General features: G+C 65.0%; 398 protein-coding genes, 6 tRNA genes, 7 rRNA genes, 2 other RNA genes, 2 pseudogenes and 1 riboswitch (1 of these 416 cut by a window edge). Of the genes and pseudogenes, 245 read left to right on the plus strand and 170 right to left on the minus strand.

Translation table 11 applies throughout. The annotated features are described in order from the left end of the window. Positions 1-232: 232 nt before the first annotated feature. The 15 genes from AB3147_RS02005 to AB3147_RS02075 all read left to right on the plus strand — a co-directional run bounded on the left by AB3147_RS02005 (position 233) and on the right by AB3147_RS02075 (position 16,511). Positions 233-646 carry an ATP synthase subunit I gene (locus AB3147_RS02005; protein WP_367353509.1) on the plus strand — a complete coding sequence of 138 codons (414 nt, stop codon included), beginning with the start codon at positions 233-235 and terminating at the stop codon, positions 644-646. 82 nt (positions 647-728) lie between these two features. Then, entirely contained in the window at positions 729-1,610 is an 882-nt protein-coding gene (atpB, locus tag AB3147_RS02010) for a F0F1 ATP synthase subunit A (protein ID WP_056564907.1), read from the plus strand. Between the two features lie 118 nt (positions 1,611-1,728). Next, positions 1,729-1,971 carry a F0F1 ATP synthase subunit C gene (gene atpE, locus AB3147_RS02015; RefSeq protein WP_003815363.1) on the plus strand — a complete coding sequence of 81 codons (243 nt, stop codon included), beginning with the start codon at positions 1,729-1,731 and terminating at the stop codon, positions 1,969-1,971. Between the two features lie 144 nt (positions 1,972-2,115). Further along, entirely contained in the window at positions 2,116-2,586 is a 471-nt protein-coding gene (locus tag AB3147_RS02020) for a F0F1 ATP synthase subunit B (protein WP_008167494.1), read from the plus strand. A gap of 12 nt (positions 2,587-2,598) precedes the next feature. Continuing rightward, positions 2,599-3,138: a F0F1 ATP synthase subunit delta gene (locus AB3147_RS02025; protein WP_175139473.1), complete on the plus strand. Its 540-nt coding sequence runs from the start codon at positions 2,599-2,601 to the stop codon at positions 3,136-3,138. Positions 3,139-3,166: 28 nt separating this feature from the next. Beyond that, positions 3,167-4,708 (plus strand): F0F1 ATP synthase subunit alpha, encoded by a 1,542-nt coding sequence (atpA, locus tag AB3147_RS02030; protein ID WP_367351337.1) that lies wholly within the window; start codon positions 3,167-3,169, stop codon positions 4,706-4,708. 98 nt (positions 4,709-4,806) lie between these two features. Continuing rightward, positions 4,807-5,712 (plus strand): F0F1 ATP synthase subunit gamma, encoded by a 906-nt coding sequence (gene atpG, locus AB3147_RS02035; RefSeq protein ID WP_105237122.1) that lies wholly within the window; start codon positions 4,807-4,809, stop codon positions 5,710-5,712. A 43-nt stretch (positions 5,713-5,755) separates the two neighbouring features. Beyond that, complete coding sequence (gene atpD / locus AB3147_RS02040) at positions 5,756-7,156, plus strand: F0F1 ATP synthase subunit beta (protein WP_175125099.1); 1,401 nt, start codon at positions 5,756-5,758, stop codon at positions 7,154-7,156. A gap of 9 nt (positions 7,157-7,165) precedes the next feature. Next, entirely contained in the window at positions 7,166-7,591 is a 426-nt protein-coding gene (locus tag AB3147_RS02045) for a F0F1 ATP synthase subunit epsilon (RefSeq protein ID WP_056327609.1), read from the plus strand. A gap of 249 nt (positions 7,592-7,840) precedes the next feature. Then, entirely contained in the window at positions 7,841-8,674 is an 834-nt protein-coding gene (locus AB3147_RS02050; protein ID WP_367351338.1) for a helix-turn-helix domain-containing protein, read from the plus strand. A 125-nt stretch (positions 8,675-8,799) separates the two neighbouring features. After that, positions 8,800-9,873 (plus strand): uroporphyrinogen decarboxylase, encoded by a 1,074-nt coding sequence (gene hemE, locus AB3147_RS02055; protein ID WP_367351339.1) that lies wholly within the window; start codon positions 8,800-8,802, stop codon positions 9,871-9,873. A 351-nt stretch (positions 9,874-10,224) separates the two neighbouring features. Continuing rightward, positions 10,225-12,315: a primosomal protein N' gene (locus AB3147_RS02060; protein ID WP_367351340.1), complete on the plus strand. Its 2,091-nt coding sequence runs from the start codon at positions 10,225-10,227 to the stop codon at positions 12,313-12,315. Positions 12,316-12,665: 350 nt separating this feature from the next. Next, entirely contained in the window at positions 12,666-14,729 is a 2,064-nt protein-coding gene (locus AB3147_RS02065; protein ID WP_239216517.1) for a UvrD-helicase domain-containing protein, read from the plus strand. A gap of 184 nt (positions 14,730-14,913) precedes the next feature. Then, on the plus strand, positions 14,914-15,768 hold the full coding sequence (locus AB3147_RS02070; protein ID WP_367351341.1) for a class II glutamine amidotransferase: 855 nt from the start codon (positions 14,914-14,916) through the stop codon (positions 15,766-15,768). A 125-nt stretch (positions 15,769-15,893) separates the two neighbouring features. Then, positions 15,894-16,511 (plus strand): hypothetical protein, encoded by a 618-nt coding sequence (locus AB3147_RS02075; RefSeq protein WP_175139467.1) that lies wholly within the window; start codon positions 15,894-15,896, stop codon positions 16,509-16,511. A 75-nt stretch (positions 16,512-16,586) separates the two neighbouring features. On the opposite strand, the gene dapD is transcribed toward AB3147_RS02075, so the two are convergent. The 11 genes from dapD to AB3147_RS02130 form a co-directional block, all read right to left on the minus strand. Next, entirely contained in the window at positions 16,587-17,564 is a 978-nt protein-coding gene (gene dapD, locus AB3147_RS02080) for a 2,3,4,5-tetrahydropyridine-2,6-dicarboxylate N-succinyltransferase (RefSeq protein ID WP_175186071.1), read from the minus strand. Positions 17,565-18,805: 1,241 nt separating this feature from the next. Further along, positions 18,806-19,936, minus strand: coding sequence for a M20 family metallopeptidase (locus tag AB3147_RS02085; protein ID WP_175186070.1), 1,131 nt, complete (start codon positions 19,934-19,936; stop codon positions 18,806-18,808). Between the two features lie 33 nt (positions 19,937-19,969). Next, positions 19,970-20,875 carry an alpha/beta hydrolase gene (locus tag AB3147_RS02090; protein WP_175186069.1) on the minus strand — a complete coding sequence of 302 codons (906 nt, stop codon included), beginning with the start codon at positions 20,873-20,875 and terminating at the stop codon, positions 19,970-19,972. Continuing rightward, entirely contained in the window at positions 20,875-21,885 is a 1,011-nt protein-coding gene (locus AB3147_RS02095) for an ABC transporter ATP-binding protein (protein ID WP_175139462.1), read from the minus strand. The genes AB3147_RS02090 and AB3147_RS02095 overlap by 1 nt, the downstream gene beginning before the upstream one ends. Positions 21,886-21,888: 3 nt before the next feature. After that, entirely contained in the window at positions 21,889-22,866 is a 978-nt protein-coding gene (locus AB3147_RS02100; RefSeq protein ID WP_175125110.1) for an ABC transporter ATP-binding protein, read from the minus strand. Further along, positions 22,863-23,783 carry an ABC transporter permease gene (locus AB3147_RS02105; RefSeq protein WP_105237134.1) on the minus strand — a complete coding sequence of 307 codons (921 nt, stop codon included), beginning with the start codon at positions 23,781-23,783 and terminating at the stop codon, positions 22,863-22,865. Before AB3147_RS02105 ends, AB3147_RS02100 begins: the two co-directional genes overlap by 4 nt. Before the next feature lie 6 nt (positions 23,784-23,789). Continuing rightward, the gene (locus AB3147_RS02110) at positions 23,790-24,767 is read right to left on the minus strand and encodes an ABC transporter permease (RefSeq protein ID WP_175139461.1); all 978 of its coding nucleotides are present in this window, start codon (positions 24,765-24,767) and stop codon (positions 23,790-23,792) included. A gap of 58 nt (positions 24,768-24,825) precedes the next feature. Next, positions 24,826-25,809, minus strand: coding sequence for a M14 family metallopeptidase (locus AB3147_RS02115; RefSeq protein ID WP_286888746.1), 984 nt, complete (start codon positions 25,807-25,809; stop codon positions 24,826-24,828). Between the two features lie 133 nt (positions 25,810-25,942). After that, positions 25,943-27,556 (minus strand): ABC transporter substrate-binding protein, encoded by a 1,614-nt coding sequence (locus AB3147_RS02120; RefSeq protein WP_175139459.1) that lies wholly within the window; start codon positions 27,554-27,556, stop codon positions 25,943-25,945. Positions 27,557-27,932: 376 nt separating this feature from the next. After that, the gene (locus tag AB3147_RS02125) at positions 27,933-28,166 is read right to left on the minus strand and encodes a hypothetical protein (protein WP_008161006.1); all 234 of its coding nucleotides are present in this window, start codon (positions 28,164-28,166) and stop codon (positions 27,933-27,935) included. Positions 28,167-28,288: 122 nt separating this feature from the next. Continuing rightward, positions 28,289-29,137 carry an NAD(P)H-hydrate dehydratase gene (locus AB3147_RS02130; RefSeq protein ID WP_367351342.1) on the minus strand — a complete coding sequence of 283 codons (849 nt, stop codon included), beginning with the start codon at positions 29,135-29,137 and terminating at the stop codon, positions 28,289-28,291. Between the two features lie 119 nt (positions 29,138-29,256). Here AB3147_RS02130 and AB3147_RS02135 point away from each other — a divergent pair, with 119 nt between their 5' ends. Further along, positions 29,257-30,090, plus strand: coding sequence for an enoyl-CoA hydratase/isomerase family protein (locus tag AB3147_RS02135; RefSeq protein ID WP_175125116.1), 834 nt, complete (start codon positions 29,257-29,259; stop codon positions 30,088-30,090). Positions 30,091-30,094: 4 nt separating this feature from the next. Here the strand turns inward: AB3147_RS02135 and AB3147_RS02140 are convergent, their stop codons facing one another. Both AB3147_RS02140 and AB3147_RS02145 read right to left on the minus strand, forming a co-directional pair. Next, positions 30,095-30,832 carry an enoyl-CoA hydratase-related protein gene (locus AB3147_RS02140; protein ID WP_105237138.1) on the minus strand — a complete coding sequence of 246 codons (738 nt, stop codon included), beginning with the start codon at positions 30,830-30,832 and terminating at the stop codon, positions 30,095-30,097. Further along, positions 30,829-31,800 carry an NAD(P)H-dependent flavin oxidoreductase gene (locus AB3147_RS02145; protein WP_218342255.1) on the minus strand — a complete coding sequence of 324 codons (972 nt, stop codon included), beginning with the start codon at positions 31,798-31,800 and terminating at the stop codon, positions 30,829-30,831. Before AB3147_RS02145 ends, AB3147_RS02140 begins: the two co-directional genes overlap by 4 nt. A 154-nt stretch (positions 31,801-31,954) precedes the next feature. On the opposite strand from AB3147_RS02145, the gene AB3147_RS02150 reads away from it, so the two are divergent. From AB3147_RS02150 to AB3147_RS02165, 4 genes are all read left to right on the plus strand, one after another. Beyond that, positions 31,955-32,578, plus strand: coding sequence for a TetR/AcrR family transcriptional regulator (locus AB3147_RS02150; protein WP_367351343.1), 624 nt, complete (start codon positions 31,955-31,957; stop codon positions 32,576-32,578). A 53-nt stretch (positions 32,579-32,631) separates the two neighbouring features. Beyond that, a complete protein-coding gene (locus AB3147_RS02155) occupies positions 32,632-33,780 on the plus strand; it encodes an acyl-CoA dehydrogenase family protein (protein ID WP_175139455.1) in 1,149 nt (382 codons plus the stop codon). A 177-nt stretch (positions 33,781-33,957) separates the two neighbouring features. Then, the gene (locus AB3147_RS02160) at positions 33,958-35,187 is read left to right on the plus strand and encodes a CaiB/BaiF CoA transferase family protein (RefSeq protein ID WP_105237142.1); all 1,230 of its coding nucleotides are present in this window, start codon (positions 33,958-33,960) and stop codon (positions 35,185-35,187) included. An 89-nt stretch (positions 35,188-35,276) separates the two neighbouring features. After that, on the plus strand, positions 35,277-36,803 hold the full coding sequence (locus AB3147_RS02165; protein WP_367351344.1) for a 3-hydroxyacyl-CoA dehydrogenase: 1,527 nt from the start codon (positions 35,277-35,279) through the stop codon (positions 36,801-36,803). Between the two features lie 112 nt (positions 36,804-36,915). On the opposite strand, the gene AB3147_RS02170 is transcribed toward AB3147_RS02165, so the two are convergent. Beyond that, entirely contained in the window at positions 36,916-37,845 is a 930-nt protein-coding gene (locus AB3147_RS02170) for a c-type cytochrome (protein WP_367351345.1), read from the minus strand. A 231-nt stretch (positions 37,846-38,076) separates the two neighbouring features. Here AB3147_RS02170 and AB3147_RS02175 point away from each other — a divergent pair. Both AB3147_RS02175 and AB3147_RS02180 read left to right on the plus strand, forming a co-directional pair. Continuing rightward, positions 38,077-38,151, plus strand: a tRNA-Arg gene (locus tag AB3147_RS02175). Between the two features lie 213 nt (positions 38,152-38,364). Then, on the plus strand, positions 38,365-39,276 hold the full coding sequence (locus tag AB3147_RS02180; RefSeq protein ID WP_367351346.1) for a LysR family transcriptional regulator: 912 nt from the start codon (positions 38,365-38,367) through the stop codon (positions 39,274-39,276). A 30-nt stretch (positions 39,277-39,306) separates the two neighbouring features. Here the strand turns inward: AB3147_RS02180 and AB3147_RS02185 are convergent, their stop codons facing one another. Next, complete coding sequence (locus AB3147_RS02185) at positions 39,307-39,774, minus strand: Rid family hydrolase (protein WP_175139451.1); 468 nt, start codon at positions 39,772-39,774, stop codon at positions 39,307-39,309. Positions 39,775-40,090: 316 nt separating this feature from the next. Here AB3147_RS02185 and AB3147_RS02190 point away from each other — a divergent pair, with 316 nt between their 5' ends. The 4 genes from AB3147_RS02190 (at position 40,091) to AB3147_RS02205 (ending at position 50,911) form a co-directional block, all read left to right on the plus strand. Beyond that, on the plus strand, positions 40,091-43,297 hold the full coding sequence (locus AB3147_RS02190; protein WP_367351347.1) for an autotransporter outer membrane beta-barrel domain-containing protein: 3,207 nt from the start codon (positions 40,091-40,093) through the stop codon (positions 43,295-43,297). A gap of 389 nt (positions 43,298-43,686) precedes the next feature. Next, positions 43,687-44,133, plus strand: coding sequence for a hypothetical protein (locus tag AB3147_RS02195; RefSeq protein ID WP_367351348.1), 447 nt, complete (start codon positions 43,687-43,689; stop codon positions 44,131-44,133). A gap of 508 nt (positions 44,134-44,641) precedes the next feature. Then, complete coding sequence (locus tag AB3147_RS02200) at positions 44,642-47,035, plus strand: autotransporter outer membrane beta-barrel domain-containing protein (RefSeq protein ID WP_367351349.1); 2,394 nt, start codon at positions 44,642-44,644, stop codon at positions 47,033-47,035. Positions 47,036-47,536: 501 nt separating this feature from the next. Then, entirely contained in the window at positions 47,537-50,911 is a 3,375-nt protein-coding gene (locus AB3147_RS02205) for an autotransporter outer membrane beta-barrel domain-containing protein (RefSeq protein ID WP_367351350.1), read from the plus strand. A 124-nt stretch (positions 50,912-51,035) separates the two neighbouring features. Here AB3147_RS02205 and AB3147_RS02210 read toward each other — a convergent pair whose 3' ends face one another. Then, positions 51,036-51,281, minus strand: a complete 246-nt coding sequence (locus tag AB3147_RS02210; protein ID WP_056327580.1) for a hypothetical protein — start codon at positions 51,279-51,281, stop codon at positions 51,036-51,038. 217 nt (positions 51,282-51,498) lie between these two features. Between AB3147_RS02210 and AB3147_RS02215 the strand changes: the two genes are divergently transcribed. The 6 genes from AB3147_RS02215 to AB3147_RS02240 all read left to right on the plus strand — a co-directional run bounded on the left by AB3147_RS02215 (position 51,499) and on the right by AB3147_RS02240 (position 57,525). Beyond that, entirely contained in the window at positions 51,499-52,623 is a 1,125-nt protein-coding gene (locus AB3147_RS02215) for a cupin domain-containing protein (protein WP_105237147.1), read from the plus strand. A gap of 67 nt (positions 52,624-52,690) precedes the next feature. Beyond that, entirely contained in the window at positions 52,691-53,602 is a 912-nt protein-coding gene (locus AB3147_RS02220; RefSeq protein WP_175125130.1) for a fumarylacetoacetate hydrolase family protein, read from the plus strand. 11 nt (positions 53,603-53,613) lie between these two features. Beyond that, a complete protein-coding gene (locus AB3147_RS02225; RefSeq protein ID WP_175125131.1) occupies positions 53,614-54,369 on the plus strand; it encodes a GntR family transcriptional regulator in 756 nt (251 codons plus the stop codon). A gap of 27 nt (positions 54,370-54,396) precedes the next feature. Next, positions 54,397-55,311, plus strand: coding sequence for a LysR family transcriptional regulator (locus AB3147_RS02230; protein WP_286900861.1), 915 nt, complete (start codon positions 54,397-54,399; stop codon positions 55,309-55,311). Between the two features lie 218 nt (positions 55,312-55,529). Next, complete coding sequence (locus AB3147_RS02235) at positions 55,530-56,522, plus strand: Bug family tripartite tricarboxylate transporter substrate binding protein (RefSeq protein WP_175125133.1); 993 nt, start codon at positions 55,530-55,532, stop codon at positions 56,520-56,522. 55 nt (positions 56,523-56,577) lie between these two features. Then, positions 56,578-57,525, plus strand: a complete 948-nt coding sequence (locus AB3147_RS02240) for a M14 family metallopeptidase (RefSeq protein ID WP_367351351.1) — start codon at positions 56,578-56,580, stop codon at positions 57,523-57,525. Between the two features lie 9 nt (positions 57,526-57,534). Here the strand turns inward: AB3147_RS02240 and AB3147_RS02245 are convergent, their stop codons facing one another. From AB3147_RS02245 to AB3147_RS02255, 3 genes are all read right to left on the minus strand, one after another. Continuing rightward, entirely contained in the window at positions 57,535-58,056 is a 522-nt protein-coding gene (locus AB3147_RS02245) for a lipocalin family protein (RefSeq protein ID WP_175125135.1), read from the minus strand. Positions 58,057-58,140: 84 nt separating this feature from the next. Further along, positions 58,141-59,712 (minus strand): glutamate--cysteine ligase, encoded by a 1,572-nt coding sequence (gshA, locus tag AB3147_RS02250; RefSeq protein ID WP_175139442.1) that lies wholly within the window; start codon positions 59,710-59,712, stop codon positions 58,141-58,143. Positions 59,713-59,744: 32 nt separating this feature from the next. Further along, a complete protein-coding gene (locus AB3147_RS02255) occupies positions 59,745-60,746 on the minus strand; it encodes an alpha/beta hydrolase (protein WP_286900858.1) in 1,002 nt (333 codons plus the stop codon). A gap of 44 nt (positions 60,747-60,790) precedes the next feature. Here AB3147_RS02255 and AB3147_RS02260 point away from each other — a divergent pair, with 44 nt between their 5' ends. Continuing rightward, positions 60,791-61,330, plus strand: a complete 540-nt coding sequence (locus tag AB3147_RS02260; RefSeq protein WP_367351352.1) for a hypothetical protein — start codon at positions 60,791-60,793, stop codon at positions 61,328-61,330. On the opposite strand, the gene AB3147_RS02265 is transcribed toward AB3147_RS02260, so the two are convergent. Continuing rightward, positions 61,320-61,628 (minus strand): LuxR C-terminal-related transcriptional regulator, encoded by a 309-nt coding sequence (locus AB3147_RS02265; protein ID WP_438860960.1) that lies wholly within the window; start codon positions 61,626-61,628, stop codon positions 61,320-61,322. The genes AB3147_RS02260 and AB3147_RS02265 overlap by 11 nt on opposite strands. Before the next feature lie 120 nt (positions 61,629-61,748). On the opposite strand from AB3147_RS02265, the gene AB3147_RS02270 reads away from it, so the two are divergent. Further along, positions 61,749-62,645, plus strand: coding sequence for an AEC family transporter (locus AB3147_RS02270; protein WP_367351353.1), 897 nt, complete (start codon positions 61,749-61,751; stop codon positions 62,643-62,645). A gap of 97 nt (positions 62,646-62,742) precedes the next feature. Here AB3147_RS02270 and AB3147_RS02275 read toward each other — a convergent pair whose 3' ends face one another. The 5 genes from AB3147_RS02275 to AB3147_RS02295 all read right to left on the minus strand — a co-directional run bounded on the left by AB3147_RS02275 (position 62,743) and on the right by AB3147_RS02295 (position 67,416). After that, the gene (locus AB3147_RS02275; protein ID WP_239216414.1) at positions 62,743-63,750 is read right to left on the minus strand and encodes an Ldh family oxidoreductase; all 1,008 of its coding nucleotides are present in this window, start codon (positions 63,748-63,750) and stop codon (positions 62,743-62,745) included. Between the two features lie 34 nt (positions 63,751-63,784). Continuing rightward, positions 63,785-64,720, minus strand: a complete 936-nt coding sequence (locus AB3147_RS02280) for a hydroxyacid dehydrogenase (RefSeq protein ID WP_367351354.1) — start codon at positions 64,718-64,720, stop codon at positions 63,785-63,787. 37 nt (positions 64,721-64,757) lie between these two features. Further along, positions 64,758-65,771 carry a Bug family tripartite tricarboxylate transporter substrate binding protein gene (locus AB3147_RS02285; protein WP_367351355.1) on the minus strand — a complete coding sequence of 338 codons (1,014 nt, stop codon included), beginning with the start codon at positions 65,769-65,771 and terminating at the stop codon, positions 64,758-64,760. Between the two features lie 159 nt (positions 65,772-65,930). Further along, positions 65,931-67,106 carry a UxaA family hydrolase gene (locus tag AB3147_RS02290; RefSeq protein WP_367351356.1) on the minus strand — a complete coding sequence of 392 codons (1,176 nt, stop codon included), beginning with the start codon at positions 67,104-67,106 and terminating at the stop codon, positions 65,931-65,933. A gap of 28 nt (positions 67,107-67,134) precedes the next feature. Further along, the gene (locus AB3147_RS02295) at positions 67,135-67,416 is read right to left on the minus strand and encodes a UxaA family hydrolase (RefSeq protein WP_076518627.1); all 282 of its coding nucleotides are present in this window, start codon (positions 67,414-67,416) and stop codon (positions 67,135-67,137) included. Between the two features lie 182 nt (positions 67,417-67,598). Between AB3147_RS02295 and AB3147_RS02300 the strand changes: the two genes are divergently transcribed. From AB3147_RS02300 to AB3147_RS02315, 4 genes are all read left to right on the plus strand, one after another. Continuing rightward, the gene (locus tag AB3147_RS02300; RefSeq protein ID WP_367351357.1) at positions 67,599-68,354 is read left to right on the plus strand and encodes a GntR family transcriptional regulator; all 756 of its coding nucleotides are present in this window, start codon (positions 67,599-67,601) and stop codon (positions 68,352-68,354) included. A gap of 26 nt (positions 68,355-68,380) precedes the next feature. Then, positions 68,381-68,462: riboswitch (SAM riboswitch) on the plus strand. After that, the gene (gene metX / locus AB3147_RS02305) at positions 68,452-69,711 is read left to right on the plus strand and encodes a homoserine O-succinyltransferase MetX (protein ID WP_175139434.1); all 1,260 of its coding nucleotides are present in this window, start codon (positions 68,452-68,454) and stop codon (positions 69,709-69,711) included. It overlaps the preceding riboswitch by 11 nt. After that, positions 69,708-70,322, plus strand: a complete 615-nt coding sequence (gene metW, locus AB3147_RS02310) for a methionine biosynthesis protein MetW (RefSeq protein WP_175125146.1) — start codon at positions 69,708-69,710, stop codon at positions 70,320-70,322. Before metX ends, metW begins: the two co-directional genes overlap by 4 nt. Positions 70,323-70,410: 88 nt before the next feature. Further along, positions 70,411-71,691, plus strand: a complete 1,281-nt coding sequence (locus tag AB3147_RS02315) for a muropeptide transporter (RefSeq protein WP_438860961.1) — start codon at positions 70,411-70,413, stop codon at positions 71,689-71,691. 58 nt (positions 71,692-71,749) lie between these two features. Here AB3147_RS02315 and AB3147_RS02320 read toward each other — a convergent pair whose 3' ends face one another. Continuing rightward, a complete protein-coding gene (locus AB3147_RS02320) occupies positions 71,750-72,613 on the minus strand; it encodes a universal stress protein (RefSeq protein WP_105237166.1) in 864 nt (287 codons plus the stop codon). Positions 72,614-72,836: 223 nt separating this feature from the next. Here AB3147_RS02320 and AB3147_RS02325 point away from each other — a divergent pair, with 223 nt between their 5' ends. Both AB3147_RS02325 and AB3147_RS02330 read left to right on the plus strand, forming a co-directional pair. Further along, positions 72,837-73,475, plus strand: coding sequence for a trimeric intracellular cation channel family protein (locus AB3147_RS02325; RefSeq protein ID WP_056564767.1), 639 nt, complete (start codon positions 72,837-72,839; stop codon positions 73,473-73,475). 159 nt (positions 73,476-73,634) lie between these two features. After that, entirely contained in the window at positions 73,635-74,306 is a 672-nt protein-coding gene (locus tag AB3147_RS02330) for a GntR family transcriptional regulator (RefSeq protein ID WP_367351358.1), read from the plus strand. 14 nt (positions 74,307-74,320) lie between these two features. Here AB3147_RS02330 and AB3147_RS02335 read toward each other — a convergent pair whose 3' ends face one another. From AB3147_RS02335 to AB3147_RS02350, 4 genes are read right to left on the minus strand one after another with little or no spacing between them, the layout of a single operon-like run. Further along, on the minus strand, positions 74,321-75,088 hold the full coding sequence (locus tag AB3147_RS02335) for a LamB/YcsF family protein (RefSeq protein ID WP_367351359.1): 768 nt from the start codon (positions 75,086-75,088) through the stop codon (positions 74,321-74,323). A 13-nt stretch (positions 75,089-75,101) separates the two neighbouring features. Next, positions 75,102-76,094, minus strand: coding sequence for a 5-oxoprolinase subunit C family protein (locus AB3147_RS02340; RefSeq protein WP_367351360.1), 993 nt, complete (start codon positions 76,092-76,094; stop codon positions 75,102-75,104). After that, positions 76,091-76,825, minus strand: a complete 735-nt coding sequence (pxpB, locus tag AB3147_RS02345; RefSeq protein WP_438860962.1) for a 5-oxoprolinase subunit PxpB — start codon at positions 76,823-76,825, stop codon at positions 76,091-76,093. Before pxpB ends, AB3147_RS02340 begins: the two co-directional genes overlap by 4 nt. 24 nt (positions 76,826-76,849) lie before the next feature. Then, positions 76,850-77,281, minus strand: coding sequence for a VOC family protein (locus AB3147_RS02350; protein ID WP_105237171.1), 432 nt, complete (start codon positions 77,279-77,281; stop codon positions 76,850-76,852). A gap of 151 nt (positions 77,282-77,432) precedes the next feature. Between AB3147_RS02350 and AB3147_RS02355 the strand changes: the two genes are divergently transcribed. Further along, the gene (locus AB3147_RS02355; protein WP_367353511.1) at positions 77,433-78,308 is read left to right on the plus strand and encodes a LysR family transcriptional regulator; all 876 of its coding nucleotides are present in this window, start codon (positions 77,433-77,435) and stop codon (positions 78,306-78,308) included. A gap of 57 nt (positions 78,309-78,365) precedes the next feature. Here the strand turns inward: AB3147_RS02355 and serA are convergent, their stop codons facing one another. The 9 genes from serA to phoB all read right to left on the minus strand — a co-directional run bounded on the left by serA (position 78,366) and on the right by phoB (position 87,555). Next, positions 78,366-79,565, minus strand: coding sequence for a phosphoglycerate dehydrogenase (gene serA, locus AB3147_RS02360; RefSeq protein ID WP_286900830.1), 1,200 nt, complete (start codon positions 79,563-79,565; stop codon positions 78,366-78,368). Between the two features lie 107 nt (positions 79,566-79,672). After that, entirely contained in the window at positions 79,673-80,131 is a 459-nt protein-coding gene (locus AB3147_RS02365; RefSeq protein WP_367351361.1) for a DUF411 domain-containing protein, read from the minus strand. A 41-nt stretch (positions 80,132-80,172) separates the two neighbouring features. After that, the gene (locus AB3147_RS02370) at positions 80,173-81,117 is read right to left on the minus strand and encodes a copper resistance protein B (protein WP_367351362.1); all 945 of its coding nucleotides are present in this window, start codon (positions 81,115-81,117) and stop codon (positions 80,173-80,175) included. Between the two features lie 3 nt (positions 81,118-81,120). Then, entirely contained in the window at positions 81,121-82,842 is a 1,722-nt protein-coding gene (locus AB3147_RS02375; RefSeq protein WP_239216419.1) for a copper resistance system multicopper oxidase, read from the minus strand. A 1-nt stretch (position 82,843) separates the two neighbouring features. Further along, on the minus strand, positions 82,844-83,329 hold the full coding sequence (locus AB3147_RS02380; RefSeq protein WP_341767687.1) for a cupredoxin domain-containing protein: 486 nt from the start codon (positions 83,327-83,329) through the stop codon (positions 82,844-82,846). A 73-nt stretch (positions 83,330-83,402) separates the two neighbouring features. Continuing rightward, on the minus strand, positions 83,403-84,791 hold the full coding sequence (locus AB3147_RS02385) for a heavy metal sensor histidine kinase (protein ID WP_438861016.1): 1,389 nt from the start codon (positions 84,789-84,791) through the stop codon (positions 83,403-83,405). Next, a complete protein-coding gene (locus AB3147_RS02390) occupies positions 84,791-85,483 on the minus strand; it encodes a heavy metal response regulator transcription factor (RefSeq protein ID WP_367351364.1) in 693 nt (230 codons plus the stop codon). Before AB3147_RS02390 ends, AB3147_RS02385 begins: the two co-directional genes overlap by 1 nt. 53 nt (positions 85,484-85,536) lie before the next feature. Continuing rightward, complete coding sequence (gene phoR, locus AB3147_RS02395) at positions 85,537-86,844, minus strand: phosphate regulon sensor histidine kinase PhoR (protein ID WP_175139426.1); 1,308 nt, start codon at positions 86,842-86,844, stop codon at positions 85,537-85,539. Between the two features lie 12 nt (positions 86,845-86,856). Then, positions 86,857-87,555 (minus strand): phosphate regulon transcriptional regulator PhoB, encoded by a 699-nt coding sequence (phoB, locus tag AB3147_RS02400; protein WP_006227196.1) that lies wholly within the window; start codon positions 87,553-87,555, stop codon positions 86,857-86,859. Between the two features lie 162 nt (positions 87,556-87,717). On the opposite strand from phoB, the gene ubiE reads away from it, so the two are divergent. From ubiE to rfaE2, 6 genes are all read left to right on the plus strand, one after another. Then, complete coding sequence (gene ubiE, locus AB3147_RS02405) at positions 87,718-88,494, plus strand: bifunctional demethylmenaquinone methyltransferase/2-methoxy-6-polyprenyl-1,4-benzoquinol methylase UbiE (RefSeq protein WP_056564732.1); 777 nt, start codon at positions 87,718-87,720, stop codon at positions 88,492-88,494. Positions 88,495-88,671: 177 nt separating this feature from the next. Next, on the plus strand, positions 88,672-89,682 hold the full coding sequence (locus AB3147_RS02410; protein WP_175125160.1) for a Tim44 domain-containing protein: 1,011 nt from the start codon (positions 88,672-88,674) through the stop codon (positions 89,680-89,682). A 181-nt stretch (positions 89,683-89,863) separates the two neighbouring features. After that, positions 89,864-90,502 (plus strand): ubiquinone biosynthesis accessory factor UbiJ, encoded by a 639-nt coding sequence (locus tag AB3147_RS02415; protein WP_175125161.1) that lies wholly within the window; start codon positions 89,864-89,866, stop codon positions 90,500-90,502. Positions 90,503-90,505: 3 nt separating this feature from the next. Then, positions 90,506-92,059: a ubiquinone biosynthesis regulatory protein kinase UbiB gene (gene ubiB, locus AB3147_RS02420; RefSeq protein WP_175125162.1), complete on the plus strand. Its 1,554-nt coding sequence runs from the start codon at positions 90,506-90,508 to the stop codon at positions 92,057-92,059. A gap of 181 nt (positions 92,060-92,240) precedes the next feature. Further along, positions 92,241-93,119, plus strand: coding sequence for a ferritin family protein (locus tag AB3147_RS02425; RefSeq protein ID WP_367351365.1), 879 nt, complete (start codon positions 92,241-92,243; stop codon positions 93,117-93,119). Between the two features lie 19 nt (positions 93,120-93,138). Next, positions 93,139-93,627, plus strand: coding sequence for a D-glycero-beta-D-manno-heptose 1-phosphate adenylyltransferase (gene rfaE2, locus AB3147_RS02430; protein ID WP_175125164.1), 489 nt, complete (start codon positions 93,139-93,141; stop codon positions 93,625-93,627). A gap of 449 nt (positions 93,628-94,076) precedes the next feature. Here the strand turns inward: rfaE2 and AB3147_RS02435 are convergent, their stop codons facing one another. The 6 genes from AB3147_RS02435 to AB3147_RS02460 all read right to left on the minus strand — a co-directional run bounded on the left by AB3147_RS02435 (position 94,077) and on the right by AB3147_RS02460 (position 101,244). Further along, positions 94,077-95,408 (minus strand): TolC family outer membrane protein, encoded by a 1,332-nt coding sequence (locus AB3147_RS02435; RefSeq protein ID WP_175186039.1) that lies wholly within the window; start codon positions 95,406-95,408, stop codon positions 94,077-94,079. 80 nt (positions 95,409-95,488) lie between these two features. Next, positions 95,489-96,169, minus strand: coding sequence for a protein-L-isoaspartate O-methyltransferase family protein (locus tag AB3147_RS02440; protein ID WP_056327622.1), 681 nt, complete (start codon positions 96,167-96,169; stop codon positions 95,489-95,491). Positions 96,170-96,327: 158 nt separating this feature from the next. Next, complete coding sequence (thiD, locus tag AB3147_RS02445; protein WP_175125166.1) at positions 96,328-97,170, minus strand: bifunctional hydroxymethylpyrimidine kinase/phosphomethylpyrimidine kinase; 843 nt, start codon at positions 97,168-97,170, stop codon at positions 96,328-96,330. Then, positions 97,167-97,970 carry a thiazole synthase gene (locus AB3147_RS02450; RefSeq protein ID WP_175125167.1) on the minus strand — a complete coding sequence of 268 codons (804 nt, stop codon included), beginning with the start codon at positions 97,968-97,970 and terminating at the stop codon, positions 97,167-97,169. Before AB3147_RS02450 ends, thiD begins: the two co-directional genes overlap by 4 nt. Before the next feature lie 139 nt (positions 97,971-98,109). Further along, positions 98,110-99,024, minus strand: a complete 915-nt coding sequence (locus AB3147_RS02455) for a cobalamin-binding protein (RefSeq protein WP_367353512.1) — start codon at positions 99,022-99,024, stop codon at positions 98,110-98,112. Between the two features lie 174 nt (positions 99,025-99,198). Beyond that, positions 99,199-101,244 carry a TonB-dependent receptor gene (locus AB3147_RS02460; RefSeq protein WP_367351366.1) on the minus strand — a complete coding sequence of 682 codons (2,046 nt, stop codon included), beginning with the start codon at positions 101,242-101,244 and terminating at the stop codon, positions 99,199-99,201. 447 nt (positions 101,245-101,691) lie between these two features. Between AB3147_RS02460 and metH the strand changes: the two genes are divergently transcribed. Then, entirely contained in the window at positions 101,692-105,465 is a 3,774-nt protein-coding gene (metH, locus tag AB3147_RS02465) for a methionine synthase (protein ID WP_175125169.1), read from the plus strand. Between the two features lie 33 nt (positions 105,466-105,498). Here metH and iaaH read toward each other — a convergent pair whose 3' ends face one another. Next, on the minus strand, positions 105,499-106,953 hold the full coding sequence (gene iaaH, locus AB3147_RS02470) for an indoleacetamide hydrolase (RefSeq protein WP_367351367.1): 1,455 nt from the start codon (positions 106,951-106,953) through the stop codon (positions 105,499-105,501). Positions 106,954-107,134: 181 nt separating this feature from the next. On the opposite strand from iaaH, the gene AB3147_RS02475 reads away from it, so the two are divergent. The 4 genes from AB3147_RS02475 to AB3147_RS02490 are packed head-to-tail and all read left to right on the plus strand — an operon-like array spanning position 107,135 to position 111,695. Beyond that, positions 107,135-107,857, plus strand: coding sequence for a FadR/GntR family transcriptional regulator (locus tag AB3147_RS02475; protein WP_175125171.1), 723 nt, complete (start codon positions 107,135-107,137; stop codon positions 107,855-107,857). Continuing rightward, on the plus strand, positions 107,857-108,894 hold the full coding sequence (locus AB3147_RS02480; protein ID WP_367351368.1) for an L-idonate 5-dehydrogenase: 1,038 nt from the start codon (positions 107,857-107,859) through the stop codon (positions 108,892-108,894). The genes AB3147_RS02475 and AB3147_RS02480 overlap by 1 nt, the downstream gene beginning before the upstream one ends. A 51-nt stretch (positions 108,895-108,945) precedes the next feature. Beyond that, positions 108,946-110,157: a D-mannonate dehydratase ManD gene (gene manD, locus AB3147_RS02485; RefSeq protein WP_367351369.1), complete on the plus strand. Its 1,212-nt coding sequence runs from the start codon at positions 108,946-108,948 to the stop codon at positions 110,155-110,157. Beyond that, complete coding sequence (locus AB3147_RS02490; protein ID WP_367351370.1) at positions 110,145-111,695, plus strand: mannitol dehydrogenase family protein; 1,551 nt, start codon at positions 110,145-110,147, stop codon at positions 111,693-111,695. The genes manD and AB3147_RS02490 overlap by 13 nt, the downstream gene beginning before the upstream one ends. A 1-nt stretch (position 111,696) precedes the next feature. On the opposite strand, the gene AB3147_RS02495 is transcribed toward AB3147_RS02490, so the two are convergent. Continuing rightward, positions 111,697-112,467: a class I SAM-dependent methyltransferase gene (locus tag AB3147_RS02495; RefSeq protein ID WP_343738745.1), complete on the minus strand. Its 771-nt coding sequence runs from the start codon at positions 112,465-112,467 to the stop codon at positions 111,697-111,699. Positions 112,468-112,633: 166 nt separating this feature from the next. Between AB3147_RS02495 and AB3147_RS02500 the strand changes: the two genes are divergently transcribed. Further along, entirely contained in the window at positions 112,634-113,458 is an 825-nt protein-coding gene (locus AB3147_RS02500) for a helix-turn-helix transcriptional regulator (RefSeq protein WP_218342229.1), read from the plus strand. Positions 113,459-113,535: 77 nt separating this feature from the next. Here AB3147_RS02500 and mutY read toward each other — a convergent pair whose 3' ends face one another. Beyond that, on the minus strand, positions 113,536-114,618 hold the full coding sequence (mutY, locus tag AB3147_RS02505; RefSeq protein ID WP_239216100.1) for an A/G-specific adenine glycosylase: 1,083 nt from the start codon (positions 114,616-114,618) through the stop codon (positions 113,536-113,538). Positions 114,619-114,845: 227 nt separating this feature from the next. On the opposite strand from mutY, the gene AB3147_RS02510 reads away from it, so the two are divergent. Beyond that, a complete protein-coding gene (locus AB3147_RS02510) occupies positions 114,846-118,460 on the plus strand; it encodes an indolepyruvate ferredoxin oxidoreductase family protein (protein ID WP_367351371.1) in 3,615 nt (1,204 codons plus the stop codon). A gap of 541 nt (positions 118,461-119,001) precedes the next feature. Here AB3147_RS02510 and AB3147_RS02515 read toward each other — a convergent pair. After that, positions 119,002-119,682 carry a hypothetical protein gene (locus AB3147_RS02515; protein WP_367351372.1) on the minus strand — a complete coding sequence of 227 codons (681 nt, stop codon included), beginning with the start codon at positions 119,680-119,682 and terminating at the stop codon, positions 119,002-119,004. 371 nt (positions 119,683-120,053) lie between these two features. On the opposite strand from AB3147_RS02515, the gene AB3147_RS02520 reads away from it, so the two are divergent. Further along, positions 120,054-121,304: an IS256 family transposase gene (locus AB3147_RS02520; RefSeq protein ID WP_142051401.1), complete on the plus strand. Its 1,251-nt coding sequence runs from the start codon at positions 120,054-120,056 to the stop codon at positions 121,302-121,304. A gap of 81 nt (positions 121,305-121,385) precedes the next feature. Then, positions 121,386-121,712 (plus strand): hypothetical protein, encoded by a 327-nt coding sequence (locus AB3147_RS02525; protein WP_367351373.1) that lies wholly within the window; start codon positions 121,386-121,388, stop codon positions 121,710-121,712. 44 nt (positions 121,713-121,756) lie between these two features. On the opposite strand, the gene AB3147_RS02530 is transcribed toward AB3147_RS02525, so the two are convergent. After that, positions 121,757-122,011, minus strand: coding sequence for a hypothetical protein (locus AB3147_RS02530; protein ID WP_367351374.1), 255 nt, complete (start codon positions 122,009-122,011; stop codon positions 121,757-121,759). Positions 122,012-122,052: 41 nt separating this feature from the next. On the opposite strand from AB3147_RS02530, the gene AB3147_RS02535 reads away from it, so the two are divergent. The 3 genes from AB3147_RS02535 to AB3147_RS02550 all read left to right on the plus strand — a co-directional run bounded on the left by AB3147_RS02535 (position 122,053) and on the right by AB3147_RS02550 (position 126,689). Continuing rightward, complete coding sequence (locus AB3147_RS02535) at positions 122,053-125,325, plus strand: T6SS effector BTH_I2691 family protein (RefSeq protein ID WP_367351375.1); 3,273 nt, start codon at positions 122,053-122,055, stop codon at positions 125,323-125,325. Next, entirely contained in the window at positions 125,325-126,122 is a 798-nt protein-coding gene (locus AB3147_RS02540; protein WP_254594339.1) for a DUF6708 domain-containing protein, read from the plus strand. The genes AB3147_RS02535 and AB3147_RS02540 overlap by 1 nt, the downstream gene beginning before the upstream one ends. Before the next feature lie 420 nt (positions 126,123-126,542). Then, positions 126,543-126,689 (plus strand): hypothetical protein, encoded by a 147-nt coding sequence (locus AB3147_RS02550; RefSeq protein WP_367353609.1) that lies wholly within the window; start codon positions 126,543-126,545, stop codon positions 126,687-126,689. Here AB3147_RS02550 and glpK read toward each other — a convergent pair. Together glpK and AB3147_RS02560 are read right to left on the minus strand one after the other, a co-directional pair. Continuing rightward, positions 126,682-128,208 (minus strand): glycerol kinase GlpK, encoded by a 1,527-nt coding sequence (gene glpK / locus AB3147_RS02555; protein WP_367351377.1) that lies wholly within the window; start codon positions 128,206-128,208, stop codon positions 126,682-126,684. The two genes, AB3147_RS02550 and glpK, sit on opposite strands and share 8 nt — an antisense overlap. Next, positions 128,195-129,649, minus strand: coding sequence for a DHA2 family efflux MFS transporter permease subunit (locus tag AB3147_RS02560; protein ID WP_175139036.1), 1,455 nt, complete (start codon positions 129,647-129,649; stop codon positions 128,195-128,197). Before AB3147_RS02560 ends, glpK begins: the two co-directional genes overlap by 14 nt. Before the next feature lie 99 nt (positions 129,650-129,748). Here AB3147_RS02560 and AB3147_RS02565 point away from each other — a divergent pair, with 99 nt between their 5' ends. From AB3147_RS02565 to AB3147_RS02580, 4 genes are all read left to right on the plus strand, one after another. After that, a complete protein-coding gene (locus AB3147_RS02565) occupies positions 129,749-129,937 on the plus strand; it encodes a DUF3460 family protein (RefSeq protein WP_056564661.1) in 189 nt (62 codons plus the stop codon). A 17-nt stretch (positions 129,938-129,954) separates the two neighbouring features. Further along, positions 129,955-130,845: a segregation and condensation protein A gene (locus AB3147_RS02570; RefSeq protein WP_063956906.1), complete on the plus strand. Its 891-nt coding sequence runs from the start codon at positions 129,955-129,957 to the stop codon at positions 130,843-130,845. Between the two features lie 35 nt (positions 130,846-130,880). Beyond that, positions 130,881-131,735, plus strand: coding sequence for a pantoate--beta-alanine ligase (gene panC / locus AB3147_RS02575; RefSeq protein WP_175125960.1), 855 nt, complete (start codon positions 130,881-130,883; stop codon positions 131,733-131,735). A 183-nt stretch (positions 131,736-131,918) separates the two neighbouring features. After that, positions 131,919-132,284, plus strand: a complete 366-nt coding sequence (locus tag AB3147_RS02580) for a response regulator transcription factor (RefSeq protein ID WP_191579446.1) — start codon at positions 131,919-131,921, stop codon at positions 132,282-132,284. A 246-nt stretch (positions 132,285-132,530) separates the two neighbouring features. Here AB3147_RS02580 and AB3147_RS02585 read toward each other — a convergent pair whose 3' ends face one another. After that, the gene (locus AB3147_RS02585) at positions 132,531-133,319 is read right to left on the minus strand and encodes a copper resistance protein NlpE N-terminal domain-containing protein (RefSeq protein ID WP_175139033.1); all 789 of its coding nucleotides are present in this window, start codon (positions 133,317-133,319) and stop codon (positions 132,531-132,533) included. Positions 133,320-133,521: 202 nt separating this feature from the next. Between AB3147_RS02585 and AB3147_RS02590 the strand changes: the two genes are divergently transcribed. The 7 genes and pseudogenes from AB3147_RS02590 (at position 133,522) to AB3147_RS02620 (ending at position 145,097) form a co-directional block, all read left to right on the plus strand. Then, positions 133,522-134,370, plus strand: coding sequence for a prepilin peptidase (locus AB3147_RS02590; RefSeq protein WP_367353513.1), 849 nt, complete (start codon positions 133,522-133,524; stop codon positions 134,368-134,370). Between the two features lie 129 nt (positions 134,371-134,499). After that, a pseudogene (gene coaE, locus AB3147_RS02595) lies at positions 134,500-135,193 on the plus strand (dephospho-CoA kinase). Next, positions 135,190-135,942, plus strand: coding sequence for a cell division protein ZapD (gene zapD, locus AB3147_RS02600; RefSeq protein WP_175125956.1), 753 nt, complete (start codon positions 135,190-135,192; stop codon positions 135,940-135,942). The pseudogene coaE and the gene zapD overlap by 4 nt, the downstream one beginning before the upstream one ends. Positions 135,943-136,075: 133 nt before the next feature. Continuing rightward, entirely contained in the window at positions 136,076-137,341 is a 1,266-nt protein-coding gene (locus AB3147_RS02605) for an MdtA/MuxA family multidrug efflux RND transporter periplasmic adaptor subunit (RefSeq protein ID WP_367351378.1), read from the plus strand. A 12-nt stretch (positions 137,342-137,353) separates the two neighbouring features. Further along, positions 137,354-140,452, plus strand: coding sequence for an MdtB/MuxB family multidrug efflux RND transporter permease subunit (locus AB3147_RS02610; RefSeq protein WP_367351379.1), 3,099 nt, complete (start codon positions 137,354-137,356; stop codon positions 140,450-140,452). After that, positions 140,449-143,562 carry a multidrug efflux RND transporter permease subunit gene (locus AB3147_RS02615; RefSeq protein ID WP_218342218.1) on the plus strand — a complete coding sequence of 1,038 codons (3,114 nt, stop codon included), beginning with the start codon at positions 140,449-140,451 and terminating at the stop codon, positions 143,560-143,562. The genes AB3147_RS02610 and AB3147_RS02615 overlap by 4 nt, the downstream gene beginning before the upstream one ends. After that, positions 143,559-145,097, plus strand: coding sequence for an efflux transporter outer membrane subunit (locus AB3147_RS02620; protein WP_367351380.1), 1,539 nt, complete (start codon positions 143,559-143,561; stop codon positions 145,095-145,097). The genes AB3147_RS02615 and AB3147_RS02620 overlap by 4 nt, the downstream gene beginning before the upstream one ends. Before the next feature lie 39 nt (positions 145,098-145,136). On the opposite strand, the gene AB3147_RS02625 is transcribed toward AB3147_RS02620, so the two are convergent. The 7 genes from AB3147_RS02625 to AB3147_RS02655 form a co-directional block, all read right to left on the minus strand. Further along, a complete protein-coding gene (locus AB3147_RS02625) occupies positions 145,137-146,555 on the minus strand; it encodes an amidase (RefSeq protein ID WP_367351381.1) in 1,419 nt (472 codons plus the stop codon). Positions 146,556-146,751: 196 nt separating this feature from the next. Further along, on the minus strand, positions 146,752-147,714 hold the full coding sequence (locus AB3147_RS02630) for a Nudix family hydrolase (RefSeq protein ID WP_175125951.1): 963 nt from the start codon (positions 147,712-147,714) through the stop codon (positions 146,752-146,754). Then, entirely contained in the window at positions 147,707-148,573 is an 867-nt protein-coding gene (locus AB3147_RS02635) for an ATP-binding protein (RefSeq protein WP_175186021.1), read from the minus strand. Before AB3147_RS02635 ends, AB3147_RS02630 begins: the two co-directional genes overlap by 8 nt. 6 nt (positions 148,574-148,579) lie before the next feature. Continuing rightward, a complete protein-coding gene (argJ, locus tag AB3147_RS02640) occupies positions 148,580-149,806 on the minus strand; it encodes a bifunctional glutamate N-acetyltransferase/amino-acid acetyltransferase ArgJ (protein ID WP_279975147.1) in 1,227 nt (408 codons plus the stop codon). A gap of 142 nt (positions 149,807-149,948) precedes the next feature. Continuing rightward, entirely contained in the window at positions 149,949-150,989 is a 1,041-nt protein-coding gene (locus AB3147_RS02645) for a hypothetical protein (protein WP_175186019.1), read from the minus strand. Between the two features lie 60 nt (positions 150,990-151,049). Then, a complete protein-coding gene (locus AB3147_RS02650) occupies positions 151,050-151,544 on the minus strand; it encodes a MarR family winged helix-turn-helix transcriptional regulator (protein WP_056564603.1) in 495 nt (164 codons plus the stop codon). Between the two features lie 11 nt (positions 151,545-151,555). Beyond that, positions 151,556-152,449 (minus strand): alpha/beta hydrolase, encoded by an 894-nt coding sequence (locus tag AB3147_RS02655; RefSeq protein ID WP_175125946.1) that lies wholly within the window; start codon positions 152,447-152,449, stop codon positions 151,556-151,558. Between the two features lie 238 nt (positions 152,450-152,687). Between AB3147_RS02655 and AB3147_RS02660 the strand changes: the two genes are divergently transcribed. From AB3147_RS02660 to AB3147_RS02740, 17 genes are all read left to right on the plus strand, one after another. Further along, complete coding sequence (locus AB3147_RS02660; protein WP_175125945.1) at positions 152,688-153,851, plus strand: ABC transporter substrate-binding protein; 1,164 nt, start codon at positions 152,688-152,690, stop codon at positions 153,849-153,851. 185 nt (positions 153,852-154,036) lie between these two features. Next, a complete protein-coding gene (locus tag AB3147_RS02665; RefSeq protein WP_367351382.1) occupies positions 154,037-154,957 on the plus strand; it encodes a branched-chain amino acid ABC transporter permease in 921 nt (306 codons plus the stop codon). Between the two features lie 2 nt (positions 154,958-154,959). Next, the gene (locus tag AB3147_RS02670) at positions 154,960-155,922 is read left to right on the plus strand and encodes a branched-chain amino acid ABC transporter permease (protein WP_175125944.1); all 963 of its coding nucleotides are present in this window, start codon (positions 154,960-154,962) and stop codon (positions 155,920-155,922) included. 98 nt (positions 155,923-156,020) lie between these two features. Further along, the gene (locus tag AB3147_RS02675) at positions 156,021-156,776 is read left to right on the plus strand and encodes an ABC transporter ATP-binding protein (protein ID WP_175125943.1); all 756 of its coding nucleotides are present in this window, start codon (positions 156,021-156,023) and stop codon (positions 156,774-156,776) included. After that, positions 156,776-157,480 carry an ABC transporter ATP-binding protein gene (locus AB3147_RS02680; protein ID WP_175125965.1) on the plus strand — a complete coding sequence of 235 codons (705 nt, stop codon included), beginning with the start codon at positions 156,776-156,778 and terminating at the stop codon, positions 157,478-157,480. The genes AB3147_RS02675 and AB3147_RS02680 overlap by 1 nt, the downstream gene beginning before the upstream one ends. A gap of 319 nt (positions 157,481-157,799) precedes the next feature. After that, positions 157,800-159,785, plus strand: coding sequence for a biofilm regulation protein phosphatase SiaA (gene siaA / locus AB3147_RS02685; RefSeq protein ID WP_217481068.1), 1,986 nt, complete (start codon positions 157,800-157,802; stop codon positions 159,783-159,785). Positions 159,786-159,808: 23 nt separating this feature from the next. Then, on the plus strand, positions 159,809-160,348 hold the full coding sequence (gene siaB, locus AB3147_RS02690; protein ID WP_056564586.1) for a biofilm regulation protein kinase SiaB: 540 nt from the start codon (positions 159,809-159,811) through the stop codon (positions 160,346-160,348). Between the two features lie 37 nt (positions 160,349-160,385). Continuing rightward, positions 160,386-160,763, plus strand: a complete 378-nt coding sequence (gene siaC / locus AB3147_RS02695) for a biofilm regulation phosphoprotein SiaC (protein WP_175139020.1) — start codon at positions 160,386-160,388, stop codon at positions 160,761-160,763. Continuing rightward, positions 160,760-161,557, plus strand: coding sequence for a biofilm regulation diguanylate cyclase SiaD (gene siaD / locus AB3147_RS02700; RefSeq protein ID WP_175125940.1), 798 nt, complete (start codon positions 160,760-160,762; stop codon positions 161,555-161,557). The genes siaC and siaD overlap by 4 nt, the downstream gene beginning before the upstream one ends. 39 nt (positions 161,558-161,596) lie before the next feature. Further along, positions 161,597-164,173 (plus strand): sensor domain-containing protein, encoded by a 2,577-nt coding sequence (locus AB3147_RS02705; protein WP_239216081.1) that lies wholly within the window; start codon positions 161,597-161,599, stop codon positions 164,171-164,173. Positions 164,174-165,258: 1,085 nt separating this feature from the next. After that, on the plus strand, positions 165,259-167,610 hold the full coding sequence (locus AB3147_RS02710) for a bifunctional salicylyl-CoA 5-hydroxylase/oxidoreductase (protein ID WP_367351383.1): 2,352 nt from the start codon (positions 165,259-165,261) through the stop codon (positions 167,608-167,610). Beyond that, complete coding sequence (locus AB3147_RS02715; protein WP_367351384.1) at positions 167,607-168,398, plus strand: SDR family NAD(P)-dependent oxidoreductase; 792 nt, start codon at positions 167,607-167,609, stop codon at positions 168,396-168,398. The genes AB3147_RS02710 and AB3147_RS02715 overlap by 4 nt, the downstream gene beginning before the upstream one ends. A gap of 42 nt (positions 168,399-168,440) precedes the next feature. Next, positions 168,441-169,298, plus strand: coding sequence for an enoyl-CoA hydratase family protein (locus tag AB3147_RS02720; protein WP_175125936.1), 858 nt, complete (start codon positions 168,441-168,443; stop codon positions 169,296-169,298). Positions 169,299-169,300: 2 nt separating this feature from the next. Then, positions 169,301-170,470 carry an acyl-CoA dehydrogenase family protein gene (locus AB3147_RS02725; RefSeq protein WP_191578247.1) on the plus strand — a complete coding sequence of 390 codons (1,170 nt, stop codon included), beginning with the start codon at positions 169,301-169,303 and terminating at the stop codon, positions 170,468-170,470. Positions 170,471-170,532: 62 nt separating this feature from the next. Beyond that, positions 170,533-172,173 (plus strand): AMP-binding protein, encoded by a 1,641-nt coding sequence (locus AB3147_RS02730; RefSeq protein ID WP_367351385.1) that lies wholly within the window; start codon positions 170,533-170,535, stop codon positions 172,171-172,173. A gap of 25 nt (positions 172,174-172,198) precedes the next feature. Then, on the plus strand, positions 172,199-172,639 hold the full coding sequence (locus tag AB3147_RS02735) for an acyl-CoA thioesterase (RefSeq protein ID WP_367351386.1): 441 nt from the start codon (positions 172,199-172,201) through the stop codon (positions 172,637-172,639). A 49-nt stretch (positions 172,640-172,688) separates the two neighbouring features. Then, positions 172,689-173,096, plus strand: coding sequence for a RidA family protein (locus tag AB3147_RS02740; RefSeq protein ID WP_367351387.1), 408 nt, complete (start codon positions 172,689-172,691; stop codon positions 173,094-173,096). A 648-nt stretch (positions 173,097-173,744) separates the two neighbouring features. Here the strand turns inward: AB3147_RS02740 and AB3147_RS02745 are convergent. Next, entirely contained in the window at positions 173,745-174,731 is a 987-nt protein-coding gene (locus AB3147_RS02745; protein WP_367351388.1) for an AraC family transcriptional regulator, read from the minus strand. A gap of 289 nt (positions 174,732-175,020) precedes the next feature. Here AB3147_RS02745 and AB3147_RS02750 point away from each other — a divergent pair, with 289 nt between their 5' ends. The 6 genes from AB3147_RS02750 to AB3147_RS02775 are packed head-to-tail and all read left to right on the plus strand — an operon-like array spanning position 175,021 to position 180,810. Further along, entirely contained in the window at positions 175,021-176,211 is a 1,191-nt protein-coding gene (locus AB3147_RS02750) for an ABC transporter substrate-binding protein (RefSeq protein WP_367351389.1), read from the plus strand. A gap of 32 nt (positions 176,212-176,243) precedes the next feature. Next, positions 176,244-177,488 (plus strand): dienelactone hydrolase family protein, encoded by a 1,245-nt coding sequence (locus AB3147_RS02755; protein WP_367351390.1) that lies wholly within the window; start codon positions 176,244-176,246, stop codon positions 177,486-177,488. Positions 177,489-177,497: 9 nt separating this feature from the next. Next, on the plus strand, positions 177,498-178,847 hold the full coding sequence (locus AB3147_RS02760) for an aromatic ring-hydroxylating dioxygenase subunit alpha (protein ID WP_175139629.1): 1,350 nt from the start codon (positions 177,498-177,500) through the stop codon (positions 178,845-178,847). Then, positions 178,838-179,371: an aromatic-ring-hydroxylating dioxygenase subunit beta gene (locus tag AB3147_RS02765; RefSeq protein ID WP_105237233.1), complete on the plus strand. Its 534-nt coding sequence runs from the start codon at positions 178,838-178,840 to the stop codon at positions 179,369-179,371. Before AB3147_RS02760 ends, AB3147_RS02765 begins: the two co-directional genes overlap by 10 nt. Continuing rightward, on the plus strand, positions 179,371-179,979 hold the full coding sequence (locus tag AB3147_RS02770; protein ID WP_367351391.1) for a cysteine hydrolase family protein: 609 nt from the start codon (positions 179,371-179,373) through the stop codon (positions 179,977-179,979). Before AB3147_RS02765 ends, AB3147_RS02770 begins: the two co-directional genes overlap by 1 nt. A gap of 12 nt (positions 179,980-179,991) precedes the next feature. Next, positions 179,992-180,810: an SDR family oxidoreductase gene (locus tag AB3147_RS02775; RefSeq protein WP_367351392.1), complete on the plus strand. Its 819-nt coding sequence runs from the start codon at positions 179,992-179,994 to the stop codon at positions 180,808-180,810. Positions 180,811-180,940: 130 nt separating this feature from the next. Here AB3147_RS02775 and AB3147_RS02780 read toward each other — a convergent pair whose 3' ends face one another. Continuing rightward, complete coding sequence (locus tag AB3147_RS02780; RefSeq protein WP_438860963.1) at positions 180,941-182,731, minus strand: DUF342 domain-containing protein; 1,791 nt, start codon at positions 182,729-182,731, stop codon at positions 180,941-180,943. A 271-nt stretch (positions 182,732-183,002) separates the two neighbouring features. On the opposite strand from AB3147_RS02780, the gene AB3147_RS02785 reads away from it, so the two are divergent. Continuing rightward, complete coding sequence (locus AB3147_RS02785; RefSeq protein ID WP_367351394.1) at positions 183,003-183,746, plus strand: lytic transglycosylase domain-containing protein; 744 nt, start codon at positions 183,003-183,005, stop codon at positions 183,744-183,746. A 35-nt stretch (positions 183,747-183,781) separates the two neighbouring features. On the opposite strand, the gene hemL is transcribed toward AB3147_RS02785, so the two are convergent. From hemL to AB3147_RS02800, 3 genes are read right to left on the minus strand one after another with little or no spacing between them, the layout of a single operon-like run. After that, entirely contained in the window at positions 183,782-185,059 is a 1,278-nt protein-coding gene (gene hemL, locus AB3147_RS02790; protein ID WP_191578232.1) for a glutamate-1-semialdehyde 2,1-aminomutase, read from the minus strand. Positions 185,060-185,064: 5 nt separating this feature from the next. Then, positions 185,065-185,730: a thiamine phosphate synthase gene (gene thiE / locus AB3147_RS02795; RefSeq protein WP_367351395.1), complete on the minus strand. Its 666-nt coding sequence runs from the start codon at positions 185,728-185,730 to the stop codon at positions 185,065-185,067. Further along, the gene (locus AB3147_RS02800) at positions 185,727-186,551 is read right to left on the minus strand and encodes a hydroxymethylpyrimidine/phosphomethylpyrimidine kinase (RefSeq protein WP_349677776.1); all 825 of its coding nucleotides are present in this window, start codon (positions 186,549-186,551) and stop codon (positions 185,727-185,729) included. The genes thiE and AB3147_RS02800 overlap by 4 nt, the downstream gene beginning before the upstream one ends. Positions 186,552-186,690: 139 nt before the next feature. Between AB3147_RS02800 and AB3147_RS02805 the strand changes: the two genes are divergently transcribed. The 6 genes from AB3147_RS02805 (at position 186,691) to AB3147_RS02830 (ending at position 190,948) form a co-directional block, all read left to right on the plus strand. Then, positions 186,691-186,855, plus strand: coding sequence for a rubredoxin (locus AB3147_RS02805; protein WP_003814980.1), 165 nt, complete (start codon positions 186,691-186,693; stop codon positions 186,853-186,855). A 146-nt stretch (positions 186,856-187,001) separates the two neighbouring features. Beyond that, the gene (locus tag AB3147_RS02810) at positions 187,002-187,589 is read left to right on the plus strand and encodes a YqgE/AlgH family protein (RefSeq protein WP_175125921.1); all 588 of its coding nucleotides are present in this window, start codon (positions 187,002-187,004) and stop codon (positions 187,587-187,589) included. Continuing rightward, a complete protein-coding gene (ruvX, locus tag AB3147_RS02815) occupies positions 187,582-187,983 on the plus strand; it encodes a Holliday junction resolvase RuvX (RefSeq protein ID WP_175125920.1) in 402 nt (133 codons plus the stop codon). The genes AB3147_RS02810 and ruvX overlap by 8 nt, the downstream gene beginning before the upstream one ends. A gap of 21 nt (positions 187,984-188,004) precedes the next feature. Beyond that, the gene (locus AB3147_RS02820; protein WP_218342202.1) at positions 188,005-188,925 is read left to right on the plus strand and encodes an aspartate carbamoyltransferase; all 921 of its coding nucleotides are present in this window, start codon (positions 188,005-188,007) and stop codon (positions 188,923-188,925) included. Continuing rightward, entirely contained in the window at positions 188,922-190,211 is a 1,290-nt protein-coding gene (locus AB3147_RS02825) for a dihydroorotase (RefSeq protein WP_367351396.1), read from the plus strand. Before AB3147_RS02820 ends, AB3147_RS02825 begins: the two co-directional genes overlap by 4 nt. Then, positions 190,208-190,948, plus strand: a complete 741-nt coding sequence (locus AB3147_RS02830; protein ID WP_367351397.1) for a lysophospholipid acyltransferase family protein — start codon at positions 190,208-190,210, stop codon at positions 190,946-190,948. The genes AB3147_RS02825 and AB3147_RS02830 overlap by 4 nt, the downstream gene beginning before the upstream one ends. A 1,261-nt stretch (positions 190,949-192,209) precedes the next feature. On the opposite strand, the gene AB3147_RS02835 is transcribed toward AB3147_RS02830, so the two are convergent. The 13 genes from AB3147_RS02835 to mpl all read right to left on the minus strand — a co-directional run bounded on the left by AB3147_RS02835 (position 192,210) and on the right by mpl (position 209,732). Further along, positions 192,210-193,043, minus strand: a complete 834-nt coding sequence (locus tag AB3147_RS02835; RefSeq protein ID WP_175126250.1) for a symmetrical bis(5'-nucleosyl)-tetraphosphatase — start codon at positions 193,041-193,043, stop codon at positions 192,210-192,212. Continuing rightward, positions 193,040-194,218 (minus strand): LPS export ABC transporter permease LptG, encoded by a 1,179-nt coding sequence (lptG, locus tag AB3147_RS02840; protein WP_175126249.1) that lies wholly within the window; start codon positions 194,216-194,218, stop codon positions 193,040-193,042. The genes AB3147_RS02835 and lptG overlap by 4 nt, the downstream gene beginning before the upstream one ends. A gap of 93 nt (positions 194,219-194,311) precedes the next feature. After that, positions 194,312-195,046, minus strand: coding sequence for a monofunctional biosynthetic peptidoglycan transglycosylase (mtgA, locus tag AB3147_RS02845; protein WP_218342198.1), 735 nt, complete (start codon positions 195,044-195,046; stop codon positions 194,312-194,314). A 5-nt stretch (positions 195,047-195,051) separates the two neighbouring features. Continuing rightward, positions 195,052-195,915, minus strand: coding sequence for a shikimate dehydrogenase (gene aroE / locus AB3147_RS02850; protein WP_367351398.1), 864 nt, complete (start codon positions 195,913-195,915; stop codon positions 195,052-195,054). Further along, on the minus strand, positions 195,912-196,811 hold the full coding sequence (locus AB3147_RS02855; RefSeq protein WP_367353514.1) for a TonB family protein: 900 nt from the start codon (positions 196,809-196,811) through the stop codon (positions 195,912-195,914). The genes aroE and AB3147_RS02855 overlap by 4 nt, the downstream gene beginning before the upstream one ends. Positions 196,812-196,892: 81 nt before the next feature. Continuing rightward, positions 196,893-197,981: an ABC transporter ATP-binding protein gene (locus AB3147_RS02860; protein ID WP_175126246.1), complete on the minus strand. Its 1,089-nt coding sequence runs from the start codon at positions 197,979-197,981 to the stop codon at positions 196,893-196,895. Further along, a complete protein-coding gene (locus AB3147_RS02865) occupies positions 197,974-199,752 on the minus strand; it encodes an ABC transporter permease (RefSeq protein WP_175126245.1) in 1,779 nt (592 codons plus the stop codon). Before AB3147_RS02865 ends, AB3147_RS02860 begins: the two co-directional genes overlap by 8 nt. Before the next feature lie 136 nt (positions 199,753-199,888). Then, positions 199,889-200,986 carry an ABC transporter substrate-binding protein gene (locus AB3147_RS02870; RefSeq protein ID WP_367351399.1) on the minus strand — a complete coding sequence of 366 codons (1,098 nt, stop codon included), beginning with the start codon at positions 200,984-200,986 and terminating at the stop codon, positions 199,889-199,891. Between the two features lie 200 nt (positions 200,987-201,186). Next, entirely contained in the window at positions 201,187-203,757 is a 2,571-nt protein-coding gene (locus AB3147_RS02875) for a sensor histidine kinase (RefSeq protein WP_367351400.1), read from the minus strand. Beyond that, positions 203,744-204,415 carry a response regulator transcription factor gene (locus tag AB3147_RS02880; protein WP_218342193.1) on the minus strand — a complete coding sequence of 224 codons (672 nt, stop codon included), beginning with the start codon at positions 204,413-204,415 and terminating at the stop codon, positions 203,744-203,746. The genes AB3147_RS02875 and AB3147_RS02880 overlap by 14 nt, the downstream gene beginning before the upstream one ends. Before the next feature lie 1,237 nt (positions 204,416-205,652). Further along, positions 205,653-207,554: a ribonuclease catalytic domain-containing protein gene (locus AB3147_RS02885; protein WP_218342191.1), complete on the minus strand. Its 1,902-nt coding sequence runs from the start codon at positions 207,552-207,554 to the stop codon at positions 205,653-205,655. 75 nt (positions 207,555-207,629) lie between these two features. Continuing rightward, entirely contained in the window at positions 207,630-208,229 is a 600-nt protein-coding gene (locus AB3147_RS02890) for a YqiA/YcfP family alpha/beta fold hydrolase (protein ID WP_367351401.1), read from the minus strand. A gap of 132 nt (positions 208,230-208,361) precedes the next feature. Beyond that, complete coding sequence (gene mpl, locus AB3147_RS02895) at positions 208,362-209,732, minus strand: UDP-N-acetylmuramate:L-alanyl-gamma-D-glutamyl-meso-diaminopimelate ligase (RefSeq protein ID WP_367351402.1); 1,371 nt, start codon at positions 209,730-209,732, stop codon at positions 208,362-208,364. Positions 209,733-209,829: 97 nt separating this feature from the next. Here mpl and AB3147_RS02900 point away from each other — a divergent pair, with 97 nt between their 5' ends. The 13 genes from AB3147_RS02900 to AB3147_RS02960 all read left to right on the plus strand — a co-directional run bounded on the left by AB3147_RS02900 (position 209,830) and on the right by AB3147_RS02960 (position 221,523). Beyond that, positions 209,830-210,363 (plus strand): TlpA family protein disulfide reductase, encoded by a 534-nt coding sequence (locus AB3147_RS02900; protein WP_175139134.1) that lies wholly within the window; start codon positions 209,830-209,832, stop codon positions 210,361-210,363. 89 nt (positions 210,364-210,452) lie between these two features. Continuing rightward, positions 210,453-210,887, plus strand: a complete 435-nt coding sequence (aroQ, locus tag AB3147_RS02905) for a type II 3-dehydroquinate dehydratase (protein WP_056327805.1) — start codon at positions 210,453-210,455, stop codon at positions 210,885-210,887. Between the two features lie 88 nt (positions 210,888-210,975). Further along, positions 210,976-211,434: an acetyl-CoA carboxylase biotin carboxyl carrier protein gene (accB, locus tag AB3147_RS02910; protein WP_175139133.1), complete on the plus strand. Its 459-nt coding sequence runs from the start codon at positions 210,976-210,978 to the stop codon at positions 211,432-211,434. A 9-nt stretch (positions 211,435-211,443) separates the two neighbouring features. After that, positions 211,444-212,790 (plus strand): acetyl-CoA carboxylase biotin carboxylase subunit, encoded by a 1,347-nt coding sequence (gene accC / locus AB3147_RS02915; protein WP_175139132.1) that lies wholly within the window; start codon positions 211,444-211,446, stop codon positions 212,788-212,790. 110 nt (positions 212,791-212,900) lie between these two features. Beyond that, on the plus strand, positions 212,901-213,830 hold the full coding sequence (gene prmA, locus AB3147_RS02920; protein ID WP_175126240.1) for a 50S ribosomal protein L11 methyltransferase: 930 nt from the start codon (positions 212,901-212,903) through the stop codon (positions 213,828-213,830). A gap of 24 nt (positions 213,831-213,854) precedes the next feature. Continuing rightward, positions 213,855-215,357, plus strand: a complete 1,503-nt coding sequence (locus tag AB3147_RS02925) for a DUF3426 domain-containing protein (protein ID WP_367351403.1) — start codon at positions 213,855-213,857, stop codon at positions 215,355-215,357. 12 nt (positions 215,358-215,369) lie between these two features. Further along, a complete protein-coding gene (locus AB3147_RS02930; RefSeq protein WP_175126238.1) occupies positions 215,370-216,311 on the plus strand; it encodes a carbohydrate kinase family protein in 942 nt (313 codons plus the stop codon). 205 nt (positions 216,312-216,516) lie between these two features. Continuing rightward, positions 216,517-217,020, plus strand: coding sequence for an outer membrane lipoprotein (locus AB3147_RS02935; protein ID WP_175126237.1), 504 nt, complete (start codon positions 216,517-216,519; stop codon positions 217,018-217,020). Between the two features lie 328 nt (positions 217,021-217,348). Further along, positions 217,349-217,588 (plus strand): acyl carrier protein, encoded by a 240-nt coding sequence (locus AB3147_RS02940; RefSeq protein WP_008159625.1) that lies wholly within the window; start codon positions 217,349-217,351, stop codon positions 217,586-217,588. Next, entirely contained in the window at positions 217,566-218,753 is a 1,188-nt protein-coding gene (locus AB3147_RS02945) for a D-alanyl-lipoteichoic acid biosynthesis protein DltD (protein ID WP_175126236.1), read from the plus strand. Before AB3147_RS02940 ends, AB3147_RS02945 begins: the two co-directional genes overlap by 23 nt. Further along, complete coding sequence (locus tag AB3147_RS02950) at positions 218,750-218,923, plus strand: hypothetical protein (protein ID WP_175126235.1); 174 nt, start codon at positions 218,750-218,752, stop codon at positions 218,921-218,923. Before AB3147_RS02945 ends, AB3147_RS02950 begins: the two co-directional genes overlap by 4 nt. 7 nt (positions 218,924-218,930) lie before the next feature. Continuing rightward, positions 218,931-220,058: an MBOAT family O-acyltransferase gene (locus AB3147_RS02955; protein ID WP_175126234.1), complete on the plus strand. Its 1,128-nt coding sequence runs from the start codon at positions 218,931-218,933 to the stop codon at positions 220,056-220,058. 16 nt (positions 220,059-220,074) lie between these two features. Beyond that, positions 220,075-221,523: a D-alanine--poly(phosphoribitol) ligase gene (locus AB3147_RS02960; RefSeq protein WP_175126233.1), complete on the plus strand. Its 1,449-nt coding sequence runs from the start codon at positions 220,075-220,077 to the stop codon at positions 221,521-221,523. Positions 221,524-221,596: 73 nt separating this feature from the next. Here the strand turns inward: AB3147_RS02960 and AB3147_RS02965 are convergent, their stop codons facing one another. The 5 genes from AB3147_RS02965 to AB3147_RS02985 all read right to left on the minus strand — a co-directional run bounded on the left by AB3147_RS02965 (position 221,597) and on the right by AB3147_RS02985 (position 231,376). Next, positions 221,597-222,157 (minus strand): YggT family protein, encoded by a 561-nt coding sequence (locus tag AB3147_RS02965; protein ID WP_056566878.1) that lies wholly within the window; start codon positions 222,155-222,157, stop codon positions 221,597-221,599. A 190-nt stretch (positions 222,158-222,347) separates the two neighbouring features. Then, positions 222,348-223,064: a histone H1-like DNA-binding protein gene (locus tag AB3147_RS02970; RefSeq protein WP_367351404.1), complete on the minus strand. Its 717-nt coding sequence runs from the start codon at positions 223,062-223,064 to the stop codon at positions 222,348-222,350. 350 nt (positions 223,065-223,414) lie between these two features. Then, positions 223,415-224,614: a ribonucleotide-diphosphate reductase subunit beta gene (locus AB3147_RS02975; RefSeq protein ID WP_056564436.1), complete on the minus strand. Its 1,200-nt coding sequence runs from the start codon at positions 224,612-224,614 to the stop codon at positions 223,415-223,417. 20 nt (positions 224,615-224,634) lie between these two features. Beyond that, on the minus strand, positions 224,635-227,565 hold the full coding sequence (locus AB3147_RS02980; RefSeq protein ID WP_367351405.1) for a ribonucleoside-diphosphate reductase subunit alpha: 2,931 nt from the start codon (positions 227,563-227,565) through the stop codon (positions 224,635-224,637). 304 nt (positions 227,566-227,869) lie between these two features. After that, a complete protein-coding gene (locus AB3147_RS02985; RefSeq protein ID WP_367351406.1) occupies positions 227,870-231,376 on the minus strand; it encodes an indolepyruvate ferredoxin oxidoreductase family protein in 3,507 nt (1,168 codons plus the stop codon). Positions 231,377-231,506: 130 nt separating this feature from the next. Between AB3147_RS02985 and AB3147_RS02990 the strand changes: the two genes are divergently transcribed. The 3 genes from AB3147_RS02990 (at position 231,507) to AB3147_RS03000 (ending at position 233,993) form a co-directional block, all read left to right on the plus strand. After that, the gene (locus AB3147_RS02990; protein WP_175126229.1) at positions 231,507-231,956 is read left to right on the plus strand and encodes an Lrp/AsnC family transcriptional regulator; all 450 of its coding nucleotides are present in this window, start codon (positions 231,507-231,509) and stop codon (positions 231,954-231,956) included. Between the two features lie 232 nt (positions 231,957-232,188). Next, entirely contained in the window at positions 232,189-232,695 is a 507-nt protein-coding gene (locus AB3147_RS02995) for a hypothetical protein (protein ID WP_367351407.1), read from the plus strand. A gap of 98 nt (positions 232,696-232,793) precedes the next feature. Next, positions 232,794-233,993 carry an MFS transporter gene (locus AB3147_RS03000; protein WP_218342178.1) on the plus strand — a complete coding sequence of 400 codons (1,200 nt, stop codon included), beginning with the start codon at positions 232,794-232,796 and terminating at the stop codon, positions 233,991-233,993. 182 nt (positions 233,994-234,175) lie between these two features. Here the strand turns inward: AB3147_RS03000 and gltX are convergent, their stop codons facing one another. Then, positions 234,176-235,582, minus strand: a complete 1,407-nt coding sequence (gene gltX / locus AB3147_RS03005) for a glutamate--tRNA ligase (protein ID WP_367351408.1) — start codon at positions 235,580-235,582, stop codon at positions 234,176-234,178. Between the two features lie 134 nt (positions 235,583-235,716). Here gltX and AB3147_RS03010 point away from each other — a divergent pair, with 134 nt between their 5' ends. Further along, on the plus strand, positions 235,717-238,158 hold the full coding sequence (locus AB3147_RS03010; protein ID WP_367351409.1) for a bifunctional acetate--CoA ligase family protein/GNAT family N-acetyltransferase: 2,442 nt from the start codon (positions 235,717-235,719) through the stop codon (positions 238,156-238,158). Positions 238,159-238,233: 75 nt separating this feature from the next. Here the strand turns inward: AB3147_RS03010 and AB3147_RS03015 are convergent, their stop codons facing one another. The 6 genes from AB3147_RS03015 to yjgA form a co-directional block, all read right to left on the minus strand. Further along, positions 238,234-238,926 carry an isochorismatase family cysteine hydrolase gene (locus AB3147_RS03015; protein ID WP_286900487.1) on the minus strand — a complete coding sequence of 231 codons (693 nt, stop codon included), beginning with the start codon at positions 238,924-238,926 and terminating at the stop codon, positions 238,234-238,236. 9 nt (positions 238,927-238,935) lie between these two features. Then, a complete protein-coding gene (locus AB3147_RS03020) occupies positions 238,936-239,772 on the minus strand; it encodes an ABC transporter permease (protein WP_175139121.1) in 837 nt (278 codons plus the stop codon). A 3-nt stretch (positions 239,773-239,775) separates the two neighbouring features. Then, on the minus strand, positions 239,776-240,591 hold the full coding sequence (locus AB3147_RS03025; protein ID WP_056564409.1) for an ABC transporter ATP-binding protein: 816 nt from the start codon (positions 240,589-240,591) through the stop codon (positions 239,776-239,778). Beyond that, positions 240,591-241,595, minus strand: coding sequence for an ABC transporter substrate-binding protein (locus tag AB3147_RS03030; RefSeq protein ID WP_175125491.1), 1,005 nt, complete (start codon positions 241,593-241,595; stop codon positions 240,591-240,593). Before AB3147_RS03030 ends, AB3147_RS03025 begins: the two co-directional genes overlap by 1 nt. Before the next feature lie 382 nt (positions 241,596-241,977). Further along, positions 241,978-242,652 (minus strand): alpha/beta hydrolase, encoded by a 675-nt coding sequence (locus AB3147_RS03035; RefSeq protein WP_175125489.1) that lies wholly within the window; start codon positions 242,650-242,652, stop codon positions 241,978-241,980. 19 nt (positions 242,653-242,671) lie between these two features. Continuing rightward, positions 242,672-243,223, minus strand: coding sequence for a ribosome biogenesis factor YjgA (yjgA, locus tag AB3147_RS03040; protein ID WP_175125487.1), 552 nt, complete (start codon positions 243,221-243,223; stop codon positions 242,672-242,674). A 58-nt stretch (positions 243,224-243,281) separates the two neighbouring features. Here yjgA and pmbA point away from each other — a divergent pair, with 58 nt between their 5' ends. From pmbA to erpA, 12 genes are all read left to right on the plus strand, one after another. Then, positions 243,282-244,646 (plus strand): metalloprotease PmbA, encoded by a 1,365-nt coding sequence (gene pmbA / locus AB3147_RS03045; RefSeq protein WP_367351410.1) that lies wholly within the window; start codon positions 243,282-243,284, stop codon positions 244,644-244,646. 196 nt (positions 244,647-244,842) lie between these two features. Then, positions 244,843-245,937: a TRAP transporter substrate-binding protein gene (locus AB3147_RS03050; protein WP_367351411.1), complete on the plus strand. Its 1,095-nt coding sequence runs from the start codon at positions 244,843-244,845 to the stop codon at positions 245,935-245,937. A 254-nt stretch (positions 245,938-246,191) separates the two neighbouring features. Then, the gene (locus AB3147_RS03055) at positions 246,192-247,346 is read left to right on the plus strand and encodes an ABC transporter substrate-binding protein (protein WP_175139118.1); all 1,155 of its coding nucleotides are present in this window, start codon (positions 246,192-246,194) and stop codon (positions 247,344-247,346) included. 168 nt (positions 247,347-247,514) lie between these two features. After that, on the plus strand, positions 247,515-248,396 hold the full coding sequence (locus tag AB3147_RS03060) for a branched-chain amino acid ABC transporter permease (RefSeq protein WP_056564389.1): 882 nt from the start codon (positions 247,515-247,517) through the stop codon (positions 248,394-248,396). 3 nt (positions 248,397-248,399) lie between these two features. After that, a complete protein-coding gene (locus AB3147_RS03065) occupies positions 248,400-249,275 on the plus strand; it encodes a branched-chain amino acid ABC transporter permease (protein ID WP_105237282.1) in 876 nt (291 codons plus the stop codon). Beyond that, the gene (locus AB3147_RS03070; RefSeq protein WP_367351412.1) at positions 249,268-250,056 is read left to right on the plus strand and encodes an ABC transporter ATP-binding protein; all 789 of its coding nucleotides are present in this window, start codon (positions 249,268-249,270) and stop codon (positions 250,054-250,056) included. The genes AB3147_RS03065 and AB3147_RS03070 overlap by 8 nt, the downstream gene beginning before the upstream one ends. Then, the gene (locus tag AB3147_RS03075; protein WP_175139116.1) at positions 250,053-250,763 is read left to right on the plus strand and encodes an ABC transporter ATP-binding protein; all 711 of its coding nucleotides are present in this window, start codon (positions 250,053-250,055) and stop codon (positions 250,761-250,763) included. Before AB3147_RS03070 ends, AB3147_RS03075 begins: the two co-directional genes overlap by 4 nt. Positions 250,764-251,067: 304 nt before the next feature. Further along, on the plus strand, positions 251,068-251,496 hold the full coding sequence (gene rplM / locus AB3147_RS03080) for a 50S ribosomal protein L13 (RefSeq protein WP_056564379.1): 429 nt from the start codon (positions 251,068-251,070) through the stop codon (positions 251,494-251,496). Positions 251,497-251,505: 9 nt separating this feature from the next. Beyond that, the gene (gene rpsI / locus AB3147_RS03085; protein ID WP_008163098.1) at positions 251,506-251,898 is read left to right on the plus strand and encodes a 30S ribosomal protein S9; all 393 of its coding nucleotides are present in this window, start codon (positions 251,506-251,508) and stop codon (positions 251,896-251,898) included. A gap of 193 nt (positions 251,899-252,091) precedes the next feature. Next, positions 252,092-253,156: an N-acetyl-gamma-glutamyl-phosphate reductase gene (argC, locus tag AB3147_RS03090; protein WP_175125472.1), complete on the plus strand. Its 1,065-nt coding sequence runs from the start codon at positions 252,092-252,094 to the stop codon at positions 253,154-253,156. 42 nt (positions 253,157-253,198) lie between these two features. Beyond that, complete coding sequence (locus AB3147_RS03095) at positions 253,199-253,948, plus strand: DUF6776 family protein (protein WP_175139115.1); 750 nt, start codon at positions 253,199-253,201, stop codon at positions 253,946-253,948. An 86-nt stretch (positions 253,949-254,034) separates the two neighbouring features. Further along, entirely contained in the window at positions 254,035-254,406 is a 372-nt protein-coding gene (gene erpA / locus AB3147_RS03100) for an iron-sulfur cluster insertion protein ErpA (RefSeq protein ID WP_063951957.1), read from the plus strand. Positions 254,407-254,565: 159 nt separating this feature from the next. Here erpA and AB3147_RS03105 read toward each other — a convergent pair whose 3' ends face one another. Together AB3147_RS03105 and AB3147_RS03110 are read right to left on the minus strand one after the other, a co-directional pair. Then, complete coding sequence (locus AB3147_RS03105; RefSeq protein WP_367351413.1) at positions 254,566-255,699, minus strand: anhydro-N-acetylmuramic acid kinase; 1,134 nt, start codon at positions 255,697-255,699, stop codon at positions 254,566-254,568. A gap of 87 nt (positions 255,700-255,786) precedes the next feature. Further along, positions 255,787-257,196 (minus strand): M23 family metallopeptidase, encoded by a 1,410-nt coding sequence (locus AB3147_RS03110; RefSeq protein WP_175139114.1) that lies wholly within the window; start codon positions 257,194-257,196, stop codon positions 255,787-255,789. A gap of 256 nt (positions 257,197-257,452) precedes the next feature. On the opposite strand from AB3147_RS03110, the gene tyrS reads away from it, so the two are divergent. From tyrS to nrdR, 4 genes are all read left to right on the plus strand, one after another. Beyond that, the gene (gene tyrS, locus AB3147_RS03115; RefSeq protein WP_175125464.1) at positions 257,453-258,682 is read left to right on the plus strand and encodes a tyrosine--tRNA ligase; all 1,230 of its coding nucleotides are present in this window, start codon (positions 257,453-257,455) and stop codon (positions 258,680-258,682) included. A gap of 71 nt (positions 258,683-258,753) precedes the next feature. Next, complete coding sequence (locus AB3147_RS03120; protein ID WP_175139112.1) at positions 258,754-259,407, plus strand: YbhB/YbcL family Raf kinase inhibitor-like protein; 654 nt, start codon at positions 258,754-258,756, stop codon at positions 259,405-259,407. Positions 259,408-259,688: 281 nt separating this feature from the next. Further along, positions 259,689-260,939, plus strand: a complete 1,251-nt coding sequence (gene glyA / locus AB3147_RS03125) for a serine hydroxymethyltransferase (protein WP_175139111.1) — start codon at positions 259,689-259,691, stop codon at positions 260,937-260,939. Positions 260,940-261,161: 222 nt separating this feature from the next. Then, entirely contained in the window at positions 261,162-261,641 is a 480-nt protein-coding gene (nrdR, locus tag AB3147_RS03130) for a transcriptional regulator NrdR (protein WP_056564353.1), read from the plus strand. 49 nt (positions 261,642-261,690) lie between these two features. Here the strand turns inward: nrdR and AB3147_RS03135 are convergent, their stop codons facing one another. Together AB3147_RS03135 and AB3147_RS03140 are read right to left on the minus strand one after the other, a co-directional pair. Further along, entirely contained in the window at positions 261,691-262,683 is a 993-nt protein-coding gene (locus AB3147_RS03135; protein WP_175139110.1) for a GlxA family transcriptional regulator, read from the minus strand. Between the two features lie 19 nt (positions 262,684-262,702). Then, positions 262,703-263,266: a cysteine hydrolase family protein gene (locus AB3147_RS03140; protein ID WP_175139109.1), complete on the minus strand. Its 564-nt coding sequence runs from the start codon at positions 263,264-263,266 to the stop codon at positions 262,703-262,705. Positions 263,267-263,479: 213 nt separating this feature from the next. Between AB3147_RS03140 and ribD the strand changes: the two genes are divergently transcribed. The 9 genes from ribD (at position 263,480) to AB3147_RS03185 (ending at position 274,739) form a co-directional block, all read left to right on the plus strand. Continuing rightward, positions 263,480-264,595, plus strand: coding sequence for a bifunctional diaminohydroxyphosphoribosylaminopyrimidine deaminase/5-amino-6-(5-phosphoribosylamino)uracil reductase RibD (gene ribD / locus AB3147_RS03145; RefSeq protein WP_370633002.1), 1,116 nt, complete (start codon positions 263,480-263,482; stop codon positions 264,593-264,595). Positions 264,596-265,338: 743 nt separating this feature from the next. Continuing rightward, positions 265,339-267,255, plus strand: a complete 1,917-nt coding sequence (locus AB3147_RS03150) for a PrkA family serine protein kinase (RefSeq protein ID WP_370633001.1) — start codon at positions 265,339-265,341, stop codon at positions 267,253-267,255. A 12-nt stretch (positions 267,256-267,267) separates the two neighbouring features. Then, entirely contained in the window at positions 267,268-268,527 is a 1,260-nt protein-coding gene (locus AB3147_RS03155; protein ID WP_175125456.1) for a YeaH/YhbH family protein, read from the plus strand. After that, positions 268,524-270,077 carry a SpoVR family protein gene (locus tag AB3147_RS03160; RefSeq protein WP_218342160.1) on the plus strand — a complete coding sequence of 518 codons (1,554 nt, stop codon included), beginning with the start codon at positions 268,524-268,526 and terminating at the stop codon, positions 270,075-270,077. Before AB3147_RS03155 ends, AB3147_RS03160 begins: the two co-directional genes overlap by 4 nt. A gap of 145 nt (positions 270,078-270,222) precedes the next feature. Continuing rightward, a tRNA-Ser gene (locus AB3147_RS03165) sits at positions 270,223-270,313 on the plus strand. A 115-nt stretch (positions 270,314-270,428) separates the two neighbouring features. Continuing rightward, the gene (locus AB3147_RS03170; RefSeq protein WP_367351414.1) at positions 270,429-271,361 is read left to right on the plus strand and encodes a LysR substrate-binding domain-containing protein; all 933 of its coding nucleotides are present in this window, start codon (positions 270,429-270,431) and stop codon (positions 271,359-271,361) included. Positions 271,362-271,557: 196 nt separating this feature from the next. Then, positions 271,558-272,496: a hydroxymethylglutaryl-CoA lyase gene (locus tag AB3147_RS03175; RefSeq protein ID WP_367351415.1), complete on the plus strand. Its 939-nt coding sequence runs from the start codon at positions 271,558-271,560 to the stop codon at positions 272,494-272,496. 29 nt (positions 272,497-272,525) lie between these two features. After that, on the plus strand, positions 272,526-273,704 hold the full coding sequence (locus AB3147_RS03180; RefSeq protein WP_175139103.1) for a CaiB/BaiF CoA transferase family protein: 1,179 nt from the start codon (positions 272,526-272,528) through the stop codon (positions 273,702-273,704). Positions 273,705-273,773: 69 nt separating this feature from the next. Then, positions 273,774-274,739 (plus strand): Bug family tripartite tricarboxylate transporter substrate binding protein, encoded by a 966-nt coding sequence (locus AB3147_RS03185; protein ID WP_175139102.1) that lies wholly within the window; start codon positions 273,774-273,776, stop codon positions 274,737-274,739. A 52-nt stretch (positions 274,740-274,791) separates the two neighbouring features. Here the strand turns inward: AB3147_RS03185 and AB3147_RS03190 are convergent, their stop codons facing one another. Then, the gene (locus AB3147_RS03190) at positions 274,792-275,019 is read right to left on the minus strand and encodes a hypothetical protein (RefSeq protein ID WP_175125437.1); all 228 of its coding nucleotides are present in this window, start codon (positions 275,017-275,019) and stop codon (positions 274,792-274,794) included. Positions 275,020-275,241: 222 nt separating this feature from the next. On the opposite strand from AB3147_RS03190, the gene AB3147_RS03195 reads away from it, so the two are divergent. The 3 genes from AB3147_RS03195 (at position 275,242) to AB3147_RS03205 (ending at position 278,144) form a co-directional block, all read left to right on the plus strand. Then, positions 275,242-276,171, plus strand: coding sequence for an NUDIX hydrolase (locus tag AB3147_RS03195; RefSeq protein WP_175125435.1), 930 nt, complete (start codon positions 275,242-275,244; stop codon positions 276,169-276,171). A gap of 82 nt (positions 276,172-276,253) precedes the next feature. Further along, positions 276,254-277,138, plus strand: coding sequence for a carboxylating nicotinate-nucleotide diphosphorylase (nadC, locus tag AB3147_RS03200; protein WP_175125433.1), 885 nt, complete (start codon positions 276,254-276,256; stop codon positions 277,136-277,138). Between the two features lie 19 nt (positions 277,139-277,157). Beyond that, positions 277,158-278,144, plus strand: a complete 987-nt coding sequence (locus tag AB3147_RS03205; protein ID WP_367351416.1) for a tripartite tricarboxylate transporter substrate binding protein — start codon at positions 277,158-277,160, stop codon at positions 278,142-278,144. Positions 278,145-278,230: 86 nt separating this feature from the next. Here AB3147_RS03205 and AB3147_RS03210 read toward each other — a convergent pair whose 3' ends face one another. Beyond that, entirely contained in the window at positions 278,231-278,908 is a 678-nt protein-coding gene (locus AB3147_RS03210) for a tellurite resistance TerB family protein (RefSeq protein ID WP_175139099.1), read from the minus strand. A gap of 207 nt (positions 278,909-279,115) precedes the next feature. Here AB3147_RS03210 and AB3147_RS03215 point away from each other — a divergent pair, with 207 nt between their 5' ends. Beyond that, the gene (locus tag AB3147_RS03215; protein WP_056327870.1) at positions 279,116-279,514 is read left to right on the plus strand and encodes an OsmC family protein; all 399 of its coding nucleotides are present in this window, start codon (positions 279,116-279,118) and stop codon (positions 279,512-279,514) included. 81 nt (positions 279,515-279,595) lie between these two features. On the opposite strand, the gene fabI is transcribed toward AB3147_RS03215, so the two are convergent. The 3 genes from fabI to gloB all read right to left on the minus strand — a co-directional run bounded on the left by fabI (position 279,596) and on the right by gloB (position 282,769). Further along, positions 279,596-280,381 (minus strand): enoyl-ACP reductase FabI, encoded by a 786-nt coding sequence (gene fabI / locus AB3147_RS03220; RefSeq protein ID WP_175125419.1) that lies wholly within the window; start codon positions 280,379-280,381, stop codon positions 279,596-279,598. A gap of 140 nt (positions 280,382-280,521) precedes the next feature. Then, the gene (locus AB3147_RS03225; protein ID WP_175139097.1) at positions 280,522-281,940 is read right to left on the minus strand and encodes a transglycosylase SLT domain-containing protein; all 1,419 of its coding nucleotides are present in this window, start codon (positions 281,938-281,940) and stop codon (positions 280,522-280,524) included. A gap of 7 nt (positions 281,941-281,947) precedes the next feature. Beyond that, entirely contained in the window at positions 281,948-282,769 is an 822-nt protein-coding gene (gene gloB, locus AB3147_RS03230) for a hydroxyacylglutathione hydrolase (RefSeq protein ID WP_175125415.1), read from the minus strand. Between the two features lie 19 nt (positions 282,770-282,788). Between gloB and AB3147_RS03235 the strand changes: the two genes are divergently transcribed. From AB3147_RS03235 to AB3147_RS03265, 7 genes are all read left to right on the plus strand, one after another. Next, complete coding sequence (locus tag AB3147_RS03235; RefSeq protein WP_175139096.1) at positions 282,789-283,568, plus strand: class I SAM-dependent methyltransferase; 780 nt, start codon at positions 282,789-282,791, stop codon at positions 283,566-283,568. A 50-nt stretch (positions 283,569-283,618) separates the two neighbouring features. Beyond that, positions 283,619-284,080 (plus strand): ribonuclease HI, encoded by a 462-nt coding sequence (gene rnhA / locus AB3147_RS03240; protein WP_175139095.1) that lies wholly within the window; start codon positions 283,619-283,621, stop codon positions 284,078-284,080. A 198-nt stretch (positions 284,081-284,278) separates the two neighbouring features. Further along, positions 284,279-285,361, plus strand: coding sequence for an efflux RND transporter periplasmic adaptor subunit (locus tag AB3147_RS03245; protein WP_367351417.1), 1,083 nt, complete (start codon positions 284,279-284,281; stop codon positions 285,359-285,361). A 30-nt stretch (positions 285,362-285,391) separates the two neighbouring features. Beyond that, positions 285,392-288,490 (plus strand): efflux RND transporter permease subunit, encoded by a 3,099-nt coding sequence (locus tag AB3147_RS03250; protein WP_218342152.1) that lies wholly within the window; start codon positions 285,392-285,394, stop codon positions 288,488-288,490. Between the two features lie 44 nt (positions 288,491-288,534). Beyond that, positions 288,535-289,260 carry a DNA polymerase III subunit epsilon gene (gene dnaQ, locus AB3147_RS03255; RefSeq protein WP_175125405.1) on the plus strand — a complete coding sequence of 242 codons (726 nt, stop codon included), beginning with the start codon at positions 288,535-288,537 and terminating at the stop codon, positions 289,258-289,260. A gap of 61 nt (positions 289,261-289,321) precedes the next feature. After that, a tRNA-Val gene (locus AB3147_RS03260) sits at positions 289,322-289,396 on the plus strand. A 294-nt stretch (positions 289,397-289,690) separates the two neighbouring features. Then, positions 289,691-289,858: a hypothetical protein gene (locus AB3147_RS03265; protein ID WP_175125403.1), complete on the plus strand. Its 168-nt coding sequence runs from the start codon at positions 289,691-289,693 to the stop codon at positions 289,856-289,858. A gap of 36 nt (positions 289,859-289,894) precedes the next feature. On the opposite strand, the gene AB3147_RS03270 is transcribed toward AB3147_RS03265, so the two are convergent. From AB3147_RS03270 to AB3147_RS03290, 5 genes are all read right to left on the minus strand, one after another. Beyond that, complete coding sequence (locus AB3147_RS03270) at positions 289,895-290,362, minus strand: YaiI/YqxD family protein (protein ID WP_367351418.1); 468 nt, start codon at positions 290,360-290,362, stop codon at positions 289,895-289,897. Between the two features lie 5 nt (positions 290,363-290,367). Further along, entirely contained in the window at positions 290,368-290,634 is a 267-nt protein-coding gene (locus tag AB3147_RS03275) for a hypothetical protein (protein WP_286939685.1), read from the minus strand. A 42-nt stretch (positions 290,635-290,676) separates the two neighbouring features. Then, entirely contained in the window at positions 290,677-292,173 is a 1,497-nt protein-coding gene (locus AB3147_RS03280; RefSeq protein ID WP_367351419.1) for a TAXI family TRAP transporter solute-binding subunit, read from the minus strand. Between the two features lie 2 nt (positions 292,174-292,175). Then, positions 292,176-293,384 (minus strand): sodium/glutamate symporter, encoded by a 1,209-nt coding sequence (gene gltS / locus AB3147_RS03285; protein WP_175186380.1) that lies wholly within the window; start codon positions 293,382-293,384, stop codon positions 292,176-292,178. 156 nt (positions 293,385-293,540) lie between these two features. Next, positions 293,541-294,068 carry a GNAT family N-acetyltransferase gene (locus AB3147_RS03290; protein WP_218343230.1) on the minus strand — a complete coding sequence of 176 codons (528 nt, stop codon included), beginning with the start codon at positions 294,066-294,068 and terminating at the stop codon, positions 293,541-293,543. A gap of 150 nt (positions 294,069-294,218) precedes the next feature. On the opposite strand from AB3147_RS03290, the gene AB3147_RS03295 reads away from it, so the two are divergent. Together AB3147_RS03295 and AB3147_RS03300 are read left to right on the plus strand one after the other, a co-directional pair. Then, on the plus strand, positions 294,219-295,265 hold the full coding sequence (locus AB3147_RS03295; RefSeq protein ID WP_175139075.1) for a glycosyltransferase family 2 protein: 1,047 nt from the start codon (positions 294,219-294,221) through the stop codon (positions 295,263-295,265). Between the two features lie 2 nt (positions 295,266-295,267). Continuing rightward, positions 295,268-296,851, plus strand: coding sequence for an ArnT family glycosyltransferase (locus tag AB3147_RS03300; protein WP_367353515.1), 1,584 nt, complete (start codon positions 295,268-295,270; stop codon positions 296,849-296,851). Here the strand turns inward: AB3147_RS03300 and AB3147_RS03305 are convergent. Further along, positions 296,811-297,206 carry a GtrA family protein gene (locus tag AB3147_RS03305; protein WP_367351420.1) on the minus strand — a complete coding sequence of 132 codons (396 nt, stop codon included), beginning with the start codon at positions 297,204-297,206 and terminating at the stop codon, positions 296,811-296,813. The genes AB3147_RS03300 and AB3147_RS03305 overlap by 41 nt on opposite strands. A 36-nt stretch (positions 297,207-297,242) precedes the next feature. Between AB3147_RS03305 and AB3147_RS03310 the strand changes: the two genes are divergently transcribed. Beyond that, positions 297,243-298,109: a ChbG/HpnK family deacetylase gene (locus tag AB3147_RS03310; RefSeq protein WP_218342141.1), complete on the plus strand. Its 867-nt coding sequence runs from the start codon at positions 297,243-297,245 to the stop codon at positions 298,107-298,109. On the opposite strand, the gene AB3147_RS03315 is transcribed toward AB3147_RS03310, so the two are convergent. Next, positions 298,096-298,959 (minus strand): LysR family transcriptional regulator, encoded by an 864-nt coding sequence (locus AB3147_RS03315; RefSeq protein WP_218342139.1) that lies wholly within the window; start codon positions 298,957-298,959, stop codon positions 298,096-298,098. The genes AB3147_RS03310 and AB3147_RS03315 overlap by 14 nt on opposite strands. 110 nt (positions 298,960-299,069) lie before the next feature. On the opposite strand from AB3147_RS03315, the gene AB3147_RS03320 reads away from it, so the two are divergent. Beyond that, entirely contained in the window at positions 299,070-299,531 is a 462-nt protein-coding gene (locus tag AB3147_RS03320) for a multidrug/biocide efflux PACE transporter (RefSeq protein WP_191578168.1), read from the plus strand. Positions 299,532-299,538: 7 nt separating this feature from the next. On the opposite strand, the gene AB3147_RS03325 is transcribed toward AB3147_RS03320, so the two are convergent. Beyond that, positions 299,539-300,426, minus strand: a complete 888-nt coding sequence (locus AB3147_RS03325; RefSeq protein ID WP_218342138.1) for an alpha/beta hydrolase — start codon at positions 300,424-300,426, stop codon at positions 299,539-299,541. A 105-nt stretch (positions 300,427-300,531) separates the two neighbouring features. Continuing rightward, positions 300,532-301,419 carry a LysR family transcriptional regulator gene (locus AB3147_RS03330; RefSeq protein ID WP_175125380.1) on the minus strand — a complete coding sequence of 296 codons (888 nt, stop codon included), beginning with the start codon at positions 301,417-301,419 and terminating at the stop codon, positions 300,532-300,534. A 97-nt stretch (positions 301,420-301,516) separates the two neighbouring features. On the opposite strand from AB3147_RS03330, the gene AB3147_RS03335 reads away from it, so the two are divergent. Further along, positions 301,517-301,921, plus strand: a complete 405-nt coding sequence (locus AB3147_RS03335) for a CidA/LrgA family protein (RefSeq protein WP_218342136.1) — start codon at positions 301,517-301,519, stop codon at positions 301,919-301,921. Beyond that, on the plus strand, positions 301,911-302,603 hold the full coding sequence (locus AB3147_RS03340; RefSeq protein WP_367351421.1) for an LrgB family protein: 693 nt from the start codon (positions 301,911-301,913) through the stop codon (positions 302,601-302,603). Before AB3147_RS03335 ends, AB3147_RS03340 begins: the two co-directional genes overlap by 11 nt. 8 nt (positions 302,604-302,611) lie before the next feature. Here AB3147_RS03340 and AB3147_RS03345 read toward each other — a convergent pair whose 3' ends face one another. After that, positions 302,612-303,256 carry a LysE family translocator gene (locus AB3147_RS03345; RefSeq protein WP_175139069.1) on the minus strand — a complete coding sequence of 215 codons (645 nt, stop codon included), beginning with the start codon at positions 303,254-303,256 and terminating at the stop codon, positions 302,612-302,614. After that, entirely contained in the window at positions 303,253-304,176 is a 924-nt protein-coding gene (locus AB3147_RS03350) for a DMT family transporter (protein ID WP_218342132.1), read from the minus strand. The genes AB3147_RS03345 and AB3147_RS03350 overlap by 4 nt, the downstream gene beginning before the upstream one ends. Positions 304,177-304,315: 139 nt before the next feature. On the opposite strand from AB3147_RS03350, the gene AB3147_RS03355 reads away from it, so the two are divergent. From AB3147_RS03355 to fusA, 4 genes are all read left to right on the plus strand, one after another. Further along, positions 304,316-305,776: an aminotransferase-like domain-containing protein gene (locus AB3147_RS03355; protein ID WP_255595037.1), complete on the plus strand. Its 1,461-nt coding sequence runs from the start codon at positions 304,316-304,318 to the stop codon at positions 305,774-305,776. A 36-nt stretch (positions 305,777-305,812) separates the two neighbouring features. Further along, complete coding sequence (locus tag AB3147_RS03360) at positions 305,813-306,157, plus strand: TIGR01244 family sulfur transferase (RefSeq protein ID WP_367351422.1); 345 nt, start codon at positions 305,813-305,815, stop codon at positions 306,155-306,157. A 98-nt stretch (positions 306,158-306,255) separates the two neighbouring features. Continuing rightward, a complete protein-coding gene (locus tag AB3147_RS03365; protein ID WP_175125369.1) occupies positions 306,256-306,720 on the plus strand; it encodes a universal stress protein in 465 nt (154 codons plus the stop codon). Positions 306,721-306,937: 217 nt separating this feature from the next. Next, on the plus strand, positions 306,938-309,049 hold the full coding sequence (fusA, locus tag AB3147_RS03370) for an elongation factor G (protein WP_175139067.1): 2,112 nt from the start codon (positions 306,938-306,940) through the stop codon (positions 309,047-309,049). 48 nt (positions 309,050-309,097) lie between these two features. Here the strand turns inward: fusA and AB3147_RS03375 are convergent, their stop codons facing one another. Continuing rightward, a complete protein-coding gene (locus AB3147_RS03375) occupies positions 309,098-310,045 on the minus strand; it encodes a DMT family transporter (protein WP_367351423.1) in 948 nt (315 codons plus the stop codon). A gap of 244 nt (positions 310,046-310,289) precedes the next feature. Between AB3147_RS03375 and AB3147_RS03380 the strand changes: the two genes are divergently transcribed. After that, a complete protein-coding gene (locus AB3147_RS03380; protein ID WP_367351424.1) occupies positions 310,290-310,760 on the plus strand; it encodes an Lrp/AsnC family transcriptional regulator in 471 nt (156 codons plus the stop codon). A gap of 12 nt (positions 310,761-310,772) precedes the next feature. Here the strand turns inward: AB3147_RS03380 and AB3147_RS03385 are convergent, their stop codons facing one another. Beyond that, positions 310,773-311,582 carry an alpha/beta fold hydrolase gene (locus AB3147_RS03385; protein ID WP_175125363.1) on the minus strand — a complete coding sequence of 270 codons (810 nt, stop codon included), beginning with the start codon at positions 311,580-311,582 and terminating at the stop codon, positions 310,773-310,775. A gap of 141 nt (positions 311,583-311,723) precedes the next feature. Here AB3147_RS03385 and AB3147_RS03390 point away from each other — a divergent pair, with 141 nt between their 5' ends. Next, the gene (locus tag AB3147_RS03390; RefSeq protein WP_175125361.1) at positions 311,724-312,221 is read left to right on the plus strand and encodes a YbaK/EbsC family protein; all 498 of its coding nucleotides are present in this window, start codon (positions 311,724-311,726) and stop codon (positions 312,219-312,221) included. Between the two features lie 109 nt (positions 312,222-312,330). Here AB3147_RS03390 and AB3147_RS03395 read toward each other — a convergent pair whose 3' ends face one another. The 10 genes from AB3147_RS03395 to AB3147_RS03440 all read right to left on the minus strand — a co-directional run bounded on the left by AB3147_RS03395 (position 312,331) and on the right by AB3147_RS03440 (position 321,392). Then, the gene (locus AB3147_RS03395; protein WP_175139065.1) at positions 312,331-313,143 is read right to left on the minus strand and encodes an ABC transporter ATP-binding protein; all 813 of its coding nucleotides are present in this window, start codon (positions 313,141-313,143) and stop codon (positions 312,331-312,333) included. Continuing rightward, entirely contained in the window at positions 313,140-314,183 is a 1,044-nt protein-coding gene (locus AB3147_RS03400) for a FecCD family ABC transporter permease (RefSeq protein WP_175139064.1), read from the minus strand. Before AB3147_RS03400 ends, AB3147_RS03395 begins: the two co-directional genes overlap by 4 nt. Beyond that, a complete protein-coding gene (gene ybgF, locus AB3147_RS03405; RefSeq protein WP_056564227.1) occupies positions 314,183-314,872 on the minus strand; it encodes a tol-pal system protein YbgF in 690 nt (229 codons plus the stop codon). The genes AB3147_RS03400 and ybgF overlap by 1 nt, the downstream gene beginning before the upstream one ends. 85 nt (positions 314,873-314,957) lie before the next feature. After that, positions 314,958-315,458 carry a peptidoglycan-associated lipoprotein Pal gene (gene pal / locus AB3147_RS03410; RefSeq protein WP_056564223.1) on the minus strand — a complete coding sequence of 167 codons (501 nt, stop codon included), beginning with the start codon at positions 315,456-315,458 and terminating at the stop codon, positions 314,958-314,960. A gap of 31 nt (positions 315,459-315,489) precedes the next feature. Further along, entirely contained in the window at positions 315,490-316,815 is a 1,326-nt protein-coding gene (gene tolB, locus AB3147_RS03415; protein ID WP_175186389.1) for a Tol-Pal system beta propeller repeat protein TolB, read from the minus strand. A 16-nt stretch (positions 316,816-316,831) separates the two neighbouring features. Then, positions 316,832-318,001, minus strand: a complete 1,170-nt coding sequence (gene tolA, locus AB3147_RS03420) for a cell envelope integrity protein TolA (RefSeq protein WP_279976059.1) — start codon at positions 317,999-318,001, stop codon at positions 316,832-316,834. A gap of 39 nt (positions 318,002-318,040) precedes the next feature. Further along, complete coding sequence (gene tolR / locus AB3147_RS03425) at positions 318,041-318,499, minus strand: protein TolR (protein WP_105237338.1); 459 nt, start codon at positions 318,497-318,499, stop codon at positions 318,041-318,043. Then, positions 318,499-319,179 (minus strand): protein TolQ, encoded by a 681-nt coding sequence (tolQ, locus tag AB3147_RS03430; protein WP_056564211.1) that lies wholly within the window; start codon positions 319,177-319,179, stop codon positions 318,499-318,501. The genes tolR and tolQ overlap by 1 nt, the downstream gene beginning before the upstream one ends. Positions 319,180-319,181: 2 nt before the next feature. Further along, the gene (gene ybgC, locus AB3147_RS03435; protein ID WP_056564208.1) at positions 319,182-319,604 is read right to left on the minus strand and encodes a tol-pal system-associated acyl-CoA thioesterase; all 423 of its coding nucleotides are present in this window, start codon (positions 319,602-319,604) and stop codon (positions 319,182-319,184) included. Positions 319,605-319,661: 57 nt separating this feature from the next. Continuing rightward, positions 319,662-321,392 (minus strand): proline--tRNA ligase, encoded by a 1,731-nt coding sequence (locus AB3147_RS03440; protein WP_175125352.1) that lies wholly within the window; start codon positions 321,390-321,392, stop codon positions 319,662-319,664. Positions 321,393-321,457: 65 nt separating this feature from the next. On the opposite strand from AB3147_RS03440, the gene AB3147_RS03445 reads away from it, so the two are divergent. From AB3147_RS03445 to AB3147_RS03470, 6 genes are all read left to right on the plus strand, one after another. Further along, positions 321,458-322,030, plus strand: a complete 573-nt coding sequence (locus AB3147_RS03445) for an RNA pyrophosphohydrolase (RefSeq protein WP_056327909.1) — start codon at positions 321,458-321,460, stop codon at positions 322,028-322,030. Further along, the gene (locus AB3147_RS03450; protein WP_056327910.1) at positions 322,011-322,697 is read left to right on the plus strand and encodes a response regulator; all 687 of its coding nucleotides are present in this window, start codon (positions 322,011-322,013) and stop codon (positions 322,695-322,697) included. Before AB3147_RS03445 ends, AB3147_RS03450 begins: the two co-directional genes overlap by 20 nt. Continuing rightward, entirely contained in the window at positions 322,698-324,230 is a 1,533-nt protein-coding gene (locus AB3147_RS03455; RefSeq protein WP_175125350.1) for a sensor histidine kinase, read from the plus strand. A gap of 329 nt (positions 324,231-324,559) precedes the next feature. After that, positions 324,560-324,988, plus strand: coding sequence for a tripartite tricarboxylate transporter TctB family protein (locus AB3147_RS03460; RefSeq protein WP_175186404.1), 429 nt, complete (start codon positions 324,560-324,562; stop codon positions 324,986-324,988). A 6-nt stretch (positions 324,989-324,994) separates the two neighbouring features. Beyond that, a complete protein-coding gene (locus AB3147_RS03465) occupies positions 324,995-326,518 on the plus strand; it encodes a tripartite tricarboxylate transporter permease (RefSeq protein ID WP_175139058.1) in 1,524 nt (507 codons plus the stop codon). Positions 326,519-326,625: 107 nt separating this feature from the next. After that, positions 326,626-327,555, plus strand: a complete 930-nt coding sequence (locus AB3147_RS03470; RefSeq protein WP_175139057.1) for a 2-hydroxyacid dehydrogenase — start codon at positions 326,626-326,628, stop codon at positions 327,553-327,555. Here AB3147_RS03470 and AB3147_RS03475 read toward each other — a convergent pair. Beyond that, positions 327,549-328,484: a LysR family transcriptional regulator gene (locus tag AB3147_RS03475; protein ID WP_175125345.1), complete on the minus strand. Its 936-nt coding sequence runs from the start codon at positions 328,482-328,484 to the stop codon at positions 327,549-327,551. The two genes, AB3147_RS03470 and AB3147_RS03475, sit on opposite strands and share 7 nt — an antisense overlap. Before the next feature lie 196 nt (positions 328,485-328,680). Here AB3147_RS03475 and AB3147_RS03480 point away from each other — a divergent pair, with 196 nt between their 5' ends. Further along, positions 328,681-329,310, plus strand: coding sequence for an FMN-dependent NADH-azoreductase (locus AB3147_RS03480; protein WP_175186393.1), 630 nt, complete (start codon positions 328,681-328,683; stop codon positions 329,308-329,310). 75 nt (positions 329,311-329,385) lie between these two features. Here AB3147_RS03480 and AB3147_RS03485 read toward each other — a convergent pair whose 3' ends face one another. The 4 genes from AB3147_RS03485 to AB3147_RS03500 form a co-directional block, all read right to left on the minus strand. Beyond that, positions 329,386-330,291, minus strand: a complete 906-nt coding sequence (locus AB3147_RS03485) for an NAD(P)-dependent oxidoreductase (RefSeq protein ID WP_175125340.1) — start codon at positions 330,289-330,291, stop codon at positions 329,386-329,388. A 57-nt stretch (positions 330,292-330,348) separates the two neighbouring features. Further along, entirely contained in the window at positions 330,349-331,953 is a 1,605-nt protein-coding gene (locus tag AB3147_RS03490) for a gamma-glutamyltransferase family protein (RefSeq protein WP_218342119.1), read from the minus strand. Positions 331,954-332,136: 183 nt separating this feature from the next. After that, entirely contained in the window at positions 332,137-333,642 is a 1,506-nt protein-coding gene (locus AB3147_RS03495; protein WP_218342117.1) for a tripartite tricarboxylate transporter permease, read from the minus strand. Positions 333,643-333,655: 13 nt separating this feature from the next. Then, the gene (locus tag AB3147_RS03500; RefSeq protein WP_063956077.1) at positions 333,656-334,120 is read right to left on the minus strand and encodes a tripartite tricarboxylate transporter TctB family protein; all 465 of its coding nucleotides are present in this window, start codon (positions 334,118-334,120) and stop codon (positions 333,656-333,658) included. 480 nt (positions 334,121-334,600) lie between these two features. Between AB3147_RS03500 and AB3147_RS03505 the strand changes: the two genes are divergently transcribed. The 4 genes from AB3147_RS03505 to AB3147_RS03520 all read left to right on the plus strand — a co-directional run bounded on the left by AB3147_RS03505 (position 334,601) and on the right by AB3147_RS03520 (position 336,424). After that, a complete protein-coding gene (locus AB3147_RS03505; protein WP_175186396.1) occupies positions 334,601-335,047 on the plus strand; it encodes a hypothetical protein in 447 nt (148 codons plus the stop codon). After that, complete coding sequence (locus AB3147_RS03510) at positions 335,048-335,359, plus strand: cell division protein ZapA (protein ID WP_076518838.1); 312 nt, start codon at positions 335,048-335,050, stop codon at positions 335,357-335,359. A gap of 31 nt (positions 335,360-335,390) precedes the next feature. Beyond that, positions 335,391-335,576: non-coding RNA, 6S RNA (gene ssrS / locus AB3147_RS03515), on the plus strand. 83 nt (positions 335,577-335,659) lie between these two features. Beyond that, on the plus strand, positions 335,660-336,424 hold the full coding sequence (locus AB3147_RS03520) for an SIMPL domain-containing protein (protein WP_175125330.1): 765 nt from the start codon (positions 335,660-335,662) through the stop codon (positions 336,422-336,424). On the opposite strand, the gene lgt is transcribed toward AB3147_RS03520, so the two are convergent. Then, entirely contained in the window at positions 336,399-337,187 is a 789-nt protein-coding gene (gene lgt / locus AB3147_RS03525) for a prolipoprotein diacylglyceryl transferase (RefSeq protein WP_056327922.1), read from the minus strand. The two genes, AB3147_RS03520 and lgt, sit on opposite strands and share 26 nt — an antisense overlap. 130 nt (positions 337,188-337,317) lie before the next feature. Here lgt and ilvD point away from each other — a divergent pair, with 130 nt between their 5' ends. From ilvD to msrA, 3 genes are all read left to right on the plus strand, one after another. Beyond that, positions 337,318-339,003 carry a dihydroxy-acid dehydratase gene (gene ilvD / locus AB3147_RS03530; protein ID WP_367351425.1) on the plus strand — a complete coding sequence of 562 codons (1,686 nt, stop codon included), beginning with the start codon at positions 337,318-337,320 and terminating at the stop codon, positions 339,001-339,003. Then, positions 338,987-339,322, plus strand: a complete 336-nt coding sequence (locus tag AB3147_RS03535; protein ID WP_175125326.1) for a c-type cytochrome — start codon at positions 338,987-338,989, stop codon at positions 339,320-339,322. The genes ilvD and AB3147_RS03535 overlap by 17 nt, the downstream gene beginning before the upstream one ends. A 75-nt stretch (positions 339,323-339,397) precedes the next feature. Then, a complete protein-coding gene (msrA, locus tag AB3147_RS03540; RefSeq protein ID WP_367351426.1) occupies positions 339,398-339,952 on the plus strand; it encodes a peptide-methionine (S)-S-oxide reductase MsrA in 555 nt (184 codons plus the stop codon). Between the two features lie 216 nt (positions 339,953-340,168). On the opposite strand, the gene hppD is transcribed toward msrA, so the two are convergent. Next, a complete protein-coding gene (hppD, locus tag AB3147_RS03545) occupies positions 340,169-341,281 on the minus strand; it encodes a 4-hydroxyphenylpyruvate dioxygenase (protein WP_175186401.1) in 1,113 nt (370 codons plus the stop codon). Between the two features lie 156 nt (positions 341,282-341,437). Between hppD and AB3147_RS03550 the strand changes: the two genes are divergently transcribed. The 11 genes from AB3147_RS03550 (at position 341,438) to AB3147_RS03600 (ending at position 354,717) form a co-directional block, all read left to right on the plus strand. Then, entirely contained in the window at positions 341,438-341,914 is a 477-nt protein-coding gene (locus AB3147_RS03550) for an Lrp/AsnC family transcriptional regulator (protein WP_056566859.1), read from the plus strand. An 890-nt stretch (positions 341,915-342,804) separates the two neighbouring features. Then, positions 342,805-344,335 (plus strand): 16S ribosomal RNA (locus tag AB3147_RS03555). A 341-nt stretch (positions 344,336-344,676) separates the two neighbouring features. Continuing rightward, positions 344,677-347,561: ribosomal RNA gene (locus AB3147_RS03560) — 23S ribosomal RNA — on the plus strand. Positions 347,562-347,765: 204 nt separating this feature from the next. Next, positions 347,766-347,878, plus strand: a 5S ribosomal RNA gene (gene rrf, locus AB3147_RS03565). 634 nt (positions 347,879-348,512) lie between these two features. Next, positions 348,513-350,043: ribosomal RNA gene (locus AB3147_RS03570) — 16S ribosomal RNA — on the plus strand. Positions 350,044-350,175: 132 nt separating this feature from the next. Further along, a tRNA-Ile gene (locus tag AB3147_RS03575) sits at positions 350,176-350,252 on the plus strand. A 24-nt stretch (positions 350,253-350,276) separates the two neighbouring features. After that, positions 350,277-350,352, plus strand: a tRNA-Ala gene (locus AB3147_RS03580). A gap of 297 nt (positions 350,353-350,649) precedes the next feature. Beyond that, positions 350,650-353,534 (plus strand): 23S ribosomal RNA (locus AB3147_RS03585). A 202-nt stretch (positions 353,535-353,736) separates the two neighbouring features. Continuing rightward, positions 353,737-353,849: ribosomal RNA gene (gene rrf / locus AB3147_RS03590) — 5S ribosomal RNA — on the plus strand. A 228-nt stretch (positions 353,850-354,077) separates the two neighbouring features. Next, positions 354,078-354,190 (plus strand): 5S ribosomal RNA (rrf, locus tag AB3147_RS03595). Together the 16S, 23S and 5S rRNA genes with 2 tRNA genes alongside form the textbook arrangement of a ribosomal RNA operon. Before the next feature lie 161 nt (positions 354,191-354,351). Then, positions 354,352-354,717 carry a DUF4870 family protein gene (locus AB3147_RS03600; RefSeq protein WP_056569333.1) on the plus strand — a complete coding sequence of 122 codons (366 nt, stop codon included), beginning with the start codon at positions 354,352-354,354 and terminating at the stop codon, positions 354,715-354,717. A 470-nt stretch (positions 354,718-355,187) separates the two neighbouring features. On the opposite strand, the gene AB3147_RS03605 is transcribed toward AB3147_RS03600, so the two are convergent. Then, entirely contained in the window at positions 355,188-355,466 is a 279-nt protein-coding gene (locus AB3147_RS03605) for an SWIB/MDM2 domain-containing protein (protein ID WP_006217453.1), read from the minus strand. Between the two features lie 147 nt (positions 355,467-355,613). Between AB3147_RS03605 and AB3147_RS03610 the strand changes: the two genes are divergently transcribed. Together AB3147_RS03610 and pyrC are read left to right on the plus strand one after the other, a co-directional pair. Next, a complete protein-coding gene (locus AB3147_RS03610) occupies positions 355,614-356,807 on the plus strand; it encodes a M20 aminoacylase family protein (protein WP_056569330.1) in 1,194 nt (397 codons plus the stop codon). Beyond that, complete coding sequence (gene pyrC / locus AB3147_RS03615) at positions 356,803-357,882, plus strand: dihydroorotase (RefSeq protein WP_175139424.1); 1,080 nt, start codon at positions 356,803-356,805, stop codon at positions 357,880-357,882. Before AB3147_RS03610 ends, pyrC begins: the two co-directional genes overlap by 5 nt. Positions 357,883-357,985: 103 nt before the next feature. Here the strand turns inward: pyrC and AB3147_RS03620 are convergent, their stop codons facing one another. Further along, on the minus strand, positions 357,986-359,812 hold the full coding sequence (locus tag AB3147_RS03620; RefSeq protein ID WP_367351427.1) for an ATP-binding cassette domain-containing protein: 1,827 nt from the start codon (positions 359,810-359,812) through the stop codon (positions 357,986-357,988). A gap of 119 nt (positions 359,813-359,931) precedes the next feature. Between AB3147_RS03620 and rnpB the strand changes: the two genes are divergently transcribed. The 16 genes from rnpB to lpxC all read left to right on the plus strand — a co-directional run bounded on the left by rnpB (position 359,932) and on the right by lpxC (position 379,062). Further along, an RNA gene (rnpB, locus tag AB3147_RS03625) (RNase P RNA component class A) lies at positions 359,932-360,337 on the plus strand. A 356-nt stretch (positions 360,338-360,693) separates the two neighbouring features. Then, positions 360,694-361,122, plus strand: coding sequence for a division/cell wall cluster transcriptional repressor MraZ (mraZ, locus tag AB3147_RS03630; protein ID WP_056322651.1), 429 nt, complete (start codon positions 360,694-360,696; stop codon positions 361,120-361,122). Positions 361,123-361,129: 7 nt separating this feature from the next. After that, complete coding sequence (gene rsmH, locus AB3147_RS03635; protein ID WP_367351428.1) at positions 361,130-362,227, plus strand: 16S rRNA (cytosine(1402)-N(4))-methyltransferase RsmH; 1,098 nt, start codon at positions 361,130-361,132, stop codon at positions 362,225-362,227. Continuing rightward, positions 362,227-362,520: a cell division protein FtsL gene (ftsL, locus tag AB3147_RS03640; RefSeq protein ID WP_056569320.1), complete on the plus strand. Its 294-nt coding sequence runs from the start codon at positions 362,227-362,229 to the stop codon at positions 362,518-362,520. The genes rsmH and ftsL overlap by 1 nt, the downstream gene beginning before the upstream one ends. Beyond that, on the plus strand, positions 362,517-364,247 hold the full coding sequence (locus AB3147_RS03645) for a peptidoglycan D,D-transpeptidase FtsI family protein (protein WP_175125648.1): 1,731 nt from the start codon (positions 362,517-362,519) through the stop codon (positions 364,245-364,247). The genes ftsL and AB3147_RS03645 overlap by 4 nt, the downstream gene beginning before the upstream one ends. Then, positions 364,244-367,099, plus strand: a complete 2,856-nt coding sequence (murF, locus tag AB3147_RS03650; RefSeq protein ID WP_367351429.1) for a bifunctional UDP-N-acetylmuramoyl-L-alanyl-D-glutamate--2,6-diaminopimelate ligase MurE/UDP-N-acetylmuramoyl-tripeptide--D-alanyl-D-alanine ligase MurF — start codon at positions 364,244-364,246, stop codon at positions 367,097-367,099. Before AB3147_RS03645 ends, murF begins: the two co-directional genes overlap by 4 nt. Further along, positions 367,089-368,258: a phospho-N-acetylmuramoyl-pentapeptide-transferase gene (gene mraY, locus AB3147_RS03655; RefSeq protein WP_105237357.1), complete on the plus strand. Its 1,170-nt coding sequence runs from the start codon at positions 367,089-367,091 to the stop codon at positions 368,256-368,258. Before murF ends, mraY begins: the two co-directional genes overlap by 11 nt. After that, positions 368,255-369,787 carry a UDP-N-acetylmuramoyl-L-alanine--D-glutamate ligase gene (gene murD, locus AB3147_RS03660; protein ID WP_367351430.1) on the plus strand — a complete coding sequence of 511 codons (1,533 nt, stop codon included), beginning with the start codon at positions 368,255-368,257 and terminating at the stop codon, positions 369,785-369,787. Before mraY ends, murD begins: the two co-directional genes overlap by 4 nt. 55 nt (positions 369,788-369,842) lie before the next feature. Continuing rightward, positions 369,843-371,036, plus strand: a complete 1,194-nt coding sequence (ftsW, locus tag AB3147_RS03665) for a putative lipid II flippase FtsW (protein ID WP_175139416.1) — start codon at positions 369,843-369,845, stop codon at positions 371,034-371,036. Beyond that, complete coding sequence (gene murG, locus AB3147_RS03670; RefSeq protein WP_367351431.1) at positions 371,033-372,109, plus strand: undecaprenyldiphospho-muramoylpentapeptide beta-N-acetylglucosaminyltransferase; 1,077 nt, start codon at positions 371,033-371,035, stop codon at positions 372,107-372,109. Before ftsW ends, murG begins: the two co-directional genes overlap by 4 nt. After that, positions 372,106-373,512, plus strand: coding sequence for a UDP-N-acetylmuramate--L-alanine ligase (gene murC, locus AB3147_RS03675; protein ID WP_175125638.1), 1,407 nt, complete (start codon positions 372,106-372,108; stop codon positions 373,510-373,512). The genes murG and murC overlap by 4 nt, the downstream gene beginning before the upstream one ends. Beyond that, positions 373,509-374,459 (plus strand): D-alanine--D-alanine ligase, encoded by a 951-nt coding sequence (locus AB3147_RS03680; protein WP_175139415.1) that lies wholly within the window; start codon positions 373,509-373,511, stop codon positions 374,457-374,459. The genes murC and AB3147_RS03680 overlap by 4 nt, the downstream gene beginning before the upstream one ends. Before the next feature lie 12 nt (positions 374,460-374,471). Continuing rightward, positions 374,472-375,296 carry a cell division protein FtsQ/DivIB gene (locus AB3147_RS03685; RefSeq protein WP_175125634.1) on the plus strand — a complete coding sequence of 275 codons (825 nt, stop codon included), beginning with the start codon at positions 374,472-374,474 and terminating at the stop codon, positions 375,294-375,296. 4 nt (positions 375,297-375,300) lie between these two features. Beyond that, positions 375,301-376,527, plus strand: a complete 1,227-nt coding sequence (gene ftsA, locus AB3147_RS03690; protein WP_006217473.1) for a cell division protein FtsA — start codon at positions 375,301-375,303, stop codon at positions 376,525-376,527. A 187-nt stretch (positions 376,528-376,714) separates the two neighbouring features. Beyond that, a complete protein-coding gene (ftsZ, locus tag AB3147_RS03695) occupies positions 376,715-377,899 on the plus strand; it encodes a cell division protein FtsZ (protein WP_056320774.1) in 1,185 nt (394 codons plus the stop codon). Between the two features lie 239 nt (positions 377,900-378,138). Continuing rightward, positions 378,139-379,062, plus strand: coding sequence for a UDP-3-O-acyl-N-acetylglucosamine deacetylase (lpxC, locus tag AB3147_RS03700; RefSeq protein WP_056320776.1), 924 nt, complete (start codon positions 378,139-378,141; stop codon positions 379,060-379,062). Positions 379,063-379,278: 216 nt separating this feature from the next. Here the strand turns inward: lpxC and AB3147_RS03705 are convergent, their stop codons facing one another. Next, positions 379,279-379,686, minus strand: a complete 408-nt coding sequence (locus AB3147_RS03705) for a DciA family protein (protein WP_175125683.1) — start codon at positions 379,684-379,686, stop codon at positions 379,279-379,281. Between the two features lie 129 nt (positions 379,687-379,815). Here AB3147_RS03705 and AB3147_RS03710 point away from each other — a divergent pair, with 129 nt between their 5' ends. From AB3147_RS03710 to AB3147_RS03750, 9 genes are all read left to right on the plus strand, one after another. After that, positions 379,816-380,790, plus strand: coding sequence for a M23 family metallopeptidase (locus AB3147_RS03710; protein WP_175125681.1), 975 nt, complete (start codon positions 379,816-379,818; stop codon positions 380,788-380,790). 190 nt (positions 380,791-380,980) lie between these two features. Continuing rightward, the gene (gene secA / locus AB3147_RS03715; protein ID WP_175125631.1) at positions 380,981-383,716 is read left to right on the plus strand and encodes a preprotein translocase subunit SecA; all 2,736 of its coding nucleotides are present in this window, start codon (positions 380,981-380,983) and stop codon (positions 383,714-383,716) included. A gap of 18 nt (positions 383,717-383,734) precedes the next feature. After that, entirely contained in the window at positions 383,735-384,454 is a 720-nt protein-coding gene (locus AB3147_RS03720) for a VOC family protein (RefSeq protein ID WP_239215231.1), read from the plus strand. A gap of 199 nt (positions 384,455-384,653) precedes the next feature. Continuing rightward, positions 384,654-385,415 carry a GntR family transcriptional regulator gene (locus tag AB3147_RS03725; protein WP_218345027.1) on the plus strand — a complete coding sequence of 254 codons (762 nt, stop codon included), beginning with the start codon at positions 384,654-384,656 and terminating at the stop codon, positions 385,413-385,415. After that, entirely contained in the window at positions 385,415-386,401 is a 987-nt protein-coding gene (locus tag AB3147_RS03730; RefSeq protein WP_175139411.1) for a tripartite tricarboxylate transporter substrate binding protein, read from the plus strand. The genes AB3147_RS03725 and AB3147_RS03730 overlap by 1 nt, the downstream gene beginning before the upstream one ends. A gap of 64 nt (positions 386,402-386,465) precedes the next feature. After that, positions 386,466-388,160, plus strand: coding sequence for a thiamine pyrophosphate-binding protein (locus AB3147_RS03735; protein ID WP_175125624.1), 1,695 nt, complete (start codon positions 386,466-386,468; stop codon positions 388,158-388,160). A 177-nt stretch (positions 388,161-388,337) separates the two neighbouring features. Next, a complete protein-coding gene (locus AB3147_RS03740; RefSeq protein ID WP_175139410.1) occupies positions 388,338-389,117 on the plus strand; it encodes an SDR family oxidoreductase in 780 nt (259 codons plus the stop codon). Positions 389,118-389,134: 17 nt separating this feature from the next. Continuing rightward, positions 389,135-389,593: an Lrp/AsnC family transcriptional regulator gene (locus AB3147_RS03745; protein WP_056569264.1), complete on the plus strand. Its 459-nt coding sequence runs from the start codon at positions 389,135-389,137 to the stop codon at positions 389,591-389,593. A 161-nt stretch (positions 389,594-389,754) separates the two neighbouring features. Then, a complete protein-coding gene (locus tag AB3147_RS03750; protein ID WP_367351432.1) occupies positions 389,755-390,366 on the plus strand; it encodes a gamma-glutamylcyclotransferase in 612 nt (203 codons plus the stop codon). A 6-nt stretch (positions 390,367-390,372) separates the two neighbouring features. Here AB3147_RS03750 and pagP read toward each other — a convergent pair whose 3' ends face one another. From pagP to AB3147_RS03770, 4 genes are all read right to left on the minus strand, one after another. Beyond that, positions 390,373-390,927: a lipid IV(A) palmitoyltransferase PagP gene (gene pagP / locus AB3147_RS03755; protein ID WP_175139409.1), complete on the minus strand. Its 555-nt coding sequence runs from the start codon at positions 390,925-390,927 to the stop codon at positions 390,373-390,375. 133 nt (positions 390,928-391,060) lie between these two features. Beyond that, complete coding sequence (gene mgtE / locus AB3147_RS03760) at positions 391,061-392,533, minus strand: magnesium transporter (protein WP_175125612.1); 1,473 nt, start codon at positions 392,531-392,533, stop codon at positions 391,061-391,063. A gap of 10 nt (positions 392,534-392,543) precedes the next feature. Beyond that, positions 392,544-392,954, minus strand: a complete 411-nt coding sequence (locus AB3147_RS03765; protein WP_056569253.1) for an acyl-CoA thioesterase — start codon at positions 392,952-392,954, stop codon at positions 392,544-392,546. A 96-nt stretch (positions 392,955-393,050) separates the two neighbouring features. Next, on the minus strand, positions 393,051-394,145 hold the full coding sequence (locus tag AB3147_RS03770) for a YeiH family protein (RefSeq protein ID WP_286939801.1): 1,095 nt from the start codon (positions 394,143-394,145) through the stop codon (positions 393,051-393,053). Between the two features lie 112 nt (positions 394,146-394,257). Here AB3147_RS03770 and AB3147_RS03775 point away from each other — a divergent pair, with 112 nt between their 5' ends. Continuing rightward, on the plus strand, positions 394,258-395,151 hold the full coding sequence (locus tag AB3147_RS03775) for a LysR family transcriptional regulator (RefSeq protein ID WP_175139408.1): 894 nt from the start codon (positions 394,258-394,260) through the stop codon (positions 395,149-395,151). A 17-nt stretch (positions 395,152-395,168) separates the two neighbouring features. Here the strand turns inward: AB3147_RS03775 and AB3147_RS03780 are convergent, their stop codons facing one another. After that, on the minus strand, positions 395,169-396,365 hold the full coding sequence (locus AB3147_RS03780; protein WP_175125608.1) for a M20 aminoacylase family protein: 1,197 nt from the start codon (positions 396,363-396,365) through the stop codon (positions 395,169-395,171). Positions 396,366-396,442: 77 nt separating this feature from the next. On the opposite strand from AB3147_RS03780, the gene AB3147_RS03785 reads away from it, so the two are divergent. Then, positions 396,443-398,146, plus strand: a complete 1,704-nt coding sequence (locus AB3147_RS03785; protein ID WP_367351433.1) for an AMP-binding protein — start codon at positions 396,443-396,445, stop codon at positions 398,144-398,146. A 66-nt stretch (positions 398,147-398,212) separates the two neighbouring features. Here the strand turns inward: AB3147_RS03785 and AB3147_RS03790 are convergent, their stop codons facing one another. Then, on the minus strand, positions 398,213-399,088 hold the full coding sequence (locus AB3147_RS03790) for an inositol monophosphatase family protein (RefSeq protein WP_367351434.1): 876 nt from the start codon (positions 399,086-399,088) through the stop codon (positions 398,213-398,215). A 138-nt stretch (positions 399,089-399,226) separates the two neighbouring features. Between AB3147_RS03790 and mnmD the strand changes: the two genes are divergently transcribed. The 6 genes from mnmD to AB3147_RS03820 all read left to right on the plus strand — a co-directional run bounded on the left by mnmD (position 399,227) and on the right by AB3147_RS03820 (position 406,601). Then, positions 399,227-401,098: a tRNA (5-methylaminomethyl-2-thiouridine)(34)-methyltransferase MnmD gene (mnmD, locus tag AB3147_RS03795; protein ID WP_367351435.1), complete on the plus strand. Its 1,872-nt coding sequence runs from the start codon at positions 399,227-399,229 to the stop codon at positions 401,096-401,098. A 268-nt stretch (positions 401,099-401,366) separates the two neighbouring features. Further along, positions 401,367-403,592, plus strand: a complete 2,226-nt coding sequence (locus AB3147_RS03800; protein ID WP_175125599.1) for a glycoside hydrolase family 31 protein — start codon at positions 401,367-401,369, stop codon at positions 403,590-403,592. Positions 403,593-403,815: 223 nt separating this feature from the next. After that, complete coding sequence (locus AB3147_RS03805; RefSeq protein WP_175125598.1) at positions 403,816-404,904, plus strand: methionine ABC transporter ATP-binding protein; 1,089 nt, start codon at positions 403,816-403,818, stop codon at positions 404,902-404,904. Then, positions 404,861-405,514: a methionine ABC transporter permease gene (locus AB3147_RS03810; protein WP_105237380.1), complete on the plus strand. Its 654-nt coding sequence runs from the start codon at positions 404,861-404,863 to the stop codon at positions 405,512-405,514. Before AB3147_RS03805 ends, AB3147_RS03810 begins: the two co-directional genes overlap by 44 nt. A 45-nt stretch (positions 405,515-405,559) precedes the next feature. Further along, positions 405,560-406,357, plus strand: coding sequence for a MetQ/NlpA family ABC transporter substrate-binding protein (locus AB3147_RS03815; protein WP_175125593.1), 798 nt, complete (start codon positions 405,560-405,562; stop codon positions 406,355-406,357). 168 nt (positions 406,358-406,525) lie between these two features. Next, a tRNA-Lys gene (locus tag AB3147_RS03820) sits at positions 406,526-406,601 on the plus strand. Between the two features lie 24 nt (positions 406,602-406,625). Here AB3147_RS03820 and AB3147_RS03825 read toward each other — a convergent pair. The 5 genes from AB3147_RS03825 to AB3147_RS03845 form a co-directional block, all read right to left on the minus strand. Continuing rightward, on the minus strand, positions 406,626-407,570 hold the full coding sequence (locus tag AB3147_RS03825) for a tyrosine-type recombinase/integrase (protein ID WP_227741349.1): 945 nt from the start codon (positions 407,568-407,570) through the stop codon (positions 406,626-406,628). Next, entirely contained in the window at positions 407,567-407,926 is a 360-nt protein-coding gene (locus tag AB3147_RS03830; RefSeq protein ID WP_227741350.1) for a hypothetical protein, read from the minus strand. The genes AB3147_RS03825 and AB3147_RS03830 overlap by 4 nt, the downstream gene beginning before the upstream one ends. A 114-nt stretch (positions 407,927-408,040) precedes the next feature. After that, a complete protein-coding gene (locus AB3147_RS03835; protein WP_152383403.1) occupies positions 408,041-409,318 on the minus strand; it encodes a DUF1173 family protein in 1,278 nt (425 codons plus the stop codon). Beyond that, the gene (locus AB3147_RS03840) at positions 409,315-409,461 is read right to left on the minus strand and encodes a hypothetical protein (protein ID WP_175157260.1); all 147 of its coding nucleotides are present in this window, start codon (positions 409,459-409,461) and stop codon (positions 409,315-409,317) included. Before AB3147_RS03840 ends, AB3147_RS03835 begins: the two co-directional genes overlap by 4 nt. An 898-nt stretch (positions 409,462-410,359) precedes the next feature. Further along, on the minus strand, positions 410,360-410,785 hold the full coding sequence (locus tag AB3147_RS03845; RefSeq protein ID WP_152383404.1) for a hypothetical protein: 426 nt from the start codon (positions 410,783-410,785) through the stop codon (positions 410,360-410,362). Between the two features lie 71 nt (positions 410,786-410,856). Here AB3147_RS03845 and AB3147_RS03850 point away from each other — a divergent pair, with 71 nt between their 5' ends. The 4 genes and pseudogenes from AB3147_RS03850 to AB3147_RS03865 form a co-directional block, all read left to right on the plus strand. Further along, the gene (locus AB3147_RS03850) at positions 410,857-411,099 is read left to right on the plus strand and encodes a hypothetical protein (RefSeq protein WP_152383405.1); all 243 of its coding nucleotides are present in this window, start codon (positions 410,857-410,859) and stop codon (positions 411,097-411,099) included. A 96-nt stretch (positions 411,100-411,195) separates the two neighbouring features. Then, a complete protein-coding gene (locus tag AB3147_RS03855) occupies positions 411,196-411,945 on the plus strand; it encodes a ParA family protein (protein WP_152383406.1) in 750 nt (249 codons plus the stop codon). Beyond that, the gene (locus AB3147_RS03860) at positions 411,942-413,177 is read left to right on the plus strand and encodes a DUF7673 family protein (RefSeq protein ID WP_152383407.1); all 1,236 of its coding nucleotides are present in this window, start codon (positions 411,942-411,944) and stop codon (positions 413,175-413,177) included. Before AB3147_RS03855 ends, AB3147_RS03860 begins: the two co-directional genes overlap by 4 nt. Positions 413,178-413,710: 533 nt before the next feature. Further along, positions 413,711-413,953 (plus strand): annotated as a pseudogene (locus AB3147_RS03865) (helix-turn-helix domain-containing protein); the annotation flags it as partial. A gap of 455 nt (positions 413,954-414,408) precedes the next feature. Here the strand turns inward: AB3147_RS03865 and AB3147_RS03875 are convergent. From AB3147_RS03875 to AB3147_RS03905, 7 genes are all read right to left on the minus strand, one after another. Continuing rightward, positions 414,409-415,536, minus strand: coding sequence for an NAD(P)/FAD-dependent oxidoreductase (locus AB3147_RS03875; protein ID WP_152383408.1), 1,128 nt, complete (start codon positions 415,534-415,536; stop codon positions 414,409-414,411). Continuing rightward, positions 415,533-416,915 (minus strand): FAD-dependent oxidoreductase, encoded by a 1,383-nt coding sequence (locus AB3147_RS03880; protein WP_370881525.1) that lies wholly within the window; start codon positions 416,913-416,915, stop codon positions 415,533-415,535. Before AB3147_RS03880 ends, AB3147_RS03875 begins: the two co-directional genes overlap by 4 nt. 2 nt (positions 416,916-416,917) lie before the next feature. After that, positions 416,918-417,214 carry a (2Fe-2S)-binding protein gene (locus AB3147_RS03885; protein ID WP_082401429.1) on the minus strand — a complete coding sequence of 99 codons (297 nt, stop codon included), beginning with the start codon at positions 417,212-417,214 and terminating at the stop codon, positions 416,918-416,920. Beyond that, positions 417,211-418,914 (minus strand): thiamine pyrophosphate-dependent enzyme, encoded by a 1,704-nt coding sequence (locus tag AB3147_RS03890; protein ID WP_054481931.1) that lies wholly within the window; start codon positions 418,912-418,914, stop codon positions 417,211-417,213. Before AB3147_RS03890 ends, AB3147_RS03885 begins: the two co-directional genes overlap by 4 nt. Then, positions 418,911-420,647 carry a hydantoinase B/oxoprolinase family protein gene (locus AB3147_RS03895; protein WP_054481932.1) on the minus strand — a complete coding sequence of 579 codons (1,737 nt, stop codon included), beginning with the start codon at positions 420,645-420,647 and terminating at the stop codon, positions 418,911-418,913. Before AB3147_RS03895 ends, AB3147_RS03890 begins: the two co-directional genes overlap by 4 nt. 11 nt (positions 420,648-420,658) lie before the next feature. Continuing rightward, entirely contained in the window at positions 420,659-422,734 is a 2,076-nt protein-coding gene (locus tag AB3147_RS03900) for a hydantoinase/oxoprolinase family protein (RefSeq protein ID WP_338617918.1), read from the minus strand. 130 nt (positions 422,735-422,864) lie between these two features. Beyond that, entirely contained in the window at positions 422,865-423,809 is a 945-nt protein-coding gene (locus AB3147_RS03905; protein WP_054481934.1) for a LysR family transcriptional regulator, read from the minus strand. Positions 423,810-423,876: 67 nt separating this feature from the next. Between AB3147_RS03905 and AB3147_RS03910 the strand changes: the two genes are divergently transcribed. Then, complete coding sequence (locus AB3147_RS03910) at positions 423,877-424,911, plus strand: Bug family tripartite tricarboxylate transporter substrate binding protein (protein WP_227741353.1); 1,035 nt, start codon at positions 423,877-423,879, stop codon at positions 424,909-424,911. A gap of 187 nt (positions 424,912-425,098) precedes the next feature. Here the strand turns inward: AB3147_RS03910 and AB3147_RS03915 are convergent, their stop codons facing one another. From AB3147_RS03915 to AB3147_RS03945, 6 genes are all read right to left on the minus strand, one after another. Next, positions 425,099-426,541, minus strand: coding sequence for a hypothetical protein (locus tag AB3147_RS03915; RefSeq protein ID WP_152383410.1), 1,443 nt, complete (start codon positions 426,539-426,541; stop codon positions 425,099-425,101). Positions 426,542-427,533: 992 nt separating this feature from the next. Further along, positions 427,534-427,950, minus strand: a complete 417-nt coding sequence (locus tag AB3147_RS03925) for a DNA polymerase ligase N-terminal domain-containing protein (RefSeq protein ID WP_152383411.1) — start codon at positions 427,948-427,950, stop codon at positions 427,534-427,536. Positions 427,951-427,971: 21 nt separating this feature from the next. Next, a complete protein-coding gene (locus AB3147_RS03930) occupies positions 427,972-428,169 on the minus strand; it encodes a DUF3606 domain-containing protein (RefSeq protein ID WP_152383412.1) in 198 nt (65 codons plus the stop codon). Between the two features lie 196 nt (positions 428,170-428,365). Continuing rightward, positions 428,366-428,821: a CrpP-related protein gene (locus AB3147_RS03935; RefSeq protein ID WP_306649739.1), complete on the minus strand. Its 456-nt coding sequence runs from the start codon at positions 428,819-428,821 to the stop codon at positions 428,366-428,368. Beyond that, entirely contained in the window at positions 428,709-429,020 is a 312-nt protein-coding gene (locus AB3147_RS03940) for a hypothetical protein (protein ID WP_152383413.1), read from the minus strand. Before AB3147_RS03940 ends, AB3147_RS03935 begins: the two co-directional genes overlap by 113 nt. A gap of 297 nt (positions 429,021-429,317) precedes the next feature. Next, positions 429,318-429,980 carry an SOS response-associated peptidase gene (locus AB3147_RS03945; protein ID WP_152383415.1) on the minus strand — a complete coding sequence of 221 codons (663 nt, stop codon included), beginning with the start codon at positions 429,978-429,980 and terminating at the stop codon, positions 429,318-429,320. Between the two features lie 255 nt (positions 429,981-430,235). Between AB3147_RS03945 and radC the strand changes: the two genes are divergently transcribed. The 6 genes from radC (at position 430,236) to AB3147_RS03975 (ending at position 433,983) form a co-directional block, all read left to right on the plus strand. After that, positions 430,236-430,763 carry a RadC family protein gene (gene radC, locus AB3147_RS03950; protein WP_152383416.1) on the plus strand — a complete coding sequence of 176 codons (528 nt, stop codon included), beginning with the start codon at positions 430,236-430,238 and terminating at the stop codon, positions 430,761-430,763. 205 nt (positions 430,764-430,968) lie between these two features. Continuing rightward, positions 430,969-431,379, plus strand: a complete 411-nt coding sequence (locus AB3147_RS03955; protein ID WP_152383417.1) for an antirestriction protein — start codon at positions 430,969-430,971, stop codon at positions 431,377-431,379. A 308-nt stretch (positions 431,380-431,687) separates the two neighbouring features. Further along, entirely contained in the window at positions 431,688-432,587 is a 900-nt protein-coding gene (locus tag AB3147_RS03960) for an N-6 DNA methylase (RefSeq protein ID WP_338617926.1), read from the plus strand. A gap of 300 nt (positions 432,588-432,887) precedes the next feature. Next, positions 432,888-433,535 (plus strand): DNA methyltransferase, encoded by a 648-nt coding sequence (locus tag AB3147_RS03965; protein ID WP_152383419.1) that lies wholly within the window; start codon positions 432,888-432,890, stop codon positions 433,533-433,535. Beyond that, the gene (locus AB3147_RS03970) at positions 433,532-433,783 is read left to right on the plus strand and encodes a hypothetical protein (protein WP_152383420.1); all 252 of its coding nucleotides are present in this window, start codon (positions 433,532-433,534) and stop codon (positions 433,781-433,783) included. The genes AB3147_RS03965 and AB3147_RS03970 overlap by 4 nt, the downstream gene beginning before the upstream one ends. A gap of 11 nt (positions 433,784-433,794) precedes the next feature. Beyond that, positions 433,795-433,983: a DUF6900 domain-containing protein gene (locus AB3147_RS03975; RefSeq protein ID WP_152383421.1), complete on the plus strand. Its 189-nt coding sequence runs from the start codon at positions 433,795-433,797 to the stop codon at positions 433,981-433,983. A gap of 36 nt (positions 433,984-434,019) precedes the next feature. Here the strand turns inward: AB3147_RS03975 and AB3147_RS03980 are convergent, their stop codons facing one another. Next, entirely contained in the window at positions 434,020-434,238 is a 219-nt protein-coding gene (locus AB3147_RS03980; RefSeq protein ID WP_175157254.1) for a hypothetical protein, read from the minus strand. A 150-nt stretch (positions 434,239-434,388) separates the two neighbouring features. On the opposite strand from AB3147_RS03980, the gene AB3147_RS28280 reads away from it, so the two are divergent. From AB3147_RS28280 to AB3147_RS04015, 7 genes are all read left to right on the plus strand, one after another. Then, complete coding sequence (locus AB3147_RS28280) at positions 434,389-434,706, plus strand: ClpX C4-type zinc finger protein (RefSeq protein WP_152383423.1); 318 nt, start codon at positions 434,389-434,391, stop codon at positions 434,704-434,706. A gap of 528 nt (positions 434,707-435,234) precedes the next feature. After that, entirely contained in the window at positions 435,235-435,726 is a 492-nt protein-coding gene (locus AB3147_RS03990; protein ID WP_152383424.1) for a thioredoxin domain-containing protein, read from the plus strand. Between the two features lie 68 nt (positions 435,727-435,794). Next, positions 435,795-435,944: a hypothetical protein gene (locus tag AB3147_RS03995; protein ID WP_175157253.1), complete on the plus strand. Its 150-nt coding sequence runs from the start codon at positions 435,795-435,797 to the stop codon at positions 435,942-435,944. A 25-nt stretch (positions 435,945-435,969) separates the two neighbouring features. After that, on the plus strand, positions 435,970-437,955 hold the full coding sequence (locus AB3147_RS04000; protein WP_152383425.1) for a ParB/RepB/Spo0J family partition protein: 1,986 nt from the start codon (positions 435,970-435,972) through the stop codon (positions 437,953-437,955). Positions 437,956-438,117: 162 nt separating this feature from the next. Beyond that, complete coding sequence (locus tag AB3147_RS04005) at positions 438,118-438,483, plus strand: type II toxin-antitoxin system RelE/ParE family toxin (RefSeq protein ID WP_338617929.1); 366 nt, start codon at positions 438,118-438,120, stop codon at positions 438,481-438,483. Next, positions 438,476-438,826, plus strand: coding sequence for an XRE family transcriptional regulator (locus AB3147_RS04010; RefSeq protein ID WP_152383427.1), 351 nt, complete (start codon positions 438,476-438,478; stop codon positions 438,824-438,826). The genes AB3147_RS04005 and AB3147_RS04010 overlap by 8 nt, the downstream gene beginning before the upstream one ends. 2 nt (positions 438,827-438,828) lie before the next feature. Beyond that, positions 438,829-439,119 (plus strand): HigA family addiction module antitoxin, encoded by a 291-nt coding sequence (locus AB3147_RS04015; protein WP_152385420.1) that lies wholly within the window; start codon positions 438,829-438,831, stop codon positions 439,117-439,119. Positions 439,120-440,310: 1,191 nt separating this feature from the next. Here the strand turns inward: AB3147_RS04015 and AB3147_RS04020 are convergent. Genes AB3147_RS04020 through AB3147_RS04045 form a run of 6 tightly spaced genes read right to left on the minus strand, consistent with a single transcriptional unit; the run spans position 440,311 to position 445,949 of the window. Further along, the gene (locus tag AB3147_RS04020) at positions 440,311-441,123 is read right to left on the minus strand and encodes a phosphodiesterase (RefSeq protein ID WP_035199189.1); all 813 of its coding nucleotides are present in this window, start codon (positions 441,121-441,123) and stop codon (positions 440,311-440,313) included. Positions 441,124-441,131: 8 nt separating this feature from the next. Continuing rightward, entirely contained in the window at positions 441,132-442,391 is a 1,260-nt protein-coding gene (locus tag AB3147_RS04025) for an ABC transporter substrate-binding protein (protein ID WP_026382205.1), read from the minus strand. A 10-nt stretch (positions 442,392-442,401) separates the two neighbouring features. Next, complete coding sequence (locus tag AB3147_RS04030; protein ID WP_026382206.1) at positions 442,402-443,244, minus strand: carbohydrate ABC transporter permease; 843 nt, start codon at positions 443,242-443,244, stop codon at positions 442,402-442,404. Further along, on the minus strand, positions 443,244-444,113 hold the full coding sequence (locus AB3147_RS04035; RefSeq protein WP_026382207.1) for a carbohydrate ABC transporter permease: 870 nt from the start codon (positions 444,111-444,113) through the stop codon (positions 443,244-443,246). The genes AB3147_RS04030 and AB3147_RS04035 overlap by 1 nt, the downstream gene beginning before the upstream one ends. An 8-nt stretch (positions 444,114-444,121) precedes the next feature. Further along, positions 444,122-445,258 carry an ABC transporter ATP-binding protein gene (locus tag AB3147_RS04040; protein WP_026382208.1) on the minus strand — a complete coding sequence of 379 codons (1,137 nt, stop codon included), beginning with the start codon at positions 445,256-445,258 and terminating at the stop codon, positions 444,122-444,124. Next, positions 445,251-445,949 (minus strand): HAD family hydrolase, encoded by a 699-nt coding sequence (locus tag AB3147_RS04045; RefSeq protein WP_051428994.1) that lies wholly within the window; start codon positions 445,947-445,949, stop codon positions 445,251-445,253. The genes AB3147_RS04040 and AB3147_RS04045 overlap by 8 nt, the downstream gene beginning before the upstream one ends. A 140-nt stretch (positions 445,950-446,089) precedes the next feature. On the opposite strand from AB3147_RS04045, the gene AB3147_RS04050 reads away from it, so the two are divergent. Both AB3147_RS04050 and AB3147_RS04055 read left to right on the plus strand, forming a co-directional pair. Beyond that, positions 446,090-446,872, plus strand: a complete 783-nt coding sequence (locus AB3147_RS04050; RefSeq protein WP_026382209.1) for a DeoR/GlpR family DNA-binding transcription regulator — start codon at positions 446,090-446,092, stop codon at positions 446,870-446,872. Between the two features lie 286 nt (positions 446,873-447,158). Further along, positions 447,159-447,578, plus strand: a complete 420-nt coding sequence (locus AB3147_RS04055; protein ID WP_227741372.1) for a GNAT family N-acetyltransferase — start codon at positions 447,159-447,161, stop codon at positions 447,576-447,578. A gap of 321 nt (positions 447,579-447,899) precedes the next feature. Here AB3147_RS04055 and AB3147_RS04060 read toward each other — a convergent pair whose 3' ends face one another. The 7 genes from AB3147_RS04060 to AB3147_RS04090 form a co-directional block, all read right to left on the minus strand. Then, the gene (locus tag AB3147_RS04060) at positions 447,900-448,466 is read right to left on the minus strand and encodes a hypothetical protein (RefSeq protein WP_152383438.1); all 567 of its coding nucleotides are present in this window, start codon (positions 448,464-448,466) and stop codon (positions 447,900-447,902) included. Between the two features lie 8 nt (positions 448,467-448,474). After that, on the minus strand, positions 448,475-451,318 hold the full coding sequence (gene mobF / locus AB3147_RS04065; RefSeq protein ID WP_152383439.1) for a MobF family relaxase: 2,844 nt from the start codon (positions 451,316-451,318) through the stop codon (positions 448,475-448,477). Positions 451,319-451,372: 54 nt separating this feature from the next. Beyond that, entirely contained in the window at positions 451,373-453,001 is a 1,629-nt protein-coding gene (locus tag AB3147_RS04070; protein WP_152383440.1) for a type IV secretion system DNA-binding domain-containing protein, read from the minus strand. A 62-nt stretch (positions 453,002-453,063) separates the two neighbouring features. Then, the gene (locus AB3147_RS04075; protein ID WP_175157252.1) at positions 453,064-453,471 is read right to left on the minus strand and encodes a hypothetical protein; all 408 of its coding nucleotides are present in this window, start codon (positions 453,469-453,471) and stop codon (positions 453,064-453,066) included. 8 nt (positions 453,472-453,479) lie between these two features. Further along, positions 453,480-454,187: a StbB family protein gene (stbB, locus tag AB3147_RS04080; RefSeq protein ID WP_152383442.1), complete on the minus strand. Its 708-nt coding sequence runs from the start codon at positions 454,185-454,187 to the stop codon at positions 453,480-453,482. A gap of 9 nt (positions 454,188-454,196) precedes the next feature. Then, a complete protein-coding gene (locus AB3147_RS04085; protein WP_152383443.1) occupies positions 454,197-454,625 on the minus strand; it encodes a hypothetical protein in 429 nt (142 codons plus the stop codon). A gap of 43 nt (positions 454,626-454,668) precedes the next feature. Further along, positions 454,669-454,845 carry the 3' end of a KfrB domain-containing protein gene (locus AB3147_RS04090; protein ID WP_152383444.1) on the minus strand. Its footprint extends 741 nt past the window's final position, so the window shows 177 of its 918 coding nt (coding positions 742-918); the start codon falls outside the window, past its right edge — the gene reads right to left on this strand; the stop codon is at positions 454,669-454,671.

A 454,845-nucleotide genomic window follows, 5' to 3' on the forward strand; every position in this document is an offset into this window, starting at 1 on the left:
GTTGCCGCCTTACAAACGGCCGAAAGTTCATTTGCTAGGGTGCAAAAAACCAAGCTATACTCTGCGGGTTTGACGCTTGCGGGATAAGAAACATGCGCCTAAAAAAGCGCGTCGATTCCCTCAGGGCCAAGTTAAGCGGGGAAGTTTGATGCAGCAGAGCTCCATGCAGCAAGGGCAGGGGAAGAAACCCGGTCTGAGGCCCAGCCTGGATCAGGATTCGATCGATCCGGATGTGGTGGAAGTTCTGATACTCAGTGACGCGGATCGCGCGGCGCTGAATGCACAAGCTAGCCGTGGGCTCTTGTTGGCATTGGCGGCGCAAGGCGCCATGGGGCTCGCAGCAGCAGTAATAGCGGGGGTTGTCGGAGGGGCGGCGGCAGGTTGGTCGGCGCTGGCGGGGGCAGGAGCGTATTTCATACCCAATGCGTTGTTCGCATTGCGCCTGGCTGTCAGCGTTCGGGCCGGTAAGGCCAGTCCCTTTACCTTTCTCTCTGGCGAGTTGATCAAGTTGTTCGCAACGGCATTGCTGTTGTGGCTGCTTTCGCGTGTGACGCATGACTGGCTTGTGTGGCCTGCCGCGTTGCTCGGTCTGATACTCACATTGAAAGGCTATCTCCTGCTTCTGATGTTCCGCAGGCTGTCTTAGCGCCGAGTAAGTTGCGGCAAACGAAATCGTGGAATCGTCCGGTTCGCAAGGACCGGGCATACAGCAAATAGGATAGGTTCAAATGGCTGCTGCCAGCGACGTGTCGCCTCAATCCGCGTATATTCAGCATCACTTGGTGCATCTGAACAATACGGGTGAGAAACAGAGCGCTATTGCTCAGTTCGACATCATCAATTACGACTCGTTGTTCTGGTCCGGCCTGATGGGCCTGATCGTCATTTTCTTCCTGTGGCGCGCCGCGCGCCGCGCCACCAGCGGCGTTCCTTCCCGCTTCCAGGCCTTCGTGGAAATGATCGTCGACATGGTTGACGACCAGGCCAAGGGCATTGTCCACAACGCCAAGAGCCGTCTTTTCATCGCCCCGCTGGCCCTGACCGTGTTCCTCTGGATCATCCTGATGAACGCACTGGACCTGCTGCCCGTCGACCTGCTGCCCTCCATCTGGCGCCTGACCGGCCTGGGTGCTGAGCACGGCGATCCCCTCTATTACCACCGCATTCTGCCGACCGCCGACCTGAACGTGCCGATGGGCATGTCGCTGGGCGTGCTGCTCCTGATGTTCTACTACGGCATCAAGATCAAGCAGCCGGGCGGCTTCGTCAAAGAACTGTTCACCGCGCCGTTCCATGCGCATGGCCTGGGCGCCATCGTGCTGGCTCCGTTCAACCTGCTGCTGAACCTGATCGAATACGCCGCCAAGTCCGTGTCGCTGGGCATGCGGTTGTTCGGCAACATGTTCGCCGGCGAACTGATCTTCATGCTGATCGCCCTCCTGGGCGGCGCCTGGACCGGCTTCAACGGCGCCAGCATCGGCTTGGGCATCGGCCACATCCTGGCCGGCTCGATCTGGGCAATCTTCCACATCCTGATCGTTCTGCTCCAGGCCTTCATCTTCATGATGCTGACGCTGGTGTACCTCGGCCAGGCTCACGAAGGCCACTGATCCCCCGAATTTCCGGTGTCGGCCACCCGGCCGGCATCGGATAGCAAGATTATCTTGCATTGAGCTGTACCTCTTATTTTTCAATTTTTGACTTCAGATTTCTAACCAAGGAGTTGTCATGACCAACGTCGCTTTCGTTGCCCTCGCTTGCGGTCTTATCATCGGTCTGGGCGCTATCGGCGCTTGCATCGGCATCGCACTGATGGGCGGCAAGTATCTGGAAGCTTCGGCTCGTCAGCCTGAACTGATGAACGCTCTGCAAACGAAGATGTTCCTGCTGGCTGGCCTGATCGACGCGGCATTCCTGATCGGCGTGGGTATCGCCATGCTGTTCGCCTTCGCCAACCCGTTCGTCGGCTAAGGCACCGCCCGCCGGCAAATAGGTGGGTCATGACGCTGTCGGCGATGAGAGCAACGGCTCCATCGCCGATCAGCAAAGTATCGAGTGCTCCGCGACGCCCCTTTCCGGGTGCGGTCGGAGCCGCAAGGTGTTAAAGGAACGACCGTGAATCTGAACGCGACGATCATTTTCCAGATGCTCGTGTTCTTCGTTCTGGGCTGGTTCACGATGAAATTCGTGTGGCCTCCCCTGACGAAGGCGATGGACGAGCGCCGCCAAAAAATCGCCGACGGCCTGGCCGCCGCCGAGAAGGGCAAAGCCGACTTGGCTCAAGCCCAGGCGCGCGTCAGTCTGATCGAGGCTTCTGCCAAGTCCGAAAACCACGCACGCATCATCGAGGCCGAGAAGCAAGCCGCCTCCCTGATCGAACAGGCCCGCCGCGAAGCGGAAGCCGAACGTGCCCGCATCGTGGCGCAGGCTGCCCAGGATGCCGCGCAGGAAGTCCAGCGCGCCCGTGAAGCGTTGCGCGACGACGTCGCCGCGCTGGCCGTCAAGGGTGCTGAACAGATCCTCAAGCGCGAGGTTGACGCCCGCGCACACGCCGAGCTGCTGAACCAGCTCCGCGCGCAGCTCTAATCCGGGACCGTCATGGCTGAACTTTCCACTGTTGCCCGGCCCTACGCTGAAGCGCTCTTCAGCGCAGCGCGCGACGACAAGGCCGGTTTGCCGGCGTGGGCCGACCTGGTCAGCGTAATGGCTCAGGTCGCCTCCAACCCCGACGTGCGCGAGGCCATGGCCGACCCGCGTCTGGGTGACAAGCAGCGCGTCGAACTGTTTACCGGCCTGATCAAGGCCGATTTTCCGCAGGCCGCCCGTAATTTCATCGAGCTGCTGGTCGAAAACGACCGGCTGCTGCTGCTGCCCGAGATCGCCTCGCAATTCGTCGCGCTGCGGAATCGTCACGAAGGCACGGCGCAGGCGGAAATCACCAGCGCGTTCGAGCTCAGCGATGCCCAGGTCAAGGATCTGGTCGGCGCGCTCGAACAAAAATTCGGCCTCAAGCTCAAGCCCAGCGTTACCGTCGACCCGTCGTTGATCGGCGGCGTGCGCGTGGCCGTCGGCGACCAGGTGCTCGATACTTCCGTACAAGCCCAATTGGTCCGCATGCGCGATCAGCTCGCCGCTTAAGGCTACTAACAGGATTCCAGGAGTCAATATGCAACTCAATCCCTCCGAGATCAGCGAACTGCTCAAGAGCCGCATCGAGGGCCTGGGCGCTTCGGCTGATGTCCGTACTCAGGGCACCGTCGTGTCCGTGACCGACGGTATTACCCGCATCCACGGCTTGTCCGACGTGATGCAGGGCGAAATGCTCGAATTCCCCAACAACGTTTTCGGTCTGGCGCTCAACCTCGAGCGTGATTCCGTCGGCGCCGTTATTCTGGGCGACTACACCGGCGTTTCCGAAGGCGACCAGGTCAAGACGACCGGCCGCATTCTGGAAGTTCCGGTCGGTCCGGAACTGAAAGGCCGCGTGGTCAACACGCTGGGCGAGCCCATCGATGGCAAGGGCCCGGTCAACGCCAAAGAAACCGACATCATCGAAAAAGTGGCGCCTGGCGTTATCGCCCGCCGCTCGGTGTCGCAGCCGCTGCAAACCGGCGTCAAGGCTATCGACTCGATGGTTCCCATCGGCCGTGGCCAGCGCGAACTGATCATTGGCGACCGCCAGACCGGCAAGACCGCCGTGGCCGTCGACACGATCATCAGCCAGAAGGGCAAGGGCGTCACCTGCGTGTACGTCGCTATCGGCCAGAAGGCTTCGACGATCAACAACGTGGTCCGCAAGCTCGAAGAGCACGGCGCGATGGAATACACCATCGTCGTGGCCGCCTCGGCTTCCGACTCCGCCGCCATGCAGTACCTGGCCGCCTACGCCGGCTGCACGATGGGCGAATACTTCCGCGATCGTGGCGAAGACGCCCTGATCGTTTATGACGATCTGACCAAGCAAGCCTGGGCCTACCGCCAGGTCTCGCTGCTGCTGCGCCGTCCGCCGGGCCGCGAAGCCTACCCGGGCGACGTGTTCTACCTGCACTCGCGTCTGCTCGAGCGTGCCGCTCGCGTCAACGAAGAGTACGTCGAGAAGTTCACCGACGGCGCCGTCAAGGGCAAGACCGGTTCGCTGACCGCGCTGCCGATCATCGAAACCCAGGCAGGCGACGTGTCGGCCTTCGTTCCGACCAACGTGATCTCGATCACCGACGGCCAGATCTTCCTGGAAACCGACCTGTTCAACGCCGGTGTCCGCCCCGCAATCAACGCCGGTATCTCGGTGTCGCGCGTCGGTGGCGCTGCCCAGACCAAGGTCGTCAAGAAGCTGTCCGGCGGTATCCGTACCGACTTGGCGCAGTATCGTGAACTGGCCGCCTTCGCGCAGTTCGCCTCTGATCTGGACGACGCCACCCGTCGCCAGCTCGAGCGCGGCAAGCGCGTCGTTGAACTGCTCAAGCAGCCGCAATACCAGCCGCTGCAAGTGTGGGAACTGGCCGTCACGCTGTACACGGTCAACAACGGCTACCTGGATGACGTGGACGTGGCCCAAGTGCTGTCGTTCGAAAAGTCGCTGAAGGATCAGCTCAAGAGCAAGCACGCTGCTCTGATCCAGCGCATCGAAGACACCAAGGAACTGTCCAAGGACGACGAGGCCGAACTGGCCGCCGCCGTTCAGGAATTCAAGAAGCACGGTGCTTTTTAAGAAAGTGATGGGTTAGGCGTCCCAGGCGCCTCACCCATCCTTCCCGGATGGTTGAGGCGCGAGCGGAACCCATCGGCCAGTCTTCACAGGAAAGCGCAATGCCCGGAATTAAGGAAATCCGAACCAAGATCAAGAGCGTGCAAAACACGCGCAAGATCACCAAGGCGATGGAAATGGTCGCCGCATCCAAGATGCGCAAGGCGCAGGAGCGGATGCGTGCAGGCCGTCCGTACGCCACCAAGGTGCGCGAGATTGCTGCGCACCTGATGCAGGCCAATCCCGAGTACAGCCACCCGTACCTGGTCGAACGCGAAATCAAGGCGGTCGGCGTGGTCATGGTGACGACCGACAAGGGTTTGTGCGGCGGCTTGAACACCAACATCACGCGTGTGACGTTGGGCAAGCTGAAAGAGTTCGAGAAAGCCGGCATCGCCGTGCAGGCGACCGCTTTCGGCAACAAGGGCGTGGGTGTGCTGACCCGTATCGGCGCCAAACTGGTTTCCCAGGAAGTGCAACTGGGCGACAAGCCGCAACTCGACCGCCTGCTGGGCGCGATCAAGGTGCAGCTGGACGCCTACCTGGAAGGCCGCATCGACGCGCTGTACGTGGCCTCGACCCGCTTCGTCAACACGATGAAGCAAGAGCCCCTGTTCCTGCGTCTGCTGCCGTTGGCCAGCGGTTTGGAAGATCCGTACCAGACGGGCGCCGATAGCCTGGCCAAGACCTCGGAAGTGAAGTCGGAATACAGCTGGGATTACATCTACGAACCCGACGCCCGTAGCGTGATCGACGACCTGCTGCAGCGTTACGTTGAAGGCCTGCTGTACCAAGCCGTGGCCGAGAACATGGCTTCGGAGCAGTCGGCCCGGATGGTCGCCATGAAGGCGGCGTCGGACAACGCCAAGAAGGTCATCGGCGATCTGCAACTGGTCTACAACAAGACCCGTCAGGCCGCGATCACCAAAGAAATTTCGGAAATCGTAGGGGGCGCTGCCGCCGTTTGAGGCAGGCAGCATCCCGTCAAAAGCTATCAAGCAAGGAATCGACATGAGCAACGGAACCATCGTTCAGTGCATCGGCGCCGTGGTGGATATTCAGTTCCCCCGCGATCAAATGCCCAAGATCTATGAAGCGCTTACTCTGGCCGACGAGGGTTCCTCGTTCGCCGAAAAGGGTCTGACGCTGGAAGTGCAGCAACAGCTGGGCGACGGCGTGGTGCGTACCATTGCGCTGGGCTCCAGCGACGGTCTGCGCCGCGGCATGAAGGTCACCGGCACGGGCGCCCCGATCTCGGTGCCCGTCGGCACCGGCACGCTGGGCCGCATCATGGACGTGCTGGGTCGTCCCATCGACGAAGCCGGCCCGATCCAGCACGAAGAAAAGCGTGGTATTCACCAAGCCGCTCCCCGTTTCGACGAACTGTCGCCGTCGGTGGAACTGCTGGAAACCGGCATCAAGGTTATTGACCTGGTGTGCCCGTTCGCCAAGGGCGGCAAGGTCGGCCTGTTCGGCGGCGCCGGCGTGGGCAAGACCGTGAACATGATGGAACTCATCAACAACATCGCCAAGCAGCACAGCGGTTTGTCGGTGTTTGCCGGCGTGGGTGAGCGTACCCGTGAAGGCAACGACTTCTACCACGAAATGGAAGAGTCGAACGTTCTGGACAAGGTCGCCATGGTGTTCGGTCAGATGAACGAACCCCCCGGCAACCGTCTGCGCGTCGCGCTGACCGGCCTGACGATGGCCGAGAAGTTCCGTGACGAAGGCCGCGACATCCTGTTCTTCGTGGACAACATCTACCGCTACACCCTGGCCGGTACCGAAGTGTCCGCACTGCTGGGCCGTATGCCGTCCGCCGTGGGTTATCAGCCCACGCTGGCCGAAGAAATGGGCAAGCTGCAAGAGCGCATCACGTCGACCAAGACCGGCTCGATCACCTCGATCCAGGCAGTGTACGTCCCTGCGGACGACTTGACCGACCCGTCGCCTGCCACGACCTTCCAGCATTTGGACTCCACCGTCGTGCTGTCGCGTGACATCGCCGCCCTGGGTATCTACCCGGCCGTCGATCCGCTCGACTCCTCCAGCCGCCAGCTCGACCCGCAAGTCGTCGGCGAAGAGCACTACTCGGTTGCCCGTGGCGTGCAGCAGACGCTGCAGCGCTACAAGGAACTGCGCGACATCATCGCGATTCTGGGCATGGACGAACTGTCGCCGGAAGACAAGCAGGCCGTGGCCCGCGCGCGTAAGATCCAGCGCTTCCTGTCGCAGCCGTTCCACGTTGCTGAAGTGTTCACCGGTTCGCCCGGCAAGTACGTTCCGCTGGCCGAAACCATCCGTGGTTTCAAGATGATCGTCAACGGCGAGTGCGACTCCCTGCCGGAACAGGCGTTCTACATGGTCGGTTCGATCGACGAGGCCTTCGAGAAGGCCAAGAAACTGCAATAAGGAACCGATATGGCTACCCTGCATGTGGATGTGGTCAGCGCAGAGGAAGCGATCTTCACCGGCGAGGCGAAGTTCGTGGTTCTGCCTGGCGAGTCGGGTGAACTGGGCATTCTGCCCGGCCACACCCCGCTGATCTCGCGCATACGCCCCGGAACGGTCAAGATCGTTCGTGCCGACCAAGGCGAGGAAAACATCTTCGTCGCCGGGGGTATCCTGGAAGTTCAGCCGGGCAGCGTGACGGTCCTGGCCGACACGGCTATCCGTGCCGCCGACCTCGACGAAGCCCGCGCCCTGGAAGCGCGCCAGAAGGCCGAACTGGCCCTGGCCAACGCCAAGGACAAGGCTGACATCGCTGTCGTCGAAGCCGAGCTCGCCATGCTGGCTGCGCAAGCCATCGCGGCGCGCAAGCTGCGCCAAGGCGGCCGCTCGCACTAAGCGGCAATGCGGTTTCCGGGCATGTCCCGGCGTACAAAAAAGCGGCCCTCGGGCCGCTTTTTTTCATTCCTGCTTATTGCAGGGTGTCTGACACCTGAATGCGTCCGATATTTTGCCGAGCCCGCGCCAACCTGCGCCGCCCCACGGCGCTACGCCCTGTAGCGGCCTGCCGCAATGCGTTCACTACGAATAGTCGGCACGGGGTCTGCAACAGTAGCCTTCAGTTTTTGCGATGCAAACGAGGAAGGCATGCGAGACGTGCTGGATTGCGGGGTGCTGCTGGCGCCCGGTCATGAATCGACGATGGGCGCCTGGATCGCCGGCCATCAGGCCAAGGTGACGCGTGTGCGGCTGCATCCGGTGTCCCTGGCTCCGCCGGCGCTTGCCGAGGCGCCGCCGGACTCCCTTGCACAGCAGGCGTTGTCGCTGCGGCGCTATGACGCTTGCATTCTTCCCGTGGCGCCGTCTTCGCTCGCCTGGGCCCGCATGGCCTTGCAGCAGGCGCGCGGCGCGCTCACAACGCCCGTTCTGCTGCTCATCCACGACGTCAAGGCGCCCGCCATTCTGGACTTGCTCAGCCTGGGCGCGGCGGACTTCATCTCGCAGCCGGTGTGCGTCGAGAGCCTGCGGGTGCGGCTGGTTCGCCTGGCTCGCCGCGGCGCCGTGCGCCGTGCCGGCGTGACGGGTAGCGTCCATGAGCATCCCGTCAACTATCTGGGCGAGCATGCAGAGGCGCAGGGCGCCGAGCACGCGGCATATCCGCCCCACGCGTCACGCGCGGGATCCGCGCGTCCAAAGGTGCCGGCCGACATCGTCGAGCACGCCTTGAGCAGCTTGCGGCACCAGTACCGGCGCGGCGTGCCAGAAACATTCCGGGCGGCGAAGGCGCAGGTGGTGAACGGCTTCGAGCGCGAATACATCCGTCACGCGCTGTCGCGCCACGGCGGCAACGTCGCGCAGGCCGCACGTGCGTGCGCCAAGCACCGCCGCGCGTTCTGGGCGCTGATGCGCAAGCACGGCATCGAAGCCGCGCCTTACCGCCAGGCGGCGCTGGCCGCGGCGCGGATGCACGACATGGGTTGACGCTAACGAGGCGGCAAGCCCGCAGCCGCCGCCCATTGCGCCCGCTCAACCCCGTCCACGCGGGCGCGGCCCGCCTTGTCAGCCAAGGGAAGTAAACTCACGGCTTCCGATCATCGAGGTTAGCCGTGTCTGCTCCCCGTTTGAAGAACGATGTGTTCTTGCGCGCCCTGATGCGCGAACCCGTGCCCTACACCCCCATCTGGCTCATGCGCCAGGCGGGTCGCTATCTGCCCGAGTACCGCGAGACGCGTGCGCGTGCAGGCTCGTTCATGGGGTTGGCGCAGAATCCGGACTATGCCTCGGAAGTCACGCTGCAGCCGCTGGAGCGCTATGACCTGGACGCGGCCATCCTGTTTTCGGACATCCTGACCGTGCCCCACGCGATGGGCCTCGGGCTGGACTTCGCTGAAGGCGAAGGCCCGCGCTTTGCGCATCCCATCCGCACCGAAGAAGACGTCGCGCGCCTGGCGGTGCCCGACATGGACAAGCTGCGGTACGTGTTCGACGCGGTCAGCACGATCCGGCGTGATCTTGACGGCAAGGTGCCGCTGATCGGCTTTGCCGGCAGCCCGTGGACCATCGCCTGTTACATGGTCGAAGGCAAGGGCAGCGACGACTACCGTCTCATCAAGACCCTGCTGTATTCACGTCCCGATCTGCTTCACCGCATCCTCGAGATCAACGCCGAAGCCACGCTGCAATACCTGAACGGCCAGATCGCCGCCGGCGCGCAGGCCGTTATGCTGTTCGACAGCTGGGGCGGGGTGCTGGCCGACGGCCTGTTCCAGCAGTTCTCGCTGGCCTACACGAAGAAGGTCGTCGCCGGTTTGACCCGCGAGCACGAAGGGCGGCGCGTGCCGGTCATCGTCTTCACCAAGGGCGGCGGCCAGTGGATTGAAGACATTGCGGCCTGTGGCAGCGAAGCAGTGGGCCTGGACTGGACCGTGGATCTGGCGGCGGCGCGGCGCCGCACCGGCGACTCGGTCGCGTTCCAGGGCAACCTGGATCCGATGGCGCTTTTTGGCGGTGGCAGCGCCATTCGCGCGGAAGCGCGCCGCGTGCTGGACGCGTTTGGCCCGGTGGGCAAGGGCGGCCATGTGTTCAATCTGGGACATGGCATTTCGCGCTTCACTCCGCCAGAAGCTGTAGCTGAATTGGTCGATGAAGTCCACCAGTACAGCCGCGCCTTCCACGCGTAAGTAAGTGAACGCTTCGGCCCCAAGGGCCGAAGCAGATGGGCCGCCCGGGCGACTTGTGCACATTAAATCCGGGGTCGGGGAAAACCCTCCCCAAGCTGGCTTACAATCTGGAAACCGGCTTCAAGTGCCTGTTTTATATCGGAAAATGTCGCTTATCAACAGGGATGCAATAGTTTGTGCATTCTTGCCATATTCCATTTTCTGATGTTGCTCTCGCCTTTTCCCCAAAGTTATCCACAGGCGCCGGTGGATCAATGGCGCGGCGGCGAGCGAGAATCCTCCAACGTGGCGCCGTGCGGTCCTCATCCTTTCGGCTAGTCCTATTTCATTAGATGAATGTCCCCAGACTCCATGCCTGACGCGCAAGCCAATCCCGACACCCCAGCGGTGTGCTGGGTGCGCGTCGCGCTGGACGTGCCGTTGCCCGGCCCGTTCGATTACCGCAGCGACGCGCCGATTCCGGCCGGCCTGCGGGTGATCGTTCCGTTCGGCCGGCGCAAGATGATTGGGGTGGTCGTCGACAACCCCGCAGAGCCGTCTTTCGAGCCCAAACAGATCCGTCCGATCGAGGCGGTGCTGGACGATCTGCCACCTTTTGACGAAGCGTGGTTGCGCATGGCGCGCTTTGCGGCGGACTACTATCAACGGCCGTTGGGCGAGGTGATGCTGCCCACGTTGCCGCCGCCGCTGCGCAAGCCCACGTCCTACCAGGGCAAGCTGTCCGGAAAAGGGCCCGTGGCGCGCATGGACGCGCGCAAGCGCAAGACCCCACGCGCGCCGGCCACGCCGGATCAGCCGCCGGCGCTGAACGAGGCCCAGGAGGCGGCGGTGCAGGCCATCGGCGCGCTGGGCGGCTTCAAGCCGGTGCTGCTGCACGGCGTGACGGGCAGCGGCAAGACCGAGGTCTACCTGCGCGCCGCCGAAAAGGTCCTCACCGCAGGGAAGCAGGTGCTGCTGCTGGTCCCCGAAATCAATCTGACGCCGCAGCTCGAAGCCGCGCTGCGGGCACGCCTGGAAACGCTGGTCGGACCCGAGGGGCTGGCGGTGATGCACAGCGGGCTGTCCGACGGCGAGCGGCTGCAGGCGTGGACCCGCGCCCAGCGCGGCCAGGCCCGCATGTTGCTGGGCACGCGCATGTCGATCTTCGCACCGCTGACCGAGCTGGGCCTGATCGTGGTCGACGAAGAACACGATACGTCCTACAAGCAGCAGGACGGACTGCGCTATTCGGCGCGCGACCTTGCCGTGTGGCGCGCCCACGATCTGAACATTCCGGTCGTGCTGGGGTCCGCCACACCGTCGCTGGAAACCTGGCAGCACGCCGAGCGTGGCCGTTACCTGCGCCTGACGTTGCCCGGCCGCGCGCGGTCCAGCGAGCTGCCCAAGATCCGCCTGGTGGATACGCGCCGCCTGCAGATGAAGCAAGGGCTGTCGCCGCAGCTGCTCGAGGCCATCGGCCAGCGGCTCGAGCGCAAGGAACAGGTGCTGATCTTCCTGAACCGGCGCGGTTATTCGCCGGTACTGCATTGCCAGTCCTGCGCGTGGGTCAGCAATTGCCCGCGCTGCACGGCCTTTACCGTGCTGCATCGCACGGACTTTCGCGGCCATCGCCTGCAGTGCCACCACTGCGGCTATCAGGCTCCCGTGCCGCGCGCCTGCCCCGAATGCGGCGACCAGGACCTGGCGCCCATGGGCCGCGGCACGCAACGCGTCGAGGAACACCTGGCCGAACTCTTTCCCGAGGCGCGCATCCTGCGCATCGACGCCGACAGCACGCGCAAGAAGGGCAGCGCCGAAGCGCTGTTCGCGTCCGTCCACGCCGGCGAGGTCGACATCCTGGTCGGCACGCAGATGGTGGCCAAGGGGCACGACTTTGCGCGGTTGGGGCTGGTCGGCGTGCTGAATGCGGACTCCATGCTGTTCGCCCACGATTTCCGCGCACCCGAACGCCTGTTCGCGCAGCTCATGCAGGTGGCCGGCCGCGCGGGCCGCCATCAGGGCAACGGCGAAGTGCTGATCCAGACCGGCTATCCCGAGCAGCCCGTGTACCAGGCCTTGCTGCGCCACGACTACGCCGGGTTTGCGCGGCACGCGCTGCACGAGCGCGAAAGCACCGGCTTGCCCCCTTACGTCTACCAGGCGCTGCTGACCGCCGAGGCGCGCGAACTCAAGGTGGCGCAAGCGTTCCTTGAGCAGGCCCGCGTGCTGCCCGAGGGCGAATGGGCGGCCGATTTTCCCGGCATGGACGCGATCATGCTGTACGACCCCGTGCCGCTGCGCGTCGTGCGCGTGGCCAACATCGAGCGCGCGCAGCTGCTGGCCGAAAGCAGCAGCCGGCCGGCGCTGCAGGCGTTTCTCGCATCGTGGTCGCATCACCTGCCTTATCTGGCGAACGAGGCGCGCGTGCGCTGGCAACTGGAAGTCGATCCGCTGGAAATCTGATAAGCGATAGGGCGGCACGCTCGTGCGACGGGGCGCCGCGGCCCCGCGCTGCTGGCTGGCTGTCGCGCATCGCAGGACTCCCCGTGTACCGTTCGCCGCTGCGACGATGCGCCGGTGTTGCATGCCTGCGGCCACGTGGGGCGCCTCTGCGGCAACCCGCCGATGCGCCTTCGACCCGATTGTTCTATGATCGTCTTCCTCTATCGCGCCGGCGCGGCAGACCCGCTGCGGCGGCTGCGCCCGTCCCCTTTTTCTCGCGTTTTTCCGGCCCATTGACGGGCAGCGGCAGGCCTCTCGCGTGCCGACTGCGTTGGCATGGCCGCCGCGACGCATGACGATCTGAATCTCCAATGTCCGCAAGCGAACCGATTGGCCACGGCATGAATCCCGCGCAGCGGGAGGCGACGCTCTACCTGGACGGCCCTTGCCTCGTCCTGGCGGGCGCCGGCAGCGGCAAGACGCGCGTCATCACGCAGAAGATCGCCTACCTGCTGCGCGAATGCGGCTACATGGGCCGCAATGTCGTCGCGCTGACCTTCACCAACAAGGCCGCCCGCGAAATGGACGAGCGCGTGAAGACGCTGGTCGACCGCAAGCTGTCCAAGGGCCTGATCATCAGCACCTTCCACTCGCTGGGTGTGAAGATGCTGCGCGAAGAAGCGCGCAACGCGGGCCTGAAACCCACGTTCTCCATCCTGGACGCCGACGACGCCATGGGCATCATCCAGGAACTGCTGGCGACCACCGACAAGGCCCGCCTGCGCCACGTGCAGGGCATCATCTCGCTGTGGAAGAACGCGCTGCTGGAGCCGGACGACGCCGCGCGCGAAGCCATCACCCCGGGCGACGTCGAAGCCGCCAACGTCTATCGCAGCTACGCCGCCACGCTGGCCGCCTATCAGGCGGTGGACTTCGACGACCTCATCCGCATTCCTGCACAACTCCTGGCCAGCAACGAAGAAGTGCGCACCCGCTGGCAGAACCGCGTGCGCTACCTGCTGGTGGACGAATACCAGGACACCAACGTGTGCCAGTACCGTCTGGTGCAGTTGCTGACCGGCCCGCGCGCCATGTTCACCGCCGTGGGCGACGATGACCAGGCCATCTACGCCTGGCGCGGCGCCACCATCGAGAACCTGGCCAAGCTGACCACCGACTACCCGAACATCAAGCTCATCAAGCTGGAGCAGAACTACCGTTCGGTGCAGCGCATCCTGGCAGCCGCCAACCAGGTCATCGAAAAGAACCCCAAGCTCTTCGAAAAGAAACTGTGGTCCGAGCTGGGCGTGGGCGAACCGATCCAGGTCTCGGCCATGGACGGCGAGGAGCAGGAGGCCGAATCCATCGCCATGAAGGTGTCCGCCGCGCGCTTCGAACGCCAGGCGCAGTGGAAGGATTTCGCCATCCTTTACCGCAGCAATCATCAGTCGCGCATCCTGGAACAGGCGCTGCGCAACTTGAAGATTCCGTACACGATCTCCGGCGGGCAAAGCTTCTTCGACAAGGCGGAAGTGCGCGACATTCTGGCCTACCTGCGTGTGCTGGCCAACGACGATGACGACCCCGCCTTCATCCGCGCGGCCACCACGCCCAAGCGCGGCATCGGCCAGGCCACCTTGCAGGCGCTGGGCCAGTACGCCGCCAGCCGCGAACTGTCGCTGCTGGCCGCCGTGGCCGAGACCGGCCTCGAAAGCGTGCTGGCGCCGCGCCAGATTGACCAGCTGCGCACCTTCGCGGAATTCATCCGCCGCATGCAGTGGCGCGCCGGCCGCGGCGCGGCCTCGGGCAAGGACGCGGCGCCTGCGGAACCCGCGGGCGCCATCCTCGACGACCTGCTCGAAGCCATCCAGTACGAACGGCACCTGTTCGAACTCTTCGAAGAACGCCCGGCGCAGACGCGCTGGCAGAACGTCCTGGAGCTGACCGGCTGGCTCAAGCGCAAGGCCGAGGAAGACAACATGTCGCTCTTCGATCTGGTGCAGCACGTGGCGCTGGTCACCATGCTGGAGCGCGGCGAGGAAGAAGCGCCCGACGCCGTCAAGATGTCCACGCTGCACGCCTCCAAGGGCCTCGAATACCCGCACGTGTATCTGGCCGGTGTGGAAGAAGGCCTGCTGCCGCATCTGGGCAAGGACGACGAAGTCGGCGATCCTGCGCGCGCCGCCGAAAACCTGGCCACCCGCATTCAGGAAGAACGGCGCCTGATGTACGTGGGCATCACGCGCGCGCAGCGCAGCCTGCACCTGAGCTGGTGCAAGCGCCGCCGCCGCGCGCGCGAAGACCTGGTGCGCGAGCCGTCGCGCTTCATCGAGGAAATGGGCCTGGGCGACGTGCGCATTCAGGAGGACGACGCGACGGCCGCCATGAGCCCCAAGGAGCGCATGGCCATGCTGAAGGCGCTGCTGAACAAATAGGGGCGGGGCGGACCAGGGGCGCGACACACAGGGGCGCGATACACAGGCCTCCACACACAGGGGCGCTACAAACCCGGCGCAACACGCGACGGCATTGCAGGCGAAGACGGGGGGCGTAAGCCAAGACTTGAAGAAACGCGCGCCCCGCTCCTACACTGGCCTGTCCGGATCGAAGGAGCGCATCATGTGCCGTTGGCTGGCTTACACCGGTAGTCCCCTGCAGATGGAGAGCGTGCTGTTCAAGGCCAAGCACTCGCTCATCGAACAAAGCCTGCATTCCCGCCTGGGCGCCACCACCACGAATGGCGACGGTTTCGGGCTGGGCTGGTACAGCCGCCCCATCGAAGGCCGCCCCATCGAACCGCCGTTCCGCTATCGCAGCGTGCATCCGGCCTGGAACGACCGCAATCTGCGCGAGGCCGCCCGCGCCATCCACGCACCGCACTTCGTCGCGCACATCCGCGCCGCCACCGATACCCCCGCGCAAGAGACCAATTGCCACCCTTTTCGGCACGGGCAATGGCTGTTCGTGCACAACGGCCTCATCCGCGACTACCCGCTGCTGCGCCGTGATCTGATGCTGATGATTGCGCCCGCGTATTTCGGATCGCTGGAAGGCTCCACGGATTCCGAGGTGATGTTTCTTCTGGCCCTTACGTTCGGCCTGGACGAAGACCCTATCCCCGCAATCGCCCGCATGGTGGGCGCGGTCGAGGAAACCGGCCGGCGCCACGGCGTGGCGCATCCCATCAACATGACCGTATGCGCGCTGGACGGCGAGCGCCTGATCGCGGTGCGTTATTCCAGCGAAGGCGACTCGCGCACGCTGTTTCACAACACCTGCGTGCGCCACCTGCGCGAACTCTACCCGGACAACGCGCAGATCGCCGCCATGGACGACGATGCCTTCCTGCTGCTGTCAGAGCCGCTGTCGGACATGGCCGGTGTCTGGGAAGAGGTGCCCGAATCCACCGCGATCATCGCCGGACGCGGCGACGTGCAGCACATGCGTTTCTCGCCGATTCCGCCGGGCGAGTGATTTCCGTTCAACGTGCGGGAATTGGGGTCATCAAGCACGTAATCCGCATATGGGGGAGAATACGGCTCGCAAGACATTGCGACGTCCTGGGCCGCGATAGCACCCCAATCCATTCAGGAAGTTGCATGACAGATAGAGAAACCCCGCAGGCCATAGACGCATTCGCGGTGTTTACCCGCACGGGGAGCGCCCCGGATTGCTTTGAATTGCACGAAAACGGAGTCGTCAGCCAGGAAGGCGGCGCCCGCACCTACACCGCATTTGCGGACATCCAGGATCTCTGCCTCTACACCGGCCAGCCGGACTCGCCAGCAGGATCCGCCGACCGCCTGGCGTACCGCAGCGCCGCGCAAGGCGCCTGGACAGTCGCCACCGGCATCGACGAATTCCCCGCGTTCATGGACGCCTTCCGCTCCCACTACGTGGCGCGCCGGCTGCCGGTTCTGGAATCGCTGACCGAGCAGGGCGCGCGCGTCACGTTCCGCTATATCACCGGCGGCACCTTCCCCAACCTTGAAACGCGCGAAGTGTCCTTGTCCGCACAAGGCCTGCACATCGACGGCGTCACGTGGCCCTACGAGTCGCTGCAGCCCATCGATCTGAACGACTGGACCGACACGGTCACCCTGCAGGACGACAGCGGCAAGACGGTCTTCTCATGCCGCGTGGCGCGCATCCTGAGTTCCGACCTTTTCGTCAACCTGGTGTACAACCAGCTGGGGCAAACGGCGGAATACGCCTGACGCCAAGGCGCCGGCTCGGGTAACCGAGCGCACGCCGCATGATTGATATGGCCGCTCGCAGCGGCCATATTCCATTCAGTGGCCCGAATGCAGCGCGGGATTCAACGTGCCCCACGCCGCGGTCCGCACCAGCGCTTCCACCGCGCCGGTCTGCGAGTTGCGGCGGAACAGCAGCCCGTGCTGACCGGCCAGCGACACCGCCTTGACCACCGCGCCCTCCGGCGTCAGCACCCGTGTGCCGGCGGTGACGTAGCAACCGGCCTCGACCACGCAATCGTCGCCCAGCGAAATGCCGATGCCCGAATTGGCGCCAAGCAGGCAACGCTTGCCGATGGACACCACCTGCTTGCCGCCACCCGACATGGTCCCCATGATCGACGCGCCGCCGCCAATATCGGTGCCATCGTCCACGATCACGCCCGCACTGATGCGGCCTTCGACCATGGACGCGCCGAGCGTGCCGGCGTTGAAATTGCAGAACCCTTCATGCAGCACGGTGGTGCCCGGCGACAGATGCGCGCCCAGCCGCACTCGCGCCGTGTCCGCGATACGCACGCCACTGGCCACGACGTAATCGGTCATGCGCGGAATCTTGTCCACGCCGCGAATTTCCAGAACCTGCCCGGTGGCGCGCAGATGCCAGCGCAGCGCGTCAACCTGATCCACCGCACAAGGCCCCACCGAAGTCCACGCGACGTTGGCGAGCACGCCAAACAACCCATCCAGATTGGCGTCATGCGGCCGGATGAGCCGATGACTGAGCAGATGCAGACGCAGATAGGCGTCGTGAGCATCAGCGGGCGGCTCGTCGAGCGAGGAAATGGCGGTGCGCACGGCAACGATATCGACCTTGCGGCGCGTGTCCCGGACGAGGGCCGTGGCCACGTGCTCGCCAAGCGCGGCGCGCGCTTCCTCAGGCGTCAGATGACGAGTCCCGGTGGGAGGGGCGTTGTCGGCGAGCGAGGGACGCGGATACCAAGTGTCAAGGATGGTGCCGTCGGCGGCTAACGTGGCTAGGCCGTAAGCGATGGCGCTGGTGGGGGCGGCGGACATGAGAGATGGTGGGGGATGGCGATTTTGGTGGGCGACATTCTAGGCGAATGGGTCTGGGTGTTGGTGGTTTTGTCTGCGGATTTAGCTTTACCTAGGTGTCTGACACCCGCTAAGACGGTGATCCGAGTTGAGGGTCGTCTTCCCAGGGTGTCTGACACCGGCCCTCGAGACATCAGCCTTTCGTGACGACAGGTCTTCGTAGGTCGCCCGACGCCGTGGTCACCGGGGAGGCGAGCGCCCACGATTGCGGTCCGGAGCCTTCGCTCCGGACGTCCCCTTCGTCATCTTCGTCCGCCTTCGGCTCCCTTCAGATTCCCTCGGGCGCATCGACGGCGCTCGCCTCCCCGGTGACCACGACGCCGTGCTACGAGGGTCTTTGGTTTGTGGCGCTACAAGACCTGTGGTCAGGGAAGGGGATCTGCGGGGCCGCCTGGTTGCTGCCGCCCGGACGGCGGCAACCCGGCATTGGGCCGGTGGGGCGTCGTGGCGGTGGTCGCTTGCGCGCTGGTGACGGTTGGCTTGCTAATGGGCCGCCGTCACGGGGGGAGGGGCGGTGATGGGCGGCGCGGCGACGGTCAGCCACAACTTGCCGACCGGTTCGCGCCGCCCATCGGGCACTGGGATTCAATTGACGATTAATGGCGGCTCCGCTTGAACTTGGCGAGAGCGTCTGCCGCGGCCGGTGTCTGACACCGAATCGATTGCCGTCGCTGCCTGAACCTGCCGATAGCGTCTGCCGCTGCCGGTGTCTGACACCCTCGGGAGATGCGCTTGGTATCACTTGAATCTCACCTAGGTGTCAGACACCTAGACCAAATGCAGCCACACGCGAAGCGCCATCGCTACGCCGCAAGACACCGCGTAAGTCTCCGGAGGCCGCCCGCGCGGCCGAACGGAGACGGGCCCCGCAAGATGCTTCTGGCCCGAAAAGATCTACACAAAAATGCCAAGCACGCTGATCGTCCCAGCTGCCTAAAGACTTGAATTGCCAGAGTCCGGTGCGGTGGCGGCCCGGGGTGCGCGGGGCGTCGATAAGCCCGAGGGAATCTGAAGGGAGCCGAAGGCGGACGAAGATGACGAAGGGGGGGGCCGCCTAGGCAAGTCCGGAGCGAAGGCTCCGGACCGCAATCGTGGCCCCGCGCGCCCCGGGCCGCCACCGTGGCGGACGTCTTAAGAACTCAACCACCCGGCCGCATCAAGAACTCAACTCTTCGCGCAAAGATGCCGCAAAAAACACAACATCAAGCCAAATCCCGCAGCAGCAATTCCCAAAACTTCAACCGCTGCTCCAACGTAGACACCAGCACATACTCATTCAACGTATGCGCGCCATCTCCATCAGCTCCCAACCCATCCAGCGTCGGAATGCCCATTGCCGACGTGAAGTTGGCATCGCTGCCGCCACCCGTCATCGGCGCATCTTCAAGCAAGAAGCCCGCGCGATCCGCAAACCCCTGCACCAAGGCCAGCAACGCAGCCGCCGCCTCCGTCTTTACCATCGGCGGACGGTTCAGTTCCACGTCGATGTCCAGTTCAACGTCCGGACCCACTGCGCACAGTTCACGCATCCGGCGCAGCACGTCTTCCGCGGCGCCCATGTCAGGCACCCGGAAATCCACCACGCAGCGGCAAAGCGCCGGAACTGTGTTCGTGACCGTACCGCCCGCGATGGTCCCCACGCTCACCGTGATCCCACGGTCGTAGTCCGTCATCGCTTCCAGCGCCAGCACCTGATGCGCCATTTCGCGGATCGCGCTGCGGCCCTTCTCGTGTTGCATGCCTGCGTGGGCCGGGCGGCCCTTCACGTTCAGATTCAGCATGCCCGTGCCTTTGCGTGCCGTCACGCACTTGCCGCCGTTGGGGCGGGCCGGTTCGCACACCAGCGCGTACTTGGCATTGGCGGCGAAGCGTTCGATATGCGCGCGCGAGGCGTGGCTGCCCGTTTCTTCGTCCGGCACCACCAGGAAATCCACCGGCAGTTGCGTCGCACCCGGACGCGCCACGCCGGCCAGCGCCGTCAGCGCCAGATAGATGCCCGCCTTCATGTCATAGCTGCCCGGGCCGTAAAGACGGTCGCCGTCGATGCGCACCGGGTTTTCCAGCAGCGTGCCCACCGGATGCACCGTATCCATGTGCGCCAGGATCAGGATGCCCGGACGCGTATCGCCCGGCGCGCGGTTGGTCGCGTACAGCAGCGGGCCCGTCGTGGGCCCCAGCGACGACAGCTCCACCGTCAGGCCGGCCGCAGCCGCGTAGTCGGCGATGATGCGCGCCATCGCGGCGATGCCTTCCGGGAAGTTCGACGGCGACTCGCATTGCAGCCAGCTTTGAATGCCGGCGACGATCTGTTCAGTGCTCTGGGTGTTGGACATGGCGGTATCGGATTTCAGCAATGGAAAAGGGATTCAGGCGACCTGCTGGCCGGCCAGGCGGGCGAGCTCGGCATCGTCGGGCATCTTGCCATCGAACCACAGGCTCGCGCACACGGCAGACATCGCGCGGCCGTCGTGGCCGATGCCCGGCACCACCTGCAGCTTCCAGCCAAACGGCACGCCGCGGCGCTCGGCCTCTTTGCGGCCGAATTCGAAGTAGTTTTGCGCACGGGCAAAGCGGTGCGGGCCCTGGCGCATCGCGGCGGGCTCGGACGGCAGGTTGGGATCGTTGGTCTCGATGTCCTTGTCGCCCGCCAGGATCGTCATCGGGTAGGCCAGCAGCTTCACCAGATGGTCCTCGGTCAGCCCCACGCCGTCCATGCCCTCGGGATAGGGATAGTCGAACGTCGGCAGCGTGTACCAGCCCGGATTGCCCGCCGTCACCGCCTTGAAGGGCGCGTGCGGCTGGCTGCTCATCAGGCGGTGGACGAACTGGCCGCCCGCGCTGTGGCCGAACAGGTAAACGTTCTGCCCGTCGGTGATCTCGCCGGCGATCATGTCCTTGATGACGTTGCCCACCAGCGCATACGTCCAGCCATCGATGTGGCGCGGATTGCCGCCGGCTGAAAACACCCGGCCGTTGTTGTAGCTTTCAACGCCCGGCCAGATCTCGTTCGAGAACGTCAGCGCCACGATCAGCAGCTTGTGCTTGTCGGCGGCTTCGACCCAGAAATCGCGGTATTCGTCGCCGTTGCGCAGCACGCCGTGTTGCACGATCACCACCGGTCGGTCCGGCGTGTAGCCGTAGGGGCGATAGGTCTGCAGCTTGAACGGACGGTCGTAGTTGCGGTCCTCGTCCACGTACAGGATCGCGTTGCGGCCCGCATGGCCCATTTCGATGGCGATGCGGTCCACGTTGGACATATCGGAAGGTTTCATCAGGCGCTCGCTTCGTTCAGGTGGCAGGCCGACCAGTGGCCCGCCGAGATTTCTTTCAGGGCCGGCGCCACTTCACGGCAGCGCGGCATCGCGTGGGGACAGCGGGGGTTGAACGTGCAGCCGGACGGCGGATTCAGCGGCGACGGAATCTCGCCCTTGATCGGCGTGAACTTGCGGCCGCGGCGCGCCACGTCCGGCACTTCGGCCATCAGCGCCTGCGTGTACGGGTGATTGGCGCGGGCAAAGATTTCGGCCGACGTCGAGATCTCCACGATCTTACCCAGATACATGATCGCGACGCGGTCCGAGATGTGCTTGACCACGCCCAGGTCATGGCTGATGAACAGGTACGTGAAACCGTGCTGTTCGCGCAGGTCCATGAACAGGTTGATCACCTGCGCCTGGATGGACACGTCCAGCGCCGCCACCGGTTCATCACAGACGAGGAACTTGGGCGCCACCATCAGCGCGCGGGCGATGCCGATGCGCTGGCGTTGACCGCCCGAGATCTGGTGCGGGAAGCGGTCGCGGTATTCGGTGGCCAGACCCACTTCCGTGAGCGCCTGGTCGACGCGGGCGGGGATCTCGTTGGGAGGCGCCAGCTTGTGCACCTTCAGCGATTCGCCCAGGATCTGCCGCAGCCGCTGGCGCGGGTTCAGCGAGGCTTGCGGATCCTGGAAGATCATCTGCACGCCCAGGGTGTACGCCAGCTTGTCGGCGCCGCGCAGGCGGTTGGCGTCCAGGCCCTGGTACAGCAGCTCGCCTTCGGTCTGGCGATGCAGGCCGGCCACGACGCGTCCCAGCGTGGACTTGCCGCAACCGGACTCGCCCACCAGGCCCACGACTTCGCCGCGCTTGATGGACAGGTCCACGCCGTTCACCGCGTACACGGTGCGGCGGTCGATGGGGCGGCCGGTCAGGGCGAGAATGCGTTGGGCCAGGTCAGGCCGCTGCTCGAAGCGCTTGTGGACGTTCTTGAGCTCGATGACGGGGGTATCGGCTTGGCTCATTGCTTACTGTGCCTCGCGGGCAATCGGCACGTAACAGCGATAGCTGCGCGAACCTTCGGTGGTGACGGAGGGGGCCTGCTCGGTGCAGCGCGTGACCGCGTTGACGCAGCGCGGCCGGAACGCACAGCCCGACGGACGGCCCGCCAGGCTGGGCGCCATGCCGTTGATCTGGTGCAGGCGCGCGCCCGGCTGCGTGGCGCCGGGCATCGAGTCCAGAAGGCCCTTGGTATAGGGGTGGCGCGGCGCATCCAGCACCTGTTCGACCGGACCGCTTTCCACGATACGGCCGGCATACATCACGGCCACGCGGTCCGCCAGCTCGGCCACCACGCCCAGGTCGTGGGTAATCCAGATCAGCGCCGTGTTGTGCTCGCGGCAGATCTGCTGCATGCGGTACAGGATCTGGCCCTGGATGGTCACGTCCAGCGCGGTCGTGGGTTCGTCGCAGATGATCAGGTCGGGTTTGTTCAGCATCGCAATCGCGATCGCCACGCGCTGACGCATGCCGCCCGAGAATTCGTGCGGATAGCTCTTCAGCCGCTTTTCCGGCGACGGGATGCCGACCATGGCCAGCGCCTCGCGGCAGCGTTCCTCGGCCTGGGCGCGCGGCACGTCCTCGTGCGTCAGGATGGCTTCCATCATCTGCTCGCCGATGCGCAGCACCGGGTTCAGCGTCATCAGCGGGTCCTGGAAGATCATGGCGATGCGGTTGCCGCGCAACTGGCGCATCTGCTCTTCAGACAGCTTGCGCAGGTCCGTGCCCTTGAACTTCACTTCGCCGTCGACGACTTCGCCCGGCGGGTCGATGAGGCCAAGCAGCGAAAAGCCTGTGACCGACTTGCCCGAACCGGACTCGCCCACCAGGCCCACGATCTCGCCACGGCGCACGGTCAGGTCGACACCGTCGACCGCCAGCCACGCGCCGGCCTCGGTATGGAATGCAGTGCGCAGGCCGCGCACATCAAGAAGAATGTCGCTCATGCTCGACGAGGATCCAGGCTTTCGCGCAGGCGGTCACCCACGATGTTGATGGAGAGGATGAGAACCAGCAGCGCAATGCCCGGGAACAGGCTGATCCAGTAGTCGCCCGACAGCAGGTACTGGAAGCCGTTGGAGATCAAGAGGCCCAGCGACGGTTCGGTGATCGGCACGCCCACGCCCAGGAACGACAGCGTTGCTTCCAGCGCGATCGCGGTCGCGATCTGGATGGTGGCGAACACCATCACCGGACCCAGGCAGTTGGGCAACAGGTGAAAGAGCATGATGCGCCACGCCGGAAAGCCCAGGTTGGCTGCGGCCTCGACGTATTCCTTGCGGCGTTCCTGCAAGGCGCGGCTGCGCATGATCCGCGCGTAGTGGCCCCATTGCACCAGGACTAGCGCCAGGATCACCTTGTCGACCCCCCGGCCCAGCACCACCAGCAGCACCAACGCCACCAGAATGGTCGGAAAGCCCAGGATGAAGTCGACGATGCGCATCAGCACGGTGTCGACCCAGCCGCCGATGTAGGCGGCCACCAGGCCGATCGCGCCGCCGATGGCGGTTGCCAGCACGACGGCGGACAGGCCCACCATCAGGCTGATGCGCAGGCCATACAGGATGGCGCTGAGCATGTCGCGGCCCTGGTCGTCAGTGCCCAGCCAGGCGATGCTGCCGTCCATCAGCGCCTGGCGCGGGGCCAGGCGCCCGTCCATGAGCGACAGGTTGGCCAGATCGTACGGATTCTGCGGCGCAAAGAATGGCGCGAAGACCACCAGGATGATCAGGACGGCCAGCGCGATGACCGAGCCGCGCACCGTGGGGCGCGCATGCAGTTTTTTCAGGATGGCGGCGCGCCGGGGCGTCTCGGCCAGAGGCTGGACGGTGCGGGTGCGGCCGGGATTGGGAGAGTTAGCCATGGCGGTTCAATGAGCGGGGGCCACGAGCTGCACGCGCGGGTCGAGCGCGGCGTACAGGATGTCCACAACCAGGTTGATGATGACGAAGATCAGCGTGACCAGCATCACGTAGGCGACGACGACGGGGCGGTCGAGCTGGTACACGCTGTCGATCAGCAGCTTGCCCATGCCGGGCCACGCGAACACGGTCTCGGTGATGGTCGAGTAGGCGATCAGCGTGCCGAACTCCATGCCGATCACCGTGACCACCGGGATCAGGATGTTGCGCAGGATGTGGCGGCGCACGATGCGGCCGGGTTTGACGCCCTTGGCGCGCGCGAACTTCACGTAGTCCTGGCTGCGGGCTTCCACCACGCCGGAGGCCGTCAGGCGCAGCACCAGGGCGATGTTGGCCAGCGCCAGGTTGATGGCGGGCATGATCAGGTGCGACCAGCCGTCGGCGGTCAGGATGGACAGGCGCACGCCCAGCACGGTCACCGTGTCGCCGCGGCCGGTGGCGGGCAGCCAGCCCAGCCAGACGGCGAACAGCAGGATCAGCATCATGCCCTGCCAGAAGTTCGGCAGCGAAAAGCCCAGCACGGACGAGGCCATGATGCCGCGGCCCACGTACTCATCGCGGTACAGGCCCGCGATCAGGCCCAGCGGAATGCCGATCACACAGGTCAGCATGATCGCGACGATCACGAGCTCGAACGTGGCGGGAATGCGCTGCACGATCAGTTCGATCGCCGGGATGCCGTGCACGAACGAGGTGCCCAGATCGCCGTGCAGCGCGCGCCACAGGAAGCCTGTGTACTGCTGCCAGACGGGCAGGTCCAGGCCGAGGCGGGCGATCATCGCCTCGCGCGCGGCCTGGCTGGCTTCGGGGCTGACCAGCAGCTCGATCGGGTCGCCCACGGCATACACCGCGAAGAAGACCACGACCGACACGGCCAGCAGCACGAACAGACTCTGTATCAGTCTGCGTAGGATGAACAAGGCCACGAGATGATTTCCTTGGTGGGCTCAGGGTTGGGGAAAAGCCGGGGGTGAAAGGCTGTTGCTAGGCGATCGGCTGCGCCAGGCGCACGACGGTGACGCCGGGCCGCAGGTTGGCGGTGGACGGCATGATGAGCACGCAGTTGTCGTACGGGGTGGTGACGGGCTCGCCTTCCGACCAGCCGATGACGGTGCCCGCCTTGGGCAGCATCTCCAGGCCCTTCCAGGCCTCGGCGAAACGGAAGTCGGCGCTCTTGGCGGCGATAGCGTGCGTGACGCGCAGCGCGCGCTGCAGCGGCGCGCCGGGCGCGAACCAGGCGGCGGGGATGTCGCTGCGGTCCACCGTGCCGGCCTGCACCAGAAAGCGCGCCATCTGGTCGGCGGCCACGCCGCGCGCCTCGGGGGCGCCATGGAACCCGCATTCAATCAGCAGGGACCGCGTGCCGTTGTCGCCGGCTTCGCCGAAACGGCCGAAATCGCGCATGCGCACGCCGGCAGCGTGGCCCGCGTCGGCAATGATGGTGGCGGGATTGCCCAAAGCCAGCGCCAGATCGATGTTGCGCTGCTCCAGGCCGGTCAGCTGCAGCGGCACGTCGGAATTGCTCATCGAATGAAAGTCGAGCAGCCAGTCCGCCTGTTCCACCCACGGCCGGAGCTCGGCGGCGCGGCGGCGCTCTTGGGAGATCGGCGCGGACAGCTTGTCCTCGCTCCAGACGCGGTTCATGTCTTCGTCCACGAAGCGCGCGGGGGCGTAATTGCGGGCGTCGAAGCGGTCGAAGGCCGCCAGGTTACAGAACGCCAGCGTCAGCGTGCCGCGGCGCGGGCGCAGGCCGGCGGCAAGCAGGTCCTTCAGCGCCCAGGCGCCGCACAGTTCGTTGCCGTGGATCAGCGCGCTCAGCATCACCCGCTTGCCGGGCGCGCCGGAATCGAAATGCCAGACGCCGGGCGTGTCGGTGTTGCCCACGCGCTCGGCCGACAGGTCCGGACAGGCCAACAGGAAAGGACGGGGGGCAGGGGCGGACGAAGACGGGGGCAAAGACGTGGGCATGGCGGTTCCGATGAAGCGAGACGATTGTAGGGGATGGGGCGGGGGGCTCGGGCAAAGCGGGGCGCATTTGCGCCGCCACAAGGCAAAACGGCTGCACGAGGCAGCCGTTTCTTCTTTACTCAGCCCTGCCGGCTCACTTGGCGTCGGGCTTGACCGAGGTGGCCAGGGTGTACTGGTCGCGGCGGCCTTCGTACGAGATGCCCTTGCGGTATGCCCAGATGCTGCTTTCGAAGTGCAGCGGGATCAGCGGCACGTTGTCCAGGGCGATCTGGGTGGATTCCTGCAGCAGCTTTTCGCGCTTGGCGGGGTCAACCGTCACGATGGCCTGCTTGTAGACCTTGTCGAAGTCGGCGTTCGAGAAGCCGCCGTAGTTGCTGGTGCCCAGGCTGACGGGCGAATCCAGCGTGGCGACCCACAACTGGAACAGCGCCGAGGCTTCACCGGTTTCCGCCGGCCAGCCGCCCATCGAGAAGCTGAACTCGCGCTTGGCGCGCTTGGGGAAGTAGATGGAGGCGGTCATCGCGTCCACGTTGGTCTTGATGCCGACGCGCGACAGGTACTGGGCGACGGCTTGGGCGACCTGGCCGTCGTTGACGTAACGATCGTTGGTGGACGACAGCGTCAGTTCAAAGCCGTTCGGGTAACCGGCTTCGGCCAGCAGCTTCTTGGCGCCTTCCGGGTCGTACTTGATTTCCGGGGCCTTGGGCAGCGCGCCGAACATGCCGTCGGGCATGAACTGGAAGGCCGGGGTTGCCATGCCATCCATGATGCGGGCGGTGATGGTCTTGCGGTCGATGGCCATGTTGATGGCCTTGCGCACGCGCAGGTCCTGCAGCGGGTTCTTGCCGTCGGCGCTCTTGACGAACGGGCTGGGGTTGCGGCCCACGTCCGGCTGGAAGAACACCAGGCGGGTGGACGGCGTGGCCACGAAGCCGAACTTCGGGTTGTCCTTCAGGCGCGGCAGGTCACGCGCGGCGGGGTTTTCGATCATGTCGAAGTCGCCGGACAAAAGGCCGGTCAGGCGCGGGCCGGCGGACGGCACCGGCACGAACTTCACTTCCTTCCAGTGCGGCTTTTCGCCCCAGTAGTTCTCGTTGCGGACGAGTTCGATGCCGGTGCCCTTGACGTAGGACTTCAGCATGTAGGGGCCGGTGCCGATGGCGTCCTTGCCGTTGTTGAAGTCGACGACCGTGGGCCAGGCGCCCGTCACGCCGCAACCCTTCTTGGGGTCATACGTGAGCTTGCCGTGCTCGACGATGCCGTTCCAGATGATCGGCAGCGAGCGGGCCAGTTCGGCCGGCATCAGGGGGAAGGGTTCGCCCGTCTTGATGATGACGGTGTGCGCGTCCGGCGTCTGGACGTCGGTGATGCGCTTGGTCATGTCCATGTAGGACTGCGACACGTTGGTTTCGTTGTTCAGCGTCCGGCAGATCGTGAACAGCACGTCTTCGGACGTGAACGGCTTGCCGTTCGAGAACTTGACGTCGTCGCGCAGCTTGAATTCCCAGGTCAGGTCGTCCAGGGTCTTCCAGGAAGTCGCAAGCTGGGGAACCAGCTTCATGTCGGCGCTGCGGCCCACCAGCGAGTTGTAGACGTGCGCGGAGAACGCGTCGTTCTGCGTCATCTTGTGATAGTGGGGGTCCGCCGAGGTCGGTTCGGCCGACAGGCCGATCTTCAGCGTCTGGGCTTGGGCGGCTGCCAGGGGAATGGCGGCGGCCACAAGGGCCAGGGTGGTGCGCAACTTCATGGTGACAACTCCGGATGGGGAACGAACCGGATCGTGCAGGCGGCCACGCGCGCCAGGGGACGACTGCGTCGGCCAGGGGGCTTGCGGGGAAATGTCGCCAGGGCACGACGGCAAGGGGCCGATTATCGGTAGGGGGTTCGCGCGCTGTCAATGCGCAGCGGCAATCGGGGCGCTAGGGAAAACGCCGAGAGGGGAAGGGAGAGAGGGCGTCGCGCGGTCCCTCTTGGGACCTCTCGCGACGCGATGGCGCCGGTGAGGGGACGGGCGCCGAAACGTTGCGGCGGGCGCCTGGGGAGGGCCAGGCGGGCGCGGCAACGGCAGCGCGCCAGGCTGAGTCGCGGGAGATTGGTCGCGATTCAGCCTGGCGCGGCTGTTATTACCACTGCGATCCGGAGAAGCGCGAGCTGGCGGCGCGAGCCTTGTTCATCGATTCGTTCACTTCGTCGATGAAGGCAAAGACGGCGGCAACAGCGGCTGCTACGGATTGGCCAGCCTTCTTCAGGCTGGTCAGCGGGTGAGAATTCGGTTGGTTTTCGAGAGCGCCGCGGAGCAGGTCACGCTCCAGCGCGTCGGTCAGGCGGGCAGTGTTGTTCAGGGTCAGTTCGCTCATGGTTTGGCTCCAGTCCGTTTCGTCATGGGGTAAACCATTATAGGGATAACCCTAGGCCAATAGCAATCTCATTTTAGGGGAAAACCCTAGTATGTTGTAAAAATGTTTTGTCGGGCTTGGACTTAGCGCGCGTTGCGCAGGGCGCGGGCGGCGTCGGCCAGCTCGCCGGCCGTCAGGCCGATGGGGCCGACACCCTGGGCGACGAGTGCATCGGCGGCGGCGCCATGCAGCCAGACGGCGCCGGGCACGGCCTGGTCCAGCGGCAGCTTCTGGGCGATCAGCGCGCCCAGCATGCCGGCCAATACGTCCCCGGTTCCGGCGGTGGCAAGGCCCGGGTTGCCGGTGGTGTTGACGTGCAGGCCGCCGTCCGGGGCGCACACCACGGTGCCGGCGCCCTTGAGCACCACCCACGCCTGAAAGCGCTGCGCCAGTTGCCGGGCGGCGGCGGGGCGGTCGCGCTGGATGGTGTCGGTGCCGACGCCCAGCAAACGGGCGGCTTCCGCCGGGTGCGGGGTCAGCGCGACGGGGCCCGCGCCCCAGGTCGGCCGGATTTCGCCGCGGGCGAGCAGATTCAGGCCGTCGGCGTCCAGGACCAGCGGCGCGTGCCGCCGCAGGACGAACAGTTCCGACAGGGCGTTGGCGGCCAGCGCGCCCGTGCCGATCCCGCAGCCGGCGACCCAGGCGGTCACGCCCCAGTCTTCTTCCAGCAGCGAACGGAAGTCGCGCAGCATCAGTTCGGGTTGCAGCGGGTCGCAGGGCAGCGGCAGCGTTTCCTGCACGAAACCCACCAGCACCTTGCCGGCGCCGGTCTTCAGGGCAGCGCGGGCGGCGAGCAGGGCTGCGCCGGTCATGCCGGGACCGCCGCCCACCACGCCCACGGTGCCGAAGCTGCCTTTGTGCGAGTCGTCCGCGCGGGGTGCGAACAGGGCGGGCAACGCGGCGCGGTCAATGGGGACGGCGGGGGTGTTCATGGGGTGAGGCTCCGGAGGGAAATCGTCTTGGCGGGTCGGCCGTATCCACTATAGTGCGCAAAAACGCGGCCGCCTTGGGGCGGGGTGCGAACAACCAAAGACCAGACCCGGAGCAGACAATGACCGACATCACGCTGGAACACTATTCGGCCTACGAATCCCTGAAGCTGCGCCGCCATCCTGGCGGCGTGCTGGAACTGATCATGGGCGCCAAGGGCGGCGTGCCGGGCAAGCTTTCCACGGCCGACGACCGGATGCACCGGGAACTGGCCGACATCTGGCGCGACATCGACACCGATCCGGACACGCGGGTCGTGGTGATCCGCGGCGAGGGCAAGGGCTTCTCGGGGGGCGGCGACCTGGATCTGGTGCAGCAGATGGCGGACGACTTCGACGTGCGCACCCGCGTCTGGCGCGAGGCGCGCGACCTGGTCTACAACATCATCAATTGCAGCAAGCCCATCGTGTCGGCCATGCACGGCGCGGCGGTGGGGGCGGGGCTGGTGGCCGGCCTCCTGGCAGACATCTCGATCGCGGCGCGCGACGCCCGCATCATCGACGGCCACACCCGGCTTGGCGTCACGGCGGGCGACCACGCCGCCATCGTCTGGCCGCTGCTGTGCGGCATGGCCAAGGCCAAGTACTACCTCATGCTGTGCGAGACGGTGTCTGGCGAGGAAGCCGAACGAATCGGCCTCGTGTCGCTCTGCGTGGACGAGGCCGAGCTGATCGGCAAGGCGTTCGAAGTGGCCAACAAGCTGGCGGCCGGGTCGCAGACGGCGATCCGCTGGACCAAATATTCGCTGAACAACTGGCTGCGCATGGCCGGACCGACTTTCGACACGTCGCTGGCGCTGGAATTCATGGGTTTTGGCGGCCCGGACGTGCGCGAGGGCATCAATTCCCTGCGTGAACGCCGGGCGCCGAACTTCCGCCCCGATTCGCCCTTCTGACGCGCTATTTCTTGAAGAACTTCGCGAACGCCGCCTGCGCCTCTTCGGTCTGCAGGCGGGCGCGGAACTGCTGGGCTTCGTAGTCCAGCGTCTCCTGGATGGCCTGGCGGTCAGCCCGCTTCATCATGGCCTTGGTCAGGCGCAGCGCGGCCGGCGGCTGGCGCGCCAGGTCCGCTGCGGTGGCTTGGGCCGCAGCCAGCGCCTCGCCCTTGGGCGTGACGGACGTGGCCAGGCCGGCGTCCACCGCCTCCTGCGCCGAAAAAGCTTTGCCCTGCATCAGCCACTGCGCTGCCCGGCGGCCCACCAGGCGCGGCATCAGCAGGCTGGACGCGCCTTCCGGACACAGCCCCAGGGCGACAAACGGCATGCGCAGGGTCGCGCCTTCCCCGATGTGGACAAAATCGCAATGCTGCAGCAGCGTCACGCCGATGCCGATGGCGTAACCCTCGACCGCGGCGATGACGGGCACGTCGGCCGTGGTCAGCGCGCGCAGGAACGTCAGCCCGGCGCTGTCGCCCGCCCCGCGTTCGGCCTGGAAGTCGCGCAGGTCGTTGCCTGCCGTGAAATGTTCGCCCGCGCCCGTCAGGATGACCGCCGAGACCGCCACGTCCGCGCTGGCGAGCGAAATCTGCTCGGTCAGGGCGGCATAGGTGGCGGTGTCCAGCGCGTTGCGGCGGTCCTGGCGGTCGATTGTCAGCGTGAGGACGGCGCCGTCGCGCGCCACCTTCAGGCCGGCGCTCATGCGTGCGGTCCCGTGGCCAGGCGGGCCTTTGCCTCGGCGTATTCATGCCGCAGCGTGTCGACGATCTTGCGGGTCGGCTCGACGCTGGCGATGCCGCCCACGCCCTGGCCGGCGCCCCAGATGTCCTTCCAGGGCTTGACGCGGGTCGTGCCGAAATTGGATGCGCCGCTGTCCGGGGCGGGCAGGTTGGCCGGATCCAGGCCGGCGGCCGCGATGCTGGCCTTCAGGTAGTTGCCCGGGATGCCGGTGAAGAACGGCGTGTACAGAATGTCCGAGGCGCTGGCCTCGACGATCGCGGCCTTGTAGCCGTCGCTGGCGTTCGCTTCCTCGCTGGCGATGAAGCGCGTGCCCATATAGGCGAAGTCCGCGCCCATGGCCTGCGCGGCCAGGACGTGCGCGCCCGAGGTGATGGCGCCCGACAGGATCAGGGGGCCGTCATAGAAGCGGCGCACTTCAGAGATCAGCGCGAAGGGGCTGAGCGTGCCGGCATGGCCGCCCGCGCCCGCGCACACCAGGATCAGCCCGTCCACGCCCGCTTCCAGCGCCTTTTCCGCGTGCCGGATCGTCGTCACGTCATGGAAGACCTTGCCGCCCCAGTCATGCACGCCCTTCACGAGGTCGCCGGGGGCGCGCAGGCTGGTGATGATGAGCGGCACCCGGTGGCTGGCGCATACCGCCAGGTCCTGTTCCAGGCGGTCGTTGGACTGGTGGATGATCTGGTTGACGGCAAACGGCGCGACGGGGGCGCCGGGATTGGCCTCGCGGTAGGACGCCAGACCGGCCTGGACTTCGTCCAGCCAGTCGGTCAGAAGCGTCTGCGGGCGCGCATTCAGCGCGGGAAACGACCCCACGATGCCGCTCGTGCACTGCGCGATGACCAACTTGGGATTGGACACGATGAACATCGGGGCACTGATGACCGGCAAGGACATCTGGCCATACAAATCAGTCACGAGGGGATGGGGCATGGGGCGTCGTCTCGTTGTAGGTTTTGGAGTATATTAATTACCTACCGACCGTCCGGTAATTAATTAATCTTTATTTAACGGCATGCGCGGAATGGCTGTCAATTGCGGTTCGCCAGAACCCTCCGGCCTCGCGCGGCCCCTGCCAAAGGCGTCCATGGGCATCACCCCCCAACCCGTTCAGAAACGTGCCCGTGCGGGCCGGCCACCCACCCTGGCCGCCCCGCGCGAACGCATTCTGGAAGAAGCCGCCAAGCTGTTCGCGCGCAGCGGTTACGACGGCAGCTCCATTGCCGACCTGGCCGGCGCGATCGGCGTGTCCAAGGCGGCCATCTATCACTACTACCCCACCAAGCAGGACATCTACGACGCCATCATCCTCGAGGTGCTGGAGGGCCTGACCCACACCGTCGGCCGCGACGTGGCCGGCGCCGAGGGCGGCGTGGCCCGCCTGCGCGCTTTCATGGTGGGACATGCCCGGTACTTCGAGCAGCACCACGCCCAGTTCGTGACGATGCTGATCGGGTATTCCGGCATGGCGCTGTCCGAACGCGAAGATGCCGCCCGCCTGCGCGACAGCTACGAGAAGCAGCTGCGCGACGTGATCGCGCAGGGCGTGGCCGAAGGCGCATTCCGTGTGCTGGACGTGGCCGCCACCGGCCGCGCCGTGCTGTCGATGCTGAACTGGATGGTGCGCTGGTACAAGCCCGGCCAGGGCGACAGCGCCGAATCCATCGCCGACGGCTATTTCGATCTGCTGGTGGGCGGCATGCGCGCCTGAACCGGCCGCCACCCCCCGTTCCTGACCCATATCCGCTTATAGAGACCTCCATCATGGCCCTCGACACCGAAACCCTGAACCTCCTGATCGACGCCGTCCGCCGCTTCGTCCACGAACGCCTGATTCCCGCCGAGGACGAACTGGCCGCCAGCGGCGAAGTGCCGCCGGACATCGTCAACGAAATGCGCGACCTGGGCCTGTTCGGTCTGTCGATCTCGCCGGACTACGGCGGCCTGGGCCTGACGATGGAAGAAGAGGTCCGCGTTGTGTTCGAACTGGGCCAGACCTCGCCCGCCTTCCGCTCGCTGGCAGGCACCAACATCGGCATCGGCTCGCAGGCCATCGTCCTGGCCGGCACCGACGAGCAGCGCGCCAATTACCTGCCCAAGCTGGCCAGCGGCGAGCTCATCGGCTCCTTTGCGCTGACCGAGCCCGATGCCGGTTCCGACGCCATGTCGCTGCGCGTGTCCGCCGAGCGCGACGGCGACTTCTACGTGCTGAACGGCACCAAGCGCTACATCACCAACGCGCCCATCGCCGGCCTGTTCTCGGTCATGGCGCGTACCGCGCCCGAGCGCCGCGCCAATTCGATCTCGTGCTTTCTGGTCGAAGCGGGCACGCCGGGCCTCATCATCGGCAAGCCGGACAAGAAGATGGGCCAGGCCGGCGCGCTGACCAGCGACGTCGTGTTCGACAACTGCCGCGTGCCGGCCAGCGCGCTGCTGGGCGGCGAAGAAGGCAACGGCTTCCGGACCTCCATGCGCGTGCTGGACAAGGGACGCCTGCACATTTCCGCGCTGTGCGTGGGCATTGCCGACCGCCTGTTGCGCGACGCCGTGCAGTACGCCACCGAGCGCAAGCAGTTCGGCCAGCCCATCGCCGAGTTCCAGCTCATCCAGGCGATGATCGCCGACAGCCAGGCCGAGCTGTATGCGGCCCGCTGCATGGTGCTGGACGCCGCCCGCATGCGCGATCGCGGCGAGAACACCACCATGCAGGCCGCCTGCTGCAAGCTCTTCTCCACCGAAATGGTGGGCCGCGTCGCCGACCGCGCGGTGCAGATCCACGGCGGTGCGGGCTACATGTCCGAATACGCGGTGGAACGCTTCTACCGCGACGTGCGCCTGTTCCGCATCTTCGAAGGCACCTCGCAGATCCAGCAGCTGGTCATCGCGCGCGAGACCATCAAGGCGCATTCCTGATCTTTCCGTCGCCAGACGTCCGGCCAACGCGTTCCAGAGGCTAATATCCAGTCTGACGAATGTTGATCGGAAGGCGGCCCCCGCGGGCCGCCTTCTGGCATGACGGAATCCCAGTCCGCCCGGCGCTTCTCCGCGGGGCCGGAAGTTCTCATTTCCCTTCTAGCGAAAAGATTACCGATGTCGCAACGTCCCGCTCCCCTCACCGGCATACGCGTGCTGGATCTGACCCGTGTGCTGGCGGGTCCCTGGTGCACCCAGAACCTGGCCGACCTTGGCGCCGAGGTGATCAAGATCGAACGGCCCGGCTCGGGCGACGATACGCGCGCCTGGGGCCCCCCGTACCTGAAGGACGAAGCGGGCCACGACACCACCGAGGCCGCCTACTACCTGTCGGCCAACCGCAACAAGATGTCGGTGGCGCTGGACATCGCGTCGCCGCGCGGCGCGGAGCTGGTGCGCGAGCTGGCGCTGCAAAGCGACATCCTGGTTGAAAACTTCAAGGTGGGCGGCCTTTCCAAGTACGGCCTGGACTACGAGAGCCTGAAGGAACTGAACCCGCGCCTGATCTATTGCTCGATCACGGGCTTCGGCCAGACCGGCCCGTACGCCAGCCGTCCCGGCTATGACTTCATGATCCAGGGCATGGGCGGCCTGATGAGCATCACGGGCGAACGCGACGACCTGCCCGGCGGCGGTCCGCAAAAGGCCGGCGTGGCCGTGGCCGACCTGATGACGGGCATGTATTCCACCGTGGGCATCCTGGCCGCGCTGCACGAGCGCGCCCGCAGCGGCCTGGGCCAGCACATCGATATGGCCCTGCTGGACTGCCAGGTCGCCATGATGGCCAACCAGAACCTGAACTTCATGACCTCCGGCGTGGCCCCGCGCCGCGCCGGCAACGCGCACCAGAACCTGGTTCCCTACCAGGTGTTCGCGGCCAGCGATGGTCACCTCATCGTGGCCGTGGGCAACGACAGCCAGTTCCGCAACTACTGCGGCGCGATCGGCCTGCCCGAGCTGTCGGCCGACCCGCGCTTCGCTACCAACCCGCAACGCGTGAAGAACCGCGAGGAACTCGTGCCCCTCTTGGCCGAGCGCATGGCCACCGGCGAGCGCGACCACTGGCTTGCCGCGCTGGAGGGCGTGGGCGTGCCGGCCGGGCCCATCAACACGCTGGACCAGGTTTACGAAGACCCGCACGTCCTGGCCCGCAACATGAAGCGCGAGCTGCCGCATCCGGCTGCCGGCACCGTGCCCGTGGCCGCCAGCCCGCTGAAGTTTTCCGGCAGCCCGGTCGAGTACCGCCGCGCGCCGCCCATGCTGGGCGAGCACACCGAGCAGGTCCTGTCCGAGAAGCTGGGACTGTCGGCCGAAGAAATCCAGGCGCTGGCGCAGAGCCGGGCCTGATGCGCGCGCGAAGGCGGCCAGTCCGCCTGTCGCGCACGCCGCGCCGCGCCAAGCGCACGATCCATTCCAATACAGGCAGGAGAGAGTTGATGACGGAGATTCAAACCATCGGCGTCGTGGGCGCCGGGGCCATGGGGCGCGGCATCGCGCAGATCGCGGCGCAGGCCGGCCTGCACGTGCGTCTGTACGACACCAGTTCGGAGGCCATTGCAGCCGCGCGCGAATCCTTGCGCCAGACCTGGGAAAAGCTGGCCCAGAAGGGCAAGCTGACCGCCGCCGACGCACAAGCCGCGCTCGAGCGCGTCGAATCGGCCACCGCGCTGACTGACATGTCGAACTGCCAGCTCGTGGTCGAAGCCATCGTCGAGCGGCTGGACGTCAAGCGTGATCTTTTCGCCGCGCTGGAAGGCGTGGTGTCCGACGACTGCATTCTGGCGTCCAACACCTCGTCGCTTTCCATCACGGCGATTGCGGCCGCCTGCAAGCGTCCGCAACGCGTGGCCGGCTATCACTTCTTCAATCCCGTTGCGCTGATGAAGGTGGTTGAAGTCATCGACGGCCTGCGCAGTGCGCCGGAAGTGGGCGACGCCCTGGCCGAGCTGGCCCGCCGCATGGGCCACACGCCTGCGCGCGCCAAGGACATGCCCGGTTTCATCGTCAACCACGCGGGCCGCGGCATGAACACGGAAGGCCTGCGCGTCGCGCAGGAGGCTGTGGCCACCTTCGCCCAGGTCGACGCCGTGATGCGCGAGCAGGCGGGCTTTCGCATGGGACCGTTCGAACTGCTGGACCTGACCGCGCTCGACGTCTCGCATCCGGTGATGGAATCCATCTACCGCCAGTTCTTTGACGAGCCGCGCTTTCGCCCGTCGCCGATCACGACCGTGCGCCTGGCGGGCGGGCTGATCGGCCGCAAGGCGGGGGAGGGCTTCTACGTCTACGCCGACGGCCAGAAGCAGGTGCCGGCCGAAGCGGCTGCGCCCGCGCTGCCCGAGGGCCTGAAGGTCTGGGTCAGCCCCAAGCACGGCGAAGGCTACGCCCGCGCTTCCGCGCTGGTTGAAAAGCTGGGCGGCACGCTGGTCACGGGATCGACGCCGGATGCCGATGCGCTGATTATCGTCACGCCGTTCGGTGAAGACGTGTCCACCAGCGTCTCCGCGCAAGGCCTGAACGCGGGCCGCACGGTTGGCCTGGACACGCTGTATGCGTTCGATAACGCGAAGCGCCGCACGATCATGGTCTCGCCCGCCACCGAGGACAAGTGGCGTGATGCCGCCCATGCACTGCTGGCCGCCGACGGCGTGCCCGTCACGGTGATCGAGGATTCTCCCGGCTTCATCGCGCAACGCATCGTGGCGCACATCGTGAACATTGCCTGCGATATCGCGCAGCAGAAGATCGCCACGCCCGAAGACATCGATCTGGCCGTGACGCTGGGGCTGGGTTACCCGGTAGGCCCGCTGGCTTTGGGCGACAAGCTGGGCGCCGATCGCATTCTGGAAATCCTGAAGAGCATGCAGCGCGTGACGGGCGACACCCGTTACCGTCCCAGCCTGTGGCTGCAGCGCCGCGTGCAGTTGGGCATGTCGCTGGTGAAGGCGTCGGCGGCGGACTGATCGCTGGGTGGCGAGGTGTCTGACACCTTTGCCACGCGAAGCCGGGTCACCGGATAAAAAAAGCCCCTTGAAGATTCAAGGGGCTTTTTATCGCCTGCGATGCGGGCGGGTATTACTTGGCGGCGTTCACCATGAACTCTACGGCGGCGCGGATGTCGTCTTCCGAGGCGTTGGCTGCGCCGCCCTTGGGAGGCATTGCGCCCTTGCCCGTCATGGCGACCTTGACCATCGCGTCCATGCCGGTCTTGATGTAGGGCTCCCAGGCGGCCTTGTCGCCGAACTTGGGCGCGTTGGCCACGCCCGTGGCGTGGCACGCGAAACAGGCCGTTTTGTAGAGCTGTTCGCCCGCCGGGTTGACGGCGGCGGCCTTTTGTTCGGGGGCGGGAGCGGCGGCAGCAGGAGCGGCGGCAGCAGGAGCAGCGGCGGCGGGCGCAGCGGCGGCGGGCGCGGCAGCAGCGGGAGCCGCCGGCGCCGGTGCAGCGGCTTGCGCGGCCGGTGCGGCTTCGCCTTCCTTCTTGGCGCCGTCTTCAGCGGGGGCTGCCGGTTCCGGCAGCGAGGCGCCGGACTTGTTGGCCATGTAGACCACGGCGCGCGCGACTTCGTAGTCGGACAGGGCCGGGTTGCCGCCCTTGGCGGGCATGCCGCCCTTGCCGTGCAGCGCGACCTTCATCATCTCGTCGTAGCCAGCCTTGATGAACGGCGCCCACGCGGCGTTGTCGCCCAGCTTGGGTGCGCCCGCCACGCCAGCGGTGTGACAGGCCGTACAGACGCTGGCGAAGACCTGTTCGCCGGTCTTGAAGACCTTGGGCGCGTTGGCGTCAACGAGTTCGAATCCCGCAACGGGCGCGATCCGCCGTGCGACGGCCTCGCCGGACAAAGCGTCCGAGCCGGCGCCGGTCTTGGTGCCGGTGACCACCATGTTCACCAGAAGGATGATGATGGCGATGGGAACCACGAAAGCCAGGACGATCGTGACGATCAGTTGCTTCGGGGTCTTGATGGGGGAGGAGTGCTCTTCTATGTGTTCCTGCTCGTTGCTCATGACCTAATCCTGCTAACGGGTACCGGGGGCGCCTGGCGGCGGCAACAGAAAATCAGAACTGCACAAGTCGGCGGCAACTCATGCCCGCCTGCAAGCAAACGCTGGATTATATAACGGTGTCATGGACGATCGTCCAATGAGAAAGGACGGGTTTTCGATGAGTTTGCCGGAGGATTTGATCCAGTTCATGCAGAACGCGTAAAACTGGGTACAATACCGCCTCCTTGCGCTGCGCCCGTAGTTCAATGGATAGAATGAGAGTTTCCGAAGCTCTTGATACAGGTTCGATTCCTGTCGGGCGCGCCAACTGATTAAAGCAGTGCGTTGTTCCGGGCCCTTCATGGGCCCTTTTTTGTTTTCGCCGATACTGCGGGCGAAAGCCCGTGGACAAAATCGCGAGGGCACAATCGCGAGGGTAGGATCACCGACGATTCCCCACAATCCGCCGCGAAAGAACCTCCGCCAATCATCGTGCCGTCCAAACCCGCCAAAACTCAGACGCATTCCGATCGCCCTTCCGTGGGACAGCGCGACGCGGCGCAACAGTTGTCATGGGATGACCTGCGCATCATCAAGACACTGAGCGACTGCGGCAATCGGTCGATCGCTGCCGAAAAGCTCGGCATCAATGCCTCCACCGTCTCGCGCCGCGTGGCGCACGCCGAAGCCGCGCTGGGCGTCGCGTTGTTCGACCGGCGGCACGCGGGCTACAAGCTGACGCCTGAGGGCACGGAGCTGCGCGCACTGAGCGAGCGCGTCGAACTTGATGTCGTCAGCGTGGCCCGACGCATTTCCGGCGCCGCGCACGATCCGCAGGGCACGCTGCGCGTCGCCACCAGCGATTCGCTTCTGCTGTATTTCCTGACGCCCATCATTGCTGAATTCAGAGCGGCGCATCCCTCATTGACCGTCGAGGTGCTGGTCGGCAACGGCACACTGGATCTGGCGCGGGACGAATCCGACGTCGCGCTCAGGGCGACGCGGCGCCCGCCCGAGAGCTGGGTGGGACGCAGGCTGGCAGGCATCGCGTGGGCGCCCTACGGGGCTGCGCAGCAATTTCGCCGCAAGGCACCCGCCGCCGAACGCCTTTACGAGCTGGATTGGGTGTCGTACGCGGGCGGGCTGTCCGGCCTCAAGGCCGCGCACTACCTTGAAAGCCGTGTCGCGCCATCCCGCATTGCCTACCGGTCGGACTCGGTTGCCGCAGTAAGCGCGGGTATCTCGGCTGGCCTGGGCATGGGCTACCTGCCTTGCATGCTGGGCGACACGATGGCCGATGTGGTGCGCGTCGGTCCCGTCGTGCCCGAGCTTCAGGATGAGCTTTGGCTGCTCACCCATCCTGACATCCGCGGATCCCGGCGCGTCCAGGCTTTCATGCGCTTTTGCGCCGCGGCCGTGGCCAAGCAGAAGGCGTTGATCGAGGGCCGCTAGGCCCTTTTCCCGCCAAGCAGCAGTGCCCGGTCAGCCGGCAGCCTTGGGACGCAGGATGGCCTTGCAAGCGATCTCGATCAACTGCGCAGGCATCGCCAGACGCGACACGCCGATCAGGTTGCTGGCCACTTGCGGACGGTCGGTGCCGTACGCGGCCTTGCGCACCTTGCCCGCCGCTGCAAAGGCGGCATCCACATCCAGCACATACAACGTTTCTTCGACGACGTTATCCAGCGTGGCGCCGAATTTGCCCAGCAACACCGCCAGGTTCTCGTAGGTGGCGCGCATCTGCGCTTCCATCGTGGAGAAGTCGCGCGGCTTGCCTTGGTCGTCCAGTTCGGCCGGCGCGATCAGGTTGCCGTCCTGGTCGTGGTTGAGCTGGCCCGACACGTAGATTTCGTTGCCCACCTGCACCGCCTGCGCATACCCATAGGCGTCTTCCCACGGCACGCCCCAGTAGGCGGTTTTCTTGTCGAGCGGGTTCGCTTGCGTTGTCATGGTTTTCTCCTCGGGGATATGGGAAAGAAGGTGGGTGATCAGAAGGCTCCAGCGTAACCGTGGCACGAAGTTCCGGGAGCGCATTACTGCGCTTTCAAGATGCAAATTTGCACTTTGATTGCCGCCGGCATGAATACACCCTTGCCGCCGCAAACGATCCGGTGGGCTGGCACGTTATCGAATTCAGAGCAACCGAGACTCGTCGGATTCCCAAGCGGACGTTGATCCTGATAAGCGGGTCGCGCCATCGGAGTAAACGTACTCTGGGTGAGGCCGGGGAGCTTGAACACAATCGATCACACCGACGCAATGCGCTTTGACGATCAGCCGAGCTGAACGAACAGAAGCCGCGCGTCAATCCAACACCCAGGATGATCGATTGATGCTCGTGGATTCCCGCGCGGCGCTGCGCCGCGCAGATTCAATGCTGTTTCCCAATGCCAGAACAACCGCGATCAAGCTTTGCCTTGGTCTGTTGCTGCTGTCCGTGAACATGTCACACCAACCCGATGCCTGGGGCGCGATCGTGGGTGTTTCGGGGGCCGGCGGCCTCGGCGGCGCACCCAATGGAGGCCGCGGCGGCGATGGTGGCAACGGGGATGCCGCCCTGGACCTGACGAAGTCATACACCATGGTCGGCGACGTCGAGGGCGGGGCCGGCGGCGGCGGCGGGGGAGGCGGTGGCGGCGGGCATGGTCACTCCATGGGGGGAGCGGGCGGCGACGGCGGCAACGGCGGAGTCGGCGTCGTCATATCAGGCGACGCGGTGGTATTGCACAACGATGGCTGGTCGATCCGCGGCGGCAAGGGCGGCGGTGGCGGAGGGGGAGGCGGCTCCACCTTCCACCCCTCCGTAGAGCCGGACGGCGGTCGCGGTGGCGACGGCTCGATGGGCGTTGACGGCGCCGCCGGCGGGGGCGGCGGAGGCGGCGCACACGTCCGGGCGGCCTTCGGCGGAGACGGCGGCAACGGGGGAGAAAATGGTCTGACTGCCGGCGGGGGCCCTCCAGGCATCTCCTGGGCTGGCGGCGGGGGCGGGGGCGGAGGTGCTTCCGTCAACGGGGGGGCGCCGGGCGCAGACGTGTGGCCGATCCTGATCGAGGGAATTGGGGGGGCGGGCGGCATTGCCGGCGGGGCATCCGGCGTCAACGGAGGCGATGCCAAACCGTATGAAGGTTTCGCCGCAGGGGGTGGGGGCGGCGGCGCGCCAGGCGGCGATGGCGGTAACGGCGGGCAGTACTCGCGTTTCGATACGAACGGGGGCGGCGCGGCCGGCAGCAGCAATCACGGCGTCTATGTCACGGGGGCCGGCTCCGTCATCATCAACGCGGGCTCCATTGTGGCGGGGCCGGTCAACCAGGACACCGCCATCCAGTACGCGGCGACCGCCAGCAATTCGACCTTGATGCTCCGCGAAGGCAGCCTGATTCAGGGGCTCGTCGATGCCACCGAATCGAGCGGCACAAACACGCTGGTCCTGGATGGCGGCGCGGCGCAGGCGTTTGACGTGGGCAAGATCGGCCCCGGCGCGCAGGGTCAGTATCTGGGCTTCAACGCATTCGAGAAAGCGTCTCACGGCACGTGGGCGCTCACGGGTTCGCCCGCGCTGGCGCTTACGCCTTGGACGCTTTCCGGGGGATGGCTTGCGATCACGGACGACGCGGCGCTGGGAGACACGACGGGCGGCCTCATCTTCGAGGGCGGCGGATTGCAGTTGAACGCCAGCATCACATCGCAGCGCGATTTTCAGCTGCGCGGTGATGGCGCGGTCCACACTGCCGATGGCACCGTGTCCGTGATGCACGGAACGATCAGCGGCGCCGGCAACCTCACCAAGACCGGGTCCGGAACATGGATCATCGAGCGCAACGATATCGGATCGGGCATTACCACGCCGGCGGCGCAGCTCACGTATACAGGCGCCACGCGAGTTGATGAGGGCATGCTGGTCATTCAAGGCACGAGCCTGGGGCGGGCCGATCATGCGGCCAGTGTTGCTGGCGCCAGCAACGCGGCCTTGTACCTTTCCAACGGTGCCGTGCTCGACGGCCGGATGGACGGACCGAATCTCGTCATCGATGCGACGAGCCGATGGAACGTCCTGGCCGATACCCCTCATGCCTCGGCGGGAAACAATCTCAGCACCGTCAATGCGCTTCAGCTTGCCGGCAGCATTGCCTTCGCACCGCCCGACGGGTCCAACAACGAGGTCGGCCGAACGCTCACCGCCAACAACCTGGCGGGCGCGGGCGGGCAAGTCCAGTTGCACGTCAGCCCGGCCGGCGCTGCGGATCATCTGACGCTGACCCAGGGCGCCACGGGGTTGACCTATCTGAAGATCATCACGCCCGGCGGCTTCGGAGATCCCATGGCCGGCGACGGGCTGTTGGTGGTCAAGGCCGGCGCCAGCACCGACCATGCGTTTCGCCAATCCCCAGGACAACCCACGCTGGCCGGCGCGTTCAACTACGGGCTGGTGCACGGCGCGCGAAACGGCGCAGCCGATCTGGCCAACAACTGGTATCTGTTCAGCGATGTCCGCCCCGAGGTGTCCATCTACTCGCAGTTGGGCAATCAGGCCTTGCGGCAGTCCGAGGTGGCGGTGGGTTCGTTCAACGAACGGATGGGTGCGACCGAAACACTGGCGCGAACGGTCTATCCGTATGTCTGGGCGCGATCGTTCGGGGTCCTCGAACGCCGGGATGGCGCACCCATGGGGATCCGGCAAGCGAACGTCGCCGTGGATTCGCGGCTGGGCGGGCTACAGGTGGGAACCGACCTGTTCGTGGCCAGCAGAGGCGCCGGCCGCCGGAGCGCGGGCGTGTTCGCTACGGCAATGGCTTCACGCAACGACGTGGCGCACTATCAGGCGTTCACGCGTTCGACTGTGGCTGCCGGCCACAGCGATCAGACCATGTACGGCCTGGGCGCCTACTACACGTTGATCGACGGCAAAGGCGGATACGCCGATTTCGTCGCGCAGGTCAGCCGCTACGGTGTGAAGGCCCATTCGCGCGGCGCGCAAGGTTTGTCTTTGCAGACGTCCGGATGGGGCGCCGCGTTGTCCGCCGAAGCCGGCAAAGCCATCGACATCGACAACGCCAGCGGACTGCGCATCGAGCCGCAAGCCCAGGTGAAGATCCAGCACGTCAGACTGCGCGACAGCGAAGACCGAGTCGGGCCGGTTGCGCTGCCGGGAATGCGCGCGCTGCACTCGCGTGTGAGCCTGAAGGTTTCCAAAATCTGGGATGCGCAACCCGAGACGCGGCACCACGGCTGGCTGATGCTGAGCTATCGGCACACGCTGGGGAAATCCTCCAGTACTTACCCCACCGCCACGCAGGGCGACATCTCGTTCGACAACGATCTGGATGGGTCGCGCGTGGGCCTGACGGCGGGCTACGACCGGCGCGCGGGCAGGAACACTTTCGTCAACGTGCAGGTGCATGCCGAACAGGGCTTGGGCGGCGCGTCAGGGTTGCGGGCGGTGGGCGGCTCGGTCGGGGTGAAGTACCTGTTCTAGCAATCGCGCGAAGCATGGGGCCGTCGGATAACTGGCAGTGTCTCGAGATTTTCGCCATAGCGATCGTCTGATTTTGCCCGGCAACTGATTCTTATAAATGCTGGTGCGACATCGGAGTAAACCTACTCTGGGTGAAGCCAGGGCGCTTAAAGAGAATCTGAGACACCGACGACATAGGCTTGAACGCTTTGCAGCGTGCATCCGTCGTTCGATGTGATTAACCGGATTCTTCAAACGCGCAACCGGCCACGCCGGTGTGCCACGTTCTTACGAGACCCAAATAGCAGTTCTGCCTGGAGCGTCACTTGATCCTCCGGTGCTATTGAATTCGTGAAGCCGCGCGTGAATCCACCACCCAGGATGAACCATTGATGTATACGGATTCTTGCTTGGCGTCGCGACACGCGGATTCGATCTCGAATCGAACCAACAAGGCGCGCGGTATCGCGCTCAAGCTTTGTTTTGGCCTGTCTTTCATCTCTCTCGGCATGTCCCCGCATCCCGCGGCGCGCGCGTTGATCGTCGGCGAGGCGGGGGTGGGCGGCGCAGGCGGGGCTGCCAACGGGGGCAACGGGAGCGACGGCGGGGATGGTTTTGCGGCCCTGGATGTCACTACGTCCTATACGACCTATGACGACATTGAAGGCGCGCCCGGCGGCGGCGGTGGCGGTGGCGGTGGGGGCGGGCCGGGAAACTTTGCCGGCGGCGGGGGCGGGGCGGGCGGGAACGGTGGGCACGGCATCGTGATCTCTGGCGACGGCGTGGTCCTGCATAACGCCGGCTACTCGATCAGCGGCGGCAAAGGCGGTGGCGGCGGGGGCGGGGGGTGGCGGTAGCTACAGTGAGCGTGCGGTCAGCGACGGCGGCCGGGGTGGTAATGGGTCCGGAGGAGAAGGCGGCGGCGCTGGCGGGGGCGGAGGAGGCGGCGCGGATATCAACCCCAACGGGATCGATGGAACGGGTTTCGGCGGAAATGGCGGCAATGGGGGTGAAAATGGCATGCCGGGTGGCGGCGACGTCCCGGGGACGTCCCCCTATGCGGGTGGCGGTGGCGGTGGCGGCGGTACCTACACCAACGGCGGGTCGGCGGGCCAAGGGTTATTCCATAGCCAAAGTCCGGGAGTAGGCGGATCGGGTGGTATGGCTGGCGGTGAGGCCGGCGTAGACGGTGGCCGGGCAAATCCAGGAACGGGATTGGAAGGATTTGGTGGGGGCGGCGGAGGCGGCGGGGCAGCCGGCGGATCTGGCGGCAACGGCGGGCGTGGGACCGGCTTCCCAGGCGGGCCTCCAGGCGGCGCTGGCGGCAACAGCGGTCACGGTGTCTATGTCACCGGCGCCAACACCGTGATCATCAATTCCGGAACGATATCTCAAGGGCCGGTGAACCAGAACACCGCCATCAAGTATTCAGCCACGGCTCGCGATTCCACGCTTGTTCTGCAAGCGGGCAGCCAGATCATTGGCCTGGTCGACGCCACGGAGTCGGGCGGCAAGAATACGCTGGCTCTGGATGGCGGCGCCGCGCTGGCCTTTGACGTCAGCCAGATCGGAAGTGGCGCGCAGGCGCAATACCTGGGCTTCAATGCTTTCGAAAAAACGTCGGCAGGAACATGGACGCTGACAGGAACGCCCAGCCAGACCCTCACACCCTGGACCCTGTCGGGCGGGTGGCTCGCGATTGCCGACGACGCCAGCCTGGGCGACGCGGCCGGCGCCGTCACGTTCAACGGCGGCGGACTGCAACTGGATGCCGACATCCTGACGCAGCGCGACATGCAATTCGCGGGAGAAGGCGCGATCCGTGCGGCGGACGGCACGGTATCCGTGATGCAAGGCGCGATCACGGGATCGGGCACGCTGACCAAGACCGGCGCGGGCACGTGGATCATCGACCGCGACAATGCCTTTGCTGGCGACACGCTGATTGACGATGGCGTGCTGCAGCTCGGCACGGGTCAGACCGCAGGATCGTTGGGGGCGGGCGCTTTCGAGAACCACGCCGTCCTGGCCATCGACCGCGCCGACGCGGTCGTCATGTCCAACGCCATATCGGGTACGGGCGAACTGCGACAGGCGGGCACGGGCACGACCACGCTGACCGGACCGCTCACCTATACCGGTGTCACGAGGGTGGACAATGGCACGCTGGTCCTCGACGGCACGTCGTTGGGCCAGGCCGATCATGCGATCGCCCGGGTCATCGGTGCGGGCAGTGCGGACCTGGGCCTGGCCAACGGCGCCACGCTCGAAGGTTGGGTGGATGGGCCGAGTCTTTCCATCGACGCGTCCAGCCGGTGGCACATCTTGACCGACGCGTCCAACCCCGCGCAAGACAACAACCTCAGCACGGTCAACGAACTCCAGCTTGCCGGCAGCGTTGCCTTTGCGCCACCCGCCGAATGGACCACCGATGCGATCGGACGCACGTTGTCCGCCAACAACCTGGCAGGGGGCGGTGGTGAAGTGCAGCTGCACATGATTCCCACTGCCGCCGGCACCGTGGATTACCTGACCTTGAACGCCGGAGCGACGGGCTTGACCAATCTGACGCTCAATGCCGAGGGCGATTTTGGCGATCCGCTTCGTGGAAACGGCTTTCTGGTGGTCAAGGCGGGCGCCGGCACGGACAACGCGTTCAGGCTGACGCCGGGACAGGCCCCGCGGGGCGGTGCGTTTCGCTACGTGCTGGCGCATGGCGCGCAGGACGGCTCGCCGGAACTCGCCAACAACTGGTACTTGATCAGCGAAGTCCGCCCCGAAGTCTCCATTTACTCGCAGTTGGGCGGGCAAGCGTTGCGGCAGTCCGAACTGGCGGTCGGCACTTTCAACGAACGTATGGGCGCCACCGAAACGCTGTCTCGGAAGGTATACCCGTTTGCCTGGGCCAGAACGCTCGGGGGTTGGGAAAACCGCGACGGCGCGTCGCGCGGCATTCTGCAATCACAGGTCGCAAGCCGCACGACGCTGGGCGGGCTGCAGGTGGGAACGGACTTGTTCGTGACCAACACGGGGATTCGCCGCAACAGCATTGGGGTGTTCGGGACTGCGATGGTCTCGCGCGCGCAGGTGGATCATTATCAGGAATCCACGCGTTCAACGATCGATGCCGGCCGCAGCGATCAGACGATGTACGGCCTGGGCGCGTACTACACGATGATGGACGGTAAGGGCGGGTATGCCGACTTCGTCACGCAGATCAGCCGGTATGGCGTCCAAACGCAATCGAGCGGCGCGGCCGGCATGTCGCTACAAACATCGGGATGGGGCCTGGCGCTGTCGGCCGAAGCCGGCAAGGCGTTCGACATCGGCGACGCGTCCGAAGGGCTGCGAATCGAACCGCAAGCGCAGGTGATGGTCCAGCACATCAAGCTGCGCGACAGCGATGATGACCTTGGCCGCGTGGCGCTGCCCAAATCTCATGCGCTGCATTCGCGCGTGAGCCTGAAGCTGTCGAAAGCCTGGGGCGAGCAGGACGATGCGCAGAACCACGGCTGGCTCATGCTGAGTTACCGGCACACGCTGGGGGACTCGACCAGCTCCTACCAGACGCTGACGCAAGGCGATATCGCGTTCGACAACAAGCTGGACGGATCGCGCGTGGGCCTGGCGGCGGGCTATGACCGGCGGGCGGGCAAGAACACGTTCATCAATGTTCAGCTGAATGCCGAGCAGGGTCTGGGGGGCGAGTCGGGGCTGCTCGCCGTGGGTGGATCGGTCGGCATCAAGTATCTGTTCTAGCGAACACAGAACATCCCCCGCGTAGGCGCCCCGCCGCATAGCGGCTGCGCGGGTATTCGCTCCTTTAGGATCAGTCGTATTTCGACGGCTGGAATCGATGGCTTTGGAAGTTTGCGGGCCAACGGAGTAAACGTACTCTCGGCGAATCCTGCGCGCATACACAGAATCAATTGCGCCGACGATATGGGTATCAATAATTACTTGAGACTACCCAGCCGACGTCGCGCGATGTCATTAATCGGAATTCAGCGCGCAACCGGCAAGTCCGGTGTTCCACGTTCTTAAAACCTCAAGCAGACGATTTCGCCTGGTGCAGCCCGATGCGCCGGGAGCAATTGTTTTCGTGAAGCCGCGCGTGAATCCACTACCCAGGATGAACCAGAGATGCACACGGATTCTTGCTTGGCGTTGCGACACGCACATTCGACCCCGACTCAAATCCACAAAGCGCGCGGCATCACGCTCAGGCTTTTCTTTGGCCTGTCCTTGATCTCCCTCGGCATGTCCCCGCATCCCGCAGCGCGCGCGCTGATCATCGGCGAGGCGGGCGTCGGCGGCGTTGGCGGGGCTGCCAATGGCGGCAGAGGCGGGGACGGCGGGGATGGCATTACCGCCCTGGATATCACGACGTCCTATACGACCTATGACGACATTGAAGGGGCGCCCGGCGGCGGGGGTGGCGGCGGCGGTGGCGGTGGACGCGGCGGTATCGTGGGGGGCGCGGGAGGCTCGGGAGGTAACGGCGGGCACGGCATCGTGATCTCGGGCGACGGCGTGGTCTTGCATAACGACGGGTACGCGATCAGCGGCGGCAAGGGCGGCGGCGGCGGGGGCGGTGGCGGAGGCGCTTTTCATATGACCGTGTCCAGTAATGGCGGCCGCGGCGGTGACGGAGGCGGGGGCGCGGGCGGCGGTGGCGGCGGCGGGGGTGGCGGCGGCGCGGACCTCACCTTTGGCGGCGCGTTTGGGGCAGGCTTTGGCGGAGATGGGGGCCACGCGGGTGGCAATGGTTCGTCGGGCGGAGGCAATATCCAGAGCCCAGGGGCCAGCAAGTTTGCAGGCGGTGGCGGCGGGGGCGGTGGCACCTACACCCATGGAGGAACGCCCGGCCAGGCTTTGTTCGAGAGTCAGATTTCCGGCATGGGTGGCGGGGGCGGCATCGCCGGCGGAGAGTCGGGGGTAGACGGCGGCATCGCCAACCCTGAAGCGGCCGAAGCGCTGGAGTTGGGGTTGAGCCGGCAAGAAATCGATGCCGTCCTGGACGGCTACGGCGGTGGCGGAGGCGGCGGCGGGGCGGCTGGCGGATCGGGCGGCAACGGCGGGCCTGGCAGCTACGTCGAGGGCGGCCCCGCGGGCGGCGCCGGGGGCACGAGCGGTCACGGCGTCTACGTCACGGGCGCCAACTCCGTAATCATCAATACGGGCACGATATCGCAGGGCCCGGAGAACCAGGACACCGCCATCAAATATGCCGCGACCGCCCGCGATTCCACGCTGGTGCTCAAGGCGCAGGGCGGCTGGGACAACCCGGACAGCCAGATCATCGGCCTGGTCGATGCCACGGAATCGGGCGGCACGAATACGCTCGTTCTCGATGGTGGCTGGGACGCCCGCCTGGACTACGACAACAACGTCTTTGATGTCAGCCTGATCGGAACCGGTGCGACCGGACCGGCCCAATATCTGGGCTTCAATGCCTTCGAGAAAACGTCGGCCGGAACATGGAAGCTGATAGGCGGGACCGGCCAGGTCGGAACGCCGTGGACGCTGTCGGGCGGGTGGCTCGCGATAGACCACGACAACAATCTGGGTGATCGGTCAGGCACGCTTACCTTCAACGGCGGCGGGCTGCAGGTGGAGGCCGCGACGGTGATGGACCGTGACATGCATTTCGCCCGAGACGGCGTGATCCGGACAGGAAATCCAGAGCTGGCGACGCAAGGGCAGGCGGCGGACGTACACCTGTTCGGAAACATCACCGGATCGGGCGCGCTTATCAAGACCGGCGCGGGAACCTTGTCCATCGGTCGTGACAATGACGCCTTTTCCGGCGCGGTCGTCATCGAAGAGGGGGTGCTTCAGCTTGGCGCCGGCGGAACGCAATACGGTGGATCTCTGGGCGCAGGTGCGATCGAAAACAATGCCGTCCTGGCGATGTCTCAGCACCGAGGCGCGTTCTCCAATGCCATATCGGGTAGCGGCGAGCTGCATCAGTTGGAAGGCATGACGACGCTGACGGGCCCGCTCACGTACACCGGCATCACGCGGCTATTCGACGGCGCGCTTGAGATCCGGGGGACGTCGCTGGGCCAGGCCGATCATGCGGTCGCCCGGGTCGTGGGCGCGGTTGGCGCCGATTTGCGTCTGGCAGGCGGCGCCACGCTCGACGGCTGGGTGGATGGACCCAGTCTCGCCATCGACGCGACCAGCAAATGGAACGTGCTGACCGATGCTTCCAACCCCGCGCAAGCAAACAACCTCAGCACCGTCGGTGAACTTCGGCTTGAAGGCAGCGTCGCGTTTGCACCGCCCGCGGACTGGGCGCACGATGAGATCGGCCGAACGTTCACCGCCAACAATCTGGTGGGCAGTGGCGGCGAAGTGCAACTGCACTTGGGTCCCCCCGCCAACGGCGCAGCGGATTACCTCACCTTGAACGCGGGCGCCACGGGGCTGACCAACCTGACGATCAACACCGAAGGCGGTTTCGGCGATGCCTTCAGCGGAAACGGCTATCTGCTGGTCAAGGCCGGCGCCAGCACGGACAACGCATTCCAGCAAATGCCTGGACAAGCTTCGCGGAGCGGCGCGTTTCACTACGTGCTGACGCATGGCGCGCTGGATGGCTCACCGGAACTTGCCAACAACTGGTACTTGATCAGCGAGACCCGCCCCGAGGTCTCGCTGTACTCGCAGCTGGGCGGCCAAGCCTTGAGGCAGTCCGAAGTGGCGGTGGGGACGTTCAATGAACGCATGGGCGCCACCGAAACGCTGGCGCGGAAGGTTTACCCGTATGCGTGGGCCAGAACGCTGGGCGGATGGGAAAACCGCGATGGCGCTTCGCGCGGCATCCTGCAGTCTCAGGTGGGAAGCCGCACGACGCTCGGCGGCCTGCAGGTGGGCACGGACCTTTTCGTAACCAGCCAGGGCATCCGCCGCAACAGCCTGGGCGTGTTCGGCACCGCGATGGTATCCCGAGCCGACGTGGATCATTTCCAGGCATCCACGCGTTCGACCATCAATGCCGGCCGCAGCGATCAGACGATGTACGGTCTGGGCGCGTACTACACGATGATGGACGGCAAGGGCGGGTATGCCGACTTCGTCACGCAGATCAGCCGCTATGGCGTGAAAACCCAATCGAACGGCGCGGATGGCATGTCGATGCAGACGTCGGGTTGGGGCATGGCGTTGTCGGCCGAAGCCGGCAAGGCGTTCGACATTGGCGATGCGTCCAGTGGCCTTCGACTCGAACCTCAGGCGCAGGTGATGGTCCAGCACGTCAAGCTGCGCGACGGCGATGATGACGTTGGCCAAGTGGCGTTGCCGGCATCGCAGGCGCTGCATTCGCGCGTGAGTCTGAAGCTGTCCAAGGCGTGGGGCGAGCAGGACGGCGCGCAGAACCACGGATGGCTGACGCTGAGCTACCGGCACACGCTGGGGGAATCGTCCAGTTCCTACCAGACGCTGACGCAAGGCGACATTGCCTTTGACAACAAGCTGGACGGATCGCGCGTGGGGCTATCGGCGGGCTACGACCGTCGGGCCGGCAAGAACACGTTCGTCAATGTGCAGTTGAACGCCGAGCAGGGATTGGGCGGCGCTTCGGGCTTGCGCGCGGTGGGTGGCTCGGTGGGGATCAAGTATCTGTTCTAGCGTTCGCAGATCAGGCGTCTGCGAATGACGGATCCCACGGAGGTACTGGCTGCGTGCTGGCATTGCACGCCAAGCCATTGAATCGCCCGCCCCGCGAGCATGCGGGGCGGGCGATTTCCGTTGGCTAGTCGTCCAGTGAAGGCACGGTGCCGATCTGCATCAGGATGCGCGGCGATTCCATGTCGCCGGTTTCCTTGTCGATCATCACTTCATAGGCCGCGACGCCGGCAAATTTGGAGGCCATGGAATTCGCGATGCGGATGGCTCCGAATTCGCTGCTGGCCGGGCGGATTTCCCCGGGGGCGACGCCATTGGCGGCGGCGCGGTAGGGAACGACGATGTACTGAACGAGATGAGCAGCTTCTGACACAGGAATTCTCCCCTGGACGACAGTTTTTCGGGCGAGCGCAATGTATCACGTCGCACTGTGTTTTTGTACAGTATTTTTGCCACGGTCGCCAAGATATTTTTGCGAAGCGACTTCGCCGTTCAAGGAAAACCCCTAGCGTTTCGCCATTGCCCGCCCTCTGGCCCCGCGCTTAGTATTTTCGAAAATCCTCAGCGTTTTATAAAACCAGGGGCACGGAATGGAAGCGAACCGCTACGACGCCTACCGCGAAGACACCGCGGGCCGCGCCAATGTGGCCGACTCGCCGGAGCGGGTGGCCTATTACCAGGAGCTGGCGCGGCTGGAGACCGGCGCGCTGTGGACGGTGGCGAACAAGATCGAGCCGTGGGCGCCGCGGTCGGCGTCCGTGCCCGTGGTCTGGCGCTACCAGGACCTGCGCGGTCACGTGCTGCGGTCCGCCGAACTGGTGTCCCCCGAAGAGGCGGGCCGTCGCGTCATCTACCTGAACAATCCCGGCCGGCGCGACGTGGCGGCCGCGGTGGGCTGGCTGTATTCCGGGCTGCAGGTGATGCGGCCGGGTGAGCTGGCGTCCGCGCACGCGCACACGCATTCGGCGCTGCGGTTCATCATGGAAGGACAGGGCGCGTTCACGGTGGTGGACGGTCACAAGATGACGTTGGGGGCGAATGATTTCGTGCTGACGCCGAACGGCACGTGGCACGAGCACGGCGTGGCCGAGGACGGCACCACCTGCATCTGGCAGGACGGCTTGGACATCCCGCTGGTCAATGCGCTGGAAGCGGGCTTTTATGCCGTGCATCCCGACCTGAACCAGACCGTCACGCACCCGGTGGACGACACCAGCGGCGCGTGGGGCGGCGTGGCGCTGCGGCCGCAAGTGTCGGGATGGACGAAGCCGTATTCCCCGCTCTTCAAGTACGAATGGGAGCCCACGTACGAGGCGTTGCGCCGCTACGCGCGCACCACCGCGGGCAGTCCCTACGACGGCATCCTGCTCGAATACGTCAATCCGGCGACGGGCGGCCCCGTCATGCCGACGATTGGCGCCAGCATGCAGCTGCTGCGTCCCGGCGAGCACACAAAGGCGCACCGGCATACCGGCAGCTTCATTTACCAGGTGGCCAAGGGCAGCGGTTTTTCCGTCATCGACGGCAAGCGCTATGACTGGACCGAACGCGACATCTTCTGCGTGCCGTCCTGGGCCATCCACGAACACGCCAACCTGTCGTCCAACGACGACGCATGCCTCTTCTGTTTCAACGATCTGCCCGTCATGCGCTCGCTGGCCCTGTATCGCGAGGAAGCGGTGCAGGACAACGGCGGCCATCAGCAGCTGATCTAGTTTCTGAACGCAAACCGCCGCGCCGTGGCGGCCGGTTCCATCAACCTTTGACCTTCTGGAGTTCCCGATGCGCCTGGTGACCTTTCGCGCTCATCCCACCGCCGCCGCCCGCCTGGGCGCGCTTGTCGACGGCTACGTGATCGACCTGTTCCTGCTGGGTCAGGAAGGCGGGGTCGACTTGCCCGACGACATGTTGGAGTTCATCGATCTGGGGCCGGTGGCAGTCGCGCAGGCGACGCGTCTCTTGGACACGTTCCGTGGCAACTGGCCGGTGGGCAGCGCGGTGCCGCAGGAGAATGTGAAGCTGCTGGCGCCCATCCCGCGTCCGCGCAAGAACATCTTCGGCATCGGCTTGAACTACGTGGAGCACGTGGCCGAATCCAGCCGCACGCTGGACACGTCGGCCGACCTGCCCAAGCAGCCCGTCATCTTCTCCAAGCCGCCCACGACGGTGATCGGACCGGGCGACGCCATCGAGCACAACGCGAAGATCACGCAGCAACTGGACTGGGAAGTCGAGCTGGCGGTGATCATCGGACGCCGCGCGTCGCGCGTTGCCGAGGCCGATGCGCTGTCGTATGTGTTCGGGTACAGCGTGATGCTGGACATGAGCGCGCGCGATTGCCGCCGCGCAGGGCAATGGATCTATTCCAAGGGGCAGGACACCTATGCGCCGTTCGGCCCGTGCATCGTGACCGCCGACGAAATTCCCGATCCGCAGGTGCTGGACCTGTGGCTGACGGTCAACGGCGAAAAGAAGCAGGGCTCGAACACGCGCCACATGTTGTTCAAGGTGCCGTTCCTGATCTCCGACATCAGCGCGGGCATCACGCTGGAGCCGGGCGACATCATTGCCACCGGCACGCCGGAGGGCGTGGGCGCCGGCCGCAAGCCGCAGGAGTTCCTGTGGCCGGGCGACGTGGTCGTGGCCTGCGTGGAAGGCATCGGCACGCTGCGCCACCCGGTGGTGGCCGTCTAGGAGCGCCGCGCTTGAAACCCAGAATCAAGGCCCCGCGTGAGGATGCGGCGGCAAACGGCGGCGCCGAGATCGAAGACATCACGCTGTCCGAACAGATCTACCGGCAACTGCGCCGCGACATCATGCGCGGCGCGTTTGCGCCGGGCCAGTCGCTGCGGCTGGAATTGCTGCGCCAGCGCTATGGCGGCAGCTTTTCGCCGATCCGCGAGGCGCTGAACCGGTTGCGCAGCGAACGCATGGTGCTCACCACGACGTCGCGCGGGTTTCGCATCGCGCCGTTGTCCGTGGACGAAATGCGCGATGCCTGCGAGACCCGCATCCTGATCGATTGCGACGCGTTGCGCCGGTCGCTGGCCAACGCCGACGACGCCTGGGAGGCGCGGCTGGTCGGGGCGTTTCACGCATTGGCGCTGGCGGCGCGGCGGGCGGACGCCGCGCCGGGACTGGACCCGGACCGCGAGGACGCACTGGAAGCCCGTCACCAGGATTTTCATCAGGCGCTGATCGGCGCCTGCCGCTCGCCCTGGCTGCTGGACCTGTCCGCGCAGTTGTACGCGCAGACCGAGCGCTACCGCCGGCCGGCGCGCGCGCAAGCCATGGCGTACGGCCCTGAACGCGATGTTGACGACGAGCACCGCGCGCTGCTGGATGCGGCGGTGTCGCGCGATGCCGATCGCGCGGTGGCGCTGCTGGCGGCGCACTACCGCGAGACGGCGCAGGTCATCGCGCGCATCCTGTCCCTGCCCGAGGGACAAGCGGCGGCCTAGCAGCGCGATGCCGTAAGCTTGTCGTCCATGGCAGACCTGAAACTCCTCGAAGACCTGATTGCGCTGGCGCAGACCGGCAGCTTCGTGCGTGCGGCCGAGCTGCGGCACGTCACGCATCCCGCTTTCGGGCGGCGCATCCGTGCGCTGGAGACGTGGGCCGGCACACCGCTGGTGGAACGCCAGCGCCTGCCGGTGACGCTGACGCCCGAAGGCGAGACGCTGCTCAAGACGGCGACGCAGGTCGTCGAGCAGATGGGGCTGGTGCGCCATCGCATCCGCAGTTCGGGCGCGGGCGGCGAGGCCGTGCTGCGCATCGCCACGGGCCGCAGCCTGGCGCGCACGCTGGTGGCGGACTGGATTGCGCGGCTGCGGCACCGCGCGCCGCGCGTGCTGACGGACGGCACGCAGGTGGAGCTGTCCACCGGCAAGGCGCAGGACCTGGTGGTGCGGCTGGAACAGGGCAAGGTCGACCTGTTGTGCTGCTACGAGCATCCGGCGCTGTCCGTGCCGCTCAGCCCTTCGCGCTACCGGTATATGACGCTGGCGACGGACAAGCTGGTGCCGGTCAGCCAGATGGATACCCGGGGCCGGCCGCGTTTTCTGCTGCAGGAGGGCGGGGCGCCCGTGCCGCTCATCACGTACACCGGCGGGCTGGCAATGGAGCGCATCGTGGGGGATCGGCTTGAGGCCACGCCGTATGCGCTGACGCCGTTTGTGCGCAGCGATTCGCTGGACGCGGCGCATGGCGCGGTCGCCAAGGGTGTGGGGGTGGCTTGGCTGCCGTGGTCCATGGTGGCGGCCGACTGCCGGCGCGGCGCGCTGGCTGAGTTGGGCGGGCGCAGCGACGAGATCGCATTCGAAGTCCGCCTGTACCGCCCGCGCGCGCGGCTGACCGACCTGGCCGAAGCCGCCTGGGAAGCGACGGCGAATCGCAAGGCGTGAATTCAGGTCTGGCCTCGGGTCCGGATTCCTGCGCCTGAAGTTCAACGCCTGTTGTTCAGTACCTGGAGTTCAGCGACCATATCTCGCCGCCAGAATCCCGATCAGCACAACGATGTGCCGTTTTGGCACGGACTGCCCCTGGGCCGCGCTCGAAAATAGCTCCCGAAATCAAATGAGACGGCTCCGCCGTCCACCCACAGCACCCCAGGGAGAAAGTCATGAAGTCCATCTTGAAGCCGCTTCGTGCGGCGCTAGTCTCGTTGTGTGCCGCCTCGGCGCTTGCCGCGGCCCCTGCCGCCAGCGCGGCCGATTATCCGTCCCGCAGCATTTCGCTGATCGTCGGTTACCCCGCAGGCGGCAGCCTGGATCTGACCGCGCGCCTCTTGGGCGAGGAACTGGGCAAGCGCCTGGGCCAGACCGTTGTGGTCGAGAACGTGGGTGGCGCCGGCGGCACGATCGGCGCGCAACGTGTGGCGCGCGCCGCGCCGGACGGCTACACCATCTTTTTGGGCTCCACCAACGAAATGGTGATCGCCCGCATGATCAACACCGCCGTCAAATACGACAGCGCCAAGGATTTCACGGCGCTGGGCATCGTGGCCTCGCAGCCGATGCTGCTGGCCGCCAGCAAGAACTCGGGCGTGAAGACCGCCGCCGACTATCTGGAAAAGCTGAAGGGCGCCGCGCCCGGCACGTTCAACTACGGTTCGTCGGGCGTGGGCACCACGCTGCACCTGGCCGGCGAGATGATCAACCAGGCCACCGGCACCCGCGCCGAGCACGTCCCATACCGCGGGGTGTCGCCGCTGGTGACCGACCTGATGAGCGGTCAGCTGGATTACGGCATGCTGGTGCTGTCCTCCGGGCTGCCGCAGGTGCGCAGCGGCAACATCGTCGCGCTGGGCCTGACCGAGAACAAGCGTTCGCCCGCCGCGCCCGAGATCGCGCCGCTGGCCGCCACCAAGGGCTTTGAGTCCGTGGACATCAACCTGTGGTTTGCGTTGTACGGCCCGGCCGGCCTGCCCGAGCCGGTGGTGACCAAGCTGCGCACCGTGCTGGATGAAACGCTGAAGTCGGACCAGTTCCGCGCCAAGATGCAGGACGCCGGCGGCGAAGTGGCCAAGCCGGGCGTGGACCCGGTGGCGTTCCAGGCTGAAGAAACCAAGAAGTACGGCGCGCTGGTCAAGGCCGCCAAGATCGAAGCGCAATAAGGCTGCGCGCGACGCAGCACACCATCGAAAGACCAGGCATCAAGCGGATATCACCATGGAATTCAAGCTCCCCGTTCCCGACATCGCCGCCGAGCGCGCGGGCAATACCGACACGCCGGGCGTGTGGCACTTTGATTCGGGCGTGCCGGGACGGGCGCTCATGGTGAGCGCGCTGGTGCATGGCAACGAGTTGTGCGGCGCCTGGGCGCTGAAGGACCTGCTGGCCTCGGGTCTGCGCCCGCGCCGCGGCAGCCTGACCCTGGCCTTCTGCAACCTGGATGCGTTCGACCGCTTCGATCAGGCGAACCACGATGCGTCGCGTTTCGTGCAGGAAGACATGAACCGCGTCTGGAGCGCCGAGCGCCTGGACAATCCCACGTCGCCGGACCGCCAGCGCGGCGCGGCGCTGCGCCCGTGGGTGCGGCGTGCCGATTGGCTGCTGGATCTGCATTCGATGCACGAGCCGGGGGCGCCGCTGCTGCTGACAGGCGTGCTGCCGCGAAATATCGCGCTGGCGCGCCGCCTCAAGGCGCCGCAGCACGTCATCGTGGACGCCGGCCATAAGGACGGCGTGCGCATGCGCGACTTCGAACACTTTGGCGACCCGGCCCGCGACGACGCGTGCGCCCTGCTGATCGAATGCGGCTTTCATGGCGACCTGTCGTCGCGCGATGTGGCGCGCGACATGGTGGCGCGGATGCTGGTGGAATCGGGCGTGATCGACGCGCCGGACCTGCCCGAAGGCTGGCTGCTGCCGGATCCGGCGGCGCAACGCGTGCTGGAAGTGACGGATGCCGTGGTGGCGCCGTCGATGAATGTGCGGTTTGCCGGCCCCTGGTCGGGGCTGGAAACGTTTGAAAAGGCCGGATCGCTGATCGGTTGGGCCGACGAGCAGCCGGTGGTGACGCCCTACGACAACTGCACGCTGATCATGCCGTCGCTGCGGCAGTTGAAGCCCGGCGTGACGGTGGTCAGGCTGGCCCGCGACTACGCCGCGGGCTGAGGGGGGCGCTTACTTCTGCGGCGTGTAGCGCAGCTCGTCGAGCTGATAGCCCTGCGCCGTGGCGGCGGCCAGCGCCTTGTCCAGTTCTTCCTTGGGCAGCTTGGGTGAGCGCGACAGGATCCACAGGTACTTGCGGTCGGGCGTGCCGACGACGGACCAGCGGTATTCGGGATCCAGGCCGATCACCCAGTAATCGCCCTTGAATGGCTTGAAGAACGTGACTTCGAGCTTGGCGTTGTTGCTGCCTTCGACCACCGTGGCGGTGCCCGAGGCCGAATCGATATCCCCGTCCTTGGTGCGGCAGCGGTTGTTTACCCCGATGGTGCCGTCCGGATGCGCGGTGTATTCGGCCGTGGTGTCTCCCACGCAATTGCGCTGGAAGAACATGGGGAAGTTGGCGATTTCGTACCACATCCCCACGTAGCGCTTCAGGTCGACGGATTCCACGGTCTGCATGGGCGGCGGCGCGGCGTGGGCAATGCCCGCCACGCTGACCGCCAGGGCCAGCAGAAATTTTGCGGTGCGGCGCATGGATAAAACCTCCTGATGTGACTGGTAAGGTCCGCGCGCGTACCCCGCAGGGGCGCGGCGCGGACCAATCCCTAACGATACGCCTTATTTGCGCGGCGCCTTGAGCGCGGCGTGATAGCGGCTCACGTAGGTATCGAAGTCTTCAGTGTCCGACTGTTCCAGGCGGAGCTGTTCGGCGGCGGACGCTTCGGCGGCTTGCTGATACGCCGTGGCCACGTCGGCCGGCAGCGGCTGCGCGCGCAGCGCATCCGCATGCTTGCGGCTCAGCGCCAGCGAGTAATCGTGGAACGACAGGCCGCTGTCCTTCAGTTCGGCCAAGAGGCGCGCCGAGGGCGTGGTGTCGGGCTGGTCAAGCTTGGCGCGTTGCGCCGCCAGCGCATCCGCGTAGGCGGTGCCGCCCATGGCGCTGTCGTACAGCGCCGCGTACGGCGCGATCTGATCCAGCAGTTCGTGGCCCCATTGCGCCAGGCCGATGGTCTGGCCGTCGCGGTCCAGCGTGAGGCCCGGTTTGCGGCCTTCCTTGACGACGACCGAGAAGTTGTCGGCGCTGCGCTGACAGTAACCGTTGGCGGGGAAGAACGGGCTGTCCGAGGCCGTGCAGAACAGCAGGAAGGCGTCGACGAAACGGGCGGTGGTGGCGTCGATGCCGACCGGCGAATACGGATCGATGTCCAGGCAGCGCACTTCAACGTATTGCACGCCGCGTTCGGCCAGCGCCGTGATGGGGCGTTCGCAGCGGCCCGTGGCGCGCTTGGGGCGGATGCTGGAGTAGTACTCGTTTTCGATCTGCAGCACGTTGGTGTTGAGCTGGATCCATTCGCCGTCGCGGTGGGTGCCGATCTTTTGATAGTCGGGCCAGGGCTGCGTCACGGCGCCGTACAGGCGGCCGAGGAAGGTGTCCAGGTCGTTGTAGCAGAGCTTGAGCTGCGACTGCGCCTTGTTCTGGTAGCCCAGGTCGCTCATGCGCAGGCTGGTGGCGTAGGGCAGGTAAAGGGTGTGGTCGCCCAGCTTGTCCAGCGCATGGTCCTGACCTTGCAGGAAGCCGCTGGCCAGCGCGGGCGCCGAGCCGAACAGGTACATCAGCAGCCACGAATATCGCGTGAAGTTGCGGATCAGGCCGATGTAGCCGCGCGAGCGGCGGTCCTGGTCGGAGCCGGGCTGCGTGTCGAGCACGGACCACAGGGCTTCAGGCAGCGAAAAGTTGTAGTGCACGCCGGCGATGCACTGCATCGTCTTGCCGTAGCGTTCGGCCAGACCGCGGCGGTAGACGTGCTTGAGCATGCCCGTGTTGGACGTGCCGTACCAGGCAATGGGGATTTCAGGTTCGGGCGGCAGCGTGGCCGGCATGGACTGATTCCAGATCAGTTCATGGTCCAGCACGGTGTAGACGTGGCGGTGCGTGTCGGCAAGCTCGGCCAACAGCGCGTCCACGTTGTCGTGCGTGCCCGTGATGAGCTCGAGCAGCGACTCGGAATAATCGGTGGTGACGTGTTCGTTGGTCAGCGCCGAGCCCAGCCCGGCGGGGTGCGGCGTGCGGGCCAGGATGCCCTGTTCGTCCACGCGCAGGCCTTCTTTCTCGATGCCCCGCAGGGTCTGGGTCAGCATCGAGCGGTTGGCCTCTAGGCGGGCGAGGCGGTTGGCGGCAGTATCGGTCACGGATTGTTCTCGTTGGGGGCTGTCGCGGGATTTTACGGGGTGCTGGCCTCCTGTGCTGAGGGAACCAGTACTGGGGACAGGGACAATGCCTGGGCGGTGCGCGCCAGCCATTCGTCCAGGTCAGCATAGACGGGATCGGCAATGGGGGCGGTTTCGTTGAAGATCTCGTGCCACGCGGTGTCGTACCAGCGCAGCGTGAGCAATTCAGCAGGCGCCCGCTGGGCGAACTGGCGGCTGCCTTCGGCCGCCACGATGGAGTCGTCGCCGGCCACCATCAGCAGCGTGCGGCAGGGCAGCAGGCTGGCTTCGCGCAGCGCCTGCTGGCCGGCTTCGTCCACAAAGCGCGCCAGCCGCCCGGTCATGCGGCGCCGCACCAGGGGATCGGCGCGGTAGGCCTTTACGACGGCCCGGTCGTGGGAAATGCGGGCGGGCGCCAGGCCGTGCGGGACGCGCAGGTCGGGGGCATGCAGAGACATCCATGTCAGGGTACGGCGCACCCATTGCGGAACATTGACGGCAAAGGGCGGGGAGCTGAGCACCAGCCCGTCCAGGTCGGCCAGCCGGCGCTGGGCGATGCGCACGGCGACCAGGGCGCCCAGGCTGTGGCCCAGCAGAATGGGCGGACGGCCGCAGGCCTGTGTCCAGTCCTGCAGCCGGTCCACGGCATCGGTGACCAGGTCTTCCTGGTCACGCAGGGTGGCGGGGTGTCCGCCAGAGCGGCCGTGACCGCGGTGGTCGTGCGCGCCCACCGTCCACCCCCGGGCGGTCAGCCAGCGCGCCAGCCGGTCATACCGTCCGGCATGCTCGCTCAGGCCGTGCAGCAGATAGATGCTGGGCCGGGCTGCCGGCTGCCCGTCTGCGGCCTGCGCGTCACGGGAGTGCCTGTCATCGGATAGCCCGTCATCGGAGTGCCGGCCACCGGATAGCCGGCCTCCGTCGCCTGCTATCGGAGGCGGGACGTTTGGCGCGGCGGGCCAGCAATAATTGGCGAGCAACGTGCCATCGGGCGCGGGCGCCATGGAAATCGGCGACAATTTCTGGATTCCTCGAAATGACGGGACCCTGGAGTCCTCGGGTAATGACGATTTCATCGCTGTTTCGTTTCATGTTCAAGAAAGCGGGCGTTTTTTTGACGCTGACGTTGGCGTTGGCGGCTTGCTCGCCCAGTTACAACTGGCGCGAGATGGATGTGGCGGACGGCCACGTCCGCGCCGCGTTCCCCGCCCGGGTATCGACCGAAACCCGCGATCTGAAGCTGGACACGCACGCGTTGAAGTTCACGATGGCCAGCGCGACCGTCGGCGAAGCGGTGTTTGCCGTGGGATCGGCGCCCCTGCCGCCGGAGATCGCGGCCAGCCCCGCGGCCCGGCAGGCGCTGGGCGTGGCGCTGATGCGGTCGCTCTACACCAACATGCAGGCGCCGCCGCCCAACGACTGGCCGCCTTATGGCCAGGAAATCGAGGTGCGCGGCAAGGCGGTGGGCAAGCCCGGATGGCTGCAGGCCAAGGTGTGGGTGACGGACACGATGTTGATCGAGGCCGTGGCCGCCGGCACCGAGGAAAGCCTGCCCGCCGAGCGCGCGCGCGAATTCCTGCGGTCCGTCGTCATCAAGCCTTGAACTCGAGCAGGCCCAGCCGCAACGCCGCCACCACGGCCGCGCGCCGGCCCCGTACGCCAAGGCGGCTGCAGGCGTTGCGCAGGTGGAAATTCACGGTGCTTTCGCTGACGCCCAATATGCGGGCGGTTTCCCAGCTGGTTTTGCCCGCGGCGGACCACCGCAGGCACGCGGCCTGTCTGTCCGATAACGGCAGGCAACCTGCCTGCCGGTCTGCCAGATGCAGGCCGGCGGGTGGAATGGCGCTGCGGACGGCGCAACGCGATGAGTGGGCAGGAATGCGCATCGGTGTGGCGGACATGGCGGCGAGGACGGGATGGTCCTGTTGTGAACAATGTCCCCATGCTGCGGCGACCGCCCCGGCCGGGGCAAGCAATGATGCCGTAACGCATCAATCCTTTTATCTCTGACGGAATAGTCCATGTTGGCCATCGCGCAGTTCTACCTGTCAGCCATTGTGCTGATGCTGCCCCTGCTTTTCTGCGTGGGAATCGGGCTTTATTGGGGTAAGCGCGATCTTCCCTTCGGCGGCAACTTCATCACCACGCTGGTCACCTCCGTCACCACGCCCGCGCTGGTGTTCCATACCTTCGTCACCACCCACCTGGACAACCGCGCGCTGGCCGACGTGGCTGCGGCAACCCTGATCGCCCTGCTGCTGTGCGCGTTGATTTGCGCGGCGCTGCTCAAGGCCTGGAAGCTGCCTGTGCTGAGCCTTCTACCCACGGCGTTCCAGCCCAATGCCGGCAACCTGGGCCTGCCGATTTCGCAACTGGCGTTCGGCGACGCGGGCCTGTCGGTGGCGGTGGCATTTTTTGCGGTGAGTTCCTTCGTGATGCACACCATCGCGGTGCGCATGCTGCCGGGCGTCAACACCAAGGGAAGCTGGAAGAGCCCGATCCTGCTGGCGTCCGTGGTGGCGGTGGCGCTGCGTCTGCTGGACGTGCCGGTGCCCGCGTGGATCATCGAGACGGCGCGCATGCTGGGCGCGGTGACGGTGCCGCTGATGCTGCTGAGCCTGGGCCATGCGCTGGCGCTGATTCCGTCGAACGGCATGCGCGACGGCGCCAAGGTCGGTGCGATCCGCCTGGTGGCGGGTCTGTTGACCGGGCTGGCCGTGGCGTGGGCGATGGACCTGGAGCCGGTGCTGGCCGGTGCGCTGACGCTGCAGATGGCCATGCCGTGCGCGGTGGTCAGCTACATGTACGCGCGGCGCTATACGCCGCTGGGGGACACCGCGGCGGGCGCCGTGCTGGTGTCCACCGTCGTGTTTCTGCTGCTGGCGCCGCTGATGCTGTGGTTCTCCCACGGGCAGTAGGGGCGCCGGGCGGCGGGGTCAAGTCCCGCAGTCAAACGCGGCAGTCAAACCCTGCAGTCAAGCCCGGCAGTCAAATCGCGCAGTCAGGCCGCGTGGTTCAGCCTGCACCCGCCAGCGTGCGCAACTGCGTCATCAACGCATCGGGCAGGTCCAGTCCGTGCTTGACCGCCTCGTCGCGCAGCTTGCGGCGGCGGTCGCCCGGCAGGCGCACGCCTTCGTCTTCGAGCATGGCGTCGACCAGCGTTTCCACGCGTTCCAGGTAGACATCGTTACCCGTTAGCGCGTTGGGATCGATCGCCATGAAGGCCTGCCCCAGCCGCGCCGGGCCGCCTTCATCCACAAAGAACGACTCGTTCTCGTAGCCGAAGCGCGCGCCGGTCAGCGCGCAGGCCATGAGTTCGACAATGAGCGCCAGCATGGCGCCCTTGACGCCGCCCGCGGGCAGCATGCTGCCGGCCAGTCCCGCCTTGGGATCGGTGGTGGGCTGGCCCTCGGCATCCAGCGCCCAGCCCAGCGGAATGGGCTGGTTGTCGCGCGCGGCGATCATGAGCTTGCCGCGCGCCACCTGCGACAGCGACAGGTCGATGACCAGGCGCGCGCCGCCGCGGCGCGGGAAGATCGCCGCGATGGGGTTGGTGCCGAACAGCGGACGCTTGCCGCCCCAGGCGGGCATGGCGGCGGGCGAGTTGCTCAGCGCCAGCCCCACCATGCCGGCGTCCGCCAGGGCTTCCAGGTGGTAGGCCGCTTCGCCAAAGTGATGGCTGTTGGCAACGCCCACGAACGCAACGCCATGCTCGCGGGCGCGGGCCGTGGCCTGTTCGACCGCCATCGCGCAGGCGGGAAACGCCAGGCCCGAACCGGCATCGATCAGCGCTGCGCCGCCGCGTTCGTTCACAAGGCGCGGCACGGCCGAGCCGATGGCGCGACCGGTGCGCAGATGACCGGCGTAGAACGGCACGCGCGACAGGCCATGAGAGCTGAGCCCCTGGCTTTCCGCGAAGACCAGTGCGCGGGCGGTGCTGTCGGCCATGACCGGGTTGGCGCCGGCGGCGGCAAGACCGGCCGCGGCCAGGTGTTGAAGTTCGTCCAGATAGATGTGAGCCATATCCTTCCTGTCGTGTGAGGCGCGCCGCGCCTCGTCAGCGTGCGCGGGCGTCAAGCGCCATTGTCACACCGGCGGCCACCATGTCGGAAACGCGCGTGTTGGCCTCCTGCGTGAGCCCCGCGATGTGCGGTGTCAGGATCAGGTTCGGCGCGTCGGCCAGCGCACTGCCCGCGGGCAGCGGTTCCTGCTCGAAGACATCCAGCGCCGCGCCGCGCAGGCGTCCGGCCCGCAACGCCGCCGCCAGCGCGGCTTCGTCCACGATGCCGCCGCGCGAGGTGTTGATGAGGATGGCGCCGGCGCGCATGCGTTCGATGCGCGAGGCGTCCAGCAGATGCCGGGTCTGGGGCGTGAGCGGCAGGTGCAGCGTCACGACGTCCGCCTGGGCAAGCAGATCGTCCAGTGACAGCGATTCTGCACCTGCTTCCTGCCACGCGGGATGGTCGGGCGGCAGGGCGGCATCGCTGCCCACGATGCGCATGCCCAGCCCGCGCGCAAGCTGCGCGGCCAGGCGGCCGATGCCGCCGAATCCCACCACGCCCAGCGTGCGGCCGTGCGCTTCCAGCCCCTGCGACAGCGCATTGCGGGGCCACACGCCGGCCGCCACGTCCGCGGTGGACCCATAGGCGCCGCGCAATAGCGACAGCATCGTGCCGACGACGTATTCGGCCACGGCGCGGGCGTTGGCGCCCGTGGCGGGAATGACCTTGATGCCGCGCGTCTCGCATCCCGCCAGGTCGATGTTGTCGAGCCCGACGCCCAGCCGGCCCACCGCAACCAGCCGCGGCGCGGCGGCCAGCAGCTCCGCGTTCACCTGAGTGCGGTTGCGCACGATGAGGGCGTCGGCATCCGCGACGGCGGCGAGCAGCGCGCCGCGCTGCTCGACCAGTTCGGGCGCGTACTGCACGTCGAACCGCTGCTGCAGGGCCTGGACGGCAGGCGCGTCCATGAACTCCGATATCAAAACTCGCATCTGCCGGGCTCCTTTTTGTGGTGGCAGGTTGGCCGCGTCAGGCGACCTGGATGTTGGCGTCGCGGATGATCTTGGCCCAGCGGTCGACCTCGGACTTCAGGTACGCGCCGAACTCTTTCGGGCCGCGCGGCTGCGGCACGAAGCCCAGTTGCAACAATGACTGCTGCATGGCGGGCTGCGAGACCTGCTTGACGATGGCGTCGCCGATGCGCTGGACCAGTTCAGGTGGCGTGCCGGCCGGCGCGAGCACGCCGGTGAAGTTCTCGACAATCAGGTCCGGCAGGCCGGCTTCGGCCGTGGTGGGCAGGTCGGGCAGGTCCTTGCTGCGCTCGCGCGTGGTGATGGCCAGCGCGCGAAGCGAGCCGTTCTTCACGTGCGCCAGCGATTCCGGGTAGTTGGAGAACACCACGTCCAGATGCCCGCCGATCAGGTCCGTGAGCGACGGCGCGCCGCCCTTGTACGGCACGTGCATCAGCGGCACACCCGTCAGCTTCTGATACAGCGCCAGCGTCAGGTGCGGCGGGGTGCCGTTGCCGCTGGAACCGGCCGACAGCGGCTTGGCCTTGGCCGCGCGCGCCAGGTCGTCCATGGTCTTGATGTTGCTCTTGGCGTTGACGACCACCATGATCGGCGACGACGCCAGCCCGGCGAGCGGGGTCAGGTCGCGGGTCAGGTCATATCCGGCCTTGCCCGCGAACAGCGTGGCGTTGGCCGCGTGCGACAGCGTGATGGCCAGCCAGGTGTAGCCGTCGGGCGCGGCGTTCGACACATGCGCCGCGCCGATGTTGGCGCTGCCCCCGGGTTTGTTTTCGACCACGACGTTCCACCGTTCGGCGTCCGCCAACGCCTTGCCCACCTGGCGCGCGGCCACGTCGGTCAGGCCGCCCGGCGGAAACGGCACCACGTAGTTGATGGGACGCTCGGGCCACGCGCCTTTCTGCGCCACCGCGCGTTCCCACGGGGCCAGCGCACAGAGGCCGGCGGCGCCCAGGGCGCCCAGCAGGCGACGGCGCTGCGCATCGTGCAGGGGGTAATGCGGTTCGCTACTCATCTGTCTTCCTCCTTGGGGATAACGCCCGGGTAGGAATGCGTACGCCTTTGCTGCCGCGGACTGCGCCCGGGTCTGCAGGTTCTTGTCGTTGATGTTGCGAGGATGCCGCTAAGGCGGCCGGCGCGTTCTCCTGGTCGCGCCGGCGCCGGAAAGGCGCTATCAGGCGCTTTCGAAAATCCGCGTGAGCACGAACTCGCGGTGGCCCAGGGCCTCGGCCGCGGTCCACCGGCCGTTGGCGGTGGCCAGCATGCATTCCAGCAGCTTGTCGCCGGCCTGGTTCAGGTCGATCTCGCGCTGCAAGAGGGCGCTGGTGTCCACGTCGATGTGCTCGGACATCGTGCGCGCCGTGCGCGGATTGGCGCAGATCTTGATGACCGGCAGGATCGGGTTGCCGATGACGTTGCCCTGGCCGGTGGGGAAGAAGTGCACGGCGTAGCCCGAGGCGGCGCATAGCGTGACCATTTCCGCCGCGGCCGAGGACGAGTCCATGAACCACAGCCCGGGGCCGTCGGGGATCTCGGCCTTGTCGATGACGCCATCCACCCGGCATTGCTTGCCGATCTTTTGAATGTTGCCCATCGCCTTTTCCTCGATGGTGGTCAGGCCGCCGGCGATGTTGCCCTTGGTGGGCTGGGATTCGGACAGGTCGCTGGTCTTCCAGCGGTCGATCATGGCCTGGTAGCGGTCGAACATGAACATGAAACGCTCGCGCACGGCGTCGTTGGCGCAGCGTTCGGCGACGATGTGTTCGCCGCCGGTCAGCTCCGACGTTTCGCCGAACACCAGGGTGGAGCCCAGCGCATACAGCTTGTCGAACGCGTTGCCCACCGTGGGATTGGCGCCGCAACCGGACGTGGTGTCGGATTCGCCGCACTTTGTGGAGACCCACAGGTCGGCGATGGGGCATTCGCTGCGCGTGAGTGCGGTGGCGTAATGCACGTATTCCTTGGCGCAGCGCGACGCGCGCATGATCGTGTCGTGGTCGCCGTGCAGTTCGATGGAAAAGCCCATGACGGGCTTGCCGGTGGCGGCGATGCCGTCGACGACGCGCTTGGTCCAGCCTTCCTCGATGCCGATCACGACCACGGCGGCGACGTTGGGGTTACAGCCGGTGCCGATCAGCGTGCGAAAGTGCAGTTCAAGATCCTCGCCGAACTGCAGGCGGCCATAAGGATGAGGCAGGGCCAGGGTGCCCTTGATATTGTTGGCGACGGCTTCGGCCGCGGCGTTGGAGATGTCGTCCACGGGCAGGACGATGACGTGGTTGCGCACGCCGACGCGGCCATTGTCGCGGCGATAGCCTTGGAAGGTAGTCTGGGCAGTGATGATGGACATGGTGGGTTCCTGTGCGATGGACGGGCGCTTACCAGCGCTTGGTCTTGATGTTGTGCACGTGGGCGTGCTGGCCGGCCTTGATGGGCGCCACCACGCGGCCGATGTCGACGCCGTACTTGAAGACGGTGTCGCCCACGTCCATGTCCTTCATCGCCACCTTGTGTCCGATGGGAATGTCCTGCGACGCGCGCACATGGATGATCTTGTCCTCATCCATGATCCAGGCGTTCAGCTCCGTTCCGGCGGTCAGGCCTTCCACCACGGCGACCGCCACCGTGTCCTTCGCATCGTGCAATACGGCGTGAATCATTGTCTTCCTCTCTGAGTCAGGGGCGCCGCCCGGGTGCTGCACGCGGCGCGGATCACAACGGCCAGGAAATCTTAGGCCCGGCTTGTTTCAAAGTCAACTAAATCATATAGATGAATTACATGACTTGAGCGAATGACGGACGCGCCGCTACACTGGAGGTCCTTGATTTTTGCGATGCACCCATGAACACCAGCCTGTCACCGACTGTGCCCCTGGGCAGTCCCTTGTACGAACAGGTCAAGCAGGCCGTGCTTGCCGCGCTGGCGCAAGGCGAGTGGAAGCAGGGCGACGCGATTCCTCCGGAAAAGCATCTGGCTGAACGGTTCGGCGTATCGATCGGCACCTTGCGCAAGGCCATCGACGAACTGGCCGCCGAGAACATCCTGGTGCGCCATCAGGGACGCGGCACCTACGTCGCGGTGCACACGCGCAACCATCACTTCTTCAAGTTTTTCCGCATCGTCGGGCAGGACGGCAGCAAGTCCTATCCGACCACCGAGCTGTTGCGCTTCCGGCGCGTGAAGGCCTCGGCGGTCGCGCGCGAAAAGCTGGAACTGCCCGCGGGCGCCCATGTGTTCGAGTTCCTGAATGTGCTGTCGCTCAACGGCGACGTGGTCATGGCCGACGAGGTGTGCCTGCCCGAATCCCGCTTTCCGGGGCTGACTGAAGCGCATCTGCGCGAGCGCACCAGCACGCTGTACGCCCTGTACCAGGACCTGTTCGGCGTCAACGTCATCGCCACCGACGAGCGCTTGCGGACCTGCCTGGCCGAGCGCATGCAGGCGCGCTGCCTGGGCGTGGCCGAGGGCAGCGCGCTGCTGGAGATCCGCCGCATCGCGTTCTCCTACAACCGCCAGCCCGTGGAATGGCGCGTGTCCCGCGTGAACACCGAACGCTACGAGTATCTGGGACAGGAGCCCTGGGAAGCCGGCACGTAGCAGTGCTAGAATTCCTGCCGCACTACCCAATTTTCGGCGCCGATTTGCCTGATCCGCTTGCGGGCGCCTTCCAATAAATCCAGCTAAAGAGGTCCGTATGACCACTCCTGCCCAACATTTGGCCGGTGATTCGGCCAGCGGGTTCGTCCCCGCAACCGTCACGACTTCCGATACCGTTGATCCCGGTTCGGTCGGCCTTGTCTCCCCCACGTTCATTCGTTTCGACGAACCGCTGCCCCTGCTGAGCGGCCAATCGCTCGCGTCCTACGAACTGGCCGTCGAAACCTACGGCACGCTCAATGCGCAGCGCACGAACGCCGTGCTGATCTGCCACGCGCTCAATGCCTCGCACCACGTGGCTGGGCAAGCCGCGGACAACCCCAACGACCTGGGCTGGTGGGACAACATGGTGGGTCCCGGCAAGCCGGTGGACACCAATCTCTTCTTCGTGATCGGCGTGAACAACCTGGGCTCGTGCTTCGGCTCGACCGGGCCGGCCAGCATCAACCCCGAGACCGGCAAGCCCTGGGGCGCCGCGTTCCCGGTGCTGACGGTGGAAGACTGGGTGCGGGCGCAGGCGCGGGTGGCGGACCACTTCGGCATCGAGCGCTTTGCGGCGGTGATGGGCGGATCGCTGGGCGGCATGCAAGCGCTCAGCTGGTCGATCACCTTGCCCGAACGCGTGGCCAACTGCATCGTCATCGCCAGCACGCCGCGCCTGTCCGCGCAGAACATCGGCTTTAACGAAGTGGCCCGCCGCGCCATCATCACCGACCCGGATTTCCACGGGGGCGACTACTACGCGCAGGACACCGTGCCCCGCCGCGGCCTGTCGGTCGCGCGCATGATCGGCCACATCACGTACCTGTCCGACGACGACATGGCCGAAAAATTCGGCCGCGCCCAGCGCGCACCCGCCGAGAACGGTGCGTACCGCTACGGCTACGACGTCGAGTTCGAGGTCGAGTCGTACCTGCGTTACCAGGGCGAGAAGTTCACGCGCTATTTCGACGCCAACACCTACCTGCTGATCACGCGCGCGCTGGACTACTTTGATCCGGCTCGCACCACGGGCGGCGATCTGGCGCGCGCCCTGGCGCCTGCCAAGTCGAACTTCCTGCTGGTGTCGTTTTCGACCGACTGGCGCTTCCCGCCGGAGCGGTCGCGCGAGATCGTGCGGGCGCTGCTGAAAAACGCCAGTCCCGTCACGTACGCCGAGATCGACGCGCCGCACGGCCACGACGCCTTCCTGCTGGAAGACGCGCGCTATCACGCGGTGGTGCGCGGCTACTACGAACGCATCGCGCGCGAGCTGGGCCTGCAAGCCGCCGCCCCGATTGAAGGATGCTCCGAATGACTTCCGTGACCCCACGCTATGCTCACAGCGCGCTGCGGCCTGACCTGGCGCGCATTGCCGGGTGGATCGAGCCGGGCAGCCGCGTCCTGGACCTGGGGTGCGGCGACGGCGCGCTGCTGGCGCACCTGCGCGACCATCGCCAGGTCAAGGGAGCCGGCGTCGAACTCGACGACACCTGCGTGATCGCCTGCGTGCGTCGCGGCGTCGAGGTCATCCAGCAGAACCTGGAAGACGGCCTGGCGCTCTTTGACGACAAGCAGTTCGATACCGTCGTGCTGTCGCAGACGCTGCAGTCCATGCACCGCACCGAGCACATCCTGCGTGAAATGGCCCGCGTGGCGCGCTACGGCGTGGTGTCGTTTCCCAACTTCGGCTACTGGCCGCACGGCTGGGCCATCCTGCGCGGCCGCATGCCCGTGACCGGACAGATGCCGTACCAGTGGTACAACACGCCGAACATCCACCTGTGCACGTTGCGCGACTTCGAACAGCTCGCGGGGGAAGTGGGCCTGCGCATCCTGGAACGCGCCACCTTCAACGAAGGCAAGGAAGTGAAGGCGTTCCCCAGCTGGCGCAGCACGCTGGCCGTGTACCGCTTTGCTTCGCCCTGACAATCATCCCCCTGACATTCCGACACGCATCCTCCTGACGGCGCGGGGCAACAGGCCCTAAAATGCCGCAAGCCCGCGGCCGGCGCCCGTGACGCCGCTGGCCAAGTTTCAGGAGACCGTCATCACCGCTGTATCCAACGTCTACACCAGCCCGCGCGTTGCCCCCTTGCTGGTGCTGGGCTTTGCCAGCGGGCTGCCGCTGGCCCTGACCAGCGGCACCTTGCAGGCCTGGGCCACCGTCGAAGGCGTGCCGCTGCAGGAAATCGGTTTCCTCACCCTGGTAGGCACGGCCTACACCATCAAATTCCTCTGGGCGCCGTTCGTCGACCGGTTTGCGCCGCCCGTGCTGGGCCGGCGCCGTGGCTGGATGCTCGTGACGCAGCTGCTGCTGGCGGTGGCCATCATGGCGATGGGCACGCTTTCGCCGTCGTCCACGCTGATGGCGCTGGCCGTGCTGGCCGTGCTGGTTGCCTTTCTGTCCGCCACGCAGGACATCGCCTTCGACGCCTATTGCACGGACGTGCTGCGCAAGGACGAGCGCGGCGCGGGCGCGGCCATCCGGGTCATGGGATACCGGCTTGCCATGATCGCATCCGGCGGTCTGGCGCTGATCATGGCGGACCAGTGGATAGGGTGGGGCAACACCTACATGGTGATGGGCGGGCTGATGCTGCTTTGCGCGCTGGCTACGCTGTGGGCGCCCGAGCCCGAGCACGTCGCGCGCCCGCCGCGCACCCTGCGCGAGGCGGTGAATGAGCCGCTCCGCGAATTCTTCATGCGCCGCGGCGCGATGGAAGTGCTGCTGCTGATCGTGCTGTACAAACTGGGCGACGCGTTCGCCGGGGCCCTGTCCACCACGTTTCTGATCCGCGGCGCGGGGTTCACGCCGACAGAGGTCGGCACCGTGAACAAGGTGCTGGGGCTGGCGGCCACCATCATTGGCGCGCTGGCGGGCGGGTCGCTGATGGCGCGCTGGGGGCTGTACCGGTCGCTGATGGCGTTCGGCCTCTTGCAGGCAGTGTCGAACCTGGCGTACTGGCTGATCGCGGTCAGCCCGAAAAACCTGTGGCTGATGGCAACCGGCGTGGGCATCGAGAACCTGTGCGGCGGCCTGGGCACGGCGTCTTTCGTGGGTCTGCTGATGGCGCTGTGCCACCAGCGGTTCTCCGCCACGCAATTTGCGCTGCTGTCGGCGCTGTCGGCCGTGGGCCGCACCTATCTGGCCGGCCCGTTGACGCCGCCGCTGGTCGAATACCTGGGATGGCCCGGGTTCTTCCTGCTGACGGTGGCCATTGCCCTGCCGGGACTCGTGCTGCTGCGCAAGCTGCGCGGCACGATCGAGACCATGGAAAAGCAGGGCGAATCGTAGCCGACCGATCGCAAAAAAAAGGCGGCGCACAAGCGCCGCCTTTTTGCTGGCCGAAAACCTATTCTTCGCCGCTCAGCCGGACGATCAGCACGTCGCTGGGCAGGGATTCCAGCAGCCGCTCGGCCACGCTGCCGATGGCGGTGCGCAGGATGCCGGTGCGGCCGTGGGTGCCGGTGACGACCAAGTCGGAGCGGTGGTTGAACGAGTAGTCGGACAGCACGGTTTCGGGCTGGCCGGCTTCGAGCACGACCTTGGTCGGGCGGCCCTTGGGAAGTTCGGGCGTTTCGGCGATGAAACGCTCGGCGCACTGTTCGGCGGTTCGATACAGGTTGTCCACGACGCCGTCGTCCGGCTTGCTCACGCTCTGGAACGGCACTTCATACGCGTTGAACAAGGTGATGTCCGCATTGGGCACCAATTGCAGTGCGGCGCGCAGCGCCTGGCGCGAGCCATCCGAGAAGTCGGTGGCGACCAGTACGTCGCGGTAGGGCCGGCGGGGGCGGTTCTTGACTACCAGCACGGGCTGACGCGCCTGGCGGGCCAGCTTTTCGACCGTGGTGCCGAGCAGCAGGCGGCCCAGCGTTTCCTGGCGGGCGATGCCGGCCACGATCAGCGAGCAGCCATACGCGTCGGCGGTTTCCATGATGCTGGCGACGGGGTCGCCCTTGGTGACCACGACTTCCGCCGGCACGTTGGCGGCGGCGACGTCTTCGGCGAGTTCGCGTTCGACGAGGGCCTTGTGGTCCGGCGACAGGCGGCGCCAGACGGGGGTGGTGAGCGGCGTGGCATGGGATTCCATGACATGCAGCATGATCAGCTTGGTGTTCAGTTCCTTGGTCAACTGCAGGGCGCGGTCAAGGGCTCTGTCGCCGCGCGCACTCAGGTCGGTGGCCAGAAGGATGGGGCCAATTTGCTGGGTCATACCTAATCTCCCGGTTACGGCCAGAGGGGCGGCTCCCGCGTCCGCGCTGCCTGGCCCAGTAGCGCCCGGTCGGGCACGTCTCCATTGTCTCGCCGCGAAACGAGACCGGAGTTGATCGTTGTCAACGCAGGTTTGAGGGTACGGGATGATGCGCGCGCAGGCAATGGCGCGCCCGCCGGCAAGGCTCAATACAATGGGGCCTGCCCAAGCTACCCCCCCACCTATGTTTACCGATCTGTCGCCCGCCCTGCTGCACACGCTGTACCTGGTCGCCATCGTTGCCGAAGCCATGACGGCGGCACTGTCGGCGGGGCGGCGCGACATGGACTGGATGGGCGTCTGCATCATCGCGTGCGTGACGGCGCTGGGCGGCGGATCGCTGCGCGACGTGCTGCTGGGGCACTATCCGCTGACCTGGGTCGTGCATCCCGAGTACCTGTGGATGACGGGCGGGGCAGCGATCCTGACCGCGCTGATCGCGCCGGTCATGCGCCGCTTGCGCAGCGTGTTCCTGCTGGCTGACGCGCTGGGTCTGGTGGCGTTCACGGTCATCGGCTGCCAGGTGGCGCAGATGATGCAGTTGCCGATCACCGTCGTGCTGATCAGCGGCATGATCACCGGGTGCGCCGGCGGGGTGCTGCGCGACGTGCTGTGCAACGAGGTGCCGCTGCTGTTTCGCAAGGAACTCTACGCCAGCGTGTCTCTGGTGACCGGCGCACTGTATCTGGGCTCGATGTCGCTCGGCCTGTCGGCCAACGCGTCGGTGCCCATCGCGCTGGCCGCGGGGCTGACCATGCGCCTCATGGCCCTGCGCTTCAACTGGCAAATGCCCAAATTCGTCTACCGCGACGACTGGGACTGACCGCGCCAGGCGGTCAAATTCGTCCTTCCCGCCCTGCCCGCAGACGGCCATGCTATGCCGTGTCTATTGTGTGAAACATTATTTCTATTTCTGTTTCAATAGATTTCTAGTATCTTGTCTGGGTCTCATAGCTTGCATACGCAGTAGAAGGGGAGCCGATTGGACGTCAAAGCGCCCGCCACGATTCCGTATTTCCTACAGGAACAGATTCGTGAGTTGATAGTGAACGGCACTATCCGGCCCGGGCAGCCGTTACGGGAACAGGAACTGGAACAGCGCTTCGGCACCAGCCGCAGCCCCATCCGGGAAGCGCTGCGTCTGTTGGAACTGAGCGGGCTGGTGACGCACATCCAGCGCAAGGGGTTCCGGGTCACCCTCTATACCGAAACCCAGATCCGCCATCTGTACATGCTGCGCGCGGAGCTGGAAGCCTATTGCATCCGGCAGGTCGCCGAGATGCCCGATCTGAGCGCGCTGGTGGCCGAACTGACCACGCAGCATGAGGCGATCGTCGCCGCGATGGGCCGCCTCGATGGGCGCGGCTTTATCGCCGCCTCGCGCGATTTTTACCTGGCCGCCGCGCGCTTTACCGGCAATGCGCCGCTGACCAGCATGCTCGGCAAGGTGTACGAACAGATCGAGCCGTTGCGCCACATGCTGGCCAGCACGTCACTGGAGGCCAACAAGATTCCGATCTATACGGAAGGCGTCATCCAGGCCCTGCGCGTCCGGGATTTCGACCACGCCGCGGCGTTGACGCGCAAGTACGTGGTGCAGGTGCTGCCCGACATCGTGCGGGCGTACCGCGAGGCATCGCTCGACGACGCCTAGCTATTGCGCCCGCCTTAGCCGCGGGGCGGCGTGCGCACCTCGATGCCCGCCTGCTCCAGCGCGCTGCGGATGCCATTGGCAAAGACCAGCGCGTTGGGCTGATCGCCATGAATGCAAAGCGTGTCGGCCTGCACCGGCACATCCTTGCCGTCCACCGACCGCACCAACCCTTCCCGCACCATCCGCACGACCTGCGCGACGGCCACATCCACGTCTTCGATCATGGCGCCTGCGCGCGTGCGCGGGGTAAGGGAACCGTCGTCCTGGTAGGAGCGGTCCGCGAAGACTTCATTGGCGGCCGACAGCCCAACGGCGCGCGCCGCATCGATCAGTTTGCTGCCCGCCAGCCCGTACAGGATCAGCGAGGCGTCCACGTCCTTGACCGCCTGGCAGATGGCTTTTGCCAGCGGTTCGTCCTTGGCTGCCATGTTGTAGAGGGCGCCGTGCGCCTTCACGTGATGCAGCCGCGCGCCCTGCGAGGCCGCCACGCCGGCCAGTGCGCCGATCTGGTACACGACGATGTCATAGGCCTCGTCCGGACTGATCTGGATGACGCGGCGGCCAAATCCCGCCAGGTCCTGCAGGCTGGGGTGGGCGCCCACAGCCACCCCTCGCGCCAATGCCGCGGCCACGGTCTTGCGCATGGTGGCCGGGTCGCCGCCGTGAAAGCCACAGGCAATGTTGGCGGAGCTGACGAACTGCAGCACTGCCGCGTCGTTGCCCATGGCCCAGGCGCCATAGCTTTCGCCCATGTCGCAATTGAGGTCGATGCGGGTGGTCATAACGGGTTCCTTTCTAGGCCAGCAGCGCGCGCAGCGGTTCAAGCGCGGCGTGCAGTTGGGCAAACGCGCGCTCGCGCTCGCCGTCCAGGCGCTGCGCTTCTTCCAGCTCGATCCGCTGGAAACGCAGCGTCTGGCCGGGCGCGGACTGCGCCAGGGCGGGCAGATCCACGGTGGCGATCTGCGCAATCTTGGGATAGCCGCCGGTGGTCTGCCGGTCGGCCATGAGGATGATGGCCTCGCCGCCCGAAGGCACCTGCACGGTGCCGAAACAGGCCGCTTCGGACAGCATCTGCCGCGGCTGGTTCATGGCGAGCGGGCGGCCGAGCAGTCGGTAACCCATGCGGTCCGACTGCGGACTGATGCGGAAATCCGACTCCGCAAACGCGCGGCGGCTGCTTTGCGAGAACTCCGGCCAGTGCACGCCGGGCAGAAAGCGGATGAATTCGCGCTGCTTGTTGCCCAGCGTCGCGGGCAGATAGACGCGCACGTCCCACAGCGCCTTCTGCAAGGCGGCGGCATCGCGGTCCGGCGGCAGCGGCCGGCGCAGGGGGACGACGTCGCCCTTGGCGAGCGCGCGTCCTTCAAAGCCACCGAATCCGCTGCGCAGGTACGTGGTTTCGCTGCCCATGACGGGCGTCAGCGCGAACCCGCCGTGCACGGCCAGATAGGCGCGCACGCCGGCGGCGGGCCTCGCGCCGAAGGCCAGCACGTCGCCCGCGCGCGCGATCAGCGGACGCAGCAGGGGAATGTCCTGGCCATTCAGCGTGGCGCCCAGGTCGGCGCCCGCCAGCGCGAAACAGGCCGGCACGTCGAAACGCAGCGTAGGGCCGGTCAGCGTGATTTCCAGCGTGGCCGGGTCGCCTTCGTTGCCCGCCAAGGCATTGGCAAGCCGGTGGGCGCGCTCGTCCATGGCGCCCGCCGCCGGAATGCCCTGATGCTGGAAGCCTTCGCGCCCGCGGTCCTGGAAACTGGACAGCATGCCCGGCTTGATCACCGTCACGCTCATGGCCGGTTCCCCCGGATGCGGTCGAATTCGTCGGGCGCGATCGGCACGAAGCGCACGGTGTCGCCGGGCTGCAGCAGGGCGGCGGGTTCGCGGGCCGGGTCGAACATGACGAGCGGCGTGGCGCCGATGATGTTCCAGCCGCCCGGCAACCGGTTTGGGTAGATCACGGTCTGGCGGTTGGCGATGGCCACGGCGCCCGGCGGTACGGCGGTACGCGGCGAGGGGCGGCGGGGAATGTTCAGTTTTTCGTCGTGCACGCCCAGATAGGCATGTCCAGGGGCAAATCCCAGCATGAAAACCATGCTGCGCGGTTCGCTGTGCAACTGGATGACGGCGTCGGGCGAAATGCGCGCCGCGCGGGCGACCTCGGCCAGGTCGGGACCGTGTTCACCGCCATAGCAGACGGGGATGTCGACCTCGCGTCCGCCCGCATCGTCGGTGGGAATGCCGCCGGCCAGCAAAGCCTGGATGTGTTCGGAGAGTGAGGCGTAGGTGGGGCCTTCGCCCTGTCCGCCGGGCCGGTAATGCACGGCCACGGCGACGAAGGAGGGCACGACATCGGTGACGCCCGGCAGCCGTGCGTCGCGCAGCATGCGAGCCGCCGCCAGGCACGTGCGGCCGATGGCGGCGTCGATGTGTTCGCCGAAGGAAATGATCAGGCAGCGGTCACCCTGGGGCAGGATGCGCCAGCGGGTTTCGGCCGGAGAAAGCGGGTCTGAATTTACGTTCAACGGCACGAAACCTGTAGTGACGGGTTACTTGGCGAACAACGAATCCATGTTCTTGAACGCCTTGAATTCCAGCGCGTTGCCCGACGGATCCAGGAAGAACATGGTGGCCTGTTCGCCGACCTCGCCCTTGAAGCGGATGTAGGGTTCGATTACGAACTCGGTCTTGGCGTCGGTCAGGCGCTTGGCCATGGCTTCCCATTGTTCCATGGAAAGCACGGCGCCGAAATGGCGCACGGGCACATTGTGCGAATCGACCGCGCTGGTGGCTTTGTGGCCACACTCGCTGGGCGCCAGGTGAGCCACGATCTGGTGGCCGTAGAAATTGAAGTCGATCCATTCGGAGGAGCTGCGCCCCTCCGGACAGCCCAGCTTTTCGCCGTAGAAGGCGCGGGCTTCAGCCAGGTCCCGCACGGGGAAGGCCAGGTGGAACGGCGGCAGGTTGGTTTGAGCGGACATGCAAGGCTCCGGGTCAGGCAAAGGAAAGATGAGCGTTCGGGGTGGGCGGCCGACGCAGTCGCGTCGGCTTTAGCACCAGGACGTAGTTTAAGTATTGTTTTTTTTATAGCAAAACGATATTTTTCGAGTCTTAGCATCAAAAAAATTGATTGTGCTCAAAGAATTCAAGACCTTCATCGCCGTGGCGCGGGACGGCACCTTCACTGGGGCGGGGGCGCAACTGGGACTCACGCAGTCCGCAGTCAGCGCGCAGATCCGGCGCCTGGAAGAGTATCTGGGCGTCGCGCTCTTTGACCGCAGTCCGCGCTCGGCCCTGCTGAACGCGCAGGGCCGCGAGATGCTGCCTCAGGCCGAAGAGCTGGTCGCCATGGCCGATCGCATGGCGGCGTCTGCCGGCGGCGCCCATGTCAGCGGGCTGCTGCGCATCGGCGCGATTGCGTCCGTGCAGCAGGATCTGCTGGTCCACGCGGTGGGCGAGTTCCGCGCGGTCTATCCCGACGTGCGCGTGCGCATCGTGCCCGGTGTGTCGCTGTCGCTGCTGGGTCAGGTGGACGCTGGCGAAGTGGACCTGGCCGTGCTGATCCGCCCGCCGTTCGCCTTGCCGCCCGAACTGGGATGGCAGCCGCTGATGAGCGAGCCGGTGATGCTGGCCATACCGGAATCCATGCCGGTCGCGCCTTGGCGGGAACTGCTGGCGACCCAGCCCTTCATCCGCTACGACCGCGCTTCGTTCGGCGGGCGGGTGGTGGATGTATTCCTGAAGAAGCACCGGATCACCGTGCATGAGGCCGTGGAGCTCGACGAGATCGAGGCCATCGCGGGGATGGTCCGGCACGGGCTGGGCGTGGCGCTGCTGCCCCGGCTGCGGCGTCTGGACATGACGGGGCTGCGGCTGCTGCCCCTGGACGAACACGCGTTTCACCGCGAAATAGGCATCATCGGCCGCCTGCCGTTCGACCCGGGCAGCGTCCGCGAAAAGATCGCGCAATGCCTGCATCGGGCGGCGGGTGATTCGGCAGGGGTTTGACACCATCCCAAGCCAGCCGGTCGCTCAACAAAAAAGCCCCCGAAGGGGCTTTTGCTTTTACACCCGGTCGCAGCGGACCGTGATCGGGTGATCGCGCAAGGCGGTCATGACGATGTCGTCGACCTGGCCCTCCACGTCGGTGATCACGTAGCCGATCTGGCCGCGCGTCTGCAGGGTCTGGCTGACGATGTTCAGGCCGTGTTGCGCCATCAGGTTGTCCAGCGCGCCCAGCGCCCCGGGCGCGTTGCGGTGCACGTGCAGGATGCGCGTGCCGCCGGCCTGTTCCAGGAACGGCAGCTCGGGGAAGTTGACCGCGCCCTTGGTGGTGCCGGCCTGCAGGAAGCGCACGAGCTTTTCGGCGACTTCGCGGCCGATGTTCTCTTGGGATTCCTGCGTGCTGCCGCCGATGTGCGGGGTGAGGATGACGTTGGGCATGCCGATCAGCGGGCTGGCCAGCGGTTCGTCGGCGCTCTTGGGCTCGGTGGGGAACACGTCCAGCGCGGCGCCGGCCAGGTGGCCGGATTTCAGCGCCGCGTGCAGCGCGTCGATGTCGACAACCGCGCCGCGCGAGGCGTTGATCAGGATGGCGCCGCGGCGCATGCGGCCGATGGTCTCGGCGTTCATGATGTTTTCGGTGGACTTGCCGCCGGGGACGTGCAGCGTCACGACATCGGCCTGTTCCAGCAGATCGTTCAGCGTGCCGGCGGGGCGGGCGTTGCCCAGCGGCAGCTTGGCCTCGACGTCGTGATAGATGACGCGCATGCCCAGGCTTTCGGCCAGGGTGCTGATCTGCGAGCCGATGTTGCCGTAGCCGACGATGCCCAGCGTCTTGCCGCGCGTCTCAAACGCGCCCGCGGCGCTCTTGTCCCAATGGCCCTGATGGACCCGGGCGTTCTTTTCGGGAATCCGGCGCAGAAGCAGGATGGCCTCGCCCAGCACCAGTTCGGCGACCGAGCGCGTGTTGGAGAACGGCGCATTGAAGACCGGGATGCCGCGCTGCATGGCGGTGTCCAGGTCGACCTGGTTCGTGCCGATGCAGAAGCACCCGACGACGCGCAGGTCGGGGTTGCCGGAAAGCAGGGCAGCGTCCAGGTGCGTGCGAGAACGGATCCCCGCCACTTGCACGCCGCGCAGGGCGTCGTGCAATTGCGCCGGCGGCAGGGCCGCGGCATGCGTGACGATATCGGTGTAGCCGGCGGCCTCGAAGACGGCGCGGGCGCTCGGGTGGATGTTCTCGAACAGGACGATTTGTGCCATGACTGCCAAGGGTTGGTGAGAAACGCAATTATTTATTGTGGACCATTTTTGCTGCAGTGCAAGGAGTAGCCATTGAGGCGGTGTGGGTGAATTGTTTCAGGCGCGGCTCAGCGGTAAGCCTGGAAAATCTTGGCGCCGCCGCGCTTGTCGACCAGCACCACGTCGTGCGGCGTCTTGCGCCCGCCGTATTCCGGACCGTCCATACCCGGGGACCCCAGCGGCATGCCGGGGGCCGAAATACCCGCCGCGTCCGGCTTTTCGAGCAGCAGCCGGCGCACGTCGCTGGCCGGCACGTGGCCTTCCACCGCGTAGCCATCCACCATCGCGGTGTGGCAGGAACCGTAGTTGGCCATGCCCGCGTTGCGGCGGATGGGGCCGGTGTCGTCGACGTCGTGCGTGACGACCTCAAAGCCGTTGTCGCGCATGTGTTTGACCCAGTCTTCACAGCAGCCGCAGGTGGGCGTCTTCCAGACTTCGACTTTGACGGGCGCCTGCGCGGCGGCAATCGCGGGGATGCTGAGGGCCGCGGCAAGGACGAGGCGGCGCGTAAGACGGGAAACGTTCATGATGCTCCGGGGGATAAAGGGGATGTTCTGGCGCGGGCCGGTCAGAACCAGAACCGCACGCCCGCGATAACGGCTGCCTGCGACCGGCTCTCGCCGGCGTCCGAGGCATAGCTTGCCGTCTGGCCGAACTTCCGTTCAAAGGATACGCCAACGTAGGGGGCGAATTCGCGCGTCACCTCGTAACGCAGGCGCAGGGACAGGGATCCCTGCGACAGACCGGAACCGATGCCGCGTTGCGGGTCGTTCTTGCCGTAGGCGCTGGCTTGCAGTTCGGGCGTGAATATCAGGCGCTGGGTCAGCAGCAGATCGTACTCGGCCTTCAGCGCCAGGGCGCTGCGGCCTGACGGGCCTGCATAGGCAGTGGCCGTCAGTTCGATGTTGTAGGGCAGCAAGCCTTCGACGCCGACCGCGGCCCAGTTGCGCTTGGGGCCTGCGCCGATGTCCCGGCGCGCACCCAGTTGCAGATCCCAGAATGGCGAGATGGCGTGGCTCCAGAAGGCCTCGACCTTGCCGTCCGACCCGCCGCCGCTTTCGCGCTCGCCCTCGCTCTTGACGAGCAGGCGGTCGGTGGCGGTGCCGAACCAGAAGCGGCCATCCCATTCGAGCGCGTTCCGCCCATCGCGATTGCGCGATCCGCCGAATTTGTCGAACAGCACCTGCCACGTGGGCGCGTTGTCCATCATGTGCGGATGGATGCCGTAGCTGTCGTAGCCGCGCGGGCCTTCGCCATCACTTGCGGGCAGGCTGCCGACGGGCGGGGCGTCTGCGGCGGGCGCGTCATGGTTCGTATCTGCATGGTCCATACCCTGGTGGCTTTCCGGGCTGTCCGGTGACCGCGCCTGGCCGTGGTCCATCGAGCCGTGGTCCATCCCGGTCATGCCGGCATGATCCATTTGCGCCGCTTGAGCCGCGGCCAGGGGGGGCGCCAGCGCAAGGGCGATTGCGCAAAGGGCCGGCGCGTGTTTCTGGAAACTGATCGGCTTCATCGTTTACTCCACCACGACCGCCCTGAACATGCCGGCCTCCATGTGATACAGCAGATGGCAGTGGTAGGCCCAGTTTCCACGCGTGTCGGCGCTGACGCGATAGCTGATGCGCTGCGCCGGGTTCAGCGAGATCGTGTGCTTGCGGACCTGGAATGCGCCATCCGGGGACTCCAGGTCGCTCCACAGGCCGTGCAGGTGGATGGGATGCGTCATCATCGTGTCGTTGACCAGCACGAAGCGCACGCGCTCGCCGTGGCGCAGCACGATGGGCCGCGCGTCCGAGAACTTCACGCCGTTGAACGACCACATGTAGCGCTCCATGTTGCCCGTCAGGTGCAGCTCGATCTCGCGCGAGGGCGCGCGGTCGTCGTCGGGCTCCCGCACCGACCGCAAGTCCGCATAGGTCAGCACGCGGCGGCCGTTGTCGCGCAGTCCGGGGCCGGGATCGTCCAGGCGGGTCGACACCACGTCAGGCAGCATGGAATTGCCCACGCCGCGCTCGGCGGGGTAGGGGTGCCTGACCTCGACCATGCCGCCCTGGTCCGCGCCGGCGCCATGATCGCCGTGCCGGGCCTGCATGGCCTGCGATCCGCCCATGTCATGCGCCATGCCCATGTCCATCATGCCCAGCACCTGCACGCGATCCATCTCGGGCACGTCGCCCTCTATGCCCGGACGTGGCGCAAGCGTGGCCCGCGCGAAGCCGGAGCGGTCCATCGCCTGCGAAAAGATCGTGTAGGCGCGGTCTTCCAGAGGTTCGACGATGACGTCATAGGTTTCCGCGACGCCGATGCGGAATTCCTCGACGTCCACGGGCCGCACGTCCAGTCCGTCGGCGGCCACGACGGTCATCTTCAGGCCCGGGATTCGAACGTCGAAGTACGTCATCGCCGAGCCGTTGATGAATCGCAGCCGCACTCGCTCGCCTGGCGTGAAAAGCCCGGTCCAATTGGCGGCCGGCGTGGCGCCATTGGTGAGGTAGGTGTAGGTCGCGCCCGACACGTCCGCCAGGTCCGTCGGGTTCATGCGCATGCGTTCCCACATCAGGCGCTCGCCCAGCGCCGCATGCCAGCCGCGGTCGCGGGCATCTTGCGACAAGCCCTGCACGCTGGGCTGGATGCGGTTGTAGTAGTCGGGCATCACCTTCAGCTTGTTGAACACGTGCATCGGGTCTTCGTCTGTCCAGTCCGACAACAGCACCGTGTAGTCGCGATCGGATGCGATGGGATCGCGGCGCCGCGGCTCGATGACGATGGCGCCGTACAGGCCCGTCTGCTCCTGGAAACCCGAGTGGCTGTGATACCAGTAGGTCCCGCTCTGGCGAACATCGAACCGGTACGTGAAGGTCTGGCCGGGATCGATGCCGGCAAAGCTCAGGCCCGGCACGCCGTCCATGTTGCTGGGCAACAGGATGCCGTGCCAGTGGATCGACGTCTGCTCGCGCAGGCGGTTGGTGACATGCAGCGTGACCGTATCGCCCTCGCGCCAGCGCAGCAGAGGCGCGGGGAGGCTGCCGTTGATCGTGGTGGCCACGCGCGCGGCCCCCGTGAAGTTCACCGGCGTCTCGCCGATCTCCAGATGGAATTCATTGCCGCGCAATTCGGCCGTTGGCACGGTGGCGGGCCGGGCCAGCGCATGGCGCCAGCCGCCCAGCGCGGCCAGTGCGCCGCCCGTGGCCAGGCCCTGCACGAAGCGGCGGCGGGTCGTGAATGAGGGCGCCGTCATGTCACAGCACCGAGACGGAACCCTTCATCCCCGCCGCATAGTGGCCGGGCTCCAGGCAACCAAACGACACCGTGCCCGCCTTGTCGAAGCGCCACACGATCTGGCCGCTTTTGCCGGCTTCCAGCGACACGGCATTGGGTTCCTCGTGCCGCATGCCGGGATCTTTCATCATCATGGCGTAGTGCGCCTGCAGGTCGGCATCGGTGCCCAGTACGAGCTCATGCCGGATCTTGCCGGAGTTGTGCACGTTCAAGCGGACGGTTTCGCCGGCCTTCACGTCGATGGTGGCAGGCGAAAAGCGCATGGCGTCGTTCATGTCGATCTCGACCGTGCGCGTGACGCGGGCCGGATCGCCCGGCGTGCCGATGGGCGCTGCGGCGGCGGGCTGCGCGTGGCTGCCATGCGCGTGGTCGCCTGCGGCCAACGCCGCGCCGGACAGCATGAGCGCCAGGGCGGCGAACGAAGTGCGTAGCAGAGTGCCTTTCACGAGAATCCTTGCAGAGGGAATGAGCGTGATGGCACTTTAAGAAACCGGGGGTGACCCGATCCTGTCGCGCAGATTACGTTTTTGTAATGTTCGGCTCTGCCGCCGGATCCATCAGCGTGATGCCGACGACAGTGCCGGTGGTGTCTGACACTGCATCGGCCTCGCCGCCGTGCATGAGCGCAATGGCGCGCACGATGGCAAGACCCAGGCCGTGGCCTTCGCTGCGCGGGGCGCGCGTCGGGCCGGCGCGGAAAAAGCGGTCGAAGATGCGGGGCAGGTCTGCGGGCGGGATGGGCGGCCCGGGGTTGCGGACCGCGATGCGCGCGCCGCCGGGGATGCGCGCGCAGGCCACCACGATCCCGCCGCCGGGTGGCGTGGCCTTAATGGCATTGGAAATCAGGTTGGCCAGCGCGCGTCGCGCGAGGCCCCGGTTGGCGGCCACGGTGGCGTCGCCCTCGCAGCGCAGCTGCACGCCGTGTTCTTCCAGCGTGGCTTCGTAGTATTCGGCAACGCGCCGCGCTTCCGCGGCCAGTGACACCTGAGCCAGATCGGCCGCACGTTCGCCACGGTCGGCCCGGGCAAGGAACAGCATGTCGTTGACCAGCGTCTTCAGATCTTCCAGCTCTTCCAGATTGGATTCCAGCGCGTCGCGCATCTCGGCGGCGTCGCGCGGCGCGGACAGCATGACCTGCGTGCCATTGATGAGCGTCGCCAGCGGCGTGCGCAGTTCGTGCGCCACGTCGGCATTGAATCCCTCCATCTGCTGGTAGGCCGCCTGCAGCCGGTCCAGCGTGCGGTTGAAGGAGCGCACCAGGTCATGCAATTCGCGGTCGGTGTCTTCCAGCGGGAGACGGCGCGCCAGGTTATCGGGTTGGATGCCCGCGGCCTGTTCGGACAGCCGGCGCGCCGGCGCCATGCTGCGCCGCACCGCCCATGCCGCCAGCACGACGGTGGCGCCCACCCACAGCGCGCAGATCAGCGCGAGGGCCGTGCCGTAGGCGTAAAGAAATTGCGAACTGGTCCGGGTGCTGACCGCCACCGTCAACTGCGCGCCAGGCAGAATGCGATCGTTCATGGCGACGCGCAGGCCGCGCATGCGGCCGCCATCGGGCGCTTCCAGCAGGACCTGGCGACCGTCCGGCGACGTCAGCGTCTCGGGCGGCGTGCCGCCATAGACGGCCTTGCCGTGCGCGTCGACGATCCAGATGCCGAGCTGGCCCTGCCCCGCGCGCATCTGGTCGAAGGTGGCCGCCAGATCGTGCAGGCCGCTGGCGCTGTTCTGCATGTCGATCAGGTGGTCGATGAGTTCGAGCTTGCCGCTGACTTCGGTAATCTCCTGGCGTTCGACCTCGCGCTTGAGCGCCCAGAAGAGGGTCGCCCCGGCAAGGCTCGAGACCAGCAGCGCGATGGCGCCCAACAGCAGCGTCAGCCTCGCCTGCATGGACCGCACGCGCGGGCGGATCATCGGGGGCTGCCACCCGGGGCGACGCGCGATTCCAGCACATACCCCATGCCACGCACGGTGTGCAGCAGTTTCGAGTCGAAGGGATCGTCCAGCTTGCCGCGCAGGCGCCGCACGGCGACGTCGATCACGTTGGTGTCGCTGTCGAAGTTCATGTCCCACACCTGTTCGGCCAGGGTCGTGCGCGACAGCACCTGTCCCTGGCGGCGCAGCAGCAGGGCCAGCAGGCTGAATTCCTTGGCGGTCAGGTCCAGGCGGTGGCCGCCGCGCTGGGCACGCCGGCTGGCAAGATCCAGCTCCAGGTCTGCCAGGCGCAGCAGCGTGGGCTCCTGCGAGCGGCCGCGGCGCAGCAACGCCTGCACCCGGGCCAGCAGTTCGGAGAAAGCGAAGGGTTTGACGAGGTAGTCGTCGGCGCCGCCCTCCAGGCCGCGGACCCGGTCTTCGACCGCGTCGCGGGCGGTCAGCATCAGGATGGGCGTGTCCTTGTGCGCGCGCACCGAGGCCAGGACCTCGAAGCCATCCACGCCGGGCAGCATGACGTCGAGCACGATGAGGTCGTACGCGCCTTCCAGCGCCAGATGGCGGCCATCGACGCCGTCGCGGGCCACGTCCACGATGTGGCTTTGTTCCGACAGTCCCTTCTTCAGGTAGTCGGCCAGTTTGGGTTCGTCTTCAATGACCAGGATGCGCATGGCCAAAAATTTACCACCCGCGGGGCGCACTCAGGCGCCCGCGCGGGCGGAATTCAGGCCGTTTCGGCAATCGCGATGCGGTCGGCGGGAAAGCGCAGCGAGAAGACGCTGCCTTTGCCGGGTTCGCTGGTAATCAGCAGTTCGGCGTCGTGCCGCATGGCGATGTGCTTGGTGATCGCCAGACCCAGGCCCGTGCCGCCAACGGCGCGCGATCGGCCCCGGTCCACGCGGTAGAAGCGTTCGGTCAGGCGCGGCAGATGGCGCGCCGGGATGCCGATGCCCGTGTCCTGCACGCTGTAGCACGCGCCGCCTTCGGGCTCGCGTTCCCAACGCACGGTGATGGTGCCGCCGTCCGGCGTGTAGCGCACGGCATTGGTCAGCAGGTTGGACAGGGCCGAGGTCAGCTCATTTTCGGCGCCCAGCACGTCCAGGGTTTCGTCGATGTGCCAGACCAGCTGGTGCCGGCCGCCCGACAGCGCTTCGATCTGCTGGCGCGCCTTTTGCAGCAGCGCGCCCATGTTGACCGCACGCGGATCGCTGCCCGGCGACGATTCCAGCGTGGACAGCGTCAGCAGGTCTTCCACGATGGCCTGCATGCGGTGCGCCTGCTCGTGCATCATGTCGATGTACTGCTCGCGCTGCTCCTGCGGCAGCGCGTCGTCGGGCATGTCGCGCAGCGTTTCCAGAAAACCCGCCAGCACCGTCAATGGCGTGCGCAATTCGTGCGAGACGTTGGCCACGAAATCGCGGCGCGTGGTTTCCAGGCGCTCGATCTGCGTGACATCGCGGGTGATGAGCAGACGCTGGTTGCTGGCGTAGGCCGTCAACTGCATCATCATCAGCCGTTCCTGGCCTTGCTGGCCCAGCCGCACCAGGATGGGCTCGGGCCAGGACGGGCGATGCGCGTATTCCACGAATTCCGGCGCGCGCAGCAGGTTCAGAAGGTTGTGTCCGCGATCGGCCGGCAAGCGCAGACCCAGATGCTGGCGCGCCATGCGGTTGCACCAGTCGATCTGAAAGTCTTCGTTCAGCGTGACGGCGCCGTCGGGCAGGGCCTGGGCGGCAGCCAGCATGCCTTGCATGGTGTCGCGGGTTTCAGTCAGTTCACGTGCGCGGGCGCGGGTGTACCGATAGAGCGGAGCAAGAATGTCGTCCCAGGGGCCGACAGAGGCCGGCGGGGCGGAGTCGGGTTGATTGGCCCAGCGGGAAACCAGCGTCAGCCGCCAGCTGCGCCACAACAGCATGGCGGTCAGCGAAGCGGAAAACACGACCCAGCCCGCGGGGTCTCCAATAAGCCATTGCGCCAGTAAGGCAACCACCGCCCACAGGGCGACAAATATAAGCGTGCGCAGCCAGATCATCGTGCGCCAGTTTTACCGCGTCGGGAGCTGTGCCGTAAACCGATAGCCGCTGCCGCGGACCGTTTCCACGTGCGCGTCATGGCCGCTGGGTTCCAGGGCCTTGCGCAGGCGGCGGATGTGCACGTCGACCGTGCGTTCTTCCACGAAGACGTGGTCGCCCCACACCTGGTCCAGCAGCTGCGAGCGCGAGAACACGCGCTCCGGGTGCGTCATGAAGAAGTGGAGCAGACGGAATTCGGTGGGGCCGATCTGCAGGGACTGGCTGTTGCCCGACAGGCGATGCGTCACCGGATCGAGCTTCAGGCCGCCGACGTCGATGACGTCGTCCGTCAGCTGCGGCGCGCGGCGGCGCAGCACGGCCTTGATGCGGGCCATCAGCTCCTTGGGCGAGAAGGGCTTGGTGATGTAGTCGTCGGCGCCGGCCTCCAGGCCGTCCACCTTGTCCTGCTCGGAGCCCTTGGCGGTCAGCATGATGACCGGGACGGCGCGGGTGCGCTCGTCGTTGCGCAGCTTGCGCGCCATGGCCAGGCCGGAGGTTCCCGGGAGCATCCAATCCAGCAGGATCAGATCGGGAAGCTCGGCGCGGATCAGCGTCTGGGCCTGGTCGGCGTCGAAGGCGCGCAGCACCTTGTGGCCAGCGAAGGACAGGTTGACGGCGATCAGTTCCTGGATGGCGGGTTCGTCTTCGACGACGAGGATGGTGCTGGACATATCGAATTGGGCACACTTCTGAGCGCCGGCGCGGCGCGAACATTGCGATAGTATGGCCGCAATATTTCAAGTATGTGACCGCAGCGCGTCATTCGGCGGGTCTGGCACGCCGCAGGCGCGCGCCCGATAGGCTACCATTGACCGATATATCGGGAATTCACCATGCAAAACCCCTCCGAATCGCAACAATCCGCCGGTTCCGGCTCGACCTCCACGCACTTCGGCTTCCAGTCGGTCCCCGAAGGCGAAAAGGCCCGCAAGGTCGCCGAAGTCTTCCATTCAGTCGCCCAGCGCTACGACGTCATGAACGATTTCATGTCGGCGGGCCTGCATCGCGTCTGGAAGGCCTTCACCATCGGCCGCGCCGCCATCCGCCCCGGCATGAAGGTGCTGGACATCGCCGGCGGCACGGGCGATCTGGCGCGCGCCTTCGCCAAGCGTGCCGGCCCCACGGGCGAGGTCTGGCTGACCGACATCAACGATTCCATGCTGCGCGTGGGCCGCGATCGTCTCACTGACGCCGGCCTGCTGGTGCCCACCGCCGTCTGCGATGCCGAGCGCCTGCCGTTCCCCACCGGTTACTTCGACCGCGTCAGTGTGGCCTTCGGTCTGCGCAACATGACCCACAAGGACCGCGCCCTGGCCGAAATGACCCGCGTGCTCAAGCCGGGCGGCAAGCTGCTCGTCCTGGAGTTCTCGCGCATCGCCAAGCCGCTGTCGCCCGCGTACGACTGGTATTCGTTCAACGTCCTGCCGTGGCTGGGCAAGAAGATCGCCAAGGACGAGGCCAGCTATCGCTACCTGGCCGAATCCATCCGCATGCACCCCGACCAGGAGACGCTGGCCGACATGCTGCGCACCGCCGGCCTGGAGCGGGTGCAATATTTCAACCTGACAGCGGGCATCGCCGCGCTGCACGAAGGCGTCCGTCTGGGCTGAAGCCCGGCGACCACGGCGGATTTCGCCGTCCCGCGGGGAACTTGTGGGGCAGCGGCTTGTCCGTTATTCTTACGCCATTCAGATTACTGTAAGAAAAGTCGCGCAGATGGTCTCGCGTATTGCGAGGCCCTCCCGTTGCTCGGGGCAGCGGGGGCGCGAGTACGAGGGAGCAAATCTATGTCCAAATTCTGTCTTTCGCGCTTTGTCGCGGCAGCGCTCATCGCCGTTTCGGGCGCTGCGCTGGTGACGGCGTCGTTTGACGCCGAAGCCCGTCGCGCCGGCGGCGGCGCCAGCGTGGGCCGTCAGTCCTCCAATGTCACGACGCAGCGCCAGGCCACCACGCCGCCGGCTGCCAACAGCAACACCGCGGGCGCCACCGCCGCGCCGGCAGCCGCCGGTGCCGCAACGGCCGGCGCAGCGGGCGCCGCCGCCAAGAGCGGCGCTTCTCGTTGGTTGGGCCCCATCGCCGGTATCGCCGCCGGTCTGGGTATCGCCGCGCTACTCTCCAGCATGGGCCTGTCGGGCGCATTCCTGGAATTCCTGTCGTCCGCGCTGCTGATCGCCGCTGTCGTCTTTGCCGTCATGTTCATCATCCGCCGCCTGCGTGGCGCCGGTCCGCGCACTGCCACCCAGGGCGCATTTGGCGGCAACAACAATGCCTCGGGCCAGCAGCAACAGCAGCCGATGTGGCGTGAAGCGCTGAAGCCGGGCGCCGCCGCGCCCGCAGCCGCCGCACCGGTGGCCGCCGCTCCCATCGAGCCGCCGGCCGTCCTGCCCAAGGCGGGCGATGACAACAACTGGTTCGTGCCGGGCGATTTCGACACGCCGGCCTTCCTGAAGCAAGCCAAGGAACAGTTCGTCCGCATCCAGGCCGTCTGGGACAGCGGCAGCACCGACGGTCTGCGTGAATTCCTGACCGACGACCTGATCACCGAACTCAAGCCGCAACTGGCCGAGCGCGGCGCGGCGCCCAACAAGACCGAAGTGGTCCTGCTGAACGCCGAGATGCTGGGCATCGAAACCGTCTCGGACGGCCACCTGGCCAGCGTGCGCTTCTCCGGCATGCTGCGCGAGGCCCCGGGCGCCGAGGCTTTCCGCTTCGAAGAAGTCTGGAACCTGTTCAAGCCGGCCAATGGCGGCTGGTTGCTGGCCGGCATCCAGCAGATCCCGGTGGAACACGCCAGCTAAACCCTGGCGGTCCGGCTCGACCGGCCCTCTGCCGCGGACGCCGTCACGGCGTCCGCATGAACCGGCCCCCAAAGGGCCGGTTTTTCATGTGCCTTCCGCAAAACAGGCCCCCATCTAACCCGTTACACTCCCGATTTACCCATCAACTTCGGCAAGCCCTCCCGGGTCCTTGCAACCGCCCATGCTGCCTTTTTCGTTCCTGCCCACCCCCAAGCGCCTGGCCGTCAGCGCCCTCAACGCCCTGTTGCGGCGTGAGGACTGGGCGCGCGAACGCCTGGCGCGGCATGCCGGCAAGACGGTGCGTTTCGTCATGGGCGGCTTCACGCTGGGGCTGTCGATTGACAGCGACGGACTGGCCGACCAGGCCGATCCGGCCGTGGTGCCCGATGTCACGCTCACCGTGTCGCCAGACAAGCTGCCGTTGCCGCGTCTGGGCGCGGGGCACGACAAGCCCGACTTCGCCGAGGCTACGCATATTTCTGGCGACGCGGCGCTGGCGCAGGTGGTCGCAGATCTGTCCAAGCAATTGCGGTTCGACCCCGAAGACGCGCTTGCCCGTGTGGTGGGCGACATCGCCGCGCTGCGCATCGTGGGCGGCGCGCGCGCGGTGGCCGGCGGGGCTCGCAATGCGGGTCAGCGGCTGGCCGAGAATGTCTCTGAATACCTGTCCGAAGAAAGCGGTGTGCTGGCGGGCCGCCCGGCCCTGGAGCAATGGCGCCTGGACCTGGCCGAACTTAACGCGCGCGCGGATGCGCTGGCGCGATCGGCGGCCGCGCTGCAAACCCGCCTGGCCTCGGCCGGCGCAAAGCGGGGCGCCTGATCCATGTTCCCCTTGCTGCGCCTCTTTCGCATCATCGTCGTCTCGCTGCGCTACGGCCTGGACGAACTTGTCCTGTCCAGCCTGAATCATCCGCTGGCCACGTGCCTGCTCCGCGTCATGCGCCTGGGCACGCGTCCGCGCTCGCCGCGCGGGCAGCGGCTGCGTCTGGCGTTGGAATCGCTGGGTCCCATCTTTGTGAAGTTCGGGCAGGTGCTGTCCACCCGCCGGGACCTGATCCCCGCCGACATCGCCAACGAACTGGCGTTGCTGCAAGACCGTGTGCCCCCTTTCCCGTCCGCCCAGGCGGCTGCCTGCATCGAGGCGGCGCTGGGTGCACCGCCCGAAAAGCTGTTCGCGCAGTTCGACGTGGACCCGGTGGCGTCGGCGTCCATTGCGCAGGTCCACTTCGCGGTGCTGCACGATGGCCGCGAGGTCGCCGTAAAGGTGCTGCGTCCGGGCATGCTCAGCATCATCGAAAAGGACATGTCGCTCTTGAAGGTCGTGGCGCGCATCATCGAGCGCCTGGGCGCCGATGGCCGCCGCCTGAAGCCGCGCGAGGTAGTCGCGGAGTTCGACAAGTACCTGCACGACGAGCTGGACCTGGTGCGCGAGGCCTCCAATTGCAGCCAGCTGCGACGCAATTTCGGCCCGGAGTCCGGCCGCGGCGACATGCTGATCGTGCCCGAGGTGATCTGGGAATACACGGCTTCCACCGTGTTCACGATGCAGCGCATGTACGGCATGCCCGTGGGCCAGGTCGAGCGCATGCGCGAAGCCGGCATCGACATTCCGACGTTGGCGCGCACGGGCGTGGAGATCTTCTTTACGCAGGTGTTCACCGACGGATTCTTCCATGCGGACATGCACCCGGGCAACATCTACGTGTCGGACCGCCCCGGCACGCTGGGCAGCTATATCGCGCTGGACTTCGGCATCGTGGGCTCGCTGTCCGAGTTCGACAAGAATTACCTGGCGCAGAATTTCCTGGCCTTCTTCCATCGTGACTATCGCCGCGTGGCGCAACTGCATATCGAATCGGGCTGGGTGCCGCCGGATACGCGCGAGGAAGAACTGGAGGGCGCGGTGCGCGCCGTCTGCGAACCGTATTTTGACCGGCCGCTGTCGGAGATCTCGCTGGGGCAGGTGCTGCTGCGGCTCTTCCAGACCTCGCGCCGTTTCAACGTTGAAATCCAGCCGCAGCTGGTCCTGTTGCAGAAGACCCTGCTGAACGTCGAGGGGCTGGGCCGTCAGCTCGATCCCAACCTCGACCTCTGGAAGACCGCAAAACCCTATCTGGAACGCTGGATGCGTCAGCGTGTCGGATTCCAGGGATTGCGGAAAAGCCTGGAAAAAGAGGCCGTGCAGTGGTCGCAAATGCTGCCCGCCCTGCCCAGGCTGGTCCATGACCATCTGAGCCGACCCAATGTCTCGCCCGCGATGCTGGCCGAGATGATGCAGTTACGCCGCGCACAAGAGCAGAACAACCGGCTGGTTGCAGCGCTGGTTGGCGTGCTGGCGCTGGCAGTCGGGGTCGCGATATGGGCGTTGACCCGATAGGCGGCGCGATGATCTAGACCTTACTGTCATGTTTCATTCATGAAACGGTCATCATAGCTTCGCGGGAGACGGCGAAAAATAGCGCTGCGCAATTGGCAAGCAGCGCCCACGCCTATAAGAACGCGCGCGCCATTCATCAATTTTCATAGCCCCACTAGCGGGACGAATACAAGGGCAGAATATGCTTTATCCAGAACTCTTCAAGACCATGGAAGCCGTGCGATGGAACATGGCGCACGATATTCCGTGGGGCGATTTCGACCGCAGCAAGCTCTCGGACGAACAAGCCCACACGATCAAGATGAACGCCATCACGGAGTGGGCGGCGCTGCCGGCCACCGAGATGTTCCTGCGCGACAACCGCGGCGACAGTGATTTCTGCGCGTTCATGTCGGTCTGGTTCTTTGAAGAGCAAAAGCATTCGCTGGTGCTGATCGAGTATCTGCGCCGCTTCTGCCCGGACCTGGTGCCGACCGAGGAAGAGCTGCACAACGTGCGCTTTGAATTCGACAAGGCCCCTGAACTTGAAACGCTGATGCTGCACTTCTGCGGCGAGGTCCGCCTGAACCACTGGTACCGCCGCGCGGCCGAATGGCACACGGAGCCGGTGATCAAGGCGATCTACAAGACGGTGGCGCAGGACGAGGCGCGCCACGCGGGCGCCTATCTGCAATACATGCGCCGCGCGCTGCATGATCGCGGACAGGACACGAGCGCAGAGGCGCGTCTGGCGTTCTCGAAGATCGGGGTGCTGATGGCGTCGGCGGGCCGCACGCAGCAGGCGCTGCATCCGACCAATCTGCACGTGAACAAGGATCTGTTCCCGAACGATACGGTGCAGTCGCGCCTGCCGGAGCCAGGCTGGCTGGAGCACTGGCTGGATACGCAGATCCGTTTTGACGGGGTGTGGGAGCAGAAGGTGGCGACGCGGATTCTGCACATTCTGTCGAGGCTGATGGACCGCAGCTTCGAGACGGTGAAGGATCTGAACCGCTACCGGAAGGAAGTGTCGGCGCTGATCGTGCCGAAGGACAAAGAGATCATCCTGGGCGGCGCCTGATCCCTCCTATAATCGCCGCATGCCTGCCGCCCGCTTCGAATCCAAGGTCCTGTCCCGCGACGAACTCGTCGCTGCCGTTGCCGCTGGCCGCTATCCGCGGCCGCTGGTGTTTACGAACGGGGTGTTCGACATCCTGCATCGCGGGCATGCGACGTATCTGGATCAGGCGGCGCAGTTGGGGGCGACGTTGATTGTCGCCGTGAATACGGATGAGTCGGTGCGGCGGCTGGGTAAGGGCTCGGAGCGTCCGCTAAATCGCATGGAAGATCGGGCGGCGTTGCTGGCGGCGTTGGGTTTCGTGACCGTAGTCACGTCCTTCCATGAAGACACGCCTGAGGCGCTGATCGGAGAGATCAAGCCCGATCTGATCGTCAAGGGTGGCGATTACGATATGGAGACGTTGCCGGAGACTGCGCTGGTGAAGACCTGGGGCGGACGTGCCGTTGCGATTCCTTTTGAGTTTGAGCGGTCTACGACGGCGTTGGTGAAGAAGATTCAGGGCGGGTGAATTTGCTTTGGAATGTGTAGCGGATGAATGGAAGGCGGCCCCTTGATGGCCGTCTTTTCTTTTGCGCTCGGGGTTTTGGCGGTTTTGCCGGAAGGCTTTTTGAGTCGTGCCGCGGGTCTTCGTAGGTCGCCCGACGCCGCGGTCACCGGGGAGGCGATCGCCCACGATTGCGGTCCGGAGCCTTCGCTCCGGACTTCCCCCTCGTCATCTTCGTCCGCCTTCGGCTCCCTTCAGATTCCCTCGGGCGCATCGACGGCGCCCGCCTCCCCGGTGACCACGACGCCGTGCTGCCAGGGTCTTTGGTTTGCGCGCTGTAAGACCTGTGGACGGGGCAGGGGATCTGCGGGGCCGCCGAATTGCTGCCGCCCGGGCGGCGGCAATCGGCATCGAGGCGGTGGGGCGTCGTGGCGCTGTGCGCTCGCGCGCTGGTGGTAGTACGCGCACCGCCCTCAGCGCGGAGCGCGCAACAGCCGGTTGATCGCTTCCAGGTCCGATTCCGCCAGGATGCCGCTGGTGGCCTTCAGGCGCAGGCTGGAGAGCACTGTGCTGTAGCGGGCCAGGGCCAGGTCGCGTTGGGTGGCGTAGAGCTGTTGCTGGGCGTTAAGGACGTCCAGGTTGATGCGGACGCCGACTTCGTAGCCGGTGCGGTTGGCTTCCACCGCGGCGCGGCTGGATTTTTCGCCGGCTTCCAGGGCCTGGATGCGGGCCAGGCCACTGGTGACGCCGGTGTAGTACTGGCGGGTGGCCTGGACGGCCTGGCGGCGGGCGGTTTCGTAGTCGTAGCGCGCCTTCTGTTCCAGTTCGACCTTTTCCGTGACCTGCGAGGACACGCCGCCGCCGGAGTACAGGGGGATGGAGAGGACCACGCCGATGGTGTTGTCGATGGGCTTGCCGGGGGCGGCGTTGCGCATGACGGCGTCGCTGGCGCTGCCGCTGGTGGCGCGCAGGTTCAGGGTGGGGTAGTGGCCGCTCTTGGCGATCTGGATTTCGCGGCCGGCGATGCGGGTCAGCAATTGCGCGCGCAGGACTTCGAGGCTGGAGGTTTCGGCCTGGTTGCTCCAGTCGGCGATGCGGGCGGGCTGGGGGGCGGGCAGTTGCACGCCGTAGGGCAGTTCGGCCAGGGCGCCGGGCTGCGTGCCGATGATCTTGGCGAGTTCGTCGCGGCGCACTTCCAGGTCGTTCTGCAGGCGCAGTTCCTGGGCGACGACGAGGTCGTAGCGCGACTGGGCCTCGTAGGTGTCGGTGATGGTGGCGTTGCCGAGTTCGAAGTTGCGCTTGGCGGATTCAAGCTGGCCGGCGACGGCGGTTTTTTCGGCTTCGGTGGCGGTCAAGGTGTCCTGGGCGTACAGGACGTTGAAGTAGGCGTCGGCGACGCGCAGCAAGAGGTCTTGATAGGCCTGCTGGAGTTGCACTTCGACGTCGGCGACGATGAGCTTGGATTGCTCGAAGTTCTGCCAGCGGCCCCAGTCGAAGAGCGGCTGGGTGAGCGCCAGGTCCCACACGCCGCGGCCGCCGCTGTAGGCGTAGGACAGGCCGCGGGTGCTGCGGGTTTCCTGGTAGGCGCCGCCGGCTTCGGCGGTGATCAGGGGCAGCAGCAGGGCGCGGGCCTGGGGTTCTTTTTCGAGGCCGGCGCGGTAGTTGGCGCGCGCGGCGGCGTAGGTGGGATCATTGCCCAGCGCGGCCTGCCAGACCTGGACCAGGTTCTGGGCGGACGCGGTCAGCGGGCCGGCACTTGCGGCGCAGGTGAAAACCAGTAAAGCCGTAAGTGAGCGGACGCGCATGATCTTTCAACGATACGCCGGGCCGCCGGACGTGACGCCGGCCCCATGGGGGCCGGGCAAAAGGCGGCGAGGTCGCGGAGTTAGAACTTGAACTGCGACACCGTGACGCCGCGCAACGGCTTGATGACCGTTTCGAAGAGCTTGACGGTTTCGAAGCTGGCGGCGGTGGTGCGGGTGATGCGACAGGCGGTCATGATGGGGGCTTGGCCAACCACCACGACAAGGCGGCCGCCCACGCGCAGCTGGTACTTCAGCGCGTCCGGCACGACCGGCACGGAACCGGTGACCAGGATGGCGTCGTATTCGGTGGAGCCCCAGCCATTGCGGGCGTCGCCGGTTTCGACCTTGACGTTGGTGACGTTGTTCATCTGCAGGTTCTGCTGCGCGAAGGTCACCAGGCGGCTGTCGATTTCGACGGAGGTGACCTGTTGCGCCAGGTAGCCCAGGAGGGCGGCCTGGTAGCCCGAGCCGGTGCCGATTTCAAGCACGCAGTCGGACTTGGTGAGCAGCAGTTCCTGCGCGAGACGGGCTTCGACCTTGGGGGCGAGCATGTTCTCGCGGGTGTTGACCGCGTTGATCTCGAGCGGCAGCTCCAGGTCGGAAAACGCCAGGCCACGCAGGGCCGGCGGAACGAATTGTTCGCGGCGCACATCGAACAGCGCTTGCAGCACGTTGGCGTCCAGGACGTCCCACGGGCGGATCTGCTGTTCCACCATATTGAAGCGGGCTTGTTCTACGTCGGGCAGGGTCGAAGCGTTCATGACGGTCAGAAAAAACAGAGGAATCAACGGGCCATTGTACCGATTCGTAGCGTCCTGTGACGGCGCGCCCGTGCGGCAGATGTTTCAGACGCGGCGCTGAGCCCGGAAAAGCAGACGGCGCCCCGTGGGGCGCCGTTGAGCTCAGCCGGAAAGGGGCGTTACCACCAGCCGTGGAAATGGTGGACCGGGCCGTGGCCCGAGCCGACCGACAGGCGCTCGGCGTGGCGGATGGCTTCAGTCAGGTAGGCCTTGGCGCGTTTGGCGGATTCCGGTACGTCCCCGATTTGTGGCAGCAGCGCCGCCAGCGCGGCCGACAGCGTGCAGCCGGTGCCGTGGGTGTTGGCGGTGTCGATGCGGTGGCCGGGCAGTTCGATCATGCGGTCGCCGTCATGCAGCAGGTCGATGGTTTCGCTGCCGGGCAGGTGGCCGCCCTTGACGAGCACCCAGCGTTCGCCGGAATGCGCCAGCTTGTTGCGCAGGCGCTCGGCCACGCGCCGCATTTCCTTGACGGTCTCGACGGGGCGCTCTTCGAGCAGCACGCCGGCTTCGGGAAGATTGGGCGTGAGCAGGGTGGTCAGCGGCAGCATGGCTTCGCGCATGGCGCCGACGGCATCGTTCTCGAGCAGCAGGTCGCCGCTCTTGGCGACCATGACCGGGTCCAGCACGATGTGCGCGGGCGTCCATTTGGCGAGCTTTTCGGCCACGACCTCGATGACGGGGCGCTGGCCCAGCATGCCGATCTTGACCGCGTCGATGCGCACGTCGGTGAACAGGGTGTCGATCTGCAGGCCGACGAAGGCGGGCGGCACCGGCGAAATGCCGGTCACGCCCTGCGTGTTCTGCGCGGTGAGCGCGGCGATGATGGCGCAGCCGTAGGCGCCCAGCGCGCTCATGGCCTTGACGTCGGCCAGGATGCCGGCGCCGCCGGACGGGTCGACGCCGGCGATGGTCAGCGCGTTGGGGATCGGACGGCCGCTGGCGGCCGGCTGGCGGGAATTCATTTCGCGGGACCGCCGGTGATCAGGCCTTCGGTGGGCGAGCTGGGCGCGCCGCTGTACAGCTTCTTGGGCATGCGGCCGGCCAGGAATGCCTCGCGGCCGCTTTCCACGCCCTTCTTCATGGCGCTGGCCATCAGGATGGGGTCGCGCGCGCCGGCGATGGCGGTGTTCATCAGCACGGCGTCGCAGCCCAGTTCCATGGCGATGGCGGCGTCGGAAGCGGTGCCCACGCCGGCATCGACCACGACCGGCACGCGGGCCTGGTCGATGATGAGGCGCAGGTTCCAGGGATTCAGGATGCCCATGCCGGAGCCGATCAGCGAGGCCAGCGGCATGACGGCCACGGCGCCCATGTCTTCCAGCATGCGGCACTGGATGGGATCGTCGGTGCAATAGACCATGACCTTGAAGCCTTCATCGACCAGCGTCTTGGTGGCCTTGAGGGTTTCGGGCATGTTGGGGAACAGCGTGTGCGGGTCGCCCAGCACTTCGAGCTTCACGAGGTCGTGGCCGTCCAGCAGTTCGCGGGCCAGGCGCAGCGTGCGCACGGCGTCGTCGGCGGTGTAGCAGCCGGCCGTGTTGGGCAGCAGCGTGAATTTCGAGGTGGGGACGTAGTCCAGCAGGTTCGGCTCGCCGGCGTTCTGGCCGATGTTGGTGCGGCGGATGGCGACGGTGACGATTTCCGTGCCGCTGGCGTCCAGGGCCGCGCGGGTCTGTTCGAAGTCCTTGTACTTGCCGGTTCCGACGAGCAGGCGCGACGAATAGGCGCGGCCGGCGATGGTGAGAGTGTCTTGTGTGGTCATGGCGGTGCTTCAAAGGGCGGGCGCGCACGATGCGAGGCCCGCGGGGGACTGGCTGACTGATGCCGAATGATAAAGCAGTCCGCCGGACGGCAGGGCCGGGCACTGGCCCGCGCGTTCCACTATTTGCGGATCGCGCGCGTCAGCGCACCCGGTCCAGGTCGGCGCAGAGGGTCTCGGCCGCGTCGATCAGCCGGGGGCCGGGCCGGTACAGCGCGTCGGCATCGACGCCATAGACGTGGCCCTGTCGCGCCGCCGGCAGGCCCATCGTCTGCCAGGCGGCCAGGTTCCTGGCCGTGTCCTCCGGGCGCGAAACGCCGGCCAGCACGGCCTCGGGCCGGGCCGCCAGCACGCCTTCCAGCGTGACCTGCGGGGCGACGATGGGCGCCTGGCCGAAGACGTTGACGCCGCCGCACAGCCGCAGCGCGTCGCTGACGATGCTGCTGTCGTTCAGGGTGTAGATGGGGTCCAGGCCGGCCTGGACGAAGACCCGCACCGGGCGGCGGCCGGCATAGCGCGCCTTCAGGGCATCCAGCCGGGCGCGCATGACCTGCGCGGCGGCCTGCGCCACGGCCTCGGTGCCGAACAGCTGGCCCATGCGCTCGACGGCGCCGGGGATGGCGGCGAGCGTCAGCGGATCGCTGTAGAAGACGGGCACGCCCAGCTTGTCCATCACGCGCGTCAGCGGTTCGGCGGCGGACGGTTGCCAGGCGATAAGAAGATCGGGCCGGGCGGCGGCCACGCGCTCGACGTCCGGCTGCGTGCCGTCGCCGATGACGGGCAGCGCGCGCGCCGCGGCCGGATAATCGCTGCCGAGGACGGTGCCGACGATATATCCGCCCGCGCCGGCGGCGTAGATGAGTTCGGTGGCATGGGGCGCCAGCGTGACGGCGCGCCGGGCGGGGGCGTCCAGCATGACGGTGCGGCCGCGGTCGTCCTGGACCTGGATGGCGGGGGCGCCGTGGGACAGCCGCGGAGACAGCGCCAGGGTCAATGCCACGATCGGCACCAATGTCGGCACAAATGTCGGCACAAACGCCAGCACCAACGCCCGCATCAACCCTGACGCCGACGTCAGGGTCAGCTTCAGCGCAACGCCGGCAGTCGTCAGGACGCGTCGAAAGGTCATGCAGCGGCTCCGTCGGGTGGGCACAAATGTAGAAAAGGGCCTGCGCAGACCCTGAGCCTCAACAAAGGCTCAGACCGGCAGGCCCAGTCCGCAAGGCGGCAATCAGTAGCGTAGCGTGAGCGACGCGTAGAAGTTGCGGCCGGGGGCGGGGTACAGGCTGTAGTTGGCGACGGGACCCAGCATCTCGAACGAGGCGTTGCCGCCGCGGATGCCGTACGTGGCGTACTGGCGGTCGAAGATGTTGTTCACGCCCACCGCGCCTTCGATGTTGCGGGTGAACTTGTACGCGACCTTGGTGTTGAACAGCACGTAGGCGTCCAGTTCCTTGTCGAACTGGTTGGCCTGGTCGTTGTCCATGCGCGACTTGCCCACGTATTGCGCCGACACGTTCCACAGGAACGCATCGGTGGGGCGCCACGTCACGCCGGCGTTGGCCAGCCACTTGGGCGCCAGCGGCACGGTCTTGCCGGCCAGATCAACGCCGGCATAGGTGCCGGAGCGGAACTGCGCTTCCATCCAGGTCAGGTTGGCGTCCACGGTGACGCTGCTGGACAGCGCGGTGTGGCCTTCAAGCTCGATGCCCTGGCGGCGGGTCGGATCCAGGTTGGTGTTGGCGCCCGTGCCCGGGCCCCACAGGCCGTCGGCCAGCGGGTTGTACTGGATCTCGTTGGTCAGGTCGTAGTGGAAGTACGACAGGCGCGCGCTGCTGCTGGCCGACTGCCAGGTGACGCCGATTTCCTTGTCGGTGGACGTCTGCGGGGCCAGCGGCGACTGGACCGACAGCAGTTCGTCGGCGTTGGGCAGGCGGAAGCTGCGGCCGACCTTGCCGTACAGGCCGAAGCCGCCGGACAGGTCCTGGCGCACGCCCAACTGCCACGCGGTCAGGTGGTGGCTGCGGTCGGACGGCGTGCCCGAGCCCGAAATCACTTCCAGGTCGTCGGACGCGTACTGGCGGCGCACGCCCGCCGTGATGTAGGTGCTGTCGGTGGCGCGGATCTGGCCTTCGGCAAACAGGCCGTACTGATGCTGGCGCGACTGCCACTTCGACGGTTCGAAGTCGTAGTAGGCGTTCTGGTCGGCGGTGGTCTTGGCTTCCTGCGCATCGGCGCCGAAGACGACGCTGTGGCCGCCGTTGATCGGCAGGCGGTAGCGCACGCTGGCGATGTTCTCTTCCAGCTTCTGGTCGCGCAGCGTGTCGCCGAAACCGTCGTAAGTCAGGCCGCTGAGCTTCTTCTCGCGGGTCGACAGGTCCGAATACAGCACGCCGGCGCCGATGGCCTGCTCAAGTTGCAGACCAAACGTGGTGGTCGTGGTCTTGACGTAATCGACGTCGTTCTTCGAGCCGCGCGGATCGTCCTGGAATTCGTTCACGCCCGTGAACGGGTTGATCGTGCGCGGACCGGGCAGTTCCAGCTTCTGCGTGGTGGTGCGGCCGTACAGGCGAATCGAGCCGTCGTTGTGGCGGAAGGTGATGCCGCCGCCGCCGCCTTCGCGGCGCTCGCCGCTGTTGTCGCGGTAGCCGTCGCTGTGCAGCGACTGCATGTAGGCGTCAACGCCCACCTTCTCGTTGTTCATCGCGACCGCGGCGTCGTACTGGCGCAGGCCGTAGCTGCCGAACGTGGCGGTGGCGCGGGCGGTGACCGGTTCCTGGGCGAAGTCGGAGCGGGTGATGATGTTGATCACGCCGCCGGTGGTGCCGCCGCCGTACTGCACGGAGCCGCTGCCACGCACGATTTCGATGCGTTCGACCTGATCCAGCGGCACCACGCCCAGGCTGGGCGCCGACAGGTCGTTGGTGTTCTGCTTGACGCCGTCGATCAGGATCAGCGTGTTGCTGGCGCCGGTGATGCCGAAGCCGCGCAGGTCGACGATGGCGTTGTCGCTGGAGCTGGTGGTGTTGATCAGGTTGATGCCGGCCTGCGTGGACAGCAGGTCCTGCATGGTGCGCGCGCTGCTGGCCGCGATGTCCTCGGCGGTGATCACCGAGATCGACACCGGCAGCGTGCGGCCGTCGGTGGGCACGCGCTGGGCGGTGACGGTGATGCTGTCGAGTTCGGACGTGGCGGGAGCGGTTTGCTGGGCGGCGGCGATGGCCGGAGCGGAACAGAGCAGGGCGCCGGCATAGCGCCGGATGGAGCGGGCTTTCATCTACAAGACCTCGGTGCAGCCCGCGACCCCGCAGGCCATTCACGATGGGAAGGATGCCGGCGCGCCGGGCGAGCCGAAAGGCCGCGTGGCGGGAAACAGGCATCCTGACGAGCGAACAGGCCGGTATCGGGCTGCCATGGGCGCCAGGCGCGCATGGGGACCGTTGCGGGGGCAGCACATGCTGGACGGGCGGCGCTGCGGCGGCCTTGCGGGCGGCGCGGCACTGCGGGGGCGTCTTCCTGTTTCCCGTTTATCTTTCGCTCGCGGCGGGCAAGTGTTGCGTGCTTGCCCAACCTGATGCGCCGAAAGCACCGGTTCGGGGCCGAAACTGTATCACCGTGAGGCGCGCGAAGGCCCATTTTGTTACGATCAGGGCTTGTTTTTTCGGCGTTTTTCGCGTTTTAGCCACATCCGCGCTGCCGTGGCCAACCTAATCCGGACCTGATCGTGTCGTATCCCCGCCTGCCGTACCCTCCCGAAGCCTATACCCGCGGCGGCGACTTTGCCCGCCTGCTGGGCAAGCGCATCCTGATCCTGGACGGCGCCATGGGCACCATGATCCAGCGCTACAAGCTGGGCGAAGCCGACTTCCGCGGCGAGCGCTTTGCCGAGCACGGCAAGGACGTGAAAGGCAACAACGAACTGTTGTCGCTGGTGCGGCCAGACGTCATCTCGGAAATCCACCGCCAGTATCTGGACGCGGGCGCCGACGTCATCGAGACCAACACCTTCGGCGCCACCACGATCGCCCAGGGTGACTACGACCTGCCGGAACTGGCCTACGAGCTGAACCTGGTGTCGGCGCAGCTCGCGCGCGAAGCCTGTGACGCCTACAGCACGCCCGACAAGCCGCGCTTCGTGGCGGGCGCGCTGGGCCCGCAGCCGAAGACGGCTTCCATTTCGCCGGACGTGAACGACCCGGGCGCGCGTAACGTCACGTTCGACGAACTGCGTGTCGCCTATATCGAGCAACTGAACGGCCTGCTCGACGGCGGCATCGACATCGTCCTGATCGAAACCATCTTCGACACGCTGAACGCCAAGGCCGCCATTTTCGCGACCGAGGAAGTGTTCGAGGAACGCGGCATCCGCCTGCCGGTGATGATCTCCGGCACGGTGACCGACGCATCCGGCCGCATCCTGTCCGGTCAGACGGTCGAAGCCTTCTGGAACTCGGTGCGCCACGCGCGTCCCGTCACCATCGGCCTGAATTGCGCGCTGGGCGCGGCGCTGATGCGCCCCTACGTGGCCGAGCTGTCCAAGATCTGCGACACCTACGTCTGCGTGTATCCCAACGCCGGCCTGCCCAACCCCATGGCCGAGACCGGCTTTGACGAGACCCCGGCCGACACCTCGGCGCTGCTCGAGGAATTTGCGCGCGCGGGCCTGGTGAACATGTCGGGCGGCTGCTGCGGCACCACGCCGGACCACATCCGCGCGATTGCCGAGAAGGTCACGGCGCTGACGCCGCGCGTCGTGCCCGAGATCGCCGTCAAGACCCGCCTGTCGGGCCTGGAGCCGCTGAACATCGACGAAGACACGCTGTTCGTCAACGTGGGCGAACGCACCAACGTGACGGGCAGCAAGATGTTCGCCCGCCTGATCCGCGAAGAAAAATACGACGAGGCGCTGGCCGTGGCCCGTCAGCAGGTCGAGAACGGCGCGCAGATCATCGACATCAACATGGACGAGGCTATGCTGGATTCGGTGGCCTGCATGCATCGCTTCCTGAACCTGATCGCGTCAGAGCCCGACATCGCGCGCGTGCCGGTCATGATCGACAGCTCGAAGTGGGAAGTCATCGAGACCGGCCTGAAGTGCGTGCAGGGCAAGGCGGTGGTGAACTCGATCTCCATGAAGGAGGGGCTGGAGCCCTTCCGCCATCACGCCCGCCTGTGCCGCCGCTATGGCGCAGCGGTGGTGGTGATGGCGTTCGATGAACTGGGTCAGGCCGACACACTGGAGCGCCGCAAGGAAATCTGCGGCCGCGCCTACAAGATCCTGGTCGAGGAAGAAGGCTTCCCGCCGGAAGACATCATCTTCGACCCGAACGTCTTCGCGGTCGCCACCGGCATCGATGAGCACAACCACTACGCCGTGGACTTCATCGAAGGCACGCGCTGGATCCGCGAGAACCTGCCGCACGCGCGCATCTCGGGCGGCGTGTCCAACGTCAGCTTCTCGTTCCGCGGCAACGAGCCGATGCGCGAGGCCATCCACACCGTGTTCCTGTATTACGCGGTCAAGGAAGGCATGACGATGGGCATCGTCAACGCCGGCCAACTGGGCGTGTACGCAGACCTGGACGCCAAGCTGCGCGATCTGGTGGAAGACGTGGTGCTGGACCGGCCGGAACCCGTCGGCAAGACCGAAGCCGACGACGAGCGCACGCCCACCGAACGCCTGGTGCAGTTTGCCGACAGCGTGAAGGGCAGCGGCGCCAAGAAGGAAGAAGACCTGGCCTGGCGCAATGCCGAGGTCGAGCAGCGCCTGTCGCACGCGCTGGTCCACGGCATCACGGCCTTCATCGTGGAAGACACCGAAGAGGTGCGCCAGAAGATCGCAGCGCGCGGCGGCCGTCCCATCGAAGTGATCGAAGGCCCGCTGATGGACGGCATGAACGTCGTCGGCGACCTGTTCGGCGAAGGCAAGATGTTCCTGCCGCAGGTCGTGAAATCCGCCCGCGTCATGAAGCAGGCCGTGGCGCACCTGATTCCGTTCATCGAGGAAGAAAAGCGCCAGATCGCGGCCGCGGGCGGCGACGTGCGCGCCAAGGGCAAGATCGTCATTGCCACCGTGAAGGGCGACGTGCACGACATCGGCAAGAACATCGTGTCGGTGGTCCTGCAGTGCAACAACTTCGAAGTCGTGAACATGGGCGTGATGGTGCCCTGCGCGCAGATTCTTGAGAAAGCCAAGGAAGAGAACGCCGACATCGTCGGCCTGTCCGGCCTGATCACGCCCAGCCTGGAAGAGATGGCGTACGTGGCGTCGGAAATGCAGCGCGACGAGTACTTCCGCAGCCGCAAGGTGCCGCTCATGATCGGCGGCGCCACCACCAGCCGCGTGCACACCGCCGTCAAGATCGCGCCCAATTACGAAGGCCCGGTGATCTACGTGCCCGACGCCAGCCGGTCGGTGGGCGTGGCCACCAACCTGATGTCCGACCAGTCGGAAGCCTACCTGACGGAATTGGCCGAAGAGTACGAAGACGTGCGCCGCCGCCATGCCAACCGCAAGGCGACGCCGATCCTGCCGCTGGCCGAGGCGCGCGCCTCGCGTCCGGCGATCGACTGGGACAACTACACGCCGCCGCGCCCCAAGTTCATCGGCCGCCGCACCTTCAAAAGCTACGACCTGGCCGAGATCGCGAAGTACGTGGACTGGGGCCCGTTCTTCCAGACCTGGAGTCTCTTCGGCCCGTACCCCGCAATCCTGCAAGACAAGGTGGTGGGCGAGCAGGCGCGCAAGGTATTTGCGGACGGCCAGGCCATGATGAAGCGCATCGTCGAAGGCCGCTGGCTCACCGCCAACGGCGTCGTGGGCTTCTATCCCGCCAACACCGTCAACGACGAGGACATCGAGGTCTACAAGGACGAGACGCGCAGCGAAGTGCTGTTCACGTACCGCAACCTGCGCCAGCAGGGCGCCAAGCGCGAAGGCGTCAGCAACAAGTCGCTGTCGGACTTCATCGCGCCCAAGTCCAGCGGCAAGGTCGATTACATCGGCATGTTCGCCGTCACGGCCGGTTTGGGCATCGAAAAGAAGGAAGCGGAATTCGAGAAGGCGCTGGACGACTATTCCAGCATCATGCTCAAGTCGCTGGCGGACCGCCTGGCCGAAGCCTTCGCCGAGTGCCTGCATGCGCGTGTGCGCCAGGACCTGTGGGGTTACGCGCCCGACGAAGCCCTGTCCAACGAAGACATGATTGCCGAGAAGTACGTAGGCATCCGCCCGGCGCCGGGCTACCCGGCCTGCCCGGAACACGTCGTGAAGACCGACATGTTTCGCGTGCTGGACGGCGAGGACATCGGCATGATGCTGACGGACAGCTACGCGATGTACCCGGCGTCCAGCGTGTCGGGCTTTTACTTCAGCCACCCGCAGTCGCAGTACTTCAATGTGGGCGTCATCGGCGAAGACCAGCTCGAAGACTACGCCCGCCGCAGCGGCCGCAGCATCGAAGACCTGAAGCGCACGCTGGCGCCCAACCTGGGCTGACGCGGCTGACTGCCGCGAAAGCCCAGGCTGAGGCTAAGGTCGGACCCGGGGCGCAGCGATGCGCCCCAATATCTTTTCGATGGCCACGCCGATCGCGAGCACCTTGCGGTCCTCGCCCGGCAGGCCGTCGATCTCCAATCCCACCGGCAGGCCTTGATTCGACAGCCCGGCCGGCACGCTCAGGCCAGGGAGGCCGGCGTTGCTGCCGGGATCCACGTTGCGCGCCAGGCGGGCAAAGGTTTCGAAACTGCTGGCTTCGGGCGTGGACGCGGGCGGCGGCACCGGCACGGTCGGAAACAGCAGGCCGTCCAACGCGTGTTCCTTGAAGGCGCGGCGATAGACGTCGATGAGCTCACGCCGGCCGCCTGCGATGGCCTGTTCGTACAACGGTTGCAACGGCAGGAGCTGGCCGTCCGGCGTGGGCAGCACGCCCGGCACGATCAGGTTGTCGAAAATGCCCTTCACGTCGGGGCTGGAAATCTGCGCGACTACCTCATCAAAGCTCATCCCCACGTGATAACGCGCCAGATAGGCCGTCAGATCGGGCTTCTGCTCGAACAGGCATAGCGGCATGCCGATCGCCGCGTTGGCGGCGGGCAGGTCGGGCATGTCCAGCTCCACCAGCGTCACCCCGGCGGCGCGCAGCGTGTTCAAGGCGGCTTCTGAAACCGCCTGCACGTCGGGATCGAGGTCGGCCCAGAAGTACGCGGCCAGGCCCAGGCGAATGCCTTCGGGCGGCAGGGGCGCCAGCGGCTCGGTCTGGCCCGTGAGGATCGCATCCAGCAGCACGATATCGGCCATGCCGTTGGCGATGGGTCCGGGTGTGTCGCGCGTGTGGGAAATGGGGGTGATGCCCGCGCCGTCGTAGCGGCCCACGGTGGCGCGGAATCCGGCGGCGCCGTTCACCGAAGCGGGCAGGCGCACCGAGGCGCCGGTATCGGTGCCCAGCGCGGCGGGCGCCAGCCGCGCGCCCACCGCCGCGCCGCTGCCGGACGACGAGCCGCCAGCGATCAGGCGCGCGTCGTAGGCGTTGCGCGTGCCATCGCCATCCGGGCCGGGGAAGGCGGTGTTGAAGCCGGACACGCCGAACGCCAGTTCATGCATGTTGGTCTTGCCCAGGATGACGGCGCCGGCCTCGCGCAGCCGCTGCACGACGGGCGCGTCCTCGGCGGGGCGGAAGTTTTTCAGCGCTGGTGTGCCAGCGGTGTTCGGCAACCCCGCGACGTGGATGTTGTCCTTGATGGCGACGGGCACGCCGCCCAGCGGGCCGTGGCCGGGCGCCGCATCGTAGGCGCGCGCCTGCGACAGCGCGCCGTCGCGGTCGACCGTGATGAACGCGTTCAGGTCCTGGCGGGCGTCGATGCGGTCCAGGCAGGCTTGCGTCAGCGCAACGCTGGTGAGGCGGCCCTCGCGGATGTGTGCTGCCGCCTCGGTGACGGTCAGGTCCGCCAGATTGGCGGGCAAGGGCTGGTCGGTCGTGCTGGGCATGTCGCTTTCCTTGGCTGTCGTTCGATCCGTATCTATACAGGGGCCGCGCGGGGGCTGTCGAGGGGTGATCCGGCGGTTGTCCGGGCGTTGCCCGAACGTTGCCGGTCGGCGCGTAGTGGAAAACCACGATGGCGGAAATTGGTGGACCAAATACGATTTGGTCAGACCAATTTGAGGCGCCATGACGTTGCATTCGCTCTCCAAGCCCGAAGTCCCCGCCGGCCGTGTCGCACCAGACCGCGGTTACTTGCGGTTGGCCGCGCAGATCCATGCGCTGGTGGCGCAGGGGGAATTTGCCGCGGGCCAGCGCCTGCCGGCCGAGCGCGCGTTGGCCGAGCGCTTCGACGTCAGCCGCACGTCCGTGCGCGAGGCCATCATTGCGCTGGAGCTGCAGGGCGTGGTGGAAGTGCGCGGCGGCTCGGGCATCTATGTCTGCGAACCGGATGCGAACCGTCCGTCCGCGATGCCGGAGGCGGGCGCCGGCCCCTTCGAGCTCCTTCGCGCCCGCTGCCTGATTGAATCCGAGATCGCCGCGCTGGCGGCCACCACCCGCACCGACGCGGACCTGGACCGCATCTTCGAGGCGCTGACCGCCATGCGCGACCGGATGACGGACAAGGACGCCAACGCCGAGGCCGACCGCCGCTTTCATCTGTGCATTGCCCAGTCCACCGGCAACAGCGTGCTGCTGGCGACGGTGACGTCGATGTGGGATCAGGCCCGGGGGCCGGTCTGGGAAAAGATGGAACAACATTTCCACACGCAGGCGTTGCGCCAGGCGTCGCAGGCCGATCACCAGCGTATCTTCGGCGCGCTGGTGGCCCGCGACGCGCAGGAGGCGCGGCAGGCGATGCGCGATCACCTGGAACGGGTGATCGGCGAATTTGCACAGGGGTGGCGCTGATGCTGAACTGCATGATCCACGGGGCGCAGGACCTGCGCCTGGACACCTCGGACTCGCAGCCCTTGGGGCCGTCGCAGGTGCGCGTCGGCGTCAAGGCCGTGGGCATCTGCGGATCGGACCTGCATTACTACCGGCACGGCCGGGTGGGCGATTTCGTCATCCGTGAACCGCTGACGCCGGGCCACGAGGCGTCCGGGCAGGTGCTGGAGGTGGGCGCGGACGTCACTGCGGTCAGGCCCGGTGACCGCGTGGCGCTGGACCCGGCGCGCACGTGCGGCGTGTGCCGCTATTGCCGGCAGGGCGATTCGAATCATTGCGAGTCGGTGCATTTCTTCGGCAGCGCCAGCCGCTTTCCGCACATGCAGGGCGCGATGCGCGAAGAGGTGGTGGTCGACGCGCGGCAGTGTGTGCCCGTGCCGGATTCGCTGTCGTATGAACTGGCTGCGTTTGGCGAGCCGCTGGCCGTCGCCCTGCATGCGGTGCGCAGCGCGGGATCGTTGCTGGGCAAGACGGCCATGGTGGTCGGCGCGGGTCCGATCGGCGCGTTGATCCTGATGGCCGCGCGCCTGGCGGGCGCCAGCCGGGTCATCGTGGTGGACATCGTGGACCAGACACTGGCGGCGTGCGCCCGGGTGGGCGCCACGCAAACCATCAACGCGGCCACGGACCCGGCCGCCTTGGGCGCGCTGGCCGCGGGCAAGGGCACGGTGGACGTGTGTTTCGAGGCGTCGGGCAGCTATGCCGGCCTGGCAAGCTGCCTGCGCGCGGCGCGTCCGCGTGGCGTTGTCGTGACGGTGGGAACGCTGTCCGGCAGCAGCGCCGATTGCCCGTTCAACCAGATCATGGTCAAGAGCCTGTCGTGCATCGGCAGCTTCCGCTTTGTGAACGAATACGCGATGGCCGTGGATTGCCTGTCCCGCGGCCTGGTGGATGTGTCGCCGCTGCTGACGGCGGCGGTGCCCGTCGCGCGCGTGCATGACGCCTTTGCGCTGGCGGGTGATCGCAACCAGGCGATGAAGGTGATGGTGACGTTCTGATCCCGCGGCCGCGTTGAGCGGCCGTCCCTTTCCTGTAGCCGGAAGTCCAAGATGAAGATTACGAATGCACGCGTGATTGTCTGTTCTCCGGGCCGCAACTTCGTGACCCTGAAGATCGAAACCGACCAGGGCCTGACCGGCATTGGCGATGCGACGCTGAACGGGCGCGAACTGGCGGTGGCCGCCTACCTGACCGAGCACGTCATCCCCTGCCTGATCGGGCGCGATGCGCATCAGATCGAGGACATCTGGCAGTACCTGTACAAGGGCGCGTACTGGCGGCGCGGGCCGGTCACGATGACCGCGATCGCCGGCGTGGACACCGCGCTGTGGGACCTGAAGGCCAAGGCCGCCGGCCTGCCGCTGTACCAGCTGCTGGGCGGCAAGAGCCGTAGCGGCGTGATGGTCTACGGCCATGCCAACGGCTCGGACATCGAGCACACCGTGGACGAGGTGCTGCGCTACGCCGACATGGGCTATCGCGCCATCCGCGCGCAAAGCGGCGTGCCGGGTTTGGAAAAGGTCTATGGCGTGGGCCGCGGCACGCTGTTCTACGAGCCCGCCGATGCCGACCTGCCCAGCGAGCACGACTGGTCCACCGAAAAGTATCTGCGCCACGCGCCGCAACTGTTCGAGCGCATCCGCGAGAAGCTGGGCTTCGAGCACCATCTGCTGCACGACGTGCATCACCGCCTGACGCCCATCGAGGCCGCGCGTTTCGGCAAATCGCTGGAGCCCTACAGCCTGTTCTGGATGGAGGACGCGACGCCCGCCGAGAATCAGGAGGCCTTCCGGCTGATCCGCCAGCACACCACCACGCCGCTGGCGGTGGGCGAAATCTTCAACACGATCTGGGACTGCAAGGACCTGGTGCAGAACCAGCTCATCGACTACATCCGCACCACGGTCGTTCACGCGGGTGGCATCACGCATCTGCGGCGCATTGCCGATATGGCGTCGCTCTATCAGGTGCGCACCGGCTGCCATGGCGCCACGGATTTGTCGCCGGTCTGCATGGGGGCGGCGCTGCACTTCGACCTGTGGGTGCCCAATTTCGGCATTCAGGAATACATGCGGCATACCGACGAGACCGATGCCGTGTTTCCCCACTCCTATACGTTCGAGCAGGGCATGCTGTATCCGGGCGAGGCTCCGGGCCACGGCGTGGATATCGACGAGAAGCTGGCGGCGCGATATCCGTATCAGCGCGCGTATCTGCCCGTGAACCGGCTGCAGCACGACGGCACGCTATGGAACTGGTAGGCGAAGGCGGCCGGCTGAATGCGGGGGCGCTGGACGGCCTGCCCGCGCATGTCGCGCGGCCGGGATATGACCGGGACGCGCTCAGCATCGGCATCGTGCATCTGGGCCTGGGCGCGTTCGCGCGTGCGCATCTGGCGGCGGTCAACGATGCGGCGCTGCGCGCCGGAGCGGGGCCGGACTGGGGCATTTGCGGCGTCTCGCTGCGCCACGCCGACACGCGCGACGCGCTGGCGCCGCAGGACGGCCTGTATGCGCTGGCGTTGCGCGATGCCGACGGCAGCGGCGCGTCGCGGCAGCGTGTGGGTGTCATCGGCTGTCTGCTTGAAACGCTGGTGGCGCCCGAGGACCCGCAGCTCGTGCTGGCGCGCATCGCGGCCGCCGGCACGCGCATCGTCAGCATCACGGTCACCGAGAAGGGCTATTGCCATGATCCCGCCAGCGGCAGGCTGAATCTGGATCATCCCGACGTCGTGCATGACCTCGCGAATCCCGAGTCGCCGTGTGGCGTCATCGGTTTTGTGGTGCACGGCCTGCAACGCCGCCGCGCGATGGGCCGGCCGCCGATCACGGTGATGTCGCTGGACAACCTGCCCGCCAACGGCCACTTGCTGCGGGCGCTGGTGCTGACGTTCGCGGCGCGCGTCGATCCGGCGTTGGCGGACTGGATTGCATCGGCGTGCGCGTTTCCCTGCTCGATGGTCGACCGCATCGTGCCGCGCACGACGGACGTGGATCGGCACGAGATCGCCGCGGCATTGGGCGTGCGCGATGCGTGGTCTGTGGTGGCCGAGCCCTATCTGGAATGGGTTGTCGAAGACCGCTTCGCGGCGGGCCGGCCGGACTGGACCGCGGGCGGTGCGCGTTTCGTGATGGACGCCGCGCCGTTCGAGACGCTGAAACTGCGCATGGTCAACGGCGCGCATTCTGCGCTGGCGTATCTGTCGGTGATGGCGGGGTGGGCCACCGTGGACGAGGCGATGGCGCGGCCCGGCATGCGGCGGTTCCTGGGCGCGCTGATGGGCCAGGAGATCGAACCGACGCTGCCGCCGTTGCAGGGGCTGGATATCGAGAAGTACCGGCAAGGCCTGTTGCAGCGATTCGCCAATCCGGCGCTAAGGCACCAGACGCGGCAGATTGCGATGGACGGCTCACAGAAGTTGCCGCAGCGGCTGCTGGGGACGGTGCGCGACCGGCTGGCGGCGGATGCGCCAATGCCGGGTCTTGCGTTGGCCGTGGCCGGGTGGCTGCTTTTCCTGCGCGGACAGGATGAGGCCGGGCGTGTCTATGAGGTCCAGGACCCGTTGGCCGAAGCGCTGGCGCATCGGTATGAGCAGGCCGAACGGGCGGCGGAGCAGGCGGGCGAGGGGTCCGCGGCGATGCTGGCGTGGGCGGGCGTCATGACGGGGTTTGAGCCGGTGTTCGGTGACCTCGGCCAGGAGCCGCGGTTTGTGCGGGCGGCGGGCGCGGCTGCGCAGTTGCTGCGCAGCCTGGGCGTGGTGGGGGCGCTGGCCGCGATGGAGCCGTCGAGAGTGGACTGATTCAGCCCGGCTTTCTCACCACGATCGTCGCCGTGTCGCTCGTAAAAGACCCGTCCTCGCGCACGTCGAAATGCGCGCGCACAACGTCCGGCGCGATGCCGAACATGTGGCGCAGCGCCGCCACCAGCGTGTCGGGCGTGCGCATGCGCGTGACCCACGACTGAAACTCCAGCGGCAGGCGGCGCGGCGCCAGTTCCTGCAGCGTGAAGCCCGCTTCGGTCAGCATGCGGGTCCATTCGGCCACCGAGTAATCGCGCACGTGCGAGGTGTCGCGCAGCACTTCGATGGTCTGCAGCCAGGTGTCCAGCAGCGGTTCGCCCGGCGACACCACGTCGGCAAAGACGGCAATGCCGCCCGGCTTGAGCACGCGGAAAGCCTCGCGCAGGCCGCGGCCGGCGTCCTGCCAATGGTGCGTGGAATAGCGTGACATCACCAGGTCGAATTCGGCGTCGCCGAACGGCAGGTACTCGGCCTTGCCCTGACAGGTCACCAGATTGGCGAGCCCGCGCTTGCTGGCTTCGGCGGCGACGACGTCCAGCATCTGCTGCGACAGGTCGTAGGCGGTCACATGCGCCACTTTCGGCGCCACGTGAAAACTCACGTGCCCGCCGCCACAGCCCAGGTCCAGCACGCGCGCGTCCGGGTGCTGGCCGGCGACCGCGGCCATTTGCAGCAGGTCTTCGCCCTGGGCGTGGACGGCGCTGGTCAGGTAGGCGGCGGCGCGGGGGCTGAATTGGCGGTCGACGGCGGCGTCGTGCGAGCTGGCGGTCATGAGGGGTCCTCGTGTCGGAATGGCTGTTGGGGGCGGAATCCTGGCTGGAATGTTGCCGGGAATGCTGTCGAGATCGTTGTCGGAATTCCTTTCGGGATTGCGAAAGGATGCAGGCGCTAAGATAGGCGGGCCCGTATACACGTACAAGCCCATTACTCATCCTGGTATGAACACTTCCCCCCAGCCCGTCACCTCCAGCCACGAAGGCTCGCATCTGCGCCGTCACGCGCTGGGCGAATTTGTGCGCAGCGCGCGGTCGCGCATCACGCCGCAGATGGCGGGTCTGCCCGAGGGATCGCGCCGCCGCACGCCCGGCCTGCGGCGTGAGGAAGTGGCGCAGCTGTGTGGCATCAGCGTTACCTGGTACACGTGGATCGAGCAGGGGCGCGAGGTGTCGGTGTCGCCCTCGGTGTGGTCGCGAATCGCGGGCGTGCTGCAGTTGGCGCGGGCCGAGCGTGCGTACCTCTTCGATCTTGCCGATTGCGCCGACCCGCAGCACGCCCGCGACGACGCCGGCGGCGCGCCGGGCCCGCTGCAGGAATGCGTCAACGCGATCAACGCGCCCGCCTATGTGCTGGACCGCGCCTGGAACGTGCTGGCCTGCAACGCGCCGCTGGTCGACCTGTTCGACCACTGGCCCGAGCGCGACCCCGAGCCCAACCTGTTGCGCTACATCTTCCTGGATCCCGCGGCGCGTGAACTGGTGGTCGACTGGGACCAACGCGCCCGCCGCGTGGTGGCTGAATTTCGCGCCGACGCGGGCGCGCATCTGGACGAACCGGCGGTGCTGGCGCTGCTGGACAGCCTGAGCCGGCAAAGCGTGGTTTTCTCGCATTGGTGGACGCGGCACGCCGTGGTGGAACGCGAAGGCGGCCTGCGCGAATTCCAGCATCCGCAGCGCGGCAAGCTGGCGTACCAGCAGATCACGTTCCGGCTGGCGACGCATCCGGATTTGAAGCTGGTGATGCTGCTGAGCGGGGCGGGTGTCTGAAACCTCAATGAGGCGGCGTCGTAGTTTGACCGGTGTCTGACACCGCTCAAGCTCACACCGGTTAACCCGCCGAATCGCTACGCCGCGTTTTCCTCGCCGAACAGGCTGTCCTGCATCCCGGCATCAACCAGCCCCTGCAGCAGTTTCTTGACGGGCGCCGGCAGCGCCATCATCCCCAGCTTGTCTGCAGGCACCCAGCGTTCCGGCAACGCCGGTTCGCGCAGGGCAACCGCGCGCACCGGCACAAGCCAGGGCCGGATGTGCAGGCGGTAATGCGTGAACGTGTGGGCGAAGGCAGCCAACTCGAAGCGCTGTTCCGGCTCCAGCCCCAGCGCGCGCGACGCGGTGTCGGGATCACCCGCCGCATCAAACTCCGGCAGGCTCCACAGCCCGCCCCAGATGCCGGGTTCGGGACGCTGTTGCAGCAGGAACGCGCCCTGGTGCCGCAGCACCAACATACAGGTCTCGCGTTCGGGGATCGCCTTGCGCACCTTGGGCGTGGGCAGTTCGGCCTGTCGACCTTCGCGGCGGGCAACACAGGTCTCCGCCACCGGACATCTGTCGCAGGCGGGTTTGCCGCGCGTGCAGAGCGTGGCGCCCAGATCCATCAGCCCCTGCGTGTAGGCCGCCATGTCCAACCCGGGCGCTGCGTCCACCTGCGCATGCGCCAGCGCCCAGAGACGCTGCTCGACCTCGCGCTTGGCGGGATCCCCGGCAATGCCGAAGTGTCGTGTGAATACCCGCTTGACGTTGCCGTCCAGGATGGGCGAGCGCTCGCCGTTGGAGAACGCGGCAATGGCCGCGGCAGTCGACCGGCCGATGCCCGGCAGCGTAGCGATGGCCTCGGCGGTGGGCGGAAAGCGGCCGTTCCAGTCGCGCACGATCTCCTGCGCGCAGCGATGCAGGTTGCGGGCGCGGGCGTAGTAGCCCAGGCCGGCCCAATAGGGCATCACGTCTTCCTGCGAGGCGGCGGCCAGCGCCGCGACGTCCGGAAAGCGTTGCAGAAAGCGCTCGTAATAGGGAATGACGGTGGCCACCTGCGTCTGCTGCAGCATGATTTCGGAAAGCCAGATCCGGTAGGGATCCCGGGTGTTCTGCCAGGGGAGATCGTGGCGGCCATGCTGGCGCTGCCAGGCGACGATGCGAGGGGCGAAGTCCATGCCGGCAATTATCGCATCGCCCTATTGCCCGCCCGAGGGCCAGGGGTTACAACCGAAAGGACTAACGCCAGCCGGCCCCGTTTTTTCGGAGCGGCGGGTGCGGCAAGCGCGATTCCGCCCGCAGAGGCGCGAACGCATCAGGACTTCACTTTCACGGCCCTTGTTGGCCCGCGTGCGTTCTGGCAAGAGGCGCGACGCTGGTGGGGGCATCCGATGTTGGAGTAGACATGAATGCCCCCCTTACGCCCGCCGTCCGCGCGGCGCTTGAATCCGTCCAGCTCGACGACAAATACACCCTGCAATCCGGCCGCGCGTGGATGAGCGGCATCCATGCGCTGGTGCGGCTGCCCATGATGCAGCGCGTGCGCGACGCGCAGGCAGGGCTGAACACGGCGGGCTTCGTATCGGGCTATCGGGGTTCACCGCTGGGCGGCGTCGACCAGAACATGTGGAAGGCCGCCGCCCATCTGAAGGCGCACCACGTCGAGTTCCAACCCGGCATCAACGAAGACCTGGCGGCCACGGCGGTGTGGGGCACGCAGCAGGTGAACCTTTTTCCCGGCGCAAAGTACGACGGCGTGTTCGGCATGTGGTACGGCAAGGGTCCTGGCGTGGACCGTTGCGGCGACGTCTTCAAGCATGCGAATGCAGCCGGCACCGCGCGCCACGGCGGCGTGCTGGTGGTGGCGGGCGACGACCACCCCGCCAAGTCCTCGACGCTGCCGCACCAGAGCGATCACATCCTGAAGGCCTGCATGATTCCGGTGCTGTTCCCGTCCAGCGTGCAGGAAGTGCTGGATTTCGGCCTGCACGGCTGGGCGATGAGCCGCTACGCGGGCGTGTGGGTGGGCATGAAGTGCATCACCGACATCGTGGAGGTGTCGGCATCGGTCGATGTGGACCCTGACCGCGTGCGCATCGTGCTGCCCGAGGACTTCCAGCTGCCGCCGGACGGCCTGAACATCCGGCTGCCCGACACGCCGTTGCAGCAGGAAGCGCGGCTGCTGGACTACAAGCTGTACGCCGCGCTGGCCTATGCGCGCGCCAACGGGCTGAACCGCGAACTCTGGGAGGTGCCGCAGCGCGATGCGCGCTTCGGCATCATGACGTCCGGCAAGGCCTACCTGGACACGCGCCAGGCGCTCTCGGACCTCGGCCTGTCCGAAGACGTGTGCCGACGCATCGGCCTGCGTCTTTTCAAGGTGGGCATGGTGTGGCCGCTGGAGTCCGCCGGCACGCAGCGGTTCGCCGAAGGGCTGGACGAGATCCTGGTCGTGGAGGAGAAGCGCCAGGTGCTGGAATATCAGCTGAAAGAGGAGCTGTTCAGCTGGATCGGAAGCGGCAAGAAGATTCCGCGCGTGGTGGGCAAGTTCGACGACAAGGACGGCGGCGAGTGGTCCGTGCCGCAGGGCAATTGGCTGCTGCCGGCGCATTACGAATTCTCGCCTGCGATGGTCGCCAAGGCCATCGCGGCGCGCCTGTTGCGGTTCGCGTTGCCGGACGATGTGCGCGCGGGCATCGAGGCTCGCGTGGAGTTCATCCGTGCCCGCGAAGCGGCGCTGGCGCGACCGCGTGTGGTTGAAGAGCGCAAGCCCTGGTTCTGTTCAGGCTGTCCGCACAATACGTCGACACGCCTGCCGGAAGGTTCGCGCGGCATGGCGGGCATCGGCTGCCACTACATGGTGCGATGGATGGACCGCAGCACCGACGTCTTCACGCAGATGGGCGGCGAGGGCGTGCCGTGGCTGGGGCAGGCGCCGTTCACCGAGGAAAAGCACGTGTTCGCGAACCTGGGCGACGGCACCTACTTTCATTCGGGGCTGCTGGCGATTCGGGCAGCAGTGGCGGCCAAGGCGCCGATCACGTACAAGATCCTCTTCAACGACGCGGTGGCGATGACGGGCGGGCAGCCGGTGGACGGCCCGATCAGCGTGCCGATGATCACGCGCCAGGTGGCGGCCGAGGGCATCGAGAAGATCGTGGTGGTGACGGACGATCCCGGCAAGTATGTGGACGTGACCGACCTGGCGCGGGACGTGCCCGTGCGCCATCGCGACGAGCTGGACGCGGTGATGCGCGAGCTGCGCGAGCATCCCGGCGTGTCGGTGCTGATCTACGACCAGACCTGCGCAACCGAAAAGCGCCGCCGCCGCAAACGCAACGCCTATCCGGACCCGGCGCGCCGCGTGGTCATCAATGAACGGGTGTGCGAGGGCTGCGGGGATTGCTCGTCGAAGTCGAACTGTCTGTCGGTGGAGCCGCTGGAGACCGAGTTCGGGCGCAAGCGCAAGATCAACCAGTCGAGCTGCAACAAGGACTTCTCCTGTTTGAAGGGCTTTTGCCCGAGCCTGGTGACGGTAGAGGGCGGCAAGCTGAAGAAGCCGCCCGCGTTGGCGCAATCGGGCGACGCGCCGGACGAGGATGTGCCTGCGCCCCGGGTGCGTAGTCTGGACGTGCCTTATGGCGTGTTCATCGCGGGGGTGGGCGGCACGGGCGTGGTGACGATCGGGCAGCTGCTGGGCATGGCGGCGCACCTTGAGGGGAAGGGCTGTTCGGTGCTGGACATGGCGGGACTGGCGCAGAAGGGCGGCGCGGTGTTTTCGCACGTGGTGTTGGCGGGCTCGCCGGACCATCTGCTGAACACGCGCGTGGCGATGGGCGAGGCGGATCTGCTGCTGGCAGGCGACTTGGTGGTGGCGACGAGCGCGGAGGCGATGGCGCGCGTGAGTCCCGGGCGCACGCATGTGCTGCTGAACAGCGACACGGCGCCGACGGCGGCATTCGTGTCGAACCCGGGCTGGACATTGCCGGGGGCGAATCTGACGGCAGATCTGCAGAGCGCCTGCGGCAAGGAGAATCTTGACGCGGTGGATGCCGCAGCCATGGCGGTGGTGCTGCTGGGCGATGCGATCTATTCGAATCCGCTGATGATGGGCTACGCATTCCAGAAGGGCTGGATTCCGCTGTCGCGCGAGGCGCTGCTGCGGGCGATCGAGCTGAACGGCCAGCAGGTGCCGAACAATCTCGCAGCCTTTGCGTGGGGACGGCGCGCGGCGCATGAACCCGCGGCGGTGGCGCGGTTGATGGCCAATGGGGGTGTGCCGGCCGCGCAGCCGGAAGACATCATCGAAATCACGCGGCCGCGGGTGGCAAGTCCGGTGGTGGATCTAAGGAAGCCGGCCAGTGAGTTGGCGCAGATGGTGGCGGTGCGCAAGGCGTTCCTGACGCAGTATCAGGACGCGGACTATGCCAAGCAGTACACGGATCTGGTGGACAAGGTGACGCATGCCGAGCGGGAGGCGACGGGCACGAACCGGCTGGCGGTGGCGGTGGCGCGGTATTACTTCAAGCTGATGGCGTACAAGGACGAATACGAGGTGGCTCGGTTGTATTCGGATGGGGAGTTCTTGAAGCGGGTGGGCGAGCAGTTCGAGGGAGATTGGAAACTGCGCTTTCATCTGGCGCCGCCTTTGTTTGCACGGCGGGACAAGGATGGGCATCTGGTGAAGCGGTCTTACGGGCCGGGGATGCTGAAGGTGTTTCGGGTGCTGGCAAGGATGCGGGTTTTGCGGGGGTCTCGGTTTGATCCGTTCGGGTATACGAAGGAGCGGCGGGCTGAGCGGGAATTGATCAAGGAGTATCGGGAGACTGTGACGGCGATTCTGGGGAAGTTGAATCGCGGGAATCTGGATAAGGCGGTGGCGTTGGCGAGCGTGCCGGAGGAGATCCGCGGGTACGGGCACGTGAAGGAGGCGTCGATGGTGCGGGCCGAGGCGATGCGGGAGGAGTTGTTGAAGGGGTTTACCGCGAGGGTGGTGGCGATTGGGGTTCGGGCGGCTTGATGGTGCTTTATTGGTGTTGCCGGGCAGTGAGTGCTTGGGACGCCTCTCGGTGCCGTGTTATTGCCGGGGTTGAGTTCTTGGGACGCCTCGCGGTGCCGCGTTGTTGCCGAGGGTGGAGTTCTTGAGACGCCTCCCCGGAGCCGTGGTAATGCCGAGGGTGGAGTTCTTGAGACGCCCGGCGCGTCGTCGGCCTGGGGCGCGCGGGGCTACGATTGCGGTCCGGAGCCTTCGCTCCGGACTTCCCCGTCGTCATCGTCGTTGTCGCCTGCGGCGACTGCCTTCCGATTCCCTCGGGCGCATCTACACGCCCCGCGCGCCCCAGGCCGACGCCGCACCGGGCTTTACTGTGGAAGCTTTACGGGCGCTGGGGCGGATTGGGTTCTTGAGGTTCTTGCACGCATTCGTGTGGGATAGAAGCGGCTTGCGGGGCCCGTCACCGTTCGGCCGCGCGGGCGGCCTCCGGTGACTTACGCGGCGTCTTGCGTCGTGGCGATGACGCTTCGCGTGTGGTGGCGTGGTTTTTGAGTTTTGCCGCCATTGGCTACATCAGAATAGCTCCGGCCAAAAGCGTGAAACCGAATGAGTAGGACTGCACCGCCAGCGGCCCGGTCCAAGTGGGAGTAAGTGTCAAGTCGGCGAGCACTACAGCAGCCCCACCGAGGCCGACACCAAGGCGGAACAGCATGTCTTCTTTCTTGCCCTCTGCTATTAGCTTAGCTTGGCCCGCAGCGCGACAGACTTCATTCGTGAATTCGTCCAAATTTCGTAGAAAGTGTTCAGCGGAGCCGCCACCGTACTTGCCGATGTATGCATGCGCCTGGAGATCGAAGCCGTCTTTTACGACTTGAACGATGGCCGTGCTTGAGAGACCCGCTCGCTCCAGGACTAATACTTCAGGACTCAGAAACTCACCGAGAAAGCGTGCGAGGCTATGCCGTATGGCCGCGTTGGTTTCGCTGTGCTTTTCTGCGGCTGCCGCTACATCAGACACACGTTGGCGAAATGCTTGATCTCTGGTCAGTTCCTGAAGCCCATCGCAGCCCAGCTTGGTAGCGCGGATTGCTTCTTCTGTCGCAATGCTTCCTCGACGCGTGCGGAGTTCCTGAACGAAGTTTGTAGCTTTGATGAGCTTATCGTTGGCCAGTTGAACTTGCGCTTGCGCAAACGCGGCGTCCGATGCGAGAAGCGCAATCATCGACGCGATTAGTAGAAGGACTCGCATGCCATCTCCTTGACTAGACGGATGTTGAGCTCGCAGGCTAGGTGCGAAGAACCTTCGGCGACATCCCCAAAATTGAGGATGTGCGAGCGGCAAATTCTGATGCACCGCAGTCATCCGGCGGCTAGGTCCTATCGACCGCGAGGGGTCGAAAGCGATCATTGGAGTTGGCTCTGTACGTCCCTATGGACGGGCCTTGGCGGGGGTGCGCTTGCGCACGCCGGGTCCTATAGCTCCGGTCTTCCAACCTCGACTCGTGCCCGTCCTCCCCATTTTGAAAGTGGGGTGCGGGTTTGTTCGCCGCTATAGGAGATTGTCCAGGGAGTGTCATAAATTTTGTGTTTGGGGCCTAACATGTTGCTCAAGGAGCATGTATGGCTACCAAGAAAAAGACACCGCTGAGGGAACTGCCGGCGATTCCCGCCGAGCTGGTTGATCAATTCGTCAAAGGCCCGATGACCGCCGAGGCGGTGCAGGACCTGTCGATGGCGTTCAAGAAGGCGCTGATCGAACGGGCCCTTGGAGCGGAATTGGGCCACCATCTGGGCTACCCGGCGGGCGGCGAGCGCCCCGAGCAGGCCACCAATCAACGCAACGGCAAGAGCTCCAAGACGGTCCTGACCGATGATGGGCCGCTTCGGGTAGAGATCCCACGCGACCGCGATGGCAGCTTCGCCCCGATCCTGATCCCCAAGCACGAGCGCCGCTTTACCGGGTTCGACGACAAGATCATCGCCATGTACGCCCGCGGCATGACGGTGCGCGAAATCCAAGGGTTTCTGCTCGAGCAGTACGGCACGGAAGTCTCGCCGGAGTTCGTCAGCTCGGTGACCGACGCGGTGATGGACGAGGTCACCGCCTGGCAAACGCGGCCCCTGGAGACGATGTATCCGGTGGTGTTCTTCGACGCGCTGAGGGTCAAGATCCGCGAGGACGGCGTGGTGCGCAACAAGGCCGTTTACTTGGCGCTGGCGGTGTTGCCGGACGGCACGCGCGACATCCTGGGCCTGTGGATCGAGCAGACCGAGGGCGCCAAGTTCTGGATGAAGGTGTTCAACGAGCTCAAGACCCGCGGCACGCAGGACATCCTGATCGCTGTCACTGACGGTCTGAAGGGCATGGAGCAGGCGCTGAACGCGGTGTTCCCGGCCACAACGCTGCAGACATGCATCGTGCACTTGATCCGCTCCAGCCTGGAATACGCCAGCTGGAAGGAGCGCCGGACGGTGGCTGCGGCGCTGAGGCCGATCTACACGGCGGCGACCGTGGAGGCAGCGCTGGCCGCGCTCGTGCAGTTCGAGCAAGGCCCTTGGGGCCAACGCTACGCGCCGATCGCAGACGCATGGCGCCGGGCATGGGACCGTGTGATCCCGTTTTTTACGTTCCCACCGGCGATCCGCAAGGTGATTTACACCACCAATGCGATCGAGAGCATTAATGCCCAACTGCGCCGCGCGGTGAAAACGCGAGGTCACTTCCCAAGCGATGAAGCCGCCACCAAGCTACTGTGGCTGGTCCTACGCAACATCACCGGGGCCTGGGGCAGCGCCACGCACGACTGGAAGGCCGCTATGAACCAGTTCGCCGTGATTTATGCAGAACGCTTCACTGACCCGTATCGCTGAGATAGCATCAATAAGCCTGATAGAACCAACTATCAGGCTTCTAACGCCTCAAACACAAAAATACTGACACTCCCATTGTCCATGACGCAGCACTCCCTTACCCAAGACCCCTGGTTCGTCGACGCTAATCCCGCACTTGGCCTCGTATCCCTCTCCCAGCTCTACAACATTGAGCGCGCCTGCTATGCCATCGCGCCGATCGCTCGCCTTGTCGGCAACAGCGCCTCCGAACCCGACGCCACCGGCGCGCAGCCGCTGGACGCATGGACCGTGGCCGCATTGTTAGGCGGCGTGCTGTGTGAGCACATGGTCATCATGACTGAGGCCATGCTGGAAACGGCACGCGCCTACGCACAGGACGCGGATTGCGCTGACCCCACGCACGACGCTCCCGCGTCGATTCAATAAGCGTATAAGCGGCTCGGGCCTGCCGCGATGTGCAACAGGCTCTTCTACGAAGACGAACGGGCCAACATTGGCTCACCCGGGCCAAAGTTGGCCCGATTTTTTTTGTTTTTTTTCAAACCGTTGAAGAATCTCGAGCCACAAATGGCCCGAACTTTCGGTGAAAAAAACACTTTCGCTGCTTTTGCGCCGTTGAGATCGCCATGTTTGGCGGTGAAGCACGCGTAAGCAGTTGATAAGAAAGAACAACGGAAAAGACGCTTCCAAGTTGGCACAACGTTTGCATTGAGGCGATAGGTCATCACCACCGACTACTGCCACACTGCGCCAAGCAAAGGAACTTATGAGCGTCAGCACGACCTTGAGTTGGGCGATCCGCCATGCTGTCCCCAATCCTACGGGCACATGCAACGCCTGCGAACGCACTGGCCTGCCAATCCTTCCGTTGCGAACGGCCTACGCGCCTAAGCCCACCGCGACATCAAAGCGGCCGCTTGCCGGCGGCGGCGATCTGGCTGCCGTGCCGTTGCGGCTCGACCAGCCGCGTACCCTACGTGAAGGGTATCTCTATGTGCTGTTCGACAAGCGAGAGTGGCAGGCTTATCAGGTGACGCCCGAAGGGGCGCTGCGTCAGTTCAACCCATTTTCCATGCTGCGGGCAGCCCCAGAGCCGCTGAGCGAAAGATGTATCCACCGCGACCACGACGTCCCGGCTTCGTTCATCAACATCGACACCAAACTGTTTAAGACCGCGTGGATAGCGTTCTCCAGCGATCCGTGGTCCGACAGCGTATTGAATCGCTATCTCCACAGTTTCGCGGGCGAAAAGTCGCCAATGGCCGTCAGGTTTTACGAGCTTGACTTGCAGACTGCGCGGAACGATCCCGCGAGTGTAGGCATCGCAATGACGGAGCAGCGCCTTCAGGTCGATCAGCACGTGCTGGAATACGCTACGCCCACGATCGGCGATTTTGTCAGCGCGCACGGATTTTGCTCGCGCAATCATCGCTTGAACGCGCTTGAAGGTTTCGTCCGGACTCAGACACAGCGCGAGCAATTGCCGAATGGCGTGTTGGCGTTGGTCCTGCCGGACCCGGTCGGGTTGGTCCAGGAAATCAATCATCAGCGCCTGGGTTGGCTAAGGGAGCGGCAGGCTTATGAGGCAGACCCGCTCAACAACTACAAATTCTTCACGTCCGAAAGCCTGAAGCGCCTGCGTGAACTCTGCAAGGTGGCCGCGGACAACGCCATTGCCCACAGTCCCTATGCTTACCACAGTGGAACGGCGGGGCCGCCGGTTTTCGGCGACCCCGCTCGCGAGCGAGCCGAACAGGTCGAGCACAAGGCAGGGAAGCTGCTTGCGCGGCTCGATGAGCGATACGACGAAGTGGCGCGCGCCAGTTGGGAGAAAGCGTTCGAAGCGCACAAGGCGCGGTTGCAGACGCAAGTGGACAAGCTGGCCGAACTCTACGCAGACCAGATCCTCAACAACCCGATGTTCCGCTCGGCGGAGCAGTATGACTACGATGCGCAAAATGCGTACTCAGTATTGGGTTACATCCGCACGATGGAACTGTGCCTGAGCGGCGGCATCACCGAAGCAACGCCTAAACCAGATCCCGAGGGCAACATTCAACCCGTCACCGGGCCGTCGGCGCGCGCGTGGGAAGCCTGGGTCAAGGATGGTCAGAGCATCGTCTTCAAGACCCTGCTGGCGCTCGACAAAAGCCTGATGCAAAGTCTGGTGCCCACGTTCGGCAATCAGGGCGAACTGGATTGGAACGACTTCGGGAAGCTCTACGCCCCGGTCACCAAGATCATTACCAGTAGCGACCTGGGCGACAAACTCATATGGCCTAACGTCCAGGACGCGATCGCCAGTGTGCTGGCCGCTTACAACGGTGCGGTGAGCCGACTGGAACTGAAGGTTGATGCCGGCGTGCGCAACGTCGCCACGCGTGTGAACAGCGCATCGCTCTTGCTGTACTCGCGCACATACATGACCCAGGTCGCCGTTCAGATGAAGCTGGGTGAGTTTTACACATTGATGTGCAAGCAGATCGGGGAAGACCGAAACAGGCTTGCGACGGCCATTGAGAAAGCGACCGGAAAGGCGCACAAGCAGGTGCGGTCGGTGCTGACTGCTGGTGTCCTCAGCCTGGCCCTGAGCGATCCGAAACTCGCGGAACAGATGGTTGACGTGGTGTTGTGGGTCGAAGGAAACGCGAATGACTTGCGAAAGCGCTTTGGCGACGTCGTCAAGGATGCCACCCAGCAAACAGGGGAGGTTATCGGAGACGCCACGCGCCGGGCCGGCGGAGCGCTAAGCGAACTTAAAGTGCTCGCCGGCACGCTGGAGCCGGGGGCGCGCAAGGCCTTGGCCGGTCTTCAGCTAAACGTGGCGCGGGCCGCCGACCTCGCGCAGACCGGATTGAGGGGCGCGCGCAGTGCTGCCGCGATTGCCCGCGGCACGGTCGGAAGCGCTGAACTGCTGCTTGCTGTTGGCTCCACGTACCTGTTATCGCAGGGCTTGCGTAAATCGGTTGAAGCCGTGGATGCCACCTTTGGAGCTAAACACGTGGAAGCCGTGCTGGCGGTGTATTCGGCGTCGATCGGAGTTTTGGGGGGAAGTTTTGAGGTAATGGGACTGGCGTTGAAGGGCAGTGCCGAACAGGCGCGGAAGGTCCTGCGCGCGCCTGCGACCGGGAGCGGTGCAATCAGCCGGATCGCGAATGCTGGTAAAGCTCTGGCGCGATTTGGAGCTTTACTGAGTGCGGTATCTGGTTTCGTCGATGCAATCGCGTCATTCAAATCTGCAAGAAATGCTCGCGATTTGGGAGGCCGACCGGAGGTTGGATATTACACAGCGGCCGCGTTTTATGGAGCGAGCGCAGCTGCGTCGGGATACGCTATTTACGCAAGCTCCGCAGCCATTCTAAGCTCGACATGGGTGCTTGGACCCGTCGGTTGGGCAATTCTTTTCGGCTTGATCGCATATATAGCCGAGAGAATCGGAGAGGAAGCAGAATCTTCGCCATTGGAGAGGTGGGTCTACTGCAGCCACTTTGGTAAATCCGATCCCGGTAAATTTACCGACGCCAGTACTGCGGTTGCTGCGTTGAATGCAGCTGTTTTGGGAATCGATGCACATGTGATTTTTGATTCTGAGATCCGCTTGGTGCATTACGAAGGGTTGGCTGCAGCCATGGGAGGCATGGAGGCTGGCCCCGCAGTTATCCCGCGCTTGAAATATCGAATAGTTCTTCCGCGATACGACTCGGTCAGGGCTGCGTACTCATGGAAACTTCAAGTCAACCGCTATCGGGGGGACGAAGTGCTCGCGTCGGGCAATTACCCTCACGATGCTGCAAAAAAGGAAGAAGTGATCCTTCCATGCAATCCGTTGGATTACCGCCCGGATAGCACCATTCCGACAGTCAAGGAAAAACTGCTGACTCTCGCTGATGAGAGTAAGTCGAGTTTCCTTGTCATCGAGGGGGATATCGAACTTTCGGTAGGGCACGATATTGATGTGGCAGTCATCAGCGTCGAGTACCTTCCCAATGTTATCGATCCCGAGATGATTGCCAAAGTGGAATGTATAGAAGCAAAGTAATGATGAAAAAAAATGCACGTTTGGATAATCCAACAAAAGGGTGGCGAGCCGACCTGCCTCTGCCGAATACATTGCCTGGTGCACCACTGCCTCTGTTAGGTCGCTGCCCGAACTTCGTGGACGATATCTATCTGGAACTTAGCGGCTCCCGCAATTTGAATCGCACAGTCATATTCATTTTTGCTTTTTCGATGTTCCTAATAGCAGTATTTATCGTAAAGATATTTTTCTTCGATCTTGGCGGCGGCGCATTTTCGAGCCACCCGTTTCTGTTCATGCTGACGACGGCCTTGTCAATTGGGACACTGGTTGCCGGAATAGGAATATTCCGCTCTGGCGCGGCCCCCCCTCGCGATGAGCCGATCCGCTTTAATCGCAAGCGTCGCAAGGTCTACGTTTATCGCTTTCACAACGGCAACCTAGTAAGCGGCAAAGGTACGGGCGTATGCCCCGTGATTTTTAACTGGGAAGATCTGCGCGCCGAAGCCTGGAGCCGAATGAGCCCAAGCCCGAGCGGCGTTCCGATTTTTGCTTGGGGCGTCGATATTGCAGTGGTTGCACAAGGTTCCAATCACGTTATTGATCGCTTTCAATTGGCCGGCAGCAATGCCGATGGGGAACATATGTGGGCCATGGCGCGCGCGTTCATGAACCAGGGACCCGGGTCGTTGCCAAAGTATTCGAACCTACCGCGTGATTGGAATAATCACATCCCGGCGTGTGATCCTGGGCTGCGACTGGCACCAAAAGTGCATTGGCCGATTGATATGGACGTTGAGTCGAAGACGGCGCCGTAGAACGCGTTTGTTCAGCTTCCGAATCTTGATCGAGTGGTCTCGCGGCATTGATCGCTTCCAATTAGCTGGCAGCAACGCCTACGGCGAACACATGTGGGCAATGGCGCGCGCGTTCATGAGCCTGGGACCGGAAGCATTACCCCAATATCCAAACCCTTCCCGTGATTGGAACAAAGATGTGCCGCTCTATCACTTGACCCTGCGTTTAGCGCCCAAGGTGGGGTGGCCGGATGATATGGACGTCGAATCGCGCACGGGACCGTCACTCGCCTTTGGTTGGCGCCGAAGTCAAAGTGCCGACGATGTGCCGTTGGAGCCACGCATCTACTGTCGCAGGGGTTGCGCCAATCGGTTGAGGCCGTGGATGGGCTCTCGGCCGAGATGCGGCGAAGATTCTCCGCGCACCGGTGACGGGTGCCGGTGCGACCACAATACGGCATCGACGTGTCGCCCGAGTTCACCAAATCGCTGATCGATGGGGGCACGGGTGAAGGCCTGGCGCAGCACAAGGCCATCTATCTGGGCGCCAGACACCAACGCCAAACCAACAACCGATGCCTTACTTAGCGGCCCCTACCGACCACCCCTTAGACAACTCCACTGCCTGCCGCCACCGCTTCATCCGCGCATCTCTCACGGACTGAGGCCACGCAGGCGTGAACGTGCGTTCAGCCTGCCACTTCGATGCAAATTCATCCGGACCCGACCAGAAGCCTACAGCCAGGCCGGCGAGGCCCGCTGCGCCGAGTGCAGTCGATTCGGGAACCCGGGGGCGGACAACCGGAACGCCCAGAATGTCAGCCTGCATCTGCATCAGCAAATCGTTGCGGGCAGCGCCGCCGTCGACGCGCAATTCCGTCAAAGCGATGCCGCTGTCCGCATTCATGCACGTCAGCAGTTCAGCGCTTTGCAGGGCGATGGATTCCAGCGTGGCACGTGCGATGTGGGCGCGTGTGGTGCCGCGAGTCAGGCCAACAAGGGTGCCGCGCGCATAGGGATCCCAGTGCGGAGCGCCCAGACCAGCAAACGCCGGGACCATGAAAACGTCGTCCGTGTCCGAGACGCTGGCGGCCAGGGATTCGATTTCTTCGGAGCGCTGGATGATGCCCAACCCGTCGCGCAGCCATTGAACCGCAGCGCCGGCCACGAAGACGCCGCCTTCCAGCATGTAGGCCGGCTTCCACTTGTCGTGCCCCGCTTGAGGCAGGCCCCACCCGACCGTGGACAGCAGGTTGTTGCGCGATTCAACGGGCTTGTCGCCCACGTTCATCAGCATGAAGCAGCCGGTGCCGTAGGTGTTCTTGGCCATGCCCGGGGTAAAGCAGGCCTGACCGAAGGTCGCGGCCTGCTGGTCACCCGCCACGCCCGCGATGGGCACGGAGCCGCCCAGCCATTCCGGCAGCGCCTCGCCGACGATGGCGCTGCTGGGCGCGATCTGCGGCAGAACGCTGCGCGGGATGTTGAGCAGCGCCAGGATGTCGTCGTTCCAGTCCTGCGTGTGCAGGTCGAACAGCATCGTGCGCGAGGCATTGCTGGGGTCGGTGCTGTGTACCGCGCCGCCGGTCAGCTGCCAGATCAGCCAGGTGTCGATGGTGCCGAAGGCCAGTTCGCCGCGTTCGGCCAGGCGGCGGGCGCCGGGCACGTGGTCCAGCAGCCAGGCCAGTTTGGTGCCGGAAAAGTAGGCGTCGACGACCAGGCCCGTGCGCGCCTGCAGGAAGTCGCCGTGGCCGTCCTGGCGGAGCTGGTCGCACATCGGGGCCGTGCGGCGGTCCTGCCAGACGATGGCGCGGGCCAGCGGGCGGCCGGTCGAGCGTTCCCAGATGAGCGTGGTCTCGCGCTGGTTCGTGATGCCGAGGGCGGCGATGTCTGCCGCCGCCGCGCCCGCGTTGCGCAAGGCTTCGCGGGCGACATCGAGCTGGCTGTGCCAGATCTCGTTGGCGTCGTGCTCGACCCAGCCCGGACGCGGATAGTGCTGGCGGAATTCACGTTGGCCGACGCCGCGGACCACGCCGTCGCGGTCGAACACGATGGCCCGGGAGCTGGTCGTGCCCTGGTCCAGGGCTAGGACAAATTCATTCGTCGTCACTGTTTTTCGCGCCGTTCAGGTGTGCCCCGGCCAGCGGGTCGAGGCGTCTAAAGGAGAAAGTCGATGCCATGCACAGCAGGCCGATGACGATGAAGCCGGCAACCACGTCGCTGATGGCCAGCGTTTCGGCGCCGCGCAGCGACATGCTGATGTTCAACGTGACCGCGGCCACCCCGACGCCCAGCGTGATGCCCAGTTGCTGGGCCATGGCCGAAAAGCTGCTGGCGCGGCTCATCTTGGCGGGCGGGATGTCGGCATAGGTTAGCGTATTTACCCCCGTGAACTGCAACGACCGGAAGAAGCCGCCCACCAGCAGGATGGCAATCATCAGCCATACGGGCGTGGCCGGGTTGAAGGCGCCGCAGACGATGATGAAACCGCCCGTCAGCAACGCGTTCAGGGTCAGCACGCGGCGAAAGCCGAAGCGTTGCACGATGGGCGTGGCCACGAACTTCATCAGCAGCGCGCCGGCGGCGCTGGCGAAAGTGATGAGGCCGGCCGAGAACGGCGAAAGGCCAAAGCCCACCTGCAGCAGCATGGCCAGCAGGAACGGCGTGGCGCCGACGGCAAAGCGGCACAGGTTGCCGCCCAGCGTGGAGATGGCGAACGTGGGAATCCGCATCAGGGACAGATCGATGATGGGATGTTCGGTGCGCCGTGCGTGCACGCCGTACAGCAGTCCGCACACGATGCCCACGGCGATGAGGCCGAGCAGCATGGGCAGCGGCATCACGTCGCGGCCGATGGCCTCGAAGCCGGTGACCAGGGTGGCCAGGCAGCCGGCGCTCAGCAGAAAGCCGATCCAATCGAGCCGCGGCGTGCCGGTTTCGCGGATTTCGGTGACGTACCGCAGCACCAGGAAGATGCCCAGGAACCCGATCGGGATGTTGATCAGGAAGATCCAGTGCCACGACATGTACGTGACCATGAAACCGCCCAGCGGCGGTCCGATCACCGGTCCCAGCAGTGCCGGGATCGACAGGAAGGACATGGCCTTGAGCAGATCCTGCTTGGGGACGGTGCGCAGGAGGATGATGCGGCCCACCGGCACCATCATCGCGCCGGCCATGCCCTGGACGATCCGGGCCAATACGAGTTGGGGAAGGTCTTGCGAGATGGCGCAGGCGACGGAACTGAGGGTGAACAGGCCGATTGCGGTAATGAACACGCGCCGGGCGCCGTAGCGGTCCGCCGCCCAGCCGCTGATGGGCACGAAGACGGCGACGGCCAACAGGTACGAGGTGATGGCCACATTGAGCCGCACCGGGGTGGATCCCAGGGCCCTTGCCATGGCGGGCAGGGCGGTCGCCACGACCGTCGCGTCCAGCATCTGCATAAACAGCGCGCAGCCGACGATGAAGGGGATCATGCGCGCCGCGCGCACCGCATCCGGGGTTGACGGTGGAGCGGGATTGGCTGCGGCGGCGGATTCTGCGGACATGTCGGGCGGGCTGCGGTGGAAGCCTGACGATTGTAACGCCGGGGATATGGCCGCCGTGAAGTAAACTCGAGACATCTGCAACCTAATGAAATTGGCGTCATGGCGACCAACTACGAATCCGAGATCACCCAGTTCCTCAAGGACTTCAAGAAATCCCACCCTGGCACCGAAGAGCGCCAGCGCGAGGGACGCGCCCGCCTCTGGGACAAACCGCAGGATCAAGAGCTGCTCGAAGGCTTCCGCGCGGCACGCGTGGCGCAAAGGCCGTACGTGTATCAGGCCGACTGATACCGTTCTCGGCAAACATGGTCCAGAACCCCTCGGTGCCAGGCGATGCCCTGGCCAAGCTAGTGGAACCGTCCGTCGACAGCACGCCCGACACCATCGATAGCGTGGCGTTTGCGCGTCTGTACGGCGAGCCGCTGTTCCAGATGCCGACGGACCTGTACATCCCGCCCGATGCGCTGGAAGTCTTCCTCGAGGCGTTCGAAGGGCCGCTGGACCTGTTGCTTTACCTGATCCGCAAGCAGAACTTCAACGTTCTGGACATCCCCATGGCGGATGTCACGCGGCAATATCTGTCGTATGTGGACCAGATCCGCATCACCAATCTCGAACTGGCCGCCGAATACCTCCTGATGGCGGCCATGCTCATCGAGATCAAGTCGCGCATGCTGCTGCCGGTCAAGAAGACCGACACCGGCGAAGAGCCCGAAGATCCCCGCGCCGAACTGGTCCGCCGCCTGCTTGAGTACGAGCAGATGAAGCTGGCCGCCCAGAAGCTCGACAAGATGCCGCAACTGGGGCGCGATTTCGTCAGCAGCCAGGCCGTGGCCGACCTCAGCGTCGAGCGCGCGCTGCCCGACGTCAGCGTGGACGACCTGCGCGCGGCCTGGGCCGACATCATGAAGCGGGCCAAGCTCAACCAGCATCACCACATCACGCGCGAGCAGCTGTCCGTGCGCGATCACATGACGCACATCCTGCGCCGCCTGAACGACGTGCGTTTCATGGAATTCGGCGACCTCTTCATGGAGCGCGTCCGCGAGGGTGCACCCGCCGCGGTCGTGGTCGTGCATTTCATCGCCATGCTCGAACTGGCGCGCGAATCGCTGCTGGAAATCACGCAGGCCGAGCCCTATGCGCCCATCTACGTCCGCCTGGCGTACACCAGCGTGGCAGCCGTCGCGGCCTGATCCTGACCGGGCTCCTGCCCACCCCGGAGATTCCCTTGAAAGTCGTACACACCATCCAGGAATTGCGCGATCACCTGCGCGGACAGAACCGCGTGTCGTTCGTGCCCACCATGGGCAACCTGCATGAAGGCCACCTGTCGCTGATGAAGCTGGCGCGCCAGCACGGCGATCCCGTCGTGGCCAGCATCTTCGTGAACCGCCTGCAGTTCGGCCCGAACGAGGACTTCGACCAGTATCCGCGCACCCTGGCCGCCGATATCGAAAAGCTTGAAGCGGCACGCGACGTCTACGTGCTGTTCGCGCCGAACGAGCGCGAGATGTATCCCGAGCCGCAGAATTTCCGCATCCAGCCGCCCGATGACCTGGGCGACATCCTGGAAGGCGAGTTCCGTCCCGGGTTTTTTGCCGGTGTCAGCACCGTCGTGCTGAAGCTGTTTTCCTGCGTGCAGCCGCGCGTGGCGGTGTTCGGCAAGAAGGACTACCAACAGCTCATGGTGGTGCGCAACATGTGCCGCCAGTTCCAGTTGCCCGTCGAGGTGCTGGCGCACGAAACCGTGCGCGCGGACGACGGCCTGGCGCTGTCGTCACGCAACCGCTACCTGACCGACGGCGAGCGCGCCGAGGCGCCGGCGTTGTACGCCGAGCTTCAGGAGATCGGCCGCCGCCTGGCCCAGGGCGAGCGCGATGCTGCTGCGTTGGAGAACGACGCGGCCCAGCGGCTGACGCAGCGCGGCTGGAAGGTCGACTACGTGGCCCTGCGCCGCCAGCGCGATTTGAAGCGCCCCGAGGCCGCCGACTTGCAGGCGGGCGAACCCGTCGTCGTGCTGGCCGCGGCCAAGCTGGGCGCCACGCGACTGATCGACAATCTGGAATTGGTCTACACGGCCTGAAGCGGCGGGGCGGTGACATCCGGGCGCGCGATGCTGGGCGCTCGGTGCAAGGCGCCTGGTACAGGCGCTTGATAGGGCGATTGAGGCGAGGCGTTTTCATCAGCCCCTAGCAGAATTGCCAGCTTACGGCGGCCCGGCCGGCGGGGCAGACTGTTTGCAATCCTACATTGCAAACGAGCTTCCATGCCCTTTCCTCACCCCGAACTCGACGCTGTCCTTTCAGCCCTGACCGCCCGCGAACGCCAGATCGTTGACTACGTGGCGGCTGGGCGCGCCAACAAGGTCATCGCCATTGACCTGGGCATTTCCCTGCGCACGGTCGAGGCCCACCGCGCCCGCATCTTCGCCAAACTCGGCGCCCGCAACGCCATGCAACTTGCCTGCCGGCTGTGTGCCCACGGGCAGTCCGGCGCATCGCCCGTTCCGGGCGCGCACTGGCCGTCCCGCACTATGCCGCCTTTCGTCCGCCCTGGCGCGCCGGCCCAGGCATTGCACGAGCCGGCCAGCGAATACGGCGACTGCCCGGCAAAACCCGATGTTCCTCCCTGATGGCGATTTGGCGCAGGCGGTCTTGTGCAAACACGTAAGGCAAGCCGTGCTTCGCATCCAAAACCCTCCGCCATAGCGTGCAGCCGTGGGGGCCGCCGTATTCTGCCGCGCTTGTCGTTTCACCGGGCCCAATGGCTGCCGGCAAAAGAATTCGGGCCTGACGAACAAGGTGTTCGTCAGGCCCGGATGGGGTGCTGCGGTGTTCGCCCTGCGGCGCTCACGCACCGTGGGCGGACATCCCTTCGATCAAGGGCACTTGGGCGCTGCGGCGCTGGCCAGTTCGTCGATCGGGTCCAGATCCGGCTGGCGGGTCAGGTTGTAGTTCAGGTTGGGGGTCTGGCCGCCAATGGAGCGCACGCGCAGCACGTTGTTGGCCGCGACCACGAATTCCACGCGGACATTGCCTTGGCCGTCCATCAGGATGACGCGCGGCGGGCGTTCTTCGGTGGCGTCCCAGCAGCCTTGCTCGGAAACAGGCGGGCCCTTCTTGGGATCGTTGTCCAGGTAGGCGGTGCGGCCGCGCCAGCGGCCATTGGGTGCCAGCGTCAGCGTCACGCGCTGGGCCGTGCACTGCATGGCGGGCGAAAAACACGGCAGCGTGCCCATGTAGGTTTGCGGCTGCGGAACGAGGCTGTGGGTGATGCCGTTGGCCGCAGGGGCAGGGGCCACGGGGGCGGGCGCCGAGCCGCCGGCGCCGCCGGAGCCACCGGCACCGCTTTCTGCGCCTTCGGGCACGGACTGGCCGTCTTCGGTGGTCTGGCCGGCAGCAACCGCCTGCTGATTCTGGTTCTGTTGACGGCGCGCGTCGGGCTTGAGCTCGATCTGCACTTGCGACGGGGCGCGGATGACGGTGCGGTAGCCGGCGCCGGAACCTTGGTACTGGGCGTCGGTCACGGTGCTTTCGGCCGGCAGGTCGTAATAGCCTTCAGCTTTCTGCTTGGCGCAGCCGGTTGCGGCGATCACGGTGCCCGCTAGCAGCAGCCCCATGACGCTGAGTTTGCGGGAGCGGGAAACGATTTCTACGCGCGCGGCCATGGCAGCTTATCCGTGAATTAAGTCTGTCTCCGATTTTACGCACTTATGCGAAGATTCGATACGTTCCCCTTAGCCGTTCCCGGGCATCCCGGCACTTTATGCACAAATTACGACACGGCCGCGCGCGGCTCCTCATTCCTTGCGCCATCGCCGGTTTGTCGGATGGGCAGGCGCGTCCGGACCGCAAGGGGCGATGACGCCGATGTGGCACGTCTTTGATCTACCCTTTGGCGTCTTCATCGGCGTGGCGGCGCTGGCGGGCCTGTTCGTGGGCAACTGGCTGACGGTGCTGACCCATCGGCTGCCGCGCATGATGGAGCGCGAATGGCAGGCGCAGTGCCTGGACGCCGCCGGCGAGCCGCGGCCCGCCGGACACTATGGCCTGCTGTCGCCGGCTTCGCAATGCCCGGCCTGCGAGGCGCCCATCGAAAGAATGGCCCGGATTCCCGTGCTCGGCTGGCTGCTGCTGCGCGGCCGGTGCGCGGCGTGCCACGCGCCCATCGGCTGGCGCTATCCCGTCATTGAACTCCTGACCTGCGCGCTGTTCGCCGCCTGCGCGCTGCGCTTTGGCGCAACGCCGATCGCGTTGGCGGCCATGGGCTTGTCGGCCATGCTGGTGGCGCTGGCATGGATCGACTTCGAAACGACGTTGCTGCCCGACGTTCTGACGCAGCCGCTGGTGTGGGCGGGCCTGCTGGTGAACCTGTTTGATGCGTTCACCAGCGTGCAGACGGCGGTGGTCGGCGCGGCAGCCGGGTATCTCTTCCTGTGGGTTATCTTTCATGTGTTCCGCCTGTTGACCGGGCGCGAAGGCATGGGGCAAGGCGACTTCAAGCTGCTGGCCGCGCTGGGCGCGTGGTTTGGTGTCGAGGCCTTGCCGATGTTGCTGCTCAGTGCGTCGCTGGTGGGCGTGCTGATCGGCGGAACGCTGACGCTCACCGGCCGCGCCAGCCGCGGCCAGCCCTTGCCCTTCGGGCCGTACCTGGCGCTGGCCGGCCTGGTCATGCTGCTGCTGGGCGGCGAACAAGGCATGTGGCAGTTCATGAACTAGGGACGGCCAGTCAGGACGGCCAGTCAGGACGACCAGTCAGGACGGCCGGTCACGATGATCGGCCAGCCGAGGGCCGCCGGTATCGACGGCCATGCAACGGCACTAAGCAAGAGACAAAGGAAAGGCAGCATGTTCAACATTGGTCTGACGGGCGGCATCGGCTCGGGCAAGTCCCGCGTGGCGGACATGCTGGCGGAGTGGGGCGCGGCGTTGGTCGACACCGACGAGATCGCGCGATCGCTCACCGCCGCCGGCGGCGCTGCCATGCCCGCGATCGAACACGAATTCGGACCGCAGGCGCTGACGCCCGACGGCGCGCTGGACCGCGCGTGGATGCGCACGCAGGCGTTCGCCGATCCGCAGGTGCGGCGGCGGCTGGAGGCCGTGCTGCATCCGGCCATCGGCCGCGAAACGCAGCGGCAAGCGGCGGCCGCGCGCGGATCGTATCTGGTCTTTGTGGTGCCGCTATTGGTTGAGTCCCTGGACCGTTGGCGTGACCGCGTGGATCGTATCTGCGTGGTCGATTGCGATCCCGAAACGCAGGTCGCTCGCGTGCAGCAGCGCAGCGGGCTGACGGAGCAGGACATCAGGCGTATCATGGCGGCACAGGCTGCGCGGGCACGCCGGTTGGAGGTCGCGGACGACGTCATACTCAACGACGCAACGACAACACCGGAACAGTTGCGCGCGCGGGCGTTGACCCTGCATGACCGCTGGCTGGCGCTGGCGACCACCACGGGCCGGTAAGCCAGCGGCTGCCGGCACCCCTGAAAATTCTTGGCCCGCCGGCCAACCACTTGATAGGGCCTGTAAAAAAGCGTGATCGTTTACGAATATCCCTTCAACGAGCGCATCCGTGCTTATCTGCGGCTGGAATACCTGTTCGACAGGCTCTTCTTCTTTGCTCGCGAGGGTGACTCACGCCAGCATCAGGTTGCCGTCACCTCCCTTTTCGATCTGCTCGACGCGTGCGAACGCACCGACGTGAAAGGCGCGGTCCTGCAAGACCTCGAACGCCAGCGCTTGGCGCTGGTCGGGCTGCGCGACCATCCCGGCGTGGCGCAGGACGCGCTGGAAGGCATGCTGCGCGAAATGGAAAAGGTGGCCAGTGCCCTGGCTGCCCCTGGCAAGACCGGCCAGTCGCTGCGCGAGAACGAATGGCTGACCAGCCTGCGCGGACGTCTGTCGGTGCCCGGCAGCGCCACGCAGGTCGACATGCCTTCGTACTATGCCTGGCAGAACAAGCCCGAAGCCGCGCGCTGCGCGGACCTGCAGGCGTGGGTGTCCCCCTTCATTCCCCTTTACGATGGCCTGACCCTGGCGCTGCGCCTGTTGCGCGAGTCCGGACGCAAAACAGACATCGTGGCCGAGCAGGGCGCCTATCAGCAGATGCTGGGCGGCAAGCAGTTCCAGCTGTTGCGCGTCTGGGTGGACCCCACCCACGGCGTCTTCCCCGAGATCAGCGCCAATAAGTACATGATCTGGATACGTTTTTCCACCCAGGACGGGGAGTTCAAACCCCAGCAGGTGGCCCGTGATGTGTCATTCCAGATGACCCTCTGTAGCTCTTAGGCTGAAGTTACGCAGGGTTTCGCTGCCCGGATTCCTGTTGCGGGTAGTTTCAGCATGACGGCCATCAGGGCCGAAATCGGGACGGTCTAGTAGACAATACGGCTTTCCTTCCGAGTGTGCCGGAACCGTTTCCATGTCCGATAGCCGTCCTGTATCCCCACCCTCCCGCTGGAGCCGTCGCCGCGTGGTCGGCCTGGTTTTGCTGCTCCTCGTTGTGGCGGCGATCGCGTGGTTGGTGCTCCGGCCCTCGGCCAAGCAGGGTGGTCCCGGCGGACGTGCCGGCGGCCGGCCTCCCATGGCGGCCATGGCCAACCTGCCGGTGCCGGTGCGGATCGCCACCGCCGCCCAGCAGGACATCGACATCTTCCTGCGCTCGCTGGGCACCGTCACCGCCTACAACACCGTCACCGTCCGAAGCCGCGTCAGCGGCGAACTCGTCGACGTCGCCTTCCAGGAAGGGCAGCAGGTCAAGGCCGGCGACCTGCTCGCGCAGGTGGACCCGCGTGCGTTCCAGGTGGCCTTGGACCAGGCGCGCGGCACGCAGATGCAGAACCTGGCCCAGCTGGAAAACGCCCGCCGCGACCTGCAGCGCTACCAGGCCCTCTTCAAGCAGGATTCCATTGCCCGCCAACAGGTCGACACGCAGGCCGCGCTGGTGCGCCAGTACGAAGGCACGGTCAAGAGCGATCAGGCCAATGTCGACAACGCCAAGCTGCAACTCGATTACGCGCGCATCACCGCGCCGATCAGCGGCCGTCTGGGTCTGCGCCAGGTGGACCGCGGCAATCTCGTGTCCAGCGCGGACACCAACGGTCTGGTCGTCATCACCCAGACTCAGCCGATTTCCGTCGTCTTCACCCTGCCTGAGACGCAGTTGCCCGAAGTGCGCGCGGAAATCGCCGCCGGCAAGACGTTGACGGTCGACGCCTACGACCGCGCCGACACCCGCCGCATCGCGACCGGCACGCTCGAAACGCTGGACAACCAGATCGACGTGACCACCGGCACGCTCAAGCTCAAGGCCCGCTTCGACAACGCCGACGATGCGCTTTTCCCCAACCAGTTCGTCAACGTGCGCCTGCACGTCCTGACCCGCAAGGACGTGACCGCCATTCCGACGGCGGCGGTCCAGCAGGGGTCGGCCGGCGCGTTCGTCTTCCTGGTGCAGGACGACAACACGATCGCGGTGCGCCCGGTCAAGCTGGGCGCCATCAACAGCGGCATGGTCGCCGTGAACGAAGGCTTGAAGCCGGGTGACCGCGTCGTCACCGAAGGCACCGACCGCCTGCGCGCTGGCGCCAAGGTGGAAATCCTGGGCGGCGCCGAAGTCATTCCCGCCACCCGCGACAAGACGCTGGGCGCGGGGGCGCCGGCCGGCACCACGCCCGCGTCCAAGTAAGCCGAGAACGCCGTGAGCCCGTCGCGCCTTTTCATTCTGCGCCCCGTGGCCACCACCCTGTCGATGGTGGCCATCCTGATCGCGGGCCTCATCGCCTACCGTTTCCTGCCCGTTTCGGCGCTGCCCGAAGTCGACTATCCAACGATTCAGGTCGTGACGCTGTATCCCGGCGCCAGTCCCGACGTCATGACGTCGCTGGTCACGTCACCCCTGGAACGGCAATTCGGCCAGATGCCCGGCCTGAACCAGATGTCGTCCACCAGTTCGGGCGGCGCCTCGGTCATCACCCTGCAATTCAACCTCACGCTGCCGCTGGACGTGGCCGAACAGCAGGTGCAGGCGGCCATCAACGCCGCGTCGAACCTGCTGCCGTCAGACCTGCCGGTGCCGCCCACCTACAACAAGGTCAATCCGGCCGACGCGGCGGTGCTGACGCTGGCGATCACGTCGCCCACCATGCCGCTGCCGCAGGTGCGCGACCTGGTCGATACGCGCGTGGCGCAGCGGCTGTCGCAGATCCCGGGCGTGGGTCTGGTCAGCGTGGCGGGCGGGCAGCGCCCGGCCGTGCGGGTTCAGGTGAATCCGCAGGCGCTGGCAGCGAATGGCCTGTCGCTGGCCGACCTGCGCACCGCCATCGTCGGCGCCAACGTCAACCAGCCCAAGGGCAACCTGGACGGTCCGCAGCGCTCCACCACCATCAACGCCAATGACCAGCTCAAGTCGCCCACCGACTACAACAGCCTGATCATCGCGTACAAGAACGGTGCGCCGCTGCGGCTGGCCGACGTGGCGCGCGCGGTTGAAGGCGCCGAAGACACCCGCCAGGCCGCGTGGGCCGGGGACAAACCCGCCATCCTGCTGAACATCCAGCGCCAGCCCGGCGCCAACGTGATCGACGTGGTCGACCGTATCCAGGCGCTGATGCCGCAGTTGCGCGCCGCGCTGCCCGCCACGCTGGACGTGACGGTGGTGTCGGACCGCACGCAGACCATCCGCGACTCGGTCGCCGACGTGCAGTTTGAAATGCTGCTGGCCGTCGGGCTGGTGGTCATGGTCACGTTCATCTTCCTGCGCAGCCTGACGGCCACGCTGATTCCCAGCGTCGTCGTGCCGCTGTCGCTGGTAGGCACGTTCGGGATCATGTATTTGTCCGGGTTCTCGATCAACAACCTGACGCTGATGGCGCTGACCATCGCGACCGGCTTCGTGGTGGACGACGCCATCGTCATGATCGAGAACATCGCCCGCCACATCGAAGAAGGCGAAAAGCCGATGCAGGCCGCGCTGAAAGGCGCGTCGCAGATCGGCTTCACGCTGATCTCGCTGACCCTCTCGCTGATCGCCGTGCTGATTCCGCTGCTGTTCATGACGGAGGTCGTGGGCCGGCTGTTCCGCGAATTTGCGATCACGCTGGCGGTGGCCATCCTGATTTCGCTGGTGGTGTCGCTGACGCTGACTCCGATGATGTGCGCGCGCCTGCTGCGCGCCGAATCCGAAACGAAGCACGGGCGTTTTCATCAGGCCACGGGCGCCTTCATCGATCGCATCATCGCCGGATATGACCGCATGCTGCAGGTCGTGCTGCGCCATCAGACGCTGACGCTGATCGTTGCGGTGGCCACCTTTGCGCTGACCGTGCTGCTTTACCTGGTGGTGCCCAAAGGCTTCTTCCCGCAGCAGGACACCGGCCTCATCCAGGCCATCACGCAGGCGCCGCAGTCCATTTCGTTCACCGCCATGTCCCAGCGCCAGCAGGCGGCGGCCCGCTTGGTGCTGGAAGATCCCGACGTGCAGGCCGTGTCGTCCTTCATCGGGGTGGACGGCAGCAACGCCACGCTCAGCGCCGGCCGCATGCAGATTTCGCTCAAGCCCCAGGCCGAGCGCAATGGCGATCTGCGCACCGTCATGGCCCGCCTGCAGGAAAGCCTGAACAAGCAGGACGGCCTGACCGTCTATATGCAGCCGGTGCAGGACCTGACCATCGAAGACCGCGTCAGCCGCACGCAGTACCAGATGACGCTGTCCAACCCCGACCTGAAGGTGCTGAGCGAATGGACGCCCAAGCTGGTCGAGCGTCTGCGCGCCGTGCCGGGCCTGATGGACGTGGCCGACGACCTGCAGGACGACGGCCTGCAGACGTGGGTGGAGATCGACCGCGACGCGGCCTCGCGGCTGGGCATCACCGCCGCCGTCATCGACGAGACGCTGTACAACGCCTTCGGCCAGCGGCTGATCTCCACGATCTTCACGCAGTCCAATCAGTACCGTGTGGTGCTGGAAGTCCTGCCGCAGTTCCAGATGTCGCCCAGCGCGCTGGGGCAGATCCACGTGCCCACGTCCACGGGCGCGCAGGTGCCGCTGTCGTCGGTCGCGCACATCAGCGAAGGCCGGACGGTGCTGGCCGTGAACCGGCTCGATCAGTTCCCCATGGTGACCGTGTCGTTCAACCTGGCGCCCGGCGCCTCGTTGTCCGACGCTGTGGAAAACATCAAAGCGGCCGAAGCCGAAATCGGCATGCCGTCCAGTGTCGAAACGCGCTTCCAGGGCGCGGCGCTGGCGTTCCAGAATTCGCTGTCCAGCACGCTGTGGCTGATTCTGGCGGCCGTGGTCACGATGTACATCGTGCTGGGCGTGCTCTATGAAAGCTACATCCACCCCATCACCATCCTGTCCACGCTGCCGTCCGCGGGCGTGGGGGCGTTGCTGGCGCTGCTGATCAGCGGCACGGAACTGGACATGATCGGCATCATCGGGATCATCCTGCTGATCGGCATCGTCAAGAAGAACGCGATCATGATGATCGACTTCGCGCTGGACGCCGAACGCAAGCGGGGACTCGCGCCGCGCGAGGCCATCCACAAGGCCGCGCTGCTGCGCTTCCGGCCCATCCTGATGACCACGCTGGCCGCGCTGTTCGGCGCCTTGCCGCTGATGCTGTCCACCGGCACCGGCGCTGAACTGCGCCAGCCGCTGGGCCTGGTGATGGTCGGCGGCCTGCTGTTGTCGCAGGTGCTGACGCTGTTCACCACGCCGGTCATCTACCTGATGTTCGATCGCATGTCCCGCCGTTGGCGCGGCGCGGGTGCGCCGTCCGCCGGAGACGCGCGATGATCCTGTCGGCCCCCTTTATCGTCCGGCCGGTGGCGACCACGCTGCTGAGCCTGGCGGTCGTAATGGCCGGCATGCTTGCGTTCTTTCTGTTGCCCGTGGCGCCGCTGCCGCAGGTGGACATCCCCACTATTTCCGTGTCGGCCAGCCTGCCGGGCGCCAGTCCCGAGACCATGGCCTCCAGCGTCGCCACGCCGCTGGAACGTTCGCTGGGCAGCATTGCGGGCGTCACGGAAATGACCTCGCGCAGCTCGCAGGGCTCCACGCGCATCACGCTGCAGTTCGACCTGTCGCGCGACATCAACGGCGCGGCGCGCGACGTGCAGGCCGCGATCAACGCGGCGCGTTCGCTTTTGCCGACCGGCCTGCGCAGCAATCCCACCTATAACAAGTCCAATCCGTCGGACGCGCCGATCCTGACGCTGGCGCTGACCTCCGACACGCTCAGCCAGGGCCAGCTGTACGACCTGGCCTCCACCATCGTGGCGCAGAAGCTGTCGCAGGTGGACGGGGTGGGCGAGGTCACGGTGGGCGGCAGCTCGCTGCCGGCGGTGCGCGTGACGGTGCTGCCTGGGGCGCTGGCCAACCAGGGCGTGTCGCTGGACGAACTGCGCGCCACGCTGGCCAACGCCAATGCCAACCGCCCCAAGGGCGTGCTTGAAAACGATCGCTACCACTGGCAGATCATGGTCAGCGACCAGCTCAGCCGTGCCGAGGAGTACCGGCCGCTGATCGTCGCCTGGCGCGACGGCCGGCCGGTGCGCGTGTCCGATGTGGCCAAGGTGGAAGACTCGGTCGAAGACCTGTATCAGACCGGCTTCTTCAACGACCGCAACGCCATTCTGATGGTCGTGCGGCGGCAGGCCGACGCCAACATCATCGAAGCCGTGGACGCCGTGCGCGCGCAGTTGCCCGTGCTGCAGGCGCTGATGCCCGCCGACGTCAACATGACGGTCGCGCAGGACCGCACACCCAGCATCCGCGCGTCGCTGCACGAGGCCGAGCTGACGCTCATCATCGCCGTCGGGCTGGTGGTGCTGGTGGTGCTGCTGTTCCTGCGGCGCTGGCGCGCGGCCATCATTCCCAGCGTCGCGGTGCCGGTGTCGCTGATCGGCACGTTCTGCATCATGTACCTGTGCGGCTACACGCTGAACACGATCTCGCTGATGGCGCTGATCGTCGCCACGGGGTTCGTGGTGGACGACGCGATCGTGGTGCTTGAAAACATCATGCGCCACGTCGAGAACGGGATGTCGCCGATGCGCGCCGCCTTGCGCGGCTCGCGCGAGGTCGGTTTCACGGTGCTGTCGATGAGCCTGTCGCTGGTGGCGGTGTTCATTCCCATCCTGCTGATGGGCGGGGTGGTGGGGCGTCTGTTCCGCGAGTTTGCCGTCACCTTGTCCGCCGCCATCCTGGTGTCGCTGGTGGTGTCGTTGACGCTCACGCCCATGATGTGCGCGCGCCTGCTGCGGCCCGAACCCAAGGATCCCAAGCCGCCGGGCCGGCTGGCGCGCTGGACCGAGCGCGGCTTTCAGTCCATGCAGGACGGCTATCGCCGCTCGCTGGGCTGGGCGCTGGCGCACGGCCGCCTGATGATGCTGACGCTGGCGATCGCCGTGGGCCTGAACGTCTATCTGTACACCGTGGTGCCCAAGGGCTTTTTCCCGCAGCAGGACACGGGTCAGCTGCTGGGCTTTTTCCGTGTCGACCAGGGCACATCGTTCCAGGCCACGCTGCCCAAGCTTGAAGCGCTGCGCAAGGTGGTGCTGGACGATCCGGCCGTGCAAAGCATGACCGGATACGCGGGCGGGCGCGGCGGCAGCAACAGCAGCTTCATGCAGATCCAGCTCAAGCCGCTGGGTGAGCGCAAGGTTTCGGCCGACGTCGTCATCAATCGCCTGCGCGCCAAGCTGCAGAACATGCCCGGCGCGCGCCTGTTTCTCGTGTCGCAGCAGGACATCCGCATTGGTGGCCGCCAAAGCCAGGGTTCGTACGACTACACGCTGATGTCGGGCGATCTGCAACTGCTGCGCACCTGGATGCCCAAGGTGCAGCAGGCGATGGCCAAGATTCCGGAGATCACCGATGTGGACGCCGACGTCGAGGACCGCGGCCGCGAGATCAACCTGGTCATCGACCGCGAAGCCGCGACGCGGTTGGGCATCAGTATGGCCACCATTTCCACGGTGCTGAACAACTCGTTCAGCCAGCGCCAGGTGTCGGTCATGTACGGGCCGCTCAACCAGTATCACGTGGTGCTGGGCGTGGACCCGAAGTTCGCGCAGGACATCGAATCGCTGCGCCAGGTCGAGGTCATCACCGCGGACGGCGCCCGCGTGCCGCTGTCGGCGTTCACCAAGCTTGAAAACGCGAACGCGCCGCTCAGCGTGAGTCACCAGGGCCTGTTCGTGGCCGACACCATCTCGTTCAGCCTGGCGCCCGGCGTGTCGCTGGGGCAGGCGACCACCGCGATCGACAATGCCGTGGCGCGCCTGGGCTTGCCATCTGACCAGATCCAGGCGGGCTTTCAGGGCACCGCCGCCGCGTTGCAGCAGACGCTGGCGCAGCAACCCTGGCTGATCCTGGCCGCGCTGGTCACCATGTACATCGTGCTGGGCATTCTGTACGAAAGCTTCATCCACCCGCTCACCATCCTGTCCACGCTGCCGTCGGCGGGGCTGGGCGCGCTGCTTGCGTTGCTGCTGGTGCGATACGACTTCACGCTGATTGCGCTGATCGGGGTGTTCCTCTTGATCGGCATCGTCAAGAAGAACGCGATCATGATGGTGGATTTTGCGCTGGACGCCCAACGCCACCACGGCATGACGCCGCGAGACGCCATCTTCCAGGCGTGCCTCACGCGGTTCCGCCCGATCATGATGACGACGATGGCGGCCATCTTCGGCGCGCTGCCGCTGGTGTTGGCCACCGGCGCCGGCGTCGAGATGCGCCAGCCGCTTGGCATTACCATCGTGGGCGGCCTGGTGCTGAGCCAGATCCTCACGCTGTACACCACGCCCGTGGTCTATCTTTATCTGGACCGCTTCCGCCTGTGGGCCGCGCGCCGGCGCGCTTCGCGGGGCGGGAATTCCGCTTCCATAGAACACACATGATCCGTACCAAGCCGTATTCCTCCGCCACTCTTGCCCGCGCCGCGGCCACGCTCGCGCTTTGCGCGCTGCTGGGCGCCTGCGCGGTCGGGCCCGACTATCAGCGCCCGGCGCTGGACGTGGGTGCGGCCTACAAGGAAGGCCAGGTCGAGGTGCCCGGCTGGAAGCCGGCCCAGCCGCGCGACGACGCCGACCGCGGCGCGTGGTGGAAGGTCTATGACGACCCCACGCTGAATGGCTTGGTGGACCGGCTGAACACGTCCAACCAGACCATCGCGCAGGCCGAGGCGAATTATCGCCAGGCGCTCGGTCTGGTGCGCGGCGCGCGTTCGGGCTTCTACCCCACTGTGGGCGCGGGGGCGGGCATGACCCGAGGCGGCAACGGCGGGCAGAGCGGTTCCTCGACGGGTTCCGGCAGCAACGTGTCCAACCAGTATTCGCTGACGGGCAGCGTCAGCTGGGAACTGGACGTCTGGGGCCGGGTGCGCCGCAGCGTCGAGTCCTCTGAAGCCAGCGCCGCCGCCAGCCTGGCCGACCTGGGCGCGACCCGCCTGAGCGCGCAGGCCGCGCTGGTGCAAACCTATCTGCAACTGCGCGTGCTGGACGAACAGAAGCGCCTGCTCGACGCCACCGTGGCCGCGTACGAAAAGTCATTGCAGCTCACGCAGAACCGCTATGAGGTCGGCGTCGCGGGACAGGCCGACGTGGCCGTCGCGCGCACGCAGCTTGAAAGCACCCGCGCGCAGTCCATCGACCTGGATTGGCAGCGCGGTCAGTACGAGCACGCGATCGCGGTGCTGATGGGCCAGGCGCCTTCGCAGTTCAGCCTGCCGCCCGCGGTGTTCACGTTGCGGCTGCCGCAGATTCCGGTGGGCCTGCCCTCCGAGCTGCTCGAGCGCCGTCCCGACGTGGCCGCCGCCGAACGCCGCGCCGCAGCCGCCAACGCGCAGATCGGCGTGGCGCAGGCCGCGTGGTTCCCCAGCCTGACGCTGTCGGCCGACGGCGGTTTTCGCAATGGCGAATTCGCGGAACTGCTGACGGCGCCCGCCCGTTTCTGGTCGCTGGGGCCGGCCCTGGCGTTGACGATCTTCGACGGCGGTGCGCGCGAGGCCCAGGTCGAGCAGGCCCGCGCATCGTACGACTCGCAGGCCGCGGCTTATCGCCAGGCGGCGTTGACCGGTCTGCGCGAGGTCGAGGACTACCTGATCCAGCTGCGCGTGATGGAGCAGGAGCAGATCGTGCAGCGCCGCGCGCTGGAATCGGCGCGCGAATCGCTGCGCCTGATCCAGAACCAGTACAAGGCGGGCTTGGTCGACTACCTGAGCGTGGCCGTGGTGGACGCCACGGCGCTCAGCAGCGAGCGCAATGCGCTGAGCCTGCTGGGCAACCGGCTGGTGGCCAGCGTCAATCTGATCGTTGCGCTGGGTGGCGGTTGGGAAGGACTGCCGGTCGAGACGGCGCGTGCTGACGGCGCCGGGCCGGCCGTGACGCAGACGTCCGCCGCGCAAACACCTGCCGCGCAAACGCCGGCGCAGTAACCTCGCGCGGGGACGGCGCCCCTGCGCCAGGCGGTGGCCTTACAAGCCAACCGCCTTCAGATCCGGCCGCTGGCGGTGCCATTCGGTGACCGCCTGGAATGCGATGCCGATCTTGCCCAGCACGCCTTCCGCGTTGGGCTTGCCCAGCAACTGCACGCCTAGCGGCAAGCCATCGCTGGTGAAGCCCGCGGGCAGCGCCAACCCGGCTGCGTTCATGTAATTGCCCGGGCGGGTGAACGCCGCGAGCGGGGTGGCCGCTTCGTCCACCTCGGTCAGCGGACGCGCGCCGAACGGGGCGGCTGGCGTGAGCACGGCGTCGAATTCTTGCATCCAGTCCAGCCAGTCGCGGCGCGCCTGCGCGTGCGCCTGCAATGCCGCGATGTAGTCGGCGGCCGAGATCCCCTTGCCCGACAGCACGCGCGCGCGGACATACTGGCCGATGGGCTTGGCAGGGTCCTCGATGTAGCCGCGATGCAGCGCGTAGGCTTCGGCCGAGATGATCTGGCCGTTGCGCTGCATCATCTCGCGAAAGTCGAAGGGCAGGGGCGTCTCGGCCACATCCGCACCCAGCGCGGCCAGCACGCGGCGCGCGTCGTCCAGCGCCGACAGCGCGTCGGCGTCCACGGCGATGGGATGCTGTGCCGTCGGCATCAACGCGATGCGTACGCCGCGCAGCGGCTGCGCGCCGCCGGCCGGCTCCCGGTAGTCGAACGCGGGGATGCCGAACGTCAACGGGTCCTGGGTATCGTGGCCGGCCATCAGTGCGGTCAGCAGCATCGCGTCGCGGGCGTCGCGGGTCAGCGGGCCCAAGGTGTCCAGCGTGGTCGACAACGCCACCGCGCCGTGCAGGCTGATGAGACCGCGCGTGGTCTTCAGGCCCGTGATGCCGTTCAGGGCGGCCGGAATCCGGACCGAACCACCGGTGTCCGATCCCAGGGCGGCAGGCGTCAGGCCGGCCGCCACGGCGACGCCGGATCCGCTGGATGAGCCGCCGGGCACGCGCGCACGCTCCAGGTCCCAGGGGTTGCGCGGCGTGCCCATGACGGGATTCGTGCCCCAGCCGCCGAAGGCGAATTCCACCATATGGGTCTTGCCCAGCATCACCATCCCCGCGTCCAGCAGCCGCGTGACTGCGGTGGCGGTGACGCCGCTGCGGCGTTCGCGCCAGGCCTCGGACCCCGCCGTGGTGATGTGGCCCTGGATGTCGCACAAATCCTTGACCGCCACCGGCACGCCGTCCAGCGGGCTGAGCAGCCCGTAGCCCGCGCGCCGCCGCGCGTCGGCGGCTTCGGCCAGCCGCAGTGCACCCGCGTTGTCCACGCTTATGAAAGCGCCCAGCGTGGGATTTGCCCGGTCGATGCGGTCCAGGAAGTGGCGCGTCAATTCCACCGAGCTGTAGCGGCCCTGCGCCAGGCCATCCGCCAGATCGGCCAGGGTGGCAAATGCGATGTCAGACATGGATTCCCTCGATGCGATGCCATGCGTCTGTCTGCCAGGCGCATGCAACCCCGTCCGCGTGATGGCGGCCGGTCTCGGCATGTAGGGTGCATCGGCGCGGGGGTTTGGTCTATGCGCGCTTTCCCGCGCGAGTCAAAAACAAAACGGCCCATGCGGGGCATGGGCCGTCGGACGGCCAGGCGAAGTGCGATGCGCGTCAGAGCACGCCGCGGATCCCGGCGATGCCGTGCGCGCCGTGGCGCAAGGCTTGCGAGACGGTCTGGGTGGATTGACCGCCCAGCGCGAACACCGGTATGCCGGCATCCCGGTTGCCTTCCACAAACCCTTCCCAGCCCAGCGTCGGTGCGCCGGGATGGCTGGGCGTTTCCAGCACGGGGCCCAGCACGGCGAAGTCTGCGCCCAGTTCGCGGGCGTGGACGACCTGGGCGTTGTCATGCGCGGAGACGCCGACCAGCGCATTGCGGGGCAATTCCGGACGGGCGGTCAGGCGCAGCGCGTCTGCCGTGCGCAGGTGCACGCCGTCGGCTTCTTTCCACCATGCAACGGGATGGATGCTGTTGACCAGCACGCGCGCGCCGGCGGCGCGGCAGCGCTTGATGACCTGTTGCAGCACTTCGTGCAGCGAACTGGCGCCCACGCCGTCCGGCCATTGCGGTTCACGGAACTGCACCAGCTTCACGCCGCGCGCCAGCGCGGCGTCCAGGCGGCCGAGGAACGGCGCGATGCCCGCGCGCGAGCCAATGGCGCTGATGCCGTAGGTGGTGGGCAATTGCAGCCAGCGCAGCGGGGGCAGGGTGGCGGGCAGCAGGTCGCCCACCGAGGCCGCATTGGCCGGATCCACCCATTCGAGCCGCTGATTTTCCAGGCTTTGGGGCTCGCCTTCCCAGCCGGTGACGTGGCAGAAGGCCAGGCGCACCGTGGTGTGCGGGTACGCATGCACGTACGTGACCCACGGGCGCGACTGCGTGACGCGGATGCCGATTTCTTCTTGAAGTTCGCGGGCCAGCGCCTGCAGCACGGTCTCGCCGGGTTCGAGCTTGCCGCCCGGCAGTTCCCACCAGCCGGACCACGGCTTGCCTTCGGGCCGCTGGCCCAGCAGAAGCTTGCCGTCCGGGCGCAGGATCAGGCCGGCGGCGACGTCGACGATCTTTTCAGACATGGCGGGCCGCCCAGTCACGTGCGAACTGATAGGCCACGCGGCCCGAACGCGAGCCGCGCTCGATGGTCCATTGCAGCGCCTCGGTGCGCGAGGGTTCGATGTGCTGCTCAGGGCAGCCCAGCTCGCGCAGCCAGTGATACACGATGTCCAGGTAGTCGTCCTGCTTGAACGGGTAGAACGACAGCCACAGACCGAAGCGCTCGGACAGCGAGATCTTTTCCTCGACGGTTTCGCCGGGGTGGATTTCGCCGTCGGGCTGGTGCTTCGCCTGCAGGTTTTCGCTCATGTATTCCGGCATCAGATGGCGCCGGTTGGACGTGGCGTAGATGAGGACGTTGTCGCCCGAGGCCGACACCGATCCGTCCAGCACCGATTTGAGCGCCTTGTAGCCGGCCTCGCCTTCTTCAAAGGACAGGTCGTCGCAGAACACGATGAAGCGTTCGGGCCGCGCCGCCACCAGTTCGACGATGTCGGCCAGGTCGCCGAGGTCGGACTTGTCGACTTCGATGAGGCGCAGGCCACGGTCGCCGTAGGCCGCCAGCATGGCTTTGACCAGCGAGCTTTTGCCGGTGCCGCGGGCGCCGGTCATGAGCACGTTGTTGGCGGGCTTCTTTTCAAGGAACTGCAGCGTGTTGCGGTCGATGGTGGCCTTCTGGCGCTCGATGTGCTGCAGGTCCTGCATGTCGATGCGCGCCACGTGGCGCACGGCGTCCAGCCAGCCGCGCGCGCCGCGCTTGCGCCAGCGGAACGCGTGGGCGGTCCAGTCGATATCGGGCGGGGCGGGAGGCAGGAAGGCCTCCAGCTGCGCCAGCACGCGTTCGGCGCGCTGGATCAGCGTGGTGAACTCGGTAGCCGTCATGGTCGATCAGGAACGGTAGTCGGCGTTGATCGACACGTACTCGTGCGAGAAGTCGCAGGTGTAGACCGTGTCGCTGACCTGGCCGCGGCCCAGCGCGATGCGCACCGAGATCTCGGCCTGCTTCATCACGCGCTGGCCGTCGGCTTCCTGGTAGTCGGGGTTGCGGCCGCCGTTCTTGGCAACCAGCACGTCGTCCAGCCACAGGCGGATGTTGGACACGTCCAGGTCGTCGATGCCGGCGTAGCCGACCGCGGCCAGGATGCGGCCCAGGTTGGGGTCGGATGCGAAGAACGCGGTCTTGACCAGCGGCGAGTGCGCCACGGCATACGCGACCTTCAGGGCTTCCTCGGTGCTGCCGGCTTCTTCGACGCGGATCGTCATGAACTTGGTGGCGCCTTCGGCGTCGCGCACGATCTTGGTGGCCAGTTCCAGCGCGGCGGCGGTCAGGGCCTCGCGCACGGCGGCGTAGGCGGCGTCGGATTCGCTGTTGACGTTGACGCCCGACTTGCCGGTGGCGGCGATGATGAAGGAGTCATTGGTGGAGGTGTCGCCGTCGACCGTGATGCGGTTGAACGAGGCATCGGCGATTTCCACGGCCAGCTTGCGCAGGAGCGGCTGGGCAATGCCGGCATCGGTGGCCAGGAAGCTGAGCATGGTGGCCATGTTGGGACGGATCATGCCCGCGCCCTTGCTGATGCCGGTGAAGGTGACCGTCTTGCCATCGATCTGCACCTTGGCGGACGAAATCTTGGGCAGCGTGTCGGTGGTCATGATGCCGTGGGCGGCGCTGGACCAGTGGTCGGCGGCCAGGTCGGCGATGGCGGCGGGCAGGCCGGCGACCAGGCGGTCCAGCGGCAGGGGTTCCAGGATGACGCCGGTGGAGAACGGCAGGATCTGCGCGGCGGGCACGCCCAGCAGCTTGCCCAGGGCGTCGCACGTGTCCTTGGCTTTCTTCAGGCCTTCTTCGCCGGTGCCGGCGTTGGCGTTGCCCGTGTTGATGACCAGCGCGCTGATCGGGCCGCCGGCGGCCAGGTGGGCCTGGCAGACCTGCACTGGGGCGGCGCAGAAGCGGTTACGCGTGAAGACGCCCGCCACGCTGGTGCCTTCGGCCAGGCGGAACACCGTCAGGTCGCGCCGGTTGGCCTTGCGGATGCCGGCCTCGGTGACGCCGATTTCTACGCCGGCAACAGGAAAAATTTCGGACTCGGAGGGGATCTGCAGATTAACGGCCATGACTTCGTCTCTTGGTGTGAGCGGGACGGAACCGCCGCCAGGCACGGCGGCGCGCGGGAAAGGTTCGTATTATCCCACCGGATCCGGCGGGGGTGGCCGGTCCCCTCGGCAACCCGAGGGGAGGCGGCCCCAGGCGCCGGCCTCAGGGAGCCATGCGCATGGCGGCCACGTCCAGCACGCCGGCTTCGCGGTTGCTCAGCACGCTGCGCACCGTGCCGTCGGGCGCCTGCAGCACCGACTTGCCGGCGGGGACGTCTTCGCCGCCGGCCCGGCGCGCCGAGCGCCCGCGGGACGGCGAGAACAGCAGATCGCCAGGCTGCGCGCCCTGCAGGCGCGGGTTGGCGGCCAGTACGCGCGTGCCCGGCGGGTAGGTCATTTCGCCCAGGACGGTGTCGCGCGCCGCCAGACCCTCGAAGCCCAGCATCCGGCGCTGCGCGTCCAGTTGCAGGTCGACCTTCAGCAAGGGAATCCCGGCGACGGTCAGGGCGTCGCTGCCTTCGGTGCGCAGCAGCCAGCGGGGCGCCGTGCCGGTCTTGTCCAGCGGCGTGCCGCGGGCGGCGGGGTCGACCTTCAACCAGGCGCCCGCGGGCACCGGTTGCTGGTCCAGCGTATTGCCGATGGCAAGGTGGCAGCTGGAAAACTGCGGATGCCCGCCTTGCACCACAAATTCAATGCGATGGCCGTGCGCGCAGAGCCAGCCTTCCAGCGCCTGGTCCCGCGCGATCTCGGCGGACAGGGTTTCGGGCTGCTTGGGCGTGGCGGGGTAACGGAACAGGCGCGTCGCGGCGACGCCGTTAATGTCTGCCGGGTGGGATTCGGGAAAGACGGCCCGGTCGAACGATGCCAGTTCACCGGGCGTGGCAAGCCGAAGCGTGGTGCCGGTGGGCATCTGGACGCCGGCCAGTTGCGTGGGTTGTGACAGCACCGTCTTGCGCGCGTCGTCGGCCTGCGCTTCGCGCTGGACCGAGAACCACTGGCTGAACTGCTGATACGGGAAGATGGCGCCGATGACGGCCAGCACGGCCATCAGGACGGTGCCGGCGCGCCGGTGGCCGGACAGCCAGTCTCGCGCGCCGGGAGAGGTGGCCAGTGCAGCCAGCCAGGTGAACAGCGTGGCGAGGCAGGCGAGCGAAGCCGCCATCAGCACATAGAAATTACCGCCAGGAAGAGAAACCGGAATCATGGCGGCAATTATGCGCCAATCCGGCAGGCCGGACCGTCGCGAAAAAGTCCTGGTCCGCCCTCAGTCGCGGGCCGCCGCCGAGCGCGTGGCCACCACCTGCAGCTTCAGTTCGCCCAGCGCCTGGAACAGGGCGTTGCGGCTGGCCTCTGGCAGTTCGGCAAACATGGATTTGACCCAGTTCTCGTGGGCGCGGGCCATGCGCGCAAAGCTCTTCTTGCCTTGCGGCGTCAGCTTGATGAGCGAGCTGCGGCGGTCGGACTCGACCTTGGTCCGCACCACCAGGCCTTCTTTTTCGAGCTGGTCGGTGATCCCGGTGATATTGCCGTTGGTGACCATCATGTGGCGCGACAGCTCGCCCATCTTCATGCCCTTGGGGGCGCGCTGCAACTGCGCCATCAGGTCGAAACGCGGCAGGGTGGTGTCGAAGTCGTTGCGCAGGCGGCTGCGGATCTCGCCTTCGATGAGGTTGGCGCAGGTCAGCATGCGCAGCCACAGGCGCAGCGCGTGATGGTCGTCGGGCGCGGCGCGGGATTCCAGGTCGGGGGTATCGGTCATGGCTCGGAAGATTACCGGGAATGCGGGGGTGAAGAGGGCGCCAGACCCATCTGTTCGAAGATGGCTTGGGTCAGCGGGCTGTTCGGATCGTTGAGCGTCAGGACAATATCAAAATGATTGGTGCCTGGCATTGGTACATACCTACCGGGAAAACCGCGCGCCCGCCATGCGGCCAGATAATCATCGCTCTGGCGCTTGAATTCGTCGGTTTCGGATTCTCCGTAGCTGACCACCAGCGGGCAGCCCGCCTGCGGCAAATGCAGGGCGGGGCTGTTGCGGATGGCATCGGCTTCGCTCATGCGCATCCATTCGTTGATGTGGGTGTGCACCAGCGGGCGCAGGTCGAACAGGCCCGACAGGGGCGCGGCGCCCCTGACGACGCCGGGCGGCACGTCGTAGCTGGCATGCCAGCCGCCGGCGAGCAGGGCGCCGACCAGATGACCGCCCGCCGAGCTGCCGCAGATGTGGATGCGCGACGGGTCGCCGCCGTACTCGGCGATGTGGTGGTGAATCCAGGCCAGCGCGCGCCGGTTCTGGTCCACGATACGGTCCAGCGTGACGGCGGGGGCCAGCGAATAATTCACCGACACCACCACCGCGCCCGCCTGCGTGAACGCGGGCGCCATGTTGCTGGATTCGTTTTTGGACAAGAGTCGCCAGTAGCCGCCGTGGATGAACACGAAGACGGGCGCGCCGGACTTGCCGGCCGCGGCTGGAAATATGTCCAGCAGTTCATCCGGATGATCGCCAAAAGGCACGTCCAGCGCGCATTCCAGCGTGCTGCGCGCCGTGGCGCTGTCCTCGGCGTATTTCTTGAGTATCGGTTGGATGTCGGGTACTGTCGCGCGAGCGTTGTACTGGACGTCCAGTTCGGCGCGATCGTAGTTGCGGTAGAGGGTGACCATGGCGGCAGGTGGTAAAAACCCTAGACTTGTTTTGCCGATTACTTTAAACCTAAACTATGAACCACGCCAGTTTTCCCTGTGCTGCATAAGGGGATTGGGGCGTTGCAGAGCATACGTTCTGCAGGCACCGGCCTGACGGCGGCGACCATCGCGCCAGCGGGCCGGGCATAGAAGTCTTTCGCATCGCACTTTCAAAAAGAACACCCTCTGCGCGGGCTCGCGCACGGAGCACACCACCATGCGTTTGATCACTTCCTTCCTGGCTGCCGCCGCCCTGATTCCGGCCCTGGCACAGGCCGACACCGTCAAGGTCGGCATCGCCAACGACATCTCGGGCCCGTTCTCGGCGCTGGGCGCCGAAGCCCGCGACGGCTTCAACCTGGCCATCAAGCAACTGGGCAGCAAGCTGGGCGGCCAGCCCGCGGAATTCCTGCAAACCGACATGGGCGGCAATCCGGACCAGGCCCGCCAGCTCGTCACGCGCTACATCCAGCGCGAAAAGGTCGACTTCTTCACGGGGCCCATCGGCTCGAACGTGGCGCTGGCCGTCGGCCCCGCGCTGTTCGCCGCGAAGGTGCCCTACCTGTCCAACAACCCCGGTCCCAGCCAGTTCGCCGGCGCCCAGTGCAACAACTATTGGTTCGGCACGTCGTACCAGAACGATGCCTTCCACGAAGCGGCCGGCAAGGTCGCGGCCGACCGCGGCTTCAAGAAGATGTTCATCATGGCCCCGGACTACCCGGCCGGCAAGGATGCGCTGACCGGCTTCAAGCGCGGCTACAAGACCGCCCCGGGCGACGAGGTCTACACCAAGCTCGGCCAGATCGACTACGCCGCAGAGATCGCGCAGATCCGCGCCGCCAAGCCGGACGCCGTCTACATCTTCCTGCCGGGCGGCATGGGCATCAACTTCGTCAAGCAGTTCGTGTCCGCCGGCCTGTCGCAGAACGTCAAGCTGATCGGCCCGGGCTTCTCGGCCGACGAGGACGTGATCCAGGCCGTGGGCGACCCCATGCTGGGCATGTACAACACGGCGCAATGGGCGCATGACCTGGACGTGCCGCAGAACAAGGCCTTCGTCGAGGCCTTCCGCAAGGAATACAACGGCCGTTACCCGTCGGTGTACGCCGCCCAGGCGTATGACGTGATCATGGCCATGGACGCCGCCGTCAAGCAGGCCGGCGGCAAGGCCACCGACCGTGATGCCATCGTGAAGGCGCTGGAAAAGGCCGACTACCCCTCGGTGCGCGGCAGCTTCACCTACGGCAAGAACCACTACCCGATCCAGGCCTACTACCTGCGCGTCGTCGAGAAAGACGGCAGCGGCCGCATCACCAACAAGCTGGTGGGCAAGGTCTTCGACAAGTACCAGGACGTGTACGTAGGCGACTGCAAGCTCTGATCCCCCCGAAGCGCTGCGCGCTTCCCCCCAGGGGGCGTCGCAGCGGACCGGCGAAGCCGGATCCGCGCGACCCCGCTTGGGGGCGGCGGCTTGGGCGCGGGGATGCGTCGCTGATGCAGGTGGGATAGCTTTGGTGAATTGATCGCGGGGGCCCATCGGCGGCGCGCGGCAAGGGGGAAGTTTTCATGACGTTTACGCTGATCGTCGAGCAATTGCTGAACGGTCTGCAGTTTGGGTTGATGTTGTTTCTGATTGCGGCCGGGCTGACCCTGGTGTTCGGGATCATGGACATCATGAATCTGGCTCACGGCTCGCTCTATATGGCTGGCGCCTATGTCGCCGCCGAAACCATGCAACGCACCGGCTCGTTCACCGCCGCGGTTCTTGTGGCGGCGGTTGCCACGGGCATCGTCGGCATCGTGCTGGAGCTCTCGCTCATCCGCCGCCTGGCGCTGCGTGACCATCTGGCCCAGGTGCTGGGCACCTACGCTGTCATCCTTATCGCCAATGACCTGGTCAAGATGATCTGGGGTCCGGCGCCGGTCATGCTGAACATGCCCGCGATGCTGTCCGGTCCCGTGCGCCTGTTGCCCGACCTGATGTATCCCGCCTACCGCCTGATGATCATCGTCTTCGGCGTGGCCGCGGCCGCGGGCCTGTACTGGTTCGTGACGCGGACCCGTGCCGGCGTGCTGGTGCGGGCCGGGGCGTCGAACCGCCAGATGGCCACGCTGATGGGCGTGCGCGTGCCGCTGCTGTTCCTGGGCGTGTTCGTGCTGGGCGGCATGCTGGCCGCGGTGGCGGGTGCGCTGCTGGGGCCGATCACCTCGGTGCAGGTGGGCATGGGCGAAGAAATCCTGATCCTGGTGCTGGTGTGCATCGTCATCGGCGGCATCGGCTCGATCCGGGGCGCCTTCGTGGGCGCGCTGCTGGTCGGCATGGTCGACACCGCCGGCCGGGCGTTCCTGCCGATGCTGCTGCGCCAGGTGTTTTCGCCGGCCGTGGCCTCCAGCGTCGGTCCGACGCTCGCGGCCATCGCCATCTACGTGTTGATGGCGGCAGTGCTGGTGTTCCGGCCCTCTGGCCTCTTTCCGGCGCGGGGCTGACCATGAAAACCAAGATCTGGACCGTGGTCCTGCTGGCCGCGCTGGCGGTGTTCCCGCTGGTCGCGCCCATGCTGGGCCTGGACTTCTACATTTCCTTCGTGCGGCGCGTGCTGATCTACGCGCTGGCGGCCACCAGCCTGAACCTCATCCTGGGGTATGGCGGCATGGTGGCCTTGGGTCACGCCGCGTTCTTCGGCGCGGGCGCCTATGCGGTGGGCATCCTGTCCATGTCGGGCGTCACGTCCGCGCTGGTGTCCTGGCCGGTGGCCATGCTGCTGGCGGGCGTGCTGGCCTGCATCACGGGCGCGATCTCGCTGCGCACACGAGGCGTGTACTTCATCATGATCACGCTGGCGTTCGCGCAGATGCTGTTCTACATCTTCATCTCGCTGCGCCAGTACGGCGGTGAGGATGGCCTGAACCTGCCGGGATATTCCACGCTGCCGGGCATCGACCTTGCCCACGATGTCAGCTTCTATTACCTGGTGCTGGCGCTGTTCGCGCTGCTGATGTGGGCCTTCGGTCACGTCGTCGCCTCGCGCTTCGGCATGGCGCTGCAGGGCATCCGCGAGAACGAATCGCGCATGGAGTCCATGGGCTATCCCGTGTACCGCATCAAGCTGATGGCGTTCACGCTGAGCGGCGCGGCGGCGGGGCTGGCCGGCGCGCTGCTGGCCAACCACAACCTCTTCATTTCGCCCAGCCTGATGCATTGGACCCAGTCGGCCAACCTGCTGATCATGGTGCTGGTGGGCGGCATCGGCCTGCGCTATGGCGGCGTGGCCGGTGCGGTCGTGATGCTGACGCTGGAAGAAGTGCTGCGCCTGTGGACCGAATACTGGCACCTGCCTTTGGGCGTGCTGCTGCTCTGCGTGGTGTTTGGCGCGCCGCGCGGCCTGGTCGGCCTGTTCGGGCCGCTGTTCAGCGGGCGCGCTGCGCCGCAATCCGGCAAGGTGGGCTCATGAGCAATCCGATGAATGCCACGACTGGCGCAGCCGCGAATAGGACGCAACCCGCGGGGACGCACCGCTTGGGGACACAACCCGCGGGGACACACGCCCCGATGACGCACGCCCTGCAGGCGCGCGGTCTGGTCCGGCGCTTTGGCGCGCTGGTGGCCACCGACAACGTATCGCTGTCGCTGGCGCCGGGCGAGATCCACGCCCTGATCGGCCCCAACGGCGCGGGCAAGTCCACGCTGATCCACCTGCTGTCGGGCACGCTCTCCGCCGACGCCGGCACGCTGGAAGTCGACGGCCGCGACGTCACCGCAATGAACGCGCACCAGCGCGTGGCGGCGGGCCTGTCGCGGTCCTACCAGATCACCAACATCTTCAAGCAGTCCAGCGTGCTGGATAACTTGGTGCTGGCCGTGCAGGCCCACGCCGGCAGCAGCTTCCGCTTCTGGAAGCCGCGCGCCGCAGAATCGGCGCTGTACGAACAGGCGCGCGAGCTGGCCCGCGAATGCGCCATCGACGCCAGCCTGCTCGACCGCGCCGCGGGCACGCTGCCGCACGGCGAGCAGCGCAAGGTGGAATTCGCGCTGGCGCTTGCCGCCCGGCCCAAGGTGCTGCTGCTGGACGAACCCATGGCAGGCATGGGGCCCGACGAGACCGTCCGCCTGACCGAACTGATCGAATCCTTGCGGGGACGCGCCGCCATGCTGCTGGTTGAACACGACATGCAGGCGGTGTTCCGTCTGGCCGACCGCCTGTCCGTGCTGGTGTACGGGCGGGTGATTGCCTCGGGCACGCCGGACGAGATCCGCGCCAACCCCGAAGTGCGCCAGGCCTACCTGGGCGACGAGGAGACCGCATGATGCTGACCATCGAATCGGCCAAGAGCGGCTACGGCGCCAGCCAGGTGCTGTTTGGCGTGGACCTGGAGATTGGCGCAGGGCAGGTTGTGACGCTGCTGGGCCGCAATGGCATGGGCAAGACGACGCTGCTGCGCACGCTGTTCGGCCAGTTGCCGCTGCGCGGCGGCAAGATCCATTTCGCGGGGCAGGACATCAGCGGATGGAGTCCGGACCGCATCGCGCGGGCCGGCGTCGCCATCGTCCCGGAAGGGCGGCAGTGCTTTCCCAATCTGACGGTGCGCGAACACCTGACGGCCTTCGTGGCCGGGCGCAACCCGGAGATCGGCGAACCGTGGACGCCCGATCGCGTCTTTGAACTCTTCCCCCGGCTGGCTGAACGCGCCCGAAACATGGGCAACCAGTTGTCGGGCGGTGAGCAGCAGATGCTGGCCATCGGCCGCGCGCTGGTGACCAACCCCCGGCTGCTGATTCTGGACGAAGCCACCGAAGGGCTGGCGCCGAAAATCCGGGAAGAGATCTGGAACTGCCTGGCGCGTCTGCGTCAGGCCGGGCAGACGATCCTGGTGATCGACAAATATGTCGAAAGGTTACTCAGCCTGGCCGACCGCCATGTCATCCTGGAACGCGGCAAAGTGGTGTGGACCGGGGACTCGCAGGCCCTGGACGCCGACCGCAGCCTCTGGGAACGCTATCTGGGCGTCTGACAACGTGTCGTAATAAAGCTGCAATTCGAACCTGCCAGGCGTAACAGCCGCTGATATAAAACGCAATAAATCACGATATATATTGCTGCGGTGAAACTTAAGGTGTCTCGAACGCATCCAGACGTTTGCACCTGTATCAATAAACCCCCCTGGCATCTACACTAGCCGCGCCGGTTGCCCGCACGGGGCGCCGGCGTTCAGGCTCATGGCTCAAAAGGCGGGGCGAAGCACGGGTACGGCGCCTCGTAAGGTCAGCGCGTCCTATCTGCGTCCCCTTTTTCGCGCGTGGCATCGCATCAAGTTGTCAGGAAGACTTTGCATGGCGAAATGGGGATTGCGCAGGAAATCACTGATGGCGCTGCTGTTGGCGTGCCTGGTCGCCTTGGCGCCGGCCGCGCTGATTGGCTGGCAGGTGCTGGACGGCGTCCGCGAGCACTTTGGCCGCGCCTTTTCCGACAACTTCACGCAACTGAACCGCCAGCGCATCCTGGCGCCGGTGTCGCGCGAACTGGCGCTGTCGCAGCGCCTGGCCGACAGCGAGGTCACGCGCCGCTGGCTCCGCAATGAAAACGATCCCGCCGCGCGCGAGCTGTTCTTCCGCGAGGCCGACGGCTACCGGCGCGATCTGCTGGGCGGCGCGTATTTCATCGCCAGCGCCAGTTCCGGCAACTACTACTTCAACGACGACAAGCCGCTGTCCGAGACGCCGCGCTACACGCTCAGCCCCAGCGCGGCCGACGACGGCTGGTTCTACGCCACGATCAAGTCGCCCGCCCGCTACAACATCAACGTTAATCCGGACCTGAAGCTCAAGACCACCAAGGTCTGGATCAACGTACAGATCCGCGACGGCGAGACGGTCATGGGCCTGACGGGCGCTGGTCTGGACGTGGGCGGGTTCCTGAAGGAATTCGTGAACAGCGGCCAGCCCGGGGTCACGCCCATCATCGTGGACGAGGAAGGCGCGATCCAGGCGCACATGAACCCCGCGCTGATCGCCTACAACTCGGGCGCGGGCGGGGCGGGCGGCAAGGGCATGGTCTTCAGCCTGCTGGATCAGGGCGAAGGCCGCGCCGAGCTGCTGTCGGCCATGCATGCCGCGCAGGCGGATCCGCAGTCGGTGCAGTCGGCCTGGGTCAAGATGGACGGGGTGCGCCAGCTGGTGTCGGTGGCGTACATGCCGGAGCTGCACTGGCACGTCCTGACGGTGGTCGACCTGGGCGCGGCCCGGGTGCTGGACACCGGCTGGCTGTGGCCGGCGGCCATTGGCCTGGTGCTGCTGTTTGCCGCGATGCTGCTGTGCTTCGGCTACGCCATCGAGCGCCTGATGCTGCGCCCCTTGCGCCGCCTGCAGCAGTCCGCGCGGGCAATCGCCGACGGCAGCTACGACGTGCGCCTGCCGCCGGGCGGCCAGGACGAGATCGGCGACCTGAGCCGCGCGTTCGGCGTGATGGCCGACAAGGTCCGCAAGCACACGGCCGAGCTGGAAACCAAGGTGCGCGAACGCACCTCGGAACTGGAAGACGCCAACCGCGCCATGGCCGCGGCGCACAAGAAGATCGGCGACTCCATCGACTACGCCAGCCTGATCCAGCGCGCGATCCTGCCGGATCGCCAACTGACGCAGTCGCTGGGCGCCCACCATTTTGTGCTGTGGAAGCCGCGCGATGTGGTTGGCGGCGATTTCTACGTGTTCCGCGAGGACGGCGCCAACTGCCTGCTGGGCATCATGGACTGCGCGGGCCACGGCGTGCCCGGCGCGCTGATGACGATGCTGGCGCGTGCGGCGATCGATCTGGCGATCACCGAGGTCGGACCGGGCGATCCCGCGGGCATTCTGACGCGTACCGACAACGCAATCCGGGCCATGCTGGCCGACGCGCAGCTGCCCCGGGCCTTGGCGACCAATACCGATGCGGGGCTGGTATATATTGACCGGCAAGCCGGCAGGCTGCTGTACGCAGGCGCGAAGATCAGCCTGTACGCAAGCGACGGCGAAAACCTGCATGAAGTGCCCGGCGGCCGGCGTGCGCTGGGCGACAAGCGTATGGGGGTTTACGAGAACAACGCGTTGCAGATGGAGCCGGGCTGGACGTATTACCTGGCGACCGACGGTTTTCTGGATCAGGCGGGCGGCGAGCACGGGTTCGGCTTTGGCAATACGCGCTTTGCGGACATGCTCAAGACACACGCGCGCCGGCCGTTAACCGAACAGGCGGCCGCGTTCAGCCAGGCGCTCGCCGAGTACCAAGGTGGCCGGCCCCAGCGCGACGACATCACCTTGCTGTCTTTCCGTTTCGAATAATCGTTATCAAGGCGGTACCCTCCATGAATGCCTCCGATCTTTACGCGTTGGGCGCGCGATTCGACCAGAACCGCACGTTGCTGTGTTTCAACGGGCCGATCTCGCGCAGCCTGATCGAGGAAATCGGCAATGCGCTGAAGAACTACCTGAACGCCGAGCACGTCCGGCCCGCTGAAGCCATGGACGTGTTCTCGGTCTACATCGAGATGATCCAGAACATCCGCCAGTACGCCGCGCAGAACGGCGACGCGGACGCCTCCGCCACGGTCGTGATCGGCCGCCGCGACGAAAGCCGCTACGTGGTGTCGGCGGGCAATCTGGTCAGCGCGGAAGACGGCCACAGCCTGGTCGCCCGCATCCAGGAACTGGCCGCGCTGGACAAGCCGGCCCTGAAAGCCGAATACAAGGCCCAACTGCACAAGCCGCGTACGCAGGGCGTCGCGTCGGGCGCGGGCCTGGGCCTCATTGACATCGCGCGCCGCGCCGGCGCGCCGCTGGAAGCCAGCCTGACCCCCGCTGCACAGCCGGGCAAGGCCTTCTTCAGCCTGAGCGTAGTGGTCTGAGGACGCGCGCTCAACAGGATTATTTTCGGAGTATTTGATGAAAGACCTGAACATTCCCGGGACCCAGTCCACGCCCGCCATCACCGCCGACGCTGCCGCCGGCGTGCTGGCGATGCGCGGCGACTCCTACCCCGAGAATTCCTTCGAGCTGTTCGGCCCGGTCATTGAATGGGTCGAGACGTACCTGCAGGATCGCGACACGCCGCTGAAGCTGGAGCTGGAACTCCTGTACCTGAACACCAGCAGCATCAAGTCCGTCATGGACATCTTCGATGTGCTCGAAGCCGCGCACCGCAAGGGCCGCGAGGTCGGCGTCACCTGGTTCTACGACATGCGCAACGAGCGCGTGGGCGAACTGGCTGAAGAGTTCAAGGAAGACTGCACGTTCCCGTTCTCGGTGGTTGGCCGCCAATGAAACCGGGCGCCGCCGAACTGGATCAGCGTATCGCCGAGCTGCTGGCGGATCCGGCGCATGCCGGCCATCCGCTGCGCGACGCGCTGGAAGCGCTCTGGCGGCACACCGAGGAACAGATGGCGCGCATTCAGCGCGTCACGCAGCTTTCGGACGCCTATCAAAGCATGGCGCACGAACGTGAACTGGGCCTGTGCGACCAGTTCGACCGCCAGCTGCGCCGCCTGACCCGCATCGCGCGGATCTCGGATCACTATCAGAACATGATGCGCGACCTGAACCGCGCGCTCGAGGAAACGTCCAGCCGCGACCCCCTGACGGGCCTGTTGAACCGGCGCGCGCTGATGGAAATGATCAAGCAGGAAGTCCAGCGCGCTGCGCGCAGCGGCGACAGCTTTGTCGTCGCGATGCTGGACGTGGATCACTTCAAGGCCGTGAACGACCGTTTCGGCCACGAGACGGGCGACCGCGCGCTGGTCGAACTGGCCGGCGTGCTGGGCGAAAGCCTGCGCGAATACGATCTGTGCGGCCGCTGGGGCGGCGAGGAATTCCTCGTGCTGCTGCCCCATACGGACCCGGACGCGGCGCAGGCGGTCATGGACCGCCTGGTGAGCGACGTGCGGGGGCTGGCGATGCCGGCCGGCGACGAAGTCCTGCGGCTGACGGTCAGTATCGGCATGGCGTATCACCAGTTGGGCGAAACGTTTTCGGAGACGCTCAGCCGGGCGGATCAGGCGTTGTATCTGGCCAAGCAGGACGGACGCGATCGCGTCGCCCTTGGTTTTCCGAGGCGCTGAATGAAACCGGAACAGCTGTTATCCGGGTTGGAGCCCCTTATGCTTGATTCTCATCTTGGCGGGTCGCAGTCGAACCCCCAAGGCGCCGCGTGGCATGTGGGCAATTATCTGACGTCGATGGACCGCGCCTTGCTGCTGTTCGATTTCGACGCAGCCGGCTCCTTGTTGAACGGCAATACCAATTTCCTGGCCGCGGTGGGTTACACCCGCGAAGAGGCGCTGACCCTGCGCCACGAGCTGCTGTGCGACAGCATGGACGAAGGCAAGGGTACGCGCAGCGGCGAACAGGTTTGGGACCGGCTGCGCCGCGGCCAGCACTTTTCGGGCACCTGCCGCTACCGCAAGAAGGACGGCAGCTCGCTGTGGATCGAAGCGACCTACCTGCCGCTGCTGAACGACGCGGGCGAGGTGGGCCGCGTGACGGTGATTTCGCGCAAGTCGATCGCGGACGCGGAGCGCCAGGAAGAAATCCGCCTGCTGATGCTGGGCATCAACGAAACGGGCAACGCGGTGGCGGTGTCGGGCTCCGATGGCCGCATCGTCTACGTGAACGACGGCTTTCAGCGGATGCTCGGCTTTTCCCGTAGCGATGCGCTGGACCAGGATCTGGGCGAACTGCTCTCCGGCGGCCGCGCGGACGGCGGCACGCGCGAGGAACTGCACCGCCGCGTGGCCTGTCGCGAGGGCTACCACAAGGACGTGCTGGTCTATGACCGCGGCGGCAAGCCGCTGTGGGTGTCGGTGATGGCCAACTCGGTGTTCGACGAGCGCGGGACGCTGGTCAATATCGTGGACGTGCTGACGGACATTACGCCGACGAAGGTGCACGAGGTGCTGCAGCGCCGGGTGCTGCAGGCGATGGTGAACGAGGCCTCGGTGGTCGAGGTCATGAACATGGTGTGCCGCGAGGTGGAGCGCCTGGCGCCGGAAGTGGCGGCGTCGGTGGTTCGCGTGGACGATGCGGGCCTGTTGCGCCCGCTGGCGGCGCCGAGCCTGCCGCAGGGCTATTCGGACGCGCTGGAAGGCGTGCCGATCGGCCCGCAGGTGGGCGCCTGCGGCACGGCGGCGTTTCTGGGCCGTCCGGTGATCGTGCCGGACATTGCAACAGACCCGCTGTGGGACGATTACCGCCATCTGCCGCTGCCGGAAGAATACAAGGCGTGCTGGTCGTCGCCGATCAAGTCGAGCGATGGCCGGGTGATCGGGACGTTCGGTTTCTATTTCCGGGAACGCCGGCTGCCTGATGATTTCCATCACCGTCTGGTGGACGTGTGCGTATACCTGTGCGCGCTGGCGCTGGAACGCGAGGAAGCGCGCGCGCGCATCCGGCAATTGGCGTTCTATGACGAACTGACGGGACTGCCGAACCGCAATCTGTTGCTGGCGCAGGCGGAACAGGCGATCGCGCGGGCGGAGCCGGAGCGCAAGCGGGTGGCGGTGTTGTTCCTGGATCTGGACCGCTTCAAGCAGGTGAACGATACGCTGGGCCACCCGATCGGGGACGCGCTGCTGCGGGATGTGGCGCAGCGTCTGCGACGGTTGGCGCGGGCGACGGATATCGTGGGCCGGCTTTCCGGCGACGAGTTCGTGATGTTGATGCCGGAGTTCGAACATGGCCGCCTGACCGCGGCGGCGGAACACATCCTGGTGGCGCTGGCGCAGCCGTTCTCGGTGGGCGGCATTACGCTGAATCCGTCGGTGAGCATCGGCATCAGCGTCTTCCCGGAGAACGGCCGGGATATGGATACGCTGTTGCGCCATGCGGACATGGCGATGTACCAGGCGAAGACGGCGGGCCGCAATCGCATTTCGTTCTTCAGCGCCGAGATGAATCGTCAGGCGCAGGAGCGGTTGGCGCTGGAAGCGGCGCTGCGGGATGCGTTGGAAGCGAAGGCGTTGCGTTTGCACTATCAGCCGCAGGTTGGCTTGAAGAACGGCAGCCTGTACGGGGTGGAGGCGCTTGCACGTTGGCGCCATCCGACGCTGGGGGATATTTCGCCGGCGCGGTTTGTGCCGCTGGCGGAAGAGTGCGGTCTGATCGGAGATCTGGGCGACTGGGCGTTGCGCGAGGCCTGCTCGCAATTGGCGATCTGGCGCAATAACGGTCTGCGAGTGCCTTCGGTGTCGGTGAACCTGTCGGCGACGAATTTCCACAATCTGAACCTGCCGCGGATGATTGCGGCGACGTTGGCTGAGTTCGGTTTGGCGCCTGCGGATTTGATGCTGGAGATTACCGAGGGCGTTGTTCTCGATGCCACGGCTGGGACGTTGCGCACGATTGCTGAACTGCATCGGTTGGGCGTACGGCTGTCGATGGATGACTTCGGGACTGGATATTCCAGCCTGGGGCATTTGCGGCGCCTGATCGTTGACGAACTGAAGCTGGATCGCAGTTTCGTGCAAGGGTTGGAGAGCGATGATGCGGCTCGGGCGTTGACTAGCGCTGTGATTCGGATCGGGGAGAGCTTGAGTCTGCCGGTTGTGGCTGAGGGCGTTGAGAACGAAGAGCAGCGGCGGTTTCTGATCGAGCAAGGGTGCGCGGCGGGGCAGGGGTTTCTGTTTTCGCCGCCGTTGCCTGCGGGGGATCTTGAGGAGTGGTTGCGGGCTCGGGGGTGATTGGTTCGCTTCGTTTGCCGGGTTGAGTTCTTGAGGCGTCCGGCACGGTGGCGTCCCGGGGCGCGCGGGGCCACGATTGCGGTCCGGAGCCTTCGCTCCGGACTGCCCCGTCGTCATCTTCGTCCGCCTTCGGCTCCCTTCAGATTCCCTCGGGCTTATCGACGCCCCGCGCACCCCGGGACGCCACCGCACCGGACTCTGGCAATTCGAGTTTTCAGGCAGCGGGGGCGGTCGGCGTGCTTGGCATTTTTGCGCAGAGCACTTCGGGCCAGAAGCATCTTGCGTTGCCCGTCTCCGTTCGGCCGCGCGGGCGGCCTCCGAAGACTTAGACTAAATCGGGTGTCAGACACCATGAAGCACTCCGGCCGCCATTCATCGTCACTTGAACTCACGTGCCCGATGGGCGGCGCGAACCGGTCGGCAGGCTGTGGCGAACCGTCGCCGCGCCGCCCATCACGGCTCTCCCCACGGTGATGCTGGAGCTTTAGAACCCCACTCCCCGCAAGCGCGGAAGCGTCTACCTCCACGACGACCCACAACGCGTATGCCGATCGTGGCCGCCCGCGCGGCCGCGACTCGGCGGGCCCCGCAAGACTCGTCCCTGACCACTGCTCTAGCAGCGCCCCGATTCATGCACACCGCAGCTCCTCGGTGCGGGCGACAGGGGGCCGAGCGCCGTCGATGCGCCCGAGGGAATCTGAAGGGAGCCGAAGGCGGACGAAGATGACGACGGGGCAGTCCGGAGCGGAGGCTCCGGACCGCAATCGTGGGCGCTCGGCCCCCTGTCGCCCGTGCCGAGGGGCGGGAGAAGAACGCAGCAACCGCCAACCCAGAACCAACGGTCAAAGCGGCCTCAACGACACCCCGTACGCTCCTCTGCACCCACACCTATACCCCGCCTCTACAACCGACCTCCAATCGTCCCCATTTCCCCTCCCCCTCCAGCATTACTAAATACTTTCCCTCATTTGCACACCCACCACTTCCGATATATATTTCAAGCCTAAACTATCCAGACCTAAATATCTGCGGCTTCCGCTCCAGCACCACAGAGCGACTGTCGCGTACTTGGAGCGTATACGGCAATGAAGATAGTCTGCATCGGCGGCGGTCCCGCCGGCCTGTATTTCGGTCTGCTCATGAAACTGCAGAACCCCGCCAACGAAGTCACCGTCATCGAACGCAACCGTCCGTATGACACTTTTGGCTGGGGCGTGGTCTTCTCCGACGCCACCATGCAGAATTTGCGTGAGGCCGATCCCGTATCGGCGCAAACCATTGGCGATGCGTTCAACCATTGGGATGACATCGACATCCATTTCAAGGGACGCAGCATCCGCAGCAGCGGCCACGGCTTCATCGGCATTGGGCGCAAGAAGCTTCTGAACATCCTGCAGGCGCGTTGCGAAGACGTGGGCGTGAAGCTCGTGTTCGAGAGCTTCGTCCAGGACGACCAGGCCATCGCCCGCGAGTACGACGCCGATCTGGTCATTGCCTCGGACGGCATCAACAGCCAGATTCGCACCCGGTACGCCGATACGTTCCATCCCGACATCGACCAGCGCCGCTGCCGCTTCGTGTGGCTGGGCACCAAGAAGGTGTTCGATGCCTTTACCTTTGCCTTCGTGCAGACCGAGCACGGCTGGTTCCAGGCGCATGCTTACCGATACGAGGACGGCATGTCGACGTTTATCGTCGAGACGCCGGAGGAAACCTGGCAGGCTGCGGGCATCGAGCAGATGAGCCAGGAAGAGGGCATCGCCTATTGCGAGAAGCTGTTTGCGCCCTGGCTGGACGGCAATCCGCTGATCAGCAATGCGTCGCATCTGCGTGGTTCGGCGATCTGGATCCGTTTCCCGCGCGTCATCTGCAATACGTGGGTCCACTGGAACAAGCTGGACACCGCCCGTGGCGAGCGCCGCGTGCCGGTCGTGCTGATGGGCGATGCCGCGCACACGGCGCACTTTTCCATCGGGTCGGGCACGAAGCTGGCGCTGGAAGACGCTATCGAGCTGGCGCGTTGCCTGAGCGGCGCGGAAGGCAGCGTCGAGGCCGGACTGCATCATTACGAGGAAGTGCGCAGCGTCGAGGTGCTGAAGATTCAGAACGCCGCGCGCAACTCCACCGAATGGTTTGAGAACGTCGAGCGCTACGCCGACCTGGAGCCCGAGCAGTTCGCGTATTCGCTGCTGACCCGTTCGCAGCGCATTTCGCACGAGAACCTGCGCCTGCGCGATCCGGCCTGGCTGGAAGGCTTTGAGCGCTGGATCGCGGAACGCGCCGGCGCGGCCACGCCCGAGGGCCGGCGTCCGGCGATTCCGATGCTGACGCCTTATCAGGTGCGCGGCGTTCGGCTGAAGAATCGCATCCTGGTGTCGCCGATGGCGATGTATTCGTGCACGGATGGCGTGCCGGGAGATTTCCATCTGGTTCACCTGGGCGCGCGCGCCATGGGTGGCGCCGGGTTGGTGATGGTGGAAATGACCTGCGTGTCGCCCGATGGCCGCATCACGCCGGGGTGCCCGGGGCTGTGGAATGACGAGCAGCAGCAGGCGTTTGCCCGCATCGTGAACTTTGTGCACGGCAACAGCGATGCGCGGATCGGCATGCAGTTGGGTCATGCTGGCCGCAAGGGGTCGACGCAGCTCGGCTGGCAGAAGATCGATCATCCGCTGGCAGAGGGCAATTGGCCGCTGGTGTCGGCATCGGCCCTGCCGTACATCGAAGGCGTGTCGCAGACGCCGCGCGCCATGACGCGCGCGGATATGGACGAAGTGCGCGACAACTTCGTGGCGGCGGCGCGCCGCGCGGCGGCTGCGGGCTTCGACTGGCTGGAGCTGCACTGCGCGCACGGCTATCTGTTGTCCAGCTTTATTTCGCCGCTGACCAATCGTCGTGAGGATGAATACGGCGGCAGTCTGGAAAACCGGCTGCGCTTCCCGCTGGAGGTGTTCCATGCGGTGCGGGCGGTGTGGCCCGAGGACAAGCCGATGTCGGTGCGGATCTCGGCCAGCGATTGGGTGGAAGGCGGCATCACCGCGGACGATGCGGTCGAGATCGCGCGTCACTTCAAGGCGGCGGGCGCCGACATGATCGATTGCTCGTCCGGTCAGGTCAGCAAGGAAGAAAAGCCGGTGTACGGCCGCATGTTCCAGACGCCGTTTGCCGATCGCGTCCGCAACGAAGCCGGCATCCCCACGATTGCGGTGGGCGCCATTTTCGAGGCCGACCACGCCAACGGCATCATCGCCTCCGGCCGTGCGGACCTGTGCGCGCTGGCACGTCCCCATTTGGCTGACGCCTCCTGGACGCTGCGCGAAGCGGCGCGCGTGGGCTATGTTGATGTGTCGTGGCCTAGCCAGTATTTCGCCGGCAAGCGCCAGCTTGAGACCAACTTCGAACGCGCCGCCGCGATGGCGCAACTGGATATCAAATGAACGCACAACCGCTACCACTCGCCGGGCGTCACGCCCTGGTGACGGGCGGCGCCCGCGGCATCGGCCTGGCCGCCGCCCGGTCGCTGCTGCAGCGCGGCGCCCGCGTCACGCTGCTGGGCCGCGATGGTGGCGCGCTGGAGGCGGCGACCGACGAGTTGGCCCGGCTGGGTCAGGTGCAGGCCGTCAGCGCGGACATTGCCGACGAAGCCTCGGTGCGCGCCGCCTTCGCGCAGGCCGAAGCCGAGTTCGGCCCGGTGGTGATCCTGGTGAACAACGCGGGGCAGGCGGTCAGCCAGCGTTTTGACCGCACGGACGCCGCGCTGTGGAACCAGATGCTGGCCGTCAATCTGACGGGCACCTTCCATTGCATCCAGGCGGCGTTGCCGGGGATGCTGCAGGAAAAGTGGGGCCGTGTGATCAACGTGGCCAGCACCGCAGGGCTGATCGGCTATGGGTATGTAAGCGCCTACTGCGCTGCAAAGCACGGCGTGATCGGGCTGACCCGGTCGCTGGCGCTGGAAACGGCGCAGAAGGGCGTGACGGTCAACGCAGTCTGCCCGGGCTATACCGAGACCGACATCGTGCGCGGCGCCGTCGCCAACATTGTCGAGAAGACCGGCATGACGCCGGAAGCCGCCCGCCTGAAACTGGCGGAGCGCAACCCGCAGGGCCGCCTGGTGCAGCCCGAGGAAGTGGCCGAGACGGTCGCGTGGCTGGCGCTGCCGGCCTCCGCTTCGATCAACGGCCAGGCGATCGCCGTCGACGGCGGCGAAGTGATGACCGGCTGAGGCCGGCGTTCCATCCACCCAGCATTCATGAACGGAGACACCATGAGCACCCAGCCCGAAGAGCACACCATGAAGCATCACAAGCGTCCCATCGCCGGCTACCAGGCGAAGACGTTCCTGTGGCAGGTGTCGGACGACGGCAAGGTCGGCACCATTACGCTGAACCGTCCCGAGCGCAAGAATCCGCTAACGTTTGATTCGTACGCGGAACTGCGCGATTTCTTCCGGTCGCTGGTGTATGCCACCGACATCAAGGTGGTGGTGGTGACGGGCGCGGGCGGCAATTTCTGCTCGGGCGGCGACGTGCACGAGATCATCGGCCCGCTCACGAAGATGAGCATGCCGGAACTGCTGGATTTCACGCGCATGACGGGTGATCTGGTCAAGGCCATGCGCGCTTGCCCGCAACCCATCGTGGCGGCCGTGGACGGCGTGTGCGCGGGCGCGGGGGCGATGGTGGCGCTGGCGTCGGATATGCGCTTGGGCACGCCGGCCGCGCGGACCGCGTTCCTCTTTACCCGCGTGGGGCTGGCGGGGGCCGACATGGGCGCATGCACGCTGCTGCCGCGCATGATCGGTCAGGGCCGTGCTTCCGAGCTGCTGTACACCGGCCGCGCGATGACGGCCGACGAGGGCGCGAGCTGGGGGTTTTTCAATGCGCTGCACGAGTCCGGCAAGCTGCTGGAAGCGGCGCAGACGCTGGCGGCGCAACTGGCCGCGGGTCCGACCTTCGCACACGGCGTGACCAAGAAGCTGCTGCACCAGGAATGGAACATGGGTGTGGACGAGGCCATCGAGGCCGAAGCCGAGGCGCAGGCCATCTGCATGCAGACGCGCGATTTCCATCGCGCCTACGAGGCCTTCGTGGCCAAGCAGAAGCCCGTTTTCGAGGGGAACTGATGATGCGCGACGCAAGCTGGCTGGACTGGCCCTTTTTCGACGACGCGCATCGCAAGCTGGCGCATGACGTGGACGCCTGGTGCGAGCAGTCGCTGGGCGACGTGGATCATCACGACGCAGATGCGGCATGCAAGAAGCTGGTCAAGGCCATGGGCCAGGCCGGGTGGCTGCGTTACGCGGTGGCAGGCGGCCCGGGCGGGGCTTGGGGCGGCGCGCTGCCGGAGGTGGACTCCCGCGCGGTATGCATCCTGCGCGAGACGTTTGCCCGGCATGAAGGATTGGCGGACTTTGCGTTTGCGATGCAGGGCCTGGGCAGCGGCGCGATTTCGCTGATGGGCTCGGATGCGCTGCGCCAGCATTACCTGCCGCGCGTGGCGCGCGGCGAGGCGATTGCGGCTTTTGCGTTGTCGGAGCCTGATGCGGGGTCGGACGTTGCCGCGCTGGCCTGCGAGGCGAAGCTGGACGGCGATCACTATGTGCTGAATGGCGCCAAGACGTGGATTTCGAACGGCGGCATTGCGGACTTCTATGTGGTGTTCGCGCGCACAGGCGAAGCTCCCGGCGCGCGGGGCATCAGCGCGTTCGTGGTGGATGCGGACACGCCGGGGTTCGAGGTGGCCGAGCGCATCGACCTGATCGCGCCGCATCCGCTGGCGACCATTACGTTCGACAACTGCCGCATCCCGGTGACGCACCGGTTGGGCGACGCGGGGCAAGGTTTCAAGCTGGCCATGATGACGCTGGACATCTTCCGCGCGTCGGTGGCGGCGGCGGCGCTGGGGTTTGCGCGCCGGGCGCTGGATGAAGGATTGGCGCGCGCCAAGTCGCGCCGCATGTTTGGCCAGACGCTGGCCGACCTGCAACTGACGCAAGCCGCGTTGGGCGACATGGCAACCGCCATCGACGCCTCGGCGCTGCTGACGTACCGCGCCGCGTGGATGCGCGACGTGCAGAAGCTACGCACCACGCGTGAAGCGGCGATGGCCAAGATGACGGCGACGGAGTCGGCGCAGACGGTGATCGACCGGGCGTTGCAGATGTTCGGCGGCGCTGGCGTGGTGTCGGGGATGCCGGTGGAGAAGCTTTACAGGGAAATCAGAGCGCTGCGTATCTACGAAGGCGCCACGGAAGTGCAGAAGTTGATCATCGCCCGTGAATTGCTAAAGGCATAAAGGGCCATCGAGCGCCTGCTTTTTGCAACGTAAACCGCATCGCACAGCCAAGGGGAATTTTCATGGAAGTATCCGCCCACATCGACACCTTTGCCCGGGACAACCTGCCCCCGGGCGAACAATGGCCTGAGTTCCTGCTGGACGGCCCCGACGTGGCCTATCCAAAGCGTTTCAATTGCGCAGTGGAATTGGTGGACGCGATGGTCGGCCAAGGCCACGGCGATCGCGTGGCGCTGCGCTGGCGACAGGACGGCAAGCCGGCGACGATGACCTACGGCGAACTGGCCGCGTTGACGAACCGCATCGCGCGCGTGCTGACCGAGGACATGAAGCTGGTGCCGGGTAACCGCCTGCTGCTGCGCGGCCCGAACAATCCGATGATGGCGGCCTCGTGGCTGGCGGCGATCAAGGCGGGTCTGGTGACGGTGCCGACGATGCCGCTGCTGCGTTCGAAGGAACTGAAGCAGATCATCGAGAAGGCGCAGATCCAGGCGGTGCTGTGCGACGTGCGCCTGAAGGACGAGGCGCAGTTCTGCGCGCAGCCGGATCACGAGAACCACTGCCCGGGTCTGGCGCAGGTGATGTACTTCAACGATTCGGCGGCCGATGCGCTGGACGCGCTGGCGGCCGGCAAGCCTGACACGTTCGAGGCGTGCGATACGGCGGCGGACGATGTGTGCCTGATCGCGTTCACCAGCGGCACGACGGGCTCGCCGAAGGGCTGCATGCACTTTCATCGCGATGTGCTGGCGATGTGCGACCTTTTCCCGAAGCATGTGATCAAGCCTGGGCCGGATGACATTTTCTGCGGCACGCCGCCGCTGGCGTTCACGTTCGGGCTGGGCGGGTTGTTGTGCTTCCCGCTGCGAGTGGGCGCGAGCACGGTGCTGGCCGAGAAGCTGTCGCCGGAAAGCCTCTTGGAACTGATCCAGGAGTTCCGCGCGACGATCGTGTTCACGGCCCCGACCTTCTACCGCCAGATGGCGGCGTTGGTGGGCAAGTTCGATCTGTCGTCGCTGAAGAAGAGCGTGTCGGCGGGCGAAGCGCTGCCGGATGCGACGCGTCAGCTTTGGAAGGACGCAACGGGAATCGAGATGATCGACGGCATCGGCGGCACGGAGATGATCCACGTGTTCGTGTCGAGCCCGCCGGAGTCGGTGCGCCGCGGTGCGATTGGCCGCGTGGTGCCGGGGTACGTGGCGCAGATCGTTGACGATGAGATGAAGCCGGTGCCGAACGGGACGGTGGGCCGGTTGGCGATCAAGGGGCCGACGGGCTGCCGCTATCTGGCGGACGAGCGCCAGCGCCGGTTCGTGCAAGACGGCTGGAATCTGCCGGGCGATACGTTCGTGCAGGACGATGACGGCTATCTGTTCTACCAAGCGCGCAACGACGACATGATCGTGTCGGCGGGCTACAACATCGCGGGTCCGGAAGTCGAGGACGCGCTGCTGCGCCATGAGGCGGTGGCGGAGTGCGGGGTAGTGGGCGCGATGGACGACGAGCGCGGTCAGGTGGTGAAGGCGTTTGTGGTGCTGAAGCCGGGGTTTGCGCCAAGCGCAGAGCTGGTGACGGCGATGCAGACGTTCGTGAAGGCGAATATTGCGCCCTACAAGTATCCGCGCGCGATCGAGTTCGTGGATGCGTTGCCGCGGACGGAGACGGGAAAGTTGCAGCGGTTTGCGCTGCGCAAGATGGCATAGGCATCGCAAGCATCAAGGAAACATCATGGCAGCACTCATCACGACGGCTCCTTTCGTGAGCCAGGTAGAAGTCCGATTCCGCCATTGCGACCCGGCGGGGATCGTGTTCTATCCGCGCTATTTCGAGATGATCAATGATTTCGTCGAGGAGTGGTTCGACAAGGGAATGGGGTTGCCGTTTCATGCGCTACATGTGGAGCGGCATATCGGTACGCCGATGGCGTCGGTGACGTGCGATTTCAGCGCACCGAGCCGGTGGCACGAGAAACTGCGGCAGACGCTGTCGGTGCAGCGCATTGGTGGTGCATCGTTCAAGGCGCTGGTGCGGTTTGAAGGGCCGGACGGGCAGTTGCGGTTGTCGGCGACGCTGACGATCGTGACGGTGGATCTGCGGACGATGAAGTCGATGCCGCTGCCTGCGGATCTGCGGGAACGCATGCAGCATTTTCTGGCAACCGCGGCATAAGCGGGCGCCACCCTGTGGTTTGTTTATTTGATCAATAGGATGAGACGTTATGAAGATTCTGCAACCGCCGGATTGGATGGCGCCCCGGGGCTATTCGAATGGTGTGCTGACCGAGATGCTGGTGGGCAGCAAGGTCGTGTTTGTGGGCGGACAGGTGGGATGGAACGGGCAGCAGCAGTTCGAGTCCGATGACTTCGCGGACCAGGTGCGTCAGGCGCTGCTGAACATCGTGCAGATTCTTGCCGAGGGTGGGGCGAAGCCTGAACATATCGTGCGGATGACTTGGTATGTGACGGACAGGAAGGAGTACGTCGCTGCTTATCCGGGCATTGGTAAACACTACCGGGAGTTGATCGGTCGGCATTTTCCGGCGATGACGGCGGTGGAAGTGGCCGCTCTGGTGGAGGATCGCGCGAAGGTTGAAATTGAAGTGACTGCGGTGGTGCCTGCGCAGTAGGGGTTTATTTGGTTTGACGGTGTATCGAAGGTTCGCCGCATTTGCTTCCCGGCCGGCACCGGGGGGCGAGGGCGGCGGGCCTTCGGTGCTTGTGGGGCGGATTTTCTTGTGAGCATGCCGCTGAAGTCAGGTGTCTGACACCCGCATGAGAAAGTCGTCATTGCGCGGCGGTATTCGCCGGGTGTCTGACACCGTGCGTAGTGCGTTGGACTGTTAGCTAGAGGTCTGACGCTGGCCGATGATGCGTCGGTCGCGGTTCTTAAGACGCCCGGCGCGTCGGCGGTCTGGGGCGCGCGGGGCTACGATTGCGGTCCGGAGCCTTCGCTCCGGACTGCCCCTTCGTCATCTTCGTTGTCGCCTTCGGCGACTGCCTTCAGATTCCCTCGGGCGCATCTACACGCCCCGCGCGCCCCAGACCGCCGCCACGCCGGGCTCCGGTGTTTGCTCTTGGCGGTCGCTGGGGTGTACAGGGTTCTTTAGGTTCTTGTCCACGTGCTCGCGGGCATGAAACATTTTGCGGGGCCCGCCCCACGTCGGCCGCGCGGGCGGCCTGGTGGGGCTTACGCAGCGTCTCGCGTCCACGGGCCTGCGCTGCGCGCTTGCGGCGCGCCTAGGGCTGATTCCGGTGTCATGCACCGCAATCCGGGATCAGCTGCCCGCGCGTCGCGTCTCTTTCGGCAGTTCCCCGAACCGTTCCCGGTAATACTCCGAGAATCTCCCCAGATGCCCAAACCCCACGCTCAGCGCCACCTCCGTGACGCTCGCATCCGGCTGCGTCTTCAGCCGGCTCCTCGCCGCGTCCAGCCGAAACGCGCGTAGCGCATTCATCGGCGTCGTATTCCGGTGTTCCTGAAAAAGCCTAGTGAGGGCGGTGGCACTCGCCCCAGCGTGGCGGGCGATGGTGTTCAGCGTCAGCGGGGCGCCGAGGCGTTCTCGCATGAAGGCCTCGGCGACGCTCAGGCGGCGCGGGACGGTGTTGGGCTGGCCCGCGTGGTTTTGCCAAGTATTGGGCTGGTTGTAGAGCAGGTGCAAAACCAGCGTGTCTTCCAGGTGCTCCAGCCACGCCGCGGGCGGGCGGCGGGCGCCGTCGTCCAAGGTGGGCAGCAAGTGGATCAGGCTGCCCATCATGCTGCGCCAGGCGGCGCCGATGGGGGTGTCCAGGCGCAGGGCGGGGCTGAAGTCCAGGGGGCGGGTGGCGGCTTCGCCGAAGGCGCGTTGGCCCATGGCTTCCAGTTTGCCTCTTGGGATCTTTAGCAGCAGTTGTTCGCAGCCGGCTTCCCAGTGCAGCCGCAGGCGGCGGTTGGGGGCGATGACGGCGGCGCAGTCGGGGGCGGCGTTGACGCCTTCGTCGCCGCATTCGATGCGGGCGCGGCCGCGTAGGGGGACCTGCACCAGCATGAAGTCCTGGAGGCGGTCGGGTTCGATGTGGACTTCGGCGCCGTAGCGCAACGTACAGACGGTGAGGGAGCCGAATCGGCCGCGGTTCAGTTCGGCGTCGACGCGGCCGCCTTTCCAGGTGAGGCGGTGGTCCTTGAGGGCTTCGGACACGCGGGCGCGGGTCTCATCCTGTTGCGTGGAGCTGAAGACGCGCCGTTTCAGCAAGGGCGCCAGCTCTAGTCGGGACCAGCCGTGCATGGAAGCCTCCGGGACGGGACCGATCCCGTATCTGCGGGCAGCGTAATGGAATCGCGCGTCATTGGGAATTAAGTGAATCCCGGATAAGCCTGGCGGAATTCGGATAGAGCGGGGGTGGGCGCGGGCCTAATCTTGGCGAGAGGCGCGTGCACGGTGGGCGGGCCTGTTGGAATGGAGGCGCCGCGGCGCGTAAGCTGGGCGACTTGGATCGGCGGCATGCGTGTACCGACGGCAGACGGGTTCTGTCAGCTTTCCGCCAGCGTGGCTGGCGGCGAATACGGGGTGGCACATGAATCGAAATGGATGGAGCCGGCGCGCGCTGGCGGCATTGGTTTGCATGGGCGCTGCGGTGGGCGCGCCGGGTGTGGCGTCGGCGGCCGACAAGGTGACGGTGGGGCTGCTGACGACGCTGTCGGGGCCGGGCGCGGCGCTGGGCAACGAGATCCGGGACGGCTTCAATCTGGCGCTGCAGCATACGGGCGGCAAGCTGGGCGGGTTGGCGGCGGAAGTGGTGGTGGCCGATGACCAGCAGAAGGCGGATACCGGGCGTCAGGCGGTGGAACGTCTTCTTAAGCGTGATCGCGTGAACGTGATGACGGGCATCGTGTTTTCGAATGTGCTGCTGCCTGTGATGCCGGCGATTCTGCAGTCGGACACGATTTATCTCAGCACCAATACGGGCCCGGAGAACTATGCGGGCGCGGGCTGTAATCCGAATTTCTTTGCGGTGGCCTGGCAGAACGAGGACATTCCGGCGGCGATGGGCAAGTACGCGGCCGATCAGGGGTACAAGCGCGTGGCGTTGATCGCGCCGGATTACCCGGGCGGGCGCGAGTCGCTGAACGGCTTCAAGCGTCTGTACAAGGGCGGCGTGGCCGAGGAGATCTACACGCAGCTCGGCCAGCTGGACTATGGCGTGGAGATCACGCAGCTGCGCGCCAGCAAGCCGGATGCGGTGTTTTTCTTTTTGCCGGGCGGGATGGGCGTGAATTTCATCAAGCAGTTCAACGGCGCGGGGCTGTCCAAGGACATCGCGCTGCTGGCGCCGGGATTTTCCGGGGATGAAGACACGATCGCGGCAGTGGGCGCGCCGATCAAGGGCCTGCGCAATACGGCGCAATGGGCGGCCGAACTCGACAACCCGGCCAACCGCAAGTTCGTCGAGGATTTCAAGAAGACCTACAACCGCAGCCCGTCGCTGTATGCGTCGCAGGGGTATGACGCGGCGATGCTGCTGGACAGCGCGGTGCGCCAGACGGGCGGCAAGCTGGATGCCGAGGCGCTGCGTCCGGCGTTGCGGCGTGCGGACTTCAAGTCGGTGCGTGGCGATTTCAAGTTCAACCGCAATCAGTACCCGGTGCAGAACTATTACCTGCGCGTGGTCGAGGCGGACGCCAGCGGCAAGCTGTCGAACAAGCTGTCGGGCACGGTGCTGACGCAATACCAGGATCCCTTCGCCGCCGCGTGCCAGATGAAGTAGGCCGCCGCAGCTTTGCAATACAGGAGATACGCATGACTGAACGCATTACGACGCGCGAGGTGACGATCGCCTCGCACGATGGCAAGTCCTTCGGCGCCTATCTGGCGGTCCCGGCCTCGGGCCGCGGCCCGGGTCTGGTGTTGTGCCAGGAGATCTTTGGCGTCAACGATTTCATGCGGCGCAGCGCGCAACTGCTGGCCGAGGAAGGCTATGTGGTGCTGGTGCCGGATCTGTTCTGGCGTCAGCAGCCGGGCATCCAGCTGACGGACGGGCCGGCGGACATGCCGCGCGCGTTCGAGCTGTACAAGGGTTTTGACGTGGATCTGGGCATCAAGGACATTGCGTCGACGCTGGCGGTGCTGCGCGAACTGCCCGAACAGGAAGGCGGCGCGGGCGTGCTGGGCTATTGCCTGGGCGGCAAGCTGGCTTATCTGGCGGCGTGCCGCACGGACGCGGATGTGGCGGTGGGATATTACGGCGTGGGCATCGAGGACAGCCTTGAGGAAGCCGGCAATCTGCGTGGCCGCCTGGTGCTGCACATTGCCGAGCAGGACGGGTTCTGTCCGCCCGAGGCTCGCAAGCGCATCCTGGAAGCGCTGGGCGGCAAGCCGGGCGTGGAGCTGTACGTGTATCCCGGCGTGGACCATGCGTTTGCACGCACGGGCGGCGATCACTACGACAAGCCGTCGGCGTTGATGGCGCACCAGCGCAGCATGGCGGCGCTGCAGCGCACGATCGGGCCGGAGTTCGATTATTCGTATCTGTGGGACAAGCACTGCGAATATGAATTCGGCACGCGCGACGTGGCGGCGACGATGGCGACGATGGTGGCCGAGCCTTACGTCAACCACATCCCGACGATGACGGGCGGCGTGGGCTACAAGGAGCTGTCGCGCTTCTATCAGCATCATTTCGTGAACAGCAACCCGCCGGACACGCGGCTGGTGCCGCTGTCGCGCACGGTGGGCGCGACGCAGATCGTGGACGAGCTGCTGTTCTGCTTTACCCACACGACCGAGATCGACTGGATGCTGCCGGGCGTCGCGCCGACGGGCAAGTATGTGGAGATCCCGCTGGTGGCCATCGTGAAGTTCTGCGGCGACAAGCTTTATCACGAGCACATCTATTGGGATCAGGCGAGCGTGCTGGTGCAGGTGGGCCTGCTGGATCCGGCCGGTCTGCCCACCGCGGGCCGCGAGACGGCGGCCAAGCTGCTGGACGAAACCCTGCCTTCCAACACGCTGATGGCGCGCTGGAAGGACAGCGCGAACAAGTAGGGAGACGACATGCCATATACCGACGAACAACTGGCGGGGCTGGTGCGCGGCGACAGCGTGCACCGGGCCCTGTACACCGATCCGGCGATCTTCGACCTTGAGATGCAGCGCATCTACGGCCGCGCGTGGATCTACGTGGGCCACGAAAGCCAGGTGCCCAAGACGGGCGACTATCACACGACGCGCCTGGGCGATCAGGACGTGCTGATGGTGCGCGCGGCCGATGGGCGCGTGCACGTGCTGTACAACCGCTGTCCGCACAAAGGGGCGAAGGTGGTGGCCGACGGCGAAGGCTGTGCGGGCAAGTTTTTCCGTTGTCCGTACCACGCTTGGACGTTCAAGCTGGACGGCAGCCATCTGGGGGTGCCGCTCAAGCAAGGGCTGGAAGGCACGTCGTACGATCCCACGGATCCGTCGTTCTCGATGCGGCGGTTGCCGCGCGTCGAGAGCTACCGCGGCTTCGTGTTCGCGAGCCAATCCGCTGAAGGGCAGCCGCTTGTGGATTTTCTGGGCGGCGTGCGCTCGTCCATCGACAACCTGTGCGACCGTTCGCCGGTGGGCGAGGTGGAAGTCGCGGGCGGCATCTTCCGCGTGATGCAGCGGTCGAACTGGAAGGTGTTCTACGAGAACCTGCACGACACGATGCACGCGCGCGTGACGCATGAATCGTCGTATGCGGCGGCGCGCGACGAGGCCAAGGAAATGGGCGAGATGCCGCTCGAGCTGCACATCATGGACGGCAACGGCGAGCCCTACGAGTTCTGGGAGAAGCTGGAGCTGCGCGCCTACGACAACGGCCACGGCTACATGGAGGGCATCTTCAATCCGGGCGCCGCCGAACGCGATCCGGTGTCGCGCGCGCACTTCGAGTCGCTGACCGGCGCTTATGGCGAGCAGCGCGCTCGCGAGATCCTGGGGATGAACCGCCACAACACCGTGATCTACGGCAGCGGCTCGCCCCACACGGTGTTCCAGCAGTTCCGCGTGATCCGGCCGGTGGCGGTGGATCGCACCTTGATCGAGATCCAGACGTTTCGCTGCAAGGGCGCGCCGGAGGGCGTGTTCAAGCGCGCGATGCTGTACGCCAACGTCATCAATTCGCCGTCGTCCAACGTGATGCCGGACGACATCGAGCTCTACAACCGCTGCCAGGAAGGCAACGCGACGCGGGGCGGCGACTGGGTCAGCATGCACCGCTATCACGGCACGGACCGCGTCGAGCCCGACGGCATGGTGTCCGTGAACGGTACCAGCGAATTGCCCATGCGCAATCAGTTCCGCGCGTGGAAGGCTTACATGGAGGCGGGCGCCGGGACCAGCGCAGACGCCACGGCCAAGGGAGACGGCGCATGCTGCTAGATCTGGATTTCGACGTCGGCACCGCGAATCTTGCGCCGGCCGACGTGCCCGCCGACGCCTACCATCGCATCGCGCAGTTCCTGTACCGCGAGGCGCGGTTGCTGGACGAACGGCGCTATGACGAGTGGCAGGCGCTGTGGACCGAGGACGGCATGTACTGGATGCCGCGCAAGCATGGCCAGGAAAGTCCGTACGACTTCATCTCGATCTTCTGGGAAGACCGCATGCTGCGCGACGTGCGCATCCGGCGCCTGGAGCATCCGCGCAACTGGTCGCAGCAACCGCCAACGCGCAGCGTGCGGCTGGTGGGCGGCGTGCAGGTCGAGGGTGTGGATGCGGCCGGCAACCTGGTGGTGCACTCGGTCTTTCAGATGACCGAATGGCGCAAGCGGCAGCCGCGCCAGCTTGCAGGCCGTTATACGCACAAGCTGGCCGCCGAGGGCGATGGCTGGCGCATCCGCATGAAGCGCGTGGACCTCGTGAACTGCGACGATGCGCACGACGCGTTCGAGGTGTTTGTGTGATGAACGCGGACGTGGCGGTGCTGGCGTTGCACTATCAGAACGATGTGCTGCATCCGGATGGCAAGATCCGCGTCGGGCTGGATGCCGACAGCGGAGCGCGCCAGCGCCTGCTGGACAACGCCGCGGCATTACTAGAGGGCGCGCGGTCGCACGCGCTACCCATCGTGCACGTGCGCATTGCATTTCGTCCGGACTACGCGGACCTGCTGCCCAATTGCGAGATCTTCCGCAATGTGGCCACGATCGGCGCGGTGCCGGAAGGGCAGTGGGGCAGCGCGTTCTACGACGGCCTGCATCCGCTGGCGGGCAGCGCGCGCGAGTTCGTCGTCAAGCACACGCGCATCAGCGCGTTCTACGGCACGCCGCTTGAGGAAACCCTGCGGCTGCTGGGCGCGCGGCGGCTGGTGGTGGCGGGCGTGGCGACGCATTCGGTGGTTGAGGGCACGGTGCGCCATGCCGCGGATATCGGCTTCTCGGTGATGGTGGCCGAAGATGCCTGCGCGTCGGCCGATCCGGCGGTGCACGAGGCGTCGCTGGCCAGCATGCGGCTGATCGCGCGGACGGGCTCGGTGCACGACGCGGTACGCTGGGCCGCCGCGCCAAACTGATAAGGAATACACATGGATTTCTCAGGCTTTCCCGGCCTGGCGGGCAAGACCGCCATCGTCACCGGCAGTACGCAAGGCCTGGGCGCGGATATCGCGCGCGGCCTGGCGGCGGCGGGCGCCAACGTCGTGCTGGCCGGCCGCAACGCCGAGGCAGGCGAGGCGCTGGCCAAGGCGTTGGGCGACCGCGCGCTGTTCTGCGAAACCGATATCGGTGAGGACGCCCAGATCCAGGCCTGCATCGACGCCGCGCTGGCGCGCTTTGGCCGGCTGGATTTCCTGGTCAACAACGCCTGCCAGTATGCGGACCGCGGGCTGGCATCGTCGCGGGAGGAATGGCATCGGACGCTGGACACGAACCTCGTGTCGGCGGCGATCTTCACGCAGCTGGCGGCTGCGCATCTGCCCCGCGGCGGCGTGGTCGTGAATCTGGGCAGCACGGGCGGCAAGTTCGGCGCGGCCGGACGCGCGCTGTATCCGGCGTCCAAGGCGGCGCTGCTGCAGATCACCAAGAATTTCGCGGTGGAATTGGCGCCGGCCGGGGTGCGTGTGTTGGCCGTGTCGCCAGCGTGGACCTGGTCGCCGTCGGTGGAACAGCTGTCGGGCGGATCGCGCCAGGCAGCCGATGCGGTGGGCGCGCATTTTCATCCGCTGGGCCGCGTGGGTTCCGGCGAGGAGATCGCGGCTGCTGTGTGTTTTGCGTGCTCCGACGCGGCATCGTGGATGACGGGCGTCGACATTCCCGTGGACGGCGGCTTCTCGATCCTGGGCCCGGACCGCGGCATCTCGCCGCGCGTGTGGTTCCAGGAATTGATGCCGGACGACGGCGCCTGAGAGGGGGTCAGACACCCGACTTAGTCCTAAGCCGGTCGGAGGGGAAGCCGCAGGGGGGGCAGCCCCCCGATTGGGTGCTATGTCGGTTCCGCACGAGGGCTGCGCGGCTGCCAACGCCCTCGCGCGCCCATCAGCGAATCACGATCTCCCCTTCTTCCAGGCCAGCCTTGCCGCCCACCTGGTCTTCCAGGAACTCCTGCATCTTGTTGCCCAGCTGAATCTTGGTGCCGCTACAGAACCGCCGCGTGGCGGCGATAGTGGCGTTCTGCTGGGGCAGCAGGTCGCGGGCCAGTTGCGCTTCCTCGGTTTCCAGCCCGGCCAGGTCGCCGATGAGCTTGGTGTGCGTGTTGCGCGCGCGTTCGACCACGTCGCCCGTGGCCCGTTGCGGGTTCGCCTGCAGGAACATCAGCAGTTGTTCCAGCTTGGCCTTTTCCTCGTTCATCTTCAGGCGCTTGCGCGTGAGCGCCGAGCGTTTGATGTCGGCGTGCGGGTCCAGGCCTGCCTGCACCAGCGTCGGAATGCCCGCGGGCGAGCCGATGGTGCCGGCGCGCACTGCCAGCAGCGCGCGGGTCTCGCCGCCCGTGATGGCGCTTTGCTGCGTGTTGGGCGGGCCGACGTTCACGCTGCCGCCGGCGGCGATGCTGCACTGGCGGATTTCACGTTCGACATCGATGTCCTGGCCCGCGCTGATGACGGCGTTCTCGATGAACTTGGCCCGCAGCGTGCCGCCGCAGACGATGTGCGCGGTGCGCGGTGTTCCCGAGGCGTCGTGCACGGTTTCGGCCATGCCGATGATGCCGCCCTTGACGGTGACGCTGCCGCCGGCCTCGACCAGCGCGGCTTCGATGGTGCCGTTGACGACCACGTCACCGGTCACGCGCACTTCCATGGTGGCGGCGATGTCGCCGCGCACCTGCAGGGAGCCTTCGAAGTTGATGTTGCCGGTGGACAGGTTGACGGCGTCCACCTCCACCATGGGGTTGACCTGCACGCCGTGGGTGATGAGCGTCGGCGTGCCGGAAATGGCCGCGCGCAGCAGCAGTGGATCTTCCGGATCGATCTCGACGCCGGACAGTTCCTTGGAAAACGGGGTGTCCGGCAACTCGTCGGGCAGCACGGCCGCGCCCAGCACGTTGGTGCCGTCCACGCCGGGCAGCGGCGGAAAGCGGCGCATGAGCGGCGTGCCGGGCGACACAAGCAGCAGGCTGCCGAGGTCGCGGTAATCCACCTGGGCCAATTCGTCGATGTCCTCGGCGCGGGGCTTCAGGCGGTCCAGCAGGCTTTCAAAACGGGTGGGCGTGCCGCGCGTGGGCGGCGTGCCCTGCGCGGCCAGGATGGTCTCGGCGCGTCCCAACGCTACGGCCTCGGCCAGCGCGCCGTCCAGCACGCCGTGCACGATGCCCTGATCCGCCAGGGCCTGGCGCACCGCTTCCAGCGTGATGGGCTTGCCGCCCTTGGGCGGGTGCAGCGTCAGCGTTGCCGCCATGAGGGTGGCGTTCAGCTCGATGTCGAAGCTGCCGTCCACGACCTTGCCGACGGGGCTCTGGACGGGCTCGGCGGCCGTGCGGCACAGGTGGATGAAGGCGACGATGGCGTGATTGTCGAGCGCATCGGGGCCCCAGCCTTGTGCGGCCGCGGCAGCGACCAGCACGTCCCACGTCGGAAGGTCGGTGTTGACCGGCGGGGCGTCGGCCTCGTCGGCAACCGCAACGTCGGCATCCTCGTCGGCGGTCTGGGCATCGGCCTGGGAGGCGGACGGTGAACCAGCCGGTGCATCGGCAGGGTCGCCGCCTTCCGCTTTCGCTGTACCGGGTGCGCCGTCGGCGACGGCGGATTCGGGACGAGGTGGCGGCGTATACACCGCCGTCAGGACGTTGGTGTCGGCATCCAGTATCAACTGGAGCAAGTTTTCTGCGCCCATTTCACCCTCTCTCCGATTCCGGCACGAGCGGCCGGTTCAATCATTTGGTAATTGAACGAAATATTACGTCATATTCTTTGCCGGGACGATCTTTACCGGCGGTAACAGCCAAAATTTATCGGCCGCATGGCCTAGTCGCGTCCCCGATTTTCCCTGGGAAACGTGCGCGCCATCGCGATCTAGATCATCGGCAGGAAAGACAGGACCGGGATGGCGCAAGCAGCATAAGGGCTCGCCAACGCGTCTCAGGACGCCGCCGGAGCCCCGTCCCATGTCCCACCCACCTTCCTCCATTCTTTCGGCCACGCGCGCCATGCTGGCGCGCGCCGGCGGGATGGCGGCGCTGGCGACGGGTGCTCTGGCGCTGGCGGCCGCCGCTCCCGTGCAGGCCGCCGACACCTACCGCTACAAGGATCCGTTCGGCGTCTGGCGCACGATGAAGGTGCCAACCGGCACCGGTAAATACTACAAGCGCGCGCAAGCAAGAACCGCGCTGCGCGGCGGCGCCGAGAAATTGTGCCTGACCTGTGAGCCGGAAGCCGGTGACGGCGCCCGCCGCGTGACTCGCGCGCCCGCCGAACCGGCGTTGCGCTGGAGCACCGTCAAACCCACGACCAAGCACGACAACCTGATCGCCCGCGCTGCGTTGGATTCGGGAGTCGACCAGGCGTTGCTGACGGCCGTCATCGCCATCGAATCGGGCTTTCGCAGCGATGCCCGCTCGCCCAAGGGTGCGCTGGGCCTGATGCAATTGATGCCGGCCACGGCGGCGCCGTTGCTGTCGGTGGATGACGTGGAACGCGCGCTGGTGGATCCGGCGACCAATGTGCAGGCCGGATCGCGCCACCTGCGCCGGCTGATCGACCGGTATCCGGGCCGCCTGGATCTTGCGCTGGCCGCGTACAACGCGGGCGAGGGCGCGGTGCGCAAGTACGACGCAGTGCCGCCGTACGCGGAAACCCAGGCCTATGTGAAGAATGTGACGGCGCTGTACGAGCAGTACAAGGCGCCGTGACGCAAGCGGGCGCGAAGCCCGCTCCGGACAACCGCTTAAAGCCCTGCGAACACCTTGTCCGCGATATCCAGCGTGGCCTGGATGACGGTGTCGTCGTGCGTGGCCGACACGAAGCCCGCTTCGAAGGCGGACGGCGCGAAGTGCACGCCGTTGTCCAGCATGGCATGGAAGAAGCGGTTGAATGCCGCCGTGTCGCAGGCCGAGACCTGCGCGAACGAGGCCGGGATGCTGTCGCTGAAGTAGATGCCGAACATGCCGCCCACCGAGTCCGCCGAGAAGGGCAGGCCGGCCTTGCGCGCGCGTTCCTGCAAGCCTTGCGCCAGCTTGGCGGTCTGCGCCGACAGATTCTCGTAGAAGCCCGGCGCGCCGATCAGTCGCAGCGTGGCCAGACCCGCTGCCACGGCCACCGGATTGCCGGACAACGTGCCGGCCTGGTAGACGCCGCCCAGCGGGGCGATGTGCTTCATGACTTCGGCGCTGCCGCCGAAGGCGCCCACCGGCATGCCGCCGCCGATCACCTTGGCCAGCGTGGTGATGTCGGGCTTGACGCCCGTCAGGCCCTGCACGCCTTGCGGTCCCACGCGAAAGCCCGTCATGACTTCGTCGAAAATCAGCAGCGCACCGTGCTGCGTGCAGACCTCGCGCAGACCTTCCAGGAAGCCGGGCGCCGGCTTGATGAGGTTCATGTTGCCGGCGACCGGCTCCACGATGATGCAGGCGATGTCGGCGCCGTGCTGCGCAAAGGCTTCGCGCACGGCATCCAGGTTGTTGTATTCCAGGGTCAGCGTGTGCGAGACGAACTCAGGCGGCACGCCGGCCGAGCTGGGATTGCCGAAGGTCAGCAGCCCCGATCCGGCCTTGACCAGCAGGCTGTCCGAATGGCCGTGATAGCAGCCCTCGAACTTGACGATCTTGGCGCGGCCGGTGGCCCCACGTGCCAGACGGATCGCCGTCATGGTGGCTTCGGTGCCCGAGCTGACCAGCCGCACCTGTTCCAGCGACGGCAGGCGCGAGATCAGCACTTCGGCCAGCTCGATTTCCGCTTCAGTCGGCGCGCCGAATGACAGGCCGTTGACGGCCGCTTCCTGCACCGCGCGCACCACTTCCGGGTGCGAGTGGCCCAGAATGGCCGGGCCCCACGAACCGACGTAGTCGATGTACTGCTTGTCTTCCGCATCCCACACGTACGGGCCTTGCGCGCGCTTGATAAAGCGCGGCGTGCCGCCCACAGAGCGGAAAGCGCGAACGGGCGAGTTGACGCCGCCGGGAATGCTGCGGCAGGCGCGGTCGAAGAGCTGAGCGTTACTGGACATGGCGATCAAGGCTTACGGTTGGAGTTGGCGGAATAGGGCGCGGAGCAGGCCACGGCGGCGGCCCGGACGCTGGGCACCTCGAACAGCGCCGTGATGACGGCGATGGCGTCGGCGCCGGCCTGGGCCACGAGCGGCGCATTGGCGGGCGTGATGCCCCCGATGGCGACCACCGCGGGCCGGGGCGCGTCGCGCTCGTCGGCAAGGCGGCGGGCTTCGGTCAGGACGGACAGCGGCGCGCGCACCGTGTCGGGTTTGACGGTGGACGCGAACATGGCGCCGAACGCGATGTAGTCTGCGCCCGCGTCGAGCAATTCACGTGCCCGCGTCAGGTCGTCGTAGCTGGAGCCGCCCAGGATCAAATCGGGGCCGGCTTCGCGGCGGATGTGCGCCAGGCTTTCGTCGTCGCGCCCCACGTGCGCGCCGTCTGCGCCGACGTCCAGCGCCAGGCGCCAGTCGTCATTGATGAGAAACACCACACCTAGTTCGCGGCACAGCGGCGCCAGGGCGCGGGCCTGCGCGGCGCGCACGGCGTCAGGCACGTTCTTGCGGCGCAATTGCAGCGACCGCATGCCGCCCGCGGCCGCGTCACGCACGGCCTTGAGCAGGCGGTCGGTGTCGTCCCATTCAGGCGTCACTCCATACAGGCCGGTGGGAAAACGCAGCGATTTCATTGGGGCAGGATCCGATTGGGAATGCGCCGGCCCATGCCCGGCAGGAAGCTGGCGGCCACGGCGGCGTCGGCGTGGACCAGACCCTGGCGCACGGCCTCCGGCATTTCCAGGCCCTGCGCCAGCATGGCGGTGATTGCGGTGGCGGCCAGGCCGCCGGCATCGCCGTTGCGGTCCGGGGGCGCCTGCCAGGGCCACGTATGGGTCTGGCCGCCGGGTCCGAGCAGTACGTTGGCGAAGTGGCCGGGGCGTTGGGGGCTGCCCAGCACCAGGACCCACGCCGCGCCGGCCGCCACGAGGGCGTGCATGGGCGTAGGTGCGTCCCCGATATCGATGTCGCCGTCGGCGTGCCACTGGGCGAGGCGCAGGTGTTCAATGACCAGCAGGTCGGTCTGCGGCAGCACCAGTTCGAGGGTCGCGGCCAGCAGGTCGTCGGCTTCGTCCTCGTCGGCGGCATTGGCGGGCACCTGCGCGCGCTGGCCCAGGTGCAGCACCAGCGGGACCTGGCTGTAGTCGGCGGCAACCTGCGCCGCCACGCTTGCCGTTTCCGCGGTGTATAGTCCGCCCACCTTGATGGCCTGAACCGACATGTCTTCGAGCAGGCAACGCGCCTGGTCGTCCAGCAGATCGGGGGAAACGGGGTGGATTTCTTCGATGCCGGCGGTGTCCTGCACGGTCAGCGCGGTTACGGCCGCCAGGCCATGACAGCCCAGACGGGCGCAGGTGACGGCATCCGCGGGCAAACCGTCTGATCCCGAGGGATCGAGCGGGCCGAAGACCAAAACGAGAGGGGGAGTAACGGGGGCCACGTGACAGTGCTTGATTGAGGGCGCCCCGGCTCATTTGGCATGAATCAGGGGAACCCCTATTGGGTTTCGGTAAGATTGTCCCCATTCTAATGGAAGCCCCTCACCTTTGCCCCACCGCGGGGACGCCGGTGGGGTTTTGATGTAAGAGAGAACTATGCGTACTTGGATGTGTCTGATTTGCGGCTGGGTCTATGACGAAGAGGCCGGCCTGCCCGACGAAGGCATTGCACCCGGCACCCGCTGGGAAGACGTGCCGCCAAACTGGGTCTGTCCCGAATGCGGCGCCCGCAAAGAGGACTTCGAACTGATGGAAATCTGAAACCGTCACGCCGACAACTTCCGCCAGGGCTCGTAAGATGGGGCATACCCCATTCTTCGTAACCGCCGGACTGCCGCCAGGCATGACGTTTGCGTCTGCGCAATCACTCCCAACGGTTTTCTCAGACTACCCATGAAGGGGTTGCCATGACGGAAAAACACCACGAAAACGCCAGCACCGAGGCGGCCAACTTCGCCAACCAGTTCCTGATCGCCATGCCGGGCATGGTCGAAGGAAGCCTGGCGGGTTCCGTCATCTACGTGTGCGAGCACACTGACCGCGGCGCGCTGGGACTGGTCATCAACCGTCCCACCGATCTCACGCTGGGCACGCTGTTCGAACGCATCGACCTGACGCTCGAGATCGGACCCGTCAAGGACACGTTCGTCTTCTTTGGCGGACCGGTCCAGACGGATCGCGGCTTTGTGCTGCACGCGCCCGCCGGCGACTACAGTTCCAGCATCAAGCTGGGCGACATGGCGCTGACCACCTCGCGCGATGTGTTGCAGGCGGTGGCCGATGGCAACGGGCCGGCACGCATGCTGGTCACGCTGGGCTACGCCGGCTGGGGCGCAGGCCAGCTCGAAAGCGAAATGGGCCAGAACGCCTGGCTGAGCGTGAGCGCGGACGCGCACATCATCTTCGACGTGCCGCCCGAGGAACGCTACCCCGCCGCGCTCAAGCTGCTGGGCATCGACCCGGTCATGCTGGCGGGCGACGCTGGCCATGCCTGAAGAAACCCTGCTCGCCTTCGATTTCGGCGAAAAGAAGATCGGCATTGCCATCGGCAATACGCTGACGCGGCAGGCGCGTCCGCTCGAAATCATCTTCAGTGAAGTCCGCGACGCGCGCTTCGGCCGCATCGCGGCACTGCTGCAGGAATGGCAGCCGCACCGCGTCGTCGTCGGTCTGGCGCTGGACGCCGAAGGCGGCGAACAACCCGCCACGGCACGCTGCCGCCGCTTTGCCAACCAACTGAATGGCCGTTTCGGCATCGCCGTGGAACTGGTGGACGAACGCGGCTCCAGCATGGAGGCGCAACGCCTGCTCGGCACACATGCCGCGGACGACGCGATGGCGGCGGCGGTTATCCTGCAACGCTATCTGGACGCCTTGCCCGCGGTCTGACGGCCGCGGCCTGTCTTGCCCATGCTCAATCCGCAACTCGACCGCCGCGGCGAACTCACGCATCTGCTGACTACCGAAGGGCTGCCGCGCCGGCACGTCGAGCGCCTGCTCGAGATGGCGCGCGCGCCGTCGGCGTCCGACGATTCGCCGCCGTCCATCGCGCCGGAAATGCCGGTATTTCTGTGTCTGCCCGACACGGACACTGCAGCCTGCGACGCCTACGCCGCTGCCACGGCCAGCCTGTCGATGCTGCCGGTGCCGCTGGAAGCGCAAGCCATTGAGGCGCTTGCGGAAACGGCCGCTGCGTTGGCGCCTGGCGTGCTGATCCTGCGCCACGGCCAGAGCGGCGCGGCCCATTGCGCCGCGGCCCATGCCGCGCCCGGTTTGCACGTGCTCAATGCGGGCGACGGACGGCATGCCGATCCCGTAGCCGCATTGGCGCTGGTACAGGCCATCATCGAGATCAAACCTGACCTCACCAGCCTCGTCGTGACGCTGGTGGGCGACATCCGCCATTCCGGTGTGGCGCGTTCCGTCATCCATCTGCTGACCACACTGGGCGTGCCCGAAGTGCGGGTCGCCGCGCCGCGCACGCTGCTGCCTGACGGCCTGGCCCAACTGGGTGTGCGCGCGTGCGCAACGCTGCAGGAAAGCCTGAGCGATGCGGACGTGGTGATCGCGCTGCCGCTGAATGTCGAAGAAATCAGCGGCGCGCAGCTTCCGTCGGCGCGCGAATACGCCTGCACCCACGGCATCACGCTCGCGGCGCTGGCGTTTGCCAAGCCGGATGTGCTGCTGCTGCCCGCGGGCGGGCTGGTGCCGGGCGTGGAAGTGGATGGCGACATCGCCGCCGCCCTCGAACCCACCGAAGCGCGCGTCGCGGCGCTTGAACAACCCCTGCGCACGGCGGTGCTGCGCGTGCTGGCCGGAGCGGCGCCATGAGACTGCACATAGCCAACGGCCGGCTGATCGATCCCGCAAACGGCGTGGATGGTCAGCACGATCTCTACATTGCCGCGGGCCGCATCGTCGCGGTTGGCGCGGCGCCCGACGCCTTCCAGGCGGATCGGCGTATTGATGCAACGGGCCTGGCCGTGTTGCCGGGCCTGATCGATCTGTCGGCGCGCGTGACGCAGCCGGGCAACGCGGGATTAGCGCCCGGCGAACTGCGCGCTGCCTTGGCCGGTGGCGTGACGCGCCTGGTGCTGCCGCCCGATGCCGATAATCCGCCGGACGAACCGACCAAGCTCGAGGCGCTGCTGCGCCACACGCAGGCGGGGCAGTGCGCAGTTCACCCGCTGGGCGCGATGACCGTGGGCCTGGCCGGCGAAACACTGACCGAGATGGCGCTGCTGGCGCGGGCAGGCAGCATCGCGTTCGCACAGGGCGAGTCGCTCGTGGCGGACACGCGGGTGCTTTGGGGCGCGATGCGTTACGCAAGCGGTCTGGGCCAGACGCTATGGCTGCGTGCGCAAGACCCCTGGCTTGCACGGGGCGCCTCGGCCGCCAGCGGCGCGTACGCGGAACGCCTGGGCCTTGAAGGCATGCCGGCGCAGGCAGAGACGGTGGCGCTGCAGACGATCTTCGAATTGCAGCGCGCGACCGGCGCGCGCGTGCACCTGTCGCGCCTGTCGACAGCGGCCGGCGTGGAACTGTTGCGCGCGGCCCGCCGGGAAGGCCTGCCGGTCACGGCGGATGTGTCCATGAACAACCTGCTGCTGACGGACGTGGACATCGGCTTCTTCGACACGAATCACCGCCTGTCGCCGCCGCTGCGCGGCCAGCGTGACCGCGACGCGCTTCAGTCGGCGCTGGCGGAGGGCGTGATCGACGCGCTGTGCTCGGATCACACGCCGGTGGACGCACGAGGCAAGGCCGCCCCGTTCGCGGCCGCCACACCGGGCGCAACCGGTCTTGAACTGCTGCTGTCGCTGGCTCTGAAGTGGGCGCGCGACAGCCGCCGTTCAGTCGGCGACGCGTTGGCACGCGTGACGTCGGGCCCGGCCACCGTGCTGTCCGCCGTCGCGCCGCACGTGGGTCCATGCGGCAATCTGGGCGTGGACGCGCCGGCAGACCTGTGTCTGGCGGACCTGGACACCGAATGGATGGTGATGCCGGCAGCACTGCAAAGCCGCAGCGCCCAGACACCTTTCGCAGGTATGATGCTGCCCGGTCGAGTACGAGCCACCGTGGTCGGTGGTCAACCGGCCTGGGAGACTCCAGTTTGAAGCTGCTGCGCTTTGTCCTACGGCTGAGCCTTGTCCTGCCCCTGATCATTTTCGGCCTGCTGAGCGTGGGCCTAGCCTACCCCCTGATGCGCCCCGCAGCCCGCGCCCGGCTGAACCGCCGGTGGTCGCGCTGGCTGATGGCAGCCTGTGGCATCAAGGTCATCCTCAAGGGCGAACCACGCGTGGAAGGACCGGTGCTGCTGGTGGCCAACCACGTGTCCTGGGTCGACATCTTCGTCCTGAACTCGGCCCGCGCGACGTCTTTCGTGGCCAAGAGCGAGATCCGCGCCTGGCCGGTGATCGGCTGGCTGGTCGCCGGCGCAGGCACGCTGTTCATTGAACGCGGCCAGCGCCACGCGGTGCACGCGATGGGCGAGTCGATGCAGGCGCGCTTCAAACAGGGCGACGCGGTCGGCCTGTTTCCGGAAGGCACGACGACCGAAGGCTTCGAGCTCCTCCCTTTCCACGCCAGCCTCTTCGAACCCGCCCGCGCGGCGGCGGTTGAAATCCAACCCGTGGCGCTGCGGTTCATGCAGCACGGCAAGCGCAGCGGATATGCGGCGTTTGTGGGGGAGGAGTCTTTGGTGGGTAACCTTTGGCGGGTGCTGGGCGTGACCGGTTTATCCGTCGAAGTGGTATTTCTGCCGCCGCTGGCTGCGCGTCATCCGGATGGGAGTCTGCCGACACGGTTGGAACTGTCGCATCAGGCTCGGGATGCGATTGCTCGGGTGCTCTGATTTACGTGATTTCTGGCTGGGTGTGAACTAGCACTGTAGGTCTTTGTACGTTGCTTGCCGGTGTTGCGGGTTTGGTTCTTGACGTGTCCTGGGCGGTGACGTGCTTCGGGTTTTAAGGCGTTCGGTGCGGAGACGGATTCGGTTTTTTAGGCGTTCAGTGCTGCGGCGACTTCGGTTCTTAAGACGTCCGGCACGGTGGCGTCCCGGGGCGCGCGGGGCCACGATTGCGGTCCGGAGCCTTCGCTCCGGACTGCCCCGTCGTCATCTTCGTCCGCCTTCGGCTCCCTTCAGATTCCCTCGGGCTTATCGACGCCCCGCGCACCCCGGGACGCCACCGCACCGGACTCTGGCAATTCAAGTTTTCAGGCAGCTGGGGCGGTCGGCGTGCTTGGCATTCTTGCGCAGTTCCTTTCGGGCTCGGAGCATCTTGCGATGCCCGTCTCCGTTCGGCCGCGCGGGCGGCCTCCGGAGACTTACGCGGCATCTTGCGTTGAAATGATGACGCTTCGCGAGTAGGTAACGCTTGGGTTTTTGACACCCGCGAAGACTGGCTGCAGGCTCGAAGTGTGCTCCCTGGTTTCAGACTCCCATCCCTTGGCGAAGGCGCTAGCTTGTCCAGGTGCCCGACACCCGCGGACTTGTAAGACTGGTTCGGGTGTCAGACACCAGCAGATTCGTAGGACTGGTTCCGGTGTCTGACACCTTCGTGCGAGCACGGCTCGCTGCTAATCGTCACTTGAACTCAAGTGCCCGATGGGCGGCGCGAACAGGTCGGCAGGTTGTGGCGGATCGTCGCGGCGCCGCCCATCACCGCCCCACCCACCGTGACGGCGGCCCATTAGCAAACCAATCCCCGCCAGCGCGAAGCGCACCCCGCTACGACGTCCCACAGACCCGATGCCGGGTTGCCGCCGTCCGGGCGGCAGCAACCCGGCGGCCCCGCAGATCTCCTTCCCTGAACACAGGTCTTGTAGCGCCACAAACCAAAGACCCTCGTAGCACGGCGTCGTGGTCACCGGGGAGGCGAGCGCCGTCGATGCGCCCGAGGGAATCTGAAGGGAGCCGAAGGCGGACGAAGATGACGACGGGGAAGTCCGGAGCGAAGGCTCCGGACCGCAATCGTGGGCGATCGCCTCCCCGGTGGCCGCGGCGTCGGGCGACCTACGAAGAACCGAAGAAAGCGACCTACGAAGACCTAAAGAAGCGACCTACGAAGATCGAAAGAATCAACGCAAGAAGATCTAAAGCAGACCCCCACGGATCACTCCGCCAAAGGATCCTGAAACTGCGAACACTTAACCTGCACGAGCTTCCGATCCTGCAACCGCAACGCAGTCAACGACCCACCCCAAACACATCCCGTATCCAGGCAGATCACGTCCGGCCGCTGCAACAACCCCAGCGTCGACCAATGTCCAAACACCGTCGTGACATTACGCGTCGCCCGATTAGGCACATCGAACCAAGGCACCAGCCCCGGCGGCCAAGCCCCCGGCGTCACCTTCGTTGCAAACTCCATGTGCCCGTTCGGCGTGCACAAGCGGATCCGCGTCAGCGCGTTGATGATCACCCGCATCCGCTTGCCGCCCTTGTGGTCTTCCTTCCAGGTGGCCGGCTCGTTGCCGTACATCTTTTGAAGCGCCTTCTGCCAGTTCGGGCCGCGCAGGGCGTCCTGGACTTCGCCGGCCAGGGCCAGCGTCTTGGCCACGTCCCACTTGGCCAGCGTGCCAGCATGGACCAGCAGATGGTTCTGCTCGAAATGCGCCAGCGGCCGGAAACGCAGCCAGTTGAGCAGGTCAGTGGCGTCCGGCGCGCGCAGGATGGATTCCAGCGTGTCCGATTTGGACGGTTTGCGCACGCCCGCGGCCGCGGCCAGCAGGTGCAGGTCGTGGTTGCCCAGGACGACCGTCGCGCGATCACCGAGGTCGATGATGCGGCGCAGGGTTTCGAGCGACTGCGGGCCGCGGTTGACCAGGTCGCCAGCGAACCAGAAGCGCGACTTGGGGTCGCCGACCAGGTCGGGGTGGGACAGCAAGCGATCCAGCGGCGAGCAGCAGCCCTGCACGTCGCCGATCATCCAGATACTGCCGTTCATGCGGGACTCTTGCTCCAGGGCCAACGTTGTTGGACGAGACGGGTGATGGTGTGGCGGTATTCCATGTAGCTCATGGCGCCCAGCGCCAGCGCCATGGCGCCCAGGTTCGGGCCCAGGGCGGTCAGCCAGGGCGGCCACTTGCCCAGCATGCCGACGTTCAGCGCAAGCTGATTCAGCATGAAGAAGCCCACACCCAGCAGGATGCCCACGAAGACCTTGGCGCCGACGCCGCCGCGGCGGGTTTGCATGAGGCCGATGGGGGCGGCGATGGTGATCATTACCAGCAGGGTGAAGGGGTAGGCCAGTTTGCGCCACAGGGCGACGACCTGGCGGTCGTATTGAAGCTGGTTGTCCCGCAGGTATTCCACGTAGTCGAGCAGCGTGACGATCGACATGCGTTCTGGCGTCAGCACGCGCGCCAGCAGACGTTCGGCGCTGAGGGTGGTGTCGATGGAGCGTTCGGGCAGCTTGATGACGGTGGCCGGCGGGTTCTTGGGCGGGCGGGCGTTGGCGAGCGCCTCGGCGGCTTCGGCGTCCAGGCGGGTTTCGGAGACGTCCTTGAGCACCAGGTCGCCGCGCGTGAATGAGCCCGTGGGGGCGGTGGACAGCGCGGACAGCGTCAGGTCCTTCTTGAATTCGTAGAGGGTCACGCCGGCCACCTGGCCGTCGCCCTTCAGTTCAGCGATGTTGATGATACGGGTGCCGCCATTGGCGGTGGGTTCCTTGAACCAGTAGCCGCTCTTGAGGCGGTCGCCGCCGGCCTTGCCGCGGAACATCAGGTTGGCTTCGCCGGTCTTGACCTCGGCCCAGGGCGTCACGTATTCGGACAGCAGGCCCGCGCCGATCATCAGGGGGATCGTGACGATCCAGAGCATCCGCAGCAGTTTCATGCCGCTGACCCCGGAGACCCGCAGGATGACGAGTTCGTTGCGCTGGGCCAGGCCCGCCAGCGCCAGGATGGCCCCGATCAGGAGCCCGATGGGCAGCAGGTCATAGAGACGGGTGGGGATCGCCAGCGCCTGCATGTACAGCAGGGCCATCATGGAGAACTTGTCGCCCACGTTGTCCAGGTCGTCCACCAGTGCGAAGAACGTGAAAAGGCCGAGCAGGGCCAGAAGGACCACTGCGCAAGAGCGATAGACCTCTCGGGCCAGGTAGCGACGTGCAGTACGCATGAAGGAAAAAGGAGTGGAGCGCGTAAACGTGAAAGCTTAACAAATCCCGCAGCGGGAAGACGGCCGGCAGGACCGATTTGTCCGGTTCCCCTTTCAGGGGATGTCGACCATCTGCATCCGGCGCGTCAGCACGCCGACCCGGGAATTCAGATAGTTGGACTTGCGATGACTGTCATAGAAGCGCGGGTTGGGCAGCATGGCCGCCAGCCGGGCTGACTGGCTGTTGCCCAGGTTGGCGGCGGTGGTATTGAAATAATGCTTGGCGGCGGCCTGGGCGCCGAACACGCCCACGCCCCACTCGGCGACGTTCAGGTAGAGCTCCAGGATCCGTTCCTTGCTCATGACGTGTTCGATCATGTAAGCCAGGACCAGTTCCTGGCCCTTGCGCAGGTAGCTGCGAGAACCTGACAGGAACAGGTTCTTGGCCAGTTGCTGGGTGATGGTGGAGCCGCCGCGCATCTTGGAGCGTCCGGCCTCTTCCTGTTTCTGGTTGTATTCCCAGGCCTTGCGGATGGCGTCCCATTCGACCCCATCGTGACCCGTGAAATTGGAGTCCTCGGATGCGATCACCGCGCGCTTGAGCGACCGGTTGATCTTGTCATACGGCACCCATTCGTATTTCAGTTCGATGCCGGGGTCTTCCTTGCGCAGGCGCGATAGCTCTTCGCGCATCATCGCGCTGCTGCCCGGGTCGCGGTAGTTGTACCAGACCACTTGGGCGAACAGCCAGAATTGGTACAGCAGGATCGCGCACACCAGCGCCATCACCAAGCCGGTGGTGATCCGGAACCAATTGCGGCCGCCGCTGCGGCCCGTGCGCGTCGCCATGCCGTTCAGCTTCCGGCGGCCAGCGCCTCGCGCAGCGCTGCCAGGACGGGCGCGGCATCGGGGCGTACGCCGTGCCAGATGAAGAAGCTTTCGGCGGCCTGGCCGACCAGCATGCCCAGCCCGTCGGCCGTCAGGGCGGCGCCGTCAGTCTGGGCCTGCCGCATGAACGCGGTGGGCTGCGCGCCGTACATCATGTCGTAGGCGGCGGCGCCGTCGGCGTACAGGCCGGGCGGGAGGTCGGGCGCGGCGTTCTGCAGGCCGCTGGCGGTGGCGTTGATGACCAGGTTCCAGCCGCCGGGCACGGCGGCGGTGGCCAGTGCGCCCGCGGTCACCTGGGTTTGCGGCGACACGCCGCTCGCGGCCCACGCGGCGGCCAGTTCCTCGGCGCGGGCGGCGGTGCGGTTCACGATGTGGATGCGCGCGCAGCCGGCCTCGGCCAGGGGTTGCAGCACGCCGCGCGCCGCGCCGCCGGCGCCGACCAGCAGTACGGCGGCGCCCGGCAGGCGTACGCCCAGGCGCAACAGGTCGTTGACCAGGCCCACGCCGTCGGTGTTGCAGCCGTGCCAGACGCCATCGCGCCACGACAGCGTGTTGACCGCGCCCGCCAGCCGCGCGCGATTCGACAGATGGTCCGCCGCCAGCGCATAGGCGTCCAGCTTGAACGGCACCGTGACATTCAGGCCCAGGCCGCCGTCCGCCACGAAGGCGGCGACGGCGTCGGCAAAACCGTCCACCGGGGCAAGCAGGCGCTCGTAGCGCAGCGGCTTGCCGGTCTGCTGCGAAAACATGGCGTGGATCTGAGGCGAGCGGCTATGCGCGATGGGATTGCCGATGACGGCGTAGCGGGCTTGAGGAATCGCCTCGGTCATGGGGCCTGTGTTTCCAGAGTGTCGTTGACGAAATGCCAGGTGCGGGTGATGACCAGCACGTCCGTATCGCGGGCGATATCGGGAGGAAAGGGGGGAAAGGGCGCGGCCAGCTGGACGATGCGGCGCGCCGCCTGGTTCAGGACCGCGTGCGGCGAGGGCTGGTCGATCTCGACCTCGGCGATGCTGCCATCGGCGCGCACCGACACGGTGATGCGCAGCGATCCGTAGATGCGGCCGCGCGCTTCATCGGGGTAATGCTGGGTGCCGACCGTTTCGATGCGGGTGCGCCAGGCGTCCAGGTAGCCGGCGTAGCGGGAAGCCTCGGCAGATGGGGCGATGAACTGTTTGCGCGGCTCGGCGCTGTACTGCTGGACCCGCGCCGCCAGCGCCGCCACCTGGGCGTTCTGGATGACGCTGGCCTGGTCCTGGGCGTCCTGGCCGACGTCGGCGCCGTCGGGCCACGGGTTGACGGCCTGGCGCTCGGGGCCGGCGTTGTGCGGCGAGCGCAGCTGGGTAATGAGGCGGGCCTGTTCGGCCTCCAGCTGCACCTGGCGCTGGCGCATGGCTTCCAGGACGATGGTCTCGGCCGAGCTGCCGGTCTGGGGAAGGGGCGTGGTGGACACGCCGCGGTCGGCGTTGCCGCCGCCCGTCATCTGGTTCTGCGCGACGGTGCGCGGGGTTTCCGGCGGGGTCTCGCTGCGGGCATTGAGCAGCACGACTTCCAGGCTGGTCACGGGCGGGCGCGTCTGCGTGGGCGCGCTGAAACGCCACGCCAGCGCGCCGGCGTGCACCAACAGCGATATCGCGATGCCGATACGCAGGTAGTGCTGGGCGGGGGCGCCCAGCCACCAGAGGTAACGGCTCAGCATGGAGGGGGAATCAGCGCGTTGCACCAGCGCATTGTAAGGCGAGTCCGCACCCGCCGCGCGGTCCGTCCGAAGGCGGTATTCACCCTCGGACGGACGGCCTAGACCCCGTCAGGCGGACGCCCGGGGGAAGATCCAGACCTTGTCGGCGGGCAGCGCGAGGCGGCAGGGGCCGGGCTCGCGGCCTTCGGGACCGTAGGCGCGCAGGGCGAGGCTGCGGGCCGGATCGGCGTCCGGCGTGCGGAACAGGTACTCCCAGCGGTCGCCCAGATACATGCTGGTCAGAAGCGGCATGTCGACGTGGTTGCCGTGCGGGTCATCGGCCAGACGAACCTGCTCCACGCGGATGACGGCGGTGGCGTCCTGGCCCGCGGCGACGCCTGCGCCCGCCTTGCCCCATAGCGACCAGCCGGCGCCCTCGATCCGGGCCTGGCCGTCGCGCAGCTCGGTGACCTTGCCGTCCAGCCGGTTGTTGCTGCCCATGAATTCGGCCGTGAACAGGGTGGATGGCGATCCGTACATCTCCTGCGGCGTGCCCTGCTGCTCGATCTTGCCGTTGTTCAGCAGCAGGATGCGGTCGGAGATCGCCATGGCTTCGCTCTGGTCGTGCGTCACCATCAGCGCGGACAGGCCCAGGCGGATGATGAGTTCGCGCAGGAAGGCGCGCGCTTCCTCGCGCAGCTTGGCGTCCAGGTTGGACAGCGGCTCGTCCAGCAGGATGACGGGCGGGCTGTAGACCAGCGCCCGGCCGATGGCCACGCGCTGCTGCTGGCCGCCGGACAGCGCGTGCGGGTGGCGCTGGCCAAGCTTGCCCAGGCCCAACTGGTCCAGCACGGCCTGCACGCGTTCGCGCACCTCGGCGCCCGGCGTCTTGCGCAGCTTGAGCGGATAGGCGACGTTCTCGAATACCGTTTTATGCGGCCACAGCGCGTACGACTGGAACACCAGTCCCAGGTTGCGCTCTTCGGCCGGGATCTCGGCGCGGGCCGCGCCGTCGTAGACGACGTTCTCGCCGATGGTGATGCGCCCGCGTTTGGGGCCTTCCAGGCCGGCCACGGCGCGTAGCAGGGTGGTCTTGCCGCTGCCCGACGGGCCCAGCAGCGACACCACTTCGCCCTGGCGCAGCTGCATCGACACGCCCTTGAGCACCGGGTTGTCACCGTAGTCCAGGTGCAGGTCTTCTACAGAAAGCTCAATCATGAAGTTTGACTCCGAATCGCAGGGCGATGCCCAGGCCGATCACGACCAGAACGATATTGATGAAGGAAAGCGCGGCCACGATGTCGATGGCGCCGGACGCCCACAGCGACACCAGCATGGACCCGATGGTCTCGGTGCCGGGCGACAGCAGATAGACGCCGGTGGAGTATTCGCGCTCGAAGATCAGGAACATCAGCAGCCACGAGCCGATCAGGCCGTACTTGGCCAGCGGCACCGTGACGTGACGGGTGACCTGACCGCGGCGCGCGCCTGCGGTGCGGGCGGCTTCTTCCAGTTCGGGCCCCACTTGCAGCAGGGTCGAGGAAATCAGGCGCAGGCCGTAGGCCATCCACACGACGGTGTAGGCGAGCCACACGCTGAAGATGGTGCTGCGCAGGGCACGCAGCCATTCGACGAAGTTCTCGCGCAGCCATTCCGCGAAGGGCAGGGCCGACAGCCAGCCGTTCTCGTCCACGTCCAGCGCGTTGTCCAGCCACATCGGCACGAACAGGAACACCCACAAAAACGCCAGACCGGCCAGGAGGCCCGGCACGGCGCGCGGCACCAGCACGCTGTAGTCCATGAAGCGCGTGACGTTGTCCGGCTTGCGGTGCATGGCCAGGCCCACGAACATGTAGCACATCACCGCCAGCGCGCCGCCGAAGACGCCGATGGCGACCGAGTTGACGATGGCGCGCATCAGGTTGGGCTGCGAGAACACGGTGCGGAAGGCGTCGAGCGACAACACGTCAAAGAGCGAGACGCCCAGCCCCCAGTTGGACACGAACGCGCGCAGCAGCACGCCGGTCAGCGGCACGATGATGGTGACGAACAACCAGAACGCCACGACCGCGCCCGCGACCCAGCGCCACTTGCCCAGCGGCAGCGGACGCGCGCGCGAGGCCTTGCCCTTGACGGTGACGAAGCGGTTGGCGGTGCGCATCAGGCGGCGCTGCAGCATCACCAGCGGAATGGTCATGCAGATCAGCACCACGGCCACGGCGGCCATCAGGTGATAGGACGGGATGCCCAGCTTGTTGGTGAGCTTGTACAGGTAGGTCGCCAGCACGAGGTTGCCTTCCGGATCGCCCAGCACCAGCACCAGACCGAACACTTCCAGACCCAGGAAGAAGAGCAGCACGGTGGCGTACAGCATGGCCGGCCGCACCATGGGCAGGCTGACCGACACCATCACGCGCAGCGGCGACGCGCCGGCCACGCGGGCGGCTTCCTCCACGTCGGACCCCATGCTGCGCAGCGCCGACGAGATGTACAGGTAGGCATGCGGCACGTGGGTCAGGCCGGCGATGATGACGATGCTGGTCAGCGAATAGACGTTCCAGGGCACGAAGCCAAGAATGTTCTGCACCCAGGTCGAGAAGAAGCCGACCGGACCGGCCGCGACGACGTAGCCGAAGCCCAGCACCATGGGAGACACGAACACCGGCACCAGGATCAGCGGCTCGATCCAGCGGCGGCCGGGCAGGTCGGTGCGGATCATCAGGAACGCCAGCATGCCACCCAGCGGAATGGCGATGGCGGCCAGACCGAATGCCAGGATGAAGCCGCTACGTAGCGCCTTGTAGAAATCGGGATCCGCGAAGATGAAGCGGAAGGCGTCCAGGCTCCAGCTCTTGGACGGGGCAAAGAAGGGCGCCGAGAGAAAACTCTGGATGATGATGAACGACAGCGGCACGTAGATGGCGAGCGCCGTGATCAGCACCACCACGCCGCGTGGCAGGGACTGCCATTTTCTGCGCAATGACTGCATGGGAAATCCTGTGGTCGGAAATGACGCGGTGGCCGCGCCGCCGGGGCGATGGCCCCGGGGCAGGGTCAGGCGGACGGCGCGCCGTCCGCTGCGTTGGCGGCGGCTCCGGGCCGCGTGACCGCCCGGAGCCCGGGCATCACTTGCCCGCTGCCGCCCGCCATTGCTTGATGAATTCCAGGCGCTTGTTCTGCTCCAGGTAGTCCAGCAGCGTTTCGTTGACCGGAATCGGCTTGAGCGAGGCGCCCAGCTTCTTGGTCATGCCGTCCACGTCGTTGTCGCCTTCGATGTCATCGCGCACGGACGCCAGGTCAGCCTGATTGGCCATGATCTCCTGGCCCTTCTGCGACAGCAGGTAGTCCATCCACAGCTTGGCGGCGTTGCGGTTCTTGGCCTTCTTGCTGATGAACGCGACGCGCGACAGCACCAGCGCGTAGTCCGTGGGATAGGCCACGCCCAGCGACGGATCGTTCTTGGCGCGCGTTTCGGCGTAGGAGCCCAGGATGTTGTAGCCGATCAGGTTTTCGCCCGAGGACACGCGTTCCATCATCGTGCCGGTGGACGATTGCACGATCAGGCCGCCCTTGGCGATGTCCTTGAGGGTGTCGAAATACTTGGGATCGTTGGCCTTGTCCTGCACGGCCAGCATGAAGCCGACGGCGGACTTCTCGATGTCGTAGGTGGTGACCTTGTTCTTGAACTTGTCGGGCTGGCTGGCGATCAGCTTGGCCAGCGCGCCGTGCGTCGTGGGCACTTCATTGGCGGGAATGAGGCGCTTGTTATAGATGAAGACGGCAGGCTCGTAGGTGGTGCCGTAGGCCGAATCCTTCCAGTTGGCCCACGCCGGCAGCTTGCCTGCCTCGGGCGACTGGTACTTCAGCGCGTAATCGGTGGCCAGCTTCAGGGCCGAGTCCATCGACGAGCTCCAGACGATGTCGCCGCTGCCGCCGCCCGCCGCCTGTTCGCTGATGTAGCGGTTGTAGAGCTCGGTGCTGTTCATGTCGTTGTATTCGACCTTGACGCCCGGATACATGGCTTCGAAGCCCTTGATGATGGGGCCGGCGGCCTTGGTGTCGGTGGTCGAATAGATGACGACCTTGCCTTCCTTCTTGGCGCCGTCCAGGATCTTCTGGTAGTCGCCCGGGTAGCCCGCGGGCACTGCCTGCGCAAAGGCGCTGCCGGAGGCGATGGCGAATGCGGCGGCGCAGGCGGCCGCCAGTTTGGACTTGGCAAGCATGGGGGATGTCTCCGATTGATTTGGCTTGTTGCGGACTCTGGGGTCCGCGTGCAGCCATCTTAGGAGTGCGCGTCTGTCGTCGTCCTGTCATGGCGGCAGGCGACGTCTAGGGGAAATCCCTGGGCATGGCGGCGGGGGCGTCTTGGGCGTGTCCGTGGTCCGCCCACGTTTTTTATGTTCGTGGCCGGCCCACGTTTCTATTACGGCCGCTGCGGCGTATCGGTGACGAGCCGTATCCAGTTCTGCACGAAGCGCGAATGCCGCCGCTGATCCAGTCCCACGAGCAACGCCGGACTCAACACCACCGGCTGCACAATGCCCTGCGACCGCGCGAGCACCGCTTCGGAGGTCCAGCGCCCCGGCGTGTCTTCCATGATGGAGCCCAGCGCGGCATGGCTGGATGCGACCTGCTGGCCGGCGGGCGACAGCAGCCAGTCGACCAGCGCACGTCCCAGATCGGGATTGGGGGCGGTACGCGCGATCAGCACCGAGCGCGCCAGCACGAGCACGTAGTCCTGCGGAAACACCACGCCGATGGGCCGGCCCGCGGCTTGGCGCGACAAGGCGTACGAGCCGAGGATGTTGTAGCCGATGTCCAGTTCGTCGCGCTCGATGGCATCCAGGATCTCGGCGCTGGTGGCGGCCAGCCGCACGCCGGCCTGGCCCATGGCGTTGGCCAGCCCCCAGAAGTTGGACGAGACCAGTTCGTCCTGTTCGGCCAGCAGATAGCCCAGGCTGCTGGCGGCAATGTCGTAGGTGCCGATGCGTCCGCGCAGACGCAGGGGGTCCTGTTCCAGCAGCCGCAGCAGGTCCTGGCGCGATCGCGGCACGGCCGCCTCGGCAAAACGCTTGGGGTTGTAGACGATGACCGCGGGCTCGAACGTGAACCCGTAGACCTCGTGCCGCCAGATGGCCCAGGACGGCAGCCGCGCGGCGTAGGGCGAGGCATAGCTTTGCGCGTACCCGTCGTTGGCCAGCCGGATCTGCAGGTCGGATGCCGAACTCATCAGCACGTCCACGTCCTGCAAACGCCCTTCGATGGCGGCCTCGTAGAGCTCGCGGCTGCCCATTTCGCGGTAGACGACGCTGACGTCGGGGCGGTGGGACTGAAAGCCTTGGATCAGTGGCGCGACAACGGGCGTGTCGGTCGGGCCGGCGATGGTGAGGACGCGGGAGGAGGGCTGGGGGGCGGGGTAGCGGGTGATGATTTCTGGGATTTGCGAGGGGCGGAGGGTGTCGACAGTTTTGGCAGCGGCGGGAGCGGCAACCGGATCTGACGTGACCCGCGCCGGCTCAGCTGCGCCTGCCGCGCGGACCTCAGCGGACGGCGCAGCGAGCAGCAGGCATGTCATGCAGAACGCCGCCGCAGCTGTGGTCAGCGCGCGCCCGGCGCCGCCGCGCGCCAAGGGCAGCACGACGCGAGCCGTGAGGCCGCCGCCGGGCCGGTCGAGCAGCCACAACGAGCCGCCATGCGCGACGGCCACGGACCGCACGATGGCCAGTCCCAATCCGGACCCGGGCAGCGATTCCCCCGCACGGCCGCGCGAAAACCGCTGCTGTACGGTTTCCTTCTCATCGTCAGCCACCCCAGGCCCGCGATCCGAGACGGTCAGCGCGACACGATATCCGGCAACCGGCATGGCCTGGATCTCAACGGGTCCATCCGGCGCGTAACGCAAGGCGTTGTCCACCAGGTTGCGCAGCATTTCGCGCAATGCGACACGATCCCCTGCGATGCGCGCGCGGCGCACTTCAGGCGCAATGGCGATGCGCAGCCGCTGCGCATCCAGAGGTCCAATGCGCCGGCGCGTTTCGTTGACAGTCTCCGCCACGCCGACAAGCGCGCGGGCGCCCTTGCCCATGCGGTGGGTGATGGTGGCGTCCATGAGCAACTGGTTGATGAGCTGGCTGGCGTGGGTGGCGTTCAGATGGATGCGTTCAAGCCGCGCATGCAATCGCTGGGGATCGGTCTCGTCCAGGGCGACCTCGGCCTGCGCGCGTAGCGACGCCAGCGGTGTGCGAACTTGGTGCGCAGCGTCGGCCACCAGGGTGTTGAGGCTGTCCATGGCGCCGGACAGGCGCTGCATGAAGCCATTGAGCGCTTCGATGAGCCGCCGCACCTCGCGCGGCACGGGCTTGGACAGCGGCTCCAGATCATCGGGCGCCCGACGCCGCAATTCGCGTTCGACGACGGCAAGCGGCGCAAAGGCGCGCTGGACGCCAAACCACAAGAGGCCGAGCGCGACCAGCGATACGGCAAGCAGCGGCAACACGCTGCGCTGCAGAATTTCACCGGCCAGCGCCTCGCGCGACCCCAACGTCTCGGCGACGCGCAAGGTGACCCAGCCGGCATGCTGGCTGGCGGACACGAGGCGGCCGACAGTCGCGACGCGGATGGGTTCGTCGTGATACCGCAAGTACGTGAAGACAGGCGTGGCGGACTGCGCGAGCGGCAGGCCGGGCGCAAGGTCGCCGTACCCGGTGATGAGCCTGCCGTTGGAGGTGCGCGCCTCGTAGAACACGCGCTCGCCGCCGGACAGCATGGCAAGCGACGAGACTGGCGGCTCGACGGTGACTTCGTTGTCTTCGATCTGAACCGATCCGGCGATGGTCAACGCGGAGGCGGCGAGCAGGCGATCAAACGCCTGTTCCGCAGCACGCTGGGCGTAGCCGCGCAGGAAGAACACCAGCCCGATGAGCGCGCACGCAAGCAACACGGCGCCCAGCGTGAAGACGCGTTGCCGGATGGAGAAGCTTTCAGGGATTTTCATGGCTGCGGGCCTGATACCCGACGCCCCGCACGGTGACGATGTCCACGGACGCGCCGGCCAGTTTCTTTCTCAGCCGCGAGATCAGCAACTCAAGCGCATTGAGCGAGCCGTCGTCCAGGTCGAAGATCTGATTCATGAGGCGTTCTTTGGCGACGGTCTGACCCAGCTTTCCGACCAGAATCTCAAGCAACCGGAATTCACGCCGGCCGAGTTCGAGCGGGGCGCCGGCCAGTTCGACATGCCTGTTTGCCAGGTCCAGACTGAGATTCCCGAAATGCGCAACACTGGTGGTCTGCCCCGCAGGCCGCCGCAACAGGGCACGCAGCCGTGCTTCGAGTTCGCGCAGGTCAAAGGGTTTGACGAGGTAATCATCGGCGCCAAGATCCAGCATGTCGATCTTGTCCTCGATCTCGGCGCGCGCGGTCATGACGAGCACGGGCGCGTCGAGCCCGGCGGCACGCAATTCACGGATGAGCGTGAAGCCATCCTTGCCGGGCAAGTTGATGTCCAGCACGAGCGCGTCCCAGGTCTCGTCCAGCGCCCATCGCGAGGCCTGCACGCCGTCGTGGACCCACTGCACGCTATGACCTGCCGAACGCAGCTTGCTCTCAACGGCATCGCCAAGATCGAGATTGTCCTCGACCAGCAGAATGCGCATGATGTCTTCTCCTCCGTTTGCTTTTTTGTTGGGAGTTTAACGGGGAGATCGTTAGCGTTGCGTTGGGATTCGGGTTTGGGGTTTCTCGACTTGGGCGCGTGCTGGTTCTTGAATTTTGGCGGCTTTGGTTCTTTAGGCGTTCAGTGCTGCGGCGACTTCGGTTCTTAAGACGTCCGGCACGGTGGCGTCCCGGGGCGCGCGGGGCCACGATTGCGGTCCGGAGCCTTCGCTCCGGACTGCCCCTTCGTCATCTTCGTCCGCCTTCGGCTCCCTTCAGATTCCCTCGGGCTTATCGACGCCCCGCGCACCCCGGGACGCCACCGCACCGGACTCTGGCAATTCAAGTTTTCAGGCAGCTGGGGCGGTCGGCGTGCTTGGCATTTTTGCGCAGGTTATTGAGGGCTCGAAGTATCTTGCGGTGCCCGTCTCCGTTCGGCCGCGCGGGCGGCCTCCGGAGACTTACGCGGCGTCTTGCGTTGAAATGATGAAGCTTCGCGAGTAGGTAACGCTTGGGTTTTTGACACCCGCGAAGACTGGCTGCAGGCTCGAAGTGTGCTCCCTGGTTTCAGACTCCCATCCCTTGGCGAAGGCGCTAGCTTGTCCGGGTGGCCGACACCCGCGGACTTGTAAGACTGGTTCGGGTGTCAGACACCAGCAGATTCGTAGGACTGGTTCCGGTGTCTGACACCTTCGTGCGAGCACGGCTCGCTGCTAATCGTCACTTGAACTCAAGTGCCCGATGGGCGGCGCGAACAGGTCGGCAGGTTGTGGCGGATCGTCGCGGCGCCGCCCATCACCGCCCCACCCACCGTGAGGCGAACCATTAGCAAACCAATCCCCGCCAGCGCGAAGCGCACCCCGCTACGACGTCCCACAGACCCGATGCCGGGTTGCCGCCGCCCGGGCGGCAGCAATCCGGCGGCCCCGCAGATCTCCTTCCCTGACCACGGGTCTTGTAGCGCGCAAACCAAAGACCCTGGCAGCACGGCGTCGCGGTCACCGGGGAGGCGAGCGCCGTCGATGCGCCCGAGGGAATCTGAAGGCAGTCGCCGAAGGCGACAACGAAGATGACGACGGGGGGGGGCCGCCTAGGCAAGTCCGGAGCGAAGGCTCCGGACCGCAATCGTGGGCGATCGCCTCCCCGGTGACCGCGGCGTCGGGCGACCTACGAAGAACTGAATAAAGCGACCTACGAAGAACCGAAGAAAGCGACCGACGAAGATCGGAAGAATGCGACCTACGAAGCCGCAGCCTCCCCCTTAACTTCGCCCACAAATCGACAATCCAACTCCAGAGACAACTCATCCATCCCCAGAATATCCACCTCAACCGCAGTCCCGCGTTCAAACTCCGGCATCCCTCCCACCCGAGTCACCAACGGCGCATTCGCAAACCGCACCAGATCGTCCCGGAGCACATGCGCCACCGTCCGCGTCACGCCGTTCTGCTTCAGCCAGCGCAGGCACCAGTAGCGTTCCATTGCGCTCTGGAATTCCGCCCAGGCCGCGTATTGCGCGTCAAAGGCGCCGATGATGGCGAACAGGTCTGCGTCGCGCGGCTTGAAGGGGGCGATCAGGCGGGCCGAGACGCCGTGTTCCACCGCGGCGATCAGTTGCCATTGGTTGACCAGGTCGACGTAGCGGCGCAGCGGCGACGTGCTCCACGCGTATTGGGGAACGCCGATGGCCTCGTGCGGCAGCGCCTGCGTGCTCATGCGCACGCGGCCAGCTTGCTGCGAGCGGTAGATGCCCGGCACGCCGTGCTGGTTCAAGAGGCCGCCCCACAGGTTGTTGGCCAGGATCATGTATTCGGCCACCATGCGATCCAGCGGCGCGTTGCGCTGGCGCGGGACCAGGCGCACGGGCGTGTCGGGATCGTCGGGGTTGCCGTCCAGGTAGAAGCTGTACTCCACCCGGGAATTGTTTTCCGGCTTGCCGCGCACGTTTTCGCGTTGCGCGGACAGGGCCTGCGCCAGCTTCCAGAGCGGGCGCAGCCAGTGGCCGTAGGGGAGGTCGGCGTCCGGATCGGACAGGCTTGCCTCGGTGACCTGGCTGTCCAGCATGTTGTGGCGCAGGTTTTCGCGCACGACGATGCGTTCCAGGCGGGTTTCCGATTCGATGACTTCGCCGGTTTCGGGATTGGCGGTGACGTACAGCGATAGCGCGGGCACTTCGCGGCCGGCGTCCAGGGAGAACGCCTGGATGACGCTGTCCGGCTGCATCGGGATCTTGTCGCCGGGCATGTAGACGGTGGACAGGCGGGCGCGGGCCAGCTTGTCCAGTTCGCTGTCGCGGGTGACGGACAGGCCGGGCGCGGCGACGTGGACGCCGACGCGCACGCGGCCGTCGGGCAGCGTGGAGACGGAGAGCGCGTCGTCGATTTCCGTGGTGGTGACATCGTCCACGGAATAGATTTCGGCGTCGGCCAGCGGCAGTTCGCGGTCGATGGGCGGCAGTTCCACGTCGGGAAAGGCCAGGCCGCGCGGGAAGTTGACGGCCAGGAAGCGGCGCTTGTGCAGCGCGAGCGCGTGCGGCCAGGCGCCCAGTTCTAGCAGCAGGCGGTCAGGCGTCTTGCCCAGCTTGGCGCACGCGGCGTCCAGGGCCTTCCATTGCTGCGAATTCTTGTCTGGACGGATCAGGAGCGATTCGGCGGCCTGGGCGATGGGTTCGGGCAGGCGGCCCGCGGCCATTTCGTCGACCCATTCCTGCTGCTGTTCGGCCTGGCGCTGCTTCTTTTCCAGCGCGGCGAGCGCGGCGGCCAGGATGTCCGGCGGGGCGGGGCGGTAGCGGCCCTTGCCGCGGCGGTGGAAGTACGCCGGCGCGCCGTGCAGGCGCATCAGCAGCGCGGCCTGCTCGACGGGCGTGGGGGCGTGGCCGAAGTAGTCGGCGGCCAGGGCGGGCGAGTCAAATTCCTCTTGCGGCGCGCATTCCCACAGGAATTGCAGATCCAGCGTCTCGGCCGTGGCGGCCGCCTGGGTCATCAGGGCTGCCGGATCCGGCGAGGCGAAGTTGAACAGGGTATTGGCGCGCTTGATTTTGCTGCGCTTGCCCGACTCCGACTCCACCTGCAGGCTGGCGTCGGTCTCGGACAGGATATTGCCGGCCTTGAAGCTGCCGTCATCTTCGTAAAACACATACATGGTGGGGATCGTCCTGGGCGGCGGCCTCGCGCCGCCTTGCGCAGCTTTGTGGGTGTTGAAAGTCGATATTGATTATCAGGTGCGTACCGGCTTGCCGCCTAGGGCGAATTCAAGCACTTCCGGCATCCAATCCGCGAAATCGGACAGGCCGTGGTCGCTGCCTTGCACGATGCGCTGGCGGCAGCCGGCGTATCGGTCGCGCATCTCGCGCCAATCCAGCACTTCGTCGCCGGTCGCGGCCACCAGGAAATACCGGTCGGGCTGCGTGATGCGCGGCGCATGGATGGCGGCCAGTTCGTCCACATATTCGGGCAAAAAAACGAACGGCGCGCCGGAATGATACATGTGGTGCTCGCCGACCTGGGTGGCAAGGTCGCGCGCGGCGTGGACGGCGGGATTCAGCAACACGGCCTTGCAGCCCAGCTGCTCGGCGATCCTGGTGGCGTAGAAACCGCCCAGCGACGAGCCGATGACAGTCAGTTCGCGCGGCGAATCGGCGTCCGCCAGCCGGTCGCGCGCCATGCCCAGCGCCAGGTCGATGGCTTGGCGCGGGCTGGCGGGCAGTTGCGGGCAGGCCCACGCATCGGTCAGGCCGCGCGCGGCCATGGCGTCCGCCATCAGGCGGGCCTTGAAAGAATCGGGCGACGATCGGAAACCGTGTAGATAGAGGATCATTGCTTGCTGTTTCCGTGTGCGTTGCGGGAGGCGGCCGGCTGAGGGCTTGAATTCCGGACATGCGGGTCTGGCAGGGCCAGCCCGGCATGTCCGGCAGGGCGCGCTTTGCCGGGTTCGGCCAAGCGGGCGGAATCAGCCCCGCGCCTGCAGCGCATCCAGCAGCTTGCCATGGATGCCGCCGAAACCGCCATTGCTCATCACCAGCACCTGGTCGCCCGGCCGGGCGGCGCCAGCAACGGCGTCGACGAGCGCGCCGATGTCATCGTAGCTGGAAGCCCGCCCGCCCAGGGGCGCCAGCACTTCAGCCGGGTTCCAGCCCAGCGCATGCTTGCCCTCGCTGGCGCCAAAGCAGAACACCAGGTCAGCGTCGGCCAGCGCCTCGGGCAGCCTGGCGGCCATGGTGCCCAGCTTCATGGTGTTGGAGCGCGGCTCCAGCACGGCCAGGATTCGCGCCGATCCAACCTGACGGCGCAGACCTTCCAGCGTGGTGGCGATGGCGGTGGGATGGTGAGCGAAGTCGTCGTAGACCTTGATGCCATTGACCGTGCCGCGCAATTCCATCCGGCGCTTGACGCCGCCGAAGCGGGTGAGGGCATCGATGCCCTGTTCGGCGGGCACGCCAACGTGTTCAGCGGCAGCCAGGGCGGCCAGCGCGTTCATGCGGTTGTGTTCGCCGGTGAGCGACCAGCGGACGGTGCCGGCGTGGACGCCGGCGCGCGTGACCTCGAACGCGCCGTCAGCGTCCGGTGGCGACGCCTGCCACTGCCCATCCGGGCCGAACGTGACGGTATCCGACCAGCATCCCCGTGCAATCACGCGGTCCAGCGCGTCCGATTGCGTCGGTCGGACGATACGGCCCGAGCCGGGGATCGTGCGAACCAGATGGTGGAACTGCGTTTCGATCGCCGTCAAATCGGGGAAGATGTCGGCGTGATCGTATTCCAGGTTGTTCAGGATGGCGGTGCGCGGGCGGTAGTGAACGAATTTGGAGCGCTTGTCGAAGAACGCCGTGTCGTATTCGTCCGCTTCGATGACGAAGGGGCGGCGCGCCGGGTCGTAGCGGGCAGATACGTGCAGGTCCTGCGCCACGCCGCCGATCAGGAAGTTCGGGGCCATGCCTGCGGCTTCCAGCACCCACGCCAGCATCGAGCTTGTGGTGGTCTTGCCGTGCGTGCCGGCCACCGCCAACACGTGCGCGCCTGGCAGGATGTTGTCGCCCAGCCATTGCGGCCCGGACACATAGCGCGCCCCGGATTCCAGAATGGCTTCCATCAGCGGGTTGCCGCGGCTGACCACGTTGCCGATGACGTACAGGTCAGGCTTGAGCGCCAGTTGCTCGGCGCCAAAGCCTTCGATCAGTTCGATACCCTGTTCGGAAAGCTGGGTGCTCATCGGCGGGTACACGCCCGCGTCGCAACCCGTGACTTTATGGCCGGCGGCGCGCGCAATCAGCGCCAGTCCGCCCATGAAGGTGCCGCAGATGCCAAGAATGTGCAGGTGCATTGATAAATCTCCTGCCCCGCATTGTATATATAGCGGCCCGACAAGCCGGCGCCTCGCGCCTGCGGCGTAAAACGGCCGCAACGGTTATCATCGCGCCATGAATCGACGCCTACTTCTTTCCGCCGCCGTGGCGGTGGCCGCGACTGTCGCGGGCGGCTATACGCTGATGGGCCGCAAGCCCAAGAACGATGCCGCGCCGGCTGACGCGGGCGATCCAGTCGCGGGACTCATGCAGATGCAGCTCCCGGATCTGAACGGCGCCTCGCATTCGCTGGCCGGCTGGAAGGGCCAGCCCATCCTGGTCAATTTCTGGGCAACGTGGTGCGCGCCGTGCGTCAAAGAGATGCCCGCGCTCGACGCTTTGCAGAAAAAATACCCGCAAGTACGCTTTGTTGGCATCGGCGTTGATTCTGCCGCCAACATGCAGAAGTTTGTCGAGAAAGTACAGGTTTCATACCCTCTATGGGTGATCGGCGCCGGCGCCATCGATACGCTGCGTAAGCTGGGTAATCCTAGCGGTGGTCTGCCTTTTACTATCGTTTTCAACGCAGATGGCAGCATTAACCGGAAGATATTGGGTGAAGTTCAGCCCGACGATCTGGATCGCACCCTTTCGGGTTTGAAGGCGTAAGTCTGTTGGACAAATAGTAGGAATTGGCGTAAAAAGCTGGTTTATCGGCTGTTTTGCCAACAATTGGCAATCCACAATTTGGCACGCGCATGGCGCAAAACATACTGGTATTGCATGGCCCGAACCTGAACCTGCTTGGCACCCGGGAACCTCATATCTACGGCAGTCTTACTCTGGCCCAGATCAATGAGCGTCTCGAGCTGCTTGCGGGCGAATTGGGCGCCACGCTGACTGCGTGGCAAAGCAATCACGAAGGTGCGCTGGTTGACCGCATTCAGGCGGCACGGCAGGACGGCACGGACTTCATCATCATCAACGCAGCGGCATACACGCACACCAGTGTCGCGATTCGCGACGCGCTGGCCGGGGTCGCGATCCCATTTATTGAAGTACATTTGTCCAATCTGTATAAGCGAGAGCCGTTCAGGCATCACTCTTATCTGTCCGACTTGGCGCAGGGCCTGATCAGCGGCCTGGGCGCGGACGGCTACGAGGCCGCGCTGCGTTACGCAGTGCGGCACTGATCTCGCATCAAATCAACGCTTTTACATCTTATGCGGCGCGAACCCCGACGCTGGGACGACGCCGACACTATCTCGGGAAGCAGCTTCTATGGATCTTCGAAAACTCAAAACCCTGATCGACCTGGTGGCTGAATCGGGCATCGCCGAGCTGGAAATCACCGAAGGCGAAGGCAAGGTCAGAATCGTCAAGTTCTCGCAGACGCTGCAGCCGGTGGCCTACCACCAGCCCGAAGCCGGCGTGCCCGCCGCGCCCGTCGCCGCCGCCGCCGCGCCCGCCGCTGCGCCGGCCGCGCCCGCTGCCCCGGTCATTCAAGGCCACGTCGTGAAGGCCCCGATGGTCGGCACGTTCTACCGTTCGCCGAACCCGGGCGCCGCCCCGTTCATCGACGTGGGCGCCACCGTCAAGGAAGGCGATCCGCTGTGCATCATTGAAGCCATGAAGCTGCTCAATGAAATCGAAGCCGACAAGGCCGGCGTCATCAAAGAAATCCTGGTCGAAAACGGTGAGCCCGTCGAGTACGGTCAACCCCTGTTCGTCATTGGCTGATAGCTGAACATGTTCGAAAAAATCCTGATCGCCAATCGGGGCGAAATCGCCCTGCGCATTCAGCGCGCCTGCCGCGAGCTGGGCATCAAGACCGTCGTCGTGCACTCCGAGGCCGACCGCGAAGCCAAGTACGTGCGCCTTGCCGATGAATCCGTGTGCATCGGGCCCGCGCCGTCGCGTGAAAGCTACCTGAACATGCCGGCCATCATCTCGGCCGCCGAAGTCACGGATTCCGAGGCAATCCACCCGGGTTACGGGTTCTTGTCCGAAAATGCCGACTTCGCCGATCGCGTCGAGAAGAGCGGTTTCGTGTTCATCGGCCCTCGCCCGGACACGATCCGCCTGATGGGCGACAAGGTCAGCGCCAAGCGCGCCATGATCGAAGCCGGCGTGCCGGTGGTGCCGGGCTCGGAAGGCGCGTTGCCCGACGATCCGCAGGAAATCCTGCGCACGGCGCGCGAAGTCGGCTATCCGGTCATCATCAAGGCAGCAGGCGGCGGCGGTGGCCGCGGCATGCGCGTGGTGTACACCGAGGCCGCGCTGCTCAATGCCGTCACGATGACGCGTTCCGAAGCAGGCGCCGCCTTCAACAACCCGGAAGTCTATATGGAGAAGTTCCTCGAGAACCCGCGCCATATCGAAATCCAGGTGCTGGCCGACGGCGGCCGCAACGCGGTCTGGCTGGGCGAGCGCGATTGCTCCATGCAGCGCCGCCACCAGAAGGTCATCGAAGAAGCGCCGGCGCCCGGCATCGCCCGCCGCCTGATCGAGCGCATTGGCGACCGCTGTGCCGACGCCTGCCGCAAGATGGGCTATCGCGGCGCCGGCACGTTCGAGTTCCTGTACGAAAACGGCGAGTTCTATTTCATCGAAATGAACACCCGCATCCAGGTCGAACACCCGGTCACCGAGCTGATCACAGGCGTCGATCTGGTGCAGCAGCAGATCCTGATCGCCGCCGGCGAGAAGTTCACGCTGCGTCAGCGTGACATCACGTTCAGCGGCCATGCGATCGAATGCCGTATCAACGCCGAAGATCCGTTCCGTTTCGTGCCCAGCCCGGGCCGCATCACGAACTGGCATACGCCTGGCGGTCCTGGCGTGCGTATCGACTCGCACGCGTTCAATGGCTACTTCGTGCCGCCCAACTACGATTCGATGATCGCCAAGGTCATCACGTACGGCGACACGCGTGACCAGGCGCTGGCGCGCATGCGCATCGCGCTGTCGGAAATGGTGGTGGAAGGCATTTCCACCAACATCCCGCTGCACCGCGAAATGCTGCAGGACGCCCGCTTCATCGAAGGCGGCACCAGCATCCACTATCTGGAACACAAGTTGGCGCAGCGTCCCTGACCGACTCTGGGGCCTCACGGCCCCTTTTGCGTTTTACCTTGTTGATGTTTTAAGGTTGATCGGGCCGCGGCGGATGCCGCGGCCCGTTGACCAGATGGAAGAGAAAAATCATGCGTGAACTCGTGCTCCATTGCTCGGAGACGCAGGCCGAAGCCCTGTCGGACGCCTTGCTCGAAGCCGGCGTGCTGTCGGTCTCCGTCGAAGATGCCGACTTCGGCACCGAAGTTGAGCGGCCGTTGTTCGGCGAGCCGGGCACCGAGCCCGACGTCCAGGCATGGGACCGCAATCTCGTCGTCGCCTTGCTGCCCGACGGCGCCGATCCCGCGCAGATCATGGAAGAAGCCGCCCAAACCGGGGAGCTCGATGCATCGGTGTTCGACGGCTGGAGCCTGCGCGACGTGCCGGACGCCGACTGGGTGCGCCTGACGCAATCGCAGTTCGGCCCGATCCACATCGCCGAACGTCTCTGGATCGTGCCCAGCTGGCACCGCGACAATCCCGATGTGCCCGGCCTGGACACGGCCTTGCCCGACCAGGACGGCGCCATTCATATCGAACTGGACCCGGGCCTGGCGTTCGGCACCGGCAGCCACCCGACGACACACCTGTGCCTGGCGTGGCTCGAAGCCGAGCTTCCCGCCGGCGCGACCCTGCTGGACTACGGGTGCGGATCCGGCATCCTGGCCATCGCGGCGCGCAAGCTGGGCGCCGGCCCCACGCAGGCGGTCGATATCGACGCGCAGGCGGTGCAGAGCACGGTGTTCAACGCCGAGGTCAACAAGGTCGAGCTGCAGGCCATGCTGCCCGACGGACTGGCGGACGGCACGTTCGAAGTCGTGGTCGCCAACATTCTGTCCAACCCCCTGAAGGTGCTGGCCCCCATGCTGGCCGGACGCGTTGCCGCGGGTGGCCACCTGGTGTTGTCGGGCGTGCTGGAACGGCAGGCCGAGGAGGTCGCGGCCGCCTATGCGCCCTGGCTGGCCATGTCGGTCTGGCGTGCGCGCGACGGCTGGGTCTGCCTGCACGGCAAGAAGTCCTGAGTCCCGGCAGCAGGAGCACGCCTCATGGCTCTGACCACCCGCTGCCCGCAGTGCGGCACCTCGTTCAAGGTGGTGCCTGATCAGCTTCGGGTCCGCAATGGCCTGGTGCGTTGCGGCGCCTGCTCGACCGTTTTCGATGGCCGCGCGTGCCTGGTATCCGCGCCGGGTGCGCCTGTCGCGATCACCCCGCCGGCCGCGGCGCCGCTGCCATCGTCCGCCGCCGCCTTGGCCGCGCCCGTGCTGGCCGCGCCCGAGCCGCATCCGCCCGCCGCACCGTTTCCGGAACCGGCCTTTACGCCGGTGTCGACACCGGCCCCGGCGCCTGCACCGGCCCTCACCCCGGTGCGTCCGGCGGCGGTTCCGCCGCATGTGCCGCCGCATGTGCCGCCGCATGTGCCGCCGCATGTGCCGCCGCCCGCCATCGTGCCGCCCCGCGCAACGCCCGCCGTGCCAGTTGAGCCGCGCGTGATTCTGCCCTGGGAAGACGAGCCCGAGGCGCCGCCCGCGCCTTCGATTCCGCCCGCCGTGCTGCGCGGCCGCGACGACATCCGCAAGCGCGCCGAGCCGGAAGCGGCCATGCCGGATGACCACGCCGACGACGACGACTATCTCGACGATGACGGCGAACCATTCCTGCGCGAGCCGGAGCCGCCCCGCACCGCGCCCGCGCCGCGGCCCCCCGTGTTTCGCAACGAACCCATCGTCGCCAGCCGGTCCGGCGAGCCAACGCTGGACTGGCGCGCCGGGCAGCCGCGCAGCGACGTGCGCAGTGATCCGCGCCATGATGTTCGCCACGACCCGCGCCAAGGCCCCCGCCAAGATCCTCGCCACGACATCGCCGACGACTTTCGCGACCAGCATCGCGACGATGTCCGCGACATCGAGCGCGACGACGAATACGAGGACGAAGACGACCTCGATCACGCCGCCCACGAACCGGTGCTGGGCGACACGCGCACGCGTTATTCCAGCGCCACCGACGTGGGCCGTGCGCCGCCCGAGTTCCTGGACCAGGACCGGATCGAGCGCAGCGGCCTGGTGCGCAAGCTGTGGGCCTACGCCTGCCTCATCGGCCTGATCGTGCTTGCCCTGCAACTGCTCTACGCATACCGCACCGATATCGCCAATTCCGTGCCGGCGCTGCGACCGGTCCTGGAGGCCGCCTGCAAGCCGCTGGACTGCACGGTCGGCTACGCGCGCCGCCGCGATCTCATCAGCATTTCGTCGTCGTCGTTGCAGCCGCCCAAGGGCGCCGCCGCCATCGATGACGGCCGCACCCGCCTGGTGCTGACCGTGATGCTGCACAACCGCTACGACAAGCCGCAGCATTGGCCGGCGCTGGTGCTTGAACTGAACGACCTGTCCGACACGGTGGTCGTGCGCAAGGTGCTGATGCCCGAGAATTACCTCACGCCCGAACAGTTGAAGGGACCGTTCGGTCCCCAGGGTGCATTGAAGATTTCAGTCCCCATTGAAGTGACCGGCGTTCAGGTCAATGGCTACCAACTCGACAAGTTTTTCCCGTAAAGGATGACAAGCATGGCAACCCCTGTTCTGGTCTGCGGTTCGATGGCGTTCGACACCATTGCGGTGTTTGAAGGCCGCTTCAAGGAACACATTCTTGCCGACCGCATCCAGTCGCTGAGCGTGTCGTTCCTGGTGCCCAGCATGCGCAAGGAATTTGGCGGCTGCTCGGGCAACATCGCCTACAACATGAACCTGCTGGGCGGCGCGCCGGTGCCGGTGGCCACCATCGGTGAAGACGCCGGCGAATATATGCAGCGGCTGTCGGGCCTGGGCATCGACGTCAGCCGCGTCAAGGTCATTCCCGACACGTTCACCGCACAGTGCTTCATCACGACCGACCTGGACGACAACCAGATCACTGCCTTCCACCCGGGCGCCATGTCGTTTGCCGCGCAAAACGACCTGAGCGACGCCGACGCCGCCTGGGCGATCGTTGCGCCGGACGCGAAAGAAGGCATGTTTGCCCACGCCGAACGCCTGCACAAGCGCGGCATCCCCTTCATCTTCGACCTGGGCCAGGCAATGCCGCTGTTTGACGGCGCCGACCTCGAGCGCATGCTCAAGCTGGCGCAGGCCCTCACGGTCAACGACTACGAAGCCGGCGTGGTCGAGCAGCGCACCGGCCGCAGCGTCGCGGACATTGCGCGCACGCTGCAAGCGGTGGTCGTGACGCGTGGCGCCGAAGGCGCCACCCTGCACACCGAAGGCAAGACCATCCAGATCGAACCCGTGCGCGCCTCGCAGGTGGTGGATCCCACCGGCTGCGGCGACGCGCAGCGCGGTGGTCTGCTGTACGGCCTGACCAGCGGCTGGAGCTGGGAAGACAGCTGCCGCCTGGGCAATGTGATGGGCGCCATCAAGATCGCTTCGCGCGGCCCGCAGAACCATGTGCCGACGCGTGCCGAGATCGACGCCGTGCTGCACGCCACCTACGGCATCCATCTGCCTGCCTGATCGGCCAGGACTCCCCGGGAACCGACACCTCGCACACAGGTCGAACGTCAGCGCATATTCAATGGCAACGGGCTGTAGCCCGTTGTTTCGCGCCTGAGTTTGCAGCTTCTGGCGGAGCGTTTCAGTCTGTTGCGGGTGCGCTTGCCGGGCGTTGCGGGCGGAGTATCATCAGTCACCGTCGGTCGTGCCCGAATGAGGAGTCCAAATGAATCATATAAAGTCTTTTTCCCTGGTGACGCCGCGTACCGGCCGTTGGCTGGCTGTCGCGGCTGTGGTGACGTCGATGGCAGTGCTTGGCGGTTGCGCAAACCCCAGCGCCTCCAGCGGTGTGTACAGCTACGATCAAGCGCAGCGCGAACAGATCGTCCGTAACGGAACGGTCACCGGCGTGCGTCCGATCGTCATCCAGAACGACAAGTCCAGCGGCGTCGGCATGGTGGCCGGCGGTGCGTTGGGCGGCGTGGCCGGCAATGCGATCGGTGGCGGCACGGGCCGCACCATCGCCACGGTCGGCGGCGTCATCCTTGGCGCGCTGGCGGGCAACGCCGTCGAAAACCGCGCACAGAAGAACTCCGGCCTGGAGATCACGGTGCGCCTGGATAACGGCGAGACCCGCGTGGTCGCCCAGGAAGCCGACGTGCCCATCAGCGTGGGCCAGCGCGTCCAGGTGATCAGCGGCGCCGGTCCGACCCGCGTCACGCCGATGTAATCGGCCCAGCCCGCAATCAAAAAGCCCGCGCAAGCGGGCTTTTTTGTCGCTCGCCCGCAACGCAGCCCCCCGGGATTTACCCGCGAACGTTACCTTTCCAAGCGTTTTCTCGCCATTTCCTCCATAAGTTTCATGGCGATTCGACGGCCGAAGTGCAATGATTGCCACGGCGCGGCAGTCCGGATTTAATGTAACCACGTGCTTCCGGAAGCCCCGCTTGCTGGCTGGAATTTTTCAGTTTGGTTTCAGCTGTTTTCTGTATCCTCGTCGCCTGAATCCCGGGGCGGGGGATGGTTTGCCGAACAGGCAACGTTACGCTGCAATACCTATGCATACCGAGCAAGAACTCCACACCAAGATCGGCGAGATCGTCGAGTCGATCGTCATGAAGAAAGTCACCCCCGACACGCAACTGATTGCCACCGGCCTGGTCGATTCGCTCGCCGCCGTGGACATCACGCTGGCGGTCGAGTCCGAGTACGGCTGCAGTATCCCGGCTCCCGAAATCGCAGAACACCTTCAGTCGGTCCGCGTGCTTGCCGGCTATGTCGCTGCCCATACTTCGTAATACCCGGTTCCTGTCGCACGTCGCGGCGGCAGCGACGGCGGTGGCGTTGGCGGTAGGGGCGTATTGCGGGGCGGACGATCTGCTCAGCCGCGTCGTCAATCCGTCATCATCGCCCTCGGCCATCGCGGCCGACAAGAGCAACTACCTGCCCAACCTCGGGCCGGACTGGGGCACCCAGCACGTCAACCTGAACCGTCTGGGCAACGCGCTCAGCGACGGCACGCTGGTGGTGCTGGGCTCTTCCGAGCTGTCCAGCCACGACCTGCGCTTCGTTCCCTACCGCTTCTTTCCCGAAGAGCTGAAGGTGCCGACGCTCGCGTACGGCCATGCGATGTTCCAGTCGTATGGCATCGTCAGCGTGCTGGAATCGGTATCGGACTCGCTCACGCCCAACACGCGCCTGGTCATCATGCTGTCGCCGGCTTGGTTCGCGTCGGGCGGGCAGCTGCCGCGCAGCGCGTTTGCCGAGCACGTCACGGGACCGGTCTGGGACCGGTTGTGGGACCAGCCCAGTACGCGCGAGCAGATGCAGAACTGGATCAGCGACAACGCGAACTGGGGGTTGCTGTGGCTCATCGCCAATGGTCAGGTGTCCGAGCTGAAAGACAAGCTGGCGCTGTGGTGGCATGCCCGCCAGGAGCCGGCCCCTGACAAGCCGCGCACCAAGCTGTCCGTGCCCGCGCACCGCTACGTGTCCTGGCCGATGTCCGCCCGCCTGAATGCCGGACAGTGGTCGCGGATCACGCACGAAGCGCGCGTCGTCGAACACAACCTGGGCGGCAACAACCCCTACGATGTGCGCGACGACTACTACCAGCAGTACCTCGCGCCGCTGTACTCGCCCGCGCGCAATGAATTCGCGGACGTCGATCCCATCACCCGTACCGAGCTGGGAGACCTCTCACGTGTGATGGCGCTGCTGCAAAAGCGCAAGGTCAAGGCGTACTTCGTCATCCAGCCGTTCAACCCCAAGCTCATCCTGGACGTCGAACGGTTCGACCCCGTGGTGGCCGCCATCACCGGCATGTGCACGCGGTACCAAATGGGGTGCCTGGATCTTTACAGCATTCCTTTCGAGCCGGGCATGCTGCGCGATGACATGCACCTGGCCGAACTTGGCTGGGCCATGGCCGATCAAGGCATTGCGGAGTATTTTTCCCGATGAAACTCTTTCGTAAAGACGAAGCCCGTAATGCGGGCGTGGCCTGGGCGCGCCGCTTCTTCTGGCACCTGTGCCTGTACGTGGGCGTGATCCTCGTGTTCGTGCTGCAGGCGCAGCCCACGACGGGCAGCGGCGGACCAATCAAGGTCGAATTCCAATACCAGCAGTTCTGAGCGCACCATGGAACTCTTCGCAAGCTTGAGCTTCTTCGGCGGCGCCCTGTTCGGCGGCCTCGGCCTGGTCGCCTACCGATCGTCCGGCATGCCGCTGCGCATCGGCTATCGCCACATCATCGGCGTCATCTGCCTGGGCGTCTGGATGGCGGTGTTCTGGGCGCGGCCGTACCAGCCCATCGCGCTCTTCGCCATCTCCGGCGCCGCGCTGTGGGCCATGCGCCGCAACTACATCCCGACCTGGCTGGCGGTGATCATCACGATGACGCCGTTGCTGTTGGTCAAAACCGGCGTATCGCACCTGGGTGCCATGCTCGGGTTGTCCTTCGCCACCTTCCGCGCCATCGACGTGCTGCTGTTCGCGCCGCGCAACGAGCGCGTCTCGCCGCTGGATTACTTCATCTACCTGTTCTTCCCGCTGACGCTGCTGGCCGGTCCCATGTACCGCTGGCGCGCCTTCCAGGCCGATCTGAAGCGCGGCTACGAAGGCGTCAACCTGAACACCTGGCTGACCGGGCTGGAACTCATCATGGTGGGCGTGATCCAGAAGTTTGGCCTTGCCGAGCTCATCTGGCGTTACGGGCTGGCCACGCTGGACGCGCACGACTATTCGTTCACCGGCGTGGCGCTGAATGCCTCGCTCTACAGCGCCTACCTGTTCTTCGATTTTGCCGGCTACTCGACCATGGCGATCGGCATCGGCATGCTGTTCGGCTTCACGCTGCCGATCAACTTCCGCAACCCGCTGGCCACGCTGAATCCGCAGGATTTCTGGCGTCGCTGGCACATCAGCCTGTCCGAATGGCTGCGCGATGTCGTGTTCATGCCGATCTACAAGGCATTGAGCAAGACCAGCTTCTTCGGCCGCCACCGGCTTGCGGCGCAGAACATCGGCATCTTCGCGACGCTGCTGGCGATGGGCGTGTGGAACGGCCTGTCGCTGCACTACATCGTCAGCGGCCTGATGTTCGGCGCGTATTCAGTGGGCCACAACCTGCTGATCAACGCCGCGCGCACGCGGCCCGGTCTGCAGGCGCTGCTGGCCAAGCCCGTCATGCGCTTTCTGGGGCGCGTGCTCACCCTGATTCTGGCCGCACTGGCGCTGTACGTGTTCAGCGGCCGCAGTCCCATCTGACGCCGGGAGCTTCGGCATGCGTTTCGACTTGAAGTCCTTCCAGTTCGCCGACGACGGCCGCGCGCCCGACGCGCTGGCCGTTGCCGCCGCCGACCGCAGCCTGACCTGGGCGCAGTTGCGCACTGAGGCCGAGGCCTGGGCCGACGCCGCCCGCCAGCACGGCGTGGCGCCCGACGTGCCGGTGGCCATCTACGGTCACAAGGAAGCCGCGTTCTTCGTCGCGATGGTCGGCGCGCTGCTCATCGGCGCGCCGTTCGTTCCGGTGGACACCATCTACCCTGCTGAGCGTCTGCGCCGCATCGTCGAGATCGTGCGCGCCGCCGCCGTCTTCGATGCCGCGGCCGGCACCTTCACGGCGGGCGAGGGCGAAGTGCTGCAAGAGCGTGGCCTGGCCTACGTGATGTTCACGTCGGGCAGCACGGGCGATCCGAAGGGCGTGCAAATCGGCCGCGAAAGCGTCGGCCTGCTCGGCGACTGGATGCTCGGCAGCTTTGGCCTGGGCGAGGCGCCCGTCTTCATGAACCAGGCGCCGTTCAGTTTCGACCTGTCCATGTACGAGGTCTTCGCCACGCTGGCGTCCGGCGGCAGCTGCGTGCTCAACGCGCGCGAACAGATCGCCGCGCCCGGCCCGTGGATGGAACGGCTGGCCGGCCACGGCATCACGGTGTGGGTGTCCACGCCGTCGTTCGCCCACCAGCAATTGGCCAACCGCGACTTCTCGCCCGTCACGCTGCCGACGCTGCGCACGTTCCTCTTCTGCGGCGAGCCGCTGCCGGCGGCGCTGGCCAAGAAGTTGCGCCAGCGTTTTCCCGACGCATCCATCCTGAACACCTACGGCCCGACCGAAGCCACGGTGGCCACCACCTGGATCGAAGTTACCGATGCGGTGCTGGCGGCACACGATCCGTTGCCGGTCGGACACGCCAAGCCCGACAGCGTGCTGCTCGTGGACGAGGGCGAGATCTGCATCGTGGGAGACCACGTCATGCGCGGCTACCTGAACCGCGCCGACCTGAACGCGGCCAAGCTCTACACCTATGACGATGGCCGCCGCGCGTTCCGCACGGGCGACCTGGGTCTGATGGAAGAGGGCGGGCTGCTGTTTTGCCGCGGCCGGATGGACGATCAGATCAAGCTGAACGGCTATCGCATCGAGCTGGCCGAGATCGACGAGGCTTTGCACGGCCTGCCGGGGGTGGAAGGGAGCGCCTGCGCGGTGCTGCGCCGTCCCGACGGCACCGCGGTGCGGTTGATCGGCTTCGTGACTGGGCTGGACGGTGCGGGACAGGAGGCGTCGCTGCTTGCGCCGGAGACCTTGTCCGGCTGGAAGGAGCGGCTGGCCGAGCGCCTGCCGCCGTACATGGTGCCGTCAGAGCTGGTTGCCTGCCCGGCGCTGCCCATGTCGAACAACCACAAGATCGATCGCAAGAAGCTGATCGAGATCTACAGCGCCATTCCGGTCTAGCGCAAGACGCCGGCCGGATGGACCAGCGCCCCGCTGATGGGGGCGCTGTGCAAAGCAATGGTGCGGCGGGCGATTACACGCCCATCATGCCGTAGCTCAGGCGAGCCAGGACCATCAAGAGGATCTGCGCGGCCACCAGCAGGATCAGCGGCGAGAAGTCGATCGAGGTGCGCGGCAGGATGCGGCGGATGGGATCGAGCAATGGCGCGGTCAGCGACTGCAGCAGCGGCATCATGGGCGCCATCGGGTTGACCCACGACAGCACGGCCTGGATCAGCGTCAACCAGACCACCAGATTCAGCGCCCATTTCGCGGTCATGATGAGCGCCGAACCCATGGCGGCGGGCAGCAGTGCGGCGGGAATCAGCGCGCCGATGGCCACCAGCCACAGCAGCACCAGATAGACCAGCGCCGACAGCCATGCGCACACGAGGCTGGTCCAGTCGATCTTGTTGCCGGCGGGAATGATCTTGCGCAGCGGCATCACGAGCCAGTTGGTGGCGCCGTAGATCGCGCGCGCCAGCGGGTTGAAGGGATGCAGCCGTATCGCGTGCATCCAGGCGCGTGCAATCAGTGCCGCGCCAAACAGCGTGAACACGATTTCGAGAAGGAAGCGGAAGATTTCACCGAGCATGGACGCGATCACCCCAAAAAAGAGGAGTCAATTGTCGCACGGCCAGACGTAAAAATTGCGTACGGTCCTAGTGCTTCAGGCCTAGTGCAAAGGGGCAGCCATTTGCATGGCATTGACGCGGGGACGACAAAAAAGCCGCCCGGTAAATACCAGGCGGCTCTGATGAAGCTAACGCTTCGGCGCGTCCGGATTAGGGACGGCCACCCGTCGGGAACGGCCACGACGCGGCGGGGTTCAGCGCGGTCTTCGCGCCCGGCGCAGCAGCCGTGGTGGGCGGCGTAGCGGGCTTCTTCGGAGCGGCTTTCTTCGCAGCGGGCTTCTTGGCGGCGGCGGGCTTCTTTGCGGCGACAGCCGGCTTGGAAGCGGGAGCCTTCTTGGCAGCGGGAGCCTTCTTGGCAGCCGGGGCCTTCTTGGCTACGGCCTTCTTGGCAACAGCCTTCTTGGCGGCCGGGGCCTTCTTGGCTACGGCTTTCTTGGCGGCCGGGGCCTTCTTGGCGACAGCCTTCTTGGCAACAGCCTTCTTGGCGGCCGGGGCCTTCTTGGCTACAGCTTTCTTGGCAACCGTCTTCTTGGCGACAGCCTTCTTGGCTACGGCCTTCTTGGCGACGGCTTTCTTGGCAACTGCCTTCTTGGCAACGGCCTTCTTGGCAACGGCCTTCTTGGCGGCCGGAGCCTTCTTTGCTACGGCCTTCTTGGCGACTGCCTTCTTGGCAACGGCCTTCTTGGCGGCCGGCGCCTTCTTGGCGGCAACCTTCTTCACGGCCGGCTTCTTGGCGGCTGCGACTTTCTTCACTGCGACTTTCTTGACGGCAGCTTTCTTGGCCGGAGCGGCCTTCTTTGCTGCTGCCTTCTTGGCGGCGGGTTTTTTCACCGCTGCTTTCTTGACGGCTTTCTTGGCTGTTGCCATGGTCATGCTCCTTAGGTTCAGGGGTCCCAGAACTTAAACCCGTGCCCCGACCCGCCAATTGGCGGACCGTGCCCGGGCTATTCATCGGCGCATGCCGCTGTTCTGTGCGAGCAACAGCTACTACGGTTTGCGCTAATGAATTCGGCACAGCCATTTGATATGGCCCCCGCTCCTTTGGCGCGAGCCATTTCAAATGGCGCCGGCAGGCAGCCTGTCCACAGGCCGCCGACCGCTTGTTCTACGTGTTCGAAGACACCCTGACCAAGGAGATTGCCATCAAGCCTGTCGCGAACGCGACGCCCATCAACGAGAAGAGGGCGTGCCCGCGCCGGGCTCGATGGCGTACTGCGTTACTCCCAGCTCAGCGTGCCACCGGTTTGGTATTCGATCACGCGAGTTTCAAAAAAGTTGCGTTCCTTTTTAAGGTCGATCATTTCCGCCATCCACGGGAAGGGATTTTCTTCCTGGGGGTACAGAGGTTCGATACCGATCTGCTGGCAACGACGGTTGGCGATGAAGCGCAGGTAGGATTTGAACATGGGTGCGTTCAAGCCCAACACGCCGCGCGGCATCGTGTCTTCGGCGTAAGCGTATTCGAGTTCGACCGCTTTGCGGAAGAGTTCTCGAATTTCTTCGCGGAATTCCGGCGTCCAGAGATGCGGATTTTCCAGTTTGACGGTGTTGATCAGATCGATGCCGAAGTTGCAGTGCATGGATTCATCGCGAAGGATGTACATGTACTGCTCGGCAGCGCCGGTCATCTTGTTCTGGCGGCCAAGCGCCAGGATCTGCGTGAAGCCAACGTAGAAGAACAGGCCTTCCATGAGGCAAGCGAAAACGATCAGCGACTTCAGCAGCGTCTGGTCGGCTTCGGGCGTGCCCGTCTTGAAGTTGGGATCAGCGATCGCGTCGATGAACGGGATCAGGAACTCGTCTTTTGCCCGGATGGACGGCACTTCGTTATAAGCGTTGAAGATCTCGGCTTCGTCCAGATCCAGGCTTTCGACGATGTATTGATAGGCGTGCGTGTGGATGGCTTCCTCGAAGGCCTGGCGCAGCAGGAACTGGCGGCATTCGGGAGCCGTGATGTGGCGGTAGGTGCCCAGCACGATGTTGTTGGCGGCCAGCGAGTCGGCGGTCACGAAGAAGCCGAGGTTGCGCTTGACGATGCGGCGCTCGTCCTCGGTGAGCCCGTTCGGGTTCTTCCAGAGGGCGATGTCGCGCGACATGTTGATCTCTTGCGGCATCCAATGGTTGGCGCAAGTGGCCAGGTACTTTTCCCACGCCCACTTGTACTTGAAAGGCACAAGCTGGTTGACGTCGGTCTGGCCATTGATGATGCGCTTGTCGGCAACCTTCACGCGCTGCGAGGTGGCCGAGCCGCTGGCGGCCAGGCCGGCAGCGTGTTCAGGCGCGGCCGGCGTGGGCATGGCGGTGTCGCCGAAAACACCCGTCGCCGCCCGGACTTCCGGGGCAGCCTGACCGCCCGCCGCGGGCGCGGCAGGTTGTGCAGGTTGCGTGGCGGTGGTGTCGTCGTCCCAATTAATCATGATTCATTCTCCGGAGGCGGTTATTGGCAGGCTTCGCACTCTTCGAAGCCGGGGTCGCCCGGCCGCATGGTGCAAACCGCCCCGAGAACTTCGGGTTCCGGCAAAACAGGTGCTGCGGCAACGGCGGAAGCAGTGGACGGATTGCCTGCGCTGACGGCGTTCAGTTCGCCGCCGCGTCCGGTGGACTTCTCGGCGCTGGTGGCGCCAAGGGTGCGCAGGTAGTACGTGGTCTTCAGGCCACGCGTCCATGCCAGCTTGTAGGTGTCGTCCAGTTTCTTGCCCGATGCGCCAGCCATGTAGATGTTCAGCGACTGGGCTTGATCGATCCACTTCTGACGGCGCGACGCGCATTCAACCAGCCAGCTCGGTTCGACTTCGAACGCGGTGGCGTAGAGTTCGCGGAGTTCGGACGGAACGCGATCGATGCGGGACAGGCTGCCGTCGAAGTACTTGAGGTCGGCGACCATGACTTCGTCCCAGAGACCGAGTTTCTTCAGGTCACGCACGAGGTAATCGTTAACGACCGTGAACTCGCCGGAGAGATTCGATTTGACGTACAAGTTCTGGAAAGTGGGTTCGATGCACGCAGATACGCCAATGATATTGGAAATAGTGGCGGTTGGGGCGATTGCGATGCAATTGGAGTTGCGCATGCCGTGTTCTTTGATGCGCGTGCGCAACGTATCCCAATCGAGCGTGCTCGATTCATCAACCTCAACGTGACCACCACGTTCATCACGCAGCATCTTCAACGTGTCTTGCGGCAAGATGCCACGCGACCACAGCGAGCCTTCGTACGATTGATAGCGACCGCGTTCTTCAGCGAGCAGGCTCGACGCGAAGTACGCGTGATAGCAAACCGCTTCCATCGAACGGTCCGCGAATTCAACAGCGGCTTGCGATGCGTACGGCACGCGCATCATCTGCAGGCAATCCTGGAAGCCCATGATGCCCATGCCCACCGGACGATGGCGCGCGTTGGAATTGCGGGCCTTGTCGACGGCGTAGTAGTTGATGTCGATCACGTTGTCGAGCATGCGCATCGCGATGCTGACCGTTCGCTTGATCTTGTCGTGGTCCAGTTCGAAACCGCCGCCGGCAGCCGGCTTCATGTGTGCGACCAGGTTCACGGAACCCAGATTGCAAACCGCGATTTCGGATTCGTTGGTGTTCAGCGTGATCTCGGTGCACAGGTTCGAGCTGTGGACGACGCCCACGTGCTGCTGCGGCGAACGGATGTTGCACGGATCCTTGAACGTGATCCACGGGTGGCCGGTTTCGAACAGCATCGACAGCATCTTGCGCCACAGCGTCAGCGCAGGCATCTTCTTGAACAGCTTCAGTTCGCCGCTGGCGACGCGGGCTTCGTAGCCCACGTAGGCTTCTTCGAACGCGCGGCCATACTTGTCGTGCAGGTCGGGGCAGTCGGACGGCGAGAACAGCGTCCACTCACCGCCTTCCATGACGCGCTTCATGAACAGGTCGGGAATCCAGTTCGCCGTGTTCATGTCGTGCGTGCGGCGGCGTTCGTCGCCGGTGTTCTTGCGCAGTTCCAGGAATTCTTCGATGTCCAGGTGCCACGACTCGAGGTACGTGCAGACCGCACCCTTGCGCTTGCCACCCTGGTTCACGGCGACGGCCGTGTCGTTGACGACCTTCAGGAACGGCACGACGCCCTGGCTTTCGCCGTTGGTGCCCTTGATGTGGCTGCGCAGCGCGCGGACCGGAGTCCAGTCGTTGCCCAGGCCGCCGGCGTACTTGGCCAGCAGCGCGTTTTCCTTGATGGCGTCGTAGATGCCTTCCAGGTCGTCCGAGACGGTGGTCAGGTAGCACGACGACAGCTGCGAGTGCAGCGTGCCCGAGTTGAACAGCGTGGGCGTGGAGCTCATGAAGTCGAACGAGGACAGGATCTCGTAGAACTCGATGGCGCGCGCTTCGCGGTCGGTCTCGCGCAGCGCCAGGCCCATGGCCACGCGCATGAAGAAGACCTGCGGCAGTTCGATGCGGGTGCCGCGGATGTGCAGGAAGTAGCGGTCGTACAGGGTCTGCAGGCCGAGGTAGCCGAACTGCAGGTCGCGCTTGGCGTTCAGCGCCTTGCCCAGCTTGGTCAGGTCATAGTTGGCCAGTTCGGGCGACAACAGGCCGCCTTCGATGCCGCGGGCAATGAACGTGGGGAAGTATTCGGCGTAACGCGCGCCCATGCCGTCTTGCGAGACTTCCTCGCCCAGCACTTCCTTGCGGATCGTGTGCAGCAGCAGACGGGCGGTGACCTGGCTGTAGGCCGGATCCTTTTCGACCAGCGCGCGCGCGGACAGGATGGCGGACTTGAAGACTTCGTCGACGGGGATGCCGTCGTACAGGTTCTTGACCGTTTCCTTCAGGATGGCTTCGGCGTCGATGAATTCAGACAGGCCTTCGCCGGCGGCGACGATGGTCGCGCGCAGTTCGGCGACGTCCAGCGGACGGCGCACGCCGCCGTCGGTGACGTTCAGCACGTGTTCCTGCGGCGCGGCGGCGGCCTTCTGCTGGCCTTCGGCGGCAGCAGCAGCGGCGCGTTCCTGCGTGCGCTTTTCGCGGTACAGGACATAGGCGCGCGCGACGTCATGCTCGCCAGAGCGCATCAGCGCCAGTTCGACCTGGTCCTGGATGTCTTCAATATGGAAGGTGCCGCCGTTGGGGCGGTTGCGAACCAGCGCGTTGACGGCTTGGCCGGTCAGCGTTTCGACGAGTTCGCGCACACGGGCGGATGCGGCGCCTTGGCCGCCATTGACGGCCAGGAAGGCCTTGGTCATGGCGATGGCAATCTTGCTGGGCTCAAAGCCAACCACCGAGCCATTGCGGCGGATGATGTTGTAGCTGGCCCATTTGCCGCTATTGGCGTCGGCGGGGGAGTCGGTTTGGGAGGGCGGCACGGCCGAAGGCCGGGTCACAGAGGCGATCGTAGTCTGCATGGAAGCTCCTGTGCGTAAAAGCGCGTAGATAACGGCATGACGGCGTCATGTCGGGTCAAAATTGGATCTTGTAATGGGGGTCGCAACGTCCGGACAGGCTAGTCCGTAAGGCGTGGCCGGCGGGAATCCGCGCTTGGGCGACCACAAGATGTAGTGTAGCACCCCTCGTTGGCCACTAATTCTAGTGATCGAGGTTTACAGGGACAAGAAGAAGATAAGACGAATCCCACAAAAGATTGTAACCAAATGCACTAGGCGCGCCCCGTAAGGCGCGCCCAGGTCAGTGACCACTCAGACCGGCTGTTTATGCGGTTTTCCGCAAGGGGACGGCGTGTGAGGCCGGTGCTGTATAGCTCTGCATGAGCCGGGCCAGATCGGTCCGATACTTGTCGACATTCGCGGCCTTCACGTGGCCGAAACCGCGAATGTTTTCTGCCAGGGCGGCGATTGTAGCCGCTTGCGCGAGGTTGTCCGAGGTCAACCCTGCAACGAGCTGGTCTATGGTCTGGCGGTATTCCTTCACCAGCGCCCGTTCCATCTTGCGCTCGGCCGTGTGGCCGAACGGATCGAACCACGTGCCGCGCAGGCCCTTCAGACGCGTCAGCAATTTCAGTGCCGACATCGTGCGCGGACCCAGCGTCATCTTGCGCGGCACGCCGGTGCGCGGATCCTTGCGCGCGAAGATCGGCGGGGCCATGTGAAAGCGCAGGCTGTAGTCGCCTTCGAACTGACCCTCCAGCTGCGTCTTGAACGCGTCGCCGGTATAGAGGCGCGCCACTTCGTATTCGTCCTTGTAAGCCATGAGCTTGTACAGGCCGCGCGCCACCGCCATCGCCAGGCGCGGCGACTTGGCGTCCGGCGCCAGCTCCCGCTCGCGTGCCGCGACGGCGTCGATGACCTGCTGGTAGGTGCGGGCGTACGCGGCGTCCTGATAAGCCGTCAGGTCTTCGACCCGGCGCGCCACGGCGCGTTCGAACGTTTCGGGCACGTGAAGCTGCACGACCTGGGCCCGGGGACGCAAGGCGCCTTGCAGCGCGTCAGGTTGATGCGCTGCGAGCCGGCCGTTGTCGAAGGCGGCGCGATTGGCCGCGACCGCCACGCCGTTCAGTTCGATCGCGCGGTAGATGGCGGCCTGCGACAGCGGCACGCCGCCGCGTTGCCAGGCATAGCCCAGCATGAACATGTTCGACAGGATGCTGTCGCCGAAGAGCGCCAGGGCCGCTTCGTGCGCGTCGATCGCCGCGGTGTGCGTGTCGCCGGCCGCGTGACGGATCTTGGCGAGCAGCGCTTCGGGGCGCATCGCGGCGTCGGGATTGCGCGTGAAGTCGGAGACCGGCGCCACGTAGGTGTTCACCGTGACCTTGGTGTGGCCGCGGCGCAGGGCGCCCAGCGAATCGGGCGCGACGGCGGCGACCGGATCGCACAGGATGGCCGCGTCGGCCTGCTGCCAGTCCAGGCGCACGGGGCCGGCGGTTGCGCCGGCGGGTGCAAGACGGATGTGGCTGACGACGGTGCCGCCTTTCTGCGCCAGCCCGGTCAGGTCCAGCACTGCCGCGGACAGGCCTTCCAGATGCGCGGCCATCGACACGATGGCGCCGATGGTGATGACGCCCGTGCCGCCCATGCCGGCGACCAGCAGGCGATAGGGATGCTCCAGCGCGTGGATGTCGGGCAGCGGCAAGCCGGCGATCAAGCCTTGCAGGCGTTCCTGGTCGGCCTTCGGCGCCGCGCTCTTTCTGGGCTTGCCGCCCATCACGGACACGAAGCTGGGGCAAAAGCCTTCCGCGCAGGAATAGTCCTTGTTGCAGCTGGATTGATCGATCGCACGCTTGCGGCCATAAGGCGTTTCCAGCGGAACGACCGACAGGCAGTTCGACTTCACGCCGCAGTCGCCGCAGCCTTCGCACACCGCGCTGTTGATCAGCATGCGGCGCGCCGGATCCGGGAACTGGTTCTTCTTGCGGCGGCGGCGCTTTTCGGCGGCGCAGGTCTGGTCATGGATCAGCACGGTCACGCCGGGAATTTCACGCAGCTCGCGCTGCAGCGCGTCCAGCTCGCGGCGGTGGTGGACCTTGATGCCGGGGCCCAGGTCCACGCCCTGGTACTTTTCCGGCTCGTCCGTCGTGACCACGATGCGCGCCACGTTCTCGCCGCGCAACTGCTGGCAGATCTGCGGGACCGAGATCGGGCCATCGACCGGCTGCCCGCCCGTCATCGCCACGGCATCGTTGAACAGGATCTTGTAGGTGATGTTGGCGCGCGCCGCGACGGCCTGGCGGATGGCCAGGTAACCCGAGTGGTAGTACGTGCCTTCGCCCATGTTCTGGAAGATGTGCGGCATCTTCGTGTAGCGGGACAGGCCGATCCAGTCGACGCCTTCGCCGCCCATCTGCGTCAGGCCACCCGTGTCGCGGTCCATCCATGCAGCCATGTAGTGGCAGCCCACGCCGGACAGCGCCTGGCTGCCCTCGGGCACCTTGGTCGACGTGCTGTGCGGACAGCCCGAGCAGAAGTAAGGGCGGCGGCGCATCCCGTCCGCGTCGTTGGACAGCGGGGCCTGGCATTCGAATGCCGACAGGTCGCGGTTCACCGGAAGTCCTGCGGCGCGCGACAGCCAGCCGGCCAGCGGCGCGGCCAGCAGCGACGGGCGCAATTGGCCGGCCGACGTCACCATCGGCTCGCCGTCCAGACCCTTCTTGCCCACGACTGTGGGGCGCTCGGGCAGGTTGAACAGCATGTCCTTGATCTGGCTTTCGACCACCGCGCCTTTTTCTTCGACGACCAGGATGTGCGACAGGCCGCGCGCGAACTCGAGCAGACGGCCCTCGTCCATCGGCCAGGTGAGACCCGGCTTGTAGATGCGTACGGGCGCGTTCGCCGTCACCGTATCCACGCCCAGTCGCGCCAGCGCTTCCATGGTGTCCAGGTGGGCCTTGCCCACGGTGACGATGCCCACCGTTGCCTTGGGCGCCGGACAGGTCAGCTTGTCCAGGCTGTGGCGGCGCGCGAACGCGGCGACCGCCTTCATGCGCTGATTCATGCGCGTCTCGACCGCCAGGGACAGAAAGTCGCGCGCCGAATACTCAAGCGATCCGGACGGCATGTCCGGATCCGCGGGCATGTCGTAGGTCTGGATCGGGGCAGGGGTGAACGAGTGGCCGCTTTCGATGGTCTCGGACACCGCCTTGAAGGCGACCCAGGTGCCGGCATAACGCGACAGCGCCCAGCCCCACAGCGCGAAGGTCTCGTATTCGTCGATGGACGTCGGATGCACGATGGGCATCTGCCAGCCGATCAGCGAGGCCTCGCTGGCGTGCGGGATCGAGGAGGACACGGCGGTGTGGTCGTCGCCCACCACCACCAGCACGCCGCCGTTGCGCGAGGCGCCCGCGGCATTGCCGTGATGCAGCGCGTCGCCGGCGCGATCCACGCCCGGGCCTTTGCCGTACCACATGGCAAACACGCCATCGACATTGCGGTCGTCGCGCACGCCGGCCTGCTGCGTCCCCATCACCGCGGTGGCGGCCATGTCTTCGTTGATGCCCGGCAAGAAGGTGATCTGGTTGGCGTCCAGCGCCTTCTGCGCCTTCCACATGGCCATGTCCACGCCGCCCAGCGGCGATCCGCGGTACCCCGACACGAAACCGGCCGTGTTCAGGCCGCGCTCGCGGTCCACCCGGCGCTGCGTGAGCATCATGCGCACCAGGGCCTGCGTGCCGGTCAGGAAGATGCGGCCGGACTCGCGCGTCAGGTTGTCGGCGAGCTGATACTCAAGGTCCAGCTCGGGTGCGGCGGCGGGGGTACCGTCCATAGTCAATGCTCCTCGTATTTGGCACCATGATAGGTTCGCGAGGGATCAGGTTTATTGCGTTTTTGGATCGTGCTATCCCTATAATTCGCAATGAACATTTCGTATTCCAAAAAAATCAGGAGACAAACGAATGGACAAGACCGATATCGGCATCCTCAAGGCCCTGCAGGAAGACGGCCGGGCCTCGGCGCAGCAGCTTTCCGAGAAGGTGGGGTTGTCCGCCGCGCCGGTGTGGCGGCGGGTGAAGGCAATGGAGGCGAGCGGGGTGATCCAGGGCTACAGCGCCCAGGTCGACCGCAGCAAGGTGGGGCTGGGCTGCATGTTTGCGCAGATCAGCCTGGAGCGGCACTCGGCCAACACCGTTGAACACTTCGAGCGGTCGGTACGCGATGCGCCGGAAATCCTGGAGTGCTATGCGGTCACCGGGGATTCGGACTTCCTGTTGAAGATCCTGGTGGAAAGCCCCGAAGCCTATGACCGCTTCCTGCATCGCTTCCTCTTCAACATGCCGGGCATCCGGCAGACGCGCACCATCGTGGCGCTGCGCGAGATCAAGCACGAACAGCGGCTGCCGCTGTAGCCGTTTCGGGGCGCTCTATATATAGAGAGGCTCTGTCGCTTGAAACCAACGCATTTTTGCGGTTTCCGCGCGGATTCCGGGCGCGCTCGCGGCCGCACTGTTGCGCATTTGCACACGGCGCGGATCCTCGTTGATTCTTCCCTGGCGCCTATTTAGAGTGCGTGAAGTCCGCTGCGCCTGGGACGTGCCGGTGTGATCGGCGCGGCGCGTCGGCGCACGTCTTGAGGAAGTCATGAGCAGTGTGTTTTTGCGTACGGCAGGCGTTGCCTGCGCCCTCGTGATCCTGGCCGGTTGCGCCGCCAGGAAGCCCGCCGCCATCACCGAGGCCCAGCCCGCGGAACCGCCCAAGCCGGTGGCGTGCACGCCCGCCAAGGCTGGTGACCCGATGGTCGGCACCTGGTTGTCGAATTCGCGTCCGCGCGACGTGGCCGGCGACATGCAAGCGCTGATCGTGCTGTCGGCCGACGGCACGATGTCCTACGAATCCCTGCTCAAGATCGGCCGCAAGACGCGTCCCGCGCTGCGTGAGACGGGCTGCTGGAGCGTGGAGAACGGCGTCTACACGATGCGCACGACCAAGTCGGCGGGCGAGCCGGTGGACCCCACCGATCCGATCTATCTGAACCGCTACCGCGTCGAAAAGGTCGAGCAATCCAAGCTGTCGCTGCGTGAACTCAAGAGCGGCGGCATGCTGCTCACGGCGCGCCGCATGCCGGCGGGCTATCGCCTCGCCTACTGAGCGTTGCGCCGGGCGGACACTTCGCCCGGCGGTTTCGCCAAGCGGGCCGGGCTGCGGTAAGGTGCGGGCTTCGACTTTCGCCCCGCCGCCGGTTATCCATGCCCGCCCTGTCCTCCGAAGCACGCGCGATCGCGCTGCTGGCGCTGGCCGCCTTCGTCAGCGCCAGCGCTTTCCGTATCTGTGATCCCATGCTGCCGCAACTGGCGGCGGAATTCGGCACCACCACCGGCCAGGCCGCGCGCGCGGTCACGGCGTTTGCCGTGGCGTATGGCGTGCTGCAGATGTTCTTCGGTCCGGTGGGCGACCGTTACGGCAAATACCGCGTGGTCAGCGTCGCCACCGTGGCGTGCGCGCTGGGCAGCGCCGGCGCCGTCATGGCCGGATCGCTCGATATGCTGGTGTTCTGCCGCGCCTTGTCGGGCGCCGCGGGCGCGGGCATCGTGCCGCTGTCCATGGCCTGGATCGGCGACAACGTCCCCTATGAACGCCGGCAGGCGACGCTGGCGCGCTTTCTGACCGGCACCATCCTCGGCATGTCCGCCGGCCAGCTTGCGGGCGGCCTGTTCGCCGATACCGTCGGCTGGCGCTGGGCCTTTGCCGCGCTCGTGGCGGGCTATCTGATCGTGGGCGTGCTGCTGCATCTGGAAGTGCGTCGCCAGCGCGCGGCCGGATTTGCGCAGGTCGATCCCGGTGCGCCACGGCAAGGTTTTATCGCGCAGGCGCGGCTGGTGCTCGGCACGCGGTGGGCGCGCGTGGTGCTGGCGACGGTGTTCATCGAAGGCTTGCTGGTGTTCGGCGCGCTGGCCTTTGCGCCGTCGTACCTGCATGAGCGCTTCGATATCTCGCTGACGGCCGCGGGCGCGCTGGTGGCCGTGTACGCGGTGGGCGGGCTGATCTACACGGTCGTCGCGGGGCGCATCCTCAAGCGGCTCGGCGAGCGAGGCCTGGCTGTCGCGGGCGGACTGGTGCTGGGCGTGGCGTTTCTGTCGTACCTGTTGGGGCCGGTGTGGATGTGGAGCCTGCTGGCGAGCGTCCTGGCGGGTTTTGGGTACTACCTGCTGCACGCGACGCTGCAGACGAACGCAACGCAGATGGTGCCGTCGGCGCGCGGCACGGCGGTCGCGTGGTTCGCGTCGTGCCTGTTCATGGGGCAGGCGGCCGGCGTGGCGCTGGCGGGGGCGGTGGTGGACGAGATCGGACCGGGCGCGCTGTTCGGCGGCTCCGCCGTGCTGTTGCCGCTGCTGGGGGCGTTCTTTGCCCGGGCGCTCAAGGCGAGGGCGGGGATGCAGCAGGGGTGAGGGCGTTGGCGTGACGCCAGATTGAAAACAGAAAGGGCCTTGTTCATCGTTGGATGAATAGGCCCTTTCTTTATGCAGGTGTCAGACACCCTGCCGAGACCGTCGCGGGTTTGTGGCCGTTATCTCTCAAGGGTGTCAGACACCTGGGCAGTAGGCTTTCGGAGGGTGTCTGGCGCCCGGATTCAAATCGCCGACAGCCGCTTGAGCACCGTTTCCTTGCCCAGCAGTGCCAGCACCGCATCCACCGCAGGCGTCTGCGTCTGACCGGTGACCGCCACGCGCAGCGGGATGGCCAGTTGCGGCATCTTCAGCCCGCGGTCGGCCAGCACGCCCTTGATCAGCGCAGACAGCGCTTCGCGCGTCCATTCTGCATCCTGCGCGCGCTGTGCGAAGTCGGCCAGCGCCTCGCGGGCCGGCGCGGTCAGGTGCTGTTCGGCCAGGTCGGCCGGCGCGCCCTTGAACTCGCCGCAGAACAGCATGGCGCCGTCGGCCAGTTGTTCCAGCGTTTCGGCGCGGTCCTTCAGGAGGCCCATGACGCCCGGCAGGTCGATCTGCTCGGGATAGCCGCCCCGCGTCGCCACGCGCGTGGCCACGCGTTCGGCCAGTTCGGCGTTGTCCATCTGCTTGATGTAGTGGGCGTTGACCCAGTTCAGCTTCTTGGGATCCCACTGCGACGCGGACTTGGACAGATGCTTGGTGTCGAACCACGACACGAGCTGGTCGCGCGAAAAGAGTTCGTCGTCGCCGTGGCTCCAGCCCAGACGGGCCAGGTAGTTGATCATGGCTTCGGGCAGATAGCCCTCGTTGTCGTACTCCATGACGTTGACCGCGCCGTGGCGCTTGGAAAGCTTTTCGCCGTCCGGGCCCAGGATCATCGGCACGTGGCCATATTCCGGCAGGGTGGCGCCAAGCGCGCGCAGGATGTTGATCTGGCGGGGCGTGTTGTTGACGTGGTCATCGCCGCGCAGCACGTGCGTGATGCCCATGTCCCAGTCGTCGACCACGACGCAGAAGTTATAGGTGGGCGTGCCGTCCGGACGCGCGATGATCAGGTCGTCGAGCTCGGTGTTGTCGAAGCTGATCGTGCCCTTGACCATGTCGTTCCAGGACGTGGCGCCGTCCTGGGGATTCTTGAAGCGCACCACCGGCTTGCGGCCTTCGGGGATGGCGGGCAGCATCTTGCCGGGTTCCGGGCGCCAGGTGCCGTCGTAGCGCGGCTTGTCGCCGCGGGCGCGGGCGGCCTCGCGCATCGCTTCGACTTCTTCGGGCGAGCTGTAGCAGTGATAGGCGGTGCCGGCGGCCAGCATCTGGGCCACGACTTCGCGGTACCGGTCCATGCGCTGCATTTGGTAGAAGGGGCCTTCGTCCGGCTGCATGCCCAGCCATTCCATGCTGTCCAGTATGGCCTGCACCGCTTCCGGCGTGGACCGCTCGACGTCCGTATCTTCGATGCGCAGCACGAAGGTGCCCTTGTGATGGCGCGCGAAGGCCCAGGAGAACAGCGCGGTGCGCGCGCCGCCCAAATGCAGGAAACCGGTGGGCGAGGGCGCGAAGCGGGTGCGAATGGGAGTAGTGGCGTTGGAAGTCATAGGTGGCAGTGTTAGCGGCTGCGGCGCCACAAAGCGGCGTCGGGCAGTGTCCTCATCAAGCGGACAGCGGGCTTGTCTTGATACGATGAACGCTATTTTAGATTAGTGTGAACAGGCCCTGGCCCGACCTCCCCATGTTGAGACACGCTCTTGCGCCGATGTTCGAACCCGCCTCGCTGGTGATCGTGGCCGATCGGCCGCTGCCCGCGGCAAGTTCCCTGTCTCCCGCCCTGAAGACAAAGACTACGGTTGTCGCCGTCGAACCCGGTGCAGCCCCCGACCTGCCGGACAGGCTTGAAGGCCTGGCCCAGGGCGACCGGCCTGATCTGGCCCTGGTTTGCGTGTCGCCTGCCGTGCTGCCCGAAACGCTGCGCCGCCTGGCGCCGTTGTCGCCCCGCGCCGTGATTCTGCTGCCGCACGAATTGCCCGACCCGTACCCGCGCGGCACGCTGGCCCTGTGCCGGGCCTGGGCCGAGGAAAACCACTGCGAACTGCTGGGGCCGCGCTCTTTCGGCGCGCAGCGGCCGCACGCGGGCCTGAACTTCAGCCAGCACCCGGTGCTGGCGCGCAGCGGCCGCGTGGCGCTGGTGGCGCAGTCGCGCTCCATCATGGCCGCCGTCATGGACTGGGCCGAGGACGTGCACATCGGCTTTTCCACCGCCGTGTCGCTGGGCGACGAGGCAGTGGTGGGCCTGCCCAAGCTGCTGGACTACCTGGCCAGCGATCCGCGCACGGACAGCATCGTCCTCTACCTGGAAGACGTCGGGCCCGCCCGCGAGTTCATGAGCACACTGCGGGCCGCGGCCAGCATCAAGCCGGTCATCGTGCTCAAGGCCGGCCGCTCCGATGCCGACAGCAGCGACGCCGTTTTCGATGCGGCGCTGCGCCGGGCTGGCGCGGTGCGCGTGCGCTACTTCGTGCAGCTCTTCTCGGCCGTGAAGGTGCTGGGCTACACGCGCCGCCCCAAGGGCCGCCGCGTGGCGCTCATCTCCAACGGCAGCGGACCCCCGCAGCTCGCCATGGATCTGATCGGCCCCGACGCCGCCGTCCTGCGCGCCGACCTGGCGCCCGCCACGCAGCGCGCGCTGGCCGAGATGCTGGAGCCCGACGCCGGCACCGCCAACCCCGTCATCACCTATCTGCCGATGACGCCCGAGCGCATCCGCGCCATGCTGGAAGCTGTCCTGGACGACACCGGCGTGGACGGTGTGCTGGTGCTGCTGGCGCCCGACGCCTTGGCCGACATGCCCGCCGTGGCGCGCGAACTGGCGCAGATCGCGCCGTCCGCCAAGAAACCCGTGGTGACCTGCTTCATGGGCGACGCCGGCATGCGGCCGTTGCGGCGCATGCTGGACGATGCGGGCACGTCGGCGTTCCGCACGCCCGAGTCGGCCGCGGACGCGTTCGGCGTGCTGGCGTCGCACCACTACAACCAGCAGTTGCTGTTGCAGACGCAGCCGCCCGAACCCGCCAGCCATGTGCCGGACCTGGCAGCCGCGCGCGAGATCGTCGCGCGCGTGCGCGCCGATTGCCGGCGCGAACTGAACACCGCAGAAATCCGCACGTTGCTATCGCTGTTCTATGTGCCGCTGTCCGACGCGGCCGCGTCGGCTACGGCAGCCGAAGCCGAGTCCCGGCCCATGGCGATCCGCGTGCGGCGCAATCCGCAATTCGGCCCTGTCATCCGCTTTGGCGCGGGCGGGCCGGACGCGGTGCTCTCGCTGGCCGAGCGCGGCATGGACTTGCCGCCGCTGAACGGCTATCTGGCGCGCCAACTCATCGAGCGCAGCAGGCTGTGGCGGCGCGTGCTGGCCCCCCGGGTCGGCCACCTGGCCGCCGAGGCGCTGCAGCAGACCTTGGTGCTGGTGTCCGAGCTGGTGTCGGAACTGCCCGACATCGAATCCCTGGACATCGACCCGCTCTATGCGGGCGAAACGCATCTGCGCGCCGGCGGCCTGCGCATGACGCTGACCGATACGCCGGGCTGCGCTTCGCCGCAGACCACGGGCTACCCGCACATGGCGATCCACCCGTATCCGGCTCGGCTGGTGCAGGTGCGCCGGTTCGATGACGGCATCCCGTGGGTGCTGCGCCCGATCCGCCCCGAAGACGGCGAGGCGCTGCAGGAATTCATTCGCGGCCTGTCGGAGCGGTCGCGCTACATGCGGTTCGTGTCGATGATGCGCGAACTCACGCCGCGCATGGTGTCGCGCTACACACAGGTGGACTATCACCGCGAACTGGCCCTGGTGGCGGCGACGCAGGTGCCCAATCCCGCCAATCGCGGCCATCCGCGCGAGGTGCTGGTGGGCTTTGCCCACTACCTGCGCAATCCCGACGGGCGGGGGGCGGAATACGCGCTGGTGATCGGCGACGACTGGCAACGGCGCGGGTTGGGACGTCAGCTCATGACGGCGCTGATCGACGCCGCGCGCGAGCAGGGCCTGGAATACATCGACGGCCTGGTGCTGTCGACGAACCGGCCCATGCTGGCGCTGATGACCAGCCTGGGCTTCACGAACGATCGCGATCCCGAGGATCCGACGATGCGCCGGGTCTGGCTGGACCTGGGCTGAGTCTGATTCAGGATCTGGGTCTGGACCTGGGGCTGGGCCCGGGTCTGGACCCGTCACCCGTCGCGCCGGATCGCTTCAGGCGGTCCGGCGCGACGGCTGCGCGGGTTTGAGCCGCGCGGCCGCTTCGTCCACCGACAGCACGTCGCCGAAAAACAGCATCCAGCCGTGAAGCGCGTTTTCGTGCTCGGCCGGCGTCACCGCGGCCAGCGCGTCGTCGATCATGATGGTCCGGAAGTCCCGCATCATTGCGTCGCGCGCGGTGGATTCGCAGCACACGTTGGTGACCGTCCCGGCGATCAGCAGCGTATCCACGCCCAGCCCGCGCAGCAGGGGTTCCAATTCCGACGAACCCGGCGCCATGGCGCTGTAAAAGCGCTTGACCACGCGCGGGTCCGTGGACTGCGCGTGCAGGTCCGGATGCAGCGCAAAGCCCGGCGAATCGCGCCGCAGGGTCTCCAGGCGGCGGGCGCTGCGTTCGGGCGTGAGCATCACGCCATGATGATGCGACCAGAACACGTCCGCGTTGTCCGACGCCGTCTGCACCCACACCACGACCCCGCCCGCATCGCGCACGGCGCCGCACAGGCGGTTGATGGGGTCGATGATCTCGCGCGCGGGGGCGCATTCGCCCTGATAACCCGGCATCAGGAAATACTGCTGCATGTCGATCACCACCACCGCGGTGCGCGCGGCCGGCAGTTCGTCATAGGGATGCAGGCAGCCCTGACGGGCCACGACGCGATCCTTCACCCACTGGGGGAATTCCATGCTGCCTCCTTAGCCGTAACGCCGCGCCACGGCGGACTCGACGCGGTAGATGATGAGATACATCACGCTGGAAATCAGCGCCAGCATCACGATGGCGGTCATGACGATGTTCAGCTTGAACACCTGGCTGCCGTTCATGATGAGAAAGCCCAGGCCTGAATCCGCCGACTGGAACTCGCCCACGATCACGCCCACCAGCGCCAGGCCGATGTTCATCTTCACGGCCGCGATCAACGTGGGCACGCTGCCCGGCAGCACGACCTTGGTCAGCACCTGCCAACGGCTGGCGCCAAAGGTGTGGGCAAGCTTCACCTTGTTCAGGTCGATACCGCGGAATCCCGCGTACACGACCATGATGGTCACGAACACCGCAATGGCCACCGCCATGCCGTAGACCGCGTAATCGGAACCCAGCCACAGATAGAAGATCGGCACGAATGCGATCTTGGGCATGGCGTTGGCCACCACCAGGAAGGGGTCCAGCACCTTGTACAGAAAGTCGGACCACCACAGTGCGGCCGCCACCACGATCCCGATGCCCATGCTGAGCACAAAGCCGACCAGCGTGGCCGACAGCGTCGTCATGATGTGCTTGCCCAGGCTGCCGTGGTTCCACAGTTCCAGGAACGTGGGCCACAGCGCGCTGGGATAGCTGGTAAGCAGCGGATTGACGATGTGCATGCGCGGCAGGATTTCCCACGCGCATAGAAAAACCACCAGCAGCAGCGCCTGGGCCATGCGGATGTTGCGGCGGCGCGCGCGGTCGCGGCGCAGGTAGTTCAGGTATTTCTCGCTGGGGCCGGGCACGGCGCGCAGCGGAACGGTATTGGCAATCGGCGCGTTCATGGGTCAGCCCTCCACGTGAACATCCAGCTCGTCCCAGAGCTGTTTGAAGTAGGTGTTGAACTCAGGCCGCGAGCGCGCCTGGAATGGCGTGGGGCGGACCTGGCCGTCGCCGTAATGAATGCGGTACTGGCTCTTTAAACGTCCCGGCCGGCGCGACAGCACGATCACGCGGTCGGTCATGGCGATGGCCTCGCCGATGTCGTGCGTCACCAGCACCACCGTCTTGCCTTCGCGCCGCAGGATGTCCACGACTTCGTCGGAAATCGCCAGCCGCGTCTGCGAATCCAATGCCGAAAACGGTTCGTCCAGCAGGATCACGTCGGGCTCGGTGACCAGCGTGCGCGCCAGCGCCGCGCGTTGACGCATGCCGCCGGACAGCTGCCGCGGCGTGTGCGACAAAAACGCGCCCAGGCCGCATTTTTCAAGCAGGTGCACGGCGCGCGCCTCGCTGCGCGCGTCGCGCCGCCCCTGGATCTCGGCGCCCAGCATCACGTTGTCCAGGATGGTGCGCCATTCGAACAGATAGTCCTGCTGCAGCATGTAGCCGATGCGGGCATTCGGCTTGGTCACCGCCTGCCCGTCGACCAGCACCGCGCCCGAGGTCGGCGGAATCAAACCCGCGATCAACGACAGCAGCGTGCTCTTGCCACAGCCGCTTTGCCCGATCAGGCTGACGAACTCGCCCGGCGCCAGACTGAACGAGACGTTGGACAGCGCCTCGGTCTCGCCTTCCGGCGTGAAGTACGAAAGACAGACCTCGCGCAGTTCGATCTTGGCCGTGGCGGGCGCCGGCTTCAGGTTATGGATGGCGGCGCCCATCATTGCGCCTTTTTGGCAAAGTCGGCGATCACCACGTCCTCGTACTTGACGCGGGCAGTGTCCTTCATCACGGCGCTGGCCACCAGCATGTCCTGCAGTTGCGTCATCGCCTGCGCGGTCACCAGCGGCGTGGTCTTCCAGATCTGATATTGCTTGTAGCGTTCGATCGCCTCGGTCACCGCGGCCTGGTCCATGCCGGGAAAGAAGGTCATGATCTGCGGGGCCAGCGTGGCGGCCGGCGTGTCCTTCACGTATTTCTCGGCGCGCGCGACCACATCGGTCCAGGCCTGGATGACCTTGGGGTTGTCGCGGATGTATTTGTCGGTGGCGGTGAAGACCGTGTAGTCCACCTGGCCCACTTCATGTCCCACGGACGCGACGATGTGCCCCTTGCCGTTGCGCACCAGTTCGCCGGCCTCGGGCTCCAGGAAGATGCCGTACTCCCCTTGGCCCGCCATCCAGGCGCCGGCACGCGCGGGGATGCCGATGTTGTTGAGCAGCTTCACGTCCTTTTGAGGATCCAGGCCATGCTTGCGCAGCGCGGTCTCCAGGAACACGATGGGATTCGATCCCGGGCGAAAGCCGATTACTTCCTTGCCCTTGAGCATGGACCAATCGAACTTGTCGACCGGCTTGCGCGACAGCAGGAAAAAGCCGTCCGTGGCGGTCAGGCCGGCAAAGATCTTGGGCTTGACCGGTGATTCGCTGTTTTGCACGTAGATGGACGCCTCGGGCCCGATCAGCACGATGTCCGCGCTGCCCGAGAGCAGGGCGGTCATGCCCTTGTCGGTGCCTTGCGAGGTTTTCATGGACACGTCCAGCCCGGCGTCCTTGAAATAGCCCTGCGATAGCGCGACATACTTCGGCACGTAAAGGATCGATCGCACCACTTCTTCGTAGCGCACCTTTACGGGAGGGTTCAGGGCTTCGGCCTGGGCGGCCAGAGGGGCAAGCAGCGCGAGCAGCGCCGCGCCTGCCAGGCGGGGCAAGGGCAAGGTCTTCACGGGACTTTCTCCTGCGTCTTGAATGCGCCGACGGATCGGCGCAACACGGCCAATGGGATGGATCGACTGCAACAACAGGGAAGCCCGAACAGAGAAGGCCCGGGCCGGTAAGGCTTGGATCGAATACTATATTCAAGACAAGGAGGCGACAAGCGTTTTGAGATTGGCGTTTTTCTCTATGGACGCAAGCCTTCCGAGCCGGGACAATGCGAGGCTGGAATACCAGTTGGTATACAAAATAAGATTTTGAGCCGCTTCAGATTTGAATCGTGACGGGGCGGGGCTCATCCCATCGTAGGCGCGCAATGCCGGCGCGCCCATCAGCCAGGAACACGAGCCGCGTCTTGCACGCCGCCCGTCGTCGTTCCTGGCCCGTGCTGCGCTAGACCAGCACTTCGTTCAGGAAGTCCGAAATGTCCGCCACTTCCTCGGCGCAGACCGAGTGCGGCATCGGGTACGTGTGCCAGCGCACGTCGTAACCCAGGCGCTTCAATTCCGCCAACGACGCTTCAGCGCGCGCCAGCGACACCACCGGATCGTATTGGCCATGCGCCATGAAGATAGGCGTGGCATTGTTGGCGGGCTGACGCTCGGCTTCTGCCGTGTCCAGCAGCGGCAGATAGCCAGACAGCGCCATCATGCCGGCCAGCTTCTCTTTCAAGCGCAGACCCGTGTGCAGGGTCATCGCGCTGCCTTGCGAGAACCCTGCCAGCACGATGTTCGACGTCGGGATGCCACGCGCGTTCTCGCGCGCGATCAGCTGGTGGATGGCGGCTTCCGAGGCGCGGATGCCGCGGCCGTCTTCCACGCGCACCAGATCCATCACCAGGATGTCGTACCAGGAACGCATCGACATGCCGTTGTTGATGGTGACCCGTTGAACCGGCGCATTCGGAAACACGAAGCGCACGCCACGCCCGGCGGGCAGGCGCAGTTCCGGCACGATGGGCGCGAAATCGTTGCCGTCGGCGCCCAGGCCGTGCAGCCAGATCACGGCGTGCGTGGGATTGGGGGCGGTTTCGATCTCGATGCAGTCGAGCAGGTCGGGTGCGGTCATGGACGGGCTGTTGGGATTATCAGAGGGTAAGGGTCTTGAGCGCCTGGAACAGCGCGCGGTAATGCTTCTTCTGCGGCTCCTGGCCCTGCAATAGCGATGCGTTGGCCAGCTTTTCCTTGCGCGCGGCGCGGATCAGCGTGCGCAATTGCTGCACGTCGGCCTGCGGGTTGTTGGTCAAGAGGCGGGTCAGGGCGTCGTCGTCGTCGAGCAGGCGGTCACGCAGCCCTTCAAGGCGGTGCATGGCGGCCGTTTCCTCGCGGGAGCCGTTCTCCCAGACGTCGAGCTGCTTGCGGATGACGTCAGCCGGCGCGTCGCGCATCAGCTTGCCCACGAAGTGGACCTGACGCCGCAAACCCTCGCGGCCGGTGGTGCGCTGGGCCATGCGGATGGCCTCGTACAGCCGTTCTTCGAGCGGCAGTTGCTTCAGACGTTCGGGCGACAGCGCGATCAATTGCTTGCCCAGGTCCAGCAGGGCGTGCATCTCACGCTTGACCTGGGACTTGCTGGGACGGTCGTAGCCGTTCTCGTCGTAACCGTCGTCGACGGAATCTTCTTGGGGATGGGAATTCATGGAAAACTGCGCAATGACAGACTTGGCTATGATAACCGTCTCTGCAAATTGGACTGCAATGGTTAAAACCTCCTCATCCTTGCCGCTGGCGGCGAATCACGCGCGTTTTTCCGAACTTGTCGAACAAACCCTGGCCTACGCGCGCCAGATCGGCGCTTCCGACGCCGCCGCGGAAGTCTCCGAAAGCCTGGGACTGTCCGTCTCGGTCCGCAAGAACGACATCGAAACCGTTGAGCAGACGCGCGACCGGGCGCTGGACCTGACGGTCTACGCCGGCCAAAGCCGCGGCTCCGCGTCGACGTCCGACTTCTCCGAGGCCGCCCTGCGCCAGACGGTCGAAGCCGCCTGGCACATCGCGCGCCATACCGCTGCCGACCCGGCCGCCGGTCTGCCCGACGCCGATCAGCTGGCCACCGAATTCCCCGACCTGGACCTGCACCGCGCCTGGACCGTCTCCACCGAGGAAGCGGCCGAACTGGCGCTGCGCGCCGAACGCGCCGCCCGCGAGGTCGATCCCCGCATCACCAACACCGACGGCGCCACGGTCGGCACGTACGAAGGCCAGTTCGTGATGGGCAACACGCGCGGCTTCCTGGGCGGGTACCCGTATTCGCGCCACAGCCTGTCCGTCGCGCCCATCGCGGGCCGCGGCAACGGCATGCAGCGCGACTACTGGTACACGTCCGAGCGCGATCCCGCCAAGCTGGCCTCGCCCGAGGCCATCGGCCGCTACGCCGCCGAACGTACGCTGTCGCGCCTGTCGGCCCGCCGCGTGCGCACCGGCAAGTTTCCGGTCCTGTTCGAGGCGCCGCTGGCGCTTGGCCTGGTCGGCGCCCTTACGCAGGCCGTCAACGGCGGCGCGCTGTACCGCAAGGCCAGTTTTCTGGTTGATTCGCTGGGCAAGCCGCTCTTTCCCAAACACATCAATCTGGTCGAAGATCCGCACATCCGCGGCGCCATGGGCAGCTCGCCGTTCGACGATGAAGGCGTGCGCACGCGCCGCCGCAACGTGGTGTCGGGTGGGGTGCTGGAAGGCTATTTCCTGTCGTCCTACACCGCCCGCAAGCTGGGCATGACCACCACCGGCAACGCCGGCGGCTCGCACAACCTGGTGTTCAGTTCCACGCAGACCCGCCGCGGCGACGATTTCGAAGCCATGCTCAAGAAGCTCGGCACGGGCTTTCTCGTCACCGAACTGATCGGGCAGGGCGTCAACTACGTGACGGGCGACTACTCGCGCGGCGCCTTCGGCTATTGGGTCGAAAACGGCCAGATCCAGCATGCGGTGCAGGAAGTCACCATTGCCGGCAACCTGGCCGACATGTTCAAGCAGATCGTCGCGATCGGCGCCGACACGATCTCGCGCGGCACAAAGACCACCGGCTCGATCCTCATCGAGCAGATGGCAATCGCCGGGATCTGACCCCGCGAGCCGGCGGCGCGCAATGCGCCGCCGGGTTCCTGCATTTGTCCGCTTGGCAATCCCCCCGCATTGCAATCCCGCGCATTGCAACCCCTTTACGCTCGGGATTTCCTCTAGCCGTTCCGGCCATTGCCACCGTGTAATATCCGGCGGGTATTGCTCAAAGTCCCGGGTGTTGCCGTATAGGAGCAAAGTGATGCAACGACGTTCATTCCTGAAGCGCGCCAGCCTGGGCGCCGTCGCTGGCGCCGCCGTCAGTGCGCCCGCGTTCGCCCAGGACATGCCCTCGGTCAGCTGGCGCCTGTCTTCAGGCTTTCCCAGCGCCCTGGACCTGCGCGTCGGCGCCGCCGAAAACTTCTGCAAGTTCGTTGCCGAATCCACCGGCGGCAAGTTCAACATCCGCCACTTCCCCGACGGCGAAGTCGTTGCCGCCGCTGACCTCATGGAAGCCGTGTCCACCAAAAAGGTGGAGTGCGGCCACGTCTCCTCGCGCCTCTACTACGCCAAGAATCCCGCGTTCAGCTTCGACGCGGCCGTGCCGTTCGGCCTGAATGCGCGCCAGATGAACGCCTGGATGAGCGAAGGCGAGGGCCTGCGCCTGACGCGCGAACTCTTCAAGCCCGAAAAGATCATCAACTTTCCGCTGGGCAACACCGGCGCCCAGATGGGCGGCTGGTACGTCAAGGAAATCAAGCGCACCGGCGACCTGAAAGACCTGAAGATGCGAGTCGGCGGCTTGGCCGGCGACGTGCTGTCCCGTCTGGGCGTTGTCCCCCAGCAGGCCGATCTGGCCCAGCTGGCCGAGCTCTTCGAAAAAGAGGGCCTGCAGGCAGTGGCGGGGGCGGGCGCGTATGAAGATGCCAAGCTTGGACTGAATAAAGTAGCTAAGTATTACTACGCACCTGGTTGGTGGGCGGGCGGCGAACAGCTGTCGCTCTATATCAACGACGAGGTCTGGAACCAGTTGCCCAAGCACTACCAGGCCGTCGTGCAGTCCGCCGCGCTGGCTGCGCACACCTCGGCAACGGCGCGGTTCGATGCCCTCAATCCGCAGGCGCTGGCGCAATTAACCTCGAATGGCGCGCAAGTGCGCGCATTCCCCCGGTCAATCATGGACGCCGCGTTTGAAGCATCGCAGCAGGTCTACAAGGACTTGAGCGCCAAAGACCCCAGATTCAAGGCATTGCATGATAGTTACATGGGCTTTCGCGACAGCGAGATGCCGTGGTTTCGCCTGACCGAAGGCGCGTTCGGCCAGTACCTGGGCGTGGCGCTGTCGGCCAGGAGTTAGGAGGAAGCCGGTGCCGAATGGCATTCGGTGAGTTTGAGGGTTTGTGCTAGTAACCACACGTTTTTTACAAAAAAATGGGCGGTTTTGAGGCTTTTGTTGAACGGCATTCGAGTTTCGGCCTGATACAAAGGAGTAATATCCCGGGTCTTGACGCGCATACATGCGGCCTTTAGGCGGCATCGACGTCAATCCGGCAGGATTACATCAGCCCGGATTACCAATATTCCGAGACAGACTTTAAGGTGGTAACAACCATGCAATCCAAGACCAAAAAGCTGCTGGCCGCGCTGATCGCCGCCGGTATCGTCCCGGCCGCCAACGCTGCCGACATCAAGCTGGGCGTGGCTGAAGCCCTGTCCGGCGGCGCCGCCCAGTACGGCGTGTCGATCCGCAACGGTTTCCAGCTCGCTGCCGATGAAATCAATGCCGCAGGCGGCATCAACGGCAACAAGATCGTCCTGGTAATCGAAGACGAACAAGGCAAGAAAGAAGAAGCCATCAACGTCTTCAAGAAGCTGATCTTCAAGGACAACGTCCTGATGGTCTTCGGTCCCACCCTGTCGAACTCCGCCCAGGCCGCCGACCCGGTCGCCCAGGCCGCCAAGACGGTCGCTTTCGGCACCTCCAACACCGCTGACGGCATCACCTCCATCGGCAACTACGTGTTCCGCAACTCGGTCACCGAAGCCGACGTGCTGCCCGCCACCATCTCCACCGTCAAGGCCAAGACCGGCCTGAAGAACGTGGCGGTGCTCTACGGCAACGACGACGTCTTCACCAAGAGCGGCTACGACAACTTCAAGAAGGCCCTGGAAGACCAGAAGATCCCGGTCACCACGACCGAAACGTTCGCCAAGGGCGACGTGGACTTCAAGGCCCAGCTCACCAAGATCAAGGGCACCAACCCCGACGCCATTGTGCTGTCCGCACTGCTGGCCGAAGGCGCCCCGATCATGGTCCAGGCCCGCCAACTCGGCCTGAACGTGCCGGTCATCGGCGGCAACGGCATGAACTCGGTCAAGATTTTCGACCTGGCCCCCGGCGGCGCGTCGAACAATCTCTGGATCGGCAGCCCGTGGTCGATCGAGAACAAGGCCCCCGAGAACGTCAAGTTCATCGACGCCTACAAGGCCAAGTTCACGAATGCCCCCGACCAGTTCGCGGCGCAGTCGTATGACGCCATGTACATCGTTGCCCAGGCCCTGAAGAACACCAAGATCACCGGCGAACTGGCCAAGGATCGCGCTGCTCTGCGCGATGCCCTGCCGTCCGTGACCTGGACCGGCGCCACCGGCCCGTTCAAGTTCCGCCAGGCCACCGACCGCGCCGGCAAGCCGGCCGGTTACGACGCCGACCAGGCGCCGATCGTCAGCGTGACCAAGGACGGCAAGTACGTCATCGAGAAGTAAGCAGTACGCATCCCCGCGCGGGGGGATGCGCCTTGCGGATGGCTTGCCGGCCGTCTGCAAGGCGCTTTTTATCGCAGGGCCGTCCCAAGTAGAAAGCTTCCCCGGAAGCAGAAAAGACCTCGCTGTGGGCACGGCGAGGTGGCCCTCTCAGATCTGGAAAGTCCCATCATGTTCGAACAACAATTCGTCAATGCCTTGTCGCTGGGCTGTGTGTATGCACTGTTCGCGCTGGGCTTCACGCTGATCTTCGGCGTGCTCGGGGTGATCAACCTGGCGCATGGCGCCGTCTTCATGGTTGGCGCCTACGCAGCACTTGTCGTGGTCCAGCAGTTCAGCCTGCCCTTGTGGGCCGCGCTGATGGTCGCATTCTTCGTCGCCGGCTTCACCGGGGTCATCATCGACTACCTGGTCCTCAAGCCGCTGCGCAAGCGCAACGCACCCCACCTGATTCCCATGATCGCCACCATCGGTGTCGGCATCATCCTGAACAACGGCGCCCAAAGCATCTTTGGCGCCAGCAACCTGCGCTTCCCGCACGGCACCGTGCCCGAGGAAGTCATCGAAGTCGCCGGCCTGCACCTGACCGTCATCGAACTGGGCATCATCTTCCTGTCGTTCGCGCTGATGGCCGTGCTGATGTACGTCATGCGCCGCACGCAGTTCGGCCGCGCGCTGCGCGCCATCGCCGAATCGCCCAAGGCTGCCTGGCTGCTGGGCATCAACGTCGAAAAGCTGTTCATCACCACCTCGTTCGCCGCGGCCGCCCTGGGCGGCGTGGCCGGCGTGCTGATCGGCCTGTACTCGAACGCGCTGTTCCCGCTGATGGGCCAGCCGATGCTGCACAAGGGCATCGCGGTCATCATCCTGGGCGGCATGGGAGACATTCGCGGCGCCATGCTGGGCGGTCTCTTCCTGGGCTTCGCCGAGGTGCTGTCCGTGGCTTACATCGGCTCCACCATGCGCGACGCGGTGGCTTTCGGCCTGCTGTTCCTGATCCTGCTGGTCCGCCCGCAAGGTCTGTTCGGCAAAGTGGTTCAACGCAAGGCTTAAGGTATGAGCGGATTCGAAAATTTCTGGGCCATCTACGGCAACCTGGTGCTGACGCTTGGCACCAATGCACTCCTGGCCCTCTCCATCTGGCTGACGCTGGCCTGCGGCATGCTGGCCATGGCCAACGCCGCCTTCATGGGGATCGGGGCTTACACCGCCGCGCTGCTCACCATGAATTACGACGCTCCGTTCACGGTGGCGCTGGCTGGCGGCATGGCCGCGCCCGCGCTGGTGGCGGCCCTGATCGGCCTGCCGACGTTGCGGCTGTCCGGGGTCTACCTGGCGATGGCCACGCTGGGCTTCGGTGAAGTGGTCCGCGTGACCATCCTGAACACCGAGTCCATCACCGGCGGCGCCCTGGGCCTGAACGGCATCCCGCAACTCACGCAGTGGTGGCACGTCCTGCTGGCCGTCATCATCGTGCTGTTCGTGCTGTGGCGCGTGCGTGCTTCCAAGATCGGCCGCTCCTTCGACGCCATCCGTGGCGACGAGACGGCGGCGGGCCTGATGGGCATCAACGTGCGTTCGAACAAGATGCTGGCCTTTGTTGCCGGCGCCATGATCGCCGGCCTGGCTGGCGCGTTGAACGCGCACCTGACGTTCTTCATCGGTCCCAACGAATACGGCTTCGACCGTGGCGTCGAAATCCTGACGATGGCGATCCTGGGCGGCATCGGCGGCCTGGCTGGTCCCGTGATCGGCAGCTTCATCATTACGGTGCTGCCTGAATTGCTGCGCGGATTTGCGGATCTGCGCCTGATCGCGAATGGAGTGATCCTGGTGGTGATTGTGTTGTTCCTGCCGCAAGGCATCTGGGATCCGGCGCGCTTCAAGCGCTGGATGCGTCAAAGCCGCCAGGGAGGGAAGCGTCATGCTTGAGCTGTCCTCCGTCTCCAAGAGCTTTGGCGGCCTGCATGTGCTGCATGACGTCGGCCTGTCCGTGCCCGAAGGCGCCATCTTCGGCCTGATCGGCCCGAACGGCGCCGGCAAGACCACGGTCTTCAACCTCATCACCGGCCTGCTGCCGCCCAGCGGCGGCACCATCACGTTCCAGGGCGAAAGCGTCCTGCGCAAGAAGCCGCACAGCATCACGCGCATGGGCATCGCCCGCACGTTCCAGAACATCCGTCTGTTCAAGGAAATGACGCTGCTGGAGAACGTCGTCGTGGGCGCCTATCGCCACATGAACTACGGTTTCCCCAGCCTGCTGCTGGGCCTGCCCGGCTACCGAGAGCACGAGCAGCGCGCCCGCGAACGCGCACATGAACTGCTGACGTGGATGCGCCTGGATCACAAGGCCAACGATCTGGCGGACAACCTGTCCTACGGCGAACAGCGCCGCCTGGAGCTGGCGCGCGCACTGGCCACCGAGCCCAAGCTGCTGCTGCTGGACGAGCCCGTCGCCGGCATGAACACCGGCGAACGCGCCGAACTGATGCGCGAGATCCTGGCGATCCGCGACCGCGGCTACACCATCCTCATGATCGAGCACGACATGCGCTTCGTCATGGGCTTGTGCGAACGCATTGCGGTGCTGAACTTCGGCAAGATCATCGCCTGCGGCGGTCCCGAGGAAATCCGCAACAACGAGCAGGTCATCGAGGCCTACCTGGGCCGCGAAGACGACGAAGACACCGAACAAGCGGAGGCCGCCAAATGAGCGCCATGCTGGAAGTCCGCGGACTCGAGGTCAACTACGGCCACATCGAAGCCGTGCGCGGCATCGACCTGGACCTGAACGCCAACGAAATCACCGCCCTGGTCGGCGCCAACGGCGCCGGCAAGTCGACCACGCTGCTGGCGCTGTCGGGCCTCCTGCCCAAAGCGCGCGGCCGCATCCTCTTCGAGGGCGAAGACGTCACCAACCTCGCGCCGAACCAGCTGGTCGCGCGCGGCATCGTGCAGGTGCCGGAAGGCCGGGCCATCCTCACCACCATGACGGTGCTGGAAAACCTGGAACTCGGCGCCTATCGCCGTGGCCTGAAGAACGTCGCCACCGATCTGGAATACGTCTTCAACCTGTTCCCGCGCCTGAAGGAACGGATCAATGGCATGGCCGGCAACCTGTCCGGCGGCGAACAGCAGATGCTGGCCATCGGCCGCGCCTTGATGGCCAAGCCGCGCCTGTTGCTGCTGGACGAACCGTCGATGGGCCTGGCGCCGATCGTGGTCCAGGAAATCTTCCGTTCACTGCGCGCCATCAACGCCGACGGCCTCACGCTGTTCCTCGTTGAGCAAAACGTGCGCCAGGCCTTGAAGATCGCGCAACACGGCTATGTGCTTGAAAACGGCGCGTTGGCGCTGAAGGGCACCGGCCGCGAACTGCTGGGCCATCCCCGCGTGCTGGAAGCCTACCTGGGCGCCTGACGGGGCAGCGGGCATCATTTGTCCCCTTATCCAAATTGCGGCTGCCGTCTGGTGGCGGCCAGCCGCAAGTCACTCGAATTCTTTACCGCTTGCCCATTTTTTGAGCAACCGTGTTAGAATTTCAGGCTTTCCCTCATTTTGACCTTTGCACGGGCGGATTCATAACGCTTAGGCGGGGGGCGATTAAGGGCTGTAGGTTGTGGCCAAGGCGTGTAGCCAAAGCGCTGCAATACGCGGCCTAGTTTGGGAAAGAACACTGGCGGGATGTTCCGGCCAGAGCAAATTTTTATTCTTAGGAACCATCATGAAGACCTTTGTGGCCAAGCCGCATGAAGTCCAACGTGACTGGTTTGTGATCGACGCCAAGGGCAAAGTCCTCGGTCGTGTGGCCAGCGAAGTCGCACGTCGTCTGCGTGGCAAGCACAAACCTGAATTCACGCCTCACGTTGATACCGGTGACTACATCGTCATCATCAACGCGTCCGATATCGTTGTTACCGGTGCCAAGGCGAAGGACAAGAAGTACTTCCGCCACACGACGTACCCGGGCGGTATCCGTGAAACGAACTTCGAGAAAATGCAAGAGCGTTTTCCCGGCCGTGCCATTCAGAAGGCCGTCAAGGGCATGCTGCCCAAGGGTCCTCTGGGCTACGCCATGATCAAGAAGCTTAAGGTCTATGCCGGTGCCGAGCACCCGCATACCGCCCAGCAGCCCAAGACGCTGGATCTCTAAGGAAACGCCATGATCGGTAACTGGAATTACGGAACCGGCCGTCGCAAAACTTCGGTGGCTCGCGTTTTCATCAAGAAGGGCACTGGCAAGATCGTCGTCAACGGCAAGCCCGTCGACGAGTTCTTCGCTCGTGAAACCGGCCGTATGGTCGTGCGCCAGCCGCTGGAACTGACCGGCCACCTGGAATCGTTTGACATCAAGGTCAACGTGCACGGCGGCGGCGAAACCGGCCAAGCCGGCGCAATCCGTCACGGCATCACGCGTGCCCTGATCGATTACGACGCCACGCTGAAGCCCTCGCTGTCGCAAGCTGGCTTCGTCACGCGCGATGCCCGTGAAGTCGAACGTAAGAAGGTCGGCTTCCGCAAGGCGCGTCGTCGCAAGCAGTTCAGCAAGCGTTAATGCCCTGCAAAAAGCCCGCTTCGGCGGGCTTTTTGTTTTTGGGCCGGCAATGCGTCATCGCCGGCCCCGCGCGGAACTCCGCGCCACCCGCCCGGTCGGAAAAAAGGTTTGCAGTGCCAAATCCGGCACGCCGGTGCAATCCGTCGTTTCCCGAGCGATACAATCGTCATTCGTTCTCCGAAGAGCATCCATCATGGCCCAAGCATCGAACACCCGCATCAAGGTTGGTATCGTCGGCGGCACCGGATATACCGGCGTCGAACTGCTGCGCTTGCTGTCGCAGCATCCCAACGTGGAACTGACTGCCATCACGTCCCGCAAGGAAGACGGCCTGCCCGTCGCCGACATGTATCCCAACCTGCGCGGCCGTGTGAAGCTTGCCTTCTCGGCCCCGGAAAAGGCCTCGCTGACCGACTGCGACGTCGTCTTCTTTGCCACGCCGCACGGCGTGGCCATGGCGCAGGCGCAAGAGCTCATCGCTGCCGGCACCCGCGTCATCGACCTGGCCGCCGACTTCCGCCTGCAGGACATTCCCACGTTCGAACGCTGGTACAAGATTCCCCATACCTGCCCGGACATCCTGGCCGAATCGCAATACGGCCTGGTCGAACTGAACCGCGAAGCCATCTCCAAGGCGCGCGTCATCGGCAACCCCGGCTGCTACCCGACCACGGTGTTGCTGGGCCTGGCGCCGCTGCTTGAAGGCGGCAAGGCGCTGGTCGATACGCAAACCCTGATCGCCGACTGCAAGTCGGGCGTGTCCGGCGCGGGCCGCAAGGCAGAAGTGGGCTCGCTGTTCTCCGAAGCCTCCGACAACTTCAAGGCCTACGGCGTGGCCGGCCATCGTCACCACCCCGAGATCTCCGCCCAGCTCGAAAAGCTGGCCGGCGGCAAGGTGGGCCTGACGTTCGTGCCGCATCTGGTGCCGATGATCCGCGGCATGTTCTCCACCATCTATGCCCGCATCAAGCCCGAAGCGCGCGACACCGACTTCCAGGCGCTGTTCGAGCAGCGCTATGCCGACGAGCCCTTCGTGGACGTCATGCCTGCCGGCAGCCATCCCGAAACGCGTTCGGTGCGCGGTTCCAACAACCTGCGCATCGCGCTCAGCCGCCCGGATAACGGCGACCTGCTGATCGTCATGGTCGTGCAGGACAATCTGGTCAAGGGCGCCGCCGGCCAGGCGGTGCAGAACATGAACCTCATGTTCGGCATCCCCGAAACGGTCGGCCTCGACCAGGTCGCCATCCTGCCGTAAGGCCAGGGCGGCCCGCTCGGCGGGCCGCCAATATTGCTCTTTATGCCTGCAGATCCGTCAGTCAGTTCCCCGCCTCGCGCCCGTTATGGCGCCATCGTGCGTCTCTGCGCGATGCTGCTGCTGGGCGTGCTTGCGGGTGGCGCCGCCGGGTTCTTTCACGCGCGGCACCTCTACCGTCCGCAGGACGCCGTGGTCATCAGCGTCCAGCAGGCCGAAGCCCAGGACGAGGCCATGCGCCAGCAGGCCACGCAGCTGCGCTACATCCGCGGCCAACTCGATACCGCCGACGGCGAACTGGTCATCGAACGATCCGCCCGCCAGGAACTCGAAACCCAGCTCCACGCCGCGCAAGCCGAAGTCGGCCGCGTACGCGACCAGCTCGCGTTCTATGAGCAACTGCTGCCGCCCGGTCCTGAGGGGTCTGTGGACATCCGGGGCGTTCAGATCGACCGCGAAGGCGGCGGTCTGCGCTACAAGGTGCTGCTGATGCGCAGCGGCCGCAATGGCGGCACGCCCTTCGCGGGCGCCCTGCGCTTTCAGGCCACAGGCGTGCTCAAGGGCGAAACCGTCACCGTCGACCTCGCGCCCATGCAGGTCAAGGCCGAAACCGGTCCCGTCACGGCCACGGGCGAAAACCTGGCCGCCGCCTCGCTTGCCCTGCAGTTCGACCAATACCAGCGCAGCCAGGGCATCCTGGCCGTGCCCGAGGGATTTGTCCCCGAAAGTGTGACCGTTAGCGTCCTCGAGGGTGAAACCGTCCGCGCATCGCGCAGTGTCAAACTGGAACTTTGAGTCTGGTCAAGCCCTGCGCTATAGTGACACCATACGAGCGGCGACGCCGCTCACTGAAATATGGCCGATTCGGCCAGGAGTGAACCATGAATGCAGTGACCGAAACCGTCGACCTTCAGGCCCCCCCGCCTGTTCCCCTGGTGTTCACCGACTCGGCTGCCGCCAAAGTGAAAGACCTGTTGGCCGAAGAAGGCAACCCCGAACTGAAGCTGCGCGTATTCGTCCAGGGCGGCGGCTGTTCCGGCTTCCAGTACGGTTTCACGTTTGACGAAGTCGTCAACGAAGACGACACCGTGCTGGACAAGGACGGCGTGCAATTGCTCGTCGACCCGATGAGCTTCCAGTACCTGGTCGGCGCCGAGATCGACTACAAGGAAGACCTGGAAGGCGCGCAGTTCGTCATCCGCAATCCCAACGCCAGCACCACCTGCGGCTGCGGCTCCTCGTTCTCGGTGTAATCGCCAAGACCGGAAAGGAAAAAGCCCTTCGGTTTTCCGAAGGGCTTTTTGCATTGGGGCGGCGCTTGGCGCGTAGCGGGGATTCTACGCGCGATGCGGCGCGTCCCCGCCGCGCGCCAAGCGCCAAACCCAGACCGCCGCCCGAGCCTGATGCGGAGCTCAAGCCGGATACAGCGCTCCAAGTATCCTCGGGCCGCGTGCGCCGGTCACGCTGGGCAGGCCGGCCGGCTTGCGCATCATGAACGCATGCGCCAGCCACGCAAATGCCAAGGCCTCCACCTGCTGCGCCGGCACGCCTAGCGCATCGGTGGGACGAACGGGGCGTTGCAGGCAATACGCCAGTTCCTGCATCAGGCCGGCGTTGTGCGCCCCGCCGCCGCACACAAAGACCTCCTGCGTCCCCGCCGCGGCCCGATCGATCGCGTCGGCGACCGTCCTGGCGGTCAGCCGCTGCAGCGTCGCCTGCACATCTTGAAGGGCGGGCGCGGCACCGTCGAACTCCGCCAGTCGGGCGTCCAGCCACTGCATATTGAACAGGTCGCGGCCCGTGGATTTGGGGGGCGGCAAACCGAACCACGGCTCGCTGCCGATCAGTTGTTCGAGCAGGGGCGCCAGCACCTGTCCCGTCGCGGCCCAGCGGCCGCCGGCGTCGTAAGGCCGGCCCAGATGGCGCTGGCACCAGCCGTCCAGCAACACGTTGGCTGGACCGGTGTCAAAGCCGCGCGCTGGCTGCCCCGGCTCAAGCAGTGTCACATTGGCAATGCCGCCCAGGTTAAGCACGGCGCGGCCGTGGCTGGCGCCGAAGATGGCGGCGTGAAACGGCGGCACCAGCGGCGCGCCCTGGCCGCCTGCGGCGACGTCCCGCGTACGGAAGTCGGCGATCACCGAAATGCCGGTCTGTTCCGCCAGCAGGGCAGGCGCGTTGAGCTGCAGCGTGTAGCCCAGGTCGGGTCGGTGCCGCACCGTCTGACCGTGTGCCCCAATGGCGCTGACGTCGGCTGCGGCCACGCCGGCATCCGCAAGCAGCTTTGCCACGGCCTGGGCATACACGCGCGCCAGTGCATTGGCCGCGAGCGCGGCGCGGGCAAGCTCGTCGCCTCCCGAAACGTTCAGTGCCAGCAACTCCCGGCGCAGATTTTCCGGCATGGGCAGGCTGGCGTTGGCCAGCACCTGCGGCGGTTGTCCGTCTTCGAAGCGGGCCAGCACGCCGTCGACCCCATCGACGCTGGTGCCCGACATCAGGCCGATGTAGAGCGGGCGACGGTCTTGCTGCAAGGGCAGGGTGGCATTCACGGGCGCCTCCAAATAAAAAAGGCGGCTGGGGCTTTTCGCCCCGCCGCCGCACCCGCTGCGCGCGGGCCTGTTTAGTGCGGACCTGCCTTAGCGGCTGGCCACGTTGGTCAGCGCGTCAGGCAGCGTCTGCTGGAATTGCGTCAGCAACTGGATCTGCTGCTTGTACGGTCCGACCGCCTGGTTGAACGCGCGGACTTCCGCGGGTTCGAGGGCGCGCGCCACGGGCAGGTCCACCGACAGCGGGTCGATGGGCTGGTTGTCGACGCGGAATTCGTAGTGCAGGTGGGGACCGGTGGCCCAGCCGGTGGAACCGACATAGCCCAGCAGTTGGCCTTGCGAAACCTTGGAGCCCTTGGTGACGCCTTCGGCGATGCGGCTCTGGTGCGCGTACAGCGTCGAATACTTGCCGTGGTGCTTGACGATGACCACGTTGCCGTAGCCGTTCTGCCAGCCCGAGAATTCGACCGTTCCGTCCGCGGTGGAGTGGATCGGCGTGCCCGACGGCGCGGCGTAGTCGACGCCCTTGTGTCCGGTCCAGGTCTTGTGGATGGGATGCATGCGCATGCCGAACGTCGAGCTGATGCGGCTGAACTTCAGGGCGGTGCGCAGGAATGCGCCGCGCAGGCTGGTGCCGTCGAAGTCGTAATAGGAGCCGGACTTTTCGTCGGGGCTGAACCAGACGGCGTTGAAGGTCTTGCCGCCATTGATGAATTCCAGGGCCAACACGCGGCCGGCGCCAGCGTAGCGGCCGTCGTGCGAACGCACTTCGTAGACCACGCGGAATTGATCGCCTTGGCGCAGGTCGCGCAGGAAGTCGATCTTGGCGCTGAGGATGTCGGCCATTTGCATGGTGACCGAGTCCGGGATGCCGGCGGAGTCCGTGGCGCCGAAGAGCGAGGACTTGATGGTGCCGACGGCGACGCGGGTCTGGCGTTCGGTGCTTTCGGTGACTTCCTCGGCCTTGTAGCTGTCGCCGGACGGGGCGACGTGCAGCATGCGCGTCACGACCTGGCCGTCGGTTTCATTGCCGGGAGTGTGGATGTAGCGCAGCCAGACCAGATTGCCCTGTTCGTCCGTGGCGGCCTGCACCGAGCGGCCGGGATACAGCTTGTAGATGCTGCGGGCGCTGGCGTCGTGCGTCAGGAAGGATTGCAGGTTGGGCGCGTCGAGTTCCAGGCGCTGCAGCACTGCCGACAGCGTGTCGCCCGGACGGATCCGGGTTTCGCTGATGTAGGGGGCGGCGCTGGGGGTGCTGACTTCGACTTGCTCGGCGGTCAGCGGCAGAATGCTCTGGATGACGCGCGAGGGGGGGAGTTCGGTGCGGTCGGGTTGCTGCACCATGCCGAGAGCGGCGGCGCCTGCGAACAGACCAATTGCGGTGACGAGAAGCGTGCGGCGGAAAAGTCCCGAGCGATGGGGCTTGGGCTCAACGGGCGCAAATACGGCAGCGACTTTGCGCTTGAGGCCACTCGCCAGTTCGTGGAGGCCACGAGTCATCGTGAAAATACCCTCTCAGGTGGCTTGAACTCGCAGGGTGCGGTACACGAACGGCCCTCGCGCGCCACGTTTCCGGGGCAAGGGCTGGCGCGGGGGCGCATCTGTGAACAAGGGATGGTAGAGCGAACGCACCTGCGTACATATGGCAGTTGCGTATGATTAGGCCGGTATCCTAGCCGATTCGGCTAGAATTTACGATAGTTTTCGTCACTTTTTACACCTTTTTGTCGGCTGAAGCCGCCTTGGGCCCCCTGTCATGTCACCCACCGAAGCCCCCATCACCCCCGAAGTCGAAGCGGATCTGCGTATAGCCAAGCGCGGCTGCGATGAACTGCTGGTCGAGTCCGAATTCGCCCGCAAGCTGGCCAAGAGCCGCGCCACCGGCGTGCCGCTGCGCATCAAGCTTGGCCTGGATCCGACCGCGCCGGACATTCACCTGGGTCATACGGTGGTGCTGAACAAGATGCGCCAGTTGCAGGACCTGGGGCACAACGTCATCTTCCTGATCGGCGATTTCACCTCGACCATCGGCGACCCCAGCGGCCGCAACAGCACGCGCCCGCCGCTGACGCGCGAGCAGATCGAGGCCAACGCCAAGACCTATTACGCCCAGGCCAGCCTGGTGCTGGATCCGGCCCGCACCGAGATCCGCTACAACTCCGAATGGTGCGATCCCCTGGGCGCGCGCGGCATGATCCAGCTGGCATCGCGCTATACGGTCGCCCGCATGATGGAGCGCGAAGACTTCACCAAGCGCTTCAAGGGCGGCATCCCCATCTCGGTGCATGAATTCCTGTATCCGCTGATGCAGGGTTACGACTCGGTCGCGCTGAAGTCCGATCTGGAGCTTGGGGGCACCGATCAGAAGTTCAACCTGCTGGTGGGACGCGAGCTGCAAAAGGAATATGGACAGGAGCCGCAGTGCATCCTGACGATGCCGCTCCTGGTCGGGACGGACGGCGTAGAGAAGATGTCCAAGTCCAAGGGCAACTACATCGGCATTTCGGAGTCGCCCGATTCCATGTTCGGCAAGCTCATGTCGATTTCCGACACGCTAATGTGGCGCTACTTTGAGTTGCTGTCCTTCCGCTCGCTGGAGGACATCGCGTCGCTCAAGCAGGAGATCGACGGCGGCCGCAATCCGCGCGACGCCAAGGTCATGCTGGCCCAGGAAATCATCGCGCGGTTCCATTCCGCCAAGGCGGCGGACGACGCGCTGGCCTCGTTTGAGGCACGGTTCCGCGACGGCGCCATTCCGGACGACATGCCCGAAGTCAACATCGGCGGCGCGCCGGTGGGCATCCTGAAGCTGTTGCGTGAAGCGGGGCTGGTCGCTTCCGGCTCGGAAGCGCAGCGCAACGTCGAGCAAGGCGGCGTGCGCGTCAACGGCGATCGCGTGGAAGACAAATCGTTGCAATTGCCGGCCGGGACTTACGTCGTTCAGGTGGGCAAGCGCAAGTTTGCGCGTGTTAACTTGAACCCGTAAATGCGAAGTTTTGATACGCTCAGGGTACATACAAACGCCTGGCGCCTTTGCGGCATTTAAAGGAGCACGACATGGAACTTTCGAGTTTGTCTTTTTCCGATCACGAGTCGATTCCCGAACGCTATGCTTTCGGCAAGATCGATGCGCAATCGCACGTCGCGCTGGCAGACAACTGCAACCCGCAATTCTCCTGGGACGACGTCCCCGCGGGCACGCAGTCGTTTGCACTGATCTGCCACGATCCCGATGTGCCCTCGCGTCCTGACGACGTCAACCAGGAAGGCCGCGAAGTGCCTGCCGACCTCGCCCGCGTGGATTTCTTCCATTGGGTGCTGGTCGATCTGCCGGCCGACCTGCGCGAGATCGACGAAGGCGCGTTTTCCAACGGCATCACGCCGCGCGGCAAGGGCGGCCCGTTGGCCCCCATGGACGCGCGCCAGGGCATCAATTCCTATTCGTCGTGGTTCGCCAATGACCACGACATGAGCGGCGAGTACTTCGGCTACGACGGTCCGTGCCCGCCCTGGAACGATGCCCTGGTCCATCGCTACATCTTTACGCTGTACGCCCTGGACGTGCCCAGCCTGAACCTGCAGGGCTCTTTCACCGGCGAAGACGCGCTGCGGGCCATTCAGAAGCATGTGCTCGCGCAAGCGTCGCTGACCGGCACCTATACGCTCAATCCGGCGCTGGCGCCCAAGCAAATCGGGGCCACGTCGGCCTGATCGACACCGCCATGTACGCAGGGCCGCCAAGCGCGGCCCTTTTTATTGCCCGCGCCCTTTGCATGAATCTTTCTCAAGTCGTCATGAGAGCCGTTTCCCGGCCCGCGGCGATGACGTGGTTTTCGCGCCCGTCCGCCGGAAATTGGGCCGGTTCAGGCCGTTTTGAGCGCAAATGATCCCGCATGACGGGGTAAACTACTCAGCATTCTGCGGGTTTACCCGCCCGACGCCGTTTTCTTCTCTCTCGTTTTTTCCTTTTATCGCCTCAGGAAACCCCCGTCATGTTTGACCGCAACCTCACCTTGTCCAAGGCTGACCCGGACGTTTGGGCCGCCATCCAGAAGGAAGATCAGCGCCAAGAGCAGCACATCGAGCTGATCGCTTCGGAGAACTACGCCAGCCCGGCCGTCATGGAAGCGCAAGGCACGCAGCTCACGAACAAGTACGCCGAAGGCTACCCGGGCAAGCGCTACTACGGTGGTTGCGAATACGTGGACGTGGTCGAGCAACTGGCTATCGACCGCCTGAAGCAGATCTTCGGCGCCGAGGCCGCCAACGTGCAGCCCAACTCCGGCTCGCAGGCGAACCAGGGCGTGTACATGGCCGTGCTCAAGCCGGGCGACACCGTGCTGGGCATGAGCCTGGCCGAAGGCGGTCACCTGACGCACGGCGCGTCGGTCAACGCGTCGGGCAAGCTGTACAACTTCATCTCGTACGGCCTGGATGAAAACGAAGTCCTGAACTACGAGCAGGTCGAACAGCTGGCCAAGGAACACAAGCCCAAGCTGATCGTGGCAGGCGCATCGGCCTATGCCCTGCATATCGACTTCGAACGCATGGCCCGCATCGCTCGTGAAAACGGCGCGCTGTTCATGGTCGACATCGCCCACTACGCGGGTCTGGTCGCCGGCGGCGCCTATCCCAACCCGGTTCCGCACGCCGACTTCGTCACCTCGACCACGCACAAGTCGCTGCGCGGCCCGCGCGGCGGCGTCATCATGATGAAGGCCGAGCACGAGAAGATCATCAACTCGGCAATCTTCCCCGGCATCCAGGGCGGTCCGCTGATGCACGTCATCGCCGGCAAGGCCGTGGCCTTCAAGGAAGCGCTGGAACCCTCGTTCAAGGACTACGCGCAGCAAGTGGTCAAGAACGCCAAGGTGCTGGCCGACACGCTGGTCAAGCGTGGCCTGCGCATTGTCTCGGGCCGTACCGAAAGCCACGTCATGCTGGTGGACCTGCGTTCCAAGGGCATCACGGGCAAGGAAGCCGAAGCGGTGCTGGGCCAGGCCCACATCACGGTCAATAAGAACGCCATCCCGAACGACCCGGAAAAGCCCTTCGTGACCAGCGGCATCCGCCTGGGCACGCCGGCCATGACCACCCGCGGTTTCACCGAAGCCGACGCCGAGCTGACCGCCAACCTGATCGCCGACGTGCTGGACAACCCGCGCGACGAAGCGAACATCGCCGCCGTGCGCGCCAAGGTCAATGAACTGACCTCGCGTCTGCCGGTGTACGGCAAGAAGTAAGCAGGTGCCCCGGACGCGGCCTGGCCGCTTCCGGGCAGAGTCATACCAAGGGACGGCGCCGCAAGGTGCCGTCCCTTGATCTTTATGGCGGGCAGGCGTTGGCATCTGCCGCACGATGCGCCGATGTCGCGGCGGCGTCGGATTCGTCCCTAATGCCGCTTTGCATCATGCCGTCGTTACAATATGCTCAATTTTTGCGTCCAGCGCCTTTAGGGATCACACATGCGGTGTCCATTTTGCGGCAATGCCGAAACGCAGGTCGTCGACAGCCGGGTCTCCGAAGAGGGCGACGCCATTCGCCGTCGCCGCCGTTGCCTGTCCTGTGACAAGCGGTTCACCACCTATGAACGGGTGGAGCTCGCCATGCCTTCGATCGTCAAGCGCAATGGCAGCCGCAGCGAATACGATCCGGTCAAGCTGCGCGCCAGCCTGAGCCTGGCCCTGCGCAAGCGCCCCGTCAGCACGGAAGACGTGGATGCGGCCGTCGCGCGCATCGAGGAACAACTGCTGGCCAGCGGCCAGCGCGAAGTGCCGTCCGAACACATCGGCGAACTGGTCATGACCGAACTGCGCAAGCTCGACAAAGTGGCCTACGTGCGCTTTGCCTCGGTCTACAAGAGCTTCGAGGACATCGGCGAGTTCGTCGAGGCGATCCGCGAGATGCAGGGGCCGCTGCTGCCCGGCAAGCTGCGCAAGGACTAGCGCCGCACGGCGCGGCCTGACCGATCATGAACGGCGCCTGGGGCGCCGTTCATTGCATTGGCGTCCCGCGCAGGGCATCTCCAGGCGTGAACTCCCCCCGCATCAGGCTGGGCGTCAGGGGCTGAAACTTGCGCCATACGCGGCGCATGTGTTGCGCCGACCCGAATCCGGACTTTTCCGCCACGCGCTCCAGGTCCAGCCGGGTGTCGCGCAACAAGTCGCGCGCCAGCGCCACGCGGATCTGATACAGGTAGTCCATCGGCGTGCAGCCGGCGTGTTCACGAAAGAGGCGCGTCAGATGGCGGGCGCTGGTGTGCGCCTGATCCGCCAGCGACTGGGCCGACCAGGGCGCGGCCGGATCGCGGATGACGGCATCCTGGACCCGGTGCACGCCCGGGTGCATATGGCTGCGATGGTCCAGCCAGGGCGACAACGCGGAATCCGAGCCCGCCCGGCGCTGGTAGACGACCATGTCGCGCGCCGCCTCGCTGGCCGCGCGCGGGCCGCAATGGCGCGACACCATGTGCAATGCCAGATCGATCCCGGCCGTGATGCCCGCGCTGCTGACCAGATTCCCGTCCTCGACGAAGATGCGGTTGTCCAGCACGCGGGCAGTGGGATCCAGCGCGGCAAGCTGGTCCAGACAGGTGTGATGCGTGGTGCACTCGCGCTGCCGCGTCAGGCCGGCCGCGGCCGCGAACAGCGCGCCCGCGCAGACCGTCATCAACGTGAAGCCGTCGGCCGGGTGGCGAACCGCCAGCCAGTCGACGATGGCGCGCGCATCATCGTCTTCCAGGCGCGTGTGTTTGCCCACCACGCCCGAGATGATGACCAGCGCATTGCGGGGCACGGCCGCCGGCAGCGGTTGCACGTGCGCCAAATGCAGGCCCGGAATGCCGCTTTCGACGTCGCGGGAAGGGCCGCAGAAATGCTGCGCGAACGTACCCGGACACAGCTTGTTGGCCACGCGAAAGGCTTCCGCCGGACCCGCGAGGTCCAGCAGGACGATGCCCCGCGGCACCACGAAATACACCGGGATCATCTGCGCCTCCCGCCGGACGCTACGCGGCCAGCGCGTCGGCCGCGCGCACGATGCGGGCAAAGCGGCCCTGCAGGACCAGCTCGGTCCGGTCGCGGATCTCGGCCGGCGTGTAGTTCCTGCCGGACGGGCTTTGCATGGCAAAGGTCAGCGTGGCGTCGGTGGGAAACACCACCTTGAAGCCGGCGTCGCTGGCATGGCGCGACGTCGTTTCGCAGCACTGTTCCGTGCGGATGCCGGCCACGATGATGCCTTCGACGCCGTGTTTGACCAGCCAATCGTGCAACGAGGCGCCATGCTCGTCCTTGGCGTACAGCGACGAATGCACTGTCTTGTGAAACACCGCCGTGGGAGAAATTCGCAATTCCTTGAGCGTCCTGACGTGGCCGGAGGCGAGCGAAAACGGATTGGCAGGGTCGTCGGCGGGGCTGGTGTGGAATACCTGCAAGACCGGCATGTCCTTCGCGGCGGCGGCGTCGATCAGCGGCTGGATCTGCGAAATGAACGCCGGATACTCCGATTCGTCCCAAAACGGACGTTGGCGAAAGGATTCTTGGACGTCGATGACGATAAGTGCCTGTTTCATTTCCGGGCCTCCTGGCCATGGATTCTTGGGGGTGACGCCATTTTTACTCCCGATTGGCCGGATCCGCGAGCGCGTTCCAAGACGGCCGGCGGCCCAAAACGGACATGGCGGGGTGGCAGCCGGAAAGCGCCCGGACCGCGCGGCAGATTCGTGCGCGGCGGACATACAATCCTCGGCATGGACATTACCCGCGACTCCGACGATCTCTTCTGGATGCGACGCGCCCTGGCGCTGGCGCACACCGTCATGTTCACCACCGCGCCCAACCCTCGGGTCGGCTGCGTGATCGTGCGTGACGGCCGCGTGCTGGGCGAAGGCGCGACGCAGCCGCCGGGCGGCCCGCACGCGGAAATCTGCGCGCTGCGCGATGCGCAAGCGCGTGGCGAGACGGTCGCCGGTTCCACGCTGTATGTCACGCTGGAACCGTGCAGCCACTTCGGCCGCACGCCGCCATGCGTCGATGCGGTGCTGGCGGCGCGGCCGGCGCGCGTGGTGGTCGCCATGGGTGATCCGAATCCGCTCGTCAACGGGCAGGGGCTGGCGCGGCTGCGCGAAGCGGGCATCGCGGTGACGACCGGCGTCTGCCGCGAAGAAGCGCTGGCGGTGAACGCCGGCTTCATTTCGCGTATGAGCCGCGGCCTGCCGTGGGTGTGGATGAAGATGGCGGCGTCGCTGGACGGCCGCAGTGCGCTCCATAACGGCATGTCGCAATGGATCACCGGACCGGAAGCGCGGGCCGACGGACACCGCTGGCGGGCGCGCAGCTGCGTCGTGCTGACCGGCATGGGCACCGTGCTCAAGGACGATCCGCAGCTGAACGTGCGCGACGTCGATACGCCGCGCCAGCCGCGCAAGGCCGTCGTGGACGGCCAATTCCAGATCCCGGAGACCGCGCGGCTGTTCGATGGCGCAGAGGTCATCGTGTTCACCGCGCGCGAAGATGCCGCGAAGGCAGCGCGCCTGGCGGACAAGAATGCGCGCGTGGTGTGCTTGCCGGGCACGGAACCTGGCCGCGTCGATCTGCCTGCCATGATGCGCTGGATGGGCGAGCAGCAGTTCAACGAGGTTCACGTCGAGGCAGGCGCGGGCCTGAGCGGTGCGCTGGTGTCGGCCGGCTGCGTCGACGAACTGTTGTTGTATCTGGCGCCGGTGCTGCTGGGCGACGCGGCGGGCATGGTGCGCTTGCCGATGCTCGAACACCTGGACGCCGCGCGGCGCTACGAATTTACCGATATCGCGCGCGTGGGCGCCGATCTGTCTGTGCGCGCGCGCGTGGCAGGCACGTGGCGGCAATTGATGGAAAGCGTCGCGTTGCCCACGTTGTCGTAACGGATTTGCTGTTAGCACTCCGCGCGTTCGGCTGCCAATCGTTTGAAAGCCGCGCACAGCTTGCGTCTGCACGATGCACCCTATCGATGCGTGAGGATCGGCATGCGCGATGGGCGCGCACCACACCGCGCACGAAGGCGTTTCGGGTGATTACGCGAGCAAATATTCGCGCAAAATGAATTGCCACAAAAGAGTCACGGGCTTAGCATAAGCAGCATGACTTGGCGCTACGCGCTCACGGACCACCCGCACAGCCGCTGCGCGCCCTCGTCACCACGGATTCCCGTGCCGCGAATCGGCGCAGTTCAACACCGACCGGCACGCCACTGAACGAAGTCGCCCAGCGCCGTTCAGCCCGTTCGCTGCGATCGCATGGCGAACGCTCCGGGTTTATCCCGGGCCAACAAGAATCCATCGGATATCGCTCATTCCGTCGTTTCGTTGCCGACCATTTCATGTGCGGTTGCGTCAGGCACGCTATATGCGGGTCTATGCTCGAGACGACGAGTTAACTTGCTCACGTTAGTTGCAATCCCTGACGGAACTAGTGCGAAAGGGGTGCAGCCTAAACACAAAGGGTCCGATCGTGCTTATGGTTGATGTGTGGCGAAAGCAACATAACAACTTGCCGAAAACGCCAACAGCGAAGTTGTTTAGTAATTCGCAGGCGCTGATGCACAATGGGCATGTAGGGACGTATTGAATTTTTCGCGTGTTGTATGTAGGAGGTTTCCGTGCAAAACATCGTCGAAGGCTTCAAGTCGCAGTATGCAAGAGAGCAGGAATCAGAGCTCTCGCTCGAGGAGTATCTGAGCCTCGCCAAGCGCGATCCCATGGCCTACGCCAGCCCCGCTGAGCGCATGCTTGCCGCGATCGGTGAACCTGAAATCGTGGATACGCGCAACGACCCACGTCTTTCCCGTTTGTTTTCCAACCGGACCATCCGGCGCTATCCCGCGTTCCAGGAGTTCTACGGCATGGAGGACGTGATCGGACAGATCGTCGCGTTCTTCAAACACGCCGCGCAGGGACTGGAAGAGCGTAAGCAAATCCTCTATCTGCTGGGACCGGTGGGCGGCGGCAAGTCGTCCATCGCGGAACGGCTCAAGGCGCTGATGGAAAGTTTTCCCATCTACGCGTTGAAGGGATCGCCGGTGAACGAATCGCCGCTCGGGCTGTTCCATCCGGAGCGATTCGGCGACACGCTCGAAAAGGAATACGGCATCCCGAAGCGCTACCTGACCGGCATCATGTCGCCGTGGGCAGTCAAGCGCCTGAAGGAGTTCGACGGCGACATCTCGAAGTTCCGTGTGGTGCGTTTGAATCCGTCGGTGTTGCGGCAGATCGCCATCGCCAAGACCGAACCGGGCGACGAAAACAACCAGGACATTTCGTCGCTGGTGGGCAAGGTTGATATCCGCAAGCTCGACCGCCATTCGCAGGACGACCCGGACGCGTACAGCTATTCCGGTGGCTTGTGCCTGGCGAACCAGGGTCTGCTCGAGTTCGTGGAAATGTTCAAGGCCCCGATCAAGATGCTGCATCCGCTGTTGACGGCTACCCAGGAAGGTAACTTCAAGGGCACGGAAGGCTTCTCGGCCATTCCGTTCAACGGCACGATCCTGGCCCACTCGAACGAATCGGAATGGCAGACCTTCCGCAACAACAAACACAACGAGGCGTTCCTTGACCGTATCTATATCGTCAAGGTGCCTTACTGCTTGCAGGTGTCCGAAGAGGTCCGCATCTACGAAAAACTGCTGCATCACAGCTCGCTGTCCGAAGCCCCGTGCGCGCCCGGAACGCTGGACATGATGGCGCAGTTCTCGGTGCTGACACGCCTGAAGGAACCCGAGAATTCCAGCATCTATTCCAAGCTGCGGGTCTACGACGGCGAAAGCCTGAAGGACGTCGATCCCAAAGCCAAGGCGCTGCAGGAATACAAGGACTACGCGGGCACGGATGAAGGCATGACCGGCGTCTCCACGCGTTTCGCGTACAAGATCCTGTCCAGCGTCTTCAACTACGATCAGACCGAAGTGGCCGCCAATCCGGTGCACCTGATGTACGTGTTGGAGCAGCGCATCGGCCGTGAAGACTATCCCGACGAAATCCGCCGGCGCTATCTGGAGTTCATCAAGGGCTTCCTGGCGCCGCGTTACGCGGAGTTCATCGGCAAGGAGATTCAGACCGCTTACCTGGAGTCCTACTCCGAATACGGCCAGAACATCTTCGACCGCTACGTCACGTTTGCCGACTGCTGGATCCAGGACGAGGAGTTCCGCGACCCTGAAACCGGCGAAAGCTTCGACCGCAGCGCGCTGAACGATGAACTGGAAAAGATCGAGAAGCCCGCAGGCATTGCCAATCCGAAGGACTTCCGTAACGAGATCGTGAACTTCGTGCTGCGGGCGCGCGCCAACAACAGCGGCCGCAATCCGAACTGGACCAGCTATGAAAAGCTGCGCGAAGTGATCGAGAAGAAGATGTTCTCGAATACGGAAGACCTGCTGCCGGTGATTTCGTTCAACGCCAAGGCCTCGGCCGAGGACAAGACGAAACACCAGAGCTTCGTCGACCGGATGGTGGAGAAGGGCTACACGGAAAAGCAGGTCAGGCTGCTGTGCGAGTGGTATCTCCGTGTGAGGAAGTCTTCCTGAGCGAGGTGAATCATGAATTCACTGATCGATCGCCGTCTTAACGGTCGCAACAAGAGCGCCGTTAACCGGGAACGCTTTCTGCGGCGTTATAAGGATCAGATCCGCAAGGCGGTACACGGGATGATCCGTGACCGCTCGATCCAGGACATGGATCAAGGCGGTGAGATCAACCTACCCGCCCGCGATATCTCCGAGCCGACGTTCCGGCACGGCGCGGGCGGCGACCGCGAAATGGTGCATCCGGGCAACCGCGAATTCGCCAAGGGCGACACCTTCGACCGGCCGCAAGGCGGGCAGGGCGAGGGTGGCTCCGAGCCGGGTGAAGGTGAGTCGGTGGACCAGTTCACCTTCAGCCTGTCGCGTGCCGAGTTCCTGAACCTCTTTTTCGAGGATCTGGAACTGCCGCACCTGGCGCGCAACCAGCTGGGCGAAGTCAGCCAGAAGAAGTGGCAGCGCGCCGGCTACACCACCACCGGCTCGCCCAGCACGCTGAGCATCAGCCGCACGCTGAAGTCATCGCTGGCGCGTCGGGTGTCGCTGGGCGTGAAGGCGCGCGCCGACCTGCGCGATGCCGAGGACGCGCTGGAAGAGGCCAAGGCTGCGGGTGTGTCGCAGGCCCGAATCCGCGAGCTGGAACAGGAGGTCGAGGATTGCCGCGAGCGCCTGGCGCGCGTGCCGTTCCTGGACGACCTGGACCTGCGCTATCGCAACCGCGTGTCGGTCGCCATCCCCATGGCGCGCGCCGTCATGTTCTGCCTGATGGACGTGTCTGGCTCCATGGACGAGGGCAAGAAGGATCTGGCCAAACGCTTCTTCACGCTGCTCTACCTGTTCCTGTCGCGCAAGTACGAGCACGTCGATCTGGTGTTCATCCGCCACACCGACAACGCCGAGGAAGTGGACGAGCACACGTTCTTCTACGACCCCAAGAGCGGCGGCACGATCGTGTTGTCGGCATTGGAGCTGATGCGCGAGATCCTGGAAAAGCGCTATCCGCCGTCCGCGTGGAACGTCTACGCGGCGCAGGCCAGCGACGGCGACTCGTTTGGCGCCGATGCGGGCAAGAGCGCACGATTCCTGGCCGAGCATCTGCTGCCTTCGTCGCGCTACTTTGCCTACATCGAAATCCCCGACTCGCAGGAAGCCCGCAAGAGCAGTCTGTGGGCCGAGTATGAACAGAAACTGGAACCGCACTTCGTCATGCGGCGCATTTGCGACCGCGGGGAAATCTTTCCCGTGTTCCACGACCTGTTCAAGAAGGAGACCGCATGAACGCCAACATGGGTGCGCTCGTGGAGCCGGGATCGGACGGTGGTATCCGGCCGATCTCGCAGGGTTCCGAATGGACGTTCGAACTGATCCAGACCTATGACGACGCGATCTCGCAGATTGCGCGCGAATACGGCTTGGACACGTATCCGAACCAGATCGAGGTAATCACCTCGGAACAGATGCTGGACGCGTACGCGTCGGCGGGCTTGCCCATTGGCTACCCGCATTGGTCGTACGGCAAGGAATTCATCCGCAACGAGCAGTACTACCGCCGCGGCATGCAGGGGCTGGCGTACGAAATCGTCATCAATTCCAACCCGTGCATTTCTTACCTCATGGAAGAGAATTCCATGCCGATGCAGGCGCTGGTGATCGCACATGCCTGCTACGGGCACAATTCCTTCTTCAAGGGCAACTATCTCTTCCGGCAATGGACAGACGCCGACGGCGTGCTGGACTACCTGGTGTTCGCGCGCAAGTACGTGATGGCGTGCGAAGACCGCTACGGCATCGATGCCGTGGAGTCGCTGCTGGACTCGTGCCATGCGCTGTCGCATCACGGCGTCGACCGCTACAAGCGCCCGACGCCGGTCTCCTTCAAGGAAGAAGCCACGCGCCAGGCCGAGCGCGAGGAACACGCGCGCCTGCAGTACAACGACCTATGGCGCACGCTGCCGCGCATCGAAGCGGACAAGGACACGCGCGTCGCGGCGTCCGTGTTTCCGCCCGAGCCCGAGGAAAACCTGCTGTACTTCATCGAGAAGTACTCGCCCAAGCTGGCCCCGTGGCAGAAGGAGCTGGTGCGCATCGTCCGCAAGGTCGCGCAGTATTTCTATCCGCAGACCCAGACCAAGGTCATGAACGAAGGCTGGGCCACGTTCTGGCACTACACGATCCTGAACCGCCTGCACGAGAAGGGTCTGGTGAACGACGGCTTCATGATGGAGTTCCTGCAAAGCCACACCAACGTCGTCAGCCAGCGCGGCTTTGACGAGCGCGGCTATGGCGGCATCAACCCGTACGCGCTGGGCTTTGCAATGATGTCGGACATCCGCCGCATCTGCGAAGCGCCCACGCCCGAAGACCGCCGCTGGTTCCCCGACATCGCGGGCGGCGACTGGTTGAAGACGTTGGACTTCGCCATGCGCAACTTCAAGGACGAGTCCTACATCTCGCAGTATCTGTCCCCGCGCCTGATCCGCGAATTCCGCTTCTTCGCGATCTCGGACCACCAGGCCAACCCCAAGCTGGAAGTGGCCGCGATCCACGACGACGAGGGCTACCGCGACATCCGGCGCCTGCTCGCCGCGCAGCACAATCGCGACAACCTGGTGCCCGACATCCAGGTCGTCCGCTTCAACCGCGACACCGACCGCTCGCTGGTGCTGCGCCACTTGAAGAGCCGTGGCCGGCCGCTGGCCGGTGAAGACGCCGAACAGGTCATGAAGCATCTGGCACGTCTATGGGGATTCCGCGTCCGGCTGGAAGAAACCGAACCGGACGGCACGATCAGCTCCTACCGGGAGCAGGACCCGCCCGCGTCGAAGTAATGGCGCCGGCAGGGGAAGGGACGCGCGTAGTGCGTCCCTTTTTGTTTGCCCGCTTGCTGTGCAGTTGCCGATTCTGCTAGAATCGCGGATTCGCATTTTCAGCAGCGTCTTTCATCAGCACCGAAAGGCCCCTGGAAGTGCAGTAGGACAGGTGGCCGAGTGGTTGAAGGCGCACGCCTGGAAAGCGTGTATACGTCAAAAGCGTATCGGGGGTTCGAATCCCCCTCTGTCCGCCAGGAATACTGGCAAGGCCGCCAAGCCCCCAAAAAGCGGCCAAGCCAAAAAAGGCCCCGATCTCCCAGAGATCGGGGCCTTTTGCATTTCCGGGAATCGTTACGGTACGCTCGTGCCATGACTTTCGACCTGCCGATTCGATCATCCGCGCCTCGCCTGGATCTCTACAGCCTGCAGGTCTTTGTGGCCGTGGTTGAAGAGGGCAGCATTGCCGCAGCCGCCGCGCGTGAGCACATTGCGCCCTCGGCGCTGAGCAAGCGGCTGTCGGAGCTGGAGCGCATCCTGGATGTGGTGCTGATCACGCGGCATGCTCGAGGGGTGGCCGCGACAGGCGCTGGCCATGCGTTGGCGCGGCACGCGCGGGCGCTGCTGCATCAGGCGCGCGGCCTCACGGACGAGATCCGCGATTTTTCATCGGGCGTGCGCGGGCATGTGCGCATCGCGGCCAACCTGTCTTCCATCACGCAGTTCCTGCCGCAGGATCTGCGGCGCTTTCTGACGCTGCACCCCGGCGTGCAGATCGATCTGGAGGAGAACGTCAGTTCCGCGGTGACGCGAGCGGTGCAGCAGAACATGAGCGATATCGGTATCTATACCCAGACCGACGACGACAGCGGGCTGCAGAGTTTTCCGTACCGGCGCGATGTGATGACGCTGGTGGCCAACCGGTCTCATCCGCTGGCTGCGCGGGAGCGCGTGGCGTTTGCCGACACGCTGGAGTACGACCACGTCGGCATGCACCGGGGCAGCGCGGCGAACTACCTGTTCACGCGCGAGGCGGCAGCCATCAATCGGACGGTGCGGCTGCGGTTCCAGGTCACGTCATACGATGCGCTGGTGTCGATGGTGCGCTGCGAGCTGGGCATTGGCATCGTGCCCGTCGAGGCGCTGTCCCTCTTCGATTGCGGCGATCTACGGATTATCCCTTTGACGGACGCCTGGGCGCGTCGCCAGCTCAAGTTGTGCGTGCGCAGCAATGAGCCCCTGTCCGGCGCTGCCCGGTTGCTGATGGAGCACCTGCTGCAAGAGGCCGCCGCCTCCGGCAATTGAGGCAGGTCTTTCCGGATTCGGATCCGGATGTTGCGTAGCAAAATCCGGACGGCCAACGCAGGCGCCGCCGCGCTCAGCCATCGCGAATGGCGATGCCCCGCTGAAGAATCGCGATTTGTGCCACGGCGGCGGACCTCGGAAGATAGCTCATCAAGCCCATGGACCGCCCGCCGCGCGGGCGCGAGGAGAGAGAGACGTGAGCCTTCCAAGCCGAGTGCAGATCGTGGAGGTGGGACTGCGGGACGGACTGCAAAGCGAGCCCGAGTTCGTGCCCACCGACACCAAGGCTGCCATCCTGAATGAACTGATTGCCGCTGGCGTGCGCCACATCGAGGCGACCTCGTTCGTGTCGCCCCGGGCGGTGCCGCAGATGCGCGACGCCGCGGAGTTGCTGGCGCTGGCGGACAAGCGGCCGGGCGTCGTGTTGAGCGCGCTGGCGCCGAACCCGCGCGGCGTTGAACGCGCGCTGGCATCGCGTGCCGATGAAGTCGTGGTGTTCCTGTCGGCCAGCGAAAGCCACAACAGAAAGAACCTGAACCGGTCCGTGGAGCAGTCGCTGCGCGACATCGAGGATGTGGCGGCGCTGTTGCAGGAGCATCCCATGCGGCGCAAGGGCGCCATCGCGGTCGCCTTCGGTTGTCCGTTTGAAGGCGATGTCGATATCGCCACGTTGAAGACCATCGTGGCCGAGTTTGCCCGTCTGGATTTCGACGCCGTCACGCTGGGCGACACGACGGGCATGGCGACGCCGCGGCTCGTGCGCAAGACGGTCGACGCGCTGTGCGCCGCGTTTCCGGCCATGGATTTTTCGCTGCACTTTCACAACACGCGCGGCCTCGGGCTGGTGAATGTGGTCGAGGGGCTGCACGCCGGCATCACGTCCTTTGAATCGTCGCTGGGCGGCTTGGGCGGCTGTCCGTTCGCGCCCGGGGCGACGGGAAATGTCTGCACCGAGGACACGGTCAACCTGCTGCACGAGATGGACATCGAGACGGGCATCGACCTGGCGGCGCTGATCCAGGCGTCGCGGCATCTTGAGCAGGTGATGAAGCGCCCGTTGTCAGGACAGGTGATGAAGGCCGGGCCGCGTCTTGCCTTGCACGATTACGACGGCGCCGTGGCCGCCGTTGGCTGATTTCCGCAACCCTGGATTCAAAAGAACCCATGCCTTTATCCGGATTCCGCATTCTGGACCTGACCCGCATCATCTCGGGTCCGTTCTGCACCTCTCTGCTTGCCGACATGGGCGCAGAGGTCATCAAGATCGAGACGCCGGGCGAAGGCGACCCGGTGCGCGCCCAGGGCGTGATACGCGACGGCCTGAGCTGGTACTTCGCCAACTACAACCGCAACAAGAAATCCGTCACGCTCGACCTGTACAGCGAGGAAGGCAAGGCCGTGCTGCGGCGCCTGATCGCCGAATGCGATGTGATCGTCGAGAACTACCGGCCGGGCGTCATGCAGAAGATGGGCCTGGGAGACGAGGCGCTCAAGGCGCTCAAGCCCGACATCATTCATTGCAGCATCAACGGCTTTGGCACGACGGGGCCTTATCGCGACCGGCCGGCGTTCGATTTCATCGCGCAGGCGATGAGCGGGTTCATGAGCCTGAATGGCGCGGAAAGTCAGCCGCCCATGCGCGCGGGTCCCCCCATCAGCGATCTGGTGGCCGGCATGAATGGCGCGCTCGGCATCGTGGCGGCATTGCTGCGCCGCGAGCGCACCGGGCAGGGGGACAGCGTCAGCGTGAGCCTCCTGGGCAGCATGATCGGCCTCTTGAGCTTTCAGGCGTCGAACTATTTTGCCGACGGCCGGCTGCCTGCGCGCACGGGCAACGATCACGGCATCGCGTCGCCCTACGGGCTGTTCGAGACGGCCGACGGGCAGGTCGCAATCGCGCCCAGCAACGACGTCGTCTATCACAAGCTGCTGGACGCGTTGGAGCTGCCGGAACTGCGCGCCGATCCCCGTTTTGCGACGAACGCCGATCGCATGCGCAATCGTGGTGCCATCACCGAGGCCATCCAAACGCGCACGCGCCAGCACACCAGCGCCCACTGGATCGAACGCCTGAACCGGTTTGGCGTGCCGTGCGGTCAGGTGCTGAACCTTCAGGAAGTGTTCGAGGATCCTCAGGTGCAGGACCAGCGCATGGCTATCGACGTGCCGCATGGCGACCACGGCGATGTGCGGATGCTGGGCTTCCCGATCAAGTTTGCGCAGGCCGAAGCCCGGCCCGTGCATGCCGCGCCCGCGCTGGGCGCCGATACTCGCGATGTGCTGCTGCGATTCGGATTCGCGCAGGAGGACATCCGCGGTTTGCAGGAACGCGGCGTCATCTGAATGCGCCGCGGCAGGACCACCAAGGCGACACAGCCTGCCCATAAAGCAATAACGACGGAGACAAACGACATGCTACGCAACCTTCTGCTTTCAGCTTGCGTGCTGGGCGTCGCGGCAGGCGCCCACGCCCAGGAGTCCTACCCGAATCAACCCATCCGCATCATCGTGCCGTTCACGCCGGGCGGCGGCACGGACTTCCTGTCCCGCACAGTGAGCGCCAAGCTGGGCGAGACGACCAAATGGAACGTGGTGGCCGAGAACCGGCCGGGCGCCGGCGGCACCATCGGCATCGGCGCGGCCGCGCGGGCCAAGCCGGACGGCTATGAAATCGTCATGGGGCAGGTCGACAACCTGGCGGTGGCGCCTTCCATCTACAGCAAGCTTTCCTACGACCCGATCAAGGACTTTGCGCCGATTGGCATCGTGGGCGAAGCGCCCCTGGTCATCGTGGCCGGCAAATCCAGTCCCTACCAGACCTTGCAGGCGCTGATCGAAGCGGCCCGCAAGGCGCCGGGGGCCGTCAACTACGGGTCGCCGGGCGCCGGTACCATCACGCACCTGGCTGCCGAACTGCTCCAGCAGCGCGCGGACGTCAAGCTGGTCCACGTGCCGTACAAGGGGTCGGGGCCCGCCATGGCGGATCTGCTGGGCGGGCAGGTGCCGGTGATCTTCACGTCCATCCCGTCGGCGGCGCCGCAGCTCAAGGCCGGCAGCGCGGTCGCGCTGGCCGTCACCTCGCCGCAGCGCAGCCCGGCGCTGCCCGACGTGCCGACCGTGGCGGAACTGGGTTATCCCGGCTTTGACGTACGGGTCTGGTATGGCTTGCTGGCGCCCGCCAAGACGCCCAAACCCATCATCCAGACGCTGAACACGGAACTCAACAAGGTGCTGGCATTGCCGGCGATGCAGGAGGCTTTGGCGGCTCAGGGCGCGCAGGCCATGCCCACGACGCCGGAACAGTTCGCGGAGACCATCAAGCAGGACTACCAGAAGTGGAAGCCTGTGATCGAGGGTGCGAAGGTGAAGCTGGACTGAGGGGATCGCCGGCTTTGCACCGGCGATCCCTATGCGCGGAACGCCGTGCGCGTCACGTCTTGGGTGTGTCGTACGACGTATCCAGCACGTCGTCTTCCGGCGTGATGACGCCCGGTTCTCCGGGTTCCGCAATGGCGCGGCCACGCCGCGGCATGCCTGCGACGACATTGCTTTCATCCGGCATGGGCAGGGTCTCGGTACCCTTGCGCGGGTCGGTCGGGGGCTTTTGTTCGTCCGCACCCTTGGACGCAGTGGTGGGATCAGGGGTGGTTTTCAGCATGGCGATTGCTCCGACTGCGCGCGAGGCCAGGATGGCGCGGCGCCTGGACATTGATCGATCTTAGAACCGCCGTCCCGGTGAGGCAGCGTTCTGGATGTCACGATTGCAAGGGGCTGTTGCAGGACGAGGCCATCAAAACTTGCCACACTGCGTCCTTATAATCTCGAGCTTCGCGCCGCCATTTTCTGCCGACCGCCCATTCTCGATATCCCCCCGCCCACCTTGACCGAATCCGTCGAACGCTCCGTCCATGCTGAACTCGTTGCCGTGCTGGTTGCGGTGACCAACGGCGAGCCGCGGGTGCTGACGACGGACGATGCCAGGGCGTTGCCGGCCGGGCCGTTCGAGTTGTCGCATCGGTCGCTGCAGGCCGGCTTGCGCGATTGGGTCGAGGCGCAGACGCATCATCCGTTGGGGTATGTCGAGCAGCTGTATACCTTTGCGGACGGCGATCGCTCGGATGAGTCCGGCGGGCGGGTCATCTCGGTCAGCTACCTGGGCCTCACGCGCGAAGCGGGCGAGACGGGCGTTGCGCAAGTCGGCTGGCAGGACTGGTATCGTTACTTTCCGTGGGAAGACCGCCGCGCGGGCACGCCGGCGCTCGTCGAGGATGTGATCGTGCCCCGGCTCACCGCGTGGTGCGAAGGCAGCGCGGACGCATCGGTCCGCGCGCGCCGCCAGCAGCGCGCGGCGATCACCTTTGGACTGGATGGCGCGGCGTGGAATGAGGACATGGTGCTGCAGCGCTACGAACTGTTGTTCGAAGCCGGGCTGGTGCCCGAGGCGGTGCGGCGCACCGGCGAAACCGCGGTGGTGCCCGGACAGCCGATGCGCCACGACCATCGGCGCATCCTGGCCACCGGCATTGCGAGGCTGCGCGCCAAGATCAAGTACCGCCCGGTGGTGTTTGAACTGATGCCGGACGAGTTCACGCTGTTGCAGCTGCAGATGGCGGTCGAGGCGCTGGCGGGGCGTGGGTTGCACAAGCAGAACTTCCGCCGCTTCATCGAGCAGCAGGATCTGGTCGAAGAGACCGGCGCCATGGCGACCGGCACCGCCGGCCGGCCTGCCAAACTGTTCCGGTTCCGGCGCGATGTGCTGCTGGAACGGGCCATTGCAGGCAGCAAGCTGCCGGTGTCGCGCGTCGTTTGACGCTTGACAAGGCTTATACTCATATTTAGCATAAGTGGTGCGCAATTCTTGCGCGCCTTTTTTTACGCTACAAATACTCAAAATGAGCATTAAAGCCGCAAAGCCCCTCGCAGCTGATCGCCTTCCCGTTCCGCCGCTGCCGGACGTCATGCTGGAGCCGCTCGTGCGGGCGGCGTTGCTGGAGGACCTGGGCCGCGCTGGCGACCTGACGACCGACGCCATCGTGCCGGCCGATGCCACGGCCGAAACGCGGCTCGTGGCGCGGCAGGAGGGCGTGCTGGCGGGATTGGATCTGGCCCGGCTGGCGTTCCGCACGATGGACCCAAACCTGGCATTTACGGTGTCGCGCCGCGATGGCAGCGATCTCGAGCCCGGGATGGAAATCGCGCGCATCCAGGGCAATGCGCGCGCGATGCTTAGCGCGGAGCGGGTGGCGCTCAATTTTCTGTGTCACCTGAGCGGCGTGGCGACAGCCACGGCGTCGATTGCTCGGGCCATCTCGGATTTCGGCGCGCGTGTCACGTGCACGCGCAAGACCATGCCGGGGCTGCGGGCGGTGCAGAAGTACGCGGTGCGTGTGGGCGGCGGCAGCAATCACCGTCATGGGCTGGACGACGCGGTGCTCATCAAGGACAACCACATTGCGCTGGCCGGCAGCGTGGCGACGGCCGTCGAACGGGCGCGCGCCGGCGTGGGCCACATGGTGAAGATCGAGCTGGAAGTGGACACGCTGGAGCAGCTTGAAGTGGCGCTGTCGCTGGGCGTAGACGTGGTGCTGCTGGACAACATGAGCCTGGATGACCTGCGCCGCGCCGTCGCGATGGCGCGGGGCCGGGCGATTACGGAAGCCTCGGGCCGGATCACGCCCGAAACCGCGGCGGCCGTGGCCGCTACCGGCGTGGATCAGATCGCCGTGGGTTGGCTGACGCACAGCGCCAAGGTGCTGGACATTGGTCTGGACGCCTGACTTTTCATTGGTCCCGAACATGAAACGCCTGCTGCTTTCGTCCCTTACGCTTGTTGTGCTGTCGCTGACCGCCTGCGGTAATCCGCCCTCGGGCGAGGCGCCGGGCGATGCGTCGTATCCGTCGCATCCCATCACGATCGTCGTGACGTTCCCGCCCGGCGGCGGGACCGATCTGCTTGCACGCCGCATCGGCGCCAGTCTGCAGGAGTCGTTGGGGCAGCCGGTGGTGGTGGAGAATCGGCCGGGCGCCAGCGGCAACATCGGTGCCCGGATCGTGGCCGAGTCGCCGCCGGACGGCTACACGCTGCTGATGGTGAACAGCTCGTTTGCGATCAACCCGGGCGTCTATCGCAATCTGGGCTTCTCGCCGAAGCGGGATTTTGCGGCGGTCATCAATGTGGCTTTCGTGCCCTCGGTGTTTGTCGTGCCGGCGGCGTCGCCTTTGCGCAATCTTGATGACGTGATCGTGGCCGCCGTGCCGGACAAGCCGCTGGCGTTTGCGACGTGCGGCAACGGCACACCGCAGCATCTGGCGGGCGAGATGCTGTCGCGCAAGACGGGTGCGGTGATGCAGCAGGTGCCGTACAAGGGATGTGGCCCCGCGCTGACCGATGTGATGGCGGGGCAGGTGGGCGTGGGGGTGGTGACGGCTTCCAGCGCGGCGCCGTTGATCGCCGCGGGCAAGCTGCGCGCGCTGGCCGTGACGTCGCCCGCGCGGTCACCGCTCATGCCCACCGTGCCCACGGTGGCCGAGCAGGGCGTGTCAGGCTATGCGCTGGATCAGTGGCACGGCCTGTTGACCCCGGCGGCGACGCCGCCGGCAGTGGTCGACAAGCTGAATGCAGCGGTGGCGAAGATCGTGCGGCGGCCGGATGTGCAGGCCGCACTGCGTGAGCAGGGCTTTACGCCTGCCAGCAGCTCGCCGCAAGAGTTTCAGCAGATGATCGGCGCGGACATCGACCGCTATACCGCGCTGACCGAGGCGATCGGATTGCGCGCGGATTGAACGGCAAAGCGGCCGACACGGCGCGTGATGCGCGGAATCGGCCGCGGAGGGGGCTGAAACTACGGTTGCAGCGTCAGCCGCTGCTATCAGACAGCCGCTTTGGCGTGCTGCTCCAGTTGCTCCTTCAGGCCCGGTTCCAGCTTGAGCTGACGCGCCAGTTCGTCCAGGTACGCGCGCTCCATGTAGCTTTCCTCGTCCACGACGAGCAGGCTGGCCAGGTACATTTCCGCCGCCATTTCGGGCGTCTTGGCTGACTGGGCGATCACGCTGGGATCCAGCGGGCGGGACAGCTCGGCTTCCAGCCAGCGGCGGTCCTGGGCGTCGGATGACAGCTTGGCCAGTTCCGTTTCCAGCAGGGTTTTTTCTTCGGGACCGATATGGCCGTCGGCCTTGGCCGCGCCGATCATGGCGGTGAGGACGGCGTTGCTGTGCTGTTCGGCCTCGGGGGCGGGCAGGCGGTCCAGCGTCTGGGGCGGGGCAGTGGGCGCGCCCGCCTGCTTGCGCTGCCAGTCGCCGTAGGCGCGATAGGCCAATGCGCCCAGCGCGGCCATGCCGCCGTACATGGCGACCTTGCCGCCGATCTTGCGGGCCTTCTTGCTGCCCATCAAGAGGCCGAGGGCGCCTGCGCCCAGGGCGCCGCCGCCCAAGCCGGAAAGCAGGGACGATCCCTTGCCGCCGGTGGCGTTCTGCACGCGGTTCGTCGTGTCGGAAAGCAGCCCTTGTCCGGACTGCAACAGTTGATCTAGTAATTGCCGGGCGCTCATGCGGCCTCCTGTAAAACGGTCGGTCAGGGATATCGGACCGTGGCCGTCGCAGGAAGTTCAGCTAACCGTCAGGCGGTTGATCCGGCCCCGGAAGGCTGCGGCAAGTGCTACAACCGTCCTTGTCGCCGGCCGACCGGCCGCCCCATGCAGGCGCAGCCAGATCATCCAGGGCTGTCCCTGGTAGTCCCAACACAGGAGAACCGATCCATGAGCATCCGCGTGCGCCAGAATGCGCCCCAGTCCCTGCAATTCACCGCAACGGCCGAAGGCCACGACCTGCCGCTGGACATGCCCAAGCCGCAAGGCGAGGGGCCGGATCCGCACGATTACTTCGATACCGCGCTGGGCGGCTGCAAGGCGATGACGCTGATGGTCTACGCGCAGCGCAAGGGCCTGCCGCTGGAATCGGTGGGGGTGGAAGTGGTGCGCGATGCCAGCGAGGAACGCCGTGGCATCTACCGCCTGACCGCCAAGCTGACGCTGCACGGCGAGTTGTCCGATGCGCAGATCGACGAATTGCTGGCCGTGGCCGAGAAGTGCCCGATCCACAAGCTGATGACGGCGGTGGACGTGCAGGTGTCCACGCTGATCGTGCGGCCGGACTGAGAAACCGGAAATCGGAGAAGGGGCCGGAGAAACCGGCCCCGTTCGGCAAGGCGGGGCGCCAGGCCCCGTCCCAAGAAAGTCTTACTCTTCCATGCCCGGAACGATGGTCGAGAAACCGCCGTCCACGTGGGTGATCTCGCCGGTCACGCCGGCAGCCAGGTCCGACAGCATGAAGGCCGCGACGTTGCCGACGTCTTCGATGGTGATGTTGCGGCGCAGGGGGGACTGGTTTTCCACGAACTTCAGGATGGCCGAGAAGTCCTTGATGCCGCTGGCGGCCAGGGTCTTGATCGGGCCGGCGGAGATGCCGTTGGCACGGATGCCGCGCGGGCCCAGCGCCGTGGCCAGGTAGCGCACGCTGGCTTCAAGCGACGCCTTGGCCAGACCCATCGTGTTGTAGTTGGGAACCACGCGCTCGGCGCCCAGGTACGTCAGCGTCAGCACGGAACCGTTGCGGCCTTCCATCAGGGGCAGCGCGGCCTTGGCCATGGCGGCAAAGCTGTAGGCCGAAATGTCGTGGGCGATGCGAAAGCCTTCGCGCGACAGGCCGTCCAGGAAGTTGCCGGCAATGGCTTCACGCGGGGCGAAGCCAATGGAGTGGACCAGGCCGTCCAGGCCGTCCCAGTGCTTGCCCAGTTCGGCGAAGGCGCCGTCGATCTGGCTGTCTTCGGCCACGTCGCAGGGCAGCACGATGTTGCTGCCGAACTCGGCGGCGAATTCGCTGACGCGGTCCTTGAAGCGGTCGCCCACGTAGGTGAACGCCAGTTCGGCGCCTTGCTGATGACAGGCGCGCGCGATGCCGTAGGCGATGGAACGGTTGGAAAGCACCCCGGTGACCAGGATGCGCTTGCCGGCGAGAAAGCCCATAGATGTGTCCTTGAAATTTTTCCCTTCTGGAGGCCGCCTATTTTAGGGAATTTGGCGGTCCAGCGGGCGAGACGGCGCGGCCCCCTTGCGGGGTGCCGCGCCGGGGTGTCGCGCCGCGTGTGCGGCGATTGTGGCGGGGGTTACCCGCGCGCGTTTGTGCCAGGCACGCGGAGCTGCGTGCCGATCTTCAGGGCACTGCCCTTGATGTTGTTGAGCGCACGCAGCGCGTCGACCGTGGTGCCGTATTGCTTGGCCAGCGAGAACAGGGTGTCGCCCTGGCGGACCTTGTGGCTGCGGACGTTGGGGCGGGCGCTGGAAACGCGGGCGGCGGGCGCCTGCGTGGTGCGGCCACGCGGGGCGGCGGCCTTGTTGTCCTGCGGCGCCGCGTCCAGCGCGCCCACCGGCGGGGCCAGCGATGCGATCTGCACGCCGCCGGTGCCGGGGTCGCCCGGCACCAGCAGCGCCTGGCCGTTCGCGGATTTCTGGCGGCGGCTGATGTCGTTGGTCTCGCGCAGCGACGCTTCGGACACGCCAAAGCGCTTGGCGATGGCCGCGTAGGACTCGCCGCGCCGGGAGTGGTAGACCTTCCAGGCGGACAGGTCGCCCTTGTAGTTGGTGAGGTTGGCGTTGAAGATTTCGACGCGGTCGGCCGGCAGCAGCAGGGTGGGGCCGTGGTCGCCGCGGATGACCGGGCGGTTGAAGGACGGGTTCAGGGCCTTGAATTCGTCCAGCGGCATTTCGGCCAGCTTGGCGGCGATTTCCAGGTCGATGTCGCTGTTCTTCTGCACCGTCACGAAGTACGGCGTGTTGCCAACGGGCGGCAGGGCCACGGCATAGCGCTGCGGATCCGCAATGATGTTCTTGATGGCCTGCAGCTTGGGCACGTAGTTGCGGGTCTCGTCCGGCATGTTCAGCGACAGGTAGTCGGTGTTCTGGCCGGCGGCCTCGTTCTTGGCCATGGCGCGCTGCACCGAGCCTTCGCCCCAGTTGTAAGAGGCCAGGGCGAGGTACCAGTCGCCCTGCATTTCAAACAGCTTTTCCAGGTAGTCCAGGGCCGCGTTGGTCGAGGCGATGGGATCGCGGCGCTCGTCGCGCCACCAGTCCTGCTTCAGGTTGAAATGCTGGCCCGTGGCCGGCACGAACTGCCACAGACCCGAGGCCTGCGCGCGGGACAGCGCCGTCGGGTTGTACGCGCTTTCAACGAAGGGCAGCAGCGCCAGCTCGGTCGGCAGACCGCGGCGGTTGATCTCATCGACGATGAAGTACAGGTATTTGCCTGCGCGTTCCGCCATGCGCTGGACCGCCTCGGGGTGGGACGCGTAGTAGTCGGTCCACTGCTTGGAGAGGTCGGTATTCAGGTTGGGGATCGCGAAACCGCGGCGGATGCGGTCCCAGGCGTCGGCCGGCGGGTTGGTCAGGTCGATCGTGCGGGAAGTGTCCCGGGCGATGTATCGGCCTTGGGAATTGGTGGTGAGGTTCTTGCTATCGGGGGCTTTGGTTCCTGCGCAACCGGCGAGGACTGCCAGCATGAGCGGCAGAAGGAGTCGGGATAGATTCATCAGGTGGTCACTTGAAATCGTTCTTCCATTCACGAAGGGAGGCAAAAACCTCTACCGGCGTTTGCTGGTGGCGTCCGGCCCAGCTTGCGGCGGCCTGGACGACGTCGGGCTGCTGCGTGCGCAAGAACGGATTGGTCGCGCGTTCCTGGCCGATGGTCGAAGGAAGCGTGGGGTGACCATCCGCGCGTAATTGCTGGGCCCGCAGGTGCCACGTTTGCAGGTCGCGGTTGGCCGGTTCGACGGCCGATGCCCAGCGAAGGTTCGCTAGAGTGTACTCGTGTGCGCAAAAAACTTTTGTATCCGGCGGTAAAGCGGAAAATTTTTCCAAGGAATCAAACATTTGCGCTGGGGTGCCTTCGAAAAGCCGGCCACAGCCCCCCGCGAAAAGCGTGTCGCCACAGAACAGCGCGTGCTCGACGCCGGCCGCGCGGCCGGCATAGGCGATGTGCCCGGCGGTGTGGCCCGGGACGTCAAGCACGGTCAGGTCCAGGTCCAGTTCCGGCAGCGTCACGCGGTCGCCTTCGGCCAGGCGGACGTCGCAGCGCGGCAGCTTTTCGCGCGCCGGACCATATACGGTGATGCCCTCGATGCGGGACAATTCGAGCACGCCGCCCACATGGTCGCCATGGTGGTGCGTGAGTAGAATGGCGCGCAGCTTCAAGCCATGCTGATCCAGGAACTGCAACACGGGGCCGGCTTCGCCGGGGTCCACGACAGCCGCCAGGCCGTCCTGGACGATTGCCCAGATGTAGTTGTCGGAAAAGGCTGGCAAAGGCAAGACCGCGGCGTTGCGTTCGCGGCCGCCTGCGGGGGCGGTCAAGGCTTGCATGGGATTCGAAGGAAAAAACGTGGCAGAAGAAACTCCGCCGATTGTAGAACTGGCCGAATGGTTCCAGACGCCGCCGGGCCAGTACGTGCTGGCCTGGGAACGGGCCCAGTTCGACGCGGCCGTCGCGGATGTCTTCGGATATTACGCCTGGCAGGTCGGCCTTGCCGACCTGAACCTGTTGCGGGCGAACCGGATGCCGTTCAAGGGCTATGTGGGCACCGAGACCCCTGCGCCGGAAAATATGCCCGGCTGGCAGTCGCGCGTGGTCGTCGCAGAGCCCGAGGCCCTGCCGTTCGAATCGCAAAGCGTCGATCTCCTGATCCTGCCGCACACCTTCGAACTTACGCCCGATCCCCACAACGTGCTGCGCGAGGTCGAGCGCGTGCTGGTGCCCGAGGGGCGGGTCGTCATTTCGGGGTTCAATCCCTGGAGCATGTGGGGCGCGCGCACCCGCATGCCCGGCATGGAGCCCTGGCTGCCGCAGCCGCCGTCGTCCCAGGTGTCGCTTGTGCGGCTCAAGGACTGGTTCAAGCTGCTGTCGCTGGAGGTCGATGAAAGCCAGTTCGGTTGCTACGCGCCGGCCTGCCGCAGCGAAAAATGGCTGCAGCGCTGGGGCTTCCTGGAATCCGCCGGCGCCCGCTGGTGGAGCCTGGGCGGGGCGGTCTACATGGTCTCGGCGGTCAAGCGCGTGACGGGCATGCGTATCATCGGGCCTGCCTGGAAGACCAAACCCAAGCGCGCACGCGCGGCGTCGGTGGTGGTCAACCGCCAGGCGGACGACGGCTTCGACCCCTCCTGAACGGCCGGGCCGGCCTCACATTGCAAGAACAAGGACACGCACGCAGCACCATGCAGGACAACAAAGCGAACGATCAGAAAGTGGAAATGTGGACCGACGGCGCCTGCAAGGGCAATCCGGGTCCCGGCGGCTGGGGCGTGCTGATGCGCGCCGGCGCGCACGAAAAGACGCTGCATGGCGGCGAACTCCAGACCACCAACAACCGGATGGAACTGCTGGCGGTCATCGAAGGCCTGCGCGCCCTCAAGCGTCCGTGCGTCGTCACCATCCACACCGACTCGCAATACGTCATGAAGGGCATGACCGAGTGGCTGGCCAACTGGAAACGGCGCGGCTGGATCACCGCCGAGAAAAAGCCGGTCAAGAATGCCGAGCTCTGGCAGGCGCTGGATGAGCAGGTGCAGCGGCACACGGTGTCCTGGCGCTGGGTTCGCGGTCACGCGGGCGACCCCGGCAACGAGCGCGCCGACCAGCTTGCCAACATGGGCGTCGACGTCGCGCGCCGCGCCTGACCGGAATCAGCCGCCCCGCCGGCATCCGGAAATACCCTCAAATCGGCCCACTAGGGCAGATTTAGTTCTTTCATCGCGCTTCAGGATTGTTCCAGTATGTAAATCCGGGTGCTAAAGTGCCTTCCCTTCCTCCAGTTCCTGCGGCGACGTCCGAGTGGGGCATGCCCGGTCCGCGCCGCAACACCGCCACTTTCGCGCATGAAAAAAGCTGTACTGCTGGCCGCCGTCGCGGCAGGGTTGGCCGCGGGGGCCGCGCTCGGCGTGTTTGTGCCGCGCTGGCTGGCGCCGTCCGCCGCTCCCGCCCCTGTCACCACCAAATCTCAAGCCGCGCCCGCCGCGCCGTCCCGCGTGGCCGTGGCCGCCGTCCAGGAAATCCCCTTTGCACGCGGCCTGTCCGCAGTGGGCAGCCTGCGTTCCGATGAGTCCGTCGTCCTCCGCCCCGAAGTGGCCGGGCGCATCCAGGCCATTGATTTCAAGGAAGGCCAGCCCGTCAAGCAGGGTCAGTTGCTCATCCGCCTGGACGATTCGGTGCCGCGGGCTGAACTTGCGCAGGCGCGCGCGAACCTCACGCTGGCGCAGAGCCATTACCGCCGCGCCGTCGAGCTGCAGGGCAAGGGCTTCGTCAGCCAGCAGGCGCGCGACGAGTCGGCCAGCACGCTGAAGGTGCAAGAGGCCGCCGTGGCGCTGGCCCAGGCGCGGCTCGACAAGATGACGATTACCGCGCCATTCGCGGGCATCGTTGGCCTGCGCAGCGTGTCGGTGGGCGACTACGTGAATCAGGGGCAGGACCTGGCGCCGCTCGAGGCGATCGATCCGCTCAAAGTGGATTTCCGCGTGCCCGAGATGTACTTGAGCAAGGTGCGGGTCGGCCAGCAACTGACGCTGCGCCTGGACGCCTTGCCCGGCCAGGAGCGCCGGGGACTCGTCTACGCGGTCAGCCCGCTGGTCGACGCGGGCGGCCGGTCGATCCTGCTGCGCGCCACCGTGGCCAACCAGGACGGCGTGCTGCGCCCCGGCATGTTCGCGCGGGTGCAACTGATGTTCAACGAGGACAAGGCGCTGGTCGCGCCCGAGGCCGCGCTATCGCCGTCGGGCGAAACGCAGTACGTTTACCGGGTCGAGAACGGCGTGGCGCATCGGCGCGAAGTGACCATCGGCGAGCGCCGCGAGGGCCGTGTCGAGATCCTGACCGGCGTCGCCCTGAACGACCAGCTGGTGGTCTCGGGCCTGCAGCGCGTGACCGATGGCGCGCCCGTGACCATCGTGGGCAACGGCCAATAGCCGGCCCCTTACCCTTTCAGCGATAGCGCCATGCGTATCTCGGAAACCTGTATCAAGCGCCCGGTGTTCGCGTCGGTCCTGTCGCTGATCATCGTGCTGATCGGTCTGATCTCGTATTCGCGCCTGACGGTGCGCGAATACCCCAAGATCGACGAACCCATCGTGTCGGTCGACACCACGTACAAGGGCGCCTCACCCGAGGTGATCGAATCGCAGGTGACCAAGCCGCTGGAAGACCAGCTGGCCGGCATCGAAGGCGTGAACGTGATGACCTCGCGCAGCCGGTCCGAGCGCAGCCAGATCAACATCAAGTTCAACCTGACGCGCGACCCGGACGCCGCGGCGGCCGAAGTCCGCGACAAGGTCTCGCGCGCGCGGCGCTTTCTGCCGGATGAGATCGACGAGCCCATCATCGGCAAGGTCGAGGCGGATTCCCAGCCCATCATTTACATCGCGGTGGAATCCGGATCGTTCTCGGCCATCCAGACGTCCGACTACATCAACCGCTATATCAAGACCCGTCTATCGGTGCTGCCGGGGGCGGCCGAGGTGCGCGTCTTTGGCGAGCGGCTGCCGTCCATGCGCATCTACGTCGACCGCGACAAGCTGGCCGCGTACGGCCTGACGGTGCAGGACGTAGAAGCTGCGCTGCGCAGTCAGAACGTGGAAATTCCGGCGGGGCGCATCGAATCGCGCGCGCGGGAATTCTCGGTGGTGTCCGCGACCGACCTGCAGACGCCGGCCCAGTTTGAAGACGTGATCGTCGCCAACGTGAAGGGCTATCCGGTGCGGATGCGCGACGTGGCCAAGGTCGAGATCGCGGCAGCCAATGACCGCATCCTGTCCCGCTTCAATGGCAAGCCCGCCATCAACATCGGCGTCACGCGGCAGTCCACGGCCAACCCGCTGGAACTGTCCAAGGCGGCGCGCCAGGAAGTCGCCCGGCTGAACGAGACCCTGCCGGCCGGCATGAAGCTGAATATCGCGTACGACTCGTCCGTGTTCATCGAGCGGTCGATCGATTCCGTGTTCCACACCATCATCGAGGCCATCGTGCTGGTGGTGCTGGTGATCTTCTTCTTCCTGCGCAACCTGCGCGCCAGCATCATTCCCATCGTCACCATCCCGGTGTCGCTGGTGGGCGCGTGTGCGCTGATGTACCTGTTCGGCTTTTCCATCAACACGCTGACCCTGCTGGCCATGGTGCTGGCGATCGGCCTGGTGGTGGACGACGCGATCGTGGTCCTGGAGAACATCTACCGCCACATCGAGGACGGGATGCCACGCAAGGAAGCGGCGCTGCGCGGCTCCAAGGAAATCGGCTTTGCGGTGGTCGCCATGACCATGACGCTGGTCACCGTGTATGCGCCGCTGGCGTTCGCCACGGGGCGCACCGGCCGGCTGTTCATTGAATTTGCGCTGGCGCTGGCCGGTGCGGTGCTGGTGTCGGGCTTCGTGGCGCTGACGCTCACGCCCATGATGTGTTCCGTGCTGTTGCGGCACGAGACCAGCCATAGCCGCTGGTACAACCTGATCGAAGGCTGGCTGAACGGCATGAGCAACGGCTATCGCCGCATGCTGGGCGCGTCGCTGCGGCATCGTTGGATCGTCGTGGTGATCGGCCTGGCCGTGGCCGCGGGCAGCGGCGTGCTGTTCAAGGTGGTCAAGAGCGAGCTGGCGCCGGTCGAGGACCGCGGCGTGGTGTTCGGCATCGTGAACGCGCCCGAGGGCGCGACCCTGAACTACACGCTGGACAGCATGCTGGGCATCGAGAAGTTCTATGCCGACATTCCGGAAGCCAGCGGCAGCCAGGTCACGGTGGGCTTTCCCACGGTCACGGACGGCACGGCGATCCTGCGCTTGAAGCCCTGGGAAGAACGCGAGCGCAAGCAGCAGACCATCACGCAGCAGTTGCAGCCGCAGTTCGCGTCGCTGCCGGGCGTGCGCGCCTTTCCGACCAATCCGCCGTCGCTGGGCCAGTCGGCCCGATCCAAGCCGGTTGAGTTCATCATCATGAGCCAGGCCTCGTACGAAGAGCTGTCGCGGCTGACCCAGATTTTCCTGACCGAGCTGCGCAAGTATCCCGGCCTGCTGAACCTGGACACCGACCTGCGCCTGAACACGCCGGAGCTGCGCGTGCGCGTGGACCGCGACAAGATGGCCGACGTGGGCGCCAACGTGGACGTCGTGGGCCGCACGCTGGAATCCATGCTGGGCGGCCGCCAGGTCACCCGCTACAAGGACGAAGGCGAGCAGTACGACGTGATCGTGCAGGTCACGCCGCGCGACCGCGCCAATCCCACCGACATTTCAGGCATCTACGTGCGCGCGCGCGACGGCAGCATGGTCCAGCTGGACAACCTGCTGGGCGTGCACGAAGGCGTGTCGCCGCAGTCGCTCAACCACTTCAACCGCCTGCGCGCCGTGAAGATCGACGCGGCTGTCGCGCCCGGCTATGCGCTGGGCGAAGTGCTGGAACACATGCACCAGGTGGCGCGCGAGGTCCTGCCGAACACGATCATCACGGACCTGGACGGCCAGTCGCGCGAGTTCCGCGATTCGTCGGGCAGCATCTATCTGGTGTTCGCGATGGCGCTGGCGTTCATTTATCTGGTGCTGGCCGCGCAGTTCGAAAGCTGGCGCAATCCGTTCATCATCATGCTGTCGGTGCCGCTGTCCATGACGGGCGCATTGCTGGCGCTGTGGCTGACGGGCGGCACGCTGTCCATCTACAGCCAGATCGGGCTAATCACGCTGGTCGGCCTGATCACCAAGCACGGCATCCTGATCGTGGAATTCACGAACCAGTTGCGCGACGAGGGCAGGGAACTGTTCGAGGCCGTGGTCGAAGCCAGCGTGCTGCGCCTGCGGCCCATTCTGATGACGACGGGCGCCATGGTCCTGGGTACCGTCCCCCTGGCGCTGTCCACGGGCGCGGGGGCGGAATCGCGGCAGCAGATCGGCTGGGTTCTGGTCGGCGGGCTGTTGCTGGGTACACTACTGACCTTGTTCGTCGTGCCGGTGGCCTACACGCTGATTGCCACCGCACGCAAGAAGGCAGGCGAGTCCGGCAGCGAAGCGCATCAATCGCACACGCCGCCAGCCTCGCAGCCTCAAGCATCGGAATAAACCCTTCGGAATAGACCCGTCGGAATCGACGGGTCGGAATCGTTATGCGCCAGATCATCTTTGACACTGAAACCACCGGACTGGACCCTGCACAGGGTCATCGCATCGTCGAAATCGGCTGCGTGGAGCTCGTCAACCGGATGGCCACGGGCAACAACCTGCACATCTATCTGAATCCGGACCGCGACAGCGATCCCGAGGCACTCGCGGTGCACGGGCTGACTACCGAGTTCCTGTCGGACAAGCCGCGCTTTTCCGAGGTCGCGGACGAATTCGTCAAGTTCATCCAGGGCGCCGAGCTGATCGCGCACAACGCCGCGTTCGACGTGAAGTTCTTCAACGCCGAGCTTGCCAAGACCGGCCGCGGTCCCATCACCGAGTTCTGCGAGACCGTCACCGACTCGCTGCTGCATGCCCGGTCGCTGTTCCCCGGCAAGCGCAACTCGCTGGACGCGCTGTGCGACCGCTTCGGCATCTCGAACGCGCACCGTACGCTGCACGGCGCATTGCTCGACTCGCAGCTTCTGGCCGAAGTCTGGCTGGCGATGACGCGCGGCCAGGACGCGCTGTTGATCGACGTGGACGACAATGCGGGCACCGGCAGCGATGGCCTGGTGCTGGCAAAGTTCGACGCATCGGGGCTGCCGGTGCTGTACGCCAACGCCGAAGAGCTGGCCGAGCACGAAGCTTACGTGGCTGCGCTGGACAAGAGCGTGGGCGGCGAGAGCATCTGGCGCAAGCTCGATGCGCCTGTGGCGGCATCCGCTTGAAAGTTTTCCCGAGGCGACTTGCGCACGTTTAAAAATTCGTGCTATTATTTCGCCTCTTTCGGGGTGGTTAGCTCAGTGGTAGAGCACTGCCTTCACACGGCAGGGGTCACTGGTTCGAACCCAGTACTACCCACCAAAGACCTTCTGGGGCTTAACAGCCTTCGAAGAGCCCCAAAAGACAACGCCCATGTCGTAGCAGTAATGCAGCAGTAATTAGCGATATCGGTTTTGTTCTTCGGGCAGTCAGTATTTCGGGCAGTAATGCTCAAGCAAAAAGCCAACCTTCATCGGTTGGCTTTTTTGTTTTTGATTCATTAATCTTCTTCTGATCTGTCGCAATCGGCCAGCTTTCGGTTGCGCCAAGCCTGTTCCACGCCTGTCTATCATCGATAAAACGGCGAATCGCTGCCGAGCAAAACAGGAGAAGGCCATGGGTCCGCATACCAACACCATGCTCATCATCATCTGCACCGGCGTGGCGCTCATGTTGATCGGCTTCGGGTTTCGTGACCGCAATCTCGGCATGACCCTGATGGGCCTGGGCCTTGTCACCGCGATCGGCGCGATCATCTACAAGGCATACATCACCTTCTACTGACCGCTGATAACTGACCGCTGGCCCTGCCGGCGGTTTTCAGCTTTTCTGCGCCTGCTGGCGGGCCACCCGCGCGAGCAGCGTGTCGAGCTGGTTCGCGAACGCCTTGCGGTCGGACTGGCTGAACGACGACGGGCCGCCCGTGTCCACGCCGCTGGCGCGCAGTTCTTCCATCATGTCCCGCATCGCCAGCCGTTCGCGGATGGTTTCCGGCGAATAGCGTTCGCCGCGGGGATTTAGCGCCATCGCGCCTTTTTCCAGCACCTGCGCAGCCAGCGGAATGTCGCCGGTGATGACCAGGTCGCCTATTTCCGCCCGCTCGACTATATGCGCGTCGGCCACGTCAAAGCCGCGCGGCACCTGCACGGCCCGGATCAGCGGCGACGGCGGCGTGTAGAGCGCCTGGTTGGCCACGAGCGTCAAGGGCACCTGCCAGCGCTGCGCGGCGCGGAACAGGATGTCCTTGATGACGCCGGGGCACGCGTCCGCGTCGACCCAGATGTGCATCGCGTTTACTTGCTCAGCGCTTTCTCAAGCGCCTCGGCCACGAGGTCGTTGGTCGACACGCCGCGTTCGGCGGCGGCGGCGCGCAGCTTGTCGGCCTGCGCCTGCGACAGCTTCAGCGGGAAGGGCACCAGACCGGCGGCCTGATCCAGCTTGCGCTGCTCGCGGCGGTCGGGCACTTGGGACGAGGCGCCAAAGCGGTCGGGCGTCGCCGATTGCTTGAGTTGGCCGGCCAGCTTGAGGGCCTGGTTCTTTTGAAGATCGAATTTGTTCATCGGAATTCCTGATAGGGAGCGCCATCATAGACGCAACGCGCGTCAGCGCGGTTTGGCGTGCTCCAGTTGGGCGATTCCTTCCTCGGCGCCGTCGTGCAGCGGCACGCTCAGGCCGAGCCGGGCGGTGGCCGCCGATACCTGCGAGCCCTGCGTCGACCCGGCCGCCAGCAGGTCCTGGCCGGCCTGGTAGACCGCGCGCACGACCACAAGCGCTTCGTCGCGCGTGAGGTCGGTGGTGGTCAGCATCAGCGCCGCCACGCCCACCGTGGGGATGCGTTCCTGCTGATTGGGATACGTGCCGGCCGCGATGTCCAGCGGCATCAGCACGCTGTCGCCGGCCGTGAGGGTCTTGATGGCATCGGCGTCAAGCGGCAGCAGCTTGAGCTGCGCGGGAATCAGCGCGTCGCGCAGCGGCGTGGCGGGCACGCCGATCACCTGGGCGGCGGCGTCGACCGCCCCGGATTGCAGCAGCGGCAGGGCGGCAACAAACGGGGTGTCGGACACTTGGTAATCGCGCCCGGCCTGCAGGCCATGCGCGGCCAGCACAGTTTGCAGGGTAGCGCGCACGGCTGACCCTTCGGGACCCAATGCGATCGTCTTGCCCTTCAGATCTCGCACGCCACGCAGCGCGGGATCGTCGCGCACGACGATGTGGACCATCTCCGGATATAGGCTGCCCAGCGCACGCAGGCCGGGAAAGGGCCCCTGACCTGCGAAGGGACCCGTGCCCTCGTAGGCCATCTGTGCGGTGTCGGCCTGCGCCAGGCCGACGACGGCGTCGCCGCTGCGCAGCAATGCGATGTTGTCGGCGCCGCCGCCGGTGATGAGCGGCGACACCCGGATCTGGCGCGCGCGCGCCACGTCGCTCAGGGCGCGGGAAAAGGCCAGGTACTCGCCGCGGTCCGGACCGCCGGCCAACGGATAACCCTGCTGGAGCCGGGAAAGCCGGCCATTGATGCGCGCGACCGAGCGTTCCAGCTCCTGCTGGACCACATGCTGGGCCGTACTGGACGCGCTGTAGGTTACCGAGTGGGTGATCTGGTCCAGCGTGTCCAGCAGCTGGCGCGTGACGGGCGGCGGCGCCCCGGTGTCCAGCGAGGGCGCCTCGGCCGCCTTGAAGCCTGCGGGCGTCACCAGCTTCCACGCGCCGTCCGCTTCGCGGTAGATGGCGCTGGCGTGGGCAATGATGCGATCGCCGGCCTTGTTGCCGCCGGACTTCACGCCGCTGATGCTGCGGGGACCGGCGCCCAGCAACGTCACCAGCGACGCCGCGCCGGGCTGATCCCATGCGCCCAGCGAAATGTCGCGCGTCAGTTCCAGGTCGATGTCGTAGTACACGACGCGCCGGGTTTCGCCCGCCGGGGCGGTGCTGTCCGTGGCCGACCCCATGCGCTTGAGATCCGCGACGCGGAACAGGTCCTGCCCATAGGTCGCATCCAGGCTGCGCGTGACGTCCACGCGCAGGGCGTCCGCGTCGGGCGCGCGGCCGCACGCGGCCAGCACCGCGCACAGCAGGACCATCAAGAGTCTTTTGAACATGGCTACATCCCTCCCACGAACGGCAAGGAAATCAGCGAACTCAGGACGATCACGTTCAGGATGTCCACCAGGAAGGCCCCGGTGACGGGGACCACGATGAAGGCTTCCGGCGCCGGACCGTGGCGGCGCGTGAGCGCCTGCATGTTGGCGATGGCGGTGGCGGTGGCGCCCAGCGCGAAGCCGCAGAATGCCGCGGACATGATGGCGGCCTCGTAGTCGCGCTTGAGCAGCCGGAACACCACCCAGGCGGCATACAGCGCGCAGACCAGCGTCTGCACCGCCAGCATCAGCGCCAGCGGGCCGGCCAGACGCGCGACGCTGGACAGGTCCAGCGTCATCATCGTCATGCCCAGAAACAGCGATAGCGAGATCGTGCCGATGATGTCGGTGGCGCGATCGTCGAGCCGGATGCCCACCAGCGGCCCTGCATTGCGGATGAGTACCCCGGTCGCAAGGCACCACAGGAAGTTGGGCAGGCTGACCGGGGCATCTTCCACCAGCGCTGCCAGCATGCCGCCGACGACCAGGCAGACGAACGCGGCGGTCATGGACAGGATGAACGTACCGGGGGTGGGCGGCTGATGCGTTTCATTCAGGTCGGCGGCCTGGTGGCCTTCGGCCGCGGTATGGTCGAGGCTGCCCGACACTTTGTGGCGGCGCATGATCCATTCCGCCACGGGGCCGCCCACCACGCCGCCCAGCACCAGTCCCAGCGTCGCCGCCGTCATGGCCAGCGGCATGACGTCCTGGATGTTGTTGAAGTCGGCGAAGCGCGTCGCGTAGGCCGCGCCGGTGCCGTGACCGCCCACCAGCGTGATCGTGCCGCCCAGCAGGCCCATGAGCGGGTGCATGTCCAGCAGCCATGCCATGCCCAGCCCCACGGCGTTCTGCAGGACCAGAAACGGAATCAACGCGAGGAGAAAGGCGATGAGACGGGGCCCGCCGCGCGCCAGCAGCTTGAGGTTGGCGGTAAGCCCGATGCAGCCGAAGAACAGCAGCAGCAGCGTGGGCTTGATGCTGGTCTCCAGCGAGACGGCGACGCCGCCCCAGGTGGACAACAGATAGGCCAGTACGGCGAACAGCAGGCCGCCTACGATGGGGTCCGGAATGCTGTAGCGCGCCAGGACGCCGATGCGCGTGGTCATGACCCGTCCGATGACGAGCACGAGGCAGCAGGCGAGGAGGGATTGGACGGGCGAAAGGGAGATCATATGAACCTTCGCGCCCCGCCGGGGCGCAGCAAGACTAGCTGTTCAAACCCGATGTTCAAGCCCGCTGTTCAGGCCATCTTCCGCCGCATCGTTCGCGGACTGCGAAGCTATCTTACGTCCAGGCCAGTGCACCTGTACACGGGGTGGGGGACGCCGTCAGGCGCGCAACGGGCGTGCGGCGGGGAAGGGAAAGGCGCGGGACATGTAACTGGCGCCCTCGCCGTAGCCCGCCAGTTTTTCTGCGATACCCGGCGTTTGCGGCGCGAACGGCGCGTAGCCATGACGCAACCAATAGCCGGCCGCCGATGCCAGGGACACCAGGCTGGCGCGCGTCAGGCCGTTGTCCATGGCGCTTGCGGCGGCGGCGCCCACCAGCGCCTGACCCACGCCCGTGCCTTGCGCCGCCGGCACGACCGCGCAGTCATGCAGAAACCAGTGATCGGCCCGCGCCGGCAGCGCGGCTAGCGGCACGTCCAGGGCGGGGGGCAGGCCCGCGTCCCACGGGTAGGAAATCAGGTAGCCCAGCAACCCGCCCGAAGACATTGGCGTGCCGGGCTGGGCAACCCAGCAGTATTGCGGCGCAAGCGCGAGACGGTTCAGGAAGAAGCCGGCACCTTCCAGCAGGAACTGAGGATAGGCAAGGGCCTGGGCCTGCAGGATGGCGTCCACATCGCTGGCCCGCATGGGACGGACTTGGTATTGCATGACAACCGGAAGACTGGAGATGCCCGTCATTTTAGCGGCCAGGCGCGGGCCGGCATTTCATGAAAATTCGACGAGCCCCTGCGCATACTGCACCGCATCGTGTCCCGTATTCCGTCATTGCAGAACCCCATGCACATCCAGTTCCGGTCCGACCCGCCAGCGCCGCAGGTGCTGGCAAAATCCCTGCCGCTCAGGTCCGTGTGGCCGCCGCAGGCCGCCGACGTGCCGTATGACATCCGCGTCACCTGCGTGATTCCGTGCCTGAACGAGTGCGAGAACCTGCGCGTGCTGCTGCCGCTGCTGCGCAACCGGCTCTCCGCGCTGTGCACCAGCTGGGAGATCATCGTGGCCGACGACGGCAGCACCGACGGCACGGACGCGCTGATGGCCGAATGGACCGAGCACGAAGGCTTTCGCCACGTGCAGTTGTCCCGCAATTTCGGCAAGGAGGCGGCGCTGAGCGCAGGTCTGGAAGCCGCCAGCGGCAACGTGGTCATCTGCCTGGACGCCGACCTGCAGCATCCGCCCGCGTTGATCGAGCTGATGTTGGCGCGATGGGCCGCGGGGGCCGAGATGGTGTACGCCGTGCGGCGCGACCGCGCCGACGAATCCTGGCTCAAGCGCTCGGGCGCGCGCTGGTTCTATCAGTTGCTCAGCAACGCACGCGGCGTGCAGGTGCCAGCGCACGCCGGCGACTTCCGGCTGATGGACCGCAGCGTGGTCGATGCGCTGATCGCGCTGCCCGAGCGCACCCGCTTCATGAAGGGCCTGTATGCCTGGGTCGGCTTCAAGGGCGAGGCCGTGCCCTACACGCCGGACGAGCGCATGCACGGGACCAGCACCTATAGCGGGCTGCGCCTTTTTCGCCTGGCGCTTGACGGCCTGACGGCATTCACGACGTGGCCGCTGCGCATGGTCAGCCTGGTGGGCGTGGCGTTTGCCGTGCTGGCGCTGGCCTATGCGGCCTTTCTCGTGGGTGATTACCTGATGTCCGGCAACGCTGTCTCCGGGTGGACGACCATCGTCACCGCGGTGCTGTTCTTTGCGGGCGTCAATCTGATCTCGCTGGGCGTGGTGGGCGAATACGTGGCCCGCATCTTCGACGAGGTGAAGGGCCGTCCGCTGTTCGTCGTGCGGCGCAGCCGCGGCCGACCCGCTGGCAAGGCGCAGGGCTGATGATGGCGGACTACAGCACACCGGCGCGCTCCGAATGGACCCCGCCGACAGGACGGTTCTTGCTGGCCGTCGGCATCTGGCTGGCCTGGCTGGCGTGGATGCGGCCGCTGACCTTGCCCGATGAAGGGCGCTATGCCGGCGTGGCCTGGGACATGCTGCGCAGCGGCTCACACGCCGTGCCGCTGCTGGACGGCATGCCTTACTTTCACAAGCCGCCGCTGTACTACTGGCTGACCGAGCTGTCGTTCTCGGTGTTCGGCGTGCATCCGTGGGCGGCGCGCGTGCCGTCTTGGCTGGCCGCCTGGGGCGCTGCCGCCGGGTTGTACGTTTTCGTGCGGCGTCATCGCGATGCGTTTGCCGCCACGCTGACCGTGCTGGCGCTTTGCACCATGCCGTTCTTCTATGGGGGCGCGCAGTTTGCCAACCTGGATATGCTGGTTGCGGGCCTCATCACGCTGTGCGTCCTGGCCGCCGCTGAAACCGCGCTGCGCGTCGAACGCGGGGAAGGGGCGCGCGGGATGTCCGTCGCTGCCGCGGCGCTGGCCGCGCTGGCCGTGCTGGCCAAAGGGCTGATCGGGTTGGTGCTGCCGGGCGCCATCCTGCTGCTCTGGCTGGTCTGGGAACGGCGGTGGCACGGGCTGGCGGCACTGTTCTGGCCGCCGGCGCTGCTGGTGTTCGTGGCCGTCGCCGCGCCGTGGTTCGTGCTGATGCAGGTGCGGTATCCCGGCTTCTACGACTATTTCTTCGTCTATCAGCATTTCCAGCGCTTCGCCGCCAGCGGCTTCAACAACGCCCAGCCGTTCTGGTTCTACCTGCCGGTGCTGGCTGGCCTGAGCCTGCCGTGGTCATTGTGGGGCGGCGGCATCCTGCGCCGCGCCTACTGGGCACCCGGTCCCGCGCGCAGCCTGCGGCGCCTGGCGGCGGTGTGGTTCGCCGTGGTGGTGGTGTTCTTTTCATTGCCGCATTCCAAGCTGGTCGGCTATGTGTTGCCGGCGTTGGCGCCGCTGGCCTTTCTGCTGGCCGAGGTCATCCTGTCGGCGTGGCGTGGCCAGACCGGCGTGATGACGCCGCGGCTGGTGCGCATCAGCGCCGCCGTCGCGGCGGGAATCTGCGTCATCGCGGTGGGTGTTGCGGCGTTCAATGCCCGAGGCAGCGCCGCGCCGCTGGCCACGCTGGTGCGGCAGGAGGCGCGGCCGGACGACACCTTTGTCTCGCTGCACGCCTACCCCTTCGATCTGGCGCTGTACGCGCGTGCGCCGCGGCCCACGTGGGTCGTGGACGACTGGCGCAATCCTGAAGTGCCGGTGCGCGACAACTGGCGCAAGGAACTGTACGACGCCGCCAAGTTCGATCCGGTCACCGGGGCGCAGGTGCTGGTCAGCGCGGCCCAGTTCAATGCCCGCTTGTGCGCGGCGCCCGAGGGCTCGCGGTTCTGGGTGTGGGGCAATCATGGCGACGGCGCGGTCTACGCGCCGCTGCAAGGCGTGAAGCCTGCCGTCGCCAGTGCCCGGCATGCAATGTGGTTACTGCAGGCGGACGCGGCGCTTAAGAACCGGCTTTGTGCCGGAACGCCCACAGCCGGCTAGCGATGAATGTCGCGAACGCCAGGCCGATCAGAATCAGCGCCAGCAGCGTGTCGTACGGCACGTCGGTGGCCTGCAACAGCCAGGCGTAGGCCGTTTCATTGATCAAGAAGCCGATCGCTGAAATGAAAAGGAAACGACGGGCCGCTACGGTCCAGGGGATGGGCGAATGTCGGAACGTGAGCCGGTAATGGCCGCTGAAGGACACCACGAAGGCGACCATCCAGCCGATCAGGTTGGCCGCCAGCGGGGGGGCGCCGAACGCTTCGACGCAGCCCACGGCAACGGCCCAATGCGTTGCCGCGGCGGCGCAACCGACGGCGATGAAAAGGCTGATTTGCCGGATGAGGGCGCGCATGTGGGATGTGGCGGACAGAAAGACGGAGAGGCGGCGATGAGCAAACGCGTCGTGGTGTGCGGTGATGATTTTGGCATGAATGCGGATGTCGACGAGGGCATGATTGCGCTGGCCGGCATGGGGCGCGTCAGTGCGGTCAGTTGCCTGACGCTGGGACCCACCTTCGCGGCCAACGCGCCGCGGCTCGCCGCGTTGGATGTGGACATCGGCCTGCACCTGAATCTGTCGGAAACGTTGAGCGCGGGCGCCGAACCGATGCCCGCGTTGGGCGCGCTGATCCTCAAGGCCTACGCCGGCCTGCTCGACGCGGCGTGGGTCGAGGCGCAGCTTGTCCGGCAGTTCGATGCGTTCGAGGCGGCGTTCGGCCGGGCGCCGGACTATGTGGATGGACACCAGCATGTGCATCAGCTGCCCGGCATCCGCCAGCGCTTGCTGGCATTAATGGCGCGACGTTATGGCACGCAGGCGGGCGCGCAGGCGCCCTGGCTGCGCCAGACCGCGCCCGGCATGCAGTGCGGGATGCCGCTGAAGGAGTCGGTGAAGGCGCGCGTGATCGGCGCGTTGGGGGCGTCGGCGCTGGCGCGCGAGGCCCGTTCAAGCGGCTTGCGGACCAACAGGCGGCTGCTGGGCGTCTATGCGTTCGACGGCGGCAAGCGCCGCTACGCGCACTTCTTGCAAACCTGGCTGTTCAACGCGCGCGAAGGCGATCTCGTCATGTGTCATCCGGCACTGGGCAGCGAGCGGGGCAGCGCCATGGCTCGCCAGCGGCGCGCCGAATTCGACGTGCTGGCCGATCCGAAGCTGGGTGAATGGCTGCGCGCCAATGGCGTCAGCATCACGCGCCTGGCATTGACGCACGCGGAGCCCTTGTTGCCCGTGGCGGCGCGCGCTATCCCTGCGTAAGGCTTTCCAGCAGCCAGGCGCCCGCTGGTCCCAGCGCGCGGCGGGTGGACCAGACCGCGTCGACATGGATGTGGCGCGGCCAACCCGGCACCTTCAATTCCACGAGCTGGTCGCGGCCGAAGCGCTGGATCATCCAGCGCGGCAGTTCGGTCCAGCCGAAGCCCAGGCTGGCCATTTCCAGCAGCATCAGATAGCCCGGCGCCGACCACGTCGAATGGGCCGGCGTGGCCTCCTTGTCGTCCAGTTCGTAGGTGCTCAGTCGCAGCTCGCGTTCGGTCTTCAGCTGATCGGACGTGACCGACGGCAAACTGGCCAGCGGATGCGAGCGCCCCACGCACAGGACGATTTCGGAGCGTTCCGCCAAGCACGCGTGGGCGACGTCCGGCGGATAGCTTTCCTGCGCCGCCATCAGCCCGACGTGCGCGCGGCCCTGCTGCACCAGCGCCACCACGTCCTCGTATTCCGCGATCAGGCATTCGAAGCGCAGCGCCGGATAGCGCGCGTCGATCTGGCTCAGCATGGCCTCGAACGTGCGCGACTGGAACGTGTCGGATAGCACGACCGTGAGCCGGGGTTCCAGGCCTTCGGATAATTGGCTGGCGCTGCGGTTCAGGCGATCGTTGGCGGCCAGCACCTGCAAGGCCTGCCCCAGCAGCACCTTGCCGGCGGCGGTCAGGGAAGGCTGGCGCTGACTGCGGTCGAACAGCGCGACGTTCAGGTCCACCTCGAGATTGGCGATGGTCTCGCTGATGGTGGACTGGCTCTTGCCCAGCTTGCGGGCCGCAGCCGAGAACGAGCCTTCAGAGGCGACCTGGGCGAAGGCGGCGAGGGATTCGAGTGAGTGGCGCATAAGTAGCCCGGCGGTAGGTGTATCGGTTTTTCCGATGGATATTATCTTTTTCGTACCGGAAATGTCGCGGACAATGCGGTCACTCTTCAGCAATCGACCGCAGGTGGGTCATGACCCAAGCCAAGAAAACCCTAAAAGAACGTTTCATCCACGCCTTCTTGTTCGAAATTATCGCCATCGGCCTGTGTGCGCCCGTGGCCGCGTGGGCCATGGGCAAGTCGCTGTTCGAAATGGGCGTGCTGACCGCGGTCATCGCCTGGATCGCGCTGGTCTGGAACATGATCTACAACGCTGGCTTCGACCGTGTCGAAAACCGCTTCGGCTGGACCCGTACGTTCCGCATCCGCGTACTGCACGCGTTCGGCTTCGAGTTCGGCCTGATCCTGATCGTGATTCCGCTGGCGGCCTGGTGGCTCAACATCAGCCTGTGGGAAGCCTTCGTGCTGGACATCGCGCTGGTGCTGTTCTATCTGCCCTACGCGTTCTTCTACAACCTGGCGTACGACCGCAGCCGTCCCCGCGTGATCGCGTGGCTGTCCCGCCGCAGCGGCGCCGCTGCCGCCGGCGTCTGACGCCTCGTCAACCCTTCTTGCGCTCGTATGCCTGGCTCGCGTCCTGCATGAAGGTTCTGACAGCGGTCTCATACTGTGTGCCGCTGCGGAAGGCGCCCGAATGCGAGGCGCCTTCTATTTTCACCAGCCGCTTCAATTCGGGCGCCACGTTGCGGGCAGCGGCAAAGAGTTCGTCGCTCATGGTATGAGGCACCACGCGGTCGGCCGTGCCGTGCATGAACAGCATGGGCGTGTGCAGCTGGGCCAGCTTGTCCACGGATGCGAACGGCTGCGTGACGAGCAGGCTGGCGCCGGGCACGTTGCCCCAGCGCAGCGTGGCCAGCATGGCGCCGATGCTGGTGAAGCTGGATTCCACGATCAGGCCCGCGAAGTCCGGTTGCTCGGGACGTGAGGCCAGATCGATGGCGATTGCGCCGCCCAGGCTATGGCCGTACACAAAGCGGCGCGCCGGATCGGGCTGCAGGCGCGCCAGTTCCTTCAGGCCCGCCATGGCGTCCTCTAGCGCGCTGTCTTCGGAGGGCAGACGCGGCGTGGACGCACCGAAGCCGCGGTAATCGATCGCCAGTATGGAATACCCCATACGGCTCCAGCCGTCGATGCGGAACGCGCTGCCATTCAGGTTCCAGCGCGCGCCGTGCAGATACAGCACGGTGGGGGCGCCTTTTTTGGGGCTGGCCAGATACCAGGCGCGGATCTTGTCGCCGTTGTCGAGCGTCAGGTCGTAGACCTGCGTTCCCGCGGCAGGGTCCCGCCACCAGGATTGCGGCTCGGACTGTGGCGAAAAAATGGTCTGGCGCTGCCAGGAATCCAGTTGAGAGCAGCCGACCACGCCGGCGGCGGCAAGCACGGCGGCGGCAAACAGGCGGCGGGCGGAGAGTCGGGGCAGGGCGGGCATGAATGATCTGACCCGGCAAGTCGGGCCGGGTTCCGGCATCAGCATACTCCGGCGCGGGCGCCGGAAGTTTGTCCCGATGTTTGCCGGTCCGGGCGCGGCCCGCCATCAGGCGGCGCCCGGGTGGACCTCGCGCGTCAACGCCAGCCATGCCTGCGCGGCATACGACAGATAACCGCCACGGCGCCACACCAGGACCATCTCCCAGTCCGTCCCCGAATCACGCAAAGGCACGCGAGCCACGCTCGCATGCAGTTCCTCGTTGGCCTTCATGCGCGGCAGAAACGCCACGCCCAGCCCCGCCGCCACCAGCGCCACGATGAAATCGATCTGACCGCTGCGCGCGGCGATGGTCGGGACGAACCCCGCCCGTTGGCACGCGTCGTGGATGATGCGGTTCAGGGCAAACCCTGTTTCGAACAGCACGAAGGGCGAGTCGCGCAGGTCGTGCAGCCCCACCGACTCGGCGCGGGCCTGTGGGTGATCGGCGGGCATCAGCGCCACCAGCGGTTCGCGTGCGACGGGCTGCCATTCGAAGTGGTCCGGCACGGGCTTGAGCGATCCCGCCAGTTCGATTTCACCGGCCATCACCATTTCTTCAAGCCGGCGGCTGCCGTGTTCGACCAGGCTGATCTCGATGCGCGGATAGCGGCTGCGAAAGCGCGCGAACATCGGCGCAAACAGCGAACTGCTGCCCAGCGGCGGCAGGCCCAGGCGCAGCACACCCCGTTTCAGGCCCTTCAGGTCATCCAGCTCGGCGTTCAGATCGTCGCGTTCGGCCAGCATGTTCAGGGCGCGCCGATACACGATCTCGCCCGCGGCCGTCAGCCGCAGCGGCTGCGCCTGCCGGTCCAGCAAGAGCATGCCCAGCTCGTCCTCCAACTGCCGAACGGCCTTGCTGATCGTGGGTTGGGTCGCGTGGATCACTTTGGCCGCCTGGGAGAAACCGCCTTGCCTGACGACCTCCACCAACGCGCGCAACGTTCGCAGTTCCATCGCTATGCCAGTTTGGAATAAATGGGATTCATCGAATTCATTTTATCTATGCGCCCACGAAGCGTAAAACAAGGGCTTGCCGCTGGATCTTCGTCTCATGCCCCGCTTTCGCTATTCCGTCCTCATCCGCAGCGCGCTGCGCCGCAGCCGTTTGCTGCAGATTGCATTGATCGTCCTTTTTTCCGTGCTGGGCCAGGCGATGGCGCAGGCCTCAGGGCTGCCGGTGCCGGGCGGCGTTATCGGAATGGCGCTGGTGCTGGTCCTGCTGGCGACGCGGCGGTTGCGCGTGCGCAACGTGCAGCGCGGGGCGAGCTGGCTGCTGGGGGAAATGCTGCTGTTCTTCGTGCCGGCGGTGATGTCGTTGCTGGACCATCGCGAGTTTCTCGGCCTGCTCGGCGTGAAGCTGCTCGCCGTGATCCTGCTCGGCACGGCGCTTGTCATGGCCGGCACGGCGCTGACGATCGATCTTTGCTATCGCTGGATGAACCGCCGTGCGGCCTGAATTCAACCTGCTGTTCTGGCCGGCGGCCACCGTCGCCGCGTATGTCTGCGCGCGCCTGTTCTACCGCCGCTTCGCCTATTGGTGGACATCCACCCTGGTCGTCGCGCCCGCGCTTCTGCTGACGCTGGCCATCCTGCTGCATACCGGCTATCGCGACTACATGTCCGGCTCGCACTGGCTGATGGCCATGCTGGGCCCGGTCATCGTGGCGTTCGCGCTGCCGCTTTACGAGCAGCGGGCGCTGATCCGGCGGTACTGGCCGGTATTGGCCGCGGGCGTGGCCGTGGGCAGCGGCATCGCGGGCATCAGCGCGTGGTTGCTGGGCAGCCTGCTGGACTTGCCGCCGGACCTGCGGCTCAGCCTGCTGCCGCGCTCGGTCGCCACGCCGTTCGCGATCGCGGTGTCTTCCCACGTGGGCGGGGTGCCTGACCTGACGGCGGTCTTCGTCATCGTCACGGGCGTCTTCGGCGCTGCCATCGGCCAGCTCATGTGCCGCTGGCTGCGGCTGCGCTCGGCGCTGGCGCGCGGCGCGCTGTTTGGCATGGGCGCACATGGCGCCGGCACGGCCAAGGCCCGCGAGCTTGCCGCCGAAGAAGGCGCGGTCGCGGGCCTGGTGATGGTGATGGCTGGCCTGTTCAACGTGCTGGTCACGCCGGCCGTCGTGGTGGGATTGCTGGCCTGAGCCGCTGTTCAGTGCAGCAGTTCCAGCGCGACCGGATACAGCGAGGCGACGAGCAGAAGAGCCATGCCCACATTGAAGGCGCGGATCGCGGCGGGCCGGTGCAGGACGCGGCGCAGGGCTGTACCGAACGTCACCCAGATGCCGATGCTGGGCAGGTTGACGATGCCGCAGACCAGCGTCGCGATCACCAGATTGGCAAAGAATCCGTTTTGCGGCGTATAGGTAGCCACCACGCCCACCGCCATCACCCAGGCCTTGGGATTGACCCACTGGAAGGCGGCGGCCTGCAGGAACGTGAACGGTTTGCCGCGCGCCTCGCCCTCGTCCAGCGGACCCGAGGTGGCGATCTTCCACGCGAGGTAAAGCAGATAGGCCGCGCCGGCATACTTCAGGATGGTGTAGAGGACAGGCGTCTGCTGAAACACCGAGCCCAGGCCCACACCGACCAGAAAAATCATCAGCGTGAAGCCCAGATTCACGCCCAGCAGGTGCGGCACGCTGCGCCGGAATCCGAAGTTCAAGCCCGACGACGCCAGCATCACGTTGTTGGGGCCGGGCGTGATCGAGCTGACCAGAGCAAACAGCGCCAGCGGACCCAGGAGGGAAAGCGAGGCCAGCGGGACGTCGGCCCAATTGGCGGGAAACAGGTTCATGTCGGGGTCCTTACGATGGCGCGGCGTCCGCCGGCAATAACGGCGATCACGGCGGCGGCAAACACGAACGTCGTCGCCTCCACGGTTTCGCCAAACAGCAAAGCAGCGGCCACGACGGTAAGGAAGGGTTGCAGCAATTGCACTTGTCCGACCCGGGCAATTCCGCCGGCGGCCAAGCCGCGATACCAGGCGAAAAATCCCAGGAACATTGAGCCGAAAGCCAGGTAGGCGAAGGCGGCAACCACATCGGAACTGGGCCAGTGGGGCTGCTGCGCCGCCATCCAGCCGACGGGCAGGGCAACCACCGGTGCGCTGATGGTCAGCGCCCAACATATTGTGCGCCAACCGCCCAGCGTGCGCGAGGCCCGCGCACCCTCCGCGTACCCCATTCCGCCCAGCACCACCGCCACCAGCAGCCACAGGTAGCCGGCCGTCAGCGTGCCTTCGCCCTGGCGCAGCGCATAGGCGGTGACCAGCGCGGCGCCGGCGACGGCCCAGCCCCAGAAGGCGGCTGACGGACGCTCGCCGCTGCGCAGGGCGGCAAACGCGGCGGTGGATAGCGGCAGCAGGCCGTTGAAGACAGCGCCCTGCGACGAGGGCACCGTCTGCATCGCCATCGACGAGGCCAGCGGCCAACCCACGACGATGCCCAGCGCCGCCAGAATCACGCCCGGCCATTCCTGCCGGTTGGGCCGGCGGCTTCGCGTGAGCCACAGCAGGGCGATGGCAGGCAGGGCGGCGATGAGCGCACGGCCCAATCCGACCAGCAAGGGCGACAACTCGGCCACCGCGACGCGGGTCATTGGCAGGGTCAGCGAAAACACCAGCACGCCCAGGAAACCATAGCCGTATCCCTCCCAGAGGGAAGTCGAGGCGGCGGAGGCGGCCGAAGGCGTGGGATAAAGCGCGGGACGGGACATGACGGCACCGTAAAAAGTGACATGGCCGCAGCGCCTGCGGTTGCAGGTTTGCGGCATTGCTGTCACTCTACGCACAGCCGTCAGTACAGTACCGGTACACCTTCGCAGTCACTTTAATCACTGGCCTGGTCAAATCTCCATGACAGTTGCTCACTCCCCCTCATCTTCCCCGCCTTGGCAGCCCGTGCGCCAGGCCGATGCCACGCTGGTGGCGCAATTGGCCGACGGCCTGGCCCGCCGCATTGACGAGCAAGGCCTGCGGCCCGGCACGCGCCTGCCGTCCATCCGCAAAATGGCCGAACAGTCGGGCGTCAGCCGTTTCACCGTGGTCGAAGCCTACGACCGCCTCGTGGCGCGCGGGCTGGTGCAGTCGCGCCGGGGCGCGGGGTTTTTCGTCAAGGCGCGCAGCGGCCCGCTGACGGCAGTGGCCGCGGCCGCGCCCAGCACGCTCGCGCCGCCCGCGCGAGTCGACATCGCGTGGCTGCTGCGCAGCATGTTCCGGGAATCGACCGCGCCGGGCATGCCGGGCGGCGCGGGCCTGCTGCCCGCAGACTGGCTGGATCCCGACATGGTGGCGGGGGCCGTGCGCGCCGTGGGCCGCTCGGTGCGCGCCAACCTCGTCAGCTACGGCAGCCCCCAGGGCTTCGCGCCGCTGCGCCAGCAGATTGCCGCAGTCCTGCAGAACGAGGGCGTGCCCGCCCATCCCGAGCTAAACCTGCTCACGACCAACGGCGTCACCCACGGGCTGGACCTCATCGCGCGCCATCTGGTCAAGCCGGGCGATACCGTCCTGGTCGAGGACCCGGCCTGGTTCGTGATCTTCGGCCGGCTGGCGGCCTTTGGCGCCCGCCTGATCGGCGTGCCGCGCGGCCCGGACGGCCCCGATCTCGACCTGCTCGAGCAACTGGCCGCGCAGCACAAGCCCAAGCTCTTCATCATCAATGGCTCGGTCCACAATCCCACCGGCCACACCCTGTCCGCGGGAGCGGCCTACGGCATTCTGCGCATCGCCGAGCGCCACGATTTCATGGTGGTCGAAGACGACACCTACGGCGAGCTGCATCCGGGGGGCGCCATCAAGCTCGCCGCGCTGGACCGGCTTAACCGCGTCATCTACGTGGGCGGCTATTCCAAGATGCTGGCGGCCAGCCTGCGTGTCGGCTATTTGGCCGCCAATTCCGAACTGCTGCAGAAGCTGGCCGACCTGAAAATGCTGGCGGGGCTGACCTCGCCCGAACTCGGCGAGCGCGTCGTGCACCGCGTCCTCATGGAAGGGCAGTACCGGCGGCATATCGAGCGCGTGCGGCACCGGGTCGATGACGCGCGCCAGCGGTGCATGAAAGGGCTGCTGAAACTGGGCCTGACCATCCCGCACGAGCCGCACGGGGGCATGTTCGTCTGGGCCGATTGCGGGCGCGATTCCGAGGTGCTGGCGCGCGAAGCCGCTGACCGCGGCCTGCTGCTGGCGCCCGGCACGTTGTTTTCGCCGACGCAGGCGCCGTCCACCATGCTGCGCTTTTCGGTATCCGTTGCCGACCACCGGGGAATCTGGGCCGAACTGGAAAAACTTTTCGCGCAGAACGGGTCCTACAATCAATAATTCCGAGCCACATCGCCAGTCACCGAAGGAACCGTCATGTCCGCACCCATCAAGCCTCTCACCCAGAACTTTGCCGTCGCCCCGCAACTGGGTCCCGACGACATGGCCGACGTGGCCGCCGCCGGCTACAAGAGCGTCATCATCAACCGCCCCGATTTCGAGGGCGGTCCTGACCAGCCCACCGCCGCCGACGTGTCGCGCGCCGCGCAGGAAGCCGGTCTGCAGATCGAATACCAGCCCGTCGTGGGCAGCGCCATGACGGCCGCCGACGTCACGCGCTTTGCGGAACTGCTGCGCACCCTGCCGGGCCCGGTCCTGGCATACTGCCGCACCGGCACCCGCTGCACGAACCTGTTCGCGGCTGCCCAGCAGTTGGGATAAACCCGGCCTTGACCCTCGTCAAGGCCGCCGGTTCGACGGATGTGGACCCGGCGGCTTTCCGGTAGCATAAAGATTCCTTTAAAACAGGAGCAGGCAAGATGTTCAAGAAGATCCTGATTCCCACCGACGGTTCTCCGCTCTCGGCGCAAGCCGCCAACGCAGGTATCTGCTTCGCGCGCTCGGTTGGCGCCGAAGTCGTCGCCCTCTACGTGACGCAGCCGTTCGCGGCCACCATCGGTTTTGACGGCATGGCCGCAGCCTATGCCATCACCGACGAAGACTACGAAAAGGCCTCCGCCGAGCAAGCCGACAAGTACCTCAAGCAGATCATCGACCGCGCCGACACTGCCGGCGTCAAAGCCGATGCGCGCGCGGTGTCCAACTTCAACGTCGCCGACGGCATCGTTCAGGCCGCCACCGACGCCGGCTGCGACCTGATCTTCATCGGCAGCCACGGCCGCAGCGGCCTGTCGCGCCTGCTGCTGGGCAGCGTCACCGCCAAGGTGCTGTCGCTGGCCACCACCGCCGTGCTGGTGTATCGCGTCAAGGAAGACAAGAAGTAATTGCGCGCCAAAGTGGTGCGCGCTGCGCGCCGCCGTATGCGCCACGGCCCCTCCGTCGGAGGGGCTTTTTTATGCGCCGCGCATGCGCTTATACGTTGGTATGGCGGGGCCAAACTCATTGCCTTCGCAAAGACCCTTCAGAAGCCCGTTTCAGGCTTGTATCTTGCCGCACGGCGCGTAATATTTACGCATCTTCATCCAACCGTAGGAAGAGGCCATGACCCGCAAGACGCGCATCGAGCTTTATCGCAATATCGGCATCAGCGCCCATATTGATGCAGGCAAAACGACGACCACCGAGCGCATCCTCTTCTACACCGGCATCACCCACAAGATCGGCGAAGTCCATGACGGCGCCGCGGTGATGGACTGGATGGAACAAGAGCAGGAACGCGGCATCACCATCACGTCGGCCGCCACCACCGCCTTCTGGAAAGGCATGGCGGGCAACTACCCCGAACACCGCATCAACATCATCGACACGCCGGGCCACGTCGACTTCACCATCGAAGTCGAACGTTCCATGCGCGTGCTCGACGGCGCCGTCATGGTCTATGACGCCGTGGGCGGCGTACAGCCGCAGTCCGAGACCGTCTGGCGCCAGGCCAACAAATACCGGGTGCCGCGCCTGGCCTTCGTCAACAAGATGGACCGCGTGGGCGCGGACTTCCTGCGCGTGCAGCGCCAGATCGCCGAGCGCCTGAAGGGCGACGCCGTGCCCATCCAGTTGCCGATCGGCGCCGAAGACCACTTCGAAGGCGTGATCGACCTCGTCAAGATGAAAGGCATCATCTGGGACGACGCCAGCCAGGGCGTGAAATTTCAGTACGTGGACATTCCCGCAGCCATGCAGGACGAGGCGCAGAAGTGGCACGACAAGATGGTGGAAAAGGCCGCCGAGGCCAATGAAACCCTGCTTGAAAAATACCTGTCCGGCGAAGCCTTGACCGAAGCGGAAATCAAGGAAGGCCTGCGCGCCCGCACGATCGCCAATGAGATCGTGCCGATGCTGTGCGGCAGCGCGTTCAAGAACAAGGGCGTGCAGGCGATGCTGGATGCAGTCATCGACTACATGCCGTCGCCGGTGGACGTGCCCGCCATCAAGGGCCACGACCAGCGCGACAACGAAATCGAGCGCCACCCGACCGACAACGAGCCGTTCTCCGCGCTTGCCTTCAAGATCATGACCGATCCGTTCGTGGGGCAGCTCGTGTTCTTCCGCGTGTATTCCGGCGTGGTGAAATCCGGCGACTCGGTCTACAACCCGATCAAGGAAAAGAAGGAACGCCTGGGCCGCATCCTGCAGATGCATGCCAACGAGCGCCGCGAAATCACCGAAGTCTACGCGGGCGACATCGCCGCGGCCGTGGGCATCAAGGACGTCACCACCGGCGACACGCTGACCGATCCGTCGCACATCATCATCCTTGAACGCATGGTCTTTCCCGAGCCCGTCATCTCGCAGGCCGTGGAACCCAAGACCAAGGCCGACCAGGAAAAGATGGGCATCGCGCTGGGCCGTCTGGCGCAGGAAGACCCCTCGTTCCGTGTGCGCACCGACGAAGAGTCCGGGCAGACCATCATCTCCGGCATGGGCGAGCTGCACCTGGAGATCCTGGTCGACCGCATGAAGCGTGAATTCAACGTGGAAGCCACGGTGGGCAAGCCGCAGGTGGCGTACCGCGAGACCATCCGCAAGGCCTGCAACGAGGTCGAGGGCAAATTCGTCAAGCAATCGGGCGGCCGCGGGCAATATGGCCACGTGGTGCTCAAGCTTGAACCGCAGGAAGCGGGCAAGGGCTACGAGTTCGTCGACGCCATCAAGGGCGGCGTCGTGCCGCGCGAGTTCATTCCGGCAGTGGACAAGGGCATCCGCGAAGCGCTCAACGCCGGCGTGCTGGCGGGGTACCCGGTTGTGGACGTGAAGGCGACGCTGTTCTTCGGCTCGTACCACGACGTCGACTCGAACGAAAACGCGTTCAAGATGGCCGGTTCGATGGCATTCAAGGAAGGCATGCGGCGCGCCGATCCGGTGCTGCTGGAACCCATGATGCAGGTCGAGGTCGAGACGCCCGAGGACTTCACCGGCAATGTCATGGGTGACCTGTCGTCGCGCCGGGGCATGGTGCAGGGCATGGAAGACATCGCGGGCGGCGGCGGCAAGGTCGTACGCGCCGAAGTGCCGCTGGCCGAGATGTTCGGCTATTCGACGTCGCTGCGGTCGCTGACGCAGGGCCGCGCGACGTACACGATGGAGTTCAAGCACTACGCCGAAGCGCCGCGTCAGGTGGCGCAGGAAATCATGGCGGCGCAGGGCGCGGGCCGCTGATTTCCATGCGGCTGGTTTTCCGGCCGCAGCGTTTCAGGCAACAGCGTTTCAGGCGGCGGCTGCGGCCGTCGCCGGGCGCAGCCGCGACGCGGCCAGCTTCACGCCCAGCAGGATCATCGCAAAGCCGTATGCATGAAAGAGCTGCGGCGCCTCGCCCAGCAGCGGCCAGGCCAGCAGCGCGGCGTAGACCGGCACCAGAAACATCGACAGGCCCGCGGTCGCGGGGCCGGCCACGCTGATTAGCCGGCCGTACACGTAATAGGCGCCCAGGCTAGGCACCACCGCCAGAAACAGCAGCACCGCCGCCAGGCGCGGGTCCGTCCAGGCAGGCGCCATGCCGGCGGCCGCTTCAATGCCCGCGAACGGCGCCAGCGCCAGCGCGCCACCCAGCATCATGGTCGCCAGCCGCGCGCTGTCGGGCACCGCCGGCAGGGTCAGACGCTTTTGCAGCACCGTGTAGAACGCCCACCCGGTGGCCGCCAGCAGCACCCACAAGTCGCCTTGTCCGAACGCCAACCGGGCCAGCACATTGGCGTCACCGCGTGTCAGCACCACCAGCACACCGCCCAGCGCCAGCGCAAGGCCGGCCGCGCGCGGCGCGGACAGCGGCTTGCGCCAGATCACGGCTTCCAGCAGCGTCACCAGCAGCGGGCTGCACGAAAAGATCAGCGCGATATTGGTGGCGCTGGTGGTCTGCGCGCCGATGTACTGCGGCGCCACCGCCACGCCCATGCCCAGCACTGCCAAGGGCAACAGCGCCGGCAAGCCGCGCCACAGCGCCCGGCGATGCGTGCGCAGCGCGGGGAGGGCGAACGGCAAGAGGATCAGAAGGGCAATCAGCCAGCGGCCGAACGCGAGGAAAACGGGGGGAAGGTTGGCGTCGTGGGCCCAGCGGGCTGCGACCATGTTTGAAGCGAATAGCGCCGGAGCGCTGAAGAGCATGACGGCGCCGGACAGGCCGAGACCGGGTTTTGCGGGTGCTGCTGTGTTGGGCATGATTTCCGGCCGCGCGGATCGGCGCGCGGGCTTGCTGCGTGGGAACTGCCGGCGCACCCGCCGGGTTGTGCCGCAGCGGAAGCGCCGAATCGGGGCGTGCGGGATAGGTGCGCGCCTTGGGGAAAGTCTACGTGCCCACGCGCAAAATAGGTTTCCTGATTCCCGCCTGTTTGCGGCAATCTGAAGAATCTTCTTTCTGTAGAATCCGCTCTTGCAGGGATTTTGTCTTCACATATCGCCCACGATGCCCACATTGCCCAAACTCGATGAAACCGACCGCAAGATCCTCCGCGCGCTGCGCGCGTACGGTCGGCTGACCAATCTGAAGCTGGCCGACATGGTCGGCCTGTCGCCGACGCCGTGCTGGAACCGGGTCAAGGCTTTGGAAGAGGCGGGCGTAATCGAAGGCTATGCGGCCTTGCTGAACCAGAAGGCGCTCGGGCTGCCGGACACGGTAATGATCGAAGTCACGCTGGAGCACCACGACGACGACACGCTGGCGCGCTTTGGCGAAGAGATCAGCCGCCTGCCCGAAGTGGTCGAGGCGTTCCTGGTGACGGGCGAATACGACTACCTCATCAAGGTCGCCGTGGCGGGCACGGAGGGCTACGAGGAATTCCTGCGCAAGCGCCTGTACAAGCTGCGCGGTGTGCGGCACAGCCGCTCCACCTTTGTGCTGCGCCGCCTGAAGCACACGCCGTCGGTCGAACCCTGAAGGGTGCGTCCGTTATCCGCCGAGGAATTCCTGAATGGCGCCATTGAAGGCGCGCGGATTGCCCAGGTTCATGCCGTGCGATGAGCCCACGATATCCAGGCGCTGGGCTTGCGGCAGCCACTGCGCCAGCGCATCCAGCACGGCCGGATAGGGCGCCGGACTGAGCGCGCCGCCGATCAGCAGCACCGGCATGGTCAGGCTGCCGATCTGCGCGGGCGTCAAGGCGTCGGGCTGCTCGTCCACTTGCGCGAAAAGCGTGCCCACGTTGTCGCGCACCATCTCCTTGAACCACGGCACCATGCGCTGCCACGTGTCGGGTCCGGTCACGGTGTCCACGAACAGGGCCAGCCCTTCTTCGACGTCGCCCTGCCGGATGAGCGTCAGGGCGCGCTGGCGAAAGCCGCCGCGTTCATCCTTGCAGCCCGGCAGCGACAGGCCGGGGTCCGCAAGAGTAAGACTGCGCAGCGAGTCGGGCTGGCGCAGGGCGGCTTCCAGCGCGACGCGCCCGCCGCGCGAATGGCCTACCAGATGGGCCGGGCCGCCGGCCACCGTGTCGATGAATTCCAGCACGTCGCTGGCATGCTGCTCGACCGAAAAGCCACCGCCTTCGCCGTCCCAGGTCTCCGGCCAATACCGGCGCAGGCACACGGCCAGCACCCGGAAAGAACGCCCCAGCGGCGCCATTTGCGACTTCCAGTAGCGGGCGTCGGACAGCGAGCCATGCACCAGCACCAGCGGCGTGCCGCTGCCGTACTCGGTGTAGGACATGGCGTAACCGCCGATGGACGCGGTTTGCAGGGGCAGAACGGGTTCGGAACGCATGTGGATCGGGAGGTGAAGCCAGGCACGCATTCTAGCCCGGCATCGCGTCGCAGCGGGCGTGCCGGACGCTGATACACTCGTCTGCGGCGCGCCGGCGGGAGTCCGCCCGCGCGCCTGTTTTCTTGAACGGAGTTTTCAACGATGTCGCCAGAATCCATCGCCGCCTTGCCGGAATCCGCCCAGCGCGTTGCGCGCCTGCTGGTGGACATGGGGCACGACAAACCCGTGGTGGTGCTGCCCCAGTCGGGCAAGACCTCGGCGGAAGCGGCTGCGGGCCTGGGGTGCGAAGTCGCCCAGATCGCCAAGTCCATCATCTTTCGCCGCGCCACCGACGACGCACCGGTGCTCGTCATCGCCAGCGGCGCCAATCGCGTGGACGAAGCCAAGGTCGCGGCGCAGGTCGGCCCGCTGGCCAAGGCCGATGCGCGTTTTGTGCGCGACATGACCGGCTACGCCATCGGCGGCGTCTGCCCCATCGGCCACGCGGTCAAACCCGTGATGCTGCTGGATGCGGATCTCTTCAATTACGAAAGCCTGTGGGCCGCCGCCGGCCACCCGCACACCGTGTTCAACCTGACGCCCGCTCAGCTGGCGGACATGACCGGCGCGCCGGTTGCGGACGTGGCGCTGCGAGCCTGAAGGCCCCGGTTTGATCTTTGGGTCTGGGATTCGGATTCGAGCACGGGGCCGGAGACCCCGGCCTGCGCTGCGGCACTGCGCTGCGGCACTGCGCTGCGGCCCGCCCCGGTCAGCCGGGGTGCGCCTGAAGCCCGTCGATCAGCACCTGCCGCCGCCCCTGCGAGCACGATTCCACCCGCGCCTCCACGCCATAAACGGCGGCCAGCGAATCCGGCGTGATGACGTCCGCCGGCGCTCCCGCGGCGTGCAGACGCCCCTCGTGAATCATCACTGCCTGATCCGCGTGCTGCAGGGCCACGTTCAAGTCGTGCAAGACGATCAGGCTGATCAGGCCATGCTCTCGCGTTTCTTGCCGCAGCAGCCGCATGACGTGGAACTGATAGTTCAAATCGAGGGCCGATAGCGGCTCGTCCAGCAGCAGCACGCGCGGATGGCGGATCAACGCCTGCGCCAGGCCCACCAGTTGCTTTTGTCCGCCGGAAAGGGCGTCCAGATAGTGCAACGCCAGATGTGCAATACCCAGCCGCGCCAGCAGTTGGTCGATGGCCTGCAGATCAACGGGCCCCGCCGCGGCGTCGCTGGCGCGCGCCGCGACCAGTACCGATTCGAACACGCGCAGGTGAACCGCCGCGGGCAGGCTCTGCGGCAGATACACCACGTGGCGCGCGCGCTCGCCATGGTCCAGCCGGGTCAGGTCCAGCCCGTCCAGCGCCGCGTTGCCCGTCCGGGGCCGCACCAGACCCGCCAGGGCCTTGAGCAACGTCGACTTGCCGCTGCCGTTGGGTCCCAGCAGCGCCGTCACCTTGCCCGCCGCCAGCGGGGGGATCGACAGGTCGTGCAGGACGTCTTCGCGCCCGTAGCCCACCGTCAGCGCTTGCACCGTCAGTCCGGAAGATTGGGTCGTGTGTGCCGGTGTTGTCATGGCAATTGGCGGCGCAGCACGACGGACACGAAGAAGGGGATGCCGACCAACGCGGTCACGATCCCCACGGGCACCACCACGCCGGGCATCAGATTCTTGGACGCAATGGACGCCATCGACAGGATCACGGCGCCCACCAGCGCGCTGCCCGGCAGATAAAAGCGGTGGTCTTCGCCGAACAGCCGCCGCGCAATGTGCGGCGCGACCAGCCCGATGAAACCGATGGTTCCCACGAATGCCACGGCCAGCGCGGACAGCAGGCTCACGCGCGCCAACGCCGACACGCGCACGCGGCGCACGTCCACACCGAAGCTCGCGGCGCGATCCTCGCCCAGCCGCAACGCGGTCAGCTTCCACGATTGCCGCATGGCCAGCGGCAGCGCCACCGCAAACGCCAGCGCCAGCACGCCCACGGTCGTCCAGCTTGAACGCGCGAGGCTGCCCATCGTCCAGAACACCAGGTTCTGCAAGGCTTCGGCGCTGGCCGTGAACTGCACCAGCGACACCAGCGCATTGAAGGTGAACACCATGGCGATGCCGAACAGCACGACGCCAGAGGTGTTCATGCCGCCCCAACGGGCCACGGCATCGAGCAGCAGCGCGGCCAGCAGGGCAAACAGGAAAGCGTTGGCGGCGATCAGCCAGCCGGCCGGAATGCCGGGCAATCCGAACTGAAGCACGATCGCCAGCGACGCCCCAAAGGCGGCCGCCGACGACACGCCCAGGGTGAACGGGCTGGCGAGCGGGTTGTTCAGAATGGTCTGCATCTCGGCGCCGGCCAAGCCGAGCGCCATGCCCACCAGCGCGGCCATCAGCGCGGACGGCAGGCGGATGTCCCAGACGATCACGCGATAGGTCGGATCGGCGTCGCCGGGCGCGGCCAGCGTCTGCCAGAGCGCGCGCCAGGGCAGGCCGGACGGGCCCACGGTGAAGTCGATCAGCAGTGCAAACAGAATCGCCGCCAGCAGCAGGGCAATCAGCCCCGCCCGGCGGCGAAGAATGTGGCGGTAAGCGCCTGCCGCGCTTGCGGCGTGCCGCATTACTGCAGCAGTTGCAGCCGGCTCTTGGCCGTGGTGGCGGCCGGCGTGGTCGGGTAGTCGCGAACAATGCGCTGCAAGGTGGTCTTGGCGCCGGCGCGGTTGTTCAGTTCGATCTGGCTGCCGGCGATGATCAGCAGCGCGTCGGGCGCACGGGCGTTATCCGGCGACTTCTGGACCATGGCGTTCAGTTGCTCGATGGTGCCCTTGAAGTCCTTCAGCGCATAGCGGCTGCTGCCCTGGTAGAACTGGGCGCTGGGCGCGAGCTGGCTGTTGGGATAAAGCGCGGTGAAGGCGGCCAGCGATTCGGCCGCTTCCTTGTATTGGCCCTTGCGGAACAGGTCCATCGCGCCGTCATAGGCGGTCTGTTCCTGGGGATCGCCGGCGGAGGCTCCCGGCGGATTGGCGCTGCCCGGGGCGGTGCCCGGCTTGGCGCTCGGTTGCTGGCGCGATACCAGTTCAAGCTGGTCGCGCAGTTGGGCGATTTCCTGCTGCAACGACTGGATCTGGTCGGCCAGTTGCAGCTTGGCGCGTTGGCTTTGCTCGTTCTGCTGCTGCACCTGCTGGCGCAAATCCAGGATGGCCTTGCGGGCTTCATCGTCGGAAAAAGCGTGAGCGGGGGCCGTGAGGGCGGCAAGCGCCAGGCCAGTGGCCACAATCAGGGGACGCAGGGACAGAACGTAATCGCGCATGAATATTCCCGGGTATAAAAACAAACGTCGGGACGGCCGGCTGGCCGTCCCGACGCGAGGTAGGGCTCCAGACTAAGCGAAAATCTTAGCGCAGATAGTTGATATCGGCGCGGCGGTTTTCAGCAAAGTCGGCTTCAGTCGTACCCGTCGAGCGCGGCTTTTCCTTGCCGAAGCTGATGGTTTCGATCTGGTTGTCGCTGACGCCCAGCAGGGTCATCATGCGACGCACGGCGTCGGCACGACGCTGGCCGAGGGCCAGGTTGTACTCAGCACCGCCGCGTTCGTCGGTGTTGCCTTCGATCTTGATCTTTTGCTGTTGGTGCGAAGCCAGATACTTGGCATGGGTTTCGACCAGGCCACGGTATTGGTCCGACACGGTGTAGCTGTCGAAATCAAAGTACACCGAGCGCTGTTGCGCCAGGATGCTTTGGGGGTTGAAAGGATCAAGGATTTGGCCAGAGGCCGAAGATCCTTGGCCAGCGCCTCCACCCTGACCCGCTTTATCGTCGAGAGGGACGGAGCTGCAAGCTGCCAGGGCGGCAGCCAGAGCGGCGATGGTTAGGCTTTTGGCAATGCGCGACTTCATGATAGTTCCTTTGCAAAGAGAGTCACACGTGTTATCGGGTAATGAATGGGCCCCAAGTCGGTTCACGTATTTCCCCGTTCAGTACCGAAAGCGTTTGTCGCACGCGTCCATCGCTTGACACACCTGCCAGCACGCTACGGCCATTCTGGATGGCGGCGTAGAGCACTTGCATTCCGTTGGGCGCAAAGCTGGGCGACTGATCGTCACGACCATCAGTCAGCAAGGCTTCGGCACCAGTGGACAAGTTCAGAGATGCGATTCGAAACGCGCCGTCTCGTCTTGCAACGTACAGCAGCGTCGATCCATCGGGGGAAATTCGGGGTGAGATGTTGTAACCACCATTAAACGTGAGACGGCGTGCTTCGCCGCCTGTCGAGCCGGTCTGATAGATTTGCGGCCCGCCGCTGCGGTCACTCGTAAAGATAATGGAAGCGCCGTCGGGCGTAAAGCTCGGCTCGGTGTCAATCCCGGGAGAACGCGTAACTCGGCTCGGATTCGAGCCATCGGCCGCATTAACGACGTAAATTTGCGACAAACCGTCACGCGTCAGGGCGACAGCCAGCTTGCTGCCATCAGGCGACCAACCGGGGGCGCTGTTGTTGCCCTTGAAGTTGGCGACCGGTGCGCGGGCGCTGGTGGCCAGCGTGTGCACGTAGACGACGGGTTTGCCGGACTCGAAGCTCACGTAGGCGAGCTTGGCGCCATCGGGCGACCAGGACGGCGAAATGATCGGCTCGCGCGAGCGCAGGGCAACCTGCGGATTCTGGCCGTCGGCGTCAGCCACCTGCAGTTCGTACGTGGAACCCTTCTTCAGCACGTAAGCGATACGGGTCGAGAACACGCCGCGAACGCCGGTGATCTTTTCGTAGATGCGGTCGGCGATCTGGTGGGCCACGCGGCGCAGTTCCTGTTCGGTGCCCGAGAAGGCCACGCCGTCCAGCTGCGACTTCTTGACCGTGTCGGCCAGGCGATAGCGCACGTCGTAGCGGCCATCGGCGCCGCGGGTAATGCTGCCGTAGGCGATGAAATCGGCGCCCTTGCCGCGCCAGTCGTCGTGGGCGATCGGGGAATCGACGTTCAGGCCGGAGCCGGCCGCGTTGATCAGGCGGAACTGGCCGGTGCGGGTAAGGTCGGCGCGGATGACTTCGGCCAGCGCGCGGCCGTGGGTATCGTCAACGGCGAAGTCGGCGATAGCCACGGGGTATTGCGTGGCGCCGGTGCCGGAGATATCGACACGCAATTGTGCGTGGGCGGGCTTCATGGCCATCAGGCAGGCAAGCGCCACCATCAGCAGTCCGATTCCATACGCTCTCCAGAGCGCGAGAGTGGGTACTCGTCGACTATAAGCGGGAGTCATGTTCGTCAATCTCCTGTCAGTCATACATTCTGTAGACAACGTCAATAATGGGTTCGTAGCGGCCCGTCGAGGGCTTCGGGAACGGGTTGCAACGGCGGATGCCTGTCTCGACCGCGCGGTCGAAGCCGGAGTTGCCAGAAGAACTGGTCAACGTAACGCCATTCACCTTCCCGTCAGAACCTAACTGTACCCGGTATTGGGCGGTCGGATTTCCCGAGCCGCTGCGGGGCGGGGGCGGATACGCCACCCCGGGTTGCACGCAGGCGCGGACCTTGGCGCCGTAGCCGCTGTCGCGTCCGCCGCCCGCCTGATTGCGGTCGGCGGTGCCGCCCGGAATGCCGGCGGCGCCCAGGGCGTCGTTGCGGAACGCGTCCTTCAGCGCCTTGTCGGCGGCGGCCTTTTTGGCGGCGGCAGCCTTCTCGGCAGCCGCCTTTTCGGCCGCCGCTTTCTCAGCCGCAGCCTTTTCGGCAGCGGCCTTTTCCGCGGCAGCCTTTTCAGCAGCCGCCTTCTTGGCGGCTTCTTCCTTGGCCTTCTTCTCGGCAGTCGCCTTTTCAGCAGCGGCCTTCTCGGCTGCGGCCTTTTCAGCGGCGGCCTTCTCGGCGGCAGCTTTCTCCGCAGCCGCCTTCTGGGCGGCAGCCTTTTCAGCCGCGGCCTTTTCGGCAGCCGCCTTTTCGGCGGCCTGGCGTTCCTGTTCCAGGCGCTTCTTTTCCTTCAGTTCGGCCTGCTTGCGCTCTTCCTCGAGACGCGCCTTTTCCTTGGCGGCCTCGGCGGCTTCGCGCGCTTTCTCTTCCTGCTCGCGCTTTTTCTTGGCTTCCTGGATGGCGATCTCGGGATCGACTTCCTCGGTCTTGGCCTGAACCTGCGGTTCGGGCTCGGGAGGCGGCGGCGGGGGCGGCGGAGGAGGCGGCTCAGGCGTCTTTTCCGGCTCCGGCTCGGGCTGGGGCTTCGGTTGCGGCTTGGGCGGTTCGGGCTGGGGCGTGGGCGGCGGCGAGACGGGCGAATTGCCGTCTGCCCAGAGCTGCACCTGGACGGGGCCAGGGTTCTCGGTATGCCAGTTCACGCCAAAGATCAGGGCAACCAGCAGCAGCAGGTGCACCGCCACAGCCAGAATCAGCGAATTCCGGTTGTCGTTGTTGGGCGGGGTGGCCGGCGGGCCGCTGCGGTGTCGAATTATGGGTGGCGTCATGTGCGGTGCATGCCGGCCAGGCCGGCGGAGGGCGGCGCGTTAGCGTTTCTTGGCGGGGACGGGCTGGGAGGCGGCGCCGGACTGGTCCACCAGCAGGCCCAGGCGGGTGATGCCGTTGGTGCGCAGCTCGTCCATGACCTTCACGACCGTCTCGTAGGGCACCTTGCCGTCGGCGGCGATCACCACCGGCGTTTCCGCGGTAATGCGCGAACGCACCTGCGCGACCAGTTCGGGGCGCGCGATGTCCTGCATGGTGGCGCCGGCTTCACGCATGCGCAGCGCGATCTTGCCGTCTTCCGAAATCTGGACTTCCAGGGGCTTGACCGGCACGTCGGAGGCGGCGCCCACCGACGGCAACTGGATCAGTCCGGGCGTGATCAGGGGCGCGGTCACCATGAAGATGACCAGCAGCACCAGCATCACGTCGATGTACGGCACCACGTTGATGTCGGCCTTCATGCGGCGGCCGGACCTGCCGCGCGAGCTTACCGAGGGCATTAGCGCACCTGCCGTTGCAGAATGTTCAGGAATTCATCGACGAAGCTGTCGAAGCGGATCGAGATGCGGTCGATGTCATTCGTGAAGCGGTTGTAGGCAACCACGGCCGGGATGGCGGCGAACAGGCCGATCGCGGTGGCGATCAGCGCCTCGGCAATGCCGGGGGCCACCGAGGCCAGCGTGGCCTGCTGCATGTTCGACAGGCCGATGAAGGCGTGCATGATGCCCCAGACCGTGCCCAACAGGCCGATGTACGGGGACACCGAACCGGCGGACGCCAGGAAGTTGAGGTGGGATTCCAGCGAGTCCATTTCACGCTGGTAGGCGGCGCGCATGGCGCGGCGCGGGCCGTCCAGCACGGCCGTGGCGTCGCCGCTGGCGTTGCCGCGGCGGGCCTTCAGGAATTCGGTCATGCCGGCATCGAAGATGCGGGCGAGGGCGCCTTGCTCGTCGCGGCGCGAGGCCACGGCCTGCTGCAGCATCGACAGGTCGCCGCCCGACCAGAAGTCGTCTTCAAAGCGGCGCGTCTGGTCATGGGCCCGCTTGATGGCCATGCGCTTGGCGAAGATGTAGGTCCAGGACATGATCGAGATGCCCAACAGCATCAGCATGATGAGCTGGACCGGCACGCTGGCGTGCGAAATCAGCGAAAGCAACGACATGTCGTTGGTGACTTGCATGGTTATTCCTGAATGAATTCCAGTTTTGCGCGAATGTCAGCCGGCAACTCCGCCGGCCGCATGTGAACGGCATCGACGCAACAGACTTGGATGTTGCCTTCGGCAAGCAGTTCCCCGTTGCGCTCCGCGCGCTGCGCGAAGTGTATCGAAGCGCGGCCCAGTTTGGTGACTCGGCTGCGTATGGTAAGCAAATCGTCCAGTCTGGCCGGTTTGCGGTAGGACATGTCCAGGGCGCGAACAACGAACAGCCGTTGCTCGCTGGCGGCCAGTCCGGACTGGTTGACGCCAAGGTCCCGCAGCCATTCGGTGCGGGCCCGCTCCAGGAATTTCAAGTAGTTGGCGTAGAAAACCACCCCGCCGGCATCCGTGTCTTCGTAGTAGACGCGGACTTGCAGGGTGGATTCGGCGGACTTCGGGTCGGTCACGGTACTCAACAGATGATATGCGGGTCGGGACGCGGAAAGTCCGTAGTGGCTACAAGGTTAGAGCGTGTCGAGCTTGGTCAGCACGGCTTCAAGCGCGGACTCTACCGGAATCTTGGCCGCTTCGGTTTCCCGGCGGGCCTGCAATTCCACCACACCATCGTTCAGGCCGCGTTCTCCAACTGTTACACGCAGCGGCGCACCGATCAGTTCCCACTCGGCAAACATGACGCCGGGGCGGGCATCGCGGTCGTCCAGCACGACATCAACGCCGCGCGCCAGCAGGGATTCATAGAGCTTTTGCGCGGTGTCACGCACCGTTTCACTTTTGCCCCAGCCCACCGGGCAGATCACGACCTCGAACGGCGCGAGCGCTCGGGGCCAGATGATGCCGCGCGCGTCGTGGTTCTGCTCGATGGCGGCGCCCACGATGCGGGTCACGCCGATCCCGTAGCAACCCATTTCCAGGACGGCAGGCTTGCCGGTTTCGTCCAGGAAGGTGGCCTTCAGGGCTTCGGAGTACTTCTTGCCCAGGTAGAAGACGTGGCCCACTTCGATGCCGCGCTGGATCGACAGCGTGCCCTTGCCGTCGGGCGAGGGGTCGCCGGCGACCACGTTGCGCAGGTCGGCCACGAGTTCGGGCTCGGGCAGGTCGCGGCCCCAGTTCACGCCCTGGGTGTGGAAATCTTCGCGGTTGGCGCCGCACACGAAATCGGCCATGTTGGCCACGGTGCGGTCGGCGATGACGTGGACCGGCTTGACCGTCTTGACCGGGCCCAGGTAGCCGGGCTTGCAGCCAAAGTATTCGACGATCTCGGTTTCGGTGGCAAAGCGGAAGCCCGACAGGCCCGGCAGCTTGCCCGCCTTGATTTCATTCAGTTCGTGGTCGCCGCGCAGCAGCAGCAGCCAGATGTCGACCTTGCCCTTTTCGCCGTCGGTGGCCAGGACGATCGACTTGATCGTGCGTTCCAGCGGAATGTCCAGCAGCTTGGCCACGTCCTCGCACTTGGCGGCGCCCGGCGTCGCGACGTCTTGCATCGTCTGGGCGGCAGCGGCACGGGTGGCGTACAGGCTGGGCGCCTCGGCCAGCTCGATGTTGGCGGCGTAGTCCGAGTCCGCGTTGTAGACCAGCAGGTCTTCGCCCGTGTCGGCGATCACCTGGAACTCATGGCTGCGCGTGCCGCCGATGGAACCCGTATCGGCCGCCACCGCGCGGAACTCCAGGCCCAGACGGCCGAAGATGCGCATGTAGGCGGCGAACATGGTGTCGTAGCTCTTCTGGGCGCCGGCTTCGTCACGATCGAAGGAATACGCGTCCTTCATCGTGAACTCGCGGCCGCGCATCAGGCCGAAGCGCGGACGGCGCTCGTCACGGAACTTGGTCTGAATGTGATAGAAGTTCAGCGGCAGCTGGCGGTAGCTGTGGATTTCATTGCGCGCGATGTCCGTGATGACTTCCTCGGACGTCGGCTGCAGCACGAAATCGCGCTGGTGCCGATCCTTGATGCGCAGCAGTTCGGCGCCGTACTGCTCCCAGCGGCCGGATTCCTGCCAGAGTTCGGCCGGCTGCACCACGGGCATCAGCAGCTCGATGGCGCCCGCCGCGTTCATTTCTTCGCGGATGATCGCCTCGACCTTGCGGATGACCTTCAGGCCCAGCGGCATGTAGGTGTAGATGCCGCCCGCGAGCTTGCGGATCATGCCGGCGCGGGTCATCAGCTGGTGGCTGGCGACTTCCGCTTCGGACGGGGCTTCTTTGAGGGTGTTGATGTGGTAGTTGGATGCGCGCATGTTTAAAGGTGGCAGCAGATACGTATAATCGACCGTAATTGTATTGAATTCGGTGGGGGTGGCCCATGCTTGACCGCGAAGGCTACCGCCCCAATGTCGGCATCATTCTCGTCAACACTAGAAACGAGGTCTTTTGGGGCAAGCGTATCAGGGAACATGCGTGGCAGTTCCCCCAGGGCGGCATCAAGTATGGCGAAAGCCCGGTGCAGGCCATGTATCGCGAACTCCATGAAGAGGTGGGCCTGAAGCCCGAGCATGTCCGTATTTTGGGGCGTACACGCGATTGGTTACGTTATAACGTGCCCGATCACTTTGTCCGGCGTGAGTGGCGTGGCCACTATAAAGGACAAAAACAGATTTGGTTCTTGTTGCGCCTGGTGGGACGTGACAGTGATGTTTGCTTGCGCGCGACGCAGCATCCGGAATTCGACGCCTGGCGCTGGAGCCAGTACTGGGTTCCGCTGGATGCCGTCATCGAGTTCAAGCGAGACGTCTATACCCAGGCGTTGAACGAGTTGTCGGCTATCCTCTTTCGGCGCCATCACGAAACCCGCTACCTGCGCCAACGGGTGCATGGTCAGCGGGCTGCAGAGAATTTGCCCGAAGGAACGGACGGTCATGCGCATATTGTTGGTTGAAGACGAACGGGACATGGCGTCCTGGCTGATGCGCGCGCTCGCCCAGAGCGGGTTTGTGCCCGATCACGCGGCGGACGCGCGCACGGCCGAAGCCTTCATGGCGGGCACCGAATACGATGCCATCGTCATGGACTTGCGCCTGCCCGACAAGCATGGTCTGGTCGTCCTCCGGGAAATGCGCAACCGTGACGACCGCACGCCCGTCCTGCTCCTGACCGCGCAAGGTGCACTTCAGGACCGTGTGCGCGGCCTGAATCTCGGCGCCGACGACTTCCTGACCAAGCCCTTCGCCCTTGAAGAACTCGAAGCGCGCTTGACCGCGCTCGTGCGCCGCAGCCGCGGCCGCCAGCATCCGCGCCTGCAGTGCGGCTCGCTGTCCTACGACAGCGAAAGCCGTGCGTTCACGCTGGACGGATCGCTGCTGTTCCTGACGCCGCGCGAACACGCCGCCCTGGCGGCGCTGCTGACGCGCAGCGGCTACCCGGTGGACAAGTCGCAATTGTTCGGCAAGGTCTTCACGCACGACAGCGAAGCCAATCCGGACGCCATCGAGGTCGTACTGCACCGCCTGCGCAAGAAGCTGGCCGGCAGCGACGTGCGCATCGTGACCGTGCGCGGGCTGGGCTACATGCTGGAAAGCGTCGCCAGCGAGTCCGCGGAACCCTAAGTGAGCCTGCGGATTCCCGGACTGCCGCGCGTCGGCATCCGCGCGCTTCTCATCATCCTGCTGCTGCCCGGCGTGGTGGTGCTGCTGGTCATCGACAGCCTGAACGACTACCGCACCCTGGCCGAGATCACCAACGAAGCCTACGACAGCGCGCTGGTGGAACCCGCGCGGGTGCTTGAAAGCAGCCTGGAATTCACGCCGGACGGCAACCTGCAGGTTGCCACGCCGCTCTACGCGCAGGTCATGCTCGAATCTCGGGCCGGCCTGCGCAAGTATTTCCGCATCGAGGAAATCGATCCGCCCTTGCCCGACGGGGCGCCCGTGCCCCAGACGCAGGGCAAGACGCTGCTGGGCATGCCGGAGATGCCGCGCCCGCCGTCCTGGCCCCGGTCCAACGGCCAACCCATCTTCTACGACAGCGTGTACCGCAACGATCCCGTGCGGGTCGTTTCCGTGGTGCGCGATCTCTATTACCAGGGCCAGCATCGCCAGGTGCTGGTGGTCGTGGCCGAAAGCACCGGCAAGCGCATCGAGGCCGAGAACAATGCGCGGCGCCAGGAGATCCTGCGCGATTCACGCATGCTGGCGCTGGTCGTGCTGCTGGTCTGGTGGGGCGTGTCGTGGGCCTTGAAGCCGCTGCGCCGGCTGCAGGCCGACATCCGCGGACGCCGGCCGGACGACCTGACGCCGCTGGACGCCTCGCGCGTGCCCAGCGAAGTCGCTCCGCTCGTCGAAGCCGTCAATCACCACATCGCCCGCTACCGGCGGGTGCTGGACGAGCAATCGAACTTTCTTGCCGACGCCTCGCATCAATTGCGCACGCCGCTCGCCATCATGCTGACGCAGGCGCAATACACGCTGCGCGAACGCGATCCCGCGCGCGTGCGCGAGGGACTTCGCGCCATCGTCGACCAGCTCGGGCGCACGCGCCGGCTGACCGAACAGCTTTTGTCGCTGGCGCACGCAAACCAGGCCGGCCAGACCCCGCGCCAGTTGCTCGACATGAACGCGGTCTCGCGCGAAGTCGTCCTGCAGTACCTGCCGCTCGCGCACGAAAAACAGCAGGATCTGGGCTGGGTGCAGGCCGATGCCGAAGACGGCCAGGACACGCCGGTGCCGGTGTCCGGCAACGAGGCCGAGCTGCACGAGGCCTTGTCCAATCTCGTGCACAACGCGATCCATTACGCGCCGGTCGGCGCGCAAATCACGGTTTCCGTCTGCCGTGCCGACAACAGGGTCGAGGTCGCCGTGTCCGACAATGGGCCGGGCCTGGATCCGGTCATGCGCACGCGCGCCTTCACACGGTTCGAGCGCGTGGGTACGGACAAGCCGGTGACCTCCTCCGGTTCCGGCCTGGGCCTGGGCATCGCGCGCGCCTACGCCCGGCGCAACGAGGGTGACATCGAACTGCGCGATGGCGAGCCCAACGACCAGGGCGGCGTCGGCCTCGCGTCGGTGCTGTGGCTGCCGCTGGCGCCCACCGTATCGCAGTATCCGCGGCCCGCCGAGGTCCAGCTCAAGGGCGATCAATAACCGGGCGATCAATAACCGGGCGATCAATAAGGCGGCGCTCCCCAGCGCCTTCCTCGACGCTCAATCCATCAAGGTCCGCTTCCCCACTACCCGCTTTTTTCGCGGCTTCGCGCATGCCGATCAGGGATAACCCCCGGATTCAGGAATGCGACAGCGCATAGAAAGCGGATTAGCAGCTTCCTTCCGTAATCTGCGATCCGGCCTGTCGTCAGGGGCCGGGCGCTGTCCGCTTCGTGCAGCGCATGAAAGGCCGGCGCTGTCCGGCACAAGGAAGGAGGACGGAAGTGAAAAAGACAATCAACAGAAAGGACTATTACGGCGGCGCGCTGATGGTCCTTATCGGCATGGCCGCGATCTATGGCGGCACCGACTACCACATCGGCTCGCTCAGCCACATGGGTCCGGGATTCTTCCCCGCGGCGCTCGGCGGCCTGCTGGCGCTCACCGGCCTGCTGATCGCGATGTCGGCGCGCTCGGCCGAACCCGCGGCCCCGGCGCCCGCTGAAGGCCATCCCACCGGCATGCCGGATATCCGCGGCAGCGTCTGCATCCTGCTCGGCATCCTGGCTTTTCTGCTGCTGGGCCATTACGGCGGCCTGCTGCCCGCCACGTTCGCCATCGTTTTCATCTCGGCGTTGGGCGACCGCAAGAACACGATCAAACAGGCCATCCTGCTGTCGATCGCCATGTCCGCGATCGCGGTCGTCGTTTTCTGGTGGGCGCTGCAACTGCAGCTTCCGCTGTTCCGCTGGGGTTGATGCGCCATGATTTCTCAAGCTTTGGTAGACCTTTGGTACGGCTTCGGCGTCGCGTTCCAATGGCACAACCTGATGTGGTCGTTCTTCGGCGTGCTGGTGGGCAACCTCATCGGTGTGCTGCCCGGCATGGGCGCGCTGTCCGCGATCTCCATCCTCCTGCCGCTCACCTACGTCATGCAGCCCGTGCCCGCCATCCTGATGCTGGCCGGCATTTTCTATGGCTCGCAGTACGGCGGCGCCATCGGCGCCATCCTGCTCAACCTGCCTTCGCACCCGCCGCACGCGGTCACGTGTCTTGACGGTTATCCATTGACCAAGCAGGGCAAGGGCGGGACAGCGCTCGGCATCACGATGATCTGCTCGTTCTTCGCGGCATCGGTCGGCATCATCGTCATGATCTTTGCCTCGCCGCTGCTGGTGGAAGTCGCGTTCAAGTTCGGCCCGACCGAGATCTTCTCGATCATGCTGCTGGGCCTCTTGGCGGGCGCCACCATGTCGCGTGGCTCGCCGCTTAAAGGCGTGGCGATGACGCTGTTCGGCCTGATGTGCGGCGTGGTCGGCACCGACGTGAACACCGGCACGATCCGGTTTTCGTTCGGCCTGCTCGACCTGTCCGACGGCCTTGAACTGGTCGCGATCTCGATGGGGCTGTTCGGCGTTGCCGACTTCCTGATGAGCGTGAACCGCATGACCATCATCGGCAGCGGCGCCAAGCTGCGACTGCGCGACATGCGGCCCAGCAAGCAGGAGCTGAAGACCGCCTTCTGGCCCATGGTGCGCGGCACGGCCGTCGGCACGCTGTTCGGCGCCATGCCCGGCACCGGCCCGACCATCACCACCTTCGTCGCCTACGCGCTGGAACGCAAGGTCTCCAAGACGCCCGAGAAGTTCGGCACCGGCATGATCGCCGGCGTGGCATCGCCCGAAGCATCGTCGCATTCGAAGACGCAGGTCGACTTCATCCCGACGATGAGCCTGGGCATTCCGGGCGACGCCGTGATGGCGCTGATCCTGGGCGCGCTGCTGATCCAGGGCATCCAGCCCGGCCCGCAGCTCATCACCGAGCATCCGGACATCTTCTGGGGCCTCATCGCCAGCTTCTGGGTCGGCAACGTGCTGCTCATGGTGCTGAACGTGCCGCTCATCGGCGTGTGGGTCAAGCTGCTGCAGGTGCCGTACCGCTACCTCTTTCCCTCGGCGTTGTTCTTCATCGCGGTGGGCGTGTACAGCACGCAGAACAGTCTCTTCCAGATCTGGGAAGTGCTGGCATTCGGCGTGATTGGCGCGGTCCTGATGACGCTGGAGTTCTCGGTGGCGCCCATCCTTCTGGGCTTCGTGCTCGGCCCCATGGTCGAAGAGAATTTCCGCCGCGCGCTGCTGCTGTCGCGCGGTGACCTGGCGGTGTTCGTCGAACGTCCGATCAGCGCATGGTTCATCGGCGCCAGCGCCTTGCTGATCGCGCTGCAGGTATGGGCCTTCCTGCGTCGCAACAAGGGCAAGAACAAGCCTCAGCTGCCGCAGACGGCCTGATCCCTCGGCTTGCTTCTGGCACACGCGGCCCGGCTTTTGCCGGGCCGTTTGATTTGTACGGCGGCATCCCTCATGCTTGGGGTTTTCATCGCCCGCGCACTGCCACCATGCACATTCTCTTTGCTTGTCCCCATCACGATCCTGACGCCTGGGTGCCTCGCCTCGAGGCCGCCATGCCCGGTTGCCGTATTTCGGTTTGGAATCCCGACGGCCCGCCGTCTGGTGCCGAGGTCGCGCTGGTCTGGCGTCCGCCGGCCCAGCTCTTCCAGCACGAAACCGGTTTGCAAACCCTCTTCAATCTGGGCGCGGGCGTCGATGCCTTGCTCAAGATGCCGGAGATCCCGGCCCACGTTCGCATCGTGCGTCTCGAAGACGCCGGCATGGCCGTGCAGATGGCCGAATACGCGCTGTATGCGCTGCTGCGCGTCTCGCGCGATTTCGAAGCCTTCGACCAGGCGCAGGCACGCCAGCATTGGGACACCCGCGAGGGCACCCGGCAGGCGGACTGGCCCGTGGGCGTTCTCGGGTTGGGGCAGGTCGGTGCGCGCGTTGCGCAAACCCTGGCCGAATTCGGCTATCCCGTGGCCGGCTGGTCGCGCTCGCCGCGCGAGATCCCGGGTGTTGAATCCTTCGCTGGCGAGGCCGCCTTGCCGGCCTTCTTGGGCCGCACGCGTTTTCTGGTCAACGTGCTGCCGCTGACGCCCGACACGCAAGGCATCCTCAACCGCGAAACGCTGTCGCAGCTGCTGCCTGACGCGCATCTGGTCAACGTGGGACGCGGCGAGCATCTGGTCGAAGACGATCTGGTGCAGATGCTCGAAGAGGGCGAAATCGCGGGTGCCACGCTCGACGTCTTCCGCACCGAACCGCTGCCGAAAGACCACCCGTTCTGGCACGACCCGCGCGTCCATGTCACGCCACATATCGCCGCGCGCACGCTGCGCGACGAAAGCATCGAACAGATCGCGGGTAAGGTCGCGCAACTGATGCGCGGCGAATCCATCACCGGCGTCGTGGAGCGCTCGCGCGGCTACTGAGGCGCGGGCGTCACGGCTTTCTCCAGCCGCTCGTACATCGAGGGCAGGCGCTGCGACAGGAAATCCAGCAGCGTCCGCACGGCGGGCATCATGCCCCGCCGTGACGGATAGATGCAGTGCACGATGCCCTCGGGCGATTGCCATTGCGGCAGCACCGGCACCAGCTGCCCGCGGCGCAGTTCCTCCTGCGTGGCGATCGACGGCAGCAACGCGATGCCGCGTCCCCGCACGGCCGCTTCCGTCAGCACGATGAAGTCGTTGCACGACAGTTGCGGCTTCAGTTCGATCTGCACCTCCTCGCCCTTGTCATTGCGCAGCGGCCACCGCACTTCGTTCTGCGGATCGCTGAAACTCAGCGTCACGTGCGACGCCAGGTCCTGCGGCGTATCCGGCGCGCCGTGGCGCTGCAGATATCCCGGACTGGCCACCAGCGTGCCGCGCGCCGTGCCCAGGTGCCGGACAACCAATTCGGCGTCCGTGTCGAGCTTCGTGCGCACCCGCAGCGCCAGGTCCACGCCTTCGCGGATCAGGTCCACCCGCCGGTTGGTCACCAGCAATTGCACCGAGATCGCGGGCCATGCATCCAGGAATTCCGGCAGCAGCGGGGCCAGCACGTCCTGCGCGATCGACACGGGGCAGCTCACGATCACCGGCCCGGTCGGCTCCGCCTGCAACTGCCGCATCGCGTCGTCCGCCGCGCGCGCCGATGCGGCCATCTCCCGGCAGTAATGCAGATAGCGCTCGCCGGCGGACGTCAGCCGAAGCCGGCGGGTGGTGCGCTGCAAAAGACGCACCCCCAGGCTTTCTTCCAGGTGGGAGATACGGCGGGATAGACGGGATTTCGGAATGTCCAGCGCGCGCGCTGCGGCGCTGAAGCCTCCTTGCTCGACGACTTGCGAGAAGTAGTAGAGGTCATTGAGATCTTGCATGATTGTTCTATGCTTGGAACGAACAGTTCATCATACCCGTATTTATGTATTCAATCGGTCCTACTACAGTGTCGCCATGCACAACGGATCTGCCAACGCCGCCCAAGCGGCAAGGCCCCGCCCGATCATCCTGACGGGTGCGGCGCTGACAGATCCAGACCGTCCACCCCGGGCGGGCCCACTGGAGATATCTGCAATGAAAACCCTGGTCATCCTTTCCTCGATTCTCGGCGAACGTTCCAACAGCAAGCAATTGGCCGATCACCTGATCGCCCGCATCAAGGCGTCGAACCCGGCCTCGGCCATCAAGGTTCGCGACATCGGCGCGCAACCGATTCCTTATTTCGACGGCAACACCGCTGGCGCCCTGTTCACGCCCGCTGAATCGCGCTCGGTCGAGCAACAGCGTCTGGTCGAACTGAGCGACTCGCTAGTCGCCGAAGTGATGGAAGCCGATCGCATCGTCTTCGCCGTGCCCGTGTACAACTTCAACCTGCCGGCGCAGTTCAAGTCCTACCTGGATCACCTGGCGCGCGCCGGCGTCACGTTCCGTTATACGTCGGAAGGCGTGCCCGAGGGGCTCGTCAAGGGTAAACAGGTGGTCGTGCTGACCGCGCGTGGTGGCAAGGCGGAAGGCACGCCGTCCGACACGATGACGCCTTACCTGCGCCAGATGCTGGCGTTCCTGGGAATGACCGAAGTGACTTTCATCGCCGCGGAAGGCATGGCCATGGGCGAAGTGGCCGCGCTGGAAGGACTGGCCCTGGCCAAGCAACGCATCGACGCGCTGCTGCCGGCTGCCAGCGAAGCCTCGCTCGCCGCCTGACCCGGCGGCGCTGCCGTATCAAGCAAAAAGGCGAGCCGGAAGGCTCGCCTTTTGCATTGGGCCAGGACGGCACGCTTAGTCGCGCAGACGCTTGATGAGGCTGGACGTGTCCCAGCGTCCGCCGCCCAGTTTCTGGACGTCGCCGTAGAACTGATCCACCAGCGCGGTCAACGGCAGGCGCGCGCCGTTGTTGCGCGCCTCCGCCAGCACCAGGCCCAGATCCTTGCGCATCCAGTCCACCGCGAAACCGAAGTCGAACTTGTCGTCGACCATGGTGCCGCCGCGGTTCTCCATCTGCCAGCTCTGCGCCGCGCCCTTGCTGATCACGTCCAGCACCTGCTTCATGTCCAGCTCGGCCGCCTGGCCGAATGCGATCGCTTCCGACAGGCCCTGCACGATGCCGGCGATGCAGATCTGGTTGACCATCTTGGCAAGCTGGCCGGCGCCCGGGGGGCCGACCAGCGTGACCGCGCGGCCAAAGCACTGCGCGACGGGCTGGATGGCGTCAAACACCGCCTGCTCGCCGCCGCACATGACTGTCAGCACGCCGTTGACGGCGCCTGCCTGACCGCCCGAGACGGGGGCGTCCACGAAGTTCAGGCCCAGCTCCTTGGCTTTCGCGTGCAGTTCGCGCGCCACGTCGGCGGAAGCCGTGGTGTGGTCGACGAACACGGCGCCCGGCGCCATGCCGGCGAACGCGCCGTCAGGACCCAGCACGACGCTGCGCAGGTCGTCGTCATTGCCCACGCAGGCAAAGACGATCTGCGCGCCGGCAACGGCTTCGCGCGGGGTGGCCGCGCTATGGCCGCCAAACTCGGCGACCCAGGCCTGCGCCTTGGCGGGGGTCCGGTTGTAGACCGTGACGTCATGTCCGGCGCGGGCCAGGTGACCGGCCATGGGCAAGCCCATCACGCCCAATCCGAGGAAAGCGACTTTCTGGGCTACGGCTGCGTCGTAGCTCTTGGTACCGATCGTTGCCATGCAATGGACTCCGCTGAATAAGGGTAGGTCTGTTTCAGGACACTAACCTTAACGCAATCAAAAGCCGGCGGCGAGTCCATCTCTGCGGCTATCGCTGGCGCTGACGTAACCGTCCACGGCCGGGTCGCCCAGCCGCCAGATGAATTGCCCCGATCCAAAGTCCATGTACGGATCGTCCATGCCCTGCAGCACATGGCCGCGCTCGCGCAGCCCCTGCGCAAGGGCAGGGGACACCGTCGGCTCCAGGTCCACCTCCAGGCCCTGGTTCCACTTCCAGCGCGGCGCATCGCACGCGGCCTGCGGCTGCTGGCGGTAGTCCAGCATGCGCACCAGCGCCTGCATCTGGCCCTGCGGCTGCATGTTGCCGCCCATGACGCCAAAGCTCATCACCGGCGCGCCATCACGCATCAGAAAGCCCGGAATGATCGTGTGGAACGGCCGCTTGCCGCCCGCGACCACGTTGGCGTGTTCGGGATCGGCGCTGAAGCAATGGCCACGGTTCTGCAGGCTGACGCCCGTGCCCGGCACCACGACGCCGGATCCGAATCCCATGTAGTTCGATTGGATGAAGCTGACCATCATGCCGTTGCGGTCGGCGGCGGTCAGATAGACCGTGCCGCCTTGCGGCGCGTGACCGGTCGCGAAAGTCTGCGCGTGTCGCGGATCGATCAGTCGCGCGCGCTCGGCCAGGTAGTCGGCCCGCAGCATCTCTTCGGGGGCGACCCGCATGTGGCGCTCGTCGGCCACGTGCGCATAGACGTCGGCAAACGCCAGCTTCATCGCTTCGATCAGCAGATGCTGCGTCTCAGGATGATCGATCGGACGCGCCGCCAGATCGAAGTTCTGCAGGATGCCCAGCGCAATCAGCGCCGCGATGCCCTGGCCGTTGGGCGGAATCTGATGCAGCGTATGGCCGCGGTACGCCTGGCTGATCGGCGTGACCCACTCTGGGGTGTAGTCGCTCAGATCTTTCAGCGTCAGGGCCGCGTCGTGCGCTTGCGCGTGTGCCACCAGCTTGTGGGCGGTCTCGCCTTCGTAGAAGTCGCGCCCGCTGGTTGCCGCAATGCGCTTGAGCGTCGATGCCGCGCCTTGCAGCACGAAATGTTCGCCGATGTGCGGCGCACGGCCGCGCGGCAGGAAGTGGTCGGCAAAGCCGGGCTGCGGTTGCAGCACGTCAGCCTGCGCGGTCCACTTCTGATGCACCATCGGTGTGATCGCAAAGCCGCGTTCGGCGTATTCGATGGCGGGCGCCAGGATGTCGGCGAAAGACAGGCGGCCCAGCTTTTCGTGCAACGCCGCCCAGCCGGCCACGCAACCCGGGACGGTCACGCTGTCCCAACCCCTCGCCGGCACCGCGCCCTGATGCTTGCGCCGGAAGTAGTCCACGTTCCAGGCGGCAGGCGCCGGTCCGGAAGCGTTAAGTCCATGCAGCTTGGCGCCGTCCCAGATGATGGCAAAGCAATCCGAACCCAAACCGTTGCTGACGGGTTCGACCATCGCCAGGGTTGCCGCCGCGGCAATGGCCGCGTCCACGGCATTGCCGCCTTGCGCCAGGATGCGCAGGCCCGCCTGGGCAGCCAGCGGCTGGGAGGTGGCGACGACGTTGCGGGCAAAGACGGGCGTGCGGGTACTCGTATACGGATTCTTCCAGTCGAAATTCATGTCGAATCATCGCGTGGGGTAAACCCGTAGCTTAACGTAGATGAAATCGGCTATGTACGATTTGTTGCTGTAGGTAATTTTCAGTAGTCTTCAGCCGGATGGCGCAGGCGCGCCCAAATGAAAAACCCCGGGACGGGCCCGGGGTTTTGAAGGTCAGCGCCGCGGCAGGGCGGCGGCTGTGCCTTAATCTTCTTCGACGAAGGTTTCTTCGCGCTTCTTGCGGATGGCCGGCAGGGCCACCAGGATCACCAGGAACACGGCGACGGCCAGCAGGGTAGCCGACAGCGGACGCGTCACGAAGGTGGAGAAGTCGCCGCGCGACAGCAGCAGGGCACGGCGGAAGTTTTCTTCCATCATGGGACCCAGCACCAGGCCCAGCAGCAGCGGGGCGCCTTCGCACTTCAGCTTCGACCACACATACCCGATGATGCCGAACATGGCCGTGGTGAAGATGTCGAACGGGTTGTAGTTAAGTGAATACACACCGATCGTGCAGAACACCAGAATCGCCGGGAACAGGATGCGGTACGGCACCTTGAGCAGCTTGACCCACAGGCCGATCAGCGGCAGGTTCAGCACCACCAGCATCAGGTTGCCGATCCACATCGAGGCGATCAGGCCCCAGAACAGCTCCGGGTGGCTCGTCATGACTTGCGGGCCGGGCTGAATGTTGTGGATCGTCATGGCGCCCACCATCAGCGCCATTACGGCGTTGCCGGGGATACCAAGCGTCAGCAGCGGAATGAACGAGGTCTGAGCTGCAGCGTTGTTCGCCGATTCCGGACCTGCCAGGCCGGCCGGGTGGCCCTTGCCGAAGCGTTGCGGATTCTTCGAGATCTTCTTTTCCAGCGTGTAGGACGCGAACGAGGACAACACCGCGCCACCACCCGGCAGGATACCCAGGGCCGAACCCAGCGCCGTGCCACGCAGCACGGCGGGAGCGGCTTCCTTGAATTCCTGCTTATTCGGATACAGCGTGCCGATCTTGTCGGTGATGTCGACGCGGTTTTCCTTCTGCTCGAGGTTGGTCATGATTTCGGCAAAGCCGAACACGCCCATGGCCACGATGGCGAAGTCGATGCCGTCTTGCAGTTCCGGCACGCCGAAGTCGAAGCGGGCAACACCCGAGTTGACGTCGGTACCGACCATGCCGAGCAGCAGGCCCAGGATGATCATCGCGATTGCCTTGGGCAGCGAGCCCGAGGCCAGCACCACGGCGCCGACCAGGCCCAGGCACATCAGCGAGAAGTATTCGGCAGGACCGAACTTGAACGCGACTTCAGCCAGGGGAGGCGCAAAGGCAGCCAGCAGCAGCGTGGCAACGCAACCGGCAAAGAACGAACCCAGCGCGGCAATTGCCAGCGCGGCGCCCGCCCGGCCGTTGCGGGCCATCTGGTGACCGTCCAGCACGGTCACCACCGCGGACGTTTCTCCTGGCAACGCCACAAGAATCGCCGTCGTGGAGCCGCCGTACTGGGCGCCGTAGTAAATACCCGCCAGCATGATCAGGCCGGCCACCGGGGGCAGCACGTACGTGATCGGCAGCAGCATTGCGATGGTCGGAACGGGGCCGATGCCCGGCAGCACGCCGATCAGCGTCCCCAGAATGCAGCCCAGCAGTGCGTAAAGCAGGTTCTCGGGCGTGAACGCCACCGAGAAACCCATCATCAGGTTGTCAAACAATTCCATGACCGGTTGCTCCTCAGTTCATGCCCAGAAACGACGGCCACAGCGGGAAAATCAGCCCCAGCCCCTTGATGAATGCCAGGTACGTGAACACCACCAGGAAGATGCCGTTGGCAACAGCGACCTTCAGGTTGAATTCATGGCTGGCAAGACTGCTGACGACCACCAGCACGAACACCGAGATGTACACGCCCAGCAGCTTGAGGATCACGCCATACAGCACGACGGAGCCCACCACCAGGAAGACGATGCGCCAGTCGAACTTGTCGACGTGAGTTTCATGGGCTTTCTTGGACAGCGAGCCAAGCAGCACGATGGCGCCGAGCAATGCAAGAACAATGCCTAGCCAGAAAGGAAAGTACCCTGGGCCCATTCGGGCAGCAGTACCCATTTGGTAGCTGCTGGCCTGCCAGGCGAATCCCAGTCCGAGAGCGATGAACATCACCCCCGACCAGAAATCCTGTCGATTGCGTAGCTGCATGATTGGTTGGCTCCTGTTTACAGCATGTAGATAAAAGAGGTTTGTAGCCGGATGGACGCTCGCCGAAAGGCGAGTGACAGGCACAAAAAAGGCACTTCGGGGTGCCATTAATTATTCTGAAAGCGACGTCGTGGTTTCTTGAAAGGCCGAATGGTAATGGACGCCCGCCACGCTGCAAACCCTGTAAGGTCTGTGAAAGGCTGGGGTTTTCCCTAGAATTGGGGAACTCCCGATCCCCGTTTGTAACGCGGTCAGAAGTTTGAGGGCTTTTTGAAAGCTAAGTGAAAGTTTATAGAAAGATTCACGAAAGCCGGATCGGCCGGATGCGGCAATTTCGACGGATGGGGACTTTTCTTGGCAGGCAAGAGCCGGTAACCTTCGCGCGCCAAAACCCAACCGTATTTCCTACTGAATATTGCCGGGTTTCTCACCTTGCGTGAAGAGGCCCGGTCCAACCCAGGATGGTTTACGATAGCGCCCATGCTGCAAGATCTAGACCAACTCGCCGCCCGAATCGGGCAACTGGTGCAACGCACCCGCCAACTCCACGCCGAGCGTGACGCGTTGCGTCTCCGCCTGAACGACTTCGAAGCCGAGCAGCGTGTGCTCAAGCAGCGCGCTGCTGATCGCGAGGCCGAGGTCGTCACGCTGCAAAGCAAGCTTCAAGATAACGACGGCGCCGTCTCGGCCATGCTCGAGGACGCCAAGCGGGCAGAAGCCGCGCTGCGCGAGCAACTCGCTCGCGAGACCGCCGAACGCCAAGCGCTCGAATCGCGCTTCGCCGCCCGCGAAAGCGAACTGCAGGGCAACCTGCAATCGCGCGACTCAGAACTACAGCGCTTGCGTGTGGCCGCCGCTTCGGCCCGCGAGCGCATCGACGCCGTCCTGGCCCGCTTGCCGGGTGCGCCGTCCGGAGAGCAACACTAAATGGAACGTGTAGACGTATCGATCCTCGGCCGTGAGTATTCACTTGCGTGCTCCGCCGAAGAAAAGCCCACGCTGCTGGCTGCCGTGCGCCATGTCGATCAGCTCATGCTGCGCATCCAGGGCACGGGCAAGGTTTCCAGCAACGAACGCATCGCTGTGATGGCTGCATTGCAGATCGCTGGCGAGTTGCTTGCAATGAAAGCGCCGGACGGTCCGCTGGGCGGTTTGGCGGTCGGCGACTTCAAGCGTAGAATTGAGGACATGAACGCAGTACTCGATGACGCCTTGTCGGGTCAGGAAAAACTGCTCTAACGTTCATAAGCTGCATTCAAGATTTTCAAGTTTGTCCCTGCCGTGTTCGTGACTAGGCCATACATTCTCTGAACCTATGTCTTTTTGGCATATTGGTTGCGGGAGTGCAGAGCTGGAGTGATTGTCTCTTGCAGACGAACCCGATGCTCTTCGGAACGCGACCACCTTGAACCTCAGGGTTCGAGATGCCGGCCTTGACGGCACAGGCGGGGCATCTATCCCAGCGGACCTGCCATGGAGCAGGTCCGCGTCGGGTGCCTCTCGGCAATTCCCCTTCGTCCTCCCACATAGGACCAGTCCATGTTCAAACACCCCGTTTTTTCGCTCACCAGGCTTGGTGCGGCGTGCGCAGCCGTGGCCGCCATCGCTGTGGCCCAACCCGTTTTCGCTCAGGCTCAGGCGCCCGCACCGGCGGCCGCTGCCGAGTCCGCCGCGAACCGTTCGCCGGAGCTGACCTTGCAAGCCATGGCGTCGTCCGAGGTCAAGCAGGACACCGTCCGCATTGCCCTGTCCGCCGAAGTCGAAGCGCCGGATCAGCCGACCGCCGGCCAGAAGCTGACCGCTGCGCTCGAAGACGTGGTCAAGCGCGCGCGCGACACCAAGGACGTGGAAGTGCGCACCAGCAACTTCAACGTCTGGCCCAACATGAACAACAAGGGAAAGATCGCCTCGTGGCGCGGCCAGGGCGAGATCGTGCTGGAATCCAAGGACTTCGCGGCTGCCGCGGCCCTGGCGTCCAAGCTTTCCGACAAGACCGCCATTTCCAACATCAGCTTCTCGCTGTCGGATGCCGCGCGTGAAGCCGAAGAGCGCAAGCTTCTCAAAGAAGCGGCGCAGGCCTTCAAAGACCGCGCATTGGCCGCGGCCAACGCGTTCGGTTTCTCCGGCTACCGCCTGTCCAAGCTGGATCTCGGCGGCTCCGGTGCTCCCGCGCCGATGCCGCGCATGATGGGCGCGGCCATGGCGAAGGGCGGTTCCTTCAGCAGCGCCGACGTCAGCGTTCCCCTTGAAGCAGGGAACGTGACGGTCAGCGTCGCCGTCAACGGGACGATCGTTTTGCAGTAAGGCTGAACATGATGGCGCCCAAGGCGACCATCGGCAGGGACAGCCACTGTCCCATGCTCAATCCCCCCGCGAGCAGACCCAGGAAGTTGTCCGGCTCGCGGGTGAACTCCACCAGGAAGCGAAACGTTCCATAACCCATCAGGAACAATCCGCTCACCTGTCCCAGCGGGCGCGGCTTGCTCGAAAACCACCACAGCAGCGCGAACAGCACGATGCCTTCCAGGCCCAGCTCATAGAGTTGCGAGGGATGGCGGGGCAGGCCGTCGCCGCTGTCGGGAAATACCATCGCCCACGGCACATCGGTGGGACGGCCCCACAACTCGCCATTGATGAAGTTGCCCAGCCGGCCAAAACCCAGGCCCAGCGGAATCAATGGCGCGATGAAATCGCTGATTGCAAAGAACGGCAGGCCCTTCTTGCGCGCAAACAGCAGCATCACCAGGATCACGCCGATCAGGCCGCCGTGGAAAGACATGCCGCCCTGCCACAGGTACAGCACTTCCAGCGGATGCGACAGGTAATAGCCTGGCTTGTAGAACAGCACATATCCCAGCCGTCCCCCCAGCACCACGCCCAGCACGCTATAGAAGATCAGGTCTTCCAGGTCCCGCACGTTCAGCGATGTAGTGTGCCCGCTCTTGATGCGATGGCGGCCCAGCAAATACACGAGCGCGAAGCCCGCCAGGTACATCAGCCCATACCAATGAATGGCGAGCGGCCCGATCTGCAGGGCGATGGGGTCGATTTTTGGATATTCCAGCATGTTCTGCCCGACACAATAAAGTTGAATGATAATAACCGGCGAGCACTGAAGATTCGCATGCCAAGCGAGCCAGCTTCCCCGGGTGCGTTCGCCATGTCCGCGCCCCGACGGCCGACAGGAGACACTGACCATGCCGCACAACGAACGTTCCCGCCACATTACCGAAGGCGTCGCGCGCGCACCCAATCGCGCCATGTACTACGCGCTGGGCTACAAAGAAGCAGATTTCCAGAACCCCATGATCGGCGTGGCCAACGGCCATTCGACGATCACGCCCTGTAATAGCGGCCTGCAACGGCTGGCCGACGCCGCCATCGACGCGATCCGCGCGTCACGCGCCAATCCGCAGGTGTTCGGCACGCCCACCATTTCCGATGGCATGTCCATGGGCACCGAAGGCATGAAGTACTCGCTGGTGTCGCGCGAGGTCATCGCCGACTGCATCGAAACCGCCGCGCAAGGCCAGTGGATGGATGGCGTCGTCGTCATCGGCGGATGCGACAAGAACATGCCCGGCGGCATGATCGCCTTGGCGCGCACCAACGTGCCGGGCATCTATGTTTACGGCGGCACCATCAAGCCAGGCCGCTACAAGGGCAACGATCTCACCATCGTGTCCGTGTTCGAGGCCGTTGGCGAATACACCATGGGCCGCATGCCCGAAGAAGATTTCAAGCAGATCGAGAAATGCGCGATTCCCGGCTCGGGCTCCTGTGGCGGCATGTACACCGCCAATACGATGAGCTCGGCATTCGAAGCCATGGGCATGAGCCTGCCGTATTCCAGCACGATGGCCAACGAAGACGAGGAAAAGGTCACATCGGCCGCCGAGTCCGCGCGTGTGCTGGTCGACGCGGTCAAGCGCAATCTGCGCCCGCGCGACATCATCACGCGCGAAGCCATCGAGAACGCGGTGTCCGTCATCATGGCCACGGGCGGCTCCACCAACGCGGTGCTGCATTTCCTGGCCATCGCGCACGCCGCTGAAGTGCCGTGGACCATCGACGACTTTGAACGCATCCGCCGGCGCGTGCCCGTGCTGTGCGACCTGAAGCCGTCCGGCAAGTACGTGGCTACCGACCTGCATCGTGCCGGCGGCATCCCGCAAGTCATGAAGCTTCTGCTCAACGCGGGCCTGCTGCATGGCGATTGCATCACCATCACGGGCAAGACCATCGCGGAAACGTTGGCCGACGTACCCGACGTGCCGCGCGCGGATCAGGACGTCATCATGCCGATCGATCGCGCGCTCTATCCGCAGGGGCACCTCGCTATCCTGAAGGGAAATCTCTCGCCGGAAGGCTGCGTCGCAAAGATCACTGGGCTGAAGAACCCCGTCATCACGGGACCCGCACGCGTGTTCGATTCCGAAGACGACGCGATGACGGCCATCATGGCGCAGCAGATCCGCGACGGCGACGTCGTCGTCATCCGCTACGAAGGCCCGAAGGGCGGTCCGGGCATGCGTGAGATGCTGGCGCCCACGTCCGCGCTTGTGGGGCAGGGGCTGGGCGAAACCGTGGGTCTCATCACAGACGGCCGTTTTTCCGGCGGCACCTGGGGCATGGTGGTGGGCCACGTCGCGCCCGAAGCGTACGTGGGCGGTCCCATCGCCCTCATCCAGGAAGGCGATTCGGTTACCATCGATGCCCACAAGCTGCTGCTGCAGCTCAACATCAGCGACGAAGAGATGGCGTCTCGTCGCCAGGCCTGGGTCCAGCCCAAGCCGCGTTATACACGCGGTGTGCTTGCCAAGTTCGGCAAGCTCGCCAGCACCGCCAGCCGTGGGGCAGTAACCGATGCGTTTGAAGATTAGTCTGTTGTTGGCCGCGGCCGGCGCCCTGGGCGCTGGCGCGGTGCATGCGCAAACCACTGGCCTGGATCTGGCCAAGAGCAAGGCCTGCATGGCCTGTCATCAGGTGGAAGCCAAACGGGTCGGGCCGCCCTTGAAGAGCGTGGCGGAACGATACGCGGGGCAGGGCGACGCCATGGTGGATTACCTGGCGGGCAAGATCCGCGGCGGTGGCCGCGGCGCCTGGGGGGCGGTGCCCATGCCCGCCCAGACCCACGTCACGCCTGAAGACGCCCGTGCTTTGGCCGAATGGATCTTGTCGCTGGCGCCGGCAAAGCAGTAGCCTTATTCTTATGCCCCGGCACCAAGCCGGGGGCGCCGGCCGCGCGCAGCGGCCGTCTACAGCAAAGGAATCGTCATGGCAGAACAACCATCACCGGGCAATGAAGTCGCCGTACTTGGCGGCGGTTGCTTCTGGTGCGTCGAAGCAGTGTTTGTCGATCTGCGCGGGGTCAAGAGCGTCTTGCCGGGCTACGCGGGCGGACACGTCGACAATCCCAGCTATGAACAGGTCTGCGGCAAGGACACCGGCCACATCGAAGTCGCGCGCATCGAATTCGATCCGGCCGAACTCTCTTACAGCGATCTGCTGCGCGTCTTTTTCGCCACCCACGATCCCACCACCCCGGGTCGCCAGGGCAACGATATCGGCCCGCAGTACGAGTCCGCCATCTTCTGGCAGAACGAATCGCAGCGCGAGCAGGCCGAAGCCGTCATCGCCGAGGTCGATGCGCAGAAAGTCTACGATGCGCCCATCGTGACCAAGCTGCTGGCGCCGGCGCATTTCTGGCAGGCCGAGGACTATCACAGCAATTATTTCGCCTTGCATCCCGAGCAAGGCTATTGCCAGTTTGTGATTGCGCCCAAGGTCGCCAAATTCCGTAAGCAATTTCAGGATCGCCTGAAGCGCTGAGCGGCGGCAATCGTTTCGCGTGACTGAAGGCCCCGTACGGCGGAAAGGGTTCCGCCGATCAAAGCGGGGCCTTCTCGCATGTGGGGCTTTTTTCCACGCGGTCCTTTTCCCGATGCGTCGCGTGTCAGATTGACGATCGCCCAAAGAAAAACCCCACTTCGCAGCGGGGTTTTGGGCAAGCTTGGTAGACGCACGCCTGGCGCCCGTCTGCAAGCCTTATTCCACGGTCTTCACAACGCCACGGCGCATCTGGTCCAGCTCGATGGATTCGAACAGGGCTTTGAAGTTGCCCTCACCAAAGCCGTCGTTGCCCTTGCGCTGGATGATCTCAAAGAAGATCGGACCGATCTGGTTTTCGGTGAAGATCTGCAGCAGCAGTCCGCCGTCCGGCGCGCCATCCAGCAGGATCCGGTTCTTCTGCAGGCGATCCACGTCTTCGCCGTGGTTCGGCATGCGGCGATCCAGCAGTTCGTAGTAGGTCTCCGGCGTGTCCAGAAACACGACGCCCGTCTCGCGCAGCGCTTCTACCGTCGCATAGATGTCATCGGTCGCCATGGCGATGTGCTGGATGCCTTCGCCGCGGTACAGATCCAGGTATTCCTGAATCTGGCCTTTCTCGTCGGTGCCTTCCTCGTTGATGGGAATGCGGATATTGCCGCAAGGCGACGTCATCGCCTTGGACTTCACGCCCGTCACCTTGCCTTCGATGTCGAAGTAGCGCACCTCGCGGAAGTTGAACAGGCGCTCGTAGAACTCCGACCATTCGGCCATGCGGCCCTTGTGCACGTTGTGCGTCAGGTGGTCGACCAGCGTCAGGCCCGCGCCGCGCCAGTTGACGTCGGTCTGCGCATTGGCCGGATCCAGCGGAATGAAGTCCACGTCGTAGATGCTGATGTCGCCAATGCCGCCGTGGCCTTCCTTGCCGGCCCAGCGGTCCACCAGATAGATCAGCGAATCGCCAATGCCCTTGATGGCAGGAATGTTCAGTTCCATCGGCCCGCTATGGGAATCAAAGCCCCACGCGCCCAGTTCCAGCGCACGCTTGTAGGCGGCGTTGGCGTCCTGCACCCGAAAGCCAATCGCACAGATCGACGGGCCATGCAGGCGAGCAAATCGTTGAGCGAAGGAATCGGGCTCGGCGTTGATCAGGAAGTTCACGCCGCCTTGGCGGTACAGCGTCACGTCCTTGTGGCGATGCTTGGCAATGGCCTTGAAGCCCAGCAACTCAAACACCTTGCGCAGCGCGGCGGGGTCCGGCGCGGCATATTCAATGAACTCGAACCCGGCGGTGCCCATCGGGTTGTCCCAGGGTTGGAAAGCGCTGCTCATAAGTCTGCTCCCTTGCATGTTTTGTGAGGACGACTTGTTCTTCAAGTCTAGACGCAGATTGTAGGTACGAAGACCGGGCAGACAATTGCAAAGATGGCGCGAAAGGCGGTGACTTGAGCAATAATATTGCTCATTTTCGAATCAGAGGGGTTGAAGATGTCCGGAATTGAGCTAGACAGGACAGATCTAAGGATTCTGGCTGAACTGCAGCGCGACGGACGCCTCAGCAATCAGGAGTTGGCGGACCGGGTCTCGCTGTCGCCCAGCCCCTGCCTGCGCCGAGTGCGGCGTCTTGAAGAGCAGGGCTTCATCAAGAAATACGTGGCGCTCATCGACGCGGCCAAGGTAGGCCTCGGGCTGCTCGCGTACGTCAATATCCGCCTGAACAAGCACAGCGGATCCAGTCACGCACCCATGAGCGACTTCGCACGCGACGTCCAGCTCTGGCCGGAAGTCGTCGAGTGCTACGCCATGTCCGGCGACATGGACTATCTGCTTCGCATCCAGGTCGCCGATCTGGCGCACTTCTCGCGCTTCGCCATGGATACCCTCATGCGCCACCCGGCGGTGGTGGACATGCGTTCCTTCTTCGCGCTCCAGCAGATCAAGGAAACGACGGAGCTTCGTATATAGACTCAATGAGCGGGGCGGGTGCCGCCGTCGAGGGCATCCCCGTACCTTCTATCTATATAGAGGCGAGCCCGCACGCTCTATATAGATAGATACCGAAGAGCGCCGCCTCAGCGGCTTGCCCGCAACTGCGTCCCCAAAAAGAATCACATTTCTGCAAAATGGGTGTCATGCTGATCGCACACGCCAAATTTCTGTGCTATAGTCTCGCTCCTTCGCTGCTCCAACAGTTTTGAACAGCGAAGCCAAGCAAGTGCAACAGGTTCGTGGGTTTCCCCGGCCTGCCGCAAAGGCAGTCAGAAATGAGGCTAAGCGGTTATTGCAAAGATCGACGCAAATCAGGCAGAAGCCAGTTGCAAGATCTGCAAAAATTGTGCTATAGTCTTGGGCTTGGCTGGTGATGACGAATCAGGGTTTACCCGAATCGATGTTTCAGCCACCTGTGCGGTAACCAGCCTTCGGGTTTCCCGAAGCCGCTTGAAAGTTGAGCGGGGTTGCAAGATGCGGTGCAAATCAGGCAGAAGCCAGTTGCACAATCTGCAAAAGCTGTGTTATAGTAGAGGGCTTGGCGGTTGCCGAAAAATTAGGGTTTACCCTGACGTTTCGATAGTCGCTAAGCGCTGAGAAATCAGCGCCTCGATTTTGAAGTTAAGTAGTACAGAATTTAGTAAGACCGCTCTTTAACAATTAAACAACCGATAAGTGTGGGCGCTTGATGCGAGTGCAGCGGTTTGGGTTTCGGCCTGGATCGCAAGCACAAGAAATCAAGTGCTCACTAGAAGTGAAGTACCTTAGACGTCAAGTTTAAGAACATACCTCACTTCCTTTGAGTAGCGACGTATGACCTGGTTTGGATTTATTCAGACCAAGAATACGAAACAAATACAGAGATTAAACTGAAGAGTTTGATCCTGGCTCAGATTGAACGCTAGCGGGATGCCTTACACATGCAAGTCGAACGGCAGCACGGACTTCGGTCTGGTGGCGAGTGGCGAACGGGTGAGTAATGTATCGGAACGTGCCTAGTAGCGGGGGATAACTACGCGAAAGCGTAGCTAATACCGCATACGCCCTACGGGGGAAAGCAGGGGATCGCAAGACCTTGCACTATTAGAGCGGCCGATATCGGATTAGCTAGTTGGTGGGGTAACGGCTCACCAAGGCGACGATCCGTAGCTGGTTTGAGAGGACGACCAGCCACACTGGGACTGAGACACGGCCCAGACTCCTACGGGAGGCAGCAGTGGGGAATTTTGGACAATGGGGGAAACCCTGATCCAGCCATCCCGCGTGTGCGATGAAGGCCTTCGGGTTGTAAAGCACTTTTGGCAGGAAAGAAACGTCGTGGGTTAATACCCCGCGAAACTGACGGTACCTGCAGAATAAGCACCGGCTAACTACGTGCCAGCAGCCGCGGTAATACGTAGGGTGCAAGCGTTAATCGGAATTACTGGGCGTAAAGCGTGCGCAGGCGGTTCGGAAAGAAAGATGTGAAATCCCAGAGCTTAACTTTGGAACTGCATTTTTAACTACCGAGCTAGAGTGTGTCAGAGGGAGGTGGAATTCCGCGTGTAGCAGTGAAATGCGTAGATATGCGGAGGAACACCGATGGCGAAGGCAGCCTCCTGGGATAACACTGACGCTCATGCACGAAAGCGTGGGGAGCAAACAGGATTAGATACCCTGGTAGTCCACGCCCTAAACGATGTCAACTAGCTGTTGGGGCCTTCGGGCCTTGGTAGCGCAGCTAACGCGTGAAGTTGACCGCCTGGGGAGTACGGTCGCAAGATTAAAACTCAAAGGAATTGACGGGGACCCGCACAAGCGGTGGATGATGTGGATTAATTCGATGCAACGCGAAAAACCTTACCTACCCTTGACATGTCTGGAATGCCGAAGAGATTTGGTAGTGCTCGCAAGAGAACCGGAACACAGGTGCTGCATGGCTGTCGTCAGCTCGTGTCGTGAGATGTTGGGTTAAGTCCCGCAACGAGCGCAACCCTTGTCATTAGTTGCTACGAAAGGGCACTCTAATGAGACTGCCGGTGACAAACCGGAGGAAGGTGGGGATGACGTCAAGTCCTCATGGCCCTTATGGGTAGGGCTTCACACGTCATACAATGGTCGGGACAGAGGGTCGCCAACCCGCGAGGGGGAGCCAATCCCAGAAACCCGATCGTAGTCCGGATCGCAGTCTGCAACTCGACTGCGTGAAGTCGGAATCGCTAGTAATCGCGGATCAGCATGTCGCGGTGAATACGTTCCCGGGTCTTGTACACACCGCCCGTCACACCATGGGAGTGGGTTTTACCAGAAGTAGTTAGCCTAACCGCAAGGAGGGCGATTACCACGGTAGGATTCATGACTGGGGTGAAGTCGTAACAAGGTAGCCGTATCGGAAGGTGCGGCTGGATCACCTCCTTTCAGAGCTTATGTGCTCGTGTTAAGCGTCCACTCTTATCGGTTGTTTGTTGTAGCTGGCGTCATTGGTTTGGCGCAGCGTAGAAACTAACTGATAGCGCTGCTTGCAGCGCTATCAGTTGGGTTTTACCCAACAGCTACATTTGTTCTTTAACAATCTGGAAGAAGCACAACGAAAATGTGTTCATCAAGTAATCGGCATTGCTGATGAAGATGGGCACGGGTTGTGATTGCATTATTTTTGTTCCAAGTTCTCAAGACTGGGGTGCAAACCTCAGACTGCTTTGAAACTTATGAACGGCACAAACGCTAATACTCAGGTCCTATAGCCTACAGCGTTATAGGATCAAGCGACTAAGTGCATATGGTGGATGCCTTGGCGATCACAGGCGATGAAGGACGTAGTAGCCTGCGAAAAGCTGCGGGGAGCTGGCAAACAAGCTTTGATCCGCAGATATCCGAATGGGGAAACCCACTGCAGCAATGCAGTATCCCTAGCTGAATACATAGGCTAGTGGAAGCGAACCGGGTGAACTGAAACATCTCAGTAGCTCGAGGAAAAGAAATCAACCGAGATTCCGAAAGTAGTGGCGAGCGAAATCGGATGAGCCTTTACGTTTTAGCGCGCAGGATAGTCGAACGGAATGGAAAGTCCGGCCGTAGCAGGTGATAGCCCTGTAGACGAAATTCTGTGCGTGGAACTAAGCGTAAGACAAGTAGGGCGGGACACGTGAAATCCTGTTTGAAGATGGGGGGACCATCCTCCAAGGCTAAATACTCGTGATCGACCGATAGTGAACCAGTACCGTGAGGGAAAGGCGAAAAGAACCCCGGAAGGGGAGTGAAATAGATCCTGAAACCGTATGCATACAAACAGTAGGAGCCTCCTTGTGGGGTGACTGCGTACCTTTTGTATAATGGGTCAGCGACTTACATTCAGTGGCAAGGTTAACCGAATAGGGAAGCCGTAGCGAAAGCGAGTCCGAATAGGGCGAATTAGTCGCTGGGTGTAGACCCGAAACCAGATGATCTATCCATGGCCAGGTTGAAGGCACGGTAACACGTGCTGGAGGACCGAACCCACTAATGTTGAAAAATTAGGGGATGAGCTGTGGATAGGGGTGAAAGGCTAAACAAATCTGGAAATAGCTGGTTCTCTCCGAAAACTATTTAGGTAGTGCCTCAAGTATTACTGCGGGGGGTAGAGCACTGTTATAGCTAGGGGGTCATGGCGACTTACCAAACTATGGCAAACTCCGAATACCCGCAAGTACAGCTTGGGAGACAGAGCACCGGGTGCTAACGTCCGGACTCAAGAGGGAAACAACCCAGACCGCCAGCTAAGGTCCCAAATTATCGCTAAGTGGGAAACGAAGTGGGAAGGCATAGACAGTCAGGAGGTTGGCTTAGAAGCAGCCATCCTTTAAAGAAAGCGTAATAGCTCACTGATCGAGTCGTCCTGCGCGGAAGATGTAACGGGGCTAAGCGATAAACCGAAGCTGCGGGTGTGCACTTTTAGTGCACGCGGTAGGAGAGCGTTCTGTAAGCCTGCGAAGGTGGCTTGTAAAGGCTGCTGGAGGTATCAGAAGTGCGAATGCTGACATGAGTAGCGATAAAGGGGGTGAAAAGCCCCCTCGCCGTAAGTCCAAGGTTTCCTGCGCAACGTTCATCGGCGCAGGGTGAGTCGGCCCCTAAGGCGAGGCAGAGATGCGTAGCTGATGGGAAGCTGGTTAATATTCCAGCACCGTCGTACAGTGCGATGGGGGGACGGATCGCGGAAAATCATCAGGGTGTTGGATGTCCCTGTTGCTGTATCGAAGATGGCGCTTAGGCAAATCCGGGCGCGTAAATCAAGGGTATGGCACGAGCGAGCATTGCTTGCGAAGTGATCGGAAGTGGTTCCAAGAAAAGCCTCTAAGCTTCAGCTGTACGAGACCGTACCGCAAACCGACACAGGTGGACGGGATGAATATTCCAAGGCGCTTGAGAGAACTCAGGAGAAGGAACTCGGCAAATTGATACCGTAACTTCGGGAGAAGGTATACCCCGGTAGTGTGAAGCGCCTGCGCGCTTAGCATGATGGGGTCGCAGAGAATCGGTGGCTGCGACTGTTTATTAAAAACACAGCACTCTGCAAAGACGAAAGTCGACGTATAGGGTGTGACGCCTGCCCGGTGCCGGAAGGTTAAGTGATGGGGTGCAAGCTCTTGATCGAAGCCCCGGTAAACGGCGGCCGTAACTATAACGGTCCTAAGGTAGCGAAATTCCTTGTCGGGTAAGTTCCGACCTGCACGAATGGCGTAACGATGGCCACACTGTCTCCTCCTGAGACTCAGCGAAGTTGAAGTGTTTGTGATGATGCAATCTACCCGCGGCTAGACGGAAAGACCCCATGAACCTTTACTGTAGCTTTGCATTGGACTGTGAACCGGCCTGTGTAGGATAGGTGGGAGGCTTTGAAGCGTGGTCGCTAGATCACGTGGAGCCATCCTTGAAATACCACCCTGGTTTGTTTGCGGTTCTAACCTTGGTCCGTTATCCGGATCGGGGACAGTGCATGGTGGGCAGTTTGACTGGGGCGGTCTCCTCCCAAAGTGTAACGGAGGAGTTCGAAGGTACGCTAGGTACGGTCGGAAATCGTGCTGATAGTGCAATGGCATAAGCGTGCTTGACTGTGAGACTGACAAGTCGAACAGGTGCGAAAGCAGGACATAGTGATCCGGTGGTTCTGAATGGAAGGGCCATCGCTCAACGGATAAAAGGTACTCTGGGGATAACAGGCTGATACCGCCCAAGAGTTCATATCGACGGCGGTGTTTGGCACCTCGATGTCGGCTCATCTCATCCTGGGGCTGTAGCCGGTCCCAAGGGTATGGCTGTTCGCCATTTAAAGAGGTACGTGAGCTGGGTTTAAAACGTCGTGAGACAGTTTGGTCCCTATCTGCCGTGGGCGTTGGATACTTGACGGAGCCTGCTCCTAGTACGAGAGGACCGGAGTGGACGTACCTCTGGTGTACCGGTTGTCATGCCAATGGCATTGCCGGGTAGCTAAGTACGGAAGAGATAACCGCTGAAGGCATCTAAGCGGGAAACTCGTCTGAAGATTAGGTATCCCGGGGACTTGATCCCCCTGAAGGGTCGTTCGAGACCAGGACGTTGATAGGTCGGGTGTGGAAGCGCAGTAATGCGTTAAGCTAACCGATACTAATTGCCCGTGAGGCTTGATCCTATAACACTGATGGTTATTGACCTGGTGATATAGCGTTCCAAGTGTCGTTCAATACAAAATACTGGCTGCACCGTCAGCAGCCAGCCAACACAATTACACCCCACTGTGCGTCGATCATCGAGCCCTAACGCTCTGATCGCCACACGTTGCGCTTCTTCCAAGATTGGAGCAGTTGCCTGAACCGCAACCGCTCAACCAGTTACGCCTGACGACCATAGCAAGGTGGTACCACTCCTTCCCATCCCGAACAGGACAGTGAAACGCCTTTGCGCCGATGATAGTGGACGGACGTCTGTGAAAGTAGGTCATCGTCAGGCTTTTATTGCGCAAACCCCCACAGGTAAGCCTGTGGGGGTTTGTTTTTAGTGAGAACCTATGTTCCATGTTGCTGAAACGGAGATCCTCCAGCTCGGCGACAGTGCAGAACAGAGTGCAAGTCAGGCAGAAGCCGGTTGCATTCACTGCAAAAATAGTGATATAGTTTCGGGCTTGGCTGCTACCGAAAAATCTAGGGTTTACCCTGACGTTTCGATAGCTGCTAGGGCAGGGCGAAAGTCCTGGCGAGACCTGAAGAGGTCGCAGCAAGAAAGCAAAGCAAAATGCGAAGCTGACTTGACAAGCGATAAAAACTTCTTCATAATCTCGTTTCTCTGCTGCAACGACAGCGACGACGCGAAAGCGAAGTTGGCCGAAGTCGAAGGCAGGAACCAGTGGTACAGAATTTAGCAGTACCGCTCTTTAACAATTAAACAACCGATAAGTGTGGGCGCTTGATGCGAGTGCAGCGTTTTGGGTTTCGGCCTGGATCGCAAGCACAAGAAATCAAGTGCTCACTAGAAGTGAAGTACCTTAGACGTCAAGTTTAAGAACATACCTCACTTCCTTTGAGTAGCGACGTATGACCTGGTTTGGATTTATCCGGACCAAGAATACGAAACAAATACAGAGATTAAACTGAAGAGTTTGATCCTGGCTCAGATTGAACGCTAGCGGGATGCCTTACACATGCAAGTCGAACGGCAGCACGGACTTCGGTCTGGTGGCGAGTGGCGAACGGGTGAGTAATGTATCGGAACGTGCCTAGTAGCGGGGGATAACTACGCGAAAGCGTAGCTAATACCGCATACGCCCTACGGGGGAAAGCAGGGGATCGCAAGACCTTGCACTATTAGAGCGGCCGATATCGGATTAGCTAGTTGGTGGGGTAACGGCTCACCAAGGCGACGATCCGTAGCTGGTTTGAGAGGACGACCAGCCACACTGGGACTGAGACACGGCCCAGACTCCTACGGGAGGCAGCAGTGGGGAATTTTGGACAATGGGGGAAACCCTGATCCAGCCATCCCGCGTGTGCGATGAAGGCCTTCGGGTTGTAAAGCACTTTTGGCAGGAAAGAAACGTCGTGGGTTAATACCCCGCGAAACTGACGGTACCTGCAGAATAAGCACCGGCTAACTACGTGCCAGCAGCCGCGGTAATACGTAGGGTGCAAGCGTTAATCGGAATTACTGGGCGTAAAGCGTGCGCAGGCGGTTCGGAAAGAAAGATGTGAAATCCCAGAGCTTAACTTTGGAACTGCATTTTTAACTACCGAGCTAGAGTGTGTCAGAGGGAGGTGGAATTCCGCGTGTAGCAGTGAAATGCGTAGATATGCGGAGGAACACCGATGGCGAAGGCAGCCTCCTGGGATAACACTGACGCTCATGCACGAAAGCGTGGGGAGCAAACAGGATTAGATACCCTGGTAGTCCACGCCCTAAACGATGTCAACTAGCTGTTGGGGCCTTCGGGCCTTGGTAGCGCAGCTAACGCGTGAAGTTGACCGCCTGGGGAGTACGGTCGCAAGATTAAAACTCAAAGGAATTGACGGGGACCCGCACAAGCGGTGGATGATGTGGATTAATTCGATGCAACGCGAAAAACCTTACCTACCCTTGACATGTCTGGAATGCCGAAGAGATTTGGTAGTGCTCGCAAGAGAACCGGAACACAGGTGCTGCATGGCTGTCGTCAGCTCGTGTCGTGAGATGTTGGGTTAAGTCCCGCAACGAGCGCAACCCTTGTCATTAGTTGCTACGAAAGGGCACTCTAATGAGACTGCCGGTGACAAACCGGAGGAAGGTGGGGATGACGTCAAGTCCTCATGGCCCTTATGGGTAGGGCTTCACACGTCATACAATGGTCGGGACAGAGGGTCGCCAACCCGCGAGGGGGAGCCAATCCCAGAAACCCGATCGTAGTCCGGATCGCAGTCTGCAACTCGACTGCGTGAAGTCGGAATCGCTAGTAATCGCGGATCAGCATGTCGCGGTGAATACGTTCCCGGGTCTTGTACACACCGCCCGTCACACCATGGGAGTGGGTTTTACCAGAAGTAGTTAGCCTAACCGCAAGGAGGGCGATTACCACGGTAGGATTCATGACTGGGGTGAAGTCGTAACAAGGTAGCCGTATCGGAAGGTGCGGCTGGATCACCTCCTTTCAGAGCTTACGTGCTCGTGTTAAGCGTCCACTCTTATCGGTTGTTTGATATAGCTGGGATCAGTTGTAGGCTTGGGTCGAGGGAATCTTCCCTGGGTCTTCAGCTTCCTGACTACTGATCCGAGAAGGTTTTGGGTCTGTAGCTCAGTCGGTTAGAGCACCGTCTTGATAAGGCGGGGGTCGTTGGTTCGAATCCAACCAGACCCACCAGGTATTTCGCGATGTGCGGAATATGGGGGTGTAGCTCAGCTGGGAGAGCGCCTGCTTTGCAAGCAGGATGTCATCGGTTCGATCCCGTTCACCTCCACCATTGATTCTCATTGATCGCCGGTGGCGATGTAGAGGCCAACTCATAGTGTCGTATCTCACGGTGTTATGAGTTGGGTTTTACCCAACAGCTATATTTGTTCTTTAACAATCTGGAAGAAGCACAACGAAAAGGTGTTCATCGAGTAATCAGCATTGCTGATGAAGATGGGCACGGGTTGTGATTGCATTATTTTTTGTTCCAAGTTCTCAAGACTGAGGTGATAAGCCTCAGACTGCTTTGAAACTTATGAACGGCACAAACGCTAATACTCAGGTCCTATAGCCTACAGCGTTATAGGATCAAGCGACTAAGTGCATATGGTGGATGCCTTGGCGATCACAGGCGATGAAGGACGTAGTAGCCTGCGAAAAGCTGCGGGGAGCTGGCAAACAAGCTTTGATCCGCAGATATCCGAATGGGGAAACCCACTGCAGCAATGCAGTATCCCTAGCTGAATACATAGGCTAGTGGAAGCGAACCGGGTGAACTGAAACATCTCAGTAGCTCGAGGAAAAGAAATCAACCGAGATTCCGAAAGTAGTGGCGAGCGAAATCGGATGAGCCTTTACGTTTTAGCGCGCAGGATAGTCGAACGGAATGGAAAGTCCGGCCGTAGCAGGTGATAGCCCTGTAGACGAAATTCTGTGCGTGGAACTAAGCGTAAGACAAGTAGGGCGGGACACGTGAAATCCTGTTTGAAGATGGGGGGACCATCCTCCAAGGCTAAATACTCGTGATCGACCGATAGTGAACCAGTACCGTGAGGGAAAGGCGAAAAGAACCCCGGAAGGGGAGTGAAATAGATCCTGAAACCGTATGCATACAAACAGTAGGAGCCTCCTTGTGGGGTGACTGCGTACCTTTTGTATAATGGGTCAGCGACTTACATTCAGTGGCAAGGTTAACCGAATAGGGAAGCCGTAGCGAAAGCGAGTCCGAATAGGGCGAATTAGTCGCTGGGTGTAGACCCGAAACCAGATGATCTATCCATGGCCAGGTTGAAGGCACGGTAACACGTGCTGGAGGACCGAACCCACTAATGTTGAAAAATTAGGGGATGAGCTGTGGATAGGGGTGAAAGGCTAAACAAATCTGGAAATAGCTGGTTCTCTCCGAAAACTATTTAGGTAGTGCCTCAAGTATTACTGCGGGGGGTAGAGCACTGTTATAGCTAGGGGGTCATGGCGACTTACCAAACTATGGCAAACTCCGAATACCCGCAAGTACAGCTTGGGAGACAGAGCACCGGGTGCTAACGTCCGGACTCAAGAGGGAAACAACCCAGACCGCCAGCTAAGGTCCCAAATTATCGCTAAGTGGGAAACGAAGTGGGAAGGCATAGACAGTCAGGAGGTTGGCTTAGAAGCAGCCATCCTTTAAAGAAAGCGTAATAGCTCACTGATCGAGTCGTCCTGCGCGGAAGATGTAACGGGGCTAAGCGATAAACCGAAGCTGCGGGTGTGCACTTTTAGTGCACGCGGTAGGAGAGCGTTCTGTAAGCCTGCGAAGGTGGCTTGTAAAGGCTGCTGGAGGTATCAGAAGTGCGAATGCTGACATGAGTAGCGATAAAGGGGGTGAAAAGCCCCCTCGCCGTAAGTCCAAGGTTTCCTGCGCAACGTTCATCGGCGCAGGGTGAGTCGGCCCCTAAGGCGAGGCAGAGATGCGTAGCTGATGGGAAGCTGGTTAATATTCCAGCACCGTCGTACAGTGCGATGGGGGGACGGATCGCGGAAAATCATCAGGGTGTTGGATGTCCCTGTTGCTGTATCGAAGATGGCGCTTAGGCAAATCCGGGCGCGTAAATCAAGGGTATGGCACGAGCGAGCATTGCTTGCGAAGTGATCGGAAGTGGTTCCAAGAAAAGCCTCTAAGCTTCAGCTGTACGAGACCGTACCGCAAACCGACACAGGTGGACGGGATGAATATTCCAAGGCGCTTGAGAGAACTCAGGAGAAGGAACTCGGCAAATTGATACCGTAACTTCGGGAGAAGGTATACCCCGGTAGTGTGAAGCGCCTGCGCGCTTAGCATGATGGGGTCGCAGAGAATCGGTGGCTGCGACTGTTTATTAAAAACACAGCACTCTGCAAAGACGAAAGTCGACGTATAGGGTGTGACGCCTGCCCGGTGCCGGAAGGTTAAGTGATGGGGTGCAAGCTCTTGATCGAAGCCCCGGTAAACGGCGGCCGTAACTATAACGGTCCTAAGGTAGCGAAATTCCTTGTCGGGTAAGTTCCGACCTGCACGAATGGCGTAACGATGGCCACACTGTCTCCTCCTGAGACTCAGCGAAGTTGAAGTGTTTGTGATGATGCAATCTACCCGCGGCTAGACGGAAAGACCCCATGAACCTTTACTGTAGCTTTGCATTGGACTGTGAACCGGCCTGTGTAGGATAGGTGGGAGGCTTTGAAGCGTGGTCGCTAGATCACGTGGAGCCATCCTTGAAATACCACCCTGGTTTGTTTGCGGTTCTAACCTTGGTCCGTTATCCGGATCGGGGACAGTGCATGGTGGGCAGTTTGACTGGGGCGGTCTCCTCCCAAAGTGTAACGGAGGAGTTCGAAGGTACGCTAGGTACGGTCGGAAATCGTGCTGATAGTGCAATGGCATAAGCGTGCTTGACTGTGAGACTGACAAGTCGAACAGGTGCGAAAGCAGGACATAGTGATCCGGTGGTTCTGAATGGAAGGGCCATCGCTCAACGGATAAAAGGTACTCTGGGGATAACAGGCTGATACCGCCCAAGAGTTCATATCGACGGCGGTGTTTGGCACCTCGATGTCGGCTCATCTCATCCTGGGGCTGTAGCCGGTCCCAAGGGTATGGCTGTTCGCCATTTAAAGAGGTACGTGAGCTGGGTTTAAAACGTCGTGAGACAGTTTGGTCCCTATCTGCCGTGGGCGTTGGATACTTGACGGAGCCTGCTCCTAGTACGAGAGGACCGGAGTGGACGTACCTCTGGTGTACCGGTTGTCATGCCAATGGCATTGCCGGGTAGCTAAGTACGGAAGAGATAACCGCTGAAGGCATCTAAGCGGGAAACTCGTCTGAAGATTAGGTATCCCGGGGACTTGATCCCCCTGAAGGGTCGTTCGAGACCAGGACGTTGATAGGTCGGGTGTGGAAGCGCAGTAATGCGTTAAGCTAACCGATACTAATTGCCCGTGAGGCTTGATCCTATAACACTGATGGTTATGACCTGGTGATATGGCGTTCCAAGTGTCGTTCAATACAAAATACTGGCTGCACCGTCAGCAGCCAGCCAACACAATTACACCCACTGTGCGTCGATCATCGAGCCCTAACGCTCTGATCGCCACACGTTGCGCTTCTTCCAAGATTGGAGCAGTTGCCTGAACCGCAACCGCTCAACCAGTTACGCCTGACGACCATAGCAAGGTGGTACCACTCCTTCCCATCCCGAACAGGACAGTGAAACGCCTTTGCGCCGATGATAGTGGACGGACGTCTGTGAAAGTAGGTCATCGTCAGGCTTTTATTGCTCAAAACCCCGCAGGTATCCCCTGCGGGGTTTTGTCTTTAGTGAGAGACCAGGCCGTTGCGCTGGAGGTTGATTGCGCGATTGGCGCGAACCCTTCCGCGGCTGTAAGCGCCAGGTCCCATTGCAGTAAACCGTAGTGCCCAACAGTGTCAAAGCGGCACTTAAGTAAGACCCAAGATTCGAACGATTGACCCTGGCGTCAATTGCTCAAGCAGCTACGCTTGACGACCATAGCAAGGTGGTACCACTCCTTCCCATCCCGAACAGGACAGTGAAACGCCTTTGCGCCGATGATAGTGGACGGACGTCTGTGAAAGTAGGTCATCGTCAAGCTCTTATCCTCAAAGCCCCACCGGTACCCGGTGGGGCTTTGTCTTTGGTGCGTCACTGGCCTGCAAGCCGCGCCAATGCTGAATGTGCCCAAATAACAACGCGCGTGGGCGGGGTGGCTTTGTGCGGTAAGATTGTTCGAGTCAATTCGTTGGAGCGTTATCGTGAGTGATCCCCAGACCCCCGTGCCCGGTACGACATTGGACCTTCGCACGTTGACCCACGTGGCCTATGGCTTGTATGCCTTGGGCTTTCTGACGAGTGGATTTCTGGGCATTGCCACGATCGCGGCTGTTGTGCTCATGTACCTCAAGCGGTCTGACGCGGCCGGCACCGTCTACGCCGGCCATTTCGACTGGCTGCTGCGTACGTTCTGGTGGGCGTTGCTGTGGCTTGCCATCAGTGGGATCGCGACGCTCATCTTCATCGGCTGGATCGGCGTGGCGGCAACCATTGTGTGGGTGCTGTATCGCCTGATACGCGGTTGGCTGTCGCTGCTGGAAGGCACTGCGCCCACGTCTTACGCCTGAGTCCAGGCTGTACCCTCGGAAAGGCCGGCAGTGATGCCGGCCTTTTTGCATGCGCCTCGTGTGACGCGCGAGAACATGCGCGCGGATGGTTCTTGGCTCGCGTGTGCACTCAATGGAATCGGAAAGGACGCGGGCGGGCGCCTCGTTTAGGAGCGGGGCGCTGAGCTCGATTTAGTTGAGTGCGACGCGCAGGACGCATTCAGAGGCGGCGCGTGCGCCTATCGACGTCGCGTGTGCCGGAGGGGCCATTGAAGTGCGTGAGCATGCAGCTTGTCGGCTTGCAAAGGCGCACCAGCGCTGACGATCAGGCGAGAGCGTCGCTATTGAAATCGGGCGGGGATGTCCACGGACGTGGCAATGGGGAACTGCGAGGAGGGGGCTTGCTTGGTGGCGTCGAGCTCGCCCGGCCGTAAGCCAGGGCGTCGCGACAATCCAAAGGCAGGGACGTACGCCGTACGCCCTTTGCCTGCTTACTTCAGATGTGCGTTGACCAGTTTGGTCAGTTCGAACATCGTGACCTGATCCTTGCCGAAGATCGGGCGCAGCTTGGCATCGGCGTTGATGTTGCGCTTGTTGCTGGCATCTTGCAGGTTGTGCTTCTTGATGTATTCCCAGATCTTCTTGGTGACCTCGGTACGCGGCACGGCTTCCGAGCCGATGACAGCGGCCAATTCGGCGCTGGGGGTCAGCGGCTTCATGAATGCAGCGTTCGGCTTGCGCGCGGTCGCGGGTTTGGAGGTTGTGGCCATAATGCGGCGCTCCTTCTCTGGCTGTTGGAAAAATTGTCCTGCGGCCGGAGCATAACGTGTCTCTACACTAAAGACAAAGGCATTTATCCTCTGTAGCAACTAAAATGCACCGACTGTCCCCTCTCTCACGTCATTCTGTAACGTCCTATGTACGCACGTTCTCCGTTGGAATCGATTCGGCTTTTTCATGACGAATTGACGGCGCTCCGGCGCGATTTGCATGCCCATCCAGAACTCGGTTTTGAAGAGGTCAGAACGTCCGGCATCGTCGCGGGTGCGCTGGAAGCGTTGGGCATCGAAGTGCACCGCGGTATCGGTAAGACGGGCGTGGTGGGCGTGATCCGCGGCAAGCGCTGCGACAGCGGCCGCATGATTGGATTGCGGGCCGACATGGACGCGCTGCCCATGACGGAAGACAACACGTTCGGCCACAAGTCGACCAAGCCGGGACTGATGCACGGATGCGGGCACGATGGTCATACCGCAGTGCTGATCGGCGCGGCGAAGTACCTGGCGCAGACCCGCAACTTCGACGGCACGGCGGTGTTGATTTTCCAGCCGGCCGAAGAAGGACGCGGCGGTGCGCGCGCCATGCTGGAAGACGGTTTGTTCGACACGTTCCCTTGCGATGCGATCTATGCCTTGCACAACTGGCCGGGCCTCAAACCTGGCACGATCGGCATCAACCCCGGACCGATGATGGCGGCGGCCGATCGCTTCGAGATCCTGATCACGGGGCGGGGCGGTCACGGTGCGCATCCCTATCAGACGATCGATCCGGTAACGATCGCGGGTCAGATCATCACCGCGTTGCAGACCATCGTATCGCGCAATGTGAATCCGCTGGATTCGGCGGTGCTGTCGATCGGGTCGGTGCAGGCCGGGCATCCGGGCGCGATGAGCGTGATTCCGCGCGAGGCGCGCATGGTGGGCACGGTGCGCACGTTTCGCAAGTCCGTGCAGGAGATGGTCGAGACGCGCATGCGCGAGCTGGTGAGTGCCATTGCCGGCGCTTTTGGCGGCACCGCTGAAGTGGTGTACGAGCGCATCTACCCCGCGACGCTGAATACGCCGCAGCACGCCAACCTGGTGGCCGACATCGCGACCGAGATGATCGGCAAGGAAAACGTGGTGCGCGACCTGGTACCCTCGATGGGTTCCGAAGACTTTTCATTCATGTTGCAGGCCAAGCCGGGCGCCTACTTCCGTCTTGGCCAAGGCGGCGCCGATTCCGGTTGCCTGCTGCACAACCCGCATTTCGATTTCAACGATGCCGTCATACCCCTGGGCAGTGCGATGTTCTGCGCGCTTGCTGAACGGGGCATGCCGCTGGCAGATTAAGAAGCCTTCCATGTCTACTCAAAGCACGACTCAACTCACCATCACCCGCCCTGACGACTGGCATCTGCATTTGCGCGATGGCGCGGCGCTTGAAGCCGTGGTCGGCGATACGGCGCGCCAGTTCGCGCGCGCAATCATCATGCCGAACCTGAAGCCGCCGGTCACGACGACGGAACAGGCTTTGGCCTATCGAGGCCGCATCCTGGAAGCGCTTGGCAAGTCGGGCGTCAATCCGGCGTCGTTCACGCCCCTGATGACGCTGTACCTGACTGACAACACGCCCGCTGAAGAGATTGTGTGCGCGCATGAGTCGGGCCATGTCTACGCCGTCAAGCTGTATCCCGCCGGCGCCACGACCAACTCGGACGCGGGCGTGACCGATCTGCTGGGCAAATGCACGAAGGCGCTGGAAGCCCTGCAGAAATGCGGTATGCCGCTGTTGGTGCATGGCGAAGTGACGGATCCGTCGATTGACGTGTTCGATCGCGAAGCCATTTTCGTGGAGCGTGTGATGAAGCCGTTGCGGCGCGCCTTCCCCGCCCTGAAGGTCGTGTTCGAACACATCACGACCAAGGAAGGCGCGGAGTACGTTCGCGATGCGGAAGGTCCGATTGCCGCGACGATCACACCGCAGCACATGCTCTACAACCGCAATGCCATCTTCCAGGGCGGCGTGCGGCCCCACTGGTATTGCCTGCCGATTTTGAAGCGCGAGACGCACCGTCTTGCGCTGGTCGAGGCGGCGACCAGCGGCAGCCCGCGTTTTTTTCTGGGCACGGATAGCGCGCCGCACGCGCGCGGTCTGAAGGAACACGCCTGCGGCTGTGCTGGCTGCTACACCGCATTGCATGCCATGGAGCTTTATGCGACCGCGTTCGAGGCCGCCGGCAAGCTCGACAAGCTGGAAGGGTTTGCCAGCTTCCATGGCCCCGACTTCTACGGTCTGCCTCGCAATACCGGCACGTTGACGCTGTCGCGCGAGACCTATCAGGTGCCGGAAGAGTTGGCGTTCGGCAACACGACGCTGGTCCCGCTGGCGGCGGGCGAGGCGCTGGAGTGGCGCGCTCACGTCTGAGGACGATCGCGGCTGGCGCCGCATGCAAATGAAAAAGGGGTGAGCGGCTGTGCCGTTCACCCCTTTTTTCCGCCGCGCGGACTATCTATATATAGCAGTCACGTCAAAGCGTGCCATCGCGCCGCGCTTCCAGCAGTTCCCAGCGCGCAAACTTCTCTTCGAGTTCATTTTCGAGCTTGGCCAGTTCGCCGTTGATGCGGTCGACCTCGGCCGGCGCATCGCGGTAAAGGCTGCCGTCAGCAAGTTGGCCGGCCAATTCAGCTTGCTTCGCTTCGAGCGCGGCAATCGCGTCCGGCAGCCCTTCGAGTTCGCGCAGGTCCCAGGCGTTGATCTTGCCAGCCTTCGCAGGCTTGGGCCGCGCCGCCTTTGCTCGTGCGGCGCCGTCGTCGGCGGGTTTCGCGGCCTTGTCGGCCTCAGCCTGCGGAGCGACAGGCGCCGGGCGCTGTGCGACCCATTCGTCGTAGCCGCCCACGTAATCGCGCCAGTGGCCGTCGCCTTCGTAGGCGATCGTCTGCGTGACCACGTTGTTGAGGAAGGCGCGATCGTGGCTGACGAGCAGCACGGTGCCTGCGTATTCCTGCAGCAGTTCTTCCAGCAACTCCAGCGTTTCGATGTCCAGATCGTTGGTGGGCTCGTCCAGCACCAGCACGTTGGCCGGCCGGGCAAAGAGCCGCGCCAGCAGCAGGCGCGCGCGTTCGCCGCCGGACAGGCTGCGCACCGGTGATCCGGCGCGCGCCGGCGAGAAGAGAAAATCGCCCAGGTAGGTCATCACATGCTTGCGCACGCCGCCGATCTCGACCCATTCGCTCCCCGGACTGATGATGTCGACGAGCGAAGCGTTTTCGTCGAGCTGCGCGCGCATCTGGTCGAAGTAGGCGACGGCGACGTTGGTGCCCAGGCGCGTCGTGCCGCTATCGGGCTGCAGTTCACCCAGGATGAGCTTGAGCAGTGTGGTCTTGCCTGCGCCGTTGGGGCCGATGATGCCGATGCGGTCGCCGCGCAGAAGGGTTGTGGAATAGTCGTCGACTACGATCTTGTCGCCGAAGCGCTTGCTGACGTGATCGAGTTCGGCCACGAGTTTGCCGGAGCGTTGGCCTTCGGCCAGCGCCAGCGACACATTGCCCACGCGCTCGCGGCGTTCGGCGCGCTGCACGCGCAGGCTTTCCAGGCGACGCACCCGGCCTTCATTGCGGGTGCGGCGGGCTTCCACGCCCTTGCGGATCCAGACTTCTTCCTGTGCCAGCAGTTTGTCGAAACGCGCCTGCTCGAGCCTTTCGGACTCGAGCCATTGGGCCTTGCGCTCCTGCCACTGCGAGAAGTTGCCCGGGAAGCTCAGGAGGCGTCCGCGATCGAGTTCGACGATGCGAGTGGTGACGGCGTCCAGGAACCGGCGATCGTGGGTGATGATGACTGCGGCGCCTTTCCAGGCGCGCAGCATGTCTTCCAGCCAGGCGATGCCTTCGAAGTCCAGATGGTTGGTGGGCTCGTCGAGCAGCAACAGATCCGGCTCGTCGATCAGGGCGCGGGCAAGCGCGACGCGCTTACGCGTGCCGCCGGACAGGCCGGCGATCTGCACGTCGGCGGGCAGGCCCAGCTTTTCGATGACGGCGCGCGCGCGCGAGGGGCGCTGCCAGTCTTCGTGGTCGCCATCTGCATTGCATACGACGTCAAAGACAGTGGCGTTGTCGTCGAGCTCGGGTTCCTGTTCGACGGTGGCCACTCGCAGACTCGAGCTGCGCGCAATTGCGCCGTCGTCGGGCTGCGTGCGGCCGTCGAGCAGTCTGAGGAGCGAGGACTTCCCTGCGCCGTTGCGGCCGATAAGGCCGATGCGCTCGCCGGACTGGATGGCGAAGTCGGCATGGTCCAGCAGTGGATGGTGCCCATATGCGAGCTGGACGTCGGTCAGGGTGATGAGAGTTTCGAGGGCCATGTAGTGTTGGTGTCTGCGGCATCTAAGCGGATCAGCGCGTATTGTCGCAGGAACCCGCCCCGCGGTTCTCGCGGGCGCCCTGGGGACAGAGCGGACGGCTGTAATAGAATACGCACTGCAAGATGGGTCGGACGATCGCGGTGGGTGCAAGCCCATCGAGGAAGGTCCGGACTCCACAGGGCAGGGTAACGGCTAACGGCCGTCCGGTCGTGTCTTCGGGCATGGCTGAGGAATAGGACCACAGAGACGAGACTGCGGCGCGGGCGCGCTATGCGCGCACTGATACGGCCATCTCCGTATTGCGCCGTCCGGCAACGGGCGGCGGCATCGCAGGGTGAAACGCGGCAACCTCTATCCGGAGCAACATCAAATAGGCATGCGTGCGGCCTCACGGCCGTGAAGGGCGGCTCCGTCCGAGCATGCGGGTAGATGGCTAGAGCGGCTCAGCAATGATCCGCGCAGAGGAATGATCGTCCGCCGGGGCAACCTGGTGTACAGAATCCGGCCTATAGACCCGTCTTGCACTGAATTTTCCCGGCGCGCGCGGATCTGGACGAGGCCGCGCGGCCGTCTGGCGCCCACCGCGCCAGTTGATTGCCACTTCCAGGGTCGCCCTTTTGGCGGGAAGCCTCGCCAACGGGAGGGATCGACCCAGCCCCAGGCGGTAAACCGCAATCGTTAGGCGCTACTTCTTAAGTAGGACTTTTAGAGTATGTCGCAACCTCCTGATTTATTGGGAGGTTTTTCTTTTTGCGAATTTACAAGTTGATCTAAGTCCTTGTTGTGATTGAAAAAATTGCAACCGCTCGCTTGACCGCCCCTTTCCCATACCGTAGAGTGGGAAATAGTAGGAAATTGTGCAATTAAGTGGGGTAAATGTGGTGTTTCAGGGAAGCAGCGCGCTCACGCTGGATGCCAAGGGACGGATCTCCATTCCGACCCGGCATCGTGACGCGCTCATGTCGCAGGCCGAAGGCCGGCTGACCCTGACCCGCCATCCCGACGGCTGCCTGCTGGTGTATCCGCGACCGGAGTGGGAAAAGAAGCGCGAGCAGATCGCCGCTTTTCCGATGACGGCCCGCGCGCTGCAGCGGCTGTTGCTGGGCAACGCTCAGGACGTGGAACTGGACGGCTCCGGCCGGGTCCTGATCGCTCCTGAACTGCGCAACGCTTCCGGTATGACGCGCGATGTGATGCTGCTCGGTCTGGGCTCTCACTTCGAGCTGTGGGACGCCGCTACCCTGGCTAGCCGAGAGGCTGAAGACTTGGCCAAGGGTATGCCGGACGTGTTGAACCAGTTTTCGTTCTGAAAGAGTTATGGAATTCGAACATCGGCCCGTCCTCCTGGCGCCGACGGTGGACGCGCTTTTGCTGCCCGGTTTCGGCGGCAAGGGCGCGGCACGGTCGCAGCCGCAGGATGGGCAGGATGTGGCTACGCGAATCGAAAGCGGCGTCTTCGTAGACGGCACTTTCGGCCGGGGCGGCCACAGCCGCGAGTTGCTTGGCCGGTTGGGCAAGCACGCCCGGCTGGTCGTGTTTGACAAGGACCCGCAAGCCATTGCGGTCGCCAACGCGCTGGCGGCCGAGGATGCGCGGGTCACTGTGGTGCATGGGGGCTTTGCCACCATGGCCGAAGAATTGCAGCAGCGCGGCATCGGCAAGGTCGATGGCGTGATGCTGGATCTGGGCGTTTCGTCGCCTCAGATCGACGATGCCGAGCGCGGTTTCTCGTTCATGCGAGACGGCCCGCTCGATATGCGGATGGACACCACTCGTGGTCCCACGGTGGCGGATTGGCTGGCGCAAGCCAGTGTGGATGAGATGCGGGAGGTCATAGCGGATTATGGCGAAGAACGGTTTGCTTTTCAGGTTGCAAAGGCGATTGCTGCTCGCCGCGCAACAAGGCCGCTGCGCACCACGCTCGAGCTTGCCGAGTGCGTCGCCAGCGCCGTCCGCACGCGCGAAAAGGGGCAACATCCGGCCACACGCACCTTTCAAGCTTTACGGATTTACATCAATCGGGAACTCGAAGAGCTCGCGCGCACCCTCGCGTCAGCTTTAGACCTGCTTGCCCCGGGGGGGAGGTTGGCGGTGATCAGCTTTCATTCACTTGAAGACCGCATGGTCAAGCAGTGCATCGCGGCGGCGGCCAGGCCGGCTGCTGCGCATGCACGCCTGCCCCTGCGCGAAAGAGAAATGCCCCAACCCGTTGTGCGATCCCTGGGCAAGGTCGTGGCCGAGGACGACGAAGTCTCGACCAACGCCCGCGCCCGTTCCGCCATCCTGCGCGCGGCTGAACGTACGGAAACGCCGCTGCCCGCTGAGGGCGGCTTTGCATTTGTGAAGATCGGTTCGCTGCCCGGCAGCGACCTCGCCCCGCCGTCCCGGCGTGGCGGCAAGGGAGGGCGCCGCTGATGGGTCGCGTCAACCTGATCGTTGCGGCTTTGCTGATGCTGTCGGCCATTTCCCTGGTCACCAGCCGGTATCAGTCGCGCCAGCTCTTCGTGGAGCTGGGCCGCGATCAGGCGCATGCGCGCGACCTCGAAACCAACTGGCGGCGCCTGCAGCTTGAGCGCGCCGAGCTGGCCCGCAATGCGCGGGTCGACGCCATTGCGCGCGACGGTCTGAAGATGATTCCCATCGTCCCCGACCGTACGCTCTATATGAATCAGGCGCCCGTGCCCGCGGCCGCCGGAGGCACGCAATGAAGCGCGTGCCCTTCTTCGACAATCCCGTGCTGCGCGGAAGCTTGCCTACGTGGCGCGCCCGCCTGGTGCTGATCCTGCTGTTTGGCGGGTTTACCGTGCTGGCCGGCCGCGCGCTGTTCCTGCAAGGATTGTCGACGGAATTCCTGCAGCAGCAGGGCGAGCGCCGCTACGAGCGCACGCTGACGCTGGCCGCCACGCGCGGCAAGATCATGGACCGTAATGGTGCGGTGCTGGCCTCGAGTGTGCCGGCGCGCGCCATCTGGGCGATTCCCGAAGACGTGAAGCAGGCCACGCCCGCGCAGCTGGATTCGCTGGCCAAGCTGCTGGACACGCCGGCGGGCGATCTGCGCCGCCGCCTCGTCGATGAGGACAAGAACTTCGTGTACCTGAAGCGCCAGGTCTCGATGGACGTGGCCGACAAGATCAAACAGCTGGGCTTGCCGGGCGTGCACCAGCAGCCCGAAACCCGCCGCTACTACCCGGACGGCGACGTGATGGCCCACGTGGTGGGCTTCAATAGTGTCGAGGACCAGGGGCAGGAAGGCGTCGAGCTGACGTTCAACCAGCAGTTGTCGGGCCGACCGGGAAGCCGCCGTGTCATCAAGGATCGGCTGGGCCGCGTCATCGAAGACGTGCAGGCCGTCACGTTGCCGGTTGATGGCCGGGACTTGCGCCTGTCCATTGACACGCGCCTGCAGTACCTGGTGTTCAAGGAACTGAAGGACGCCATGGACAAGCACCGCGCCAAGGGTGCGACGGCCGTGGTGGTGGATGTGCACACGGGCGAGATCCTGGCGCTGGCCAACGTGCCGACCTTCGATCCGAACAACCGCGAAACCTTCCATGGCGCCAACCTGCGCAACCAGGCGATCACGGATACGTTCGAGCCGGGCTCGATCATGAAGCCCTTTACCGCAGCGCTGGCGCTGGACCTGGGCCGCATCAGCACGTCGACGCAGTTCGAGACGGGTAACGGCCGGTTCACGTATCAGGGCAGCACGATCAGCGACGTGAGCCGCAACGGCACGCTGGATGTGGCGGGCGTGCTGCGCAAGTCCAGCAACATCGGCATGACGATGATCTCCGAGAAGCTGGAATCCCGTGAAATGTGGGACCGCTTCACCGAATTGGGTCTCGGCCAGGCGCCGCAGGTGGGATTCCCCGGCGCCGCGCCCGGCCGTCTGCGTCCGTGGGAACGCTGGCGCTTGATCGAAAAGGCCACGATGGCCTACGGCTACGGCCTGTCCGTGTCGCTGCTGCAAGTGGCGCGCGCCTATACCGTTTTTGCACGTAACGGCGACATGGTGTCGCTGACGCTGGTCAAGCGCGATAGCGATCCGACCAGCGTCAAGATCTACACGCCCAAGACGACCGCGCTGGTGCGCGCCATGCTGGAGGCCGCCACCGGCCCCGATGGCACGAAGGCCGCGCAGGTGCAGGGCTACCGCGTGGCGGGCAAGAGCGGCACCGCGCGCAAGATCGTGGACGGCAAGTACAGCACGCAACGTTACCGCAGCTCGTATGTGGGTTTTGCCCCGGTGTCGGATCCCAAGATCGTGGTGGCCGTGTCCATCGACGAACCGACGATCGGCGGCTATTACGGCGGCGCCATTGCCGCGCCCGTGTTCTCCCATATCGTGGGGGGGAGCCTGAGGCTGATGGGGGTGCGGCCCGACGCACCGTTTGAATCCACGATTGTTGCTGGTATCAAGGAGCCAGGCAGATGAGCGCCAACGGCTTCCACTCTTCCCCTGCCGCCACGGTTGCCGAGACCGTGGCGTGGTTGCATGAGCGCGTGTCGTTGACCGCGCATCTCAAGCTGGACTCGCGCGACATCGAGCCGGGCGACGTGTTCGTTGCTTGCCCGGGACTGTCGAGCGACGGCCGGCTCTATATAGATAAGGCGTTGGCGCTGGGCGCCAGCGCCGTGCTGTTCGAAGCGCCAGCCACCGATGCCGTACAAGCCGCGTCGGCCGGCACGCCCATGCTTGCGGTGACCGGCCTGCGCTCGCTGCTGGGCGAACTGGGCGACACCTGGTATGGCCGTCCGTCGGCGGCGCTGGCCGTGGTTGCGGTGACCGGCACTAACGGCAAGACGTCGTCGGTGCAATGGATTGCCCACGCGCTGAGCCGCAACGACAAGGCTTGCGGCACCATCGGCACGCTGGGCGCCGTGCTGCCCGACGGCCAGACGCTGGGCGGCAGCCTGACGACGCCGGATGTGCTGACTGTGCACCGCACGCTGGCCGCGATGCGCGACGCCGGCGCGAAGGCCGTGGCCATGGAGGCCTCGTCGATCGGCATCGAGCAGGGCCGCATGGACGGCGTGCGCGTGGCGCTGGCCGCCTTCACGAATCTGACGCGTGACCATCTGGACTATCACGTCACGATGGAGCGCTACGAAGCGGCCAAGGCGCGCCTCTTCCGCTGGCCCGGCCTGACCGCCGCGGTGATCAACGCCGACGATGAAGCCGGGCGGCGGATGCTGGCCAGCCTGCCGGACGGCGTGACGCCGATGGGTTACAGCCTGAGCGACGATCCTGAAATTCCGGCCGCCATGCGTGCGCGGGACTTGCAGGCAACGTCGCAAGGCCAGATCTTTACGCTGGTGTCGCCGCATGGCGAAGCCCAGATCGTGACGCGCCTCTTGGGCGCGCACAACGTTTCGAACCTGCTGCTGGTCGCGGGCGTGCTGTACAAGCTGGGCCTGCCGTTTGCGCAGATTGCGCGTGAACTGGCGGCGACGGATCCCGTCGATGGCCGTTTGCAAACCGTGGAACCGGCAGTGAGCTTGCCAGCCCATACGGCACGCGGTCCGCTGGTGGTGGTGGACTACGCCCACACGCCGGACGCGTTGTCCCGTGCGCTGCTGGCGCTGCGTGCCGTAGCCACGGCGCGTTCCGGCCGCCTGATCTGCCTGTTCGGCTGCGGCGGTGAGCGCGATCCGGGCAAGCGTCCGGTGATGGGCGCCATTGCCGCGGAGCTGGCCGACCACGTGGTGGTGTCCAGCGACAACCCGCGCACCGAATCGCCCGAGGCGATCGTCCAGCAGATCCTGGCCGGCGTGCCCGAAGCGGCGCATGCCGACGTGCAGGTCGATCGCGCGCGCGCCATCTTGCAGACCATCTGGGCGGCGTCGCCGGAAGACGTGGTGCTGCTGGCCGGCAAGGGTCACGAAACCTATCAGGACATCGGTGGCGAGAAGCTGCCTTTCGACGATCGGGAATGGGCGCGCGTGGCGCTGCTGCTGCAGCAGACGCCCGGCGTGTCCACCGATACGCGCCGCATCGGCGAAGGCGAACTCTTCGTCGCGCTGGTGGGCGAGAATTTCGACGCGCACGACTACCTGGATCAGGCAGCTTCGCGCGGCGCTTGCGCGGCGCTCGTCGCGCACCAGATTGCCGATGCCGGATTGCCGCAGCTTGTCGTGGGCGATACGCGCGTGGCGCTGACGCGCATCGGCGCCGCCTGGCGTGCCCGGTTCGTGCTGCCCGTGGTGGCGGTGACCGGCAGCAACGGCAAGACGACCACCAAGGAAATGATCTCCGCAATGCTCGCCGAATGGCAGGGCGACGCGGGGCGCCTGGCCACAGCCGGCAACCTGAACAACGACATCGGCGTGCCGCTGACCTTGCTGCGCCTGCGCGCGGGTCATCGCGCCGCCGTGTTCGAACTGGGCATGAACCACCCCGGTGAAATTGCGCAGCTTGCCGCCATTGCCGCGCCTACCGTGGCGCTGGTCACGAATGCGCAGCGCGAGCACCAGGAATTCATGCACACCGTCGAAGCGGTCGCGCATGAGAACGGCGCCGCGATTGCCGCATTGCCGGCCGATGGCGTCGCCGTGTATCCCGGAGACGAGCCCTACGCAGCCATCTGGGACGCGTTGGCCGCGCCGCGCCGCGTGCTGCGGTTCGGCCTGCAGCCCGGCCTGGACGTCTATGCGGAACAGATCATCGCGGAAGTCGACGCCACGCGCTGCCGTGTCGTGACGCCGGTCGGCGTTGCCGATCTGACGCTGCCGGTGGCGGGATTGCACAACCTGCGCAACGCGCTGGCCGCCATCGCCAGCGCCATTGCAGCGGGCGCGCCGCTCGAGATCGCGGTGCGTGCGCTGGCGGGATTCAGCCCGGTGGCCGGCCGCATGCAGCACAAGCGAATGGGTGACGGAACGTTGCTCATCGATGACACCTACAATGCCAACCCCGATTCGGTCCGCGCAGCCATCGACGTGCTTGCGCGCATCGGCGGCACGCGCGTCCTGGTCTTGGGCGACATGGGCGAAGTCGGGGACAACGGCCCCGCCATGCACGTCGAGGTGGGCAATTACGCGCGCGAGCATGGGCTCGACGCATTCATCACGCTAGGCGAAGCCAGCCGGGCGGCAGCTGCCGCATTCGGCGCTGGCGCGCACGCCTGCGCATCGGTAGACGAAGTCGTTGCCGCCTTGCGCGGCTTGCGCCCGTCCTGCGTATTGGTAAAAGGATCGCGCTTTATGCGCATGGAGCGGGTAGTGACGGCTTTTTCTTTGAATGACGGTACGGCAGCCGCAGGGCAGGGAGAGCAGCATGCTGCTTGAGATCGCCCGCCTGCTTTCCGATGATGTGCGCGCGCTGGGCGTGTTCGAATACATCACGCTGCGCGCCGTGCTGGCGTGCGCGACGGCGCTGGTGATCGGCCTGGTGGCCGGTCCGCGCGTCATCCGCAAGCTGACCGAAATGAAGATCGGCCAGGCTGTGCGCACGTACGGTCCCGAATCGCATCTGGTCAAGACCGGCACGCCGACCATGGGCGGCGTGTTGATCCTGATCTCCATCGCCATCAGCACCTTGCTGTGGGCGGATTGGACGAATCGCTTCGTGTGGGTCGTGCTGCTGGTGACCTTCGGGTTTGGCTGGATCGGCTGGCGTGACGACTACCGCAAGGTGGTCTATCGCGATCCCGAAGGCATGCCGGCGCGTCAAAAATTCTTCTGGCAAGCCACCATCGGCATGGTGGCTGCGGTGTATCTGGCGTTCGCGGTGTCCGCGCCCGCCAACACCGAACTCTGGCCCCTGTTCAAGGCCTGGGTGGGCAGCGGCTTCACGATGGCGCTGCCGACGCGTGCCGACCTGATCGTCCCGTTTTTCAAGACCGTGAGCTATCCGCTGGGCGTGCTGGGTTTCGTGGCGCTGACCTGGGCTGTGATCGTCGGCACCAGCAACGCCGTGAATCTGACCGATGGCCTGGATGGCCTGGCCATCATGCCCACCGTGATGGTCGGCAGCGCGCTGGGCATCTTCGCCTACGTGGTCGGTCGCGTGGACTATTCGAAGTACCTGCTGTTTCCGTACATCCCCGGCGCATCGGAATTGATGGTGCTGTGCGCGGCGATCGGGGGCGCGGGGCTCGCATTTTTATGGTTCAACGCGTATCCGGCGCAAGTGTTCATGGGCGACGTCGGCGCGCTTGCGTTGGGCGGTGCGTTGGGCACGATTGCGGTCATCGTGCGCCAGGAAATCGTGCTGTTCATCATGGGCGGCGTGTTCGTCGTCGAGACGCTTTCGGTGATGATCCAGGTGACCTGGTTCAAGTACACGAAGCGACGTTATGGAACAGGTCGACGCATTTTCCGAATGGCCCCGTTGCATCATCACTTTGAAGTGGGCGGCTGGAAGGAAACCCAGGTGGTCGTGCGTTTCTGGATCATCAGCATGATGCTGGTGCTGATTGGCCTCTCTACGCTGAAGTTGCGATGAACATGATGGAATCCTCCCGCGCTGACGCGCCGCTCGTGCTGATCCTCGGATTGGGCGAGACGGGCGTCGCTGCCGCACGCTGGTGCGCCCGCCTGGGCGCCCGCTTGCGCGTGGCCGACACGCGCGCGGAACCGGGAGGCCTGGCCGCGCTGCGCGAAGCGTTGGCGCAAAACGAAGTGGAGTACCGGCTGGGCTGCGACGAATCGTTTGCCACCGATCTGCTGGATGGCGTGTCGCAGGTCGTGTTGAGCCCGGGTCTGGCGCCCACGCAGGCGCCCGCCGCCGACGTGCTGCGCGAGGCCGAGGCCCGCGGCATTGAAATCGTCGGCGAGATCGAACTGTTTGCCCGCGCGCTGGCGGATCTGGCCGCCGATCGCGAGTATCGCCCGCGTCTGCTTGCCGTGACCGGCACCAATGGCAAGACCACCGTCACCGCGCTGACGCGGCAACTGGTCGAAGCCAGCGGGCTGACGGTCATCGCTGCCGGCAACATCAGCCCCGCGGCGCTGTCCGCGCTGATGGACGCGCTGGACACGGACGCGCTGCCGCAGGTGTGGGTGCTTGAACTGTCCAGCTTCCAGCTTGAAACGACGCGCACGCTGATGGCCGATGCGGCCGTCGTGCTGAACGTGACCCAGGATCACCTGGACTGGCACGGTGGCATGCAGGCCTATGCCGATGCGAAGGGCCGCCTGTTGAAGATGGCGCGCATCGCCATCGTCAATCGCGACGATCCGCTGACCGTCGATATGGTGTCGTCGCTGAACGCCATGAACGTGCGCAGCTTTGGCCGCGATGTGCCTGAGCTGGTGGGCGACATGGGCCTTGAACTGGGACAGGGCGTAGCGTGGCTGACGGCCTGCGAGTCCAACGATTTCGATGAGCCGGCACCGCCCACGCGGCGCAAGAAGGACGCGCCCGAACCTGTGCGCGCCAAGGGCCGCATGAGCCGCCTCATGCCCGTGGACGCGTTGCGCATCCGCGGTATCCACAACGCGCTGAACGCGCTGGCTGCGTTGCAGCTTGCCCGCTGCCTGGATCTGGGCTGGGGCTCCATGCTGCGCGCGCTGCGCGACTACGCGGGCGAGCCGCATCGCGCCGCCTTCGTGCGCACCATCGGCGGCGTCGACTACATCAATGACAGCAAGGGCACCAACGTGGGCGCCACCGTGGCCGCGCTGGAAGGCCTGGGCCAGCCCGTGGTGCTGATCGCTGGCGGCCAAGGCAAGGGCCAGGATTTTTCGCCGTTGATTCCCGTCGTCTCGCGCCATGCGCGCGCGGTGATGCTGATCGGCCTGGATGGCCCGGAGATCGGCCGCGTGCTGGAGCCGACCGGCGTCGAGTGCCTGACTGTCGAGACCTTGCGCGACGCCGTGCGCGGTGCGGCCGAACTGGCGCAGCCGGGCGACGCCGTGCTGTTGTCGCCGGCGTGCGCCAGCCTGGACATGTTCCGCAATTACCCGCATCGCGGGCAGGTGTTCGTGGAAGAGGTCGAAGACCTGGCCCGCGACCGTGGAGAGGTGGCATGAACCGCAACGCCGCCTCCTGGGCGAATTCCGTGGCTCGTGGCGCCGAGGCCGCACAATGAGCCTGATCGCCGACCTGACCGCCAGCGTCAATGCCGTACGGCCCGGCCGTACCCGCATGCGCAACTTCGACATGCCGCTCGTGATCGCGGCGTCGACGTTGCTGCTGCTCGGCCTGCTGATGGTGTATTCGGCATCGATCGCGCTGGCCGACGGCCCGCGCTATGCGTCCTATGGCCGCTATTACTTCGTGATCCGCCACGGCCTGTTCGTCAGCGCGGGCCTGGTCGGCGCCGCCATCGTGCTGTCGATCCCCATCCGGGTCTGGCAGCGTCTGGCTGTGCCGCTTTTCGTGGTGACGATGGTGTTGCTGGTGGCGGTGCTGATTCCGGGCATCGGCCGCGAAGTCAACGGCGCGCACCGCTGGATCCCGTTGGGTCCGCTGAATTTCCAGCCGTCCGAGCTGATGAAGCTTGCCGCCTTGCTTTACGCGGCCGACTACACCGTGCGCAAGCAGGAGCACATGCAGGCCTTTGCCCGCGGCTTCCTGCCGATGGCGTTCGCGCTGGCCGGCGTCGGCATGCTGCTGCTGCTCGAGCCCGACCTGGGCGCGTTCATGGTGATCGTGGCCATTGCCATCGGCATCCTGTTTCTGGGCGGCATCAACGGCAAGTATTTCAGCAGCCTGCTCGCCGTGCTGGTGGGCACGTTCCTGATGCTGATCTGGCTGTCGCCGTGGCGTCGTGCGCGGCTGTTCGCGTACCTGGACCCCTGGAACGAAGACAACGCCTACGGCAGCGCGTACCAGCTGTCGCACTCGCTGATTGCGCTGGGTCGCGGTGAATGGTTCGGCGTTGGCCTGGGCGCCAGCGTCGAAAAACTGCATTACCTGCCCGAGGCGCACACCGACTTCCTGATGGCGGTGGTGGGCGAGGAACTGGGCTTTGCCGGCGTCATGCTGGTGATCACGCTGTTCGCCATCATCGTGTACCGCGGATTCGACATCGGCCGTCAGGCCATCGCCATGGAACGCACGTTCGCCGGCCTGGTCGCGCACGGCGTGGCCATGTGGTTCGGCGTGCAGTCGTTCATCAACATGGGCGTGTGCCTGGGCCTGCTGCCCACCAAGGGCCTGACGCTGCCCCTGATGAGCTACGGCGGTTCGGGCGTGGTGATGAACCTGTGCGCGCTGGCGATGCTGATCCGGGTCGACGTGGAAAACCGCATCATGATGCGCGGGGGACGGGTATGACCGCCGCTCGCACGATCCTGATCATGGCCGGTGGCACCGGCGGTCATATCATGCCGGGTCTCGCCGTGGCCGACGTGCTGCGCGAGCGCGGCTGGCGCGTGCTGTGGCTGGGCAATCCCGAAAAGATGGAAGGCCGCCTCGTGCCGCCGCGCGGCATCGAACTGGTGCCGCTGCGCTTCCAGGGCGTGCGCGGCAAAGGCGCGTCCGCGTTGCTGAAGCTGCCGTTCCTGCTGCTGCGCGCGTTCGCGCAAGCGTGGTCGCGGCTGTCCGATGTGCGTCCCGACGTGGTGCTGGGCATGGGCGGTTACGTGGCATTTCCGGGCGGCGTGATCGCGGTGCTGCGCGGCACGCCGCTGGTCGTGCACGAACAGAATGCCGTCGCCGGCACCGCCAACAAGTGCCTGGCGAAGATGTCGCGCCGTGTGCTGAGCGGATTTCCCGGCGTGCTGCCCAAGGGCGAAGCCATGGGCAACCCGGTGCGCGCCGACCTGTGCGCCTTGCCGGATCCCGCGGAACGCTATGCCGGCCGCACCGGCCCGCTGCGCGTGCTGGTGGTGGGCGGCAGCCTGGGGGCGCAAGCCTTGAACACCACCGTGCCGCAGGCGCTGGCGCGTCTGCCGCTCGAGAACCGGCCGACGGTCGTCCACCAGGCCGGTGAACAACATTTGCCGGCGCTGCAACAGGCCTACGCCCAGGCGGGCGTGCAGGCCGATTGCCGCGCTTTCATCGACGACATGGCGGGCGCCATGGCCGACGCCGATCTGCTGATCTGCCGCGCAGGCGCCATGACGGTGTCCGAAGTGGCGGCCGCCGGCGTCGCGGCGCTGTTCGTGCCGTTCCCCCACGCCATCGATGACCACCAGACTGCCAACGCACGCTTCCTGAGCGACGCGCAGGCCGCCTGGCTGCAGCCGCAGACCGCCCTGACGCCTGAGTGGCTGGCGGACTGGCTGAGCCAGCGCACCCGACAAGAACTTGAGGCTGTCGCCGTCCGGGCCCGCGCGCATGCGCGTCCCGACGCGGCCGCCCATATCGCCGACGTCTGTGAACAAGCAGCGGGGCGTTCATCATGAAACACAGAATTCAACATATCCATTTTGTAGGCATCGGCGGTTCGGGCATGAGCGGCATTGCCGAAGTGCTGCTGAACCTGGGCTACGACATCAGCGGTTCCGACCTGAACGAGTCGGCGGTGACGCGCCGCCTGGCCGGCCTGGGCGTGAAGATCGCGATCGGCCATGCCGCCAGCAACGTCACGGGCGCCAGCGCCATCGTCACGTCCACCGCGGTGGCGGGCGACAACCCCGAAGTGATCGCGGCGCGCTCTGCGCGTATTCCGGTGGTGCCGCGCGCCATCATGCTGGCCGAGCTGATGCGCTTGAAGCGCGGCATCGCCGTGGCCGGCACGCACGGCAAGACCACCACGACCAGCCTGGTCGCCAGCGTGCTGGCGGCGGGCGACCTGGACCCCACGTTCGTGATCGGCGGCCGCCTGAATTCGGCGGGCGCCAATGCGCGGCTGGGGCAGGGCGACTACATCGTGGTCGAGGCCGACGAGTCGGACGCCTCGTTCCTGAACCTGCTGCCCGTGATGGCCATCGTGACCAATATCGATGCCGATCACATGGACACCTACGGGCACGACGTGGCGCGGCTCAAGAGCGCGTTCATCGAATTCACGCAGCGCCTGCCGTTCTACGGCAGCGCCGTGCTGTGCTCGGACGACGCGAACGTGCGCGAGATCATGCCGTTCGTGTCGCGTCCCATCACGACCTACGGCCTGAACGAAGAAGCGCAGGTGCGTGCCTATGAGGTGCAGCCTGACGGCACGCGCATGCGCTTTAACGTGCAGCGCACTCACCGCGACACGCTGTTGCCGCCCCTGAACGTCGAACTGAATCTGCCCGGCCTGCATAACGTGCGCAACGCGCTGGCCGCGATCGCCGTGGCGACCGAGTTGGGCGTGTCCGACGCCGCCATCTGCGAGGCGCTGCGCGCGTTCAAGGGCGTGGGCCGCCGCTTCACGCAGACGGGCGAATTCCCGGTGCCGGCCAACCACGGCGGCGGCACGTTCACGGTGATCGACGATTACGGCCACCATCCCGTCGAAATGTCGGCAACGCTGGCTGCGGCGCGGGGCGCCTGGCCCGACCGCCGCATCGTGCTGGCCTTCCAGCCGCACCGCTACACGCGGACGCGCGATTGCTTCGAGGATTTCGTGCGCGTGTTGGGCACGGCTGACGCCGTCCTGCTGACCGAGGTCTATGCCGCTGGCGAACCGCCGCTGGTCGCCGCTGACGGACGTGCCCTGTCGCGCGCGTTGCGCGTGGCCGGCAAGGTCGAGCCGGTGTTCGTGGAAGACGTGGCGGAGCTGCCGCAGACGGTTGTGGATTTCGTGCGCGATGGCGACGTCGTCATCGTGATGGGGGCGGGTTCGATCAGCAAGGTCCCCGCCCAGGTGGGAGAGCTGGCATGAGCAAGCAATTCGGCAAGGTGGGTGTGTTGTACGGCGGCCGGTCCGCCGAACGTGAAGTTTCGCTCATGTCCGGCAAAGGCGTGCACGAGGCGCTGACCAGCGCCGGCGTGGACGCGCACCTGTTCGACACCGGCGAGCGCAGTCTTGCCGAACTGGCCGATCAAGGCTTTGACCGTGTGTTCATCGCGCTGCACGGCCGTTACGGCGAAGACGGCACCCTGCAGGGCGCGCTGGAACTGTTGGGCATTCCTTACACGGGCAGCGGCCCGATGGCCTCGGCACTGGCCATGGACAAGACCATGACCAAGCGCATCTGGCTGCAGCATGGCCTGCCCACGCCCGACTTTGAAGTGCTGGACGCCGATACCGAACTGCGCCTGGTCCCCGACCGCCTGCAACTGCCGCTGATCATCAAGCCGCCGCATGAGGGCTCGACCGTGGGCATCACCAAGGTCGTCGGCTACTCAGACATGAAGGAAGCCTACGCCGCAGCCGCGCAGTACGACAGCGAGGTCCTGGCCGAGCAATTCATCACTGGGCGCGAGCTGACCGTGGCCGTGCTGGGCTCGGGCAAGGCGGCACGCGCGCTGCCGGTGATCGAGATCGCGGCGCCGGGCGGCAACTACGACTACGAACACAAGTATTTCTCCGACGATACGCAGTATTTCTGCCCGGCCGCCTTGCCCGCGGACGTCGCTGAAGAAGTCGCGCGGATTGCCGTCAAGGCGTATCAGACGCTGGGCTGCGAGGGCTGGGGCCGCGCGGATTTCATCCTCGATGCCGACAACCGGCCCTGGCTGCTTGAAATGAATACTTCGCCCGGCATGACCGGCCACTCCCTGGTGCCCATGGCCGCGAAGGCCGTGGGGATCAGCTATGCAGAATTGTGCGTGGCCATCCTGTCCGAGGCCTCGTGCAAGGTGCACGGCCACGCCCGCAACGCTTGATCTGGATACTCCGTGTGGAACGACGCTCGTACTACCAACCTGATCGCCAACACGCTCGCCGTGCTGGCGGTTGCCGCCATGCTCATCGCGGGCGTGGTGTGGGTAGCGCAACGTCCGTATTTCACGCTGTCGGCGATCGAGCTGGAATCGATGCCGGACACCGAACTGCACTACGTGTCGACGGGCGCCGTGCGTTCGGCGATCGCGGGCCGCGTGAAGGGCAACTTCTTCACGGTGGACCTGGACGACGCGCGCGAGATCTTCGAATCGGTGCCCTGGGTCCGGCATGCCACCGTGCGGCGGATCTGGCCGAACGTGCTGCGTGTGCGCATCGAGGAACAGCAGCCCCTGGCGCTGTGGAACGAGAACCAGATGATCAACACCTGGGGCGAGGCGTTCACGGCCAACACGGGCGAGGTGGACGACGACACGGTGCTGCCGCAGTTCTCCGGACCCGACGGCACGGAAGCGCTGGTCGTGCAGCGCTACGCCGAGCTGGCGCGCTGGTTCGCGCCGCTGGACATGCATGTGGAACAGTTGGAACTGAGCCCGCGCTACGCCTGGCGCGTCGTGCTTTCCAACGGCATGCTGCTGGACCTGGGCCGGGATCCGGGCGCCGATGCGCCGGACCCGCACGGCCTGCCCGGCGCCTTGCCGTTCGCGGCTCGTATTCAACGCTTTGTGCAGGCGTGGCCCACCGTATCGGGGCGCCTGGTAGGGCGCACCGTCACGCAGGCCGACCTGCGCTATCCGAATGGTTTCGCCCTGGCGCTGGCCCCGTTGCCCGCGTCGGAAACCAAATCCAAATCCACACCAAAACCTCCCAAGAAACGCTAACGCCATGACCCGTGACATCAAGGACCTTATCGTCGCCCTCGATATCGGCACCAGCAAGGTGGTGGCTGTGGTGGCTGAAATCCTGCCTGAAGGCCGCTTCGAGGTGCTTGGCCTGGGCCAGCACGAATCGCGCGGCATGCGCAAGGGCGTGGTCGTCAATATCGAGACCACTGTGAATTCCATTCAGCGCGCGCTTGAAGAAGCCGAGCTGATGGCAGATTGCAAGATTCGAGACGTCTACACCGGCATCGCCGGCAGCCATATCCGCAGCTTCAATTCCAGCGGCATGGTCGCCGTGAAGGACAAGGAAGTCACCGCCACCGACGTCGCCCGCGTCATCGAGACCGCCAAGGCGGTGAACATCCCGACGGACCAGCAGGTGCTGCACGTGCTGACGCAGGAGTTCATCGTCGACGGCCAGGAAGACATCCGCGAGCCCATCGGGATGAGCGGCCTGCGCCTGGAAGTGCGCGTGCACATCGTGACCGGCGCCGTCAGCGCCGCGCAGAACATCGTCAAGTGCGTGCGCCGCTGCGGCCTGGAAGTGCAGGACCTGATCCTGCAGCCGCTCGCCTCCAGCCTGGCCGTGCTGACCGCCGACGAAAAGGAGCTGGGCGTGGTTCTCGTCGACATCGGCGGGGGCACGACCGACGTTGCCATCTTCACCGGCGGCGCGATCCGCCACACCGCCGTGCTGCCCATCGCCGGCGATCAGATCACCAACGACATCGCGGCGATGCTGCGCACGCCCACGCCCGATGCCGAAGAAATCAAGCTGCGCTACGGCGTCGCCAAGCAGGTGCTGGCCAGCCCGGACGAGTCCGTGGAAGTGCCGGGCCTGGGCGACCGCGGCCCGCGCCAAGTCAAGCGCCAGGCGCTGGGCGCGGTGATCGAGCCACGCGTCGAAGAACTGTTCACGCTGGTGCAGCAGGTGGTGCGCGATTCCGGCTACGAGGACCTGCTGGCTTCCGGCGTTGTCCTGACCGGCGGATCCGCGCAGCTGCCCGGCATGATCGAACTGGCCGAGGACGTGTTCCTCAAGCCGGTTCGCGTGGCGGTGCCCGAGTATGAAGGCAGCCTTGCCGACGTGATGCGCAATCCGCGTTTCTCGACGGTGATGGGGCTGCTGCAGGAAGCGCGCATGCAGCGTGTGCGTGGCCGCAAGGTGGCTGCGCAGACGGGCAACTTCAAGAGCCTGCTTGCGCGCATGAAAGAGTGGTTCATGAATTAAAGGGTGCAGGTTGGGGCCTGCTCCTTGGTGCGAACCGCGGCTGTCTAGCGGGGAGCGCCAGAAAGAGGAGGCGTCTCAAACCCGTAGCGGGCCTATGTAGCCGGCGTCGGCTTTGAGGCGATTCACAAAAGATAGGTTGTCGGGGAATTTTTGTGATTTGCAAATTCGGACTTGTGAGGGAGTCATCATGATGAACTTTGAGATGCTTGAGAACAACACCAAAGGGACCGTAATCAAGGTCGTTGGTGTGGGTGGTGCGGGCGGCAATGCCGTCGCGCACATGATTCGCAGCGGTGTGCACGGCGTGGATTTCATCTGCGCCAATACCGATGCGCAAGCGCTGGCGGCAACCAATGCGCCGGTGCAGATCCGCCTGGGCCGTACCGGTCTGGGCGCGGGCGCCAAGCCCGAGCAGGGACGCGCGTCGGCGGAAACCGCGCGTGAGGAAATCCGTGCCGCGCTGAACGGCGCGCACATGGTCTTCATCACCGCGGGCATGGGCGGCGGCACCGGTACCGGTGCAGGTCCGGTCGTGGCCGAAGTGGCGAAGGAACTGGGCATCCTGACCGTGGGCGTGGTCACGAAGCCTTTCTCCTTTGAAGGCAACAAGCGCCTGAAGATGGCCGAGGACGGTATCTCGGAACTGGCCAAGCACGTGCATTCGCTCATCGTGGTGCTCAACGAGAACCTGTATGAACTGATGGACGAGGACGCGACGCAGGAAGACTGCTTCCGTTCGGCCGACGACATCCTGCACAACGCGTGCGCGGGTATCGCCGAAATCATCAACGTCGAAGGCAACGTCAACGTCGACTTCGAAGACGTCAAGACGATCATGGGTGAGCAGGGCCAGGCCATGATGGGCACGGCGTCGGCATCGGGCGCGGATCGCGCACGTGTTGCCGCCGAGCACGCCATTGCTTGCCCGCTGCTGGAAGGCGTGGATCTGAACGGCGCGCGTGGCGTGCTGGTCAACATCACCGCCAGCCGCTCGCTGAAGATGCGCGAAACGCGCGAAATCATGGAAACGATCCGCAGCTACGCTTCGGACGACGCGACCGTGATCTTCGGCACCGCCTACGACGAGTCCATGGGCGAAAACCTGCGTGTCACGGTGGTTGCAACCGGCCTTGGCCGTGCGCAAGCCCGTCCGCAACTGGTGCAGAACACCGCTGAAGTGCTGCGCACCGGCACCGACAACATGCCCATGGGTACGATGCCGGCCGGCCAAGGCGGCGACTACCGCAATCTGGACATGCCGTCTGTCATGCGCAATCCGCGCAGCCAGGCGTCGGCCCAGGTGCGGGCGCTGGAAAGCTCGGGAATGGATCATTTCGACATCCCGGCCTTCCTGCGTAAGCAGGCGGACTGAACCTAGAGCCGGTCAACGGCTCTAACTGCACTCCCTCACTCCGGCTCGCCTGTCCCCACGGGCGAGCCGGAGGCAGAGCGGTCCGTGTTTCCCTTGCACGTTAAATAAGGGACGGAGGTTTCGGCCGGTCTGAACGTCAGTTTGAATGGCGGCATGGATCGGACAGCGTTACAATACTTCGGTTACGCCGGCAATCCGTACTTATCTTGCCGGCTTCCGGGTTCAAAATTCCAAGTCTCATGTTCCGACAGCGCAGCATCCAGAATCTCGTCCGCACGACAGGCGTCGGCGTCCACTCAGGACGGCGGGTGGAGCTCACCCTGCGTCCGGCACAGCCCAATACCGGCATCGTCTTTCACCGTGTGGATCTGCCGCAGGTCGTCGACCTGCCCGCGCAAGCCACCGGCGTGGGTGACACCCGTATGGCGTCCGTGCTGCAACAGGGCAATGTTCGCGTGTCGACCGTGGAACATCTCATGTCGGCGTTGGCCGGCCTGGGTATCGACAACCTGCACGTCGACCTCACTGCCGAAGAAGTCCCCATCATGGACGGCAGCGCGGCGACGTTTGTTTATCTGTTGCGCTCGGCCGGCATCGTCGAGCAGAACGCGCCCAAGCAGTTCATCCGTGTGTTGAAGCCGGTGGAAGTGCGTGAAGGCGAAGGCCGCAACGAGAAATGGGCCCGGCTCGAACCCCATGAAGGGTACGCGCTGGCTTTCTCGATCGACTTCCGTCACCCCGCCATCGACTCCACGGCGAATTTCGCCGAAATCGATTTCGCCACGCATTCGTACGTTCGCGAAATCGCGCGGGCGCGCACCTTTGGTTTCGTGAATGAAGTCGAGGCCCTGCGGTCGATGGGCCTGGCCCGTGGCGGCAGCCTGGATAACGCCATCGTCATGGACGAGTACCGCGTGCTGAACAGCGACGGGCTGCGTTACGACGATGAATTCGTCAAGCACAAGATCCTGGACGCCATCGGCGACCTGTATCTGCTGGGCAAGCCGCTGGTGGCACGTTATGTGGCGTGCAAATCGGGCCACGGCTTGAATAACCAGCTTGCCCGCGCGCTGCTCGAGCAGCGCGACGCCTGGGAAATCGTCACGTACGAATCGCAGGCAGAAGCGCCCCAGGCGTTTCGCCATGAATGGAAACTGGCCTGACGCCAGGTTTCCGCTGAACCCGCGCACGGGGGCCACCCCCGGCTCAGCGCGGGTTTCTGCTTAGATACCCGCTTGGGTTTCTCCTTAGGGACGACGCTGGCCGTCATCCCCTCGCGCGATAGTCGCAATCCGGTAGCCAACCATCCGGCCATCGGTCTGAAAAGTTGGTTTCGCGACGTTTCCGGCCCTTTGAGTTGCCGGACAAAGCCGGGTTGCTCAGCTACTCTTGTGATGCTTCAAGAGCTTGGCGACGGCATCGGCCAACGGACCTGGCCGCAGGTTGCCGTGCAGCGTTTCGAACGCACCTAGAGCCTTGTCGTTCAACGGCTGCGCCTCTGTGGGAGGGCGCGGCTGACGGGCGCCGGGCTTGGGTAACCCCGCTTGTACCTTGATGGCAATTTCGTTAAGGTTCCAGCCCTGGTCCGCCAGAGACCGCGCGATGCGCGGCGCCAATTGACGCATCTTGGCCGCATGCGCGGCGGTCGGCACCACCAGGTGCAGACACAGGTTTTCCAGCTTGGCGACCTGGCACACAGCACCCAGCGGGGCGGGCAACACCGCCGCCACCGCGTATTGAATTTGCAGATGCTTGCGGGCAGTCGCCAATACACCGGCGCCCCGCATGTCATGACCCAGCCATCCCAGGGCGGTATTTTCTACGCGCCGGCTGGTACTGGAACGTTGACGGTATGAAGCGGGTCTATTCATGCCGGCTTTAAAAGAATTAGGAAGCAAACCTTGAAGATCGTGATTATGCACGCCCGCGACGGGCAGGACGGGCATTTCACCCTGGGCGGCGCGCGACTGGCGTTGTTCCTGGGGGGCGCCTTGATTACCGCGGCCATTTTTGGCGCAGCGCTTCAACGATACATCACTCCGATCCTTCCCGCCGTCCACACGATGGGATGGCCGCTCTCTGAGCAGCCTGGGCGCGACGCCGATTTCCTGCGTGAAAACATGAACCTGCTGGCTTCGAAGGTCGGCGCGCTGCAGGCCAAGCTGGTCAGCATCGACGGCTTGGGCCAGCGCGTGGCCAAGGTGGCGGGCGTGGCCTACACCGACCCGGAACTGGCCCAGCAGCTGGCGTCGGCGCAGCCCGAGGCACCGGCGCATCCCGAGGCCACGCAGGTCATGGACGACCTATTTACCGACCATCCGCCGCCCAGCGCGGCGTCGGCCGAGGCGCTGGGCCGGCAGCTCGACGAGATCCAGGCACGGCTGTCGCAGCAGACTGACAACCTGAAGTTGCTGGACGCGGCGCTCACCAAGCGTTCGGCGGATCAGGCGCGCATGCCGACCGCCATGCCGATCACCGATTACCCCTATCTGTCGTCCTCGTATGGCTGGCGCCGCAACCCGGTGACGGGCCGCTCGGCCATGCACGAAGGGCTGGATTTCGCGGCGCCCTCCGGCACGCCGATTTTGGCCGCGTCCGGCGGCGTGGTGCTCGAGGCCAAGTGGGCGCCTGGCTTTGGCAACATGGTCGAGATCGACCACGGCGACGGCCTGATCACCCGCTACGCCCATGCGTCGTCGTTGCTGGTCAAGCAGGGCGATCTGGTCGAGCGCGGCCAGCAGGTCGCGCGCGTCGGCAGCTCTGGCCGATCCACCGGCCCGCACCTGCATTTCGAGGTCCGCCTTGCCGGACAACCGCTGGATCCGCGCCTCTTCCTGGGGCCGCAGCCTCAGCACGCGCCGCCCGCCGTCGCGCAGGCTGCCGCGCCTTGAACCCTTCGCGGGTTGGCCGGTCAAACCGGCCGACAGTGCTACCCTGGTCATAGGTCCAGGCTATTACGCTCCAGGTGCGTTAAACTGGTTCGTTTCCCGGCGGACCCCCGCTCAACCAATAACATCAAGTCACGGGTGACGCTGCCCCAAGCGCTTCGGGTGTGGTGTGGCTCGTGCGGCCGACATACGCATGGTTTCTCTGCTCAAAAAACTCATAGGTAGCCGCAACGACCGGCTGCTTAAGCAGTATCGCAAGCTGGTAACCCAGATCAATGGGCTCGAACCCAAGATCTCCGCGCTCTCCGACGCGGAACTGGCGGCCAAGACCGACGAATTCCGTTCCCGCCACGCCCAGGGCACGTCCCTGGACGATCTGCTTCCCGAAGCCTTCGCCGTTGTGCGCGAAGCCGGCAAGCGGGTGTTCGGCATGCGGCACTTCGACGTGCAGATGCTGGGCGGCATCGCCCTGCATAACGGCAAGATCGCCGAAATGCGCACGGGTGAAGGCAAGACGCTCATGGCGACGCTGCCCGTCTACCTGAACGCCATCGCCGGCAAGGGCGTGCACGTGGTCACGGTGAACGACTACCTGGCCCGCCGCGACGCCGAATGGATGGGCCGCCTGTACCGGTTCCTGGGCATGTCCACCGGCGTGGTGGTGCCGCAGCAGCCGAACGACGAAAAGAAGGCCGCGTACGCTGCCGACATCACGTACGGCACCAACAACGAATTCGGTTTCGACTACCTGCGCGACAACATGGAATTCCGTGTTGAAGACCGCCGCCAGCGCGTGCTGTTCTACGCCATCGTCGACGAAGTGGACTCGATCCTGATCGACGAGGCCCGCACGCCGCTGATCATCTCCGGCCAGGCCGAAGACCACACCGAACTCTACGTCCGCATGAACGCGGTGCCGCCGCTGCTGACGCGCATGGCGCACGAGCCCAAGCCGCAGGAGCCGGAACCCGAAGGCGATTACTGGGTCGACGAAAAGAGCCAGCAGGTCTACCTGTCGGAAGCCGGCCACGAACACGCCGAAGGCATTCTTGCCCGTCTGGGCATCCTGCCCGAAGGCGAATCGCTGTACGACCCGCGCCACATTGCGCTGATGCACCACCTGATGGTGGCGCTGCGCGCAAACACCCTGTTCTTCCGCGACCAGCAGTACGTCGTGCAAGACGGCGAAGTGGTGATCGTTGACGAATTCACGGGCCGCCTGATGGTGGGCCGCCGTTGGTCCGACGGCCTGCACCAGGCCGTCGAAGCCAAGGAAGGCGTGAAGATCCAGCACGAGAACCAGACGCTGGCGTCGATCACGTTCCAGAACTACTTCCGCATGTACGAAAAGCTGTCCGGCATGACCGGTACGGCGGACACGGAAGCCTACGAATTCCAGGAAATCTACGGGCTCGAAACGGTCATCATCCCGACCAACAAGCCCATGGTCCGTAAAGACCAGAACGACCAGGTCTTCAAGACCGACGGCGAAAAGTACAACGCCATCCTCGAAGACATCCGTGATTGCCACCAGCGCGGCCAGCCTGTGCTGGTGGGCACCACCAGCATCGAGAACTCCGAGCTGCTGTCGGGCCTGCTGAAAAAGGCCAAGCTGCCGCACGAGGTCCTGAACGCCAAGCAGCACGCCCGCGAAGCCGAGATCGTGGCCGAAGCCGGCAAACCGGGTCACATCACGATCGCCACCAACATGGCCGGTCGCGGTACCGACATCGTGCTGGGCGGCAGTGTCGACAAGCAGGTCGACCTGATCCGCGCCGACGAATCGCTGTCCGAAGCCGAAAAGACGGCGCGCATCGAAAAGATACGCGCCGAATGGAAGCCGCTGAACGATCAGGTCAAGGCTGCGGGCGGCCTGCGCATCATCGGCACCGAGCGCCATGAATCGCGCCGTATCGACAACCAGCTGCGCGGCCGTGCCGGCCGTCAGGGCGATCCGGGCTCGTCCCGCTTCTACCTGTCGCTGGAAGACTCGCTGATGCGCATCTTCGCGGGCGACCGCGTGCGCGCCATCATGGAACGCCTGAAGCTGCCCGAGGGCGAGCCCATCGAGGCCGGCATGGTCACGCGCTCGATCGAGACTGCGCAGCGCAAGGTCGAAGGCCGCAACTTCGACATCCGCAAGCAATTGCTGGAATACGACGACGTTTCCAACGACCAGCGCAAGGTGCTGTACTCGCAGCGCAACGACGTGCTGGAAGCCGCCAGCGTCAGCGCAACCGTGCAGAACCTGCGCGACGCCGCGGTGACCGATCTGTTCAACACGTACGTGCCGCCGGAATCGGTGGAAGAACAGTGGGACATCCCCGCGCTGCAGAAGGCGCTGGAAGCCGACTGGCACCTGCATCTGCCGCTGACCGAGATGCTGGAAAAAGAACCCAACCTGAACGACGAAGAACTGCGCGAACGCGTGGTGGCCGCGGCGCGCGATGCGTACCAGGCCAAGGTCGACCAGGTGGGCGAGGAATCGTGGTCGCAGTTCGAACGATCGATCATGCTGCAGGCGATCGACACGCATTGGCGCGAGCACCTGTCGGCGCTGGATTACCTGCGTCAGGGCATCCATCTGCGCGGCTATGCGCAGAAGAATCCCAAGCAGGAATACAAGCGCGAAGCCTTCGAACTGTTCTCGGGCATGCTGGAACGCGTGCGCGACGACGTGGTGAAGGTGCTGATGACGGTGCGCGTGCAGTCGTCGGAACAGGTCGAACAGGCCGAAGCCGAAGCGGCGCAGTCGCATGTGCAGAACGTGCAGTATCACCATTCCGACTACGACGAGGCGCTGGCTTCCGATGCGCAGGAAACGGGTGCGCAACCCGCGCGCAACGCACTGCCCAAGGTCGGCCGCAACGATCCGTGCCCGTGCGGCAGCGGCAAGAAGTACAAGCAGTGCCACGGTAAGCTGGTCTGATTAAAGGGGTTAGCCTTCATGCTGCATTCTGTCGGCCGCACTGAATTCGACCACGCCGTCGTCATGGTGCGAGACCGGCTGGATGCGCTGGCGCCCCATTACGAACGGCAGGGGTTTCACCTCAGCGACAAGGCTGTGCACAACCTGGGGTCGTGCAATCGCCTGATCGTGCTGGAAGGCACGTACGTCGAATTGCTGGGTTGGCCGCCGGGCGCGCCGCCCGCGCGCAAGGAAATTGCCGATTCGCCGTTTGGTCTGGAAGCGCTGGTGTTCCGGACCTATGACGCCGAGGCCACCTACAAGCGGCTGCAGGACGCCGGCTTTGCCGTCAATCCCGTCCAGGAACTGACCCGTCCGGCCATGCTGGACGGTCAGGAAGTCCAGGCCCGTTTCCATACCGTGCGTTTTGCCGAGCAGCCCTTGCCCGGCATCCGCATGTATTTCTGCCGGCACCTGACGCCCGAGTGCGTCTGGTCGCCCGAACTGATGGCGCATCCCAATGGCGCCCGCAGCCTGCATCGTATCGATGCGCGCGCGGCGGACGCCCGCGGCGTGGCCGAGCGTCTGGCGCTGGTGGCCGGGGTGACTGCCGAAGCCGCCAACGGCGGCTGGGACGTGCCGTTGGCGAACCTGCGCATTCACGTCCAGCAGGACGACGCTGCGCAGACGCCTGTCCTGTCCACGCTGACCCTCGAAAATCGCGATGGCGCGCACTACACGCTGGATACCGGACTGTAGCCTTCCACGTACCGACTGCTTGCCGATAGCCCGCCGCCTGGCGGGCTTTTTCATGCCTGCCCGTCCCCGCCACGAGGCGGCCGTGGGCGACGACCGTGAAAAGGGTGCCCGCCTGGGGCAAACCCGGGTTGTCCGTCAAAGTGTATGCACTTTAGTATGCACTTCATCCCGACTGGAACATTGCCACAGGCGATCCGGTATGACGCTCTCCCAACCTGCAGCCACCCCCGTTGCCCGCGCGGCCCGCACCTCGGCCGGGCAGGCCGAGTTGTATGGCGCCGTCAAGGCCATGGCGGTGCGCTTTGAGTTCAAGCCGGGTGAACGCATCAACGAGGTTGAGCTTGCGCGCCGGCTGCACGTCAGCCGCACGCCGCTGCGCGAGGTGCTGAACCAGTTGATGGTCGAAGGATTTCTGACGCGCGCGGTCAATCGCGGCTTCATTGCCCGCCTGCTGGACGCCAAGCAGATCCACAGTCTTTATGAATACCGCGCGGTGCTGGAAGCCGGCATCGTGCGTGCAGCCTGCGAGCGCGCCACCGACGAGGAGCTTGCCAGCCTGCGCGCCTTCGTCGAACGCTCGCGCGACGAGCCCGACGACAGTGATGCCGCCCGGCTGCTGGAACTGGACGAAGCCTTTCACCTGGCGCTGGCGCGCTACTCGCGCAACGACGAATTCGTGCGGGCGCTGGAAAGCGTCAACGCGCGCATTCATTTCGTGCGCTGGATCGACATGCAGCAAGGACGCCGCAGCCATACGCAAGGCGAGCACCTGCGCATCGTGGACGCGCTGCAAAAGCGCGACATCGAGGCCTTGCCCGGCCTCATCAGCGCGCATATCGGCCGCCGGCTGGACCAGATCACCGACGTCATCCGCACGGGCTTTTCAACGATTTACATGCGGGACCAGGCCGAACCCGCCACGGTAGTGCCGGCCAACACCACAACAGCAGGGGAAAACTGATGAATAGAACGATCAAGCGGGCGCTGGCGGCGGTATGCACGCTGGCCGCGGCCGGGGGCGCCTTTGTCGCCGCGCCGGCGATGGCCGAGGAACGGCCGCTGATTCTCGTCGTGCCGTATCCGCCGGGCGGCAGCACCGACATCCTGGCGCGCATCCTGCAGCCGCGCCTGTCGCAGCAGATGGGCGGCCGCGCGGTGGTGGTCGAGAACCGTCCGGGCGCTGCCAGCCAGATCGCCACGGCGTTCGTGGCGCGCGCCGAACCGGACGGCAACACGCTGCTGGTCAGTTTCGACAATCACGGCATCAATCCGGCCGTGAAGCCCAAGCTGCCGTACGACACGTTCAAGGATTTTGTCGCCATCGGGCAGACGGTGCGCTTTCCGCTGGTGATCGGCGCGAATCCGAGCGTGCCTGGGGACAACCTGAAGGAGTTCCTGGCGGCAGCCGCCAAGCAGCCGCCCAACAAGTTCAACTATGCGTCCACGGGCGTGGGCTCGCTGAACCATCTGGCGCCGGAAGAGCTCAAGCGGCTGTCGAAGGTTGAGCTGCTGCACGTGCCGTATGGCGGCGGCGGACCGGCCATTCAGGCCGTCGTCGGCGGGCAGGCCAACATGACGTGGCTGAGCTTTGCCGCGCTGCGTGGCCAGATTCAGGCCGGCAAGATCAAGCCGCTGGCCGTCGCCGGCGAAAAGCGCCTGCCCGAACTGCCCAACGTGCCCACCGTGGCCGAATCGGGCTTCCCCGGCTTTGTCGCTTATTCGTGGAGCGGCATGTTCGCCCCGAAGGGCACGCCGGAAGCCACCGTCAAGAAACTGACGGCCGATTTCCAGGCGGTGCTGGCCGATCCCGAGATCAAGAAGAAGATCACGGAAGCGGGCTTTGAGATCGTTGCGTCTGATGGTCCTGCGCTGGATGCGTACGTAAAGTCGGAGTACGACCGCTGGAGCGCCTTCATCAAGAGCAGCAACATCAATCTGGACAACTGAACGGCGTCGTGCCGGGGCGGCTGACTGCCGCCCCGGCCCGGCTCCCGAATTACGTGGAGATGACATGGAACACATGAACGGCGCCGAAGCGATGGTGCGGATGCTGCAACACAACGGCGTCAAACATATCTTTGGCCTGTGCGGCGACACCACGCTGCCGCTTTATGACGCGCTGTACCGCTTGGACCACGGCATGCAGCACATCCTGACGCGTGACGAGCGCAGCGCGGCCTACATGGCCGACGCCTATGCACGCGTGACTGGCAAGGTCGGCGTGTGCGAAGGCCCGAGCGGCGGCGGCGCGACCTATCTGCTGCCTGGCCTGGTCGAAGCCAACGAGTCGTCGATTCCCGTGCTGGGCATCACGTCGGACGTGGCCGTCGGCTCGCGGGGCAAGTATCCGCTGACCGAACTGGACCAGGAGGCGCTCTACCGCCCGCTGACCAAGTGGAACCGCACGATCGACCGCGCGGACCAGATTCCGGGCATGGTGCGCGCGGCCTTCCGCGCCATGACGACTGGCAAGCCTGGCTCGGCGCACCTGTGCTTTCCCTATGACGTGATGAAGCAGGAAGTGGATGCGTCCGACGTGTGGGCGCAGCCCGAGCACGGCAGCTTCCCCGCCATGCGCTTCGCGCCGGATCCCGCCGACGTGGCGCGCGCCGCGCAACGCCTGGTGGCGGCGCGCTCGCCGGTGATCATCTGCGGCGGCGGCGTGGTCATCGCCGGCGCCTGCGGCGCGCTGCAGGAAGTTGCCGAGGCCTTGAAGGCGGCGGTGTGCGTGACGGTGAGCGGGCAGGGCAGCCTGGCCGACACCCATCCGCTGAATGCGGGCGTGGTGGGATCGAACGGCGGCGTGATGGCGACGCGCGATGTGGTGGCGGCTGCCGACGTGGTGCTCTTCGTGGGCTGCCGCGCCGGGTCGACTTCGACCGAGCACTGGCGCTTCCCGAACCGCAACGTGCCGATCCTGCACATCGACATCGACCCGATGGTGATCGGCGCCAACTACCTGACCGAAGTGGGTCTGGTGGGCGACGCCAAGCTGGCCCTCGAAGCGCTGTCCGCCGAAGTGCAGGCGCGCATCAAGCACCGGCCGTCCGATGCGACCGACGGCGCGGTGCTGGCGGGGCGCGCCAAGGAAGCGCGCCGCGCGCAGCTTGAGCCGCTGGCCGCCAGCCTGGACGCGCCGATCCGCCCCGAGCGCGTGGTGCAGTCGCTGAACCGCCTGCTGCCCGACGACGCGGTAGTCTGCGCAGACCCCGGCACGCCGTGCCCGTACTTCTCGGCCTATTACGACGTCTCGCGTCCCGGCCGCCACTTCATCACCAACCGCGCCCACGGCGCGTTGGGCTTTTCGATGTCGGCGGCGCTGGGCGCCTGGGTCGGCCGTCCGCAATCGAAGTGCGTGTCGGTGATGGGCGACGGCAGCTTCGGCTTCACGGTGGGTGAATTGGAAACCATCGTGCGCCACAAGGCGCCGCTGCTGATGGTGGTGTTCTCGAACTCGGTCTACGGCTGGATCAAGGCCAGCCAGAAGGCCGGCTACGACAAGCGCTACTACAGCGTGGACTTCAATCGCACCGACCATGCGCGTATCGCCGAGGCCTATGGCGTGAAGGCGTGGCGTGTCGAGGACCCGTCCAAGCTGGACGCCGCGATCAAGGCCGCCATGGAGCACGACGGCCCTGCGCTGATCGACGTGATCGCGCAGCCGCTGCAAGATACCGCGGCGCCCGTGAGCCAATGGATGGGCTGATGCGGTAAGCGCAGCGCGCTGCATTGCCGATGGGGCCCTTCGCGGGGCCCCATTTTTCTTGGCCGGTCCGATTAGAAAAAAATTCCCTGCCGGCGGGCGCGCTCCTATACTGGACCGCTTCGGAGCGGCGGGCCGCGGAGGTCCGGCGCCGTCAACGCGACAGCAGAGAGGGCAGGCATGGACCTGGGGATCAGCGGCAAAAAAGCACTGGTGTTTGGCGGCAGCCGCGGCATGGGGCGCGCCTGCGCCCTGCAGTTGGCGCGCGAAGGCGTGGCCGTGACCATCGCGGCGCGCAATCCGCAGACGCTTGAACAGGCCGCCGCCGACATATCGCGCGAAACCGGCATCGGCGTGGGGTGGGTGTCGGCCGACCTGACGCTTGCCGAGGGGCGCGACGCGGCAATCGCCGCCTGTCCGCATCCCGACATCCTCATCAACAACGCCGACGGCCCGCTGCCGGGCGACTTCCGCGACTGGTCGCGTGACGACTGGATCGCCGCGCTCGACGCCATGATGCTGGGACCGATCGACATGATCCGCCGCGTGGTGGACGGCATGGTCGAGCGCCGGTTCGGGCGTATCGTCAATATCGTGTCGCGCAGCGTGAAGGCGCCGCATGCCGAGCTGGGGCTGTCCAACGGCGCGCGTTCGGGCCTGATCGGCTTCGTGGGCGGCCTGGCCCGCCAGACGGTCCGGCACAACGTCACCATCAACAATCTGCTGCCGGGCGCCTTCGCCACCGATGCGCAGACCCGGCACATCCAGGGCATGGTGGAGCAGGGCGGCAAGACGTTCGAGCAGTTGTGGGACGAGCGGGCGCGCAGCAACCCCGCCGGCCGGTATGGCCAGCCCGAGGAACTGGGTGCGTTGTGCGCGTATGTCTGCTCGGCGCACTCGGGTTACATGACGGGGCAGAGCCTGCTGATCGACGGGGGCGGCTACCCCGGAACCTACTGATGGCGTCAAGACATCCCATGGACCAGACGGACCTGAAGATACTCGCGCTGCTGCAGAAGGACGCCACCTGCTCGGTCGCGGAAGTGGCCGAACAGGTGAACCTTTCCGTGACGCCGTGCTGGCGCCGGATCCAGAAGCTGAAGGACGACGGCGTCATTGCGCGCAACGCCATCCTGCTGGATCCCCGCGCGCTGGGCCTGAACCTGACGGTGTTCGTGTCCATTCGCACCAGCCAGCACAACGAGAAATGGACGCAAAGCCTGATCAATGCCGTGATGGCCTTGCCCAACGTGGTCGAATTCCATCGCATGGCCGGCGACGTGGACTATCTGCTGAAGGTGGTGGTCGAGGACATGGCGGCGTATGACCGCTTCTACCGACGGCTGATCGGCGCGGTGGATCTGCTGGACGTCAGCGCCAGCTTCTCGATGGAAGTCATTAAAAGCACCACGGAATTGCCGCTGGGCGCCGTGTAGCCGCCGGGCGCGCAAATTTTTTCCTGAGTCCCCCGCCGCCGCGGATGCAAATTTCTTTCTGCGTGTTGCGCGGGCCCAATCTGGCAATGCTTTTGCGCGGGGCGCGGCGTAGGATATCGCTCACTCCAGTCTTGGAGTGAATTGGGATATCAGAGGACCCTATGTCGTTGGCAGTGCCCGCCGGCTGCGCCGGATTGCAAGAATCGCGGCAAGCAGCATCGGTGGATGACCTCCTGGCCGGATGGAATGGCGTCGACGACCTATGGGTGTTTGCCTACGGTTCCCTGATCTGGCATCCCGGGTTTGCCTGGCGCGAAAGGCGCCTGGCCACCGTGCGGGGCTATCACCGTTCGCTGTGTCTGTGGTCGCATGACCACCGCGGGTCGCCGGAGAATCCTGGTCTCGTGTTCGGACTGGATCGCGGCGGTTGCTGCCGCGGCGTGGCCTTTCAGATCGCGGCCAGCGACGTGCCGCAGGTCTTTGAAGCCTTATGGCGCCGGGAGATGGTCACGGGCGCCTACCGTCCGCGCTGGCTGACCTGTCACACCGAGGCCGCGCCGGTGCGTGGACTGGTGTTCCTGCTGAATCGCACCTGCCGCGAGTATGCCGCCGATCTCTGCGACGACCGCCTGCTGACGTCGGTGCGCAATGCGGTCGGACATTCCGGACCGTGCCTGGACTACGTGGTGGAAACGGCGCGCGCGCTGCGTGCGCATGGCATCGACGACTGGCGGCTGGGCGATCTGGTGCGCAAGCTGGGTCACGCGTTCTGACGCGTTTCAGAACTGCCAGCGGCCGAACACGAACAGCACATTGCCCGCGCCGCTTGAGCCCGGGATGTACGTCGCGTAAAGCATGGCGTCCTTGTAGCCCGCGCTGACCAGCGGCAGGATGCCGGGAAATGGCACGTAGCTCATGATGTCGTGGCGCGCGGTGAGGAACACGGTGTAGCCCGCGCCGAGCCGGAAGTTGTCGCTGACCTGGCCGATCTTCAGAAAGCCATAGCCGGCGATGGGCTGCACCTTGGAGTGCGAGTCCAGAAACGCCATGGCGTACAGGCCCTGCCAGTCGCCGTCTTCATCGTAGATACTGCGGCCGTAGCCGCCGCCCCAGGCAAGTTCGCGGAAGCTGTCGATCTTGTCGGCGCTGTACTTGGCGCGGTTGTGCCAGGCCCAGCCGCTGACATAGAGGTCGTTGCCGCCTTCGGACCAGATCTGGTCGATGCGATTGCACGCCGACTGGGCCCACGAGGGCATGCCGTCGCAGGCGTGTGCGGAAACGGTGAAAACGGACAACAGTACGCAGAGCAGCGCGGCGCGGAATCTGGCGGTCATCGCAGGACCCAGGTAAAGATGACAGTTCCGTTACTGTAACGGAGCGCGTGTCATCTTCCCTGTCAGCGGGCTGTCGCCGGGGGGCGGCAGGGGCTGCGGCCATCCGATGCGGCGCACGGATGTGGCGGCAGCGCTACAGAAGAAAGATCGTAGCCAAGCCCAGGAAGATGAAGAATCCGAGCGAATCGGTGGCGAAGGTGAGCAGCACCGATGAGCCCATCGCGGGGTCCTTGCCGAAGCGCGCGCGCACCATGGGCACCAGCACGCCGACCGAGGCGCCGACCAGCATGTTGCAGATCATGGCGGCCATCATCACCAGCGCGATGGACAGCGAGCGCGAGATCACCCACGCGAACAGGGCGGCCACGAGGCTGCCGCACAATCCCACCAGCAAGGTCACGAACAGCTCGCGCTTGACGAGCTGCCACAGATTGCGCCCGGTGATCCGGCCCATGGCCAGCGCCCGGATGATGAGCGTCATGGTCTGGTTGCCCGAGTTGCCGCCGATGCCGGCCACGATCGACATCAGAAACGCCAGGATGACGATCTGGCTGACCGTGCCCTCGAACTGCGACGCCACGAACGAGGCCGTGGCGGCGGTACAGAGGTTGAACAGCAGCCACGGCGCGCGGTTGCGCAGCGCGGTGCTGACGGGGGCAAAGATGTCTTCTTCTTGCAGACCCGCGCGCGACAGCGCCTGTTCCTGCGAGTCTTCGCGCATCACGTCCACCACGTCGGCAATGGTGACGCGGCCGATCAGCCGGCCCTGGTCGTCCATCACGGGGGCGGAAACCAGGTCATAGCGTTCGAAGGCGCCGGCGGCGTCCGCGTCGGAGTCCAGCGGGTTCAGCGTCAGGAAGTCGGAATTCATGACCGCCCGCACTTCGGTTTCGGGCTCGCTGACCAACAGGCGCGACAAGGGCAGGATGCCCTGCAGCTTGTCCTGGCGGTCCACGACGAAGATCTGGTCGGTGTGATCGGGCAGTTCGTGCAGCCGGCGCAGGTAGCGCAGCACGACCTCGAGCGTGACGTCCTCGCGCACGCGCACCATCTCGAAGTCCATGATGGCGCCGACGCTGTCTTCCGGATAGCCCATGGCTTCCAGCAGCTGCGCGCGTTCTTCCTCGGTCAGACCCTTCTGGACTTCGGCCACCACATCGGGCGGCAGGTCGGGCGCCAGGTCGGCGAGCTCGTCCGCGTCCATGCTTTCGGTCGCGGCGACGAGATCCTGGCGGTCCATCGCTTCGATCAGCGATTCACGGACCCAGTCTTCGACTTCGAGCAGGACGTCCGCGTCGTGCTCGGGGCTGACCAGTTTCCAGATCGCCTGGCGCTCGTCCTTGGGCAGCGATTCGAGGATGAAGGCGATATCGGCCGGGTGCAGGTTGTCGACCAGCGTCTTGAGCTCGGCCTCGTGCTGGCGGTGCACCAGGTCTTCGACGAGGGGAGCCTTGGCGTCGCCTTCTTCCTGGCGGTGAACCAGGTCTTCGACAAGCTGCTGGCGCCGCAGGCGCTCCTGGACTTCAGCCAGGGCGGTCTGGGCGTCTTCCGGGTCGAGGCGGCGTGGCGTCGCGGGCGGTTTCTGCGCGGCGGCGGACTGCGTCATGCGTTACGGCTCAAAGTGTGGGAAGAGGGCGGCTGCGCCGCGCTTCGTCGGTGGCGACATACGTCAGCGTGGCCTCGGTGACCTTGACGACTTCGGCGTCCAGCCGCTGGCGTTCCGCGTAGACCTCGACGGAGACCGTGATGGACGTGGTGCCGGTCTTGACGATGGCGGCGTAGAAGCTGAGCAGGTCGCCCACGAACACGGGCTCTTTGAACTGGAAGGCATTGACCGCGACGGTGGCGACACGGCCAGCGGCGCGGCGGGCGGCGGGGATGGACCCGGCGATGTCGACCTGAGCCATGATCCAGCCGCCAAAAACGTCCCCGTGGATGTTCGCATCGGCCGGCATCGGCATGACGCGCAACACCGCGTCGCGATGGGCAGGCAGAGTCGTAAACGGGGTTTTGGTGCTGGAGGTCATGCGGCCGACTCCAATGCTAGAGAACCAGCCGATTATGCAGGAAAAACGAGACGGCGGCGTGCGCGTCGGCGCCCGCCGCCCGGCCCGGCGCGGCCATCAGGTGGCCAGTTTGACGATCCCGTAGCCGCCAACCAACAGCCAGACGTAAAGGATGAAGCCCAGGGCCATTACGCGCGGGCCGGCCTTGCGGATCTGGGCGAAGCGCGTTTCGATGCCCAGCGCGGTCATGGCCATGGTCAGGGCGAAGACGTCGAGCCGGCGGATGGCCGCGACGACATCGGCGGGAATGATGTCGAGCGAATTGATGATGGCCAGCACCAGGAACCCGACGGCGAACCAGGGGATCGGAAGCTTGGCGCTCTTGCCCTGGCCGCCCGCATGGGAGGCGGCGCTGCGCAGGTACATGCCCAGCACCAGCAGCACGGGCACCAGCAGCGCCACGCGGGTCATCTTGACGATGGTGGCGACCTCGGTGGTGGCGGGGTCGATGTTGCTGGCGGCGCCCACGACCTGCGCCACTTCGTGAACCGTGCCGCCGATGTAGATGCCAAGCGCCTGCGTATCGAAGTTCAGCCAGCCGGCGTGATAGAAGACCGGATACAGGAACATCGACAGCGTGCCGAACAGCACCACGGTCGCGACAGCCACCGCGCTCTTGTGAGGGGCGGCGCGCAGCGTGGGTTCGAACGCCAGCACCGCGGCGGCGCCGCAGATGGCGCTGCCCGCGGCGGTCAGCATGGCGGTGTCGCGATCCAGTCCGAGCAGGCGCTGGCCGACGACGGTGCCGATCAGCAGCGTGCCCACCACCACCGCCACGGACACGGCCAGCCCCGGCATGCCGACGGCGGCGATCTGCTGGATGCTGATGTTCAGGCCGTAGAAGGCGACCGCGATGCGCAGCAGGCGGCGCGCGGTGAAATTCACGCCGACGCCCCAGTCCGCGGGCATGGTGCCGCGCAGGAAGTTGCCATACAGCATGCCGACGACGATACCCACGACCAGCGGCGAAAAACCGAGCTGCCGGATGAAGGGCAGATCGGCCAGTTGCATCACCGCGCCGGCCATCAGGCCCACGAACAGCACGCCGTTGAGCTTGTCGCGCCAAGGCGTGGCGGCGGCAGCGGGGGCTGCGGCAGCAGGGGCCGCAGGGCTGGCGGGAAGGGGGACGGCGGTCGTGGTGGAGGTGTTCATTACTGGCCCTTTGGGCATAACTAAATAACTAGACGAAATATTAGATCCGGCCGTATTATTTGAAAAATCTTCAATCTAAATATTGAATATCAGAAATTCTGATATCGAGCCCATGACGCCGGATCAATTGCTCACGTTTGCCGCAGTCGCCGATACCGGCAACATCAGCCGCACCGCCCAGGCGCTGCATCTGTCGCAACCGGCGGTGTCCGGCCAGCTGCGCGCCTTGCAGGAATGGTTTGGCGAACCGCTGTACCGCCGCAGCGGCCACGGCATCGCGCTGACGGAAGCCGGCGAGCGCCTGGCCGAGCAGGCGCGGCAGTTGCGCCAGGTGTACCGGCAGGCGCAGGCCGTGCGGGAATCCTGGCGTGGCCTGGAAACCGGTGCATTGCGATTGGGCGCCAGCACCACGCCGGCCAGCTACCTGCTGCCCCGCCTGGTGGCGGACTTTCGCCACGCGTTTCCGGCCGTCAGCCTGCATCTGTCGGACGGCAATACGCGCGAGATCGTGGATCGCCTGCCGGCGCTGGACCTGGCGTTCATCGAAGGCGACGTGCCCCCCGGACTGCCCGCCGACACGGCGGTGCACGCATGGCGGCAGGACGAAGTAGTGGCGATCGTGCGGGCGGATCACGCCCTGGCGGGCAAGGGCGCCGTGACGCTACGGGATCTGGCGGGGTCGCCGCTGGTGATGCGCGAACCCGGTTCCGGCGTGCGCCGGCTGGTGGAACGGGCGTTCAGCGATGGCGGTCTGGCGCCGTCGGTGGGCCTGGAGCTGGCGGGGGTGGAAGGGGTGAAGCAGGCCGTGCGTGCGGGGTTGGGCGTGGGCTTCGTGTCCGTGATGTCGATGCGTCACGAAGACGGGGCGCTGGCGGCCTTGCGCCTGTTGCCCAAGCCGCTGACGCGAACGCTGAGCATCCTGGTGCCGCATGCCGATGCGGCTGCCCGCGCCGCCGAACGCTTTCTGGCGATGTGCCTGGCGGTCGGCGGGCAGGACGTCGGGTAACTAAGCAGCCGGGCCGTTCAGGCCTTGGCCAGGCGCTTGAGCGCGAGCTGCACCCAGTAAGTGCCGCCCAGCGGCAGCAGATCGTCGTTGAAGTCGTAGCTGCCGTTGTGCAGCATGCAGGGACCCAGTCCGTGGCCGCTGTCGCGGTGCTCGCCAGTGCCGTTGCCGATCCACACGTAACAGCCCGGCAGTTCCTGCAGCATGAAGGCGAAATCTTCCGCGCCCATGGTCGGCTGCACGTTGGCGTTGACGTTGTCCGCGCCGACGATGTCGCGCAATACGTCGGCGCAGAAAGCGGCTTCGTCGGCGTGGTTGATGGTGGGCGGATAGTTGCGCTGGAACGTGAATTCGACTTCGCAGTCCATCGCCGCGCTGGTGTGGCGGGCGATCTCTTCCATACGGCGTTCGATCAGGTCCAGCACGTCCAGCGTGAACGTGCGCACCGTGCCGCGCAATTCGGCGTGGTTGGGCACGACGTTATCCGCGCTGCCCGCGTGGATCTGCGTGATGCTGAGCACCGCGGCATCCAGCGGATTGCGGTTGCGCGTGACGATGGTCTGCAGCGATTGCGCCATCTGCACCGCGGCCATGACGGGGTCGATGCCAAGGTGAGGCATGCCGGCGTGCGTGCCCTTGCCCTTGATGACGATCGAGAATTCGTTGCTGGAGGCCATGATGGGGCCGGGCGTCAGACCGAACTGGCCGGGTTTCATGCCGGGCCAGTTGTGCATGCCGAATACTGCTTCCATCGGGAATTGCGTGAAGAGGCCGTCGTCGATCATGCGCTTGGCGCCGCCGCCGCCTTCCTCGGCGGGCTGGAAGATGACATAAACCGTGCCCGCGAAATCGCGGTTCGCGGCCAGGTATTGGGACGCGGCCAGCAGCATGGCGGTGTGGCCATCGTGGCCGCAGGCGTGCATCTTGCCTTCGTTCTGGCTGGCATGCGCGAAGGTGTTGACCTCTTGCATCGGCAGCGCGTCCATGTCGGCGCGCAGGCCCACGGCGCGATCGCCGGGCTGGTTGCCGCGGATGATGCCGACGACGCCAGTTCCGCCCAATCCGCGATGGATCTCGATGCCCCATTCCTCGAGCTTGGCCGCCACGACATCGGCGGTGCGGAACTCTTCGAAGGCCAGTTCGGGATGCGCGTGGATGTCGCGTCGGATCTTGGAAATATCCTGGTGCCAGGCAACGATGGGTTCAAGGAGTTTCATGAGCGAACTCGGGCGGAATATGGGGAACGGACAAAGGGTATCATCATTCAAAAATCAATTTAATGGAGACAAATACCATGACGCGTCCGTGGCTTGCTCAGTATCCCCAAGGCGTTCCTGCGGAGATCTCCACCGAGGATTATTCCTCGCTCACCGACTTGCTGGACCGGGCCTGCAAGCGTTACGCATCACGCATCGCCTGCACGGCGATGGGCAGCAACATCACCTATGCGCAGCTGGACGGGCAGGCACGCGCGTTTGCAGCATGGCTGCAAGGCCTGAACCTCGAAAAGGGCGCGCGCGTGGCGCTGATGATGCCCAACGTGCCGGCGTATCTGGTGTGCATGCTGGGATCGCTGCGCGCGGGCAAGACCGTGGTGAACGTCAATCCGCTCTATACCGCTGACGAACTGCAGCGGCAATTGCTGGACAGCGGCGCGTCCGTCATCGTCATCCTGGAAAACTTCGCGCACACTTTGCAGCAGGTCTCCAATCGCGGCGACCTCAAGCACATTGTCGTGACCGGCCCGGGTGATCTGCTCGGTGGCCTGAAGGCGCCGCTGGTCAACCTGGCCGCGCGCTACATCAAGAAGATCGTGCCCGCGTGGCACATCGACGGCGCGCACGCGCTGCCCAAGCTGCTGCATGAAGGCGCGCACCTGCCGTTCAATCCGCCGTCCATTTCCATGGACGACGTGGCGGTGCTGCAATACACGGGTGGCACCACGGGTGTGCCCAAGGGCGCGATGCTGTCGCACCGCAATCTGGTGGCCAACGTGCTGCAGACCGAAGCGGTGGCGCAGCCGGTCGTGCATGACCTGGCGGACCAGCAGCTCACCATCATCAGCGCGCTGCCGCTGTATCACGTGTTCGCCATGACGGTCTGCGGTCTGTATGCCCTGCATGCGGGCATGCGCAACGTGCTCATCATCAATCCGCGCGATCAGCCGTCGCTGATCAACGCATGGCGCAAGACGCCGGTGAATCTGTTTCCGGGCGTCAATACGTTGTTCAACGCGCTGGCGCACAACGAAGACTTTGCGAAGCTGGATTTTTCCGGCCTACGGCTGACGCTGGGCGGCGGGATGGCCGTGCAGCAGCAGGTGGCCGAACGCTGGCTGAAGATTACCGGGCGGCCGCTGATCGAAGGCTACGGCCTGTCCGAGACGTCGCCGGTGGCGACGGTCAATCCCACCAACGCGACGGCGTATTCCGGTTCGATCGGGCTGCCGTTGCCGTCGACGGATGTGGCGATTCTGGACGATGCCGGCAACGAGGTGCCGCTGGGCGAACGCGGCGAAGTCGGCATCCGCGGGCCGCAGGTCATGCTGGGGTACTGGCGCAAGCCTGATGAAACGCGCGATTCGATGACGGCCGACGGCTACTTCCGTACGGGCGACATCGGCATCATGGACGAACAGGGCTACACGCGCATCGTGGACCGCAAGAAGGACATGATTGCGGTGTCCGGATTCAAGGTCTATCCGAACGAAGTGGAGGCGGCGGTCGCGCAGCATCCCGGAGTGCTGGAGTGCGCGGCGATCGGGGTGCCCGATGAGCACTCCGGCGAGGCGGTCAAGGTGTTCGTCGTGAAGAAGGACCCGGCGCTGACCGAAGAACAGGTGCAGCAGTGGTGCAAGGACAAGCTGACGGGCTACAAGCGCCCGCGCTTCGTGGAGTTCCGCGACGAACTGCCCAAGAGCAACGTGGGCAAGATCCTGCGCCGCGAGCTGCGGCCGGACGCGCAGGCCGCTGCGGTATCCGCGAAGACGTCCGCGTAAAGTGACAGGCCGCGCAAGGCGGCCTCTGGTGTCCAGGCCGCCGCTTGGCTGCCTGCGGCGTGCATTTCAGCCCTGCTTGTTCAGATGCGGGGCAATCATTTCATGCAGCGCGCGTTCGATGGCGGGATTGCCCGCCACGACGCGCCCGCCGATCGGCCAGGGATCCTGCTTGTGCATGTCGGTGCAGACACCGCCCGCTTCGCGCAGGATCAGTGTGCCTGCAGCCACGTCCCAGGGCGCCAGGCCCATTTCCCAGTAGCCGTCGTATCGGCCGCAGGCGGTCCAGGCCAGGTCCAGCGCGGCGGCGCCCATGCGGCGCACGCCGCGAGACCGGTTGATGGCGTCATGCAACATTGGCATGTACTGCGCGGCAAATGAGAAGTCGCGGAACGGGAAGCCCGTGGCCAGCACGGCGTCTTCGATCGTTTGCGTGCGCGAGCACGAGATCCGCCGGCCATTCAGCCATGCGCCCACGCCGTACACGCCCGTGAACAGCTCTTCGCGGCAGGGGTCGTAGACCACGCCGATGACCGGCGTGTCCACGGCCAGGGTTTCGTTGGCCGCCATCGACGTGCCCGCGTGCGCGATCAGGGCGATGGACACGGCGTAGTGCGGGATGTCGTGCAGGAAATTGGTCGTGCCATCGAGCGGGTCGATGTACCAGGTGGCCGCGCCTTGCGCCTTGCCGCCCGTTTCTTCGGCGACGATGCCGAACCTGGGCGTGCGGGCCTTCAATTCCTGGATGATCGCGGCCTCCGCCTCGCGGTCCGCCTGCGATACGAGATCGTTGCGGGCCTTGCGATCGATCACTAGATCGGCGCGGTGGTGCGCGTAGGATTGCAGGATGGCTGCGCCGGCATGGGCGGCCGTGACCGCCGCGTCGATCGCGGCGCACAGGTCGATGGGCGAAGCCAGCGATGGGGGCTGATCGTAGGTATCCATTGGCCCAGTGTAAGCCCGTCCAGGCGTCAAACCCGTGGCGAACGGACTAATCCATTGGGCCGCGTGGTGCGCATCCAACGCGAATCGGCCGGTGGCCCGATAATTCGCGCTTCATCGTGTTTGTATTTATTGGGCTGGATGTCTGTGACTTACGTTCCGCTGGTTCCCGCAAAGGTTGATGTCGATGCCGACGGCAGGCTGGTCAGTTCCGTCTATGGCGATGTCTATCACTCGCCGTCGGGGGCGCTGGGCCAGGCCGAACACGTCTTCCTGCGCGGCAACGGACTGCCGGAGCGCTGGCGGGGGCGCGCCTCGTTCACCGTCTGTGAGACGGGCTTTGGATTGGGGCTGAACTTCCTGGCGCTGTGGAAAGCGTGGCGGGACGATCCGCAACGGTCTGCGGCTTTGCACGTCGTCTCGATGGAAGCGCACCCATTTTCCCGGGACGACCTGGCCGCACTGCTGGCGAGCCATGGGCCCGAGCCGCTGGCAGGGCTGGCGCGCGCCCTGGCTGCGCAGTGGCCGACGCTGCTGCCGGGACTGCATCGGCTGGAATTCGAGAACGGCGCCGTCACGCTGACACTCGGCTTTGGCGATGCGCAGGTGCTGGCGCCTCGCCTGGGCGCGCGGGTGGACGCGTTTTTCCTGGACGGCTTCGCGCCCGAGCGCAACCCCGAGATGTGGGCGCCGCCGCTGTTGCGTGCGCTGGCCAGCCTGGCGGCGCCGGACGCCACGGTCGCCACGTGGGCCTGCACCGGCGAACTGCGCCGCAATCTGGCCGATGCCGGCTTCGACGTGCGGCGGGCGCCCGGATATGGGGGCAAATGGCACATGACGGTGGGGCGGGTCCTCCAGGCCGGAAGTGCGGCCCTGCCGGCGGCGGTCTCATCGGAACGGCATGCGGTGGTCGTGGGCGCGGGGCTGGCCGGTGCCGGCATTGCTCACGCGCTGGCGGGCCGAGGCTGGCGCGTCACCGTATTGGACGCCGCCCGGTCGCTGGGCGCGCCGGCGCATGCCGGCCACTTGGCCGCGGCGCTTACACCGGTGGTCGCGCGGGATGACAACGCACGGGCGCGGCTGTCGCGGGCGGGCAGCGAACGGGCGCTGGCGCGCTGGCAGGGTCTGCCGGGCGGCGCGGCGCCGCGGGTGTGCGGCACCGTCCAGGTCGAGCGGGACGCGGGCCGGTCGGCGACGCTGGCCGGCACCCTGGAAGCGCTGGCGTTTCCGTCGGATTGGGTGCGCCAGGTGTCGCGCGAAGAAGCCAGCGCACTGGCCGGACTGCCGGTCGAGCGGGGCGGCGTGTTCTTTTCGCAAGGGATGCTGGTGCAGCCGGGGCTGCTGATCGACGCGTTGCTGTCCGCGTCAGGCGCGGCGGTGATCCCCGGCCGCGCCGAGCGGGTGTCGTCTGCGGGCCAGGGGTGGCGCGTGCTGGACGCGTCCGGTGCGGAGCTGGCCCGGGCCGACACCGTGATCCTGGCCAATGCCGCCGGTTCGCGCGAGGTGCTGGCGGCCAGCGGCCTGCTTGACCCGCTGCCCCGCGTCGCCCAGATGCACGCGCTGGCCGGTGAAGTCACCTTGATCCCGGCCGCGGCCCTGGACGGAGGCCCGCGGTGCATCGTCGGGGGCGAGGGGTATCTGTTGCCGGACATCGGCGTGGGCTGCGTCGTCGGCAGCACTTATGTCCACGGCGCCGCCGAGGCCGTGGTGGGCGCCGAAGGGCAGGGCGTCACGCTGGGCAAGGCGGCCGGGCTGCTGGATGGCCGTTTTCCGGCATTCGACGCGCTGGTGCCGGGCAGCCTGCCCGGGTGGGCTGGGTGGCGCGCCGTCCTGCCGGGCCGTCTGCCCGCGGTCGGAGAGTTGCCGCATGCCCCGGGTCTGTGGCTGGCCGCGGGTTATGCATCGCGGGGGCTGTCGTGGTCGGCGCTGATGGGAGACCTGATCGCGGCCCGTCTGATGGCCGAACCGCTGCCGCTGGAGACCGATCTGGCCCAGCTTGTTTCACCACGATGAAAAAAATTTAATGCGCGGCGGGGGCTTTGCCGGGCTGGCGTAGAATTGTAAGAATTGCCGGAATTTGGCGCGAATAGGCCGCAATTGACCTTTCGGGACGGCAATTCGGCGACTCGGCGGCGTCTGCGCGCCTGGCGCAGGCCAAGGGCTTCATGCCCCTTTTTTGGATGAATTAACCGTCCAAAAGAGGGATCGAGTTTATTTCAAAGCTCAAATCCGTCAAAATAGCGTCTTTTGATGGTTTTTGGCTTAAGCCGGGGGATGCTCTGTGCCGCCCAAGTTCGACTTTGCCCATACTACCCAGCTCGATAATGTCGAGCTGTTGACGTCCCGCCCCAGTCGCATCGATTTCGACGCGGGCGATGGGTTGCACCTGGTAGTCGAGGCGCATGCGCCTGGAGTTTTTCGCCTGCGCTGCGGCGAGGCGAACCACTTCAATGATGACAAGCCCGGCGCGCGCGTGCGCGCCGTGGCCGAAATGCTGCTCGCACGCCAGGAGGCGGTGGGCGAAGCTACCATCGCGCCCCGCGAAAGCGGGGACGGCTGGCGAATCACACAGGGCGACGTCGCCCTGGAGATTCAGACCAACCCTGTGCGCGTCGCCCTGTACCGCAACGAAGACCGCGTCTTCGAATCCGAGGTTTCCGCGCATACGCCCGCATTCGGGTACAACGCGCTGGACCAGGCCGATGACGCTGTCTGGACGGCCGGCTTCACGCTGGCTGCCGACGAGCGGGTGTTCGGCCTGGGCGAAACGCCCGGGGACCTGAACCGCCGCGAGGAATCGGTGGTCTCCGACGACCCCGAGCATCGTGCGCTGCCGTTGGCATGGAGCCCGCGCGGTTGGGGCGTCTACGCCAATACGATGCGCCGCGTGGAACATTCGGTGGGCGTCGCGCCCGCGGATTCGGCCTATGTGCTGACCGTCGACGACGCCGTGCTGGACCTGTTCCTCTTTGCCGGCGAACCCGCCGAAATCCTGAATCAATACACCGCGCTGACCGGCCGCGCCGGCCAGCCCGTCCTCTGGGCAATGGGCGCGTGGCTGCAGCAGGCCGCCGGCGAAATGCCGACGCAGACGGTCGCCCTGGTGGCGCGCATGCGCGAAAACCAGATTCCCGTCGACGCCGTGACGCTGGCCCAGCCGATCGCGTGGGGCTTTCAGGCGGACAAAACGGTTTTCGAATGGGACGCCCAGCGCTTTCCCGACGCCAAGCAGATGCTGGCGCTCTTTCACAAGCACAACGTGCATGTGGCGGCCTCCGGCTTTCCGGGCGTCATCAAGACCAGTCCGCTCTTTGAAGAACTGGAAGACCGCGGCTGGCTGCTGACCAAGGACGACGGCGCCGCCCAGGTGTTCGACGGCAACGCCGCCACGTCCGGCCAGCCCTACGGCCTGCTGGACCTGACCTACCGCGACATCTACAACCTGTGGGTCGAGCGTCACCGCCAACTGGTGGAAGACGGCCTGGACGCGCCCGCCTGCGACGCGCAGATCGCCATCCCCGATGGCGTGACCGCCCGCAACGGCGAGACCGGCCCGGCCTTGCGCTCCATGTACCCCTTGCTGGTGCGCCGCGCGCTGTTCGACGCGGTCGCCGGACTGAAGGTGCCGCCCGAGGGCGTGGTGCCCAGCGCCGACCTCTTTCCGGCGGCCCAGCGCTTGCCGTGGCAGGTGGGGCCCCAGGTCGACAACACCTGGGAAGGCCTGCGCCACACGCTGCGCACGTCCCTGTCGATCGGTTCGAGCGGCGTGCCCGTCCAGGTGCACAACATCGGTTCAGCCGCGCGTGATCGTTCGGGTATGACGTCCGAGCTTTACCTGCGCTGGCTGACCGCCGGCGTGTTCTCGGCCAATTTCTCGTTCCAAGGCGTGGAAGGGCTGATGCCCTGGGATTTCGGCGACGAAACCCTGTCCCACGCCAAGACCTGGATGCAGTGGCGCTACCGCCTGGTGCCCTATGTGCTGGGCGCCATCGAGGACTCGGCCCGTACCGGCCTGCCGGTGCAGCGCTCCATGGCGCTGTCGTTCCCGAACGATCCGCACGCCCACGAATGGGATCTGCAATACCTGCTGGGTCCGGCCCTGCTGGTGGCGCCGGTCACCGAACCGGGCAATCAGGTGCGCGTCTACCTGCCCAAGGGCGAGGCCTGGTGGGATCTGAACACCGGCCACCGTTACGAAGGCGGGACCACCTGGACCATCGATTGCGAGCTGGGCCAGTTCCCGGTGTTTGGCCGCGAAGGTCACATGCTCTGTCTCGGACCGGCCGCGCAGCATACGGGCGAGTTCAACTCGGCCCGTATCCTGGACGAGGTCTGGATGTTCGGCATGCCGGTGCATAACCCGGTCGTCATGCGCAACAAGATCCGCGTGATGCAGATGCAGGGCTCGAGCTACATCAAGGGGCTGGAAGGGCTGCGGATTTCGCCGTCCGAAGGCCTGGAAGTGAAGCGCCGCGGCGCGGAAGTCCGCATTTCGCGCGCTCGCTGAACCCGGATCGGCCGCCCGTCGGCCGCCAATTGAAAGGGCAGTCAGGAAGGCTTTCCTTCCCGGCTGCCCTTTGTGTCTTTGCCGGATCGCCGTTGTCGGGGCACTTGCGCCTTCTTTGAGAAGCGCAGCGGGGCCGCGTCGGCAAATCATATTACTTGTAGTTATTAAAAACGGAAAAAACGGTCGTTCTCTTTAGAAGAGAAAAGATACAAAATCGCTTGCCATGATTCACATCGAGAACCTATCCAAGACCTATGCCACGCCGCACGGAGAATTCCAGGCGCTGCGCGGCATCAACCTGCACATCGAGCAGGGCGAGGTCTTCGGCATCATCGGTCCCAGCGGGGCCGGTAAAAGCACGCTGGTCCAGTGCATCAACCTGCTGGAACGTCCCAACCAAGGCAACATCTCCATCGGCGGCCAGGCCCTGACGGGCCTTAACGAAGCGCAACTGCGAGAACAGCGCCGCCGCATCGGCATGGTGTTCCAGGGGTTCAACCTGCTGTCGCGCCGCACGGTGTACGGCAACGTGGCCCTGCCGCTGGAAATCGCGGGCGTGGCCAAGGCCGAGATCCCGGCGCGCGTCGAACGCCTTCTGGCGCTGGTGGGCCTGGAGCATTTGCGCGACCGTTACCCCAGCCAGATCAGCGGCGGCCAGAAGCAGCGTGTCGGCATTGCCCGGGCGCTGGCCAACAATCCGGACGTCCTGCTGAGCGACGAAGCCACCTCTGCGCTCGATCCGGAAACGACGCACAACATCCTGGCGCTGCTGCGCGACATCAACCGCAAGACCGGCGTGACCGTGGTCATGATCACGCACCAGATGGAAGTCGTGCGCGAGGTCTGCGACCGCGTCGCCGTGCTGTCGCAGGGCGAGGTCGTGGAAGTGGGCAGCACGCGCGAAGTGTTCGCCCAGCCGCGCCACGACGTGACGCGCAACATGGTGTCGGCCGCCACCGCGTCGGAATTGACCGACGCCACGCTGGCCGCTGTCCAGGAACGCATCCGCGCGCTTACCGCCGCCAAGCCCGGCCAGGCCGTGCGTCTGCTGCGCCTGTCTCTGACCGGCACCGACGCATCGGGCGCCTTCCTGTCCGACCTGACCCGGCAGTTCGCGCTGGACGTGGGCCTGGTGCAGGCGCGCGTCGAAGACATCCAGGGCGTGGCCGTGGGCACGATGTTCGTGCTGGCCCAAGGCGCGCCCGCCGCGCTCAAGGACGGCATCGCCGCCCTGAACGCCCGTGACATTACCGTTGAAGAAATAGCTCATGAGTCCGCAACTGATCGACCTGCTTATTACGTCGCTGCTTGACACCCTGCTGATGGTGGGCGTGGCCAGCGCCATCGCGGTGGTCATCGGCATTCCGCTCGGCGTGACGCTGACGGTGACCGCGCGCGGCAACATGCTTGAAAACCAGCCCGTGAACCACGTGCTTGGCGCCATCATCAACGCGACCCGCTCCGTGCCGTTCGTGATCCTGATGGTCGCGATCATCCCGTTCACGCGGCTGGTGGCGCAGACCTCCATCGGCACCACCGCCGCCATCGTGCCCTTGTCCGTGGCCGCGATTCCGTTCATGGCCCGCATCGCCGAAAACGCCATGCGCGAAGTCGATCCGGGTCTGGTCACCGCAGCGCGCGCGATGGGTGCTTCGCCCATGCAGATCATCATGAAGGTGCTGCTGCCCGAAGCCCTGCCGGGCCTCATCGCCGCCACCATCGTGACCGTTGTCAGCCTGATCGGCTATTCGGCCATGGCCGGCGCCATCGGCGGCGGCGGGCTGGGCGACCTGGCGATCCGCTACGGCTACCAGCGCTTCCAGTCCGACGTCATGGCCGCGGTCGTGATCGTGCTGATCGTTCTGGTGCAGGCCATCCAGAGCCTGGGCGACCGCTTCGTGCGCCGCATGTCGCATCGCTGATCCACTTTGTTTTTTCCTACTTCCGTCATATCGGGATATCGCAACATGAGCATCAAGGTTTTGAAGTCGCTGGCCGCGTTCGCGTTGGGCGCCGCCGTTTTCGCCCAGCCCGCGCTGGCTCAGGACAAGCCCCTGAAGGTTGGCGTCACCGCCGGCCCGCACGCCCAGATCTTTGATGTGGTCAAGGCCGAAGCCGCCAAGCAGGGTCTGAACCTGCAGGTCATCGAGTTCTCGGACTACGTGCAGCCCAACGTGGCGCTCGCCGCGGGCGACCTGGACCTGAACAGCTACCAGCACCAGCCCTACCTGGACAACGCCAACGCTGATCGCGGCTACAAGCTGGTCAGCATCGCCAAGACCGTGATCTTCCCGATCGGCATCTACAGCAAGAAGATCAAGTCGCTGTCCGAACTGAAGGAAGGCGCCCGCATCGCGCTGCCGAACGACCCGACCAACGGCGGCCGTGCGCTGCTGCTGCTGCAGGCCAATGGCCTGATCAAGCTGCGTCCGGAAGCGGGCCTGAAGGCCACGCCGATCGACGTGGTCGAAAACCCCAAGAAGCTGCGCTTCATCGAACTGGACGCCGCCCAATTGCCGCGTTCGCTGGACGACACCGACGCCTCGGCCGTGAACACCAACTTCGCGCTGGAAGCCGGCCTGAACCCGACCAAGGACGCCATCGCCCAGGAATCGCCCGATTCGCCGTACGCCAACGTGCTGGTCGTGCGTGAAAAGGACAAGGACCGTCCCGAGTTCGCCAAGCTGGTCTCGATCTATCACAGCCCCGCTGTGAAGGAATTCATCCAGACCAAGTTCAAGGGCGCCGTGGTCGCTGCCTGGTAATTTGGGCGCTGGATGCGTTTTGAAGACGGCCGCCGTGAGCGGCCGTTTTTTTGCAGGTTGCGTTGCGGATTGCGGTGAGTGTGTTGCGGACGGATCGGGCCTGCAACACGACCAGCCGTCATTTTTTGACAAGCCCTTTGAAATCCGCCATAATTTCGGGCTTCGGTCGGGTTGTTAGCTCAGTCGGTAGAGCAGCGGACTTTTAATCCGTTGGTCGCGAGTTCGAGTCTCGCACAACCCACCATCAAAACTTTGCAGTATCAAGAACTTACGCCGCTTCTACAAGCGGCGTTTTTTCTTGGCGTTCTGACTTTGACCAAAATTCGACCGTGGCCGAATGGTGCGCGAGGTGAGACGGGGCCAGGTGAGCATATCGCTGCACCATGTCCAGTGTCTCCCAACCGCCGAGGTCCTTCAGCACCATGAGCGGCGTGCCAGCCTGTACATGCCAGCTGGCCCAGGTGTGCCGTAGGTCGTGAAAGTGAAAGTCGTCAATGCCAACTTCTGCGCAAGCGCGGCGAAGACAGCGCGCATCGACCTGACCAATCTTGCGGACGAGGCCGTCGCGCGACGGCCTCTCGAAGACGTACTTCTTCGCCTTGGGAATCCGACGCTGCAGGACTGCAAGAGCATCCGCGTTGAGCGGCACAGAACGTGCGTAACCGGATTTCGCCTCTTCTGCGATGACCCAGGCATTGGAGCGCGGCATGTCGACGTTGCTTGGCTTGAGCGAGAGCAGTTCGTCCTCGCGCATACCGGTGGCTACTGCGACCAAGCTCACGTCCCGCATCCATTCGAGCGTCATGGCGCTAATCAAGCGGCCGATAACGTCCTTTGGTTCCCAGCGCACTCGATTATCGGGCTCGACGAACTCGGCGAACTTGGGACACTTGTCGATCCAATCCCACTCCTCGCATAGCTTGAGCATTCGGCGCATCGTTGCAAGATAACGATTCTTCGTAGCTGCGCTGACTGGAGTGGGTTTCCGATGACGGTGCGTCGTGTGAGTGGGCAGCTTGTCCGCGATCTCGTCGAATTTTAAAGAGCGAATGGCGCGTCCAGAGAACTGCGTGCGCCAGTAGGCAATGTGCCGGACCTTGCTGTCGTAGTCTCGCAGGCCGTCCCAAAGTCGAAGGCACCGTACAGCGGCTTCTTCATACAAGCGGTCGGGTTGCTCACCGAGCTTGGCTTGGCGCCACAAATCAGCCTTCAACTTGTCGTGATATTCCTGCGCGGCTTGCCTGTCCGATGTTCCAGAAGAGCATCTAACTCGCGGGAGGCCTGGGACGCGGATATCAACTTGCCAGATACCTGAGGTTTCATCTTTGCGGATGGGCATGGTGCTTCTCCCAAGACCCGCAGCGATAGCTGGGTGACATTGTTCTTCTTTTCCGAGAATGCAGCAAGGCGCGAAGGCCAGATCCGCCAGGCGCCACGCGCCCTAAGCTGAAATCCAAGTTCCTTGCGATAGCTGAAGATTGTGCTGTAGGAAACATTGAGGCGTTCAGCGGCTTCATGCAGCGTGAGCGCCTTTTCATCCGTGGTCTGCACGGAAAGTGCATTGAGCATCGTGAACACCTCTAAATTGGATGCATACCCGAGGGGTCGACTCATCCGCCCGCGCCTGTCGGAAGCAGTTCATGCAGAACCATGGCGGCAATGGTGGCACCTCACGGGGAGCATCTAGGCGGTTTTGGGGGGCAATTCGGGCACTGGGTCACCGATCGCGGCATTCCACGACCACCAGCCTCCGGCACCGAATGTTTCGTCATAGTGCGCAGCCTTCTCTTTTTTGCGCGACAAGTAATCCGTGCCGGACATGCCCCAAACTTCAAGGGGGATCGGCTCAGGCAGGTCGCGCAGCCAAAAGTCGGGAAAGACCGCGTCTTCGCCTGCGTCGAATCGCAGGGGCTTTTCAAATCGGCGCTTCTCCGCAACGAGCTTCTCAGCGATCAGAACTTCATACCCCGAATCGACCGGGATGCAGTCACGCGTGATCTGCATGAGCGCGATGTCCACGACCTGCGCTCGCATGTTGCCCGCCGAGGATTTCGGCGGATCTGTTTGCGCAACCGCGATGATTGGGTTTCCAGCGCGCCAAGCGTCAATCTCGCGGCCGAAGCGGCGCTCGAGCGCTGCCCAGATGCCTTCGTCCAAGGCCATGAAAGGTATGCCGTGAAACCCGGCGATAGGCAGTACTTCACTGCCGTCCATTCCTTCCTGATGCTGGGCGAGCGGCGCAACAATGACCAGGCGGCGGCGCTGTGTGATCGCTTCGAGACTCTTAGCCTTGTTGTGTCCCGCCTGCTGCCCCGAGCCGGGCTGCGTGGCAATCACGAGGTTTTGCGACAGTCGAGCGCGGCCTGCATAGGTCGATGTCGCGATACGCATCAGGTGGTGGTGAACCACGCCGAGGTTGCGCTTGCCTTCCATGCCGGGAGTCCACGTATTCAGGCCGGCTTGCGTCCAGAGGAAATGAAGCAGGCCGAGCAGTGTCATGCTTGCTTGGCCGGACCGGGGTCGAGGGGTGGCGACCTTCGTCTCGGCCAGTCCGGCATTGTTGCTTTCATCAGGCGCGACAGCCGCGCGCTGTTGCAGCCCAACCTTGAGCTTGATCTTCACTGCGCCGTCATCCAGCTCCTGCACGACACCGCGGCGATAGGAGCCAAGGCCGGACATGCTGGGATCGACGCCGTAGTAGATACAGTCTTCGCTATGCTCGGCGCCCGTCTCTGGAAAGCGGGCGAGATGGAACCTGTCGGAATTGGCCCTGCTGTGAATTGAGAGGCGCTTTTCACCGGCACCGGGGCACGTGCAGCGCACGTCCGCCTTTCCATGAGCCATCAGCAGGACTCGCTTCCAACCCTCCTTGTATTCGTCCAGCGTTTGAAACTCAGGGGAGTAAGGGCGTTTGTTGGGACCGAGCGTTATTTCCACCGGGTAAACCTTGCGGTCCATCATTTGCCTCCCAAGGTGGCACAAAGCGTTGTGCTCACGAATTGCTGTTTTGCGCAGACGTCTTTGACATCGGAATAGATGAGGTAGAGCGCGTAGCCCGCCGCGAAGATCAACGCGGCGATCGTCCAGACGAAAAATTGCTTCATCAAGATTTCATGTGCGAGATGGCGGATGAGGGGGGCACATGCAGACGCGAGCGCGTCGCCAGAATGCAGAGGCCGACGTAAGGTCGGGTCGTCCTCCCTCCTGCAAGTGATGGCAGCGTGTTTAGGCGCTAAACAGCAGAAGGCGTATCGGCCTTGCTGCGACTTTGGAGCGTACACATCCGAATCGGAGCGCTCAGCCGGAGGCGTTTAGCTGCTAAACACCTCTCAGTCGATTACTGAACGCCGATTCGGATGCCGCCAGCGAGATACCACGACGCTGGCGGATTCCTGCCGACTTGCACGGCGCAGGCCAGTTGTTCTCCCGGCCGGGTGTTCGCCCCGCCGTTACTCGCCACGGAGGGCATAGACATTCTGCTTAGGCGCTCGCGCCCTTCACTCGAAGGGCTGGTGGGAAGGCGGGATCGTTGATCCCTTCCTGCCTCATCTCGAGATCTAGGTGGTCTTCCAGGCTCTGCGCCTGAACAGATTTTTTCAACCACATGCTTGCCGCACCTGGCCGGACTTCACGGGCCTCTACGGGACCCCTAGATTTTTGCTGCTTCTTTTCGTCCCCGGGGCTTTCCGTGTTCGCAGCCAACTCCCCTTCTGCGGCGCCCTCTCGGGCGGCGCAGGACGTTACTTCTGTGCGTATTGTTAAAGAGCGGCAACCCATATTTGGGTGTGTGCGAACATGATAACCCGTAAATAAACGTTGTCAACCCAAATATGGGTTTACTAAGGCAGCCGTGTTCTAGCCGAGTTAGGGGCGAACAAAAGGACATTGTTTTCGTATTTGGTAACAAAAGGCCTAAATTTCGGCCGCAAGCTGCCGTTTGTACCTATATCCAACCAGTAGACAGTGGCACCCGTCGTGGTTTCGATCCGCCATTGCGGGAATCTATGCGCGTCGCTTGGGGGATTCCCCCTTTTTTGCAAGCGTTTGACGCTCAGCCTCTGAATAACGTTCTATATCGTTCAAAATCAGCTGCTGGAATGCAGGATTGAGGGTGCGGAAGCACTCCAACAAAGTTTGCTCTTCCTTTGAGAGGGGCAGGGTTCCTGCCACGGGCTCGGTCATTAACGACGGCAGATGTGCCGGATCCAGGTCCTCGACAAACAATTGCCAAAGGTCCAAACCAAAAGCCCGTGCGATTTCCGCAACGCTTTCCACTCCTGCGCTTCCCTGCGCGCGACGAACACGGTCAACCGTCGACCGCGTCAGGCGGCCGTTCGTTTTCTTCTCAAGCGCGGCATTAGATAGACCAGCCGTACGCATGAGCTGATCGACGTTCGTGCCGACGAGTTCTGTAGCTTTTTTTGCCATACGGAACTATGCCGCGCCGGCGTGCATATATGTGGGTTGAAATAACCCAAATACGGGTTAGAATCGCTTGCATGAGCGAACTTCAATTTTTTGACCGGGTGTTATCCCGCCTCCGCGCCGTCCCGTACAACGAACTCGGCGTAGTCGCCGACGCGACGCACGTGTCGCTGAGCAATCTCCGTAAGATCCGCTACGGCGAGGTGAAGAATCCAGGAGTCCAGACGGTTCAGGCCCTGGCTGACTACTTCGCTGCCATAGACGTCCCCCGCGACCGATCCAATCAAACTTCCGCTGTTCCCGCTAAAAAACCGTAGGGACGGCCGATGATCTTCGGTGTTTAGCAGCTAAACACGGAGTCTCGCGTTGGCTGCTGTGCATCCGTACCTCACAAGGACAGAGGAATGGCAAACATGAGAACTGTTGTAATCGCACAGAACAAAGGTGGTGTCGGCAAGACCGCTGATGCCATCCACATTGCGTTTCACGCCGCCGAACGGGGGCTCAAGACACTCGTAGTGGACCTGGACACCGGGAACCTCTCCAAGACCATGCGTCAGCACCGCTTGGAGGTACCGGCGAGCGCACTGTTTCTCGATGAGATGCCGGTCGTTCGCGACGCCCCAGGCCCTATTGCCCTGCTGCACGCAGATCGGCTTCTGGCCAACGTCATCTACATGCCCCTCGAGCGAGCACTTCGAAATTTCCAGGTAAACCTGCGCGAATTTGAAACGCGGGGCTTTGATCTCTGCGTGATCGACACGCCCGCCAGCATCGGCATCGCCACCATTACTGCACTGCGCACCGCGGATGCGGTGATCAGTCCAGTCGAGATGGAGGACTACAGCATCGAGGGCATCAAAGACATGATGCGCGTGATCGTCGGGGCCAAGCAGCACAACCCGAAGCTGCACTTCCTGGGTATTGTGCCGAACCGGGTTGACCGCCGTAACCCGCGTCAGGTCAAACATCTTGCCGAGGTACAAGCTGCGCACGGCAAACTTCTGGCCCCAGTTGTGGTGGGTCTGCGCACTAGCGTCGCAGAGGCACTGGCTGCGGGCGAACCCGTCTGGAAGAGCAGGAAGACAACGGCACGGGCAGCAGGCGCGGAGATGCGCGCCCTCGGCAATCACGTCCTGCAAACGATGGGAGTGGCGAAATGAGTTTAGCCGCTAAACACGGTGATGCCGGCGGCCTGGACTTGGCCGGCCTGGGCGATTTGGCGTCGCTGCTAGACGGCGCGCCGCCCCAGGCGCGCGAACCCGGCTCCTATGACATTAGTCTCATCCACGAAGATGAAAAGAACTCCCGCGGCAAAAACAATCCGGGATACAGCGTGGAGAGCATCGCAGAGCTAGCTGCGTCGTTCAAACGCCAAGAGCGCAAGGGTAAGCGTGCCATCAAGTCTCCTTTGTCGTTGCGACCGCATCCAACAATTCCCGGACATTTCATTATCAATCACGGTCACCGCCGATTCCGTGCAGCGAAGGTCGCTGAGATGACTTCGGTGCCGGGGTTCGAAGATCCGGATTTCGATGACTTCGATCAGGTCGTGGAGAACGTGCAGCGCGAGAACCTAACCGCGCGGGAAATTGCGGACTTTATCGGCGGCAAGCTGTCAGCTGGTTGGTCCCGGGCCGACTTAGCGCGTCAGCTCGGTAAATCGAAAGCCTGGGTAAGCCATCATGCAGGTCTACTCACGCTGCCCGAACCCGTCGCCGAAGCGGTTGCGGCGGGGAAGGTGACTGATGTGACGCTCGCCAATGAACTGGCCGTCGCGCACCGTGAGCAACCGGAGGCCGTCGCAGATCTGTTGAGCGCGAATGAGGCCAAGCCTACGCGGTCGGCGGTGAAGGCGATTCGGAAAGCCGGAGGTGCGAAGCGAGCGTCGTCAGACGCACTGGCGGAGGAGACGCCACAGTCATCACGTGATGAGACGACAGCCCGCGCCGTAGTGGCGGAATGTTCGACCCATGTGTTCCATGCAAAAGAACCAAGCACCCCACCCGAAAATGGCGAACTACCGCCCACGGTTGGCCCGGAAGTCCAACGAAGCATGGATCGCCTCGAGCAGCATCGACGGGAAGGCGCAAACCCGGTGCTTCAAAAGAAAGGGACTGATGCCCTGGCACGCCTCATCAACATCGCACAGCGTGATACTGGCCAAAGCAAACGGGTGGCGGACTTTCTGCTTTCGTGGTGGAACGCGACCAGGTGCGGTGGCTTCGACCTGACCGATATCTGGAGCGTGGACGCTGAGATAGCCGATGACATGCTCGTCGTGATTGGCCTGATCCGCCAAACACGCGCGTATCCCGATACCCTGGGGACCGAGGTACATGCGCAGTTCAAGGCCCTGGTTGCGCTTTGGCGTCCGGCACTGTGCGACGCCTGATGTATCGTTTAGCCGCTAAACACCGAAAGAGGAGCCATCCGATGGAAAAGTCTTTGGCCAAAATTAATTCCCAGATCCGCTGAGGTATGTCGGGCCGATAACGACCGAGGCTGTGTGAAAACTCGTGATGGACTTGTTTTCGAGGGTGTTCAAACCCTTCCCTCAACTCCGATCGTCGATCCTGAGTTGATCTGAGAGGCCAACTTCCGACATGACCCTCAGCACGGTGAGTTTTCACACAACCTCGACCCAGAGCGGTCGGTCTGCCTCCCACCTCTCGGCGCAGATTCTCTGGCATCCAAAGCGAATTCGATTCGCCCAGCTGCAACTGCGCATAGTGACATCGCGTAAACGGCGCGTGCGTCAACTGCCTAAAGTTTTGCCTAGTTCCAAGCGTAATGTCGCGGGTAGTTTTGAGACGAGCTAGGTTTTGATTTGCACGCAGAGTTGAACCACCTTTACGTTTGATTTGCATGTAAGTCCGAACAACCTCGTGAACACCATCCTGCTCGGTACGCGTGTGGGACACAGGAGTGATCGACGTGGGTCTTCTCAGCATTACTCGCCGTTGGCATTTGCGCGATCATGGCTCTTTACGAGAGATTGCCAAGCGACTTGGCATATCGCGCACCTCGGTGAGACGCTATCTGCACTCGTCGTGGCTCAAGGTCGAGGCTAACCGCACACGCAAGCAGCGACGCTCGCTTTTGGAGCCGCACCAGGATTCTTGCTCTCTAGGCTATACGGGCTCTTACGACCGAGTCGCTGCTTTCGCGTTCGTCACTAGCCCAGAACTCAGGGCGGCGTTGCCGAATGTGCCGACGGCCCCAGAGGCAGGGATGCCCAGACTTTCGGCCGTGGCGTGGTTCGGATCGCCGGCGCCCAATGACATGCCGACTGCCATGGTGGATAAGATTAAGCAAGCCATCGCTCGGGAATTCGCCAAACCCCGTCCGGATTGCGGAAAATCCTGAAGTTCTGAACGATCGTTAGACAAAGGGAGAATGAGAATTGCGGGGCTCACATGGCTACCTGCGAGTGCCTTTTGCCCGGGGCCTCATTAACAGGTATTCCATGGTGATCGATGCTTGGGTGCCATTTTGAATCCCCTGTAGCAGTCATGGACAAACTCACTCAGGCTTTCGCATTTGAACGGCGCATCAAGGCTTTGTTCGATCCAATGAGTATTCTTCCGACATTGCCAGAGCCGATTGGAACCGCCGGCAAGCGCCTAATTCCCTAAGGCTTGATATCCGTTCCATCTACTGACTGAAAATCGCTCCGCCATCTTCAGGCTGCACTGTCCCTGGGCCGCTTGTGCAAGGACTTCGCCCACCGCAGGCGCAATCTGAAAGCCTCCCCCCGAAAACCCGAAGGCGTGCAGCAGCCTCGGCACCTTGGCGCTGAAGCCGATGACGGGATTCTTGTCGGGGAAATAGCCTTCTATTCCCGACCAGCAGCGGATGATGTTGGCGCGGGCGAGGGCGGGCAGAATGGCCGGGCCGGTGCGGCCGAGATCGGCCAGGGCCGCGGGACCTGGGCGGCTGCGATCGCCGGGCAAGGCATGGCCATAACCGCCTCCCATGACGACATTGCCGCGCGCCACCTGCCTGGCGTAGAAGCCTCCACCTTCGACGCCCAGCGACACGCCGATCTGCGGTGTGAGCGGTTCGGTGACGAGCAGGGTGGGGTACTTGACCTGCAAGGGCAGGACGTCGCCAAACCAGCCGGCCACGACAGCGCCCCATGCGCCGGCGGCGTTGATCACCGTGGCGGCGCGAATGCGGCGCCCGTCCGTGGCCGTCAGCAGGAAGTCGCTTGCCATGGTGTCGACGTGGGCGATGGCGCAGTGCTCAAGCAGTTGGGCGCCCGCGCGCGCCGCGGCGTGGGCGAAGGCGGGCGCGACCAGGCGAGGATTGGCCTGGCCGTCTTCGGGGCAAAGTGAGCCGCCGACGATGTCGGGCGCCAGCGCGGGAAAGCGCCGGCGCAGGGCGGCGCGGTCCAGAATCTCCAGGCCCAGGTCAAGGTCGCGCACCTTGTCGCGATAGGCGACGAGTTTGTCCAGGTCCGCTTGCGATCGGGCAAGTTTCAGATGACCGGTGCGCACGTATTCGGCGTCGGTACCGATCAGCGCCGGTAGCCGTGCCCAGATGCCGTGGGCGCGCTGGGCGAGGTGTAGCTGTTCAAGGTTGCGGCCCTGGCGGCGCACGCCGCCGAAGTTGACGCCGCTGGCGCGCGCGCCGCACAAGTCGCGTTCGATCAGCAGGGTGGAGACGCCAGCGCGCTGTAGCGCCAAGGCGGCGCTGGCGCCGACCAGGCCCGCGCCGATGATGGCGACGTCGGTATGCAGCAGTGTCATGACGGGTTCTTGTCAAAGCTTGCGAACGGCAGGGGTTTGACGGGCGCCTGTCCTCGCAGGCGGCCGACGGCCGCCAGGGGGATTTTCCGGCAGTCGGCCAGCAATTCGGCGGCGCCGCTCTGGCACAGGCGGCCCTGGCACAAGCCCATTCCGATGCGCGTCAGGGCTTTCAGGCGGTTGAGGTCATCGATGGCATATTGCGCGGCGGCGGCGCGCAGCGCTCCCGCCCGCACTTCCTCGCAGCGGCAGACGATGACGCTGTCGTCGCAGCCGGAGCCTGCGGCCGGCAGCGGGAACGCACGGTCCAGACCATGCCGAAAGCGCGTCAGCGCGGCCTGCCGGCGCGCCAGCCAACGCAGGCGCTTGGGGTCGACGCGGATGCCGCTGTCGGCCAGCATGGCAAGCGCGCTGCGTTCGCCGGCCAGTTCGGCCAGTGCGGCGCCGCCGATGCCCGCGCCGTCGCCCGCCAGGTAGACGCCGGCGATCGAGCTGCGGCCGTCGGCGTCGCGTCGCGGCAGCCAGGCGCGCTGGGCGGCGTGGAAATCGAAATCGCAGTCGAGCAGGTCGGCCAGTTGGGTTTCGGCGCGCAGGCCGTGGCCGACTGCCAGCGCGTCACAGGCAATGTGGCGTTCGGCGTCGACGATGCGCGCGCGCGCGCTTTCGATGCGGGTCTCGCCCCGGGCCGAGATAAGGCTTGCCGAATGGTGCACGGGTACGCCGTGCGCGCGCAGCCATCCCAGGTAATACAAGCCCTTGGCCAGCGTGCCCACCTGATTCAGCAGCGCGGGCAGGGCGCGTGCCTGGCCAGCCAGCGGCGCGCTATCGAGCACGGCCTGCACCTGGCCCCCGGCACGCGCGTATTGATAGGCGACGAGATACAGCAAGGGCCCGGTGCCCGCGAAGACGATGCGCGGCCCCAGCAGGCAATGCTGGCCCTTCAGCGCAATTTGGGCGCCGCCCAGCGAAAAGACGCCAGGCAGGGTCCAGCCGGGAAAGGGCAGAACGCGGTCGGTGGCGCCGGTGGCTATCAGCAGTTGGGAGTAGGGCAGTTCATCCAAGTCGCCGTCTTGCGTAACGAGATCTAGGTGGCCGGGCGCGGTGTTCCACACGGCGGTGTTTGCGCGGTAGTCGGCCTGCTGGCGCAATTGGGCGCCTGCCTCGTGGATGCGGGCCGCGCGCTGATGTTCGAAGCCGTACCGCTGGCGTGCGGTGCCGCGCGGGACGGGGCTTTGGCGATAGATCTGGCCGCCGGGCAGCGCGGCCTCGTCGATGACGACGGGCCGCACTCCGTGGCGCAGCAGCGTTTGTGCGGCGCGCACGCCGGCGGGTCCTGCGCCCACCACCACCACGCTCGGCGGCGCATCGGACATGGGAGGCATGTTCATGGGCACGCTCCGGGCAGGGCGTCGAGCAGTTCCATGCCATCTTCGGCCAAGGTGGAGCAGGCGCGCAGGCGCTGGCCGTCGATGCGCTGTACCCAGCAGTCCTGGCAAGCGCCCATCAGGCAGAAACCCGCGCGCGGCGCGCCCGTGCCCAGTGTGGTTCGCAGCCGGTCGCCGGCCAGCAGCAGCGCCGTCAGCACGGTGTCGCCGTGCTGGGCGGCTATCGGCTGGCCGTTCCAGGTCAGGTGCAGGGCGGAACCGGCCTGCGGCGCGGCACGGCGCAGCAGCGGTGTCATGCGCGCGGCTCCGGGGCGCATGCCCTGTCAGCGTGCATCTGCGACAGCGTGCGGTCGGGCAGGATGATGTCGGCGTCGTACACCAGATCCAGAATCGCGGGCAGTTGGTGCTCACGGGCGTGGGCCAGCGCGGCGTCATAGGCCGGCGCAAATTCCTCGGTGGTTGTGACGCGGTGGCCGAAGGCGCCATAGCTTTGCGCGAGCTGGGCGAAGTCGGGATTGACCAGGGTCGTGGCCAATGCGCGGCCAGGATAGGCCCGCTCCTGATGCAGCCGGATGGTGCCGTAAAGCCCGTTGTTGAACACCAGGATGACGATGCCCAGCCGATGCTGCACGGCGGTGGCGACTTCCTGCATGGTCATCTGGAAGCATCCGTCGCCGGCAAAGCAGATGACCGGGGCGTCGCGGTCATGCAGCTTGGCCGCGATGGCCGCCGGCAGGCCGTAGCCCATGGCGCCCACGGCCGGCGCAAGCTGGCTGGCAAGGCCCTTGAAGGCGATGTGCCGGTGCGCATAGAGCGCGTAGTTGCCCGCGCCCACGGTGACGCAGGCGCGCGCGGGCAGGGAAGCCGCGACATGGCCGGCGGCCGCATTCAGGTCGAGCGGGCCGGGGGTCGGCAGCAGCACGGGCGCCGAACCCGCGGCGTGCGCGCCGCTGCGCGCTGGCCGCCAGCCCGGCGTGGGCGCGAGAGCCGCCGCGGCCTGGGCAAAGCCAGCCACGCTGGCAACGATGCCGAGCGCCGGCGTGCAAAGCCGCCCGATCTCGTTGGCGTCGGCGTGGATGTGCACCAAGGTCTGCCGCGGCGTGGGCGAGGCGAGCCATTCGTAATTGATGGTGGTCGGTTCGCACAGGCGCGTGCCCAGCGCGATGACGAGGTCGCTGTCCGTGACGACGCGCTTCTGGTGCGCGGGCATGCTGGCGCTGACCTGCCCGACGAAGTTCGGATGGTTGTTGTCGAACAGCTCCAGCCGTCTCCAGGCGGTGGCGACCGGCAGGTCAAAGCGCAGGGCAAAGTCGCGTACCGCCCCGCGCGCCGCATCGGACCAGCGCGAACCTCCCAGCAGCAGCAACGGCCGGGCGGCGGACTCGATCATCCGCTGCAGGCGCTGCATATCGTTGGGCGTGGGGCAGGCCTGCGGTGTCGCGGGCGGCGCGGCCAGCGGCGCTCGGGTCAGGCGGGCCAGCATGTCCTCGGGCAGCGCCAGCACCACGGGGCCGGGACGTCCGCTGGTGGCGGTGGTCCAGGCGCGCGCCAGATATTCCGGGATGCGGTCGGCGCGCTCGATCTGCGCCACCCATTTCGCCAGCGGCGCGTACATGGCGCGGTAGTCCACTTCCTGGAAGCACTGGCGGTCGGCGGTGTCGCCGCCGACCTGGCCGATGAAGAGGATCATGGGCGTGGAGTCTTCGCGGGCGGTGTGCACGCCGATGGCCGCGTTGGTGGCGCCGGGGCCGCGCGATACAAAGCAGATGCCGGGCTGGCCGGTCAGCTTGCCGTGTGCCTCGGCCATATAGGCCGCACCGCCTTCCTGGCGGCAGACGATAGATTCGATTGCATCGCGCCGCGCGTACAGGGCGTCGATGCAGGGCAGGAAGCTCTCGCCGGGCACCATGAAGACGCGCCGCACGCCAAAGGCCTGCAACTGTGCGATGAGGGCCTCGCCGCCGCTGCGGGGCTCGGCTGATTCGGGACGGGTCATGCGCCTTCCTGTTCAAGGGCGCGCGCCACACGCTCGGGTCCATAGTCGCGCTCCGCGGCGGCGCGGCTCACCTTGCCGCCAACGACGTCGCGGCGGATATCGGCAAGGTCGCGCTCCGCGGGAATCCCGTAGCCGCCTCCGCCGGGCGTCTCCAGGCGGACCGTGAAGCCCGCCGGCAGAGGGTGGCCCGAAATCTTGTTGGGCAGCCGCTGCTCGTCGGCGCGGCCCGGGTTCTGGATGAGGCGCGAGGTGCCGCCCGTCAGGCCGCCATCGAGGCCGGCTGCGCCGAACAGCGCCGCGTCGCAGCGGATGGTGCAGGCCAGTTGATCGTGCAGCGAGCGGATCTGGCGCGCAATGCCCATGCCGCCCCGGTATTTGCCCGCGCCGCCCGTATCGTTCACCAGGGCGTACTCGTCGACCAGTAGGGGGTATTCGATTTCCAGCGCCTCGGCGGGCAGGTTGGACGTATTGGTGACGTTGACCTGGATACCGTCCATGCCGTCGCCCCGGGCGCGCCCGCCCGCGCCGCCGCCCAGCGTTTCAAGATAAACGAAGGTGCCTTTGCCGTCGCGCATCGGGCCGGAGAACAGCATGGAGGGCATCACGTCGTTGGACGAAGCCATGCCGCGGCCGGGCGGCAGCAGTTGGCCCAGGGCGCCAATCACGGTGCCCGCCACGCGCTGCGCGGTGGTCACGCGCGCGCCCACGGCGGCGGGAAACACCGGATTGGTGATCGTGCCCTCGGGCGCACTGATGGTGATGGGTTGGAAAAGCCCGTTATTCGGCATCAGCTCGGGATCGAGCATGGCCTTGACCGCGAAATACACGCTGGCGTTCAGCGCGCTGGCCGGCAAGTTGAAGGCGCCGCGCGCCTGCTTGCCGGTGCCCGTGAAGTCCACGTGCAGTTGGCCGTCGCGCGCCTGCACGTTGGCCTGGATCACCACCGGGTCGCCGCCCATGCCGTCATCGTCCATGCGTTCGGTGAACGAAACGCTGCCTGTCGGAAGCTGGGCGATGCGGTTGCGCAGCCGCCGTTCGGTGTAGCGCAGGATGCCGTCGATGGCGGATAGCACGGTGTCCAGCCCCGATTGGCCGACCAGCTCCAGCATCAGGCGCGCGCCCTTGTCGTTGGTCGCGATCTGGGCGCGGATGTCGTGCATGCGGTTGTCCGGCTCGCGCGTGTTGTGCGCGATCATCTCCAGCAAGTCCAGGTCCAGCTCGCCCTGCCGCACGATGCGCATCGCGGGCAGGCGGATGCCTTCCTCCCATACCGTCTTGAGGTGGTGCGAGGTCGAGCCCGGCACGGCGCCGCCTACGTCGGTGTGGTGGCCAATATTGGCGGCGAAAAAGCGCAACACGCCGTCGAAGAAGATGGGCGATACGACGGTAATGTCCGGCGCGTGGGTGCCCCCGGCCAGGTAGGCGTCGTTGCACAGAAAAGCGTCGCCGGGACGGATGCCGGCCGCGCCGTAGCGGCGCAGCACGGCGTCGATGCCGCCCGACAGCGAGCCCAGGTGCACCGGCACGTGGGCAGCCTGCGCCACCAGCCGGCCGGCGGCGTCGAACAGCGCCACGGAGCAGTCCTTGCGCTCCTTGATGTTGCTGGAAAACGAGGAGCGGATCAGCGTGTTGCCCATTTCTTCGGTGATGGACAGCAGGCGGTTGCTGAAGACCTCCATTTCGATGGGATCGAACGCGTCGGTGTCGGCGGCGGCAGTCGGTGCAGTGGTCATGTCGGGTTGCCTTAGGGGTTGAGGTTGACGACGAGGTTGCCGTAGTCGTCCACGCGCGCTTGCTGGTCCGGCAGGATCACGGTGGTTGAACTCATCTCCTCGATGACGGCGGGGCCGTCGATGGGGACGCCTGCCGGAAGCAGGGCGCGGCGATAGATGGGCGTGTCGGTCCATCCGGCGCCTTCGAAGTACACGGCCCGGCGCTCCTTGATCGCGCCCGCGAGGCTGGCGCCGCCAGGCACGCGCGCGATCGGCGCGCGCGGCACCAGACCCACTGCCCGCGCGCGGCAGTTGACGATCTCGACCGCGCGGCCGGTCGCGTCGTAGCCGTACTCGCGGATATGGGCCGCGCTGAAAGCCGCCACGAAGTCGGTGAGCGGCATCAGGCGCATGCCGTCCAGCGGCACGGGGATCTCGAAATTCTGGCCCTGGTAGCGCGCGTCGATGACCGCCGATAGGCGCTGGGCGGAATCGTCCACGCCTTCGCCCGTCAGCCACGCGCGGGCTTTGCCGCCCAGCGCGTCCAGCGCCTGCTGCACCGCCAGCCAGCCCTGTTCGTTCGCATTGGCCATCAGCGTCTGGACGAAGTCCATGGATATGTCCGACAGCAGGATGCCGCGCGCGCACATGGTGCCGGGCTCCTGCGGAATCAGTAGCGTGCCGATGCCGCAGTCGCGCGCCAGCTCGGCCGCGTGCAGGCCGCCCGCGCCGCCGAAGGCGCACAGCGCGAACTTGCGGATGTCATGGCCGCGTTCGGTCGAAACCGCGCGCACGGCCCGGGCCATGTTCGAGTTGGCGATTCGCAGGATGCCGTAGGCCGCTTCTTCGATGCTGATGCCCAACGGGTCGGCCACTTGTTCCTGAAGCGCGGCGCGTGCGCGCTCCGCATGCACAGCCATGCGGCCTTCAAGCAGCGCCACGGGATTCAGGCGGCCCAGCACGACGTGCGCGTCCGTCAGGGTGACGGTCGTGCCGCCCCGGTTGTAGGCGATCGGGCCGGGCACCGCGCCGGCGCTTTGCGGGCCCACCTTCAACGCGCCGGCGTCGTCGATGCGCGCGATGCTGCCGCCGCCCGCGCCAATGACGTGTACGTCGACCATAAGGGTCTTGACGGGATAATCCGCCACCAGGCGGCTGGAAGTGAACAGCGGCTGCAGCTCGGCCACCAGCGACACGTCCGTGCTGGTGCCGCCGACGTCGAAGGTGATCAGGTTGTGAAAGCCGGCGGCCTGCCCGAGCTCGGCCGCGCCGATGACGCCGGCAGCGGGCCCGGACACGCAGGTTCGCACCGGCGCGGTCAGCACCGACTCCACCGACATCAGGCCCCCGTTGGAATGCACGGTCGTGGGAGGCACGCGCACCCCCATGGCCTGCACCGAGTCGACCAGGTTGCGCATGTATGACGCCATGCGCGGGCCCACGTAGGCGTTCAGGGCCGTGGTCGACATGCGCTCATACTCGCGGAACTCTGGCAGTATTTCGCTGGAAACGCTGAGGTAGGCATCGGGAAGATATTCGGCCAGGATTTCGCGCGTGCGGCGCTCGTGGGCGTCGTTGCGATAGCTGTGCATAAAGCAGATGGCCACCGCTTCGACCCGCGCGTCGGCCAGTTGGCGCGCGACCGCGACGACTTCGTCCTCGTTCAGCGCCTGCAGCACGGAGCCGTCCGCCGCCATGCGTTCGCCGATCTCGAAGCGCCATTCGCGCGGCGCCAGCGGCGCCGGCTTGATGACGTTGTAGTCGTACAGATGCGGGCGGGTTTGGCGGCCGATCTCCAGCACGTCGCGAAAGCCGCGCGTGGTGACCAGGGCGCAGCGCGAACCGCGGCGCTCGATCACCATATTGGTGGCCACCGTTGTGCCGTGGCCCACGTGGACCAGTTCGTCGCCGGCGATCCCGTGCTCGCGCATCAGATGGGCGAGACCGCTCTGGATGGCCTCGGACGGGTCGTGCGGCGTCGAAGGCACCTTGAAGTAGGATAACGCGCCGCTGTGTTCGGCCAGTAGGGTGAAATCAGTGAAGGTGCCGCCCACGTCGAATCCGACGCGGAAACGGCGCTCGCCGGTGGGGGATGCGGAGTGGGTCAACGCGGGTCTCCAGGAAGCCGGCGCGGACATGCGCCGAAGCTAGGGTGACCAGAATCTTATCGACCGCGGATCATTCGATCTAATCAAAGATTTGCATTGATCTTCATCATTTGTGTGAATAACGACAGGCTCAATAGGCGTGCGATTCAGCCCCCTGCGCGGGGTCGAACATCATGCCCTGCGCCTTGCACACCTTGAGGATCTCCTCGCGGAGCCAGCGATGCGACGGCAGGTTGTCCGAGCGCTCGTGCCAGATCAGATTGACCGTGCGGGGGATCAGCGGGAAGGGCGGCTCGATGGCCTCTAGCTGGTGGCTGTGCGGGCTGTTGCGCACGGCGTTGGCCGGCACCACGCAGATAAGGTCGGTCTCGGCCAGCAGGCGCGGGGCCAGCGCGAACTGGTTGATCGTCAGCACGGCGTTGCGCTTGTAGCCGTGGGCGGCCAGCTCGTGATCGATCAGGGCCGCCGTGCCCAGCAGGCTCACCACCAGATGGCGCGCGCACAGGAAATCGTCCAGCGTGAAGCGCGGCAGGGACAGCAGCGGATGGCCTTTGCGCATCGCGCAGACGTAGGTCAGGGTTTCAAGCGGCAGGGTGCGCAGCGACGAACCGAAGTTCGAATACACGCCCGCTGCCATATCGACTTCCCCCTTTTCCAGCAGCGAGGTGGTGTTGTCCAGCGAATAGGGGTGCAGGTGGATGCGGATATTCGGCGCCACCTCCTGTTGTTCGACAAACAGCGGCCGGATGACCTGGTCGGCCACGTAGTCGGACATGGCCAGACGGAAGACGGCTTCCGATCGGGCGGGGTCGAACTCATTGCGCTCCAGGGTCTCGGCGATACGGGCAAGCGCGTCGCGGATGGGCGGCCAGAGCAATTCGGCGCGCTGGGTGGGCAGGACCCCACCCTGGACCTTGATGAACAGTGGATCCTTCAGCGTCAGCCGTAGCCGGTTGATGGCGTTGCTGACCGCCGGCTGCGTCATGTGCAGGGTGTGCGACGCGCGCGTGACGTTACGCTCGGTCATCACGGCGTCGAATATGCGAAGCAGGTTCAAGTCGATGGCGTCAAGCACGCTTACCCTAAGTCGTTATCAAAAACGTTGATGATGTTTTATTTTAATTGTTGATTGGTCATATAACATGCGACCGCTTAACCTTGCCCGGGTTACTGCGCAGTTCCTCCGCAACTTGGGTAATCAATTCATGATAAAGAACCTGAAGTTTCTGGCCGCCGCTTGTGTGGCCGCCTTCGCAGCCTCATCTGCCGCAGCCGCGGACAACTATCCCAGCAAGCCGATCACGATCGTCCTGCCTTATGCCACGGGCGGATCGGCCGACATGCTGGCGCGCTTCGCGGCCCAGGCGGTGCAGAGCGAATTGGGGCAGCCCGTCATCGTCGAGGCCAAGCCGGGCGCCGGCGGCGTCCTGGGAACCGAGCACGTCGCCCGCGCGGAGCCCGACGGCTACACGTTGGCCCTGACCGCGAGCGGCACGATGGCGGTCAACCCGTACGTCTACAAGCTGCGCTACAAGCCCTTGGAGGACTTCAAGCAGATCACGGTGCTGGTGGACCTGCCTTTCGTCGTGGTGACGAATAACGAGTTTCCCGCCAAGACGCTGAAGGAATTCATCGATTACGGGCGCCGCAATCCCAATAAGATCACTTTCGGCAATGCCGGTCTCGGGACCCAGCAACACTTGACGCAGCTTATGTTTGCACGCTCCGCCGGTATTGAGATCAACATCGTGCCGTACAAGGGAAGCAGCCCGGCGATGAACGATCTGCTGGGTGGCCATATTGACGCCGTGCTGGACAATACCGGCGTGCAGACACCCTTCATCAAGGCGGGCAAGGTGCGGCCGCTGTTCGTCACCAACCCCGAACGCGTGGCGGCGTTGCCCGATGTGCCGACGGCTCCAGAGGCCGGCATGCCCGGCTTTTCGGCCGTCGCGTGGTTTGGTTTAGCGGCGCCCAAGGGCACGCCGGACGCCATTGTGGACAAGATTCAGCAAGCTATCGCTCGCGAATTCGCCAAACCCGAGATGAAGCAACGCCTCCTGGAGCTGGCCATGATCCCGCGCGTATCGACGCCCGCCGACACCACGGCCCGCGTCAAGACGGACCTTGAGGCCTTTGGCAAGGTCGCCAAAGAGGTTGATTTAAAGCAGATGTGATTTGGTCCATAGGACTGCACGGTGCGAGGAGCCGTTCATGGCCATGGTCAGCCTCTAGTGGAGGCCCGGTTGCGACCTAAAGCGGAAGTAGCTCGCGGTGGAAAGCGGACGTTCAGAAACGCTGTAGATGACCGCCGACAGTTGGTCGGCAAAGCCGGTCGATTGGACGTCCGTGTCGATCAACCTGTTAGACGCCACTTTCCTCTTGCTCTGTGTCGTTATTTCTCTGGGCCACGACGGGGGGACTAGGGAAAACGACTCTGCCAACAGTCGACAAAAGAGCGGCACGACATGCAGCCGCATATTCGGCGTCCTCGTGCGCAAGCAAGTACTGAACGGGCAGAAAGAGGTCAGCGGTTGAAACAAGCGCCGTCGATGACGTTGAGGCGGCTGAGTGGCATTTCTCCGTGAACGGGTCAGATCGGGAACTGGGTTCTTGAAGTCGGAATCCATTTCCGAATAGGACCGGCTTTGCAGGTTCTGAAACCTCCTCCCGCTGTAGGTCTTCATGAATATTCATTGAGAGCTGACGGAGCTTGTCGATGTTTATCGCTTTGCTGTCCTTTCCCTCTGCCTCGCCAATAAGACGACCTTCGGCGGACTCAAAAACCACATCGAATTCAGAATCGGACTGTTTGAATTGGCACGCATTGAAGCCGAGAATGGTTAGGGCGTAGATGATCGCGGCCTCCAGCGGTTTGCCCTTTTCATATAGAAGACCGCGCGGCATAACGGCACCAGAAATCGCCTCGGCGACCTGTTCCTTTTTTCTTTGCGCTGCCTCGACTTGGCGCTCTGCTTCAAGGAGTTGAACGCGTAGCGCTGTCTCCGGTGCGAGCGTGTACTGTGAGGTAGCGGCCCACGGCGGCTCCGGTGTTACCTCCGAAGAGGATCGGAGGGCTTTGTCGAGGGCAACCACGGCAGAAAGGAATGCGCCTGCAAACTGAGTAGCGGCAGACGTCCAGACCTCACTGTTGCCTTTTTTTTTCGTGAAGTTCGGCGGACTGAAATCCATGTCGGGGAGCAACAATAGCGTCCCGGCGGAAGACTTGCTCCGATAGAGTACGCCCACGGTTTTGTCTCCTGCACGAGTCTGAACGCATGCTGGAACATCGGATGCGTTCAGGACAACCCTGTAGCCAGATCTTTCGCCGAACTCGGTCCAGTATGGGGCCAATAATTCAGCCCCCTTCGACGTGAGCTTCATCGAACTCCCAGTTGCTGCTAACGGCTCCAAGCCCATCGGGAGCGTGTCGTAGTTAGTGAGGAGTTCAACGTGACGGGTTGTCTTCTGATTTCGACCGGTACCTGAGTAGGAGCGCCTACCCGTATCTACGTAGGCTTCGTACAAAGAAGGCAGAAAGACAATTACGGTCTTTCCCGTCTCCATAGCCTGTTTAATTTCGCGACGCCAGTGTTCACAACACTCTTTCGCCTCGAACGACGAGCTGTCATTGAAGCACGGCTTGCCTTGGTACGTTTCGTGGTAGTTGTGAAGAAACTCCGAGATTTCTGGTCTGAAGAGAAATATGTCCCAGTCCAGTAGCGATGCCTTTGACCGAAACGTAGCATAGGTTGGCTCGGATGACGCGAGCTCCAGACCGACAGTGAGGATTTTTCTTGCAGCCATATGACACCGTTAACATATGCAGATAACGATATTTTGGCATGCCCGCCGAGCGTCCGCTTATGGCCGAGGCTGTGTGAAAACTCGTGATGGACTTGTTTTCGAGGGTGTTCAAACCCTTCCCTCAACTCCGATCGTCGATCCTGAGTTGATCTGAGAGGCCAACTTCCGACATGACCCTCAGCACGGTGAGTTTTCACACAACCTCGGCCGAAAGCAGACAGGTGCACCGCGCGCAGTCCAGCCAGTCAGTGGAAGCCCTGGGGCAGACCGCCCCGACGGAGACAATCAAGAGTCAAATTGGTAAGCGCGGGGAACACACTTGGACCGTTGTGCCACGTGTTTAGCCGCTAAACCATCAAGACCAAAGACATTCATCGAACCCGTGGATATGTGGATGATCGCTGCGCGACCACTCGGCTCGCTGCGCTCGGCCCATGGACAACCGCTGATGGACAAACGGTGGACAGGCTCCGCCTGACCACGCGCTTGACCACAGGGTGTGCCCACCGGCTTCCCGAGTTTCACCCACATACCCACCGGCCCCCATCTGCCAATCATTAGATGCAGAGCCTCAAAACAGCAGTGCTGATGCTGCAGCATGGGCGTTCTGAAGGCGGGCTAACTCTTCGTCCGCTCCGGGCTGTAGCCGATCGCGTTCATGGCCTAGCTGATCGTTTGCGGCGTGTAGTCGTCCCACGGTGAGTTGGCCACGTCAAGCCGACCCTGGACGTTCGAAATCGTCCATTGCGCGCCACCAGTGACGTCGCCCAGCTCATCCCAAGACAATGGCACTGATACGCCCAACCATCAAACTTGACCTCGTAAAGCCAATCATCTCCGTGCCTGGGAACGCCGTCGACCAAGGTAGCCAACTGAGGCTTTAGGGAAGGCGGCAGATCTGCCTCGAGGCCTGGAAGTTTTGATGCAGCGGACGCCGCTCCGGAGCGGCCGGTCGCATGGGCATTGCCCTTTCGAGGTCGGGTTGCCATGGTTCAGTTCCGCCGGTCACGAACCGATGTGAAGATGAGTAGCCAAGGAGGCCGTTCCACGGCGCCGCTGCCAGACATACGCACGAGGGCCCAGCGGCCCTGCAGGAGCGCGCCATGGAGGCGGAATCTCAGATGGCCGGCCTCGTATCCGCCTGCATCGCCCGCCAAGTTCCACTCTCCGGCGTCCCACACAGATACCGGCTCCCCGCTGAGCGGGGATACCGCAGTACGTCCTCTACGCTTCCGTCCGACCGAGGGAACTGCCGGCTGCTCCACCGCGATGCGTCTCGCCTTCGGGTCATCCGGCATCCCGTTGATTACCGTCCAGCGCCTCATCGCATCATCGAACTCCAACAGGAGATCGAACCGTTCCTGTTGGTTCAGGGACCGATAGACGATGAATTTTCGGCCGTTGTCCACGGTCCTGCCCCACCACGATAGCTAGGAGCGCTTGGCGCCGGTCTGGCCCTTCAGATGCTCTCGCACCGCTGTTGCTGAGACGCCGACGGCCTGCACAGCCTTTCGCAACTGTTCGTCACTCACGTCCAACTCGTTGGTCCAGTAATGAAGCTCGTGGGCCTCGTTCACGTTGATACGCGACCGGTCTTGCGCACCGCGATTTTTCAGATCGTCCGACATGAAATCCTCCTTCTCGTGTTGGACCCATGCTCGCAGCAACCAGCGTGCCTACGGTGCGGCACGTCGGCATCGTTTAGCTGCTAAACACCCTGGGGATGATCTGCGCGACCGCGTGGCTGGTGTTTAGCCGCTAAACGCGCCGCGGATCTCTGCCAAAACGAAAGCGCCCCATTCGGGGCGCTGGTTTGTGGGCCGGTTAAGCGGCCGGTAGGCGGAAGCCCGGTCGCCTCTCGGCGACGGAGACTGCAAACGGACTGGTGGATCGTTTGGCACCTCGCTGTGCCACCTCTCTCTTCCAGCCTTCCTCCCAGGCATTCACTCGCTCGATCCATTCGCGGGGAGATTCCCCGGTGTGACCTGGCATAGCGTCCGCCTTCAGATACGGGCAACTTAAGAGACTCAGACCCTTGCGGGCCGCCTCCGCGCCTTCCTTCTGGATCTCGATGAGCATGGCCTCGCTCTCCAAAAGTGGTGGGGGTCCAGTATGCCAATGAAACGGCGTTCGAATCAATGGTGCCGCTGTACTGGGCGGGATAGTCTTAGCGCGGCCCCATACCCTTGCGAAGCTTCTTCGGGTCTTCCAGGAGCTCGCGGACCATCTGTTCTTGCTCCGCCACACAGGGCTCGGCGGAGAGGATCTCAAACCACTCATCGTACACCGGCCCCAGCACCCCGGACGGCCGTTTGAATCCACCGGACAATTGCTTGGTGCGCAATATGAACGAGCGGTACCGCTTGACCTCCTGCAGGAGGGCCAGAAGATCGGCATCACTGATCTTTCCGTCCGGACCGCGATGGCGATCTTGGATGGCGCGCAGCTGGGCGATGCGAAGCGGAGGCTTGAACGGCATGATGCTGAACCACTGTATGGACATACAGTATAAACAAGCCTAGAATCCGCGCCATAGCGCCCTATTTCCCAGCGGCAACACTGGGCCACGGCCATGAGCGATCCCGAAGATTGGCGGCGTATGGATGACTACTACTGGGCAGGACCGCGTGGGTGGACCATTTGCCGCGTTTGGGTCGACGGCCGTTATCAGCACGAGCTATGGCACAGCCGAGGGGACTCGGGGCGGCTGGTCGGCATGCGCGCATCGTTTGAAGCCGCGCTCGCCCTGTTTGACCACCAGCCGCGGTCTTGACCATCAGATTGGTTCAATGGCGTCCGGCAGCTGATACTTCGAGTTGCCGACTTCCTGCCGAACGGGATGCCAGGTGAAGGCGTCCTCGGGTACACCTTCGTGGAGCAGATCGCGGGCTTCGGCGGCCGAGATTGCTGGATCGGCCCAGCGCTGCGCGATCGCGGGCGGCAATGCCACCGGACGCCTCGCGTGGATGTCCACCATTCCACCCTTCGTATCGTTGGTCACGATCGCAAAGCCATGAGCGGCATCGAGCGGCGCGCCGGGCGACCAGGCCGTCAACGCGGCGAAGTAGAGCGGGCCATCACCGTGAATATAGTGGGGTTGCTTCGCGCCGTCCGCGAGCATCGGCCACTCGTACCAGCCGTCTGCAGGCACCAGGATGCGGCCAGCTCCGATGAGAAAGCGCCAGGGCCATCCGTTCTTCAGAATGGTCTCCAGCTTTGCGTTACTCATGAAGTGTTTGGAGTCTGGACGCTTGTAACCCCAGGGCAGTCTGCCCATGGCCTCGGTGCCTTCAGCCAGGCGATGCAAAGTGAGCGGGCGCGTGCCCGGAGGTATGTTGAAGCGCGGCCCCGTCGGGTCCGCGAAGATCTGGCTCTGGTTGGTAAAGATCAGCTCAACGTAGTCCAGCGGACCTGATTTCTGAACAATACGACCGCACATCGACCACCTCTGTGAATGCAGATGTCTGGCCAGTATAGGCGCGCGCGGGGTGTGCGGCAGGAGGTCAACACTGGAGGAGAGAGGGCGGTCTTGCGTCTTTGGCGATTGTGACACGCTGTTCTCGCCGTCAAGTGCTGCGCAACGCCGACGGTGCCGGCGCCGCTTGCGGCCAGGGGCCGGCGGGCCACTTGACCGCTCCGCTGCAGCGTATCCCAGGATCGCCGGGCAATCCCGCCCGGCACTGGAGATCCAGCAATGCAGTATTCCATCGCGTTCAACACCATCGATCACGCCGCCGGCGCGCTCTTCGTGCAGGATTCCGCTGGCGAGGTGCGCCTTGCGGCGCCAAAGGAGATCCTCGCCGCGGCACGCGAGGTCGTCCTGCAGGAGATCCAGCGCGGCCAGCTCATGGATTCGCCCAAGCTCGTGCGCGAGTTCCTGCAGCTGCGGTTGAACCCGAGTCTTGAGCACGAAGTGTTCGGCATCCTGTACCTGAACCCGCGCGCGGAACTGATCGCATATGAAGAACCGTTCCGGGGGACGTTGAGCACCACTCCTGTATATCCGCGCGAGATCGTCAAAGCTGCGCTGGCGCATAACGCGGCGAGCGTGATCTTGGCGCACAACCATCCGAGCGGTCACGCAGAGCCGAGCGCGGCCGACATCAGCATGACGCGTCAGCTCAAGGATGCACTCGCATTGGTCGGCACCACCGTACTCGATCACTTGGTTGTGGCCGGCAGCAGGATCGTCTCGTTCGCAGAGAAGGGCATCATGCCCTGACCTGCGGCGCCGGGCCTGGCGCTGGTGTCAGGCCTTGGGCGCATCTTTGCCCTGCGCGCACCGGGCGCAAGGGGCTTTCGCGGCATATAGCCGCTCGCTGCGCTCGCTTTATATTCCACGGCCCCTTGCCCCCGGCGCTTGTTCCGCAGGGCGCCAGTGCTCCCGTCCCGCCACCCGGCCGGGCCCTACTTCTGAGGAGCACGAAATGACCCAAGCCACTCTTTCCGTCGCACGCCTGGTTCCCGATGGCGAACGCATGAACTTTCTTCCCAAGGCGTTCGGAAGTCGCCTGATGCTGCGCGGAGAGATCAGCGTCTACAACTGGTTGGATCGCCTGTCGCAGGAATACAGCGGCGGCTTCTGGCACTACTACGAGATCCCGAACGGCTTCTACATGGCCCCCGCCGACTACGAGACGCTTCACATCGTCTGGCCGATGAACTGGTGCGACCGGACGATGTCGGCAGACGCCGCCGGCATCGTGGCCACGCTGTACGCCCTCTGCGAACTGTGCAGCCAATACCGTAGCGATGACCTGGCAGAGAAGTACCACGCCCTGCGCGACTTCGCCGGCGAACAGGCCGAGGCGAACGCCATCTTCGCGGCGATCGATTAACGCCATCCCGGCCCGCTTCGGCGGGCCTTTCTTCTTCTGGCCGCCATCAGGCCATCGTGGCTCAGTCCCTGCTAAGTGACGCTGCAGAGGAACGGCTGCGCTTTGAAGGTGGACCGTGGAAAGCCATACGGGGTGGCGGGTCTGCTTTCCCGGTCAGGGTGCCACGTCGTTCTCGCGTTCAAGTGCGGCGCGGCCCGGGCTACGCCCGAGCCGCTGGCGGCCGCTGGCCGTCTTCGACACTTGAGCGCTGCGCTGCGCCGTGCCTCTCAAGTTCCGGGCATTCCCGCCCTGGCAACCGGAGAGAGTACATGGCCAAAACCTCAAATGCACAACAACGCCGTTTCCTGAACAACGCGGACGCCCACCAGAAGGAAATCGTCAGCCTCATTCGGCAGGTCGCGCACACGCGTGGGATCGACCGCGTGTGGAGCGACTGGGTGGAGATCTGCGCGATCGCATTGGCCCGTGCCGATCTCGCGCAGCGCGAGGCGCGCGAGCAGCGCTACCAGCAGGTAATCGCTCAGTACGAGCGGGCCGAGCTGGACTTGCTGGTGCAAGCGTTCTCGCACCTGGTCATGGCCTACGAGGTCCGGGTTCAAGCAGCAGACTTTGGCGACGTGCTGGGCAGCACGTTCATGATGCTGGACATGGGCAACGCCGGCACCGGCCAGTTCTTCACGCCGTACGAGGTGTCGCGCCTGATGGGCAACATGATTATGGGCAACGGCCAGGATCTCATCGACAAGACGGGGGCACAGGGGTTCGTGCGCGTACTGGAACCAGCCTGCGGCGCTGGCGGCATGTTGATCGCGGCTGCGCACGCAATGCATGATGCGCAGCTGAACTATCAGCAGTGCATGCACGCCACTGCAATCGACATCGATCAGCGCTGCGTGCATATGACGTTCATCCAGCTGGTGCTCTTGCACGTGCCGGCCGTGGTGATTCATGGCAACGGCCTTACGGGTGAGTGCCGAGAGCAATGGTTTACGCCCGCACACATCCTGGGCGGCTGGGGCGCGCGTCTTCGCCGTCGCGAAGCGGAGGAGGGCGCTCGAGCGCTCCTGCAGGCGCCGGCGGCCGTGCCAGATCACCATGTCGACCAGGTTGCGGCCGACAGTTCATCGGCCGAGATCGATGCGCCGCTGCAGGCCATTCCGAAGGCCATCCGCCAAGCCGCTGCCGCTGGCCAGATGTCGCTCTTCTAGCGAGGTTGCAATGGCCCCTCACGGGGCTTGGCGCGCCGGCGACGCGCCATCTTCGGCATATGGAGAACCGCAAGCACTGCACGGAGCATACAGTCGCATCCCACTCACACACGGACGCTAGGGCCGCTGCGCGCGGCTTTGTAGCCGCGGCCCCATCTTCAAGGGCTTTCGCGGCATAAACCGCTCACTGCGTTCGCTATTTATTCCACGTCCCTTGACCGCGCTTTCGTGGGCTGCGCCCGCCTGCCCCGTGCAGTGCAATGCAGATCGGCTGACATTGCTGCACGCAAGGAGCCAACCATGAGTCGTGTTGTCCTGGGCGATTGCCTGTCCGTTCTCCCCACCTTGCCTGATCGCTGCGTCGATCTGGTCCTGACCGATCCGCCATACCTCGTCAACTACGTGGACCGCTCAGGCCGGAGCATCGCCAACGATCGTACCGACGAATGGCTGGCGCCGGCGTTCGCACAGATGTTCCGCGTCCTTCGCGATGACGCCTTCTGCATTTCGTTCTACGGCTGGAACCGCGTGGACCGATTCTTTGCCGCCTGGCGCGCCGCCGGCTTTCGCGTCGTCGGCCACCTGGTCTTTGCGAAGCAATATCAATCCAAAGCGCGATTTCTCGCGTATCAGCACGAGTCGGCCTACTTGCTGGCCAAGGGGCAGCCGGCGCTCCCGGCCGAGCCCTTGCCAGACGTCATGCGTTGGAAGTACAGCGGCAACCGCCACCATCCGACGCAAAAGCCCGTCGAATGCCTGGCGCCGCTGATCGAATCTTTCAGCCGCCCGCGGGACATTGTGCTGGATCCGTTCGCCGGCTCGGGTTCGACGTGCGTGGCCGCCCGCCAGGTCGGCCGGCGCTTCTACGGCATCGAAATGGATCCGAAGTACCACGCAGCCGCAACGCAGCGCTTGCAGCTCGCCCGCCAAGAGAGGATCGCAGCATGAGCCGGGACGACGCAATTACGGGTGGCCTGGTCGCATTCTTGCAGGGCTACGGAAAACACGACTTGGACGGCCTGGCGGCGATCGCCAGATACAGCGCCTGGCCGGCGCTGGCCGCCCGCGAGAACGAGCGGCGCATGGCGCGAATTATCGAATCACTGCCGCTCGATGAAGTGCAAGCGATTGCCCGGTCGGAAATCGACCTCAATGAATTGGCCCGCCGAGTGCTGGCCGCGCTGGACCCGGAGTGAGCCCAGGGGCCATGGTAGAACTTTCCATGGCGGCTCGCGCCGCCATTGCGGACATCGCGCGCCGCGTTTTGAACCTGGAGACGCTGGATTGCCGAGGACGCGCCCAGCTCGTCTATCACGAACTGTTCGTAGGCCAGTTGCGCGAGGCGCTGGAGGCCGCGTACTTGGCCGGCATGGTGGACCACTATCGCCGAAAATGAGAAAAGCGGCGCCGGCCTGCCGGCCGGCGCTGCACTTCACATTAGTCCGAGCACACGCGTCATATTGGCGGCAATCTGGCTGCGAATGGCAGCGCGCGCTTCGGCGGCGGTGGCGAAAAAAGTGCCGGGCGGGCCTACACCTTCCCACGGCCCCCGCTGCCCGTATCGGATGCTGGCCACAATCCCGGCGCCGTCGTCGGTCGGCGTCATCGAGTACGCAGCCCTGACCCCATTTACCACCATGGTGCCCTCCATTGTTCCTCCTGTTGTCAGCCTATTCGCGGTTTTTTTTCACGAGTTAAGAATGCCACTGCGCTAGTGTTGCGCTACTAGGAAAAACACGCATCCGCCGTGTCACAGCTCGTGCTAGATTGCGGGCCTTCGTGACCCACGCACCGTTCCGACATGGATGAGCCAAAAAAGAGACGCCGTACCAAAAAGCAGGCGCCAGAGTTGCATTGCTCGTTCTGCGATAAGTCCCAATATGAGGTGCGAAAGCTCGTTGCCCGAGGTGACAACGATCAGGTCACGATCTGCGACGAGTGCATTGAAATGTGCATTGGGATCATCAACGATGAGTCGTTGGTAGAGCTCAAAGATCGTCCGAAAGCGCTGTTCGACTACATCGTTCGACAGCATGAAGTCATCGGCCAGGCGACGGATCGGGCAAATAAGGCCATGGATCTGCTGAACATCTCGCCTTCGACAGATTCGCAGCGCTGAAACGCACAAGGCCAGACCGGTCAGGACGTCGGCGCGGGCCGTTTTCGGACGGAGTGTTCACCCCTGGGCGTGCCCCTACGCCTTCGGCTGCGGGTCGGGCTCTCGCGCTTCGCGTTGAGCCTGGCCAACCCCGCCAGTCTCACCCCCGGTGGGGCTTCCAGCCGTCCCTCCCTTCGGTCGGCTCACGCCTTCGCGCCTGCCGGCGCTGCGCGCTATCGCTTGCGGGCCGCCTTGCGGCCAGCTTGACCCGCGCTGCGCGCGGGTAGGGGCGCTCGGCGCGCGCCTGGCTTTGGTGTCGCCGCCCTGTCTCTCGCAATGCATCCATTCCCGCGAGCCCCGTCCTAAAACGCCGACCGTACCACTGCGCTCCTCCCTCCAAGGGTCCGGTGCTCACCCGTTCGGTGCTCGCCTTTGGCTGCGCTCCGCGTGCGGCCTCTGCTCCGGCCCTTTCCAGTCGTCACTACGTGGCCACGGACGGCACGGACAGGCCTCACAGGAACGGATGCGAATAACGCGGAGGGAAAGACCATGAACAACCAAATCCAACAAACCTACGCTCGGACGACTTCTTCAGGATCGGCTGGCGAACAGGACACGACTGATATGCCTATCGTGATTTACACGGTGCTGGGTGGCGCTGAATGCGCCTTGACTAAAGCGGCCCTGGCGCAGCGCGGCCTTCAGTACGCCGAGCGCAGCGCGATGGACTATGCGCCCGCCCTGGCTCGTAAAGGCTTTGATTTCGCGCCCGTCGTGACCGCCGCGATTGAAAACGAGTTGCTCGCCTGGACCGGCCATCGCCCCGACCTCATCGAACTGTTGGCCGACCTGATGGATACCGGCGTGGTCGACGCGGACGGTTTGCGCGACAGGGAAACGGCCGACGAAGCCGTGTTGACCCGGTTTCAAGTGGTGCTGGAACTGCGCGACCACCAAGCGAACGCCCAAGAATTCTTTGCCGAACATGGCGACCAGCCGCTGTATCGCGGGCGCGACCTGCTGAACTGGCTTGGCTACTAAGTAAAAGGCCCCTGTCGGCGGCAACCGACAAGGGCCATCACCCGCAACCTCGGACTAGGAGATTCGTGATGAACCACGACTTTATCAGATTGGCGAACGACATGCGCCGCGCCCACTTGCTGGGCCTGGGCTTTCGCATTCCCGCGATGACCATGCGCCAGCTTACCGCCCTCATCGCCGCGCTCGACGCGCCCGAATTCCCCGCGCAACTGCACTGATTTGATATCGACCCGGAGCATTTTGATGAAACTCGATTCCAACGAACTCGCCGCCGTCCACGCCGCCGCAACGCGCACAGAAATCCCGCATTCGCAACTGCGCCTGAGTGAGGCGTATCAGGCCCGTGGCCTGGAAGACCGGAAGCAGGACGCCGAGATTCTGGAACTGAAAGCCACCATCCTGGCGATGGGCGGATTGCTGCAAAACCTCGTTGTGGTCGCAGCGCCGGACGGTTCCTATGAAGTGTGCGCGGGCGGACGGCGCTGGACGGCCCTGGGCCTGCTGATCGCGGACGGCGTTTTTCCCGCCGACTGCCCGGTCCCTTGCCTTGTCATTCCGGCCGCTCACGCGCACCACGCCAGCCTGATCGAAAACATCGGGCGCAAGGCGATGCACCCGGCAGATGTGTACGCGGGATATGCGCGCTTGCGTGCCGAAAACTGGACGGTTGCGGCCATCGCCGCCGCGCATGGCGCGTCCGAATCGGCGGTCAAGAAGCTGCTGGCGCTGGGCAGCGTGTCGCCCACGCTCATGCAGTTGTTCCGCGACGGCAAAATCAAGATGGACGAAATGCAGGCGCTGGCATCCGTCTCTGACCATGCTCGCCAGGAGGCGGCATGGAAGGCATCGGCGGGCCAATACTGGAACCGCGATGACCACATTCGCCAGTTGCTGGCCGAAACCGAAATGCGCGGCGATTCGCCCGTGGCGCGGTACGTGACCGTCGCCGCATACGAGAAGGCGGGCGGCGAGGTTCGCCGCGACCTTTTCGAAAACGACGCCTATCTGACCGACCCGGAGAAGGTGCGCAGCATGGCCGATGCCAAGATGCAGCGATCCAAGCTGTTCAAGGCGGTGCAGGCAGAAGGCTGGTTGTGGGTGGAATGCCGCGTGTCTTTCGAGTACGCCGACAAAAAGTCTTTCGGCGAGATTCAGCGCGTCCTTCAGGAGCCCAGCAAGGCCCAGGCCAAGCAGATCGACGGACTGCAAAAGAAGACGGAAGCGGCGCGGACAAAGCTGGCTGAATTGCAAGAGGCCGAAGGCCAGGACGCGGCCGACCTGGACAAGGTTCGCGGCCTGATTCGCGGCTATGAAGGGCAGCTTCGTGAAATCCGGGCCGAGCTTTACGACTACCCGGCCGACCTGAAAGCCCTGTGCGGAGCGATTGTGCACCTGGACTACCATGGCGACTTGACCGTCACGCGCGGTTTGATTCGCCAGGACGAGCGCGACGCCGTGGCGCAGGCCACGCGCAGCAACGACGCAGAGGGCCAGACGGTGACGGGCGTGGACTTGCCCCCGGTAAAGACGCGCCCGGTGCATTCCGAAGCCCTGACAAATCGTCTGCAAGCCCAAAGAGTGATTGCCTTGCAATACGAAGTCATGATGCGCCCGCAATTGGCTCTGTGCCTGCTGGTGGAGCAGATGCTGGGCGATATGGACTGGAACCGGCGCAGCGCCAGCGGCGATACGTTCGATTTCTCGGCACGGTCGGCCCAACATGAATTGGCGAACACGGACCCCGATATCAAGGACTGCGCGGCCTGGACCGCCGTGCAGGAAATGATTGGGTCGGTCACGAAGGACGTGCCGGAAGATGAAAGCGCCGTCCTGCCCTGGCTCCTGAACCAGTCCCAGGCCGATGTTCTCGACATGCTGGCCGTGCTGACGAGTCTGACGATCTACCGCCGCCGCAGCAATGCGCACGGCGCGGAAACCAAGCACCTAGACCGTTTATCGGGCCTTGTTGATCTCGACATGAGCAAGTGGTGGAAGCCGACCGCGCAGTCCTACCTTGCCCATGTGTCCAAGGACCGAATCGCGGCAGTGGTCACAGATGCAGTCGATGCCGAGCAGGCGAAGCCGCTGCTTGCGATGAAGAAGGCGCAGGCCGCCGCAGCAGCGGAGCAATTGCTGGAAGGGAAGGGCTGGGTGCCTGAACTGATGCGCGTCCAACCCCTTCAGGCCGCAATGGCCGTGGAACACCCGATGGGAGAAATGGAGGACTAAAGAGCATGTGCGCCGGGGTCGCTGCGCGGTCCCTGGCTGAGGAGGCGAGCCGACGGACATTGCGGTCCCTCGGTCGCCCGCACCGGGAAACCTTCGGAATATTCCCTTGATGGAATATTCCGTGCAGGCTATAATCTTTAAAACAGCTTAGGCGGGGAATCGATGGTTTGGGAAGTTGAGTTCACGGATGAGTTCGAAGACTGGTGGAACAGCTTGTCGGTCAGCGAACAGGAATCGGTGGCCGCCACGGTCGGCCTGCTGGAGGAACGGGGCACGTCGTTGGGCTTTCCACATTCGAGTGGAATTAACGGCTCCAGGCACGAACACATGCGCGAGCTTAGAACTCAGGCGGGTGGGCATCCCTTGCGTACCCTGTACGCCTTTGACCCCAGGAGGACCGCCATTTTGCTGATCGGCGGCGACAAAACGGGGAATGGCCGCTGGTATGAAGAGTTCGTGCCGCGAGCGGACAAGCTTTACGACGATCATTTGGAACAATTGCGAAAGGAAGGGCAGATCAATGGCTAAGAAATTTGCAGCACTCCGGGCGGCCATGTCGCCGGAATCTCAGCTTCGCGCCAAAGCCGCTACGGAAGAGATGCTTCGGGACATGCCGCTACAGGAATTGCGTCAGGCCCGTGGTCTGTCGCAAAAGGTCCTGGCCGAGATCTTGCACGTGCAACAGCCGTCCATCGCCAAGATGGAAAAGCGGACGGACATGTACATTTCGACGCTGCGCAGCCACATCGAGGCCATGGGTGGCCAACTGGATGTGGTTGCCCGGTTCCCGGACGGTGCAGTGCGGATCAGCAACTTTTCCGACCTGTCGGGCAAGGTGGCGGGAGCAGACCTAGGGGAAGCTAGGTCGTGACAATGCACTGCCCGCCGCATCCCGGCGAGATTCTCCGGGAGGATGTCATTGCCCCCCTGGGGCTGTCCGTCACCGAAGCGGCTGACCGGCTGGCCATGTCCAGGGTCGCGCTGTCTCGGGTGCTCAACTGCAAGGCTGGGATCAGTCCCGACCTCGCGGTCCGGCTGGAACGGGCCGGGGCAAGTACTGCCCAGGCGTGGATTGCGATGCAGGCCAACTATGACCTTTGGCAAGCACTTCAGCATGAGCAGCCGCCAGTCCGGCCTTTGGCCTCCGTGGCTGACGTTCACTAACCACCGCGACACCCGCCAAAGCAAGAGGGCCGCCCTAGGGGCGGCCCTTTTGCTTTGGATGAACGGCGTCTTGGATTGGGGCGTCCAGTCCCACCGGCTGCGCCGGCGGGGCCGTCCTTCGGACTTCGTGAGCGTCCCCCGGACGCCCACAGGTGCCCTTAAGGCCCCCGCCGCCAGGGCGGCGGCGGGTCCCTTAAAGCCACCACACACTACGCACCCTCCGGGTGCGGTTATCTCTTTGATTTTTTGGGGCTTTCCTCGCGCAGAATTGTTTTCTTTTGTCCTACAACAAACCGCGCTAAAGCGCCAGAGGCCACGCGGGCAGCGGGTTTGCCCGGAATGCAGCCGTATACATTCCGCCGATTCTTGACATTCTCGTCGTCGGGCGCTGGGTGATGAGACAACTATGAGACAGGTGTCAGACACGTGTGAGACAACTATGGGACATGTGTGAGACATCTATGAGACACACATGAGACCACAGTGGGACAACAGTGAGACAAAGTACGCCCCAGGCGACAATCGCAACATGAAATCGACTTGTGCTGTGTCATTTCTTGCGCTTGACCGTGGTTCAGGGCCGCTGCCAGTCGGCCGATTGTCCGAACCTAGTCGCGCGAGGAAACGTGACATTTCGGGCAGGCGGTCATGCCTGTGGTGTCGGATCTGTCCTAAGGGCAGTTTCCGACCGGGAACCGCGAGCGGCCCTTGTCGACTGGCCGATGACGACCCGTTGCAGCCCTTTGGGTCGGCGCCGTCTAACGGCAGCTTTCAAGGGGTTAGTGGTCAGTCCCAGCGGAGTGGCTGCTTGGACATGTCATTGCGCATCCCCTCGAAAGGTGAATGATCTTGGAGAACAAGTGCAGACTGAAAACGAGGCGAAGCGGCACCGCGACGGTCGGAAGGCGACGTCCGGCTCGCTTCCTCAGGCCGCGTCAGGGTGAGGACGGTGCGACACTGAGCAGGTGCGCCCTCATGTCGGAGGAGGTGCTCGGCGGGGAACCGAGGCGCACGGTCAAACGGGGTAACGTTCGCATTGTGTCTCCGATGTTCGGGTATGTGGTCCCTGTGGGACCAGGCTCCACCCAAAAAGCGGACGGCGCTCCTGGGTATTGACCTGCGGAAAGGCCGGCCTCTGCAGCGCTGAAGCGGCGGCTCGCTCGGGGCCGGCCGCCGCGGTCGGGGCTGCAGTCAGCTCTGCTCCCCGTCGCGCATCTCGTGCAGCCTGTAGCGCATTTCGCAGTCGAGATAGTCTTCGGTGTGGATCAGCACTTGATCGGACGCCAGAAGCACCACGCCGTATTGCGGCTGCTCATGTACACCGATGATCTGGCTCTCGTCGCCGTGCAGATCGAGCGCGACCTGATGGTTAGTGCCACGCAGCGTCGAGTAGCCGATGCCTCGAAAGACACCGCAGATCGGGCGGTGGATGTGGCCGAAAAACACCTGCTGGATACGTGCTTCGAAGCCGGCGATGGCGGCCATGAACGGCCCGGTGTCACGCAGCGAGAGGAAGTCCATGCTGCGGATGCCGATCGGGAAGAATGGATGGTGCATGAACAGCAGCACCGGCTTGGCCGTCCCCTCCAGTTGCTCGCGCAACCAGGCTGCGCGACGCTCGCAGAAAACGCCCCAGTGCACGCCCGGCTCGTTGGTGTCGAGGAACACCGCCAGGTGATCGCCGAAGTCCACCGCATACTGCACAAAACCCTCGGGGTCGCGCCCGACGTGCGGGAAGTACTTCTGGAAGATTTGGCGATGATCATGGTTGCCCAGGATCGGGAACACCGGCATGGTGAGCGGCGCCAGGCATTCGCGCAAGTGTTCATACGCGCCGGTGTGGCCGTAATGGGTCAGGTCGCCGGTGATGGTCACGGCCTGGGCGTCGGGCTGGTGAGCCAGAATGTGAGCTACCGCCTGCTGCAGCCGCTGCTTGGGATTGGTGCCATACAGATCGCCAGCGTCGGCGATCAGGTGGGTGTCGGTGAGATGGATGAATTTCATCGCGGCGCTCAGTTCAGCAGCTTCTGCACATCGCGCGTCATGGCGTCCAGCGCGGCGTCGGGCTTGGTGGACTTGTCGAACACGGTCTGCAGATGATCATTGATCACGTCAGTGATCTTCAGGCCGTTTTCGCCCGGGAACGCATACCAGCCGGTCAGCCACGGCAGCTGGCGAACGGCAGTGTATTGGTTCGGATTGGCGTCGTAATAGCCCTTGAGCTTGGCGGGGTCGTCAATCGGCAGGGTGTTGGCGGGGAAATAGCCGGTGCCCTTGGTCATGATGGTGGCCCCTTCGGGGCCGGTGGCGAACTTGATGTATTCCCAGGCAGCCTTCTGGTGCGCCGGGTCTTTAGCAAACATCATGGCCACGTTGCCACCGGCCGGCACGCGAGCGTTATCCCCATAGGTCGGGAAGAACCCCGTCACCATCTTGAACTTGCCGCCGATCTGCTTCTCGATGGTCGACAAGCGTGACGTGGACGATGACAGCACAGCGAGCTTGCCGGTCACAAACAGCTGGGCGGCGTCCTTGTATTTTAAGTTCTGCATGGTGCCGTGCTCGACCATGCGGCCCATCTGCTCGATCGACTCGCGGCCGGTCTGGTCATCGAAGGCCACCTTGGCTTCGCTCGCGTCGAGCATGCTGCCGCCCTTCGAGAACACCATGGCCTGCCAGAGCCAGTTGCCGGTGATTTCCCAGTCGTAGTGCAGGCCATTGGTGCCGGCGTTGGCGGCGCGCGACTTGTCGGCGGCGGCGAGGATGTCGTCCCAGGTTTTGGGCAGCGCGTCGGCCTTCACGCCGGCGCGCTCCAGCAGGTCCATGTTGTAGTAGACGATCGGGGTCGAGAGCGAGAAGCCGATACCCACCTGCTTGCCATTGACTTGGCCGAGCGACATCAGCGCAGGGCTATACCCGCTCTTATCCCAATCCTTCTCGGCCTGGATGAAGGGCGTGAGATCGACCGCGATGTTGCGGTCGACGAACACGCGTTGGCGGTTCAGGCCCTGGTACGACACGTCGGCCAGTTGGCGCGTGACGGCATGCCGCAGCGCCTGTTGCGCGGCGGCCTCGTATTCGGGCGTGGGCGCGCGGAACTTCACGGTGTAGTCGGGAAACTTCTCCGTGAAGCGCTTGGCGATTTCCTCGTGCACCGTGTTGAACATGTCGGGATAGGGGTAGTCGACGATCAGTTCTATCTTGGCGGCCTGGGCGGCATTGCCGATCAGGGCGACGCCGGCCAGCAGGCCGAACAGCAGTTTGAATTGCATGGAGGTTCCTTTAACCTTTGACACCGGTGAGGGTAACGCCCTCGATGAAGCGCTTCTGCGCCGACAGAAAGAACAAGAGCAAGGGCAGGGTGATGATCACCGTGCCTGCCATTAGGGGGCCGAAATCCGTGCCGGCTTCCTCGTTCTTGAAGAACATGGTGCCCAGCGGCGGGGTGGCCAGATCGGTGGTGTTGATTACCAGCAGCGGCCAGAAGTAGTCGTTCCAATGCCACACCACGGAGAAAATCGAGAAGGCGATGAGCGCGGGCATAGCCGCAGGCATCATCACGCGCCACACCAATTCGAACTCGCCCATGCCGTCCAGCCGCGCAGCATGGATCAGGTCGTCGGGTACGCCTATAAAGAACTGGCGCATCAGGAAGATGCCGAAGGCTGAGGCGATGAACGGCAGAATTAACGCTGCGGTGGTGTCGAGCAGGCCGGCGTGATAAAGCAGGATGTAGAGCGGGATCGCGGTGGCCTGGAATGGAATCATCAGCGATAGCAGCACCAGACCCCAGGCCAGGCGCTTTCCACGGAATTTGAGCTTGGCAAAGCAATAGGCGGCCGGCAGCGACACGATGATCTGCAGGATCAGGATCCCGCCGCACACCACGATGCCGTTCCACAGATAGCGCAGCAGTGGCACCTGGGTCAGCGCGCGGGTGTAGTTGTCGACCGCGGCCCACTGCCGCGGCAACAGGTGGAAGCCGTCGCGGAAGATCTCGTCGGCCGGTTTCAGCGATGTCGACAGCATCCAGACGAAGGGCAGCAGATAGACCGCGGCGCCGGCCAGTAGCAGTGTGTGACGCAGCACGCGCCAGGGCAGCCCGGGTTGCATGGGATTTTTCATCAGTGGAGTGTCCGTTTTTCCATGCTGGCCTGCTGCACCAGCGTGAGCACGAAGATGCAGCCGACGAACACCACCACCATGGCCGCCGCATAGCCCATGCGGAAGAAACCGAAGCCCTCGGCGTAGATGGTGTGCAGCAGCACCTCCGTGGATTTGTTGGGGCCGCCCTGGGTCAGCGCGTGTACCGTATCGAACACCTGCAGCGAACGGATACCGCACACCGTGACAACGAACAGCATGGTTGGGCCGAGCATCGGCAGAGTGAGCCGCAGCAGGCGGTCGAGCGGATGGCGCATGCCGTCGAGCAGGCTGGCGTGGCGCAGTTCGGCCGGGATGCTTTTCAGACCGGCCAGGAACATCACCAGCGCCAGGCCCGACATCTGCCAGATGCCGATGGCCGCCAGCGCCGGCAGGGCCAGGTCGTAGTCTTTGAGCCAGTTGCGCGGCTCGGCGCCGAACCAGCCCAGCACGTGGTTGAGAAAGCCCACCGAGGGGTGCATCAGGAACTGCCACACCACCGCCATCGCGATCAGTGTCGAGGCCACCGGCATGAAGAACGCGGTGCGGTAGAAGCCGCGCCAGGAATCATGCGACTCGATTAGGAGCGCCACGGCCAGGCCGATTGCGATCGAGCCAAGCGACACCACCATGAGGTAGTACACGGTGTTGGCGAAGCTCTTGCGGAACGTGGTGTCGTTCCACAGATCGGCGTAATTGCCCAGGCCGATCCAGTTCCAGCTGGCCGCGCCGAACTGCCAGTCGGTGAGCGACATGAGCGCTACCACCACCAGCGGCAGCACCAGCAGCAGCAGGGTCAACACCAGGCTTGGCCCGAGTAGCAGCGTTAGTTGCAAAGGCTTGATGCGCATCCCGGCTCCTAGGCGGCCAGCGACAGCGCGCGCTGGCCGTCAGCGAGACTGTGGCCGTCGGCATCGAACGCATGCCAGGCCGTCAGTGGCACGTACACGCGCAGCACCTCGCCGGTGTGGATGCGGTTGCTGGCGGGCAGCACCACGACGACCTTCTCCGCCCCTGCAGTCTGCAGCGTAACCATGCAGTCGGCCCCGGTGAATTCCACCAACTGCACCGTGCCGCTTACCACCAGGGCATCGCGCATGGGCGCGAGCGTGGCGGCGTGTGGACGGAATGCCATTCGGGTGCTGCGCGTGGGGAAGTGTGGCTCGATGGCCTGTTCCTGCAGCGCAGCGCGGCCGGCGCCGTCGTGGCCCACGGTCAGGAAGTTGATGCGCGGCGCGCCCACGAATGCGGCGACGTCTGCGTGTTGAGGCGCGTGGTAGATCTCCTGCGGCGTGCCCAACTGCAGAATGTGGCCACCCTTCATCACCGCCACGCGATCCGACATGGACATGGCCTCGTGCTGATCGTGCGTGACATAGACGAAGGTCACGCCGAGCTGGTCGTGCAACTGGCGGATTTCGCTGCGTAGCGACTGGCGCAGGTTCGCATCGAGATTGGAGAGTGGTTCGTCGAACAGGAATAGCGAGGGTCGGCGCACCATCGCGCGTGCCAACGCCACGCGCTGGCGCTGGCCGCCAGAGAGCTGGGCTGGCTTACGTGTCCATAGATGGTCGATGCCCAGGATACCGGCCACCTGGCGGCCCTGGTCCTGCGCGTCGCGCACACGGCGGCGCGTACCGGGGATGAGCCAGCGCGCACCGGGCAGGCGCTGGGCGAAGTTGAGTGAGCGCATATAGAGCGGGGTGCAGATGTTGTCGCCCACGCTCATGTGTGGATAGAGCGCGTACGACTGGAACACCATGGCGCAGTCGCGTTCGCTGGGCGACTGCGCCAGGATGTCGGTGTCGCCCTTGCGCAGGGTGCCGCTGTCGGGCATCTCCAGTCCGGCCAGCAGCTTGAGCAGCGTGGACTTGCCACAGCCCGAGGCGCCCAGCAGGGTCAGGAACTCGCCATCGTGGATGGTGAGCGAGAGACGGTCGAGCACTGTCGTGCTGCCATAGGACTTGCTGATCTGGTCAAGGACGAGGTCAGTCATCTTCTGTCTCCAGGACGCGGGTGGGGTGCGACGCGATCCAGTGCTTCAGGTCGCCGGCATGGTCATAGGTGAATACGGCGGGGGCAAGGTCACCGGGCCGGGCATGGTAGCCACCGCGATGGGCGGCGAAATCCACGCGGGCGGCCTGTGCGCAGCGCGCGTCGACCTGCGAGTCCCCCACGAACAGGGCCCGTCCGGAGGGATGGCCGACACGTTCGAGTGTGGCCAGCAGCGGCGCGCCATCGGGCTTGGGCGGCAGACCGTCGTCGAGACAATGGACGTGGCTGAAGTGCGCGCGCCATTCGTGGTGCGCCAGCAGGGTCAGGGTGGAGGCGCGGTCGCGGTTGGTGCACACGGCCAGCGTATGGCCGGCCGCCCGCAGGCCGGCCAGCAGTGCGCCGGTGCCGGCGTAGGGCGTGGCCGTCACCAGCGTGTGATCGAGATAGTGGCGCGACATTGCCGCGAACAGCGCGGGACGCGCCCCGTCTTCAGGGCCGGCCAGTTGCGCGGCGGCGCGTTTGAACATTGGGCCGACGCCCTGGCTCAACGCCAGACGCAGCGCGGTCGGATCGAGACTGGGGGCCGAGGCCGGGGCCACGGCGCGCACGGCCGCCAGCAGGCTGGGCCAAGTATCGAGCAGCGTGCCGTCGAGATCAAAAACGATCGCTGGATAGGGGGTGAAAGTTGTCATGTCCGCTACTTTATTGATCGAATGTGACGCAGATATGAACAAATTCGTTTATAAAAGATCAATATCGATCATTTCATTTTTTAAGGCTCCAGAAATCTCTGTGTGATAGGGTGGCGGCCCCGGCCCGATAACGATCAAATATGCTCAAAGCCGAACGTCAGCAGCGCATCCTCGCGCGTATGCAAGAAACCAACGCCGTGACCGTGCGCGATCTGGCGCAGGCCTTTTCGACCTCGCCCATCACCATCCGGCGCGATCTGCTCGAACTGGGCGACAAAGGCATGCTGGCACGGACCCATGGCGGCGCGGTGGCCTTGCACGAGGTGCTGGCCGAGGGCAATGCGCGCTATGAGATGTACAGCTATGCCGAGCGGCACAATCAGCAGTCGGCCGAGAAGGCCGCGATCGCGGAGTGCGCGGCGCAGTACATCTCCGATGGCGACAGCATCCTGATCAACGCCGGCACCACTGCGCACGCGCTGGCTCAGGCTCTGCGCGGCCACCAGGATCTACACGTCATCACCAACGGGCTTTCCGTGGCCGCGGCGGCCGGGCAGAGCCGAATGGCGTATGTGTATGTGCTGGCTGGCCGGCTCGACACTCGCAAACAGGCCACTATCGAGCGCGCCGACAACGACACGCTGTCGGGCATCCAGATCCGGGAGGCGTTTCTCGGGGTGCACGCGGTGTCCGCCGCCGGCATATTCATGCGCGACAGCGAGGACGGCGCCATGAACCGCGCCTTCATCGCGGCGGCGAGCCGTACCACCGTGATGGCCGACCACACCAAGCTCAACGCGCATGCCAGTTTCCGCGTGGCCGCCTGGCAGCAGGGGCAGCGCCTGATTACCGATCCGGCGGCCGACCTGGAGGTCGTGGCCGCGATCCGCGCCCAGGGCGTGGAAGTGGTGATCAGCGCCTAGGCGGGTAGGGGCGCGGACCCGGTCGAGCTCTCAATGGCGAGTTAAAGCGGACATTCAAAAGGGCAAGTTATACGACCGCTTCTGGCCGCCATCGGCCGGTCGACAAGGACGGCTAGCCGCCAGAAGCGGTCGCCTACCTGATATATATTCGAGACTTCTAACCAAGTTTGCAAGGTAAGACGTGGAAATCGATATTACCTCTGTTGACGTCCGGCTATTTACACCCGACGACGATATTTCGACTCTCACTTCGTTACTGCACCGAGCATATGCCCAACTCGGTGAAATGGGATGGCAGTTCAAAGCTGTAGATCAGTCCGACGATGTCACGCGGCAGCGCTTGGATGCTGGGGAGTGTTATGTGGCGGTTGCGGGCGGCAACTTGGTGGGGACCGTACTCTACGTTCCTCCGCCACGGACCAGAGGGACACCATGGCTCGATCGGCCCGATGTCGCTAGTCTTCATCAGCTGGGGGTGGACCCCGCTCTACAAGGGTCGGGGCTCGGGACCAGACTGATGAAATACGCCGAAGCTCGGGCGGCAAACTGTGGTGCCAGTGAAATCGCTTTAGATACCGCCGAACCCGCAACGCATTTGCAAGATTGGTACATCTCACGCGGCTACCGGCCGATTGAATTTGCGCAATGGGCACACACTAATTATCGCAGCATCATTATGAGCAAGCCATTGGGCGAATCCGCCTAGACTTTTAGTGCGCGCAATGGACGCGCTGAACGCACGCCGGATGGGGAGAGAACCTTCCCCACTTGGCGACGGTGGGGCGGGAGTGATCGTGCGCCTTTTGCGGCTTCAGGTCGAAAATTGCCTGTCTTCGACGACCACTCCGGGCCAAGAGTGGCCGGCTGCGGGTTTACGCAATAACACTTTTGAGTGTTTATCGCACTTCGTGAGCGGTCGTTCGGGCGATCAGACGGCGAGAAACCTGCGGCCGATTATATTTCTCGCTTTCACTACGCAACGTGATCGCTTGTCCGCAAGAATATAGGCGGCGCTCTTAGCTGGATGCTAGTCGCACCAGGAAACGTGACACTTCGGGCAGCCGGTCATGCCGGTGGCGTCTGTAATTTCCAGAGTGACGTCCTCCTCGCAGCGATAGCAATAGCCTTCCGGCGGTAAAAAGGTGAGGCCTTTGGCTTGGCGGAGCAGTATTTGTGCTCGCTCGGCAGTGCACGCCCGCGCTGCTTCGTCCGGTCGGGTTATCTCGAACAAGTGCATGACCTGGTGCCGCAATTGCAGAAGTGCTTGCAACTGGATCTGCTCCTGCTCAGGTTCACCCAGAGCCAACGATCCGCTGCTCGGATGCCGTTCTAGCTCGACCTGCAAGCGGCCGTACTCTGCATGAGTAATGTCATCGACGCGCAGCAGCACCGCGCCGCATTCCACTGGGTACGGATCCTCGGCCCAGTTCGTGTAGGAGGACTCGCGGACGTGCAGCAGCTGGTCGAAGGTTTCTAAGGCGTCCCTCTCGACTAAATGGATCACGCCCTGGGCCCCCGCCAGCCCGGTACTTTTAATGTGGACAAAGCTTCCCTTGACGGTTAGCGTGAAGAACGGTGTTTGAATAGATTGCATTGTTAATCCTATTTGGTGTGGTGTTCCATCGTGGCAGGCGCTTTGTATGGACGCCAAGGGCGGGTAGCTTCCAATCCGATGTCCAAGGCCGCAGTCTTTTCCTCGAGCCGATCTACGACGCCGGCCAACTCGCTGGCGTCGTTCGTGTAGATCTCCGTATGGTGACGTGCGCGTGAAATAGCCACGTAATAGACGTCACGCTGCGTGGTCCGGCTAAAGCTCTCCGCGTTGATGAGTGCGCGGTCGCATGTGAGGCCCTGGGCGCTATGGCTGGTCGTGGCATATGCGCGATCCAGGTGTAGGGGGCCGGTGGCAGCATCCAGCGTGAGCCTCCGGCCGTTGCCGCCAATGGTGACGGTGGTGGGGGTTACCGCCAGCACCTCGAATCGGCCACCGTTGACAAGGTCAAGCTTGGCGTTGTTCCGTGTCACTCGCACCCAGTCGCCTGCAGACAATTCCGCCTGGACTGGCTCGTATACGGAAAGCTTGGCGGCGCGTGCAGGATTGAACTGCGTGCGCTCTCCTGTGATGACATGTTCGACAACCAGATCATTTGGCTTTCCTGGCGCTACGCCGATGACGCGGTACATCTCGGTCTGGCGTAGGTTGCCCGTCTTGTAGTCGCGTTCCGGTTGGAGGATGTCGCCGGCGACGTAGTACTTCGCCACCCGTCGCTCCGCCTGGGTCGTGTCGCGACGGGTGAGCAGATTGAAGTCGAATCCACGGCCAGACAGGCCCAGCGCCTGGTGCGTTGCCTCGTTCAGTGCATTGCGCGAATCGTTCGTGCCTGTGACGATCAGCGTTTCACGCCTTTCATCCCCGTCGAGCGTGGCGTACTTGGAGGCGATGGCGTCATAGCGGGTGCCGTCGTCATCGATGGAATGGACCGCTTTGAGCTTTCCGTCCAACACGGCGAGGGATGCGGACGCCTTGCCAGCCGCGGCGAGTTCCACCGCCGCCTTCAGTTCTGGCGATTTCTGGCGGATGATGTCCCCCATGAGCGAAGTCTCCATGCCGGCCGCCTGCAGCTGGTGAAACGGTCGGCCCGCTTCAATCGCTTTGGTCTGGCCGGTGTCGCCGAGCATGACCACACGAGCACCGTCGGCCTCGGCCATCTTCATGAGGCGCTCCATGATTCGGGCGGGAACCACGCCGGCTTCGTCGATGACGAGGACCGTCTTCGCGTCCAACTTGAAGCGGTCCTTCTGGCGCGCTTCAAGCACGGAGGCCACTGTACGTGCCTCCATGTTCAGCTCTCGCAGCGCCTCGATCTGCTTGCCGTAAGACGCCACCGCCTGGACGCGATAGCCGGCCGCTTCTGCCGCCTCCTTGACCTGCGCCAGCATGTGCGACTTGCCGGTGCCGGCCAATCCCTGCACGCCGACAAAGCGATGCGGCGTGCTTAGTATCAGGCCGGCCGCCGCGAGCTGCCCAGGCTTGAGCTTTTTGTCAGCCAACGCAGCCTGCGCCGCGTCCACCTGCAGGATCGGGGCGACGGCGTCACGGCCTTCGCGCTCAATCTGCAAAATGCGCTTTTCACGCTCACGCGCGGATTGCGTGGTGTAGCGGGCGCCCGTGGGGACATATTCGCCTCGGGCAATAGACTTGCGGACCTGTTCTTCCGCCTGCCTCTTGGTAGTGCCGCCTTGAACCAACGCGTCAACCATCTCGGAACGATACATTGCGGGCGCATCACGGTCCTTGGCGTGGCGATACTGCAGCGTGCCAAGGATTAGGTGACCCCTATCTAACGATCGTTTGACGGCACCTTTGAGGTCTGCCAGGTTGACGCCCGTGCCGTGGGATCGGCGCAGCGCTGTCTTCAGCAATGCCTTGCCATCCATGACTGACTCGCGCTCCGTGTGGTGTTTGATTGCCCACTTCAAGCATTCGTCGGCCGTCAAGGATTGAGCCTGCGGCGTGCGCTCGGCCGCCTTGCCGGTCGGTGTGTTCGACGGCTCGAATGACACGCCGAGATCCCTGGCCTGCCGCTCCCAGTCGCGCTGCAACTCCTCGCGAGTGAGCTCCGGCGCTTTGTTGTTGCGCGTCTTGAGCGCGATCGTCTGTTTGAGTTTGGGACTTGCGGTAAGACGAGTTGCACCCACCGAAGCCAGTTCGGCATTGATGTCTTGAGAACGCTTCGAATAGGCTTCGATCTGTTCTCGAGAGACGTGCGCAAGTTCAAAGCTCTTGCCCTCATATCGAATGGCGTGCCCGGCGCGTTCCAGCTCGGCGACGAGCTCTGCCGAATAGACTGACTGCACCAGCGAAACGAGCCGGTAGATCTCATCGTTCGAGATCGCGGTCCAGGACCCGTCCGCGCGCTGGGTAATATTCAGAACTAGCGCGTGAGTGTGAAGTTGGGGGTCCGAGTACGCACCGTCCGTCGGGCGGGCAGTCTCGTGGCGAAACTTGGCGATCGCGGCGTTCCCACTGCGCTCCATGGTGGTGACGCCCTTTTCCGTTTGGCGTGCCCGCACCAGCTCCTGCTCAATGAATGCCAGCGCCTTGGTGACCGCCGCGTCATGTGCGGCTACAACAGAAGGGTCCTTGCCGACCAGCGCTTGGATACTGACGCTCTTTGGAGGGGAGAACGTCATGTCAAGCGCGGCCCTGGCTTTGGCATCAAGCCGAACCGATTGAGACAGTGCAACTTCAGATCCGAAGTCACCGCGGAGCGCCCGCAGGAACTCGTCCTGTTGGATGCTGCCAGTGAGGCCAAGGGCCTCTGCAGCTTTTCCCTGCCACTGCGCCGCAGTACCGTCGCGGCTGTAGTAGTCATCCTTCTGGTCTGCGTAGTAGTGCGACGCCTTGTTGGCGGCGCTCCGGTGGATGGTCTTGAGCGAAATCATCGGATGTTCCATGCGAGCGGCCGCCGGCGCTGCCGGCGACCTGGTGTGATGCGCTTACGCCGCGAGAGTCGGATCCTCGGGTAGGTCGACTTGCGACCAGGGTTGAGGGCCGCTGGCAGACGAATTGGTCATACTTTGAGCGCCGCTGCGCCTCGCTTCGACAAAGGGCGCATTGCGAATAGCGAAGGTTGCCGGCTGGAGCTCGAACTTCGAGATCGGCCGGTTGCCCGCGAAGGCAACCCAGCCGGTGAGTTCAGGCAGCGTTTGTACCTGCGCGGCGGTAACGACGCGTTCTGTCGAGCGGACCATGCGTTCGCTCGTGTTCGGCGTCTTTCCAGGGTTTCGGCTATCGGTGTATTCCGGCCGCGCGACCTCATGCTCACCGAGCGACTTGGACATGACTTCTGCTGTTTCAAAGTCCGTCTTGGAGCCGCCGAGCACGACCAGCGAGCGGAAACTTGCGCGTAGCGTCTGGGACATCTTCTCTCCGAAAATGTCGTCCATTTGGGATACCGATTGAAGGCCAGCAAGCGCGCGGCCACCGTTCTTGCGCCCCTTCGTCAAGAAGTCCTCCAAGCTGGCCATCTTCTCCATCGACCCCAGTTCATCGATGACCAGCCACCACCGGCGCGCCTGATCTTCTGGCAGCGAAAGCAGTGCCGAGCAGAAAACGTCAACGAATGCGGAGATGAGAGGCTTCATCGCCTCCTTCATGTCCTCGCGCCACGTGATGTAGAGACTGCCGGTGCCGTGCTCCATCCAGTCACGAATGCTGAACTGTCCAGCAGGCATCGTGACGTGTTCTGCCAGATACTTGGAAAGCACGAAGCGTGCGCTCGTCAGGGCTTTGTTGGCCTCAGATGAGCCGGCAAACAGGGACTCGGCAAGCGTGCCGGAAAGGAAGGCCCGAAGGTCTTTGTCGGAGGCGATCGTGGTCCAACGAAAGAGCTCTTCGATGGACGGGTTTCCTAGTTCGTTCAGCTTGCGGGCAGCCTCACGAAGCAGGAGTCGAGCATAGCCGTTCCACTCTTCCGCGTTAGCGTCTTTGCCCAGCGGAACAATAGACAGCGCTAATCGCTTCCAGTCGTACTCCGCACGCACCTCATTGAAGAATGACCAACCCTCGGTCCGCTGATCATAGGGATTGAGCAGGACGTCGCTCTCCCGCCCGAATTTGCTGTAGAGATCGCCGTTCGGATCGACCACGACAATTCGGTCGCCACGCCGCAGGGCGGAATAGACCAGGTTGCGCAATAGCACCGACTTGCCGCTGCCCGTTGCTCCGTTCAGCAGGATGTGAAGATTCTCGATGCCCGTGGGCATCGGGACGCCGGCCACATCGATCTGCTGGCGGCCGTTTTCGGCGCAAAGCTTCTTCAGCTTCTTGACAGGGACCGCCTCGGTACCGCGAATGTGCTTCTTGTACCCGGCGCCGTCGAAGCCGTCTTTGGTTGAGTACTTCTTGAGCGTGAGCGAAAGTGCGAGTGCCAGGATGAGGGCGATGATGGGCGCGGCGATTAGGGAGGGGTAGTCTGGCGTGGAGACTACCCAGTGTGATAGCACCGTCCAGGTGATGTGGGAGAAGGGGAGGCCGGATAGCACCTTGGCTGTAAAAAGCCAAGCGCAAAGAGGAAGAACTAGAAGGGCGAACTTGATAATTCGCCGGCGTATGTCGGGTGCCATGAAAGTCCTTTCGGAATAGGAATAAGGCGCCTAGGGCGCCATTGAAATAGCGCCCGCAGGGGCTACCGATAAAGCGCGAGCGCCACAAGGGCGCCGCCGATGCCGCTGCCGATGAGCGCGCAGACCGCGCACAGGAGACCAGCTCGCCACGCGGCCGTCGGCAGAGCCCGGGTTGCGACGCGAGTCGCGATTCGGGCTTCGGACGTCGACTTAGCGAGGGTGCGGCTTGCCTCAAGAAGCGAGCGGGCGGCCTGGCCGCCCGCATTGACCGCAGCCTCCATGCCTGCTTGGCGCACAGTGGAGGGCAGCGCTTGCATTGCCTGGGCGATCCCCTCCTGCCGTGCTGTCAGCTGCTCCATCTGCCCTACCAGTTGAGCGCTTTCCTGCAGCATGTCGCGATACAGAAGCTCCATCCTGCTTCGGGGGATGGGGGACGAGGCGGCTGCGCTTTCGGGCTGAATGGCGGTCACAGAGTCCCCTACAGGAAGAGTGCGCCAAACGCCTTGTCCAGCTGCCGATCGACCGGACGCGCAAGCGACTGCAGGGCATGCATGTCGCTGAGGTGACTGACGAGCTTCGCATCGTCACGATCAGCCTGACGCAGCTCCTGGCGGTAGTCGCGCGGGTCGGCGAGAATTTCCTTGATCGTGGTGCGCTTGTTGGCCAGCAGATCGAACACCTCGTTTTCAAAAATCGCCGCTTCCGGATTGGCCTGGAAGTCGCCGGACTTGCGGGCGTAGCCGAAGATAGCTGCGAACTCCTCACGGACATCGGAATCGACCCGATTGAAGAGCACTCGCACGCGGTCGGCCGGCACGCCCATCTCCGAGAGGGCCTGGATCGTTTTGATCGTCTCGCGTTGCGCTTTACCCGAACTGACCACGGGCAGGACGTAGTAATCGATCTCGAGATGCGCCTGGTCGTACTTCACCAGCTCGGCCAGAAAGTCCTCGATGTTGGAGGCGCCGACGTCGACGATGGCGGCTTCTGCCATCAGCAACTTGCGAAAGAGGCGGCCAAATTGCCCGCCGCGCATCTGTTCGACATCCAGCCCAAGATCGGCTGCGCTTTCGTTCGTCGACTCAACGGCGATGATTTCGGCGTCCGGGATGCGGGGCGCCAGCAGGTGGCTCGTCGTGACGGTTTTGCCGACCGAGCCGGAATAATTGACGGTTGCGATTTTCATGGGTGATGCCTATTTTCTTCGGCCGATTTCGGCCAGTTCGTTGAGGTCAATGTGATCTGAGGCTAGGCGAAGCCGAACCAAGTCGGCCTTGCTTTGAATGCCGCCAGGAGCGGGGGTATCGGGGATGCGCGATGGACAAGGCAGACTTGCCTCGGAGCTGGGCGCGGAATGGCGGTCGGGCACGTTGTCGTCGATCTCCAAAGCGACGGACCGCTTGCGCCATCGGTAGAGCGCCTTTCGAAGCGACAGAAGTGTCACGGGCAAATCAGCGTTGATCAGGGATTCAACGATCTTGGCGTGGGGGACTCCCTGTCTGACGAGTCGGTCTATCAACGGAAGTAGCGCGCGAAACCGCGCGCGCTGGTCGGTGGCATTCAACGCGTTTAGCTGCTGAACGATCTCGCCTTTGTTGGCCGGCGGGGCGTGATTCTGTTGCATGGAGAGGCGTTTCCCAGGTTCGGTGAGTTGCGCGGACGCCGGGTTACCGCTCGAGGGCGGCCGAAATTTTCTCCGCACCTGCCTTCTGCCACGCGGTGGCTTCGAGCGCGAGGGATTCCACCTCGCGCACCAGGCCAACTTTGCCGCACGGGTAGCTGATGTCCACCTCTCTGCCTACGAATCGAAGCGGATCGGGTACGCTCATCCTGCCTGCGTCGTG

It is taken from the genome of Achromobacter animicus, from assembly GCF_040775605.1.
In the GTDB taxonomy this organism is placed as follows: domain Bacteria; phylum Pseudomonadota; class Gammaproteobacteria; order Burkholderiales; family Burkholderiaceae_B; genus Achromobacter; species Achromobacter animicus.

What these genes read in the sequence shown, in the direction of transcription:
- AB3147_RS02835 (WP_175126250.1), bottom strand. Translation starts at nt 193,043, where the DNA reads ATGAACGGCAGTATCTGGATGATCGGCGACGTGCAGGGCTGCTGCTCG.
- AB3147_RS02525 (WP_367351373.1), top strand. Translation starts at nt 121,386, where the DNA reads ATGACGCAGCACTCCCTTACCCAAGACCCCTGGTTCGTCGACGCTAAT.
- AB3147_RS03375 (WP_367351423.1), bottom strand. Translation starts at nt 310,045, where the DNA reads ATGCCCAACACAGCAGCACCCGCAAAACCCGGTCTCGGCCTGTCCGGC.
- AB3147_RS03850 (WP_152383405.1), top strand. Translation starts at nt 410,857, where the DNA reads ATGAGCGAACTTCAATTTTTTGACCGGGTGTTATCCCGCCTCCGCGCC.
- AB3147_RS02735 (WP_367351386.1), top strand. Translation starts at nt 172,199, where the DNA reads ATGGCAGCACTCATCACGACGGCTCCTTTCGTGAGCCAGGTAGAAGTC.
- atpG (WP_105237122.1), top strand. Translation starts at nt 4,807, where the DNA reads ATGCCCGGAATTAAGGAAATCCGAACCAAGATCAAGAGCGTGCAAAAC.
- AB3147_RS02140 (WP_105237138.1), bottom strand. Translation starts at nt 30,832, where the DNA reads ATGAGCGCCGGCCTGAAGGTGGCGCGCGACGGCGCCGTCCTCACGCTG.
- AB3147_RS03280 (WP_367351419.1), bottom strand. Translation starts at nt 292,173, where the DNA reads ATGTTCAAAAGACTCTTGATGGTCCTGCTGTGCGCGGTGCTGGCCGCG.
- AB3147_RS03245 (WP_367351417.1), top strand. Translation starts at nt 284,279, where the DNA reads ATGAAAAAAGCTGTACTGCTGGCCGCCGTCGCGGCAGGGTTGGCCGCG.
- AB3147_RS03465 (WP_175139058.1), top strand. Translation starts at nt 324,995, where the DNA reads ATGATTTCTCAAGCTTTGGTAGACCTTTGGTACGGCTTCGGCGTCGCG.
- AB3147_RS03895 (WP_054481932.1), bottom strand. Translation starts at nt 420,647, where the DNA reads ATGACCACTGCACCGACTGCCGCCGCCGACACCGACGCGTTCGATCCC.
- AB3147_RS02605 (WP_367351378.1), top strand. Translation starts at nt 136,076, where the DNA reads ATGTCCGATAGCCGTCCTGTATCCCCACCCTCCCGCTGGAGCCGTCGC.
- gloB (WP_175125415.1), bottom strand. Translation starts at nt 282,769, where the DNA reads ATGCAAGCCTTGACCGCCCCCGCAGGCGGCCGCGAACGCAACGCCGCG.
- AB3147_RS02935 (WP_175126237.1), top strand. Translation starts at nt 216,517, where the DNA reads ATGAATCATATAAAGTCTTTTTCCCTGGTGACGCCGCGTACCGGCCGT.
- AB3147_RS02490 (WP_367351370.1), top strand. Translation starts at nt 110,145, where the DNA reads ATGGAACTGGTAGGCGAAGGCGGCCGGCTGAATGCGGGGGCGCTGGAC.
- AB3147_RS03075 (WP_175139116.1), top strand. Translation starts at nt 250,053, where the DNA reads ATGAGCGCCATGCTGGAAGTCCGCGGACTCGAGGTCAACTACGGCCAC.
- AB3147_RS02980 (WP_367351405.1), bottom strand. Translation starts at nt 227,565, where the DNA reads ATGCAGACTACGATCGCCTCTGTGACCCGGCCTTCGGCCGTGCCGCCC.
- AB3147_RS03000 (WP_218342178.1), top strand. Translation starts at nt 232,794, where the DNA reads ATGCCCGCCCTGTCCTCCGAAGCACGCGCGATCGCGCTGCTGGCGCTG.
- gltX (WP_367351408.1), bottom strand. Translation starts at nt 235,582, where the DNA reads ATGACTTCCAACGCCACTACTCCCATTCGCACCCGCTTCGCGCCCTCG.
- AB3147_RS03320 (WP_191578168.1), top strand. Translation starts at nt 299,070, where the DNA reads ATGACCCAAGCCAAGAAAACCCTAAAAGAACGTTTCATCCACGCCTTC.
- AB3147_RS04045 (WP_051428994.1), bottom strand. Translation starts at nt 445,949, where the DNA reads ATGACAACTTTCACCCCCTATCCAGCGATCGTTTTTGATCTCGACGGC.
- AB3147_RS02265 (WP_438860960.1), bottom strand. Translation starts at nt 61,628, where the DNA reads ATGTCCGCCACACCGATGCGCATTCCTGCCCACTCATCGCGTTGCGCC.
- AB3147_RS03160 (WP_218342160.1), top strand. Translation starts at nt 268,524, where the DNA reads ATGAACGCCAACATGGGTGCGCTCGTGGAGCCGGGATCGGACGGTGGT.
- AB3147_RS02435 (WP_175186039.1), bottom strand. Translation starts at nt 95,408, where the DNA reads ATGCGCGTCCGCTCACTTACGGCTTTACTGGTTTTCACCTGCGCCGCA.
- tolA (WP_279976059.1), bottom strand. Translation starts at nt 318,001, where the DNA reads ATGACGCCACCCATAATTCGACACCGCAGCGGCCCGCCGGCCACCCCG.
- AB3147_RS03350 (WP_218342132.1), bottom strand. Translation starts at nt 304,176, where the DNA reads ATGTCCCGTCCCGCGCTTTATCCCACGCCTTCGGCCGCCTCCGCCGCC.
- AB3147_RS03780 (WP_175125608.1), bottom strand. Translation starts at nt 396,365, where the DNA reads ATGAAACTCCTTGAACCCATCGTTGCCTGGCACCAGGATATTTCCAAG.
- AB3147_RS03745 (WP_056569264.1), top strand. Translation starts at nt 389,135, where the DNA reads ATGGACCAGACGGACCTGAAGATACTCGCGCTGCTGCAGAAGGACGCC.
- AB3147_RS04070 (WP_152383440.1), bottom strand. Translation starts at nt 453,001, where the DNA reads ATGGCACCCGACATACGCCGGCGAATTATCAAGTTCGCCCTTCTAGTT.
- AB3147_RS03180 (WP_175139103.1), top strand. Translation starts at nt 272,526, where the DNA reads ATGCCTTTATCCGGATTCCGCATTCTGGACCTGACCCGCATCATCTCG.
- AB3147_RS02765 (WP_105237233.1), top strand. Translation starts at nt 178,838, where the DNA reads ATGCTGCTAGATCTGGATTTCGACGTCGGCACCGCGAATCTTGCGCCG.
- AB3147_RS02285 (WP_367351355.1), bottom strand. Translation starts at nt 65,771, where the DNA reads ATGAGTAGCGAACCGCATTACCCCCTGCACGATGCGCAGCGCCGTCGC.
- AB3147_RS02050 (WP_367351338.1), top strand. Translation starts at nt 7,841, where the DNA reads ATGCGAGACGTGCTGGATTGCGGGGTGCTGCTGGCGCCCGGTCATGAA.
- AB3147_RS02775 (WP_367351392.1), top strand. Translation starts at nt 179,992, where the DNA reads ATGGATTTCTCAGGCTTTCCCGGCCTGGCGGGCAAGACCGCCATCGTC.
- AB3147_RS02970 (WP_367351404.1), bottom strand. Translation starts at nt 223,064, where the DNA reads ATGGCAACAGCCAAGAAAGCCGTCAAGAAAGCAGCGGTGAAAAAACCC.
- AB3147_RS03830 (WP_227741350.1), bottom strand. Translation starts at nt 407,926, where the DNA reads ATGCTCAATGCACTTTCCGTGCAGACCACGGATGAAAAGGCGCTCACG.
- AB3147_RS02715 (WP_367351384.1), top strand. Translation starts at nt 167,607, where the DNA reads ATGAACGCACAACCGCTACCACTCGCCGGGCGTCACGCCCTGGTGACG.
- AB3147_RS02510 (WP_367351371.1), top strand. Translation starts at nt 114,846, where the DNA reads ATGAATGCCCCCCTTACGCCCGCCGTCCGCGCGGCGCTTGAATCCGTC.
- AB3147_RS03460 (WP_175186404.1), top strand. Translation starts at nt 324,560, where the DNA reads ATGGTCCTTATCGGCATGGCCGCGATCTATGGCGGCACCGACTACCAC.
- aroE (WP_367351398.1), bottom strand. Translation starts at nt 195,915, where the DNA reads ATGACCGAGGCGATTCCTCAAGCCCGCTACGCCGTCATCGGCAATCCC.
- AB3147_RS03875 (WP_152383408.1), bottom strand. Translation starts at nt 415,536, where the DNA reads ATGACACTGCTGCATACCGACGTCGCCATCATCGGCGCGGGCCTGGTC.
- AB3147_RS02415 (WP_175125161.1), top strand. Translation starts at nt 89,864, where the DNA reads ATGCTGCCTTTTTCGTTCCTGCCCACCCCCAAGCGCCTGGCCGTCAGC.
- AB3147_RS03110 (WP_175139114.1), bottom strand. Translation starts at nt 257,196, where the DNA reads ATGACTCGTGGCCTCCACGAACTGGCGAGTGGCCTCAAGCGCAAAGTC.
- tolQ (WP_056564211.1), bottom strand. Translation starts at nt 319,179, where the DNA reads ATGCAAGTCACCAACGACATGTCGTTGCTTTCGCTGATTTCGCACGCC.
- AB3147_RS03155 (WP_175125456.1), top strand. Translation starts at nt 267,268, where the DNA reads ATGAATTCACTGATCGATCGCCGTCTTAACGGTCGCAACAAGAGCGCC.
- AB3147_RS02625 (WP_367351381.1), bottom strand. Translation starts at nt 146,555, where the DNA reads ATGTCTGACATCGCATTTGCCACCCTGGCCGATCTGGCGGATGGCCTG.
- AB3147_RS02760 (WP_175139629.1), top strand. Translation starts at nt 177,498, where the DNA reads ATGCCATATACCGACGAACAACTGGCGGGGCTGGTGCGCGGCGACAGC.
- AB3147_RS02565 (WP_056564661.1), top strand. Translation starts at nt 129,749, where the DNA reads ATGGCGACCAACTACGAATCCGAGATCACCCAGTTCCTCAAGGACTTC.
- AB3147_RS02965 (WP_056566878.1), bottom strand. Translation starts at nt 222,157, where the DNA reads ATGCTCGGTGAAATCTTCCGCTTCCTTCTCGAAATCGTGTTCACGCTG.
- AB3147_RS02120 (WP_175139459.1), bottom strand. Translation starts at nt 27,556, where the DNA reads ATGAAGTTGCGCACCACCCTGGCCCTTGTGGCCGCCGCCATTCCCCTG.
- argJ (WP_279975147.1), bottom strand. Translation starts at nt 149,806, where the DNA reads ATGGCCGTTAATCTGCAGATCCCCTCCGAGTCCGAAATTTTTCCTGTT.
- AB3147_RS02630 (WP_175125951.1), bottom strand. Translation starts at nt 147,714, where the DNA reads ATGTCTGAAAAGATCGTCGACGTCGCCGCCGGCCTGATCCTGCGCCCG.
- AB3147_RS02205 (WP_367351350.1), top strand. Translation starts at nt 47,537, where the DNA reads ATGTCCCCGCATCCCGCAGCGCGCGCGCTGATCATCGGCGAGGCGGGC.
- siaD (WP_175125940.1), top strand. Translation starts at nt 160,760, where the DNA reads ATGAAACCGGGCGCCGCCGAACTGGATCAGCGTATCGCCGAGCTGCTG.
- AB3147_RS02130 (WP_367351342.1), bottom strand. Translation starts at nt 29,137, where the DNA reads ATGAACACCCCCGCCGTCCCCATTGACCGCGCCGCGTTGCCCGCCCTG.
- AB3147_RS03940 (WP_152383413.1), bottom strand. Translation starts at nt 429,020, where the DNA reads ATGCCGTTCAAGCCTCCGCTTCGCATCGCCCAGCTGCGCGCCATCCAA.
- AB3147_RS03860 (WP_152383407.1), top strand. Translation starts at nt 411,942, where the DNA reads ATGAGTTTAGCCGCTAAACACGGTGATGCCGGCGGCCTGGACTTGGCC.
- AB3147_RS03470 (WP_175139057.1), top strand. Translation starts at nt 326,626, where the DNA reads ATGCACATTCTCTTTGCTTGTCCCCATCACGATCCTGACGCCTGGGTG.
- AB3147_RS02275 (WP_239216414.1), bottom strand. Translation starts at nt 63,750, where the DNA reads ATGGCTCACATCTATCTGGACGAACTTCAACACCTGGCCGCGGCCGGT.
- AB3147_RS03765 (WP_056569253.1), bottom strand. Translation starts at nt 392,954, where the DNA reads ATGACCTCCAGCACCAAAACCCCGTTTACGACTCTGCCTGCCCATCGC.
- AB3147_RS03295 (WP_175139075.1), top strand. Translation starts at nt 294,219, where the DNA reads ATGCACATCCAGTTCCGGTCCGACCCGCCAGCGCCGCAGGTGCTGGCA.
- AB3147_RS03445 (WP_056327909.1), top strand. Translation starts at nt 321,458, where the DNA reads ATGCTTGACCGCGAAGGCTACCGCCCCAATGTCGGCATCATTCTCGTC.
- murC (WP_175125638.1), top strand. Translation starts at nt 372,106, where the DNA reads ATGAAACACAGAATTCAACATATCCATTTTGTAGGCATCGGCGGTTCG.
- AB3147_RS02070 (WP_367351341.1), top strand. Translation starts at nt 14,914, where the DNA reads ATGTGCCGTTGGCTGGCTTACACCGGTAGTCCCCTGCAGATGGAGAGC.
- AB3147_RS02365 (WP_367351361.1), bottom strand. Translation starts at nt 80,131, where the DNA reads ATGAACGTTTCCCGTCTTACGCGCCGCCTCGTCCTTGCCGCGGCCCTC.
- AB3147_RS02680 (WP_175125965.1), top strand. Translation starts at nt 156,776, where the DNA reads ATGCTGACCATCGAATCGGCCAAGAGCGGCTACGGCGCCAGCCAGGTG.
- rplM (WP_056564379.1), top strand. Translation starts at nt 251,068, where the DNA reads ATGAAGACCTTTGTGGCCAAGCCGCATGAAGTCCAACGTGACTGGTTT.
- AB3147_RS02245 (WP_175125135.1), bottom strand. Translation starts at nt 58,056, where the DNA reads ATGCGCCGCACCGCAAAATTTCTGCTGGCCCTGGCGGTCAGCGTGGCG.
- phoB (WP_006227196.1), bottom strand. Translation starts at nt 87,555, where the DNA reads ATGTCCAGCACCATCCTCGTCGTCGAAGACGAACCCGCCATCCAGGAA.
- AB3147_RS03025 (WP_056564409.1), bottom strand. Translation starts at nt 240,591, where the DNA reads ATGGGCGCCGCCATCCATAACCTGAAGCCGGCGCCCGCCACGGCCAAG.
- AB3147_RS02655 (WP_175125946.1), bottom strand. Translation starts at nt 152,449, where the DNA reads ATGGTCACCCTCTACCGCAACTACGATCGCGCCGAACTGGACGTCCAG.
- AB3147_RS03520 (WP_175125330.1), top strand. Translation starts at nt 335,660, where the DNA reads ATGTTCAAACACCCCGTTTTTTCGCTCACCAGGCTTGGTGCGGCGTGC.
- AB3147_RS04035 (WP_026382207.1), bottom strand. Translation starts at nt 444,113, where the DNA reads ATGCGCATCAAGCCTTTGCAACTAACGCTGCTACTCGGGCCAAGCCTG.
- AB3147_RS02535 (WP_367351375.1), top strand. Translation starts at nt 122,053, where the DNA reads ATGAGCGTCAGCACGACCTTGAGTTGGGCGATCCGCCATGCTGTCCCC.
- AB3147_RS02150 (WP_367351343.1), top strand. Translation starts at nt 31,955, where the DNA reads ATGGGCATCACCCCCCAACCCGTTCAGAAACGTGCCCGTGCGGGCCGG.
- AB3147_RS02075 (WP_175139467.1), top strand. Translation starts at nt 15,894, where the DNA reads ATGACAGATAGAGAAACCCCGCAGGCCATAGACGCATTCGCGGTGTTT.
- lptG (WP_175126249.1), bottom strand. Translation starts at nt 194,218, where the DNA reads ATGCGTACTGCACGTCGCTACCTGGCCCGAGAGGTCTATCGCTCTTGC.
- AB3147_RS02480 (WP_367351368.1), top strand. Translation starts at nt 107,857, where the DNA reads ATGCTGAACTGCATGATCCACGGGGCGCAGGACCTGCGCCTGGACACC.
- AB3147_RS03355 (WP_255595037.1), top strand. Translation starts at nt 304,316, where the DNA reads ATGACAGTTGCTCACTCCCCCTCATCTTCCCCGCCTTGGCAGCCCGTG.
- AB3147_RS02875 (WP_367351400.1), bottom strand. Translation starts at nt 203,757, where the DNA reads ATGAAAATCCCTGAAAGCTTCTCCATCCGGCAACGCGTCTTCACGCTG.
- AB3147_RS02990 (WP_175126229.1), top strand. Translation starts at nt 231,507, where the DNA reads ATGGACAAGACCGATATCGGCATCCTCAAGGCCCTGCAGGAAGACGGC.
- AB3147_RS02645 (WP_175186019.1), bottom strand. Translation starts at nt 150,989, where the DNA reads ATGATTCCGGTTTCTCTTCCTGGCGGTAATTTCTATGTGCTGATGGCG.
- thiD (WP_175125166.1), bottom strand. Translation starts at nt 97,170, where the DNA reads ATGAATTCCCGCCAGCCGGCCGCCAGCGGCCGTCCGATCCCCAACGCG.
- AB3147_RS02650 (WP_056564603.1), bottom strand. Translation starts at nt 151,544, where the DNA reads ATGACCGATACCCCCGACCTGGAATCCCGCGCCGCGCCCGACGACCAT.
- AB3147_RS03535 (WP_175125326.1), top strand. Translation starts at nt 338,987, where the DNA reads ATGCGTTTGAAGATTAGTCTGTTGTTGGCCGCGGCCGGCGCCCTGGGC.
- AB3147_RS03050 (WP_367351411.1), top strand. Translation starts at nt 244,843, where the DNA reads ATGCAACGACGTTCATTCCTGAAGCGCGCCAGCCTGGGCGCCGTCGCT.
- AB3147_RS02320 (WP_105237166.1), bottom strand. Translation starts at nt 72,613, where the DNA reads ATGACCCAGCAAATTGGCCCCATCCTTCTGGCCACCGACCTGAGTGCG.
- AB3147_RS03980 (WP_175157254.1), bottom strand. Translation starts at nt 434,238, where the DNA reads ATGGAGGGCACCATGGTGGTAAATGGGGTCAGGGCTGCGTACTCGATG.
- AB3147_RS02280 (WP_367351354.1), bottom strand. Translation starts at nt 64,720, where the DNA reads ATGCGAGTTTTGATATCGGAGTTCATGGACGCGCCTGCCGTCCAGGCC.
- AB3147_RS03475 (WP_175125345.1), bottom strand. Translation starts at nt 328,484, where the DNA reads ATGCAAGATCTCAATGACCTCTACTACTTCTCGCAAGTCGTCGAGCAA.
- AB3147_RS02155 (WP_175139455.1), top strand. Translation starts at nt 32,632, where the DNA reads ATGGCCCTCGACACCGAAACCCTGAACCTCCTGATCGACGCCGTCCGC.
- ilvD (WP_367351425.1), top strand. Translation starts at nt 337,318, where the DNA reads ATGCCGCACAACGAACGTTCCCGCCACATTACCGAAGGCGTCGCGCGC.
- AB3147_RS03730 (WP_175139411.1), top strand. Translation starts at nt 385,415, where the DNA reads ATGAATAGAACGATCAAGCGGGCGCTGGCGGCGGTATGCACGCTGGCC.
- AB3147_RS03020 (WP_175139121.1), bottom strand. Translation starts at nt 239,772, where the DNA reads ATGAACGCGCCGATTGCCAATACCGTTCCGCTGCGCGCCGTGCCCGGC.
- AB3147_RS03290 (WP_218343230.1), bottom strand. Translation starts at nt 294,068, where the DNA reads ATGCGGGCCAGCGATGTGGACGCCATCCTGCAGGCCCAGGCCCTTGCC.
- AB3147_RS03955 (WP_152383417.1), top strand. Translation starts at nt 430,969, where the DNA reads ATGACCCAAGCCACTCTTTCCGTCGCACGCCTGGTTCCCGATGGCGAA.
- AB3147_RS02235 (WP_175125133.1), top strand. Translation starts at nt 55,530, where the DNA reads ATGAAGTCCATCTTGAAGCCGCTTCGTGCGGCGCTAGTCTCGTTGTGT.
- AB3147_RS03330 (WP_175125380.1), bottom strand. Translation starts at nt 301,419, where the DNA reads ATGGAACTGCGAACGTTGCGCGCGTTGGTGGAGGTCGTCAGGCAAGGC.
- AB3147_RS03365 (WP_175125369.1), top strand. Translation starts at nt 306,256, where the DNA reads ATGTTCAAGAAGATCCTGATTCCCACCGACGGTTCTCCGCTCTCGGCG.
- AB3147_RS03335 (WP_218342136.1), top strand. Translation starts at nt 301,517, where the DNA reads ATGCCCCGCTTTCGCTATTCCGTCCTCATCCGCAGCGCGCTGCGCCGC.
- prmA (WP_175126240.1), top strand. Translation starts at nt 212,901, where the DNA reads ATGCGTGAACTCGTGCTCCATTGCTCGGAGACGCAGGCCGAAGCCCTG.
- AB3147_RS02145 (WP_218342255.1), bottom strand. Translation starts at nt 31,800, where the DNA reads ATGCCCCATCCCCTCGTGACTGATTTGTATGGCCAGATGTCCTTGCCG.
- AB3147_RS02925 (WP_367351403.1), top strand. Translation starts at nt 213,855, where the DNA reads ATGGCTCTGACCACCCGCTGCCCGCAGTGCGGCACCTCGTTCAAGGTG.
- AB3147_RS03935 (WP_306649739.1), bottom strand. Translation starts at nt 428,821, where the DNA reads ATGAGTGGTTTGAGATCCTCTCCGCCGAGCCCTGTGTGGCGGAGCAAG.
- AB3147_RS02455 (WP_367353512.1), bottom strand. Translation starts at nt 99,024, where the DNA reads ATGCGGGCGTTGGTGCTGGCGTTTGTGCCGACATTTGTGCCGACATTG.
- AB3147_RS03815 (WP_175125593.1), top strand. Translation starts at nt 405,560, where the DNA reads ATGAGCATCAAGGTTTTGAAGTCGCTGGCCGCGTTCGCGTTGGGCGCC.
- radC (WP_152383416.1), top strand. Translation starts at nt 430,236, where the DNA reads ATGCAGTATTCCATCGCGTTCAACACCATCGATCACGCCGCCGGCGCG.
- AB3147_RS02215 (WP_105237147.1), top strand. Translation starts at nt 51,499, where the DNA reads ATGGAAGCGAACCGCTACGACGCCTACCGCGAAGACACCGCGGGCCGC.
- AB3147_RS02950 (WP_175126235.1), top strand. Translation starts at nt 218,750, where the DNA reads ATGAAACTCTTTCGTAAAGACGAAGCCCGTAATGCGGGCGTGGCCTGG.
- AB3147_RS03060 (WP_056564389.1), top strand. Translation starts at nt 247,515, where the DNA reads ATGTTCGAACAACAATTCGTCAATGCCTTGTCGCTGGGCTGTGTGTAT.
- AB3147_RS03740 (WP_175139410.1), top strand. Translation starts at nt 388,338, where the DNA reads ATGGACCTGGGGATCAGCGGCAAAAAAGCACTGGTGTTTGGCGGCAGC.
- AB3147_RS03750 (WP_367351432.1), top strand. Translation starts at nt 389,755, where the DNA reads ATGTCGTTGGCAGTGCCCGCCGGCTGCGCCGGATTGCAAGAATCGCGG.
- AB3147_RS03035 (WP_175125489.1), bottom strand. Translation starts at nt 242,652, where the DNA reads ATGACCGCACCCGACCTGCTCGACTGCATCGAGATCGAAACCGCCCCC.
- aroQ (WP_056327805.1), top strand. Translation starts at nt 210,453, where the DNA reads ATGGCGCAAAACATACTGGTATTGCATGGCCCGAACCTGAACCTGCTT.
- AB3147_RS02590 (WP_367353513.1), top strand. Translation starts at nt 133,522, where the DNA reads ATGTGGCACGTCTTTGATCTACCCTTTGGCGTCTTCATCGGCGTGGCG.
- ftsW (WP_175139416.1), top strand. Translation starts at nt 369,843, where the DNA reads ATGAGCCTGATCGCCGACCTGACCGCCAGCGTCAATGCCGTACGGCCC.
- AB3147_RS02675 (WP_175125943.1), top strand. Translation starts at nt 156,021, where the DNA reads ATGACGCACGCCCTGCAGGCGCGCGGTCTGGTCCGGCGCTTTGGCGCG.
- AB3147_RS03720 (WP_239215231.1), top strand. Translation starts at nt 383,735, where the DNA reads ATGCTGCATTCTGTCGGCCGCACTGAATTCGACCACGCCGTCGTCATG.
- AB3147_RS03450 (WP_056327910.1), top strand. Translation starts at nt 322,011, where the DNA reads ATGCGCATATTGTTGGTTGAAGACGAACGGGACATGGCGTCCTGGCTG.
- AB3147_RS02985 (WP_367351406.1), bottom strand. Translation starts at nt 231,376, where the DNA reads ATGGACGGTACCCCCGCCGCCGCACCCGAGCTGGACCTTGAGTATCAG.
- AB3147_RS03135 (WP_175139110.1), bottom strand. Translation starts at nt 262,683, where the DNA reads ATGATCCCGGTGTATTTCGTGGTGCCGCGGGGCATCGTCCTGCTGGAC.
- murD (WP_367351430.1), top strand. Translation starts at nt 368,255, where the DNA reads ATGAACATGATGGAATCCTCCCGCGCTGACGCGCCGCTCGTGCTGATC.
- AB3147_RS04050 (WP_026382209.1), top strand. Translation starts at nt 446,090, where the DNA reads ATGCTCAAAGCCGAACGTCAGCAGCGCATCCTCGCGCGTATGCAAGAA.
- AB3147_RS03120 (WP_175139112.1), top strand. Translation starts at nt 258,754, where the DNA reads ATGGAACTTTCGAGTTTGTCTTTTTCCGATCACGAGTCGATTCCCGAA.
- AB3147_RS03845 (WP_152383404.1), bottom strand. Translation starts at nt 410,785, where the DNA reads ATGGCAAAAAAAGCTACAGAACTCGTCGGCACGAACGTCGATCAGCTC.
- manD (WP_367351369.1), top strand. Translation starts at nt 108,946, where the DNA reads ATGAAGATTACGAATGCACGCGTGATTGTCTGTTCTCCGGGCCGCAAC.
- AB3147_RS03265 (WP_175125403.1), top strand. Translation starts at nt 289,691, where the DNA reads ATGGGTCCGCATACCAACACCATGCTCATCATCATCTGCACCGGCGTG.
- AB3147_RS28280 (WP_152383423.1), top strand. Translation starts at nt 434,389, where the DNA reads ATGGATGAGCCAAAAAAGAGACGCCGTACCAAAAAGCAGGCGCCAGAG.
- AB3147_RS03990 (WP_152383424.1), top strand. Translation starts at nt 435,235, where the DNA reads ATGAACAACCAAATCCAACAAACCTACGCTCGGACGACTTCTTCAGGA.
- AB3147_RS02995 (WP_367351407.1), top strand. Translation starts at nt 232,189, where the DNA reads ATGAGCAGTGTGTTTTTGCGTACGGCAGGCGTTGCCTGCGCCCTCGTG.
- mutY (WP_239216100.1), bottom strand. Translation starts at nt 114,618, where the DNA reads ATGGACTTCGCCCCTCGCATCGTCGCCTGGCAGCGCCAGCATGGCCGC.
- yjgA (WP_175125487.1), bottom strand. Translation starts at nt 243,223, where the DNA reads ATGAATTCCCATCCCCAAGAAGATTCCGTCGACGACGGTTACGACGAG.
- AB3147_RS03380 (WP_367351424.1), top strand. Translation starts at nt 310,290, where the DNA reads ATGCCCACATTGCCCAAACTCGATGAAACCGACCGCAAGATCCTCCGC.
- AB3147_RS02975 (WP_056564436.1), bottom strand. Translation starts at nt 224,614, where the DNA reads ATGATTAATTGGGACGACGACACCACCGCCACGCAACCTGCACAACCT.
- AB3147_RS02340 (WP_367351360.1), bottom strand. Translation starts at nt 76,094, where the DNA reads ATGAGCGTGACGGTGATCAAGCCGGGCATGCTGTCCAGTTTCCAGGAC.
- AB3147_RS02295 (WP_076518627.1), bottom strand. Translation starts at nt 67,416, where the DNA reads ATGATTCACGCCGTATTGCACGATGCGAAGGACACGGTGGCGGTCGCC.
- AB3147_RS02045 (WP_056327609.1), top strand. Translation starts at nt 7,166, where the DNA reads ATGGCTACCCTGCATGTGGATGTGGTCAGCGCAGAGGAAGCGATCTTC.
- AB3147_RS02375 (WP_239216419.1), bottom strand. Translation starts at nt 82,842, where the DNA reads ATGACGGCGCCCTCATTCACGACCCGCCGCCGCTTCGTGCAGGGCCTG.
- AB3147_RS03170 (WP_367351414.1), top strand. Translation starts at nt 270,429, where the DNA reads ATGACTTTCGACCTGCCGATTCGATCATCCGCGCCTCGCCTGGATCTC.
- rsmH (WP_367351428.1), top strand. Translation starts at nt 361,130, where the DNA reads ATGGAATTCGAACATCGGCCCGTCCTCCTGGCGCCGACGGTGGACGCG.
- AB3147_RS04010 (WP_152383427.1), top strand. Translation starts at nt 438,476, where the DNA reads ATGGCTAAGAAATTTGCAGCACTCCGGGCGGCCATGTCGCCGGAATCT.
- gltS (WP_175186380.1), bottom strand. Translation starts at nt 293,384, where the DNA reads ATGATCTCCCTTTCGCCCGTCCAATCCCTCCTCGCCTGCTGCCTCGTG.
- AB3147_RS02785 (WP_367351394.1), top strand. Translation starts at nt 183,003, where the DNA reads ATGTCCCACCCACCTTCCTCCATTCTTTCGGCCACGCGCGCCATGCTG.
- AB3147_RS03095 (WP_175139115.1), top strand. Translation starts at nt 253,199, where the DNA reads ATGCCTGCAGATCCGTCAGTCAGTTCCCCGCCTCGCGCCCGTTATGGC.
- AB3147_RS03270 (WP_367351418.1), bottom strand. Translation starts at nt 290,362, where the DNA reads ATGCACATCTGGGTCGACGCGGACGCGTGCCCCGGCGTCATCAAGGAC.
- AB3147_RS03325 (WP_218342138.1), bottom strand. Translation starts at nt 300,426, where the DNA reads ATGCCCGCCCTGCCCCGACTCTCCGCCCGCCGCCTGTTTGCCGCCGCC.
- AB3147_RS02515 (WP_367351372.1), bottom strand. Translation starts at nt 119,682, where the DNA reads ATGCGAGTCCTTCTACTAATCGCGTCGATGATTGCGCTTCTCGCATCG.
- AB3147_RS03070 (WP_367351412.1), top strand. Translation starts at nt 249,268, where the DNA reads ATGCTTGAGCTGTCCTCCGTCTCCAAGAGCTTTGGCGGCCTGCATGTG.
- AB3147_RS03995 (WP_175157253.1), top strand. Translation starts at nt 435,795, where the DNA reads ATGAACCACGACTTTATCAGATTGGCGAACGACATGCGCCGCGCCCAC.
- AB3147_RS04040 (WP_026382208.1), bottom strand. Translation starts at nt 445,258, where the DNA reads ATGACTGACCTCGTCCTTGACCAGATCAGCAAGTCCTATGGCAGCACG.
- ftsZ (WP_056320774.1), top strand. Translation starts at nt 376,715, where the DNA reads ATGATGAACTTTGAGATGCTTGAGAACAACACCAAAGGGACCGTAATC.
- AB3147_RS03610 (WP_056569330.1), top strand. Translation starts at nt 355,614, where the DNA reads ATGTACGCACGTTCTCCGTTGGAATCGATTCGGCTTTTTCATGACGAA.
- AB3147_RS03890 (WP_054481931.1), bottom strand. Translation starts at nt 418,914, where the DNA reads ATGACCCGTCCCGAATCAGCCGAGCCCCGCAGCGGCGGCGAGGCCCTC.
- AB3147_RS03215 (WP_056327870.1), top strand. Translation starts at nt 279,116, where the DNA reads ATGAGCATCCGCGTGCGCCAGAATGCGCCCCAGTCCCTGCAATTCACC.
- AB3147_RS02860 (WP_175126246.1), bottom strand. Translation starts at nt 197,981, where the DNA reads ATGATTGAGCTTTCTGTAGAAGACCTGCACCTGGACTACGGTGACAAC.
- ybgF (WP_056564227.1), bottom strand. Translation starts at nt 314,872, where the DNA reads ATGCGCGATTACGTTCTGTCCCTGCGTCCCCTGATTGTGGCCACTGGC.
- AB3147_RS02425 (WP_367351365.1), top strand. Translation starts at nt 92,241, where the DNA reads ATGCTTTATCCAGAACTCTTCAAGACCATGGAAGCCGTGCGATGGAAC.
- fabI (WP_175125419.1), bottom strand. Translation starts at nt 280,381, where the DNA reads ATGGGCTTTCTCGCCGGCAAGCGCATCCTGGTCACCGGGGTGCTTTCC.
- AB3147_RS02240 (WP_367351351.1), top strand. Translation starts at nt 56,578, where the DNA reads ATGGAATTCAAGCTCCCCGTTCCCGACATCGCCGCCGAGCGCGCGGGC.
- AB3147_RS03725 (WP_218345027.1), top strand. Translation starts at nt 384,654, where the DNA reads ATGACGCTCTCCCAACCTGCAGCCACCCCCGTTGCCCGCGCGGCCCGC.
- AB3147_RS03010 (WP_367351409.1), top strand. Translation starts at nt 235,717, where the DNA reads ATGTTGAGACACGCTCTTGCGCCGATGTTCGAACCCGCCTCGCTGGTG.
- AB3147_RS02945 (WP_175126236.1), top strand. Translation starts at nt 217,566, where the DNA reads ATGTCGCTGCCCATACTTCGTAATACCCGGTTCCTGTCGCACGTCGCG.
- AB3147_RS04030 (WP_026382206.1), bottom strand. Translation starts at nt 443,244, where the DNA reads ATGAAAAATCCCATGCAACCCGGGCTGCCCTGGCGCGTGCTGCGTCAC.
- AB3147_RS03945 (WP_152383415.1), bottom strand. Translation starts at nt 429,980, where the DNA reads ATGTGCGGTCGTATTGTTCAGAAATCAGGTCCGCTGGACTACGTTGAG.
- AB3147_RS03300 (WP_367353515.1), top strand. Translation starts at nt 295,268, where the DNA reads ATGGCGGACTACAGCACACCGGCGCGCTCCGAATGGACCCCGCCGACA.
- AB3147_RS03790 (WP_367351434.1), bottom strand. Translation starts at nt 399,088, where the DNA reads ATGGATACCTACGATCAGCCCCCATCGCTGGCTTCGCCCATCGACCTG.
- AB3147_RS02060 (WP_367351340.1), top strand. Translation starts at nt 10,225, where the DNA reads ATGCCTGACGCGCAAGCCAATCCCGACACCCCAGCGGTGTGCTGGGTG.
- AB3147_RS02820 (WP_218342202.1), top strand. Translation starts at nt 188,005, where the DNA reads ATGCTCAATCCGCAACTCGACCGCCGCGGCGAACTCACGCATCTGCTG.
- AB3147_RS04055 (WP_227741372.1), top strand. Translation starts at nt 447,159, where the DNA reads ATGGGATGGCAGTTCAAAGCTGTAGATCAGTCCGACGATGTCACGCGG.
- AB3147_RS02770 (WP_367351391.1), top strand. Translation starts at nt 179,371, where the DNA reads ATGAACGCGGACGTGGCGGTGCTGGCGTTGCACTATCAGAACGATGTG.
- AB3147_RS02880 (WP_218342193.1), bottom strand. Translation starts at nt 204,415, where the DNA reads ATGCGCATTCTGCTGGTCGAGGACAATCTCGATCTTGGCGATGCCGTT.
- AB3147_RS02780 (WP_438860963.1), bottom strand. Translation starts at nt 182,731, where the DNA reads ATGGGCGCAGAAAACTTGCTCCAGTTGATACTGGATGCCGACACCAAC.
- AB3147_RS02025 (WP_175139473.1), top strand. Translation starts at nt 2,599, where the DNA reads ATGGCTGAACTTTCCACTGTTGCCCGGCCCTACGCTGAAGCGCTCTTC.
- rfaE2 (WP_175125164.1), top strand. Translation starts at nt 93,139, where the DNA reads ATGCCTGCCGCCCGCTTCGAATCCAAGGTCCTGTCCCGCGACGAACTC.
- AB3147_RS03390 (WP_175125361.1), top strand. Translation starts at nt 311,724, where the DNA reads ATGTCGCCAGAATCCATCGCCGCCTTGCCGGAATCCGCCCAGCGCGTT.
- AB3147_RS02350 (WP_105237171.1), bottom strand. Translation starts at nt 77,281, where the DNA reads ATGTCCGCTCAAACCAACCTGCCGCCGTTCCACCTGGCCTTCCCCGTG.
- AB3147_RS02810 (WP_175125921.1), top strand. Translation starts at nt 187,002, where the DNA reads ATGACGGAAAAACACCACGAAAACGCCAGCACCGAGGCGGCCAACTTC.
- AB3147_RS02940 (WP_008159625.1), top strand. Translation starts at nt 217,349, where the DNA reads ATGCATACCGAGCAAGAACTCCACACCAAGATCGGCGAGATCGTCGAG.
- AB3147_RS02730 (WP_367351385.1), top strand. Translation starts at nt 170,533, where the DNA reads ATGGAAGTATCCGCCCACATCGACACCTTTGCCCGGGACAACCTGCCC.
- AB3147_RS03185 (WP_175139102.1), top strand. Translation starts at nt 273,774, where the DNA reads ATGCTACGCAACCTTCTGCTTTCAGCTTGCGTGCTGGGCGTCGCGGCA.
- lgt (WP_056327922.1), bottom strand. Translation starts at nt 337,187, where the DNA reads ATGCTGGAATATCCAAAAATCGACCCCATCGCCCTGCAGATCGGGCCG.
- AB3147_RS03500 (WP_063956077.1), bottom strand. Translation starts at nt 334,120, where the DNA reads ATGCAGCTACGCAATCGACAGGATTTCTGGTCGGGGGTGATGTTCATC.
- AB3147_RS03225 (WP_175139097.1), bottom strand. Translation starts at nt 281,940, where the DNA reads ATGAATCTATCCCGACTCCTTCTGCCGCTCATGCTGGCAGTCCTCGCC.
- AB3147_RS02440 (WP_056327622.1), bottom strand. Translation starts at nt 96,169, where the DNA reads ATGAACGCTTCGACCCTGCCCGACGTAGAACAAGCCCGCTTCAATATG.
- AB3147_RS03930 (WP_152383412.1), bottom strand. Translation starts at nt 428,169, where the DNA reads ATGTCGGACGATCTGAAAAATCGCGGTGCGCAAGACCGGTCGCGTATC.
- AB3147_RS02750 (WP_367351389.1), top strand. Translation starts at nt 175,021, where the DNA reads ATGAATCGAAATGGATGGAGCCGGCGCGCGCTGGCGGCATTGGTTTGC.
- murF (WP_367351429.1), top strand. Translation starts at nt 364,244, where the DNA reads ATGAGCGCCAACGGCTTCCACTCTTCCCCTGCCGCCACGGTTGCCGAG.
- lpxC (WP_056320776.1), top strand. Translation starts at nt 378,139, where the DNA reads ATGTTCCGACAGCGCAGCATCCAGAATCTCGTCCGCACGACAGGCGTC.
- AB3147_RS04000 (WP_152383425.1), top strand. Translation starts at nt 435,970, where the DNA reads ATGAAACTCGATTCCAACGAACTCGCCGCCGTCCACGCCGCCGCAACG.
- AB3147_RS02115 (WP_286888746.1), bottom strand. Translation starts at nt 25,809, where the DNA reads ATGCCCACGTCTTTGCCCCCGTCTTCGTCCGCCCCTGCCCCCCGTCCT.
- AB3147_RS03315 (WP_218342139.1), bottom strand. Translation starts at nt 298,959, where the DNA reads ATGCGCCACTCACTCGAATCCCTCGCCGCCTTCGCCCAGGTCGCCTCT.
- nrdR (WP_056564353.1), top strand. Translation starts at nt 261,162, where the DNA reads ATGCGGTGTCCATTTTGCGGCAATGCCGAAACGCAGGTCGTCGACAGC.
- ftsL (WP_056569320.1), top strand. Translation starts at nt 362,227, where the DNA reads ATGGGTCGCGTCAACCTGATCGTTGCGGCTTTGCTGATGCTGTCGGCC.
- AB3147_RS02580 (WP_191579446.1), top strand. Translation starts at nt 131,919, where the DNA reads ATGCCCTTTCCTCACCCCGAACTCGACGCTGTCCTTTCAGCCCTGACC.
- hemL (WP_191578232.1), bottom strand. Translation starts at nt 185,059, where the DNA reads ATGTCCAGTAACGCTCAGCTCTTCGACCGCGCCTGCCGCAGCATTCCC.
- AB3147_RS03960 (WP_338617926.1), top strand. Translation starts at nt 431,688, where the DNA reads ATGGCCAAAACCTCAAATGCACAACAACGCCGTTTCCTGAACAACGCG.
- mraY (WP_105237357.1), top strand. Translation starts at nt 367,089, where the DNA reads ATGCTGCTTGAGATCGCCCGCCTGCTTTCCGATGATGTGCGCGCGCTG.
- AB3147_RS03710 (WP_175125681.1), top strand. Translation starts at nt 379,816, where the DNA reads ATGCACGCCCGCGACGGGCAGGACGGGCATTTCACCCTGGGCGGCGCG.
- AB3147_RS03705 (WP_175125683.1), bottom strand. Translation starts at nt 379,686, where the DNA reads ATGCGGGGCGCCGGTGTATTGGCGACTGCCCGCAAGCATCTGCAAATT.
- pmbA (WP_367351410.1), top strand. Translation starts at nt 243,282, where the DNA reads ATGGTTAAAACCTCCTCATCCTTGCCGCTGGCGGCGAATCACGCGCGT.
- AB3147_RS02475 (WP_175125171.1), top strand. Translation starts at nt 107,135, where the DNA reads ATGACGTTGCATTCGCTCTCCAAGCCCGAAGTCCCCGCCGGCCGTGTC.
- AB3147_RS03835 (WP_152383403.1), bottom strand. Translation starts at nt 409,318, where the DNA reads ATGATGGACCGCAAGGTTTACCCGGTGGAAATAACGCTCGGTCCCAAC.
- AB3147_RS03360 (WP_367351422.1), top strand. Translation starts at nt 305,813, where the DNA reads ATGTCCGCACCCATCAAGCCTCTCACCCAGAACTTTGCCGTCGCCCCG.
- AB3147_RS03345 (WP_175139069.1), bottom strand. Translation starts at nt 303,256, where the DNA reads ATGAACCTGTTTCCCGCCAATTGGGCCGACGTCCCGCTGGCCTCGCTT.
- AB3147_RS02720 (WP_175125936.1), top strand. Translation starts at nt 168,441, where the DNA reads ATGAGCACCCAGCCCGAAGAGCACACCATGAAGCATCACAAGCGTCCC.
- AB3147_RS03400 (WP_175139064.1), bottom strand. Translation starts at nt 314,183, where the DNA reads ATGCGGCACGCCGCAAGCGCGGCAGGCGCTTACCGCCACATTCTTCGC.
- AB3147_RS02755 (WP_367351390.1), top strand. Translation starts at nt 176,244, where the DNA reads ATGACTGAACGCATTACGACGCGCGAGGTGACGATCGCCTCGCACGAT.
- tolR (WP_105237338.1), bottom strand. Translation starts at nt 318,499, where the DNA reads ATGCCCTCGGTAAGCTCGCGCGGCAGGTCCGGCCGCCGCATGAAGGCC.
- siaA (WP_217481068.1), top strand. Translation starts at nt 157,800, where the DNA reads ATGGCGAAATGGGGATTGCGCAGGAAATCACTGATGGCGCTGCTGTTG.
- AB3147_RS03250 (WP_218342152.1), top strand. Translation starts at nt 285,392, where the DNA reads ATGCGTATCTCGGAAACCTGTATCAAGCGCCCGGTGTTCGCGTCGGTC.
- ruvX (WP_175125920.1), top strand. Translation starts at nt 187,582, where the DNA reads ATGCCTGAAGAAACCCTGCTCGCCTTCGATTTCGGCGAAAAGAAGATC.
- ftsA (WP_006217473.1), top strand. Translation starts at nt 375,301, where the DNA reads ATGACCCGTGACATCAAGGACCTTATCGTCGCCCTCGATATCGGCACC.
- mgtE (WP_175125612.1), bottom strand. Translation starts at nt 392,533, where the DNA reads ATGACGCAGTCCGCCGCCGCGCAGAAACCGCCCGCGACGCCACGCCGC.
- AB3147_RS03205 (WP_367351416.1), top strand. Translation starts at nt 277,158, where the DNA reads ATGAAACGCCTGCTGCTTTCGTCCCTTACGCTTGTTGTGCTGTCGCTG.
- AB3147_RS02450 (WP_175125167.1), bottom strand. Translation starts at nt 97,970, where the DNA reads ATGACCACACAAGACACTCTCACCATCGCCGGCCGCGCCTATTCGTCG.
- AB3147_RS03605 (WP_006217453.1), bottom strand. Translation starts at nt 355,466, where the DNA reads ATGGCCACAACCTCCAAACCCGCGACCGCGCGCAAGCCGAACGCTGCA.
- AB3147_RS03840 (WP_175157260.1), bottom strand. Translation starts at nt 409,461, where the DNA reads ATGAAGCAATTTTTCGTCTGGACGATCGCCGCGTTGATCTTCGCGGCG.
- AB3147_RS03495 (WP_218342117.1), bottom strand. Translation starts at nt 333,642, where the DNA reads ATGGAATTGTTTGACAACCTGATGATGGGTTTCTCGGTGGCGTTCACG.
- mnmD (WP_367351435.1), top strand. Translation starts at nt 399,227, where the DNA reads ATGTCTGTGACTTACGTTCCGCTGGTTCCCGCAAAGGTTGATGTCGAT.
- tyrS (WP_175125464.1), top strand. Translation starts at nt 257,453, where the DNA reads ATGTCACCCACCGAAGCCCCCATCACCCCCGAAGTCGAAGCGGATCTG.
- accB (WP_175139133.1), top strand. Translation starts at nt 210,976, where the DNA reads ATGGATCTTCGAAAACTCAAAACCCTGATCGACCTGGTGGCTGAATCG.
- AB3147_RS03680 (WP_175139415.1), top strand. Translation starts at nt 373,509, where the DNA reads ATGAGCAAGCAATTCGGCAAGGTGGGTGTGTTGTACGGCGGCCGGTCC.
- dapD (WP_175186071.1), bottom strand. Translation starts at nt 17,564, where the DNA reads ATGTCCGCCGCCCCCACCAGCGCCATCGCTTACGGCCTAGCCACGTTA.
- AB3147_RS02620 (WP_367351380.1), top strand. Translation starts at nt 143,559, where the DNA reads ATGATCCGTACCAAGCCGTATTCCTCCGCCACTCTTGCCCGCGCCGCG.
- AB3147_RS02270 (WP_367351353.1), top strand. Translation starts at nt 61,749, where the DNA reads ATGTTGGCCATCGCGCAGTTCTACCTGTCAGCCATTGTGCTGATGCTG.
- AB3147_RS03510 (WP_076518838.1), top strand. Translation starts at nt 335,048, where the DNA reads ATGGAACGTGTAGACGTATCGATCCTCGGCCGTGAGTATTCACTTGCG.
- ubiE (WP_056564732.1), top strand. Translation starts at nt 87,718, where the DNA reads ATGCAAAACCCCTCCGAATCGCAACAATCCGCCGGTTCCGGCTCGACC.
- AB3147_RS03910 (WP_227741353.1), top strand. Translation starts at nt 423,877, where the DNA reads ATGCGACCGCTTAACCTTGCCCGGGTTACTGCGCAGTTCCTCCGCAAC.
- AB3147_RS03855 (WP_152383406.1), top strand. Translation starts at nt 411,196, where the DNA reads ATGAGAACTGTTGTAATCGCACAGAACAAAGGTGGTGTCGGCAAGACC.
- atpA (WP_367351337.1), top strand. Translation starts at nt 3,167, where the DNA reads ATGCAACTCAATCCCTCCGAGATCAGCGAACTGCTCAAGAGCCGCATC.
- AB3147_RS02560 (WP_175139036.1), bottom strand. Translation starts at nt 129,649, where the DNA reads ATGTCCGCAGAATCCGCCGCCGCAGCCAATCCCGCTCCACCGTCAACC.
- msrA (WP_367351426.1), top strand. Translation starts at nt 339,398, where the DNA reads ATGGCAGAACAACCATCACCGGGCAATGAAGTCGCCGTACTTGGCGGC.
- AB3147_RS03915 (WP_152383410.1), bottom strand. Translation starts at nt 426,541, where the DNA reads ATGGCTGCAAGAAAAATCCTCACTGTCGGTCTGGAGCTCGCGTCATCC.
- erpA (WP_063951957.1), top strand. Translation starts at nt 254,035, where the DNA reads ATGAATGCAGTGACCGAAACCGTCGACCTTCAGGCCCCCCCGCCTGTT.
- AB3147_RS02520 (WP_142051401.1), top strand. Translation starts at nt 120,054, where the DNA reads ATGGCTACCAAGAAAAAGACACCGCTGAGGGAACTGCCGGCGATTCCC.
- AB3147_RS02085 (WP_175186070.1), bottom strand. Translation starts at nt 19,936, where the DNA reads ATGTCCAACACCCAGAGCACTGAACAGATCGTCGCCGGCATTCAAAGC.
- AB3147_RS02725 (WP_191578247.1), top strand. Translation starts at nt 169,301, where the DNA reads ATGCGCGACGCAAGCTGGCTGGACTGGCCCTTTTTCGACGACGCGCAT.
- mpl (WP_367351402.1), bottom strand. Translation starts at nt 209,732, where the DNA reads ATGCACCTGCACATTCTTGGCATCTGCGGCACCTTCATGGGCGGACTG.
- AB3147_RS03885 (WP_082401429.1), bottom strand. Translation starts at nt 417,214, where the DNA reads ATGACACCGCTGCTGCGCCGTGCCGCGCCGCAGGCCGGTTCCGCCCTG.
- metX (WP_175139434.1), top strand. Translation starts at nt 68,452, where the DNA reads ATGACCACTCCTGCCCAACATTTGGCCGGTGATTCGGCCAGCGGGTTC.
- nadC (WP_175125433.1), top strand. Translation starts at nt 276,254, where the DNA reads ATGAGCATTAAAGCCGCAAAGCCCCTCGCAGCTGATCGCCTTCCCGTT.
- mtgA (WP_218342198.1), bottom strand. Translation starts at nt 195,046, where the DNA reads ATGGCGACGCGCACGGGCCGCAGCGGCGGCCGCAATTGGTTCCGGATC.
- AB3147_RS02805 (WP_003814980.1), top strand. Translation starts at nt 186,691, where the DNA reads ATGCGTACTTGGATGTGTCTGATTTGCGGCTGGGTCTATGACGAAGAG.
- AB3147_RS03770 (WP_286939801.1), bottom strand. Translation starts at nt 394,145, where the DNA reads ATGAACACCTCCACCACGACCGCCGTCCCCCTTCCCGCCAGCCCTGCG.
- argC (WP_175125472.1), top strand. Translation starts at nt 252,092, where the DNA reads ATGGCCCAAGCATCGAACACCCGCATCAAGGTTGGTATCGTCGGCGGC.
- AB3147_RS04060 (WP_152383438.1), bottom strand. Translation starts at nt 448,466, where the DNA reads ATGCAATCTATTCAAACACCGTTCTTCACGCTAACCGTCAAGGGAAGC.
- AB3147_RS02660 (WP_175125945.1), top strand. Translation starts at nt 152,688, where the DNA reads ATGCGTTTGATCACTTCCTTCCTGGCTGCCGCCGCCCTGATTCCGGCC.
- AB3147_RS02370 (WP_367351362.1), bottom strand. Translation starts at nt 81,117, where the DNA reads ATGAAGCCGATCAGTTTCCAGAAACACGCGCCGGCCCTTTGCGCAATC.
- AB3147_RS04020 (WP_035199189.1), bottom strand. Translation starts at nt 441,123, where the DNA reads ATGAAATTCATCCATCTCACCGACACCCACCTGATCGCCGACGCTGGC.
- AB3147_RS02390 (WP_367351364.1), bottom strand. Translation starts at nt 85,483, where the DNA reads ATGCGCATCCTGGTCATTGAAGACGAACCCAAACTGGCCGACTACCTG.
- AB3147_RS03490 (WP_218342119.1), bottom strand. Translation starts at nt 331,953, where the DNA reads ATGAATTTCGACTGGAAGAATCCGTATACGAGTACCCGCACGCCCGTC.
- serA (WP_286900830.1), bottom strand. Translation starts at nt 79,565, where the DNA reads ATGGCACAAATCGTCCTGTTCGAGAACATCCACCCGAGCGCCCGCGCC.
- rnhA (WP_175139095.1), top strand. Translation starts at nt 283,619, where the DNA reads ATGCAGGACAACAAAGCGAACGATCAGAAAGTGGAAATGTGGACCGAC.
- AB3147_RS02500 (WP_218342229.1), top strand. Translation starts at nt 112,634, where the DNA reads ATGAACACTTCCCCCCAGCCCGTCACCTCCAGCCACGAAGGCTCGCAT.
- AB3147_RS02585 (WP_175139033.1), bottom strand. Translation starts at nt 133,319, where the DNA reads ATGGCCGCGCGCGTAGAAATCGTTTCCCGCTCCCGCAAACTCAGCGTC.
- ribD (WP_370633002.1), top strand. Translation starts at nt 263,480, where the DNA reads ATGCGACGCGCCCTGGCGCTGGCGCACACCGTCATGTTCACCACCGCG.
- AB3147_RS03965 (WP_152383419.1), top strand. Translation starts at nt 432,888, where the DNA reads ATGAGTCGTGTTGTCCTGGGCGATTGCCTGTCCGTTCTCCCCACCTTG.
- AB3147_RS02825 (WP_367351396.1), top strand. Translation starts at nt 188,922, where the DNA reads ATGAGACTGCACATAGCCAACGGCCGGCTGATCGATCCCGCAAACGGC.
- AB3147_RS03550 (WP_056566859.1), top strand. Translation starts at nt 341,438, where the DNA reads ATGTCCGGAATTGAGCTAGACAGGACAGATCTAAGGATTCTGGCTGAA.
- AB3147_RS02170 (WP_367351345.1), bottom strand. Translation starts at nt 37,845, where the DNA reads ATGAGCAACGAGCAGGAACACATAGAAGAGCACTCCTCCCCCATCAAG.
- AB3147_RS02300 (WP_367351357.1), top strand. Translation starts at nt 67,599, where the DNA reads ATGAACACCAGCCTGTCACCGACTGTGCCCCTGGGCAGTCCCTTGTAC.
- AB3147_RS02290 (WP_367351356.1), bottom strand. Translation starts at nt 67,106, where the DNA reads ATGTCCATCATCACTGCCCAGACTACCTTCCAAGGCTATCGCCGCGAC.
- AB3147_RS02530 (WP_367351374.1), bottom strand. Translation starts at nt 122,011, where the DNA reads ATGACCTATCGCCTCAATGCAAACGTTGTGCCAACTTGGAAGCGTCTT.
- AB3147_RS02335 (WP_367351359.1), bottom strand. Translation starts at nt 75,088, where the DNA reads ATGACCACCCGCATCGACCTCAATTGCGACATGGGCGAAAGCTATGGC.
- AB3147_RS02220 (WP_175125130.1), top strand. Translation starts at nt 52,691, where the DNA reads ATGCGCCTGGTGACCTTTCGCGCTCATCCCACCGCCGCCGCCCGCCTG.
- pagP (WP_175139409.1), bottom strand. Translation starts at nt 390,927, where the DNA reads ATGACCGCCAGATTCCGCGCCGCGCTGCTCTGCGTACTGTTGTCCGTT.
- AB3147_RS03785 (WP_367351433.1), top strand. Translation starts at nt 396,443, where the DNA reads ATGACGCGTCCGTGGCTTGCTCAGTATCCCCAAGGCGTTCCTGCGGAG.
- tolB (WP_175186389.1), bottom strand. Translation starts at nt 316,815, where the DNA reads ATGACTCCCGCTTATAGTCGACGAGTACCCACTCTCGCGCTCTGGAGA.
- AB3147_RS02325 (WP_056564767.1), top strand. Translation starts at nt 72,837, where the DNA reads ATGTTTACCGATCTGTCGCCCGCCCTGCTGCACACGCTGTACCTGGTC.
- thiE (WP_367351395.1), bottom strand. Translation starts at nt 185,730, where the DNA reads ATGAAATCGCTGCGTTTTCCCACCGGCCTGTATGGAGTGACGCCTGAA.
- AB3147_RS03305 (WP_367351420.1), bottom strand. Translation starts at nt 297,206, where the DNA reads ATGCGCGCCCTCATCCGGCAAATCAGCCTTTTCATCGCCGTCGGTTGC.
- AB3147_RS02230 (WP_286900861.1), top strand. Translation starts at nt 54,397, where the DNA reads ATGGCAGACCTGAAACTCCTCGAAGACCTGATTGCGCTGGCGCAGACC.
- AB3147_RS03385 (WP_175125363.1), bottom strand. Translation starts at nt 311,582, where the DNA reads ATGCGTTCCGAACCCGTTCTGCCCCTGCAAACCGCGTCCATCGGCGGT.
- AB3147_RS02615 (WP_218342218.1), top strand. Translation starts at nt 140,449, where the DNA reads ATGATCCTGTCGGCCCCCTTTATCGTCCGGCCGGTGGCGACCACGCTG.
- AB3147_RS03140 (WP_175139109.1), bottom strand. Translation starts at nt 263,266, where the DNA reads ATGAAACAGGCACTTATCGTCATCGACGTCCAAGAATCCTTTCGCCAA.
- AB3147_RS02165 (WP_367351344.1), top strand. Translation starts at nt 35,277, where the DNA reads ATGACGGAGATTCAAACCATCGGCGTCGTGGGCGCCGGGGCCATGGGG.
- AB3147_RS03395 (WP_175139065.1), bottom strand. Translation starts at nt 313,143, where the DNA reads ATGACAACACCGGCACACACGACCCAATCTTCCGGACTGACGGTGCAA.
- pal (WP_056564223.1), bottom strand. Translation starts at nt 315,458, where the DNA reads ATGAAGTCGCGCATTGCCAAAAGCCTAACCATCGCCGCTCTGGCTGCC.
- AB3147_RS03210 (WP_175139099.1), bottom strand. Translation starts at nt 278,908, where the DNA reads ATGAGCGCCCGGCAATTACTAGATCAACTGTTGCAGTCCGGACAAGGG.
- AB3147_RS03485 (WP_175125340.1), bottom strand. Translation starts at nt 330,291, where the DNA reads ATGGCAACGATCGGTACCAAGAGCTACGACGCAGCCGTAGCCCAGAAA.
- accC (WP_175139132.1), top strand. Translation starts at nt 211,444, where the DNA reads ATGTTCGAAAAAATCCTGATCGCCAATCGGGGCGAAATCGCCCTGCGC.
- AB3147_RS02870 (WP_367351399.1), bottom strand. Translation starts at nt 200,986, where the DNA reads ATGCTTGCCAAGTCCAAACTGGCGGCCGCCTGCGCCGCCGCATTCGCC.
- AB3147_RS02260 (WP_367351352.1), top strand. Translation starts at nt 60,791, where the DNA reads ATGACGATTTCATCGCTGTTTCGTTTCATGTTCAAGAAAGCGGGCGTT.
- AB3147_RS03880 (WP_370881525.1), bottom strand. Translation starts at nt 416,915, where the DNA reads ATGCCTCCCATGTCCGATGCGCCGCCGAGCGTGGTGGTGGTGGGCGCA.
- atpE (WP_003815363.1), top strand. Translation starts at nt 1,729, where the DNA reads ATGACCAACGTCGCTTTCGTTGCCCTCGCTTGCGGTCTTATCATCGGT.
- AB3147_RS02665 (WP_367351382.1), top strand. Translation starts at nt 154,037, where the DNA reads ATGACGTTTACGCTGATCGTCGAGCAATTGCTGAACGGTCTGCAGTTT.
- AB3147_RS03810 (WP_105237380.1), top strand. Translation starts at nt 404,861, where the DNA reads ATGAGTCCGCAACTGATCGACCTGCTTATTACGTCGCTGCTTGACACC.
- AB3147_RS02135 (WP_175125116.1), top strand. Translation starts at nt 29,257, where the DNA reads ATGACCGACATCACGCTGGAACACTATTCGGCCTACGAATCCCTGAAG.
- AB3147_RS03645 (WP_175125648.1), top strand. Translation starts at nt 362,517, where the DNA reads ATGAAGCGCGTGCCCTTCTTCGACAATCCCGTGCTGCGCGGAAGCTTG.
- AB3147_RS02090 (WP_175186069.1), bottom strand. Translation starts at nt 20,875, where the DNA reads ATGAAACCTTCCGATATGTCCAACGTGGACCGCATCGCCATCGAAATG.
- AB3147_RS02460 (WP_367351366.1), bottom strand. Translation starts at nt 101,244, where the DNA reads ATGAAAGCCCGCTCCATCCGGCGCTATGCCGGCGCCCTGCTCTGTTCC.
- AB3147_RS02495 (WP_343738745.1), bottom strand. Translation starts at nt 112,467, where the DNA reads ATGACCGCCAGCTCGCACGACGCCGCCGTCGACCGCCAATTCAGCCCC.
- atpB (WP_056564907.1), top strand. Translation starts at nt 729, where the DNA reads ATGGCTGCTGCCAGCGACGTGTCGCCTCAATCCGCGTATATTCAGCAT.
- AB3147_RS03805 (WP_175125598.1), top strand. Translation starts at nt 403,816, where the DNA reads ATGATTCACATCGAGAACCTATCCAAGACCTATGCCACGCCGCACGGA.
- AB3147_RS03440 (WP_175125352.1), bottom strand. Translation starts at nt 321,392, where the DNA reads ATGCGCGCATCCAACTACCACATCAACACCCTCAAAGAAGCCCCGTCC.
- AB3147_RS04005 (WP_338617929.1), top strand. Translation starts at nt 438,118, where the DNA reads ATGGTTTGGGAAGTTGAGTTCACGGATGAGTTCGAAGACTGGTGGAAC.
- AB3147_RS04025 (WP_026382205.1), bottom strand. Translation starts at nt 442,391, where the DNA reads ATGCAATTCAAACTGCTGTTCGGCCTGCTGGCCGGCGTCGCCCTGATC.
- AB3147_RS02160 (WP_105237142.1), top strand. Translation starts at nt 33,958, where the DNA reads ATGTCGCAACGTCCCGCTCCCCTCACCGGCATACGCGTGCTGGATCTG.
- AB3147_RS03505 (WP_175186396.1), top strand. Translation starts at nt 334,601, where the DNA reads ATGCTGCAAGATCTAGACCAACTCGCCGCCCGAATCGGGCAACTGGTG.
- atpD (WP_175125099.1), top strand. Translation starts at nt 5,756, where the DNA reads ATGAGCAACGGAACCATCGTTCAGTGCATCGGCGCCGTGGTGGATATT.
- AB3147_RS02185 (WP_175139451.1), bottom strand. Translation starts at nt 39,774, where the DNA reads ATGACAACGCAAGCGAACCCGCTCGACAAGAAAACCGCCTACTGGGGC.
- hppD (WP_175186401.1), bottom strand. Translation starts at nt 341,281, where the DNA reads ATGAGCAGCGCTTTCCAACCCTGGGACAACCCGATGGGCACCGCCGGG.
- AB3147_RS03190 (WP_175125437.1), bottom strand. Translation starts at nt 275,019, where the DNA reads ATGCTGAAAACCACCCCTGATCCCACCACTGCGTCCAAGGGTGCGGAC.
- AB3147_RS02710 (WP_367351383.1), top strand. Translation starts at nt 165,259, where the DNA reads ATGAAGATAGTCTGCATCGGCGGCGGTCCCGCCGGCCTGTATTTCGGT.
- iaaH (WP_367351367.1), bottom strand. Translation starts at nt 106,953, where the DNA reads ATGCCCAGCACGACCGACCAGCCCTTGCCCGCCAATCTGGCGGACCTG.
- ubiB (WP_175125162.1), top strand. Translation starts at nt 90,506, where the DNA reads ATGTTCCCCTTGCTGCGCCTCTTTCGCATCATCGTCGTCTCGCTGCGC.
- phoR (WP_175139426.1), bottom strand. Translation starts at nt 86,844, where the DNA reads ATGATCTGGCTGCGCACGCTTATATTTGTCGCCCTGTGGGCGGTGGTT.
- AB3147_RS03055 (WP_175139118.1), top strand. Translation starts at nt 246,192, where the DNA reads ATGCAATCCAAGACCAAAAAGCTGCTGGCCGCGCTGATCGCCGCCGGT.
- AB3147_RS02540 (WP_254594339.1), top strand. Translation starts at nt 125,325, where the DNA reads ATGATGAAAAAAAATGCACGTTTGGATAATCCAACAAAAGGGTGGCGA.
- AB3147_RS02095 (WP_175139462.1), bottom strand. Translation starts at nt 21,885, where the DNA reads ATGAGCCAAGCCGATACCCCCGTCATCGAGCTCAAGAACGTCCACAAG.
- AB3147_RS02885 (WP_218342191.1), bottom strand. Translation starts at nt 207,554, where the DNA reads ATGTATGTGTTTTACGAAGATGACGGCAGCTTCAAGGCCGGCAATATC.
- AB3147_RS03620 (WP_367351427.1), bottom strand. Translation starts at nt 359,812, where the DNA reads ATGGCCCTCGAAACTCTCATCACCCTGACCGACGTCCAGCTCGCATAT.
- AB3147_RS02635 (WP_175186021.1), bottom strand. Translation starts at nt 148,573, where the DNA reads ATGACGGCTACCGAGTTCACCACGCTGATCCAGCGCGCCGAACGCGTG.
- AB3147_RS02670 (WP_175125944.1), top strand. Translation starts at nt 154,960, where the DNA reads ATGAAAACCAAGATCTGGACCGTGGTCCTGCTGGCCGCGCTGGCGGTG.
- AB3147_RS02570 (WP_063956906.1), top strand. Translation starts at nt 129,955, where the DNA reads ATGGTCCAGAACCCCTCGGTGCCAGGCGATGCCCTGGCCAAGCTAGTG.
- AB3147_RS03275 (WP_286939685.1), bottom strand. Translation starts at nt 290,634, where the DNA reads ATGAACAAATTCGATCTTCAAAAGAACCAGGCCCTCAAGCTGGCCGGC.
- AB3147_RS03970 (WP_152383420.1), top strand. Translation starts at nt 433,532, where the DNA reads ATGAGCCGGGACGACGCAATTACGGGTGGCCTGGTCGCATTCTTGCAG.
- AB3147_RS02100 (WP_175125110.1), bottom strand. Translation starts at nt 22,866, where the DNA reads ATGAGCGACATTCTTCTTGATGTGCGCGGCCTGCGCACTGCATTCCAT.
- metW (WP_175125146.1), top strand. Translation starts at nt 69,708, where the DNA reads ATGACTTCCGTGACCCCACGCTATGCTCACAGCGCGCTGCGGCCTGAC.
- AB3147_RS02065 (WP_239216517.1), top strand. Translation starts at nt 12,666, where the DNA reads ATGTCCGCAAGCGAACCGATTGGCCACGGCATGAATCCCGCGCAGCGG.
- AB3147_RS02740 (WP_367351387.1), top strand. Translation starts at nt 172,689, where the DNA reads ATGAAGATTCTGCAACCGCCGGATTGGATGGCGCCCCGGGGCTATTCG.
- AB3147_RS02890 (WP_367351401.1), bottom strand. Translation starts at nt 208,229, where the DNA reads ATGATCCTCTATCTACACGGTTTCCGATCGTCGCCCGATTCTTTCAAG.
- AB3147_RS04015 (WP_152385420.1), top strand. Translation starts at nt 438,829, where the DNA reads ATGCACTGCCCGCCGCATCCCGGCGAGATTCTCCGGGAGGATGTCATT.
- dnaQ (WP_175125405.1), top strand. Translation starts at nt 288,535, where the DNA reads ATGCGCCAGATCATCTTTGACACTGAAACCACCGGACTGGACCCTGCA.
- rpsI (WP_008163098.1), top strand. Translation starts at nt 251,506, where the DNA reads ATGATCGGTAACTGGAATTACGGAACCGGCCGTCGCAAAACTTCGGTG.
- AB3147_RS03480 (WP_175186393.1), top strand. Translation starts at nt 328,681, where the DNA reads ATGAAAACCCTGGTCATCCTTTCCTCGATTCTCGGCGAACGTTCCAAC.
- mobF (WP_152383439.1), bottom strand. Translation starts at nt 451,318, where the DNA reads ATGATTTCGCTCAAGACCATCCACCGGAGCGCCGCCAACAAGGCGTCG.
- AB3147_RS03735 (WP_175125624.1), top strand. Translation starts at nt 386,466, where the DNA reads ATGGAACACATGAACGGCGCCGAAGCGATGGTGCGGATGCTGCAACAC.
- AB3147_RS02930 (WP_175126238.1), top strand. Translation starts at nt 215,370, where the DNA reads ATGGCAACCCCTGTTCTGGTCTGCGGTTCGATGGCGTTCGACACCATT.
- AB3147_RS02105 (WP_105237134.1), bottom strand. Translation starts at nt 23,783, where the DNA reads ATGGCTAACTCTCCCAATCCCGGCCGCACCCGCACCGTCCAGCCTCTG.
- AB3147_RS04085 (WP_152383443.1), bottom strand. Translation starts at nt 454,625, where the DNA reads ATGCAACAGAATCACGCCCCGCCGGCCAACAAAGGCGAGATCGTTCAG.
- AB3147_RS03975 (WP_152383421.1), top strand. Translation starts at nt 433,795, where the DNA reads ATGGTAGAACTTTCCATGGCGGCTCGCGCCGCCATTGCGGACATCGCG.
- murG (WP_367351431.1), top strand. Translation starts at nt 371,033, where the DNA reads ATGACCGCCGCTCGCACGATCCTGATCATGGCCGGTGGCACCGGCGGT.
- AB3147_RS02745 (WP_367351388.1), bottom strand. Translation starts at nt 174,731, where the DNA reads ATGCACGGCTGGTCCCGACTAGAGCTGGCGCCCTTGCTGAAACGGCGC.
- AB3147_RS03775 (WP_175139408.1), top strand. Translation starts at nt 394,258, where the DNA reads ATGACGCCGGATCAATTGCTCACGTTTGCCGCAGTCGCCGATACCGGC.
- AB3147_RS02125 (WP_008161006.1), bottom strand. Translation starts at nt 28,166, where the DNA reads ATGAGCGAACTGACCCTGAACAACACTGCCCGCCTGACCGACGCGCTG.
- siaC (WP_175139020.1), top strand. Translation starts at nt 160,386, where the DNA reads ATGAAAGACCTGAACATTCCCGGGACCCAGTCCACGCCCGCCATCACC.
- AB3147_RS02900 (WP_175139134.1), top strand. Translation starts at nt 209,830, where the DNA reads ATGAATCGACGCCTACTTCTTTCCGCCGCCGTGGCGGTGGCCGCGACT.
- stbB (WP_152383442.1), bottom strand. Translation starts at nt 454,187, where the DNA reads ATGAAAATCGCAACCGTCAATTATTCCGGCTCGGTCGGCAAAACCGTC.
- glyA (WP_175139111.1), top strand. Translation starts at nt 259,689, where the DNA reads ATGTTTGACCGCAACCTCACCTTGTCCAAGGCTGACCCGGACGTTTGG.
- siaB (WP_056564586.1), top strand. Translation starts at nt 159,809, where the DNA reads ATGAATGCCTCCGATCTTTACGCGTTGGGCGCGCGATTCGACCAGAAC.
- secA (WP_175125631.1), top strand. Translation starts at nt 380,981, where the DNA reads ATGGTTTCTCTGCTCAAAAAACTCATAGGTAGCCGCAACGACCGGCTG.
- AB3147_RS02955 (WP_175126234.1), top strand. Translation starts at nt 218,931, where the DNA reads ATGGAACTCTTCGCAAGCTTGAGCTTCTTCGGCGGCGCCCTGTTCGGC.
- AB3147_RS02410 (WP_175125160.1), top strand. Translation starts at nt 88,672, where the DNA reads ATGTCCAAATTCTGTCTTTCGCGCTTTGTCGCGGCAGCGCTCATCGCC.
- AB3147_RS02705 (WP_239216081.1), top strand. Translation starts at nt 161,597, where the DNA reads ATGCTTGATTCTCATCTTGGCGGGTCGCAGTCGAACCCCCAAGGCGCC.
- AB3147_RS02960 (WP_175126233.1), top strand. Translation starts at nt 220,075, where the DNA reads ATGCGTTTCGACTTGAAGTCCTTCCAGTTCGCCGACGACGGCCGCGCG.
- AB3147_RS03310 (WP_218342141.1), top strand. Translation starts at nt 297,243, where the DNA reads ATGAGCAAACGCGTCGTGGTGTGCGGTGATGATTTTGGCATGAATGCG.
- fusA (WP_175139067.1), top strand. Translation starts at nt 306,938, where the DNA reads ATGACCCGCAAGACGCGCATCGAGCTTTATCGCAATATCGGCATCAGC.
- AB3147_RS03015 (WP_286900487.1), bottom strand. Translation starts at nt 238,926, where the DNA reads ATGGAATTCCCCCAGTGGGTGAAGGATCGCGTCGTGGCCCGTCAGGGC.
- AB3147_RS02865 (WP_175126245.1), bottom strand. Translation starts at nt 199,752, where the DNA reads ATGCAGTCATTGCGCAGAAAATGGCAGTCCCTGCCACGCGGCGTGGTG.
- AB3147_RS03065 (WP_105237282.1), top strand. Translation starts at nt 248,400, where the DNA reads ATGAGCGGATTCGAAAATTTCTGGGCCATCTACGGCAACCTGGTGCTG.